We start from the raw sequence: 461,373 nt of genomic DNA, 5'->3' as shown, positions 1-461,373 counted from the left end.
ATGCTATGCCCGTGGACCCTATAGACAGCTTTTTATTTGAGCAACGGGCCGGCTTTTGCGCTCACTATGCTGGCGCTATGGTATACGTGCTTCGCGCAGCTGGCGTACCGGCTAGAATGGTAACCGGCTACCAGGGTGGTAGCGCGCTAAGTGATAACGTCCTTCAAGTAAGGCAGTACGATGCCCACGCATGGGTAGAAGCCTTAATAGACAGCAAGTGGATACGTTTCGACCCCACCAGCATGGTCGCGCCGTCTCGATTATCTTTTGGGCTGGAACACGCGTTAGAAGAATTAGGGGAGTCACGCGAAACAACCATATTAAGTGAATTTGGCAATTCTGCATTTTTTGCAACCTTGCAAGGCTGGTTTCAGAAACTTGACTATTCGTGGAGTAAGTGGGTGCTGGGTTTCGATAATACAGCCCAGACCAACATGCTTGAGGAACTATTAGGGGCGCTGACTCCGCAGAAAATGCGTGCAGTATTTTTATCGGCGCTTGGGTTAATCGGGCTCATATTGGCGCTATATTTTTTACCCAAAAAACAAAAGGTCCACCTGTCGCCTTCGTATCGCATATTGCTAAAAGCGATAAAGCTTGTTGAAACAAAGACAGGGGTACGTAGAGATAACAAGAGCTTATCAGCCTATATAAATCAAACCAGCGCTTATTTACCCCCGCATGCAGCCAGGTCATTTAAAAAACTCTGTGAGCTATTTGAACGTGAGCATTATGCAAAGAGGGATCGAAGCTCTGATAGACATGAAGTCATGAAGCTTCAATTAAAAACACTCAAACAGTCACTCAAATAGAGATTCTATCTAAAAGCGTAAGTGCGCGTGTGAAATAGATATCGACATTGCACCTTAAACATTCACGCCCCCACCTTTTTAGTGCAAATGGCTGAATTTCTAACAGGACTGCTTTTTACTTCCGCCTAAAAAAATAAGCTTAATATAATGTTTTAAATAGATTTTTTTTAAAACCATCGCTCATTTTTATCTATTGGCACTTTTTTGGCTACTCTTTTGTTGTTTTAAAACCATAGTTATTAAAGTTCGAAGCGATGGCTGCTATGTATTATTGCTTAAGAACTTTGGTGTACAAAGGCGTGCACATATAAAGCGTTTTAAAAAATTACATTTGATAGCTACTACAATGCACAATTTTTGGACAAAGGCGTCCCCAGTTCTTTCTAACGAGAGTGCTGCGGACGCCTTTTTTTGATCTGCAAGAGCGCATGTAGATAGCTAACTTTCGGAACACAACTGGCAACTTATTAATAACGACAACGTGAGGTGAAACCATGGCTTATCTTCTCCCCGCTGAGTTTGCGACCAAAATGGTAGATGCAGGCGAAGCGAAGATTTATATGTCTACACGAGATACTTTAATACGCGCTTATATGGCAGGCGCAATATTGGCACTCGCTGCCGTTTTTGCAATTACCATAGCCGTTCAAACTGGTATTTTCCTACTAGGAGCCGTGCTGTTCCCGGTTGGCTTTTGTATGCTTTACCTTATGGGTTTCGACCTTTTAACCGGCGTGTTTGTATTAACGCCGCTAGCATGGCTTGCCCAGCGCCCAGGGGTTACGCCGAAACAGATATTACGAAACTGGGGCTTAGTCTTCTTAGGTAACTTCGGCGGCGCATTAACCGTTGCCTTTATGATGTCGTTTATTTTTACCATGGGCTACAACGTAGATGGCGGCGCTATTGCGACCAAGGTTGCCAGTATTGGCGAAGCCCGTACTTTAGGCTATGCAGAGCATGGCGCAGCTGGCTGGTTCACCATTTTCATCCGCGGCATGCTATGTAACTGGATGGTGTCACTAGGCGTTGTAGGAGCGATGATCTCAACCCACGTAAGCGGTAAGGTGTTGGCTATGTGGATGCCCATCATGCTGTTCTTCTTCATGGGTTTTGAACACTCTGTGGTAAATATGTTCCTTTTCCCATTTGGTCTTATCATGGGCGGTGATTTCTCTGTAATGGATTACTTCATTTGGAATGAAATTCCAACAGCACTAGGCAACCTGGTAGGCGGTTTAGCTTTTACTGGCCTAACGCTTTATACCACCCACGTGAAGACATTGCCAAAGCGTACAATCCCTGTTGATAAAGCAGCGGCATCTCAAACGCTACCTATCTAATCAAACTATTTAGCCAAACCGCCATCACGACATGAACTTTTATAGTAAGTCGTGATGGCAACATTATTTCCTATTTAAAAGTAAGTCGATTGACCAATGCCAGTATCTATGTAACTGTAACTAGGTAACAAGCAATTGAATATGAATAAGCAAGCAGCGCTACAAACATCGAACTACCCGCTACCTTGCACACTTTCAGTAAGTGCTTTTTCAACCCCTGGCGTTAAAGACATAAACCAGGATGCTTACACCTATCATGTATCTTCTGACGAGCTAAATCAAAGTAGTATTTTTGTGGTTGCCGACGGTGTCAGCAGTAGCACGGTAAGCCAGATTGCTAGCGATTTAGCCACACGCCAGTTTACTAAGCTGTTTAATATAGCGCCCGAACAATGGACGGTTAAAACCCGCGCCGAAACCATTATTAAAGAAATTAATGCACTGCTTTATACCCGAACGCAGAAAAGCGCTTTTTGCTACACCCCGGAAAAAGGCTATGTGTGCACGTTCTCAGTAGCAATCGTAACCGGCAATCACCTTGACGTATTTCACGTTGGAGATAGCCAAATTCAGGTTGTTACAAGTGATGCTAAAGACCCTATATTGCTAACACGCCCTCATCGACAAGCATCAGATAGTGAACCTTCACAAACTTACCTTACTAATGCGTTGGGCGTGAAAGCAAACATCGATATCGACCATACTTCATTAACGTTAACCTCACCAAGTACCATAGCGATAAGTACCGACGGCGTTTATGAATTTGTAGCGATGCCGAACATACTTAATAAAATAAATAATGCTTATACGCTATCTGAAAACCAAGCTGCTTTAGTGGTACACGAAGCGTTTAACAATGGAAGCGATGATAACCTCACCCTTCTGCTTATAAAAGTCGAGTTCGGTAATATTGATGTTGATAGTAGTGGTGATATTGATGGTGAACAAAGCCTGATTACGGCTATTGGAGAAATAGATACCAACTGTCACGGCGTATCTAATGCAGCCGGCTATAACGATGGTAAATTACCACCAAAGACTACCGGCGATTTAGCGTTTACCGAACTTAAAACAGGCGATGAAATAGATGGCTTTAACTTAGAGCGACAGCTTTATACTTCTGCGCGCAGTCATGTATTTATCGCCACGCGACGCACGTCACCCGTTGCAAACCCGTATGATACTGTGGTTGTAAAAACACCAGCCACTGACTTTTCTCAATCACCTGAAATGCTAAACGGTTTTCTAATAGAGAATTGGTTTTTAAGGCGGGTCGACTCACCCCATATTGTAAAAAGCCCCACTTTTATGGACTTGGGTTATCAAAACACACCCACAGCCTTTTATAGCGTGAGTAGCTATGTACAAGGGCAGACCTTGGCACAGTGGTCTATTGATAACCCTACACCTTCATTAGAACAAGTTCGGAATATTGTTGAGCAGGTCAGTAATGGATTACAGGCAATGCATCGCCAGGGCATTCTTCACAGGGATATACGCCCCGACAATATTATCATCAGCGAACACGGTCACTGTACCCTTATTGACCTTGGATCAGCTGCCTTAAAAAATGCACCTAGTCTTTATAGTGATGCGCCTATTCCTGGCGCAGCACTCTTTGCTGCACCAGAGTACTTTTTAGGAAATGTAGGCACCGAGCGCTCCGATTTATTTTCCTTAGCCGTACTCACTTATTACCTTTTATGCGGTCGTTATCCTTACCATACCAAGCTTGCCCACTGTCGCACTTTTGCTGAACAGAAAAAACTAAAATACGAGACGGCGTTAGATCCTAAACGGCCAATACCTACTTGGGTTGATAGTGCGCTAAAGCGTGCCTTACACATAAACCCTGACAAACGCTACTCTTCGCTTTCAGAGTTTATTCACTCGCTGCGCTACCCAAATCCTTCTGAGCACACAACGTATCAGCCCTTAGTAAAGCGCCATCCGCTTTTTGTCTACAAGGCATTAATACTGGCCCTTATTGTTTGCAACCTAGTAACGCTAATTTTGTTTAATTAACCTGTTGAGGAAATACTAATGATTACATCAAGAACACAAGTTACCGACATGATTCAATCAGCCAAAATTCTAAAAGGCATAAAGTGGAGCCAAATTGCTGAGGTTGTAGGTCAGTCTAAAGAGTGGAGCACAGCTGCATGCTTAGGCCAGATGGCCATGACAAAGCAACAAGCAGAAGCGGTAGGCGAATTACTTGAACTTTCAGACGAAGCCATTGCGTGGCTTCAGATAGTACCTTATAAAGGCTCATTACCCACAGAAGTGCCTACCGACCCGCTTATTTATCGCTGGTATGAACTTGTAAATGTATATGGCACTACCTTAAAAGAACTTATCCATGAAGAGTTTGGCGACGGTATTATGAGCGCGATTGATTTCTCAATGGATTTACAGCGCGAAAACGATCCGAAAGGCGACCGCGTTAGCGTAGTTATGTCTGGGAAGTTTTTGCCGTACAAAATGTACTAAAGCCATGTACTAAAGACATATACTAAACCCCAATGCTATAGGCATAAAAAAGCCGGTCGAATGACCGGCTTTTTTGTATTTTTTTGAAGCGTTAGCTAACACAAGTTAGCTAACGTTCGCAAAGGCTAATTACTTAGCGTCTTTACGTGCTTTCGCTTCTTCAATTACTTTGTCAGCTACGTTCTGAGGACATGCTGAGTAGTGGCTGAATTCCATAGAGAACTGACCACGACCAGATGTAATTGTACGTAGGTGACCGATGTAACCAAACATCTCAGATAGAGGTACGTCAGCCTTGATGCGAACGCCAGTAGCGCCAGCTTCTTGATCTTTGATCATACCGCGACGACGGTTAAGGTCACCGATTACGTCACCAACGTTGTCTTCTGGGCTGAATACGTCAACTTTCATCACAGGCTCAAGAATTTGAGGACCTGCTTTTGGCATTGACTGACGGAATGCACCTTTAGCTGCAATTTCGAACGCGATTGCTGATGAGTCAACTGCGTGGAAACCACCGTCGAATAACTCAACTTCAACGTCTAGTACTGGGTAACCAGCTAGAGGACCTACTTCCATCATACCTGCGAAACCTTTTTCGATTGCAGGGAAGAATTCTTTAGGTACGTTACCGCCCACAACAGTAGATGTGAACTTGAAGCCAGAGTTAGTTTCGCCTGGCTTGATGCGGTAATCAATCTTACCGAACTGACCAGAACCACCAGACTGCTTCTTATGCGTGTAGCTGTCTTCAACTGCTTGCGTGATAGTTTCACGGTATGCAACCTGTGGCTGACCAACTTCTAGCTCAACGCCGTAAGTACGCTTCAAGATGTCTACTTTGATATCAAGGTGAAGTTCACCCATACCTTTTAGGATGGTTTCTCCTGAATCTTCGTCAGTTTCAACTTGGAAAGATGGATCTTCTGCTACTAGTTTACCGATAGCGATAGACATCTTTTCGTTAGCGCCTTTGTCTTTTGGCTTAACAGCAATCGAGATTACTGGCTCAGGGAAGATCATTGGCTCTAGAGTACAAGGGTTCTTAGTGTCACAAAGCGTGTGACCAGTTTGAACGTTCTTCATACCTACAACAGCTAGGATGTCACCTGCTTGTGCTGAAGTAAGCTCACTACGTTCGTCAGCGTGCATCTCAACCATACGGCCAATACGCTCAGTTTTACCTGTAGCACTATTAAGAACGGTGTCGCCCTTGTTAAGTACACCAGAGTAAATACGGATAAACGTAAGCGCACCAAAACGGTCGTCCATGATTTTGAACGCTAGCGCACGGAACGGCTCTTCAGTAGATACAGTTGCAACTTCACCAGTAGGCTCGCCTGTGTCTTTGTCTGTAAGAGGTTGTGGGTCTACTTCTGTTGGAGAAGGTAGGAAGTCAACAACCGCGTCAAGAACCAGCTGAATACCTTTGTTCTTAAATGCAGAACCACAGTATGTTGGGAAGAACGCAAGGTCACGAGTACCCTTACGGATACAACGCTTGATGTCTTCTAGAGACGGCTCTTCGCCATCCATGTAAGCCATCATTAGGTCGTCGTCTTGCTCAACAGCAGTTTCGATTAGTTGCTCACGGTACTCGTTCGCTTTCTCAACCATGTCTTCTGGGATATCTACTACTTCGTAGTTTTCAGGAAGACCTGTGTCATCCCAGATGTACGCTTTCATGTCTAGAAGGTTAACAACGCCTTTGAAGTCGTCTTCGATACCGATTGGAAGCGTCATTACTAGTGGGTTAGCAGCAAGTACTTTCTTAACTTGGCCAACAACACGGTAGAAGTCTGCACCCATACGGTCTAGCTTGTTAACGAAGATACAGCGTGCAACGCCAGATTCGTTAGCATAACGCCAGTTAGTTTCTGACTGAGGCTCAACACCGCCAGAACCACAGAATACACCGATACCGCCGTCTAGTACTTTAAGTGAACGATATACTTCAACTGTAAAGTCAACGTGTCCCGGAGTATCGATGATGTTCATGCGATGATCTTTCCAGAAACAGGTTGTTGCCGCTGACTGGATGGTAATACCACGCTCAGCTTCCTGCTCCATGAAGTCAGTTGTTGATTCACCATCGTGAACCTCACCAGTTTTATGGATTTTACCAGTAAGCTTCAAGATACGTTCTGTTGTGGTAGTTTTACCCGCGTCTACGTGGGCGAAAATACCAATGTTTCTGTATAAAGATAAGTCTGACATTAGTTCACTTTCATTGGTTCAGAGTAAAAAAACGGCTGGATTATAAAGGATTTCTATACCAGATTTACACCTTTTTTAGCATAAACCTCAAATTCGCTTGTCAAAATCCGCGCCAGCATCGATTCTTTTCTATAAGTATCAACAACTTAATATGTTATGACACTTTTTTGAAAAATAACAAAATCACACCTCATCAGCTGAAGTGCGAACAATTGTTACTGTAACTTCATCTCTGTCGTGGTAGAGATGCCTAACCTTAACCGCGAATGCATCATCTAAGGCATTTAAACGGCTATTTAGCAACGCCATGGCTTCGACTACAGTTTCATAGCGTTGTTTCATAGGTAGCTTTAAGTTAAAAATGGCGTGGGTCGCCCAGTGCTTGACCAGCCAATCCCCCATCAATTTCGCTACTCTATCGGGTTGCTCTATCATATCACAGACAAGCAGATCGACGCGACCAAATTGTGGTCGATACGTAAAACCGTCTGCTGCGTGATGTTCAACCAACCCGGTACTCATTAAACTATCGGCTACAAGTCCATTGTCGATAGCTTCCACATACATGCCGCGCTTCACCAATTGATAGGTCCAGCCGCCAGGGCACGCCCCTAAGTCAACCGCACGCCCACCGCTTCGAAGTACTTTCGTTTGCTGAGTGTCACTCAGCATGTTTACTAGTGCATCTTCAAGTTTAAGCGTAGACCGGCTAGGCGCATCACTTGGAAATTTTAATCGGCAGATACCGAGATGATCGCGACTTGCGTGGCTAGGTAATGTATAGCCAATATGACAGATTTCAAATGACTCAAAGAAAATATGCAGCTTAGGTTTACCTAAATTTTCTTTTGCAGTGAGCCACCTCGCCTTTCTTAGCGCTTGGCGAAGAGGTACGGTAAACTTACGGCAAAACTTAGCGAGGGTTTTCCCATCCTCGGTATCGGGGTACTCCACGTCGATGGCACCAAAAATAGAAAACGGTTTTTCTACTTCTTTTAGTGCTTCAAGTACCTGCCCCACTCTATCTTCTTTTTCCACTTCAGTTAAGGTGACAAAAACAGCCACTAGTTGGCGAGGAAAGATACTGTCGTGAACAGCAAACTGGGTAATGGTTTGCTCTAATTGCGCGGCATCATATAAATGGTAGTGCACAAAGCCACTATTTTTCTTTGACACTGGGTAGCCGTAACATTGAGCTTCACCGTATCGAGATGTAAGTTCGTTAGCCGTGTCATTTTCATACCCCGGTCGGCAATAGCCTAAAATACTAGCATTAGACATTACCTGCTCCTCTGTTTTTGTCCGTTTTTTCGGCTTGCGCCATGTGTTTAGCATTTGTCTGGTCTAAATCAGATAAGTTTTGCAGTGCCCTTTCGTTCTCTTTAGACCTTCCCACAAGCAAACCAATCATTAATAAAGCCCACCCAGCGATAAAGAATAGGCCGCCCAATGGGGTAACTGGACCAAACCATTTAATACCACTGATGGCGAGCGCGTATAAACTTCCGCTAAACAATACTGTACCGGTAACAAAACAAAATGCCGAACGGTTAACCCACTTCGATGAGACGTAAGCAGACAAAGCGGGCAATAGCAACAAGGCTAGTGAATGATACATTTGATAGCGCACACCTATTTCAAATGTGTTGAGTTGCTTTGTACTTAATACACTTTTTAAACCATGTGCGCCAAAGGCACCTAGCACAACCGCTAAGCCTGCAAGCGCCGCTCCAATGACAAGATAAGGTTTAGCAAGGCTAGCCAACCTACGTTTTTCGTTACTCATTAATTTAATCGTTCGCTTTCATTTCAAATGTTGTCCTGTATATTAACTGGACAGATTGCGGGTTATAAACGCCGCGGTCAAATCAGCAGCTTTAACAATGTGTTCTTGTTGGGTTTTACCGCTAGCCTTTCGAGGTTTGAAGCTGTGATCACCGTCTTCTAAAAATACGCATTCAATAGCTGATGATAGCGCGTAGTTCTCTTCACCACTTTCAATCTCACTTTTAGTACCAAAGGTATCTCTTTCCCCTTGGATAATAAGCAGAGGTTTTGCCGCTGTTAGCAAGTGTTCTGTGCGGGTTTTCTCCGGCTTACCCGGTGGGTGAAATGGATAGCCCAGCGCTATCGCGCCTTTTACATTGCTTATACCTTCATACACCATAGTGGCCATACGCCCGCCCATAGACTTCCCGCCGATAAACACGGGTAAGTTATGGAGGGCTTTGTTATCTTTGCTGCAGAACTCAATTACCGCAGCAAAGTGTGGCATGAGTTTATCGGCTTTATCAGGAGGTCTGCGCTTACCCGTAGACTTAATGGTTTGCATATAAGGAAAATTGAAAAGCACCGTAGATATGCCCTTTGCAACAAGTTCGTTTGCCATGTCTTGCATGAACTCATGCTCTTTACCTGCACCAGCACCGTGCCCAAGTATTAAGCATGCGACAGGCGCTTTGGCTACGTGCACTTCCATATCAAAAGCAACATCCTTTGTGTTAGCTTCTGTATTGGTTTGTAGATTGGGTCCTTGTATTTTAGCCATACTACAACAAATCCTCTTGTTCAGCTTCAACCAGCGCTAAGATCCAGTCTCTAAACGCTGCAATTTTTCCTAATTCAGCCTGTGACTCCTCACAAACCAAATAAAATGCGTCGCGACTCTCTACCCGTTCTTCAAACGGCATCACAAGACGACCTGCTTCAATTTCTGGCCTAGCGAGTACGGTGTTACCCAACGCGATACCTTGACCTAGCGCAGCCGCTTGCAATACCAACATAGAATGGCTAAAAACCGGGCCATGATTTACATTCACGCCAACAACGCCAACATGTTTTAGCCAGTTTTTCCACGCGGTTCGGCTTAAATCGTGAAGCAACACATGGTGCCTTAAGTCAGACAAGCTAGAAAGTGGCTTAGGCCCTTGAAAAAGCATGGGTGAACATAGCGGCGTTAGAAACTCTCTGTGCAGCTGATCAGCCTGCAGACCAGCCCAACGCCCCTTGCCGTAATATATTCCAACGTCCACATCGTCTTCTAAGAAACCCTCGTCGAAGTCTACCGCTTTTATGCGCACGTCAATATCGGGGTGAGCCAAACTAAACTTATGAATACGGGGTACCAACCATTGGCTTGCAAAGCTAGGCGGCATGGCGACTGTAATGGCACCTTTACTGCCCTTCGCAAGCAATCTTTCTGTCGCGTCCTGTAAGTTTTTAAAGATATCTTTTAACTCTAAGAAATAGGCCTGTCCCTCCTCGGTCAGAAGCAAGGTTCTATTTCTTCTTAGAAACAGCTTCATAGATAAGAAATCTTCAAGGGCTTTTATTTGATGACTTACTGCTGCTTGAGTAACAAATAATTCGTCCGCTGCCTTGGTAAAGCTCAAATGGCGCGCCGCCGCTTCGAACGACTTTAAGGCATTAAGAGGAGGTAAACGTCGGTGCATATATTGTATTCAAATCCAGTGTGACCGAAGCATGACAAATTCATTAGTTTTTCTAATGACAGCCCATACTTTTACTCGTTTTATTTTTCACCACCTACTGATTATAATTTACCCGAAATTAAGAAAGAGCATTTAATTTCAATCAATTATGCCGACCAAATGTTAAACATTTTAACATTAGCCAACAATTTTTTAATTATTTTTATTAGGTGTGAAAATGAAAAAACTACTTTTAGCTAGCGTTTCTGTAATGGCTTTCGCAAGCGCTGCTGCAAATGCTAACGCACAACCAGAAAAGATCAATCTACAATCTTTAATCAACACGGCAATGACCAGTGTAAAAATGGCTGAAGTCTTGCCAGAAAACGATGCTCACATCGTTGTTAAGAAGCAATCAAAAGCAATTTTAGCTGAAGAGATCCAAGTTCAGCTTCACAAAAATCTATTAGCAATGGCGAAAGGTGAAGAGCGCGTAACCGTTTCTGAAGCGGAATAAGCAACTCACACACCTGATACGCATGCCGGTGCTTGCACCGGCATACGCCATCAACATAAGCTTAGGTATTACTTGTATCTAACGCGTCAAAACCTTTCACTAATTCATCTAACGCTTTCATTTGCTGCAAATATGGCTCTAATTTCGCTAGCGGCAGTGCACAAGGCCCGTCACATAGTGCTTCATCAGGATTAGGGTGTGCTTCAATGAACAAGCCCGCTAAGCCCAACGCCATACCGCTTCTTGCTAGTTGAGCAGCTTGTGCTCGTCGACCATCTGCAGAGGTAGCACGACCGCCTGGCATCTGTAGTGCGTGAGTCGCATCAAATATCACTGGCGCATATTCTTTCATTGCGTCCATACCAAGCATATCCACAACAAGGTTGTTGTAGCCAAAACAGCTGCCGCGTTCACAAAGAATAACCTTATCGTTGCCCGCTTCGCCAAGCTTACCAATTATATGGCGCATTTCGTGTGGTGCTAAAAATTGAGGTTTTTTAACGTTTATTACACTACCCGTTTTTGCCATAGCAACTACCAAGTCGGTCTGACGTGCTAGAAAGGCAGGTAGCTGAATAACGTCAACTACTTCGGCAACAGGTGCCGCTTGATGGGGTTCGTGTACATCAGTGATAAGAGGTACGTTAAAAGTCGACTTGATTTCTTCAAAAATACGTAAGCCCTCTTCCATACCTGGGCCGCGGTAAGACGTTACTGATGAACGGTTGGCTTTATCAAAGGAAGCTTTAAAAACGTAAGGTATATTGAGCTTTTGCGTTACTTCAACATAATGTTCAGCAATTCGCATCGCAAGGTCGCGTGACTCAAGTACGTTCATCCCTCCAAACAGTACGAAGGGCAAATGATTGGCAACCTCGACGTTACCTACATTAATAATCTGTTGAGATTCAGACATTATCTATTTCCAATTAAATCTTAAAAAAGAGGTTGTTTGGTCACTGCAACCATAGCTGTTGCCATTAGGACCACCAGCGCGGCAACGAAGAAGCCCCACTTGCTTAACGCTGTCTTAGCCTTTTTAAGCGCAAACAACCCAAACACAATGTACAGCACTACTCCGATCACCTTAAATGTGAGCCATGCGTTAACGAACGGATATTGAGACAGAATAAAACACAGCCAAACTGCACTAGCTAAAAGCACGGTATCAATGATATGAGGGAGAATTTTCACCCACTTTTTGTTCAACGCTGTGGCGTCGAATTGGCTCCAAATAAACCGAAAGACAAAGAATAAAATACTTAAGCCAACAGCGGTTAAATGAAGGTGTTTTGCCATCATGTACATAGTGTGTTCCTGTTTTTATTAGATGATGAGCCTGCTGCTCGTTACTCTAACACATGTGCTAATTGGGCATTGCTTGATCTTTAAAGCGAAAATCAAGTGCCCTCTAGAAGACAACTATTGTTAGGCCTTTCTTTATAAGGGCTTTGGCAATATCCGATTGCCCTAGCGTCACATTTTAAAGTGCGAGCAGTCATCTTAAAGGCAGGTGCATTTGGTTACACCTGTCTTATTTTTATAGCGCGCGTTTAAACGCTGTTATTGTAACGTATTACAGTACGTAAATAACGGGGAAATGCATCACTTCGCATCAGGATATTGAGCTTGTATTGCTATAAAAGCGGGAAGATCGTTTAGCATACATTCTACCAAGTGTGGGTCGAAGTGTTTACCGCTTTCCTCTTTTAATACAGCTTCAACCTTATCAACTGTCCACGCGGGCTTGTAGGGTCGTGAGTTTATTAGCGCATCAAACACATCTACCAATGTGGCAATACGGCTTTTAATATCTATTTCTTCGCCCTTAAGGCCATCGGGATAACCTGTTCCATCCCAACGCTCGTGATGTTGTTTTGCTAACATGGCGGCGAGCTGAACCGTTGGGCGGCTTGAGTCTTGCAAAATTTGATACCCAAACTCTGCATGCTGACGTATGTTGAAAACTTCTTCTTCGGTTAAAGGCGTTGTTTTTTTCAAAATAGCTTTTGGCACAATAGAGGTACCAATATCATGCAGCGGTATAGCAAGGCGCAGAGTATCAAGGTCCTGTTCACTAAGCCCTGCTTTTTCTGCCAATAGTTGCGCCATTTCAACCATTCTCGTTAGGTGATTTGACGCATTTGATTCATGCTCTAAAGCGCGCCCTAAGCGCTCAATAATTTCTTTCTGCGTTGCTTCAACATCAACGGTTTTTAGTACGTTATCGAACGCCAGCTGCACACTATCTGAAAAGCGTTTCACCAAATGCCGATCATTATCACCAATTCTTCTGGGCAAACCCGACAAATACAAAAGTGCACCGTCGTGAGTTTTGCTGTTACAGTAAGCCACAACGTGATCTTCTGCATATACAATCTGCTTATCGCGCATTGCCTGTGCACATAGTGCATATTCTTCTGCACTAATCGCATCTTTTAGCGGCACGCCTTCTTTGCTGGCATATTCGCCATTTCCTGCAAACACATAAAGTTCGTCTTTGCCCAACTGACTATTATCTGTATCGATTGTTCTCGCAGTAGTGGCAACCGCGGTAGTAATGTAAGCAGCATCTTTAGAACAGCCTAAAATCGAGGCAAGCTGTTGGATGATGCCCTGCATGAATTTTTCGAGAGAACGTGAAGAAAACAAATCAACAGAGGCATCGATGATCTTTTCAAGGCCGCGCCTGTTTTCTTCAATAACAATAATATCGCGATAAGAGCGCAGTGCTGCAATAATAACAGTGAATAGTTTTTGTGCAGTTAGTTCGGTTTTAGATTTATAGTCATTGATGTCGTAGTTAATGATGACATCTTTTTCTGGTGCTTGGCCGGGTTGGCCGGTGCGTAAAATTATGCGAGTGAAGTGATTATCGAGTTCGTTGCGAATGTAGTCTGCCACTTGAAGGCCGGCATCATCGGTTTCCATGACTACGTCGAGTAATACAACTGCGATATCATCATGGGTTTTGAAAATAGATTTAGCTTCCTCACCGCTATAGGCACTTACAAACTCTAGCGTTTTACCATTTAAGCTAAAGTCATTTAGCGCCAGCTTGGTAACGGCGTGCACTTCAGGTTCATCATCAACGATAAGTACTTTCCAACTACCCAGATCATCCGCTTCATTTTCATCGTCGTCTTCTGCGAAAAGAAAGTCATCATTCATCTGGTACGTCCTGTCCTGTAAGAGATTGTTTAACTTGGCGCTTTTTAGTTTTCTTTGACGCTAAACAAATACTAATGCAAAACCAGATATAAGCAAGTTTGCAATTAAACAGCAATAGTTACTGCCAATTCTATGCGTGATGAAAGTAATGAAAGCGCTAGCGCCACTGACCTAGCGTCACGCGGTCGTTGTTACCGAAATCTTTGACAGTCTTAACCTTAACAAAGCCTGCATCAGTGAGCAGTGTATTAACCGCACTTCCTTGATCGAAGCCGTGTTCGAAGGCTAACAAAGCCCCTTTATTGAGGTATTCAGGCGCATTCTTAATAATGTGCTTTATATCGTCTAAGCCATCGTGGCCCGAGGTTAACGCTGTTTTCGGTTCAAAACGCACGTCGCCTTCATCAAGGTATGGGCTGGTTTCTTCGATATAAGGCGGGTTTGAAACAATAATGTCGAAGGTCTGGCCATCGAGTGCACTAAACCAGTCACTTTGCACGAAGCGGGCATTAATTAAGTTGTTAGCTTGTGCATTACGAGTAGCAAGTTTTACCGCTCCCTGCTGGAAGTCCACACCAGTAACTGATGCTTTAGGTAATTCGCTTGCTAACGCCAGAGCAATAGCGCCCGTGCCCGTTCCTAAGTCGCAGATTGATAGAGGATGAGCTAGATGTTCATTGGCCCAGTTGAGCACTTGCTCGACCAGCACTTCAGTATCAGGGCGCGGTATTAAGGTATCCGGCGAGGTAAATAGTGACAGGGTCCAGAAATCGCGCTTGCCGATAATATAAGCAACAGGCTCACCCCTTTTTCTTTTTGCCACTGCAGCTTCAAATTGCACCTGCTCAGTGTCATCCAAAGTTTTATCTGGCCATGTGAAAAGGTAAGTTTGAGACTTGCCTAGAATACTTGCCAATATAACTTTGGCATCAACAGAGGGTGACTCACCACCCTCTAGTTGTTTAACAGCCCATGCTAGGGCGTTATCTATGCGCATTATCTTTTTTAACGCTATTTTTGCTGCAATACGAAATTATTCGTCAGAAAGCGAGGCTAACAAGTCAGCCTGATGTTCTTGCAAAATCGGATCGACGAGCTGTTTTAGATCCCCTTCTACTACTTCATCTAAGCGGTAGATGGTCAGGTTGATACGGTGATCGGTAACGCGACCTTGCGGGAAGTTGTAAGTACGAATACGCTCTGAGCGGTCACCACTACCTACTAAACTCTTACGGGTAGAAGCTTCTTCAGCCGCACGCTTTTCTTCTTCAATTTGATTTAAACGCGCTTGAAGTACTGACATAGCCTTAGCACGGTTTTTATGCTGTGAACGCTCGTCCTGACACTCTACAACCAAGCCTGTTGGCAAGTGAGTAATACGAATAGCAGAGTCAGTTTTGTTAACGTGCTGACCACCCGCGCCCGATGCACGGAAGGTATCGATACGAAGCTCAGCCGGGTTGATTTCGATGGCTTCTGACTCAGGGATTTCAGGCAAAACAGCAACAGTACATGCAGAGGTGTGAATGCGACCCTGTGATTCGGTTTCTGGAACACGCTGTACGCGGTGACCGCCCGACTCGAACTTGAGCACGCCGTAAACGCCATCGCCACTAACGTTAGCAACCACCTCTTTATAGCCACCGTGTTCACTTTCGTTGGCATTTACCAACTCAACACGCCAACCGCGGCTTTCTGCATAACGGCTATACATACGGAATAAATCACCTGCAAATATCGCCGCTTCGTCGCCACCCGCACCTGCGCGAATTTCTAAGAAACAGTTGTTATCATCGTTTGGATCTTTAGGCAGAAGTAAAACCTGAAGCTCAGTTTCAAGGCGCTCAATTTCAGCCTTAGCTTCTTTCATCTCTTCTTGTGCCATTTCACGCATTTCAGCATCGTCTTCGTTCAGCATTTCCTGTGCTGAGCTTAAGTTTTCTTGTGCTTGCTGATATGCATTAAAGCCAGCGACTACATCTTCTAGCTGACTGAACTCTTTTGACAAGTTGCGAAACTTATCCTGATCGCCGATAACTTCAGGGTCGCCGAGTAACGCCTGAACTTCTTCGAAACGCTCGACTAAGTGTTCGAGTTTCCTAACTACCGACTCTTTCATATGCTTCTTATTACCTTATTTATTATTGTCTGACGAATAGTCAGATAAATCTAATGCCTGTCCCATCCAACGGCTTAACGCCGGGTCATCGTGCATGGCAGCTTCGCGTAACGCTAGGGTTGTAGAATGCAACAGCGTATTAGTTAGTTTATACGCCATTTCTTCTAATACCGCTTCGGCATTTTTACCTTCCGCTAATTGCGCTTTGGCTTTTTCCACAATATCGTCACGCTGCGCCATGCCTTTCTGGCGATACTGTCTTACTAAATCTATAGATTGCTGCGACTGTTTCCATGTCATGTAGTCGCCAGCTTGCTTGTCGATAAGCTTTTCAGCTTCTTTTGCAGCTTGCTCGCGGTTTTCTAAATTCTTTTGAACAATGTGCTGTAAGTCATCGACAGTATAAAGATAGGCATCACCTAGCTCGTTTACTTCTGACTCTATATCTCGCGGTACTGCCAAGTCGACCAAAAACATAGGCATGTTTCTACGCTGTTTAAGCGCTTTTTCCACCATGCCTTTGCCAATTAAGGGCAGTTGGCTAGCTGTAGAGCTTATCACGATATCAAAATCTTTTAAGTGCTCTGGTACTTGCGACAAGGTAAACACGCTTGCATCCAGTGTTTCGGCTAAGGCTTCTGCCCTGGCCACCGTTCTGTTTGCGACGGCTAAGCAGCTTACGCCCTGCTCTTTCAAATGCTGTGCAACCAATTCAATAGTTTCACCAGCGCCTACTAGTAGCACTGAACGCTTTGGTAATTCAGCGAAGATATGCTTGGCAAGTTGCACTGCTGCATAGGCCACGCTAACCGCGTTCGCCCCTATATCAGTTTCACTGCGAACGCGCTTCGCCACTGAGAATGTGTGTTGGAACAGCTTATCAAACTCACTGCTCACCATACCTGAATGCTTTGCATCACCAAACGCCTGCTTTACCTGCCCTAATATCTGAGGCTCACCTAAGATGAGTGAATCAAGGCCGCTGGCTACGCGCATAATGTGCTTTACTGCTTCATCTTGCGCGAGCACATAGCTATTGCTGGCAATCTCTTCTACGTCTAAGTGATGAAAGTCACTTAACCATTGTAGGAGCTTTTGCCCCGTATCGTCCTGGGTATTGACGTAAAGTTCGGTGCGGTTACAGGTGGATACAATGACAGACTCATCTATGCCATCCAGCTTTTTTAAACTCGCAAGCGCTTCCACCAGAGAATCTGGTGTAAAAGCCACTTTTTCACGAAGTGCTACTGGTGCTGTTTTGTGGTTAATACCGAGGGCGAGTAAAGTCATTAAAATCTGTGCTGGCAACGTCGGAGCGGCATTGTACGAAAAACGCAAAATGATTGAAAGTGTTGGTGAAACTGTGTTCCCATAATGTCACAACTAAATGTGTTTTATTTTTATACGGGTATGTTGCCTTAATGATTCGCTTATTTTCCTTATTATTCGCTCTTTGCTTTTTATTAAGTGCATGTACGACCGCTCCGAAAGGCCCAGAAAATGCGGTAAACCTAACCGCGCAACTCGAAAAAGTGGCTGAAGTCCACCAGTGGCAAATGCGCGGAAAAATTGCTTTTCGCCAAGGAAAAGAAGCGGCAAGTCTTAATTTAGTCTGGAAAAACGATTCCGGCGATTTCGATTTTCGATTAACTAATTTCTTAGGAGTAAGTCTAGTTAATCTAACCGTGAACAAAAACCAGTCAGTATTAGAGGCTGACGGCGAAACCTATGTAGATGCTTTACCAGAACCACTTATTTATCAAATTACCAAAATGGTAATACCGGTAAAGCCTCTTTTGTCTTGGGTAAAAGGTCTGCCCCTTGAAGGCGATAAATACACCTTAACCGAAAAAGGGCTTGTGAATACCCTTGAAAGCTATTGCCAAGGTTGCCGCAATTGGCAGGTGACTTACGGCAACTACGGTAGTGTTGATTTAGAAGATGGAACATCTGTATGGCTACCGCACAGCATTACGCTTACCCAAGATGAAACTCCAAATATGCCTAAAACTCAGCTTAAAATTAAAATATATCAGTGGACTCTGTAGTGAACGAATCTGAATCAACGCAAAAAGATTGGTGGCCTTCCCCCGCCAAACTCAACCTGTTCTTACACATTTTAGGCCGATACGACAACGGCTACCATCAGCTTCAAAGTTTATTTCAAATGCTGGATTACGGCGATGCCCTCGCCTTTGATATAGATAATGCCAACAAAGAAGGCATAGATAATTCAAATATCCGAATGGAAGTGCCATTAGATGGTGTACCCGATGATGATAATTTGATCATAAAAGCCGCGCGATTGCTGGCAGCAAAAACCAAATGCAATAAAGGTGCTGTTATTTCAATTGATAAACGGCTACCCATGGGTGGCGGCATTGGGGGCGGCTCATCGAATGCAGCAACAACCCTTGTCGCGCTTAACCATTTATGGAATACAGGGCTAAGCGAAAACGAACTAGCCGAGTTAGGATTAAGTTTAGGTGCCGATGTACCTATCTTCGTACGAGGCCTTACAGCATTTGCAGGAGGTGTGGGTGAAGAGATAACGCCCGCGCCACAAAAAGAAATGTACTTTCTTGTCGCAAACCCTAATGTTCATGTAAGTACGGCTGAGGTGTTTACTTCGCCCGAATTGCCCAGAAATACACCTGCGATACGATGGGAAGACTATAAATTTGAAAAAACTTGGAATGATTGTCAGCAATTAGTCGCGAATCGCTATCCTGAAGTTGCAAAATTATTACAGTGGTTGGTACACTACGCACCGTCGCGAATGACGGGCACAGGTGCTTGCGTATTTGCCACTTTTTCTGACTACACTTTAGCCGAACAGGTTAGGGCTAAAATGCCTGAAGCCTGGCAGAGTTTTGTCGCAAAAGGTGTGAATCGCTCACCACTATTAGACAAATTAGAACAACAAAAATAGCGTGTACGCCACATCGGACAAGAACTTAAAAATTGGGGTATAGCCAAGTTGGTAAGGCAGCGGGTTTTGATCCCGCCATTCGTAGGTTCGAGTCCTGCTACCCCAGCCAAACCTCTTTTATCAACGCACTGAGGAACCACTTGTGCCAGATATGAAGCTCTTTGCAGGTAATGCCGTACCAGAACTTGCCCAGAAAGTTGCCGATCGCCTCTACACCAAACTTGGAAATGCCAAAGTTGGCCGTTTCAGTGACGGTGAAATCAGCGTAGAAATTCATGAAAACGTCCGTGGCTCGGACGTTTTTATTATCCAGTCTACGTGTGCGCCTACTAACGATAACCTTATGGAACTTATTGTGATGATCGACGCACTACGTCGCGCATCCGCTGGTCGTATTACAGCAGTAATTCCTTACTTTGGTTATGCACGCCAAGACCGTCGTGTTCGGTCAGCTAGGGTGCCAATTACTGCGAAAGTAGTGGCTGACTTCCTGTCTAACGTTGGTGTTGACCGCGTACTTACCATCGACCTACACGCCGAACAGATTCAAGGTTTCTTTGATGTTCCGGTGGATAACGCATTCGGTACTCCTATCCTTCTTGCTGACATGGTAAGACGTGACTTTGCCGACCCTGTTGTCGTTTCTCCTGACATTGGCGGTGTTGTTCGTGCACGTGCTACTGCGAAACTACTTAACGACACTGACCTTGCCATTATCGATAAACGTCGCCCTAAAGCGAACGTGGCTCAGGTAATGAACATTATTGGTGATGTTAAAGATAGAGACTGCATCATCGTTGATGACATGATTGATACAGGCGGTACGCTTGCAAAAGCAGCAGAAGCACTTAAAGCACATGGTGCTCGCCGTGTTTATGCTTACGCTACTCACGCTATTTTTTCGGGTAACGCTGCAAACAACCTTAAAGAGTCTGTTATTGACGAGATTATCGTTACCGACTCGATTCCATTAAGTGCGGATATGAAGCAAATCGGAAAGGTAAAACAGCTTACTCTTTCTGAGATGCTTGCTGAAACCATTCGTCGCATTAGCAACGAAGAATCTATTTCAGCAATGTTTGAATACTAATTCAAACTAAAAAACGAGTGAAACAGTGATAAAAACCACTGTTTCACTCGCTTCTTTTACGGGAAGTGTTATTTAGTTACCCGTTTCTTCTTCTTCGTCGTCTTCTGGCATATCTACGTCAACAACAGGTACTTCAACTTCTTTAGTCTTTGTTTTTACGTCAACGTCCATCGTATCGACGTCATACTCAGGCATTTCGCCACCTTCAACATCAACGTCTGGCATTTGTCCATCATCGGTTTTCTTTACTTCATATTCCGGAAGCTCGCCAGACTCAACGTCAACATCAGGCATTTCACCCTCTTCAGTTTTGTTAACATCGCATGCAGTTGCCGCTAGTGCCAAACTCGATACCGCAAAAATTTTAGTTAAGTGCTTCATTTTCTCTCCTTAAAAACGTTGCTTTTGATAATCCCCAAATAAGGGTATGGAGATTATGCTAGCTGCGTAATACATTGCCTTTTGACTAAATAAGTAGGTCTCGGGGCTGTTATTACATAAGTCAATGGTTATGAAGCAGGCTCTATGCCAATCGCTTTACAATATAGGGGGAAGCGCGGAGGACGAAATTCCATTTCAGCCTATTCTTCCCTTTTCGATAATGAAAGTTCTATGTTTTTTTGCTGCATCACTTAGTATAAAAAGTTGTTGCCATCGCCCTATGAACAGCGGTTTAAGCAAATTTATAAAACTTTTTCTTCGCCAGTTACTGTGAAATAAAAACATTTATAATCTTCCCTTAAAAATTCTTCGTTTTTGTAAAAATTAAAAATCTCTCTCGTTTAAAAAAATGAGCTCTACTTTTTAAAACGTGAAAAAGATGTATAGGTTTCTACGTTTTTTGTAGAAATTACTTAAACACCATGGAAAACTGTAAAACAAAGAACAAATTTATTTGGTAGAACCCAAAAGTTATGTACTGCAGTGCGCTTTACTCTAACTTGGTGCTAGCTGAACGCTAACGATAAAGCCCTACTCTTATCTAATAGAGGAATATAAGAATGACAACACATCGCCTTAAACTTGCACTTATTTTTACTTCTGTACTTACGCTTGCAGCTTGCTCTGAAGAAGAAACGAATAAGGACGTCACCATGGTAGATAAAGAAAAGCAAATGGACACAAAGGCTGAGTCTATGCCTAAAGAACTGGTTGCTGAGCCTGTTACACAAGCTGAAGCCATTGAAGAGAACGTGAAAGGTGAAGTATCTATGAAAGGCAGCATTATATATAAAGACTTAGAGGGCGGTTTTTATGCGTTTATTGCCGAAAACGGCGACCGTTATACGTTACATGGCCTTGACGAAACTTATCAAAAGAACGGCCTTGTTGTTGAAGTCAAAGGTACACCTAAGCCTGACATGATGACGTTCACCCAATTTGGTACTGTACTTCAGGTATCAAGCGTTAAAGTTCTTGATACCAGCAAGGTTATTGATAACCTGCAAACGAAATAGCCGTATTCTGTGGTAGGCAAGTAGCCTGTTATTGTAATACAGCTCGCATAGAAATCTGTCTTTACTGTTCTTGTTATAATAAAAGCGCGCCTAGGCGCGTTTTTATTATTAGTATCGTCAATTTTATACTTGCCCGCTTCTATTTTTATCAGTGTTGGCAATTGTATGTTGTAGTGGGTGGTGTTAGAATTCGCCGCCCTTGAATTTTGGGCTGATGATTTATTGTGCGTAAGAATGTATTTTCAGACGTGACAAACATCAAATTACAGTGGGTTTTGGTCGCAAAAATCCACATCATTAGACTTATATTTTTTGGAGACAGACAATGTCTGAAGCAAATTTCAAACTAGATGCTTCTGTTCGTACAGACCTAGGGAAAGGTGCGAGCCGCCGCCTACGTCGCGAAGATAAGCTTCCTGGTATCATTTACGGTGGTGAAGAAGCACCAGTTTCTATCACACTAGATCACAACAAAGTTAACAACTCTGCTGACTTTGAAGCGTTTTACTCTCACGTTCTTGAACTAAACCTTGACGGTAAAGTTGTTGAAGTTCTAGTTAAAGACATGCAGCGTCACCCGTACAAGCCAAAGATCATGCACATTGACTTCCAACGTGTAATCGCTGGCGAAGACGTTCACACTAACGTACCACTTCACTTCGTAAACGAAGAGAAGTCTGCTGCTGTTAAAGCTGGCGGTATCGCTGAGCACCACGTAACTGAAATTGAAGTTACTTGTCTGCCTAAGAACCTTCCAGAGTTCATCGAAGTAGATATGGCTGCTGTTGAAATGGGTCAAACGCTACACCTTTCTGACCTAACACTTCCAGCTGGCGTTTCTTCAGTAGAACTTGCTAAGAACGACGAAGCTCACGACCTAGCAGTTGTGACTGTTAAGCCTGCTCCTAAAGCGGCTGACGCAGAAGAAGACGGCGAAGAAGAAGCTTCAGAGGAATAATCCTCTTGGCTGATATCCGCCTAATCGTGGGCCTGGGTAATCCAGGCCCCGAATATGAAAATACCCGACACAATGCCGGTGAATGGTTTCTCAACCAACTTGCCGACACCTATAACGCCCCGCTAAAACCAGAAACCAAATTCTTCGGTAAGACTGCTCGCATTACTATTGCTGGTAAAGATGTCCGTTTGCTCTACCCCACTACGTTTATGAATAAAAGTGGACAAGCCGTAGCAGCACTGGCTAATTTTTACCGCATAGAACCAGAACAAATATTAGTAGCATTTGACGAATTAGATTTGCCTCCCGGCGTAGCAAAATACAAAGTGGGTGGAAGTTCTAGTCAAAACGGCGTACGTGACATTGTGGCTAAAATGGGTAACAACAAGAATTTTTTGCGTTTGCGCATAGGTATTGGTCATCCAGGTCATAAAAGCCGAGTAACCGGCCATGTTCTTGGTAAGCCACCAGCGGATGAAAAGGCAGCTATTGAAAGCGCCGTTGATGAAGCGGTACGCTGTACCGAAATTTTGCTGAAAGAAGACCTTAAGCAAGCACAGAACAGGTTGCACTCTCACAAAGGGTAAACCTAGCCAGTTTTCACTTTTCCAAACTAAGGATCCATACCATGGGTTTTAAATGCGGTATTGTTGGCCTACCAAACGTAGGTAAATCAACACTTTTCAATGCATTAACAAAAGCAGGTATCGAAGCGGCCAACTTCCCTTTCTGTACCATCGAGCCAAACACAGGCGTAGTACCTGTGCCAGATCTTCGTTTGGACAAGTTGGCTGAAATCGTAAATCCACAGCGCGTTATTCCTACTACTATGGAATTCGTTGATATTGCGGGTTTGGTAGAAGGCGCATCTAAAGGTGAAGGCTTAGGTAATAAATTCCTAGCGAATATCCGTGAAACCGACGCTATCGGTCACGTAGTACGCTGCTTCGACGATGAAAACATAGTTCACGTTGCAGGTCGCGTTAGCCCGAAAGATGACATCGACGTTATTAATACCGAGCTTGCGCTATCTGATTTAGAAACCACAGAAAAAGCACTTCACCGTGTAGCAAAACGCGCTAAAGGCGGCGACGCTGACGCTAAGTACGAAATGAAAGTACTTGAAAAAATTAAGCCGCACCTAGATGAAGGCTTATTACTTCGTTCGCTTGAGCTTAGCAAAGAAGAACTTGCGGCAATCAGCTACATGAACATGCTTACTCTTAAGCCAACTATGTACATTGCTAACGTGAATGAAGACGGTTTTGAAAACAACCCGTATCTTGATCAGGTAAAAGAAATAGCATCTGGCGAGAATGCGACTGTAGTAGCCGTTTGCGCATCTATCGAGTCTGATATCGCGGAGCTTGAAGATGACGAGCGCGAAGAGTTTATGCAAGACATGGGCTTGGAAGAGCCGGGGCTTAACCGCGTAATTCGTGCTGGTTATAACTTGCTAACCCTTCAAACTTACTTTACTGCAGGTGTTAAAGAAGTGCGCGCTTGGACTTTCCCTGAGGGTTCAACTGCACCACAAGCAGCGGGTAAAATTCACACCGACTTCGAGAAAGGCTTTATTCGTGCCGAAATAGTGAGCTACGATCACTTTGTCGAATTTAACGGCGAACAAGGTGCTAAAGATGCAGGTAAATGGCGTCTTGAAGGTAAAGACTACATTGTTAAAGATGGTGACGTTATCCACTTCCGCTTTAACGTGTAATTTCTAATGTAGAAATTAGTGCTGTTTACAAAAGCCACCGAAAGGTGGCTTTTTTGTTTTCTGTAAACAATTGTGAAGCATACATAGGGCTGATATAACTAATAAAAAAACTAACGACTTTTACAATGATTTTTAAACAGCTTAGAAATTCTTACCCATTCTCAATATCGCAAAGCAAATCACAGCGATACTCACGGCTTAAAAAACGACAATCTTTATTTAAAGCCTCCGTTAGAACATTATGTTTACTAGGCTTTGCGAGTTTTTCCATTGCCAGTGAAACTCAGATTAAAGCGGTAAACACACAATCAGACATCAGCGGCAATGAAATGGCACCAACATTGGTGAGCAATTCCGATAGTTGGTATCAGGTACCCCAAGCTAATACGGTGACTTTTAAAACCGCACATGGCGATGTGGTTATTGCACTTCACCCAACACTTGCGCCAAAGCATGTGGCCAGGTTCAAAGCGCTTATAGACGCAGGCTTTTACAACGAGCAAGCGTTTTATCGTGTAGTAGATGGGTTTGTCGCACAAGCGGGCAGCAATGACACCCACGACACATCTCGATTTGCAGCAAATCTGCTTAAGCCAATAAGCGCTGAATTTACTCAGCCACTTAATAGCAATGTAAACGTCGTTGAATCTAAAGATATGTTTGCACCCAATACTGGCTTTTTAGACGGATTCCCAGTGGGTATAGATAAAAATCGAAAGGAAATGTGGGGGCTTCATTGCCCTGGCGTTGTGGCGTTTGCTCGCAATAGCGAAAAAGATACCGCCAGTACCGAGTTTTATATTGTAATTGGTCAAGCACCACGACACTTAGATAGAAACATGTCGGTGGTAGGCCGTGTAGTGAAGGGGATGCAATTACTTCAAAAGTTGCCTAGGGGCAATATGGATACAGGCGGCGTTTTAGATGACATAACGCAAGAAAGCAAAATTAAGCAGGCTTTTGTGCATGCAAGCAATGCAACACCTTATTTCATACAAACTCCTCACCATGAAGAATACAAAAAACGAGTGAATACAGGAAAAAACCTAGATAACCCGTTTTTTCATGATAATACCTATGGCCCGCGCCCTATTGACGTGTGTTATTACCAAACAAAAGCCAGTGACAAAGCTTGGTAAATGAGTACTTTACCCCTTGCAAGTTGTTCAAATTCACGGCTTTTTGTGCGTATTTCGCCCTAATGCGCACACTTAATGAGCATTTAAAAAAAGTTAGTAAAAAAGGGGTTGACGGTTGCCAGTCATATACGCATAATACGCGCCACTTCCTGAGAGGGAAGAGAATAGCAAGGCTACGTAGCTCAGTTGGTTAGAGCACATCACTCATAATGATGGGGTCGCAAGTTCGAATCTCGCCGTAGCCACCAATTCTCTGTTATCTCTTTTAGGAAAGTCTAGCTGCGCGGAAGTGGTGGAATTGGTAGACACGCTGGATTTAGGTTCCAGTGCTTCACGGCGTGAGAGTTCAAGTCTCTCCTTCCGCACCACGACTGGGGTATAGCCAAGTTGGTAAGGCAGCGGGTTTTGATCCCGCCATTCATAGGTTCGAGTCCTGTTACCCCAGCCATTCTTTTTGAATGACTATTATAGCTAGCGTCTACGCGGAAGTGGTGGAATTGGTAGACACGCTGGATTTAGGTTCCAGTGCTTCACGGCGTGAGAGTTCAAGTCTCTCCTTCCGCACCATTTGGGGTATAGCCAAGTTGGTAAGGCAGCGGGTTTTGATCCCGCCATTCATAGGTTCGAGTCCTGTTACCCCAGCCAAATTCTTGAGAAGCCGCTCATCGAGCGGCTTTTTATTGAAGATAAAAGTTTAGGCTACGTAGCTCAGTTGGTTAGAGCACATCACTCATAATGATGGGGTCGCAAGTTCGAATCTCGCCGTAGCCACCAACTTTTACATTCCTTAATTGGAAGTCTACATTGCGGAAGTGGTGGAATTGGTAGACACGCTGGATTTAGGTTCCAGTGCTTCACGGCGTGAGAGTTCAAGTCTCTCCTTCCGCACCAAAATTGGGGTATAGCCAAGTTGGTAAGGCAGCGGGTTTTGATCCCGCCATTCATAGGTTCGAGTCCTGTTACCCCAGCCATATTCTTGAAGAAGCCGCTCTTTTGAGCGGCTTTTTTGTTTGTGTTTACCCTTTCTAAATAGTAATGATAGATTTTACTTAAAAACTCTACGGCCTTTCCCTTCTAAATGAATAAATTTGCTATATGCGAGCATAAAACGTCATAGTTTCAGTACGTTTTCATTGTCCAATCATTTAACTGTCGTGCTAGTATTGGTTCTTTATCGATATAGCTCGGCTTACCCTAAGGTTTAGCAAATATATGTTTGCTTAAACTGAAGCGTTTGTTCTGACAACGCACCTGTCATGTTCAGTTCATCTTTACACGCCGAGCAGCTATTAAAACAATAACGAAGGAAAGTGCGTGATAAACGAATTCGTTTCATTAGTTAACAATATTCTGTGGGGAGACGGCCAGGTACTTATTATCATGCTTCTGGCGTGTGGTATTTGGTTTACCGTAAAACTAGGCGGAGTACAGCTTAGACATTTCGGTCATATGTTCAGCCTGCTTAAAGGCAGTAACACCTCTACTAAAGACGGCATCAGTTCATTCCAAGCTTTGTGTACCAGTTTATCTGCCCGCGTAGGTACGGGTAACTTAGCTGGCGTTGCAGTTGCTATATCACTAGGTGGTGCAGGCGCAATTTTTTGGATGTGGATGATTGCCCTATTAGGTATGGCCACCGGCTTTGCTGAAAGTGTTTTGGGCCAGCTTTACAAAGTACGTGACGAAAACGGCGAGTTCCGTGGCGGTCCTGCGTACTATATCAAGCAGGGACTCAATAAAACGTGGTTAGCCGTTGCCTTCTCGCTTTGTTTGTTCTTTGGCTACGGTTTTGTTTTCAGCGCTGTTCAAGCTAATACTATTACCGATGCATTAAACAATGCGTACTCTTTCCCTGCTGAATATGTTGGCCTAGCCATTATTGTCCTAGCAGCATTAATTGTAGTGGGCGGGCTTAAAAGCATCGCTCGCTTTGCCGAGTTTGTGGTTCCTTTCATGGGGATTGGCTACGTGCTAGTAGCGCTTGCCATTACCTTCATTAATATTTCCGAACTGCCAGCTATGTTACTTGATATTATAAAATCAGCATTTGGCTTGCAGGAAGCTGGCGCGGGCGCACTAGGTGCAGCTATTAAAAATGGAATCCAGCGTGGCCTCTATTCAAATGAAGCGGGTAGCGGCTCTGTACCGCACGCAGCGGCAAGTGCTGTTCCAAACCCTAATCATCCAGTATCTCAAGGTTACATTCAGATGCTTGGCGTTTTCTTAGATACCCTAGTACTGTGTACGTCTACTGCCTTTATCATTCTACTTGCTGGCGGTTCAAGCTCTGATCAAATGGAGGGCATACGCTTAACCCAAGACGCGATGAGTAGTCACTTAGGTGAAGGCGGTACCGACTTCGTGGCAGCCGCCATTAGCTTATTTGCATTTACATCTGTAGTAGCAAACTACGCCTACGGCGAAAGTAACCTGCACATGTTCAAGCTAGATAACAAAATAGGCCGTTTGGTCTACACTATTGGCTATTTAGGCATGATTTACTGGGGTGCACAAGCAGCGCTACCTCAGGTATGGGCCATGGCCGACATGGCGCTAGGTTTAATGACGGTCATCAACATCATCGCTATTGTATGGATGACCCCAACCATTGTGTCTATCAGCAAAGACTACTTTAAGAAAAAAGACAGTGGCGCAAACATGGAATACAAAGCGGGTGACTGTGAAATACAGGGTAAGTCAGAAGATGGCGTGTGGGATTAATTTCGACTTTAAATTAAGTTAGATGTTATTCCCGTAACTATGACTAAGTAGCTCTAAATAAGTCAGCTACAGCAAGAAAGGCTAACCTGAGGTTAGCCTTTCTTGCTGTAGCCATGAGTCGGCAAAAACAATTCATCATGTCATATGCATTTACTAGCAGTAACGTAAAAGTTATGAAGTCCTAAAGCGCCACTGGCAAATGCCCTGTCTTAACCCAAATTACTGTTTCTTCGTCAACGTAAGGATGATGCTGACTCATATGCGGGCTTCTTATCCATGTACCTTTGGGGTATTTACCATGCTCGTCTTTAAACGTCCCCGACAATACAAATATTTCTTCGCCACCGAAATGCTTGTGGGGCTTAAATACCTCGCCAACAGGCCACTTAACCAGCGCAACATGTTCATGCTCAAAGTTGTGAAGCGGCATCACCTCTAAACCGCCCTGCCCTTGCAGCCATTCTGCCGTATTCGTATTCACTCTAACCTCAGCTAAATCGCGCTTATCGAATTGATTCAGTTTAACCAAGATCACGCAGCCTTCTTTGCTAAACGGGCTGTGTTTACTGCCTGGTGGATTGCGCAGGTAAGTGCCTGCAGGGTAGTCTCCATTCTCATCGGAAAACACGCCTTCAAGCACTAGAATCTCTTCTCCGTACGGATGGCTATGCTGTTTGAAGCTAGCGCCAGGCTCGTATTTCACTACACTGGTTGTATGACCAGACTCTTTTGCTTCACGCTCTAACGGCTTACGCCAAACCGTGGAAGATGGCGACGGCTGCCACTCTTGCTTTTGTGTATTGATAGCTAAGCGTTCATCAAAGTTCATATTTAACATTTAGGTCACCGATTGGTATTGGCGCGTTGTCGCTATTTTCTTAAAGACCGTTACTCAGGTCTTAGCATTTCGAAAAAATTATCTTGGGATATAGTGTAGTAATCACCTCGTCCGCCGCCACGACTCACTGGCGCACTTTTTAGCGTACTGTAAACACCGTTTTCAATTAGCGACTTATCAATGTGTACGCCCACGACTTCGCCCATAATGAACCAACTATTCACCGCATCACCTGAAGCCGTCTTAAGCTGTACCACATCCGTAAGCTTACACTCCATGCTCACCTTACTGGCTTTCACGCGAGGAACCTGCACTATTTCGCTTTCTACGGCTTGAAGTCCAGCGTGGTCGAACTCGCTTTCCTCAGGTGCTAAAGGCTTGCTTGTTTTATTCATCGCATCCACCAAATCTTGCGATACAAGATTCCAACAAAACTCACCCGTTTCCTGCACGTTTATCAATGAATCTTTCTTACTGCCTACTACCGAAAAGCCGATAATTGGCGGCGTATAATTAAGGGCATTGAAAAAACTGTAAGGGGCAAGGTTTAGCACACCCGCTTTTGATTTTGTAGAAATCCACCCTATGGGGCGCGGTGCAATAATCGCGTTAAAGGGGTCGTGTGCTAAGCCATGACCTTCTTTTGGTTGATAAAAATGCGTTTGTGACAAAACCATTCCTTAAAATGTGTGGTAGGGTAAAACTACTACTGATATGAACGCTTACACGGCGTTTTTCAAGGGCTTTAGATTAAAGGTTGTTTATGACTGCACGAAGTGTCGCATTTTCGAGAACAAGACTTACTGAATTAATGGTACCGTCATTCGCTAATTTTGGCGGAAAAGTACATGGTGGCGTTATCTTATCTTTAATGGATAAGGTCGCTTACGCGTGTGCAAGTAAGCATGCAGGCGCCTACTGCGTTACGGTAACTGTCGACGGCGTTGAATTTTTACAGCCCGTTGAGGTTGGCGATCTTCTTCATCTAGATGCAACTGTGCATTATGTTGGGAACACATCGTTAGTTGTGGGGATAAAGGTAACCACGGAGAACATAAAAACGAACGAGGTTAAGCATACTAACAATAGCTTCTTCACCATGGTAGCCAAAGATGACAGCGGTAAACCTGTGGCCGTTCCTGAACTTGAACTATCTACTCACTATGAAATGCGAAACTTTGTCACCGCTATTCGTCGCAGTAAAATTCGTAAAGAAGCGCAAGTTAAGCTTCAACGTGATTACGATGCATTTATTCCTAAAGAAGACTTTGCGCTTCTCGATGCGCATAGATGCACCGTTAATTTTGACCGGGATGATGTGCCTGTAAAACAAAACGATGAAGGTTAGAGGGTAAATCTGAGAGCAAAGGACTTATAGTAGTACCGCAATATACATTTAATTTTGACTATGTTGCGCTGTCCACCAGTAGCATCTTGCCCAGCAAATAAAAAGCCCCCTAAGGTTGTACATCTAACCTTAGGGGGCTTTTCAAATTACTACTCTAGTATTTCTACGTTTATTCTGAGCGCTTAATTAAAAACGATATGCAACTTTTCCGTAAACAAAGCGGCCGGTGAAGCCGTAAGGCGAAAAGCCTGAGTAAGAAAACAGGCGAGAGAAAGTCGTTACTTCATCAACAAGATCTCGCGTTGGCTCTGGGTATACATCAAAGACATTATTAGCACCTACAGAAACGGTTAACCCTTCCGTTAGCGCAATGCGGATATCTAAATCTGTAATCCATTCTGACGGAATGATTTCATTTCTTGCTTCAACTGATGATGGATCTTCTACTTCACCATACCGTGTAGTACGAAGCGTAGTGGTGTAACGGTCGTAATTCCACGTGACACCTAAGTTTAGCTTGCTGTCAGGTGAAGCAGTTTCGAAACGACGAAGCTCTACATCATCAAACAAGTTATCCTGATCAAACCCTGCATTTTGAAGTACATCAGGTGCATCGATTACACTGGTTACTTCATTATCATTAAAGTTAGCGCCTGCGTTAAAGTTGAATGCACCGTAGTCTGCCGTATTAAGTGTATAAGTAGAAACAATATCTACGCCCTCGGTACGTGAATCAATCGCGTTTAAGAAGAATCGCGCTTGGTTAGCGCCCGTTCCCTCTAGTAATGCTTCAATTGCTTCACCCGAAAGGTTGTTAGACAGCACAATACGATCATCAATATCAATGCGGTAGAAGTCTACGGTTAAGTTGAAGTCCGCTGTGGGCGAGTAGGTAAAACCTGCACTGTAGTTATTCGACTCTTCTGCATCTAAGCCTGGGCTACCAAGCGCTTGTGCAACCTCACTTGATGGCGCAAAGGTGCCAGTTTCAGTTGGCTCGCCGTCAACAAATACGGTGGCAATAGAGGTAAAATACTGCTGCTGAAGAGACGGTGCTCTGAAGCCTGTTGATACCGACGCACGAAGAGCAAATGCATCACTGACAGTTACACGGTGCGACATTTTCCAGTTAAAGGTGCTGCCAAAATCAGAATAATCCTCATAGCGCCCTGCCACTGCTACATTCCAGTTTTCTACAACATCGGCTTCCACATCAACGTAAAAGCTGTAGTTGTGACGGCTATTATCACCTGCAGACTCTGGAGTGAAGCCAGGGAATACTTGCGCGCCAGCCGCGCCAAACGGCCCATCTACTGGGTCAGTTACCGCACCACCGGGGCCAAAGGTACCTTGAATGTATGAGTTTTCTTCGCCTGCAGTTATTTCGTAGCTTTCGTGACGGTATTCAGCCCCCATTGCGAAGTTCATTTCACTGTAGAACAACCCCGTATCAACCAATCGTGACGCGTCTGCATTAATGATAGTGGTATCGTACTCTAGCGTACCGGCATCAAACTCAGTTTGGCTTGTTGGGCCAAGTGACGTGTTTAATGTGTTTACTACACCGTATTCTAGCTCGTTACCACCGTGAGTCAGTGACAAATCATAATTCCAGACATCCCCATAACCTTTTATGCCAGCGATAAGCGACATATCTGTAATGTCGGTTTGGATAGAAGGTAAGAAACCATCTTCATAAATCTCAACGATATTACGTGAGTCTTGTGCCCGACGATAAAAGCCACTACCAAGAGAGTCACGAGTGCTATAACCGGCTGTAGTGTAAAACTCAATGCTATCGGTGAGTGCTTTACCCGCATTGATAAACAGTGCGTAGTCTTCTACCTCGCCATTTCCATAAACGTGGTTGTAGCGATTAACCGTAAGCTCACGAGGGTCTATATTACCCTCTGCATCGCGGGCATAGTTTTCTCGCTGATCGTAGTCTGCGCGATTTGCTTGGCCGCGGTCGCGATATTCTGCAGAAACGTTTACAAAGCCATCGTCACCCCACTCAAAGCCCATGTTACCGCGAAGGGTAAAGGTTTGACCGTCGGTTACCTCTCGGTCACTGCCTTCTTCAAATGCTAAATTACCGTCAGCGCCAATACTTACCCCTTCAAGGTTAGGTACGCCGTCCATAGTCGTTACGTTAGCACCGTAAGTCGCCGATACTTCGCCACCTTCAGCGGCGTCTTTCAATACTATATTGATTACGCCAGCGATAGCGTCTGAACCATATTGCGCTGCCGCTCCGTCGCGCAACACTTCAATTCGTTTGATAGCGTTAGCAGGAATTGCGTTTAAATCTACTGCCGACGAGCCTCGCCCTACCGATCCATTAAGATTAAGCAGCGCTGAAGTATGACGGCGTTTTCCATTTACCAATACCAAGGTATGGTCAGGTGCTAAGCCTCGCAGCTGGGCTGGACGCACGTGATCTGTACCATCTGTAACAGAGGGTTGAGGAAAGTTAAAGCTTGGCAGCAACTGATTTAAAATCATATTGGTTTCAGTTAAGCCCGTCGCTTCTATCGAAGAAGCGTCGATGATATCGATGGGAACAGGAGAGTCATTGACAGTGCGACCAACTCGTCGTGAACCTACAATTTGAATTTGCTCAACATCTTGCTCATCAACAGAAGCTTGGTCTTGTGCAAGAACCGACGTGGAAAAAGGCATTCCAGCTATTGCAGAAGCAATAAGGGAAAGCTTAAAAGCAGAAGCGTTAAATTTTGCCTGTTGCATTGTGTTGTTCCTGAATTCTTTTAAATTTTACTTATTGAAGTGTGCTGTCTTGTACTTAACCGCGTTGATTTGGGTTTAAATACAATAACTTCATTCTGTTGTTGGGGTACTGCTAAACGTCAGATTGTCTGGGTAGACTTATTATTATTAGAGATGAAAAGCACCGGGTGCTTTCGAACTGAGTAAATCACAAATAGATTCGCTCGCACAATACTAAAGTAGTAATAAAAGCGTAATATCGACGACAAGTAGATTTTTAAAGGTGAAGCGACGGAATTATCTTTTTTTAGACTAAACGAGCCAATAATAAGGGGTTGTAACTCTTGGGAGCCATTGTTGCCAAACTAAATGGGATACAAAAAAAGCGCTCTGTTAAGAGCGCTCTCTATCATATTGGGTGGGGTTAGCACTTACGCCTTTTTAAGCTTCTTCTTAAGTTTTTTGAGCTTCCCTTCTTGCTTAGCAATTTTAGCTTTAGTTACCTTTATTTCTTTTTTAAGTTCTTTTTTCTTAGCCATGATTTAGTTCCTTATCATTATTTGTAGTGTTGACCTTACACAAATGTTATTTGGTAAAGCCGTTATTTATCGCCATGCTTGGCGATAAATTCTCGAATAAAATGCCTAACTTCGCGAGCAGCTGACGTGTCCATCTCTTCGCATAACGCGATAAATTGCGCCCGCTCTTCGTCGTTAATACGAATAATCATCTGACTATTCTTTTTCTTCTTTTTGTTATTTTTCTCAGACATTTACGACCTGCGCTAAAAGTAAACTACATTATCCGAATTAAAAATGTATAGCCTATGTATATACATTTCAAGAGGTTTTGAACTTTTTCGTAGGATTTTTCATAAAAGCGTCATAACGTTGTCACAATAGTGACTTTAGGCTAGGACATAGTTCTGTTATGAAAATAACGTCAACTAATGCAAAAAATCAGAAGTGAAGTAGACATGACACAAGCACATTCGATAACTCACCTATCTTGTTTCATTGAAGCGGTTGCTATTGCAAAGCAAAACAAATGTAATAACTGTGATGACCTGAAAGCACTGTTACAGCAGAAAGGTTATGAAGCGTTAATCGCGAGTGAAACTGTAGAAGAGTTGAGCCCCCAGCTACCCTTGGCGTCCTAAACCGTTATTTTCGATGCACTTAGCATTCCTGTTTACGGTATGAGTCTGAACCACTATTAAGTGCGCAGATAATTGAGCGTTTTCGCTAACTCTTCTGCCCATCTCCAAAAACGAAAAACGGAAGCCAAGCTTCCGTTTTCAATCGTTCGCGTAATACGCTTACTTCGGTGACCATTCAAATTGCTTGAACGGCTCATCAACCGGTGTTTCGGCTAAGTGGTTTGTATAGTTACTCATCACTTTTTGCGCCAAAATAAGAATAATTTCAAGTAGTTGCTGGTGCTCGTAGCCTGCACTATAAAACGCATCTAGCTGTGCACTATCAACATTGCCTCGTCCGCGAGTTACGGCAAGTACGGTCTCTTTTAGCGTATTTAATTTGCTATCAGACAATGTTTCATCGTTGCGTAGCTCTTCAATTAAGTCATCACTTACTTTCATGCTTTTAGCAATACCAGTATGCGCAGGTACACAGTAATGACATGCGTGTTCTACGTTTACTGCCTGCCAAACTACTGTTAGTTCTTCTGCGTTGAACGAGGTTTCTTGGGCTAGCTTGTGTAGTACTTGATAACCTTCGAGCAACGTTGGCGCTTCTGCCATTACTGCATGTAGGTTAGGAAGCATACCGAATGCGCTAACCGAATTATCGATTAGTGGCTTTGCCGCCTCTGGCGCTGTGTCTTTTGTGTGTAATTTAAAATCGCTCATATCACTCTCCTATTGATGTGACTAGAAATTAAAGTAACCCTTTTGATTACCCTTACCTCTTTAATGTGAGATCAATAATATGTTTACTTGAACGATCGTTCAAGCGATAATTGAACACATGTTCAAAATATTCACGCATAAGGTATGCAGCTATGAAATATGATCACGATGATATTATTGAAAAAGCCACTACGCTTTTTTGGCAACGAGGCTTTCATGCTGCGGGTATGCGCGATATTCAACAAGCGTTAGATATGCGCCCCGGCAGTATCTACGCTCGCTTTCAAAGTAAAGAAGGTTTATTCAAGCTTGTTGTTGAACAATATGCGCAAAATAGCGCAGCGCGGTTAAAGCAAGTAGCACAGGCCGAATCGCCTTTAAATGCGCTTTATAGCTTTTTTGAAACGGCACTAACTGGCCCTGATGAACAGCGCTATATGCGCCAGTGCTTGCTAGTAAAGTCTATTGCAGAACTAGATATCATTGGTGATGTGGCAAAAAAAGCCGTACTTGAGAGCATGCAAACCCTTAAGGCTGGTTTCAGAGATATTATAGAAGCCTGTATAGAAAACGGTGAACTGCCTGAACATACACCAACGAAACTGGCCGCAGAGTGGCTTCAAAATCAATTCGTAGGTTTACGTGCGTTCGCTCTTATGCAAGATGAAAACACAGCAACTATTCAGATGATCGACAAAGTAATGATCGATTTAAAAGGGCAATGGCCTCAAAAAACGCATTAATGTGGGTTACGGCTGAAAGGGGCTCAAAGGGGCTGAAACAGCGTATTTTCACAATGAGTGCTTTAACAGCAGTTGCATAGAATATGGCTTAAATAAACAAACGCCTCGGAATAACTCTCTTTATCCATGCGAAAAAGTTATTTTTGCTAGCTTTTGAATCAAGAGGGGTTCGCTTTATTTCAATCCACTGTTCTTGGTCATCAATTACTTTACCATCAGTAAAAGGGACGTATAACTGGTCACCTTCAAAGTGGGTTCTAAACTCTAAGTAAAAGTCGCCTTGCAGCTCCTCAAGTAAGGCATCAGACTCTCCCAACCCGTCGGGAAGAAAATAATAAAACTGAGTAAGAATAAGTCTTCCTTCCGCACTCAACTGGTAACTCCCTGTGTATCCATCCCAGCAAGCAGACATTACCTCAACCTTTTCGGGGTCAGGTTTACTCTTCAACTGATAAGAATGTTTTTCGCCTTCTTCTGATGGGTGCCCTTGCCAAATATAGTAGAGGCTATAGCCTTTTAAACTAACTAACGGACATTGATTAGAGAACCCCTGCGAGAACTGTACGGTCATTCCTTTGAGCCTTTTTAATTATGAATAGAGTTAGCTTAAACAAATGGCAAGATTTTGCGACTTTTCAAAACCTAAGCAAAAGCTTTTAGGAGAAGAGCAAACGCAGTAATTGCGCAACAAGCAATATTCCCATTAAAGGCCAAATCCACTTCGCCCATTTAGCCGCGTCTTCATTACTAATGCGCATTTTAGAGCGCTCTATTAGCGGTATAATCAATGCCAATGCACCAAACAATACAGCCAGTAAAATTAATACTTCCATTATCGTAACCCTATCGCATATTTAAGCACTTGTTGTTTAGCAGGCTCCATGCGCTGCGCCACAGAAAGCAGCTGGTTTCTTACCCATTTAATGGGGGCAATATCGTTACTAAACAAGGTATAGAACCCATCCATTGCGCTCATCATTACCAAGTTATCTCGCTTTCGTGGCCTTTCATAGTCGTTGGCGAGCATTTGCAAAAATCGTTTATCCGTAAGCGACAGTTCACCAGTACTGTGGCTGCAATTAATCTTAGCGGTAACAGATAAAAACGCCTCTATATCTTTAAAGCCTAAGTTCACACCCTGCCCCGCCAATGGATTAATGGTGTGCGCTGCATCGCCAATTAGCACACAGCAGCCCTTAACATAGTGATTAGCATGAGAACGGGTAAGCGGAAAAACCGCTTTATCTAAAACAGAAAAGCTGTTGTCATTTTTAGTGAGTTCATCAGGAAACGTTTCAAGGATTTCACTTTCAAGTTGGCTAGCTTTTAAACTTTTTATACGTTTTAGTTCGTCGTGCGAGTCGTACCACACGAGCGAGGCATAATTGTCGAACATAGGCAAAAACGCTTTTGGGCCGCTTGAGGTAAATTGCTGCCAGGTCACAGGCTCTACAGGCTTTTCCATTTTGATTGTTATACCCATTGCCTGTTGGGCATACTGCCAACCTGTAGTGCCAATACCGGCCGCTTTTCTTACCTGAGAGTTTGCACCATCGGCACCAATAAGCCACTTAGCCTCAATCGTTTTGCCACTAGATAGTTTAACGGTAGCAGTATTGGCTAACTGAATGTCTTGCACTGTATGCCCACTAATAAGCTCAACATTGTCATACTGTTTTAGTGCTTCGTGGCAACCTAGTTGCAACAATCGGTTTTCTACAAAGAAACCCAACTGAGGCATGTCGATACTTTGGGCGGTAAAATCTGTTCGATGAGACGGGTGGTCCCATACACTTAAACCTGTGTAGGGTTTCACGCGCATGGCAGCAATATGGTCCCACGCTCCCAATGCTTTTAATAGAGTAACCGACGCCTCACTTATGGCAGAGACCCGTAAGTCCGGGCCATCTTCAGCTTTATATGTTGCAGGTAAATAAGGCTCGATTACCGCTACTTTAAACTGCTGTTGGGCCAGACCTAGGGCGAGTGCCGCACCCACCATACCACCGCCATTTATACAAAAATCGACCATTTACTCTCCTTAAAACACGCACTTGCATTATGTCTTAAAACACAAAGCGCTGTGAAGTAAAACGTACAACAGGCTTGGCTTAGATCAATTCTTCACGAATCGTCGTAAGACACTGGGAATATGCCTGCATAACAGGTAAAATATGCGGCTATTTTGAACATCTTCCTGTAACTGACATTTCCGATGCATTTTGCATGGGCGCTTTCAACGCCCTATGCAGGATAACATTCTGGCAGACACCTTAACTGAACCAAGGTGATACTGCTTTCACTTACAGGAACACTAACAGGTTATCGAATAGTTGTTATGACTAAAAAGCTGTATATCAAAACCTGGGGCTGCCAAATGAACGAGTACGACTCGGAAAAAATGGCAGACTTACTAGACTCAACGCATGGCTTTAGCGCTGCACAAAGTGCTGAAGAAGCCGACGTTATCTTGCTTAACACCTGCTCTATTCGCGAAAAAGCGCAAGAGAAGGTTTTTCATCAACTTGGTCGCTGGAAGACGTTAAAGCAAGACAAGCCTGAACTTATTATTGGTGTAGGCGGCTGTGTGGCTTCTCAAGAAGGTGACACTATACGCCAGCGTGCGCCGTTCGTAGACTTGGTATTTGGCCCTCAAACGCTGCACCGTTTGCCTGAAATGATCAACGAACTTCAAGGCGGCGCAAAGTCAGTGATTGACGTGAGCTTCCCTGAAATTGAAAAGTTTGATCGCCTGCCTGAGCCACGTGCTGAAGGCCCAACGGCGTTCGTTTCAATTATGGAAGGCTGTTCAAAATATTGTACGTTCTGCGTAGTACCTTACACCCGTGGTGAAGAAGTAAGCCGCCCAGTGGACGACGTATTGCTTGAAATTGCACAGCTTGCAGGTCAAGGCGTACGTGAAGTAAATCTTCTAGGTCAAAACGTTAACGCGTACCGCGGTGAGAATTACGACGGTACAATTTGTCGCTTCTCTGAGCTGCTTGAATTGGTTGCCGCCATCGACGGCATCGATAGGATTCGTTACACCACATCTCATCCGGTTGAGTTTACTGACGATATCATTGAAGCATACGCGTCTATCCCTGAGTTAGTTGACCACCTGCACTTGCCTGTTCAAAGCGGTTCTGACCGGATTTTGAACCTGATGAAGCGCGGTCATACTGCTTTAGAATACAAATCTAAAATGCGTAAGCTGAAAAAAATTCGCCCTAACATTAGTTTGTCGAGCGACTTCATCATTGGCTTCCCTGGTGAGACCGATGCCGACTTTGAAGCTACTATGGATTTAATTCAGGCCGTGGATTATGACCTTAGCTTCAGCTTTATTTACAGTGCTCGCCCAGGTACACCTGCTGCCGATGCAGTGGATGATGTAAGTGAAGAAACTAAGAAGCAACGTCTTCACTTACTACAGCAGCGTATTACGCAGCAAGCCCTTCGTATTGCGCGTCACATGGTTGGCACTGAGCAGCGAATTTTGGTTGAAGGCCCGTCTAAGAAAAACCCAATGGAGCTTTCTGGACGTACTGAAAACAACCGCGTAGTAAACTTTGAAGGCACACCAGATATGATTGGCGAATTCGTTGATGTAAACATCACAGACGTATTTACCAACTCACTTCGTGGTGAAGTTGTGCGCAGAGAAAGCGAAATGGGCTTGCGTGTTGCAGTTTCGCCCCAATCTATCATGGCAAAGCATCAGGCAGATTTGCCTAATGAGCTTGGCGTGGGTCAATTTAACCCAGCCTAAAAACAATTTTATAGCGAGGAAAAGAGTAGCTTGAGTACATTGGTTAGTAACGAATTTGATTTAGAACCGGCAGATAGCAAACGTTTGTCGAGTTTATGTGGCCCCTTTGATGACAACATTAAACAAATTGAGCGCAGGCTGGGTGTAGAAATTACCTACCGAAATAACGCGTTCAAGGTGTTGGGTGAACCGCAGCAAATAAAAAGTGCTAGCGAATTACTTAAGCTTCTTTATATAGAAACACAACCTATCAAGGGTCGTATTCCTGAGCTAGAAGCAGAGCAAGTTCATCTTGCCATTCAAGAAGCCCGCGTTATTGAAAAAGACGCAACGGGTGGTTATGGCAAAGAGATCAATATTAAAACTAAGCGCGGTGTTATAAAGCCGCGTAACCCAAACCAAGCGCAGTATGTGGCAAACATTGTTAACCACGATATTGCTTTTGGTATTGGGCCTGCCGGAACAGGTAAAACTTACCTTGCTGTAGCCGCTGCTGTCGATGCGCTTGAGCGCCAAGAAATTCGCCGAATATTGCTTACCCGCCCAGCGGTAGAAGCTGGTGAAAAACTCGGTTTCTTGCCAGGCGATCTTTCGCAAAAAGTAGACCCTTACTTGCGACCGCTTTACGATGCCCTATTTGAAATGCTGGGCTTCGAAAAAGTAGAAAAGCTAATGGAGCGCAACGTAATTGAAGTTGCGCCATTAGCCTACATGCGTGGTCGCACGCTAAACGACGCCTTCATCATTTTGGATGAAAGCCAGAATACCACGGTAGAGCAAATGAAAATGTTCTTAACCCGTATTGGTTTTAATTCAAAAGCCGTCATCACCGGTGACATTACGCAAGTAGATTTACCTCGAGGTGCAAAATCAGGCCTACGCCACGCCATCGAAGTATTAAGCGAAGTGGATGACATTTCCTTCAACTTCTTTAATGCGGAAGACGTGGTTCGCCACCCTGTGGTTGCGCGTATTGTAAGAGCTTACGAAGTGCACGACGCTGAACAAGAGCGTATTCGCAAAGCGCGAAAAGAAGAAGCGTTGCGTGTTCAGCGTGAACAGTCGGCGCCCAGCCTTGAGCCAACTAGCAATAATAGCCCTGAGCTAACTGACGGCAACAATCATGAGCAATCAAACGATGCTCGAACGAAAGACGACAGTGCATCGTGACAGCCATTATTGATGTACAACAAGCATTTGAAGGTGACGAGACTATTTTATCAGCCATTCCGTCACCTTCAGAACTTGAGCTTTGGGCTAATGCTGTTCTCAAGTATGAAGGTTTGAACGAGCAAGAAGTCACCATTCGCTTTACCGACGAAGCAGAAAGCCAAAGCCTCAATCGTGAATACCGAGGCAAAGATAAACCGACAAACGTGCTATCGTTTCCCTTCGAAGCGCCGCCCGGCATTGAAATCAACTTATTAGGCGACTTAGTTATTTGTGCCCCTGTTATTAGTCGTGAAGCTGAAGAGCAGCAAAAGAGAGTGAGCGATCACTACACGCACATGACGGTTCACGGTCTATTGCATTTAATGGGTTATGACCATATTGACGATGCAGATGCCGAGGAAATGGAAAGCAAAGAAATTGATATTCTAGCTAGCCTTGGTATAGATAACCCTTATGAAGTCAACGATTAACAAATAACCATAACCATTTGTTATATAAGTAAATTAACACTTAATAACAATAAAACATTGACGACCAGCACGAACCATTTTAACGTTGGCGTTGACCTAACAATTAAACGGACATTATGAGCGACGATAATCCTCACTCTACCAACGGCTCATCAGGCAAGAGTTGGTTAGATAAACTAAAAAATTCGATTTCTGGCGAGCCGAAAAGTAAAGAAGAGTTAGTATCGGTTATTACTGATGCTGAACAAAACGACATCATAGACCCACAAACCCGCGAAATGATTGAAGGGGTAATTGGGGTAAATGAAATGCGAGTGAGGGATATCATGATCCCTCGCGCTCAAATGACCACCATAGATGTAGAGCAAAAGGTAGAAGAATTTCTACCGGTGATGCTTGAATCTGCCCACTCACGTTTTCCTGTTATAAGTGAAGATAAAGACCATATCGAAGGTATTTTGCTTGCAAAAGACCTGCTTTCCTTTGCCTTCAATGCAGAAAAAGAATTTAACCTTCGCGATATTCTTCGCCCAGCGGTTATCGTTCCAGAAAGCAAACGAGTAGACGTTCTACTTAAAGAGTTCCGTCAGCAGCGCTATCACATGGCTATTGTTGTAGACGAATATGGCGGCGTGTCTGGCTTGGTGACTATCGAAGATATTCTAGAGATTATCGTGGGTGAAATTGAAGATGAGTACGATACCGAAGAAGACGGTACCGATGATATTCGCCCATTAAATAAATCGACATACTCGGTTAAAGCGTTAACCCCAGTGGATGATTTTAACGAGTTTTTTGAAACCAAATTTAGCGAAGAAGAAGCCGATACCATTGGTGGTATTGTGCTTAAAGCGTTTGGTCATATGCCTGAAACCAATGACGAAATCACCATCGGCGATGTTCAGTTTAAAGTGACTAACTCTGATAAGCGCCGACTTATTCAACTTAAGGTTTCAGTGCCTTCATTGGAATAGAGACGTCGTCACAATAACGTTTATTTCAGCACAGGGTAGCGCGAATTTTTAAGCGCTTACCCCGTGTAAAACAAAACCTATCACCCACCATCAGATGACTTCTATGCTGAAACGGTTTATCCCCCATTTTCTTCTTGTGTTAAGCGGCGCAAGTTTAACGCTAGCTTTTGCCCCATTTAATATGTGGCTTTTAACTATACCTGCACTCGCACTTGCTATACGTCAAGTTATCAAGCTGAAACATCGACCGTTTATAGCTGGGTGGTTATTTGGTGCAGGCTGGTTTGGCGCTGGTATAAGCTGGGTACACGTAAGTATTGCCGACTTTGGTGGGCTACCTCTTATCGGCTCCATTGCCTTAATGGCATTACTTTGTGGATATTTGGCGATATACCCAGCGCTTGCCACCAAATTCACTGCCAAGTATTTTTCTCCCCAATTGTGGCCCATGGCACTGCCTTTTTTCTGGGTTGTGGCCGAGTGGTTGCGAAGCTGGATGCTAAGTGGCTTTCCGTGGTTATCTTTAGGCTACAGCCAGCTAGAAAGTCCACTGTCTGGTTTTGCGCCTATTATTGGGGAAACGGGTATAAGCGCGCTTATCGTTATTAGCGCTACCCTATTTGCACTGATTCACAATAAGCGAACTTTCGCCAACGCAGTGCTGGTTGCACTATGCTTGTTTACCAGTGGCTATCTGCTTAAACAGCATACTTGGGTAACTCCAAACAAAACCTATTCTGTTGGCATGGCGCAGGGCAATATTGCGCAAAGCTTGCGATGGGTGCCAGAGCAAGATGGCCCTACTATGGACACGTATTGGAAATTAACCGAGAGCTTGTGGAATAACGACCTGATTATTTGGCCTGAAGCGGCCGTTCCTAAGCTTGAGCCATTAGCCCAACCTTATCTTGCCAAAGTTAACGAAAGAGCTTTTAAAGAAAACACCGCGCTTATTACTGGTATTGTTAACTATAACTGGGAAACTGACGAGGCATGGAATAACCTCATTGTGCTCGGTAAACGCACGCCAGATGCTACGTACCCTGATTACCAATATTTCCACAACAATCGCTTTTCAAAGCACCACCTATTACCGGTAGGTGAGTTTGTGCCTTTTGAAGACTGGCTTCGCCCCCTCGCCCCTCTATTCGACTTGCCGATGTCGTCATTCTCTCGCGGTGATTACCAGCAGGCTAATCTTGAAGCGAATGGCATCCACCTAGCACCCGCTATCTGTTTTGAAATTGCGTTCCCTCATCAAGTTAAGGCAAACGTATATGAAGATACCGACATGATCATTACAGTAAGTAACGATGCGTGGTTTGGACATTCTCACGGCCCTGCTCAGCATTTGCAGATTGCGCAAATGCGCGCGCTTGAGTTGGGGCGCCCTGTGGTTAGGGCAACAAATAATGGCATTACGGCCTTTATAGACCACAAAGGCGAAGTAACAACTCGCCTACCTCAATTCATGGCCGGTAATATTTCAGCGCCAGTTGTTGCAACTCGCGGGTTTACTCCGTATTACCACCTGCAAGAGTTAGGTGTTTCGTTTATAGTTATTTTGCTGTTTGTTTGCGCGGTCTTAGTTAAACGAAGGCAGCGCTGATTGCTCGACATAAGCGGGTTGAAACAATGTTTATGCTATGCCAATGTAGGCCCCGTCTAACTTGTATAAGTTAAAATACAAATAGGGCTGAATTTGCGGTATTAACTTTACTAATGAGTCGTTTTAACCTCAAAGAATTCGCCTATCAAAGGAATTGAAGGAGAAGCTATGAATCTTAAGGCTATATTGTTTTCAGTAATTGTAGTTCTAGCGACAACATTCGTCAGCTATGAAGCCAGGGCTACTATTAAACTTACCCCATGTAATGGATGCACCTATGACGATATGAAACGAACAGCAGCACAGAGCCAGAAAAGTGCCGGTTCGAGCAATATAGCCGTCATAAACTTCAGGAATGCGACCGCACATAAATTTCACACGAGTTTAGAAATTGATGGCGATGGAGAACCTATTACGAACACCACCTCTGTCAATTTTTCAATTAATGAACAACGCGACATTGACCTTTACTTTCGCTTCAGAGATGCACTCGGGGCCTATATCGCTAACTTTTCTAACCAGCTATACGACTCATCTTTAGATAGTAAAACACAAAAAATATCTTCGACTCACCCCCACTACTCTCTTAATACTGACGACAGCGAATCTGGCTATGTCTCTAAGGGCGTCATTTTAGTTAAAGGTTCTCCCTACGAATTCTTGTCAGCTAGCTACCAACGAAACGATGTATATGACTGGTTTATTGGTGGAGCGAAAAGAGATGTTTTAGCGATTTTGGACTCATCTCTACAAGCCGTTGAATTACCACAAGGTAAAGATTTAGACCTGGACTTAAACGCAATTTTCTACACATCTTTAGAAGCACTGAAAAGTGGAGATCAAAACGGAAGGGTCAAGATTGATTTAGATTTTATCAACGATGTTTTTGTAATCATAAGTGCCAAAGATACAAATAATAACAGTATCCCCCTTAATAATGACGAGCTGATGGGTGAGTGAAATACAACCAAAAGCGCAAAAAAACGGCGCTAGCTTCGATTAAAGCTGCGCCGTTTTTGCGAAACCTTGACTCGCATTCAAGTCACAGGTAGCTCACTGTATTTGATTAAGCGTTACCCGCTGCCTGAATAGCAGTAAGTGCAATGGTAAATACAATGTCATCAACCAACGCACCCCGGCTTAAATCGTTGACTGGCTTTCTCATGCCTTGCAGCATAGGGCCAATACACACTAAGTCGAAGCTACGCTGTACCGCTTTATAAGTGGTGTTACCCGTGTTTAGGTCTGGGAAAACAAATACGTTTGCTTTACCCGCAACTGGGCTATTTGGCGCCTTGCTCTTACCTACACTTTCAATGGCCGCAGCGTCGTACTGAAGCGGACCGTCGATAAGTAAATCTGGGCGTAGCTCTTGCGCAATCTTAGTTGCCTCACGCACTTTCTCTACATCGCTACCTGCACCTGACGAGCCAGTACTGTAACTTATCATAGCTACCCGTGGTTCAATCCCAAACATTTGCGCCGATTCAGCAGACTGAATTGCGATATCGGCTAGTTGCTGAGCATTGGGGTCAGGGTTAATGGCACAGTCGCCGTAAACTAAAACTTGGTCAGGCAAAAGCATGAAAAATACTGACGATACTAACGAGGCGTTTTCAGCTGTTTTAATTAACTGAAGCGCTGGGCGAATAGTGTTTGCAGTGGTATTCACCGCACCGGATACTAGGCCATCCACATCATCTTGCTGAAGCATCATTGTGCCTAAAGTCACGTTATCTTCCAGTAACTCTTTTGCAACCACTTCAGTAACGCCTTTGTGACCGCGAAGAGCCACTAAACCTTCAACGTAGTCATCTTTTATCTCACTCGGAGAAACAATTTCTACGCCATCGCTCAATACTACACCCTGTTGCTCTGCTACTCGGCGAATTTCTGTTTCATCACCAATAAGAACGGGTCGTGCTAAACCACGTTTTGCACAGATTGATGCAGCAACAACGGTTCTAGGCTCATTACCTTCTGGCAGCACAACACGCTTGTTAACCTGTCTTGCACGGTTAGTAAGGTAGAAGCGGAACGCCGATGGAGACAGCTTCTTCTGGCGAGACACTTTTTGCGTTAGTGAGTTGACCCAGCTTGCATCTAAGCTTTCCGCTGTATGCACCATCACTTTTTCGATACGCTGGCTGTCATCAACCGGTACTTCTTGGTTGAATGCGTGAAGTGCTTGGGCTGTTTGCCATGTATTCGAATTCACAAGCATGACCGGCAGGCCCGTTTCCATAGCTTGACTACATAATGCCATGATATTTTCATCGGGCTGATAGCCACCTGTAAGTAATAGCGCGCCCAGCTTAGTCCCGTTTAGCGCAGCCAAACAGCAAGACACAAATACATCACCGCGATCGCCTGACATCACAAGTAATGCCCCCGGTTTAAGGGTATGCGTCATGTTGTGAATTTCGCGCGCGCAGAAAGTAACGCTGCTTAATCTGCGTTCTGCCAGCTCGCCCTCGTTAAGCAAGGTTGCGTTAAGGTGCTTTGCTACGTCGGTAGCCCGGGGAGACACTAAATCTGCGCTCCAATCAACCGTACCAAGAAGGCTTAAGCCTTTTTTGAAAATAGGCAAGTCACGTAATGCCTGCGTACGCTCTTCGTCGTGCTCTGGCGCTTCTATTGCACCGATATCGGCACGAAGTCGACCATGTTCATCAAAAGGCGCATTAACCTTGTTAAAGATACACCCAACCACTTTTTGACCTTTATGACCGCCATAGGTGTCTACAACAATTTCAAGGCGATGATTAATATCTGTCGTCGACTCGTTGCCAGGCACGGCCACAAAAACAATATCGGCATCAAGAGCACGACTAATTTCAAGGTTTAAACGCTCCGCATAGGGGTGATGACGCGTCGTCACTAGCCCTTCTATAACGGTTACCGCTTCTTGAACGCTCTTTTCTTCAAACCGTTCAATAATTTCTTCTAACAGCTCATCAGTATTGTCGGTACTGATCATACGCTCAACGTAATCAAGCTCGAAAGGCTCAATCGGCGAGACACTGGCGTGGTGAGCAATGATCGCTGTAGAGCGCTCTTCCCCATTGTCGCCCTTTCTAGGCTGTGCCACCGGCTTGAAAAAATTAAGCTTTATACCTTGTTCTTCTATTGCGCGAACAAGACCCATGCTGACCGTAGTTAGGCCCACACTCGTGCCCACGGGGATCAACATAATTCTGCGAGACATAGTTACTCCTGCTATTGCCAACGTCCGAGCGTTGGCCTTGCTAGTTTGATTTTACGCGAAGGTCGCAGCTTCAGCTGCAATTACCCATTCTTCATTAGTAGGTACGACATAAACAGAGGTTGATGCTGTATCAGTAGAAATTTTTCCGCCTTGCCCAAATCGCGCATCAGTATTTCTCTGCTCATCAAGACTAATACCAAAGTGAGCAAAATGCCCCATTGTGGTCTCTCGAATAAGCGACGAGTTTTCTCCAATACCACCTGTAAAGACAATAGCATCTAGCGTCGGCACGGCTACCATATAACCGGCAATGTATTTGGCAAGACGATAACAGAAGATTTCGATTGCAAGCAATGCGCCTTCATGACCTTCTAGGGCAGCATCTTCTAGAGTTCTGCAGTCGTTGCTAAGTTCTGAAATACCTAGCAGACCTGACTGTTTGTTTAACAGATCGCTAATTTCGTCTGCGGTTTTACCAAGCTTTTTCTGTAGCGTACCTGGCAAGCTAGGATCTAAATCACCACAGCGCGTGCCCATAACCAAGCCTTCTAAAGGAATGAAGCCAAGGCTGGTGTCTACCGCCTGCCCTTTTTCAATGGCGGACACGCTACAACCGTTGCCTAAATGCGCACTGATTATGCTTGTGTCTGAAACTGGTTTTTCAAGAATTTTCGCCATGCTATCGAGAATGAATTTATGGCTGGTTCCATGGAAGCCATAACGTCTAATGCCATGCTCACGATAAAGCGACATCGGTAAAGCATAGATAAAGGCTTTTTTAGGAAGTGTTTGAAAAAATGAAGTATCAAATACCACGACATGAGGCAAATCTGGGTACGCAGCTTGAGCGGTCACAATGCCTTTTAGATTAGCCATATTGTGAAGCGGTGCCATGCTCGCATAATCTTCGATTGCTTCGAGCACGCTATCATCTACAAGGGCTGCACCTTTAAACTTTTCACCCCCGTGTACAACACGGTGTCCAATGGCAATAGGCTGCACACCTGTGCTTGCAATAATTTCAGAGATAGCGTTAAGTGCCTCGGTATGCCCTGCTTTTGCTGGCAATGCCTGCTTCTCTTTTTTACCGTTTAGCTTAAAGGATAAACTCGCATCACTATTTCCCAACGCTTCTGCAATGCCAGAGAGACCAGCTTCGCCAGTATCAGCGTCGATAATGGCAAACTTTACTGAAGAGCTGCCACAGTTTAAAACAATAACTTCTTTTTTCATTTTTGTAATTTCAATTAAAGTGGTAAGACATTCTGTTTAACCAATTGTAGCATTTCTAAACAATTAGAGGGGTTAAACAATTGCTAAATGTTTTATAAAAATTATCGCATACACCTATTTTATATAGGGTTTTATGACAAACTTTCGCTTAATTACACCTATCCACGCTTGTTTTGAAATTTTTATCATTACAATAATCAATAAATTTCAGTAACTTAGATATTTATTGAAATTATTTTTGAAAAAATTCAACTTTCTTTCTTGAAAAGTATTTGGGCCATTCCTATATATGATTTGTCGGCGCTGAACAGTCAGGTCGACAAAACCGCCGCCGCAGAGTCGGGGCATTTAAACTTTAAACATATTGCTTAATTTTGAGGATATGACTATGCGTACTATCGATCTATCTCCACTTTACCGTTCATTCATTGGTTCTGATCACCTAGCATCGCTTATTGATGCAGCTTCTCGTGCAGAGAAACAGAGCACCTATCCGCCGTACAATATCGAGCTGCTTGGCGACGACAAGTACAGAGTAACCATGGCGATTGCTGGTTTTAGTAAAGACGATGTTTCAATTCAGGTTGAAGAGAATACATTAACTATTACTGGAACTAAGAAAGCGGAAGGGGAAAACAAAGACAGTAAAGAACGTAAGTTCTTACATAAAGGCATCTCAGAGCGTAACTTTGAGCGTAAATTCCAACTTGGCGACCATGTAAAGGTGTTAGCTGCAGATATGGAAAATGGTCTATTACACATCGATATGGAGCGAGTCATTCCCGAAGCCAAGAAGCCTCGCCAAATAGAAATTGGTTCTCGTTTACTTGAGAATTAATAAATAGTTTCTTGGTTTGTTTCCCAACTTTTAGCGGCGCCTTAAGGCGCCGTTTTTTTTTGCTTTTATAAGCTGCAGATAAGACTATTGCTAGCTTGTTTTGTTTTAGCTTCAACTATTAACAGTTTCGACATCGGTTACTTCAAGCGTGTAATCAGCTTTACCTGACTCGCCAGACTTAAAGCTACCTTGTAAAGTCTTGCCCGTGAGTTCTCCGGTTGCAGAATCTTTGATAGATTCGAAATCGCTACTAGCGACACCGTTTTCAAACTTACCTTTATGTTGAAAAGTAACCGTACCACGCAACCCGTTTATCACACCGACAAAAGTTTCAAAACCCGTAAATTGAGCTGACATTTGTGATTGATAAGACATCAAAAACTCAACGCTCGATTCACCACTCATATCACCTGAATAGACCTGTTTGATGCTGGCCTGAGATACCTTAATTCCTTCTGCTCTTTCACTCAGCGTATCTTCATCCCATTGCGTAATGGAGAAGCTTCCTTCGATTGTCATGAATATCTCTTTTATATTAGCGTAATAGTAGATTTACCTACCCTAACCTCTTATGCAGAAAAAAGACAGCCTAAGAATTGTAACAGCGCGTTTAAATGAATCCTTTAAGCATGGCTAAACCTACAGCGTTACAGGTACTTGCATCCTTTATCTCTCCATTGATGATTTTTTCCTTCAAGACAGTTAAGGAAAGCGGGACAACCTGCAAATCTTCTTCTTCAACATCTAGTTTTTGTTCGCCTTGGGTCAACCCTTTAGCCACGTAAATATGGTATCCCTGATTACAAAAGCCGTATGCAAGATATTGGAAGCCAACATACTCCATTGACTCAGCGGTTAAACCTGTCTCTTCTTTAAGCTCACCTTTTGCGAGCTGAACTGGATCAGCGTCGGGGTTGCTCTCCCATGCACCCTGGGGAAGTTCAAGCTGTCGCTCTTTGATGGTATAGCGGTATTGCTCAACCATATACACGGTATCGCCTTCAATCGGTAAAATAATGGCAAAGTCCGGCTTTTCCACCACACCATATATACCTTCGTTTCCACTGCTGCGACGTATTTTGTCTTCTCTTAGGCGAAGCCATTTGTTTTCATAAACTACTTTTGAATCCAACGTCTTAATTTCTTCCAAAACCCTTCCTTATCTCTGCGTTTAGTTATTTATAACGCAAAGAATATTCAGTTGGAAATGCTTAATCTGCTTTGAACCCATCAATGGTGCGCTGCAGTAAGTCATTATTTTGCTGCATTTCATTAGAGAGTTCTGACAACTGCTTTGCAATGTAGAGCTCATGTCGAGCAGCTTCCTCAACAGAGACAACATCTTTAGCCACCTCTTCGGTAGTGACAGATTGTTGTTCAGCAGAAGAGGACATGCTGTTTGCCATACTTTCAAGCTCACTTGCTGCTTCTTTTACCTTCTCAGCGGTAGCTCGCCCCTCAACAGTAGTATCCATTGATGTAGATATTGAGCTTACGTTTTTATTAATATCATTTACGACAACAACACTCGCCTCTTTTAAGCTAACTAAGAGTGATGATATTTTATCTGAAGATTCCCGGCTGCTTTGCGCTAACTTTCTCACTTCGTCAGCTACAACGGCAAACCCTCTTCCGTGATCACCCGCTCTAGCAGCCTCAATTGCAGCATTCAACGCCAGTAAGTTAGTCTGATCTGAAAGGGTGTTAATGGTCTCTAATATAGAGCTTATTTCGGTTACTTTAAGCTCCATCTGCGCTGCGTTAGTTTGAACGCCCCGAATGTCTTCTGACAGCACAGTCATGCTATTTCGTATATTGTCATTCGCCGCTAGTGATTGGTCTGCTAGTTCATCAAGTTTTTTACTTGCATTTAAGGTATCTAAAGACGAGCTAGCAATTTCTCGACTTGTTACCGCTACCTCTTCAATCGCCGACGCTATATTGGCTGTAAGCTGTTGTGTATTTCCTGCGTCGCTTAACATTTCTGCACATGCCGACTCTAATTTTCCGGAAAGCCTTGTGCTGGTGCCAATTGACTGCCCTAACCCTCTGATAAGGTCACGTAGTGCCAAAATGGTAGTGTTAACAGAACGAGAAATTTCCCCTAACTCGTTACTCGTACTCATCGATACATCGATAGTAAGATCACCTTTTTGCGCAATCTTGTCCAAGTTAGAAACCAATATGGTTAGTTGCTGGGTGATAATGCCTATCAATACTTTGTAAATAAGTGCGATAAATAAGGCCACAACGACAATTATAATAATAATTGCCGTTAACGAAGACTGAGCACTGGCGACATTACTGTAAGATTCTTGTTTGGCAGTATCAAAAACCTTACTAAGCACCGTTGCCACTTGACCTATTTGCGCTGTTGCTAGTTTGAACCATTCGCTATTGACTGGCAGGGAAGAGAAATTTACATCTGTCGCGACTACGTTAGCAGCAATTGACTCAACCTGCGTCGATGTAGAAGAAGACATGGCATTCGTGAATTCCGTTTTGAAATCGCCGTTTAAACCGAGAGTTAACTTTTCAGTTAAATAAGTAATATCGCCGGTATAACTGTTAATCTCTATTTTCGTATTAGGGTTAATACTTCGCCTGGCTAGCACAGCGTTTATCTTTCCCCTGCGTTGTCCGAGTCTTTCTTTTAGACCTGCTAATGTAAGCCCCTGAAGTAAAAACTGTTTAGCATTTTTATCGCTGAGTAAAATCGTAAAGGCATTAGCGGCGTTTAAGGCTCGCTTGTTCAAATCACTGTAATAGCTAAACGCTTGGGCGCCATTTAACGAGTCGACCGCTTCCCGCATTGCAGTTTTATTGGTTTCGACGTCGACAAGCGGCTGCAATATAACGCCTATTCCTAAGTCTTCTGGCCACTTTTCACTAGATATTGCTCTTAAGTTTTGAAAAGCTTCATCCGCCTTCTTTCGTTGACTTACGACCTTTTGTTTCGAATCTGCATTTGGGTTGCCTAAATAACCCGCGGTGAGCCCACGTTCGACGGCATGATGATGGGCAACTCGTTCTACAGCACTTATCATTGTGACGATACGTTCGTCTTGCTCTGCCGCTGACATATTATTCACAAGTTGACTAATATCTTTATATGCAAGAAACGCTATAGAAAGGAAAAGGGTGCCTGTTCCTAACAGTGTAAGCTGTACGACGGACAATCTATTGAAAATGGTCAAGGCTTTGGCCTCCATTCCGAGCGTTTAAATACTGAACCTCATACATAGATTTCGCTTAGCAAGCGCGTAAAAAGGTCCCGTTAATAAGAACTAATACGTTTAAAGTATAGGCATCAAATAGGAAATGGAGATTTTTTGTTCTAATAAATTAGTCTAAATTAGGATAGTAATTGCCAAGACAAGGCTATTAAAAATGACGTAAATAACAGAGGTGGAATATTTGTGATAAGCAGATGATTATAAGAAAAGTATGGCTTGAATAAAGGTCAGCAGCATTGCGCCACTGACCGATAGTAATTAAATATACTCAACTTCGATGATTTCAACTTCAACAGCACCAGCTGGCGTTTGAATAGTTACCGTATCATCAAGCTCTTTACCGATAAGACCACGAGCGATAGGCGAATTAACTGAAATTAGGTTGTTCTTAATATCAGCTTCATCATCGCCAACAATGCGGTAAGTAGTTTCTTCATCGGTATCAACGTTCAAAATGGTAACCGTAGTGCCGAAAATAACTTTACCGGTATTTTCCATTTTAGTTACGTCGATAATCTGTGCATTTGAAAGCTTGCCTTCGATATCCTGAATGCGACCTTCACAGAAGCTTTGCTGTTCACGGGCAGCGTGATATTCAGCGTTTTCTTTCAAATCACCGTGCTCACGTGCTTCGGCAATAGACTCGATAATACGTGGGCGTGTTTTTGTTTTAAGCTCATTTAATTCGTCACGCAGCATTTGAGCGCCGCGCGCTGTCATTGGATACTGACTCATGAATACCGTCTCACTTAGCTAGTAATTTAAACAGAAAAGTGCGCCGCGAAGGCGCACTTTTTATTGGTTCACACAAATGTAATATTGCTAGGATACCTCGTATCCTAGCGTATGTCATTAGTGTTTGAGTCTAGCGTGTAGTTCTTGAACTGATGCCACTTTATTGCGGTCATCTGCAGACTTAGCACGGATAGTTGCAAACGCAGCGTTCATTGTCGTGGTGTAAGTCACCTTATTCACCAAGGCTTCACGACGAATGTATACTGAATCTGTGATGGCTTGGCGACCTTCTGTTGTGTTAATCAAGTAAGCGTATTCGCCGTTCTTGATAGCATCAACAATGTTAGGACGACCTTCCGACATTTTGTTCACTACAGTGCTCATGATGCCTGCATCGTAAAGCTCAGTAGCGGTACCGCGGGTAGCTTCAATGCTAAAGCCGGCTTCTACTAACGCTTTGGCTAGTTCAATCATACGAGGCTTGTCGGTATCACGTACTGAAATAAGCGCTTTACCTTGCTTAGGCAATGGTGCACCTGCACCTAAGTTAGCTTTTGCATATGCCTCTTCGAAGGTATCACCAACACCCATTACTTCACCTGTAGAACGCATTTCTGGACCTAGTAGTGGGTCAACACCTTGGAACTTAGCAAATGGAAGTACCACTTCCTTCACTGAGTAAAACGGTGGGATAACTTCTTCTGTTACACCCTGCTCGGCTAGGCTGACGCCAGCCATCGCACGTGCTGCCACTTTAGCAAGTGGAACACCCGTTGCTTTAGATACAAATGGCACAGTACGCGCCGCACGAGGGTTAACCTCGATAAGGTACACTTCACCGTCTTTAATCGCAAACTGGGTATTCATCAGACCGACTACGCCAAGCTCAAGCGCCATTGCTTTTACTTGCTCGCGCATAACGTCCTGAATGTCTTTTGGTAGCGAGTGCGGAGGCAGTGAACACGCTGAGTCACCTGAGTGAACCCCGGCCTGCTCGATGTGTTCCATGATGCCGCCAATTACAACCTCTTTGCCATCGCAGATAGCGTCGATATCAACTTCAATAGCGTCGTCTAGGAAACGGTCTAACAATACTGGTGCGTCGTTAGACACTTTAACCGCTTCGTTTAGGTAACGCTTAAGGTCTTTAATGTCATAAACGATTTCCATCGCTCGACCACCCAGCACGTAGCTTGGACGAACAACCAGCGGGAAGCCAATCTCTTCGGCCATAGTTAGCGCTTGCTCGACGTTAGTTACTGTAGCATTCGCCGGCTGCTTAAGGTTAAGTTTGTTCACCATTTGCTGGAAACGCTCACGGTCTTCAGCACGGTCAATGGCTTCTGGTGAGGTACCGATTACCGGTACGCCAGCTGCTTCTAGGGCACGAGCAAGTTTAAGTGGCGTTTGACCACCATACTGCACGATAACGCCTTTTGGCTGCTCTTTAGCAACGATTTCAAGTACATCTTCCAAAGTTACTGGCTCGAAATACAAGCGATCAGACGTGTCGTAGTCAGTTGAAACCGTTTCAGGGTTACAGTTAACCATAATGGTCTCGTAACCGTCTTCGCGCATTGAAAGCGCCGCGTGAACACAGCAGTAGTCGAACTCGATACCTTGACCAATGCGGTTTGGACCGCCGCCCAATACCATGATCTTTTCTTTGTCAGTCGGCGCTGCTTCACACTCTTCGTCATACGTTGAGTACATGTAAGCTGTGCTGGTAGAGAATTCTGCTGCACAAGTGTCTACACGCTTGTAGACAGGAGAAATACCAAAACCGCGACGAGTCTCACGAATATCGCTTTCTGCCACTTTGGTAAGTTCAGCAAGGCGTGCGTCAGAGAAGCCTTTACGCTTAAGTGCACGCATAAAGTCAGCGTCAATACCTGGCAAACCAAGCTCAGCTACTTTTGCTTCAAGAAGAATCAGATCTTCAAGCTGCACAAGGTACCAGCGGTCGATATTAGTAAGGTTAAATACCTCTTCAACCGTCATACCCATACGGAATGCATCACCGATGTACCAAATACGCTCTGCACCAGGTTGACGAAGTTCGTAAACCACTTTGTTGCGTGATTCAGGGTCTTCGAGGTCAACCATAGGATTTAAACCTGAAGCGCCTACCTCAAGACCACGAAGGGCTTTTTGAAGCGACTCCTGCTGGTTACGACCAATAGCCATTACCTCACCTACCGACTTCATCTGAGTAGTTAGACGGTCGTTAGCACCGGCAAACTTTTCAAAGTTGAAGCGTGGGATCTTAGTTACTACGTAGTCAATAGATGGCTCGAACGACGCTGGCGTTAGGCCGCCGGTAATGTCGTTAGCCAGTTCGTCTAACGTATAGCCTACCGCAAGTTTTGCAGCTACTTTCGCAATCGGGAAGCCCGTTGCTTTAGAAGCAAGCGCAGATGAACGGGATACGCGAGGATTCATTTCGATGATAACTACACGACCTGTTTTGGGGTCTACACCGAACTGTACGTTTGAACCACCAGTTTCAACGCCAATCTCACGCAGTACAGCCATAGCGGCATTGCGCATTAGCTGGAATTCTTTGTCGGTTAGGGTTTGCGCTGGAGCAACTGTGATTGAGTCGCCGGTGTGCACGCCCATAGGGTCGAAGTTTTCGATAGTACATACGATGATGCAGTTGTCCGCTTTGTCGCGTACTACTTCCATTTCGTATTCTTTCCAGCCTAACAAGGATTCATCGATAAGAAGCTCGTTAGTAGGAGAAAGGTCAAGGCCGCGGTGACAAATTTCATTGAACTCGTCAATGTTATACGCGATACCGCCACCGGTTCCGCCCATGGTGAAAGAAGGACGAATAATACAAGGGAAGCCGATACGGCTTAACACATCGTGCGCTTCATCCATGCTGTGCGCAATTTCCGCACGTGGACATTCTAGACCGATGTTTTTCATCGCTTTATCAAAGCGTTCGCGGTTTTCAGCTTTATCGATAGCGTCTGCAGTAGCACCGATAAGCTCACAGCCGAACTCTTCAAGGACACCGTGCTTATCAAGCTCTAGCGCACAGTTAAGTGCGGTTTGTCCACCCATAGTTGGCAGTACAGCATCTGGACGTTCTTTTTCGATGATCTTGCGAACCACTTCCCAGTGGATAGGCTCGATGTAAGTTGCATCTGCCATTTCTGGGTCGGTCATGATGGTTGCTGGGTTAGAGTTAACCAAAATAACACGGTAGCCTTCTTCGCGAAGGGCTTTACACGCTTGCGCGCCTGAATAGTCGAATTCACAAGCCTGGCCAATAACAATAGGGCCAGCACCAATGATAAGAATACTTTTTATGTCGGTACGTTTTGGCATAGTTGGCTAATTCCTACTGCTTGTGTTGTTCAATAAGTTCAATGAAGTGGTCGAATAACGGCGCCGCTTCATGAGGACCTGGACTGGCTTCAGGGTGCCCCTGGAAGCTAAACGCAGGCTTGTCGGTGCGATGAATACCCTGCAACGACTTGTCGAACAACGAAATGTGAGTTACTTCTAGGTTATCTGGCAAACTAGACTCATCAACAGCAAAACCGTGGTTTTGGCTAGTGATCATAACTACATTGCGCTTAAGGTCTTTAACCGGGTGGTTTGCCCCGTGGTGACCGAATTTCATCTTCACTGTCTTTGCACCACTTGCAATAGCAAGCAGCTGGTGACCAAGACAAATACCAAATACGGGCGTACCGGTTTCGACGATAGTTTTAATTGCGGTTACTGCATAATCGCATGGCTCTGGGTCGCCCGGGCCATTTGACAAAAATACACCGTCAGGATTCATAGCAAGCACTTCTTCTGCAGGCGTTTGCGCCGGAACCAGGGTTACTTTACAACCACGGTCAGCTAGCATGCGAAGAATGTTGTTTTTAACACCGTAGTCATAAGCTACAACATGATATTTGAACTCATTTGGTGTTACGTAGCCTTTGCCAAGTACCCAGCTGCCTTCGGTCCATGTTTTTGGCTCAGTGATGCTCACTACTTTTGCCAAATCCATGCCTTTAAGGCCAGGGAAATCTTTTGCTTGCGCTAGTGCGCTAGACTCGTCTAATTCATCAGAGCAAATAATGCAGCCATTCTGTGCACCTTTGTCTCGCAAGATACGCGTTAAACGGCGAGTATCTATATCAGCAATACCCACAACGCCTTTCGCTTTAAGGTATTCAGACAAAGTTTGCTGTTGACGAAAGTTACTAGCAACAAGAGGTAGGTCACGGATGATTAGACCTTTCGACCAGATTGTATCTGCTTCGACGTCTTCTTCGTTAGTGCCGGTGTTGCCAATGTGTGGATAAGTAAGGGTGATGAGTTGTTCAGCGTAGGATGGGTCGGTGAGAATTTCTTGATAGCCGGTCATGGAAGTATTAAAAACAACTTCCCCAACGGCGGAGCCTGTAGCGCCTATCGCCGTACCTTTAAAAACAGAACCATCCTCTAACACCAAAAGGGCAGAATTAGCCAAGTCAACCTCCAGATTAAGGATAACTATGTGTTTGTGCAGTTTTTTGCACAAACCCCACAAAAAACGGGAGTTATTGATAACAATACATCCCGTTTTACGATCTTTGCAGCTAATAAAACCGCACTCTTCAGCCGTTTTGGCGGCTTCAAAATACGAAATTCTGGCAAATTCCGGCGAGTATACATCACTGACCGAAAATGGCAAATTTATTTGTAATAATTTACTAAAATAACGCTTTTACCACCTTTTTTGCGCAGAACCACCGAAAGTGCGGCTTATTGCTCATTAAAAGTGCAACTTTAGTTTAACACTTTAATCACGTCTTAAAGTTTGCGTAAACCCAAACGGTTTCACACCAACCTTAATTAACGCTTATAGCTTTAAATCCAGAACATCAACCATGGAGTATAGACCAGGTTGTTTTCCATACAACCACTTAGCAGCATGCACGGCACCTTTTGCGAAAGTAAGGCGGCTTGATGCTTTATGCGTAATTTCTAAACGTTCACCAATATCCGCGAATAGTGCGGTATGCTCGCCGACGATATCTCCGGCCCGCACTGTTGCAAAGCCGATTGTGCCCTGATCACGTTCAGGCTCTTTTCCTTCTCTGCCGTATACAGCACACGTTTTGAGGTCACGACCTAATTCGTCGGCAATAGCTTCAGCAATAGCCATAGCGGTGCCTGAAGGCGCATCTTGTTTAAACCTATGGTGTGCTTCGGTAATTTCGATATCTGCCGTTTCACCTAATACGCTGGCCGCTTGTCGAACTAGCGAAAGCATTAAGTTTACGCCCACACTATAATTAGCAGCGAAAACAATAGGAATGTGCTTTGCCGCTTCATCTAAAGCTGCTAACTGTGCATCGTTCAAACCGGTAGTACCGATTACAACAGGCATGTTGTTTTTAACGCACCACGCGAGGTTACTTTCAATCACCGACGGCAAAGTAAAGTCGATCATCACGTCGGCGTCGTTGCCACTCAAATTCGAAAGCGCAGTGCAATCGATGTCTTTTTTACCAATACCGGCCAGCTCACCTACGTTTAGGCCAACCCAAGGTGAATCATCGCGTACTGTAGCAACGCTAAGCTCAGCATTTTCACTTAAATCCAACGCTTCGACTAATACGCGCCCCATACGCCCGTTGGCGCCAAATAATCCTACTTTCATTTTATAGCTTTACACTTTTATTAACCTTCAACTATCAGGCATTTTGCCAAATGCAGGTACTATTGCAATGTGAGTTTCATATTAAATACGCATAATTAGAAACCAATCGCCCCCACTCCCCTTTCGCTTAACTAAATTACTCGAAATACAATGTACAAAAATATTGGTTCAAACTTCATCTGGTCAGTATTAGGCTAATTATCTGCGAGCTATTGCTCGATAGCTTTTAAGATAAAACCTAATATTATGTAGTTGGGCTTTCTTGTGTTAACCGGCAAATTGGGCGACGCTATGGCTTAGATTTAATGACCTAGGTCTATTCAACTTTCTAAACACTTTTCGACGTGTACTTAAGCTAAACAGACCTACACAAAGCGTGAAATAAAATGACGATGCAGAAAACCCTTGTTTGGGACCTACCCACCCGCCTTTTTCATTGGCTGATTGTCGCGAGCCTATTAGCCCAATATGCCACGGTTGAATGGCTAGAAAACAAAGTCCAGTGGCACTTCTATATAGGGTATTTCACCTTATTTCTTATCGTTTTCCGCCTAATTTGGGGAGTAGTTGGTACCCAACACGCAAAGTTCAGTAACTTCGTTACTGGCCCTAAAAAGGTTTTTAGCTATGTAAAGACGCTTTTTAACAGACAGTCAGAGCCCGCTATTGGACATAACCCGCTAGGCGGCTGGTTTGTTATTGTTATGCTGGTGCTATTGGCCATACAAGCCATATCTGGGCTATTCATGACAGACGATATTTTCTTAGACGGCCCCTATCGACAGTTAGCCAGTGAAGAAACATTAGATTTGATGAACACTTTGCACCATCTTGCATTTGATGCGTTACTTTATGTCATCGCATTGCACATAGGCGCAGTTATTTTTTACAGCGTATATAAAAAGCAAAAGTTGGTCCCCGCAATGGTACACGGTAGTAAGGACTCGGTGAAAGAGTCAAAAACCGCAGGTATCGCAAACTCTCGTCTGTTACGCGCACTTATTGTGGCGCTTATCGCTGCGGCGTTCGTTTATGTGGCAATTGAAGTGTATCCACCAGAACCACAAGTAAACGAATTTTACTATTGAGCTGCACGACAACCTTTTGTCATTCGCAAATAGTTTAACGTCATTTCAATATTAAAGGGGCGAGAAGCCCCTTTATTGACCAAAGAAAAAATCGCTAGAAAGTACGCTTAGCGTTGTCGCTTTTACCTATTTCCCGCTTACTTTTTCATCATATGGCAGCGGGTTCACTAACTAATCCTTTAACTCGCATTATCGCTTCTATTTCTTCTACGCTTGACGGATCATCAATAGTTGAAGGGACGGCGACAGTTTCGTTGGCGGCGATCTGACGCAGTAGTTTTCGAAGTATTTTACCAGACCGGGTTTTCGGTAAACGATTCACGACTATTGCTCGCTTAAAACAGGCTACTGGGCCAATTTTATCGCGAACTCGCTGAATTAAGTCCTGCTCTAACGCTTTTTCATCCACACTCACACCATCTTTTAGAAGAACAAGCCCAACCGGTAGTTGTCCTTTCAACGCATCATTAATTCCTATCACACTGCACTCGGCAATATCTGGGTGTGCCGCAAGCACTTCTTCCATTTCACCGGTAGACAAACGGTGACCGGCAACATTAATAACATCATCGGTACGCCCCATAATAAATACGTAGCCGTCTTCATCTACATATCCGTTATCTCCAGTACTATAGTACCCCTCAAATTCGCGTAAGTAGCCATCGACAAACCGTTGATGATCTTGCCATATCGTAGTTAAGCAGCCTGGGGGAAGGGGTAATTGAATGGCAATAGCGCCCTTATCACCTATTGCTTGAGGTGCATCGGGCCCTTTTAACACCTTAACGTTAAAGCCTGGTGTTGGCACACTGGACGAACCCGGTTTTGTCTTCATTGGTTCAAGCCCCATTGGATTCGAGCAAATAGGCCAGCCAGTCTCGGTTTGCCACCAATGATCGATAACGGGTACACCCACCTTTTCACTTGTCCAATAGTACGTGGGCGGGTCGAGCCGTTCACCCGCCATAAACAAAGTACGTAAACTCGATGTGTCGTACTTTGATAAAAACGTCCCTTCGGGGTCGGCTTTTCTAATTGCTCGAAACGCGGTGGGTGCAGCAAAAAGTACATTCACCTTGTGAGTTTCTATCATCCGCCAAAACGCGCCGGCATCTGGCGTACCAACGGGCTTACCTTCGTATAATACAGTGGTTGCACCTTTTATAAGCGGTGCATAGACAATATAAGAGTGGCCGACGACCCAGCCGACATCCGATGCAGCCCAGAATACGTCGTCTTCACTGGTATCGTATACGGCGCCCATTGAGTAGTGTAATGCGACTGCATGACCGCCGTTATCTCGAACCACGCCTTTGGGCTTTCCAGTTGTACCTGAAGTATAAAGAATATAAAGAGGGTCAGTTGCATCGACGGCGACGGGAGAGGCAGGCTCGCTATTTTCAGCTAAAGTATGCCAGTCGTAATCAGTATCTTTATTTAATTCAGCAGTTAATTGTTCTCGTTGAAACAATATGCATGCCTTAGGCTTGTGCTCTGATATATCTATCGCCTCATCTACAAGGGGCTTATAGGGCAAAACTTTACTGCCCTCTATGCCGCAGGACGCTGTAACAATAGCCACTGGCTTCGCATCATCTATTCTTACAGCAAGCTCATTCGCTGCAAAACCGCCAAATACCACCGAGTGCACCGCTCCTAATCGAGCACATGCAAGCATTGCGATTGCCGCCTGAGGGATCATTGGCATATAGATAATAACGCGATCGCCTTTCTCAACACCTAGGCGAGACAAGCCTCCAGCAAACTGTGCCACATCAGTAAGTAGTTCGTTGTAGGTAAAATGCTGGGTAGTTTGCGAAACAGGTGAGTCGTAGATAAGTGCGGTTTTTTCACCACGGCCATTGTTAACGTGATGGTCCAGCGCTAGGTAACTGGTGTTGAGTTGCCCTCCTCTAAACCAGTCATAGTAGCCACTATCTGTTTTTTGACACCCCTTCTCTGGGCTCTGAAACCACGCTATATTGCGAGCTTGTTCCAACCAAAAACTATCTGGATGTTGAGTAGAGGCAATGTATTCATTTTTATAAGTCATATCCATGTCCTGATTAGGGTTTAACTCTACCCTACTTCAGTTCAATCAGACCTGCTTATAAGACTTATGGCGTAGGCCAGCTAACAATTTGATTTACAAAATTTTAAATTTATAGTTACACCTTCAAGTGCAGTATAAAATTTTGAGTGAGCAACCAAATACGTACCGAGTTGAACGTATTTGCTGTTTAATATCCCTCACTGATAACTAGTTCTGAGCGTGGACAATCTTATCGCGCCAATCAGTTACGCTCATCGGCTTATCTAAATAATAGCCTTGGAATGCGCTACATCCACAAGCCTTTGCTTCGTTTAATTGCCCTGTGGTTTCTATGCCTTCTGCCACGGTATCGAGCTTCAACGCCCTTGCCATGTTGCAAATATTTGTAACAAACACGTTTTTTTCTTTTGAATCTTCTATTGCTTCAATAAAAACTTTATCGACTTTGAGCTCATTAATTGGAAGCGCTTGCAAAGAGTTAAGGTTTGAATCACCAATACCAAAATCATCAATAGATAAACTAAAACCTTGCTGGGCTAAATCCTTAACTCGACGCTGTATTATGTTGACGCCTTTTATCAATGCGCCTTCTGTCAATTCAAGCTTTAGACACGCGTGTGCCACCCTCCACCTATTCACTATTGCTACAAATTTGCTGACAAAGTCAGCGCGCGCTAAGTGCTTCGCACTAATATTAATTGATAGCTTAGTGTCTATACTCTTCGCGCGGCATTCGCTTAATAATTTACAGGCTTCATTACAAACCCATAATCCAATATCCGCAATGAAATCGTTCTGCTCGGCAATAGGAATGAACTCTGCTGGCGTAACGACGCCAAGGTGAGGATGGTTCCATCTAAGCAACACTTCAGAGCTTACTAGGTTTCCTCTATTACAATATTGAGGCTGAAGCTCTACGAATAACTCATTGTTACCAATAGCTCTATTTAAAGAATGTTTTATATAGTTATAGCGGTCTATATCGCTGCCATTAATATGTGAATAGACGTGCTCTTTCTCATCGTTTAAATAAACAATATCGTCATTTATTGCCTTTCTAGACATTAGCTCTTTTATTTTTTTATATGAAAAGTGCTTTGGTGGGATAGCACAGCTAACTGTCTTGGTTTCGATAACCAGTGAACTATTGTGTAAAGTGATAGGAACCAACACGTTATCTCTGAGATAGTGAGCACATTGCTGGGCAGCATTTTTCGCCGAATGGTCATCCTTAAAGAAATCGTTTAAGTGAAGAATAAAATTGCCGCGGTCGTATTTAAATACCCTCACGTCAAGTTGCCTATTAACCTCAAAAGTACGAACAAAGCGACTAGCTAATATACGAAGGATATAGTCAACCGTGGGTTCTCCAAATGCGTCTTCATACTCTTTAACATTGACTATGCTAACTCGGAGAAAAACAGAAAGCGTCTTCTCAGACGATGCCAATGCAGCTTTATCTAAAAGGTATTGCTCGAAATGATAAAGGTTCGATAGACCAGTCAAAGCGTCGGTTAGCGCTAACTGTTTAAAGTGGTCTACTTCAAAATGCAAGTTTGAAACGCTTCGTATGCTTATAATGACCAAGTCTTGGTTATGTACCTTGGATGCTTTTAAGCTTACATCGCACGCTATTCTCTTGCCATTTTTATGACGTATGCATTCGTTTATGGTCTCGACCTCAGAGCAACGTGCAACGCCTTCGTCTAAATTTAACAAGTAGGATGGCACATCACTATTTTGAACCTTTGTCGCTAGAAGTTTAATATCTTGCCCTATTAACTCTTCCGGCTGAAACCCCAATACAGAAACAACTTGTTCGTTTGCCGACAGTATGGTGCCATTCTTATCAATGCTGAGAACCACGCTATCAACACCGTTTAAAATACTTGCTAGATAATCTGTATAATTGTGTTGCGAATCAGATAGTCTCTGAGTTTCCGTTTCGTCCTGCACAACACCATATAAGCGAGTGAGTTTTAAACCCAAATTAGCTTGATGCTCAACTTGTAAAAATACGGTTAGCTTTATATTTTTAGTTCGCCCTTGCTTATCGGTAATAGTAAGATGCTTTGCAAAATGTCTTTGTTTTTTAATCGCTTTGAGAATTCGTTGCTTAAGGTTATCTTTGTCTTCAAATGAAATAACTTCGAGCACATCTTGTAGGTTAACGCTTTTGGAATGTAGCAGTCCCAGCAGACTTTTCATGACTTGAGTTGAAGAAAACGCGCCGGTGAACCTGTCTATTTGCCACGCCCCCACTTTTGAAATAGCACTCACCTCTTCAAGGAGTGACAACTGCTCTGATAACTTATCTGAATAGGGGTGCCGGGCAAGCTCATACAGGTAGTTTAATTCCACCTTCTGGCGCAGAATATCCACGTAGGTATGTTGATGCCCCATTAAGTTGCTATTTCTCACGAACGTAAGCACAACCCCCAACACGTTATTTTGCATGTCTTTCACCGATGCCACAACGACATACTGTTCACGAAAATGCTCAAGTGATTGGGGTAAGGTAAATTCTCTTACAGGTAATGGCGCGCTCATCGGTGTTAAAGGCAGCATGAGTAGTGTATGGGGCGGGAAAACGATGTGATGTGACTCGATTTCTGAGTGTTCACTATCGCTTGCAATAACGGTGGCGCGACCACTATTCGGGTTTACTGAAACCAACAATATACACGGTGAATCTATTTTACTCCTGCTTTCAGTCAATAACGCAGAAATACTATTTTGCGTTGTGCGCATTGTGGAAAGCATGCGCTCACTGCGTAAATCCATCTAATCAGTTCCTCGAAAACAATAAAACTCGCATACAAAAGCGCCTCCTCCATTGCTTTAAACGGGTAGGTGGAGTGTTGTCTTACGCTTAAACGCTTCGTTATTTTCCAACAGTGACACGTTACCTTTTTTCAAAAATGCTTTTTTAAGTGCATTCGTAGGTAAGATACTTATTGTGAATATAGGTTATTATTACGTCCGTATTTCATTTACATAACATAGACAAAATCTGTTCAAATTTCCAGCAAATTATAAACAGTGCATATGTAAATTCGATTAAACTGATGAGACGGAAGGGAATAGTGTGATAACTGGCGTCTGTTACTTGTCGTAGTTTTATAGAAAAATAATTAGAATGTTATCAAGCATCAGCACGACTATTGAAAGATTGGGGGCTGGAAGAGGCAGTGCTGTTGAGTAGTGATGGAACACTGACGTCAACAGCACCTAAAATTTAGTCTTTTTTATAGTCATCGTGGCAAGACTTACAGCTTGCACCGATTTTACCGATAGCTCCGCGATACGCGCTCTCATCACCTGCATCGACTGCAGCCTGTAGACCTTGTGCGGCCGTTTTAAGTGCCATAACTTTCTTTTCTACATCTGAGAAGTTTTCCCAAATCTCATCTTTAGCACCAGTCTCTACGTCAAATTTACGCGTATCGACAGCTAAATAGTCGCCCATCATGTCAGCAAGTTGTTCAAGACGTACAGCGTTGGTTTGCATTACGCTTTCATCGAATGGAAGCGCGCCTTTTGCCATACCACCCAACGGGCCCATGTTACTACGTACTAATTGAAAAACCGCTTGGCGGTACTGAGTTGCTGCTTTAGCGTGCTTTTCAGAAGAAGCTTCAGTTACTTCAGCTAACGCTGAACCTGAAATCACCGCACCAACGGTAGCTGCTACGATCATCGCTTTATTGAATAGTCTCATGCCTGTTCCCTTTTTTAATTACTGGTTATCTACTTTTACGTTTGCAGATATTTTACCTTTTACTTATAAGCCTATCGTGACGAATAGTTCGTTTTAGCGCAAGAAATTTAACGGTGAACAAGCGCTTTCAAGGGATTAGCCGCGCGTAACCTTGGTTTTAACAACTATTCGCCTAACAGAGGGGCGAATGATAAAGGGACACCCACTTACTTCACCTTTACAAAGTACAGGTTTGCACAGACACTCGCCCTACTCTTATAAAGTACAGTTTCGGACAGACACTCACCCTACTCTCATAAAGTACAGTTTCGGACAGATACTCAAAGTTATTTCGTTTACAAAGTGAAACTGTTGTAACAAGTTGCAGAGGTAGTAAATATATACTCAGGTACAAAAAAAGCCCTCTCAAGGAGGGCTTTTATACTTAAATAAGTGACGAACTAGTTAGTTAAGTCGTCAAAGAATTTCTTCACGCCATCGAAGAAACCTTGCGCCTTTGGACTGTGCTTGCTTGACGCCTTGCCCATCGACTCTTCTAGCTCTTGCAGTAGCTCTTTTTGACGTGATGATAGGTTAACTGGTGTTTCAACCACAACCTTACACATTAAGTCGCCCATAGCGCCGCTTCGCACTGACTTAACGCCTTTACCACGTAAACGGAACATACGGCCAGTCTGCGTTTCAGCACTAATTTTCAGCTTAACCTTGCCGTCCAAGGTAGGGACTTCAAGTTCGCCACCAAGGGCTGCTGTTGTAAAGCTAAGCGGTACTTCGCAGTACAGGTTGTTGCCGTCGCGCTGGAAGATATCGTGTTCACGAACGTGTACTTGAACGTACAAGTCACCTGCTGGTGCACCATTCTCGCCCGCTTCACCTTCGCCAGAAAGACGAATACGGTCTCCAGTGTCTACGCCTGCCGGAATCTTAACGTTAAGGGTCTTAGTCTTTTCTTTACGACCATGACCGTGACAGCTGTTACAAGGATCTTCAATAATCTTGCCCTTGCCTGAACATGTCGGACAAGTTTGCTGTACAGCAAAGAAACCTTGACGCATTTGAACCTGACCGTTGCCGTGGCAAGTTGGACAGGTTTTAGGTGACGAACCTTTTTTCGCGCCTGATCCATCGCACACATCGCATTCAACCAGCGTAGGTACGCGGATATCAACGCTTTTGCCGCGAACCGCTTCTTCTAAACTAAGCTCTAGGTTGTAACGTAGGTCTGAACCTTGACGAGCACGCGACTGACGTCCACCGCGACCACCGCCGCCAAAGATATCACCAAAAACATCGCCAAAGATATCGCCGAAGTCGGCACCACCACCGAAGCCGCCGCCACCACGGTTTGGATCAACACCTGCGTGGCCGTATTGGTCGTATGCTGCACGCTTCTGCGAATCTGACAGAATTTCGTAGGCTTCCTGGATTTCTTTAAACTTATCTTCCAGGCCTTTATCGCCTTGCGTACGGTCAGGGTGATACTTCATCGCAAGCTTTTTGTACGCTTTTTTAATTTCGCGGTCGCCTGCGCTTTTATCTACCCCGAGTACTTCGTAGTAGTCTCGTTTCGACATATCGTTTACATATCCTACTTTTTTGTCGACAAGCATGTAATGCTCGTCGAATCTACATCTGACTGTTGTGAAAATAACCTGTTTAGGTTTTTAATAACGCTAGGTCATTTAAACCAAGCTATTTACACCAAGTTATTTACACAACAAAGGCGCAACAAGAAATTCCTGATGCGCCTGAACTGCTTAAACGGCCCGCCACTTTGAATTAACGGGCCTGACACAACAGTTTACTTCTTGTCGTCGTCTTTCACTTCTTCAAATTCTGCGTCAACAACGTCGTCGTTTGCTTGACCAGAAGAAGCTTGCTGCTCAGCGCCTTCCGCGCCACCAGCTGCTGCTTGTTGCGCTTGCGCCGCTTCCATCAGCTTGCTAGACGCTTGAATAAGTTCTTGCGTTTTCGCTTCGATTTCTGCTTTGTCTTCGCCTTTAGATGCAGTTTCTAGCGCAGTAAGGGCTTCTTCAATTGGCGCTTTGTCTTCTGCACTTAGTGCATCGCCAACTTCTTCAAGCTGCTTACGTGTAGCGTGGATCATACCGTCAGCTTGGTTACGCGCTTGAATTAGCTCTTCAAACTTCGCATCGGCTTCTTTGTTCGCTTCTGCGTCTGCTACCATTTTTTCTACTTCTTCATCGCTTAGACCTGAAGAAGCTTTGATAGTGATCTTCTGCTCTTTACCTGTGTCTTTATCTTTCGCAGACACGTGTAGGATACCGTCAGCATCTAGGTCGAAGGTAACTTCGATTTGCGGTACACCGCGCGCTGCTGGGCGAATACCTTCAAGGTTGAACTGACCAAGAGACTTGTTGCCGCTTGACTGCTTACGCTCACCTTGTAGTACGTGTACTGTTACCGCAGACTGGTTGTCTTCCGCTGTTGAGAAGGTTTGTGACTTCTTAGTTGGGATAGTCGTGTTCTTCTCGATAAGCGCAGTCATTACACCACCCATTGTCTCAATACCTAGAGACAGAGGCGTAACGTCAAGAAGTAGTACGTCTTTAACGTCACCAGAAAGTACACCACCTTGAATTGCTGCACCTACTGCAACTGCTTCATCAGGGTTAACGTCTTTACGTGGCTCTTTGCCAAAGAACTCACTTACGTACTTCTGTACTAGCGGCATACGCGTTTGACCACCAACAAGGATGATGTCGTTGATGTCGCCTACCGATAGGTCTGAATCAGCTAGTGCTTGCTTAAGTGGGTTAAGCGAGTTTTTCACTAGGTCTTCAACCAAAGACTCAAGTTTTGCACGAGTAAGCTTAATAGCTAAGTGCTTAGGACCTGTCGCATCAGCCGTGATGTAAGGCAGGTTAACTTCTGTCTGTTGTGAAGAAGAAAGTTCGATTTTCGCTTTTTCGCCTGCTTCTTTAAGACGCTGCATAGCTAGCGGGTCTTTACGAAGGTCGATGCCTTGATCTTTCTTGAACTCTTCAACTAAGTAGTTGATAACACGGTTATCAAAGTCTTCACCACCAAGGTGTGTGTCACCGTTAGTTGCTAGTACTTCAAACGTGTGCTCGCCATCTACTTCGTCAATTTCGATGATAGAGATATCGAAGGTACCACCACCTAAGTCGTATACCGCAACAACGTTATCGCCCTGCTTCTTGTCCATGCCGTAAGCAAGGGCAGCAGCAGTTGGCTCGTTGATAATACGCTTAACTTCAAGACCCGCGATACGACCGGCATCTTTAGTTGCTTGACGCTGAGAATCGTTAAAGTAAGCAGGAACAGTAATTACTGCACCAGTTACTTCTTCGCCAAGATAGTCTTCAGCGGTCTTCTTCATTTTCTTAAGTACTTCAGCAGAAACCTGAGGAGGCGCCATTTTTTCGCCTTTAGCTTCTACCCATGCGTCACCGTTATCAGCACCTACAATTTTGAAAGGCATGATGTCGATATCGCGCTGAACTTCTTTATCTTGGAAGCGACGACCAATTAGACGCTTAATAGCGAATAAGGTGTTTTCAGGGTTCGTTACCGCCTGACGCTTCGCTGATTGACCTACAAGCGTTTCACCATCGTTTGTGTAAGCGATGATTGAAGGGGTTGTACGATCGCCTTCCGCGTTTTCAATTACGCGAGGTTTGTCGCCGTCTAGAACTGCGACACATGAATTCGTTGTACCTAAGTCGATACCAATGATTCTACCCATTTTGTGTCTCCGAATAAGTTTCTTAATGCTGTACTTTTAGTGGGGTTATTCCCCGGCTTTTCAATAGATGCCAGTAAAAAAACTGACATTTTCGTGTGTTTGTCGCAAAAAAGCGTATTAGGCTTGCGTATCCACACCGTCGCTTGGCGCTCGCGATACCATTACCATGGCAGGGCGTAACAAACGGCCGTTAATTTGATAACCTTTTTGCATCACGGCCATTACTGTATTTGGCTCGTGGTCTGCACTTTCTTGCATCGACATCGCCTGATGCAAATCTGGGTTAAAGGTCTCACCCTGCGGATCAATAAGGCTTAATCCGAATTTCTCAATAGTGCTTAAGAAAGTTTTGTGGGTCATCTCCACGCCTTCAAGAAGCGGCTTAACGGCTTCATTATCGCCATCGGTCATTTCGATTGCGCGTTCTAGGTTGTCGATAACCGGAAGCAATTCACCCGCGAAGCGCTCAAGGGCAAATTTACGTGCCTTTTCTACTTCACCTTCAGCGCGGCGACGCGCGTTGTCAGCGTCTGCACGCGCACGAAGCACACCATCTTGCTGTTCTTTGATCGTTGCTTGAGCTTCAGAAAGTGCGGTTTCTAGTTCATAAATGCGCTGTGCATTTTCATCTAGCTCTACGCCTTCTGCTTCTGGCGTTTCTGCCTGCGCTTCTTCTGCGCCTTGTACAGTTTCATCAACTGAATTTTCTTGTTCTGCCTGCACGTCGCGATTATCGCTCATGCCTACCTCCAAACGTTTTTCTAAATTAGGCATCACCCAACCAAAATAAATTAGTGGGAATGAGTCTGTTGCGCTTAGTTATGGGGCTAGATTTAGGGTGATCAAGGGTATCCACAATATTTTTGTGGGTGATTTTTAAAAAATCCTTGGAGATGCGCCATATGTAAATAACATGTTATTGTAAGTTCATATAAACTGCACAGTCGCGAGTTTTAAAAATGCGTGGAATTACACGGACGAACTATCACACAGGCTACCAATGTTAAGTATCTGGACGGTTGGCACTATTGTTGGTATTTACCTTATCGCACTTTTCGCTTTGGCGTTTTGGGGCGATAAGCGTTTACGCGATAACCGACAGCACCCTGTACTGTACAGTCTTGGACTGGGCGTGCACTGTACATCTTGGGCATTTTTCGGTACCACCTCTCAGGCTGCACAATACGGCTGGGCAGTCATCCCTACTTACTTAGGGATCATGCTGACTATGGCATTTGCGTTTCCCGTGGTGCTTCGTATAAGTAGAATGTGCCAACAGCATAATATCAGCTCCTTAGCTGACCTCATCTCGCTCAAATACCAGCACTCTCATTTAATTGCCGCACTTATCACTTTACTGTGTTTTTTTGGTGTTGTGCCCTATATAGCCCTTCAATTAGACGCTATTACAAAGTCAATTAACCTACTCTCTGGCGAACCCCAAACCACCACGCCTTGGTTAAGCATTTACGTGGCCGGACTGCTTGCCATATTTGCTATAACCTTCGGCACGCGCACGCTAAATTTAACTGATAAGCACCCTGGCTTGCTGCTTACCATAGCATTTGAATCAATTATCAAGCTGGTCGCGCTGTGGGCTGTGGGTATTTTTGTTTGCTTCTTTCTATTCGATGGCGCGTTAGATTTAATATCTAATGCCGCATCAAATGACAGCGCCAGAAACGTTATTTATGCCGATAGCGCGCCTTGGGTTTATTTGTCACACGTAGCCCTTGGCGTTTGCTCTATGTTTGTATTGCCACGCCAATTTCACATGAACTTTGTTGAACAAAATGGTGAGGGTGAACTAAAAACCGCAAGGTGGCTATTTCCCCTCTATCTATTTGGTATGACTATTTTTCTAATTCCAATTGCACTTGCCGGAAAAATATTGTTGCCAGAGGCCACAAGCTCAGATGCTTATGTGCTAGCACTACCTTTACATGCTGAAAATATTGCCTTGTCGTCCTTTGCTTTTATAGGCGGTCTTTCTGCCACCACGAGTATGGTAATTGTCGCAACGCTAGCCTTGGGCATAATGATATCAAACAATGTTGTAACACCGCTGTGGCTAAAAGCCCGGCTAAAAACGTCTCCAAACCAGTCAATGCAACCAGGTAAAATCTTATCTATACGCCGTATTACTGTAGTAGTCGTTCTAAGCATTGCGCTCTGGTACCACCTTAATATAAGTCAGGCCGCGCCCTTAGTTAAAAGTGGCGTAATTGCCATTGCGCTGTTAGCACAGTGCATGCCCGTGTTGATGTTCGGAATCTATTGGCGGCGTAGCAGTAAAGCCGCCGCTATATCCGCTTTACTAGTGGGCTCTACGTGCTGGGCGATATTTCTACTCTACCCTAGCCTGCTTTCTAGCTACTATTTTAATCCTGCTCCAACCGACCAAGTGCTAGGGCTGGGGTTTGCTTTTTCGTTATTGGCTAACTGCATTACATTTGTTGTTGTCGCGTTCATTTCTTCGAAACACGAGTTAAACCAAACCGATGCCACACTACAAAATAATTCGGCGCCCAATTTACTCGTCAAAGTGCGTGACTTAATAGCGCTTACCGAACGGGTACTCGAAAGCGCCACTCATTCCCAGCTTGTAACGCAACTAACGATTGATGTTGAGCGTGCTTCCAGCAGTGGTTATGCCAGCCAAGCACTTATCAACAGAGTCAATAAATTGCTCGCAGCTCAGGTGGGAGCACCCAGCGCTCGAATATTATTAGGCGCGATAGCAGATACAGGCAGTGATACCCTACCGGAATTAGTCGATTGGGTAGAAGAAGCCTCTCAGTCTTTTCAGTTCAATCACGAGGTACTTCAATCTTCGGTACAAAATATCGAACAGGGCATTAGTGTTCTTGATGACAAACTGCAGTTACTGGCATGGAATGACAGATACGTAGAGCTTTTTGCTTACCCTAAAGGCTTTTTGAAAGCAGGTATGCCAATTACCGACATACTGAGTTACAACGCAAAGCGAGGTTTGTTTAGCCCCTCCTCAATTGATAAACGAGTGAGCTACATGCTTGAAGGTACGCGCCATAAGCATATTCGCAAGCAGCCTGATGGAAAAGTCATAGAGCTTAACGGTGCGCCCCTTCCTGGCGGCGGCTATGTAACGACTTATAGCGACATTACACAATACATAGCAATTCAAAAAGAGTTAGAAAGTGCAAAGGAGGATTTAGAGGCAAGGGTTGTTCAACGCACCGCAGAATTAGAAGAAGCAAAACTTCAGGCTGATAAGGCCAATGAAAGCAAGACTAAGTTTTTGGCAGCAGCAGGTCATGATCTGATGCAGCCTTTTAACGCCGCCACATTATTTGCCAGTATGCTAAGTAAAAAAACACAAGGCAGCGAACTGGCCGCACTGTCTGAGGGTGTGGTTAACTCACTAGATAACGCTCAGAGTCTACTTTCTATGTTGCTGGATATGACAAAATTAGATGCTGGCGTACTTACACCTCAAAACGCTGTATTTCCAATTGATGAAATTCTGTCGTCGCTGGTACAAGAGTTCAGTGTTATCGCAAAGCAAAAAGGGGTTACGCTGAGGTATGTAAAAACAAGTGTCATGGTGTATTCAGATAAAAACTTGCTGCGACGTGTGCTGCAAAATTTATTGTCCAACGCGGTTCGTTACACGCCCAAAGGCAGTATTTTAGTGGGCGTTAGACGCATACAAACTGCAGATTCCGAAAAGACAATAAGGCTTTGTGTTTACGATACCGGTTTAGGTATTGCCGCACACCAACAGCATGAAATTTTTAGTGAGTTCCACCAGCTGGACAACAACAAAAATGAAGGGATTGGATTAGGCTTAACTATTGTAGAGAAGATTTGCCGATTACTCGGCCATCAAGTAGGGCTAACCTCATTACCCGGCAAAGGTAGCTGTTTTAGTGTTACAGTAACCCGCACGGCGCACGCTAGTGGTAATGTAAAACAAGCACTGGAAACAAAGCGCTATAGCAAAGAACTGTTTTTGGAAAACACGCATTTTCTACTTGTCGAGAACGATGAGCAAGTGGCGGATGCAATGTGTGCACTCCTTGCCGATTGGGGAGCAAATACTACCCTAATAACCAGTGGCGCTGAAGCCCCTAATGTTTCTCACCAGCACTTTGACGTACTTATTGCTGACTACCACTTAAACTACGGAGAAAACGGTTTTGACGTAGCGGCGATATTATCTGAAGAAAACGTGAGTTTCGCGCTGAAAGTATTGGTCACCGCTAATAGAAGCAACGAAATAAGAGAAGAAGCGGCAGCATTACAATTTAGCTATTTACCTAAGCCCTTAAAGCCAGCGGCGCTAAAGCGACTGCTTAAACAGTCACTCTCTCACCAACACAAAGACTCCGATAGTCCGAAAATTTACAACGCAAAGCGCTTAGGCTAATTTTGACTTCTTCAATAAATACTTCAAAAAAATAAGTTGATAGACTATTTATTAATTTTGCTTTTATTGCGTAGCCATATGCGTAAACCTCGCTATTGAGGTACATTAATATGGAGGCGACCGTAGCGATAATCCAACGTAACAACAAAGTCTTTAAGCAAGTCGTAACCAATAAGTCCTACCACGCGTTTCCCACCTATACGGCTGCCGGTTCTTTTGTACTGACTTTCTAAGTTAGTGGTTTGCCCTTCTGCAGGGAAGCTTACTTTAACGTTGCTAATTTCAAACGGTCCAAACTTTACCATGTCTGAAGTGGCGAACTCGTTTACGCCTGAACTATTGGCCCCAAATGAGGTACTTGTACCCTCCACTTTCTCTAGCAAGTCTGCTTTAGATGCAGCGCGGCGGTTAATCAATATTGTGCCAGCATTACCAGTATCTATTCGAAGCCATAGCGGTACGCCGTTAATTTCGACTTGTGCAATAGGCATACCCGTGCCTTGCTGAGTAGTAGCCGGCACGTTAGCCACCTCCTTCATGTTGACCGAGTCTCGGGTTACAAGGCGAATTTTTCTGTGCGGGTAGTCTAATTGAACAACAAAACTGTTGAAAAAACCTGCTCCTAGTAACATACCGTTAGAATGATGACCAAGGTTGGTTTCAACCAGCGAATCTAACTTAAATGTGGTCCCAAAAATTTCAACGTCCACATTGTTATAGGCTTTTCTTTTTTCAACGCCATAAACTCCCTTCACGTTTACAGGCCTGCCTTTATCGAACGTTAAATCGTGCTTTCTTACAAAGGCGCGATTAATGCTATTTATCTGCGCGCCTGAATCCAGCATTACCCGCGATTCAATGCCGTCAATTGTAACGGGAAGAAATACATGACCGTTATCCAATGTGAAATCAACCCACTGTGTGGCTGCTCCAAAAACCTGGCAAGAAGAAAGTAGAAGAAAAATAAAAAGTGAGAAGCGCTTCATCAATATTCCTTTTGTTTTAGCATTGTTACTCCTAGTCCTTTACGCTAGCACAACTTTAGATGCAATTCGATGCTAGGGGGCCAAAAGCAGCCCAAACAACGTTTAAGCTTTTACTAGCTCAAGTGCATCGCATTTTTAAACGCTATGCCAGCCTTAGTTCTGTTGATAACGCCAAGTTTTCTTAACACCGCCGAGACATGTTGTTTAACGGTAGATTCTGAAATAGCGAGTTCGTAAGCGATCTGCTTATTGAGCAAGCCATCTGATACCATTCGTAGCACTTTAAGTTGGTGAGGGGTAAGTTGTTTTAATCTAACCGTAAAGTCATTGGGGTCCGATACGCTATCTGTATTAGAGACAGCAGAATTTTGTGACAGCTCCGTGGGCATTTGAACTGAAGCCGGTATCCAAGTTTCCCCATCAAGTACCGTATTTACCGCATCAATAATACATTCAACCGAGGCCGATTTGGGTATGAAGCCACTAGCACCTAGTGCAAACGATTTTGCCATGACGTCTGCTTCTTCTTGTGCGGTAATCACTACTACAAGTACATCAGGGTATAACGCATGCACTTCAGCCAAACCATTTAACCCTTCATTGCCTGGCATGGTGAGGTCTAAAAAAAGCAGGTCTATGTCGTCATTTGATTTGAGACAAGCAAGGGTATCGGGGAAGGTCGAGGTTTCTACAAGCTCAATGTGCTCTACACTTTTTAGCGCGTGACACATAGCGGCCCTAAAAAGCGGATGATCGTCAGCAATCAAAATTTTTACGGACATAATGCTATCAACTTGTAACTACCTTGTTAATAATAATAATCATATCACGTCGGCTAATAAAGGTTAATGTTGTTAATGGAACTATTCACAAAACACACGTACTGGCCAGCGTTCCCCTTGAAAAGGCTAGGTCAAAATTGAGTACGCCTAAGCATAAAAGCTTAGGCGTGATGAACAGCGTTTATTTTATCTAAGCTATACTGTTTAGAATCGATAACCCACCGTAAGGTGAACAGTACGCGGGTCACCGTAATAACCGATAAGTGTTGTATCGCCACCAAGACCTGGCCCAAAGTTACCCTCACCGTCTTGTGTGACAAAGTCATATCCGCCAACCAGATATTCTTCATCGGTCAAGTTTTTCACGTGTAATCCGGCATACCAGTCGCCTTCAACACTTTCCCAGCGCGCGCTTAAATTCACCATACCATAAGCATCTTGTTGAATAAGATCGCTGGTTTCAAAAATAAGGTAATCATCACGATAGTAATAGTTAGCGTTGAAGGTAATACCCCCGAAGCTCGTCTCTAGCAAGTAGTTAGCATTAAAATTAAAGGTATTCTCAGGTGTACTCGCTAAGCCTATCAATGGAGGAATGGCATTGTTTTTCTTAATTTCAAAGTCAATAAAGCCATAAGCAACATCAAATTGTAGGTTATCGGTTGCTACCCACGTCATTTCTAACTCAGCACCTTTTGCGGCAGTTTCTGCTGCATTGCGCAGACGCTGGTCAAGTGCGGTAGGGTCAGATAAATCACCCTCTACACCAATGTATTGACGATCTTTGTGATCATATGAAAACAAAGTGACATTCATGCGAAGCGCGTCGCTTAAATCGCTTTTTACACCCACTTCGAAGCTATCTACAACTTCAGGTTCTACACCAGGCTCATTAGTTTGAGCTCGAGGGTTAAAGGTGCCTGATTTGAAGCCTTGTGAATAGCTAGCGAAGAACATGGTATCGCGGTTCATTTGATATTCCACACCCACTCGCGGGGTAAAGCGAGACCAACTTTCTACCGCTGGCGCATCTAACACATCATCACCATCAGTGTCTGTCCCAAGTACTTGAGGCACTAACTGTCCGTCAGGGCGAACATAGCCGTCTATCCAGTCGGTGTAAGGATAAACATTAGCGAAGACCAAACCGTTGTTTACATAAGCCGTCTTCTCTTCGTCAGTGTAACGGGCACCGAGAGAAAGCGATAGCTTATCGGTAACGTCGTAGTTCATTTGCGCATAAGCGGCCCAACTCTCAGAGTTATTGCAGCCTGTCACCTCGCGAGTCAGGCCTGGCGCGCCCAGCGACTGCCCAAGTACACCTAAAATAGCATCAAAGTTGCCACAGCTTTCACCATCGTAAAAATAAAGTCCTGACACTAGGCTAAACGCGTTTCCGATATAATCAGCTTGAATCTCGTGAGTATCGTTACTGTCGTCATACTCTGCCGGTACATCGAAAATAGGCAAAGGGGTATTGTCGAAATCAATGTTGGTAGGTGAATAACTCTCTCTGTGCGAACCAATATATTTAAGCTCTAAATCATCATTCACTTGGTATCGCGCCAGCCAGTTATAGCCTTCTAGCTCGACTTTATTCCAGGTAGGTAAGCTGGTGTAAGAATCGTAAACCGAATCAGGTACGGGCGCATCCGTCAAAATACTGGGAATTAAACGATAGCCGCCCTTAGCATTTGATGTATCTTCGGTTTTATCCCAGCCGATGCGGAAAAACAAATCTTCACTTGGGTGAACTTCAAGTGTCACGCGGGCTGCCCAAAGATCTTTGTTATAGTTTTCTTTGTCTTGTTTAGGCAACGCGCTTACAAGGTACTCGCCGAACCCGTCGCGGTTTAAATTGGCATAACCCACGCCAAGGTATACGGTGTCTTCAATAAGTGGAATTTGACCGGTAATTTTGATGTCTCTCTGACTATAGCTACCTACCGTCGCCTCAACGTTCATTTGCGTATCGCCAGTCATTTCCTTAGTGACGTATTTAACCGCCCCACCAATAGTGTTCTTTCCGTAAAGCGTTCCCTGTGGTCCTCGCAACACTTCAATGCGCTGTACGTCTAGCAAATCAAGTACGGCTCCTTGTGGGCGAGCAATATAGACATCATCCACATAAATACCTACGCCTGGCTCATAGCCCCAAAGCGGGTCTTGCTGGCCAAGTCCGCGAATAAATGCTGTTAAAGTTGAGTTAGTTCCACGACTGGTTTGCAGCGTTGTATTCGGTGAAAATTGCTGTACTTCGGTAAGTACACTAATCCCTTTTTCGCCTAGCTCAGCAGCGCCAACAGATGTAATAGCAACGGGCGTTTCCTGAAGCGACTCGACGGTTCTTCGTGCTGTTACTTCAATGCGTTCTAGCTTCCCTTTTTGTTCTTGTGCGTCAGCATTGGCCTGTTCATCCTGAGCGAATACTGGCGCTGTACTTAATACGCTAGCCACCGCAAGGGCGCATAAGCTATGTATTGGGCGTTTTGCTGAAGCTCTTTTGTCTTGTTCCGTTTTATCTGCGGCTGAATATGGTTGGTAAGGTAATACCAAGCTATTAATGTGTGTTGATTTAGACATAGTGAGTCCTTGTTGTTCTAAGTTCTAGGGCCTGTTGGTCTTTGCTTTACTTCAATACTTCAGAGATCAATAAGCTCACGTCACTGTCGGATGTATTGCCTACGGTCAAAATCACTTTAGTTAATTAATTGTTAATAGTATGTAGTACCATCGTACTATGGGATTTTAATAAAAGTAACGTCAAACTCTAGGTCTGTTATGAATGCTTTTTATTTGATTTGCATACACTTTGTGGTTTTAGGTGTGGGCAAGTCTTTAATCGACTTAACTGTTTAGGATCATCTGCGGTCACAGATTTTTTTTAAGGAATATTAACTATGTTAAGTATGATTGGCTTAGTAGGCGGTCTGTTGTTGCTTATTGTTTTGACAATACGCGGAATGGACCTCTTTATCGCTGCACCTTTGTGCGCGCTTGTAGTTGCCATCACCAATAATATTGGCGTTTTTACTGGTGACGTGAATTTTGTTCAAACCTATATGAGCGGATTCTCAGGCTTCATTGCTTCTTGGTTTTTTATGTTTTTACTTGGCGCATTATTCGGTAAATTCATGGAAGACACTGGGGCTGCGGACGCTGTTTCTCGCTGGATCATTACCAAAATCGGTTATAAACGCGCTGTATTAGCTGTTGTGCTAGCTTGCGCTATTTTGACCTACGGCGGTGTTAGCGTGTTCGTTGTGGCGTTTTCCGTCTACCCAATGGCGGTAAGCTTGTTTAAAGATGCCAACTTACCCCGCCGTTTTATTCCTGCAGCCATGGCGTTTGGATCGGTAACATTTACGATGACGTCGGCGGGCTCACCTGAAATTCAAAACTGGATACCTATAAAGTATTTAGGCACCTCGCCTTTTGCTGCTTGGGAAGTTAGCCTTATCGTCGCCATTTTCATGGCATGTTTTGGCTACTGGTGGCTGGCTAAAATGATCAGAAAGGCGGTAAACAGCGGCGAGGAGTTTGAGGCCAGAGCAAGCGACCCTGAAGTGCGAGACCGAGCGTTACCCCACCCGCTTACCGGCATTGTGCCCTTGGTGGTTGTACTGGTCATTTCATTTTTATTCCATGAAGAGCTTGCTCAACTTGCCCTTATTCTTGCGTTAGGCGGCGGCGTGCTGTGTTTGCTGGCTATTAATTACAAGCATTTTCACAGTTTGCCAGTTGCCATAAATGCGGGTACAACCGGGGCATTGATTGCCATAGGTAACACTGCCGCTGTTGTAGGGTTTGGGTCTATTGCAAAAAACACCGAAGCGTTTCAAACAACGGTAGCGCTTATGACCCAAATTCCCGGTAACGAACTGATTGGCGCCGCCATTGCAGTAAGCGTTATTGCAGGGTTAACCGGCAGCGCATCAGGCGGACAAGCAATCGCACTGCCCTTAGTGGGCCCGCATTATCTAGATCAAGGCGTTGAACCAGAACAGCTGCACAGAATTGTATCTATATCTTCAGGTGCACTGGATTCCTTACCCCATAATGGCTACGTAGTGACCACCATACGGGCCATCTGCAACGAAACCCATCAGGCAGCATATTGGGCCGTGGGTGCACTGACTGTAGTGGTACCCATGATTGGTTTAGCAATGGCAATTGGTTTGTTTAGCTTTATGTAGCATGGGCTTAGCTTTTAAAAACGAAATTGCACAAAGTGTAAGCGCTAATAGAGCCAAAGCCAGAGTCAATTTACATACCGACTCTGTTGAAGGAAGTCAGCGCTGTGAAAATGGATTGAGAGTTAAAGAAAATGAACTGGAAAATTAGGTGTACTCCAAAACTAATGATGATAGGAAGCGAGCATAATAGCCGGCGGTTAAAAGAGCCATACGTATTGGCGGTACAAAAATATATGACTTCACTTAAGCTGGTAGCCCTACACTTAGCTAGGAAGTCCCGCGCCCTGCTTGGGTTACTTGCGTCGCTTCTCGTAACGTTACATTTTCAGGTAATGGCGAGCGAGATTGAGCAAAAAGGTTCGCTGATAGTAGAAAAGCAGACGTTTGAAATGCCTCACTTCACAACCTTTGGCGGTAAGCAAATCAAAAATGTAAAAGTAGGTTGGGAGGCATACGGAACACTAAACGATACCAAGAGTAACGTTATTCTAATAACACATTATTTTTCAGGCTCTTCTCATGCGGCGGGAAAATATAACGAAAACGATTCAGCGCCAGGATACTGGGATAGTATTATCGGCCCCGGGAAAGCCATTGATACAGATCGCTTTTATGTAATTAGCGTAGACACACTGGTCAACTTAAATGCTTACGACCCACAGGTAATAACCACAGGCCCAGCATCAATTAATCCAGACACGGGAAAACCTTATGGACTGGACTTTCCCGTTGTCACCATACGTGACTTTGTAAATGTTCAAAAAGCACTTCTTGAAAGCTTAGGTATTAGCAAACTGTACGCGGTTATTGGACCTTCTATGGGCTCTATGCAAGCTATAGATTGGGCGAGCGCTTACCCCGACTGGGTTGAACGTATGATTTCAGTTATCGGAACAGGTCAAAGCGACGCCTGGACCACCGCAGCACTGGAACACTGGGCAACGCCAATAACGCTTGATAAAAACTGGAACAATGGTAATTACACAAAACAGAAAGCGCCCCTTGATGGCTTAGCGGCCTCGCTTATGCTCATTACGCAAAATGCTCTTACACCCTCGTTTTTTAATGAACAGGGCAACACATTGGATTTTAAAAATATTGAGTCGGCGCCGCTTAATGACATACGCCAGTCACACAGTATTGTAAGCTGGCTTCGCGAACGAGCAAAAGCTCGCGCTCAAAAAATGGATGCCAACCACCTTTTATACCTAGTACGCGCTTGCCAGCTTTTTGTTGCCGGGCATAAAGGCAGCCTAAAGCAAGGGGTGGCGTCTATCGAAGCAAAAACACTGTTTATTCCAGCCAAAACTGATTTGCTTCTTATGCCTTACCTATCGCAAGGTGCACACCAAAAGCTTATTTCAACTGATATCGACAGCACATTAGTTACGCTAGATGGCAAATTAGGGCATTTAGAAGGAGTGACTAACATATCCGCTCAAGCCGAAGCCATTCGCCAATTTTTAGAAAATGATAAGGCAGCAATGTAATGATGAAACCTAAACCCTTTTTACGCCGCGCAATGTGGCTTTCTTTAATAAGCGTTAGTGCGCTTAGCTTTAGTTCGCTAAGTTTCAGCGCAGATGCAACAGAGCGGGGTGATGTTCCTTCGCTTACCCTCGATTTAGAGAACGTCACCGTGTCTGGCTTGTCCTCAGGCGGTTACATGGCAACACAATTTCAACTAGCACACAGCGATTGGGTGAAAGGCGTTGGTGTCATTGCTGGCGGCCCCTACTTTTGTGCACGAGGTGATATAACCACTGCCCTATCGCAATGCGTGAATAAGGTAGAGGGAGAGATAAGCCTTGAAGGGCTAAATGAAAAAGCCAAACAGTATGAAACTGAGGGGAAAATCGCCTCGCTTTCTAATATGAAAGACGCAAAAGTCTGGCTCTTTCACGGTACGCAAGACACCAGAGTGATTGCACCAGTGAGCGATTTATTATTTGAGCAATACAAACTGTGGACAGACACACAAAATATTGCCTATATCAATGACAAACCGATGGCTCACCTTTTTCCCACCAAAAACAATGGGGTTAACTGCATGAAATCAGAGAGCCCCTTCATTGGAAACTGCGATTACGATGCAGCAGGTGCCATGCTCTCTCATCTTGTTGAAGATGTTTCGACACCCGACGAGTCACTGTCAGGGCAAATTCATTCAATTGATCAGCAAAAAATAGCGGGTGACGATGCCAAAACATTAGCAAGTGAAGGCTTTGTGTATGTGCCTGAAAGCTGTGCACAAGGCGAGCCATGCAGAGCCCATATTAGTTTCCACGGCTGTAACCAGTATGCCGATGCCGTAGGCGATGCCTACACTACCCAAACAGGGCTGAATGAATGGGCTGATGACAACAATATTGTTGTGCTGTACCCACAAACGAAAAAGTCGCTGTTTATGCCGTTAAATCCACAAGGCTGTTGGGATTGGTGGGGCTATGCGTCTAGCGATTATGCAAACAGAGACGGCGCGCAAATAAGGGCAGTAAAGAAGCTATTGTTTTCATTAAATAGCGCACCTTCAACAATCAATGCCTCAGGGAGTACCAATGAGTAAGCGCACAGTATTTATCACAGGCGGTGCAAGTGGCATTGGCTTTGGCATTGCCGAGTCAATGATGAAACAAGGCCATCACGTGATCATAGCCGATATAAACGAACAAGCGGCGAAAGACGCTGTGACCAAGCTTGCGCACTTGGACGGTTCGGCCAGCGCCGTGGCTGTAGATGTATGTAATGCAGAGCAAGTTGCCGCACTGCCAGAGGTATTAGGAAAGTTTACCGTCGATGTATTAATCAACAACGCAGGAATACAGCACGTTTCTCGTATAGAGGACTTCCCTGCAGATAAGTGGCAGCAGCTTATAAATATCATGCTGGTTGGCCCTGCTCTGTTAACCCAAGCTTTTTTGCCGGCAATGCGACAGCAAAACTACGGGCGCATTATTAATGTAGGCTCTATTCACTCGTTAGTTGCCTCGCCATATAAGTCTGCTTATGTAGCAGCAAAGCATGGGCTATTGGGGTTTGCAAAAACCATCGCGCTTGAAACAGGAGATTGCGATGTAACTATCAATACCCTTTGCCCCGCCTATGTGAAAACACCATTGGTGGAGAAACAAATTGCAGCACAGGCAAAAGAAAATAACCTTACCGAGGAAGAGGTAATAACAAAAATAATGTTAGAACCCATGCCTAAAAAGCAATTTGTTAGCGTTGAAGAACTTGCAGATACCGCAAGCTTCTTAATGTCGCCCAGTGCTCGCAATATCACAGGGCAAACCATGGTGCTAGACGGGGGTTGGACGGCCAGGTAGTTGATTGTGGTTATAACGCTTTACTATTGGTGGTTGTAGCGTGTTTCTCTGCGTGTTGAAAAGACTGCAAGTCGCAGTCTTTTTTCGTTTTATCATCTTGCAAAAAGATTATTCCCAAAGTGAGACATAGATGGCGACCATCTCTTCAATGGTGGGTACGCGTGGATTATTGCCGGGAGAGCCAGATGCCAAAGCTTGCTCTGCCATTGTTGAGGTCGAAGCAAAAAACGTTTCTTTATCAATTCCAAACTCGGCTGGCGTTGGGACTTGTAAATCGGCATTAAGTGCTTTTAGTTCGTTGATAAGCTTTTCGTTCGCCACATTATCTGAGTCACTTTGCGTAGCGACACCCATCGCGCGGGCACATTGTGCATAGCGCACCGGTGAACTTGGAATTGAAAAGGCGGTAACCGCAGGCAATAACATGGCATTCGATAAACCGTGAGGGACATGAAACGCAGCGCCGATAGGTCGACTCATTCCATGAACAAGGGCCACTGATGCGTTTGAAAAAGCAATACCAGCAAGCGTTGAGCCCAGCATCATTGATTCTCTAGCCGTTTCATTTGTTGGCTCTGCAAATACAGTACGTAGATTAGGCGCAATTAATGCCATAGCTGATAATGCCTGGGCATCACTGTATAGATTAGCTTTGCGGCTTACAAACGCTTCAATAGCGTGGGTGAGTGCATCAATGCCAGTATCGGCGGTAACGCGTGCAGGCAAGCTTTGAGTTAACGAATAATCGACCAGTGCTGCCGTTGGCATAAACCCTAGACCAACACACAACATTTTCTCTGTGGTGTTTTCGTCAGTAATAATAGTAAATCGCGTTGCTTCTGAGCCTGTGCCCGCCGTTGTGGGAATAGCAATAATTGGCAATCCTGCTTCATCAACAACTCGAGGGAATTTGTAGTCTCGCATTTCACCGCCGTATTTACCCAAAATGGCTATGGCTTTTGCGCTATCAATAGGGCTTCCGCCACCTAAGGCGATAATGCTGTCATAGTCGTTGGCTTTAAATGCATCCACACCTCGGTTAATCGAATTTACTGTTGGCTCTGGGACCGTATCTGAAAACACACCTGCGTTAATTCCAGCCTCTTTTAGCACTTGCACTATGGCAGCGCTGTATCCCAATTCAACCATCACCTTATCGGTAACCAATAACGGTTTGCGACAGTTAAGGCCTTTGAGCGTTTCAGCCACCCGACGACTCGCGCCCTTCCCTATATGCATCACTCTAGGCAAAATAATTTGATGAGACATGCTTCCCTCCTTTGATTGCTTTTCTCCAGCATACCTTCCGACATGCCTAAAGCAATGAATGTGTAAAAATAATGTTATTTTTTCACTCTGTATTTCATCTTAAGGTGTAAATCGAGAGCGCAGTGCTTCCTGCGCAACTTATTAATGGGTAACTACTTCGCCGAAGAAGGATTGAGTAAGGGTAAATACTAGAGCGAAGTAACGAGCTTTCAGCATTTATAACATCACCTTAAATGAAATGAGTGATAGACTGGTCGAGACTCTCTTCTGGACTAACACTATGAAAAAATTCGGTATCACTTCATTGCTTGTCGCGATTATCGCTTTAGCGGTCTGGCAATGGCCGAAACCTGATGCACCTTTACTTTCCTCAAGTGATGCCATGCCCGTCATGGAAAGTTTGCCCGACGATTTCTTTACCAGACAAGTAAACCCCGTTTTAACGCAACGCTGCGTGGTGTGCCACGCCTGTTACGATGCGCCATGCCAACTAAAAATATCTTCCCCAGAAGGTATAGCAAGAGGTGCTAATAAAGAAAAGGTGTATGAAGGCACGCGACTCACTGCAGCACAACCAAATAGAATGTTTCTCGACGCTCACGGCGTTAATGGATGGCGCGAGCGAGGCTTTTTCGATGTATTGCCAACAAAAGACGATACTAACGCCTCGCCAACACAATCCTCGGTGCTAGCGCAAATGCTTTTGCTAAAAAAACAGCACCCTCTGTCCAATACTACCCATTTAGATGAGAGCTTGGATATAAGTTTGAGCAGACAAAACCAGTGCCCAACCATAGATGAAATGGGAGAATATATAGCTGACCAGCCTCTAGGGGGCATGCCCTACGCCCTACCGGCGCTGTCAGATTCTGAACATACTACACTTATTCAATGGTTAACCCATGGTGCACCTTTGCCCTCGCCTAAGATGCTCTCACAAGAACTAAATGAGAAAGTATCTGACTTAGAAGCATGGCTAAATGGGGATAGTAACAAGATGCAGCTTTCCACACGTTATATTTACGAACACTTGTTTACCTCTCATCTCTACTTCGAAGGTATCTCAGACAAAGGAAAAACGCCTCAGTTTTTTAACCTGGTACGCTCACGAACCCCACCAGGGCAAGCGTTGGACATTATTGCCACTCGCAGACCCTTCGACGATCCCAAGGTAGAGCGCGTTTATTATCGCTTGCAGCCTGTGCATTCCACGATCGTGAGCAAAACCCACCAAGCATACGCTATTAATCAGAACCTTTTAGATAAATGGCGATCTTGGTTTGTCGAAGCTGACTTTTCTGTTGAAACCTTGCCTTCGTACGAACCTGAAATAGCAGCAAACCCTCTAACGGCTTTTACTTTATTGCCGGTAAAAAGTCGTTATCGATTTATGCTTGAGCGCGCTCAAAACACTATTATGGGTTATATCAAAGGGCCGGTGTGCCGAGGGCAAGTCGCGCTAAACGTAATTAACGACCGATTCTGGGTGTTCTTTGTCGACCCAGACATTGCAGCTTCTGAAAAAGTGAATGCTTTTTACGCGTCCCAAAAGAAAAACCTTCACCTTCCTGCTGAAAAAGACAGCTCTGCGCTAGCGATAAATTGGGCAAAGTATGCAAAACGCCAGGGCGACTATATGCGTGCAAGAGCGGCCTTTCTAAATAGCGAGTTTGAAAACGGAGAGCACCTAAACGTATCAAGTATTTGGGACGGTGACGGCAACAATACCAATGCCAGCTTAACCGTATTCCGCCACTTCGATAATGCCACTGTAGCGAAAGGAATGGTGGGTAAGCCTACTAAAACAGCTTGGATTATTGACTACGCCTTATTAGAACGTATTCATTACTTACTGGTAGCCGGCTTTGATGTTTACGGTAACTATGGGCACCAACTAATGACCCGTTTATATATGGACTTCTTGCGTATGGAAGGCGAGTCGAACTTCCTCAACCTGCTCCCTCCGCCATCTCGTCAGGAACTCTTAGACAAATGGTATCAAAAGGCTAGCCCCGAACTCACTGACTATCTAGAGGGCGATTTTAATAGTTTCGAACAGCCTACAGGCATAACATTTGAAACAGAACGCCCGCAAAAAGAACTCTACCAATTGCTATCGAAGCACTTAGCTAAAGTTCAGCCGCAAGCCTCAACGTATAATAAACGCTTGTTATCCACCGAGCAGTACGAAGCGCTAGCGAGTTTAAACTCGCTCCCTGCCCAGCAAGCCACGCTGATGCCTGAAACGACCATAATTGTGGTAAAAGGTGACCTAAATTCAGATAACATAGATGTGTTTACTGCCCTAAGGAATAGTGCCCACTACAATGTGAACAGTCTGTTCGAAGAAGAGGAAAATCGCGAGCCATCTCAAGACTCAATTACTCTGGTGCATGGACTCTTGGGTAGCTATCCCGATGCCTTTTGGTATATCAACGCTTCTGACGTCACTGCGTCGATAGAAAAGCTGAAAACAATTAAAAGTGAAGCTGATTACCAAGCTTTGCTCGACGATGTCGGGATGCGCCGAACAAACCCTAATTTTTGGACCTTTAGCGACAAATTGATTCAGTGGTCTAGCAAGCACTACCCTATTGAAGGCGGCCTGCTCGACTATAATCGATTAGAAGATCGCTAAACCTGGCACTCTGCAACGTTTTACGCTTTTCTTTTGCAAAATACCTGTGCTAATGTCCGACCATTGGAAATGAAAGGACATTAGCATTCCATGCCCTATCAAACCGTTGCTTTAATTGGAAAACCTCAGCACGCTGCAACCCATGACAGCTTAAATATTCTTGCCGAATATTTATTAGCCAAAGGATGCAAACTACTAGTTGAGGAAAGTATTGCTGAAGAGCTTGAAACTGAAAACTTCAAAAGCTGTAACCTTGTTACTATTGGTAAAGAGGCTGATCTTGCCGTTGTAGTAGGTGGTGACGGCAGCATGCTTGGTGCCGCGCGTGTACTGGCGCGTTTTGACATCCATGTCGTAGGCGTAAACCGCGGTAATCTTGGCTTTTTAACAGATATCCACCCTGATGATATCGTTCAACAGCTTGACCTTATCTTCAATGGTGAGTGCGTGGTTGAAGAGCGCTTCTTACTTGAAGTCGAAGTTTACCGGCACGAAAAGCTTAAAAGTAACAACTCTGCTGTAAACGAAGTGGTGCTGCACCACGGCAAAGTTGCTCATATGATGGAATTTGAAATTTATATCGATGAGCAATTCGTATTCAGTCAGCGTAGCGACGGTTTGATTGTCGCCACACCGACAGGCTCGACTGCATACTCCCTATCGGCCGGCGGCCCTATTATTATGCCAAAGCTTGATGCACTAACGCTGGTGCCTATGTTTCCTCACACACTGAGCAGTCGCCCCATTGTTGTTGATGCAGACAGTCAGGTATCGATGAAAGTATCAAAAGTAAACAGTGATTCCTTGCAGGTAAGTTGCGATAGTCACATTGTACTACCCGTACTGCCCGGCGATGAAATCCGCATTAACAAGAGCGTAGACAAGCTTCATCTTGTTCATCCCAAGGGTTACAGCTATTTCAACGTACTTCGCAAAAAGCTAGGTTGGGGCAGTAAGCTTTACTAGCCTCATTCCCTATTCATCTTTTCTAATGTGCATTTATTACATTAGCCTGTAGCATTTTCTTAATTGCTACAGGCTTGAAAAATAAAGATTTTTTAATCTTCCCATATTTCTCTATTAAAAACGTGTACTTATAGAACTCTCCGAATTCGGCATACCCGTTGCACCTATCAAAGTAAGTTATTGGCACAGGGCTAGCGAGATTTTGCCCCTTATGATGTTTTACATCGTGCTGATTTATTTACATTCAATAGGAGATATCATGAGTAACACCAATATCAAATTTACAGCCCCAGGAATGGATAACGATGCTGCTGCCAAAACAATTAAGGTATTGGATCAGCGATTGGTTGCACTATTAGATTTACAGTTAACCTTAAAGCACATTCACTGGAACGTGGTAGGCCCAAATTTTATTGGCGTGCATGAAATGCTAGACCCTCAGGTAGATGCAGTACGCGAAATGACCGACACCATTGCCGAACGAATTGCAACGTTAGGTGGCGTACCGAAAGGCACACCGAAAGCCATTGTTGAAGGTCGCAGCTGGAGCGATTATGAACTAGGGAAAGGTTTAGTACTTGACCACCTTAAGGCACTAGACGCTGTTTATGACGGCGTAAATGGTGACCATAGAAAAGCGCTAGAGCTTCTTGGTGAAATTGATCCAGTATCGGAAGATATGATCACAGGCCAGCTGGCAGACTTAGAACAGTTTCAGTGGTTCGTACGCGCACACATTGAATCTGGAAGCGGTGAGTTGCAGCAATAAGCTTTATTGTTGAATTCTAAATAGTTATCTAGGTATTTATAATTCAATTAAAGTTGGAATTCTATAGGAGAGCTTTGGCTCTCCTTTTTGTTGTTTGGTTTTAAAAACCGTTACAGCAGTTAACGTATTGGCCCACAAGCCTTCTTTACGGACAGGCTTTTTGCTATCGAATTTTACATAGATTAGTACTGTATAAATTTTTGTAAAACACGCACTCTCATTAAATTCTTTTCTGCAGGTTACTGATAACCCCACATACCCCTGCGAACATATGACATTGATTTCTCAAACTTTATTAGCTTCCTTGTTAATTTTAGCGTAATTTTTTCACGACTTAACTTTACACAGCCAAAATACTGTATATATTATCAGTTACTGTATATATCATCATGTTCAACTTATTCGAGTGTGGTTATGTTAGCGCATCTTTCTATTTCTAATTTTGCTGTTGTAAAACAATTATCGGTTCAACTGGAAAACGGGCTTACTGCAATAACCGGTGAAACCGGCGCAGGTAAATCAATTGCTATTGATGCGTTAAGCTTGTGCTTGGGTGAACGTGCCGACGCAAATGCTGTGCGTAAAGGAAGTACGAAAGCTGAAATCATCGCACACTTTTCTTTGAGCAGTAACGCATTAGCTAAAGCTTTTCTCGATGACCATGAACTCACCTCAGACGAGGATGAAAACAGCTGCTTTATTCGCAGGGTTATTTCTAAAGAAGGTCGTTCAAAAGCGTTTATCAATGGTATTCCCGCTTCGCTTCAGCAGTTAAAAGGCTTAGGCCAGTATTTGTTAGCCATTCACGGTCAAAACACACACCTGCAACTGTTGAAAGAAGACCATCAAAGAGACCTGGTTGACGGTTACGCTAAGCATGATGAATTGTTAGCGCAGGTTACAGAAACTCATTCAATCTGGCGTGATAAGCAACGCACACTAAAGACACTTCAAGAGCAAGCACAGCAACGAGAAGATAGAATTCAGCTGTTAACCTATCAGGTTCAAGAGCTTGATGAGTTCGCTATTGAAGAGGGCGAGTTCGAAGAGTTGGAAATAGAGCACAAGCGCTTGAGCAATGGTCAAAGTCTTTTAGAACAAGCGCAGACTAGCGTGTACAACTTATATGAAAATGATGAGGGTAACGCTTTATCAGTGATTCAAAGCAGCATTGAGCGCTTGGGCGAATTAGAAGCCCATGACGCAAGCCTAACGCCTATGATAGCGTTACTAAACGATGCAGCAATTCAAGTAGAAGAAGCTGCGGGAGAGCTGCGTAGCTACTGCGATCAGTTAGAGATTGACCCGCTTCGTCTACAGCAAGTTGAAGCGCGCTATGCTAAAGCGATGGATCTGGCACGTAAACACAGCGTTATGCCAGAAGGGCTATATCAACACCATCAGGAACTCGCCGCCGAATTCAATTCATTATCTGAACAAGAAACGCTGTTAGGCACACTTGAAGGCGAAGTAGAAGAAGCGCGAGCAACATACCTAACTGCGACCAAAGGGTTGTCTGAAAGCAGACAACGTGCTGCAGGTAAATTAAGTAAAGATATTGAGCTTCAGATTCGTCAAATGAATATGCCTCATGCAAAAGTCGATATTCAAATTCAGTACGATGAGCTTAAGAAGCCTGTTAGCACAGGTCTTGATACTGTAGAGTTCAAAGTGTCTACCAACCCTGGTCAGGATGCAGACAAGTTAGAAAAAGTGGTGTCAGGTGGTGAATTATCACGGATAGGGCTAGCTATCCAGGTAATTGCGAGTGACAATCACGCAACTCCTACCATGATTTTCGATGAGGTCGATACAGGTATTAGTGGGCCAACTGCGTCTATCGTTGGCGGTCTGTTGCGCAAACTGGGCAAGCAGTCTCAAGTAATGTGTGTAACGCATTTACCACAAGTAGCTGCGCAGGCGCATAACCAGCTGTTCGTTACTAAACTCACTGATGGGGAAAGCACCGAAACTCAAATGCTACCGCTTACCAAGCAAGATCGTATTGATGAGTTAGCGAGATTGCTAGCCGGTGACAAAGTAACCAAATCGGCCTTAGCAAACGCAAAAGAACTGCTAAAAAGCGCAGCATCGAACTAAAATGCAGTTGATTGGTCATAGTTGTCAATGTAGCATGCCTTCGCGCTTGCAATAAAACAGCCTCGAAATTCGCCTTCGCGAAATTCGCTGGCACTAACAAAGGCAATACTGGACAAATTAACGCATGAAGTTGCAACACCTATTAGTAATTCTTGGTATCACACTTACATCAACCGCTTGCTCGAACTGGATATATCGTATCGACGTTCCCCAGGGAAACTTCCTTGATCAAAGAGACGTTGAAAAGCTGCGTGTTGGAATGACAAAAGAACAAGTTATTTATGTATTAGGCAACCCTGTTGTTCAAGACTCGTTCGATGATGACACTTGGTACTACGTTTACGATATGAAACGCGGTATGGAAAAGCGCGGAAAAGATTTTCAGAAACAAATGGTAATAAACTTTGTAGATGACAAAGTCACCACGGTTGAAGGCGACTTCGAGTTATCTGAAGACTTCAACACACCGCTTGATAACTAATTATATTTAAAAAGGTAGCGCTTCACGCTACCTTTTTAGTTTCTAGTACCCTTAGTAACAACGCCTGTTTTTCGAGTTACAGCACTTACCTGATTGAGGCATACATGGAACACAGTTTTTGGCACAGTAAATGGCAAAAGAACGAAATCGGATTTCATGAGCCCGAAGGCAATGCGCTTCTTGTAAAATATTCGTCTTTTCTGCTTGGTAGCGAAAACTCGAGTGCTGCTTTGAAACGCATATTTGTTCCGCTATGTGGTAAGACCCGTGACATCGGCTGGCTACTTTCCCAAGGTTGTGAGGTGGTTGGTGCTGAACTGAGCGAAGTGGCAATCATACAGCTATTTGAAGAGCTTGGTGCCGAGCCTAACGTTACTATCACTGCAAAGGGTAAGGTTTACACCAAAGACGGCTTAACCATATACGTGGGCGATATTTTTAAACTCACTTCAGGTGACTTAGGTAATGTTTCAGGGGTTTACGATAGAGCAGCTTTAGTTGCATTGCCCAGCCCCCTTCGCGAGCAATACGCCGCACACCTAATTGCTATTACTCAATGCGCCCCTCAGCTAATCATTTCATTCGAGTATGACCAGAATAAAATGGCCGGCCCTCCATTTAGCGTAAACGAAAAAACCGTTGATACACTTTACTCTGGCGCCTACGGCATCAAAAGATTAGAACGTTCAGTACTTGAAGGCGGCTTAAAAGGAAAAGTAGACGCTGATAACTTGGTATTTGCCCTAACAGCTAAGTAGGTTTTATCGCTGCCTTTTGTTACATGCATATAGTTTTTGAACCAATACCACTACTTCGAATTTAATTGGCTAATTCAGTAGCGCCCTACTCCATGCATTGCCAGTAGTGTTGCAAAGGTCTGCGTCTATAGCCCTAACAACGCCTCGACTCCAAACAATACTGCACCTATTAGACCACCGACAATAGTGCCGTTAATACGCACTTTTTGTAGGTCGCGACCAATATTTAGTTCTACCTGTTCCGCCATCTCGCGTTCGTCCCAGCTATTGATGGTGTCGCGAATATGGCGGGTTAGAAACTCAGCCAACTCTGGCGCCATGTATTTTGCAGCTTCACCAATATGCTTATTAAACGCTTTGGCCAACTCACTGTCTTGCGTTAACGTTGTGCCCAAGTCTTTTAGCAGACCCGACACTTTAGTTTCTGCTTTGCCACTTTGTTCTTCAAGCGACGTTAAGAGCCATTGATGAAATTTGGCCCATGATTGCTGAACATAGGTATTTAATGCTGGGTCATTAACGATTTTTTCGCGATAGCTGTTTACCTTTTTCTCCATTAACGGGCTGTGCTGTAGCTCATATAAAAACTCATGCACCTGTTCGTCGAAAGCATGGCGAATAGGATGGTGCTCATCCTCGTATATATCCTCTAAAATACTTGAAACGGCTTTAACAGCAATGAGCGCACCCTGTTCGCTTAGCCAGCTGGAAGGCAAGAGCTTTTCGATACGGCTGTACTCAGTTTTTAACCAGACGACCAGCCTATCTGCTATATAAATTTGAGTTTCGGGCTCTGCGAGCAGCTTAGCTAGTTTCCCTAATACCCTATCGAGCACGACTTGGTGCTGGCGTTCTTTCGTCACGGCACCTAACGAGGTTGCCATAAGCTGCCTAAGATCAAGTTGGTTAATACCCTTCTGCGCTGTTTTAGCAATAAACGCTTTGACGGGTTTGTCATCAAGTACACGTAACACGCCGGCAAAGGCGTCACAAATAAAGCGACTTAAGCGAGTAGCGTTTCTTTCCTGTGACAACCATCTTCCAGCGCCCTTCGCAGGGTCGCTGTCTCGAATTAGTTTTTCTATCGCTTCGGGGTGAAAGAATTTCTCTTTAACGAATAAAGACAAGTTATTAGCAATAACCGACTTATTACTTGCCACGATATTGGTATGGGGAATAGGGTACTGGGCTGGTATTGGTTTAAACAGCGCAGTTACAGCAAACCAGTCAGCAAGGCCCCCGATGAGTGCCGCCTCGCTTGCCATCTTTATAAGCCCTAACCACCATGCACCCTGTAAGTTTGGGTAAAACTTGGGTAGTAATACTGTAAAGACAAATACACCTGCGGCAAAAACCAAACAGGCCAATGCGAGCCTTTTGGCTTTGTTTAGCTGTGCATATTTGTCCGTCATAAACTACTCCGTTTAAATTACTCGTTCACCATTTCGGTCAATTAATGGTGTACCGTCTTCTTTAGCAAAAGGGCCTTTTGGCCATACCGGTAAAATATCCAATACAGCTTCACTAGGCCGACATAGTTTTACTGTTTCTTTCGCTTTATCAGCAACAGCATTATCTTCATTTGGGTCGGAAGATAATGAAGCTGTTTTTTCATATTCATGTTTAGGAATGCAAACAATAGGCCTATTTACCAGGATAGGATGCTTCAACATAAGTTCGAAGATAGCTTCGTTGCTTACCGACTCATCAAGCAACCCTAACTCAGCCGCTGGCGACTTTGTTGTCCTAAGCGCCTGTCGAGGCGTCAAGCCTGCTGCATGCAATAAATAGCTCAACTGTTCACGCTCCCACCCTACACTCAAATACTCAACAACCTCCACGTCATATCCCGCCGCTCTAACCACTGCAAGTGCATTTCTAGACGTTCCACATTCTGGATTATGATAAATCTTTATCATCGTTACTCATCTCAATAAAAAATGACAACTATAAATACCAACATACTGTTGAAGGTCGAAGACAGCCCCCCTAATCAGCCTAAATACCCAGCCTGTACTTCGTGGACACACACTCGCTTTTCTACAGACTAATCACTTAGAACCTGTACTGCCCGGACATACACCTACTCTTCTGCGAACTAATCACTTCACACCTGTACTGCGTGGACACACACTCACAATGTTTCTAACTTGATATTTTGCAGAAGAGTATTTAGATAAACAGCCTTGTCAGCGCTTTACCACTAAATTGGAGTGTCCAACTCGTTGCTTAAAGCTAAATAAGTGTCTGTCCACTTCTATGTATTCTTTGCCTCGTTGATTTCTCCAAGCAAGTGTCTGTCCCTTTCTGAACTTAGGCACACCTGATTTTAAATGGTTAAATTCGCCATCTATTGGCAGATGTGGCTATAAAATTATCCATTACGTCATCAAACCATCTTTCAGCAAGCAACAGAAACCATTAAACCATTGATCTTATGAGACTTTTAACGATGGCATGATATGTGATACATGCATGCCAACAACACAAAAATATGTGTTTGAAACGAAAACTTTCAAAGCGTGTTACCTAAAATATAAAAACCATTAAGGATATAAGAATATGAAAAAGTCGATAATTGCCAGTGCTGCTATGTTGCTCTCCGCCACTCTACTAAGTGGCTGCGTTATCCATGTCGGCAACGCAAACGCTTTGGAAGGCAGTGATTTCAGTTCAATTCTAGGTAATATCGACATTGCCGAAGGAAAGCATGCTGGCGATATATCTTCTGTAAACGGCAATGTGGAAATTAGCGATCACGCTGGCGCAGATGAAGTTAGTATTGTTAATGGAAACCTAGAAATGGGTAGCCATGTGACTGTCCGAAACATTGATATTGTAAATGGCGATGTTAGCGCAGATACTAATCTGAGTGTGGTTAAGGGGATCGAGACGGTAAATGGAGATGTTACGCTTCCTACACAAAGCACAATTGGCGCTAGCGTTGAAACCGTGAACGGTGATATCACCGCTGTTGATACAACCATTGAGAAACACATCAAAACATTAAATGGTGATATTACATTAACGGGTTCATCTCATGTTGCGGGTGACATTGTTTATAAAGAAAGTGAAAGCTCCTTTGGAAACAAGTCGTGGAATAAATCAGACAACAAACCTACCCTGTCAATTAGTGCGTCAGTGACTGTAGACGGTAACATTATATTGCACCGCCCTGTCAACCTAGACATTGAAAGTGACGAATTAAAGCAAAAAGTCGTTGTAAGCTACGGCGGTGCAAAGTAACGTAGCCGCTTTAACAACACAGCTTGATGTTTCGGAAATACATGACTGAACATGAAAAAATGCTCGCTGGCGATTTATATTACCCGTCAGATAAAACCTTAACGGCAATGCGTAAGCAGTGCCGTATTCAATTAGACGAGCTTAATGCAACTTGCCAAAGTGACCACAAAAAACGTACTAGATTGCTAAAACAGTTGTTTGGCAGCACAGGGAAAAGGCTGTACATCGAATCTTCGTTTAAATGCGATTACGGCGAAAATATCCACGTTGGCGAAAACTTTTATGCCAATTTTAATTGTGTGATTTTGGATGCAGCAAAGGTGACTATTGGTGACAACTGTATGATAGCGCCCCAGGTAGGGCTTTACACAGCCACCCACCCCATAGACCCTGCTCAAAGAGCAACAGGTATAGAGTTCGCTAAGCCTATTACCCTCGGCAATAACTGCTGGATTGGTGGAATGGCGGTGATAAACCCTGGTGTAACATTGGGTGATAATGTAGTTGTGGCTTCTGGCGCAGTAGTAACCAAATCTTTTGGGGATAACCTAGTCATAGGCGGTAATCCAGCCAAAGTAATCAAAGAGATTGAGCCAGTCGCTCAAAGTATATAACGTTTTAGCCGGTGCTTTTATGAATGGGAGCTTTTATAAATGAAGCTTTTGTAGAAGGCCTCTTTTTGGAGCAAAGCTTTCTGTAAAAGGCCTTTCTCAACGAACTCTCCATTCACCCCAATCACTGAATCAATTGTATTCGCTGAAACAAGAAGTGTTAAAAGGCCGCGGTTGTAACCAATTAAGCGGCCTTAAATCGATGTCGAATACAACTGAACAAGATGAGGCTAGTAAACTTAACGCTAGCCTTATTCACCTTGTTATATACACCCTAACAAAATATCAACTCTGCTAAGCCCTAATCCCAGTCGGGCGCGAAATCAGGGCTTACTATACGCTCACCATTATCGAGGTCATCAATAAGAACAAGCTCTTCTTCGCTAAGCTTTACGCCACCGTAAGCCAAGTTCTCCGCTAAATGTACTTCACTGGTTGATGAAGGAATTGCGTAAATGTGGCGTTTTTCCATCCACGCCAATACCACTTGCGCCGGCGTCGCATTATGATTTTGAGCGATACTCAACAGAGTTTCATCCTTCATTACTTTCCCAACAGCAAACGGCATGTATGCAGTGGCTCTGACGCCTTTTTCCTTGCCAGCTTCTACAACTTTTTTATTTTGCATGAAAGGATGAATTTCAATTTGGTTCGTGTAAATCTCGCCTTCACCTAAAATTTCTTCAGCCTTGTTTAGCAAATCAATAGTGAAATTAGATACACCTATATGACGCGTCAGCCCAAGCTCTTTCGCTTTGGCAAGATTGCCTAAATAACTTTCTAGTGAAATGTCATTACCTGGATATGGCCAGTGAATGAGAAGTAAATCCACATACTCTAGCTTTAGCTTTTCTAAGCTTTCGTGAACGCTGGGTATAAAGTGATCGTCGCCTAAAGATTCGTACCACACTTTAGTGGTGACGAATAGTTCGCTTCTATCTAGCCCACTTGTCTTTATGGCATCGCCAACTTCAGCTTCGTTATCATAGATTTGCGCGGTATCAATGTGCCTAAACCCTACTTTTAGGGCTTTACTTACTGATTCACGGGCCTCTTCACCTTTTAATCGAAACGTTCCCATTCCTAGTTGAGGCATGTCTTTCATAACAATCTCCTATTCCGTGTGGCTTTTAACTACTTGATATAGCTGATTCGTAATTTCCTACGCTATCGTTAGAAAAGAAGATCGCAATACGCTTATCGATTAGTAGGGTTAATTTAGCAACTCTGGTTGGTATTAAGCTTGTGTTTGATGCCAGCATAAAAAAGGCCGCTAGCATTTGCTCGCGGCCTTGAGTAATTACATAGATATAGTTAGATACTATTTACGTTTGCCTGGACGTCCAGCACGTTTATTCAAGCCTTGTTGCTTGCGTACTTTGTGCTTTTTAACCGAGCGACGCATGCGGCTTAAACGAGCGTGGTCAAGTTTACCCTGGCGTACATTAACCATCGTCTGCGTTTCATCCGGTAATTGAACATGGCTACGAAGGGCATTCACATCTTCTAAACCTAGTTCTACCCACGCTCCTTGCGGTAGGCGCTTTTGCAATTCGATTGGGCCATACTTAACACGTATCAAACGGCTTACCTGAACGCCTTGCGACTCCCAAAGGCGACGCACTTCGCGGTTACGCCCTTCTTTCAAGGTCACGTTGTACCAGCGGTTCATGCTTTCATCTTCAGCATGCTGAGGCGTAGGTGCACCAGAAATTGTCAGGAACTTAGCTTCACCATCTTCAAGCTCTACCCCTTTTTGAAGGGTATGTAGCGTTTTTCCTGTTACCTCACCGAATACACGTACTGCGTACTCGCGCTCTACTTCACATTTTGGGTGCATTAGGCGGTTTGCCAATTCACCATCGTTGGTGAATAACAGCAGGCCACTGGTGTTCATGTCTAGACGACCCACTGTGATCCAACGCCCTAGTCGAATAGCAGGTAGACGGTCAAATACTGTATCGCGACCTTCAGGGTCGTGACGGCTACACAATTCACCTTCGGGTTTGTTGTACATCAACACGCGGCAGATTGGCTGTTCTGTTTGACGAGATAGCAAATGACCATCAACACGAATTTGTGCAGTGTGATCGACTCTATCTCCTAATGTTGCTTTGGTGCCATCGACCGATACTCGGCCTTCTTCAATCCAACGTTCCATTTCTCGTCGCGAGCCTAGCCCTTGGTTAGCCAGTACTTTTTGCAACTTTTCAGTCATGGTTTTTCACTCTTTAATTGCTTGTTTACGGTCGCACGGTCTATTTTGACGGTGCCTCATTTAACACCTTAAGCGGCGAGTCTGATGCAACGCTTTCTGCCATATTTTCGAAAGCGTCAGCATTGGGCAAATCGCTCAACGACGTCATCGAAAAATAGTCCAAGAAGCCTTTAGTAGTTGCATAAAGCGCTGGTCGCCCAGGCACTTCTTTGTGGCCAACTACTTTCACCCAGTCTCGTTCTGTGAGTGTCTTTATAATATTACTGCTTACCGCCACGCCTCTTACCTGCTCTATTTCTCCGCGCGTAATAGGTTGACGATAGGCTATAAGTGCCAAGGTTTCGAGCATTGCTCTTGAATACTTCGGCGCATTCTCTTGCCACAACTTACTTAACCACGGACTTAACGCATCTAACGACTGAAAGCGATAGCCACTTGCTACTTCCACCAGTTGAATGCCTCTTGGCTGATAGTCTAGCTTTAGCTCGTTGAGTACCTTACTCAAGGTTCTATCAGCAACGGTGAACTCGTTGAGTACCGTTTCTTTTAAATGCTGCTTTGAAAGAGGTTTGTCAGCAACAAATATTGCTGCCTCGACCAATTGCTTAAGCTGCGCCGTGTTAATTTTCTTCATGGGCACCTAATTTTACATGAATTTTTGCATAAGGACCTGCCTGAATGCATAAAATTAGCTGTTCTTTTACTAATTCTAAAATTGCTAAGAAGCAAACCACCACGCCAGCTTTACCTTCTTCAACGGTAAACAAGCGCTCAAGCGGCGTATATTCTGTAGATGTAAGTAACGACAGTATAAGCGACATGCGCTCTCGTGTGCTTAACGCTTCCCGCGCAATAGTATGATGCTTAAAAGCTTCAGCGCGCTTCATGGCCGCGCTAAACGCTAATACAATCTCGGCTAGAGAGACATCGGGCTCAATACGAATTGGCGCCACACTCTCACTTAATTCAACGTGAGTAGTAAAAATATCTCGTTCAAGTCTTGGCTGTATATCTAAATCTTCCGCCGCTTGCTTTACTAACTCGTATTCTTTTAATCGGCGAATAAGCTCTGCGCGAGGGTCTTCTTCCTCATCATCGTCATCACTGCGTTTAGGCAATAAAAGTCTAGACTTTATTTCCGCCAATATGGCTGCCATTAACAAATACTCTGCCGCCAGCTCTAATTTCAGCGACATCATGGCATCCACGTATTCCATATATTGCTTAGTAACATCGGCAATAGGCAGTGTGGTGATATCAAACTTTTGCTTTCTGATAAGGTAAAGCAATAAGTCGAGAGGACCTTCAAAGGTTTCTAGAATAACTTCTAACGCATCGGGAGGTATGAAGAGATCTTCAGGTTTCTCAATAAGCGCTTCGCCATTAATAAACGCAAGTGGCAACGGTTGCTGAACAGGTGTGGCAAGCTCCTCATTAAGAGGGGCTTCATGACTTTTATTATTTTCTTCAACAAGCTCTGACACAGTTCCACAACCGTTTTGCGCGCTAACAAGCGACGATTATTGATTTTATTATTTACGCGTTCATACAAGGGCTTGTTGTGCGTTGCTGTACATCACCGCACAACAGGCCCCAGAAATTTAGCTTACGGTTTCTTACTATAACTTTCACCCGCAACTAGCAAAAAAAGCTATTTAAAAACCAGGCAAACGAAAGTTACTCAAATGGAGACGGATCGCCCGTGCCATGGCGCACAATAACTGGTATATCTTCCGATAAATCCACCACGGTAGTTGGCTGCTCACCAATGTAACCACCATGGATGATAAGCCCAACTTGCTTTTCCAAATTATCACGGATGACATCTGGGTCTGACTCTGCCATGGTATTACCCGGCAAAATCAAAGACGTAGACATCATTGGTTCGCCTAGTTCTTCCAATAATGCCAATGCAATCGCATTGTCGGGTACACGAATACCAATGGTTTTGCGTTTCGGGTTTTGCAAGCGCTTTGGTACTTCACGGGTCGCTTTCAACACAAATGTGTAACGCCCCGGCGTGTTGTTTTTAATCTGCCTAAATGCCGTATTATCTACCTTTGCGTAAATCGATAGCTCGGACATATCCCGGCACATTAACGTAAAGTTGTGCTCTTTATCGATTTGACGAATACGACATAACTGCTCAAGTGCCTTTTTGTCTTCCATTTGACAGCCTATGGCGTAGCCTGAGTCTGTTGGATACACCACTACAGCGCCTTCTCGAATTAACTCACATGCCTGGCTAATTAGGCGTTTTTGTGGGTTATCGGGGTGAACATAGAAAAATTGACTCATAAATACTTCCTTTTCTAAAAAAGTGCGGGCCGATGAAGTACAGGCCAATAGTGCCGTAACGCCATGAAGGCGGCTGACTTTATATCTACTAGGCTCGACTTACTCGACTTGTTGCTACACTTTCTGTGAATGCGCTCCACGGTTATTACACTTGTTAGCAATAGTGTTTATCAACTATGCATAACCGTTTCACTTTGGTCACTGTTTTATACCACAAACTTGGCTAATTAGATTTTCTTAACCTTCAGCCATTTGCCCTTCAAACTGCTGCCAATTATGCCACACCGGCGTGAGCTTACTGCTAATGCCCAAGTTTTTACCTAATTCAGTCCAGCGAGAAGGAAAATGAAAATCTGAGCCCGCTGATGCTAACAATTGATGGGTTTGTGCAAGCTCATTAATAAGCTCTTGCTTCGTTTTATTAATGCCAGGAAACGCGGTTTCAATAGCATCACCACCCGCTTGTTCAAAAAGGGCAACTAAGCGCCGCAGCCATTTTGCTGTCATGTCGTAATGGGCTGGGTGAGCCAATACAGCTTGGCCGCCTGCATCGTGGATCCACTCAATAGCCGTTTCAATGCTTGGCCATTCAGCTTTCACAGCCGCACGTTTACCTTTGCCCAAATACTTTTTGAACGCGGCATCCATACTCGGTACACCGTAATTGTTAACCAGTACTCTCGCGAAATGAGCACGCGTTACCTGACCAACCCCAGCTAATGCTTTGGCACGTGCTAAAACACCTTCAAACCCACACTTTTCAAGCTTAGTGGCAATTTTTTCAGCCCGAGCTTCACGAGTTTCCGATTGACCTTGTAGCCGTTCAAGAAACCTTGGGCAGTGTCTGTCCACATTCAATCCAACAACATGGATATCGAAACTATGCCACGTGGTGGAAATTTCAACACCATCAATAATGGTTAGTGCTCGTTTTTGCTTGGCTTGAGTAGCGTGCGCTTCTTCTAAACCAGCAACGGTATCGTGATCAGTTACGGCAAGCGCATCCACCTGCATGGTGTGCGCGCGAAGGATTAGCTCTTCTGGCGTTAAGTGACCATCAGAGAATTTTGTGTGGCTATGTAGATCTATTTTCAATGTCTTATGCAAATTTTAGGTTGACACAAAGGGCAATTTGTTTTCTTCTATATACACAAAGTATACGTACTAACGGCTTCAAATCCTATTGAAGTTTGTAGAAACAACGAGTAATTCATGCATTCATACGACATTTCGACAGCAATGACAGTTGCAGCTTGGTGGTGGCACTCCCTAACTTAACGGGCGGTGTGCACTGTAGTGCGTGAATGAAAACACATAAAGGCCCGTTTATACGGGCCTTTTTTTTATCTTTTTGCAGTTGGAGAGTAGCAAAAATGAGTTTAGCGGAACTGGGAACGTCCCCAGGTAAGGTAGAGACAATTGAACAAGTGGGGCACTACGTAGATGACCCGCTTGCTGCGTTTGCCCATCTTTGTGGAAGCAAAAGCAACGCCCTGCTTCTGGAGTCGGCAGAAATCGATTCTAAAGACGATTTACAAAGCTTACTAATGGTTGATGCAGCCCTGCGCATGGAATGTCGAGGCAACCGCGTTGAAGTGAAAGCACTGACCGGCAACGGAGCTTCAGTACTGCCTTTATTTGCCACTCATGCCCCCGCCGGCTTGCATGTTAAAGAAAGGACAGACACTTCAATTACCTTGCTATGCGATGAAGCTGACGGCGAGCTTGATGAAGACAGTCGTTTAAAGGCCGCAAGTGTAATGGACGCACTTCGCATTGTGATTAATAAAATAACGCCTATACGCCAACATCCACACGCCATATTTTTAGGCGGTGTATTTGCCTACGACATGCTAGCAGGCTTTGAAAAATTGCCCGACGTTGCAGAAGGTGAAAATGACTGCCCTGACTTTGTGTTTTACTTGGCGGAAACTTTAATTACCGTTGATCACCAAACTCGCGAAACCCACTTAATTGGTAGCGTATTTAGCGGTCAAGACGTGGCTCAGCAATACTTTTCTATAGCCCAGCGATTAGAAGCAATTCATAAGCAGCTACACGAGATGCCTGCCAAGCCCGTGCTAATAAATACAAATGCGGCAAAGATTAATGATGCAGAGAGTGAAGCACAAAGTGGACAGTCACTCGTTTCCGACTCAGAAAATCAAAACGGACAGTCACTTTCTTTTGACCCAAACGTTGAAGTTAGTGTTAATTTAAGTGATGAACAGTTCTGCAACCATGTGCTTGACTTAAAACAGCATATTTTAGCTGGTGACATTTTTCAGGTTGTGCCATCGCGTACATTCTCTCTCCCCTGCCCGTCACCGCTACTTGCTTACGCTAAACTTAAAGAATCAAACCCAAGTCCTTACATGTTTTACATGCAAGATGCCGCTTTTAGTATTTTTGGCGCTTCTCCAGAGTCAGCGCTTAAATACGAAAGAGAAAGCAATCAGGTAGAGATCTACCCTATTGCCGGTACCCGTCCTCGCGGAAAGCGCCCAGATGGTAGTATTGATAGGGACTTGGACAGTCGCATAGAGCTAAACCTTCGCGAAGACACCAAAGAGAAGTCTGAGCACATCATGCTGGTTGACCTTGCCCGAAATGATGTTGCGAAGGTGAGTCGCCCAGGAACCCGTTATGTAAAAGATTTGCTTAAAGTTGACAGATATTCGCACGTTATGCACCTAGTGTCGCGCGTGGTGGGTCAACTACGGGACGACTTAGATCCATTGCATGCTTATCAAGCCTGCATGAATATGGGCACCCTAGTTGGCGCCCCAAAAGTAAGCGCAGCTACATTAATTCGTGAAGTAGAGAAAAAACGCCGCGGCAGTTACGGTGGCGCGGTTGGCTACTTAAATAGTCAAGGCGATATGGACACTTGTATTGTTATCCGCTCAGCCTTTGTAAAGAACGGTACAGCTTATATTCAAGCAGGTGCTGGCGTAGTATATGATTCAGTTCCACAAGCCGAAGCAGATGAAACCCGCGCTAAAGCACAGGCGGTAATAGGCGCAGTGAAAGCCGCGCTTCAAGAAGAAGCTGAAAGTATTGGCGTTGCGTTAAATGAAGGAGGCAACGCATGAACCAGCAAGTGACCACCCTATTTTTACTCGACAATGTAGATTCCTTTACCTACAACCTTGTGGACGAACTGCGTACCTTGAACTTAGACATTAAGGTGTATCGCAATACGGTTTCAGCAGATGCTTTGTTTGAAAGAATGCAGGAACAAGCAACGAAAGGCCCTGTGCTTCTTATGCTGTCGCCAGGTCCAGGGGCACCCAGTGAAGCCGGCTGTATGCCTGAGTTACTTAGAAAGGTACACGGCGTATTCCCCGTTATTGGAATTTGCTTGGGCCACCAAGCCATTGTTGAGCATTACGGCGGTAATGTAGGCCGTGCAACTCAGGTTATGCACGGTAAGTCATCAGCAATCACCCATTCTGAAGACGCTATGTTTAAAGACTTACAGCAGCCTTTACACGTAGCACGATACCACTCTTTAGTGGCACATACATTGCCTGAAAATCTTACTGTGTGCGCATCTACCGTGAACGACGACGGAAGCGAAGCCGTAATGGCGGTTTACAATAGCGAAGATCGCATGTTGGGTTTTCAGTTTCACCCAGAATCTATTTTAACAGCCCACGGCAGTTTGCTGTTAAAGCAAAGTATTGACTATTTAACGTTACAGGGAGCGAACCATGCTTAACGCAGGCCCTCTACTAGAACAAATTATGCTGCGAGAATCACTGTCGCAAACCGAAGCATACAGCTTGTTTAACAGCATCATGCACGGTGAGCAAAGCGAGGTGATGATAGCCTCAGTGCTGACTGCGCTTAAAATGAAAAAAGAATCACCTGGTGAAATTGCGGGTGCGGCGAGTGCCATGGTTGCAAATGCACTACCCTTTCCCTCTCCCTCTTATGAGTTTGCCGACATTGTGGGTACAGGAGGAGACGGCCACAATACCATTAATATTTCCAGCGCTGCCGGCGTCGTTGCCGCTTCGTGTGGCGTAAAAGTGGCAAAACATGGTAACCGAAGCGTATCGAGCAAATCTGGATCAGCTGATTTGTTTCGCCAATTTGGGCTTAACTTAGAGATAAGCCCAGAAACTTCGCGCAAATGCCTAGATGAAGCAAATTTCACATTTCTTTTTGCGCCGGTTTATCACGCGGGCATGCGCCACGCAGCCCCCGTCCGCGCTGCGATGAAGACCAGAACCCTGTTCAATATACTTGGGCCACTGGCAAACCCGGCGGGTCCAACTCATGGCGTTTTCGGCGTATACTCTCCCGAACTGCTTGAACCTTATGCAAAAACCCTTATGCTGCTTGGCCAACATCGCGCAATGATTGTGCACGGCGACGGCTTAGATGAACTAGCACTTCACGGCGAATCAATAATTTACGACCTTGAGCATGGCGATATTCGAAAGCTTACCGTTACCGCGGAAGACTTCGGTTTGCCTCATTACCCACTTTCTGCGATTGAAGGTGGCGAGCCTGAAGAAAACAGACAGTTTGTTGAGGCAGCGCTAAACGGCGAAGGCAAAGAGGCACATCGCGCTGCTATCGCAATGAACTGCGGAGCACTGTTGAAAGTAACCGGTAAAGCCTCAACCTTTAAAGAAGGGGCCGAAATGGCGATGAACGCGATGGCCGAAGGGTTGCCGATGCAGTTATTAACGAAAGTTGCCAAAATTACTCAGGAGGTAAGCACGAATGGCTAATGTGCTTGAGAAAATTGTTGCAGACAAGCGCGAAGAGGTGGCAGCACGAAAAGAGGCGCTGCCGCTAGAAAGCTTTAAAGCGAATCTAGTTCCTTCCCAAAAGAGTTTATTTGCAGCGCTTAGTGAGCCAAACGCAGGCTTTATTTTCGAATGCAAAAAAGCATCACCGTCAAAAGGCCTTATTCGAGAGCATTTTGATTTAGACGAAATCTTAGCGGCATACACACCCTATGCGGCAGGTATTTCTGTGTTAACAGACGAGAAGTACTTCCAAGGTAAATTTGAGTACTTAGCTTATGTTACTGAGCGCGTTGCTCAGCCCGTGCTTAACAAAGACTTTTTTGTTGATACTTACCAAGTGTATTTGGCCCGTCACTACAATGCTGATGCTGTGCTATTAATGCTTAGCGTGCTAGATGACAATGAGTATCGCGAACTGGAAAGCGTTGCTAATGCTCTTTCATTAGACATTCTTACCGAAGTAAGCAATGAAGAAGAGATGGAACGCGCCATTGCCCTTGAAGCCAACATAATTGGTATTAATAATCGCAACTTACGCGACCTTTCTACCGATTTAGCGACAACCGAACGCTTAGTGCCCATGCTTGAAAAAGCTAGCCACGACTATGTGGTTATTTCTGAGTCGGGCATATATACACACCAAGATGTACTTCGTTTAGCACCTATATCTCAAGGCTTTTTAGTGGGCAGTGCGCTAATGGCCGAAGCTGACCTACCACGTGCAGTAAAAACTTTGGTAAATGGTGGAGTTAAAGTGTGTGGGCTAACCAGCCCCGAACAAGCACAAATGGCGTTTGATAAGGGCGCAAGTTTCGGTGGGCTTATCTTTGCTGAAAAATCGCCACGCTGCGTGAGTGAAGCACAGGCTTTGAATATAACTCAAAGCGTTAACGGCGCTTTTGTTGGCGTGTTCGTTAATCACGACATTGATGACGTTGCTTCTCTTGCTGCTTCACTCAATTTGTTTGCCGTTCAGCTACACGGTAGTGAAGACGAAAGCTATATTTCCACGCTTGCAGACAAGCTACCAGAAGGTTGTGAAATTTGGAAAGTCGAAGGCGTTAAAGCAACTTCTTCTGACGAACTACCAGACGCAGTGGACAGTCACTTAAATAATAGCCTTGTAAGCCGCGTTCTTCTGGATTGCCAAGTAGGCGATGCAAAAGGCGGTACAGGCGAAGCCTTCAACTGGCAGTTATTAAACGATATCGAAGCGAAGCATAAGTTAGTGCTTGCTGGCGGTATTAACGCCCAGAACGTTGCAGATGCTATTGCAACCGGCAGTGGTGCTATTGATGTGAATTCAGGTGTAGAAACCGCACCCGGCGCGAAAAGCGAAGAAAAACTCGACGCGCTTTTTGCCATTTGCCGCCGTTACTAATTTAAATACAGGACAACGTAATGAACCAGTTAGATACAAAATTTGGTGAATTTGGTGGCATGTACGTGCCCGAACTACTTATTCCAGCACTAGACCAATTGGAAAAAGCATTTTTGGATGCCAAGGACGACCCGACATTTAACGAAGAGTTTTTATCTCTGCTAAAAGACTACGCCGGTCGCCCAACGTCAATGACGTTGACTCGCAATCTGGTAAGTAACCCAAAGGTGAAGTTATACCTAAAGCGTGAAGACCTACTACACGGTGGTGCACACAAAACTAACCAGGTGTTGGGCCAAGCGCTACTTACCAAGCGCATGGGTAAAAAAGAAGTTATCGCCGAAACTGGTGCAGGTCAGCACGGTGTAGCAACTGCGTTAGCATGTGCGTTGCTTGGGCTAAAAGCACGTATTTATATGGGTGCAAAAGACGTTGAACGTCAGGCACCAAACGTGTTCCGTATGAAGCTTATGGGCGCAGAGGTTATTCCTGTAAATGCAGGCTCAGGTACCCTTAAAGATGCCGTAAACGAAGCTATGCGCGACTGGTCAGCGAACTATGATAAAGCGCACTATTTGTTAGGCACCGCCGCGGGCCCACACCCGTTCCCGACTATTGTTCGTGAATATCACCGCATGATTGGCGAAGAGACTCGCGCACAAATTATGGAAAAAGAAGGCCGCTTGCCTGATGCCGTAGTGGCATGTGTAGGTGGAGGCTCAAATGCTATTGGTATGTTTGCAGACTTCATTGATGAGCCTTCTGTACGCTTAGTGGGCGTTGAGCCTGCGGGCAAAGGCGTGCACACTAAAGAGCACGGTGCGACTATCGTTACGGGCACTAAAGGTATTCTTCACGGCGCTTACACTTTTATCATGCAAGACCAAGAAGGCCAGATTGAAGAAAGCTACTCAGTATCGGCTGGTCTCGACTACCCTGCTGTTGGCCCTCAGCATGCTTATCTTCATGACATTGGTCGAGCAGAATATGTAGCTGCAACTGACGAAGAAGCGCTGAACGCTTTCCAATTGCTGGCAAGAAAGGAAGGTATTATTCCTGCCCTTGAATCGTCTCATGCTTTAGCTCATGCGCTTAACATGGCTGATGAAGCGGAAGAAGAGACCATCATCGTGGTTAATTTATCAGGGCGTGGCGATAAAGACTTAGCGCACGTTATCAACATTTTAGGGGACGATTTATAATGGATAGATATGCACAAATGTTTGCGAGCCTTGATGAGAAAAACCAGGGCGCATTCGTACCTTTCGTTATGGTTGGCGACCCCGATTTAGCGCAATCTGAAGCCATTATTTGCAAGTTAATAGAAAGCGGCGCAGATGCACTAGAGCTGGGCATTCCTTACTCAGACCCCATTGCTGATGGCCCAACTATCCAAGCGTCGGCTATTCGTGCTTTAGACGGTAAAGTAACGGTAGCGGATTGCTTTGGCGTAATTTCACGGGTTCGCGCAAAATACCCAGAGGTGCCTATCGGCTTGCTACTTTATAGCAACTTGGTAATGGCCCAGGGCATCGAGAACTTTTACAACAAGGCGCAGGATGCAGGCGTTGACTCAATTTTGGTTGCCGACGTGCCAATTCGCGAGGCGGCACCTTTCCAAAAGGCAGCCGAAGCAACGGGCATTTCACAAATTCTGATTGCACCGCCGAATGCTACCGATGAAACCATGGAAAAAATCGGCAAATACTCAAAAGGCTATACATACCTGTTAGGCCGTGCGGGCGTTACTGGCGCAGAAACGGCTGCTAACGTACCTGCTTCAGAGCTTATTGAGCGATTGAATAAACACAAAGCAGCACCAGCCTTGTTAGGTTTTGGTATTTCTACACCTGAACAGGTGAAATCTGCCATTGACGCTGGAGCCGCTGGCGCAATCTCTGGTTCGGCAACGGTAAATATCATTGCTGCTAATTTATCGGACAGTCACAAAATGCTAAGCGAGCTTGGCAGCTTTGTCGAGAGCATGAAAGCAGCTACGGCAAAAGGATAAAAGTATGCTATACATGATTTGCGCAACCGATGTGGCGGACAGTCTAGAAAAACGCCTTGCGGCACGCCCTGCTCACCTTGAGCGTTTAAATGCGTTAAAAGATGCAGGCCGTTTAGTCATGGCTGGCCCCTTCCCTGCTGTAGATAGCCCAGATCCAGGTCCGGCTGGCTTCACGGGTTCGCTAGTGGTAGCAGAGTTTGATTCATTAGAGGACGCCCAAGCATGGGCAGACGCCGACCCATATATTGAGGCTGGTGTTTATGAAACCGTTGTTGTTAAACCCTACAAAAAGGTTTTGCCTTAGTTTTTAGCTAAACGCTGAGTCGTAAACAACAAATAGCGAAAGCCCCTAAAAACCGGGTTACTCCGAGTTTTCAGGGGCTTTTTTATTTACTTTGATATAGCCAATAGTGCCTATAGTGGACAGACACTTATTTTGGAAGCTAATTTTGGACAGTCACTCGTAACTATACCTACGCTCACGCTCAATAGTGGACAGTCGCTTGGTAGTTAACCACCAACTAGCTTAAAGCTAATAATAAATTGTGGACAGAGAATCCGTCGTGGACAGACACTTTTTTAACTGAGCAGTTTTCTTAGCTTTTCAAAAATGCGTCATGCCACCGGCTCTAAACATTGGGTTTACAAGTCTACCTTTTCATGTTCACCCATTTCTCCTGGCTTCACCGTTTTTCCCGTCATCATTTTGAACATGCCTTTGAGTGAAGGATCGGCATTCCACACTTCCGCATCTATAAGCTCAAAGCGAAGCATTAATAGTGAAGGGTCCTCTTTACCTTTTTCAAACCATGCTTCTACAGGATTAGACCAATATTTATCAATCACCTCTTTACGTGATTCAACAGTGAGATTGCCTCGAATGCACGCGAACACATCGTGCCCCTTCGATGCAAAATGAACCATTGCTTTCCCACCTTTAGCAATACGGTTGTCACGACTCGTGTAGAACCAAAACTCGCCATCAGCGTCTTTATCAAGTTGCGCATACATTGGTTCAGCATGCATATCCTCACCGACCAGACTTACCATTACCTTTGGACTATCTGACATCGCTTTCCACATCGTTTTCTTAATATCGCTAGACATTGTTCCTCCTTGTTGAACATAAAGTGTCTGTCCGGTGCCCTACTATTTGAGCAGGTGAACAAACACTTTATTTCAAGCTTTTGGTTTACCTGAAGTCTATGTCTCGCACATGGCATGCCAAAGAAATAGAAGCTAACCTACTTTTGCTAAAAAAATCACTACGAGATTTGGTCGCTTTTATTTGACGCTAGGTAAGTACGGGGTCGGACAGACACTCACTTATCAATTTCATTTCTAAAATATTTGGATGAAAATGATGGACAGTCACCCAAAAAGTACAATGACCGCCTCTGCTCTATCAAAAAACAAATACAGTGGACAGACACTTTTTCAAAGCCAAAGTAAAGATTACTCAACATCCTTAAACGCAAATAACCTCCTAACCTTTGGCAATGGTGGTCCCTACAAGAAGCTTTTTAAGCAACTATGGACAGTCACTCCAAATACAAACCTGCCACTTATGCACATTCGTAATTAGAGTGACTGTCCATTCCTGTACTTCACATTCGTAATTAAAGTGTCTGTCCATACCTGTACTGACCTTCCTTATTTTGCTCTGCTGTTCACGCTGCTAATTAATTTTCTCTGTGTCTGTCCACTATATGCCCTACTCTTCACCCTATTTTGTAAATGCAATTTACTTAAGGCTTATATACAGCTTTCAATCCGCGAGGTAGACTAAACTTAGTTCAGAATGGGTTCAGTTAACCAAGTTTATACTTATCTTTAGTTTGGCCTTCGTGGGATAATAATTGTGAGGTTGTATGACATTATCGCTTCGTGTAGCAGTAGTTTGTTTAGTGTTAGCCACATCTAGCATAGCGCCTGCTATGGCGCTGCAAGGCTCTGGGAGCGATATATCAAAAAGCGAAGCTGCAGAGCGAGCTCGCACTGCTGCAAATGGACGCGTTTTAAAAGTTGAAAAAACCTCAAAAAACTACCGTGTTAAAGTCCTCAAAAAGTCGGGGCGAGTGGTATCGGTAGATGTAGACAAACGTTCCGGCAAGGTAAAAGCAAGCAAAGATAAGGACTAACATGCGCATTCTGGTAGCGGAAGACGACAGCAGATTATTAACTCAACTTGATACTCTGCTTCAACAAAACGGTTACAGCGTAGATTTAGCTGATAACGGCGAACACGCGCTTTTTCTTATTAAAGAATATAGCTACGACTTGGCTATCGTAGACATTGGCATGCCAAAACTTGACGGCTTTGAGGTTATAAGAAAAGCTCGCCAAGCAGACATTGCATGTCCCATACTCATTCTAACAGCGAGAGATCGTTGGCAAGAAAAGGTGGAAGGGCTTGATGCAGGGGCTGATGACTATCTTACTAAGCCTTTTCACAACGAAGAACTACTTGCTCGGACAAAAGCCCTCATTCGACGCGCTTCAGGTCAAGCAAACCCTACCATTCAGTTCGGCCCTATTTCGCTAGATACAGTAAGCGAAGAGCTATCGCTAAACGGTGAGGCCCTAGATTTAACCGCGTACGAATACAAAGTGATGGAGTACCTTATGCTTAATCCGCAAAAGGTCATCTCTAAAACGGAGTTAACCGAACATATTTACGATCAAGATTTCGATTTAGACAGCAATGTCATTGAAGTTTTTGTAGGAAGACTGCGTAAAAAATTAGACCCATCAGGTGAATTGAAGCCAATCGAAACACTTCGGGGTAGAGGTTACAGGATAAATAGAAGTCTATGAGGCAGTTGTCGCTTCGTTTACGAAGTATTTTTCTAGCGATAGTTCTACTTGCACTTTTTGCACCCTTCACTGTTGTCATTTTGGACGAAGCTTATACCGATAGCCTTACACAAGCTAAAATGAGCGAACTTAGGTTGATGAACTTAGGGCTGTTATCTGCTTTTGAGTTAGACGGCGACATGCCTTATATGCCTGAAATTTTATACGAAGAACAGCTTAATCTGCCTGGCTCTGGCTACCTTGGCGTTATCGTATTTCGCGATGAAGTGATTTGGCAATCAGCTTCTGCCCTCGAGTATACCTTCTCTCCTCCCGCAATAGACGTCGCCGTAGGCAACGAGTTGTTCTTGGAATCCTATACACCCACATTTGAGGAAGAGTCCCAATTTTTTGTATATGCCTTTACTGCTGAGTTTGCATCAAGCAGAGATTTCGAGCCGGTAAGGTTTTATATATTTAATAACAAAGCACTGTTTGAAGCTGAGCGGAATACTTTTTTGAGCACAACGTGGCAATGGATAGTCACCCTCTGTATTGCGCTTTTAGTTTTTATTATCATAGGCATAAGCTTAGTTCTTCTACCTGTTAGAAAGCTAATTGACGAAATTTCACAAACGTCTAGCGGTAACAAGCGTGAGTTAGAATTGCGATACCCAGTTGAATTCGACTCGTTAAAAGAATCTATTAATGGATTGCTTCAAACTGAAGCAGCGCAAAGAGCAAGATACAAAAACAGCTTAGGTGACCTAGCACATAGCTTGAAAACTCCACTTGCAGTAGCTTCGGGGAATAGTAATTTACCAACCGAAGTAAAAGAGTCGCTTCAGCAAATTGACAGAATTATTAAACGCCAACTGAAAAGAGCGAGTGCAGGAAAATCTGGCTGGCAACAAGCTATTGATGTTTTGCCAGTATTGCACAAACTTGCCGATGCTATGGACAAAGTTTATCAGGACAAGGCCCTAACCATTGAATTCGATATGGATGACAATATCCAGTTCAAAGGGGACGAAACAGACTTTATGGAGCTTTGCGGTAATCTGTTAGATAACGCATGCAAAGCGGCTCAAGATAGAATAGTTATATCTGCAGAAACGAGCGAGGGTTGGCTCACAATTAATGTTGAAGACGACGGGCCAGGTATTCCTGACGACAAAAAAGTACTTTTACTAGAGCGAGGAACTCGTCTTGATACCTACACCGAAGGCCACGGAATTGGAATGGCCTTAGTCACAGACCTAGTCTCAATCTACGAAGGTAGAATGCTTATCAAAGACAGCGCGCTTGGCGGCGCTCGTATCGTTATTCAATTTCCAAATCACGATTAGTGGTGTAAAAGTCTACAGGCTTAGGCATAAAGCAGTGAGTCTTTAATGGTTGAAAGCGAGCCTAAAAGCGGACACACACTTAATTTTTCTCAAAAAGCCTGATATCGGACAGACACTTTTTAAATTTATCGTTTAGCTATTCGGCATTAGGGATTGCTCAAAAACATGTGAGTGTCTGTCCCTTTTACTACTTTTTCTTTGAAGCTTTATGTAACAGTAGCTTGCAATGGACAGTCACTTTCTTTAAAAAGTGTCTGTCCACTATCTATCGATGCGCTATATTAATATTGGTTTACGAAGTAGTTTTTTCACCTTCGCTTGACAACAACACTGCAAGCCACTTACTTTCTTCGCGAGATTCAAGCGCTATTTTTACTACCATGGTTAACGGTACCGATAGAAGCATTCCAACAGTTCCCAGTAACCACCCCCAAAATATCAACGATAGGAATACCACAAGTGTAGAGAGTCCCATGCCCTTACCCATTAATCTAGGCTCGACCATATTACCCATGATGGTATTTACAAGCACAAAACCGAGTGCAGCGAAGCCTGCTGAGGCAGGGCCAAGTTGAACAAATGCGATTAAAACTGCTGGCACTGCCGCAATAATAGAACCGATGTTTGGAATGAAGTTGAGCATGAAAGCCAAGACGGCCCATAACATGAAATGATCTACCCCGAGCACGTAAAGCCAAACGCCAATTATCAAGCCTGTGCCCAAACTAACCACCGTTTTTATTGCTAAATAGTTATTCACAGAACGTATAAATTTATCAATGTGCTTAAGCTTCATACCAGGATCTGCAAGTGCAATATGGAAACGGCGAGGAATACTATCTGCCTCAAAAAGCATGAAAATGACAGTTAAAAGTATCAGGAATAAGTTAGAGAGCACGCCGCCCATTCCGCTTATAAAATTTGTAGCCACAGACATAGCCGTTGCAGGATCAAGGTGAGAAGCGATCAGCTCCCTATTTATATGAATGTTGAACTCAGCCAATTTGGATACAACCCAGGCAAACTCTGTATCAAGCTTACTTCTATATTCTGGCAAGTTTTCTCTAAACTCGGTCATAGACTGGCCTACTAAGCCAGCTAAAAGAAAACCAAAAACAACAATAAGCAGTATAACAAAGGTGATTGAGAGCCATTTGGGGACGCCGAATTTAGAGGTCCAGCGTATGATTGGACTACACGCGATCGCTATAAAAATAGAAAGAAAAAACGGTACCATGATTGTGCTGGCGGCTTTAATTCCGGCCATCACTACCACTAAACACGCTAAAACGATAAGAATCTTTGCTGTTGGCGAGCGTAGTTCCATTGACATTGTGTGCTACATTCCTAACTGAAACGACAATACTTTACAACGACTTATAAACAACTACAAACAAGAGACTTCAATGAACTTTAATCTTGCCACTATTAAAATTAAAAACTTAAGACTACGCACATACATTGGCATCAATGAAGATGAAATAAAAAACAAGCAGGACGTTGTTGTTAACGTGAAAATTGATTATGACGCTGAAAAGGCGACAAACACCGACGATATGAGTGACGCGCTAAACTATAAAACGATTACAAAGGCAATTATCAAACTCGTCGAGGACAACCGTTTCTCCCTTTTAGAAAAGCTAACCGCAGATGTGCTCAGTATTGCCTCGGAACATTCTTCGGTACGTTACGCCGAGGTTGAAGTTGATAAACCCCACGCTCTTAGATTTTCTGATTCAGTGTCGCTGACGCTGTCTTGTAACAAGTCGGGATAGGTAATACTTCAAGGAGCCAACTGTGAATATTCTTTTGACCGGTGGTACAGGGCTGATAGGCAGTGAATTTATTCGCCAATATTCAGATAAACATTCATTCACTGTGATTTCTCGCAATATTGCAAAGGCAAAGGATAAATTAGGTGATAGCGTTGATGTTATAGAAAACATTGCTTCGATAAAAAACTTCGAGAACTTCGATGCTGTTATAAATTTAGCCGGTGAACCTATCGCCGACAAACGTTGGACAGACACTCAAAAGAAAAGGATTTGCGATAGCCGTTGGGATATTACTGCTGAATTAGTCTCTAAGATAAACAGCTGTGAAACACCACCGTCAGTTTTCCTATCGGGTTCTGCAATTGGTTATTACGGCAGCCAGGGTGACAGGCTTGTAACCGAAGTGACTTCTCCTCGCGATGAGTTCACTCATGATTTATGTGCAAAATGGGAGGCTATTGCTCAAGGCGTAGATCAAACAAAAACTCGTGTGGTTACGCTTCGCACTGGCGTGGTGCTTACCCAGAAAGGCGGAGCGCTTAGTAAAATGGCATTACCGTTTAGATTAGGGGCCGGAGGCACACTAGGTAGTGGAACTCAGTACTTGGCTTGGATCCACCTACGAGACATGGTTCGTGCTATCTCTTTTTTGTTAGAAGATAGCGCTTGTACCGGTGCGTTTAATTTAACTGCTCCGGAACCTGTTACGAACCAGGTGTTTTCTAAAACCCTTGCGAAAGCGCTGGGGCGCCCTTGCCTTTTTAACGTACCTAGCTTCGTTATGAAAATAGCAATGGGCGAGTCATCAAAGATGATATTGGAAGGACAGCAGGTCATTCCTCAAAAGCTTACCGCTGCTGGCTTCAAATTTGAGCTTCCTTCTGTTGAAGAGGCGTTGAACGAGATATACAGCGACTGATTTTATAGCCCTCAAGGATTGTGGACAGACACTTAATTTGAAAAGAGAGTGTCTGTCCACACTTGATCATTTCCAGGCTAAGCTGACTCCCTTATTCAGCTTCTGCTTTCCTTCAAATTCCACCACCGTTTATCTGTATTAAGAGTTTTCGAGCTTATGTTAGCAAAAGTGCAAAGGTGGACAGTCACTCGATGTAGTTGAGTGACTGTCCACTCGTTTTACTTTCGACTTTACTTAATAAAGTGACTGTCCAAACTTTCAAACCTTAAATGTAGACTTAAACCATATTCTTTAGCATCTGACCAGTATTAAGTGTAAGCAGTCGATAGCAACCAAACGCTCCTAATATGCCTACAACAATGGCGCCGACGCTTGGTGCTATAGCCCAGTATTCTGGATGCAAACTCGCTTCCATTTGAAAAACTGTGGTTTGCAGTAAGTACAAACTTAACTCGTTGGCCATAGCAGCCATGAAGCCTGCGACTACACCGATGATAACAAACTCGAAAATCACGCTTTTCCTTATTAAACCACCCTTAGCACCAAGTGTGCGAAGTATGGCTATTTCCTGCTTACGCTCATCCATACTCGCCTGTACCTGAGCAATCAACACTAAACTTCCCGCCATTAAAACAAGCACCAAAATGAACTCAACGGCGACAGAAACCTGATCCACAATCTCTCGAAGCTGGTTTATCCGAGCATCTACATCAAACATTGTGATTGAAGCAAACGGCTTTAAGAGGTTCGTTAACTCAGCCTTCCTATCGGTGGGCAGATAGAAACTAGTGATATAGGTTGGGCTGAAGGCTTCCATCGCATCTGGATGAATAACAAAAAAGAAATTAGGCTGCATTGTCTGCCAGTTAACGGTACGAATACTTGTTACTTTCGTTTCAACAATTTCGCTTCCCACATTAAAAGTAAGCCTATCGCCCATTTCGATATTTAATCTTTCAGCAACCCCTTCTTCGACAGAAACTGGGAACCATCCTTCGCTGTATTGTGTTTCCACATTTCCATGCCAATTCCCTTCAATAATCTCGTTTTCTTTTTGTAACGAGTTACTCCAAGTTAGGTTCGCTTCTCTGCCTAGGCCTCTTCGACCTTCACGATTTGGCTCGTCTTCTTTAGAGACTTCAGTGTTTACTCCTTCCCCATTTACCGAAACGAACCGACCTCGGATAACAGGATAAAACTCTTCGATAGTTACGCCATTATCAGCGAAGTGTCTGTCCAGCTCTGGCTGTATGTCCGGTGTGATATTTATTAAGAAGTAGTTTGGTGTACCTTCGGGTAATTGCGAACGCCATTGCGATACCATGTCATTTCGCATTACTAGCACTACTAAAAGCAGCATTATAGTGACTGAGAAGCTAATAAGCTGCACACTGTTGTCCATTGCACGGCGCTTAATACGAGCCCAAGCTAATTGCCATGGGCCCATTCTGCCACTGCCCAGCTTGCGGCCAATAGCAATCAAAATATACGTTGCTCCAAGTAGCCCCAGAACAAGCGCTGCGCCAGACACAAATAAAATAGCACTAATTTTTAGGTCGCGGCTGTACATCCACATCAATAAAAATATTGCGCCGCCAGAAGCCACAAATTGAATGCTTCTCGAGCGGAGATTCGCCGAAATGTCTTTTCTCAATACGCGAAGTGGGGGCACTGAAAATAACTGTAATAAAGGGTACAAAGAAAAGAGCAAAGCGCAGGTGGCACCTGTAGCAATGGCAATCAAAAGCGGGCGCCAGTGCCAAACGTCAAGAGATACATCCACTCTATCCGCTACCAGAGAAACCACAATTTGCTGGCCGATAAAACCAATAACGAGGCCGATAAAAATACCAAGTGCGGTAATAAATAAGATCTGAAACAAGTACACTTTTCGGATTGTGTTGCTTGTTGCACCAAGGGTCTTCATTATTGCTACAGGGTCGAAATGACGCTGGGCATAACGCTGAGCAGCAACTGCAATTGAAACCGCCGCTAGTACTATTGCTAACAAACTTGCCAGTAAAAAATAACGCTCGGCACTGGCAACAGAACGCCCTATTGCTGACTCATCATCTTCGACTGTCCGCCACGAATGTAAATCGTCATTCAGTTGAGGTAGTAACCAATTGTTAAAACTTTCGATATTACCTGTGTCGCCCGCAAAAAAGCCAACATAGCGGGCGCGACTTCCTGGACCAGTAATGGCGGTTTTATCTAAATCTCTTAAATTAATTAGTGCTATTGGGTCGGTGTTAAATACGCTGAAACCTGCATCTGGAATGTCTACCAACACATGCGTTACGGTAAAAGTGCCATCGCCAATTTCGATATTATCGCCAATAGAAAGCCCTAAACTCTGGAAAAGCCGAGACTGTACCCAGGCTTCACCCGGCTGTGGTAATTCTGCGGTTGCGCGTTTTTCTCCGAAAGGCTGATTGGTGATATTGACTGTCCCTTTAAGGGGATAAGCGTTGTTCACCGCTCGTAAATCGACAAGCGACATTTCATCGCCTTTAAATACCATAGAGCGTGTCGCCACTTGCTTTGCAGTCGCGAGCCCTTCTTCTCGTGCCCGAGCTAACCAATCTTCGTTTATAGGATCGTCTGAGCGAAGCTGAGCATCTGCTGCAATAAACGCAGCAGAGCGAGACTTAAGTGCACCCTGCAAACGCTCACTAAAAAGCGACAGCGACAACACGGCTGCTACAGATAACACAATAGCCAGCAATATAATGGTGAGTTCGCCGCGCCTAGCCTCGTGCTTGAAAAGCCGCCAACCTAAATTGAAAGACGTTGACATCTACACCGCCTCTCTTTTGTCTACTGTGTTCGCGCCGGTTGTTTCAACAAGCTCTCCCGCATTCATGGTGAGTTGCCTATCACAATGTTCTGCAAGCTCATTATCGTGGGTAACAAGGACGAGAGTCGTGCCTTTTTCTCTGTTCATTTTAAAAAGAAGTGCTTCTATTTTTTCGCTATTTTTAGCGTCTAGGTTGCCGGTAGGCTCATCGGCGAAAAGTATTTTAGGTGAAGTGATAAAGGCACGCGCTATGGCAACACGCTGCTGCTCGCCTCCCGATAACTGGTTAGGGAAGTGATGCGCGCGATGCTTTAAATCAACCTGCTCAAGAATATCAAGAGCAAGCGCTTTCGGGTTATCAAGGCCTGCAATTTCTGCTGGTAACATAACGTTTTCAAGCGCTGTTAAGCTTTGAACTAACATAAAGCTTTGAAAGATAAAGCCCACTTTATTTCCTCTTAAAATAGCGCGCTCTTCTTCGTTCATGCTATGAAGTGCTTCGTTATCTAGAAGAATTTCTCCTTCTGTAACTTGATCGAGCCCTGCCAATAACCCCAAAAGGGTTGACTTACCAGAACCGGACGCGCCAATAATGGCAACGGACTCACCAGACTTGACTTCAAAAGAAATAGGACGAAGGATCTGGAGTGAACCTTCACTCGTATCCACTACTTTGGTTACAGCATTAGCTTTTATCATAAGAGGTCATCAATTCGTGTTTGTTAAATTTCGTTATTTGTTCGCTTTTTTACTTATTCTTTTAATACCCTTTCAAGCGCTATCAGATCAAGCGGAGCAGAGCGACACAAGCGAAAATGCGGTTTTACTCATTCTAGGAGATAGTCTATCCGCGGCTTATGGATTACAGCAACATGAGGGATGGGTCAGTTTGTTACAAAAGATGTGGCATAACGACAATATTCCGATTGATATTGTAAATGCTGCGGTAAGCGGAGAAACCACTGATGGCGGTTTAGCGCGATTTCCCCGTTTGTTGGAGCAACACAACCCTACCCATGTATTGATTGAACTGGGCGGTAATGACGGCCTGCAGGGGCACAATATCAGTAAGATTAGGGACAATTTAGATTTGCTGGTAAGTGTTGCAAAGGAGAGTAATGCCGAAGTATTTCTACAAGAAATGCAAATTCCTTCTAATTACGGCAAGCGCTACACCCAAATGTTTACTCAGAACTACAATAAAATAGCGAAAGCTCAGGACGTTCAAAAGATTCCCTTTTTTCTTGCAGACATAGCGCTAAATAAAGACCTAATGCAAAACGATGGTATTCACCCAAATGCTGAGGCACAACCGTTGATCGCTAATTTTATGGACAGACACTTAAGAAGTTTAATTCTTGATGCTCAATAAATGTGCTACCTTTAAAAGATAATTTGCTTCAACATGAGGTTTGCTTATGGATGTTTCATCTGTTAATTCGACACCCGTTTCTACTGTCTTAGAATCGCCTCAACGACCTGCTCAGCAAGCAGAGTCGCGCAGTGTGCTAGAAAGTCGCGAGACTCAGCCTCAGAGTACGCAGCAGACATCAAATACTAGTGATGGACGAGTGGGTTCAAGAGTAGATGTATTTGTATAGCTCTCTTAAAAAGGCTTATAAAGGACAGACACTTGTTTTTGTCCACGTTTCGTTTGCTTGGTAGTTGAATATGAAAGGACAGACACTTGATAGCCAATGAGTGTCTGTCCTTTTTCTCACGCACACTATTAAAATTAAGTGTCTGTCCATAATCCCCCTTCTCAACGACTACATAACTTCCGTTCGAAAAAAATCTAGGATGTCCTTTTTGGAATCAGCTAATCGCTAACACCAACAAAACTGTTCCAAAGACCACTTAAAATTAGCGCTGTAAATCTCATAATACATTTAAATAGCTATGGGATACGGATATGCCTTTACCTCGTTACAAACAAATTAACACCGATGTCACGCCTTACTACCATTGTATTTCGCGCTGCGTAAGGCAATCTTATTTGTGTGGTCGTGATTCACGCACAGGCATAAACTATGAACATAGAAGAAAATGGATTCAAGATAGGCTTCAGAAGCTATCGCAAGCATTTGCCATCGATTTATGCGCTTACGCTGTAATGCACAACCATATTCATGTTGTGCTCCATATAGCTAAGGGTAGAGCTGATGGCTGGACTATGGATGAAGTATTGCTCAGGTGGAGAATGTTTTACAAATGCCCTCCCCTAGTACAGCGTTATCTAGAAAACTTTGATTCAGTAACAGCAGAAGAGCGAGAAGAATTGAAGTCGCTATCCGCCATATATCGTGAGCGGCTTCAAAGCATAAGCTGGTTTATGCGCATGTTAAATGAATACATAGCTCGCAAAGCTAATAAAGAAGACGAGTGTAAAGGCTATTTCTGGGAAAGGAGGTTTAGATCCCAAGCAATATTAGATGAAAAAGCGCTAGCAAGCGTAATGGCGTACGTTGATTTGAACCCCATTAGGGCAAAAATAGCGAAGACACTCAACAATTCCCATTACACCAGTATCCAATACCGCTTAAATGCTAAGCGTTCAAACAAAGTACCTAAGTTTTTGATGCCCTTTGACGACAGCAAGAAAAAGCTAACTGAGAGTTTGCCCTTCGCATTTTCAGATTACTTGCAACTTATTACTGATACGTTGAACGCAGAGCGGAATGGCAGTACCTATAAAATGCCAAATCTGCCTAACAGTTTGCTCAATAAACTTGGAATGACAAAAGAAAACTGGCAATTAGTGACTAGTAACTTTGAAACTCTATTTACCGGCCCTGTTGGCTGCCCAGAAATGATGGAAAATTTTGCTAGGTGCTGTCAGAGAGCATGTCGCCCCAACGTTTCTAATGCTCAGAAATATTTATCTTGAGCTGATAAAGCGACGACATTATTTACCTAAATATCAGCTTGGCGAGCGAGCACGTCAACGATGTCTTGAGAGTTCGTGAGACGTCTAATGTCGTTGAATAGTGTTTCAGCTTCCGGGTATTGTCTTTTTAGGTAGCCGCACCACTGTTTTATGCGATTAGGGTAATATTTTCCTTTATCACCAAAAATTTCGTAGCCAGAGTACTGTATCAACAACGCGGCCAGTTCACACCATGGCATAGGTGCTACGCCTTCTTTGATACTCAACGCCAAATTAGGCATTGCTAAAGCGCCTCGTCCTATCATTAGGTTAGTACACTCTGATTGGCTTTGACACCGGTTAGCATCTTCAGCGTTCCAAATTTCGCCATTAGCTACTATGGGGATATTAGTGTGCTGCTTAATTTTCGCTATCCACTCCCAGTAAGCCGGTGGCTTATAGCCTTCTGTTTTTGTTCTTGCATGAACAACAAGCTCAGAGGCTCCTGCTTCAGTAATTGCAATAGCATTATCAATAGCTAAAGACTTGTCCTCAAAGCCCAGCCTGATTTTAGCTGAAACCGGGATATCAGCAGGAACTGCGTCTCTAACTGCTTTTACAATATCGTAAAGGGTTTGCGTCTCCTTCAACAATACTGCGCCGCCCTTACTTTTGTTGACTGTCTTAGCAGGGCAACCAAAGTTCAGATCAACACCTGGAGAGCCCAGTTCTATTGCAGTTTGCGCATTCTCTGCAAGCCATTGGGGATGTTGTCCTAGCAATTGGACTCTTACTGGTACGCCTGAAGGAGTTTTGCCGCCGTTGTGTAGCTCTGGGCAAAGTCTATAAAACGTTTTCTTGGGTAGTTTTTGATCAACAACCCTTACAAACTCAGTAACACACTGGTCGAAACCACCCACACGAGTGAGCATATCTCTCATTAAGTGGTCGACAACGCCCTCCATAGGGGCAAGCATTACTTTCATTATAAACGTCTCACGTTAATAGAACATAAAATTGGCGCGGGAGTGTAGCAAAAAGCGTTAATTTCAGCCAGGACTTGGGGCTCAGTTTATAAACTTTGTGACTGTCCACTTTAGTTGCGCTTCAACAGACTACCGGCGCTACTGAAAGGAATTGTGCTAATGATGAGTAAGTGTCTGTCCACTAAAAAAGTGTCGTTATTACATGGGTTATTGCTAGGATTACAACGTAAATTTTAGCTTACCATTATCACATTATTGGGAAGTAGTATCCTTCTCTATACTCTCTAGGCGGGCGAGAACGGCCAGCTTTTGGTTATCAGTGTATGTCCGCCATTTTACGATTTCATCAATAGTACGTTTGCATCCAACGCATATTTCATCTTCATTCAATTTACACAAGGCGATACACGGAGATGTTGAGTTCATAAAGCTTCTGTTTTATCTAAACCTTCATTTTTACTTTGTGCATGCGAAGCAGCAATAGCCGCCATTGTGTTTTCCGACAGTTCTTTATTTGACCATAAACAAACATGGCAACCAAAACGCGATTCAAGATATGAAGCAAACTCAGTGTCTGTCCCACATTCATATCGCACTAAATTTTGTTTTTTACCGTCGTAGATAACCGCAGAATAAGTAAACACAAAAAGCCTCCTTTGAAAGAGGCCCAAATATACATCTAGACGTCTAAACGTTCAAGCGTCTATTTCGAGTAATCAAGTGCTGCGCAGATTGCAGCTACTTGAGCGTCGTTACAATTTTCAGGTGTCGCATTATCACTATCGGGATAAACTTCCGTTGTTGTAACGTATTTGGCATCTGTCATACCGCCACATAGATACAAAGCTTTTTTGTCATAGCAGATAACACCTTCACTCACCACATCTGCTCCAATAATCTTGCCGTTCTCATCTGCAGGAGCTATGTGCGTTACTTTTTTCACCGCATTGATTACAGCTTTTTGAAACTCTATTTGTGGATTTGGCGTGTTTGCGACCGTATAGAAACCGTCAGGTATATTCCAATTATCATGGGTTACGCCATCCCTTGCGGCCAGCGCCGGTCTGAATTCAGTGTTATCTGTATCGGTAGTTTCGTGTAAATCGATATGAAGCGTTAACGACAACGCTAGGTCAGACACTAACTCCATAAGCTGAGCGGATTCTGGTGCCGGGGAGTCGCTGTAAAATGAACGATTTGGATCGAGCGCCATTGGATTCCATCGGTTTATCGTCTCGTAACCCCAAGGGCTTACACATGGCACAACTACGATGTTTACTTGCCCTGCATACTGTGACAACTTTGTGTTAATAAACTGAAGCGCGCCTTGCACTCCACTCGTTTCATAACCGTGAACTCCACCCGTAACAAGCGCTGTAGGCTTTTTAGTATCAAAGTTATTTGGCACTACTGCATATAACGGATAGCGCTCAGAATCGTATGGGAGAGAACCATACTGCTTTAGTTCAAAGCCTTCCGGAATAATATTAAAAAGTTTATCGAGTACTTCTTCTTGATAACTTCTTTTCACAGTCTGTTTAGACTTCCATTGCGATTTGTCTTTCTCGCCCCATGGCTCACCCGGAGTCCCAATTGGATAATTCTGCATATAACACCTCTTTTGTATTTAAGAGATCATAACAGCTCAGTAAGCTTACGTATCTAGTCTACAAGAGATTAATCGATGGTTGTGACATTAGATCTTTACGCTTCATATCCTAAAAAGTTAGTTGTTCAATGGTATGTTGACGTAGCTTTTCAAAGGATTAGTTCACCCTAGAACAAGCATGAAAGATCGAGTTAGTAATACTTGGGTAGCCATTTGTTCAGGAAGAAAATGTAAGTGACTGTCCACCGACAGCTAAAAGCGGTTGATAATTGATGAAGAATAAAAGTGACTGTCCACTGGTAGTTATATGCGGTTAGTGGTTGAGAAAATATAGAAGTGTCTGTCCACAAAGTTTCTGGAGACAAAAACAAAAAAACCAGCCGGATGGCTGGTTTTTTCGATATGGCGTCCCCTAGGGGATTCGAACCCCTGTTACCGCCGTGAAAGGGCGGTGTCCTAGGCCTCTAGACGAAGGGGACTGAAAATCTTCTTTCGAAAGCTCCGCTTTCGAGATTTTCAGTAAGGCGAAGTGAGCCAGCGAACTGAGCGACCTTTCCCTACTGAAACTTTCAGTCAGAAGTTGAATAATCAACTCCAGCCTATTTCACAGTTTTAATCGACTGTGACGCGATAAAATGGCGTCCCCTAGGGGATTCGAACCCCTGTTACCGCCGTGAAAGGGCGGTGTCCTAGGCCTCTAGACGAAGGGGACTGAAAATCTTCTAGTGAATATCTACTTCACTAAATTTCTGTAAGTATAGGACAGCGTTAACCGAGCTTATCCTTACCGAAACTTTCAGTCAGAAGTTGAATAATCAACTCCAGCCTATTTCACAGTTTTAATCGACTGTGACGCGACAAAATGGCGTCCCCTAGGGGATTCGAACCCCTGTTACCGCCGTGAAAGGGCGGTGTCCTAGGCCTCTAGACGAAGGGGACTGAAAATCTTCTTTCGAAAGCTTCGCTTTCGAGATTTTCAGTAAGGCGAAGTGAGCCAGCGAACTGAGCGACCTTTCCCTACCGAAACTTTCAGTCAGAAGTTGAATAAACAACTCCAGCCTATTTCACAGTTTTAATCGACTGTGACGCGATAATATGGCGTCCCCTAGGGGATTCGAACCCCTGTTACCGCCGTGAAAGGGCGGTGTCCTAGGCCTCTAGACGAAGGGGACTGAATTCTTTTTCGAAACTAAAGTTTCGAACTTTCAGTCCGAAGTTGCCTTAACAACTTCAGCCTATATCAAACCACAACTCAATGTGACTTGGTGGAGCCAGGCGGGATCGAACCGCCGACCTCCTGCATGCCATGCAGGCGCTCTCCCAGCTGAGCTATGGCCCCATCATGGTACCAGTCATTTTGTGTGACTGTTCCGTGACAGCGGGGCGCATTCTAGGCATCCCCCTCTGTCATGTCAACGCTTTTTTTATGAATTTTCTCTGTTTGCTATAAAAGTAAGCGCTTTGTCGATTCTCTCGCCAATTTTTTCTTTTGAGATAAGATTCAACGTGATATCTAGAGACGGTGAATTACCCCCACCTGTTACAGCTACACGCAGCGGCATGCCTACTTTACCCATACCTACTTCCAGTTCTTCAGCCGTACTATTAATAGCTGCTTGAATATTTTCTGGGTTCCAGTCTTCAATGGCCATTAATTTATCTTTAGCAAGCTCTAATGGACCTCGAGCGACTGGGCGAAGGTGTTTTTTCGCTGCGTTCGCATCGAAATCTTCATAGTCTTGATAAAAGTATGTAGAAATCTCTGCTAACTCTTTAAGCGTTTTAACCCTATCCGCTTGAATAGCAATAATAGATTCAAGCGCTGGACCTGTTGTTAAATCAACATTTAACTGTTCGAAATGCCATTTAGCATGTGAAGCAACCTCGCTTGCTGGCAATGTCTTTATGTAATGCTGATTTAACCAGATTAGCTTTTCTGTATTAAATGCCGACGCAGACTGCCCTATTGCATCCAAGCTAAATTTCTCAATCATTTCATCTACAGAGAAAACTTCTTGGTCGCCGTGAGACCAGCCCAACCTAACAAGATAGTTAAGCACCGCTTGTGGTAGGAAGCCGTCATCACGATACTGCATTACACTTACTGCACCATGTCGTTTTGACAGTTTCTTTCCGTCATCACCCAAGATCATCGAAACGTGAGCGTACTCCGGAACAGGTGCATTAAGGGCTTCAAGTATATTGATTTGGCGTGGCGTGTTGTTTATATGGTCTTCACCACGCACTACATGGGTAATCCCCATGTCCCAATCATCTACAACTACACAGAAGTTATAAGTAGGCGTGCCATCAGTGCGCTGAATAATGAGATCGTCGAGTTCTGTATTACTAATCTCAATTTTTCCACGGACATGATCGTTAATAACAACCTTGCCTTCTAAAGGGTTTTTGAAGCGAATAACAAACGGCTCACCTTCAGGGTGATCAGTTCTGTCTCTCCATGTGCCAGGATAGCGAGGCTTTTCACCGCGCTCTTTTTGCGCTTCACGAATTGCATCTAGCTCTTCAGAGCTCATAAAGCATTTATACGCTTTACCTTCATCCAAAAGCTGCTGGATAAGTTCTTTATATCTATCAAAACGCTCAGTTTGATAGATAGGGCCTGTGTCCCAAGTTAAACCTAACCATTGCATACCATCTAAAATAGCCTGCTTAGCTTCTTCAGTTGAACGCTCGATATCCGTATCTTCAATACGAAGAACAAACTCACCGCCTTTGCTTTTCGCAAGAAGCCAAGAATAAAGCGCAGTTCGTGCGCCACCAACGTGAAGGTAGCCTGTTGGGCTGGGTGCAAATCGTGTAACAACCGACATGGTCACTCTCTATTGTTAATAGTGTTTCTAAAGATGGGCGCATTCTACCAGTCTCCGCGCGACTTCAAAAGTAAGTTGAGAATAGATGGATAAGAAAGTGGACAGACACTTATTTTCCTTTATTGATTCTTTAACAGCTTTTTCAGCTGTTCTAGAAACAACTAATAACCTTTACTGCTCAAAGAGCGGAAAGGGACAGACACTTTTTATTGACACTCTTCTGGCTGGATAGGTGGGTGTCCAATGAGTAGAGTAGGTGTGTTTTAGGACACGGACGCATTTAGTCCAAATTTAATTAGTGTGTGTCCGATTTGACTTTCTGTATAGAAGTGTCTGTCCCTTTACAGCCTTTTACTGGTTTCTTTTCTGTTTTTTGTGCGCTTCCTTGCATTAGCCAAGCGAGTGCCTATTCACTTTGAACTTTGCTAAACAATGAGTGTGTGTCCGATTTAAGTTTCTTCGATTTAACTTCCACTCTAAGGAGTTGAACGAAATGAGGATACGTGTACACACTATATACGAATAAGTGTCTGTCCACTTTCACAAATAAGTGTCTGTCCATTTTGAGCACTTAAAAACGCTGTTCTTTTCATCAATTTAGTTAAGATACAGTCAGAGTGGCTAAATTTCGGGCACACAGTCATTTTTCTTTAATTTTATTGTTGACACTAACGGAACCGACTCTATAATACCGCCCCACTTGCTTAGGCAAGGTTTTAAAAAATATGGACGCTTAGCTCAGTTGGGAGAGCATCGCCCTTACAAGGCGAGGGTCACTGGTTCAAGCCCAGTAGCGTCCACCACTTCTTCACAGTGGCTAAACAGTGAAATCAAAATATGGACGCTTAGCTCAGTTGGGAGAGCATCGCCCTTACAAGGCGAGGGTCACTGGTTCAAGCCCAGTAGCGTCCACCACTTCCTCACAGTGGCTAAACAGTGAAATCAAAATACGGACGCTTAGCTCAGTTGGGAGAGCATCGCCCTTACAAGGCGAGGGTCACTGGTTCAAGCCCAGTAGCGTCCACCACTTCCTCACAGTGGCTAAACAGTGAAATCAAAATACGGACGCTTAGCTCAGTTGGGAGAGCATCGCCCTTACAAGGCGAGGGTCACTGGTTCAAGCCCAGTAGCGTCCACCATCTTCTTTTAATATTCTCGACAATCAACGTATCAAAGCATTAAAAACTGACAGTACCAGTTTATCTTCACCTAGATAGTGCAAAAGCAATTTACATTCTAAACAAAATCAGCCACTTCTAAAAAACACTACATCAGCAATGCTGTCACTTACCACTTAGCTTTGCCAAATATTGCACCTCCCAAGCCAAAGATTGCATCTCCCAAAATCGTACCAGTCACTTAACCACCCTATTCACCACAAAATTTCTACTGTCTATATTCACTACGAATCACCTCAACTATGCGATAGTCTCACTGACGCGCTATACTTTAAAAATAATTATCGTGGTATGGTGAAATCCATAACGTCCTAAAGGCTACCCTTTAATGAAACTACACTTAGCTAGAAATACTAAGTTGTTAATTGCCGAAGATCAGGTGCTGGCAAAAAGCCACATGCACTATGCCCTAGAGCAGCTAGGTTTCCGGAATATGGACTATGTTGATAGGCCCTCTCATGCACTGTCAGCGCTACAAGAACACACTTATGACGCCATCATTTGCTCCTATAACTTACGTTCAGAACAAGGCGGTTATTTTTTACTAGAGCAACTCAATGAGTCTCACTCACTGCCGCTCACCAGCGCATTTATCTTCACTAGCGCAGACACATCAACAGAAGTCGTCCACGCAATTATCGAACTGCAACCAGATGAATTTATTGCTAAGCCATTTTCCGTTAACGAATTAGACCGTCGGCTTTCTCGCGTTCTAGCAAGGAAAAAGGCCCTTGAAAATGTTTATTCATTTATGGATAAACAGGACTATGAAAAGGCGCTAGCCGAAGTTGAGCATTTCTTGTTACAACCCGAGCATGCCGAGCACTTTCCTTTAGCAATGAAGATTAAAGGTGATTTGTTTATTATCACAGAGAGATTCCAAGAAGCTTTGGCCTTCTTTGAGTCAATAATAAACATCCAAGATTTTAGCTGGGCTCAAATGGGAATTGCGAAAAGCCTTCTGGCACTCAATGAGTTTGATGATGCAGAAAGAGAAATCATCCAACTGGCGATGCGCCCTGACTCTGCATTAGAGGCATACGACTTACTCGCCAAACTACAAATTAAACAGTCAGCGTTTGAGGACGCACTTGAGTGTACAGCGCTAGCATGCAACATTTCTCCTCAGAATATCCCTCGGCATCAAATGGCGATAAACCTTGCTCGTATCACACACGATTACGAAAGCCAGTTTAACAGTGCGAAAAAAGTTGTACGCTACGCAAAAAACTCTATCTACGATAAACCAGATATTTATCTAACTGCAGCAAGAGCTGGGGTTGATTTTGCGATGACGTCTGAGCCAGAACACGTAAACAGCATTGTTAAACAAACCAATGAATATTTACGTCAGTTGAAAAAAGCTCACCCAAAAGCAGCGGTCAATGACGAATTAACAGTGATCGATGCCCGACTTCACTACTTAAAGGATGACACGGTGAAAGCTCAGATGCTGCTGTCAGACTTTCACACAGACCACGCTCAACATCACTCTACTGAAGCATTACTCGATAGAGCCAAAGCGCTGCATGAGGTTGGACTTAAAAAAGAGTCGATTGCAATTTTAGATGCGATTTCATCAAGACAGGAAGAAAGCGCTGATGAATTAAACCTAATGGCGACGTATTTAAAGCAGGAAAAAGAAGAAAAAGAAGCGATTACATTGAGCCCTAAAACACTTAATAACACGGCTGTCGCCCAGTATAAGCGAGGTAATTTGGAGCAATCTTATACCACCTTCGCTCAGGCATTTCGCGTTATGCCTAAAAACCCTTCAATTGCACTGAACTACCTTCAAGCCATTATTAGAGCGAGAAAAGCACACGCGCCTATGCTTCCTGATACAGTAGCTGCAATTAACAAATGCAGAGAGACTCTTGAAACAACAGCCCTATCTGAAGACCAACAGGCACGCTACCAGAGCGTGAAGAACATATTGAAGACCAAGTAATTTCACCAATCCGCTCTTTGGTTTAATTAGTCAATAGACTAGTTTGAATATACTACCACTGTTTCGTGATACAGTTTGTCTTTGTATTCAAGCTCATGACTGAATGTCATACCTAGCTTTTTCATGATATTGATAGACGCACTGTTTTCAGGGTTAGCAATTGCCGAAAACTTTTCTACACCAATATCATACAAGGCGTTTTTTATTGCTTGAGCAGCCTCGGTGGCGTACCCCTTGCCCCAGGTCTGACTTTTAAAGCGCCAGCCTAATTCCATATTGTCACTTTCAGGATGTTGGGTAAAAAAGCCAAACGGACGAACCAAAATCCACCCTATACTTTCTTTTTCAGCCAGCGTCTCTACGCGCCAAAGCCCCCACCCCAAAGCAGGGTTGGAATAAGCTTGGAAGCGAGGAACGAAAATATCGCGAACATCTTCTTTGGAGGATTTTTTACCACCGTTGATATACTTCATGACAAGCTCGTCTTGGTCGAGCTCCCATAAAAAATCGGCGTCTTTATCGGTGATATAGTGGTAGGAGAGACGCGCACTGTCCTTGATATGCATATACTTCCTTTATCATTATTATTTTTAATATACTTACACCGCTGAATATAGCTTATTTTTACAACAAACCAAACTTATTCGATGCTTTTTATTTTGGCCTACATTTTCCCTTAATGTAGGAATAGTTCTCTAGCCTCCTAGCATAGCCAGATGCTTTGTGGCCCCAGTTTTTCCTTCATGTAGATAATGGGTTTCGTGCTTTTGACCCAGTACATCTTTTAGAAAAGCTACCACTTCATCTACATTACCATTTGCAAGGAGATGCCTCATATCTATACCATTTTCACTGAACAAGCACAGATGTAACTTGCCCGGCGCGGAGACACGAAGACGATTACACGTTTTACAGAAGTCCTTGCTGTACGGCATGATCAAACCAATCTTGCCCGCATAATCCGGGTGATAGAACTCTTGCGCTGGCCCAGCATCTTTCCTACGCAATAAGGGCTGCCACCCCATATCTAACAGGGTAGTTTTTAATGGTGAACCGCTTTGATGTTGTTTATTGAAAAATTGGTTTAAATCGCCTGTTTCCATTAACTCGATAAAACGTAGCGTCACCGGCATATCTTTAAGCCAAGCAAGGAATCGATGTAGACGGCTATCGGAAAAGTCATTGAGTAAAACAGAGTTTACTTTTACATCAAGATCAGCATCAATGGCTGCATCCAACCCTCGCAGTACCGCCTTTAGCTTGTCCTGCCCAGTTATAGCGGCAAATTGCCGTGGGTCTAAACTGTCGATACTGACGTTTACTTGATCTAAGCCTGCATCTTTCCACTGGTGGGCAAACTTTTCCATTCGCGCACCGTGTGTCGTCATCGCAACACGCTCTATACCCGGTGTATTACTGGTTAGTTGTAAGATATCAAGGAAGTCTCTTCGCAGCGTTGGCTCACCACCTGTTAGACGCACTTTTGAAGTACCTAGCTGAGCAAACGCTTTTAGTAAGGTATCAATTTCGCTTAATGTCATAAATTGATCGCTCGTTGGGCCTTCATACCCATCTGGCAAACAGTACTGACAGCGAAAGTTGCACGCTTCGGTCACTGACAAACGCAAATAGTGAAACTGTCTACCGAAACTATCTTCTAACAAACCAACTCCTTAATCCTTTGCTACTTTATGAATCGCTACTGAGATTTTTTACGTTACAAAACCCAGCAAATCATTGAGTAAATAACAAGGTAACTAAATTAAACTACCCTAGTGTACGCGGGGTGAAATTAAAATTAAACACATTCGTTGCTATAAATAAGACCATTTTAATCTCTAGCCTATTTCAAAACGTATTACAAAAGGCGAGAATAATTATATATGGGCAAGCTTGTTCAATTCCTAATAAAGGGTTTACACCAAATTATTTTCTAAATCTTCCCGCTCTTAGTACAGTAAACCAAACAATAAAGCACACTATAAAATGAGAAAAAACCGTTTTCCTACGAATGCCGATGAACCTGTTAAATGGCACGTTCTATCACAGCTTTGGCCTTATCTTCTTGAGTTTAAGCAACGCGTATTTTTAGCCCTAATGTGCCTAGTTGCAGCGAAGCTTGCCAGTATTGGCCTGCCCTACGTGCTGAAGTACACCGTTGACAGCTTAAATGGAGATTTAACCGCGCTAGCTTTGGCGGTTCCTATTAGCTTAATCGTTGCCTATGGAACGCTGCGCTTACTGAATGTCTTACTCGGCGAAGTGCGAGATACGCTATTTGGTCGCGTTACTGAGCGCGCCATGCGCCGTCTAGGGCTTAAGGTTTTCAAGCATCTACACAATCTAGACTTAGGCTTTCATCTGAATCGACGGACAGGCGGATTGTCGCGAGATATCGAGCGCGGCACCAATGGCGTCAGCTTTTTAATGCGCTTTATGGTGTTTAATATTGTCCCTACTCTGTTAGAGATCGCCCTTGTAGTTGGCTTGCTCTTATTTCAGTTTGGCGTATCTTTCGCGCTGATAATTGTGCTCAGCGTTGTGGCCTATATTGGTTTTTCGATGAAGGCCACCGACTGGCGCACCCGTTTTGTCACACAAATGAATGAAGCAGACTCAACCACTAACTCAAGGGCGGTAGACAGCCTGCTTAATTTTGAGACTGTAAAATATTTCAATAACGAATCCTTTGAAGCCAACCGGTACGACACCGACTTGGCCGCTTGGGAAAAGGCGCGACGTAAGAACCGCTTATCGCTATTTGCACTAAACGGAGGGCAAGCCGCTATTATTGCCATTGCCATGACTTCAATGATGGCTAATGCTGCCTTTGGGGTTATGAATGGCGAAATGACCATTGGCGACTTTGTACTTATCAACGCCTTCACTATGCAGATTTTCATGCCCTTGAACTTCTTGGGTTTTGTATACCGTGAAATTCGTGGCAGCCTTGCCAATATCGATAAATTATTCGACCTTCTATCCCAAACTCCAGCTATCAAAGATGCAGACAACGCCACTGAATTAACCAGCGCCAACCCAGCACTACGCTTTGATAATGTGCATTTCGCCTATAACGAAAATAGAAAAATATTAAGCGGGTTGAGCTTTGACGTCCCACCTGGCGCCAAGGTAGCCGTAGTAGGTGAAAGCGGCGCGGGAAAATCTACGCTAATGAAGTTGCTTTTCCGTTTTTACGACCCTCAACAAGGCAGCATTACCATAGACGGAAATAATATAGCCTCGCTTACGCAACAAAGTCTGCGCTCACATATCGGTATCGTCCCCCAGGACACGGTACTGTTTAACACCACATTGCTAGAAAATATTCGCTACGGTAACCCCGATGCCAGCGATGAAGATATTAAACAAGTGATTAAGCTTGCACACCTTGAAACCTTTGTAGAAAGCTTGCCTGAAAAATTAGAAACAACCGTAGGTGAGCGAGGACTAAAGCTTTCTGGCGGTGAAAAACAGCGCGTATCTATCGCACGAGCCTTACTTAAAGGTGCGCCCATTATGATTTTCGACGAGGCCACCAGCTCATTAGATAGCACATCAGAAAGGGCAATTTTGTCAGCCCTTCGCGATGCAGCCAAGGGGCATACTAGCTTGGTCATAGCCCATAGACTGTCCACTATTGTCGATGCTGACAAGATCCTCGTACTAAAAAACGGTACCATAGTAGAGGAAGGGACACACACTCACTTGCTAGAACAAGGCCGTGAATACGCAACCTTATGGCAATCCCAACAGCGTGAAGATGACGAAGCTAGTTCAGATAAAGATGTAGAAGGTAGTTAATAGATGGACCCGACGCTTATAAAAGCCGCCATTAATCAAGTAATGCCGTTCGGAAAATATGCGGGGAGACGCCTTTTTCATTTGCCAGAACCTTATTTGGTTTGGTTTCACAAACAAGGCTTTCCGGAAAACAAGTTAGGTGAACAGCTCGCTTTAATGTATGAAATAAAGTTAAACGGCTTAGAATCTGTAGTAGAGCCCCTGCTAGATGATGACTAGCAACTGCTTTATGACGAGCATTGCCTTATTTCCGTAGTTTTTATTCTGGTTGCCGTATTTTTACCTACTCCCCCGTGTTAGGCACACCAAAACAGCAAGAAGATTTATGTTTGCAAGACCCAGAAAACAACGCAGAAGTGACGTAAACGAACGCATCAAAAAGATTCACAATGCGATAGCTGACAAGTTGCTATCTCATCCAGAACTTTTTGAACAAGCTGAACACACTTTAGAAACCCGATATCAAAACAAAATGATGCGTTATGGTAGCTACCTGCTATGGAAAGGCATTTTAGAAGCCCGCAATGAACCCGATGTATTTAAAGCTTTATTGTTGGCCGATGACGAGCGCACCGCCAATTTGAGAAGAGAAACTATCTTCACCGGAATTTTAAGTGAAGAAGAAAGAGAACAGCTACTATGAAAAAACGGGCAGCGTTTGTTTCGCTGCCCGTTTGTAAGTCTTACTGCGATTCACGCATTACGCATTACGCATTACGCAAATGATCAGCTACCAAGAATGCCATTTCAAGCACTTGGTCCGCATTTAGGCGCGGATCACATTGTGTTTTATATGCCTGGGCTAAATCATCATCGCTAATTTGATAAGCACCACCAGTACATTCCGTTACGTGCTGACCGGTCATTTCAAGGTGAATACCACCTGCATGAGTTCCTTCTGCTTCATGCGCTTGGAAGAACTGTTTAATTTCTTTCAAAATTGCATCGAAGTTACGGGTTTTGTAGCCGCTCGACGCTGAGAATGTGTTGCCGTGCATTGGGTCAGAACTCCACACAACATGTCTGCCTTCCGCTTTTACTTTACGCAGTAGTCGTGGCAGGTTGTCAGCTAAGTTATCAGCTCCCATGCGAGTAATAAGCGTTAAACGCCCAGGGTCATTTAGCGGGTTGAGCGCATCAATTAAACGAATAAGCTCGTCTTCCTGCATGCTTGGCCCAACTTTCACACCAATTGGATTGTGAATACCGCGGAAAAACTCAACGTGTGCATGATCAAGTTGACGGGTACGCTCACCAATCCACACCATATGCGCAGAACAGTCGTAAGGCTTGCCGGTAAGCGTGTCAATGCGCGTAAGCGCCTGTTCGTAGTTTAATAGCAAAGCTTCGTGCGACGTAAACAGCGAGGTTTCATGTAGCGTTGAGCTAGTTTGTGCGTTAATGCCAATAACATCCATAAACTCAAGCGTATCTTGAATACGGTTAGCCATATCCGAATAACGCTCTTTAAGCGGGCTGTTTTCAACAAACGCCATGTTCCATCGGTTCACTTCGTGAAGGTCGGCCAAACCTCCTTGGGCAAATGCGCGAAGAAGATTCAAGGTTGAAGCACTGCGATGGTACGCTTCTAACAAGCGATCAGGGTCTGGTCGACGGGCCGCTTCAGTGAACTCAAAGTTATTAATGATATCGCCGCGATAGCTTGGCAAGGTCACGTCACCACGGGTTTCAAAATCTGATGAACGCGGCTTGGCGTACTGGCCTGCCATGCGTGCAACCTTGGTCACCGGGCAGCGCCCAGCAAAGGTAAGCACAATCGCCATTTGCAGAATAACTTTAAAGGTATCGCGAATTTTAGGCGCGTTAAACTCGTCAAACGACTCAGCGCAGTCACCGCCTTGCAAAAGAAAGCCTTTACCCAAGCTCACTTCACCTAGCTGACGTCTAAGTTCACGGGCTTCAGCAGCGAATACAAGCGGAGGATAAGAACTTAGTGTTTGCTCTACTTCATTTAAACGTACTTTATCATCGTACTGTGGTTGTTGAAGAATAGGTTTATTTCTCCAACTGTCTACTTGCCAATTACTCAACGGTGTTCTCCTGAATAAAAAACGTAGGGCAAACGTTTTACTGAAAATAGTTATTGAAACGTAATGCTTCGAATAATAAGACTGTAGCGCGCTTCACAGTATGCCTGTAACGCATTTTTATAATCAGCCTAATATGAAAATATGAATCTAAAAAATGTGGTGGCACTTTACCACATTTATCCTAAGGAAATAGGTGCGCAAACTTGAATTTCTAGAAAGTTATCGTGCTTGCTTATAGCAAAATGGCATTCAAACACCTTCTCAAGGTTTAATTGCGTCGCTACGTCTTGTGGCTCTCCCAGCGCTACCATACTACCTTTGTGCATTAACCATAGACTATCGCAGTAGTTTGCGCTAAGTGCGATATCATGCGACGACATAAGTATCGTATTTCCTTTACTACAAAGGAATTTCACTAAGCTGGCCAGCGCATACTGATGCCTAATATCAAGCCCTTGTAGTGGCTCATCTAAAAACGCTAAACCCTCTCCCCGCTCTAACTGGGGCCATATTTGTAAAAGTGCTCGACAAATTTCTACACGCTGACGTTCGCCGCCAGAAAGCTGGGTAAGGATTTTGTTTGAAAAGCCTGACACTTCAAGGGCCTTTTCTAAAACCGGAGGGATAAGCGAAGACTGGTTTTCTGCTGTATAAAAACTTAAGTATTCCTTAACTGAAAGGTGAAACCCACTTTCACTCTGCTGAGCTAACAAAGTACGTACGCTAGCAAGCGTGGCAAGTGACCAACTACCCATTGGCTTGCCATGCAGCATTACTTTACCGTCATCAGCTTCAATCAGCCCTGCAAGGGTAAGTAGCAGCGTTGACTTCCCTGCCCCGTTTGGCCCTATGATATGAATACATTCGCCCTTTTTCGCGCTTAATCCTTCCACCCTCAGCCGTGACCCAATGCTTACGTTTTGTAGGCTTAAAATCATTGAAGCATCCGAAGCACTTTCGCTACTATTGATGCAAGGCGTTTTGTTGTAACTATCCGCATGACGTTCATTTGTGCTTGAATCTTCTTCACTATAAGAATCAGGTTGCTTTGGCTTATAGGGGTTCGGTGTCGTCATCTCATCAGCCTTTAAGCTGGCCTTTTGCCAGCGCCCAAATAAGTAACGGGCCACCTAGCGTTGCTGTAACCATAGAGACAGGAAGTGTAATAGCGCGAGTCATTTCAGAGCTTAGCGCTACCAGCATTAAAAGACTTGCACCACTTAGCGCACTTAAGGGCAATAAATAGCGATTGTTATGCCCGATGATCAAACGCAAAATATGAGGAACAAGTAAGCCTACAAACGCGATAGACCCGGCCATCGACACCGCCGTACCCACTGCGATAGCGCAAACGATGAGGGCACGTTCGGTAAGTTTTTCCACGTCCACACCGCTACTTTTTGCCGCAAGTTCGCCGGCATATAGCTTGTTCAAATCACCCGCGAAAAAAAGCTGTAAACCTACAGCTATAACTATCAGCGGGCCTCCTACCGCTAAAATTAACCAGTTAGTTTGGTATAAGCTGCCCATTAGCCAAAAAGTGAGGTTGCGAAGGGCATTAGCGTCGCTGAACATATAAAGCCAGGCAATAACTGCCCCACTAAGCGTCGATATGGCAATACCAGCAAGAATTACAGCAGTGGAGGAGCCCAGCAATTTTCTAGCTAGACGGTAAATAATAAAAGTAGATAACAAGGCACCCACAAAGCACCCAAAAGGCAGTAAGTAATGCAGGTAGGCTGTAGCCCATTGCGGCGTTAACAGTAGCAATAGTGCGGCAACTAAACTCGCTCCGCTGGTTATGCCTATGATTCCTGGGTCGGCTAGCGGGTTTCGAAGTACCACCTGTAACGTTGCGCCACTTACGGAAAGCGCCGCCCCTACTAAGCACGCGGTAAGTATAAGCGGTATTTGAAGCTGAACGATAATATGCTGCTTTAAGCCGTCAGCCGCGTTAGCAAACCCTGACACGCCAATAATACCCACCACCCCAACGGCTAACAAACAAAGTAGCGTTATCACAACCAAAGAAAGGGCTGTGCGTTTAGTTTCCATAGCTCTCAAAATCGCTTCTCAAAATCGCTTCTCAAAATCGCTTCTCAAAATCGCTTCTCAATATGCGTTCTAGATTTGGCTCGCAAGGCCGCTTCTCAGTTTTGGCTGGTGAATAAGGCTTCTGCTTCTGATTATAGTTGTTGGGTTTGCTTAATGTGCGCAATCAAACCGTCCGATGCTTCTTCAATTAAGTCTAACACCAACTCAAAGCCTCGCTTTCCTCCGTAGTATGGGTCAGGCACTTCTTTGTCTTCTACATTTGCAAAGTCCAGAAAGAGCTTAATTTTTTCCTGGTACTGGCTTGGCGACATGCCATGTAAATTTGCCAAGTTGCTATTATCCATAGCTAAAATATAGTCGAAGCGCTCAAAGTCACTTTCATCAACACGGCGACATTTGAGCCCCTTAAAGCTGTAACCTCTGTCGACCCCAGCCGCCTGTGAACGCTTATCTGCTGGTTTCCCAATGTGGTAACCATGCGTCCCCGCAGAATCGATTTCAATATTTAACCCGGCTTGTGCAGCTTTGTGCTTGAACACGGCCTCTGCGGTTGGAGAGCGGCAAATATTACCCAAACACACGAACAACACCGATGTAGATTGTTTCATTCAAAATCCTATTTAAACGCAGTGACAGAGCGCGACTAAACTTTGTGCCCAGTTTCGCGTATGATACGCCGTCAGAAAAATTGTGGAGTTAGTATGACCGCACATGTACTTATGCTAAGTAGCTCTCGTCAAGGCGACGAGGCTTACCTAGAGCACGCTAGAGGACTTATTTTTGCACACTTAGGCGAAATTCGCGACCTTCTATTTATCCCTTACGCAGCTGTAACTCAAACGTACGACAGTTATGTAGATGCTGTTGCTACTGCCCTGCCAGAATGTAATGTTACTGGGCTACATACAGTAGAAGACCCTGTGGCCGCCGTAAACAATGCGAAGAAAAATGGCCAAGCTATTGTGGTAGGTGGTGGAAACACCTTTCACCTGCTTTCAACACTTTATGCAAACGCGCTTATTGTGCCAATAAAGCACGCCATCGCCGATTGCACGCCTTATATTGGATGGAGCGCGGGCTCGAATATCTGTGGCGAATCGATTAGAACCACTAATGACATGCCTATTATTGAGCCGCCTAGTTTTGATGCGCTAGATATCGTGCCGTTTCAGTTGAACCCGCACTACACCGATTATCAGCCTCCTGGCCATAATGGTGAAACCCGCGATCAGCGATTGGCGGAGTTTACTACGCTAAACCCAACCACGCCGGTGGTCGCTATCCGTGAAGGTACAGCGTTACGTCTTTGTAATAACCAACTTACTCTAGTCGGCGAAAAAGACGGCTTCATCTTCTTAGGTGAAGAAAAAACGCCAATCAATTCAGGTGATGATTTAACTTATTTGCTTGATAGCGGCAAATAGCGCCTCTTCATCAGGCTCACGCTGGTAGGGAATTTCTGCCAGCAGTGGCTCGGGTAACATGGCTTTTAGAGAATGCAGGTTTTCCTGGTATCGCGTCATGTTACCTGTGATGTCGTTAGCCACCCACCCTTTAATGTTTAGCCCATCTGCGCGTATCGCTTCTGCGGTTAATAGCGCATGGTTTAAGCAGCCTAGACGCATACCCACAACGAAAATCACCTCCATGTTGAGCGCTTTTACAACATCGGATAGATAATACGTAGGCGTATACTCATCGCCCACTATTAAGGGTAAGCGCCACCCGCCAGCGCCTTCCATCAACAAGAGATCTGGCTGATAAGCATGCAGTTTATCAAGGCCTTGCGCAATTTTTTCAAAGCTTAACGCCACACCTTCTTCAAGTGCTGCAATATGTGGCGCAATGGGCGGTCTTAATGCGATAGGGTTTATTTGATGTAAAGGAAGTGTCTGTCCACTTTCTTCGCTTGCGTTTTTTAGTTCGTAATTATCTATAGCTTTAATGGCTTTGTTTTCGCGTATTTTAGAGCACGCTTTTTGAATATTTAGCGCATCATCGTTAACCCACTCACCGTTTACCTGCTCACAACCAGCTGCAATAGGTTTATAGCCGATGCTGGTAAGCGATGCTTTTTGCGCTGCTTTTAGTAATTGGCAGGTGACATAGGTTTTCCCTACCTCTGTGTCGGTACCGGTAATGAAATACTGCTTCATCGTTTTTCCAATCTAAAATGACTCACGCGGTAGGTAAGCGGTAACTTACTTTCTACACCACTTATATTGCTGTAAGCCATGGCTAATTTTTTAATATCTCGACGGCTAAGCGGAGGTTGCTTTCGGCCAGTCTCACCCGCTCCTACACCTTTCACCGAGTGCAGTAGCGACATAATATCTTGGTGAGTATCAACATAGTCTTTGGTAATAACTCGTTGTAAGCGAAGCCCTGATTGCTTAAACCCACTCACCCACTGTGCGGTAGTCGGCAGATGAGTTTCAGCTTGCGAAAGCTGCGCCACTTTACGTGCAGTTTTAAGCTCATCAAAAGAGCCCGACACCATAATAGCAAGCTCAGCGATACCGCCCTGTTTAAGCACTCGCGCGATCTCGCTAGCAACAAGGTTTGTGTCACTCACCCACTGCAGCGCCATGGACGAAAACACCGTTGAAAACATGTTTTCAGAGAAAGGTAAATCAACAGCACTACCTTCTACGAAAATGGGGTCAGAGTACTTTTTTCGTGCCTGCGCCAACATACCCTCAGCAATGTCTACTCCAGTTGCAACAGCCCCTTTTTTAAGAATTTCCTGTGTGTGAATACCGGTTCCACAGCCTATATCGAGGGCATCGCCCTGCAAAGCCTTTGGTAAGTTTGCTAACCCCTGCTCGGCAATATTACGCTGAATACACGCAATACTGTCGTACTTTACTGCCGCTTTTGAGAAACGGTGTGCGATGCTCTGCTCCGTGATTGCTGGTGCGACAATCGCTTTTTTAGCTTCGCCGGTACCGTCGGCTGATTCGACAACCGTGGAATTACAAAACTCTGCTACGAAAGCGTCTTCATTTTGAGGAAGCACTCTTGCCGTATCATTTAATGACTGACCTACAATAGGTTCCAATGGCTCTGTCAATGTCGCTGATTTTTCAGCTGGGCTTGCCGACATCTTTACATCTCTTTCTAATTTACAGAATTTCGGGCGGTTACGGCATTCATCGTACTTTATGCTTCCCTTTTAGCAGAAGGCTCACTTCCAGCGCCACACGATAGCTCGTTTAAACCATTGACTGACAACTCAAGCGCATCGATTAACACATCGATATCTTGAGTCGTATGATTTGCGGTTAAGGTTATACGCAGCCTGTCTTGGTTTTTCGGTACGGTTGGTTGCCGGATAGCAGTTGCCCAAATCCCCCGTTGTTTTAGACCTTCACTTAACGCAACGGCCCGCTCTGGGCTGCCGACAATAACCGGCTGAATAGCGCTTTGCGAAGTTCCTAAGGTGATAGCTCCTAAGGTGATAGCTCCCAAGGTGATATGGTCTGAATTATCACTTTCCTTGTTCGCATCGAGTGTCTGTCCAAAACGTTTGTGGAACGACTCTCTGAAATAGGAAATATTGTTGGTAAGCAATTCGCGACGAGCGGTATCACTGGCGATATGGGTGAGTGAATATAAGGTTGCCACCGCTTGCGCTGGGGGCATGGCAGTTGAATACACATAGTGCTTAGAAAAATTCACCAGATAATCGATAAGGGTTTGGCTTCCGGCAATAAATGCGCCTGCTGTGCCTACTGCTTTCCCGAATGTTCCCATAACAACTGGAACCTGTTGCTGGCTTAAGCCAAGTGCTTCTACAGTACCAAAACCATTTTCGCCTAAAACTCCCATGCCATGTGCATCGTCTAACATAAACCATGCATTGTATTTCGCGGCGATATCGGCCATATCTTTGCAAGGCGCAGCATCACCGTCCATGCTAAACACGCCTTCGCTGGCAATAAGAATATCTTGTTGGCTTGATTTAAAATTAGCGTCAGCATCAATTTCGCTATGCGCATCCGCAGCAAGCATTGGGGTATTGCAAACACCTGAAAGCACGCTTTCTAAGTGGTTAAGATCGTTATGCTTAAAGCGGCGAAGCTTGGCGCGCTCGGATACACACTGTGCACCTTCTAAAAAGGACGCATGCATGAGCTTGTCAGCAATAATGTGCCCAAGCGCCCCGCTACTGCTAGCGTGAGACATGTGAGGGAAAAGTGCCATACACAATGCTTGATTAGCGGCAAAGCCAGAGTTAAACAGCAGTGCTGATTCACGGTTTAAGCCATCGGCAATATAAGCTTCAAGCGCTAAATGAGCTTGTGTATGCCCCGTGACCAAGGGCGATGCGCCGCTGCCCCCACCAAATTGCGCCAACCCTTCAACCCAACTTTGCAATACGCCTTCATGCTGTCGCATGCCTAGGTAGTCATTGCTTGAAAAATTAAGGTAGTGCTCACCATTTATGCAAATAATGCTGTCTTTTTCGTACTGCTGACAGTTACGCTGGCGCAGCAAGCCTTCCTGAGCACGCGCGCTCAATGAATCGCCTAACCAATTAAAGGCCATTACGCCTCCGTTAATTGCTGTTTCTTTGCCGCTACCTTAGGCTTGGTTGCATCAATAAACAAGTCGTTACTGTCGCTGGCCTGTTCTTGCTGTGCAATCTCCTCTTCTAATACCTGTTGATGCGCTTCATCAGAGTAATCTCGCGTACGCTCAGTATTGATTCCAAGCTTTTTAAACAGCATGACATCTTCGTGGGTATCAGGGTTAGAGGTAGTTAGCAGCTTGCAACCATAGAATATTGAATTGGCTCCCGCCATAAAGCATAGCGCCTGCATTTGCTCGTTCATGGCTTCGCGGCCTGCCGACAATCGTACGTGTGACTTAGGCATCATGATGCGGGCAACCGCAATGGTGCGAATAAACTCAAAATAGTCTAGGTCTTCTACACTATCTAGCGGCGTACCTTTAACTTTTACCAACATATTAATAGGCACACTTTGCGGCTGTTCGGGAAGGTTTGCTAGCTGCACCAGCATACTGGCGCGGTCGCTCACCGTTTCTCCCATGCCCACAATGCCACCTGAGCAAACATTCATACCCGCTGCCCGCACATTTTCCAACGTATTTAAGCGGTCTTGATAGGTACGAGTGGTAATAATATCGCCGTAGTATTCCGGTGAGGTGTCTAAGTTATGGTTATAATAATCTAAACCCGCTTGTTTAAGTGCAACTGCTTGGTCACGGGTTAGCATACCCAACGTCATACAGGTTTCCAGCCCTAAGCTTTTCACTTCTTCAACCATTTTCAATATGTAAGGCATGTCTCTGTCACGTGGATTTCGCCAAGCGGCCCCCATACAAAAACGGGTTGAGCCTACTTGCTTTGCCTCTTTCGCACGCTGGATAACTTTTTCAATTTCTAGCAGGCGCTCTTTCTCAAGGCCCGTATCATAGCGGGCACTTTGTGGGCAGTACTTACAGTCTTCAGGGCATGCACCGGTTTTAATCGACAAAAGCGTGCTAACCTGCACTTCATTCGGATTAAAATGCTGTCTATGCACTACTTGGGCATTAAACAGTAAATCGTTAAATGGCATGGCAAACAAAGCTTCGACTTCGGCTTTGGTCCAATCGTTTCGAATAGTTGTCGTTTGCGCAGAAGGCGCACTAGCCAGCGTCATTGACTGTCCTTTACTAATTATTATTGCTGGCTTAGTCTATGCCCCAATATCGAGTTGTCAACTCTGACCATTTTCAAAACTTTACCAACGGTTAATTTGTGAACAATATAGAATTTGATAAACAACACATTTGGCACCCCTATACCTCGGCGGTTAATCCCCTTCCATGCTATGAAGTAGTCGGTGCAAAAGGTGCCGAACTTACCTTGGCCACCGGTGAAGTGCTAGTAGACGGCATGTCTAGCTGGTGGGCAGCAATTCACGGCTACAACCACCCTGTACTCAACGATGCTGCGCACAAGCAAATTGACGCATTTTCTCACGTTATGTTTGGCGGTATTACCCACCAGCCGGCGGTGGATGTGTGTAAATCGTTACTTAACATGGTGCCGGCAGGTTTGGAGCGTGTATTTTTGGCAGACTCTGGCTCAGTATCTGTTGAAGTAGCGATAAAAATGGCGATTCAGTATTGGGCATGCCAAGGGCGCTCAGAGAAGTCGCGCATTGTCGCGCCGCGCAATGGCTACCACGGCGACACCTTTGCCGCAATGAGCGTGTGCGATCCCGTTAACGGTATGCATAGTTTATTTGAGGGTGTACTAAGCAAGCAGATTTTTGCGCCTGCCCCTCAAACTCGCTTTGGCCAAACGTTTAGCGAAGATGACATTCTTCCACTTGAAGAGATTTTTGAAAAGCATCACCACACCATGGCGGCGTTAATTCTAGAGCCTATCGTTCAAGGTGCAGGTGGCATGCGTATTTACCATCCTGAATACTTAAAACGTTGTCGCCAACTGTGTGACACCTATGATGTTCTTTTAATTTGCGATGAGATTGCTACTGGATTTGGCCGTACAGGTAAGCTCTTCGCTTGTGAACATGCCGGTATCTCGCCTGATATTTTGTGCTTGGGCAAGGCGATTACTGGCGGCTATATGACGTTAGCCGCTACTTTGTGTACCGAAGACGTGGCTTTAGGGGTTTGCCAAGGTGAGCCTGGTGTTTTTATGCACGGCCCAACTTATATGGGTAATCCGTTAGCTTGTGCTGTGGCAAACGCTAGCTTATCACTCATTAATGAGAACCATTGGCAGCAACAAGTTCCCGCCATTGAGAAACAATTACAAACCGAGTTGGCAAAATGTGCAGACTTACCCCGCGTTGCTGATGTTAGGGTGTTGGGCGCTATTGGGGTGGTTGAGACAGTAAACCCAGTCAATGTTGCCGAAATTCAGCGTCATTTCGTCGAAGAAGGCGTGTGGATAAGGCCCTTTGGTAAACTGGTATACATTATGCCTCCCTATATCATATCTTCTGAGCAATTAAGTAAGTTAACCCATGCGATTTATACAGCCTTGAAATAGCGTGAGAGGTTGTTACGCTTAGCACTTACTTTTTGTCATATGAGATGAATTAATGTCGAGAGCCCCTAGCGTTAAAAGGCTTCTATAAACGGATGTTAGAAGTCAACGATTAGGCGGGTCACTAATGAGTCGACAATACTGATTATTTTATAGCGAGTTTTTAATGGTAGTGCGTGTTCTTGATAAAGTGGTCTTTGCAGTTTTATTCATTATTACATTGCAGGTACCTATTTTAGCTGATCACTATCGCCAATATTTGAATGGCTACTACGATGCACTAAGAGATGAAGTATCCAGTTCTTCTGTACTCGCTAAACAACATGGATTTTCTTCTGTGGAAGCTATGCTCGACAGCTTACAGAAAAATAGCGAGCCGGTAGTGCGTGAGAATGCGTCTATGAAAGCAAGTCGCTTTGCCCAGATCACCACATTGGAGCAGGGTATGAGAAAACTTGAGCACGGCCACTATTTCGAAAAACTAGTGTTTATGGCCTCGCCTTCTCAATACAGCACGCTAAATCGAGTACTCGACAATTTTAGTCCATCCGTACCGCTAACCCCCTCCTCAATCGTCTTTAGCCTTATTACCGCTATTTTGCTTAATTTATTAATTTGGACACCGCATTTTTGCTATTGTCAGGTTAAGAAAATCAAGGACAAACCCAAACGCTATTCTTATAAATAGCGAGCCAATCAGAACTGTACTTTGGTAAAACGACCAAAGTCGAATAGGCGCATGGACAAACTTACTAAAGAAGCTTATTCAGTACTTTCTGAAAAAAACGGCTTTTCACAATTTTTCAATCGTGATGCTAAGAAAACATTCGCTTTAGAAATAATGCGAATTATCGATAAGTTTTTGATAAATGGCGCCAGCCACACCACCAGCTTAAAACTAGAGCAGCTTCGGCAAAAACATTTTTCTTCGAAGTCCCGATAATTTTACGGGTAAACATTTCTTCTTAAATTCGGTTAAGAGAATAAATCCCTTGTTTTAGCTCTCTGTCGAAATCTACTTATTCAGCATTTTGAAATTATAAAGATGCTTTGCTCATGTCTTTTAAGAGCGCAGTTTAAGAGCTGAGACGGTATTTCCAAACTTACAAGCGCGCAGAAAAAGGATTCTCACCTTCTTATTGAACGTGGCATCAATAATGCAACTCTTTATTCAACAGTAAGATGCAAACAATTGGTTTATTTCTTCTAGCGAAAGGTAAAAAACCAAAAATCAGCGACTTACCTAAATAAATTGCAAAGGAGATACCATTATGCCTACAGATGCTCAATTATTGATCGGAAAAGTGTTGCAAATAAAAGACAAAATTATTGCTAAACGTCATTGCATCCCAAGCGATCTAGAAGCGGAATGGAACACGCTAAACAAACAAACTGCATGCTTTGAAAGTGAAGCGCTATATAAGAGTGCAGTAAAAGGCCAGGAAATGAATAAACACATTGATTATTCAGGTTCGGTGAAAGAGCTATCTCAGTTAGTAAAGCAGCTCAAAACATTGAATAAAAAGGTTAATGTTACACGAGTGCATCACTAAGGCCCCTGGCACTTTTTCATGCCTGAGGCCATAACAAGAATCGTGTTACTTTTTCTTTTTAAGGAGCACCAATGTTCTTACTTTACGCGTGCCATAGCTGGCAAGTCTTAGAAAGTCTTCGCGGGCAACCGGAATGTGTTGATATTCAACAGGCTGCCCGTCGCTCGCATCTGGATCGTGCAGATAGTAACAGTGAGGATCGCAGCTAGTTATTGCTACCCAATGGGGCACCTTTTTCTTATCAAATGCGTATGTACTGATTAGGCATAATACTGCTCCGCCAGCTTTAAGAGTTTGGTCAATAACATCCATAGGCCAGTCTGATATTGCAACTGATATGCCTTTCTTACGTGCCTCTGCCATAAACTGCGATTCAACATTTTCGACTATCGCTTTCTTGTCAGTATTTCTAACGCCATCAACAAAAAGCGGGACATCCTGATTAATGAGCACTTTCGCTGCATAACCTTCGTTTACCGCGGCGAGCGCTAATCCTACCGGGTGGCAACCGCCATGACCTGACATCATAAATATAGTGGTAGCAGTACGCCACAACGATAGTTCTTTCTCTTGGGTCATTTCATAGCGATTGTTCAATGCACACATTGCCATCATTAATGCTGACGGACCGCAGGTAAAATCAGTCGTCTGTTGGTACCACGGATAAACCTCTGGCTTAACTGACTTACTCGGCACCAATACTTTTTGCATACGTAATGCGTCAGTGTGATCGTCGTAGTAATCGGTATACATACCAAATTGACTAAACCCTAATTTTTTATACAGAGCAATGGCGCCAGCATTACCTACTGCCACTTCCAAGCGCATAAATCGCTTTCCCCGCAAAAGCGCCCGCTCCCCCAAGCTATGTATAAGCTTTTCAGCAACGCCAAGCCCTCGCGCTTCCGGAAGAACCGCAATAGAATACAGCCTAGTAAGTTGTGTCCCGCGTCGCAGCAGCAACAGTCCATAACCTACTATGCTATTTAAACCTTGATTATTTTGGTCAAGGTTTGAGCCTAAACTCGAGGGTGCACGTTCGGCCACAATAAGCTCTGCGTGCTGGGCATCAATGTAAAATTTGAAACGGCTTTTACTTAGCCTGTCGGTGGTGAAACAAGTTTGCTCAATGTGCTGAAGCGAAGCAAGATCGTGTAATGTCGCAACGCGTAGCACTACACTCGACTGTGTAGAAGGCACACCGGCACCATTTGTCGATTTAGTATTAGATGCGCCCTCAGCTAGGCCATATGCACGATTTGCGCTTTCCTGTGGACTTGCATTATTCACTTCAATTACTCGCTCAGCCGATGTGATCATCGCCCTCTTTGCTCCAACCTGTCAGCAAATTCCTGCATAATTAATTCGTACAGTTCTTTGCCTAAATATTTGTCTTCAACACCCGAGTCGATACTTGGGTTGTCGTTCACTTCAATAACATAAACTGCATTGCCGGTTTGCTTGATGTCTACACCATACAAGCCGTCACCCACCGCTTTAGCGGCCTTTATAGCAGCTTGTAACACCGGCTTAGGTACTTCAAATGTTGGCATTGTGGCAAATCCACCCGAAGAGAATCGGTCTCCCTGGTGGTTGTAAATTTGCCAATGGTTGCGCACCATAAAGTATTGGCAAGCGTAAATAGGTTTGCCACCTAATACACCAATTCGCCAGTCGAATTCAGTGAATATATATTCCTGAACCAAAACAAGTGCCGATTCAGCCAGCATTTGTTCTAAGCGCGTTTTTAACGCTTCTTTATTTTCAGCTTTATGCACGCCGCGGGAAAACGAGCTTTCTGGCAGTTTTAAAACAAGCGGCAAACCAAAGTCAGCTATGAGTTTTTCGCATACTTCATCGGTAGCGCTCGATACAAACGTGGCTTTCGGCGCCGGTACTTTCTGATAAGCAAACGCGTCCTGCAGGTACACTTTGTTACAGCAGCGCAGAATTGACTGCGTATCGTCCATAACCACTATGCCTTCTCGCTCTGCGGCACGCGCTAAACGGTAAGTATGATGGTCAATCGCCGTGGTTTCACGAATGAACAATGCATCATAGTGCCCCAATTCTTCTTGCGACAGGCGACTCACCACATCTGCGCGAAAACCCACTTTTTCAGCTGCTTTCACAAAATTTTTAATGGCGCGTTCATCACTAGGCGGCGTGCTCTCTTCAGGGTTAACCAAAATGGCCATATCCCAACGCGTGCGCTTACTTGCTTTACCTGCTTTCCACTGTATTTTTGTGTGTACTTCAAGCTGCTGAATGAAGTGTTCTTGCTGCACTGCATCTAAATCTTTAAATGCTCTAGCCTGCAACGTGGCAAAGCCTTCAATTTGCGCTTTACCCTTCGTTTTGGGCAAAACACTTTTATCGGTAACCACAAGGCTTAACATCAATATCGGATACGGATATTTTTCGAACGCTTGGCGGGCCAAACGTTTAAAGCGCTGATCTTTCACTTCACCGAAAAGTACTAATATAGGTTCATTTTTAATTTCAGTGTTGTCTTGAGATACCTGTAAGGAAAAAGCGATGCGATCGACACTTTTCTCTTCGGCCATACGTAAATCATTAACGGTATTTACTGATGGCAATACCGAATGGTTACGCGCCTGAGCCAGCAGCGAACAGTAATAGCCCTCGCTCAAATATCGCGTGGTATCGCAAATATTGATAACCCGGGTTTTGGGTTCGTTTAACTTTGGGAACTCAGCAAGATATTCTTGAAAAGTAAGTACGGTTAATGAAGAGTTACGAAAAGGGGTAACATCATCAGTAACAATCAAGGTGTTGTGCATTAATGTCGCTTCTAAAAAAATGATAAGACGGTTAACAACTAAACTGCGCTGTTCAAATAGCGTACACAGTTATTTAGGCGCGAAGTTTACGCTTAACTTTCATTTTGCATAGCACAATCTGCACGCCTTTTTTTCATCGAAATGACAATTAAAACTGATGTACAATTAAATCTATTGATACAGCTTTTGTTTATTAATTTTGCCTATAAATAGAAATGGGCGGAACGATACAAATGGTTTGAGGAGTAAGTATGTTACTAGCCAGTCTGGCTATTCTAATCGGTTTACCAGTACTGCTTTGGAGTGCAGGAAAATTTGTGGGTGGCGCCGCATCAGTCGCTAATCATTTTGGTGTTTCCCCCCTCTTAATAGGTATGCTTATTATTGGGTTTGGTACGTCGGCTCCTGAAATCATCGTCTCCATCTTCGCTGCGTATCAGGGCAACTCGGGCATTGCGTTGGGAAATGCCTACGGCTCGAATATCGCAAACATTTTGCTAATTTTAGGCTTAACCGCCGTCATTAGCCCTATTGCGGTCAGATCAGAAATTATCAAAAAAGAATTGCCCGTATTACTGGGTATCACTTTTTTTGCTGTGTGGCAGGTATGGGATTTAACGGTTTCCAAAGATGATGCGTTTTCTTTGCTAGGACTATTTGTACTGCTGATTTCATGGAGTATCTATCATGCAATGAAAGGCGATAAAGACGCCCTCGCAGAAGAATACGACGAAGAAATCAACAGCAACGAAGGCACCGTTAAAACCCATGTTATATGGCTGATTGCCGGTTTGTTACTACTTGTTGCAAGCTCTCGCATGCTTGTGTGGGGCGCAGTGGAATACGCAACCTTCTTTGGCGTAAGTGATACGATTATCGGGCTTACGGTGATAGCCATTGGTACATCACTACCCGAACTCGCCTCATCATTAATGGCAGTTAAAAAAGGCGAGCATGATTTAGCGATTGGTAATGTGATTGGCTCTAATATGTTTAATACCCTAACCGTTGTGGGTATTGCAGGGACGATACAACCTATGACAGTAGGGGCTGAGTTCTTATACCGTGACGCAATGGTTATGTTTGTCTCTACCGTGGCACTTTTCATTTTCTGTATCGGTATTAAACGTCAAGGTCGTCTTAATCGTCTAGAAGGTGGAGCATTTGTGCTTGCCTACATTGCTTATACCTACTGGTTAGTTCAGGCAGCATTTATATAAGCCGCGAGTTGTAGAACGTAAGTAAAAATAGTTAACTGAAAACAAAAAGCTTGGCTGCTCTACTGACGTAAAGTGCCAAGCTTTTTTTATTTTCTCGCTATTAATTTCGTTAGTTAACCTGCCCTATAACCCCAGCGTAGTAGCAAGAGTAATCAAACTAATTGCCGCAATAGCAAACAAAATTATAAGGTTTACGCCGAAGGAGTCTGTGCGTCGACGATTGCGTCTTGCACGCATGACAATGCTAACAAGGCTTACTATTAAGCATATCTGCAGCATAATAGTCATGGCAGACAAATGACCTTCAGACCAAGACGAATCCCCTTCTATTCCCCAATACTGCTGAACGCCACTGATGAAGTCGGGCCTAGCGTAGTGAAACAATATAAGAACCACCACCATTCCCACCCAACCGAACACGTTGAGGCCAAGCATTACCTTATAAAAGGGGGTTTGTGAGCGCGGTGTCGAACGCCGTTCAGCTAGTTGCTCATAGGTCATAGAACGCCTGTCAATATCGCCAGTTGCAGAGGATTGTGACGCCCGTTGCGATTCCCCCTGCGTTTGCTGCTGGTTACGTACCGACGTGCCTGAATCATTTTTATTTCCCATTTGTCACTCTGTTCTCTGGCATCCCGCTTTATGTTGGGTATACTAGCGTGCTATTGGATTGTATTTCATTGGTTATTTTTACATCGCCGAAGCGAATTCCGTTCGGTGTATCTCGTTATTTATACTTATTTTTATAATTCGCGATACATAAATGACATGAAGAAGTTAACCATAACTTCAAAGTGCATTTTACCGACATTAAAGACTTATCGGCACAGCAATCCAAAACATTGACCATAAAGCAAATTTTAGTGCAATTTTTCATACATAGTTTATTGCACTGGGTTGATACACTCGATGCGTATTCGAGCAACAACATAAGATCAGTAAGACGGAGAAATTAACATGACGCATGCGCCCGTAGTTGACGTGCTTAAAGGTAAGTACGCCGTTGGCGAATCGGTAACCGTTAAGGGTTGGGTAAGAACACGCCGCGACTCTAAAGCGGGGTTATCATTTATTGCACTACACGATGGTAGTTGCTTCGATCCTGTACAAGTTATTGCGCTAAATTCTCTGTCAAATTACGCCGATATCCAGCGCCTTACTGCTGGTTGCTCATTGTCGGTAACCGGTACAGTGAAAGAATCGCAAGGCCAAGGGCAATCATTAGAAATTGATGCTACCGAGGTAGAAATTGTCGGTTTGGTTGAAAACCCTGATACCTACCCAATGGCGGCAAAGCGCCACAGCATAGAATATCTACGTGAATACGCACACCTGCGCCCGCGTACCAATGTTATTGGTGCGGTCACCCGTGTACGTAACTGTTTATCTCAAGCTATTCATCGCTTCTTCCACGAAAAGGGCTACTACTGGATCTCTACCCCAATTCTAACGGCTAGCGATACAGAAGGCGCAGGTGAAATGTTCCGCGTATCAACCCTTGATATGATGAATCTTCCACTAGACGATAAAGGCAACGTTGATTACTCAGAAGATTTCTTCGGTAAAGAAACTTACCTAACAGTATCAGGTCAGCTTAACGTTGAAACATACTGTACGGCTATGTCTAAGGTATACACCTTCGGACCTACGTTCCGTGCAGAGAACTCAAATACCTCTCGTCACCTTGCCGAGTTCTGGATGATTGAACCTGAAGTGGCGTTTGCTGAATTAAAAGACGTAGCACAGCTTGCTGAAGACATGCTGAAGTATGTGTGTAAAGCGGTACTAGAAGAATTGCCTGATGATATGGCATTCTTCGCCCAGCGCATTAAAAAAGACGCGGTTGAGCGTTTAGAAAAGCTAGTTAGCTCTGACTTCGTTCGCATGGATTACACCGACGCTATTGAAATTCTTCAAAATTGCGGCAAGAAATTCGAATTCCCGGTTGAATGGGGTATTGATTTGTCTTCTGAGCATGAGCGTTACCTTGCCGAAGAGCATGTTGGTGCACCTATCATCATGCAGAACTATCCAAAAGATATTAAAGCCTTCTACATGCGCATTAACGATGACGGCAAAACCGTTGCAGCAATGGACGTGCTAGCGCCAGGTATCGGTGAAATCATCGGTGGTTCACAGCGTGAAGAACGTTTAGATGTATTCGACGCTCGTCTTGATGAAATGGGACTATCTAAAGAAGATTACGCATGGTATCGCGACCTTCGCCGCTACGGCACTGTACCTCACTCAGGTTTCGGTCTAGGTTTCGAACGTCTTGTTGCATACGTAACCGGCATGCAAAACGTACGTGACGTTATCCCATTCCCACGTACACCAGGTAACGCTAGCTTCTAAGCAGTGTTGCTGTACTAATGAAACGAAAGCTCGCTACAGTCTACTGTCGCGAGCTTTTTTATTTCTCCATCGCTTATGTGCTTTAATTCAGAAACTCATTTTGACTAAACTACTGCAACATAGTCGCGGCTCTAGCTTTATTCTCTTTTTCCCATTGCTTCGGCGACAAGCCATACATTCGCTTAAAATCTCGGCTAAATTGCGATGAGCTTACATAGCCGACATCCATCGCTGCAACACTTACATTTGTGCCGTCAGCTATACGTTTTGCCGCGTTGTTTAATCTCATCGACTTTACAAACTGGATAGGCGACATATTGGTGGCTTGCTTAAACTTACGATGAAATACAGCCTTACTCATTCCAACCTTGCTCGCCATATCGTCAATAGTGACATTCTCAGCCACATGGGAGGCCAGGTATTCAATAGCGCGCCCTATGGCGTTACCTAACCCAAAGCTACCTCTTACTGTGTTACCAGCCTCCCCTTTCAATACCGAGTAATACAGTTCACGTGAGCGTGCACTCGATAACATAGCTATATCGGTAGCGTTATCGGTGAGCAGAAGTAAGCGGTATAAAGCTTCGGTGAAATCAGCATCCCAATGTGCAGAAGCAATACCCGAGGGTACAGACGAAGCTGACGATTGACGAAAATTACCGCCTACACTTTCAAACTCTATGGCTAAATCAGTCATCATTCTGCTATTTAATGAAATATATACACCCAATAGAGGACTATCTTCCGAAGCGTCGGGAATACCCGCTTCTACAGGCATAGACATAGTGCAGCACGTGTATTTACTGGTATTAAACGTATGCTTATCCCCATTCAAAATGGCTTCTTTACCACCGTGAACAATGGCAGTTAGTGACGGTTCGTATACTACAGGAGCACATTCGATGGGCTGTGTTATTTTAAAAAGTTGAACACCATCGATCCCGGTATCGTATAAGCCGCTGTTTTCCACTTTCTCTTCAATTAACTGCTTTATTAGTGCTTTGTTCATAGTGTTTTGTTCATAGCGTTTTAAACCACTACCTCACCATTTATTTACGTTACGTGCTTTACTCTGTTTTTCGTTTTGAAATCTAGCAACAAATTTTACTCAAAACAACAAAGTGATACGAATAGGCAAATTTTAAAGAGCTTATCGCCTATTTAAGCGTAGCAATAGTCATTATATTACAAATATACAAATTTTAGTGACAGAAGGTGCTAAGCAGATGGCAAAGAGCAATCAATTTGGAAAAGGCGGGTGGACTCCTTCGAGTATTGAAAACGCAAAAGATAAGACATTTTTAATAACAGGCGCAAATACGGGCGCGGGGTATGAAGCAACACGAATTTTGCTTTCAAAAGGTGCGAAAGTAGTCATGCTGAACCGAAGCCCGAGCAAATCCCATGACGCTATCGCTACGCTAAAACAAGAGTTTGGCGACAATGCCAATGTCAGCTATATACGCCTTGATCTAAGCAGCCTTAATGCTGTGAGACAATCAGCTAAAGAAATTCTAACGTGCGTTCCAGTGATTGACGCGCTGATTTGTAATGCTGCTATTGCGCAGATTTCAACGCAACAATTCACTGAAGATGGCTTTGAAAGTCAATTAGGCGTTAACCACTACGGGCACTTTTTACTGTGCGGTTTGTTATTTGATCGTATTAATGAATCGAAGGGACGCATTGTAGTCGTTGCCAGTGAAGGACACAAAATGGGGTTAAGAACCATGCAGTTTGACGACATGAACTGGGACAAAAATTACAACCCCAATAAGGTATACAGTCAGAGTAAACTGGCGCAAATGATGTTTGCATACGAGCTTCAAGACAAAGTAAAAGCACATAACAAGCAAGCGAAGGTATTTGTGTGTCACCCCGGCGCTTCGAACACTACTCTTATACGAGAAAGCGCTAGCTTTTTAACACGCATTTCTTGGTCTTTTATGGTGAAAATAGGCTTGGCTCAATCTGCAGAGAAAGGTGCCTACCCTGAAGTGATGTGTGCCACCGAAGATAACATTAAACAGCGTGCCTATTATGGTCCAACGGGTCTAATGAATTTTGGCGGTCCCGTTGGAGAATGTAAATTAGAGGATTTTGTCGTAGACAAAAAAGTGCTAACAAAGCTTTGGGCCGTGTCAGAAGAAGCAACAGGCTTTGCCTGGTCGTTTTAGCTGCTAAATTGAGTTTTCACAACATGATAAGTGCTGCCTCATTCTTAGGATTTTTTATGATGACATCTACGCCCGCAGAGCCTGCATCGATTAATGGCACAAGCAAAGAAATTGAAAACACTGTGAGTACTTTTCAAGATTTAGAAGGTAATCGCTATAAAACCGTTAAAATAGGTAAACTTGAATGGTTTGCAGAGAACCTAAGAGCTACCCAATTTCAAGATGGAAGCCCTGTTGCATCAGGGTTTATTCCAAAAGATGACAAAAAGAACCTACTTAAATATGGAAGGCTTTATCATTGGCAAGACGTAAATGACCAGCGAAAGCTGTGTCCTAGTGGATGGCGTATAGCTACCGATGAAGATTGGCAAAGTATGGAACTCGCTATTGGTATAGCACAACGCGAGCTTTCGAAAGAGGGCTGGCGCGGAAATAACGATATTGCTATTACTTTAAAAGCAGAACAGCCCGATACCCTATTTAAAAAGTTTGATCAGGCTAAAGTTAATCAATTCCACTTTGGCGCTATGCCAGCAGGTGTAAAAATAGGCAACTGGTATATCACGCAAGGCATGTACACCGAGTTTTGGACAAGTACTAGCGCCACTGATAAAGAGGCGTACGCCCGCACCCTCGCCTATTCGTGGTGGAACTCACATAAGGGCGAAATTAGAAGGGCAAAGCTTAACAAAGACTATATGTTTAGCGTTAGGTGTGTACGAGATGCCAAGTAGCTATATACTCACGGCAGATACTCTTAAAGCGTAATCAAGGTATCGCCATTTGTACATTTAATCTAGATCTGCGATGGCCCTGCAAACTATGAACGAAAAAAGCGGAGCGTTTTAATCGAGCCCAATAGCAGCTGAACGACAAGGCTCTACTGTATACGTGTAGCCAATTTCATCTTCGGGCGTTTGCGTTATTTGTAATATCTCGTAATCATTAAGCTCGATGACGCGCGTTCCTTCAGGGTGAGCACAGCGCGAACGTGAATCCGCTTCAAACTCATAAATAAAACTAGCCAACGCTTGGCGTTGTGCTTTTTTATAGCGAATACTTTTTTCCTTGGCGTCGGTGAGAAGCGCGGTTAAATCGTCTTCCAGTTCAGAAGTATCTTCTGCTTGTTTGTCAATGGGTGGAACCTCACTGTCCTCAATCGACGTTTCTGTCTCGTTTTCGATTGTGATCAGCTGGCTTGTGCTTTCAGCACTAAACTCGGAAAGTAGCCCTACTTGCCCTGCTAACAAGCTAAGCTGAAGCGCTACACCTAATGTCCAAACAAACCGCGCCACAGCGGTAGACAAAACATAGCGATAACCAGGCTTATGCCACAGTTTTTGCACACCAAAGGGCTTGAGTAGTAGTAGAAAAAACAGATAAATAAAAATAACTAGCATTCCGCCAACAAGTGCCATTAACGTGGTGACAAAGAACCAACTTGGCACCATAAGTATAAGCGCGAAATTGTGGCTGTAGGGCAGCGCACCTGCGGAAACACCGGTTATACTATTTACTAACCCGCTAGCAGAAGCGAGGGCAAAATTTGCGATAACGGCATAGACAAACAAAATTACCGCTTTACCCGGTAAACTATTCCAAAGCGCCATAAACCTTGGCCAAGTTTCACTTACAATACCACTAAGGGCAAAGCCAAACATGACCGTTTCAAATAAGCCACTTTTAACATCAAAAAAAAGCTGTAATAAAAGCATTGCAGTTGCCAGAAAGTAGCAACGCTGAGCAAAAGTGATACTTCCCCAAAAGCGCAAAAAGCCAATGCGCCTTTTTAGCAATAAGCGATTTCCTTGTTTTTTAACTTTTCTGTAGGTACCACGAATTTCGTTTGTTGTTTCCATCATTTAATCGTCAATTATTGTTGTTATGTTTCTGAACACGAATGACTTTACTTCCCGATGTGGCCGCAATACGCTATTCTGTTGAATTCAAAAAACAACGAGTTATTTCATCAAGCTACTCTCTATCATAAATCCAGTGTATAAAAAGTGGCGCAATAAAACTTTATGGCTGAATCTAATACGTTATCTATAGTTTGTGAGCAATGCCATACTAAGGTTCACATACCCGCACTAGCGCACAGACAAAGAGCAGTTTGCCCTGTTTGCAGCCACACGTTAGTTTCGTATCGCGTCGGTGCCAGCGAAAAGCTACTCGCTTATGCTTTCAGCGCGCTTATTTTTTTATTGCTCTCGTTACCCTTTAACTTTTTGACATTTAAAGCGAGCGGGCAGAAGCATAGTATCGACTTGCCAACGGGCATTACCGTGCTCATTGAAAATGACTACTTATCCCTTGCGATAATAACCAGTTTAGCCACGCTATTACTACCCGGAATGGTCCTCGCTGGTCTGTTACTGCTTTCTTTAGCCCAAATACAAAACCGTCGCCCCTTTTACTTGGCTAGACTGTATAAGCTGGTCAAAGCGCTTTTGCCATGGAGCATGGCTGAGATATTTCTAGTAGGAACCTTGGTCAGTCTAATTAAAATAACCGAGTTAGCCGATGTATCTATAGGGCTATCGTTTTATGCATTTGTCGGCTTTTCAGCATTTACTGCCCTTTGTATATATCAATTCGACACGACAAGTTATGCCTTGTGGATGTCACAAGGTCAGCCTCCACAACCCAAACCTCTATGCGAAAAACAAGCGCAAGTGAGTATTCAGCGCACATGGGCATTATTGTTAACCGCTTGTATTTTATATATTCCTGCTAATATGCTGCCAATTATGTATACTGAATTTTTTGGTCAAGAAACACCAAATACCATTATTGGCGGTGTTATTTCACTTTGGGAATCTGGCTCGTATCCGGTAGCGATAATCATCTTAATTGCCAGTGTGGTTGTTCCGGTTGCGAAAATATTAATTCTTGCTTGGCTTAATTTTTCCGTACAGCGAGAGAAAACCACTTCAAAACAATTACGTATACGTTACTACCGCATTACCGAGGCAATAGGTCGCTGGTCGATGATAGACGTTTTTGTGGTAGCAGTACTGGTGTCTCTCATACAGATGGGAAACACTATGTCTATTTATCCGGGCCAAGCGGCACTCGCCTTTTGCGCCGTAGTATTTGTAACAATGATAGCCGCGATGACATTTGATTCGAGGCTTATTTGGCAGCAGTGGAAACAATTACCATGACCACAAACGACCCCAACATTAACGAGGCAAAAGTTAAGCCCACTTCATCAGTCTCTCGCATTTGGATTATTCCAATTCTTGTTATCGTTATTGGTGGCTGGATGGTTTATTACCAATGGAAAAACCAAGGCCCACTTATAACCATTGAGCTTCAATCAGCTTCCGGTATTGAAGTAAACAAGACTCCAATAAAAGTGCGCGACTTAGACATTGGTCAGGTAAAGAAAATAACACTGAACCCCGATTTAAACGGTGTGCTTGTTACGGCTAGAATTGATGCTAGTGCGACCCACCTGCTCAATGAAAATGCAAAGTTCTGGGTGGTAGCTCCTCGTATTAGTTTTTCGGAGGTATCTGGGCTCAATACCCTTTTATCTGGTAGTTATATTGCGATGTCGGCTGACGACAAAGGCAAAGAGCAGCTGCATTTCACTGCGCTTGAGCGCCCACCCGTTACGCCGCCTGGTACCCCTGGCCTTCACGTTATGCTAAAAAGCGACGACGAGTTTGCCTATAAACCTGGCGACCCCATCATCTACAAGGGTTTTAAAGTTGGCGAGTTTGAAGATGCCACATTTAACATTGAAGAGCGTGTCGTATATTACGACGCATTCATTGAAGCGCCCTACCACAAGCTAATTACTAACACGACCCGCTTTTGGGATGTCAGTGGCGTAAAACTTCTACTTGAATCAAATGGGGTCAGTGTAGAAACCGGAAGTTTAGAAACCTTATTAGCCAATGGCATTACCTTTGGCATTCCTGAAGGCGTACCAAAGGGTGAACAGGTATTAGACAACGCCTTTTTTACTATTTATGGCGACAGTACCTCTGCCTCAGATGCCCGTTATAAAGTGGCTGCTGAATACCTTTTGCTCATCGATGAAAGTGTGAGAGGGCTCACTGTCGGAGCCCCCGTTGAATATCGAGGCATTGAGATTGGTAACGTCACAGCAATTAACTCGTTCCCTGCTGTTGAAGGAAACATTCTGGAAAGGGACTACCCTATTCCAGTGCTCATCAACATCTACCCAGGGAAGGCGCGACAACCTGATACCGAAGAAGGGCTAAGTGCCATAAAGCAGACCATTAGAAATTGGCTGCACCGAGATCTAAGGGCCTCGCTTCGCATGGGTAATGTTTTAACAGGTGGTCTTTACGTAGACTTACAGCATATTCCTGACGCTGACGCCGGCAATGAAATCGCCGTCATTAACGGTTATGAGGTAATTCCTACCGTAAGTAACGAGTTTACTCAGTTAACGCAAAAAGCTGATGCGATCTTAGATAAAATTAATCAGCTCCCCCTTAAAGAAATGGTTGAGAACGTACAGCTGGCCGTTGAAGATATGCGTCTAGCGGCAGAATCAGTAGAAACCGCGAGTGACGACTTCGATTTACTTATTGCAGACATTGATGCCAAAGCCCTTAACAGTAATCTAAATCAGGTTCTTGTGAGCCTCGATAGCCTACTGAAAAATTACAGTGAGGGTGGCTTTAATCAATCTGAAATTAAAGAAACCGTCGATGCCTTGCAAGAAACCATGCGCAATATTCAGCCGTTGCTTTTGCAATTAAATCAGTCTCCGAACAGCTTGATATTTTCCAAAGATGGGGAGGCAGATATTCAGCCCAAGGCAAAGAATTGATGTGACTATTTAAGATGCTGCCTCACAAAACTGTACACAAAACATTCAGCTTGGCGCAAAAAATGAATAGTTATATAAATAGTGAAAGTGAATAAGTCTGAATATAGACAAGATATGCCCTAATTCTACTAATTGGGCATATACCCTAAACTTTATTTTTGGAAAGATTGCAAAACCTACCCGATACTCAAGGTAGCGTACCCGTAAACAGGGAAGAAAGGATTAAATTATATGATAATGCAGGTTAAGACTTTTTCTTTCAGTAAGGATAACAAATCGCTAAAAATCATTATTTTAGCTGTATTGTTTTCTTTTTTATCTGCATGCAGTAGCGCCCCTAATGCACTGACTTATTACTTACTGCACGCAACGAACGGTGCTTCTGTTTTAGAGCGCGAGGCGAAACAAAGTATCGTTTTAGATAAAGTAACATTGCCAGAGTATTTAAAGCATAGAGGCTTGGTGTATCAAACCAGCGACACTAATCTTCACATTTCTACCAGCCATTTATGGGCAGAGCCCGTAGATGAAGGGCTTACTAAAGCCCTCGCTAGTGCGCTAAAAGCGAATAATGTAGCGCTTGTTCGCCCCGACCATTATGCAAGTGAAGAAGCACCGCATATATCTTTATACATCAATGATTTTGTCAGCACATACGAAGGCGAAGTAATATTTTCCGGGCAATACTCAATTTCGCGTGCTTCAGAAGCAGCCAGCATTCACTCATTTACGTTCAAGGCTCCGCTTAGCAACGATGGCTTTGCATCCAGCATAAAAGCCATGAGGTCAGCGATAGAAAAGCTGGCGATAGATATGAATATAACGATTAACCAACAAAGCTAATTATGCTCAGCCGGTTAAAGCAATATGTATTCAGTGGCGTAAAAAGCCACCATAAAGACGAAACTAACAGGCGCATTATTGTGGTCAACTTGTTTGCCGCCGTTGGTATGTCTATTACGTTTTTGCTTGGAACTCGTGCCTTAATCGACGCGGAGTATTCGCTATCTACAACGCTTTATATTGCGAGTGTTGTTTTTGCCGTCTCGCAGCAGTTACAGGTACGCTTTTCTTCAGCTAGCGCTCGCACATGGTCTATTACGCTACTAATAAGCTGTTTGATGGTACTAACGTTACTTTTGATCATTACTGGTGGTAAAGACAACACCGGCCCACTTTGGATGTACCTGGTTCCACCGGTTACTATGTTTTTCGCTGGTTTTGTTCGCGGCCTACTGGCTCTTATCGCCTTTACAATTACCTGCGCAATCCTTCTATTTGGGTTTAACGATGCAGCCTTTGTTGCCAACTACACCTATGCGTTTAAAACTCGCCTACTCTACTCCTTTCTAACCGTGTCTTTTTTATCTGCTTTTTACGAATACAGCAGACAAAAAAGTTACGACACCGCACTCTATCTTAGTGAACAATTTGAGAGACAAGCTAAACACGACCATTTAACGAATTTGTTGAATCGACGTGGTGCCCAGCAGTGCTTAGACAGAGAATACGCAAGAATGCTACGCAGTAAACGTCCTTTCTCTGTTGCCATTGCCGATGTAGATAGATTCAAAAGCATAAACGATACCCTTGGTCACGAACAAGGCGATAAGGTGCTTCGACAAATTGCTAAAATCTTTAGCTCTCGGCTTCGCGCGCAAGATATACTCGCGCGATGGGGCGGTGAAGAATTTATGTTCATCTTTGCCGATACCGACGAAGCCGGTGCGGTGAACGCATTAGAAAGTATAAAAGAAGTACTCAGCAAGGCCCCATTGAATATAGATGGCAGTAAGATCCACGTCACCAGTAGCTTTGGCGTAAGTGAAGTCACAATTGATACAGATATATCAAGTGCTATACGTTGTGCAGACCAAGCGCTTTATTATGCAAAAGACAACGGTCGCAATCGTGTATGTGCCTCTTCATCTATAAGCTCGTCACCTTTATCTAGCTCATCGCCTTTAAAAGTACAGTAATCAATAATTTTGTGTCCTTTACACAAAATTGACTCATGTTTCGTTACATTTGCGCTGTATTCCTGAAACACTTTAGCGCTACACTATGTAAAGTATTCGCTATAAAAGTAGATTTAGCCATGAAATGGATGAAAGTTGCGTTACCTATTGGTGTCTTACTAGTAGGCTATTTAGGTATGAAAGGAATCGAAGCTTCTGCTTCCGACAGTGCGATTACCGAAGAGGTTGATACTCGCCCAACCGTCACTATTGAAGCGTTATCGCCAGAGGATGTGCGCGTTCAACTGACTTCTTATGGCGAAATCATGCCACTTGAGAGCACGAATCTTGCTGCGCAAGTATCGGGTGAAGTCCAGAGGTGGAACCCCAAGTTTGTAAGCGGTGGTTTAGTCAGGCGTGGCGAAACCCTGTTTGAAATAGAAGCCGATGCCTATGAAGCGGCCCTATTATTAGCAGAAGCAAACCTTGCAAGCGCCCAAGCACAGCTTATTCAAGAAGAAGCACAGGCAGAAGTGGCCGCCAAAGAAGCGAAAACAATGCCGAACGCACGGGTAACCGACCTATACCTTCGCAAACCGCAAGTTATGAGCGCGAAAGCTGGCGTTAAATCAGCCGAAGCCCAGCTCAAAATAGCAAAACGTGATTTAGATAACTGCAAGGTGAAAGCGCCTTACGATGCACTTATCGTATCAAGAGACATCAGCACCGGTGACTATGTTACACAAGGCTCCCCAGTTGCGGTTCTCAATAATATAGAGTACGCCGAAGTCACTTTCCCTATTGCTGGTTTTGACCGTGTTTTTCTTTCAGAAAACACAATAGGTAGTGAAATTGCGATAGAAGTTGACGATGTTCAGGGCGCTACTGTTAAAGGCACCATTCACAGAGATACTGGTGTGGTAGATAACACCACACGTATGAGCTATTTCGTAGCGCGTATCGAAGACCCTTACTCAATTAACTCAACCAAACCTATTGTTAAATTTGGTTCATACAGCACCATAGCTTTTGAAGGTAAAACGTTGAGTGACGTATACCGTGTACCACAGGAATTGGTAACCAATCGCATGCTGTGGACTCTTGACGATGAAGACCGATTGAAATCTCATAAAGTTGTGGTTGTCCGTGAAGAAAATGGCGACTTCCTCATACAAGGTGATTTCGACGCGAAAAAAGTGGTAATGAGTCTGCCTGAATACCCGCAAAACGGCATGCCGGTTAAGGTTATTGAGACTACGACTGAAATTGTGACAGCACAAGCTAACTAAGGAGCTGTCATGGAAAATCATAACAATACGCAAAGCGGCATTATTTCTTGGTTTGCAAGAAACTCTGTAGCGGCCAACCTTCTGATGTTCTTCATTATTGTCATGGGTATAGCCAGCTACTTTACTATTCAGCGTCAGATGTTTCCTAACATCGAAATTAATTATATTACCGTTGAAGCCAACTACCCTGGCGCTTCTCCGCAAGAAATTGAAGAAAGTATCTTCATCAAAGTTGAGGAAGCGGTAAAAGACATCACTGAAATTAAGCGTACTGTATCTAGAGCATTTCGGGGTGGCGGCGCAGTCACCTTGGAAATTGATACTAAAGCTGAACTGACTGACGTTTTAGACAAGGTTAAGCTTCGCGTAGACAGTATTGCTACCTTTCCAGCCGGCATGGAGCCTGTTAACGTTTCGCAAGTAGAGTTCCAGCAGCAAGTTATCGAAATGCCGATTGTTGGCGACTTGCCGCTGTCGGAGCTAAAAGTGCTAGCTAAAGAAGTAGAAGATGAACTACTTCAGCTTGGCTCTATTTCCTTGGTGGAAGCCAATACGCCCGATGATGAAATTGCTATTGAAATTAAGCCCGATACGCTAAGAAAGTACGGCTTAACCATTGCCGATGTTACCCAAGCCATTAATAGTTATTCAGCAAATATCTCTGCAGGCCAGCTAAGAACTAATTCAGGAATAGTGTCAGTTCGCGTTGAAAATCAATACTACAGCGGCGACGAGTTCAAACAAATCCCAATTAAAATTGGCACTGGTGGCGCAAAAGTAACCTTAGGCGATGTTGCCTATATCAATGATGGATTTGTTGAGGGTGAACGTTACTTTAAGTACAACGGCATGAACGCCATCTACATCGCCGTTAAAGCCACTAAAACCCAAAACACTATTCCTGTAGCTGAAACGGTTAAAGCCTATATCGACCAGAGAAATGAGACCCTTCCTCAGGGCGTCAGCCTGGAAGTTTTAGTGGATATGACCTACTACCTTAACGCACGCTTAGACATGATGTTATCGAACCTTGTTCAAGGGTCTGTACTCGTCGCGTTTATGCTTACCCTTTTCTTGCGCTTTCGTTTAGCGCTATGGGTTATGGTCGGCCTACCGGTGTGTTTCTTAGGTGCAATGATGCTTATGCCGGTTTTCGGTGTAAGCATTAATATTCTTTCGCTCTTTGCGTTCATTATGGTGCTGGGCATTGTGGTTGATGACGCCATTGTTATTGGGGAAAGTGCCTACACCGAAATTGAAAGCAAGGGTGGCGGCGTCGATAACGTGGTTCGCGGCGCTAAACGCGTGGCTACCCCAGCTACCTTTGGTGTGTTAACTACCATCGCGGTATTTGCTCCATTTACACTGAGCAGTGGCCCTGAAGGTGCATTCTTCTATAACATCGCTGTGGTAGTTATTTTGTGTTTGGTATTTAGTTTAATTGAGTCAAAACTAATCTTGCCCGCGCATTTAGCCCACACGAAATTCTCACCCGTAAGGCAAGATAGCTGGCGTGCACGCTTTAACAAAGGCTTCTTTGCTTTTGTTAATGGCCCATACAAGCGTACTGTTACGAAAGCCATTGAATGGCGTTGGGCAGTACTTATGATGTTCGTGGCTATGTTAATGCTTAGCATGGGCCTGATTGGCGCGAACTATGTGCGCATGGTGCCAAACCCTAAAGTGCCTCACGACTTCCCTAGCGTAAAAATAGAGATGAACGAAAACGTTTCTGATCTAGCCACTATCAATGCGCTTAAAATTGTTGAGCAAACCATTCTTGATGTTGAAGAGCAGATCATTGATGAATTTGGCCAAGGCATGATTCGCGACCGACTCGCCTTTAACGAAGACAGCAATGAAGGGCGCATACTTACACCACTGGTTAATGAAGAAGACCGCCCTATCGACACCTTTGAGCTTGCCCGACGTTGGCGCGAAGCCATTCCTGAAATTACCGGTATGAAGTCTTTTACCGTAGTTGATGATGTAAACGGTGACGGTGACGACGGTGAATTCGGTTATCTACTATTTGGCCCAGACATTGACACCTTAAATGCGGCAGGCCTTAAGTTCATTGAAATGCTGCAGCAGCAAGAAGGCCTGTTTGACGTAAGCTCAACTATCGACCCACCGAGCAAAGAAGTACAAATGACCCTACTTCCGGTTGCCTACGATTTGGGGCTTACCCTTTCTAATATCGCCTCTCAGGTTGGTGCGGGCTTTTACGGCGGCGAAGCACAGCGTGTTATCCGCAACGGTGAAGAAGTTAGAGTCATGGTTCGCTATCCTGAACTTACCCGCGAACGTTTTGCTGACTTGAAGTACTCTTTAATCAAAACGCCTAACGGCCAAGAAGTGATGCTTGGTGACGTGGTTGCTTTAGAAGAAAAGCCTGGGATTAGCTACATTCGTCGTGAAGGTGGTTATCGCAGCGTTTATATCTGGGGCAACATTGATGAGGAAAAAGTTGAACCTAACGAGGTTGTCACTGAAATTCAAGACAAACTACTGCCTCAGCTTAAAGAGTCGTTCCCATCGGTCATGACTGAACTTGGCGGTGATATTGAAGAGCAGCAGGCACAGCAAAACGAGCAAATACTCTTCTTCTTAGCGGCCATGATCATGGTGTATATCCTTTTAGCTGTTCCGCTAAAAAGTTATGGGCAACCGCTTATCATTATGTCGGTTATTCCATTTAGCTTTACAGGTGCAGTGTTCGGCCACTTTGTACTAGGCCTAGACCTATCTATGATGTCTAACTTTGGCCTTATTGCAGCAGCGGGGGTTGTTATCAACGACTCGCTGGTTATGACGGACTTTGTGAATCAGCGCCGTGCACAAGGCTACAGTATAAAAGAAGCGGTAACTGAGGCCGGTACCGCGCGCTTTAGGGCAATTACGTTAACCTCAATCACTACATTTGCGGGCGTATTGCCAATTATGTTTGAAACCAGCCTACAGGCAGCATTTGTGGTACCTATGGCGGCTGCGCTTGGCTTTGCGGTGCTTTATGCGACTTTAGTAACACTCATCTTGGTACCTTGTTTGTACTTAATACTGCTAGATTTACGTGGTCCTTTTTCGTTCATAAAAAGAAAAGTATTACGCAGAAAGTCTAGTAGCGAAGTCGAAAACAACAACACGGATCAAGCACATACACCTCAGCCTGCTGGCCCACTTGACTAGCAGTTAACTAACAACTGACTAGCGGATAGCACTCACTATATAGCCGTTCACTAGTTAGTGTTAGAAACGCATTTAACTTTAAAAATGAGCCTTCGAGGCTCATTTTTTTCGAGCCTATTGAAGAGAAAACACTATGAATAACGCAATTTCAATAAGACCAGCAACACCTGACGATATTTCACAAATTCGCCAATTCATTCTAGAACTCGCCATTTATGAAAAGGCTGAGCATGAAGTAGAAGCTTCAGAGGAAGCGCTTTTAAGAACACTATTTGGCGAAGGCTCCACCGCACACTGTGTTATTTGCGAAAATAACACCGTTCCTATTGGCTTTGCTGTGTACTTCTTCAACTACTCAACTTGGCAAGGTCGCAACGGGCTTTATCTTGAAGATCTTTATGTTTCACCTAAATCCCGAGGCTTAGGGGCTGGTAAAGCGCTGCTGCAACATTTAGCAAAAACAGCGGTAGAAAACGACTGCGGCCGTTTTGAGTGGAGTGTTTTAGATTGGAATAAGCCAGCTATCGATTTCTATGAATCGTTAGGCGCAAAACCTAAGAGTGAATGGTTAGGCTATCGCATGGATGGACAGACACTTATCGACTTCGCAAAACAGGGTTAACGCTGACTTGCTGACTTGCTGACTTGCTGACTTGCTGACTTGCTGACTTGCTGACTTGCTGACTTGCTGACTTGCTGACTTAGTCAGTATGAAGGTAAAACACTATTAGCGGCAAATACGTTTATAACACCAAGGGCGCTTGGAACGACTTTTCTGCAAAATAAAAAAGCCATTCGCTTTCACGAATGGCTTTTAAGTTCAATAGGTAATCTTTCAGTTTTACTTAGAAAGAACCAATCAGAGATAAACGCGCGTTGATTGGTGCGCCAACTGTAACCTGATGCGTAGAGTGTGCATTAGGGAAGTAAAGCGTATCAGTTAGGTTTTCAACGTTCAGCTGAAGACGTGTTTTGTCGCTAAGTGTGTAGTACGCCGATGCATCAACACGGGTATAGCTTGGCAGTACAGGTGACGTAGCGCTTGTCGATACCTTGCTTTCATCTTGGTATGTTGCGCCAATGCCGAAGCCAAATACGTCATTTACTTCATAAGTCGTCCATACCGACATGGTATTTTCAGGTAGCTCACGAAGCTCCACGCCACTTGCATTCTCGCCGTCTAGGTTGCTGTAGTTAGCAGTAACGTACCACTTATCAGTGATATAACCTTGAAGCTGAAGCTCAAAACCTGATACATCTGAATCAACTTCTATGAAGCTCTCTGCATCGTTAGGGTCGTTATCAAGAGACGTTTGCTCATTTTCAAAGATAGCTGCGGTAAAGCTCATGCTCTCACTGAAGTCCCACTTAATACCAATTTCTTGGTTAGTGAAAGTATCTGGGTCAAGCGCGTCTGCATCACCGTTGATATTCGCATACTGCTCGCCACTGCGTGGTAGGAATGACTCGCTGTAGCTTGCATAGATAGAGATATTCTCTTGCGGCTTGTAAACAAGGCCCGCACGTGGTGATACTTCTTCGTCTTTTCTGCTGCGCGTTTCAGCTGCAACAACATTAAACACTTCAATATCGAAGCTATCAAAGCGTGCGCCTAGCACTAGGTCGAAGTTTTCTGATAGTGCAATTTCGTCTTGCACGTAAAAAGAGTAAACATCAAGGTCTACGTGTGTATCGTCGTTTACATCACTAAAAGTAGCAGTAACTGTTTCGCCAACTGAGTTAGTACCAGTTAGGCCTCTGAAACTAAGCGGGTGTGTTACATTAAACGCTTCTCTATCGCCATCTGTAGAATCAAATACAGGGTTATAACGGTCTTGATTCGACTTGGTATTGATAACCTCACCACCAAAGATAACCGTATGCTCAATACTGCCAGTTGCGAACTCGCCTACTAAGTTTGAAGACAAGATAAGGTTTTCACGCTGAGTAGTATCTACATAACCGTCTAGGGTTACCACTTCAGCGTCAGCGTCATAAGCCGCAGCGTAAAAGTTTGAGTAAACTTTGTCGTAGTCACCGTAAAAGGCGTTGAAGTTACCTTTTAGGTTGTCAGAGAAACTGTGTTCAACGTTTGCACGAAATACGTCGGCACCAAGCGTTTGGTAGTTATTTTCCGGGTCGCCAAATACGATTTCTTCAAATGCTTCTACAGGTTCGCCGTTTGCCGTTGGCACACCACGGTCAATGAAGCGCTCATGATCGATATATTCGTATGACACATCAACAATGGTATCGTCGCTCACTTCAAAACGTGCAGTTGGGTTAAAGCCGTAGCGATCGCCATAGTAGAAATCACGATGATTATCTAAGCTTTCGTACATAGCATTGATACGAAGTGCAGATTTCTCGCCTGTATCTACGTTGGTATCTAATTGAAGATTGTAAGCACCAAAGGTATTAGCAGAAACGTTATAGTTTACGAATTTTTCGCCCGTTTTCGCCTTTTTAGATACACGATTTAAAATACCGCCTGTACCGCCTCGGCCGAATAGCAATGCATTCGGTCCACGAAGAATTTCTACTTGTTCAACGTTGTAAAGCGCACGGTAGTATTGAACGTCATCGCGATTACCATCTAAGTAGAAGTCGGCTGTTGAACGTACGCCACGAAATACCACTGCATCACGGTGACCTTCACCTTGAGAAGTATTAACACCTGGCGTGTAATCAATAATTTGACCAACGCTAGTAATACCGCGAGCCGTAATTTCTTCCGCGGTAATAATTGACAAGCTTTGCGGCACGTCAAGGATAGGCGTTGGGCTCTTAATAGAGTTAGACTGGTTAACTGAAAGGTACTTACCTTCTACCGTCAGTCTTTCAATGTCTTCCATATCAGCAGCAAATACAGCTGGGCTTAACATTATCGCAGTGGCAATACTCGTAAGTTTGAATTTCAAAATTACTCTCCAAGTGTTCTTCAAAGTGTTGTGTGTTTGTTGGCAACCAAGAACCTTATTATTCGGCAAAACTTTTTTAAGTCGCTAGCTCTTCCAAACCGCTTAACTTTTCATTCCTTTTGCAATTGCAAATAATAATAGTTGCTATTTGTGGTCTGGATAATATAGAAAAAATGTCAAAATGACGAGAGCAAATACATCAAAATTTAAAAACTCTTTATAAATTTTCTTAATCTTTAGTCTAAAAAAACGCTAAACAGCACGCTTTTTAAGCAAAAAAGTTCGAAGACTATCGATTTTGTCTCAGAAAGATTAAGAAAAGGTTAATTAAGGGGCTTTTTGAAAACGTGCCTTATTTATCAGGCTTTGCCGCATTAGCACCGGCGATTTGAGCTTCACTATTTTTAAGCGTTTAAATCTAAAAGCAGCTGTTGTGTTTCAACACTGTTTGGCTTGCCTGCCAAATAACTCACTCAAAATCTGTCGAGCACAATGAACTTATAGTGCTGTGTAAGTGTTAAGCGATGAAGTGATGGGTGAATGCCGTTTGGCACGCAAAAGAATAACGATATCGGCGTTTTTCATGCACGGTCTGGTCGGTTACGACGCTATAAGGGGATTAGGTCGTAATGGTATTAAATTGCATGGATCTTAGGTTGGAGGCACATTAGGGTAATGTATTCAGAACCCGTGTAGGCTTTAAAGCGTTTGAAAAAGCCAGCCGCTACGCCGTAGCATAACGGCTCAGGATGAGCGCGACGGTATTTTTCGCTACATCTTTTTTGTCATTATCGGTCAAGGTATCTTCAATTTTAAAAAGCTGAGGCCAAAAGCACTTTCCTTTAACTAAGCTGTCAATTTCCTCAACAACCCGGTCTAAATCATCAAAAGCGAGTCTGTTATCTGCTTTAGCATCTTTCAAGAAACGATGCATTGCCGTTTCTTGGGCTTTTAGCTGTGCGACTTCATCTTTTAGCTTATCTGGCTCGTAAAAGAAATGGCCAATAGCCACCCGCGCTAAATCTAAGTGGGATTCGCTCACCATAAAATCAATGTCTTGCAAAATAAGGTCTTCAAGCTGCTCGCCTATCGGAAGCGCGCTATCGTATTCTTGATTTATATTGAGAATTGCTGATTGCCACTGCTGCGTAACCAAGTGCATCACCAACTCTTCTTTGGTAGAGAAATGGTTATACACAGTGCGCTTTGACACATTCGCCAGTTCAGCCAGCTTATCCATGCTGGTGCCGTTTACGCCAAACTCTTGAAAGGCCTGAGTAGCAGCCTGAATGATGGCTTCGCGTTTTATATCGCTACGCGTTCTCGTATTGCCTACCATATCGAAACTCTCAAAATAAATCCCCTTTGCCTTGCCAGTTATTGCGATTAACCATTTTACACCGAACAGTTTACTTTTCAATGCGACCGCACTAAAATGCACTCACTAGTTTACTTTAGGTAATAACTGCTTATTCGCGCTTGTGTTTAAGCGTCACTACTTAACGTTCTCATGTCTATACTTCATTTACCCTGACAATGGATTACACACACCTATGTCCGTAATGCGATTCTCTCACATTCTATTTTTAAGCGTTTTATTGGTTTCAACCTTAAGTGCATGCTCTTCAGAAGAACCTGTGGAGCAACAATCAAAATCTGCGCCTCGTTATGTCAAATTGGCTACCGTTAGCAACATTCCAGATTTTGATGAGTTTACTTTCCCCGCCGTTGTTTCGGCGGTTAAAACCGTGGATTTAAGCTTTGAAGTTTCAGGTCGACTTATTCAAACCGACTTAGTGACAGGTAGCGATATTGAAAAAGGAAAGTTGCTGGCCACTATCGACCGTAAACCGTTTGAACGCCGCGTGGAAGAGTCGAAGACACGTTTAGACCAAGCAAAACGCGAACTAGATAGAATTGAAAAAATGTTTGCACGAAAGCTTCTTGCACAAAGCGCGCTCGATACTGCGAAAACATCTTATGAGCTTGCGGTTATCGACCTAAAAAATGCAGAGCAAGATTTAAGTTACACTCAGCTCTATGCCCCGTTCGACGCAAAGGTGTCACAACGCCTTGTTGAAAACAACAGCTTTGTTGCTGCGGGCACTCCTATTGCTCGCCTTCAAGATGTGTCAAAAATCTACTTTAATATCAATGTTCCTGAACGCCTGCTAACGGCCAATATTGGTCGTGGGATCAAACAAGCTAGTGCGACCTTAGCCACCAATCGCAACCAGTGGTACCCCGTAAATTATGTAGAGCACTCAACACAGCCTGATCCTGTGTCGCAAACCTATGAAGTGGTGTTTGCGATGGAACCTCGTGAAGAGTTGCCACTAACTCCAGGTGCCCGAGCGGTAGTAAAAGTAAGCCTTCAAGGTAGCCTATATCCTGAAGGCTTCATTGTGCCGGTAAGATCCCTTGTAGGTGACGAAAACTCAGGCTTTGCAGTTTGGGTGTACAACGACGAAACAAGTTCGGTGGTAAAAACACCTGTTGACGTAAAGCATATAGAAAACGAACTCGCGATTATTAAGGGTAAAGGCCAAGGCGATATATCACTGGGCCTTCAAGTCGTTGCTGCTGGAGCAACACAAATGCGTGCAGACATGAAAGTACTTCCTTACCAAGGAGAGAAGTAATTTATGGATATAGCACGTTATTCAATTGATAAGCCCGTCAACATTTGGCTGATGGTGGTCATTCTGCTTCTAGGCGGCATTTTAGCTATGAGTAAGATAGGCCGTTTAGAAGACCCTGCCTTTACTATTAAACAAGTAAAGGTATACACCAGCTACCCTGGTGCCAGTGCTGAAAAAGTAGAGCGCGAAGTCACCGAACGCTTAGAAATTGCCATTCAGCAAATGCCGCAGTTAAAAGAAGTGACGTCAATTTCATCACCCGGCCTTTCAGAAATTACGGTTGAAGTTAAAAGTACTTACGACAGTAATCTATTGCCGCAGATTTGGGATGAGCTAAGAAAGCGGCTTCGCGACACAGCTAGTTCACTTCCCACCGGCGCACAAGACCCCATTGTCTACGATGATTTTGGTGATGTGTATGGTCTTTACTACGCCTTGAGTGCACCAGATTTTGACACTCGTGAACTTCGCGAATTTGCACGGGTTATCCGACGTGACTTACTTACTACAGAAGGGGTCGCCAAAGTAAATGTAACTGGTGTTCAAAAAGAGCAGATAGTGGCGTATATCAACCCCTATCAGCTGGCAGGCTTGGGCATTTCCTTTCCTGATCTCGCCGCCCTTTTTGAAGATAACTTACGGCCTTTTAACGGCGGCCGGATTAAAGTAGACGAAAAGAATGTGCGTTTAATCGTAGAACGCGCACCAGACAGGCTTGAAGAAATCTTAAACCTTTCAGTAGTAGTGCCGGGCACTAACCGTTCACTTAGAGTTGCCGATATTGCCACATTGAAATTAGAGCCTGCTGACATACAGCCTGTTCATGTGCGCTACAATGGCGAAGAAGCGTTAACACTTTCTGTCTCAGCCCTCACTGACGTAAATATTGTTGATGTGGGCGAACGAGTGAATGCAAAGGTGGAAAAGCTACTTCAAGAGCTACCTGTTGGTATTACGCTTACCCCAATTTATGACCAGGCCTCTGTGGTCGATGAGTCTGTAACAGGTTTTATTAATAACCTAGTGATGTCGGTAGCCGTTGTTACGTTAACCCTATGTTTATTTATGGGCTGGCGCTCTGGTGTGGTCGTTGGCTCAGTACTGCTTGTAACCGTGCTAGGTACAATCTTGGTTATGTGGCTAATGGATATTCAGCTTCAGCGAATATCTCTTGGTGCTATGGTTATCGCTATGGGCATGCTGGTTGATAACGCTATTGTTGTTGCCGAAGGTATGATGCTGCGCATGGCCACAGGCTCTACAGCTAAAGAATCTGCCAGCTTTATTGTTAAACGTACTCAGTGGCCGCTGCTAGGCGCAACCGTTATTGGTATTGCGGCATTCTCAGGCATCGGCCTTTCCAACGATGCCACCGGGGAGTTCCTCTACTCTTTGTTTGCCGTTGTCTTGGTTTCACTGATGATAAGTTGGGTATTGGCCGTTACCTTAGTACCAGTGTTGGGCGCATACTTTTACCGCAAAGGTATTGGTCAAACTACTGGCAACGAACTCTCGGCATCACAGCGCTGGTTCAAACGCACGTTACTTGGCGCGCTTAAACTTCGGTGGGTCACTATTGGTGTGCTATTTGTTATCACCATTGTGGCTTATGGAAGCTTTGGAATGGTTAAACAGGGCTTCTTCCCACCATCAAATGCGCCGCTATTCTTTGTGCATTACTGGGGGCCGCAAGATAGAGATATACGCGCTACTGAAGTCATTGCCAAAGAAGCAGAAGCGCGTATTTTAGAAATGGAAAATGTAACGGCTGTCACCACCTTTATCGGGCAAGGCGCAGATCGTTTCACCCTCACTTATGCGCCTAAAAGTGCTAACGAGAACTATGCCTTTTTCATGGTTCGCGCCAATGAACTGGACAATATTCCGGCCATTCAGTCGGCGCTTGCCGACAAACTCACCGACCTAGATTTCGACGCAAGCTTTTACATGGAGCGCATGCAGTTTGGGCCCGGTTCGGGGGCAAAATTAGAAGCCCGTTTCTCGGGCCCTGATACCGAAGTGCTTCGCAAATTGGCTGAAGAGGCTAAAGCCTTACTGTTTGCCGACGGACAAGTGAAAGACGTACGTCACAACTGGCGTGAAAAAGGCTTTGCCATTAATACGCAGTTTGACAATTACAATGCTGGCATTGCTGGAGTTTCACATAGTGACTTTAGCCAAACTATACAGTATGCAAGTAGCGGCGTTCAGCTAGGTACAGTGCAAGATGGCGACTATGCCTACAACATTATTGCGAAAATGGGCAAGGCAGAAGATACCGAACTTCAGTCAATACGCGAATCACAAGTATGGTCTACACAGCAGCGACAGTACGTGCCTTTCACACAGGTATCGCAGGGCCTAGAGCTAATGACCGAAGAAATGCGTATTCATCGCCGCGACCGTGTGCGCACCATTACCGTAGAAGCTGAACCAGGCGATCATGAAACCGCGGCTAAAGCCTTGGCTAGAATTCGCCCTCTTATTGAAGATATTGAGCTACCGGCAGGGTATTCACTAGAATGGGGCGGCGAGTTTGAAAGCTCAAGTGATGCACAAAAAGCCCTTGGCGCCGGATTGCCCGCCGGCTTTTTAGTCATGTTTATTATCTCGGTATTGCTATTTGGTCATGCTCGCCAGCCACTGATCATTTGGCTTGTCGTACCTATGGCCGTGGTCGGTGTTGTGACAGGACTTCTTAGTACTGATATGCCCTTTGGCTTTATGTCACTACTCGGCTTCTTAAGCTTGTTTGGAATGCTTATTAAGAATGCCATAGTGCTTATTGAAGAAATTGACCTTCAAATAGAGGAAGGTTTAGCTATCAGGCAAGCCATTGTTGACGCTACTATCAGCCGTGTACGCCCGGTATCATTAGCCGCGGTAACGACTATTTTAGGGATGGCACCGCTGCTATTTGACGCCTTTTTTGCAGATATGGCAGTGACCATTATGGGCGGATTAGCGTTTGCCACTGTGCTTACGCTTATCGCTGTACCCGTGCTTTATAGCCTGCTGTTTAAAGTTAGCTATCGCAAGAGCTAACCACTCATCATAGTTGGCCTTTCTACCAAAAGCGTTTCTTGCTTTGGAAGAAGGGCCTTTATGCTTGTACAGCGGCATTGACTATCGGCAAGTAAAGGGAACCAGATGGGACCGCTTCAACGCTTTGCCTCTACCCTACTTTGCATAAACTTCATAACATCCCGCCAAGAAAGCATTCCCTTTGGGTGCCTATTTTCATCGATAATTGGAATACAAGAAATTTTATGTGAGTTAAATAGCTCTATAGCGGAAAATACAGAATCTGTTGGATTCAACGATATCACTTCGCGGGTCATAATTTGGTGCGCTTTTTTATCAAGGGTGGCGCGATCGAGAGTTCTCTCGCTTACTGTATCCACAAACGGGCTAATCGACTTCATTAAGTCTCTGTCAGATATAATACCCTGAAGCTTGTTATCGTGAACTACCACTAAATGATGAAACCCTGTAGCAGCAAAAAGCTCGCGTAACGACTGCAAGCTATCGTCCATATGCACGCTAACTACCCTTGTGGACATAATTGTAGCAATGCTCATCAAGTCTCCTTTTTACTCTCACTCTACGTCTTTGCGTTAGTATTAGTATTAGTATTAGTATTAGTATTAGTATTATTACCAGTATAGATGCTAGCTCTAACTCAGGGTATTAGCTCAATTCGTTGACTCGGAATGTCAGCTCAGGGCACTAGCATAGAAAACTAGCTCAGTAGCTCAACACACCACAAATTTAGCTAAACAATGAATATATAAACGTTAAACGTATGGATTATCTCCCATAGCAACGGCTACGCAGAATAACCTCAAATCTAGCTCAAGCTGATGGTAATCAGGCTCCATATAACAGCAAAGTTTATAAAAAGCTTTGTTGTGGTCCTTTTCTTTAAAGTGCGCCAGCTCATGAACTACTAGTGCTTTTAAGAGTGGCTCTGGCGCATAGAGCAAATCGTTATTAATGGCTAAATCGTGCTTGCGCGTTTTACCTTGCATACGGTAGGTATGCGTACCTAAAGCGTTGGTTATCATATCCCCTTGCTTTTTGAACGCGGCGCGCCCAAATGGCGGAGCATTTTTTAAAAACTGCTTCTTTAATTCAGTCGCATACTGATACAGCAACTTGTCTGTAGTTACGTCATGGGCTTCTGGGTACTTTTTTAGCAGATAAGTCTTTAACCGATTGTTTGAAATTAGCTGAAGCGCTTGCTCCACGATAGCTGGGGGGTAACCATTAAAATACCGAGCATATTCATTCACGTTTATCTCTCCTTTACCGGAAGAATTATAAAGCATTTGAACGTAGTGGACAGGTCTCGTATTCCTAAGGCATTACTTTTATATAAAACCCAAAAGCAAAAAAGCCGCAGTAAAAGTTACTGCGGCGAAGGGTGTGCTAAGGGAAGCACTACGGGAAGTTTGTTTACCTAAACTCCAGAGGTTAAAGCTATTCTACGGTAACTACGACTTTACCCACAGCGTTACCACTTGCCAGACGGTCATGTGCCTGTGCTATCTGCTCAAGAGTGAAATTTTCTGCATCTATAATTGGTTTAAGCGCACCAGCATCTACAATACTCGCTAGCTGTTTAAGTATTTCGCCATGGGCTTCTCGGCCCACATTGTGGATCATAGGAAGTAGCATGAACACAACGTTTAAGCTTAAACCACTAAAGTGAACGGGTGACAAATCGGTCTCTAATAAAGATAGCGTAGTAGACACCTGACCGTTTAATTTCGCGGCTGCGAATGAGTTTTGAAGGTTATTGCCGCCTACCGTATCGAAGATCACGTCAAAGCCGTTACCGCTTGTATACTTATTCACATAATCTTCAACTGATTCACTACGAAAATCGATGTAAGTGGCACCTAAAGATTCAATAATATCTTTTTGCTCATCAGAGCCGCCTGTAGCAAATACGTTTGCCTTCATATGTTTAGCAAGTTGTACTGCTATATGCCCTACTCCACCCGCGCCGCCGTGAATTAATACGTTTTGGCCTTCACTGGTTAATGCACGAGTTAACCCTTCAAACGCTGTAATACCAACAAGAGGTATTGCTGCGGCTTCTTTCATAGAAAGAGACGAAGGCTTGTGAGCGATAAGGCGAACATCGGCAAGCATTTTTTCTGCAAGTGAACCTTGTAAATCGCCAAGACCACCAGCACAGCCGTATACTTCGTCGCCTACTTTATATTCTGTTACGCCCTCACCAACAGCTTCGATGGTGCCAGCAAAGTCCATACCCAAGACAGCATTGGGTAACTGTGGAGCAAAAGGTAAATCAGCACCCGACTGACGAATCATCATGTCGATTGTATTAACGCTGCTTGCTGCAATACGCACAACTACATGCCCGGCCTTTACGGTTGGCTCTGCAATATCGCTTTGTGTAAATTGTTCAGAACCGCCAAATTCGTTTATTACCATCGCTTTCATGATTAAGCTCCTTTAAAGCCTGTTGTATGAGTACGGAACTAATCATAAACACTAGAACTCCAGATGATAATTAGTGTATAAAGGCAAACAGTTTTTAGATTTTATTGATAATCCAAATGAACATAGAACACCTAAAGCTTTTTGTGCGTATTGCGAGCACAGCGAACATCAGCTTAGCGGGGCGTGAGCTCAACATTTCACCTGCCGTGGCGAGTGCGCACATTGGTAAACTAGAAGAAACGCTAGGTGTTCGCTTAATTCACAGAACTACACGAAAAGTATCCCTTACCGACGATGGAAAGCTTTTTCTCCCCCATGCACAAGAAGTGTTAGACAGCATCGAAACGGCACAAGCAGCTGTCGGCAGCGGCGCTCAAACGCCGCAAGGTACATTACGCGTTACCGCCCCTGCGTCATTTGGTCGAATGCACTTAGTACCTGCGATCCCTGAGTTTTTAGAACAATACCCAAAGCTAAATATCGACTTCCGATTCAGCGACAGTATTTTGGATGTGGTAGAAGGTGGCTTTGATGTTGCCATTCGCGATGCAGAACTGAAAGACAGTAATTTACACGCGAAAAAACTTGCTGATGACAAACGTATTATTGTCGCCGCCAAAAGCTATATAGATAAATATGGCGAACCAGAAACACCATCCGACTTAAAGAACCACAAGATAGTAAATCTAACTGGGCTAGAGGTGTGGGACTTTAAGGGAGCCCATGGGGTTACATCGGTGAAAACGCCTAATCATTTGCGTATGGATAATGGTGAAGCGGTGCGTGATGCCTGTATTCAAGGCTGCGGTATAACCCTTACTGCTACCTGGTGCAGCTCACCATATTTAGAGAAAGGCCAGCTAGTACAAATACTACAAGATTACCCGCTTGCTACCGACTGTGCACTGTGGGCAGTGTATCCTAGCAACCGTTTATTAGCCCCAAAAGTTCGCGCATTTATTGATTTCTTAGCCGACCGCTTTAGCGGCACGCCTTATTGGGATCAAAAGCTAAACGGTGTAGTAGTGTAAAATGGTATCAATTAAACAAAAAACACAATTTTTCAGTCACTTCTTAGTTTCTCTACTATGCTTGTACTAAAGTAAAATTGTCACGACAGATTGTTTTAGGCAACATTTATCACAGACTTTAAATTGGGTAAAAAATGATGAAAAAGCCGTACTTGTTCTTCGCGGCCATCTTCAACTTGCTGTTGGCTAACTGCGCGTCGGCAGAACAAAATAAGTTAGATATTAGCGGCTTTGGTACACTTGCCACTGCCACCGCTGACACCCGCACTTATCAGTTTCGTACCGACCGTTCGCAAGCAGAATTTGCGAAAAAAGACGGCTTTGCGTTTAAGCCTTTAAGTTTGATTGGCGTCCAACTTGATTACACATTATCAGACAACCTAGACTTCGTAGGGCAATTTGTTTATCGAGAGCAAGACGAACAAAATATTGGCTCCATCACCCAAATGGCCTTTTTTCGTTACGACATTTCGCCAGCATGGCAGGTAAGAGCGGGTAGATTAGCCGCGGATATTTTCCACTTTAGTGATACCAGAGACGTCTCTATCGCTTACCCTTGGGTAAAAGTACCTACCGAAGTTTACGGTATTGTGCCCGCTAGAAGTTTCGACGGTGCCGACATAAGTTACACCACTCCCTTTAGCGACTTCAATTTGTCGGTTAAGGGCTTTTGGGGTAGCGGCGAAAGTGACTTTACCAGTAACGACTATAACCCAATAACATTTAACGATTTACGCTCACTAGGCATTGAATTTGTTGCTTTTGACTGGAGCGTAGCGCTAAAGCACACTCAGACTGAAGCTAAAAACGACAACGATGACGTAGCGGTAGTGGCAGCGGCAGTCGCTCAGTTACAACCTTTTTGGGCGGGCGCACTTAAATTTTCAGATGAAGTAAGCCTACGGGATGCTTCAATTCATTATACTTCTGTGTATTTTAATCGCTTCTTGGGCGATTGGGAACTATCAGGCGAGCTATCCCATATAGATTCAGACTCGATTGCGCTAAGACCTTCAATTAATGGTTTTTTGAACTTAAGTTACCTTTATGGGCCTCACACATTTTACGCTCTCTACTCCTTTGCTGATACCGACACTTACTTTCTAAATGAAGAACAACCCGGTTTCCCAATCAACGAGAACACTGCAGAGATAGTTCTTTTTGTAGAAGAGGTGGCTAGTTCGCTGGCTCATAATCAACAATCATTTTCATTGGGCTGGCGATGGGACTTACGAGAAAACTTAGCCTTTAAAGCACAAATTGAACGCACTGACGTTAAAGCAAGAGGTACCGGGCTTCGTGCACGTGATGGGTTGATTGTTGACGATGAAGACGGTGTCGCACACACCTTATTCCTCGCGTTAAGCTTTAGTTTTTAAGGGGAGAAGCATGAAATTGTTTAGACGCTTCCCCGTAATTATTGTCTTAGCACTTCTAACGCAAAGCTTTGCATTTATGGCGCAAGCACAAGAAAAAATTGTCGTAGTCACTAACTTTAATAACGATGTACAGGTTTTGGATAAAAAAGGCTTAATTGATTTATTTATGGGTAAATACTCGGCGTTCCCCAATGGAAAAGAAGCCACGCCTATTGATGTAGAACTAGATTCCGAATTAAAAAGTCAGTTTTACAAGTCTTTAGTGGGCCTTCCTCTTGCAAGGGTTAATGCCTATTGGTCGCGACTTAAATTTTCAGGCCGCGTCAAACCTCCTGCGGTAGAGCAAACCCTCGACGACATCAAGCAACGGCTTGAGCAAGACGAATCGGCGCTAGCCTATGTATATGAGTCGACTGTGACCGACAGTATGAAGGTAGTATACCGTTTTGATTAACGTTCAAGGTTTGGGGTTTCGTTTTTCGCTGTTTCTAATCGCAGCGGCAATGATAGTGGTATTTACTACCGCTGAGTTCTTTTATCGTGTTACCTATGAAAACGAAATAAGCGAAGCTAACAGCGATATTGAAGAGCTTTACCAAACCGTTGGCGCAACCGCATCCATCGCCGCATTCTTAGAAGATGAGGACTTGGCCACAGAGGCTATTAATGGCTTAGTTAAAACTGACAAAATTTTAGCAGCCTCTATAAAAAGCGAAGCGCTTTACTATCAGGCAAATGTAACTGAAGCGATTAATAAAAACACCAAACCTCGAGTATTTGTGGTTAGGCACCCCTTTATGCCGGAAGAAGCATTAGCTGAGGTTAACGTATACCCCAATTTCGAGTACATCATTCACCAAGCAGAAAAAACGAGTACAGATAACAGCTATTCACTATACGCTGAAGCTTTAATTGTAGGCATTGTTGCTTTAGTCATCACCTACTACATTATTATTTCCCCAATGCTGCGCGTAGGGCGCTCTTTACACGAAATCAAGCCTGGAACCTCGCAGCGTATCCGGACACCAAAGTATCACTCTCGCAGTGAAATAGGTAAACTTGTTTACGACACCAATCAATTGTTGACCAAGGTTGAAGAGCAGTTCACACAAGAGCGACAGTTAAGAGAAGAAATAGAGTTTCTTGAAAAGCGATTTAGAATGCTGTTCGAGAATGCCAAAACTGCAACTGTATTAATGGCTGAAAATGGCGCTATAGAGCTTCGGAATGATGCCTTTAACGATTTAGTAGAGAAGACGGGACTTGGCATAAAGCAAGGCTACGGCGAGTTGCTAGACGAACTGTTCGAAACACCCGTGGCAATGAAATCTGCACTTAAAGAGGCCTTTGCGCGAAACGAGTTTGCTACAGGAGAGTACAAGCTAAAAAGTAGTGCAAACGACAGTGCTATTTGGGTTCAACTTATTGCTAGCCCATTACTGACAGAAGAAGGTGAACGTTATTACCAGCTTACGTTAAACGATATTTCGAGTCGTAGACAAGAGCTACAAAAGCTTGCCCTACAGGCAGACTTCGACGCGTTAACGGGGATCTACAATCGCAATGGTGGTGAAAAGCTTATTGCTAAACTCATGAGAAAAGAACATCAGTTTGCTTTAGCTCTTATTGACCTTAACGGATTCAAAGCGGTAAACGATATTTATGGCCATGATGCAGGCGACGAAGTTCTCATCTTTGTTGCTGAACAATTAAAAGAAAAAATACGCAAAAATGATGTCGCCATACGTTGGGGCGGCGATGAGTTTATGTTGTTACTGCAAGCTGATGATGAAGCCTCTGTTGAAAGGGTTATGGAAAAAGTAAATGCTGGCATTAAACAGCCTTTCTATTTTAATGACGAAAGCAAGCCTACTGTGGTTTCAATGAGTGTCGGCGTAGCTTTTTATCCTCAAACAAGTCGCAATTTACACGCACTGATTAAGCTTGCCGATATTGCCATGTATAAAGCAAAACAAAATAAGATATCGGCACCAGACGACTACCTTATCTTTGCAAACCAATGCCGACTAGACGATGAAGATATGAGTTAGCGAGCCTAAAGCCCCTAATATTTAACCAACATCCTACTTTCAATACTCTTGCGTACGATATTGTCGGGAGCGCCCTCTTCCTTCATATCTAAAGCACTGTGGGCCAAATGAGGTAAGCCTTTGCTGTCGTATATGTTAAAAACTATGGCTTCATCCACCTGCATTTTTGATTTATAAAACCAACGATGTTGACGGTTTGCTGCCACGCCCAAAATCTCTCCCTGACGATCTGGGTATTTTAGAGCAATAGTCATCCAGTCTTCATCGTTCATAGAGTCTGGGCAAATAAAGCCTAACGGCGATGACATTATTGTGTCTTCTACCGGTCGCCAAATATTTACAAAGCCAAAATGCCCCTCGTTGTATTCAGCCGCTTTTTGTTCGCCCAGTAAGTCAATAAGGCGTTGCTGAATTCCTTTTTCGCTGTAATCGTTGTGAACATTTCTGGCTGGACGCCGAGAAGCGCTTTCATCGTCTATACGAATGGTATGGTCAAACACGAGTACATTTTTAGCATTTATCTGCATGGACAACAATTTTTCGATTTCTCGGTTGTACGCCTGCTCTACTCTAGCGCTGAACGGATAAGCCACTGGGCTCAGGTTTTCTAAAAAGGTTATTCCATGAACATTAAAGACCGTATTTGTTTGGCTTTCTCTAAGGTCATAAACGCTAACATCCGTTGTAAATAGCTCGGGCGAAACTAAATTGCCGTCTATGCCATCTACATCAAATTCAAAAGCCTGAATAAAAGGTTTTTTGACATGATAATTTACAGATGCATTCATATTGCTTCCCTCGAAATAGTAAAAATCACCGGAATACTGGGCTCTGAAACCTACCCAACCCGTTTAGGGGGCGAACTATACCCGTAGCAAAAAATATGAAAAACCACTTACAGACTGAAGCAGTATTTAGATTATCTTGATAATCTAAATACTGCTAACACTCAACACACGCTGAAAGCAGTTAATAAATGAGTGACCGATAAACTGACCGTTAGTTTTCTGCAATGACAAGCGCGATTAAAGCTGAGAACACACCATTATCAAAATAAACTAAATACTGACTCAATAAATAACGCATTTTTCTAGTTTTAAAAGTGGAATATTCTTCAATTAACGACTGGCACGCTACCAAACGAACTAATAAAGGTTGGTCGTGACACAGAAAATTGGAGAGCAAATATGTCTGATGTAAAAAGTAATGTAGAAACCACAAACGCTGGAACAGAATTAGTAGGAGCACTGCAAAAAGCGCGTGCGCTTACCCTTCCCTCAAGAGATGAAATGCTTAAACGAGCACCATCTGTTCAGCAATTTTGGGATAAAAACCGCTCACTGTTGGAAGCCGCATGGAAAGAATGGGATGTGCAAAACGAGCAATTAGCTGAGTGGGTAAACGAAAATCTGATAAGCGAACCGCTTCGCAATGCCGTCACGCTAGCGTGGGAAGACCCAGCTAAAGAACAAGCGGTGGCAAATTTGTGGGAGGAAGTATTGCCAGGTGTATACGAGGCCCAGCTATTCGATGTTGAAAAGCTGCAATTATTGCGCAACTACTTAGACGGTGTTGCTGATGCCGGTATCCCCCTTCGCCCTCCATACGGTATTGCTTTGAATCGCAACGGCGGTATGCTAGATGCACGCTCTGAAGGGTATTTAGCAGCGCCAACCTTCCAAGACTTTTACAATGTGCTTATGGACAAATACATGCGTCCTATATCCCGCTTGTTGTTCCCTGAGGTCATGGGGTTTGATAGCCAAACCTTTGGCTTTTCAATTCAATACCAAGAAGGTATGGATACGTCGCTTCGCCCGCATACTGATGCGTCCGCCGCGACAATGAACGTAAATCTAAACGTGCCTGGAGAAACCTTCAAAGGGTCGGAAGTCGATTTCTTTAATCAGAAAACGGGTAAGGTAACACGTACAGTGTTTGCTCCTGGTGTTGCGATGCTGCACAGGGGAAGCGTACCTCACGCCGCGCAGCCAATTACTGGCGGCAGCAGAACCAATATGGTGCTATGGCTATATGGCGATAGTATGCAAATACCACGAGGCGTATTGCCGACGTCGAAAGCGGATGCTAAATCGAGGTGGACAGTTCCCAACACGCTAAAAGATAGTTTTGCACCTTTCTAATACGAAAAAAAGCCGAGTTATTTATTAACTCGGCTTTCCTTTCAGCTTTGAGTTTCTAACTCAATGCTGCGCTATAAAGAAGAGTTTGAGTGCTTCACACTTTATTCGTTAATTGTTTTGCCCAGCATACGCTTTAACGTACCGTCTTTGTCAATAATGTGGTGCTTAAGTGCGCCAGCAATGTGTAGCAATAAAGCAACAATAACGGTATAGCCGAGATAGAAGTGAATAGTGCCTCCTAACTTCGATAACTCATAATTAATCGGTAAGGTTTTTTCTGGGTCATCTACGCTAAAGTTTTGAGCAAATACTTCTAATCCGAACACGGATAGGCCGTGACCACCCAATACTGACGTCATCAACCCTGAAATAGGCATTAACAAGGTAGCTGTGATCAAAACCCAATGAACGATAGATGCAAGCTTGTGCTCAATTGGCTTGTAGTTCGATGCAGGGCTGGGCCAATCATTTTTCATTCGCCATATCACGCGGACTATCGCGACTATTAGCACAAGAAAACCAAATGCCTTATGCCAACTAAATAGCTCGTAGACATTGTTCTCTGTCATATAAATACCTGTGGCAAGTAACCCTATAATGGTTAATCCCACCAGCCAATGTAGAATTACCGTAGTGGTAGCAAATTTGTTATGACTATCGTACTGCATGCTTTTCTCACTCCAATTGTTCATACCAAGAACTACGTTTTCCATAAAGCGTATCTTGGCACTTTATAATTCCTTAGACATTGTAAGGAATTATCTAAAGGCACTAAAGTAAATTCGAGCAGCAAATTCGAGGCCAACAATTTCGAGAGCGCTTTTGAAAGCAAGTGAAGATTCATTGAGATGGATGTGAGTATATGGGGGGCCGGAACTCCCCCCTACCGCGTTTCATATGCCGCTGGCGCGCGTTTAGCGATGCCAAAAAACATAGCTAGTTAGCGGAAATAATTGCTTCAAGTTCTGATATCAATGCTTGTCTATTTGTTGCATAACTAGCAAAAGGGTGTGGAGATGCAAAAGTATTATGGTCATTGTCAAAGTAATCGCCAGCGACGTTAGCAAAACGTTCAGATAGTGCTGCCTCAATAAATATTTTAGCTCCCTCTTTCAAATCGCCACCTGCAATACCATAGGCATCTTTAACCATTTTACTACCTAATAAAGACTTAGGGTTCACCGAAACCATCTTAGGTCCGTTTAACTGATACTTTTCCCCAAGATAAGCTGTCCACATAGTAATACCCAACTTACTCTGCGCATAAGCTGCGCCATCCGAAAGTTGGGTTTCACCTCTTAGGGCAGCAAAGTTCACCGGCGCTTGTGCAGCAGAAGAGACGTTAATCACACGACTGTGCTCATCCATAACATCTACAAGGGACAGCGTAAGCATATAGGGCGCGATAGTGTTAACCATGAATCGAGCATCTAGCCCTGCAGCAGTAATAGGGTTTTCTATGGAAAAAACACCTGCGTTATTGATGAGTATGTCTAAACGGTCGGTGTTTGCTTTTAACTCTACGGCAAGCTTTTTAACGTCGTCGAACAACGATAAATCAGCCTGAAGAACAGTAATGCTGCTTTTGGGAAATTGCGCTTCTAATGCGCCTTTAACATTATCTAATTTACCTTGGCTTCTGCCGTGTAAAAAAAGGTTATGTCCTTCTTTGGCTAACATTTTTGCTGTTTCTAGACCGATGCCGTCAGTCGCCCCAGTTATCAATATCGTCTTCATCTCATACTCTGCCGTGAATAAAGCCCAAAATTCAGTGCAAGCGACTTCTACCAACCAACTTGCTTTAGACTACATTAGCAGTGAAGTAGAAGACTGATAATGGTGTGATTGCTTAAAGCAGTTTCAATGTAATCTATATAATCAACAGCTTTCGTTTTAATGCTGTTTAAAATGCTTATATCAGCGATAGATAATTTATAAAAACCATCTAGCCAGCGCCTTCAATAACACTTAGACTGCGGGAACAAAAATAAAAAACGACAGGTATTACGCCGGCTTTCGAGCGGGGCGTTCGCCATCCTATGTATGCAATGCAGGTAGCCTTATCCATTTTCGAATTGTGGTGTACTGCGCGTGGTTTCAACATACATAGGATGAGGTACTTTTCATTTTAGTAACAAGGGTTCTCAATTTAATGTCACAACAAAAAGTAGGTTTAGTGGGCTGGCGCGGTATGGTTGGCTCAGTATTAATGCAGCGCATGCAAGAAGAGCAAGATTTCGCGCACATTGAGCCCACCTTTTTTACCACCTCTCAAAAGGGTATTGCAGCGCCAAACTTTGCGGGCAAAGATGCAGGTGTTTTAGAAGATGCGCACGACATCGAGGCGCTATCAAAACAAGATATTATTATTACTTGTCAGGGCGGTGATTACACAAAAGCCGTTTATGATGATCTTCGCGCGTCTGGCTGGAATGGCTATTGGATTGACGCAGCGTCGGCCCTTCGCATGAAAGACGATGCGATTATTGTACTAGACCCGGTGAACCGTAAAGAAATTGATAGTGGCATTGAAAAAGGTATTCGTACATACGTCGGCGGAAACTGCACAGTGTCACTTATGCTGTTGGCGCTAGGCGGCTTATTTGAACAAGACCTTGTTGAATGGGCATCACCGATGACCTACCAAGCCGCTTCAGGGTCTGGCGCTAAGCATATGCGTGAACTTATTAGCCAAATGGGCGCTATTCATAGCAATGTTAAAGATAAAGTGGAAGATCCGGCTACCGCTATATTGGATATCGATCAGCAGGTTGCTGAATTTATTCGTAGCTCAGAATACCCAAGTGAGCAGTTCGGCGTTCCTCTTGCAGGAAGCTTAATTCCGTATATCGATTCCCAGCTTCCATCTGGACAAAGCCGTGAAGAGTGGAAAGCCCAAGCAGAAGCTAACAAGATTTTGGGTATTAATGGCAGTGAAGTGCCTATCGACGGTATTTGTGTACGCGTTGGTGCCATGCGATGTCACAGCCAAGCGATTACGCTTAAGCTTAAAAAAGACTTACCAGTTAGCGAGATTGAAGAAATTCTAGCGAAACACAATGATTGGGTAAAAGTCGTGCCTGATGATCGTGAAGTAACTATGCAGGAACTCACGCCAGCCAAGGTTACCGGAACCCTGTCTATCCCAGTAGGTCGAATTCGCAAGCTTAATATGGGCCCTGAGTATATCTCAGCGTTCACCGTTGGCGATCAGCTTTTATGGGGTGCTGCAGAGCCACTTCGCAGAATGTTGCGCATTGTACTTGAGCAAAACTAATACTTAGTTTTACTTAGTAAATCATAAAACGCCTTACCAGTGTTTGGTAAGGCGTTTTTTATTTCTAGTATTCTTCGTAATGTACGTAAAACAATAGAAAAGAGTATGATTCTAGTTAGCCGACTCAGACCAAACAGCAAGTTCATTGCCGCCAGGCTCTACAAAATGAAAACGGCACCCACCGGGAAAATCAAATAAGGGTTTGGTAATTGTTCCGCCCGCGCTTTCTACATTATGTTGTGCTTTAGCAATATTAACGGCATAAAGTACTAACAAGGGCGCCCCGCTCTCTGCTTTTGAAACTCGTTCCGCTGCGAATATACCACCCTCTAACCCCGAATTACTAAAGGCACTATACTCACTACCGTAGTCAGTAAAGCTCCAGTTAAAAGCATTTTCGAAAAAGGCTTTTGAACGTTCTAGGTCAAGGGATGCAAATTCAACATAGTTAAGTTTGGTACTTTCCTGCATGAGTGTTATGCCTGGCGATAAGCGAATTTGACAGTATCATAGCACTAATCATTATCGAGTCGACTATACAGACAACTCTGTTCGCTGGGTTAAGCCGTTACGGAAAATGCAAAGTACGGCCGTGTATGCCGATTGCAAGGCTAAAAGCTTATATCCCACTGAAGTGAATAAATTGTGCTATCGCCGACTTCATTGTCGAACTGATCAAGAGAAATTCTGCTTACCTGCGCAGTAAGTTTGTTGTCGTGACCTTTAAAAAACCAATTAAGCGCCAGTGACTTTTCGTAAAACTCTTCGTCTTTCTCGCTAGTATTAGGTGAATAAGTAGCATAGCGCACAGCAATTTCTAAAGGCTTCGGCCACCAGCTTAATGACTCATTTAAAAAGTAACCTGCTTGAACGTAATATCCGCGCAATGTTGTTTTGATGTTGTCATTCGCTACGTCCACGATTTCCTTTTCGTGATATTCTGCCTGCGCGTTAAAGCCTTGATAAAAGTATGCGCCGTCAATCAAAAACTGCTGAATATCGTACTGCCCTTCAATTTCGCCTTCATCAAAGTTGGTTAGATTTCCTGCGCCAGAAGAAGAAAAACGCGTGAATTGACTTTTAAATTTAGCCCCTGCGATAGCTATCGCGGCTTTCGGAGTAGATGAACGTGCAATGTCGCTATTTTTAAAACCGACTTCTTTACCTAAAAAATTCCACTGCAGACGACCCGAATACATGGCCTCACCATCATGATTACTATAGTCCCCACGACCTGAACCATTAAACACACCTGCCCAGTAATTGAAATTAGCAGGGCCGCCGTTATCGATATGACCGTAAATAGATGCGCCCATTTGCCTGTCTAGTGTAAATATTCTATTGATGATAGAGCGATCCATCATTTGTTGACCGCCGCTACTTACGCTTCGCTCTCTGGAATATTCAACTTTCCACTGACCAAACTTAAACCGAAGCGCGTCATACTTTTCAAAGGCGAGGGTTGCACTTAGCGTACGCTGATCGACGGCATCGTATTCCACAGCATAATTAATCCACGGCATAGCAATGTGACCATCTAATTTAACTCGCGCCCTGTTAATACCGAATTGATTACCAGCGTTGTAGTCAAAGTCGGCAAGTTCAGTTGGTTGGCCAATGCCAGGGTTGGCATAGCGAAACTGCACTCGCCCTCGAGCGCGCAACGAAAAGCCGTTGTTGTCACTTTGAAATGTTAAACCGTCGCCATTGTAAGCGGGCGAGGTCTCGTAAGTCTCTTGCTCGGCGTCTACCTCAATCGCTAAAGCGGCCGAGGAAAAAAATGACGCTAAAAAAACACTTAATATAAGGCACAAAGAAAAACGATATTGGTAAAGCAAAACACACCACGTATCACGGAAATTTGTGCGCAGGATATATACTTTAGTATAAGAATCAAGAGCACTGACACAAAAGTGACATAAAAATGAAACATTTAATGATTTCTTAGCAATATAGCGCTCTTCTTTGCAAAGGCCATCTGTACTCTTTAGTTGTTCAATAGCGCGTTTGCTGGTAAGTGAGGACTTCCTTTTTGTGCCATCTCACTTTGTTTAATTAGTTCAACAATATGGCTATTTACTGGTGTAGCAATGTGATGTTTTTTGCCTAACCTAACTATCTCACCGTTCAAATAATCTATTTCAGTACGCCTTCCTAGTATCAAATCTTCATACATGGAAGAGCGTGCTTCGGGGTCGATTTTAAGCGTCGAAGCAGCAACCGCCTTAAACAAAAAGTTAGGAAGTTTCATGATTGTCGGCATAAGTTTGGGAATAACCTTCCCAGTGCGCGCAGGTCTTATCCCTTCGGCATTTAACACTGTCAGCGCCTCGGACAATACTTTTGCCATTACCAACCTGTATTGGCGGTTCCCTAGCTGAGATTTAAGCGGTATACCTGACAATGCATTGACCGCGTTATTTAAATTCATAATAAGCTTGCCATACTGTACAGCGGCCATGTCACTGTAAACAGTCACCGGCAGGGAAGCGTTTTCAAGTGCTTTCACCAACTCTTCACAGTGATTATAGGGATCTTCTAAGGCTAAATTCCCCTCTGTACCACAATGAAAGTGCCCTTTTCCTTTGTAAAAAACGTTGAATGGCACCATGCCTGCAACAACTGCGTGTTCTAGATGTTGTCGTAATAAGTCAGCATTACCCACACCGTTTTGCAGGCTAATAACGAGCGCATTAGGCTTCGCACATTGATTAATTATGCTGGCAGCACTTTTGGTATCTTGGCTTTTAACACATAGTAGAATGATATCTGCATTAGCTAAGCTATCGTTATTTAATGTAAAATTGACTTGATGAGCGTCAGCCATTTGATTGCGGCCCTGCCAGTCTGTAACTTTCAAGCCATTTGCTACGATGTCGTCGTATAATCGCTGTCGCCCAACCAGCGTAAGCGTATTTGAACTGTTGAATGCAGTGCCGGACGCCAACAAACAACCCGCAACGTAGCAGCCAATACTACCCGCGCCTAACACCACGATATTCATTGATGTTTTCCTATCATGCCTAACTTTCTGCTATTTAGTTAGACTGCTTCGTAATAATCAAAATGTAAACATAAAAATCACACGCTAGTAACAAAAAGCGTTTTGTATCAGTTATTTCCTATTAGTTTGATTCAATCTTTCAATTTTCCCGTGACAGATGATCTCCCTACAATGAGACCAAGTAGTCAACTTATATATGGTCAAATAGAGGGTCATCATGTTAGGTCAACAATCTGCGTCAACTAATGCTCGTAACGCTGAGAATTCTGCTAATAGCAAAGTTGCTTTAGTCGCAGAAGGTGGCGGTCAACGCGGTATTTTTACAGCAGGTGTACTTGATACTTGGTTAGATGCAGGACATGACCCCTTCGATATCCTTATTGGCACATCGGCAGGCTCGCAAAACTTAACAAGTTTTGTTGCACGTCAAAAAGGCTATGCAAAACGTCTTATTCGCGGCTTAACAAGACACAAGCGTTTCTTTCAGATGGGCCGCGGTTTAATGGGCAAACATATTGTCGATTTAGACTGGTACTTTGATAAAACCCAAGAAGCGAACCGCTTGCTGGATTTAGATACTGCTAAAAGCAACGTGGCAGATAGAGAAATACTGTTTACAGCTACGAATTCTCGAGACAGAAAAGCATATTTTCTAAACCCTATGAAAAGCCAAAACAACTGGGTTGAATTGATTAAAGCATCGAGCGCACTGCCCTTGTTATACAAACAAGGTGTTCCGCTTCACACTGAAATTGAGGCCAAGCAAGCTGCCAATACCGATTTTTACTTAGATGGTGGTTTAGCCGCGCCTTTACCTGTAACTGAGGCCTATAACCGCGGTGCTACAAAAATCATAGTGATTAGAACAGTGGATGAGGGCTTTCAAGCACAATCACCTTGGCTACAAAAGCTAAGTGCAGTGATGTGTGCAACGGGTACCTGCCCAAAAACTATCGATTACTTGTTACAGCACGAGCATGCGTATCAAAAAGAATTAGCGTTTATCGAAAATCCACCAGAAGGGGTTGAGATCATTCAAATTTTTGCACCTAACAAACTTCAAAGTAAGCTGTTGGGCAGCACTGATGCGCAGCTTCGTCACGATTACAACCTTGGCAAAAAGGCAGGTACTGCTTTTCTAGAAGCAGAAAGCGCATCAGAAGCTCAATTTGAAGGCGAAGCTGCTGCGGTACTTATCAAAGAGAACGAAGCCGAAACGTTAGGCAGCGATAATATTCGTGTTGCGAAGAATATTGAAGAGGTTAAAGATAAAGAGGCGAAAGCAAAACGACCTTTACTTACATTGCCCTTACCTGCTCGTTTGAAACAGAATATGAATGCGCAGAAAGAAGATAAGCGAATGACGGCATAATCGCTGCTCTATTTACTTTTAGGGCAGCGAGGCTTCCATTTATATATCTGACACCGATGCTCTCCTTACCTCTGGGGCAGCGATGCTGTCCAGTCTTCAAGGTTTTCATACACGCCCGATGCTTTAGAAAAATCGTGATTAGCCGACAAGGGTGTGGGTATAGCCACTGTTTTAATTCCTGCACTAACGGCAGCTTGCAGACCAAATTCGGTATCTTCAACTGCCATAACTTCATGTGGTGCCAATTGCATTTGGGATAGGGCTGCTAAATAGCAATCAGGTGACGGTTTACCTTTAACTACGTCATCAGAAGAAACGACACACTCAACAATATCTTCTAAACCATAGAAAGACACTGTCTTCTCAACCGCTAAGCGGGCGCCTCCCGTTACTATAGCTACGCGCAAGCCATGAGATTTACAGAACACAACGGCTTCTTTTGCGCCACGCATTAGCGGAAATGCTTGGCGCTGTAAAAACTGCAGTGTGAGCGCCCTTCTCTTCTTGAAAAGCTCCTTGGGCGTTAAAGCAAGCGAAAAATCTTGAATGATATCGCTAGCATTGTTCATTACTGAGATACCAGCCATACGCGTGTGGTAATAATCGAATGTTAGTTCTTTGCCCATATCCGCAAGCATGGTTTTCCATAACTCGAAATGCGTCATTTCTGAGTCGATTAGCGTACCGTCGTGGTCGAAGAAAATGGCTTTCACGGTACACACCGAAAAACTAACTTAAATGACATGGAAAATAACCTAGTGAATATGTGTAGACGGCTTTCACTGCACGATAAAGTGTAACCGATTGATAGATATAGAAAATAAATGCGACCAAAAACTAACCACCTTGACAGCAAATGGAAAAGTATTTATAAAACGCCTTTTCACTATTTCATCAAGTAAATCATGTCAGAATTATCAACACCTGTAAAACAAACCGAAGCACACAAACTTATTGAAGGCCTATTGAAATCTAGCGATCCAACTGCCGAGCTAGATAAAATTTCTGAAGAGTACAATATCGCAAATTGGGGCCAAACTAATGCTGTTTCTGCCGACCTTTACGATGCCGTACGCGACTTACTTGGCAAAGGTGTAGTTACAGGTAACGACCTTGTTGCAGGCAAAGACACCATGGATCCAATTGTACATAAAGTACAAGAAGAAACAGAAAAGCTTATCGCTAACCCAAGCGAAGCCGATGCTGACCGCGTTCAAACCTTTGTACTTGGCTTCCTACGCACTTTCGTAAGCCAACTACTTCACCCGGGCACAAAGAAAGCAATTTACGCGAAAAAGCTACCTGATCTGATCAAGCTTCACCAGCAGGTGGCTAAGTAAGAAAAGTTAAGCGAATACTTCTGTACAGGCAGAAAACGTTAGTTGAGTATTGCTTCATATACTGATTTAAGCCCGCTTAATCGCGGGTTTCTTTTTGCCTAAATCAATATACTTTTTAGACCTTAAACAATTCCACCATTAGCCCGTATAACTTGACCGTTTACCCAGATACCGTCTTCGCTGCATAGGAAGGCAACGACATTAGCAATATCCTTTGGCGTACCCAAACGTTCTAACGGGGCCATGTTTTTTAACTTCTCAACAAAGTCTTCCGACTTGCCTTTCATAAACAGTTCAGTATCGGTCGGGCCTGGTGCAACTGCGTTTACGGTAATGTTTTTTCCACGTAGCTCCTTAGATGTAATGGCAGTTAAGGTTTCAACGCCAGCTTTTGTTGCCGCGTAAACGCCATATTTCTCTAGTTTGAGGCCAACAATAGAGGTGGATATATTCACAATTCGGCCACCTTGGTTTAGCCGATTAACTGCCTGTTGCGTGGTGAACATAACGCCTTTAAGATTGATATCCACATGTTGATGAATGGTATCTTCACTCACATCTGCTAATGCATCCATAGATAGAACACCAGCATTATTAACGAGTATATCGACCGACCCAAATTGCTTTTCAGTCTCATCGAATAGACGTTTCACATCACTGATATTAGATACATCGGCTTGAATGGCGCAAGATATACCGCCATCCTTCTTGATTTCATGCACCACACTTAGCGCTTGCTCTTCACTCCCTGAGTAATTCACTACAATCTGAAAGCCATCTTTACTCAACTTTTTAGCAATTTCAGCACCTATGCCTCGTGATGAGCCTGTGACAATGGCAGTGCGAACATCTTCTTTCATAACCTTTCTCCGTGTATATGCAAACCCTATTGATAAGTGTATTTACGCACTTGCTCAGTAAACGTTTTTAACAAGCGACGATTGGTTGGTGTAGTTGGGTGAAGTGTAAGAAGCTTTCGTGCAAATCAAAGTGTGTGTTGTGTAGTTTAGTTGAATTTACTGCTGATGTGAGGCCAAGCGCAGCCCCAGCTTTGATGAAACTCCATCGAGATACCATGGAAATGTGCTCCGTAGAAAACAATGAAGAATTGCGAATACTACGTAGTAGAGATACCTAAACCTGTACGCGGAAGATCAAGAGTAGGCGGATATGGGTGACGACTTATTTTAAAAGCATTATTTATAATTGCTTAAGTCCATTTCTTTAGGCACAAAAAAACCGGCGTACAGCCGGTTCTTTGTATTTGGCGGAGAGAGAGGGATTCGAACCCTCGATACGCTATAAACGTATACACACTTTCCAGGCGTGCGCCTTCAGCCACTCAGCCATCTCTCCAAATTTTGTATCAAGAAGATTTCGACTACGAAAATCCTTGAGCGCGCGTATAGTAGGTAAAGCCGCGCGCTTAATCAAGAACTTGCTGGAAAATATTCAGCAAGTGCTTATAAAACGTGCGCTTATAGTCCACCTTTCGCTTTTAGCTCTGCTGAGAAGTTAAGCATGCGATCAAGTGGAATAAGTGCGCCTTTGCGTAGCTCGTCATCAACAAAGATTTCGTGCCCCTCACTTTCACCTGTTAAAGACGCCTTAATCGCTTCTAAGCCGTTCATTGCCATCCAAGGGCAGTGAGCACAGCTTTTACACGTAGCGCCGTTACCGCCCGTTGGAGCCTCTATAAACGTCTTCTCTGGCGTAAGTTGTTGCATCTTGTAGAAGATGCCTTTGTCAGTGGCAACTATGAAGGTATCGTTGTCCATGGTTTGCGATGCTTTTATCAGCTGGCTTGTTGAGCCAACCGCATCGGCCATGTCTACCACGCTGGCTGGTGATTCAGGGTGAACTAGAACCGCTGCGTTTGGATATAGCGCTTTCATATCGGCAAGCTTTTGCGCAGAGAACTCATCGTGAACAATACACTCGCCCTGCCACATTAACATGTCAGCACCGGTTTGCTTTGCAATGTAAGAGCCTAGGTGTCTGTCAGGGCCCCAAATGATCTTTTTGCCCTGGCTGTCTAAGTGCTCAACAATTTCCAGCGCTATGCTTGACGTCACTACCCAGTCAGCGCGCGCTTTTACCGCTGCTGATGTATTCGCGTAAACTACAACGGTGTGATCAGGATGTTGATCACAAAACTCGCTGAACTCTTTTACCGGACAACCGATATCAAGGGAACAGGTCGCTTCAAGGGTAGGCATTAGCACAGTCTTTTCTGGGCTAAGAATTTTCGCGGTTTCGCCCATAAAGCGAACGCCAGCAACAATTAATGTTTGCTCTTCTACATCTCTACCAAATCGCGCCATTTCCAACGAGTCAGCGACACAACCTCCAGTTTCTTCAGCAAGCGCCTGAATTTCATGGTCGGTGTAATAGTGTGCGACAAGCACAGCGTTACGAGCCTTAAGTAAGGCTTTGATCTCTGCCTTTAACTCAGCTTTACGTGCTTCTGATAATGGCTGTGGTTTTGCTGGGAACGGGTACTCTACCTGATCCACTCGAAATGCTACTGACATTAACCTACATCTCTGTTGCGACAAGGGTGCGGATTATACCCAACTGTCATAAAAATTACATACTACCTATTCAACATAAGCGTAATTAAATAGTCGTATTTGTACTTACCTGTTCTACTACATGGGGTTAAGTAAACCAGATCAAAGTAAAAATGAGATGAGTAACAGTACGAAAAGATATAAAGACTAAATTTCAGAAAGTGCGATTTGAGTAACGATGTTTTAACTTGAGGAGGACTTGATGGTGGGTCGTGCTGGATTCGAACCAGCGACCAATTGATTAAAAGTCAACTGCTCTACCAACTGAGCTAACGACCCATCAAGTGACACAAAGATAAGGTAGCAATTCAAATGATGGTGGGTCGTGCTGGATTCGAACCAGCGACCAATTGATTAAAAGTCAACTGCTCTACCAACTGAGCTAACGACCCATCATTTGATGCTAGGAGAGAAAGTGGTGGGTCGTGCTGGATTCGAACCAGCGACCAATTGATTAAAAGTCAACTGCTCTACCAACTGAGCTAACGACCCTTTCTTTCCTGTTGTTGCCTGTGTCTTGGCAACGGCGGCATATAATACTCAGTTTTTTATTCGACGCAACCCATAACGTCCTTTTATTTTCATTTTTCTGTCAAATTACGACTAAACGGTCAAAATGAAAACAAATCGCTGGGTATTTATACCAGCGCTAAATGAGTTTAGTCACTTTTTTACGAAACACAGTAAAATTTGGTGCAGTAATTTTAGGTCGCTAAAGCGGAATATTTTGAAAATTTTTTTGTTTAACTCATAAAAAAGCCTCTTTAAAAGAGGCTTTGTTCATTACAAGTTATTTAATCTAGATTCAGCAAGGCGTTTTGCCGAAGAATCTGGATATTCATTTACGACTTGTTGAAATAGCTGTCGTGCTGAAGAGCTGTCTCCCGTACGTTCAGCAATAACCCCAAGTTTTAACAGGGCGTCTGGGCGCTTGGTAGAATCGGTAAAGCGATTAGCTACAATGTTGAATTGCTCACTAGCCTCACTCCACTGCTGCTTATTAAACAACAACTGCCCTAGCCAGTAGTGCGCATTAGGTGCGTAACCACTGTTAGGAAAGCGCGAAATGAACGATTGAAACGCCGGTATGGCTTTATCGTACTCACGAGACTTGAGGATGAGGTTAACTGCATTTTCATACGCTTCATCTTCACCAGCCTGTGGCGTAAGCGCCTGTGCTGGCGTTGGTGAAGACGTTGAACTTACCGAGCCTGGGTCAACACCTGCACTAGGCATAGCACTACTTTGAAGCGCACCACTTTGCTTAAGGGCTTCTACGCGCTTATCTATTTCAAGGTAAAGCTCACGCTGACGCTCAAGTACTTTTTGAAGCTCGTTGGTATTCACTTCAACCGCACCGCGTAGCTGGTCGACTTCCATTTGCATATTGTCTAGCTGCGTTTGAAGCCTGTGCTGCATTTCCGTTCGGCTTTTAACAATACGCTCTAGCACTACGATACGCTGCTCTAATTCACTGCCGCCATTGGCGTCTACCACAGGCGCTTGCGCAAATGCAGTAGAAACAGCAAGGGCGGCACATAAAGTGACGCCCATTTTTAATGTCTTATTCGCTAGAATAGTCATTAGCGGTAAACAACCACTCCGCGACGGTTTTGAGCAAATGCATACTCAGTAGAACCCATCACTGCTGGTTTTTCTTCACCGTATGAAACCACTGTAACTTGGCTGCTGCTTACACCAGCATTAAGTAGATAAGTCTCAACAGACTGTGCACGACGCTCGCCAAGTGCGATGTTGTACTCAGGTGTACCACGGCTGTCAGTGTGACCTTCAATAGTCACTTTAGTGCTTGGGTTTTTAACCAAGAACGCCGCATGTTTGTCTAGAATACGCTGGAACTCTGGCTTGATGCTTGAGCGGTCAAAGTCAAAGTAAACGGTTTGCTCGTTTTTCAGCGCTTCCATTTCTTGCTGAACCATTTCTTCTTGACGCTTCATGCGCTGAGCCGCTTCGGCTTTAACGCGCTGCGCTTCTGCTTCACGTGCTTCTGCTTCTGCAGCCGCTTGTTCTTGTGCAAGACGGTTACGTTCAGCTGCCAATTCTTCTTCGCTAGGGCCTGAAGAACATGCCATCATTGTCACTACTGGCAATGCGATAATGAAGCTCTTCATCACTTTATTCATTTGCATCCTACTAATCCTTAAATTTTATTGTTTAGTCGTTAAATTGTTAGAACAAAAATGGTGACCAACTTGGCGATTTAACTTGCCCATTGGCTGCTGGTAACCTAGCTTTAAAACGCCCATCTAAAGAGACCAGTGATAGTACTTGAGTCCCCTCGTGAAGGGTGCTGTAAATAATCATGCTTCCATTCGGCGCTACACTTGGTGATTCATCTAAGTACGTCCGTGTCAGTACTTGAGGTGATCCACCATCCAAAGACTGCTTAGCAATGTGATAGTTCCCATTAGTTTGGTTAACCATAATCATTTGCTTGCCGTCAGGGGTTAGCGTACCGCCAAGGTTCTGTTCACCTACGAAGGTAACGCGCCTTACTTTCCCAGAATTTAAATTTACGCTATATATCTGGGGTTTACCACCCCGTTCCGAGCTAAATATTAAACCGCTGCCATCGGGTAGCCACGCAGGCTCCGTATCAATCGCTCTATTGCGCGTGACTCGGCGAAGATTTTTCGTCGCCAAGTCCATCACATAGAGTTCAGGGTTTCCATCTTTCGATAAAACCATAGCAAGTTGCTTGCCATCTGGTGAAAACACCGGGCTACTGTTTATTCCAGGGAAATCAGTAATGCGTGTACGCTCACTGGTGTAAATATCTTGAATGAATATTTGCGGTCTACGGTTTTCAAAGCTTACATAAGCTAACTTCTCGCCGTCAGGTGACCATACCGGCGACATAAGTGGCTCAGGTGACGACAACAAACGGGTTTCGTTCTCGCCATCATAATCTGCAATCACTAATTGATAGGGCTTGTCCACGGTATCGCGGTCGCGAACAATGACATAAGCAATTTTCGTTAAAAATGCACCGCGAACGCCGGTTAATTTTTCATAGACGATGTCGCTAATTCGATGCGCATACTGGCGAAAATCTCGCCCGTTTATCACCGCCTGACGAGCAGCAAGAACATGATTATTACTTGATACTAAGTTGCCATTTTTAAGTACTTTAGCTTGGCCATTATCAACTTGCCCTTTGAGGACATCAATTAGCTCATACGATACAAGAAAGCGATCGCCGCCTTGAGGCTCAATGCTTCCCACTAATACGGTATCAACACCAAGCGTTGCCCATGCGGTGAAAGACACTTGCTCAGCGGTTTCTGGATACTGTGGCATTTTATCTACAGAGACCGGGTTAAACTTACCGCTTCGCATCAAATCAGCCATCACCACTTTAGAAATGTCGCCTGGCATACTGCCTTGCCCTTTCCACTTAAATGGCACAACACCGATTGGCCGGGCGCTATCTACGCCCTCGGTTATTACAATTTCTAAGGATGCAAATACTTTGACACTAAAGGCCATCGTAATAAGCGCTATCCATAAACCTAGTTTTTTCATACCACTATAATTCCACTTTTAAAGTTATGTCTTTTAGCTGCTCGTAAACATCGGGTGCATCTGACACAGGTAGCTTTTCTGCACGGCGCACTGCACTCTCTGCTGCGCGGCATAGCGCGTCGTTACCGCCAAGTACACGAATGCTGGTTACAAAACCTGTGGTCGCCAGCCGTATATTCAAGCGGCAAGTTTTACCGCTATAGCTGTCGTCAGAATACAAGTTGCGCTTGATAGTTTGCTGAATTAGCGCGGTGTAGCGCTCAACTTCAGTTAACACTTGCTTTCGTCTACGCTCTCGCTGAGCCGCTTGCTCTTGCGCTAACTGCTCTTGCATGATCCTTTCCATCTCTGCACGTTCAGCCGCTTCTTTCTTTTTCCGCTCGGCTTCAGCTTTCGCTTTTGCTTCACGTTCCTTGCGCTCTTGTTCCTTTTGCGCGGCAAGGCGTTCTAACTCTTTTTGTCTTTTTGCCTCGGCAGCCTCAGCCTCACGCTTTTCTTTCGCACGCTTAGCTGCTAGCTGCTGTTGACGCTTTTTCTCAGCTGCCGCTTGTGCTTTTCTTTGCTTCTCTCGCTCTTGGGCTCGTGCCTGCGCTTCGGCTTGTGCCTGGGCCTTCTTCTGGTCGGCTATAGCTTGCGCATCAATGAAGGTTGCTTCAATTACTGGCGCATTAGAGGGAGCGTTAGGAAGCGGCTCGGGCGAGAAACTGACGCTAATAAGTAACAGTGCAGCAATAATGGCATGCAAGCCTAACGACTTGTATAAACCAAGTTGTTCAGGTGTGATTTTACTTTTCTTGTTACCTTTTTGTTTCGCCCCCACGCGCTCTCCTTCTTTCGAAGAAGCATTTTTGTGCTCAGTGCTGTTGGACACTTCAGGTTTCGACATATCTATTTTACTCAACCGGATCCGTCATTAACCCTACTGAAGGCACACCAGCTTGTTGCAACAATACCATTAACTGTATTACTTCGTTGTACGCCACCTGCCCATCACCTTTCACAACAACAGGCGTGTTAGGCTCTTTGGTTAACTGTGCTTTTACTATGGCACCCAGCTCATCTTCACTGATTGGTGATTCTTGGTCTTCACCAACATTCAAAAAGTAGCGGCCTTTAACATCTACCGACGCAATAATGGGCGGGTTATCTTCTTGCTCGATAGGGTTAGCACTTGCTTTAGGCAAGTCAACTTTAACCCCTTGCGAAATAAGTGGCGCCGTTACCATGAAGATAATAAGTAGCACTAACATCACGTCGATGTAGGGTACAACGTTTATCTCTGATACCGGTCTGCGGCGTTTTCTTACGTACATAACAAGTCCTCCGTTTGGAATGTAAACGCTTAGGCTTGTTGTTGTGCTTGCGCAGCAACCGCTTGGCGATGAAGAATTGCCGAGAACTCTTCCATGAAGTTGCCATAGCTATTTTCTAGCTTCTCAACTTGGTGACTAAAACGGTTGTATGCAATGACAGCTGGAATAGCTGCAAATAGACCAATGGCAGTTGCAATAAGCGCCTCTGCAATACCAGGCGCTACCATTGCAAGGGTAGCTTGCTGTACTTCACCTAACGCGATGAAGGCATTCATTATTCCCCACACTGTTCCGAAAAGACCAATGTAAGGACTGATAGAGCCTGCAGTAGCTAGAAAAGGTAGACGACTTTCTAGTTCTTCAACTTGACGTGACATAGAAACACGCATAGCACGGTAAGTACCGTCAACAATGCCATTAGTTGCCGTGTTTGATTTGCGCAGGCGAACAAACTCTTTAAAACCTGAACAGAAAATGCTGCCCATACCGGTTAGGTTCGTTCTTGCCGAAAGCTCTTGATAAAGACGGTTCAGGTCTGCGCCTGACCAGAACTTATCTTCAAACTGACGCATTTCATTTCGTGCAGCCGACAAAGCTTTACTTCGTTGAAATATGAAAGTCCAAGATGCGATTGAAACGCTTAATAGTAAAAGCATAACAAGTTGAACAATAAAGCTTGCTTGTAAGAACAAGCCAATAAAAGTGAGATCAGATGACACGCGAAATTTCCCCTAACAAAGTACGTGGTAATCTTTTTGGCTTCATTACAGCCAAATCGACGCAGGCAACCTTAATATTTCCAGATACTAAGGTAACGCCTTGTTCATTTTTAATATTTTGTTGAAACGTCATACTAGCGCCTTTCAATTCTACAACGCGAGTTTCAATACTCAACAGCTGATTAAACCGCGCTGGCGCATAGTTATGCATTTCAACGTGTTTGACGACAAAAGCGATGGATTGTTCCATTAGCGTATCTTGTTCGTACCCAAGCTCGCGAAGCCACTCAGTACGGGCTCTTTCCATAAACTTTAGGTAATTCGCATAATACACAATACCGCCAGCGTCGGTGTCTTCGTAATACACTCTTACCTGATGTAAATGCATAACTATTCCCTCACCTTTAAATTTATTAATCCAAAATATAGTTAGAACCACTATTTTCAGCGATAAAATGCAGAACATAAAAGCCCTGCAGACCGCAATAACACTAACCATTAATCAAAATTAAACCAATATTAAACACATAATTAACACATTAGTTTTTCTAATCAACACCAACAATTTTACTCAATTGTGCTTTTTTATGCGCTCCATATAATGCACAGCATCAGTCGTACAGAGCGTGATGGTGCATAGCACGGTCATGCAAGAGTTTTTTCTCCTGTTAGACATGAGTTCCCTGGATTTATTTCCTTCAACACTTGTTGTTTTAGCCCGCTCTCTGAGCGGGCTTTTTTTTGCCTATAGTTTGAGACTGTTTCTAACGAAAGAATCAATACCTATACCAGCCACTCGCTCTATACTCCTGCTCTCCCACGTCCGACTTTGTTTCTACTCCAGCATAAATTTGTTTGACTTGCGCTATTTACTAAGCCTAAAAAAGCCCAGCTATCCAGCTAGGCCTTTGATACGAATCTATACCCTGTTAAACAAAGCGATAAATTATTCTGATGGAGTAAAGCCAAAGTGTAGATAGGCGCGCTGTGATACGATACGACCCCGTGGCGTGCGTTGTAAGAAGCCCTGTTGAATAAGGAAGGGTTCAATTACATCTTCTATGGTTTCTTTTTCTTCACCAATAGCGGCTGCCAAGTTATCTAAGCCTACTGGCCCACCATCAAACTTTTCAATAATAGCCGTAAGCAATTTGCGGTCCATGTAATCAAAGCCTTCTTTGTCTACATCAAGCATATCGAGGGCTTTAGCAGCGACATCAGCGCCTACGGTACCATCCGATTTAATCTCGGCATAATCTCGAACACGGCGAAGTAAGCGATTAGCGATACGCGGTGTACCTCTAGAGCGACGTGCCACTTCTTGAGCGCCTTCCTCATTCATTTCTAAATTAAGATAGCTTGCACTTCTTGCAACGATGCTAGTGAGGTCTTTTACATTGTAAAATTCCAGCCGTTGTACAATCCCGAAACGGTCCCGTAATGGCGATGTTAATGAGCCTGCGCGTGTGGTGGCCCCCACCAAAGTAAAGGGAGGAAGGTCGAGCTTAATAGAGCGCGCCGCTGGCCCCTCGCCTATCATAATATCAAGCTGATAGTCTTCCATTGCTGGATAAAGGATTTCTTCCACTACTGGGCTTAACCTGTGTATTTCATCAATGAACAATACATCGTTGCGCTCTAGGTTGGTAAGCAGCGCGGCAAGATCACCAGCTTTCTCTAGCACAGGCCCTGAAGTGGTTTTGATGTTTACGCCCATCTCGTTAGCCACAATATTCGCCAAGGTTGTTTTACCTAAACCAGGCGGGCCAAAGATAAGTAGATGGTCGAGCGCATCATCGCGATTACGTGCCGCCTGAATAAATATTTCCATTTGCTCACAAACGTGAGGCTGCCCTGTGTAGTCTTCCAACATTTTAGGGCGAATGGCACGGTCAATCACCTCGTCTTCGGTACTGGCGTCAGGCGTAATCAGTCTGTCTGCTTCAATCATGATAGTTCTACTTTAGGGAATAACACGAAGACAGCATAACGACATTATCGCTGCCTTCACTACGGGCTATTATATAGCGGCTTTTAAGGCATCGCGAATTACCGCTTCGCTTTCCATACCTTCAGTGTATACACTTTCAACCAGCTTACTGGCCTGTGCTGGCTTATAGCCTAATGCGATAAGTGCGCTTTGCGCCTCTTCACGGGCGTCGTTTACTTCAACAATTGTGTTATTCGATAACAGGTCACTGCTAGGCGGTGGCATCACAATGCTTTGCGCTTTACCAAACTTAGCGAGCCTGTCTTTAAGTTCGACCACTAAACGTTCGGCAGTTTTCTTACCAATGCCAGGTAAGCTGACGAGTGCTGAAACGTCTTCATTTTGCACACTTGCCAAAAACTGCCCAGCCGACATACCCGATAAAATAGCTAAGCCCAGTTTAGGGCCTACACCATTAGCTTTTATTAACTCGCGAAATAAGCCTCTTTCCATTTTATCGGCAAAGCCGAAAAGTAGCTGGGCATCTTCACGTACCACGAAGTGTGTATATACCACCACTTCCTCACCGACTGCTGGCAGCTGGTAAAAACTGGTCATGGGCATATGAATTTCGTAACCAACACCAGCTACGTCTACAAGAATTTCTGGTGGCTGCTTTTCAGCCAACGTACCACGAATTCGTCCTATCATGAATCATCTCTGTAAAAGCGTTAGCTTTAAGCAGGATTAGCGCAAGCGTCCGCGTACAGTTTTGCGAGCTTGTCCTGCCATATTTATTAGGCTCTGTTCGGTGTGTGCATGACATAAGGCAACGGCTAAGGCGTCAGCAGCATCGGCTTGTGGTGTACCGCTTAAATTCAACAGGTGTTTAACCATGTGCTGAACTTGCGTTTTATCGGCACCACCTTTGCCAACTACCGACTGCTTAATTTGCCTTGCACTGTATTCAGCTACTGGAAGCTGCGCTTGAGTGGCTGCAACGATAGCTGCACCTCTCGCTTGACCAAGCTTTAACGCTGAATCAGGGTTTTTCGCCATGAATACTTGCTCAATAGCAAACTGTTCAGGCTTATATTGGCGAATAATATCGCCAACGCCAGTAAAAATATTAGCAAGACGTGAAGGCAAATCGGTTGTACCAACGCGAATACATCCGCTCGCCACATACACTAGCTTACCTTGCTTTCGCGCTATTATGCCGTAGCCTGTAATCCGAGAACCTGGATCTATACCCAGTATAACCATTAAGGCACACTCGGTACAAACAAAGATACCGCTTCTTTATTAGAGGGAGACCATAAACGCGTTAACGCTTCATCTTTTGACACCCATTCAAACTGCAAATGCTCTGTCAAAACAATAGGTAAATCGCTGTTTATTTGGAGGGAAAATACGTGCTCTGTATTGTGCACAGTACCTGGGGGATAACGGTGTAGCCAGCGGCTACGAATAACATATTTGTTTTGCTTACCGTGATCGTTAACAACAAATCCGTGCACTTTTGCGTCGATGCCAATTTCTTCACACACTTCACGGTATGCCGTTTCTAAGGGTAACTCTCCTTCTTCTAGCGCGCCGGTTACCGACTGCCAAAAGGTGGGGTCGTCTTGTCGTTGCAAAAGCAACACTCGGTAGTGTTGGTCATACAACACTACCAGTGCAGATTCAGGCTTCTTATACGCCATAAATTACGATTGCTTTTTCACCGTTGCAATAGCTAGCTCTTCAAGCTGCTGAGGGTTTGCAGGGCTAGGCGCCGATGTTAACGGGCATGCCGCTGTGGTCGTTTTCGGGAACGCCATTACATCGCGAATAGAGGTTGCGCCCGTCATTAGCATTACCAAACGGTCTAGACCAAACGCAAGACCTGCATGCGGTGGCGCACCAAAGCGAAGTGCATCAAGCAAGAAGCCAAACTTGTTCTTCGCTTCTTCATCGTCAATACCAAGAATGTTGAATACTGTAGACTGCATGTCTTCATTGTGAATACGTACAGAACCGCCACCTAGCTCAACACCGTTCAATACCATGTCGTACGCGTCAGATAAGGCTTCAGCTGGGTTAGCTTTAAGCTCTTCAGGCGTTAGACCACGTGGTGCAGTAAACGGGTGATGGATAGCGTGAAGCTGACCGTCGAACTCTTCAAACATCGGGAAGTCAACAACCCAAAGTGGCTTCCACTCGCCTTCAAGAAGCTCAAAGTCTTCACCAAGCTTAAGACGAAGTGCGCCCATTGCTTCAGTCACTACTGTGTAGCTGTCTGCACCGAACAATAGAATATCGCCACTTTGTGCGCCAGAGCGCTCAATGATTGCGTTAGTAATGTCTTCCGTTAGGAATTTAAGGATTGGCGACTGTAGGCCTTCAAGACCAGCGCCAGCATCGTTAACTTTAATCCATGCTAGGCCTTTCGCGCCGTAAATACCTACAAACTTGGTGTATTCGTCAATTTGCTTGCGCGAAAGTGACGCACCGGCAGGTACGCGAATAGCAGCAACGCGACCTTTCGGGTCGTTGGCTGGGCCGCTGAATACTTTAAAGTCAACGTTAGCAAGCAAGTCTGCAACGTCTGTTAACTCTAGCGGGTTGCGCAAGTCGGGCTTGTCGCTACCAAAGCGCTTCATCGCTTCTGCATAAGTCATACGCGGGAAATCGCCAAGATCAACGTTTAGCATTTTGTTGAACAAGTCGCGGATCATACGTTCTGTAATAGACATTACGCCGTCAGCGTCTAAGAACGTAGTCTCAATATCGATTTGGGTAAATTCCGGCTGGCGGTCAGCACGTAAGTCTTCGTCGCGGAAGCACTTAACGATTTGATAGTAACGGTCCATGCCCGACATCATCAGAAGCTGTTTGAAAAGCTGTGGCGACTGCGGAAGTGCAAAGAACTCGCCTTTGTGCGTGCGGCTTGGCACTAGGTAGTCACGTGCACCTTCTGGCGTTGCCTTAGTAAGAATAGGTGTTTCAATATCTAAGAAACCTTCTTCCTCTAGGAAACGACGTACAGCACCGGTTACTTTTGCACGAAACTGCAAGCGTTGGCTCATTACAGGACGGCGAAGGTCTAGATAGCGATAACGAAGGCGCTGTTCTTCTGAGTTTTCTTGGTTCCAGTCCAGTGGAAGTACGTCAGATTTGTTGATCACTTCAAGGCCTGTACCTAGAATTTCAATTTCACCTGTGCGCATGTCTTTATTAATTTGACCTTCAGGGCGCGCTCGTACTTTACCGGTTAACTTTACACAGAATTCACTACGTAACGTGTTAGCTACTGATAGCACGTCTGGTAAATCTGGGTCGAACACCACTTGTACGATACCTTCGCGATCGCGTAAGTCGATGAAAATTACACCGCCTAAATCGCGACGCTTATTAACCCACCCGCAAAGGGTAACTTCTTGTCCAATGTATGATGAATCGATATTCCCACAGTAATCTGTGCGCATGGTCCTTGACCCCTGATGTTTTCTTCTTGCTTCGCATGCAATGAATTGGCGTTCAAAACCGTTTACTTTTGAGCTTAAGACTTTGCCAAAATTCGCGTAAACTTGCTGGCCAATTAACCGGCCCGCCCACAACATGCATAATGTAATGATTTAAAGGCCGCATAGTATAAACAAATGCTTGATAAAGCCCAATGACAAATATGCACAAATCAGCCATATCCCGAGGAAATCTCTACATTGGTTTGCCAATGTGGCAACACAGCCATTGGCCAAGCACCTGGTTTGCTAATTATCCCAAGTCCAATAATGGATTGTCGCTGTATGCCAAAGAGTGTAATACGGTGGAGGGGAATACAACGTTTTACTCACTTCCTCACGAAGACGCGGTAGCGAGATGGTGCGACTCAGTCCCCGACCATTTTAGATTTACCTTTAAGTTTCATCAGAACATTACTCATGTTCATCAATTACAGCATTGTGAAGAAGAGGTGGCTCAACAACTTGCTTTGTTGAGCCCACTAAAAGAAAAGTTAGGGGTGGTTATGCTGCAACTGCCCGCTTCTTTCGGGCCAGAGAAACTGCCCGTTCTAGATACGTTTTTAGCAAACTTACCTAAAAAATTAAACATTGCAGTTGAAGTGCGCCACCTGGCGTTTTTCGCTAAAGGTAATGAGGAAAAAGCGCTTAACCAACTTTTGATCCGCCACGGTGTGAATAGAATTATTATGGACACTCGAGCTTTATTTAGCGGCTCTTTAGATGCAGGCGGAGCAGATAAGCGTGCTATGCTAGAAGAAGTCAGGCAGAAAAAGCCGCGGGTTCCCGTTAACGTTATCGCTACAGGCCAGACTCCCATTGTGCGCTTCGTGGGTAATGATATTGATGATGACAACCAGCGCTGTTTATTGCCCTGGGTGAAAAAAGTGAAGCTTTGGCAAAGCGAAGGAAAAGATGTGTACTTTTTTTGTCACCGCCCTGACAATAAAGACGCACCAAGGCTGGCGCAACAGTTTATTGATTTGTACAACGCTGAAGAGATAGCCCACCGGTTAGACAACCTTTCAATTAAAAATCAGCCAGCTCAAAACGACTTGTTTTAGACAATAACTCCTTAATAGATAGTATTTTTCTGATTTAAAGGTAAACTACGACGGTTATTAGTTTTTGTGTTAAACCACTTTTTATCGTGACCTCCTCAATGAATCATGAATACGAAAAAGCACGTCTGGCTGCTTTGGAATCGTTAGATATATTAGACACTCCCCCCAGCGAACAACTTGATGCGCTTACTAAAAAAGTCCAAGAAGAATTTAGTGCTAAAACCTGCTTGGTAAGCCTGGTTGCTGAAGACCGTCAATGGTTTAAGTCGCGTCAATGCATGGATGCTACAGAAACACCCCGTAACATCTCTTTTTGCACTTATGCCATTGCAGAAGAGGAATATTTAATAGTACCTGATGCAAAAGCTGACAAAGTATTCGCTAATAACCCGTTGGTAACTGGCAAGCCATATATTCGGGCGTATGCGGGTGCAATTTTACGTAATAAAGACGGCTATGAACTAGGTACCTTATGCCTTCTGTTTGATGAACCAAGAGACTTTACAGAAACTGAGATAGTGAGCTTAGAAAACTATGCTCGCACAGCGGAAATTATCATTTTTTCAGAACATTAATGTCGTCATTCCGCACACTACTTCGAGTGTAGGTTTAATTTAACAGGAACAGAACATTTTGTGGCATTTGATTGGCCATTGCTAAAACACTGACATTAGCCTTCTCTAGAATAGAAAAACGCGTTTCTTGGGCAGTAACGCTAGCAAAATCCGACTGAGTTATTTGGGCACTGGCACGCTGTAAATTCACGCTCGTGCTCGACATACTTTTGAGCGCTGAAGAAAAGCGGTTTGACGTTGCCCCCATATCTGTTCGCAAATTACTTATAATTTCAATGGCGTTATCGACCATGTCTAATGCGCTTCGATTTTGCTGTGCATTTTGCGCATCGTACTGACCGACTTTGCTGTTCAAACTCGACGATATTTGAAACTCACCTGTCGGGGTAGCCACGCGGATATCGGCATTGGTCTGATTAAGGATTACATCGCCTGTTACCAAATTAGTGCTTGTTGCATTGAGCCCTAAAATTTCGTTGGCCGTAGTGCTAATTAGCGCCGCATTAACGCCTTGATTTTCCACTAACTGAACAGCCCGTTCTACAAACGTTAACCCGCTATCGGTTGAAACGCTCAATCTTTTTTCTCCGGGATTATCCTGCGCTTGAAGTATCACTTCGCCGGCATTTAGTGCGCTCGATCCGGATACACTCTGCCCTGACAAGCTTTGAGGTTGTTGACCAGATTCTGATACTGAAAACCCCGTCAAACCCAGTCCGGCAAGACCAATCCCATCACCATCTTGCGTTAAATCGACGCGAATGTTGCTGCTGCCGTTCGCGCTTATCGCAAAATCGCGGATAAAGTTACCGTCGAAAAGTTTCTCACCTGCATAAGTAGTAGAGTCTGCAATACGTGCTATTTCGTTGAGGTGCGCCTGAACTTCTTGATTTATAGAAGCTAGGTCGCTTTTTCCGTAGATGCCGTTTTGTGAAGCTATAGACAGCGTGCGAATGTCATTCAAATGGCGCGTGACTTCGCTTAGGCTACCATCAACTACTTGTAACAGCGCTTGCCCGCTATTAGCGTTTTCGACGGCTTGATTGAGTCCGATTGTTTGACTGCTAAGACGCTCATAAATTTGGAGGCCCGCCGCATCATCACTCGCTTTGTTGATACGAAGCCCTGAACTTAGTTGCTCGAAGGAACGACTCAGGCCTTTGTTTACACCGAACAGGGTGTTTGTAGCCTGTTGTGTGGCTACATTGGTATGCAAAAACATAGCGTATCACCATATACATAACACCTAATATAAAGATAGTAGAATGTAAGTGGCTTACACCGTTTCCGTTTAAAAAATAAACTAAAGAATAATGCAGAAATAAAAACAGGGGCTTTTAGCCCCTGTTAGTTCAGTCACAATTTAAAACTGACTTATCTGAAATCGGCGGCATCTAAATCATGCTTTTTCATAAGTTTGTGCATGTCCGTACGGTTTCTACCTGCAAGCTCAGCAGCGCGTGTTACATTGCCATCGGTCATTTTAAGAAGCTTATGAAGATATTGCTGTTCAAAGGCGTCGCGAGCCTCTGTGAGCGTTGGCCAGCTCTGCTTAGTAGCGGAAAGAGCTTGTTCTACTAAATGTAGAGGGATGACAGGTGTTTGCGTTAAAGCTACGCATTGCTCAACCACGTTTACAAGCTGACGTACGTTACCCGGCCAAGATGAAGTCACTAACTGTTGCATTGCATCGTCAGAGAACTGGCTTACATTCACACCATGACGCTGTGCACTTTGCTGAAGCAGCGAGCGAGCCAATAGTGGAATGTCCTCACTACGCGATTTAAGCGATGGAAGCTTAAGGTTGACTACATTCAAGCGGTAGTACAAGTCTTCGCGGAAGGTGCCCTCTTCCATTTCTTTATGCAAATCTTTGTGCGTGGCAGAAATAATACGTACATCAATATCTACGTGTTTACTGCTGCCAACCGGACGAATCTGGCGTTCTTGTAATGCGCGAAGAAGTTTAACTTGAAGTGTCATTGGCATATCGCCAATTTCGTCTAGAAATAGCGTACCACCGTCGGCTTCCCTAAATAAGCCAGGATGGGCTGCTACGGCGCCGGTAAACGCGCCCTTTGCGTGACCAAACAATTCAGATTCAAGTAAGTTTTCAGGTAGCGCACCACAGTTAATCGCTACAAATGGTTTATCGCTGCGGTTACTGGCTTTATGGATAGCGTTCGCCAACAGTTCTTTACCTGTGCCGCTGGCGCCACTGATAAGAACAGATACTTCGCGCTGGGCAATACGAAACGCTTGGTCAAGGACATTGAGCATTTCGGGTGAACGGGTGATTATGTCTTTTGCCCAGTCCCCCGGCTGCGCAGCTTGAGATTGACTCAATGCTTTTTGCAATAATGCACGCAATTCATCGTGATCAACGGGTTTAGGTAAGAAACCAAAGACACCGCGCTGAGTGGCAGCAACCGCATCCGCAATAGTGCCATGCGCCGTCATTAAAATAACAGGGATGTCTTTTCTAATTCCCATTATCTCTTCAAATAGGCTTAAACCGTCTAAGCCCGGCATGCGCAGATCGCTTAATACAACATCATAGTTATCGTTTTGAAGTTTTCTCAGCGCCGACTGACCGTCTTCCACTGCGGTCACATTGTACCCCTCGCCTTCAAGGCGAATGGTCAACAAGCGCAATAAGCTTTTATCATCATCAACCAACAATAAGTTAGGGTTACTACTCGCCTTCTCGCTCACTGTTGTGTACTCCTGTTTTTGTCCATCAGTGTTGCTTCTATTTGCAACAGTTCTTCTAATTTTTTACGCAGATTAACGGCTTCTTGTTCTAGCGCCTTAACCTTCTCTCCACGTGATGTATTTTCTTGTTCCAACACGACCATTGCAGACTCAAGCTGCATTATCTGGTTGTTTTGCGAAGCAGCAATAACATCAACTACTTCTTGGGCTTCTGCTGTGAATGTACCCGCGATATCATTTAATGCTAGTTGTGCGCGCAACCTGTCTTGATAAGGGGTATCAGTAGGTAGCGTTAAAATATAAGCATGGATGGTGTCAAACGCTGAATCCCCTAATGCTTTTAAAGCCTGCTTACGCTCTAGCCAAGGTTGATTCGCTGCAGCAATCCACGTATTAAGCCAATAGGCTGCATCGCAATTGTGTTCAAAAACAGGTGGCGGCTCGTTAAACAAACAGATACCACGTTCTATCTTTGCTACAGGTGTCACTTTTTCTGGCTCACCCGTGTTGCTGCTGTTTCTGGTTAAACTCTGACATCCTGTCAGTACCAGCAAGGCAACAATTAAACCACTTATTCTCATTTTATTTTTCCTGTTGCGGAATGGTCACTCTAAAGCAAACATCGGCATAGTCTACATCTACTACTTTTACATCACCATGCATTAGTCGAGCGCAATCGGCAACAATTGATAATCCTAACCCCGTTCCGATAACATTGTCGTTTCTTGGCTCGGTCCCGCGGATAAAAGGTTCAAACAGCGTGTGTACTGATTCTGGCGCTATGCGTTTTCCTCGGTTGGCGACATCCAGTACAAGGCTATCATTTTCGTTATAAAGGCTAATATTTATCGGCCGTCCAACTGCTCCATGTGCTACAGCATTGGACACTAGGTTATCAAGTATTCTTCTAAATAATTCCTCGTCTACATGTACTGAAGATGAGGAGATATTCACGTCTACCTCTCTATCTTGAATGGCAAGGGCGTAATCTTCTAAACAGGCTTCGACTAATTTATTTGCATTACTTTCAACAATTTTAGGCTGCGCTTGTTGTAGTAGCAGATTGTAGTCGAGTAGTTTCTCAACCAGAGTATTGAGACGCTGGGTACTTGCAGTGAGTAATGACAAAACTTCTCGTTGAGCGTTATTTAATTCGCCTACCACGTTTTCTGATAACAAACTGCAGCCTTCTTTAATGCTTGCTAAGGGTGTTTTTAGTTCGTGCGCGGCATGCCTCAATAGTGCGGTTCTAATGTGCTCTAGCTGCTGCAGACGATCATAAAGCCAGTGCAAATCTTTCTCTACATCAATAAGTTCTCTAGGTGCCTGCTTAGACAGTGGCGGAAGCTGACCATCACTATGTGCCATGATACGAATAATTTTTTTAAGGTTATTAACGGGATTTACAATTAGTTGGCTGCCCATCAATATCAGAAGTAACGACACGCTAACCAGCATTGCAGTAGACCATGCCTGTTTTGCCTGCATGGCGTTTAAGTCGTCTTGTTGTACCTTAACCCGCTCTGTTATGGCCGCTTCTACATCGTCACGCAGTTGGTCAACACTATCTCCTACCGATGCTAGATACGCATTGAGCAGCAGCTGATCTTCGATTGCACGATATTCAGCGAGTTGATTAAGCTGCTCAGATAAACGGGAACAGGTTGCTGGTACGGAAAGCGCCTGACATAAGTTATCGGCTGCCACAGCAAACTGGTCTATGGCATTATCAGAGAGCTGCGCCACCCTGTCGTTACGTAAAACGGCAAACTGCCTGATACTGCGCTCTACATCGACCACTGCATTATCCAGACGTTGCATATCACTTACGACATCCACCACAAAGCGCGTTTCAAGGGTAGTCATTTGACCTACCTTTGCTAAATCGCTTTGGCTTTGCCAAAGAAGCGCAATAAGGGGAATAAGGGCCAGTACAAAACTTCCTAACGTTAACTGCCTTAGTGAACCAAGTTGTACCAAGCGCTCACCAAACGATACCTTGTTTATCAGAACCCTACCCTCATTGAAGTTGATATTCTTATCTACTCACTCGCGGTGAGCTTTTTGTTACCTGGCGTAAGCTTGCTCTTCGCCAACTCGGCTTCAGAGAGCTTACCGTCTTCGTTGTCGTCAATCAGCCCAAAGTTTCGCAGTAATCCTGTATGTCTTACTGCTTCTTTAAGTGAAATAAGACCATCTTTGTTTGTATCTAATTTCTGCATAAGCGTGCGTGCTGGTGTAGCATGCGCATCAGCTACTGAAACGGCTTGTACCGCAGCAACTGCACAAAGTGCTAATAAAACTTTTTCGAGACGTTTCATCATGAATCCTCCGCTAAACGCTTTTTAAATTCCTTCTCAATTCGCCAATTGCTAATCTCTGATGGTTACCGCCATTTCGCAATCAGTCATGTGGATATTACCATTAGTCTTCAATTAACCACTATGTTTAATGCATTCAAACTACCTATGCTATTTTCAGACCAAAAGAAATATTAACAATATATACAACAACTTAAGAGTTACACCGTTAGTCCCTCGCCTGTAATTAAAGGGCGGGTGTTGCAATAAAGAAACACTGGGCGTGAACGTATGTCGCCAACATTGTCGACATACTTTTGTAGCTTTAAGCGAATTGTTCAGCTTTATACTGGTAGGGAGAAGCGACAAGGTCATTGATGGGGACAGGTTTGCTAAACATGAAACCCTGAACGTTGTCACAGCCGTGCTCTATCAGATAATGCCATTGGTCAAGGTTTTCTATCCCTTCAGCGCAAACTGAAAGTGATAGGCGTTTTGCCAAATCGATAATAGCGCCTGTTACTAGTCGGCTTCGTTCTGAAGATTGGAGTTCAGTCACAAACTGCCTGTCTACTTTGAGGGTATCTATATTGATTTGAGTGAGATAACTCAAAGATGAATAACCCGTACCAAAATCGTCAAGCGCGATAGCACATCCCATATTACTAATGCGCCTGAAAAACTTATTAGAAAGCGAGAAATTTTCAAGATAAGCACTTTCGGTAACTTCAAATTCAATGTTCTCTGGGTTCACGTCATAAAGCGTAAAAGTATTGTAGATATGATCGAACAGTTGATTACTTCTCAAATCATGACCGGATAAATTAATAGAAGCCCTGAAAGACCCCTTTGCCCAGCGTGTGAGGTTAGGCATATCCATACACACTCGGTTGATGACCCAACGCGTAATAGCGGTGATCTTCCCGCCTTGTTCCGCGATAGGAATAAACTCGTTCGGCATAACAAGGCCAAACTCAGGATGCTGCCAACGAATCAATGCTTCAGCACCAATTACATTACCGTTGTTGTTTACTTTAACTTGGTAGTAAACGACAAACTCATCGTTGGTTATACCTTGTTCAATACCATTGGCTAGATGCAGTTTACGCTTGTGAGATTCCACCATATCCGGTGTAAATAATGTGTAGCTTCCCCTTCCCCTTGCCTTTGAACGATACATGGCTAAGTCAGCGTTACTCATAAGCTCACTTAAATCGTACCCTGCATCAGACGCTGTGGCCACGCCGACACTCAACCCCACGGTAAGCGATAGCCCTCTAAGTTCAAAGGGCTCGTCGAACGCTGTAATTAGCCGCGTTGCTAAACTCTTTGCTTGATCTGCCGTCGCATCTCTATCTGGGAGGACTAAAAACTCGTCGCCGCCTAAACGAGCAAACAAGTCACCGTCTCTAAGTAAACACTGCACCCTATCTGCAACTTCTATCAAAATAAGGTCGCCGGTTTCGTGTCCTAGCGAATCATTTATCCCTTTAAAGCCATCAAGATCGAAAAATAGCAACAATAGATCTTCGTCATTTCTTTTTGCTCGAGCTAACTCCAGTCTTAAATTATCAAGAACAAACTGTCTGTTAGGTAACCCTGTCAAACTATCGAAATTCGCAAGGCGAGACATTGTCTCTTGCTGGTCGACCAAAGTTTGTTTTTGTTCAAAATTCACCAGTAACTCAACTTCGATAGCATCTAATAAGCTGTTAATGTTGGTGGCTATGCTGCCTATCTCATTAGATGAGTTTATTGAGCTTCGTAGCGCGTAATCTTTGGTTTCAAACACTTCTTGTGTAAACCGCCCTAACGAGGCCAAAGGTGAAATTAATCTGGATACTATGAAAATACATACGCCAGCACACAATAGCCAAAGTGCTATAAAAACTGGTATTTGTTCTAAAAACTGCCGAGCACTATTTGTTGTCTGAACGTTGGTGCTGTCGGCGTAAATAACAATGTGCCCCATGGGGTAAAGGCTACTACCAACAATTTGATGGGCAACAATAACACCTTCGTATTGGTTTATACCATAAGGAACGCTTTGAGGTGTTTTGGGTACCGCGGGGTCGCTTATTTCGAGCACGTTTTCAAGCTGAATAGCAGAGATAATGCGGTAGTTATTGTCGTAAAAAGCTGCTGATAAAAGCTGTTGATGTTCTTTTACGGGTTGGAACAACATAGAGAGTAACGCGTCGTTCCCAGGGCTCCTTTCCATCATCCCTGATAATTGTAGCGCAAGAGAATTACTTAAAGCGGCGGTGTTGTTTTTTACCAACTCAACTACATACTTGCTATTATCTAATTTATAAACCATAGCGATTGAGATAATTAAAACTGCCGAGGATAAGGCAACAGCAATCCCAATGGGAACTTTCAATGTTTTCAACACACGTGTGTCCTTGCTTACTACTTTGATTAAAGCGGTAGATGCAAGGTTAACAATCCCCTTAACACAGCCACTTTTTTATTATTCTGGCTGCAATAGTATGTCACGGACTCAAAAATTAAAAATGGATTTTTGAAGGTATTTCCCCCCCATTAAGCGTTGATTATTTCGTACCTTCAACAACTTCGAGCTTTGTTTTGATGAACTGGCTGTGAGGGACATACAATAAATCGGCGATTTGTCGTATTGTACTTTCTTCCAGCGGCGCTAGGGAATTATCGGCGTACGCAATAACCCAAAGGCTTTTAATTACGCTAACTTTTTCCTCTGCGGAATAGTGATTATTGAGAACTTGAGTAAAGTGAACAAGGTCCACTGCATCATCCGCTGTTTGGTGCCCCCGCTGTAGCAAAAGCTCCATAGCCTCATCATCGACATTTACCAGACGTTTAAGCTGCTTCTCATATTCTTCCTTTTCCGTATCGGTTACCTGATTATCTGCATTGACCAATTCGCTAAGTAAAGCAGCGGTGGCAAGTTCGATGGTGTAGGCAGATTCCGCTTTTTTGTGAGACTCTTCAAAGAGTTTGAGAAATGATTTCAGCATAAGCCCTCAGGTTTAAAGTTATGGCAACGCAGTTTTTACTAAAGGAAACTGAGTATTTAGCTAATTCATACTGAGTGGAAGGAGATTTCGATTAGTTGCTTAATTCCTTGGATAACTCTATGGGGGAAGGGCTATATAGTCCACGCTAACAAAGCTTAAAAGGCATCCTTTGGCTAATTTCGAGTGCTTAGCAGACAAAGGACTTTGCTTCCGTTATTTTCAAACCAGACTCTCTCGCAAAGTGCGGTGATAAGAGGAATGCCTCGACCGTAACACTCATCATTAGATGAGCGAGCTCCTGCTAAATAGGTTTTATCTTCCCATTGAAACCCTTGCCCACTATCCTCAACCGAGATCAGCACTTCGCCTTTCATGGGTAAGGACTCGACTCTGATGATAATTCGCCCATGTTCCATCACTTTTAATGACGCTTCACGTTTTTCGTAATACTGTTGAAAGCCCCTGCTATCACGCTTCAGCTTTGAGTCTAAATTCAGGATCCCGTGCTCAAGAGCATTATTAAATAATTCTGATAATACCGTGTACACAATTGAACGAATACCCTGAATCCCCTCACATTGCCCGGTTAATTGAAGTACACGAGGCAAAACATCGGGTTCCTTGAGGTGTTTTGCCTCAAGAACAACTTCATGTACTGAGGGAAAACTACTTTCGACTTGGCTTTGTACCGGCATCTTTATTGGTTTTGAAGTAAATACAACCAAGGTCACATCATCATGAAAAGTAGATGTCGCGCAGTGCGCGTTGGCCCGGTCAAACAAAGACCTTGCCTTAATAGCACCGTCCTCTGTCATTTGCTCTTTTACTATGTCGATTAACCCGTCTTCTAACAACATATCCCCATTGCCGCTGGCAATTTCTATAAGCCCGTCAGTGCATACAACCAATTGCTCGTTATGCCCCAAGTTAATCGTGTCAGTATCCGTATTTAGCTCGTGTTCTTCCAAAATACCCAAGGCCATATGGCGAGAAGAAAACTTACGCAACGCCATATTTGTTTTAGCGGGAATAATCACTGCAGGCATCCCGCCTTGCCATAAATTTATACGATTCCCTTGCGCATTAATTTCACCAATTACTGCCGCCATAAACATGTCACTGGGTAAAAACCTGATGAGTATTTGATTTAGTTCACTAACAATTTCAGATACAGATACACCTTGCTGACTTAACTCCTGAAACGCACGGGTTACAGGCAGCGCTCCAATGGCCGAGGCAAGGCCATGACCGGTAAAATCTCCTACAATGAAATAGATGCCACCACTTGGGCTTGCTTCACACAGAAATAAGTCGCCGTTAAAGGTTTCAGCAGGTTTGAGGAAACAGTCGAAGTGAGCCTGAACTTCTGGGCGATTAACAATAGCATGACTGAATATATGTTCTACGATGGAGTGTTCGCGGGCCACCCGTTGGTTAAAAACTCGTAGTGTCTTGTTTTGTTCTTCAACGTATTCACTTAGCGCGCGTATTTTTAGATGCGCTCGAATTTTTGCTATTAAAATATGGCGGTCGAAAGGTTTAGTTGCAAAATCATTGCCTCCTACTTCCAAACAGCGTACTAGACTGTCTTTATCTTCTAAAGCAGTGATAAAAAGAATGGGAAGATAAGGGCCTTTTGCGAGTTGTCGAATTTTAGGCGCCACATCAAAGCCTGACAGGCCAGGCATTACCACATCAAGCAGCACGAGATCTGGCTGCTCTTCAATAAACTTTTCAATCGCCTCTACGCCATTAACGGCTTCTACGCATTTTTTATAGCCTGCGTTGTAAAGCATGTTAGTCAATAAAGTACGGTTGATAGCCTCATCATCAACAATAAGGATTTTCAAAAGAGGGTCCTTTCTACAGGCTATTTAATGTCGAACTTCTTATCGAACCGGGATATTTTGAGGATCTTAGCCACTTGGGGTCTGGCATTTTCGATGCTGTACGTAAGCGTTCTTTCGGCTAGTGTTTTTTGCATATTCAACAACATGCCTAAGGCTGAGCTATCCATGTACTCTGTACGAGATAGATCCACAGTGATATGACTCACATCATTGTTAAGCTCACTGTAGGCGTTTCTAAAGTCTTCTACTTTGCTGAAGTCGAACTTTGTACCCACATCTATAACTAACACTTTCCCTTGATTTTGGTAGCTTGACGTTATTTCCATATGCTTTCCTTAAAATGTCAGCAGAAATGCTTCAATACATGCTTTTATCTTTGCTATCCTTATTCTAGTTGAACTTTTCTACATCGCCATCGAAGGCTAATTAAACTTTCGTATGATTACACTTTGTTTAGTGTATTAAAGATGGTTTTACAGAATTTATTGAGGTATTTATGCAAGATTGGCAAGACGCTCTTTTGGTTTACAGCACACAGAGCGGCAAAATAAAGCCTGAGCAAAAAGCTGAGCAACGGTCAGTGTCTACTGACGGCGTAGTTCGTATTCATCGAGAAACAAAAGGTCGCAAAGGGAAAGGCGTGTCGTTAATTAAGGGGTTGGATCTCCCTTCAGATGAACTAAAGAAATTAGGCTCAGAACTAAAAAAGAAATGCGGTTGCGGCGGTGCAGTGAAAGAAGGTGTCATTGAGGTGCAAACTGATGATAGAGAAAAACTGCGCTCGCTACTTACCGACAAAGGGTACAAAGTTAAGCTTGCTGGTGGTTAGCGATAAAAAACTACCGGTTCGCTCTCACTTTTTCATAAACATATAACAAAAAGAGTCTGAAATGGAAAAGCTGTCAATTTCTGATTTACACATTATTTTGGTTGAACCTTCTGATACACAACGAAAAATTATTACTACGTTGCTGTTGAAGGAAAACGTTAAGGAAATTGACCCTGTCAGTACCCTTTCCGAAGCCCGTTCTGCAGTTAAAGCCCATGGCGCCGACTTAATTGTAAGTGCGATGTATTATGAAGATGGAACCGCACTAGAACTTCTTAAATTCATTAAAGAAGATGATGAATTTAAGAGTATTCCATTTATGCTGGTATCTAGTGAAAACCGATTGAGCAAGTTAGAAGAGTTTAAACAAGCCGGTGTCGCCGCTATCCTTCCCAAACCGTTTGAGACTCTTCACTTGTCTCGAGCGCTAAATGCTAGCCTTGACCTTATAAACCACGATGAATTGGAACTCGATTTATTCGACGTACACGATGTTCGAGTACTGCTAGTCGATGACAGCAAGCTTGCAAGAAATCACATTAGACGCGTACTTGAAGGAATGGGGCTACAGCGAATTCAAGAGGCAGAAAATGGTGCCGCAGCGCTTACTTTGATCAAAGATCAAGCTTTCGATCTTGTTGTGACTGACTACAATATGCCAGAAATGGATGGTCGAGAGTTGTCTGAGTTCATTCGTTTTAACCCAGAAACTACCCACATTCCTATTATTATGGTGACGTCTGAATCGGCAGATAGCGCACACATGGCAAACATTCAGCAAACTGGAGTAAACGCCTTATGCGACAAGCCGTTTGAACCAAATGAAGTACGCCAAATGCTCTCTGCACTTCTAGGTAACTAAATTTCGCTGAAGCATCTATTAGCTATAGCCGCATGTCGCAAAAGGCTAGCGATTTGCGGCAAACTTATTTTTAGCTCTTTTTCAAGTCCCCCATATCAAAAACGACTATACATTTTGTAAAAATGAGTTGACACAAATAGGGCTTCAACATACATTCATTGTTATGAAACAGAATATAAAGCACGTAGCATTTTTCTTTTTTGCGTTTACATCCTTTAATTAGGGAGGCGCAGCTACATGCATGAAAACCTCCCTCTAGGGAGGTTTTTTTTTAGTAACATTTTTACACGACTCACACGGGAACCTTATGTCAGACAATGCACTAGATACTGTTAGAGAGCGCATTACCGCTCTAGACAGTGAATTACTTACACTACTCTCGGAACGCAGAAAATTAACCAACGAAGTTGCTGAGACGAAAATAAAGCATCATATCCCTGTGAGAGATCAAAAGCGCGAAGAACAGCTGTTGGTTCGCCTAATAAAAGAAGGTCAAGATATCGGTTTAGACCCTCATTATGTAACACAGATTTTTCACGTCATTATCGAAGACTCAGTTTTGAATCAACAAGCTATGCTTGCAGAGCGCGCCAACCCCGGCAGCACGCTGCCATTGAACCGCGTGGCGTTTTTAGGCGATAAGGGCTCATACTCTTATTTGGCTACACAGAAGTATTTTTCACGGAGACCTGGTGAGTTACTTGAAATTGGCTGCCAAAGCTTTGCTGAAATTATTAACAAAGTTGAAAGTACAGAAGCCGATTACGCAGTTTTGCCTATTGAAAATACGACCTCGGGCAGTATTAACGAAGTGTACGACCAGCTACAGCATACTCAGCTAAGTATTATTGGCGAGCTTACCCACCCAATTCGCCATACCTTGTTGGTGGGAACTAACACCAGTATAGATAAGATTAAAACGCTTTATGCACATCCACAGGTATTCACCCAATGCAGCCACTTCTTAGCGGAACTTGGTAACGTTGAAGTAAAAACCATGGACAGCACAAGCTCAGCTATGTTGACAGTTAGCGAACTTCAGCGCGACGACGTAGCAGCTATTGGAAGTGAAGCTGGCGGAAATCTTTACGGCCTTATGGCAATTAAAAGTAATTTGGCCAACCAAAAAGAAAACCACAGTCGCTTTATCGTTGTGGCACGTAATCCGGTTGTGGTGCCTTTACAGGTACCGGCTAAAACTACGCTTGTTATGTCTACCGTTCAAAAGCCGGGAGCGCTTGTTGAAGCTTTGCTCGTGCTTCGAGAAAACAGCATAAATATGACTAAGCTCGAGTCTCGCCCCATGCCTGGTAACCCGTGGGAAGAGATGTTTTACATTGATGTGGAAGGCAACGTAGAAGACGGCCCTGTACAAAATGCCCTTGATGCATTGCGAGGTATTACGCGCTACATCAAAGTGCTGGGGTGTTACCCAAGTGAGGAAATTAGCCCAACTAAAGTGGCAGCGGCAAGCGCGTTGACAAACTAGTACAAAAAAGGCGAGCTCCATTGCTCGCCTTCTTACTCATTCGTTTAGTTTATTTATCTCTTAGAAGCTGTCCGTCATCAGCCTTTAGCAACATCTGTTTACTATCTACTAAACACTTCTTCGCATAGTCTCCAAACCAAGCACCGACTCTCATAAACTGCTCGACAAACCCTTTTTTGTCTCCGTTTTCAAGTAACGATAAAGCGATACCAAAGCGCTCGTAAAAACGGCGTAGCAGTGCAAAATTGTCAGGATTATTAAAGATAATATCAGCATAGAGCTGCGGAGACTGGGCAAACAGTCTTCCAACCATTGCTAGCTCTAACCGATAAATAGGCGAGCTAAACATGGTGAGTGACTCTAGATTTGGATCTTCACCTTTCAAATGTTGCCCATACACAAAGGTGTTGAAGTGGCGCATGACTTGAATATACGCCATAGCTTGATCGTGCTCTTGTGCGCTTGAGTCATGAATTGTGGCTCCCCAAATTCGCATTTGCTCAATCAGCCAACTGTACTTTTCACTATGGCGTCCGTCACACACTACTACGACTTGTTTGATCATGCCTGGCGCATCAGGGCCAAACATAGGGTGCAACCCAACGACAGGGCCGCTATGTACAGCAAGCATCGCCTCTAAAGGCTTAGCTTTAATACTGGTTATATCTGCAAGCACGCAATCTTTTGGCAGCATAGTTAGTTTGCTAATCACGGCTTCTGTTAAGTTTATAGGTACGGCAACAACAACTAGTGAAGCACTGCTAAGCAGCGATGCGGCTCTACCACTTTCCCAGTCGTCTTTTTCAACCACCGAAACTTTATAGTTACTTCGTTCAAATAAACTGACGAAAACACGACCCAGAGCTCCTGCACCACCAATTACTACGACGTTGTCAGTATCGGGTTTTACGCATCGATACTTGTTATTTTGCGTGTGATAAGACTCTCGCATTACGCGTCGTAATAGATCTTCGGTGAGCTCGGGAGAAACCCCTAGTGCCTCGGCCTGAGCGCGGCGTGACGCGATCAGTGCTTTTTCACGTTCAGGTACATAAACAGGCATGCCTGCTTCAGCCTTAATCTGGCCGACTTGGGTTGTGATTTGGTTGCGTTTTGCGAGTAACTCGACAAGCTGGGAATCCAGCTCGTCGATACCTTCTCGCAGCGTATCTAACTGTTTTAAGTGCTGCGATAAATCGGCCATTCTGTCTTATCCTTGAATCAAATGGCACGGGGCTTATGGGCAATTTTATATTGCCCATTAGACGTCACTTATTATTAGGCCACCGTGCGCTTATTTTGGCGTAAGGGTAACACAGTTATTAATTTATCTCTGGTTTGAGAGATTAAGTTTTCTGTTGTTTCCCAATCGATACAACCGTCTGTAATTGAAACTCCGTACTCTAGTTCTTCGGGCTTCTTACCTTCCGCTTTTTGGTTACCGGGCTTCAAATGACTTTCCAGCATAACACCAATAATAGACTGATTACCTTCAAGGATTTGATTTACCACGTTCTGTGCAACTAATGGCTGGCGGCGGTAATCTTTTGAAGAATTTGCATGACTACAGTCAACCACTAGTCCTGCAGTCAATCCAGCATCCTGAAGCTCGATTTCGCATTCTGATACACATACCGAATCGTAATTTGGCTGCTTACCGCCGCGCAAAATGATATGGCCGTCTGGGTTACCACTGGTACCGATAATACTTACCTGCCCCTGCTTGTTGATTCCCATAAAGCGATGGCCTGAGGCAGCAGATTTAAGCGCATTAATTGCAATATCTAGGCTTCCATCTGTACCATTTTTAAAGCCCACTGGCATTGACAGGCCACTGGCCATTTCTCGGTGAGTTTGTGACTCAGAAGTGCGCGCACCAATAGCCGCCCAGCTAAATAGCTCAGCAAGGTATTGAGGGCTTATTGGATCTAATGCTTCTGTTGCAACAGGCAATTCCAGCTCAGCTAACCAAATTAGAAGCTCTCTTGCTTTGCGAAGACCCGTTTCAATATCAAACGTACCATCAATATGAGGGTCGTTGATTAAGCCTTTCCAACCTGTTGTAGTACGCGGCTTCTCGAAGTACACACGCATAACGATAAACAGCGTATCTTTGCATGATTCATGAAGCTCTTTAAGCTTAAGCGCATACTCTTTGGCTGCTTCAATATCGTGTATAGAACAGGGGCCACATACAACAAGTAGTCTGTGGTCACGGCGATGAATGATATCTGATACAATTTTTCTCGACTCTGATATCGCCGCTAACGCTTTGTCTGACACAGGCAATTCAGCACTAAGCGCTTCTGGGGTAATAAGTACATCTTCTGTACTTACGTGAACATTATTTACGGTGTCCTTGATCATGGGAGTTCTCTTACTCTCTTAACTACAAATAAAAACGGAAAATTAAACGCCAAAAGAGTGTGCAATCTGCATGTAAACTTTATTGTACAACCAGCTTTTTCTATATTTCTTTAACGTCATTGACTTTTTAACAACTTAAGCATAATAGCGCAAGCAATAACGAATAATACTTTAATCTAGGGTAGATTCGAAGCAAATGAGCATGACGAAATGGCAATGCCTCATATTTAAAGCTCAATTTTTAATCGGCAGTGAGGTTTAATCCTTTTTACTTAGCTTCCCTAAATTGTAAGCGTCACCCATAAGTACTTCACCAGCCATCGCACTCGATAATACTGCTATTACAAATATCATCTCTCCTGGCATTCTCGATACCAGCAAAAAGGCTCCAAGCAGCAAACATCAACACCGATAATCCCAATTGATTAGCAATGAATTTAATATATATTTTCTTCACTTTTGATCCCCGAAGAAGCCAAGCAAGCTTACGTTACTGATGCACATCTCCGTGCACCTCAAATTTATGTATCTTTAATTTATGTATCTTAGATTTATTTATCTCAGGTTATTAACGGGCATAAATAAGCTAAATTTCTCATTTATTGTCTAGGTTTTGTATGATTGCCACAAAGGAATAATAACGAGAACACAATGCAACATTTAAGTATCACTTATACTGGCGACGTAGCTACATTAACCATGACAAATGGTGAAAACCGCCATAACCCTGTATTTGCAAAAGAGATGCTTTCAGCTTTAGATGCTATTAAAAGCAATGAAAGCTGTAAAGCACTGGTGATCACATCAAACGATGAGAAATGCTTTAGCTTAGGCATTGATACCGATTGGCTGATGCCGGCTATGAAAGCGAGTCGCACAGAAGAAATAAAGCAATTCATGCATGACATGGACGATGTATTTAAAACCCTGCTCCTCTACCCGCTTCCTGTTATCGCTGCCATCAATGGCCACGCCTTTGGTAATGGAGCAATTTTAGCGTGTGCTTGCGACTTTAGGTTCATGCGCTCAGACAAAGGCTTTTTCTGTTTCCCTGAGGTAGATTTGTCTATTCCCTTTTTGCCGGGAATGATTGAGTTTGTTAAAAAGGCGATGCCTTATTATCGGTTCAACGAAATGAAGCTTTCAGGAAGACGTGTTTCTGGCAAAGAATTAGAGCAAGATCATGTGGTAGAGAAAGCGTACGACACTCAAGAAAGCTTGCTTGAAGGTGCACTGAACTACGCAAAAACCTTTGATAAAAAGCGAGGTATATTTGGTGAACACAAAAAACGACTGCACAAACATATCATTCATACTATAGACAGCGAAAATAAGCCGCTTATTGAGGCCCTATCTCTTATGGCTTAATTAGCTTTGAGGGCGGGTATTACATATAGCAAGGCTGTGTAAACCAAAGGGGTAACACAGCCTTATATTGTATATTTTTAATAAATGGACTTATTTATCGCTAGTGTTTTTTTCTGAAGGCTTTGACGTCCGTTTTCTGAACAAGTCTACATTCAGTCCCCAATGAAGTGATGCTATTCGCAATAAAACTGTTACGCCAACAGAGCCCAAAATACACCAAATATAGGGGATATCCACTGCAAATAGCGCAGCATACGTCAGCCCCCCAGCAAAACAGGCGCTCGCATAGACATCGCCACGCATAACATAAGGCACTTCTCTGCACACCACGTCCCTCATCAAACCACCGAAGATGCCTGTGGTCATTCCCATGGTTAAAGCAACAATCATCCCTGTACCGCTAATTAAAGCTTTTTCGATACCTATTACGTTAAATATAGCGAGCCCTATTGTATCAATCAGAATGAAGTAAAAATTTGAAGGGGATGGGAAGTAGCGTATTAATAATACTGTAGCGATGATCGCACTGTAAGTTGCTAAAAGGTATTCTGAGGTTTCTACCCAAAATATCGGTTTTCCCAAAAGTAAATCTCTTAGCGTGCCTCCGCCGAGCGCCGTCATAACGCCAACAACCACTATTCCGAAGCCGTTAATATTTTTCTCATGCCCCAACAGTGCGCCTGATATAGCGAAGAAGGCGACCCCCATAATGCCTAGCACAATAAAATATTCGGAAGTCATTCTGCTCTCTATTAAAAAACCTTAATGTATGTAATGGACAGAACAGGAAAAAGATCGAATTTCAGGCACAAAAAAGCCCGCTTAAAGCGGGCTTTTTCGAAGTTAACAATAACGCAAGGATTAGTAATCTTAGTTAAGCTTCTCTTTGATACGTGCAGATTTACCTGAACGCTCACGTAGATAGTAAAGCTTAGCACGACGAACCGCACCGCGACGTTTAACTTCAATTGAAGAAACTGCCGGGCTGTGTGTTTGGAACACACGCTCAACGCCTTCGCCGCTAGAAATTTTACGCACGGTAAAAGACGAGTGCAGACCACGGTTACGCTTAGCGATAACAACACCTTCATATGCCTGAAGACGCTCTTTGTCACCTTCGGTAACGCGAACTTTAACAACTACTGTGTCACCTGGACCAAACGCAGGAACATCAGTCTTTAGCTGTGCTTCTTCGATTTTTTTGATGATATCTTGACTGACTTTGCTCATCATATCCTCTCGTCCTAGTTAACTGTCATCTTGCTGCAGTTGCGCTTGGAATAATTCAAGCAAACGCTGCTGCTCCTCAGTCAGAGCTAGGTGATTTAACAATTCAGGGCGACGCTGCCAGGTTCTACCTAATGACTGCATCAATCGCCACTGCCTAATTTTTTCATGGTCCCCACTTAACAACACCTCAGGTACCTTTTGACCATCAAGTATTTCGGGCCGCGTATAATGCGGACAATCCAAAAGACCGTCAGTGAAAGAATCTTCAACTGCTGAAGCTTTATGCCCCAACACACCGGGAACAAGCCTGGCAACCGCGTCCATAAGGACCATTGCAGGTAGTTCACCGCCGCTTAACACGTAATCACCAATAGACACTTCTTCATCTACATGGCTTTCGATTACCCGCTCGTCGATGCCTTCATATCGCCCGCAAATTAAAATTGTGCGGTCAATATTAGCAAGGCGTTGTACGCCCGCTTGGTCAAGGGTTTTCCCTTGGGGTGATAAGTAGATCACCTTACTTTTTTCACCGCCCACTTGCTTGGCGGCTTGTATCGCGTCAGTTAGCGGTTTTACCATCATCAGCATACCGGGGCCGCCTCCGTAGGGGCGATCGTCTACTGTACGATGGCGGTCATGTGTAAAGTCACGGGGGTTGAAGGTGTCAACCGATACCGTTCCAGACTTAACAGCTCGTCCTATCACACCCTGTTGGGTAAAAGGGACAAACATATCTGGAAACAGGCTAACAACGCCAAACCACTTTTCCGGTGTCACTTAAAACCCCGGGTCCCAGTCAACTTTAATGACCTTCGCTTCTTTATCTACCTCTTGTACGACTTCGTCGAACACAAAAGGTAATAGTCTTTCTTTTTGACCGAAAGCATCGCCTACATTCGCTTTAACGTGGATCACGTCGTTAGCACCTGTATTAAACACTTCCTTCACCACACCCAAGTCGTAACCTTGCGTTGTTACTACTTTCATGCCGGTGAGCTCACGCCAATAAACCCCTTCGTCGCCTAAATCAGGCAGCTGTGAAGCATTTATGTTGATATCCAAGTTTTTGATGCGCTCGGCATCATCTCGACTATCAACGCCCACAATTTTTGCAACGAGGCTTTTACCGTGCGGTCGCCACTGATCAATTTGGTATTCTTTTTCTTCGCCAAGAAACCATGGCGTGTACTCGAAAATACCTTCTGGCGTTTCTGTATAGCTGTTGATTTTGACCCAACCTTTAACACCGTACGGTGCGCCAATTTTGCCAACAATCACTTTGTCAGACGCTAGACTCATCTATACCACCAGTTAATAACAGCTTACGCTGCAGATTTTTTCGCTTCTTTTACCAAGCTAGAAACGCGCTCTGATAAGCTCGCGCCTACGCCAACCCAGTAATCTACACGCTCTAGATCTACGCGAAGACGTTCCGCTTGACCTTGTGCAGTTGGGTTGAAGAAACCGATGTTTTCAATGAAACGACCGTTTCTTGCACGACGGCTATCAGCCACCACTAGTTGATAAAATGGACGCTTTTTCGCGCCACCACGCTGTAAACGAATAGTAACCATAAATGCCTCAAACTCGTTGTAGCGTTACCGTTAACTTAAGCCTTCATTCAACGACTAAAAATTAGACGCCAATTGGAAGGCCGCCGAATTATACGGATATCACCGTTCAATGCAAGTAAAAGTCTTGTTTAACTTATAATTAGTTCACACTCTATATGGTATTACTTTAATTATTGTCGATAGCAGTAACTCAGCAGGCTAAGCTCAATAAACAAACAATTATCAATAGCATTTTCATTGTCTTGGTACTATGGTAAACAAGTATTTGGAAAAACATGAAGGATTATAATTATGAAACGTAGAGCTTTTCTATCAGCACTTCTTCTTTCCCAGCTTGCAGGATGCAGTACTATTTCGGAACTAGCTATACCTCAAGCGTCTATTTCCTCAGATGAAGCCCGCGTCGATTTTTACGCTCAACAATGGGAGAACGAGGAAGAGTTTGTTCGACTTATGTGCTGGAATCAACGCCCCTCTGATGACATTCGAGTACGCGATTTATCAGCCGGTGAACACACTCTCTTTGTTATCGCTACGGTCAAAAACTCAGGAGTAAGGCAAATTAATCGTAGAGAGGCTGTGGTTCGATTGGACGCAGCCCTTGAGGGAGGCAAACGCTATTCCCTTGCCCAAGCCAGAGACGGAGACAGCATGAAAGTATGGCTCCAAGAATCTGAAACCGGTCTTCTAGCTTCTCAAGTTGTAGATGTTGAAGTGAGTGTGCCACGTTTGGTTGGTAACACGCGTTTAGAACAATGCAAAGAAGGTACCGTTTAAACCTATCCCATTTTTAAACGACGGTTATAGGTGGCGCAAGGTTACACTTGCGTCATTATAGTCGTAGGGAACGTTTTGCCACTGTGCGTTTTTAAGCGCTTGTGACTTTGTCTCTTCTGCCTCGGCAGGTTTGCCTGATTTGAGTATTAAACTGGGGAAGCCTTGAGCCCCGATACTACGAGCCATATGCATTTCTTCGTTAAGTTTCTCAACTGTACTTGCACTATTAAGCGCTAACTTAAAGCGCTCCACATCAAGTCCTATCTCTTTAGCAAAGCCCGCCAAGGTATCAAAGTCTGATGGGTTTCTTGCATTTAGGTAGTACCCTTCTTGAATTGCCTTGATCATTGCTTTCTCTAATATTTTAGCTTCTCCACTATCTTTAGCCTGAGCTTTTGCCGCAATAACTGCTCGACACGAAGGATAGGTAGAACGGCGGGGCTGACATTGCGTCCAAAAGTCGTAATTAAACTGAGTGCCTGGCACTCGCTCTTGAATAGTTTTCCAGTATCCAGCAATAGTAAGCTTCATTTGTTCAGGCATCGGTACATCATTATCTGGTGCAAGACCGCCAAGCAAATAGACAACCTCAATATCATTGGGCAAGTCACTTTGTATTTTTTCCCAGGTAGGAACAAACGCCCAACACCAGCTGCACATTGGGTCGTGCACGTAATATAAAGTTCGCTTCTCTTCCATCATTGTTACCTTTGCCGGCCGCTGCCTAACGAAAACATTTAATTTTTCACTCAAGTTAACGCTAACTATATTTAGCTTTATTAATTTGCTGCGTTACTCGTTTATTGCTTCACTCAATTTTCATCCCAGCGTAAATACTGTCGCTGTAGTCGCATTGGTTACGTCCAATGTACACACTTTACCGTATAATCCAATCATCGATGTCAAATGGCGCTTTAAAAACAGCGCTATAAAGAAGTAATGCACGCAACGAGGTAATTTTGACGACACCGCTACCAACCGTATCAACAAAGCAAGTCTTACAGTGGATTGGCTCACATTTACTTCAATATAAAACGCGAGTTGTAGGCGCTGTCATTGCCCTTTTTACCGCAGCTATCGCATGGCTTCTACTTGGACAAGGCATTAAATACGCAATAGATAGCGGCTTTATCGAAAATGCTGCCGACACCTTAAACAAAGCTACGGTTATGGTGCTTGCTATAACTTTCATCGCCTGTTTGGCAACTTATGCGCGCTTTTACTTAATGACTTGGCTTGGCGAACGAGTTAGCGCTGACATTAGAAACCAAGTATATGCGCATCTTCTCTCGCTTCCGCCGTCATTTTTCGCAGAGCTTCGAACAGGAGAAGTAATATCTCGCTTTACCAGCGATACGACAATTATCCAAACCGTAGTGGGAATGAGCTTATCCATGACGCTGCGTTCTATTGTTACTTTCGTAGGTGCATTGGCGTTAATGACCTTTTCAAGCCCACTGCTGACGTTTTGTGTAATTGTTGCCGTGCCGGCAGTACTCGTTCCAATTAAAGTACTCGCGCCCCAAGTTCGTCGTTATGCAAAAGCAAGCCAAGATAAAGTGGCAGACCTAGGCGCGCGTATTGATGAAAGTTTACATGAAATAATGACCGTACAAGCTTACACCGCTGAAAATGCTGAGCGCCTGCATTTTTCTAGAAAAGTTGAGCTTGCCATGGACGTAGCCAAAAAGCGTATTCATTACCGTTCATTGTTGATTGGCTGCATTATGTGTATCAGCATGACAGCTATTATTTTTATTGCCTGGGTAGGTGCAAGGCAGGTACTCGATGGAACTATGACAGTAGGCGAGCTTTCTGCCTTTCTTTTCTATGCCGTTATGGCTGGCGGCAGTGTGGCTACTATTAGTGAAGTCATCGGCGAAGTACAGCGTGGTGTGGGGGCAAGCGAGCGTTTATACGAACTATTTACTACTGAGTCAGCTATTAAACCTGTATCAGATGAGGCGAACAAAATTACCGAGCCTAAGCACGCAGTAGAATCTAACGTCAAAGAGGTTGAAAATAAAGTTTCAATTTCCAAGGCTGCCCCTCGAATTCAGTTGGACAAAGTTACCTTTGCATATCCAGATAGTAAACCTTTGTTCGATAACTTGAACATTGATATAAAAGCTGGAGAACGCCTTGCTTTAGTTGGCGCGAGTGGCGCAGGCAAAACCACCCTCTTTCAATTGCTAATGCGTTTTTACGACCCTAACAGCGGGCAAATTCTGTTTAACGGGATGCCGATTAATAAAATGCCTGTTGATGTTTTGAGGCGACATATTGCGATAGTCACTCAAGAGCCCGTGGTGTTTGCAGATACTGTGATGGAGAACATTCGTTATGGCAGTCCTGAAGCCTCCGATGAAGCCGTTGTAAATGCGGCAAAGCAAGCCTTTGCTCACGAATTTATTGATAGCCTTGATGAACGTTATAGCACTCAGTTAGGCGAAAGGGGCGTAAAGCTTTCTGGTGGGCAAAAACAGCGTATCGCTATAGCGCGCGCTATTTTAGCCGACCGGCCAATCTTACTTCTTGATGAAGCAACAAGCGCCCTTGATGCTATGAGTGAGCGTATGGTTCAGCAAGCCATTGATAGATTAATGGTAGGTAAAACAAGCATTGTCATTGCCCATCGTTTAGCCACGGTACAGCATGCAGACCGTATTATGGTCATGGATAAAGGTCAAGTTGTGGGAAGTGGCAATCACGCTACTTTGATGAAAAGCGATACCCTGTACAGGGAATACGCTGAACTGCAATTGCTTAGCTGAACCGCCTGTGGTGCTATACGGTACAAACAATTAGGTTAACCAATCGGCTATTAAACATCCGTTTTGGTCATACAAAAATAAAGGGTTTACCGCTCTCTACAGCGACGAGCAGAGTAAACTTAACTAACGCTACGGGTTTAAAATGAAATATTCAGTCTATGATGCATTAAAGACATGGACACGTCTTTGTGCTCTTTTTTTAGTGATGGTACCAACTGCGAACGCGCAGTTTATGGGAGATAGACAAGCGAAGCTTGTTGTGACCAAGCCCATTCAATTTATGAACGAAACACGAAAAGTAGAAGCTGTTGGCAGTGCTGAAGCCGTGCGCTCTATTGTGTTATACCCTGCCGTTTCTGATGAAGTAACAGAAATTAACTTCGTACCGGGCCAATCTGTGGAGAAAGGTAAGGTTCTGGTTCGCCTTGACGATAGACGACAACAAACTGCCTTGAAGCGCGCTAAGCTTACTTTAGAAGATGCCCAGCGTACGGTAGAGCGCTTAGCCTCAAGCTATAAACAAGGTGCAGTGCCCGTTAGCGAACTAGACCTAGCACGCACTCAGCGCGATCTTGCTGAGGTCGCATTAGAAGAAGCGAAAGCAGATTTAGAAGACAGACATATTGTCGCGCCTTTTGACGGCATTGTTGGTATTACTGACGTAGAGGTTGGGGACCGGATTAACGAACAAACGGTTATCACCACCCTCGATAATAGAAGCAAGCTTTTTATCAATTTCAAAGCTCCTGAAGCCGCCCTTCCTGTTTTGCTAAATGCACCGAGCGTCACACTTGAACCTTGGAGCGATAAAGAACAACTGGTGAAAGCCGAAATAGCGCAAGTCGATTCTCGTATTAATGAAGCTGACCGCACCCTTCGTGCACGCGCACTGTTAGATAACTCATCTGATAAATTCCGTCCGGGTATGAGTTTTAGGGTTAATTTGAGCATTGAAGGTGATCGCTACGCGGCCGTGCCTGAAGCCGCGTTACTGTGGGGAGCAACCGGTGCGTATATTTGGCTTGCTGAAGATGGGAAAGCCAAACGTGTGGATGTTAGTGTCCATCAGCGTTTAAGAGGAACTATCTTAGTATCCGGCGATATTGAAGAAGGCGACGCATTAATTTCAGAAGGTGTACAGCGCTTACGTACAGGCCAAGAAATTACTACTGAATTGGCCGGAGGGCCTCAAGGTGAGTGATCCAAATCTATCGTCTTCCGTCAGTGATCTTCCCTCACTCTCAATACGACGCCCAGTTTTAATTGTTGTTCTAAACCTGCTTATTGCCATTGCAGGCCTTGCCGCTTTAAGCGGGCTTGAGGTTCGAGAACTCCCCGATGTTGATACCCCTCGCGTTACGGTTACCGCGCAATTTCCCGGCGCTTCCCCTGAAACCGTAGATGCAGAAGTTACGGGTCGACTGGAAGGTGCAGTTGCCCGCGTTAGCGGTGTGAAAAACATATACGCGCAAAGCGAAGAAAACTCTGCACGCGTACGTGTAGAGTTTCGCCCTGGCGTCAACTTAGAAGATGCAGCCAATGAAGTGCGTGAATCAGTAAGTCGCGTACAGCGTCAACTTCCTGAGGACGTAGAGCAAGTGGCAATCATCCGCGCAGACAGCGATGCTCAAGCGGTAGTTAGCCTTGCTATTTCTAGTGATACCCTGGATATGGAAACACTCACCGAGCGCGTCGATACAGACGTAGCGCCTTTGTTTCTCAGCATTCCCGGTGTTGCGGACGTTACCTTAAACGGCGATAGAGAACGTGTCTTGCGCGTATCCGTTGACCCACTTCGCCTCACGAGCTTTAGTCTTTCCATGAGTGATATAGCCGACGCCTTATCGCTCGCGCCTTTTGATGTTCCGGCAGGCAGTATACAGTCGGCTGAACAGGCGCTTATTGTGCGCGCTGATGCAACGTCAGTCTCGGCAGAAGATGTTGGCAACATTGTTGTAAGTGGCGACATTCGCATTAATGATGTCGCCAGTGTTTATTTTGGCCCCGCCGATACCACCAGCGTGGTTCGCTTAGACGGCACACCAGTTATCGGTGTAGGTGTCATTCGACAAGCTAGCTCTAACACCATAGAAATTTCTGATGAAGTGCTAGCTATGGTCAAAGACCTAGACAAACGCTTCACCGACATGAATATCACGGTAACGGCTGACGACGCGGAATTTATTAGAGATTCTGTAAAAGAGGTTGTGATATCCCTTAGCCTTACCGTTGCTTTAGTTGTTGTGACGTTACTGGTATTTATTGGTTCTTGGCGTGCGACCATTGTTCCAGCGCTTTCTATTCCTGTATCGCTAGCAGGTGCTTTGGCAATTATTTGGGGCATGGGATTTTCAATTAACATCCTTACCCTGCTCGCCCTTGTTTTGGCCACGGGTATGATTGTGGACGATGCGATTGTTGTTTCTGAAAATATTCAGCGTCGCAGAAGTATGGGGTTAGGTGCTCGTGCTGCAGCCGTAATCGGCACACGTGAAGTGTTTTTTGCCGTAGTGGCAACCACCGCTGTGCTTGCTTCTGTATTTATACCTATCGCTTTCCTTCCCTCTACTGCAGGGCGTTTGTTTAGAGAGTTTGGTGGAGTATTAGCTGGTGCAGTCGTTATCTCTTCTTTTGTTGCGCTATCTTTGGTGCCTGCGCTTACCGCACGCCTTAAGGTGAAAGAGACAAAAAGCGGCGGCTTGTTTAGTAAAACCTTCGGACGCTTTGGTAATGCGTGCCTTGGTGTATATCAAGCTTCACTGCTAAAAGCCCTTAAGTATGGATGGGTAGTGGGCATACTTAGTCTAGCCGCTGGCGGTGGTGCTTATATATTGTCACAAAATATCGATAATGAGCTTTTGCCAAGCGAAGATAGAGGCACAATTCGGATATTTGCCCGCGGCCCTGATGGCGCTGGGCTGAACTTTATGGATAGACAAGCTGAAAAGATGGAAGAGCTGCTGCTACCTTATGTTGAAAACGGCACCATAGATTCGATTTACACCGTTGTTGGCTCTTGGGATCCGAACATTGTATTTATTACCGCACCGCTTAAGCATTGGGATGAACGGGATAAATCACTTCAAGATGTCGTAAACGAAATTCGCCCTAAACTACAGCAAATACCCGGTGCTCCTGGTAACGCCTTTGGTGGTAATAGCCTTAATTTGCGCGGTCAAGGTGGCGGTTTAGAAATTGCGCTCACCGGTGATACCTATGAAAACATTTTTCTAGCAGCGCAAAACTTTTCCCGTCAGCTTGAAGAAAAACTGCCTGAACTTGGCAGACCCAGAATTAGCTATGACCCTACTCAACCACAGATGCGCGTAAATATAGACCGCCGTCGTGCAGAGGAGCTGGGCGTGCCCCTTACCGACATCGCCAGTACGCTGCGCGCTGCCGTTAATGGCGATGACATCGCCGATTTAAACGTAGGCGACCAAGCTATTCCCATTATGCTGCAAACGAATAATCGCAGTACGCTAGACCCCTCAGAGCTTACCAGCCTGTATGTAAAAAGCGTTGATGGAAATTTAGTACCGCTTTCTAGTGTTGCATTTATTAGCGAAGAAGGCGTTGCTGCTGAACTAGAACGTCAAGCCCAGCGACGGGCCATCAAAGTGGAAATGGAACTGCCAGAAGATGTGGCACTTAGTGAGGTGGTAGATCAAATACGCACGCTAGCGCTAGATACTCTGCCCGATGGCGTTGGATTGGTCTTTTTAGGTGAAGCACAAACCTTTGAAGAAACGTCTAAGCAGGTTGCCCTCACCTATATCTTAGCGTTTGTTATTGTATTGCTTGTACTAGCTGCCCAATTTGAAAGTGTGAATAGCGCTGTTGTAGTTATGCTTACCGTGCCCTTTGGTATTGCTGCCGCGGTTTATGCGCTGTTTTTAACCGGCACTAGCATTAACATTTACTCGCAAATTGGATTAGTTATGTTAATTGGCCTACTTGCCAAAAATGCCATTCTACTGATTGAGTTTGCCGACCAGCTTCGCGATAAAGGTTATGATATCTATGATGCTATTGTTGAAGCAGGCAAAGTGCGTTTACGCCCCATTATGATGACCTTGGTATCTACAATTCTAGGTGGCCTGCCCTTGATTCTATCAACCGGAGCAGGTGCTGAAGCTCGTAATGCAATTGGTTGGGTAGTGTTTGGCGGACTGGGTATCGCGGTAGTATTTACTCTTTACCTTACGCCTGTACTTTACCTAGCACTAGCACGCTTCACCAAACCTCGTGCAGATGAAAGCGCTAAGCTTGAAAAAGAGATGGAAGAAGCTAACGCACAGCACTCTTAGAAAATTCCCGCTTAGGTAGGCGCAGTGCCTGTCTAAGCGATGTTTGAGGCGTGTATACTTGCTCAATCTGAGCATAACCCCTTTCCAAGCCGAGAATAGATAGTCGCTTTGCCATCCAGGGAGCGTTAAGAAATAAAAGAGACGCCTAAGCCACGGGCGTAGTAACAAACACAATTGTTATTACGCACTGGCTTAGGCGTTTTTAGTTGAAATGCTGCAGAAATACGAAAGACAAATAAATCGCGTTATGAGGACTAAACTTCTTACTAGGTCTTACAAAAAGCTTCAACCTTAGTCTTGCCAGTAAAGGCTAGCAGCTGTTCTACCATCCTATCGAAGTAAGGGTTATACGTGAGCCTTGCATATACTCTTTCTTCTTGATCACTGATAAGCTTAGTGTTCTCTATCTCTGGTTCAAAGCCCCAGGGGCCATACCATACTTCCTCCCCTGCTTTGCAGCGAGCTTCAGCATCACTTCCTTGTCCGTTGTCACAAATGCGAAACCTACTTTCCTTTCCATACAAGGTGTTATGTTCAGAAAAAAGTGTACTCATATGAGAAGCTGCACTAATTCGTTTCTCGGGTAAGTTCATGGTTTGCATAATGAGTGTATTATCAGGCACTTCAGGCTTATTATCGCCCTGCCACAATAGACACTTACGCGGATGAGTGAAATTGTCTTCGAATTGTTCAGCAATATTTTTGGTATCAACCACGCTGTCTTTTTCGGCCACCACCATTAGCACAGGAAGGTTCAAAGTTCGCTTTGCTTCTGATTGAGAAAACAACTCTTGAAGCACGTTTACGCTTTCCTGATAGGCAGCGAACCCTGGCATAGCGGTAGAATTATAGCGACTTGGATTGTCTTCCTCTTCTACATTCGGCCAAGGAAACAATGAATCGATATAAGGGGCCAAACGGGACACAAAAAAGCGTGACTTGAAGGCCGGTGAAAAATGCATTAGACCCTTAATATCGAGCTCTTCAGCCATAGAAAAACTTGCAATAGTGGTTAAATTTGCCCCTGTTGAGAAGCCCCCAATGTAGAGATTATCTACTTCTTCAGAAAACAGCTTTATGTGGTGATTGGTTTCTGCCTGCCATTGTTCATAGTTAACGTTTAGCATGTCCCCTGGCTTTGAGCCATGCCCAGGTAACAAAATGGTTCTTACATGAATGCCTTCATTACACATGGCGTTTGCTACATCGCGAAAGAAATAAGGTGAATCGCCAAGGCCATGAACTAACAACACACCGATGTCGCGGTATTGTGTACCACATTCAAAAGGCATGTTCATGGCAATTTCTTGCGTTTTGTTGTCGGATATAAATGCCCTGTGCTTTAAAAGGTAGTCCTCAACATCTTTTAAATAATCGTCGAAGGGTTGCACACCAACTGGGAACGATTGGGTACTCGCCTTAAATTGAGACGCGCTAAATTGAGACGCACTTACTTGAGAGCTGGGGGATGTATAGCACCCACTCAACATGAATAGCAAGAGAGAAGCAGCACATAAAAATGCTGCTTTCATTGAGTGTTCTTGTATTTCTGGACGCACTTTGGGGCGCGTTAGCTGGCGTAACTTTTTTCGCATTAGTTAGAAAGACACCTACGATGCTTTAAAGCAATTATTGTAATGTATCTTTACCTGAAACTAATGCCTTGGCGAGTAATTTATGAGTAAGTAATGATAGAAGCTCGGTTTCTTCTTCACTTCGCTCACCATCTACACCGGTAATCGCCATAGCCACCTCTAACGTTTTGTCTGCGTCAAACGATAGGTCATTTTTGAGGCTTTTTAAGAAAGTGACAGTATCGCCAGTATCAATGGCCTTTCGGGCTTGATAAATAGTGTCGTTTAGAAATGCTTCGCGACAGATTGGGCTTTGCCAATCTAACGATTCAACCATAGCATTCAGGTAGTCTTGTTCAGTCAATGTTACCATTCCATCGACTTGATAAAGTAAAACTGAAAGCTTGATAAGGGCTTGGTTAAAACTTTGTTGTTCTGATAATTGCATAACTCTCTTCCTCTTCGTACTGTACGCAGCAGTACCACAACATGCTCTGCATCCTAGCAGTAGCGAAAATTTTCTGTGCCTACATCGAGCTATTAAACATCGAAAGCATTGAAGCGCTTATTGACTGCTTTTAAGACCTGCCAACCTTTACTTTGGTTCCAAAGGCTACAGGACTAACAACATAGACCGCTCGATTGACGGTAACATTACGCAGCGATGAAGCTTTTAGTTCACAATGTTAAATAAGTGTAAACACCTATTGCATTATAGGACTTTTTTGACAGGTTCCAAGTGGTAGTCATCGCAAAATACGAAAGACTTTTGTGGAGTATTGAATTGAACGAATATTGAAGTTGTTTCTTATTCTCTGCAAATCACAGCTAAACAAAAAGTCTGGCACGCTCTTGATTTGCGAGGGCCAGACTTAATTCGACGAGATTTAGGTGCGCACAAAATTCGGCATCAACGCAGGCCCAACGTAATGTCATTTATATAGAAGTTACCTGTATAGATTTTATCGTTATTACCGTGAGATTCTAATGCAAAAAACTGCTTATCTTCATCGTTTAGGGCTTGATACCCACCAATTACCTGATAAATCCATACCTCAGGATCAAAGTCTAACGCGTGCTCTTCAAAATAATCCAGTGCCGTTTTAGGCTGGCCTGAATCAATCACCTCACAGAAATAGGCTTCAACTGCCTGCTGAAGGGGATCTTTTTCTAGCGACAGAGTGGATTGCTCGGTCACATCAATGTCAACAGGCTTAGTATCTTCGTGCTGAGACTGACGTTTGTGTACATGGGTCAACGACGCTACAATATTTTGATAATCAGCTTCATGCTCAACGTTATTCACATCAGGCGCTGCATTGGCAATAATCGAATCTGATTGATTAAACAATACGGGCACGTTGGTCAGATTAGCATAGTTACCCGGCGCAAAATCAGGCTGCTGCTCCATGTGCAGCAAAAACCCTTTAAGTAACCGGGTACGACCTTGAAACTCTCTAAACCGGCCTAACAAGTCTAACAAACGCGCTTGCACAACAGATAACTCTTGTGCGGCTTTAGAAAAGCGCTGCTGGAGCGATACTACCAATAAATGGCGTAGTTCTCGGTTGGACCCAGCCAGTTCACTTAACTCATCGAAACGAAAACATTCAAGCTGAGCGAGCAAATCCGTTACCTGCCCCTGCGCTAACTCGTTTTCGCGAATTTTAGCTTCCACCGACGACACATAACCGAATTCATTGTTAATACGGCCGAACATCACACGTACACTGTTACTTAGTGATTCTGAAAGCTGATAGACGTGCTCTGTTAAATCCCCCATGTGGGCTGCTGCTTCATTATATTTATTGTAGTGAAGCGCTTCTTTATAATGCTCGGTTAACGTTTTAAGACTAGCCAGCGACGCACCAATATTCGCATTAATTGTACGGTTACGCTCGTCTTGCAAGCTTCCTTCTAGAAGCGTTCTTACTGCACTTTTTAAGCGCAACTCACTTTGCGCTTCGGGACGCCATAAGACTCCCAATTGAACGAGTTGCTCCAATACCTTTGGACTGTGGTCGCGCTCTTTCACTGAACCATTAACATACGCCTGCATAATAAGGTCGCTGTGACGCCCAAGAGCATTTAATAGTTTGGTCCCCGCCTGAATTAAAACCTGGCTCATATCAAGCTACCTTGCGAAATAGCGGCCTCCGCCTGCTCAGATAAACTCAGCGCTTCGGTTTCGTCGATAAAACGCAGCATTTCGTAGAGGTGCTCTATTTTACCTGTGCCCAAATAGATTTGTTTATCCGGGTTAGGTTTAATCAGGTAACCCATTTCTGTTAAGCGTTTAAAAACCTGCTTTAGCTGTCCATCTAAGTTCACACTGGTAGAGCCAAACATACGATAGCGCGAAATTTTCTCAAGTTGCTCTGCATAGGCCGGCGTGTCTTCAATAGTTGTTTGCAGCTCGTTCAAACGAATAGCGCTGCCCATGGTAATTGGCATGTCAGATTCGTTGGCTTGCTGAACTAGCAGCAACCACTCTACCAAAGGCACCAGGTTAGATGCTGTATCTTGGAGCTGCTGTGTAAGCACTTTACGTTCGTTTTCACCTATGGTGAGAAAGCTAGCAAAGAAAACGTCACCTTCTGCGGTAGTTGAGAGTGTGCGGTTCAGCAACGCTAAGTGAGGTTCTAACTGAGCAGCGTTATCTCTTGATTTAAGAAAACGCCATGCCTCTTCATCGGTCACCTGACAAATAAACGCGCCTTGTAAAAGTGCACTCAGTACACGGCCTTGTTCTGTCATCATGCTGATGTCTCCTTGCCTGCTACTTCACTGTTCTTTTCTGCTTCTTTTTTTAGTTTTATGCGTGCGCCTATCGAACTTGCTTTCGGTTGAACTACCTGCAATTGGCGAGTCACTTTATCTATCAAGTAGCGGTTTTCAAATAGCGTCAATACTTCCGATTCTGGATTCGGGAATGCACCCACTACACTGATGTTATTGTTTTGACAGGCTTCAAAAATTTTCTTCACATTGTTTTGGTGAAGTGTACCTAATTCATCAATAGGCCAATGCACGGTAGCGTCTGCATCGCCTCGTAGAAGACGGGTAAAGGCAAGTAAGAATTTACACAAGATAAGGTAGGCCATACCGTGGCTTGATGATTCGTTAAGCTGGCGGTCGGTACGAATCACAAGGTCGCTGTTCCCCTCACGTAGGTGAAGCTCGATATCAAGTAGCTTGCTGATGCCTCCCGTAAGCGCTGCACGGCCAAGAATATCCAATACGCGGCGCATACTCTGCCCGTACTCTTCTTCCGGCAGCTCGTTTGCTCCCTCTTCCATCCAGTGTTCATAAAGCTTTCTGAATTGCTCAAGTTCAGGCCAAAATTCAAGTTCGCTTATACGTGAACGAATTTTAACGGCAGAATCTGATACACCATCAAGGGAAAGGTCGCCGTCCACTTCTTGAGTAATGCGGCGGCTTTGCGACACAATGCGTTTGTCGATATCGGCAAGTACAAAATAGTATTGCGAAAGATCAGCACCGAATATACGGCCTTGTTCTCGCAAGCCTTGCAGCTTTTGCGGCACAATCACATTCAGAAGCTGTGCAAGGTGTGACACCATGCGACGGTGGTCAAAACTCTTCACGCCATGGGCATTGAGCGTAGCGCACTCTTCACGGGCGCGCTCCCAGGTGTCAGATAGACCTGTACCTGCTTGCGCTGCTATAAGCTGATCGAACCTTTCCACATAAGCTCGTACATCGCTCAATAAGTTTTCGCGTTCCTGAAGCTGACTTTGTACCTCTGAGATACGTTGACCAATACTGACATCATCATGCTTAATCTCTGCTGTTTCGTCTCCAGCCTGAAGAGTCAGCTTAGCTAACGACTTACTTAACGTTTTAACTTGCTCTAAATGTTCACTGGCAGTTTTAAGGGTACTTTCAAGCTGCGCGTGCTGTTCTTGAAGCTGCTCACGATTAGCTTTATAAGTTGCCTGTTTACTTGCCAAGTCACGCTCCGACTCACCCAAGAGCTTACGTGACTTCGACAGCCCTTCCTGCCATATCACTTTTTGCTTAGTAAATACGTTAGTGTACCAACGTTCGTAGTCAGCTACTTTGTGACGATGAGTTTCAGTGCGTGTAATATCTTCTTTGAGCTTATTAATTTGCTTTTTAAGCTGACCTATCTCATCAACATCCACACCGCGATTGCTCAATTCGCTCTCTAGCCAATCTTGCATATCTTTGCGATCTTGAGCAGCACTGTCCTTCGCTTTTCGCATATCGCTATCAAGCTGAGAAATACGCGCTTCGCTATCAGCGATAAGCTGCTGCCAGTGAAACTTGTGCTCGGTTTCTGCTTCTCGCTGCTGATCTTTAATTTCGTCTCGGCTAAGCTCGAACTGAGCTTTTGCTTGCTTTTGAGACTGCTGATTCGCTTCTAGCTTAGTCTTAGCTTTTTGCTTACGTGCAGAAAGCGCTTGTTGGTATTCACTAAGCACTGTATCGCGGTCTTGCTGTGCCCGCTTGCGACTGGCTTCCGCGCTCTTAACTGCGTTGTCTTTCTGAGTAACCACGAGTTCTGCATTGCGCACGTCTTCGTTAGCTTTTGCTAAACGCTGTTCACATTCGTTTTGCGCTGCAAGGGCGGCAGCCTGACGTATTTCAGCTTCTTGCAATTGCTGCTTAAGTGCTTGTTCAGTGAAGGCGTAGTCAGGGGTATCTAGTTCAGTGAGCGCTAACTTAACACCCATGAAGGTATCGCCGGCGCTTTCGGAACCCTTTGCCATAACAGGGGCTAAATCTGCGCGCTCGAGTAACTCAGGGCGAATAACTTTACCTAAGGACAACTCCCAGTCGTCCATATTGGCACGCAAGAACTCAAGTAACGAACCTTCCCCTGGGTACAGCAGCGCGTTAATTTTATTAACCGCTTTTTCTTCTTGTTGAAACGCGTTGCGTGCTTTGTCTAACGCATTTGAACATTCTTTACGATACTCGACCGATTTAGCGTGTGCCTGTTGAGCTTGTCGCAGTTCACCGCGCGCAGAGTCTTCATTAATAGATGCTTCTTTGATGGCTGCATCAAGAATATCTAGCTGAGACTGCTCAAACTCGTTATAGCCTGCGTTGCTAAGTGAGGCTTTAAGCTCCGCCTCCGCTACTTTCAGCTCATTTAAACTATTCTGGTAATTCTGCTGCAGCGTGCTTAGCTGGCCGTTGTAATCGCTTTGGATGCGACTTAACGCTTCACGTTCACTCTGCTGTTGCTCAGCTTTGTTTTCCGCAGCTTCTTGTCGAGCTGCTGACATTTCTTCTAAGGTAATTGAAAGCTTTTCACCTAGCTCAGCTAAGCGCTTATTGTAGGCTGACTCAATGTCCTGATGCTTTTCTGTCAGCAAAATGTAACGGCTGTCGGCCATGGCTTTTTCATTCTGCCATTGCGCTAGGTTTGCAACATCTTCTTTAAGCTGCTCAATATTTTCGTCTTGCCACTTATCGAATTCACGCTCTACCGTATCTAGTTCGCTAGTAAACTTCTCAACATCAGCACGGGCAGAGGAAATAACTTGGTTTAAGTGATCTCTAGTATCGCCCCATTCGCTATCAGTTTGCTTGCGCTGAAAATTGTTTTCATCAAGCTCGTTTTTTGTGGTTTCTACACGCGCAGCCAAGTAGGTCTTATCAAGCTCGAAGCTATGCTTCAGGTTAGCAAGCACTTGCTCTGTACTCGTTAAAGCCATATCCGCTTGCTCGAGTTTGGAAAACTCGGGGCGAATTTTGTCGAACTGTTTAATTAGATGACACTCTTTAATCCAGTCATCAACTCGATGACGGCTAAGGCCTGAAGTAGGTGGCGTAACGCCATCTTCTTCTAAAATAGCGGCAATCATGGCTTTAATAGTTTCCATTTTGCCTTCTTTCGAGTGAACCGCTTTAGCCAACTTCTCAATGTGGCGCATGTGTTTCGACGGTTCGCAAAGGCTAAAGATTTTAGCGTAGCCTAATAGCTCACGGGCATTGTTACTCTGGTTAAGCACACCGTGATCGTTTTGAATGATTGCACGGAAGTCTTTCGTATTAAGTAAGCTCGTAACCAATATGTTGTTGCGCTTCATGGCGCGTGCAAGCTCGGCGCTGCTTACACTGGCGTGCTTGCCGTTCTTTTGTTCTATTAAATAATCACTAATTTCAAACGGCTTGCCGATTAAACGGTAATTTACACCGGTACCATTTGAGCTTAAAACAGCTTGGCATAGGTCACCTTCAGCGCGTGTATATTCATAGATAATAAAGCTAGATAGACGCGGTAAATACCAGCGTTCAAAGCTGTCACGGGTCGCGGGTACCACTCGACTAGGGTATTCGCCGTAAAACACGGGAATAAGTCGCTGAAGTGTGGTTTTACCCGACGCGTTGGTACCACAAATATTGGTGTGTCCATCAAGCTTTAGTTCGACCACGCCTGGTAAATGCGTGTCGATAAGAATAATACGTTTTAAGCCTGCCATAGTGTTCCTGTATCAATAACTCTGCCGCGTGAATCCTCACACAGCACAAAATTGTGCCTGCTTTGATATACAAAAAAGCTGCATACCGACTAAAAGCCGAGCACGTGCGCACGATGTAGCCCGTCAGTGTATTATGAATTCACGATTTTGCACAGATGCGCAATGATTTGTTGGTTACAAAGCACGCTATGGCATCAAGATCGTTTCATATTTCTCTCTTTCGAGGCTTGCCCCGCTTCGAATTAAAAATAAAATTTCAATGATTTTTCTAACTAGATTAACTTTTGCACTTGCTGGTTAACCAATTTTAAAACATCTTATTAACCAATAAGAAACATTTGGCAAAAACCGTGTCTACAAACAACAAAAACGAAAACGCCCTACAAGAAACCCTAAAAGTACTTTTCTACTTCTTTTTAATTGCATTGGTGATAACAGCGGTATCGGCCTGTGGAAGTAGTTCTAAAAGTGATGCAACCTCTCAATCTGTACCTGATTCTCAAGGTGGTGGAGAAACGCCCACTGAAGAACAAGCAGAGTTTACCCTAGAGTCTGAAGTCATGTTGAGCGCCACGGGCGCTGCCAGCGCTAGCGAGACCTACGCATCAATAGAAAACGTGTTTGGAGAAGGCAGCATAGAAGCCCCCGACTTATTCGCTGGCGATCATACTTCTACGCCGCATATCTTAGAGGAAACCGATAGCGTTATAGGCCCCCACTTTGTGTTTTTAGCCCACCGAGATGACGACTTCAACAAAGGTGTTCAATCTGACCGTCAGCGCAACGAAATAAAGACTTATGATAAAAGCGATGACGAAGTACTCGGGTTCGAAGGGGAAACCATGCAATTTGAGTGGTTTTTCCATGTCGACAGCGATATGTCGTTAACCAGTAAATTTAGCCACTTCTTCCAGCTCAAGGCTCGAAACGACACTGAAGACAATAGTAATGGTAACGACGATCAGCCCGTTATTACCCTTTCTGCTGTGGAAAAAGACAGCTCTGGGAAAGAGCTACAAGTAAGACACAGCGTAGGGTTTAACTCTGACGGTTCTCGCACCAGCGATGTCTATTTGGTTCGAGCAAACTGGAGCGATATCGCCGATGAGTGGGTTAAGGTATTTGTGCAAGCAACCTTTGCCGAAGAAGGCAACTTCATCATGCAAATAACCCGCGTTCGTGACGACGCGACTATTGTAGATATCAACGAAACAGATATCGATATGTGGCGAGGTGTATCTGACGAGGACTTTATCCGCCCTAAGTGGGGTATCTACCGCTCTACCGCTGAAATAGATAAATTACGCCAGCAGGAAGAACGAGTGAAGTTTGCTGACTTCGTTATTAGAAAAGGTACGCTTTAATTTGCAATTAAAGGGTTTAGTACTCGGTGTGATTCAACGCATGAGAGTTTGCTTTAGCTAATAAAAAACCTCAATGCAATGCTGCAATTGAGGTTTTTAAATGTGCTTAGAATACTATGTATTAACGGGGTGGGAAGCCGCCGCCTCCGCCGAAGCCGCCCCCGCCAAATCCACCTGGGCCGCCCGGACCGCCAGGGCCTCCAAAGCCGCCACCACCCGGTGGCATCATGCCTTTCATTTGGCGCATCATTTTCTTCATGCCACCACCAGACATCTTCTTCATCATTTTCTGCATTTGCGTAAACTGTTTAAGCAAACGGTTTACGTCTTGAATTTGGGTTCCAGAGCCTGCTGCAATACGACGTTTGCGTGAACCTTTGATCATATCAGGGCGCGCACGTTCTGCCGGCGTCATTGAATTGATAATGGCTTCCATCTGGTTGAACTGCTTGTCGTTCGCCTGATCTTTGATTTTATCAGACATACCGCCCATGCCAGGCAGCTTATCAAGCATACCCATCATGCCGCCCATGTTTTTCATTTGCTCAAGCTGATCTTTAAAGTCTTGCAGATCGAAGCCTTTACCTTTCTGTACCTTTTTGGCCAGCTTTTCGGCTTTTGACTTATCAACTTTACGCTCAACCTCTTCGATAAGGCTAAGTACGTCACCCATGCCCAAGATACGAGACGCAACACGTTCAGGGTGGAAAGGCTCTAGTGCATCAACCTTTTCGCCCATACCGATAAACTTGATTGGCTTACCGGTAATGTGACGAACCGACAGCGCAGCACCGCCTCGAGCGTCACCGTCCGCTTTAGTAAGGATTACACCAGTTAGCGGAAGCGCATCGTTAAAGGCTTTTGCCGTATTCGCTGCATCTTGCCCCGTCATGGCGTCAACCACAAACAGGGTCTCAATAGGTTTAACGGCAGCGTGAAGCTCTTTAATTTCATCCATCATGTCGTTGTCGACGTGCAAACGACCTGCGGTATCCACTAATAGAACATCAAAGAAGTTCTTCTTAGCTTCGACAATGGCATCGTTAACGATATCAATCGGCTTCTGTAAAATCGTAGACGGATGGAAAGCAACATTTACTTCACCAGCAAGGGTTTCAAGCTGCTTGATAGCGGCTGGACGGTATACGTCGGCACTCACTACCATTACTTTCTTTTTCTCGCGCTCTGTTAAGTATTTGGCAAGTTTACCTACAGATGTGGTTTTACCCGCACCTTGTAGACCAGCCATTAGTACAACAGCTGGAGGCTGAGTTGCCAGGTTCAGCTTTTCATTTGCCTCCCCCATTACAGACTCTAGTTCAGACTGAACGATTTTAATGAATACTTGGCCAGGTTTAAGACTCTTGGTCACTTCTGTGCCAACAGCACGCTCTTTTACCTGTGCAACAAACGACTTTACTACTGGAAGCGCTACGTCGGCTTCAAGAAGTGCCATTCGCACTTCGCGTAGCGTTTCTTTAATATTGTCTTCAGTAAGACGCCCTTTACCGCTGACATTTCGTAATGTCTGGCCTAAGCGTTCTGATAAATTCTCAAACATAGTATGAAACTTCTTTTTATTTCAGACGTAATGCCCGCATTGTAACGTAAAAGCGAAGCGTAACGTACCCACAATTGCGGTTAAATTTTTAAACTTTTGCGCAGGTATCTTTTGTTTTTTTGTTGTCGTTCTCACACTCGGATACGCTGCAAAGGTAAATAGACCACAGATATGCGAGCTCCCTATACCCACACTAAAAGTGGGTGTGAAACAAACAAAATCAAGGAGATGGTTGAATTTACTTGCAAGTTGCAGTATCAATACCGACTCAGTCGGTGAAGACATCACCTACCTATTACAGGATGCATCATGAACACCCTTTTCGCCATTTCTGCTGCTTTACTCTACGCGTTGGCTGCGGCAGTACTTATTGGCAAATTCGTACATCAAGACGGCCCAAACAAACGTTTAGGTCTATCTATCGCTAGTGTAGGGGCAATCGCACATATCGCGTTTCTTACCAGCGCCATTATGGTTGCGCCAGGTCAGGATATGAGTGTAACCAACGTACTTTCTCTAGTGTCGTGGATAATCACCATCTCCATGCTCATTTTCGCCCGTGCTATTCCGAATCTAATTTTACTTCCTGTTGTATTCGGCTTTGCTAGCCTCACAGTGCTTGCATCACAGTTCATTCCCGTATCGTACATCATGCACATTGAACTGCAGCCCGGCTTAGTGATTCATATTAGCCTATCCTTGTTTGCATACTGTACCTTGGTCATTGCATTTTTGTATGCACTTCAAATGTCTTACATCACCTATAGGCTTAAACAGAAAGGTGCAGCGCTACTTCATTCATCTCTGCCTCCTCTAATGTTGGTGGAAAACATTTTGTTTAAACTGTTGCTTGCAGGCACCTGCTTATTAACGGTATCGCTTATCAGTGGGTTTGTTTTCTTAGAAGACATGTTTAACAAAACCTATGCACATAAAACAGTGCTTTCCGCTGCAGCGCTTGTGGTTTTTCTAATTCTTTTAATAGGCCAAAAACTCAGAGGTTGGCGAGGACGACAGGTTATTGTGATGACCGTGTTGGGTGTTACACTGTTATCTCTTGCCTATTTTGGTAGCAAATTAGTGCGCGAGTTCCTTCTTTAAATAAACGTATTTATAGCCGCCGAGTCTATCAAGCACATTGCTAGGCGGCTCCTACTTTACGCTAAACTTTCTAAGTATTTAGGGTGATATCAACAATTTCCCCTTGAAACTCATCCCTCAAATCAATACATTTGAAGCCTTAGTTTGTACAGGAAACCCTTAATTGGACGACATATCAACGAGTACGCTGTTTATCGCGCTCGGCGTACTCATATTACTATCTGCGTATTTCTCTAGTTCAGAAACAGGCATGATGTCGATAAACCGCTATCGACTCAAGCACTTGCAAGGAGAAGGCAACCGCTCGGCTATGCGTGTTGCAAAGCTTCTTGAACGACCAGACCGCCTAATCGGCCTCATCCTTATCGGTAACAACCTCGTTAACATAGCGGCTTCTTCGCTTGCCACCATACTCTGTATTCGCCTATTTGGTGATTATTGGGGGCTGTTCGCAGCAACCTTTGGCCTAACGCTAGTTCTTCTGATTTTTGCGGAGGTTACACCTAAAACCTTGGCGGCACTTTATCCTGAAAAGATAGCCTTCCCTAGTTCTATTATTCTGCTTCCATTACTCACTTTGCTTTACCCTTTTGTTGCAGCTATCAACGGTATAACTAACGGAATTCTTGCACTGCTAAAAATTAGCCCTTCAAATGGCAATGATGATTCATTGAGTAGAGAAGAGTTAAGAACCGTAGTGTTTGAAGCTGGCGCGATGATCCCTAAACGTCACCAAGACATGTTGGTTAGCATTCTGGATTTAGAAAGCGTCACTGCCGAAGATATCATGGTGCCCCGCGCTGAAATTTTTGCCATAGACATCAATGACGACTGGAAGAAAATTCAGAAAGCCTTAACCCATGCTCAGCACACCCGAGTGTTGTTATACCGTGATAGTGTCGATGATGCGGTAGGTTTTGTACACGTACGAGATGCTCTGCGGCTTTTATCAAAAGATCAGTTCACAAAATCAAGTCTGCTTCGCGCGGTACGGGAAATTTACTACACTCCTGAATCTACGCCACTGCATACGCTAATGTATAAGTTTCAAGCAGAAAAAGAGCGCATTGCCCTAGTGGTAGACGAATATGGCGATATCATGGGCCTAGTGACCCTGGAAGATATTTTAGAAGAAATTATCGGTGACTTTACCACCAGTATGGTTCCCGATCACAGTAAAGAAGCCCATGTGCAGCAAGATGGTTCGGTACTGGTTGACGGTAGTGCTAACGTGCGTGAATTGAACCGAGAGATGGACTGGAAATTACCAACTGAAGGACCTAAAACCCTTAACGGCCTATTGCTTGAATACCTTGAAGATATTCCGGAAAACAAGGTTAGTGTACGTTTGGCGGGTTATCCACTTGAAATAGTAGATATTTCAGAAAGCATGATAAAAACCGTCAGGATTATGCCGGAATATTATGTCGCACCTAACGAATCAAATAATGACCACTAAGCAATGTAGTGGTTATACCTTTGACTTTATCTGCTAGCCTTTTGTTTCGTCAGCGAGACGCTGTGCACGATTTGCCAACGCTCTCGCTTTCGCAGCAGCGACCTTATCTGATAATTCAGATAATCTGGCAATAATATCCTGCGTCTCCTCATCTTCACGTAAATCAGCCTCCGCCATATGCGATTGCAATGAACGCTTAAGGAGCTCAGGAATAGATTTGCTGTCCATTTCCCAACCCTTCAATAGAATAAACTTTGACACTCTCAAAGAGACTATCGACCGGATAGAGATATACTTAACAATTATTTGTTCAATTTTTATTAATTCACGTGAGAATGAGTGAACTGTGTTAAAGACCCTGATAGTGCGTAACCAAGGTGCCCTTGTGCTCATTCAAAGAGTACTTAATTACCGCAATTGACGCTGTAGAAAACAAGCTGGTGGTGTAGGACTGGCAAAGCTCATCAACCAAATAGCTAACTAGCGGCATATGGCTAACGACAAGCAGTTTTTTAATGGGCTTTTTAGAATTGACTGCTGCGTGAAGCAAGCCGTCAATATAATCACTTACCAATCGCGGCGAGCCTTCTGGCACAATATCGTCGTTACTTTCAACCTTGCCCGCTTCTACATCTAACGACACCATATCAAAAGTTTGTTTTGCTCTGCGATAGGGGCTTACAAGCGCTAAATCAACAACACCTTCGGTACAGTAATGGTCTTTTAACCATAGCGTAGCCGACTTGGCTTGTTCTCGGCCTACTGACGTGAGTTGTCTACTTTTGTCATCGAGTCGAGGTGCTTCTGCTTCACCGTGACGCATAATGAAAAGATAAATGTCGTCGTTGCTACTTTGACCTGACATAACATTGCGCATAGTATTAATGAAAGTATGCTAACGATATCAGAGAGCTGAATCTACGCCTAGCGCAAAACCGTGAATAATGTGAATTTTCGACTATTATTTAATGTTTTGTGAAGATTATCTTAATAGATGCTCCAGCAGTAAGGTGCCTTTGACCATATATGAGAAAATGTGAATAACACGATCAACTTAGAAAACGCGCACCACATAACTTTGCCTAACGGCTTGCGTGTTATGCTGTGTCATACGCCCGAGGCAAGTGAGTCCTTTGTTTCTATGGCAGTACGAGCAGGACACTTCTACGACCCTCACGATTGTCAGGGGTTAGCTCACCTTCTAGAACACATGCTTTTCATGGGGAGCCGGCACTTACCCAAACCTAATGCAATAAATGGCTTTATTGAACAGCATGGGGGCACCATAAACGCGTGGACTGGCACCGAATACGCAAACTATCATTTTAATTGTAGTGGAGACGCGATTGCGCAAACTTTACCTGCTTTTGCAGATATGCTTAGGCAGCCTTTATTCGAAGAAGAAGCGCTTACCAACGAAATAAAAAATATTCATGCCGAATTTGAGTTTAAGAAAAAAGATGACCTTCGTCGTCTTTACCAAATTCACAAAGAAACCTGTAATCCAGAGCACCCTTTCGCTAAGTTTTCAGTGGGTAACAGCGATACCTTTTCCCAACATGGGTGCGCTGCGCTGAAACAACAACTTAAAGCTCTTCACCATACTTATTACTGCGCAAAAAACATGTGCCTGTGTATTGCCAGCACCATGCCCTTACCTCAACTTGAAGCATTAGTGCATCAATGTTTTGCCAGTATGCCGTCAGGACAGTTAGCGTCAGATGACTGGCCAGCCCTTTACACCGAAAATGAATTGGGTATACAAATAAACATACATCCGCTTCAGTCAGCAAAGCGGATGATAGTGACATTCGCCCTACCCGCTTTACAAAATGACTATGAAACAAAACCGCTGAATTACATTAGCCATTTAATTGGCGATGAGGGCGAAGGTAGTTTGCTTGCCTACCTTAAAGAAAAGGACTGGGCGCTTAACCTCATTGCTGGTTCGGGTATTGAGGGAGACAAATTTAAAGACTTCAACGTGAGTTTCCAGCTTACTCAAAACGGGCTGGAAAACAAAAACCGTGTACTGGAAGCACTATTTAGCTACATCTCAATAATTCGAGAAGCATCCCATGAAGATTGGCGCTTTCACGAAAAATCGAAGTTAAATACTTTAGCCCTAGAGTACGAAGAAAATATTAAGCCACTTAGCCTGGTCACCGAATACGCACAACACCAGTTTATTTTTGGGCCAGACGAATTAGGTAAACTGCGCTCTACTATAGGCAGCTATGATAAAGGCGTTATTGACCATGCTTTATCCTTTTTCACCCCAGATAACATTCGCCTGAAAGTTATTTCTAAAGACGTGAAAACCACACAAGTTTGTGCGTTCTACGAAGCCGAATACAGTGTAGAGAACATTGATCCTAAGTTATTGCAGGAACTTAGGTCACCAGAGACAATTAGTGAATTACAGCTACCTCCACCCAACCCTTATTTAGCAAGCGAGTACAGCCTTATATTGCCTGAGACTGGCTTTAATATTCCTAATAAATTGGTGGACAATGGTGGTTATCGTTTTTGGTTTGCCCAAGACCAACAGTTCCATAGCCCTAAAGGCGATATTTATATCTCTTTTGACGCCGCTAAATTTTCTGACTCTTTACTCGCGGTTGCTGCTAAACGCATTTGGCTGGGCGCATTAAATGATCACCTGCAGGCTAAATATTACAGAGCCGAGATAGCAGGCCTGCATTATCGTATATACGGACATCAGGCTGGGTTTACGCTGCACACTCGAGGCTTCACTAATCAGCAAACCTTATTAGCCAACCAGCTTCTTGCTGCGGTACTGGATTTCATACCTGATGAAAAAGCCTTTGAACATCATAAAGCGCTGCAAATTCAGAGCCTTCACAATTCGCTATTAAATAAGCCCACTAACCGCTTGTTTTCGCGATTGAGCGTGCTTATCCAGCGCAACACCCAAGCACCTGTGGAGCTGCTAGATGTAATAGATAGCATCACCTATGAGCAAATGCATAATTGCAGAAAGCGTGCTTTTGAGCATTATTTCATTGAAGCATTTATGCACGGAAACTGGTCTAGCGAAGAGGCAAGAGTATTTTCAAAGGCGCTTCAAGAACAGTGTGTTAATGCTGGTGGCGGCCCGCTTTCACGGGCGGTATCTAAACTTCCTGTGGGGGGAACGCTTTACCATGAAGTGCTTTGTAACCACGATGACTCGGCGGTAGTGCTGTATCTTCAAGCGCCCTCCCCAGGCTTTACCGACACGGCGCTTTGCATGATTTTAGAACAAATGCTGGCCGCCCCATTTTTCAATGCTTTGAGAACAGAACAACAATTAGGCTATATCGTAGGAACCGGCTATGTTCCGCACAATCAGCACCCTGGCATGGCGTTCTATATTCAAAGCCCACAATGTAGCCCGAAACATTTGTTAGATTCTATGACAGAGTTCTTGTTTCAGCAGTTAAATGAAATTGAGTTCTATCGTTTTTACTGGCCAACAATTCAGCAAAATTTAATAAAACAGTTAGAGGAGCGAGACTTAACGCTTTCTATGAAATCTCAGCGACTATGGGTAAGTTTGGGTACGCAAGACTTAGGGTTTAATAGAAACGTTAAACTGGCAGAGCGAGTTAAAGAACTGAGTTTTGAAGAAATCCAAGATTTTGCACAGCAACTCGCTAAGCGTGAACGCTGTGGAGAGCTTGTCCTGTTTTCCAAAGGAAAATTCGAAGCTATTCCAACCCAAGAGAAGCGTACAATAAACAGTATTTCCCACTTCAAACAAGAAATACCGTACTACTGAGCACGGTTTTCAATTATCACACTGTTACACACTACCGAGTACTTTGCGTTTTGCTTAAAGACCATCTTGTGCCTTCGTTAAGCGGTAATTTCATTGCTTCTTCTTCAATAACGCGATTTAACCTCTCGAAAATATCCCCTTTCTTGTCAATACTTTACAGAAAACGCATACTAACCAGCGATTTTAAGAAAATATAAACGTCAAGTTTTTGACCAAGGTGTCGATAAATAGACACTGAATTTGTCTGAGGTTGCTCAATAAGTAACCCATCATCCCTGCTAACCCTAAAAAATGCTTGTGGAGACTCAGTTAATTCGGCATATTTATTATTCTGGTCGTTAGGGATGCTGCCAGTCAAAAATAAAAAAATAATAAATGGCGTATGCCAAAGGTGTATAGGTGCGCTCAACCCTAATTTATTCAATGCTGCTTCTTTTGTTGGCTTTGTCAGGAATGTGTTTTAATCCTGCGAAGGCGATAGAAGTTTCTGATCTTCATTTCACAGAGTTAAATAAGCAACACGGCCTATCAGACACCGCAGTTTTAGATATTGTGGAAGATCATATGGGCTTTATTTGGCTGGCGACGTCAAATGGCCTTAACCGCTATTCGGGTTATGATGTAAAGCAATACCACCCCTCAGACGTTGACCCAAATTCCTTACCTTCCGGATACATTCAAACACTATTTGTTGATTCCGAAGGACAACTATGGGTAGGCACTCATTCAGGGCTGGCGCTTTATCAGCCAGAATCGGATGACTTCAAAGTCTTTAATAAAGACAGCTCTGTGATAAAAACCAACTTAATCACGGCAATTTCAGAAGCGAAAAATGGTGATGTACTTTTCTCTGATAAGAAATTCCTCTACCGCTATTCAAAGCAAACTGCACAAATAAGCGTTCTCACCCAGGTTTTTAAAGAAGAAAGCTACATTAAAGTAATTTTTGAAGAAGCAAACCGTATATGGGTGGGCTCTAACCAATTCGGCGCTGCGCTAATAGATACTGAAACGCTGGAAGTTCACAACGCAAGCAAAGTTAACCCGTGGGGGGTTTCTTTAGATATACGAGCGCTTCACGATATCACTGTAATTAACGGAAATTATTGGTTAGCAACAAACGAGGGCCTTATCGTCTTAGGATCTAACGGCCGTGTCTTAAAGCGAATACAAAGCAATGACCTTGGCGTAACTGGAGAAGTTAACTCTTTCTCCATAACTGTTGTGGGTAAAGATATTTGGGTGGGCACTTACATTGGATTATTTTTGTTATCGGATGCAGCTGAAGCAACTATATCACCTGATTATCGCCCTGATTATTTGCATTTAAACTCTGACACTTACAGCGCAACAGGAATTCCTTCTGCAATTGTAATGCGAGTAATTGAGGATCGTACGGGTGTGGTATGGGCCGCAACTTTTCATCGCGGCGCTTTTAAGTACCATCCTGAATACGCCAGCGTACATTTTCAACCTGTTTATAATTCTGATCGCCATAGCGACGATAACTTTTCAACATTATGGGGCTTTGCGGAAAGCAGCGATAGGACACTCTACCTAGTTTCTCAACAAAAAGGGCTAGGTAAAATATCCCGAGATACGGGCAATGTTACGTTTTTCGACTTTTTCGAAGAAATGGACCCAGCCATTCACTATTGGGATATTGAGATTGATGACCAAGATAACATTTGGATAGCATCCTCTATTGGCTTACTCGTGGTCAAAGATTCTGGAAACAGCTTAGAATTAGTGCGTGAGTATTTTAAAGGATCTTTTATTGATTACATCTTCAAAAGCGATTCAGCCATTTGGTTACAGGTTGCTGTGGGAAATGTATACTCCATAGATGTGAACTCGGTTGCTTTTACAACACAAAGTAACGAAGTAACGAAGACTGAGGTTCCTGAAAAATTGGGGCACATGGTGGCAATATTCGAAGATGATGAAAATAACATATGGTTTAGAGCTAGTGAAAAACTTGTTATTTACTCGGTTAGCAAAGGTGAAATCATTCGAGTTTTAGACTCATCCAACGGCATTAATTCTTTGGTATATGGCGTACATGAAACCCCTTCCGGCCTATGGTTAACCACACGTTCAGATGGTGTTATTCAATTAGATAAAAGAAGTTTTACTCTACTTAAAAAGCAAAAGAGAGACAACCAAAGCGGGTTTATCACTTCAACGACTGCGATAGAAAATAGCATCTGGTATTCGGATGCTAAAGGTGTCCATAAAGTTCATTTACCCACGTTAAGAGAGGCTGATAGTATTCCCAATGCTCAGCTTGAATATAACTCTCTTGGCGAAGGCGCCGTAATCGCCACTTCAGATAAGACGATTTATTTTGGCGGCAATAAAGGCTTTGTCAAGATTTCAAAGCAAGCCATTAGTGCCAGTAACGAGGTCAAGCAAACCCTCCCCCCCCAACTTTATCAAGTCAGTGTGTTTGGCTCGTTGGCTAAGACCAAAAGAAAACTAATTGAAAATGACGAAGCTTCGAACTACCTATCGTCAAAAGTGAGTATCACCTACGAAGAACAGTTGGCGCTAAAGCATGATGAAACCCGCTTTAGTATTTCTTTTGGGCTTGTTAATCCGGTTTATCCAGATCAAGTGACTTATAGGTATAAGCTTAGCGGTTTTGAAAGCGACTGGGTATACGTAAATAAAGAGCGTACCGCTCAGTTTAACAATATTTCTTTTGGTAACTATATATTTTCAGTACAAGCTAAAGAGCCGGGTAAAGCGTGGTCTAAGAGCAGAAATTTAAAAATAACCATAGAGCGGCCTCCTTGGCTTCACACCGTAGCCCTTGTTTTCTACGGATTAATTGCATTGGCTATTTTTGCCTTCATTTTACGACAATACCAAATAAGAAAAGCAAACCAGCTTGCCATAAAAGAGTCGGAAGAGCGTTTAAAGCTAACCCTATGGAGTTCAGGCGATGAGCTGTGGGACTGGGATGTGTATCGAGGTCAGGTATACCGTGCCAACACCTGGGGGACGTTAGACTTTCCTCAAGACGATATTCGTACTTCTGGCGCCTACGATGCCAATATTCATCCTAACGATATTAATCGAGTCAAATTCGCGCTAAGAGCACATTTAGAAGGCGATAGTGACTTTTACGAACTAGCCTATCGCGCTAAGACATTTAAAAACCAGTGGATTTGGATACTAGATCGCGGAAAAGTGGTAGAGCGCGATCATAACGAGCAGCCGGTGCGAATGACAGGCACGCTCAAAAATATTCACCACTTAAAAGAAGCTGAAGAGCAGCTCAACCTGTTTAAACGCTCAATTGAGAACATTTCAGAAGGGGTATTTATTACCAATACCCAATTCAAGTTTATTAGTGTTAATAATGCATATTGCAGCTATACCGGCGAAACTCGAGACCAAGCACTTGCCAGCTTTATGCATTTTCATTTATACCCAGATGCCTTTACCGAGGAAATTAAAAAAACCCTCAAGTCTAAGGGTAACTGGTCTGGTGAGGTAGAAAGCGTACGAGTAAACGGCGAGCGCTACGAAATGGAGCTAAATATTGATGCCGTGCACGATGAAGACGGCAAAATAAGTCATTTTGTTGGAGTTTTCAGCGACATTACGTCTCGTAAGAGTACTGAAAAAGAGCTTTTGAAACTTGCCAATGTCGACCCGTTGACCGAGCTCCCTAACCGTTCGTTCTTCCAAGCGAGCCATCAAAATTTAGTACGTAAATCCAGCGCCCATTCCTTGCTTTGCTTGGATATGGATAACTTTAAAAAGATAAACAACTCGTTGGGCCATCAGACCGGCGACATTTTAATTAAACAAATTGCCAAACGGCTACAGCGTATTACCGGCAAAAATGCCACTTGCTATCGCCTAGGTGGTGATGAGTTTAGTATTTTAATGGAAGATAACGCCGATATTCATACGGTGACCCATTATGCACAAAGCTTATTAGATACCTTGTCGCGACCCTTTATTATCAATAAACAAGAGTTTGTGCTAGGTGCGAGTATTGGTATTGCCTTCTACCCTGACGATGGTGAATCCCCTCAGGAGATGCTGAAAAACGCAGATACGGCCATGTATTTTGCCAAAAATAATGGCGGCAACAGCTATCAGTTCTTCAGTGGTGAAATGAATCAGAACGCGGTTAGGCAGCTGCAAATTGAAAATTTGATCCGTCAAGGTATTAAAGACGACCTGTTCACTGTTTATTACCAGCCTAAAGTGGATATAGCCTCTGGTAAATTGGTTAGCATGGAAGCCTTGGTGCGTTTTGAACACCCGCAAAAAGGCATAGTAAGTCCAGGGCAATTTATTCCATTAGCAGAGCAGACTGGCCAAATCATTGAAATTGGCGAACAGGTACTACGCAAGGCCTGCGCGGATACTAAACGCTGGGTTAAGCAAGGTTTATTTAGCGGGCGCGTAGCCGTCAATATTTCGGCAAAGCAGTTCGAACTGCCAGATCTGGATGACAGAATAAATAGAATATTAAGCGATGTAGGTCTGTCACCGCTACATCTTGAGTGTGAAATTACCGAAGGTACGCTAATGGAAAGTCCTGAAAACGGCCTTCAAATGATGACACGACTGCGCGAGCGAGGTATTCACTTAGCGCTAGATGATTTTGGGACAGGTTATTCTTCACTTGCGTACTTAAAACGCTTCCCTTTAAATACCTTAAAAATAGACAAAGCCTTTATTGATGATATTGCAAAAAGCAATGTAGACCGACATATGGCTGCGGCCATCATCAACATTGCACACAACTTAGGCCTTAAAGTTGTAGCCGAAGGTGTAGAAGAGGAATCTCAACTCGACATACTGCGCCGTTACGACTGCGAAATGTTGCAGGGCTTTCTATACAGCCGCCCTTTAAATGCAGAACGTTTTGAAAAGCTGCTTACAGAAAATCAAAAGCTGCACACGCTTTTAGGCAATAACCAGTTTTAAAACGCCTTCTCTCTTTGTAAAGGCATTAATTGCCTTCTAACCTCTTCTAAAACGGCAACTTGGGGCAAATACCTTCCCCATAAACCTTCGTATATTAGACTTTAGTGTCATTATAATGGCGCTAGCCTTTTTTCTTCTTTCACAACAATAAACAATTTAACGTAACCAACTGATTATAAAGGGTTAAATATAAAAGCAAACATATTGGCACGTAAATAGCAAGTATTAGAGTGCCGGTAACAAATATAAAAAATCGGCTTTGTTTGTTCGTTCAAAATAATAATCAGAGGAAATCAACATGTTAAAAGAGTACGCAGTTGCACTAGTACTTTCTACCGCTACCCCAGTTGCTGCCGACAAACTAGAAGGCGCTAAGCAGGCTCCTGAGTCGCAAAAAGAAACCACTACTCAGCCAGAGTACGTAAGACCTAAAACTGGCGGCGGAAGCGGCGTAGGCTTCTAATTTGAAGTTGAAACGATTTTCAAAAAAAAGAGAGTGCTTACTCTCTTTTTTTATACCTAAAAATTTGAGCCCGTCGTTAGTGGATAACCTAATCGGTAAGTCTACGCTGCTATATAAATATTATTAAACCCCACCGCATTGCGCCAATGCATGTGGCGAGAGATAGAGAACATAGGTAATAAGATTGGACCTAACGCAAAACCCGCTATCGCCCACTTCTTCGCATTCATTCCCCATTTAAACGCTTCTACATAAAAGTACAGAGAAAAGATAACGCTTAGTACCACGAGTGAAATCACACTGCCTCCAGCTGTTTAACTTAATTATGCGAAGTTTCTTGTTTCCATCAATTATCAAAGTTAACCCATTGATAATTGACGCCAACAATTTGACACGTTTATTTTTTAACCACGCGAATTCTACCCAAAATAGAACAATAAACCAGCAAAAATATATATTAGACATAAAAAAACCGGGCAGAGCCCGGCTTTTAACATTTTATAAACTTAACTGTAAAACGTTTGATCGTTTTCTGCCATTTTCACTAACACATCAGCAGGTGCAAATTTATCACCTACGGCGGTAGCATAATGGTTTAAACGAGCGACAAGGTGTTTAATTCCCAGAGTGTCCATGTAGCGGAACGGGCCGCCTAAAAATGGAGGGAAACCAATACCAAAGATAGCACCAATGTCGCCGTCGCGGGCATTACGGATAACACCTTCATCAAGACAGCGTGCCGCTTCATTTAGCATCATAAGCACGCAACGTTCAGCAACTTCTTTTTCGCTTAGCTTAGCAGACGGTGATAGCCCAAGTAGTTCGTAGATTGACTCATCCACTTCTTTACCTGGCTTCTTACCCTCGTATGAATAAAACCCTTTTTGGTTCTTCTTACCTTTTCTGCCATCTGCCAGTACTTTATCGAAAGCACTTGGCGCAGTGAAGCGCTCGCCGAATGCCTCTACAAGGAATGGAATAATCTTAGTACCAACATCAATGCCCACTTCATCAAGTAGTTTCACAGGTCCCACAGGGAAGCCAAATTTAACCAAAGACTTGTCGATGTGTTCAATTGGCTCGCCATCAAGAATCAAGTTTGCCGCTTCATTCATGTAAGGCGCCAAAATACGATTCACGTAGAAACCCGCACCGTCTTTAACAACAACTGGCGTTTTGCCTTGCTTCTTAGCAAACTCTACCGTTGATGAAATAACTTGGTCCGACGTTTTGTCGTGAGCAATAACTTCAGCTAAGGGCATTTTGTCTACAGGCGAAAAGTAATGAAGACCAATCACGTTTTCAGGGCGTGCCGCTTTCGCTGCAATTTGTGTAATTGGAATAGACGAAGTATTCGATGCGAAGATCGTGCTTTCTTTGCAGTTCTCTTCAATATCCGCCACCATCTTCTGTTTAAGATCTAGGTCTTCAAATACCGCTTCAACCACGATATCCGCGTCTTGGTAGCCACTGTAATCCAGCGTACCGGTAAGAAGCGCTAACTGCTTCTGCATTTCGCTGTTACGCATGAAACGCTTCTTCACCTTTTTGTTTAAGATGTCGTAGCTGTATTTCATGGCGTTTGCGATGCCATCGGCACGTACGTCTTTAATGCGCACAGGCACGCCGGCTTTCGTTGAGGTTACATAAGCGATACCACCGCCCATCAAACCACCGCCAAGCACGCCTACTTTCTTCATCTTTTCAGGCTTAACACCTTCAACGCCGTTTTCTTTCTTCATTTCAGTTGTAGCAAAGAAAATCTGACGAAGTTGGAAAGATTCCGGCGTCATCACTAGCTTACCAAAGGCTTCTGCTTCGGCTCTAAGCCCGGCTTTCATGCCTTCGTTCATGCCTGTTTCAATAACGTCGATGATATAACCCGGCGCAGGATAGTTGCCTTTGGTTTTAGCAAACGTCGCTTCACGGGCTTTTTTGAACATCATGTTACGGCCTGGGCCCGTTTTCTCTAACATTTTGTCCATAGCGCTTTTTTGCGGCGCGTCACGTTCTGGCTTGCGTTTAAGGGCAAACTGCTCTGCCACTTTCAAAAGTACGCTATGTGGAACAACTTCATCAACAATGCCGTATTTTTTGGCTTGCTTGGCACGCGCAGGTGAGCCAGTTAGCATCATTTTCATTGCTTGTTGAATGCCAATAAGACGTGGAAGACGCTGAGTACCGCCACTGCCTGGCAATAGTCCAAGCTGTACTTCAGGTAGACCTAACTGAGTACTAGATGAATCGGTACATACGCGATAGTGACACGCAAGCGCAAGCTCCAAACCACCACCTAACGCTGGGCCGTGAATCGCTGCAACGAAGGTAGCCTTCATGTTCTCGATTCTATCGAAAATAGCTTGTCCACCGGCTGCTATAGTCGTTGCATCCTCAGCAGTTTTACACGCTGCTAGCATGGTGATATCAGCGCCCGCGACAAAAGAGCTTGGCTTACCACTCGTTAATACAACGCCTTTAATGCTGCTATCACGCTCGATATCGTCAAGCATGGCTGAGATTTCATCACCAAACTCAGCTTTAAGCGTATTCATGCTCTCGCCAGGTACGTCCATACTAAGAATAGCAACGCCATTATCTTGCTTGGTTAGCGTAAATGCGCCTGATGTTGGCTGAACTTCATTTGTCATTTCTTGTTCCTGACTCATATTATTCTGTCTCCACGATCATTGCGGCACCAAGACCACCCGCAGCACATGCCGTCACTAAGCCGGTACCACCGCCACGGCGATTTAGTTCGTTAAGCATTTGCGTGATCATACGCGTACCGGTTGCAGCAAACGGGTGACCATAGGCAATTGAACTACCCATTACGTTAAATTTGTCCATGTCAATTTCGCCGGTCGCTTTATCGCGCCCTAGTTTCTCTTTGGCGAACTTGTCACTTGCGAACATCTTAACGTTAGCAAGCGTCTGCGCTGCGAAAGCTTCATGCATTTCAATTAGTGTTAAGTCGTTTAGGGTCATGCCCGCACGGTCTAACGCAATAGGTGTCGCGTATGACGGTCCCATTAGCATGTCTTCCCATACGTCAATGGCCGAGAACGCGTAGCTTTTAATGTAGCCTAGCGGTGTGTAGCCTAATTCTTTGGCACGGCTTTCTGTCATCATAATCACCGCAGAGGCACCGTCTGTTAGCGGTGTTGCGTTCGCAGCTGTTACAGAGCCGTATTTCTTATCAAATACTGGGCGAAGTTTCGCGTAACCTTCAAGCTTTGAATCGAAACGTACGTTGTTATCGCGCTCAAGCGCGCCTTTGTACGGTTCTGCATAGGCAGTCATGACTTCGCTAGACAGTTTACCTGCTTCCCAGCTTTCAGCGGCTAGGCTATGCGAGCGATGAGCTAGTTTATCCTGCTCTTCGCGAGAGATTTGATGTGTTTTTGCCATTTGTTCTGCTGTTTGCCCCATCGACAAACCGGTAGAATACTCAGCAACCGCAGGAGGAACAGGCGCTAAGTCTTTCAAGCTTAAGCGCTTAAAGATATTTAGCTTTTGACCCAGAGTTTTAGTTTTCTGCAAATCTACCAAAGCACGTGCAAGGTTTTTAGACACACCGATAGGTGATACTGATGTTGAGTCTGCACCACCTGCGATACCCACCTGAACCGTACCAGCCATCATGCTCTCAGCGATGTTGACCGTAGACTGGAAACTCGTGGCACAAGCGCGAGATACGCTATAAGCATCAGTGTGAACATTCATGCCTGTACCAAGCACGATTTCGCGGGCAATGTTTGGCGCCTCAGGCATTTGTACTACCTGACCGTAAACTACCTGGTCAACCCATTCTTTCTGAACACCATGGCGAACGAGAAGTTCGTTTACGACCATTTTACCTAAATCAACAGCCGGTACGCCGTGGAAATATGTAGCCATTTTCGCAAACGGAGTACGCAACCCCGCGACAATGGCGATGCGATCACCCTCTCGGGTAGTAACTGATTGTTTTGTTGCCATAATGCACCTAAATTGATGACCAACTTTATTATTAGCTAATAGCCGCAAAGTGGTCTGACCTGTAATAAACCTGATTTTTACAAACAATGAACAAAATAGCAAATAATGCAGAGCTAAGGGCAATATAAATGAAACTAAAGTTTACCTGAGCAGTTCAAACCATCGGCAAAACTTCTAGTTGCCTTCTATAAATACGCTCTGGTGGCCCAAATAACTTGTTGATGCCCTACTAAATATCGCATTTTTATTGCTATTTAACGACTTGAAGAAAGATAGAATGAACCATATATGGAAATTAAAGTCTGTTTTGTGTCATTGTGGCTAATGTAAAGAGTGCCTAAGGTAAAGTATGACTAGCACAAAGTTAATTAATTCACTTTTTACTAAGGCGATCACTTTTTAATAGATTAGTTAACCCCATTGTCCAACTGACACTTCCTGATAACGAGAACTCAAACGGAAATTTTGCATTATGGCAGCAGCGCAATTTCAACAGTTACACGCTTATTTAGACCAGCAGATCATTGGTCAGAGTGCGTTAACCAAAAGCCTTCTAATCGCTCTTTTGGCCGATGGCCACCTTCTAGTGGAAGGCCCACCAGGACTTGCAAAAACACGTGCAATTAATGCGTTAGCTAACGGTATTGACGGTGATTTCCATCGTGTGCAGTTCACGCCAGACCTTTTACCGGCCGACTTAACCGGGACAGACATTTATCGCCCCGAAACCGGCGAGTTTGTTTTCCAGAAAGGGCCGCTCTTTCATAACCTAGTGTTAGCAGACGAAATTAACCGTGCTCCAGCCAAAGTGCAATCTGCGCTGCTGGAAGCTATGGCTGAACGCCAAATTACCGTGGGCAGTAAAACTTATCCCCTGCCCCCGCTATTTTTAGTTATGGCCACGCAAAACCCATTAGAGCAAGAAGGAACGTATCCGCTACCTGAAGCGCAGCTTGACCGTTTCTTAATGCACGTGGACATAGATTATCCAGGAGCAGAGACTGAATTAGAAATACTGCGTTTAACTCGAGGCGAAGCGCTTTCAGAGCCGCCTATTACACCGCCTACGCTAACTCAAGATGATATTTTCACATCTCGTAAAGAAGCTTTGTCCTTATACATGGCGCCTGAGTTAGAGCAATACTTGGTACAATTAATAATGGCGACCCGTCAGCCAGCAAGTTTTGATGCAGAATTAGGCCAGTGGATAGCGATGGGAACAAGTCCTCGCGCCACCATTAGCTTAGACCGCTGTGCACGCGCCCACGCTTGGCTTAGCGGTAGAGATTTCGTCGGCCCTGACGACATCCAAGCCGTCGTTCATAACGTACTTCGCCATCGTATTATCTTGTCTTATCAAGCTGAGGCAGAAGGTATAACGATTAACGACGTACTCGATAAGATTGTTGCTATTGTCGCAGTTCCTTAAGCTATGGTGAATGTACAAGCGCAGCTGAATAAGCTGCAATGTAACGGTGTCTCTTTGTCTAGTGCAGAGTTACTTCGCTACCAGCAGTTGGCCAAGCTTTTTAGCTTGGCGCCAAAACGCATGCCACAAGCTAAACTTGCTGGGAGTTATTTAACCAAGCACAAAGGCCGAGGTATGGAGTTTGACGAGGCCCGTCACTACCAACCCGGTGACGATATTCGCGCTATTGATTGGCGCGTTACCGCGCGCACGGGTAAAACCCACACCAAAATATATCGGGAAGAGCGGGAGCGCCCGGTTTTTCTTTTTTGTGATTATCTGCCCTCAATGGCCTTTGGTACGCAACTGCTTACCAAAGCCGTTCAGGCAGCCCATGTATCTTCATTGATTAGCTGGTCTGCTGCGGCTCGCGGCGATAAGGTTGGCGCATTAGTATTTAACCAACAACAGCACAAAGAAGTTAAACCCCTTACTCGCAAAAAAGCCGTACTTCACGTTTGTCATGAGCTCATGGCATTACATGAACAAAGCACACCGTTTAAAGCTGACAAAGCTAAAGACGAACAAGCTTTTGCTGATGCTTGTGCCCGTGCAAGGCGTTTAGCTAGACCAGGAAGCTTAGTTTATCTGGTATCAGATTTTCAGCATTTAAGCGCCCAGGCTATTCAGCATTTAAGCCACTTAACGCGCCATTGTGAAGTAAGAGCTATTGTGATCCATGACCCGATAGAGCATGCCTTGCCACAAACCAGTTCGCTGCAAACCGTTAGTGTTTCAGATGGTCACAATCAACAGCGCTGGGTATTAGGTGACAATACCGAACAGCAGCAATATTTAAAATGGCGAAATGAACACAACAGCGCAATTTACGATACGTTACGCAAAACTAACATCGCAAGATTCAGTGTGAGTGCCGGCCTTCCGTTAGATGAACAGCTTCAAAGTATGCAACAAGAACAACGGTTGGAGCTTAATTAATGCAAAGCAATAACCTTTCTACTCATTTTTTATCAAACCTTTTACCTAAGTCAGTACAATCGATGCCGCCCGCAAATCAAATGCCGGCAGCGCCTCAGCAGCAAGACCCCCTCGCCCAGCTGCGCGATATACACGTGCCTACTGAGGTCAGTATTTGGCCATTAGATTGGGGGTGGTGGGTACTTATAGCTGTGGTTTTATTGGTGTTATTTGGTCTCTATAGAACTATTTCTGCTCACGTACGGCATAACAAGCCTCGTAAGCAAGCATTAGCATTGCTTGAATCAATTTCAGCACAACAAAGTAATTGGCCGGTAGCCCTAAACTCTATTTTGAAGCGCACCGCTATAAGCTATTACTCTACTCAACAGGTTGCTGGGCTATACGGCAAACAATGGCAAGCGTTCTTAACATCTGCTTTAAAAAGTCCTGATAACAAACTTGAAAGTGACTTAGCATTATTGATAAGCAATGTTTACCAAGCTAACCCTAACCCAAGAGACTTTGAAACCTGCAAAGGGGCGGTAAAGAGTTGGCTTTCGAAAGCGAAGCTCCCGAAAAATAAGCGGACGGTGAATGGCCTTTCCTCTGAAAATGTGAAGGAGCCGCATCATGCTTAATTTTGCTTGGTGGTGGGTCTTTTTTGTGCTCCCTTTACCAATTTTGGTACGCCTACTGTCTAAAAAAGCTCAAGACATGCCCATGGCCGCGCTGCGGGTTCCCAGTTTGCGACCTGGTGATGTATCGGAACAAACCCAATTAAAACAAACCAAAATACCGCTAGTAGCAAGTAGCTTGATATGGCTGTTGCTGGTAACAGCTGCCGCAAGGCCTCAATGGTTAGGTGAACCTGTGAGCATACCTAATGAAGGCCGGGAAATGATGTTAGCGGTGGATTTATCTGGCAGTATGAAGATAGACGACATGCAGCTAAATGGAAGGCAAGTCAATCGTTTGACCATGACCAAATCTGTCGTGTATGACTTTATTCAGCGCCGCGTGGGCGACAGAATTGGGTTGATTTTATTTGCAGATACCGCATATGTCCAAGCGCCGCTTACCTACGACAGAGAGACCGTTTCAACACTTCTTAGTGAAGCTGTAATTGGTTTAGTTGGAGAACAAACTGCCATAGGTGACGCCATTGGTTTAGCAGTGAAACGCTTTGACGAACGGGAAGAATCTAATAATGTGTTGATTCTTCTTACCGATGGACAAAACACCGCAGGAAATATTACGCCTGAGCAAGCTAAAGAATTGGCTATAAGTAAAGGTGTGAAGGTTTACACTATTGGCGTGGGCGCCGACAAAATGCTGATCCAAAGCTTTTTCGGCAGCCGACAGATAAACCCGTCGCAAGAACTTGATGAAGGCATGTTAACTGATATTGCTACCGCCACCGGCGGCCAATACTTTAGGGCTAGAAATGCCCAAGAGCTTCAAGCTATTTATCAGCAGCTTGATGCGCTTGAACCTATCGAAGGTGAAACTCGTAAAATGCGCCCATTGAGCGCACTGTTTTATTACCCCCTAGCAGCTGCGATTTTATTGTCAGCGCTGTGGGCTTTTATCACTATTTCTATGTCTTTATATCGTTGGTTTGTACAAAAGCGTAATAACACGTCAACGCAACAGCTAAATTCGGCTAACGCAGCACAAGCAACTCAAACAAATAGGGAGACGAAATAATGGATTTCGACTTCTTAAATCAATTTCACTTTCTACGCCCCGAATGGTTTATGGCACTTGTGCCCCTAATGTTGCTTGTGGTTTTAATCAGAAAAACCACGGCTAAACAGTCTGGCTGGCAATCGGTGATCCCTTCGCACCTGTATCAACATATGGTGATAGGAAAGACCGAAATGGGCGTAAAGCCGCCTATGTGGATGCTGGCTTTTGTATGGGTTGTGAGTGTTACAGCTCTCGCCGGCCCAACGTGGGAGCGCCTCCCCCAGCCGGTATATCAGCTAAAAATGGGGCACGTTATAGTAATAGATATGTCGCTCTCAATGCGTGCAACCGATATGACGCCAGACAGACTGACAAGGGCTAAATACAAAGCCATAGACTTAGTTAACGCCATCGGCGAGGGTGAAATGGGCTTGGTTGCTTATGCCGGCGATGCGTTTGTTATAAGCCCTTTGACCGAAGATGCTGGGAATATTACCACGCTAATACCAAGCCTTTCCCCCGAGATCATGCCCGTACCCGGAAGCGACCCATTGCTAGGGATTGAAAGTGCTGCTGAACTGCTAACAAATGCGGGTTATAACTCAGGCATGATCTACTGGATTACTGACGGTATAGAGTTAGAGCAACAACAAGAACTTCAAGAATATGTAGCATCTGTTCCTTTTACGGTAAATGCACTTACCGTTGGCACAAGTGAAGGCGCGCCTATTAGGCAGCAAAGCGGTGAACTATTAAAAGACTTCACTGGCAGCATTGTTATACCCAAGCTAAATGAAAGCGCGGTGAAAGGCGTAGTAAAAACTAGCGGCGGTCGCTTTGAGTCCTTTACTTCTAACGACAATGATATTGATGCTCTAGCCGCGGTATCGCTGCTAGATAAAGGCAGCAGTGAAGAGGACGAGGAAGAGAGTAATTTGCAGGGAGATCAGTGGAAAGAAGTTGGCCCTTACTTATTACTGCTACTTCTGCCATTTGCGGCCTTTGCGTTTAAACGCGGATTAGTATTCATCGTATTGGTTGGCCTGCTAAGCCCTTCAATAGTTAAAAACGCCCACGCTGCACAAAATATAGGTACATCTCAGGGCGCTCAGTCTATTCCAAGCTCGAAAATGGTGGAAGAGTCTACGCCAGCAACAGTAAATAAACCTGAACCGCTTGCATGGTGGCAAAAGCCATTTATGAATGATAATCAGGAAGCTTTGAATAAATACCAAAGAGGTAAATACAAAGACGCCGTTAGCCAGTTCAATAGCGAAGCGTGGAAGGCATCATCCCTTTTTAAGTCAGGTGACTATGAAGGTGCTTTAAATGCTTACAAAAATATTCCAGGTGCTGAAAGCCTTTACAACCAGGGCAATGCGTTGGCCAAACTCGGAAAGTTTGAAGAAGCGATAGAGAAGTACGAGCAGGCTTTAGACGAAGCACCTGAGTTCGAGGACGCGAAAATCAATAAAAAAGTTGTTGAGGATTTACTGAAACAGCAGCAACAACAAGATCAGCAGCAGAATCAGAGCGAAAATAGTAACGATGACCAACAAGACAAGGCTCAAGATAATGGTCAAGATAGCGCTAATAACGACCAGCAGCAGTCAGGAGATCAGAATAATCAGGATGGTTCAAGCGATCAAAATGGCCAGCAAAATGAAAGTGAGCGCCAACAGTCTGACCAAAACCAGCAGCCTTCTAATGATGAACAACAAAATGATGGGGACAATTCTCAACAGCAAAATCAGCCAGAGATGAGCGACCAGAACGAGCCATCAGACTCACAGCAACAAAACGAAGAGTCAGAACAGCGTGATAATATGCAGCAAAATAATGCGCAGACGCAAGAAGACGAACAAGAAGCACGGCGGGAAGCTCAAGCCATACAAAGTCAAGAAGCTGAGCTTACCGATGCGGAAAAAGAAGAGCTACAGCGAATGGAAGGTTTAATGCGTCGCGTGCCCGACGATCCGGCATTCTTATTAAAACGAAAAATGCAATTAAAAGCACAAAAACGTCAGCGTCAACGTATGCCTTCAAACCGGAGTGATTGGTAGATGAGAGCCTTATTACAATCTACAGGAATATTTTTTTTACTAACCCTACTCGTTAGCGCGGCTGCCTATGCCGAAGTAAATTCAGTTGAAGCAACCATCGACCGAAATCCGGTTATGCTTGATGAAGCTATTCGTTTAACCATTACCGCCGATGGAAGCGCCGATAGAGACGCATTTGACAGCTCTCCCCTATTAAAAGACTTTGTAGTGGGCAGGACATCGGTAAGTAGCCAAACGTCTATCGTCAATTTCGACACCAAACGCACTACGGTTTGGACCACCACGTTATTCCCTCGAAAAGAAGGTACGTTCACTATTCCTTCGTTAACTATTGAAGGGAAATCAACAAAGCCTATTCAAGTTGAAGTTATTCCTGTTCAAGAACAGAGCAACGTGGCCCGAGACTATTTTGTTACTACAGATATCGACTTAAACGAGGCCTATTTAAACCAACAACTGCTGTACACTGTTAAGCTTTTTCTCTCTAGTAATATTGAGCGAGGTAGTCTGCAAGCGCCAGAAATGCAGAATGCGGAAATTACTCAGCTAGGTGAAGATAAACAGTATACCGATATAGTAAACGGCAGACGGTATCAGATTATTGAGCGTCAATTTGCTGTTGTCCCTCAAGCTTCAGGAGAGTTCACGCTAAGGGGCCCCATATTTACCGGTGAAGTTATGGCGGCTAATACTAACCAGCGTTTTGGCTTCTTTAATCGTACCCAGCAAATTAATCGTGTCGGTCCTGACATTACGGTAAACATTAAGCCTATCCCTCAGGGAATTGACTATCCTTGGTTGCCTTCTGAAATGGTTCGAGTTGACGAAGAGTGGCCGCAAGGAGATAACTTTGTCGCAGGCGAACCGGTAACACGCATAGTTACGCTAACCGCATTGGGCGTAGTAGAAGAACAGCTTCCTGATATTCCTGAGTTTTATCCGCCGAACTTTAAGTTATATCCAGATCAATCAAATACAACAACTGTTGAAAAAGACCAGAGTTTAATTTCTCAGCGCCAAACGTCTTTAGCAATTATTCCAACACAGCCTGGCGACTTTGTTTTGCCTGAAATTACTATTCCTTGGTTTAATACGCTTACTCAAAAAACTGAGTATGCCACTATTCCAGCTCGCTCTATTACGGTAGTACCGGCAACGAGCAGCAGTAACCCAAGCAACACTACACCTACAAGCAATGAGACCGTAGGCGATACTCAAAGTGATTTACCGTCAAAAGCGATAGAGCCCGACGTAGATTCGAGTAAAGAAGGCAAACCGTCTGATAGCACTGCTGATGACGCTAGTATTAGCGAAAGAACACAGCTTGATTGGGTTGTGAGCGTTGTACTACTTGCACTTTTGCTGGTCGCGCTTATCGGGTGGTTGCTCACCTATAGAAAGCTCAAACAAACTCAGTTGGCTGGGCTTACTGACAGTACTAAACCGCGCTTCAATGTTACAGCGGCACTAGATGAGAAAGCCCAATATCAAAGGCTGATGGCAGTGATAAAAGCAAAAGATACTAGCTCAGTACCACTTGCTCTTAAAGAATGGATAAACGCACTAACTGCCGGTAAAGCACATCTTTCACAGTTTGATGGAGTCAACACCGCTGTTGATGAGCTTTACGCACTGCGCTTCTCAGCTAGTCAAATTGATAAACCTAATCAATCGGAACAAGTATCTAAGACATTAGAAAAACTCACCGATGAAATAAAGCAGGCTCGCAGCAAATGGCAACAAACAGGTGCAAAAAATAGCCACACGCTATCTAACTTGTATCCTGCTTCGTAAAACGCATTTCATTTGCTAATACACGGAAACCTGCGTAATTGAAGCCCTTGCATAGAGCTGTATGACAGCGGCAAGGGTTTTGATAGCATTATCTCTGGTTAATATTCAGCACGAGTCTTGGTATTTAATGCCTTTTAAAGGCTCAAAAGTCCAAAATGCTTGTAGCCTATAAAAATAATCAATCAAACGCGACGGGGAATACAATGAAGAAAACACTATTAAAGCTAACGCCAATTGCGTTGGCAGTTACCACATTAACAGCTTGTTCGCCAGCAAGTGAAACCGCGCAAACAGCGCCAGAGCCAATTAAAACAGAACAGCCAGCAGGCCAATCAGAGTCCGAGCGTTTGACTGCTTTTTTCGAACGTACTTTTGAAGAAGACCTTAAGCGCTCTCCCCTATTCCAAAGTTACCTCGGAAAAAAGTGGGATTACGACAAGTGGGATGACATTAGTGATGAAGAAGCCGATGCTCGTGTAGCTATCGCCAAAAACCGTTTAGAAAAGCTTAATAGTTTCGACACCAGTAAGTTAAGCGAACAAGAGAAATTAAGCTTACGCCTTTATAAACTTGGCATTGAACGTGATTTAGCTAACGACGAATTTAGACATCACCGCTACATTGTGCATCAGTTCCGCGCTGCGCATACACAAGTACCTAGCTTTCTTATTAATATTCACAGTGTGAAAAGCAAAGAAGATGCCCAGGCATATATTGGTCGTTTAGACAATGTACGCACCTACTTTGACCAAGTCATCGAACAGATGAAAGTGCGTGAAAAAGCGGGCGTATTCCCACCGGCATGGGCTTATGACCAAATGATTGATGCGTCTAAAAACGTGATTACCGGCGCACCGTTCGACTCTAGCGAGACACCTTCAACTATTTGGGAAGATTTTCAAAACAAAGTAAACAACCTTGATATTACAGAAGCTGAAAAAACCACGCTGCTAGGTGAAGCAAAAGCCGCTTTGGTAACGTCGGTCATGCCATCGTACGAAAAGTTTATTGAAGAACTAGTCCACCAGCGTGAAGTAACCCCTGAAGGCGATGGTGTATGGCGCCTACCTAACGGCGATAAGTGGTATCAAAATCGCCTTAACTGGTTTACTACTACTGACCTAACTGCTGAAGAAGTCCATCAAATTGGCCTAGACAATGTAGAGCGTATACACAATGCCATGCGCGACATTATGAAACAGGTGAAATTTGAGGGTACGCTGCAAGAGTTTTTTGTTTTCATGCGTGAAGACGAACAATTCTATTTACCTTCAACAGATGAAGGCAGACAGCAATATCTTGATATGGCCAAAACCGCCATAGACGAAATGCGAGAAGCTATTCCTGAGTACTTTGGTATTCTCCCAGAAGCGCCAATGATTGTTAAACGCGTCGAAGCATTCCGCGAACAGTCTGCGGGCAAAGCATTTTATCAAAGTCCAGCGCAAGACGGCAGCCGCCCAGGCATTTACTATGCAAACCTATATGATATGAAAGCGATGCCGACGTATCAGCTAGAGGCGCTGGCCTATCATGAAGGCATTCCTGGTCACCACATGCAGCGTGCCATTGCGCAAGAGCTTGAAGGTGTACCACAATTCCAAAAATTCTTGAGCTTTACCGCGTACACAGAAGGCTGGGGCCTTTATACCGAGGAACTCGCAAAAGACATGGGCTTTTATGAAGACCCGTATTCTGATTTCGGCCGCCTAGCCATGGAACTATGGCGAGCTTGCAGGCTTGTAGTTGATACGGGTATTCACGCGAAGAAGTGGACCCGTGAAGAGGCTGTAGATTACCTCATCGAAAATACGCCAAACCCTGAATATGACGCGCAAAAAGCAATTGAACGCTATATTGCCATGCCAGGACAAGCCACTGCCTATATGATTGGCAAACTAAAAATTATGGAGCTTAGAGCGCATGCTCAAACTGAACTTGGTGATAAGTTTGATTGGAAAGGCTTCCATGATGAGGTGTTAAAATACGGTCCAGTACCACTTTCTATTTTAGAAGAAAATATCAACGCCTGGATTGTCACTCAAAAAGGTGCTTAGTATTCCTTAATAAATGCTCTGATCACTGGAACTAAAAATAAAAACGCGCCTTTCGGATAACGAAATGGCGCGTTTTTTGTGCCATAGTGAAAATTCTTTAAGTTTTTGGATTTTTTTATGTTTGGGCGAAATAAATCCGACGGTGGTCAGGTCTTATCGGATATGAAAGCAAAACACCAAAGATATGAAGCACTGGTAAAGGCATTCCACGCCGACATTTACCGCTATGCGTTCTGGCTTATTAAAGACCAGAGCATTGCTGAAGATGTCGTACAGGAAACGTTTCTACGTGCGTGGCGATCGTTAGACGCCCTAAATGATGAAAAGGCGGCAAAGTCGTGGTTAATAACCATTCTTCGTCGTGAGAATGCCCGCAGGTTCGAGCGCAAGCAATTCGACACGGTAGATATTGACGATTGTCATATACAAGATGACACCCAACATGCAGACGGCGACCTGAAAGACAGAGAGCTTCAGCGACTGTTAGGTGGGCTAAGTGTGGAATACCGCGAACCCTTAATCCTTCAATTGATTTTCGGGTTTAGTGGTGAAGAGATTGCCAACCAATTAGGGCTCAATAAAAACACAGTAATGACGCGTTTATTTAGAGCGAGAAACCAGCTGAAAGAGGCATTAGAGAAACAAAATGAACAGAGAGGTCGTATAAATGGATGAGTTAGAATTTAGGCGTCGAATCTACGCCGATCCAGAAACGACTGACAGTGATGTTGTAGAAGCAGCGAAAGCGGATGAAAGCAAACGCAGTTTCTGGAATGAACAAAAGCAGTTAGATAAGCAATTAAAGCAAGCCTTAAAAGTCGATGTGCCAGAGGACCTTGCTAGTAAGCTCATTTGGCAACAGTCGACTGACGAGTTCAATCGCTACAAACGCCGAAGTCGTTGGTATTTGGCGATGGCCGCATCCGTTGCTTTTACTATAGGCATAGGACTTACCATGTGGTATCACCAACCGCTTAGTATTGGTGGTCAAGCGCTAGCGCATATGCAGTACGCCGAAATGGAAACTGCACATTCGCTACTTCCAGCTGATTTGAATATGGTAAATGCAAAATTGGCAAGCTTTGGCGGTAGTTTTAGTGAGATGCTTGATGGTGTTGAAGTGGTGAACTATTGTCACTTAAGTACAGTGAGAAGCCTGCACCTTATCGTTGATACGCCACAAGGGAAAATGTCGGTATTTGTTGTACCTGAACGCGGTGATGTCACTGTACCTAGCGAATTTTCTGACGACCAGTACCACGGCGAAAGCATCAAAATGAGACACGCCAATGTCATGATAGTGGGCGACAAAGATGCTGACCTGAGTGAAATGAAAAAAGCGGTATCCGAAAGGATTCAATTTTCGGCCTAGAAAAAAGCCTACTCCCCGTTCCAAAAAAGTGCTGAATTTACGCACTTCCCTTCGTCGGCCCACTGTGGCCGATTTTTTTGCCTAAATTTAAGGTGAAAACATGCGCAATAAAACTTATACTTTAGGATTAAAACAACCGTTTTAATTTTCAGCAAACATTTCAGCTTATCCGCAGTATAGAGGTAGCAAATTCAATGGCCGCTTGGTGTCGTTTTACAAGGGGGAAGTTTTGTCTACTTTTCATCATTTTCTTCAGTCACTCACTTCATGCACAGTTAGACAACAGTTCTGAGAAGTTGAGGCTTAAAAAGCTAGATGCTTATAGTCGGTTAGCAGCAGTAACTATCTATAACTGGAACAATCAATCTGATATTGATAATGACCAGATAAAAGCCAAAATCGAAGACTTACAAATTCAATCTGATGATAGTAGTGAAGGCATAATCTTTAGACATTTATTGGCTACGGGGACAGCTAACGAAACGGAAGCCCCTCGTGTTCCAATATACGTTAAGTCACCTTTGCTCGAGAACCATTGGAACGAGCTAAAGTCGCTCAATACAGATTTGTACGCTGCCGCAAGGGCGTATTATATCTATGCCAGAGCAGTTAACGACTTTGACCGATCTTCACTGCGAATCAATGTTACAGTGCCAGCGCTCAAGCGCTTAAAGCGCGAAGTTCTGGAAACGGGGAGCAAAACAGCAACTGCTATAGCGAGCATATGGCTGTCAATGGAGCTCACGCTAGCCAATCCTATTCAAGCAATTAATGAATTAGAATATGCGCTCCCCCATTTGCCTGCGCGAGCTTCTTCACGAACTCTTGAGAATGCGTTAAGTAGCGCTACTGCACACGAGTGGCTTCGTATCGCTTTTACAGAGCTATCGGTACCAAGTAGAGCTTACTCTCACTCAATGAAGATAATCGAGCAAAGTAACCTCAAAGATGGTTCTGTTACATGGGCATACTTTACTTCGATTGATTCTCTTCTTCTCCAAAATAAATATGACGACGCCCTGCTGACCTCAAATAAGGCCATTAAATTTGTAAAAAATAGAAATTCAGAATTTGAGATGTTTTTAAGTTTATATCAAAAATTGCGAGTGCTTGTAACGGGGTTTCAGCAAACTCATGATAGTGAAATCAGCTCAGTTATAAACAAGATGGAGGCGATAGATAATGTTCAGATAAAAACTCAAGCAGAGGAGCTTTTTTATCTTTATCAGTCTTATAAAGCTATTGCTGAACGTAATAAAAAAGCGCTTTATGAAGCAACTAACGGGTATACAAAAGCCATGCTAGATACCCTGCCATCTAAGGAATTTAGAGCTAAGCACCTGCTAAGAAAAGAACTCGAACTTGCCCGAATTTATGACGCCGCTGGCATTTACGAAAAAGCCTATGAGCATTCAAAAGCGTACAACCAACTTCTCTTCGAAAAGAACACGGAGCAATTTCAGTTTTCTTCGTCTGACTTCTCAAATAGCATCGCGAAGGATATTGAGCTTGTCTATTATAGACAAAAAGAGATCAACGCCCTGCGAGACGAAAAAGAAGGACTATCCACCGATAAAGAGGCAATGAAAACCACCATTTTTGCGCTTATTGTCACTATTCTTCTCATACTCGCTTTGTGGCTTTGGATTTCTAAAAGGCAAAGTGATTTACTCGCAGAGCGAGACTCACTCACCGGAGCTCTCACTCGTCGCGCGATGTTGAATAGCCTTAAGAAGTCACTTAAAGGCGACAATACATCATGCATAGCCCTGCTTGATGTTGATAACTTTAAAAAAATTAACGATAGATATGGTCACACAGTAGGTGACGAAGTGTTAACTACGCTCACCCGAATCATCCAAAATAGAATTAGAAAATCAGATAAGCTTTGCCGATATGGTGGTGAAGAATTTTTGATCTACTTTTCTGACTCCGATGAACAATCGGCCAAGCGCATACTCGATGAGTTAAATGTTGCGCTTTCTCACCAAAAAAACTGGGCGCATACCAATAAGAAGTTTTCAGTTAGCTTTTCTTCGGGGCTGCTAAATGTCGGGGGAGAAACCAATTTAGATACTATTATTAAAGCCTGTGATGAGCTCCTTTATAAAGCAAAAAGGTCTGGCCGCGCACGCGTAGAATCTTTCGCGTATTAAAAATTTTGCCAAACTTTATTTACCTCTAGCCGTATAGAAAACAAGCAAGGTCGCTGACTGACGTAGAGACTCTAGGTCATAGGTGTTAGCATGAAATAAAAAACATAGGGAATTTATATGGCTACTGGCACGATAATCTCGTTGGGTTTGTATTTTGTTGTAATGTTGGGAATAGGCCTTTTCGCCTATCGGCAAACAGACACCAACGTAGAAGGCTATATGCTTGGAGGCCGCCAATTAGGCCCCGCTGTAACCGCACTTTCAGCAGGCGCATCAGATATGAGTGGCTGGATGCTCATGGGTTTACCTGGTGCAATGTACGTATCGGGCTTATCTGCAGGCTGGATTGCCGTCGGATTAGTTCTAGGTGCGCTCGCAAATTATATGTTGGTCGCTCCGCGCCTTCGCGTTTATACCGAAGTGGCTAACAACTCCATTACCCTACCCGACTATTTCGAGAACCGTTTTGCCGATAACTCTCGTCTACTAAGAGTGATCGCTTCTGTGGTCATCGTAGTTTTCTTCACGCTTTATACGTCATCTGGTGTTGTCGCCGGTGGAAAGCTCTTTGAAACATCCTTTGGTTTAACATATGAGACAGGTTTATATGTTACTGCTGGTGTTGTCGTTGCCTATACCCTCGTGGGTGGATTTATGGCAGTGAGCATGACCGATTTTGTGCAAGGTTGCATAATGTTCGTATCACTCATCATGGTACCTGCTGTGGTTATCAGTGAACTAGGCGGCATTGGGGCTTCAATTGACGCACTAGATACCATTAACCCTGCTCTATTTGATGCATTTATGGATGCCTCAACTAATGAAGCACTAAGCGTAATTGGTATTGTTTCATTAATGTCATGGGGTTTAGGCTACTTTGGCCAGCCGCATATTATCGTTCGTTTCATGGCTATACGTTCAGTAAAAGATATTCCTACTGCTAGAAACATCGGCATGAGCTGGATGATTGTTTCTATCATCGGCGCGCTAATGACGGGTTTGTTTGGGTTGGCTTATATCACCGGCAACGGCAATGACATTGACCCAGAAACGGTATTTATCTACCTCTCTCAAATTTTATTCCATCCGCTTATCGGTGGCTTCTTATTAGCTGCGATCTTAGCAGCTATTATGAGTACCATTTCCTCTCAGCTACTAGTAACGTCTAGTTCACTTACCAGCGACTTTTACCAAGCCTTCCTTCGCAGAGATGCGTCTGATGGTGAGTTAGTAATAGCGGGGCGCGTAAGCGTTGTTGCTGTTGCGCTAGTGGCTATCTATCTAGCTTATGATAGAGACAGCACTATATTGACCTTAGTAAGTAATGCATGGGCTGGCTTTGGCGCAGCATTTGGACCGCTAGTACTGTTTAGCTTATTTAAACGAGAAATGACCCGCCGCGCAGCATTGGGAGGCATGATAGTTGGTGCTGTGACTGTACTACTATGGATTTATCTTCCGATAGAAATCGGAGGCCAAAAGCTTGGTGCGTGGATGTACGAGATTGTACCCGGGTTCATTTTATCGAGCTTAACCATAATGATTTTGAGTAAATCAGGTACACCAAGAGAAGGCGTGCTAGACACATTCGATGCATTCCAGACCAAGCTGAATGAAAAGTAATTAAAAATAACTTGTAAATAAGAGTAAAAGTAAGGCCCTGTTTAGTTTTCTAAACAGGGCCTAATCTTTTTCTAGCCCCTCAAAATAGGGCCTTATGCTTCAATTGTATGACAGTTTTAATTATTGGAATAAGATTGCTATTTTAAATAGCAAAATCGCATACTACTTTTGAATTTAAATATGTTATCGTTCTATGCAGAAAAATAACCCGCATATAACTTTTTTATATATAACATAAATTCGGACTTCAAAATGACTGCTAGTATCCCGTCTGTAACGCATTTGAAACAACTCGAAGCCGAGAGTATTCAAATTTTCCGTGAGGTCGCTGCTGAGTTTGAAAACCCAGTAATGCTTTACTCTGTAGGAAAAGACTCTTCAGTGCTGCTTCACCTTGCCCGTAAAGCGTTCGCGCCAGGCAAAATTCCTTTTCCACTTCTACACGTAGACACCACGTGGAAGTTTGGCGAAATGATCAAATTCCGCGACGAGCAAGCAGAGAAACACGGTTTCGATTTGCTTGTTCACATTAATGAAGAAGGTGTTGAAGCTGGCGTTGGTCCATTTAGCCACGGCTCAGCGAAACACACTGACATCATGAAGACTCAAGCGCTTAAGCAAGCGTTAAACAAATATAAGTTTGACGCAGCGTTTGGTGGAGCACGACGCGATGAAGAAAAATCTCGTGCTAAAGAGCGCGTTTACTCATTCCGCGACAGCAACCACCGCTGGGACCCTAAAAACCAACGCCCAGAGCTTTGGAATATCTATAACTCACAAGTTAACAAAGGCGAAAGCATTCGTGTTTTCCCAATGTCTAACTGGACTGAGCTAGATATCTGGCAATACATCTACTTAGAAAACATTGATATTCCACAGCTGTACCTTTCTAAGCCTCGTCCTGTGGTAGAGCGTGATGGCGTGCTCATTATGGTTGATGACGACCGTATGCCGCTTGAAGAAGGTGAAGTACCAGAGATGCGCTCTGTGCGTTTCCGTACCCTAGGCTGTTATCCATTGACCGGTGCGGTAGAGTCAGAAGCCGCAACCTTACCTGAAGTTATTCAGGAAATGCTGCTGACCAAAACGTCTGAGCGTCAAGGTCGCGTGATTGACCATGACAGCGCAGGCTCAATGGAGAAGAAGAAAATGGAAGGGTACTTCTAATGGCCACAGACAACGTTGTTTGGCATAAACACGAAGTCAATAAAACCACCCGTTCTGAAAAGCTAGGACAAACGCCTCGCGTTTTTTGGCTTACTGGTTTAAGTGGTTCTGGTAAATCAACATTAGCCAACTTGCTTGAGAAGAAGCTTCACGAGCAAAACAAGCACACGTACCTTCTTGACGGCGACAATGTACGTCACGGCTTATGCGGCGACTTGGGTTTTAGCGACAAAGATCGCGTTGAAAATATTCGCCGCATCAGTGAAGTTGCGAAGCTATTCGTTGACTCTGGTACTCTTGTACTTACCGCTTTCATCTCTCCGTTTAAAGCTGACCGCGATTACTGCCGTAGCCTAATGGAAGATGGTGAATTTGTGGAAGTGTTTGTTGATACACCACTTGAGGTGTGTGAAAAGCGCGACCCCAAAGGCTTGTATAAGAAAGCCCGCAGTGGCGAGATCAAGGACTTTACAGGTATCGATTCAGCCTATGAAGCACCTGAATCACCGGAAGTACACTTAACCTATCAGGATGAACCGGCAGAGCAGACCGCTGAGCGTTTATATGCTTTGCTACAAGAAAAGGGATTGGTGTAATGACACAGCCTTTAAATACACTTGCACAAATAAATACACTTGCACAAAAAGTGCTAACTATTGCCAAAGAAGCTGGCGATAAAATCATGGCGATTTACGAAAAAGATTTCGCTATTTATGAGAAGCAAGACACCAGCCCACTAACCGAAGCTGATCTTGCCGCCCATAACGTTATTGTAAAGGCCCTTGAAGCGGAATCTGACCTGCCTATTCTTTCTGAAGAGTCAGCTGATATTTCGTGGGATGAACGTAAAACATGGTCGTCATACTGGCTGGTTGATCCGCTAGACGGCACCAAAGAGTTTATTAAGAAAAACGGCGAATTTACGGTAAACATTGCACTTATCGAAAATGGCAAACCGACTATGGGTGTGGTTTACGCACCAGCGCTAAACAAGAGCTATGTTGGTATTGTGGGTGAAGGTGCATGGACCGAAGTAGATGGTGAATTTACTGCCATTTCTGCGCGTAAGCACGATGGTGCAGAAGTGTGGAAAGTGGTGGGCAGTCGTTCTCACCAAAGTCCTGAAATTCAAAATTTATTGGCACAGCTTGAAGGTGAAACCGAGCTTGTGGCGATGGGCAGTTCACTAAAACTTTGCTTAGTGGCAGAAGGCGAAGCACATCTTTACCCTCGTTTGGGCCCAACATCTGAATGGGATACAGGCGCTGCACATGCAGTTGCACTGGCTGCTGGGGCAAATGTAACTGTTCTAGACCCAGAAAATCCACTAGATGAAAACGCCGACGCTCTTACCTATAACCAAAAAGAGTCTGTGTTAAACCCCTTTTTCCTTGTGAGCGCATAACATGAACAACGAAAACGAATTATTAAGACAGGACGTTCTGTCTTACCTTGAGCAACACGAAAAGAAAGACATGCTACGTTTCCTTACCTGCGGTAGCGTAGACGATGGTAAGAGTACCCTTATTGGTCGCTTACTTCACGATTCAAAAATGATTTATGAAGACCAACTTGCTGCCATTACAAAAGACAGCAAAAAAGTAGGTACTACGGGAGAGAAGGTTGACCTTGCCCTTCTTGTAGACGGTCTTCAGTCTGAGCGTGAACAAGGTATTACCATTGATGTAGCATACCGCTACTTCTCTACCGACAAGCGTAAATTTATTATCGCTGATACCCCAGGGCATGAGCAGTACACTCGCAACATGGTAACAGGCGCATCGACCTGTGACCTTGCTATTATTCTTGTTGATGCTCGTGGCGGCGTTAAGGTGCAAACCAAGCGTCACTCATTCCTTGTATCTCTTCTAGGTATCAAGCACGTTATTGTTGCTATCAACAAAATGGACTTAATGGACTATTCAGAAGAGGTCTATAAGCAGATTCAGGAAGATTACCTGAAGTTTGCTAAGCAGCTTGATATTCCTGATATTCAGTTTGTTCCTATCTCAGCATTGGAAGGCGATAACGTTGTAGGTGTCAGTGAGAAAACACCTTGGTTCAACGGCACACCACTAATGGAAATGCTAGAAAATATTGAAATTGGTGAAGATGACAATCATGAAGATTTCCGCTTCCCAGTGCAATATGTTAATCGCCCTAACCTAGATTTCCGTGGCTTTGCCGGTACGGTAGTATCAGGTCAGGTTGCGCCGGGTGATGAAGTGACTGCACTTCCATCAGGTAAGAAATCAAAAGTTAAACAAGTGGTTACATTTGAAGGCGATCAAGAACGCGCTTATGTACCTCAAGCGGTTACGCTAACACTTGAAGACGAAATTGATATCTCTCGTGGCGACATGATTGTTAAATCAGACAACTTGCCACTACTTAACACCCAGTTCAAAACACATTTAGTCTGGATGTCTGAAGAGCCGTTAATGCCAAACAAGCAATACTTGTTTAAGTTCGCGACTAAGTCAACGCCAGGGGTTGTTGCTCATATCGATAATCAAATTGATGTGAACACGCTGGAAGAAGCAGATGCCATGCACCTAAATCTTAACGAGATTGGTGTAGTTGACGTCAAGTTCACTCAGCCAGTAGCCTGTGACCCGTACAAGCGCAACCGCCCTACAGGTTCATTCATTGTTATCGACCGTTTAACCAATGGTACCGTAGGCGCGGGTATGATCATCGACGAAATTGCCGGTGATGCACAGCATACTTCTCCTAATTTCTCTGAGTTTGAACTTGAATTCAATGCATTAGTTCGCAAGCACTTCCCGCATTGGAACTCTGTGGATATCAGTAAACTATAAGCAGGACTGGAGCAATATGGATGTGACCCAGTTCATCGTACTGGCAATTTTTGTCAGTACGATATGCGCGCTGATTTTTACCAGTCAGCGCCCTTCCACTGTGTTTTCTGGTGCAGTGTTAGCTTTACTGGTTACCCAGCAGTTATCTCTTGATGACATCTTGCTAAACTTAACAAACAAGGGCCTAATCACCCTTGTTTTGTTGCTTTTAGTAAGCAGTGCTATTGATAAAACCGCGTTAATAAAACGTATTGGTAGAAAGCTCGTTAGTGCTAACTTTACCCAGTCCTACTGGCGACTGTTTTCACTTACTTTTGTGTCGTCAGCACTGCTCAATAACACAGCAATTGTGGCCAGTCTTATTGGCCCTATAAAACAAAATCAATACCACCCCGCTTCCCGATTACTGATCCCGCTTTCGTACGCCGCAATACTCGGTGGCACGGTTACTTTAATTGGTACCTCAACTAACCTTATTGTAGATAGCTTTCTACAAGAGCACGGGCACCCTGGTTTCAACTTTTTCGACTTCACACTTTATGGCTCCATTGCTGGGCTAAGCTGTGGCCTTCTCATGTTCATGTTATTACCTTTGCTGCCCAATATTGGCAACAAGAACAATAACTATCATGAGTATATGGTTGAAGCAGAAGTCGAAGCAGGTTCAGAACTCATTGGCAAAACTGTGGAGCAAAACCACTTACGTAACCTGCCTGAGCTTTTTTTGGTAGAAGTAGTGCGCAATGGCAACCTCATCTCGCCTGTTGGCCCTGACTTAGTTATTCTGGAAAACGACAAGCTGATCTTCTCTGGCAATGTCCAAAAACTAGATAACTTAAGCCATATAAAAGGATTAAGCATGTTCGCAGAAACCGATGGGGTATTGCGTGAAAGCTTAACTGAGGTTGTAGTGGCCAACCGCGCTCAAATAATTGGGCAAACCATTAAAAATCTGGGTTTCAGAGCCCTGTTCGATGCCGCCGTTGTAGCTATACGCCGCGATGGAGAGCAACTATCAGGAAAGCTAGGTGAAATAAAGCTTCAAGCCGGTGACTTTTTGCTGCTAGCAACAGGGCCTGATTTTGCAACACGTCAAAACTTGAATAAGAACTTTTTCATTTTGTCTGAGCAAAAAATTGCCCGCCCGTTAACCAATAAGCAAGAGTGGATCACCCTCGGTGGTTTCCTTACGACAGTGTTATTAGCCGCAACTAATGTCATTTCATTGGCTATTGGTTTACTGTTCTTAGCTGCTGTTCTTATCGGGGTTAGGGTTACGTCAAACGGAGAAATGAAGCGAAACCTGCCGCTAAACTTGATTGTTGTAATCGTCGGTGCATTGAGTTTAGCAACTGCGCTAGAGAACTCTGGGGTGATTATGACCACAACCGAAGCGCTCATGCCTCTCTTGGCAGGCACTGATTGGTTTGTGGCGCTCGTGGTTATCTACTTGCTAACCTTACTTTTAACTGAGTTCGTTACCAATAATGCAGCTGCGGCTTTAATGTTTCCTTTTGCTTATGGGCTAGTGCAAATTATTGGAGCGCCGCTAATGCCATTCGCTTTAGCTGTAGCATTTGCGGCAAGCGCGAGCTTTATATCGCCATTTGGTTACCAAACCAACCTCTTGGTTTACAACGCTGCCAACTACAAATTTGCGCATTTTATAAAGATAGGACTACCTATATCTGTGATGTACAGCACAATAGTGCTTACACTGTTGAATATAACTTATCTATAGGCTTTATACGGCCTTGCCACCATAAAAAACAAAAGGGAAGCTATGCTTCCCTTTTTACTGGTCTTTAACCGAGTCTGTGCGCTGCGCTTTATACCAGTCCGCATAGATAACACTATCCTTATTAATTTCCCCTTACAAAAAATCTCTCTTTATCAGAATCTTGTGCTGTACATAATCTGTGCCCGCCAGTAATCTGTATGCCCAAACTAATACCAGTTCGCTTAGATAATTACCTTCTGAGTGGGTAATTATCTAAGCGGATTGGTATATTCAGGTGTTAACGAACAATAATTTACAGTCATTGTTTTACATACAACCTAAGCAAATAAAAACTAAGAAAGAGGAGCAAGGGATGCACACTGTGACGAATCCTTTTCAAGCGTGTAATGATATCTTTTTTAAACCGAATGGCGTCTTCAAAGCGGTTGGCGAGCACAACAACTGGAGCTGGATGCCGTTTATCCTGGTTATGGCTATTACGCTGGTATCACAATATCTCTACGTGAACTTTGTCGATATTGAGTGGTTTGCAGAAATGAACATTGCCGCACAAGGCGATATGAGCCCAGCTGAAGAAGAGCAGATGAAGGCTTTTTTCACCAGAGACGCACTGCTTTGGTCTTCTATTATCGGCGCTTTTTTTGTTCCTATTATTGTTAACGCTGTTTATGCCGTTTACGTAAACCTGATGACTCGTTCAGACGATAGCCATGTTTTCGGTTTCACTGATTGGTACGGTTTTGCATGGTGGCTTTCAATGCCTTACGTACTTACCGGTTTAGTTGGCGTTGCACTGTTATTGTTCACCGGCGACCATCAGGTGGCACCATCAATCTTATCACCAGCATCCTTAGGCTTTATCGCAAGTATTCCTATGGACTCGCCTTGGTATGCGTTCGGCCAAGCTTTAAGATTAGAGCTTTTTTGGGGAATTTATTTAGCCACCGTAGGCATCTCGCAGTGGACGTCTTTTACTCTTAAAAAAGCGGCACTCATTGCAAGCGCTCCGTATGTGGTTATCTACGGTATTTGGCTGATTGCTTTAGCGCTATTTTAAAAAAATACATTTAATAGCCGCCTTCCATTTGGCTATTTGTTGGCGCTGCTCCGATAAAACTGGGGCAGCGCCAAGCTCTTCAAGACCACAAAGGTAGCTGAATTGTCGGCTTACTTCCCTCGCGCAGCGGTCTAAAATAGTCTTTATTCTGATAAAAAATTTCATCTTGTTGATGGTGCCACAGTGGTACACCAAGCAAAGGCAATGGTTTTAAAAGCGGTGTACTCTCAAAATAATTTAACGTTTTGATACGTGCTGTCATCGCATCGTCTAGCACCAAGCGCTGCTGCCATTTATCGAGACGGCTAAAGCCTTGAGGTACAGACACTGCTAACCACTTTCCAGTTAGGCCGACAAATGGGTTTAGCATCATTTCTAAATTTGCATGCCCAAAGATAAAAGGGCTGACCTGTGTGTGCCACAGTGCTCGTTTTTCAACAAAGACACGCTCCCACTCATGGGACGCTAATTCCGCTAAAAACGTTTCAAGAGTGCCTCTGTCATATAGTGCACCTTGCATGGCCTTATCTGTAGTTCCGCTATTTGAGTCAATAAGTGTTGCTGTGCGCTTAGGCTTATTTGAAGCAGTGCTATCAGGGGCTTCAATGGCAAGCACTACACCACACTCATCGAAGTGTGTAATGCGATTGCGTCGCGGCGTTCTGGGGTTTACACCGTATGCACTGATATCACTAATATGTAGCGCATTTAACAGAGATTTTGTTTTGGGGAACTGCAGCCAAATAAGTGCATTAAACAAGTCGTGCCAGCTATGCTCTCTGGTAGGAACTACACCGTCTTCACTAATGATGGTCTCGTAATAACGCTGGTCATCATGTGAAAACTGGCTTTGCCCTTTGAACAGTGGCCCTTGCCATTGTTCATAATACCGGGCCGTTAATTCATTTAGCTGTTCAGGCGTAGGAAATTCGTCGTTACTTAGCAAGCCAACCTCTTCAAGAAGCGCCGTAACTGGTTTACTGGCGTGTTTTAGTAAGTAGTCTTTACAGAAGGGGATTGAGTTTGATTGCATATCAACTATTGGTTCGCTTTGGGGTTTTCTCTATACTTGTCGCGTATTGTAGAGCAAACAGAGACTAACAATGAAAAAAATGTTTTTGCCATTGCTTGTACCTACCCTTTTAGGCGTAAGTGCTTGCACACCTAACAACGACAGCACCACAACTAACGAGACAGCGCAGAAAACTATGCCTGTGGCTTCTAACTTCGACAGTGTTTATAACAGCATTTCTGATGCTGATATCCGCGAGCCGTTAAAAGTCTTGTCTTCTGATGAGTTTGAAGGTCGTTTACCAACGACTGAAGGTGAAAAGAAAACCATTGATTACTTGGTCAGTGAATTTACTAAAGCAGGTCTTAAGCCTGGTAATGGCGATAGCTTCCTTCAAAAAGTAGCACTTATGGAGATCACTGCTGATCCAGATATGACAATGACCATAGGCGACAATACCTTTGCTTACAAAGAGCAAATGGTCGCCTCTTCCAAGCGTGAGCAAAGCTCGGTATCTCTTGAAGACTCTGAACTGGTGTTCGTTGGTTATGGCGTAAATGCGCCAGAATACGACTGGAACGATTACGAAGGGTTAGATGTTAAGGGCAAAACCGTGGTTATGCTAATTAACGACCCTGGTTTTGAAAACCCAGAAAGCGGTAAGTTTCAAGGTACTACCATGACCTATTATGGCCGGTGGAGTTACAAATACGAAGAAGCGAGCCGACAAGGGGCGGCGGGCGCCATTATTGTTCACGAAACCGCACCAGCGTCTTACGGCTGGTCTGTTGTTGCAAACAGTTGGAGTGGTCCGCAGTACGGTTTAGTGAGTGCCGATAAAGGCGCGAGCCGTGTTGCCGTTGAAGGCTGGCTTACGTTAGATGCAGCGAAAAAAGTGTTTGCCGATGCCGGTCTTGATTTCGACACAGAGAAAGCTAACGCCATGCAGGGTCCATATAGCAAAGCGATGGATATTAAAGCGTCGGTTACCGTGAAGAACACTTTCGAAAAGTCAGAAAGCAACAACGTAATCGCCACGTTACCGGGTACCGAGTTTCCTGATGAGCATATTATCTACACAGCCCATTGGGATCATTTAGGTAAAGACGAAAGCAAAGAAGGTGACCAAATCTATAACGGCGCTCACGACAACGCTACAGGTACTGCAGCAATGCTTGCTATGGCTAAAGCCTATTCAGAACTTACGCCTGCACCTAAGCGTTCAGTGTCGTTTTTAGTAGTTACGGCTGAAGAGCAAGGCCTACTGGGCAGTAAATTTTATGCCAGCAACCCTGTTATTCCTATTGAGAATACCGTTGCGAACATCAATATGGATGCAATGAACGTGCTGGGGAAAACTAAAAACGTTGCTGTTGTAGGCATGGGTAAATCAGAAATGGAAGATTACCTTGAAGCCGCCGCAGCTAAACAAGGTCGAACACTTACCCAAGAAGACCGACCTGAAGCAGGTTACTACTACCGTTCTGACCACTTCAGCTTTGCTAAACAAGGTGTACCGGCACTTTATGCAGAGGGCGGCAATGAGCCAGCAGATGAAGAAACGGCTAAGTATAGAAAACGTATGAACGTTATCGTGACAGGCTGCTACCATCAAGTGTGCGACCAATATCGCGATGACTGGGACCTAAGCGGCATTGTACAAGACACTCAGATGCTGTTTGATGTAGGTGTCGGCGTTGCGAATGCAGACGCTTGGCCTAAATGGAATGAAGCAAGTGAGTTTCAGCGCAAAAATTAATATCCGCACTGACTTCTAAGCGATAAAAATGCTTACTTATGCAGTAAAACTAAAAGGGCCTTTTTATAGGCCCTTTCTTATTTCTCATTCCTAAAGCACTGCTCCAAGCGGCTTCGAATTGCTACTTTTTACTATTCAGTAAACTCACTCACTATTTAATTGATATAATAATTATGCACCCCAAATAGGATAAAAATGTTAATAAACGGCTATTTTGAGATAAAAGGAATAAGTATTTCCATTTTCTCATCATAATGTACTTGCAATTTCCTGTCAGACTGGCACATTCAAGGCACGCGAAAAAAGAATAAAAACAATCCTTCGCTCACTCGTACGCGAGTACCGACAGAAAAAACTTCTATTATTTTTTCAACAAGTGAACAGAGAGAATCCGTTATATGTGTGGTATTTTCGGTATCCTTGATATCAAAACCGATGTGTCTGAACTCAGAACCCAAGCCCTCGATTTATCAAAACTATTGCGCCACCGTGGCCCTGACTGGTCGGGTATCTGGAATAATGACAATACCATTCTTTGTCACGAAAGACTGGCGATTGTCGACGTAGATACAGGGGCACAGCCTCTTATCAGCCAAAACGATAAGCAAATTCTTGCCGTAAACGGCGAGATTTATAATCACAAGCAGCTAGCCGCTGACTTAGATGAACCGTATCCATTTAAAACCCGTTCAGATTGTGAAGTTATCCTTCCGCTTTTCCAGCAAAAAGGTATCGACTTTATTGATGACTTAGAGGGCATGTTCGCGTTTATTCTTTACGATGAAGAACAAGACGCTTACCTGATTGCCCGTGACCATATTGGAATTATTCCGCTTTATACGGGCTATGACGAACACGGTAACTTTTATGTTTCGTCAGAAATGAAAGCACTAGCGGGCGTATGTAAGACAATTAGTGAGTTCCCTCCTGGTCACTACCTGTGGAGCAAAGAAGGAAAAATCACTAAGTACTACAAACGCGATTGGATGGAATATGACAACGTAAAAGACAACACAAGCGATTTAGACGAACTTCGCGTAGCGTTTGAAAAAGCGGTGAAGTCACACATGATGTCTGACGTGCCTTACGCAGTGTTGCTGTCTGGTGGCCTAGATTCATCACTGGTTTCTGCTGTGGCTGCACAGTACGTAGCTAAACGTGTTGAAGATGAAGACAAGACTGACGCGTGGTGGCCACGCCTACACAGTTTTGCTGTAGGTCTTGAAGGCGCTCCTGATCTTAAAGCTGCGAAGAAAGTAGCGGATATGATTGGTACAGTTCACCATGAAATCCATTTCACTATTCAAGAAGGTTTAGATGCCATCCGTGATGTTATCTTCCATCTAGAAACGTACGATACAACCACTATCCGCGCTGCTACCCCTATGTACCTTATGACCCGCAAAATTAAAGCAATGGGAATTAAGATGGTGCTTTCGGGTGAAGGCTCTGATGAAATCTTTGGTGGCTATCTGTATTTCCATAAGGCGCCGAATGCTAAAGAATTCCACGAAGAAACGGTACGTAAGCTAGATCGTCTTCACATGTTTGACTGTGCTCGTGCCAACAAAGCAACGTCAGCATGGGGTGTTGAAGCACGCGTTCCTTTCTTAGATAAAAACTTTATTGACGTAGCCATGCGCCTAAACCCACAAGACAAGATGTGTCTTGATGGAAAAATGGAAAAATGGATCCTTCGTAAAGCGTTTGATAACGGCGATACACTTCCTGCAGAAGTATTGTGGCGTCAAAAAGAGCAATTTGGTGACGGTGTAGGTTATTCGTGGATCGACTCAATTCGCGATTTCGTTGAAAACGAAGTAACCGACCAACAACTGGCTACTGCGGAGTTCCGCTTCCCAGTGAATACGCCTGACACTAAAGAAGGCTATTACTACCGTACTATTTTCGAGAGCTACTTCCCTCAAGAAAGTGCTGCGCGCTGTGTACCTGGCGGCAAGTCAATCGCCTGTAGTACTGCAGAAGCTCTTGAATGGGACGAGAGCTTTAAGAACAATGCCGACCCTTCTGGTCGCTCAATGAAAGATGTTCACGCTGGCGAGTCTTAATAGACGCAACGAAACAGCAATATGTAAAAAACGCAGCTTAGGCTGCGTTTTTTATTGCTGTTCTACTTTATACCAGTCCGCATAGATAATTACCCACTCAGCGAGAGTTAAAATGTTCGTAATCACGGCGTGTTACCGCAGGTATAGTGGTTCTACATCAAGGTGACACAACAAAGAGTACGGACATTTTAAACTCGCCCTTCGGGAAGGTCTGGCAAGCTTCCTAGCTTCATTCTGGGAATTTGAAAGGGAACAGCCATTCCTGCATTCCCACGCTTTGCTAGGAAACTTGCCAGCGCCTTCTGAGTGGGCACTTATCTATGCGGATTGGTATTAGTCATCGTAGGTTTATACCAAAGTGCAGAATTAGTGAGAGGGGTTTCAATAGGAAGCAATGGGTTTTCCAGAGTAAATATTTTGCGCTCACTAACATCTAGAGACTCTAAGATAGGCGCATAGGTAGACTCAAACAAGGCATCAAACGACCCGTCTTTTATGGCTCTATTTAACCCAGTGTGAATGAGGTTTTCTAATGTTTTATTATTTACATTTACGAAGTAATACATTGCTGTGGGGTAATAGAGGGCCATTGAAGGTTCAAGGTAGAGGTTAGAGCGACGGCCTTCTTCCTCGAGTTCTGCGCTCACCTCCATCACTGAGCGGGGAAAAAAGTCACCTTTCCCCTGTTTAATCATGTCATACGCTTCGCGAAATTCAGGCACGGTGAAAACATTGAACCCGTTGGCTTGGAGAATTTTGGTATCTGGCCACTCCTCACCTTGAATAGGAACAAGTTTGCGCATATCGTTCAGCGATAATACATCACTAAATTTTGACTTCTTATCTTCGTTTATAACAAAGACGCGAAAGCCAATCAGACCTTTGGCGATAGGTATTCGAATGGGAGTCAGTTCTTTTTCACGCTGGTTATCGGTCATGCTCCACACTACGTTCACTTCTCTATTTTCACGAAGCTGGCGCATAGCTTTACTCGTAAGTAATATGCGATCCGAAGGACGAAGCTCATAATTGACACCTGTTTTATCGAGAGCAAGTTTAAGTAAAGCGATAGGATATTGAGCTCGCGCGTCGGAATCGTCGATAGGACGGGGGTAGGTAATCGTCCACGTAGCGCCATCAGCTATTGGTACGATAGCCAAAAGATATAAAGTAACCGCTGCGATAACAGCTTTTTTAAGCGTATTGAAGCTGTTCATTTTCTTTATGCCCATGATGAATTAAAGAGTGAGCTGAGTACTCATCATCGCTGATTATTCTTTTAAGCGGCCGATATGTATTAAACATTTATTCAATGCCAATGTATTTGTGTGTTTGTAAAGATAGCCGCCAGTTGCGCTCAATACAAGTACGCACAGCCAGTTCAGTCGCTCTCTTCTGCTGGCTAATTGGTTGTAAACAAACCTGTTTTCCTTCTAGCGATGATACATTGCTCAACAGCGCATCAAGTTCATCAATATGCTTTTGCATAGCAATGGGATGCTTAATTTCATTTGCCCTTTCTAATGCGCTAACTAAAACATCGTATCCACCTTTCATATTTATTTTAGGTGAAACGGTGACGTAAGTGCGCTCGTCACACAGAACTTCAAAGGTGCCGCTGGTCTCAATTTGTGTGGTATACCCGTTATCGTGTAGCAAGGTTGTCAACGGACGTAAATCATACATACAAGGCTCACCACCTGTGATAACCACGTGCTTTGCCACGTATCCTTGTTTACTAAATTCGGCCATTAAGGCGTCTTCGCTTGAGATGAAATAGCTTTCAGACTCTTCGCCTTTGGTTATTACCGCCTGTGGCGATACACTTAAATCGGGCTTAATTTCCCATGTATGTTTGGTATCACACCACGGGCAGCCGACTGGACAGCCCTGCAGACGAACAAAGATAGAAGGAATACCTGTGTGAGCTCCTTCACCCTGGATAGTTTCAAACATCTCATTGATGTTTAATGTGGACATTACAGACAAATTGACACCCTTTAACGATTGTATGTTGGGATTTTACCAAGGATCACATAAAATTCGGGGATAATTTCTTAAATCTTCAAAAAACTATGTCATCAGAAAATGTTGTTGTTATTTATTCAGGAGGCATGGACTCTTTCACGGTACTGCACAAAGCACTAAAGGCAGGCAAAAAAGTCCACGCATTAAGTTTTAACTACGGTCAACGTCACAAAAAAGAACTCGACTATGCGGCGAACGTGTGTAAATCACTTAACGTGCCACATAAAATTGTTGATATTAGCGCTATTAACACACTTATTGGAGGCTCTGCCCTAACTTCAGATATAGATGTGCCTGAAGGCCATTATGAAGAACCAAGCATGAAACAAACGGTAGTGCCTAACCGTAACATGATATTGCTGTCACTGGCGGTTGGCTATGCTGTGAGTTTAGACGCCAATGAAGTCTATTATGGTGCACACTCAGGCGATCACGCCATTTACCCCGACTGCCGACCAGAATTCGTGCATAAGATGAATGACGTATGCGGTATTGCAAACTATACCCCTGTTACCATTATGACGCCTTATATCGACGACAGCAAAACAGCTATTTTGACTGACGGTTTGTCAATGGGTTTGGACTATGGGCAAACATGGACATGCTACAACGGCAGAGAAAAAGCCTGCGGGAAGTGCGGTGCATGTGAAGAGCGTTTAGAAGCGTTTAAAGAAAACAACGCTACCGACCCTTTAGAGTACGAATAAGCACTGGGTATAAAAATAGATAGACTCAAAAAAACACCTCTTGTTTCACGCGCATTTATAAGCGCTTTTAAACAAGAGGTGTTTTTATATTAGCTGTATTGATAAAGCTACTTCTGACTTTCAGAAATAAAATAGCTCAACTCTTTAATGCAGTGGCGCAATACCGGGTTTAACCGCGTATTTTTACCATTCATCACAAACAACTCGTGGCTAAAGTTAAAAAGGCTACCTTGTGCAATAGGCACAAGTCCTAACGCCGCGCCCTGCTCTTTTGCCATGTAATCCGGTAACAAGCCAATATATTCGCCCGTCATAATTGCGGACATTGCGGCGTCAAAAGAATCAGAAAAGGTTTGAATAGATAGCCTGGTCTCATCTTCAATGTAATTAGCCGATGACAGACCAGCGATACCAATGGCAGGGTAATCCCCAATCTTCACACTCTCTGGCAATTCAGTATCGCGATACTTTGCCAAGGGATGGGTTGGCGCACAATATAAACGCCCTTCAGTTTCAATTCCCACGGGGTGAAAAGTCACTGATTCTGGTTTTACCATGTCATAGGTTGAAACCACAAGGTGACACTCACCCGAAAGCGCTACATGTTCTACTTCGTTATATAAGCGAGTTTGGATATTCACATGGATATCATCAAACTTTTTCATTGTACTTTTGACCGCTTTACTTACAGCCATGTGCATTGATAGCGGAAGACCTGCCATTAATACGAGCGTGATATGGCCAGAGTAGTCATCGTGTAGCGATTTTAGATTGAATACAAAGTTATCGAATGCGTTAAAGATGCGCTTGGTTTCTTGAAAAACCACCTCACCTTCTTTTGTCATTTGAAAACCACCACGCCCACGATGGCATAGCACCAAATCCAAACGCTCTTCCAGCTTTTTAATAGCGGCACTGATATTTGGACGTTGCATACGCAACACGGGTTCAGCCGCAGTAAATCCGTTGCAGCTTGCTACAGCATAAAACACACGCAGTAGCTTGATATCTGACTCCTGAAGACGATTAAGCATATTAGCACCTGTTTTTAGGTATAGTTATAGATACTCTAACGAGAACTATATGTAACTAATCGTGCTATTACAACGACATTTTGCTGCTTTTCGTCTCATTTAGTAATAAAAAACAAACTTTTCTGTTTAGTAAATAGTTATCTACAGGAATATTTTTACATAAGTAAAAAGAACATAAGCGAAGGTGGGGAGAAAATAGTGATGTGTTATTCAGATTTATACGGAACACGGGCGCAGGGGGCTTTGTAACAGTCCGCATAGATAATTACTCGATTAGCGAGAGTTAGCGTATTCGTAATCGCGGCGTGTTACCGTAGGTGTAGTGATTCGACATTAAGACAAAACAAAAAAGAGTACGGACATTCTAAATTCGCCCTTCGGGAAAGTCTGGCAAGTGAAGCGCCCCCAAAACGCATTGAGGGCTTTGACTATGTAAAAAGCTTAAGAAAGCGCAACTACCTGTTTTCTGAGTGATTCAATATCGTCACGAAGTGAAGCCGCTTTTTCGAACTCAAGCTCTCGGGCATATTCGAACATTTGCTTTTCAAGTTCAGTGATTTGATCCATCAACTCAGTTGCACTTGCTGTCTTCTGTTGCTTTTTCTTTTCTTCAACTTTGCGCAGTCTTACCTTACCTAAGGCAGGATGTGCACTATCACCCAAGTCCATAATATCAGTAATAGGCTTATTGAGTCGCATCGGTGTAATGCCGTTGGCCTCATTATGCGCCATCTGCTTTTCACGACGACGGTCGGTTTCGTCTATCGCTTTTTTCATCGACTTCGTAATACTATCTCCATACAAGATAGCTTTTCCATTTACGTGGCGTGCAGCACGACCAATAGTTTGAATAAGCGAACGCTCAGCACGTAAGAACCCTTCTTTATCCGCATCTAAAATAGCAACGAGCGAGACTTCAGGCATGTCTAACCCTTCACGTAAAAGGTTGATACCAACCAAGACGTCAAATTTACCCAACCGCAAGTCGCGAATAATTTCAATACGCTCAACAGTATCAATATCAGAATGTAGATAGCGCACTTTCACGCCGTGCTCGTTTAAGTACTCGCTTAAGTCTTCGGCCATACGCTTTGTTAACGTAGTAATGAGCACACGTTCGTCGAGCTCTACTCGCTTTTGAATTTCAGAGAGAACATCATCGACTTGAGTGGCTACGGGGCGCACTTCAATAACAGGGTCTAGCAGACCCGTTGGACGCACAACTTGTTCAACTATCTCGCCGTCAGTTTTCTTCAACTCATAGTCACCCGGCGTAGCAGAAACATAAATGGTCTGAGGGCAGATTTGCTCAAATTCTTCAAACTTAAGCGGACGATTGTCCAACGCTGAAGGCAGCCTGAAACCAAACTCCACCAAGGTCTCTTTTCTAGAGCGATCCCCACGATACATAGCCCCTACTTGCGAAACCGTAACGTGAGACTCGTCGATAAACATCAAGCCATCTGCCGGAAAGTAATCTAATAAAGTTGGAGGCGGCTCGCCCGGCGCTCGTCCCGACAAGTAGCGGGAGTAGTTTTCAATACCCGAACAATATCCAAGCTCCATCATCATTTCGATATCAAACTGGGTACGTTGTGAAATGCGTTGCTCTTCAATAAGCTTATTTGACTCTTGGAGTTGCTTTTTGCGATCACCTAACTCATCCTTGATCTGCTCAATGGCATTCAGAATTTTCTCTCGTGGTGTTACATAGTGCGTTTTGGGGAAAACCGTCGCGCGAATCACAGACTTATCGACCGCCCCCGTTAACGGGTCGAATAAACTGATTTTATCTATTTCATCGTCGAACAGCTCAACCCTCACTGCTTGCTTTTCAGAGTCCGCAGGGAAAATATCGATAACATCACCACGTACGCGGAATGTACCCCGCTCAAAGGCTAAATCGTTGCGCTTATACTGCAGTTCAGCAAGACGACGTAAAATATCACGTTGATCCATGGTGTCGCCCTGTCGAAGATGCAACAGCATTTTCATATAGGATTCAGGGTCACCCAAGCCGTAAATAGCCGACACACTGGCCACAATCACAACGTCGCGGCGCTCCATCAGTGCCTTGGTAGCTGATAATCGCATTTGTTCAATGTGGTCATTTATAGACGCGTCTTTTTCGATAAAGGTATCGGTACTAGGAACGTAAGCTTCTGGCTGGTAGTAATCGTAATATGAAACAAAGTACTCTACGGCGTTATTGGGGAAAAACTCTTTCATTTCACCGTAAAGTTGAGCCGCAAGTGTTTTATTGTGTGCCAGTATAAGCGTGGGTCGCTGCACTTCTTTAATGACGTTGGCCATAGTAAAGGTTTTACCTGACCCCGTAACACCTAGCAGTGTCTGGCCGGCCAAACCACTTTCCAAGCCATCTACTAAGGCTTCGATGGCCTTAGGCTGATCGCCCGCTGGTTTGTATTTAGAATGAAGCTCAAACCCTCTACTCATTTATTTAACCTTTCCCTTAGCCTAATGCTTAACATATTATTTGCGGCCATATTTTCTGAAAAATACAGCGAAGCACACTTACCGTTAGCCTCGTTGAGCATCTACAGTGTCTGTTTCGAACTTAGCTAGCGCACTCTTGAAAACAACAAGTGAGACACATGCCATTGCAATATTGGCAATGACAGTACCGGCAAATAGCCCTTTCAAGTCGAAGAAAAAACTGCCCGCAACGCTTATTGGTACGAAGAAAATAAACAAGCGGATGACACTTAGAACTAATGCCGTCATGGGGCGGTGCATTGCATTTAACGATGAGTTAGTCAGAATGATAATGCCTTGCATGCCATAACCTAGCGGCACAATCATCAAAAACAGCTGTATCAATACGCTTACCTCTGCTTCATGGGCAAAGGCAACGGCTATCCAGCTAGACATTGCCCACATGACAAGAAAAATGCCGAACTGCCAAACAAGAACAAACTTCAAAGTAAGTGAATATGCTTTTTTTACCCGTTCTACCTGCCCTGCTCCTACGTTTTGGCTGATAAATGGAGGCAGCGTCATAGATAGCGCTAGCACAACAATACTAGCAATAGACTCCATTCTATTACCTACCCCCCACGCTGCCACCGCTTCGGCGCCGTAACCAGCAACTACAGCTGTCATCACACCACCTGCAACAGGGGTTAGCATATTTGCGCCCGCCGCAGGCAGGCCTATCTTGAGAATCTCACGGCTGCTGTCACGGAGTTCGGCGAGTGTTAGCAGTCGAGGTAACATCAACTTTCGACGTACAGATAAAATATAAAGTATCCATATGGCGCCAACTATCCACGCGATAAAGGTAGCCAGAGCCGCACCTTTTATTCCCATTGCCGGAATAGGCCCAAGTCCGAATATAAAAATAGGGTCAAGCAACGCATTTAGACCGCCCCCTGCTGCCATCACTATGCTAGGCGTTCGGGTATCACCACATGCACGAAGCACACTATTGCCCACCATAGGCATAGCTAAAAAAATGCTCGACAAATACCATAGGCCCATATAGTCAGATATATATGGCATTAAGTTATCTGTGGCATTAAGCAGTTTAAATACAGGCTCTATGGTAAAAAAGCCAATTATTGCTAATGTCCCTACCAGCAAAACAGACAGCATTAGCGAGCCTGTAGCATAGTGTTGGGACTTGGTTATTTCCTTACTACCCTGCAACTTCCCTATAATTGCCGAAGTTCCTATACCTAAACCAATGTTCAGACTGATTACTGTAAAGGTTACTGGAAACGTAAAACTGATAGCAGCTAATGGGTCTGTGCCCAACAAACTGACGAAAAAGGTATCGATAAGCCCAAAGCTCATCATCATTACCATCCCCAATATCATAGGAATAGTCATACGCTTTAACGTAGTACCTATATCTCCTCCCAATAAGTCGGAAGTACGTTGTTTAGCGTTAGTTTTTATCACTAGAGCTCCGGCTAATTAAATTCCCCTCATTGACTGCGCGCTAGTGTAAAACGGTGAACGCTATTTAGCCATGCTGTTTCGATAAACAAAGCAAAGCGTAAGAGGGAGAGAAGAAATGTAATGTTTTTAATGAAAATACATGCACTTTACGAATTTGTTCGCTATTCGTTAAAAGCACTACTTTGTCAGTATTTTTTCACGATTAATATGTCAGTGAATTCGTGACAGTTTAGTTTCTATTCCATTTCACTTTTAATATAGTCACTATCAAAGTTCGTCCATATTAGATTTTTACAACTCAGCGCTTGAAAGACCAACAAAAATGTTAATAACTTGTAAGAGCCTGAGAAATAACATGGATTTTGTTGAATAGCATTTAGTCATTCGTTGAATTAACACACAAGCTACTTTTTGTTCAACCGATCAATTTAGATCGAAAGTTGCGATCACAAAAACAGCGCTAACCCTTTGTAGTATATAGAATATCACCCCACATTCAGGCCTATTCAATCGGATCAATTAATACCTGATCTCACAAAAGCAGGAGACGAATATAAGCTATCAACATAGTTATCCACAGATTTAGTGGATAACTACCGCCAGACCATATTCGGCGGGATTTCGTGCTCGATTAATTTCTCATCACGTAAGTGGTGACTAACCTTTTAATCCTCAGGTACAGGTTACAGATTTATTAAAGCCTGTACATAATAACAGTATGGAAGCGATTTTTTATTCTTTTTAGTTATAGCCTTTAACTTTACCGAGATATATCGGAAAAAATAAAAAATCATTTCTTTAAAAGCTAAAAGCACACCTGTTTATATGTAAACAAGCAATAATGTGCAGTTATTAACCATCACTTTCGCTACATTGACGACAAAATGAGCATTAAAGCCGTAAAAAGCTATTTTTTGCGCAGTCAGCACAAATATTTCATTTATGTTGTTGACAGTTCCTAAGTACGTCTTTAATATTCGCCTCCGTTGAAGCACAGGTCCCCCTTAGCTCAGTTGGTTAGAGCGACGGACTGTTAATCCGCAGGTCCCCCGTTCGAGTCGGGGAGGGGGAGCCAACTTCAGCAAACAACTTAGGTGTCGATTCCCCCTTAGCTCAGTTGGTTAGAGCGACGGACTGTTAATCCGCAGGTCCCCCGTTCGAGTCGGGGAGGGGGAGCCACTTAGTTGGCTTCTAAATCGTCTCACCCACTTCACTCTATTTTAATTCCTAAAACAACGCGTTTAGACATTAAATAACCCTAATTCAATCAAGTTGTTAAACCCGTTCTAAAAAGGGATAATAGACCCAATCTGTTTTTCTTTTTAATTCGCGGGCATTGTCCGTCAAAATTCCTCGAAGGAATTGCGTTATTCATGACTGAATTTTTACTGCTATTGATTGGTACAGTACTGGTTAACAACTTTGTGTTGGTTAAGTTTCTCGGTTTATGCCCGTTTATGGGTGTATCTGGAAAACTAGAAACCGCCATGGGCATGTCTATGGCCACCACATTTGTACTCACCCTTGCCTCGGCTTCAAGTTACCTGGTTGAAACCTATTTACTTGCGCCACTAGGTATTGGCTACCTCAGAACGTTGGCCTTTATCCTAGTTATTGCGGTGGTTGTTCAGTTCACAGAAATGGTTGTGAACAAAACAAGTCCTACCTTATATAGGCTGTTAGGTATATTTCTTCCTCTTATCACAACCAACTGTGCGGTTCTTGGTGTAGCGTTGTTAAATCTTACCGAGCAGCATAATTTCATGCAGAGCCTTATCTATGGGTTCGGGGCTGCGGTAGGTTTCTCCTTGGTATTAGTGTTATTTGCAGCCATGCGTGAGCGCTTAGCTGCTGCTGACGTACCGGTTTCATTCAAGGGTGCATCAATTGCCATGATTACCGCCGGCCTTATGTCCCTTGCATTTATGGGATTTAGTGGATTGGTGAAGGTGTAATGTCGATGTCTACTACGATCATACTTGCAGTCATTGCAATTGGCGTCCTTGCTCTTATTTTTGGCCTAGTCTTGGGCTATGCGAGCATTCGCTTTAAAGTAGAGGGCGACCCGCTTGTCGAACAAATCGACGCCGTGTTACCACAAACCCAATGCGGCCAGTGTGGTTATCCAGGTTGTAAACCTTATGCTGAAGCTATTGCAGATGGCGATGACATTAATAAATGTCCTCCAGGCGGCGAAGCAACGATCAAAAAACTTGCAGACTTAATGGGGGTTGAACCCAAACCCCTTGACGCAGCACACGGCGAAGAAGACGTCAAAAAAGTTGCTTTCATTCGAGAAGATGAGTGCATCGGCTGTACCAAATGTATCCAAGCCTGCCCTGTGGATGCCATATTAGGTGCCGCAAAACATATGCATACCGTTATTACTGATGAGTGTACAGGATGTGACTTATGTGTAGACCCCTGCCCTGTCGACTGCATTGACATGGTGCCAATCGTTCAAACTACTTCTACGTGGAAGTGGGATTTCGAATCATCACCTAAAGGTGATATCCCTATCAAAATGGTATCGTAATTGTGATGTATCCAAGTTTTGATTCAATTATAGAAGCTCTTGAAGCGGGGAAGCTGTACTCATTTCCAGGTGGTGTGCATCCTGACGATAAAAAATCACTTTCTAATACGTCGGTAATTAAAAAGCCATCGTTGCCAGAGTTATTGATAGTACCACTGCGCCAGCACATTGGTTCAGACGGCATATGTTGCGTAGAAGTTGGCGATACCGTGTTAAAAGGCCAAATCCTTTCGCAAAGCTCCTCGCCTTTTTCGGTACCTGTACACGCCCCCACCTCGGGCGAAGTTGTTGCAATAGCGCCGCATGTTGTTGCTCATCCTAGTGGCTTAACCGAAATGTGTATATCAATACGCCCGGATGGTAAAGACACATGGGGCGACCTCTCCCCCATCGCTAACTATAGCGAGCTTGATAAAAACAAACTTATTGAAGCTATCTGCCAAGCTGGTATTTCTGGAATGGGGGGCGCAGGCTTCCCTACCCATATTAAAACCTCAACCTCTAAGCCTGTTGAGTTTCTTATCCTAAACGGGATTGAGTGTGAACCTTATATCACATCTGATGACCGATTAATGCGTGAGCACGCATGGCAAATACGCCAAGGTTTAGACATTTTGACTCACCTTATCGAACCTAAGGCAATTGTTGTTGCGGTTGAAGACAACAAACCCGAAGCGTTCGAGGCACTCAATATTGCCTGTCAGGATAAGAAAGACTACCGCGTGGTTAGCGTTGAAACTAAATATCCTGCTGGCGGTGAAAAGCAGCTAATTCAGGTTGTTACTGGCCGAGAAGTGCCAAGAAATGGTTTGCCTGCCGATGTAGGCGTGATGATGTTTAACGTAGGAACCTGCTATGCCATTGCAGACGCTATTTTGCATGGTAAGCCGCTCATAGAGCGTATTGTTACTGTAACCGGTGAAGCAGTTAAGTCCCCTAGCAACTTCAGAGCGCTATTAGGTACACCTGTTTCTCATTTGTTAGAAGAAGCAGGTTACAACCCGAAAAAACAGAAAGCGCCCAAAGTCATTATGGGTGGGCCTATGATGGGCTTTACCTTATCAGACGCAACTATTCCTGTGGTAAAGACCACAAACTGTTTATTAGTCCCGGCCAAGAAAGAGCTTGTAGATGATAATGCAGAACGCCCGTGTATACGCTGTAGCGCGTGCGCCGATGCTTGCCCGGCATCACTGCTCCCACAACAAATTTTTTGGCACGCTAAAGCAAAAGAATACGACAAAGCCGAAGAATACGACCTTTTCGACTGTATAGAGTGTGGCGCATGCGCTTACGTTTGCCCCAGCGAGATACCGCTGGTGCATTACTATCGCCAGGCTAAGTCTGAAATACGCATTCAGCGTGATGAAAAGAATAAAGCTGAAAAGGCAAAGCAGCGATTTGAAGCGCGTAAAGAGCGTTTAGAGCGTGAAAAACTGGAGCGAGAAGCAAAGCATAGAAAAGCAAAAGAGGCGCGGTTAGCCGCAAATAAAGCCAAAGAACAAAATGCCGCAGCTGTAGATAATGCAAATAACTCGGCTGACGCTACCGCAACTGAAGCAAAGGATAAAGTAGCGGCGGCGCTTGCACGGGCGAAAGCGAAAAAAGCGGCAATGCAGGCCAAGGCTAAGGACGAAAATACACCAGTAAACGCTGACGAGCCTAGCTCACCGGCAGACGATAAAAAAGCTCAGGTAGCCGCGGCAATTGCCAGAGCAAAAGCGAAGAAAGCAGCCCGAACTCAAGGTTCTGAGCAAGCTGAAAACGCCACTGAGCCAGCGGCTCAGGCACCTTCGCCAGAAGATGATAAAAAGGCCAAAGTTGCCGCTGCTATCGCCAGAGCGAAAGCCAAGAAAGCAGCCCAAGCTGGCCAGTATTCAGATGCGTCAACAGAAAACCAAGCAGGTTCTCAATACGAAGAAACTGCTGAGCTTTCCAATACTGAGCCATCCAATACCGAAACTAATTCAGATCTAACAGCTGAAGCGCAGAAAAAAGCGCGAATTGCAGCGGCCGTTGCTAAAGCAAAAGCGCAAAAAGCCGCTAAAAATAACGCAAGCGGCCAATCTGAGCAGGCTACGCCCACTCAATTTGGCGAGCAGCGAGACAACCAGTCTAAAGAGCCGCTAGGTGAAACGGATGCTAAGGATGAAAAGAAGGCTAGGATAGCTGCTGCCGTTGCCAAAGCTAAAGCCAAAAAGGCCGCGTCGCAACAAGCACAAGCATCTACCCCTGTTGGTGAAGCTGACACAGACAGCCAAAACGCTAACTTACTAAAAGAAGCAAATCCTCAAAGCGTCAACGGCCAAGATAATAGTGCTCAGAATAACAAGGCCCTAGATTCATCTAGCAACTTAAGCGAAGCGGAACAGAAAAAGGCCCGCATTGCTGCCGCTGTGGCGAAAGCAAAAGCCAAAAAAGCGGCTAAACAAGAAGATAAAATTAAAGGCGAGCAAGAAGATGCTGGCGATAGTGACCTCAGCATGGAGGCTACTTCAACGCGAAAAGCGCAGGATGTATCTAGCACGCCTAATGAGAATACTAAAGACGCGCCATCTAAAAGTGGCACTGACGAGAAAAAAGCGCGTATAGCTGCTGCGGTGGCAAAGGCCAAAGCAAAGAAACTTGCTCAAAGCACTAATGACGATTTAGCAGCCTCACAAGATACTGCTGAACAAGAAAGTTACAAGGGATATGAGCAGTGCGAGACGACTAGTGAAGCAGAACAAGTAGCAAGCGTGCAATCAACTTCTCAACCCACTGCTCAAGATGAAAAGAAAGCACGTATAGCGGCAGCCATTGCAAAAGCAAAAGCGAAAAAAGCGGCGGCTGAACAAGAGAAAGAATCAGAATGAAGTTAAGTTTATCGAGTTCACCACACCAACGGGTTAAACGCGATACCGGACAGGTCATGCGCATGGTTATTTACGCCATGATCCCAGGCATGATAGCCCAATCTATTTTTTTTGGTTGGGGCATGCTTATTCAAGCGGTTATTGCAGTAGTAAGTGCACTGGTTATTGAAGGGGTTATTTTATTTTTAAGAAAGCGCCCTATCGAACGCACACTTACTGATTACAGCGCCGTTTTAACAGGCTTGTTAATCGCTATTAGTATTCCGCCTACTCTGCCGTGGTGGATGACGGTCATTGGAGTATTTTTTGCGATCGCGGTTGCTAAACAAGTCTATGGCGGGCTTGGTTTCAACATTTTTAACCCCGCAATGATAGCCTACGTGGTTTTGCTTATTTCATTCCCCGCAGCCATGAGTCTATGGCTACCACCTGCAACCCATGCTGGGGTTACGCCAACTTTCTTTGACTCACTATCATTGATATTTACAGGCTTCACTACCAGCGGCTACGATGTTACTCAGCTTAAAACTATCGCCGACGGTGTAACCATGGCTACACCACTAGACACGTTAAAAACTGACTTAACGCAAGGTGTGACTTACTCAGAGTCTTTAGCTAAACCAATTTTTGATGGCGGCGTATTTGATGCTGCTGGTGCAGGATGGGGTATGGTGAGCCTTGCCTATTTACTTGGCGGTCTTTACCTCTGGAAAACCCGTGTTATTAGCTGGCACATCCCAGGTGGCATGCTGCTGAGCGTATTTATTTGTGCATCACTGCTTCATTTAGTTAACGCCGATTACTATGCTTCACCACTATTCCACCTGCTTAATGGGGCAGTAATGGTAGGCGCTTTCTTTATCGCAACCGATCCGGTTTCCGCGTCAACAACCCCAAAAGGCCGAATTATATTTGGGGCTGCGATTGGTTTTTGGGTAGTTATAATACGCACGTTTGGAGGTTACCCCGATGCAGTGGCGTTTGCGGTGATCATTATGAATATGGCGGTACCGCTTATTGACTATTACACCCGCCCTCGCGTTTACGGTAAAAATGTGGGCAAAGGCCGAGGTAAGCAGTAATGATGAAAGAAAGCTTGGCCAAAAACGGCCTTATGTTAGGCGCGTTTGCCGTTGTCACCACAGCGTTAATAGCGTTAACCTTTTTCGGCACCCAAGACAAAATTGAGCAACAAAAGCAGCAAAAGCTTCTAAGCGTACTTAATGAAGTTGTGCCCAGTGAATTCCACGACAATGCTCTGTACGCCAACTGCACAGAAGTCGACGCCCCCGAACTGGGCATGAAAAAAGCCCATAAGATATACCGTGCCACGCTAAACGGCCAACCTAGCGCGCTTGTGTTGGAAGCCACTGCCCCCGATGGCTATAGCGGTGATATAGATATTGTTGTCGGTGTAAAAGTAGAGCCACATATTGCCAACGGTAAACAACAGGGTATGCCAAATGACTCCCGTAGCAGTGAGAGTGAAAACCTCAATACTTCTGCACTACCGCTAACCGATATGGCAGAGCTCGACGGGAGTTCTCCCGAAATGGATACGGCTGAAATAAAAACAACCAATATGAGAGTACTTGGCGTACGCGTTATCGAACATAAAGAAACCCCTGGGCTTGGTGATAAGATAGAGCTTGCAGTAAGCAATTGGATCACAAGCTTCAGCGGTAAGTCTTTCTCATCAGATAACTTAGCTCCATGGCAAGTCAAAAAAGATGGCGGCGAATTTGACCAATTCACAGGCGCTACTATAACGCCAAGAGCGGTAGTCAGAGCCGTACGTGAAGCTTTACTTTACGCTCAGGCTAACCAAAGCGCGTTATTCTCCGCCCCCAACACCTGTGCAACAACAGATTCGGTTGAAACAATAGATGACGTTAACGTGGATGAAACTCAACCTCATAGTGTAGAGGAGTTATAACGTGACTGACTTTCGCGACCTGTCCTTGCAAGGACTTTGGAAGAACAACCCTGCGCTAGTACAGCTGTTGGGATTGTGCCCCCTACTAGCCGTTACTGCTACCTTCATTAATGGTTTAGGACTTGGCCTTGCTACCATGTTGGTTTTAATTGGCAGTAACATTACCGTTTCACTCGTTCGAAATGTGGTAAGAAACGAGATCCGTATCCCTGTTTTCGTTATGATTATTGCAGCATTTGTAACCATTGTTCAGCTTCTAATGAATGCCTATACCTACGACCTTTACCTCGCGTTAGGTATTTTCATTCCACTGATTGTAACTAACTGCGCCATTATAGGGCGCGCCGAGGCCTTTGCATCGAAAAACGGGCCCCTTGCGTCCGCGTACGATGGGTTCATGATGGGCTTAGGATTTACCGCTGTGTTGGTTGTACTAGGCGGCATGCGAGAAATATTGGGTGCGGGTACGTTATTAGCGGGTGCAGATAGGCTATTTGGCCCCATTGCTGCGAACTGGACTATTACACTGTTCAACACAGAAAACCCATTTCTACTTGCGATATTACCGCCGGGTGCGTTTTTAGGCATGGGACTTCTTATTGCTATTAAAAATAGCATAGATGCCAAGTTAGCCGCTAAGCAAACATCGCCTGCGGTGAAAGCTGAGCGCGTGCGCGTCACTGCAGAGAGTTAAATCATACTGCAATTATTAGCGTAGCTTGACGGAGTAGGTGTAAACTTCAGCAGATGGCGCAAACGTTTTAACTTAAAAAATTTACACCTTGTTTAGCGACCATATTAAAAAAGTATATAGAAATGAATGATGTAGTTAAGCCGGCAAAGCCGCTTTCTAAGCAGGAAAAAGTAAAAGAAATAATGCGAATTTTGGATGACCTTTATCCAGAAATTCCTATCTTTCTAGATCACAAAGACCCATATACGTTACTGATTGCAGTTCTATTATCGGCACAATGTACCGACGAGCGCGTTAATCAAATTACGCCAAAGCTGTTCGCTCGCGCAGATAACCCCTACGATATGGTGTTGATGAGTATTGAAGAAATACAAGACATTATCCGCCCTTGTGGATTATCGCCTATGAAGTCGAAAGGCATTTGGCATTTGTCCGATATGATCATTAAACAACACAATGGTGAAGTCCCAGCAAACTTTGAAGCGCTGGAGGCCATGCCTGCTGTTGGCCACAAAACAGCCGCGGTGGTTATGTCTCAAGGCTTTGGCATTCCTGCTTTCCCGGTAGATACACATATTCACCGTTTAATGTACCGCTGGGGTTTATCGAACGGAAAAAGCGTAGAGCAAACAGAACGCGATGCAAAACGCCTGTTCCCTAGAGAAAGATGGAACGACTTGCATCTACAGATTATCTTGTACGGCAGAGAATACTGCCCTGCTCGCGGTTTTGATTTAAATAAGTGCACTATTACCCGTGAATTTGGAAGAAAGAGCTTTATAAACGAAGTGCTGAAAGAACAAGAGAAAAAACAAAAATTGGCGCTTAAGAAGAAGCGTAAATAGAACTTAAGGCAATCTTCTGCGATTCAAGTAAGGAGTCTATAGACTCCTTGTTCATATATCGGATAACGCTAATCTTGAGGGCTAAATTGGCGAAAAGCATAAGCTCTTGATGAAGCCTCTGTAGCTATGACAATACCATTTCTCTCAATAATTGAGTTTTGATATTCAAAGGGAAATACACCATAAGCGAGAAGCCCTTTATATTCGAAATCTTCAAAGCAGGTTTCCGCTTTAATCGTAATATCGAAAAGTGAATTGATCCCGCTAATTTGCTCGACAGAGCCTGAGTATACGCAACCATTGGTATCTGAACCGCTGATCACCCCTTCGCTATCGATAGCAAACGAACGAGTGTAGGCGCCATCAGACCAAGAACTTGCATAATTGCCAGCAATATCGATAAGTGAAACATCCTCGCTAGCGCTGACCTTGTTGGCAGAGAAATCAAGTGTGAGACCCGATACTGTCGCTGAGCCTTCTAAACTGTCACCATTCACTGTGAGCTGCATTGTGCCATGCTTAGTCATGCCTTCTCCTGGATACAGCATGGTATCGTCAGAAGTAAAGGTATCTTCGCTTATGTCGCCGTGAGCAATAAGCGTGTCTCGCGAGGCCTGCGAAAATACAATAGTCTTACCCTCAGAGGAGACCGCAATAACAACCTCTTCTTGCCCATCTTCAACTGTTGAAGTTTGCCCAAACCATACGCCTAGTACTGAATTTGGCCTTACTACACTGTCATTATCATTTGAGCTACCGCCACAACCAACAAGCAAAAACGCACAAAGCAGTGAACCGAAACAAGCCTTATTGTTGATAATACTTGAGAAGGCTAATGTTCTATTTTTGAAATAAGTATAGAGAGGTATTTTCATATTTACTTTCCTTGTTATTTTTTCCTTTTTAAAAGGTAACATTAATTTTCACAACCAAGTAGACCTGCTTTGCGATTAACTTACGACTTCGGCTTGTGGTTTACCTCGAAAGCACATCTTAATTTGGCTATGATAAGCTCGTCATATTTTTGCTCACGCAAATAAACAAAAATATAAAAATAATCCACGGAGAACACATGTCCCGATTGAATAATATCGCTAGGAATCTAGCGTTTGGTGCATTAGTAAGTGCATGCAGTTTCGGTGTTTTTGCTGAAACTTCACCCATTACAGACGAGCAAAAGAAAAATGCGGAAACGCTAATTCAAAAAGCGCTGAAAAGTGACTTAGGCTATAGCATCGTAGAATCACTAACTACAGAGATAGGCCCACGCCTTGGCGGTTCGGAAGCTGAAAAGCGAGCCAGAGACTGGGGCGTTAAGGTAGGAGAGCGCCTCGGATTTGATAAAGTGAGTATTGAAGAGTTTACCATGCCCTTCTGGGACAGGGGTCATTTACATATTTCACTTACTGCGCCTTATGCCCAACCGCTTTATGGCACAGCGCTAGGTGGAGCGGCTCCTTCAGAGAGCGAGATAAACGCTGACATCGTGTATTTCAGAGATATTCACGCACTAACCGCAGTTAAGGACGGCGCGCTTAAAGGCAAAATTGCGTTTGTCGATGGCGATGCCATGGTAAAAAGTCAAACGGGTGCGGGCTATGGCCAAGCGAATCAACGTCGCCGTATTGGTTGGCAACATGCGCAGCGCGGTGGCGCTGAAGCGCTAGTTGTACGTTCGGTAGGCTCAGACTCTCATCGCTTCCCTCACTCTGGCATGATGAGCTCAGACGGCGATGAGTGGGCCGATATTCCGGTTGTTGCTATTTCGAACCCCGACGCTGATCATTTACGACGCCTACACAATTTAGGCAAGCCACTGTCGTTATCGCTTCATTCTGAGTCAAAGTGGAAAGGCGAAGTAAGCAGCGGCAACGTAATTCTAGATTTAGTCGGTAGTGAAAAGCCTGAAGAGATTGTGCTCATTGGTGGTCACTTAGATAGCTGGGACTTAGGCACCGGCGCTGTTGATGACGGTGCGGGCGTTGCTATTACCACAGCCGCAGCCGCATTAATTGCATCACTGCCTGAACGCCCTAAGCGCACCATTCGTGTAGTTATGTTTGGCGCTGAAGAAGTGGGCTTATTAGGCGCGTTTGCTTATGCAAAACAGCATGAAAAGAACCTTGCTAACCACGTTCTTGCTACTGAGTCTGATTTTGGCGCACAAACAATTTGGCAACTTGTGTCAAATGTGAACCCTGAAGCAACAGTACTGGTAGATGAAATCGCAAAGATCTTGTCACCTCTGGGTATAATTCGCGGTGGCTCAGACGTTGCCGGTGGTGGCCCCGACATTATACCGCTAGCAGCGAAAGGCGTACCGACTATCCGGTTGAACCAGAACGGTCGAGATTATTTCGATCTTCATCACACGCCTGATGACACATTAGACAAAATTAACCCTGATGAACTGGCTCAAAACATTGCAGCTTATGCAGCAAGCATATATCTGTTAGCAGATTCAGACGTCGACTTAAAAGCCAAATAATAGTCGCAGGTTATTTCTATAATGACATTGGTTAGTACACACCCGTACTAGCCAATGCTTCTCTTGCAACAGCACGCCTTTATTTACAGCGCTTTATTCATACCACGCAGTTGCAATACTGAAAACGCAATACCTATAATCTTTTGGCTTTAATGCCGTGAGTTATGCCAATCCGAATAGATAATTACCCACTCAAAAAGCACTGGCAAATGTAGTGAGCTTAATTAGCTCTTTTGAATAAGCTGAGCAATGAATCGTTTTGCTTCTTGTCTTGATGATAGCTGAACATGTCGGTAGGTATTCGCATGTTTGAAGGCAACAGCTGTTTTATTTATGGAGATATTTGAAATTAACGCACCTGGAATAAGGCTGTTAATGGTAGAGATAGAGTTTTGAAATTGCATATTAGATACTTCTTTATTGATATAGTTTGTTTTGAATTCCTCGCAGGTTGGGTTAAGAAATCTAAAAACGAAAATTAGGCTCTTTTCACATTTTTTGTGTAAAAGAGCCCATCTTTGCGGGTTACTTCAGATAAAAGAAATAACCCTAAGCTGGCTTACAGGTCTTAAAGAACTGTTACGTTAGCAGCTTGTGGGCCTTTTTGGCCTTGTTCAACTTCAAAGCTAACCGCTTGACCTTCAGCAAGAGTCTTGAAGCCGTCAGAAGTGATTGAACGGAAGTGTACGAATACGTCTTTGCCACCAGCTTCAGGAGTAATGAAACCGAAACCTTTTTCTTCGTTAAACCACTTAACTGTACCGTTTACAGAATTAGACATAATAATAACCTTTTAAAAAAATTGATGTAATGGTGGAAGCCACCGAATAGCAATAGACATAACTAAGCTAGTAAAGCAGTTGTATATCTATCTAGCACTTCAATTTGAAGGTATAAAGAAAGGTACAGCGCAGTATTAGGTAAAGCATAAAACATATCTAGAGCGAGCGAGACAGTACAGGTAATTACTCGCCATGTCCAATTATTTCGGGATTATTTTTTAAGCATTGCAATGCGACCTTATCATTTGGGCCCACAATGAATACGTATGTTTGTATAACGCCAATACCAGCTAAGTTAATCTTATTCTTTTTTCGCTAGGTTTTAATTATGACAGATATGTATTTGTTATCGGGTAAAACCGCCATTGTGACAGGTGGCGGCAAGGGGCTGGGTAAAACTATAACTCACTTTCTATTAGAAGCAGGAATGAAAGTAGCTATCTGCGGACGCACTGAGGAAACGATAACCAAGACAGTTAAACAGTTAGATGCGCTATTCCCCGGTAAAGTCATTGGGGCAAAATGTGATGTATCAAAAAGTGATGAAGTCGCAAGTTTCGTAAAAGAAGTTAAAAATACATTTGGCGAACTTCACGTTCTTATTAATAACAGTGGTTTTGGTAAAGAAACGCTCATCTGGGAAACCAGAGAAGACGATTGGGACGAAGTGATGGATACCAATGTAAAAGGTTCCTTCCTTATGTGTAAGCAAGTAGTGCCCCATATGATTGAAAATCGAGAAGGTTACATTATCAATATTGCCTCTCAGGCGGCACTAAATGGATATGCCAATGCGGGCGTTTACTGCGCGTCGAAATTCGCATTGGTGGGGCTTGGGAAAGCTCTTCAAGAGGAAGTGCGACCTTATGGCATTCATGTTCATTCACTCAACCCTGCGCTAATTCAGTCACAGAAAACAGGATCTGAGAAGATAGACAAGGGTCTGATTCAAAACGAAGACTTAGGCGAAATGGTGGTCTACCTGTTAAGCCAGCCTCGTCGACTTAAAATTGATAATATCGGCATGTGGGGTTTTTAATACGTTTAAGTGGAATTGTAAAACTGTCTTAAAGCGTTAACATTTCCTCATTATCATAGCGTGTCGTTTGCGTTTACCAACGAAAGTACTCTGCGGGGCTTTGTCTGGATGGAGCTCTGTGTAGCCAGAGTTCGGATACATGTGGCAACTGCAAACGCGCACTTACAATGCAGTGTACCATCGGGTAATTCTGATGGTTCAAATAGGAAATAGTTATGCGAATGCTTCACACCATGCTTCGAGTTGAAAACTTAGAGGCGTCACTTCACTTCTACACCTCATTGATGGGCATGCGCCTTCTCCGACAATCAGAAAACAAAGAGTATGAGTACACCCTCGCTTTTGTAGGATACGGAGAAGAGACCGATAGCACTGTGTTAGAGCTTACCTATAACTGGGGTGACAACACCTATGATAAGGGTAACGCGTACGGCCACATCGCCATTGAAGTAGACGACATCTATCAGTTTTGTGAAAACTTAGAAGCAAATGGCGCTGAGGTGTACCGTAAACCCGGCCCAGTAAAAGGTGGCTCTACCGTCATCGCTTTTGTACGCGATCCAGATGGGTATACCATAGAACTCATTCAAAATAAGTCTATTTCACTATAGCAGCACGACGTCGCCAATATCTTCTAAGCGCTCGTAACATAAGCTTTCTGTGAAATGTAAGGCATAAATAAGATGGCGATAAATGTAAACACATGGAGTGGCAGTCACATGCTAGGTAACCGCTTATTATTTTCTTTAAACCGGGTAAGCAAGGGTATAGCGGGTTCGTCGAACCAGCTTAAGCTGAGGTTAAAGGGCAATGCTAGTTTGCGCAATAGATACACAACTAGATTGGCATCGTTACTACCTGCTTTGGTAGTGCTTTTTACAGGTGCCCTTGCCTCTGAGAGTGCGTTTGCAGCTGAAGCTACGAATAGTAAAACCTCGCACGCTGAAGCAGAACATACCACTAGTGAAAAACTGCATTTTACCGTCATCGCCCATCGCGGTGCTTCTGGCTATTTGCCGGAACACACGCTTGAAGCAGCCACGCTAGCGTTCTCGCTGCGTCCTGACTTTATAGAGCAGGATGTTGTTATAACCAAAGATGACATCCCCGTTGTATTGCACGACATTCACTTAGAGACAGTCACTAATGTAGAAGATATTTTTCCAGCACGTCACCGAGAGGACGGACGCTATTACGCCCGTGACTTCACTCTCGAAGAGCTTCGAGCATTGCGGGTACATGAGCGTGCTAACAGTGACGGGATGCAAGTATTTAAAAGTAGGTACCGCGGCACCCAGGCTAATTTTAAAGTGGCCACGTTAAGTGAACACTTTGAACTAATCAGCGAACTTAACCGCCAATTCGGCACATCTGTAGGCGTATACCCAGAAGTAAAGTCCCCTGCCTTTCACATTACTGAAGGTATTGATGCCAGTAAGCTGGTTATCGACACATTAAAAAACTACGGGTTTGCGGGAGAAAACGGCAATAGCTACCTGCAGTGCTTTGACTTCAATGAGATCAAACGCATTCGTGAAACCCTTGGCTATAAGGGCAAAGTAGTTATGCTGATTGGCGAGAACGATTGGGGAGAGAGCGACACCGACTACGAATGGCTGCGTACACAAGAAGGCATGAAGCAAGTTGCGAAGTATGCGAACGGCATAGGCCCTTGGTTAGGCCATTTAATGGATACTCAGGCAATGGCTAAAGGGAAAGTAGAAGCAGCTAGTTGGGTTAAGTACGCTCACGATAACGAACTTACCATTCATCCCTACACTTATCGTCAGGATGCGCTTGCAGCAGGCATGTCTGGAAAACAAATTTTAGGTGCATTGCACAAGGTAGTGCGAGCTGATGGCGTTTTCACCGACCATTTAGTGCCTGTATTAACCTGGCGAGACAAAACAAATTAACGCAAGTTAAACGGGTTTAAGGCGCTTGAGCAAGCGCCTACGACTTGGATAGTCGTACCACTACGCGTCTGTTTTGCGCACGGCTTTCCCGCGTATCGTTTGGCGCGATATGGCGTTTTTCACCATGGCCTGTTAGCTGGATCCTATCTTCAGGTACACCTAGCGTAGTTAGATAGCTTTTTACTTCATTGGCCCGTCGAATAGACAACTGTTCGTTGTTGTAACGGCCACCGTAGCTGTCCGTATAACCATCGAGAAGCACAAGCTCCAATTCGCTGTCTTCTTTTAAATATTCGCCAATCATAGTTAAACGCTTTTGCGAATACTTAGTAAGCTCTGTGCTGTTGTTCTGATAAGACAACACTGTGTAGGCGATGTCATCAAAACTAAAGGGAAGCAAGTTCGACACGCACTTAACAAAGTCGCGATACACGCCTGAGAAGTTGCTTGCGTTTAATGCCACACTCACTTGGTCATATTTGTTATACCAGTCTTGATAGTAAATCGTGGGCCAAAAGCCTTTCTCTAACTCAGACAACATAGTCCATGCTGCATCTTGTGGCAGGTCGCCATTGTATTGCTTTCGAATAGACATATCCGCGATGGTCTTTGGCGCTACACCGGGCATCCATTTTGGCGGAACAGAGTAGACCGCAGCCACATCAAACTTGTTTGGCAGCATATACATGTCTAATTCAAATTCCATGTTTAGCTGCTTCGACGCGGAACTCGTAAACATGGCTTCGCCGTAACCAGGCAATTCGTGGTTAAGCGTACACTGCAGGCGCGTGTCCGTATCAATACGCCAGTTGGAACTTTCAATGGTTGCAGAATATTGCCGCATGGCAGCATGGGACGACAGCGACCCCACCATCCCCAATAAAGCGATATATTTTAATTTCAACACCATTTCGACACCATAACGAAAGTCAGACTAACACGGGCGTAGGCCTTTCATACGCCCACCAACCTTTAAGAACCATAAATTGTAACCATTCGCTTTAAGCCGCAAATAGAGAGTTTTGAAAAATCATGGTTAATATGATTATCGTCCAAAGTGTAGAAAAGTTTAGCGTTTAATACCATTAGCGTTTCGTACTACTAGTGCTTCTCATCTTCGCGGTTTTCAAATTGAAACTGGCAACTCGAAGATATCCTTGCGATAATTCTGTTTTCCATAAGTTTCGCAGGTAGGTGCGCATGTAAGCGGCCAACCAGTTTCTGCAATCTAGTCTTACAAGAGTGTTTATGTCTGCCAACCCGCCCCTTCTTTCCCAGCGCTTTCGAGGTTATTTTCCCGTTGTCATCGACGTTGAAACGGCCGGATTTAATGCAGGCACTGACGCCTTATTAGAGTTAGCAGCGGTTACGGTGAAAATGGATGAAGACGGAGTACTGCATCCTGACCAAACCTTTCACTATCATATAGATCCGTTCGAGGGCGCTAACCTTGAGCCTGCGGCATTAGAGTTCAATGGCATTGATCCGAATTGCGCACTACGAGGTGCTATTGAGGAAAGCGAAGCCATGAAGGATTTATGTAAAGGTATTCGCAAAGCACAGAAGAATGCAGACTGTCAGCGTTCTGTTATCGTCGCTCATAACGCAACGTTTGACCAAAGCTTCGTTAACGCTGCTATTGAGCGCTGCAATATAAAGCGCACGCCCTTTCATCCATTTGTTTCCTTCGATACCACCAGCCTAGCAGGCCTTGCTCTTGGTCAAACTGTGCTGGTAAAAGCATGCCGAGCGGCGGGTATATCGTTTGACCAAAATGAAGCGCATAGCGCCCTTTACGATGCACAGAAAACCACCGAGCTATTTTGCTATATGGTAAATCGTTATAAAGCGTTAGGTGGCTGGCCAGTAGAAAATCAAGAGTAGTTTTTGTTCGATAAACGCCATAAATAAAAACAGCGCCCAAAGGCGCTGTTTCTTTATTATCTTTAAACTGGTTAGCTTATAGCTTATCTGCTTCTTCAGATAGGTATTTAGCTACACCTTCAGGTGATGCGTCCATACCTGATTTACCTTCAGTCCAACCTGCTGGGCAAACTTCGCCATGCTCTTCGTGGAACGCTAGAGCGTCGACCATGCGAAGCATTTCGTCAACGTTACGACCAAGTGGAAGATCGTTTACTACTTGGTGACGAACCATACCTTCGGCATCGATTAGGAATGAACCGCGGAAAGCAACACCATCTTCTGGGTGCTCAACATCGTACGCTTGGCAGATGTCGTGTTTTACGTCAGCAACAAGAGTGTACTTAACTGGACCAATACCACCTTGATTTACTGGGGTATTTCTCCACGCATTGTGTGAAAACTGAGAGTCGATTGAAACACCAATTACTTCAACACCGCGCTTTTTAAACTCGTCAAAACGCTTGTCGAAAGCGATAAGCTCTGACGGGCATACAAAAGTAAAATCTAGCGGATAGAAGAATACAACCGCTTTTTTGCCCTTAATTGCTTCGCTTAGTGTGAAAGAATCTACGATTTCACCGCTACCAAGTACCGCTGCAGCAGTAAAATCAGGCGCAGGACGGCCAACTAATACACTCATGAGTCTCTCCATTTATATTTGGATTGTAATAATAGAAGTGATTACATTGCGTAACCACTTTGATGGGAAATTTCCTTCTCAGAAAATAGGTACGAATATGGAAATAACAATATTAAACAATGAGTTTTTTTACTGCTCGTACCAATAATGATAGTCCGCATAAATAGTTATCCAGATATTGCCCAGTCATTACCCAGTATTTACCAAATTGCGGTTTATTAAATCTGCCATTATCTGCTTGCCAAAACGAAGAATAACAATTATTATCATTTACAGATTCATTTGGAGTACGTTTAATGTTTGTTTGCATGTGCTATGGGGTAACAGATAAAAGCATTAGCGCGGCGGTTGAAGAAAACGGCGTGGGCAATGTGCGTGAGTTACGCCAACATTTAGAGCTAGGCTCACAGTGCGGTAAGTGCATCAACATGGCGCAACAAATTATCGATCAAACCATCATTGATGAGTCGCTTTTCAAAGACGTCGGCTAATATTAAAGTCCAAGGCTAAATAGCACAGCCTTATTGCCAAACACGCTTGCCCTATCTATTTAAACTAAAGCTTTATGCATATTGGAAAGCTCAGTTTAGCTCTTTCACCTTTTCCCAAATTAGCTCCGTCAATACTATTAGCTATTTAAAGCTGTATTCAACACCTGCATAGTAAAACGCGCCATTAATGCCGCCCGGAGATGTTGGTGGATAAAGCGCTCCCACTTCCCCTTTAAACGGGTTTTCATCTGGCAATGCATCAAATATATTTTGCGCACCAAAAGTAAGCTGAATATCAGGCAGAACGTTCCAAGCAAGTTGAGCGTCGAAAGTGGTTAGCGCACTGCCGTAAATATCTAGACCTGCCGAAGCATCAAGATGGTCCTCATAAAACTTACCGTAGTAATTTAAACGCCATGTCATTGCCCATTTATTTTTTGATTGCTCTAACGTAATGCTCCCTCTATGTGCCGGAAGATTGTCTTCTAGCATACGTATTCGAGCCTCGGTTAAGTTAGGCAGAAGCGTTATTTCCCCATCGCTTAACACCGGGTACAGAGAGACACGCTCCACTTGCGTGTCTGTCCAGTTATAGGCAACTAACACTGAGTTTGACCAGTCACCTAATGCGAAATTGTAGTTAACAACTAAATCGATACCCTGAGTTTTAGTATCAAAATCATTAGTAAAATACTTAGCTGAATTATATCTAGCCGCATCGGGGCGCCCTTGCGCAATAAGCGCATTAACGTCATTGTCGGTTAAAGGAATGGCCGATGTGGTACTGATACGATCGATAAGGCGAATATTAAAATAGTCGAGCGTAGCAAAGAAATTTTCACTTGCTTGCATAACTACGCCCAAGCTAAAGTTCACAGATTCTTCCGGCTTCAGCGGCGTGGCGCCAAGCTGCTTCGAGATAAGGTCGGTTGGAGGCAAGGTTGCTTGGTCTTCTAAACCGTTAACACCATAAGCAGTGGTCACGTTTATAACGTTGCTTTGCCCCACCGTCGGTGCCTTAAAGCCCGTATTGACAGAACCTCGCAGAGCAAACTCTTCGCTAAGTGTGTAGCGCGTACTTAGCTTTCCATCGAAAGTTGGCCCGAAATCACTGAAATGCTCGGCCCTCGTTGCTAGACCAAGCTGCCACGCTTCTGTTACGTAAAACTCCACATCAGCATACGCTGCCCAGTTGCTGCGACTCCAGTGACCAGCGGACTGAGGCTGATAACCGGGAAAACCGTTAGAGCCTATTGAGAAGCCTTCACTTAAGCCTACCGGTGGCTCTAAAGCGAAAGGACCAGCAATATACGAGGCTTCATCTCCCGCTTTCTGGAAATAGGTTTCTTTTCGCCATTCAACCCCAGCAGCAATGCTCACGGGGTCGTCAAATATGGTTTGGATTAGTTTCGTAAAGTCTAGGTTAAGCGTGCGCTCAACTTGCGATACCCCACCTGGCGAAAAGGTCGTTGGGCTTTGCGGGCCAAGCGAAGGATTGACCGTATTTGATATGGTGTACTCAATATCGCTATAGCCCAAGGTGGCACTGATATCCATCGCCCACCCCTTAGGCAATTCATGCTTTATACCCATTGCAACAGATGCATCGGTAATCGTTCCACCGAACCGAGGAGTAAAACCACCAGGGAACCACTCATTGAAGGCAAAGCAGTTTGCTCCAAGTGCTGTCGTGTTATCTGCGATAAGTTGGTAGTCGGGGTCTTCTAGCACATTGTCATTCGATAAAGAGATTGAAGGGCATGCTATGCCGCTGTTTAGTCCATCTAAATCGGCAACGATAAGACGGCTTTCGCCGGTATTTGGATCCGTTCGACTAAAAACACCTTCACGAGTTTGCGGGTTTCGAAAATAAAAACCTCCGTTTATTTCTCTTCTCGCAGCGGTTGCAAAGCTATAAAAATGGGAGGTTGCCGAAAGATCAGCACCAGCATTGAGTGCGAGCTTAATATCCTCGCTAACATCAAGTGCTCCCCAAATTTGAGATGGCGAAGCAATAAAGCTATTTCCTTGGTCGATTAGCATTTGAGCATCGCCTCGCTGCACCGAGCGCGACGTGCCGTTTTGCTGTCGGTATTCCGCCGTAGCGTTCAAAAATCCCGATTCTCCTAACCCAAAGCCTTTATTAAGCTGTATTTGAAACAGTTCGCCATCGCCCTCGCTGTATCCTCCAACTTTAAGCGCAACGCTCCCACCCTCACGGTCATCTTTTAGCACAAAATTGATCACGCCAGCGATAGCATCTGAGCCATACTGGGCAGACGCTCCGTCTCGCAGTACTTCCACTTGTTTTAACGCATAAGCAGGTATAACGGATATATCGGGACCTTGAGCACCATCAGATAACCCGCCGCCTAAAAACGTAATAACCGCTGAGCGATGGCGTCGCTTGCCATTTAACAACAGCAAAGTGTGATCTGACGACATACCTCTTAGGTTAGCGGGTCTCACCAAGCTGCTAGCGTCATTGATCGGCTGGTCGTTCACGTTAAGTGAAGGCACCATAACGCTTAGCATAGAAAGGACGTCGCTATTGCCCTGTGAACTTAGTTTATCTGCTCCAATAACATCAAGAGGAACCGCAGAGTCGACGGCACTTCGAGGTGCGTTACGAGAACCAACGATAGCAATTTTTTCAAGCCCGTTTGCGCCCTCGTCATCTTGCTGTTCATCATCATCAGTCTGTTTACTTTGTGCTGTGAGCGATGCACGGGAACGAATACTCAACGCCCCATTTTCATCTGCTACCACCGCTAATTCAGTGCCCTCAAGTAGCTGAGCTAATGCTTCACTCAAGGTAAAGGTTCCTTTAAGCGCATTGGTCGTTACTTTCTTCGCCAAATCGAAAGGAAATAAAAGCGTAGTGTTCGCTTGTTTAGCTAATTCAGTTAAGGCTTCGTTAGCGTTCTGTGCTGGAATAGAGAAACTAAAAGCATCGGGCGCTGATGCCGGAAGAGTTGTAGAAGGTTGAGAATTTTTTAACGTTGAACCGCCCTGGTCTTGCGCATAAAGCGACGGTGTTATGAATAAGAATAAACATACACTCGAGGCAATATGTAAGGGCGCTGCAAACGCAGAGTTGGAAAAACACGCCGTTGTTTTGTGCGAAACGCAACCAGCCGAACACGCACGGGCATGCAGCTTCTCTATTGCCTTTTTCGTTTGCCTGCTTATCGCTAAATTGCCGTAATGCAAGATATATAATCGGTGTACTTATTATTTTAGTTATATTGTCACATTAAATAAATTGATGCCAATAGGGAATAACTAATAGCACCTACCTATCAAACAATATTTAACTTTTCGCTAGCTTAAGCTCAATACTGGTTTCTGTAACTTTCTCATAAGTTATATTGAAGCTGCTTTCTAGTGCCGACAACAAGCCGTCTATGTCGCCCACTTTGAAATAGCCCGCCACTCTGCGCTTACGTAAACTATTGTCAGAAATGTGAAAACGAACTGGCGTATAACGCCCAATTTCTAGTAGCACGGATTCAAGAGGCTCGCCTTTAAAAACTATCATGCCCTGCTGCCATGCTAAATCATCATCAATCTCATCTTGCGACATACTTTCACGGGTTTCTACTTTGCCCAAAACAGTCGCTTTCTCCCCTGCAAACATTAGCAAACCTTCCTCTGTAACAGGGCGCTTACCAAACAGTGATTCATTTGAAGATGATGCCTTAAAGCGGTCTTTAACTAATACTTTGCCATCGGTAACAACAAGTTCGAATGCGTTGTCGTCAACATACTGCATATTAAACGCGGTACCTACTGCCGTTACAGTATTGTTTCCAGCGGTAACAGAAAATGGACGGGTTTTATCATGAGCCACTTCAAAATGAGCTTCGCCTTTCAAAAGCACAATATTACGTGCACTTGATGTGAAATCTACCGTCACTAAAGAGTTAGTGTTTAGATGAAGCTGCGAACCATCGGATAAGGTTACATTTTTCTGTTCGCCGACACCCGTCTGAACTTTTTGGCTAACAGCTGCAAATTCTGGCGTGCTATTTAACCATGTGCGCTGAACAATGACGCCAATCGCGATTGCCATGACCAAGAAAGTGGCAGCAATACCCCATACAGCATTTTTCGGTAGGGCCCGTTTTTTAGTAGTGTGTCTTGCTGTCGGTTGTGGGAATAAGCCGCTTAATTCATTAAGCACCGACATATCATCCCACAAGCTTGCGGCATCTAATAGAGCTTGGCGATGGGCATTGCTCTCTGCCAGCCATGTGTCTAACTCTACCTTTTCGTCACTTTTTAAACCGCGATCGAGACGGCTCACCCAAAGGCACGCTTGCTCTTGGATATCTTCTTTGCTTGAAAACTGGCGAATATTATTCATGTTAACTACTGCTTATGTCCTGAGTCGCGGTAGCAGTTGCACGGGGAGATGCACTGTCATTTGAAAGCTCTGCTAAATACCTAGAGCACATCATTAAACCTTTGGCGACATGCTTTTCGACGGTGCTTTCGCTTAGCCCCACAAGCTCTGCAATCTCTTTTTGTCGCATGCCATATACTTTTTTAAGTAAAAATACGCGTTTTACATCAGCAGACAGTGTGTCTGTCGCTCGGCAAAAATGAATAAAGCGCTCTTTACTTTCTACATTTTTTTCTAAACTGTGCCCCACGAGTTCGTAAGGCAAAATATCCATGTCGTCTAGCTGCTTGTTTTTGTTTTCTGCTTTTGCAACATGGTTCAGCGCTAAGTTACGCGCTGTCTTGAGCATATATGTCCGCTCATATTGTATTTCTTGTTTTAATTCTGCTTCGTAGCTTTTTATAAAAGCTTCTTGCACGATATCTTCAATGTCGTCGGCGCCAACAATAGAACCTACCGCGCGCATTAACTTCGAGCGGTATTTTAAAAAGGTTTCAGCTACTGTCGACTTTCTTGTCATAATAGTAAAAGTTGTGTGTTTCGAATTGCTTACAATGGCATCAATAATGCCTGTTTCTTCATGACTTTTCACGCAAATGTTCTTCGATATTTAAAATAAAAGGGGAGCTAACGCTCCCCTCCACGTCGAAACATTTGTGAAAGTTGTTTTCGCTAGTACTAGCGATTAAAAAGTGTAAACACCTCTTAGATAATAGAAGCCACCGTTAATACCGATTGGTGAGGTAGTTGGATACAACGAACCTGCGATACCGGCATACTGTGTATTCTCATCTGGGTATTCATCAAAGGCGTTTTTCGCGCCTACTGTTACAGTAAACTCTTCAGTGAAGTTGTAAGCCACTTCTAAGTCCACAGTAAACTCTGAACCTACTTTATCAATAGGCAATGCAGAATCTAAGTGATCTTCAAAGATGCTACCGTAGTAGTTCAAGCGTGCAAGGAAGCGCCAGTCACCGTTGGTGTGATTCGCTGTTGCACTGTAGCGCACTGCCGGAAGGTTATCTTCTAGCATGCGAATACGCTCAGGAGAAATATTCTCTGATGCACGATCTACTTCTGTAGATGTCCAGTTGTAGGCTAGTGAGAATTTAGTTTCACCACCCATCATCTCCATCGAGTAGTTAGCAACTACATCTAGACCTTCAGTTGTCGTATCAAAGTCATTCGTGAAGAAACTAATTTCAGAGAAACTAGATGCATCATTAATGCCTTGCGCTAGTAGCGTCGCAATATCTTCTTCTGTTAACGCAATACCAGACGCTGTACTGATACGGTCTGTCAATTCAATGTTGTAGTAGTCGGCAGTAATGAATAGACCATTTTCAAAGTCTGCTACCACACCAAATGTGATGCTCTCCGACTCTTCTGGCGTTAATTGCTCACCACCTTTAAGCTGTGATACCGGATCCGTTGGCGGTAACGTTGCACGGTCAATTAGCTCACCGCCTGTACCGAACGCTGTGGTTACGTTACGAACGTTACTTTGACCCAGCGTAGGTGCTTTAAAGCCCGTTGAGAACGCACCACGGAACGCAATGTTCTCTAACGCTTGCCAACGGAAAGCAATTTTACCTTTCGTGGTATCGCCAAAATCAGAGAAGTCTTCGTAACGTAGCGCACCGGCTAGCATGAAGTTTTCAGTGATATAGGCTTCTGCATCAATGTAAAGCGCGATGTTGTTGCGGGACACACGACCTTGGCTATCGGCCGCCAAGCCAGGGAAACCATTTGAGCCAATGCCAAAGCCTTGTGTCGCCAGCGGACCTATTTCATAAGAGGCAGTATCACCTGCAACGCTCTCATAACTTTCGTTTCGGTATTGGAAACCAGTCGCTACGAATAGCGGCTCATACAAACCAACATCAAAAGGTTTTGTAAAATCGATATCAAGTGTTTGCTCAGACTGCGTGTAACGGCCTGGGCTAAATGACGTTGGCGTTTCTGGGCCAAGCGACGGGTTGATAGTGTTACTAATAGCAAAATCAACTTCGTTTTGACCAAGGTTTAAACTTACGTCATAGGTAATGTCGTTGTCTAACTCGCCTTTGGTACCAAAGACAAGAGACATGTCTGTTACCGTACCGCCAAAGCGAGGTGTGAAGCCACCAGGAAGCATTTCGTTAAACGCGAAACAATCTGGGTTGTTCGCAACTTCGTCGATGTAGCGTTGATTCGTAAGTACATTTGTACCAGGAGCAATATCATTAGGGCAATTACCTGACATATCGTCCGTTAGGTCTGCCACTAATAGGTTGCCATCTGGATCAGCGTATACTTGACTACGAGTATGTGGATTACGGAAGTAGAAGCCACCTTCTACCTCACGCTCGGCAAAGTTACCAAATATATAAGCTTCTGACGTATCGGAAAGCTCTAGTCCCGCGTTAGCGAAAAGCTTGATGTCATGCTTAATTTCAGGCGAACCCCAAATCTGGGCAGGGTCTGCTACAAAAGTGTTGCCTGCCGCAATAAGCGCCGCTGCATCGTCACGCTGAACGCTTCGAGACGTATCGTCAGCAGTACGGTATTCGGCTGAAAGGTTAAGAAAGCCCTTGTCAGATAATGGTAAACCCACGTTACCCGACAGCTGAATCATGTCGCCATCACCTTCGTAGTAAGAGCCATAGCGGGCTTCAAATGTACCGCCTTCCGACGCATCATTAAGTACGAAGTTAATTACACCGGCAATTGCATCTGAACCATATTGCGCCGCTGCACCGTCACGCAGTACTTCCACCTGCTTAAGTGCCGCTGCTGGAATTACAGAGATGTCAGGACCTTGTGCACCATCTGAAAGGCCGCCACCTAAGAAAGTAATTACTGCAGAACGGTGACGTCGTTTACCGTTAACAAGTACTAGCGTATGGTCTGATGCCATGCCGCGAAGGTTTGCAGGGCGAACTAGCGTTGAAGCATCGTTGATTGGCTGGTCGTTTACGTTAAAAGACGGAACAACAGTTTGCATCATAGATACCATATCTGTGGCACCCTGCTGCTTGAACTCTTCGTCAGAAATAATATCAATTGGAACCGCTGAGTCTGCTACAGAGCGAGGCGCTGCGCGCGAACCAACGACGGCGATTTGTTCATAATCTTCAGCTTTAGCACTCTCTTCTGCTTCTTGCGCATAAACAGGTGCTGTAGCCATTACTGAAAACGCCGCAGAAGCAGCAAGTACGCCGCGCACGTTTTTAGTCAATAAAGACAAGGATGTATTCATGGTGGTTTCCCGGATTTTCTCTAAAACACTTTCAGCGTTATTCACACAATAAAAAAGTGTTTAGAGAGGTTGTTGTTTTATACCTTCAACACTGACTCATTTGCGGCCAGCTGCATGTTTTTATAGAACGCAAGATATTAAAAAACAAACCTTTTTCGACAAAATAAAAATATTTTTTTAGACCATAGAGGATCTTTATTTCTGACCTGTCTATATAGTTTTTACGGGAATAAAAGTGAGAAGTTTTTGGCGGCTTTTAATGAAAAAAGCTGACATAAAGCCAGCTTTTTAATCGATATTTAAAATATCAGAAATCTGCTACAAATCGAAAGATTTACTCTTCTTCTTTGTATTTTTCAGCTGTCTCTTTAATAAGCGGCTGAAGTTCGTTTTGTTGGAACATTTCGATAATAATATCGCAACCACCAACAAGCTCACCTTCTACCCATAGCTGTGGGAATGTAGGCCAGTTTGCGTATTTAGGCAGTTCAGCACGAATATCAGGGTTTTGTAGAATATCTACATAAGCAAATGGTTCGCCACATGACATCAACGCTTGTGATGCTTGTGAAGAAAAGCCACAGCTAGGTAGTTTAGGAGAACCTTTCATATACAACAAAATTGGGTTTTCTTCGATTTGCTGCTTGATTCTATCTAGCGTTGATTGATTTTCAGTATTATCCATTTGATTCCTCTGAGCACAAAAGTGTATTCCCTCTAAGATGGGAATGCATGAATGATTTATCAAGGTAAAGGGTATCATAAAATCCCTTTTATTTACCCATCACTGAATTGATCTTTTAGTAGGCTCCATCGCTATCTACTTGTACATCTACCAACTCTATATTTTCACAAAATAGATTTTGAAAAAAAATTCACAATTTTGTCATTGAGTTATAAGACTTTATCCCCACATTTGGGATATGCTTTAGCGTCTAAAGTGATATAGTCAGCTAAGCGTTGACTGGCACTTATCGAACAGGCGAAGATAAGTGTGCTTTAGACTACAATACTAAACCAACATGGAGACCGTCATGGCTTTTGAACTACCAGCATTACCATACGAACAAAATGCACTAGAACCGCATATTTCTGCTGAAACGCTTGAGTACCACTATGGCAAGCACCACGCTACTTATGTAACTAAGCTTAACGGCCTAGTTGAAGGTACTGACATGGAAAACAAAAGCCTAGAAGAAATCATCAAATCTTCTGAAGGCGGTGTTTTCAATAACGCAGCGCAAGTTTGGAACCACACGTTCTACTGGCACTGCCTTAGCCCGAATGGCGGCGGCGAGCCTACTGGCGCACTAGCCGATGCGATTAACGCAAAATGGGGTTCATTTGCAGACTTCCAAGCAGCGTTTAACGACAAAGCAGTTAACAACTTCGGCTCTAGCTGGACATGGCTAGTTAAAACTGCAGATGGTAGCCTAGATATCGTCAACACTAGCAATGCAGAAACCCCTATTTCTGGCGATGATTTGACACCAGTACTTACTGTTGACCTTTGGGAACACGCTTACTATATCGATTACCGTAACGCGCGCCCTAAGTACCTAGAAAATTTCTGGGCTCTAGTTAACTGGGAATTCGCAAGCAAAAACTTTGCGTAAGCCTTACGTCTTTTTGTAGTACACACGTTGTGCTACACAGCGTTAAGGAATACAAATAAAAAAGCCCCGCTATTTAGCGGGGCTTTTGTTTATGTAAAAAGCTTCATTAAGAGACACTAAATTCTTATAAAAGTTGCATTTTTTATTAGACGAAAAGATTAAAAACTATACACAATAATTACTATCCTTTTCCCAAATACCTACTAAGCTGAAAATACGGGGTTCCGTATTTAAGGGGTATTCATGGGTATTTTTGAACACTATCAAAGTCGCTATGAAGAGCGAAAACAGGAAGAGTTCACCATTGGGGAGTTCCTTGAAATTTGTAAGGAAGATCAAAGTGCTTATGCAAACGCTGCAGAACGTTTGTTACAAGCCATCGGTGAACCAGAACTAATCGACACTGCCAACGACCCGGCGCTAAGCCGCATTTTCTCTAACCGCGTCATTTCTCGTTATCCAGCTTTTTCAGAATTCTATGGCATGGAAGAGGCCATTGAACAAATAGTCTCTTACCTCAAGCATGCCGCACAGGGTCTCGAGGAGAAGAAACAAATTCTTTATTTACTTGGCCCAGTAGGCGGCGGTAAATCGTCACTGGCCGAAAGACTTAAAGAGCTTATGCAGCATGTCCCTATATACATGCTTAAAGGCTCACCAGTAAATGATCATCCATTTTGCCTATTCGACGTCAAAGAAGATGGCGACATATTAGAAAAAGAATATGGCATTCCTAAGCGCTATCTGAAAACAATCATGTCACCATGGGCTCGTAAACGCCTTCATGAGTTCAATGGTGATATTACCCAGTTCAAAGTGGTTCGGGTTTATCCATCAGTGCTTGACCAAGTGGGCATAGCTAAAACCGAACCGGGAGATGAGAACAACCAGGATATTTCGGCTCTTGTGGGTAAGGTAGATATTCGTCGCCTAGAGCAATATGCACAAAATGACCCAGACGCTTACAGCTATTCAGGGTCTCTGTGTAAAGCTAACCAAGGCTTGATGGAATTTGTTGAAATGTTTAAAGCGCCAATTAAGGTGCTACATCCACTATTAACTGCCACCCAAGAAGGCAACTATAATCCAACGGAAGGCTTCTCTGCCCTTCCCTTCGACGGGTTGATACTGGCGCACTCGAACGAATCTGAGTGGCAATCATTTAGAAACAATAAAAACAACGAAGCATTTTTAGACCGTGTTTATATTGTGAAAGTCCCGTACTGCTTAAGAGTAAGCGAAGAAATTCGCATTTATAAAAAATTACTCGATAGCAGTGAGCTTAGTGGCGCTCCCTGTGCACCTGACACTTTGGAGTGCTTAGCGCAGTTTACTGTGCTATCTCGTTTAAAAGAGCCTGAAAACTCCAGTATGTTTTCGAAAATGCGGGTCTATGACGGAGAAAGCTTAAAAGACACCGACCCGAAAGCGAAGTCTTATCAGGAATACAGAGATTACGCCGGTGTCGACGAAGGCATGGAGGGTTTATCCACCCGCTTTGCCTTTAAGATCCTTTCACGCGTGTTTAATTTCGATCACCAAGAAGTGGCAGCGAATCCAGTTCATTTATTCTACGTATTGGAGCGTCAGATTGAGCGGGAACAGTTTCCTCAAGAAACCGCTGATAAGTATTTGGAGTTTCTGAAAGGCTACCTGATCCCCCGCTACGTGGAGTTCATAGGCAAAGAAATTCAAACCGCTTATCTAGAGTCATATTCTGAATACGGGCAGAACCTGTTCGACCGCTATGTGACCTATGCTGATTTTTGGATCCAAGACCAGGAGTATCGCGACCCAGAAACCGGGCAGCTGTTTGACAGAGCATCGCTTAATGCTGAGCTGGAGAAAACAGAAAAGCCCGCTGGGATAAGCAATCCTAAAGATTTCCGCAACGAAATCGTTAACTTTGTTTTGCGTGCCCGTGCGAATAACGGCGGCAAAAACCCAGCGTGGACAAGTTATGAAAAACTTCGCACCGTCATTGAGAAGAAGATGTTCTCTAACACGGAAGATTTACTGCCCGTTATTTCTTTTAACACCAAAGGCTCGGCAGAAGAGCAGAAAAAGCACGACGACTTTGTAAATCGTATGACCGAAAAAGGCTATACGCAAAAACAAGTTCGCTTGCTTTGTGAATGGTACCTACGCGTACGAAAAGCGTCATAGCCTTAAGGCTAGAAGCTTCTAGAACGTATAAGGTACTAAAGCGTGCGCTAAGCGCGCTTTAGTACCGGTACTTGTGGTTCACAACAACTCAAGCAGGTGTGTATGGCGCATTTCATAGACCGAAGGTTAAACAGTAAAGGCAAGAGTACGGTAAACCGCCAGCGCTTTATCAAGCGTTACAAACAGCAGATAAAGCGTGCTGTATCTGATGCAGTGGGCAAACGCTCTGTTACCGACTTAGATTCTGGCGAGCAAATTAGCATTCCAGCCAGAGATATTTCTGAACCTATTTTTCATACCGGGCGAGGTGGCAGTAGAGATATTGTCCACCCAGGTAACGACCAATTCACCGCAGGAGATAAAATTGACAGACCGCCAGGTGGCGGTGGTAAAGGCGCAGGTGAAGGCGACGCTAGCAATGAAGGTGAAGGGCAAGACGAGTTCGTATTTTCAATATCCAAAGACGAATATTTAGACTTACTATTTGAAGATTTAGCGCTTCCAAATTTAAAGAAAAATCAGTTCGATAAAGTCACCCAATTTGAAACCTACCGCGCGGGCTATCAGACCGACGGCGTACCGAGTAACCTTGATATTGTTCGCTCACTCAAAGGTTCTGTAGCAAGGCGTATTGCCCTAAGCGGAACTGATAGAAAGAAACTCAAAGAACTTGAAGAAAAACTGGTACTGCTTGTAGAAGACAAGCATGACAATACGCTAGCCATTAATGCACTAAAAGAAGAAATAGACGCCCTTAAAGCAAAAATTGCTCGAGTGCCTTTTATCGACACCTTTGATTTGCGCTTTAAAAACTATGACAAGCGTCCCCTTCCCTCAAGTAAAGCCGTGATGTTTTGTTTAATGGATGTGTCTGGCTCTATGGACCAGGCCACTAAAGAAATGGCAAAACGCTTCTATATTTTGCTTTATCTATTTTTAAGTCGTACTTACGAAAACGTAGACGTGGTATACATTCGCCATCACACACAGGCTAAAGAAGTGGACGAGCAGGAGTTTTTCTACTCTCAAGAAACTGGCGGCACCATTGTTTCCAGTGCTTTAAAACTAATGGACGAAGTGGTTCGTGAGCGCTATAGCGACGGAAACTGGAATATCTATGCAGCACAAGCGTCTGACGGCGATAACTGGGCTGACGATTCGCCGCAATGCCGCGATTTGCTTACCACTAAACTGCTGCCGACCACCCGCTATTATGCCTATATCGAAATAACCGAAAGACAGCACCAAAGCTTGTGGCGTGAATACGAAAAAGTTGCCGCCACTCACGACAATTTTGTATGTAAGCACATACAAACCCAGGCCGACATCTATCCTGTGTTCAGAGAGCTATTCAAACGCTCTGAGCAAGATGCGCAGCAAGGAGCCTAATATGACAACCGACGCTATCGCAACAGAAAACAGCAAGGCTAAATCATCAAAACGACATTTGCTAAGCGATGGGCCCGACTGGACATTTCCGCTTATCGAAGAGTATGAGCAACACATCGATCGCATCGCTAAAAAGTTTAAGCTAGACACCTACCCTAATCAAATTGAGGTCATTACCGCCGAGCAAATGATGGATGCCTACGCCAGCATAGGCATGCCGCTCAACTATACCCATTGGAGCTTTGGCAAAAAATTTATTCAAACCGAACAACAATATCGTCGCGGACAAATGGGCTTGGCTTACGAAATTGTTATTAACTCTGACCCTTGCATTGCGTATTTAATGGAAGAGAACACCATTACTATGCAGGCCCTGGTGATGGCCCATGCGTGCTACGGGCACAATTCGTTTTTCAAAGGTAATTACTTATTTAAAACCTGGACTGACGCTAGCTCTATAATCGATTATCTTGTCTTTGCCAAAAACTATATTGCTAAATGCGAACAGAAGTACGGCTATGACGAGGTCGAAAATATGCTCGATTCGTGTCATGCTCTAATGAATTATGGCGTTGACCGATACAAACGCCCGCAGAAAATTTCGCTACAAGAAGAGAAGAACAGACAAGAAGAGCGCGAAGCCTACCTTCAATCACAGGTGAACGAGCTGTGGCGCACCTTACCCGATAGCCCGCACAGCAAACACAAAGAAAAAATTCGCTTTCCCCAAGAGCCACAAGAAAACCTGCTCTATTTTATTGAGAAAAACGCCCCATTACTTGAACCGTGGCAGCGGGAAATTGTGCGTATTGTACGCAAAGTCTCACAGTATTTTTATCCGCAGAAACAAACCCAGGTGATGAACGAAGGTTGGGCTTGTTTCTGGCATTACCATATTCTCAATGAGATGTATGATGAGGGCTTAGTTAGCGACCGCTTTATGATGGAGTTCTTGCACAGTCATTCAAGTGTAGTGATGCAGCCTGAATACAACAGCCCTTATTATTCTGGTATAAACCCGTATGCTCTTGGCTTTTCCATGTTCATGGATATTAAACGGGTATGTCAGTCGCCTACTGAGGAAGACTATAAATATTTGCCCAGTATTGCGGGTAAGGACTGGCTGGAAACCGTGCATTTCGCTATGCAAAATTTTAAAGACGAGAGCTTTATCAGCCAGTTTTTATCACCAAAAGTGATTCGAGATTTTAAATTATTCGCTCTTGAAGATGACACCGCTAAACCCTTTATCGCAGTCAGTGCTATCCACGATGAAAGGGGCTATCAAATTATTAAAGAGAAGCTTTCCGCCCAATACAATTTAAGTAATTTAGAGCCCAACATTCAGGTACATAACGTGGATGTGCGTGGGGACCGGTCATTGACTCTGCGCTATATTCCACAGCGGGGTATACCGCTTGGTGAATCTAAAGATGAAGTCATGCGTCACTTGCACAGACTATGGAAATTCGACGTACGTTTAGAGCAAGACAATGGGGATAGTGGCGTTGAAGTGATATCGGAGTGTAAACGCGCACCGCAGGGATAGGCCTGCGGTACGCCCTCAGAAAAAGGCATTAAGCTGCTTGTGCGCGTTCCATTTCTTTTCGTGAACACAATAGTAATGACAGTGCGCCAATTGCGGCGAACACCGCTGCAGTGACGAAAGTCTCGTAAGCGTTAGTGCCCTGCTGCCATTGCTGCCCCGCCATGTAATTACCCAATGCGCCGCCCAGTCCAAAAGCTACACTAATGTACACTGCTTGCCCTCGGCTGTGATACGCCTTAGGTAAAAACTGGTGGATAAAGTGTACCGATACCGCATGGGTTAACCCAAAGCTTAATGCATGAATAAGCTGGCTTAATACGATCACCATAAAGCTGTCAGCAAATGCCGCCATCACATACCAACGTAGCCCTGTGAGCGCGATACTTACAAACAATAAATTCCACACACCAAATTGACTAATAAGCCTGCGGGCAACCAAAAATATCCCTACTTCGGCAAGTACCCCTAGCGCTATAAAGATGCCGGTCTGCTGTCCGCTGTAATCAAGGTCTCGCATGTAAAGGGCAAAAAAGCCGTAATACGCACCGAAGCTAATTTGCAGACAGGCAGAAGCGAAGATAAAGATAGCAAAAGGTTTTTGCTTAGCGTACTTCCAAATACTGCCCGCCGTAGACGATTCAGGCGCTGCTTCTTTCGGCGCGCGTATAAACAAGGTACTAATAAATAAAAGTGCAAGTACACCAACACTGGCATGCACAGGAGTATCAGTAGAATAAATATCTAGGGCCTTACCCACACCTACCGTTAAACAGATAAATCCAACACTTCCCCATAGCCTTATTTGCCCATAGGTAGCCTTGGTTTTCGCCACTGTGTTCATAGTGATGACTTCAAGCTGAGGCAATACCGCTGTCCAAAACATCATCATAAGGCCGAACGCCAGCGTAAGCCCCCAGAAACTGGTGAAGTAAAAGACAGAACTAAAAGTCAGCACTGTAAGAAAGCAGCCTAAACGCATGACGCCTATAGCGTTTCCTGTTTTATCAGCAACCCCTGCCCACAAGCCAGGACCTAAAATACGCGCTAGGGTAATGACGGCAAAAAGCTCACCAATTTCGGCAGAAGAAAAGCCCCGCCCATCGAGAAATATCCCTAAGTATGGAACAAGTACGCCAAGTTGTCCGAAGTAAAGCCAGTAGGTAACAGCAAGGATAAAGAGCGCAGCTTTGCTACTTTTTGCGCCTGGCTCAGCGCTTTTGGCGTGGTTTATACCATTAGATGACAATTCACATCTCCATATGCAAAAACGCCACTAGCGCAAAACGGGTAGTGGCGAATAGTGAGAACATTTAGCGCAATACACCCTTATTATTGCGCGTTTTACTCCATCGCGTAGATGATACGATTAAGCTTAGTTGTAATTAAAAAGGCTATGCCTGACCCGCAATCGGCTTAGTGGACGATAGCACGCCCGCATTTTGCGCACGGTGACGCAGCAAGTGGTCCATCAATACCAGCGCCAGCATGGCTTCAGCAATGGGTACAGCACGGATACCTACGCACGGGTCGTGACGTCCTTTGGTTACTATATCAATCTCTTCATTGTCTTTATTGATAGTTTTACCCGGTACCGAAATGCTCGAGGTCGGCTTAAGTGCCATATGCACTTCTATATCCTGACCGGTAGAAATGCCGCCTAATACACCACCTGCGTGGTTTGAAGAGAAACCTTCTGGCGTTAGCGTATCGCGATGTTCACTACCTTTTTGGTTTATAACGTCAAAGCCATCGCCAATTTCAACGCCTTTCACTGCGTTGATTCCCATCATAGCGTGGGCGATTTCAGCATCCAGCCTATCAAAGACTGGCTCGCCTAGGCCCACAGGAACATTTTTAGCTACAACCGACACTTTCGCGCCAATGCTATCGCCGGATTTTTTAAGGTCACGCATGTATTCGTCCAGTGCATCTAACTTAGACTCATCTGGACAGAAAAATGGGTTGGTGTTGGTGACGCTGTGGTCTACCTTATCAACGGTAACAGGGCCAAGCTGAGACAAATAACCCAACACCTCGATACCATGCACTTCTTTTAAGTACTTCTTCGCAATACCGCCAGCGGCTACGCGAATAGCTGTTTCGCGGGCTGATGAACGTCCACCACCGCGATAGTCACGGCTACCGTATTTTTGATCATAGGTATAGTCAGCATGACCTGGGCGGAAGCGGTCTTTAATATTGCCGTAATCTTGGCTTCGCTGATCTTTATTTTTAATCAACAAACCAATGCTTGTGCCTGTCGTCTTGCCTTCAAATACGCCAGATAGAATTTGTACTTCGTCGTCTTCTCTTCGCGCTGTGGTATAGCGCGAAGTGCCTGGTTTGCGTCTGTCTAAATCCACCTGAAGATCTTCTTCTGTGATCTCAAGACCTGGAGGGCAACCGTCTACTACACCGCCAATTGCAATGCCGTGGCTTTCACCAAACGTGGTTACAGTGAAAAGTTTTCCGAAGCTGTTACCTGACATAATTAACTATTAATCCTTACTACTAAAATACTGTACGAGTGTGTCTTTGCGCACGGCAAAAATACCTGAACCACCATTTTCAAACTCTAACCAAATGACTTCTAAGCCAGGAAACCTTTCATTCATGTGCACTTCACTGTTGCCTACTTCTACGAACAGCCAGCCGCCATCATTAAGATAATTAGGCGCATCTTTAAGCATAATGTCCACGAGGTCTAAGCCGTCGTCGCCTGCGGCGAGCGCAAGTTCAGGCTCGTGATGATACTCTTCAGGTAAGTCAGCCATGTCTTCCGCGTCAACATAAGGCGGATTAGAAACGATCAGGTCGTATTTCTGCCCTTCTAGGCTAGAAAACAAATCTGACTGAATTGGATAAACGCGATGACTAAGACCGTGTTCCTGAATATTGATGTCGGCCACCTCTAGTGCATCCGTACTAATATCAACGGCATCCACTTGGGCTTCAGGGTATGCATGAGCAAGTGCAATAGCGATACACGCACCGCCTGTGCACATGTCGAGAATAGTATTTGGCGCTGACTCAACAAAAGGCGCAAATTCGTTTTGAATAAGCTCGGCAAATGGCGAACGTGGAATAAGCACACGTTCATCCACGTAAAATGGCATACCGCAAAACCAGGCCTCATTTGTAATATAAGGCAACGGCATGCGAGTTTGTACGCGCTTTAGAACAAGCTCGGCAATTTTTTCACGCTCACTTTTGGTCAAGCGTGAGTTAAGCACGTTTTCGCCAGCCTGCTCTAAGATAGGATGAGGTAAATGTAGTGCCTGCATAACGAGGCTAGTCGCTTCGTCCCACGCATTATCAGTACCATGACCAAAGTACAAAGCCGCGTCGTTAAAACGGCTGGTTGCCCATCGTGTCATATCTAACAGGGTATGCAGATCTTCAATGGCTTCTTCAAGGTAAAACTTATCGGTCATGGCGTTTGGGTACATCAAAAATTTCAAAGCTGGTATCATACCCAAACTTCATACCGATTCACATAATTAACTACGTACCGAATCTTTCTATTCGTTATAATTTAGGCGTTTTGAATTATTGAACTTGTGTTTATTTACCAAAGCTATATTTGATGAAAACCTTTAAAAAAGAACTCAAAGCATTAAAAAAGCAACTGGCTGAACCAAAGCGTCCTACGGGGCAAGCTGGGCTAGAGGGCGCAAATAAGCGCAACACGTCCTCAGGCGCTGAAGAAGAGACTTTTTCGTTTGCTGATGTAATGCAGGGCGTCACACCTATATCGCAAGATAAGGTAGAGCCTGATAAACAGGTTGAGTTATTTAAAAAGTCACAGCAAATAAAAGGTAAACATCTAAAACACAGCAAGCAACTTGCAGCTAGTTTCAACTTTTCTGACATGTATCAAGCGGCACTACCTCAAGAAGGCCCTATGCGCTTTTGCCAGGAAGGTGAGTCTACGCATATTTTGAAACAGTTACGTCGCGGCGACTACTCGCCCGAAATGACACTGGATTTGCATGGGCTAACCCGAGAAATGGCAAAAGCAGAGCTTGCGGCGCTTATTCACACTGCGAGAAAAGAACTGATTGATTGTGTTTGCGTGATGCACGGTTTTGGGCAGGGCGTGTTAAAAGCTGCCCTCCCCCATTACTTAGTTCAGCACCCACACGTACGCGCTTTCCATCAAGCCCCTCTTGAATACGGCGGGCAAGCTGCATTACTGGTGCTTATTGACATACCGCTTCAAAACAACAAACGATAGGGCAATGCTGCGTAGTGCGGTCTATTTATCTTCGTCTGCGCTGTTGTGCATAAATAAATAGGTGTAGTACATCATCATCGCAACAATAATGCCTATACCTAATAGTGAGCCCCACACCACTGGGTCTTTCATCATAGTCCACATCATAATAAGTCTCCTCTTTAGCTAAGTGAATAATAGAGAAGACTTGCCTTGAATATTATGATCTAGATCAATAGTAAAAATTAGTCTTATGGCTGCGTCTAGTATGCTTGATCCAGGTCAAATTATGATTAGCTTTAAACCGTTTTTAAAAGTCATCAAGCTTTTTTGGCTGACGCAGATTACAAGGTTATTACGGGCTAAAACGGTTAAAGATATTAAGCTCGTTTTCACTTCCTAACATTAACTCAGCAGACCTACAGAGTGTTTCCATCGACTCACTCACTTTCACGTCAAAGTTAGAGGGCGTAGCTTTTAAACTGTGTTGAAAAATCTTTGCGTTAGTGTGAGTCGCTAAAAGCAAAAATCCAAGGCAACCGTAAGACTTTAAATAGGGTAATCGACTACAGAGTTGTTTTGCTGCTGTATGGGTGACAGTTAGACTTTTATCTGGAATAGAGAATATTACCCAATCTTCTCTCTTTCTCCCTTCTTTAACAATCGCCGCAAACCATTCGTCTACCGTTCTGTCGTCGTATACGCTGCTTGGGATATCAAATAGCACGTTATTGACATTGAAAAAACGATATTGATGCTGACTTCCTACCATGGCTACCTCCTGTTATGCCTTTATAGAATTGATAGGAAGTGTGGTGATGCTTAGATCATTTAATGCAAAGGAAGTGATTGCAAAGATAGAAACCAAGAAAACGAATGAGTTCGCACTGTTCGTACCTTTTATCCCTTACCTTATAATATTGTTGTTTTGATAAACGCCCTTCGTACGCATACCAGAAGTAATTTTCTCGTTCAACCACTCTGAGGCTTTAGGTGTTTCGCTAAAAAATTGGAAAGGCAACGTGGACGCATCGTAAATTCTAGACCAAAACTTTTGCTGCAGTGCGAGTCCCTCTGGTTCATGAAGAACTACAGCAGTGGCAATGAGCCCTGAATCAACGGCTTCATCTACTATTTGTTGTGCATCAGCTGTAGCTTCCATGGGCGCGAGCGCTAAGCCGTAAACATTAACTAGGCTTGCCCAACAAGGAACATTAATCTTTCTTCTTTCTGCACCCACCACACGTTGATACTTACGGATAAATTCTAAATTGAAAGGGCCGCTGAGATCGATGGTTAATATTCGCTTATCTTCTACGAAGAGAGCTCTAACCTCGCCATGTGCGCTAAACTTTTCATTGTCCATACATTGCTGTCGCTACTTTTTACCTAATGCAATATTGCTAGTTGTGAGTAAAGTATAAAGTAGGATCTAAGATTGCGCCTGCAAACTAACCAAGAAAACTGCGTTATTTAAAGAAAGTAAAAATAACACCATAAAGCTATTGCAAATCATTATCATTTGCACTATCTTGTAAATGCCTGTTCGACGTTGGGTAAAAAAACGGTCTTGGCTTAGCGTCGCTGAGGGGTAGACGCCCGTCTATCCCTCATTTTTTATTTTACTACTCATTCTCTTACTGACATAAAAAACGCGACTTACAAGCCGCGTCTTAAATACTAAATAAAGATTCACTTTTCAAAGCTAGCTAAACAGCTTCATAAACCAACCTTTTTGCAGGTCTTCTTCGCAGGTTTTAAGTTGTGTCGCGTAACGCAACGAGCGGGCTTTTACTTTTGACGCCACTTTCTTAAGCCAAGGTTTTCTGTCATAGCTTCTGCGTTTATAGCCGCCCCACCCTTCATGATAGTTTAGGTATTGTGCATAGGCGTCCCATTTAGAAATACCGTTCACTTTTTGCGATTTATAGATAAACCACCCCATAAAGTCGATGGCATCTTCAAAATCATCCCTATCCGCACCACTATTATCGGTCTCGCGCATGTAGTCTGCCCACGTAGGCGTTTTAGCCTGTGAGTAACCATACGCCGAACTGACACGCCCCCAAGGAATAAGCCCGAAGAACACATAATCGCGAGGTGGTAGCGCATCGTGACGGAAAGAGCTTTCCTGGTACATCATGGCCATAGGCACATGAATCGGCACGCCCCACTTATCTCTTGCGTCAGCAGCTGCATCATACCAGTCGTCCTTTTCGTAGAATATTTCACACAGATTACTGATGTCTTTAGGAGGCGTAGTTGCACACCCAGCGATAAACAGTGGAAAAAGTACGATGAGAGTTGATAAAAAAACAACCAGTTTTTTGAACTTTTGGTTCATAGCTTGTCTTAACTAATGTTCTAGTAAAATGTGTGTTTCCCTGGAACCTTTTAATGCCTGACCTATGTCAGGCATTTTTTTTTGCTGGGGCTTCAGCGAAATAATCACGTATAAATGTATCGAAGTCTTTCTCATCAGCCGCTTCAATTTCTTTTTGTGCAGCAAACGATACTTCAGCTTGAGCAGCAAATCCTGCGGCGTCGGTATCAGTATACTCAAAAGACTTCATCTCAGATTGATAGGCCTGTGCGAGCTCTAATCCTAGCACTCCATTATCTTTGTCGTCTTCTAAAAGCATAGAAAGCAGTTTACCTGACGGCGTTAACTCGGGGTCTTGTACTTTGGCAAACTCAGTTTTCACCGCTTCACTGTAGCGAGAAGTATCGTTAGCCATATCAACTAATTCAGCGGCCTGTTCGAATGACTTAAACAGCGAAGTACACCACTGAGGTAACGTTATATCCACCCCATCATTTTGTAGCACTAGGTCTGGGTTTCTCCCTTCTAGTACTACTCTATTCATGTTTTCTTTCGCTTCGTTAAGTTGAGTTTCATCGAGCTCAGCACTTGGCATTAGCAAACATGCAACCAAAAATACATCTAAGAAATCAAACTGGGTCTGTGAAATACCCACTGCGGAAAACGGATTAACGTCTAGCGCACGTACTTCAATGTAATTGATACCGCGGCGAACCAAGGCGTCTGTTGGCTTTTCCATTGATTTGGTAGGCTGCTTTGGTCGTATAGGCGAGTACAGCTCATTTTCAATTTGAATGATATTGCGGCTAAGCTGCTGATAGTTGCCTTCGTCCCCAGCAGCAAATTGGCTGAAGCGCGTAGACGGCGTATTCATAGCATCCCGCAACAGCTTGACGTAGTTATCTAGCTGGTTGTAACAGATTTTGAGCGACGACTGCTCTGCACTGGTATAGCCTAAGTCACTCATTCTAAGACACGTGGCATAAGGCATGTACACCGTACCTTTACCCACTTTCTTAAATGGCAAAGCATGCTTTTTACCTTTTAGGAATGAACCACAAAGTGCAGGGGATGCGCCATAAAGATAAGGTATTAGCCAGCAAAGACGGCGATAGTTGCGAATTAACCCAAAGTAATCCGCTGAAATCTGGTCTTGCGAGTATTCTTTGCCGTTCAACTCAGCCCAAAGTTTCCAAAAGCTGTCTGGTAAGGAAAAGTTAAAATGAACGCCTGCGATAGCTTGCATCATGCTGCCGTAACGGTTTTTAAGACCTATGCGGTACACCCGTTTCATTTTCCCTACATTTGACTCACCAAAATAAGCAATTGGAATATCGGCTTCATCTTCGATAAAACACGGCATGCTTAGCGGCCATATTTGCTCGTCGCCAATGTTATCACTAACAAACCTATGGATATCTTTTAACTGAGAAATCGTTTTGGATGAACTGTTTTCTGGCGGTGTAATAAACTCAAGCAGAGATTCAGAAAAATCAGTGGTTATTGAGTCGTGAGTTAGCGCTGACCCAAGTGATTTAGGATGAGGCGTTTGCGCCAATGTACCATTTGGGTTTATACGAAGGGCTTCGCGCTCTACGCCACGCTTAATGTCTTTTAGCGCAGCTAGGAACTCGGGTGACTTTAGCGCAGCGATGCGCGCTTCAAAACGGGATGAGTCTACAGTCAAAATGGTGGTCCGTTATGTCAATATTGCCCCCTGTTATGGGGGGCAATAGTGTAAATTCAACAAAAATCAATCTATCAGTTTAACGTTTCTCGGGTGTTACTCTCTACTGATAACTCGATAATTGGCATCGATAGCGCGTTTAACTGAGGCAAAATTTTGGCTTTATCACCTACTACAATAATTTGCATCTTATCGAGATTCAAATATTGCTTTGCTAACGCATCCATCGTTTCCTTATCAATATTGTTAATAATAGTAAGCTGCTCTTCACGATAGCCTTTCTCCAAGTCGTAACTAAGCAGCTGTCTTAAGAAGCGCGCTTTACTAGCAGGCGTTTCAAATTCTAACGCATCGCTTAGCGTAAAGGCATTGCGCATAAAGGCTATTTCTTCCTCAGTCACGCCCTCAGTGCGGTAGCGATTAATCTCTTTTAGAATCTCAGAAATGCCTTCACCTGTATTGGCAGCGGTTAGGTCGGTACTTGCTTCAAACCACCCAAGGGTTTTACCACCCACAAAACCGCTGTTTGCTCCGTAGGTGAAACCTTTATCTTCTCGCAAGTTGAGATTTATACGGCTATTAAATGCCCCACCTAACGGAAAGTTCATAAGACGGGACTTAAAGTGATCACCCGTTGCATCAAAAGGCAGGCTTCGATCAACGAGGTATACCACTGACTGTACCGCTTCTGGACTGTCTACCAGGAATATCTGATTTTCTTCATACTTAGGGAAGTCACTGTAATCAGCGAACTCATAGGTGTTACCTTGCCACTGACCGATGAAATCTAAAGTATTCACCATAGCTTCTTTCGGTAAGTTACCGACAACAACAATACTCGCTTTATCAGGTGAGTAATAATTGGTGTAAAACGCTTTAACGTCTTCTAACGTGATGTTTTGTACTGATTCTAATGTACCTTCGTCAGGCAGGCTTACGCGATTCTCTTCCCCAAACAAGATGAGATCTCGTGCACGACGCGCCAGGCTTGAAGGCGTTTTCGCTTGCTGCTGTAGCCCCTGTACAACTCGCTCTTTCATGCGGTTGAAGTCTTCTTGCGTAAACGCTGGGTTGAACAACTTTTCTTTTAACAGTGCTAAGGTTTCATCTAGATGCTTAGTTAATGTTGATACATAGACTTGCGAATACCTACCAGCAGTGCTGAAACGGATAGCACTTCCCAGCTTAGCAAGCTCGTTAGCCAATTCTTCGTTACTGTAATTTTTTGTAGTTTCATTCATAAGCAAAGCGGTCAGATAAGCCGTCCCAGCTTTACCTTCAGGGTCTAGCAACATGCCACCGTCCATGCCTAGGGTCAACGTTACCGTTGGAGTTTCAGTACTGGTAACGCCAAGCATTTCTATACCGTTAGCAAGTTCAGCTTCCCAATAATCAGGGACTTCTACAACCGGTGCCTCGCCAGCTTTGGGCATTTCGCTTCTATCGAAACTTGATACTGCGCTGGTAAAGGCGTCGTCATCTGTAACTTCTGTGGTTTCTATCTCAATATTTCTTACCGGCCGCTCAAAGTTTTGCTCCGCCGCAGCTAGTTGCACCTGCCCTTTTGGCACTACACTTAGCACTACGCTGTTGGCATCTTTAATGTACTTATTATAAACGCGCATGATGTCTTCAGCCGTTACCGCGTTATAGCGCTCAATATCTTCGGCTATTAAATCGGGCGTTTGATAAAAAGTTTCGTTAGCAGCAAGGGCTGACACTTTGCCAGACACACTTTGTAAGCCAAACACCGTACGCGCTTCAATTTTACCTTTTGTTCGCGCTAAATCATCGGTGGTGACACCTCTTGTTTCAAACTCTTTAAGTGTTTCATTCAGCACATTTTGAAGTGTTGAGAGTGAGGTGATTTTTGCAGGATTAGCCAAGGCAAGTAGCTGAAATTCACAGGCGAGTTCACGGCAAGGGTGAGACACCACGGCCTGCACTGCCATGCCCTCTTTTACTAAGTTTTTATAAAACAATGAAGTTTTACCACCACCTAAAATATCGGCTAAAACATCAAGCGGCGCTTCATCTTCGTGGCGACCGTATACCGTTGGATAGGTTATTTGAAGAAGTGGAAGGTGAACCTTATCTTCAAGGGTGACATAACGGGTTTCGTTTAACGTCACCTGCTGAGGCTCAGGCTCTTCTACTGCGGGGCCAGCTGGTATTTCGCCGAAGTACTTCTTCACCCAGGCTTTAGTTTTAGCTACATCGATATCGCCACCTATGGTTAGCACAGCATTGTTAGGGCCATACCAGCGCTTAAAGAAGGCTTTCAGGTCGTTTACGTCTACCCGATCTAAGTCTTCTACATAACCAATGGTCATCCACGAATACGGGTGCCCTTCAGGATAAAGTGCTTCGCCATTAAGCTCAAAACGCAACCCATAAGGCTGATTGTCTACCCGCTGTGCGCGTTCGTTCTTAACTGTCTCTCTTTGATTTTCAAACTTGGTTTGGTCTACGGCTTCTAGCAGGTAGCCCATTCGGTCAGACTCAAGCCATAACACTTTTTCTAACTGGTTTGCCGGCACAGTTTCAAAGTAGTTAGTGCGGTCGGTATTAGTCGTGCCGTTTAAATTGCCGCCAGATTCTGTAATAACTTTAAAATGCTGCTCATCAGCAACGTGTTTTGACCCTTGAAACATCATGTGCTCGAAAAAGTGGGCAAAGCCAGATTTGCCAATTTCTTCTCGTGCCGAACCAACGTGATAGGTTACATCGACGTGAACCAGCGGGTCAGAATGGTCTTCGTGAAGGATGACAGTTAGCCCGTTATCAAGCGTATATTTTTCATAAGGAATAGAAACGCTATTTGATGTCGTTGCGGCGGTATCTGATTTACTATTCGCCTGTTCTTCCTGCACGTGCTGACACGCTGATACTGCAATGACGCCTATGGCCATTAAGAGGGTACGAAGGGTCAGTTTTCCTGACATGATGATTCCTTTTCAATTACTACATGTTTTCACTCGCCTTCACTCTAACTACATTTTGCCGTAACCACTTAACTTGGCGGTCAAGAATGAAGTTGCGATTTCAAAAGCGCGAGCGAATTTTTGAAGACTACCAGACTTTTTAACGCTTTACTTGTTTCGACTTTGCTATGATTGTATTAATTTGTGTATTTCTGAAATACACTTACACTTCATAGTCTTTAGTAATAAAGGCTTTAGCCAGTTGAATTCGTTAAGTGGTACGAATGAACTGACAAATGGTTTGCGTTTGGACTAGAAATTGTCCGAAAAGAAGTTGCGAAATAAAAGGATAGATGTATGGATCAGTCAACAACAGTACTCGATATAGACTTCGGAATGTCACAGTTAAGTGGTAACAAAAAACTGTTGTTCACCCTACTAGGTAAGTTCACGGACGAATACCGTTCTCTTGATGCTGACCTACAAGCGCATATTGCAAAGGGTGACTTCACTGAGGCTTATTCACTTGTTCATACCCTCAAGGGCGTAACAGGAAATCTAGGTATGTTTGCTCTTCACAACGCAAGCAAGCCAGTTGAAAGCAGCTTTCGAAACGACAGACAAGTCGCTGATGAATACCCTGCGTTTGTCGCCGTGCTAAATGAGACAATTACCACGGTAGATGCATTAATCAAAGAGCCAGAAGTTACCGCTTCTGCCCCTGCAAATGGCGCTGCCGCTGAGCAAGCTCGAAAGCAATTATTAGCGGCACTTAAAGCCAGTGAGTTTATTGCGCAGGATAAACTAGACGAGTGGCTAGACGCCCTTGCCTTACCTCAAGAAAAACGCACGGCTATTATCGATGCGGTTGACGAGCTAGATTATGAAGAAGCTATCGAAGAGTTAGAAAATAGCTAGTGCTACACATTCCTATCCTCGTTGAAAACGCTGATCTTATCGTCGTTAATAAGCCTGTTGGCGTTGCCATGCACGACGCTGTCGACGACACTGGCGTAAAAAAAGATCCAACGAAAGGTATTAAAGCAGGAAGGGTAGACGGTATTGTTACTGTTTTAAAAAAGCAGCTCGCCGTTAAAGAATTGCACCTTTGTCACCGCCTAGATACCGGTACCTCAGGATGCTTATGCTTAGCTAAAAATGCCACGGTGGCGGCAGAAATCGGCGAACTTTTTTCATCAAGACGCGTCAGCAAATACTACCTAGCCTTAAGCAGTAACAAACCTAAAAAGAAACAGGGCATGATAATCGGCGATATGAAAAATCGTCGCGGCGGCCAGCGTATTTTGCTTAAAACTCAGGAAAGCCCAGCGATAACTCAGTTTTTCAGTAGCGCAGCTAGATCGGGAACTCGTGGTTTCGTTGTTAAACCTCATTCAGGGAAAACCCATCAAATTCGAGTCGCGCTTAAAAGCGTCGGGGCCCCTATTTTAGGTGATACACTTTACGGCGGTGCGGCGTCAGACAGGCTCTACCTTCATGCTTGGCACTTGCGCCTTCCTCTATCGAAAGGTGAATTATCAGTAACCGCACCTTTTGATGCGGGCGAAGTAATTAGCCAAGAAGACGTGCACACTTGGGTTGAGGCGCTTAATGCACCAGACACTTACCCATGGCCGTCGATTCCAGCGCGCTTCTTAACTTAATCTTTATAAGAGCGTCATCAAGGTAAACCCGTTCCGTACAAGTAAAACAGTAACCTAATACAACATTTGACAGATATTAATGGGAAAACTACATATAGTCGGTGGCGGTGCCATCGGGAGTTTAATTGCAGCGAGCGCTCATAAAAATGGCGTGCCCTATGATTGCTACCCCAGAAATATTAGGACCATGCCTGCTCGCGCACAATGGCAAGATGGTCAAAGCATTGAGCTAAAAACTGCTATGCTAGGGCCTGTCATTCTTGAAAAAGGTGACGTGTTAATACTCCCTCTTAAAGTGTATCAACTTAACGCTGCTCTAAAACAATGGCTGCCTTACCTCAATCAAAAACCGACGGTTGTGCTGATGCACAATGGTATGGGCGGGCTAGAGGTTGCACGAGATTTGTTAGGCGCCGATTATCCGCTGCTTCTTGCTACAACGAGCCATGGCGCGTTAAAGGAAAGCACATCAAGCGGCGATTTTCATGTGAAGTATACAGGGCTAGGAGCAACGCAAATTGGCGCGCCTAATTTAGTTAAGCCAATACCTCAAAAGCTTGCAGACCTTTTACAAGTAGCACCACAGCTTGCAAATGCAATTGCTACTTTAGATAGTTCGCTTCCGCCTGTGCAATACCGAAGTGATATTTTAACAGCACTGTGGGCCAAGCTTTCCGTCAATGCCGTAATTAATCCACTAACGGCACTTCACGATATTCAAAATAAGCACATTGCTGATGCTGAATTTGAGCAAACTCGCCGCAAGATATGCCATGAGTTCACGCTAGTGGCTAACGCATATGGGTTTAACTTCGATGAAGATGAGGTACTAAAAAACGTGTTGTCGGTAGCTAAAGCAACAGGTGAAAACTACTCCAGTATGCATCAAGATATTGCTCACGGCAGGCAAACAGAAATAGACGCCATTAACGGTTATATTGTGGAAATGGCAAAGAAAAAGGGTATCCCCGCTCCCGAGAACACCCTTTTGGTAGAGCGTGTTAAAGCGCTAAGTGTTTAAAGCCTTAGCGTTTATAACCGTTTTTACTCTTGCTCACCCGCTTCTTGGCCATCTTTTGGCGCTTGAGGCTTCATGTGTGGGAACAAGATAACATCTTTAATGGTAGAGCTATCGGTAAACAACATCGCTAGACGGTCGATACCAATACCTTCACCCGCTGTTGGCGGTAAGCCGTATTCAAGGGCACGAATGTAATCGTCGTCAAAGTGCATAGCTTCATCATCGCCTGCATCTTTTTCCTCAACTTGCTTCGCAAAGCGCTCTGCTTGGTCTTCTGGGTCGTTCAACTCGCTAAAGCCATTCGCTAACTCACGTCCACCTACGAAAAACTCGAAGCGGTCAGTAATGAATGGGTTATTATCATTACGACGGGCAAGCGGTGATACTTCCCACGGATATTCTGTAATAAACGTAGGCTGCTCAAGCTTTTCTTCCGCTGTTGCTTCGAAGATTTCACAAAGATACTTACCTGCACCCCAAATACCGTCAACTTCAGGCTCTTTGATGTGAAGCTGTTTTGCCATCGCTTTAAGCGCGTCAAGGTTCGCCTCTGGGTCGCGAATCGCTTCCTCGTTAGCTTCTGGCCAGTACTTAAGAATGGCTTCACCCATGCTTAAGCGGTCAAACGGTTTGCCAAAGTCGTATTCGACTTCAGACGTAACATTACCTTCAGCATCTTTGGTTGTGTTTTTGATGATACTTGTACCAAGGATATCTTCCGCCAACGTACGAAGCATATCTTCTGTAAGGTTCATCAGGTCATTGTAGTCTGCATACGCTTGGTAGAACTCAAGCATAGTGAACTCTGGGTTGTGGCGTGTTGATAAACCTTCGTTACGGAAGTTACGGTTAATTTCAAACACGCGCTCAAAACCACCAACGACTAAGCGCTTAAGGTATAACTCTGGCGCAATACGCAGGTACATATCGATGTCTAGCGCATTGTGGTGAGTTACAAACGGCTTCGCAGTCGCACCACCTGGAATAACCTGTAGCATCGGCGTTTCTACTTCTAGGTAGTCACGCTCAGTAAGGTAGTTACGAATACCGTTTACGATCTTACTGCGGATCATAAAGGTTTTGCGTGTTTGCTCACTTGTAATTAGGTCAACGTAGCGCTGGCGATACTTAGTTTCCTGGTCGCTCAAACCATGGAACTTTTCTGGCAATGGACGCAGTGCTTTAGTAAGCAGCTCATATTGCTCCATGTTTACGTATAGGTCGCCTTTACCTGACTTGTGCAAGTCGCCCGCTACGCCAATGATGTCACCAATATCCAGCGCTCCGTATTTCGCTTTAAGGGCTTTTTGGGTATCTTTATCAGCGTAAGCTTGAATACGGCCAGTCATATCTTGAAGCAGCATGAAAGGACCACGCTTTGCCATGATACGGCCAGCAATGCTTACCTTATTACCCTGCTCTTGCAGCGTTTCTTTGTCGAATTCACCGAACTTAGCTTGAAGCTCATCCGCATAGTTTTCGCGACGGAAGCTGTTTGGGAAACCGTTCGCACGGCACTGCTCGCGAATAGCGCTTAGCTTAGCACGGCGCTCTGCAATCAATTTGTTATCGTCTGTTTGTTGGTCAGTCATAACCTTTCACTTCGTTGTTCGGTTTACAGCCCAGATTTCAGGCTGGCTTCAATAAATTTATCCAAGTCGCCATCTAGCACGGCTTGGGTGTTGCGTGTTTCCACGCCAGTGCGCAAATCTTTAATGCGAGAGTCGTCCAAAACGTAAGAGCGTATTTGGCTTCCCCAGCCGATATCAGATTTGCTGTCTTCCATCGCTTGTTTTTCAGCGTTTTGTTTTTGCAGTTCAAACTCATAAAGTTTGGCTTTTAACTGCTTCATCGCCTGATCTTTGTTTTTGTGCTGCGAGCGATCATTTTGACACTGCACCACTATGCCCGTTGGTTCGTGGGTAATACGTACCGCAGAGTCCGTTCTGTTTACGTGCTGTCCACCTGCGCCCGATGCGCGATAGGTATCTATACGTAAGTCAGACGGGTTGATATCTATATCAATATCGTCGTCAATTTCTGGGTATACAAACGCTGATGAAAATGACGTGTGACGGCGGTTACCCGAGTCAAACGGTGACTTACGTACTAAGCGGTGTACGCCTGTTTCTGTGCGTAGCCAACCAAATGCATATTCGCCCTGAATACGCAAAGTTGCGCTTTTAATCCCAGCTACATCACCGTCTGATACTTCAATAAGCTCAGTTTTAAAACCGTGGGCTTCACCCCAACGCAAATACATGCGAAGCAGCATATTGGCCCAATCTTGCGCCTCTGTGCCACCAGAGCCCGACTGAATATCAATGTAGCAGTCGTTCTCATCATTTGGACCAGAGAACATACGGCGAAACTCAAGCACCTCTAGTTGTTCAATTAAGCCTTCTAGTTCACTTTGGGCCTCAACGAAGGTGTCTTCATCCTCGGCTTCAACCGCCAATTCAACAAGACCTTCAACATCTTCTGTACCCTGATCGAGCTTATGGATCGTTTCAACGATTTGCTCAAGGGCCACTTTTTCTTTGCCAAGTGCCTGCGCTCTGTCTGGCTCGTTCCAAACATCAGGACTTTCTAACTCTCGGCTAACTTCTTCTAAACGCTCTGACTTTGCATCAAAGTCAAAGATACCCCCTAAGCGCTTCGGTGCGCTCGCGGATATCTTTTATCGCATTAGTAACGGGGTTTATTTCAAACATAGTCCGCTTATTTCGTTAAAAAATTAAGACCGCGGATAGTACCGAATTTGAAGGAATTTTGATAGGGGTTGGCGCAAATATTGCGACCCAGTTTTTGTACACGCTAGCGAACTTTTTTAGTCGCTTGAGGTGAATTGAATAATATTACCGTTAAACGGCTTACAGTAAGCATTGGTAATACGCTCTAAGCCCATAAGATAAAACTTATAAAGCATTAAACGCTTCTTGGCATCTCAATTTAATGCACTGGTTTAGCACATTCTCGCTTCCCACAAGTGTGCAGGGCAAACCATAAAGTCGTTATAAGCGATAAATGGAAAAGTAATAGGAAAAGTATGTCGTTAAATAATTTGTCTTATGCTGTTATCGGAGTACTGCTTGGTCTCTTAGTATTGGCATTAGGCCAACTTTTTGACTGTCAGAATTTAGCCGGCGCAACTATGGCGCTTCAGTGCCCCAATGGTACGCCTATTTCAAAACTATGGCTGGTCACCTCAGTGTTGATAGCTGGAAGTGGTATCGCCGCTTGGCTATTTCGAAACCGCAACTTCTAGGCGAGGTGTGATATTTCAATCGCATTGCAATTGGCCGAACGTAAATTAACTAAAAACACTAACGTTTTCTTAATTATAAACTGCAGCGCGTATAGATAGTTTAAAAAGCGCATAAAGAAGCCCAGCTCCTTTATGCGCAGCAGTGTCCACCCCATAACATTTACGGCTATTTAGCAAATGTATAATCTGTATAGCCTTTCTCACCGCCACCAAACAAGGTATCAGGGTTGTGCGTATTTAACGGTAAATTGTTCTCTAATCGATAGGGCAAATCGGGGTTCGCCACAAAGGGTCTACCAAAACCGATCATATCTGCCCAGCCTTCAGATAATGCTTTTTCGGCGCGCGCTTTGTCGTACTTTCCTGCATAAATCAATATACCACTGAATATTTCGCGAATAGCCTGTTTGAAAGATATAGGCATTTGCGGTGCATCGTCCCAGTCGGCTTCCGCAATATGCATATAGCCAATCTTGAAACTATTAAGCATGGAAGCAATAGCAAGATAGGTCTCTTCGGGATTGTCGTCGACCGTCCCGTTTAATGTTGTTAGGGGCGCTAAACGTACACCTACTTTATCAGCGCCAATTTCCTCAGACACAGCCTGCACTACTTCTTTCAAGAATCGAATACGGTTCTGTACACCCCCGCTGTATTCATCAGTTCTTGCATTACTCTGAGAATCAATAAACTGGTTAAGCAAGTAACCATTAGCCGAATGCAACTCAATGCCATCAAATCCGGCATCTACGGCATTGCGCGCCGCAACGCGATACTCTTCTACCACGGCCTTTATATCTTCAATGCTCATTTCGCGTGGCATGACCGACTCAACAAAGCCAGGGTTGCCGCCTTCATCAACAAATACTTTTACCCCTTTTGCTTGGATCGCTGATGCGCTAATTGGCTGCTGTCCTTCTGTATTTGAAGGGTGGGATACGCGGCCCACGTGCCAAAGTTGCGCAAACATTACACCACCCGCTTCATGGACTTTATCTGTTACCAACTTCCAGCCTTCGATTTGCGCCTCGGTATAAATACCTGGTGTCCACGCATACCCCTTACCGAGTGCCGAAATTTGTGTGCCTTCGCTGACAATTAGACCAGCACTTGCGCGCTGAGCGTAATATTCAGCCATTAATGCGTTGGGCACATCTCCCGGCTGTGTTGAGCGGGAGCGAGTCATTGGAGGCATAACAATTCGATTGTTAAGCGTTTTTCCAGACAGCGATAGGCTTTCAAATAGTTTCATAATACAGTCCTTTAAACTTTACTCTTTAAATTTACACGTTTAGATAACGGTAAATATATGGCCCTAAAGCTGGGTTAGAACCCGTACTTTTAACAAAGCACTTTTGCATTTTTCACAAAAGTACCGGTGCATTTCGACGACGTTATCCCAAATTTCTCGCCTCCCCTCTTGACGCAGACAAAATTAAGCTTACACTTGTGCGCTGAACTAGCGTACACTTGTACGCTTAAATATTTTTATCTTTATTTGTATTGAAAATATTTCGACGATAAATAGGTGTGATTTCTACATTGAGACTATTACTAGATAAATTTACTGATCGTATATTCCACCACGCCTCTTGGAAGGGCTATTGGGAAGTACTGATGCAGCAAATTAAACCCGCATGGCGCGATGGATATTTCAGAGCCAGAGTTGTAACAGTAAAAAACTTAAGCACGGATATGCTCGAAGTGGTACTTGAGCCGGATAGTTCGTGGCCCACGCATACCGCGGGGCAGCACATCGCGTTAACCATCGAAATTAACGGCAGGCTCACCACCCGTGTATTTACCATAGCAAGTGGTGCTAATAGCCACCAAAGAGACAAGCAGATCCGCTTGGTGACTAAGGTAAAAGCCCAAGGCGCGCTAACCCCTTACCTACATACCTGTGTGCCTAATCAATGGGTAAATATCTCAGCCCCCATGGGAGAGTTTGTATGGCCTGAAACGCAAAAGCCTCTTCTTATGATTGCGGGTGGCTCAGGTATTACCCCTTTCATTGCCATGCTTGACGATGCTATTAACAATGCACAGGTAAACCAAAAAGCGGTGCATTTGCTTTATTTTGCTAAGCCCAATGAACACGTATTGCTTAACGAGCTATCTGCCTTCAGTAAACGCTGTGAAAGCTTCACCTATGATGTTTTAACTAAGCAAAAAGATGGGGACGTAGAAGCCCATTTATCTTACTTTGCTGATTCGCACTGGTTAGTGTGTGGCCCACATACCATGTTCGAGCAAGTAGAAACTTATGCAAAAACAATTAGCGCGCCTGTTTCAAGCGAACATTTCGCTGCGCTACCTGTGGTGAGCAACACCAGCCTTACCGGAAGCGAAACCTTCTCTTTGATTCACAATGGCCAATCTTTGACTATCGACAATCAGCAAACCCTGCTTTCACAGCTTCAACAAGCAGAGCAACCTGTGACCTATGGCTGTGGAATGGGAATTTGTCATCAGTGCCAATGTGTTAAGAAAAGGGGCGTGGTAAGAGATACCCGTACTGGCGAACTTTCAGATAGCGCAGAACAACTTATTCAGTTGTGTGTATCACAAGCCGTTACCGATGTGGAGATCCAACTATGAACACTAGCGTTGCAATAGACAAACAACACCGTGAAGCAGCAATTGAACAAGCACGCCTACCGGAGTGTGAAACTCATAAGAGTGAAGTAGTTGGGGCAACGAGCACCGAAAAGAAACCTAACTACGAGCGACTTGCCGCCCAACTTGATGAAATCAAAGCCGATATCAAACAAAAAGTAGGTGCTGAAGATGCCGCCTATATTCGACGCATTATTCTCATTCAGCGTATTTGCGAATGGAGCGGCCGGATACTCCTGATGTTGGGGTTCATTCAACCGCTGCTTTGGGTTGCCGGCGTATTAAGCTTAGCAACGGCTAAAATACTCGACAATATGGAAATTGGCCACAACGTGATGCACGGTCAGTACGACTGGATGAACGATAAACATATTAACTCGAAAGGCTATGAGTGGGATATTGCCTGTGATGGCGCAAGCTGGAATCGCGTTCATAATTACGAACATCACACCTATACCAACATTATTGGCAAAGACAGAGACTTTGGCTACGGTTTGCTTCGTCTATCTAACGACTTTAAATGGCGTGTAAAAAACCTATGGCAGTTCGCCACTTACATCGTACTTAGCGTTTTATTTCAGTGGGGTGTGTCGTATCACGAAATGGCCGCTGAGCGGGTCTTTTTTGGGAAGAAGAAAAACAACCGAAAGAATCAGGTTACTCATAGTGAACTAAAGAAGCGCTTTTTTAGCAAGGGCGCACGTCAGTTAGTAAAAGATTATGTGCTATTTCCTTTGCTAGCTGGGCCGTTATTTTTATGGGTATTTACCGGTAACCTTATCGCCAATTTACTACGCAATTTATGGACATCTACCATTATCTTTTGCGGCCATTTCACTGGTGATGTGGAAACGTTTAAAGAAGAAGATTGTATTAATGAAACTCGAGGGCAATGGTACTACCGACAAGCGCTGGGCTCATCGAACATAAAGGGCGGAAATCTGTTTCACGTGCTTACCGGGCATTTAAGCTTTCAGATTGAGCATCATTTGTTTCCAGACATCCCAGCCAGACGCTACCGAGAGATGGCGCCCAAGGTAAAAGCCGTATTCGAAGAACACGGTATGCACTACAACACTGGCGGCTTTTTAAAACAATACGCCAGCGTGTTAAAACGCATTATTCGCTACTCTTTCCCTTAACCAGTTGAAACCCTAACCAGCCGGCCATGGCGCTTGCGCTGGTTAGGCACGTGCCCCACGTCCAATCAATCAACATGATAAACAAAGTAAAACCTTCAATAATGCTGTACGCCGTTAAATTGTAGGCGCCATAACTGGCCAACCCTAGAAGCGCGCCATCGATCCCAGCATAAAGTAACGACTTCTCTCTGTTCGCTACCACGGCAAGTACAAACACCACACATCCATACATGAGGTAAAAAACCACCCAAGGCCACGTGATAAATTGACTTCTAAGCAGAGGAGCCATTTCACTTTGATACCAGCCATCCGCAATAACGCCAAGCCACAAGAAGTCGAGCACACCAAAACACACAAAGATTGCAATTAACGACACGACGATGTTTTTCGCAAAGCGAATGATGTTGGAAAGCATGGAACCTATCCCTGTAAATAAGCAAATTGCGGATGCAAGTGATTTAAAATATGAATACGCAAGTGTTGCACAATTAGCGCAGCGGTAAAACGGTAAACCTTTTTAGGGCGCATGATTACTTTACTTAAAACTTACACTGGCAACTGCAACTTAAAAGACCTTTGAGTCTCAAAGTGACGTGGTTCAAATAAGCGTAAAATAAAATGAAAAAAACACTTTTAGTAATAACAACTTCTTTAATTGTCAGTGCGTGTGCTCATCGCCCTCCGCCGTTAGACATGGACGAAATATTCTTTGAAACTCAAATTAAGCAAGATGGTACTAAGCTCTTTGCGTTTAGCATTCCATTAATGAAACCGCGAGAAGGCGCTAAAGGTGGTGGCGGCAGAGGCGGCCGTGGTGGTGAAGGTGGTGGTCGTGGCGGCCGTGGTGGGCAAGAAAGCCGAGGAGGCTCAGCACAAAAATCTTCTGATAGCAGTGAGAGAATGACAGAGCAACTCTATGCCTCTCTTAATGAAAAATTGGATGAAACAGGTTATTGCCAAACAGGCTATATAGAAATCGATACACATCAAACCGAAGATAGACTGCACCTATTAGGCGAATGTAATGAGACGGCGAGCGAACTGGACAGACTCGACTTCCCGAACGTTAATTAACGCATTGTCCATGAAGCGCACTACTGATGGCGTGCGCTTCATTTAACGCTCGTTTAATCAACACACAGAGTATGCTCCACCACACCATTAGACACATAAGCTCTGCAGCCAAATAGGTCGGTAGTTTCTAAACACACCCCACTGGCTTTTTGCCCAGCATCCACCTGATTGTTTCCCGTAACACAAGCCACTTCGCACTCGCTGCTGTCATTGCACGTATTGCCGGCATCGTTCGCAGGTAAAACACAAGCATACGCCTGCTGTCGGCCTACTTTCTTCCAGTTTCCCCCCTGCTTATCACACACTTTTTCAGACTTTATGGAATAGGCCTGCTGTACTAACGGCAAAGAGGTATCAACAACTTGCTCTAATTTTTCAACTTCTTCAACACTTGCTATAGGCTGCTCAATGACTTCTGGGGGCTGCGCGCCACAAGCCGTTAAAGTTGCACCCAAGCCTACTGCCAACCAGGCCCCAAACCGATGCTGTATCTTAACGCTTGCCTGTTTCATTCTTTCCCTCTATTTGTTTTACTTTTTAAACAACCACTACTCAAAAGCCACGCTTTTTTAAACCTGCGATACTTATGACCACGGCTATTAGATAAGTTCTTATTTTTTCAATAAATCCTTATTCGTGCGCTGCGCTATGCCCAATAAATTATCAAACCATTGAAATTTTAGTGATACCTAGGCAGGTCTCTACATACACTTCGCAAAACTTGCAGTATTTACGGGTGCTTTATGACACTACAACAAACCGAAAACCTGGTAACCGCCTTAATAGCTTTCAGCTTCTCTGTTCTTGGCCTAACATTTTTACTGGGTGCAAACCCTAATGCACTAATAACGACTTTTAACTTCTACTCGTTAGGTGCAATGGTTAGCGAAAGTGCACTTGGTGCTATCACTGGGATTACATTATTGCTGCTAGCCTTAATGACATTTGCTGCACGATTTGAGCTAGTGTCACCAAAAACGGTTACGCTATTCGCTGCGTTGGTTACCGCAATCCCCCTACTCACCTTGTTATCTTCCGGGCGATGGATGGCCGATTTAGGCGGCTTCCCGATTATCGGAAGTGGTCAAGGCATCATCAAGTACTTCGCAGTATTACCGCTTTTTCTGTTCTTGTTTTATCGCGACAAACTTTCGCATAAACAGTTGACCTACCTTAACTTTGCACCTGTAGCCATGGTTTTACTATGGATAGGAAGCATGAAGTTTTTCGAGTTTGAAGCCAATGCAATTGTTGGGTTAGTAGAAACCTCGCCGTTTATGTCGTGGCTTTATGACGTGTTCAGTGTACAGGGAGCATCGAATGTAATTGGTGGGTTTGACGTCTTCTTTGCTCTTGTTTTGGGCGTAGGTATTTACACTAAGAACAAGCCAATGATCATTACGAGTGGAATCGCTTGTTTATCCGTATTTTTGATGACTCAAACGTTTTTATTTAGCGTGCCTAATACCTTTAATAGTGCCACCATCGTTAACCGTCTAGGGCAGTTCGTTATTAAAGACCTTTGGTTTGTAGCTAACTTAGTGGTAGTTGCCTACTTCACAATATTTAATTCGGTGTCAGCTCAAAACTGAAAAGCGCAGCTAGACTAAATAGGGCTAAAATACGCTATATAAGGCTACATAAGGCCGCTTGCCGCGGCCATTACTAGTGATATGAAACAATAAGTAAATAATGGGAAATCGATTAATGACCTTTATTTATCTTGTTCTAGCGACAAGCTTACCCAGACTAGCCTGTGATCTGAGCTGGCGGCACGATCTTTAACTAATCGATACAGGTCACTCGTTTTAGCTGGCCAAAAAACGCCTGCATCATGTACATCGAATCCATATCGAGATGGTAGAACATAGTCGGCTCTGGCGCCCCAATAGGCGGTAAAACGATTGCTGAACTTAGCACCTGACGCGCCTGCACCGCCTGCACTTGTTGGGATTGTGTCGTTATTGACGAGCGGGTGTTCAGTAAGCTGTTCTATTACACCTTCTCTATGTTTGTCCCCGATATCGGCAGCATTAAAATCCCCGACTAGCACGAAGCGCGCATTGTTTGCGAGGCTAACTTTTTCCCCCGTGTCATCATAGATATATGCGCCTTTGTCAGGAGAAAGGTAATCTGCCATCAACCTTATTTCATCGAAATTGCGCTTTCCGTTTCTGTCTTCGCTTCCATCAAAATTCGGTGGGGTTGGGTGCATGGCTAACACATGTACAGTCTTACCACCCACATTAATTGGCACGTCCCAGTGAGACTTGGAGCTTAGCCTTAGTGCGGCCCACTCTTCCACATCATACCAAGGCTCGCCATTATCAGTACTTCCACTCTCATCGGGAATAATGGGGACCTGTGGGTGAGGCATGTGATGCCATTTAAACGTCTGGAAAGTACGAATACCCTCAACATCAATTGGGTATTTTGACAGTAGCGCCATACCGTATTGTCCTGGATATAATCCAAACCCATAGGCATCGCCACCAAAACCCTCAGCTTTACCGTTGTTGTCCAGATCAAATTGCGTTGGCTCGCCCGTATTAACTGTCGCCACATAGGTATAAGGGTAATCCACTGGCTTGAGGCCACTCTGTGAAACATTTAGGTAATTCTTAATAAACGCTCCCACCCCTCTACGCTTATCTGCAATGTAGTCAAACTCATTCAGCATCAGAATATCAGGGTTAACACGCTGTATAATTTCAGCAATATTTTTAACTTGAGGGTGCTCGCCCGTAGACAGAACGTGTTGAAGTACTTTATCGCTCGGCTTCATGCCCAAGGCTTTGTAGTTGGTGGCTTCCATACTTACGTTAAATGTAGCAACTTTTAGCATTTGCTCTTCTTTCGAATAAGCCAACGGAGATACACATAACGCGGGTAAAAGAGCTGTGGCAAAGAAAAGCGCCCTAATTTTCATGTTGTTACCTTTTAATAAAGTCGTTTGCTAACGATACCAATATAGAAGAGGATTCTGAACTTTTTTGTTCTGAGGAATAGCTAGGGTCTGTTTAGCGTTAGGTGCAATGAACCTTTCCTAAAGTTACCTTCCTTTCGTCTATTTTTTTACCCTTGTTTTCACAGCCTTGGGTTAGTTTTAATCTCTCAAACTCTCGCGCACGATTATTAAAAAAATAACTACACCATTAAAGTATTTAACCCAATTAAATTCGTGGGGCTCTCTCAGATTCTGCCCCCCTTTTTATTCCCCCCCCATGTATTACAGATACCTTTTACGACTTACCAGCATAAATGTTGTCACACTTTTCTCCTGCCGTGTTTCTTAGTTATATGTCCAGCAAATAATTTGCTGTCCATTTTTATAAACGAGAGGAATACGAATATGAAACGGGTCTTACATGTGAGCAAATGGCTATTACAGGGTCTAAAGAGGACTGCTTTGGTTCAGTCCACTGGATTTTGGCAGATATTTGCTGTGTTTATGCTGATTTTAGGCGTGGTAATACCAACTGCGTTACAAACCAAAACTATGGCCACTCACAGTGATGAGCGTATTACAAATCTAGGCACTGCTATTGTTGAACAACACGCAAATAACACGAATAAAAAAGCGATTATATTTATCCCTGGTTTGATGTCGAACGCGTCGGTTTACGAGGAGATTACAGAACATTTTAATTCGCAGTTTGATGTTCATATTGTTGCGATAAAAGGCTTTGGGAACACGCCTCAAAACGGCGAATTTAATTTCGACACGTTAATAAAGGAGCTTCGCGATTATATTGCAGTCAACAAGCTAAGCAAGCCTCATGTCGTGGGGCATAGCATGGGAGGGTTAATAGCGTTAACCCTAGCTGCAGAGCATGAAGAGATAATTGGGAAAGTGGTATCAATAGATGGCTTGCCGTTTATTGGGCCTGTTTTTACGCGCAGTAACGATACTGAAGTAAGTCAACTTGAGCCGCAAGCCCAAGCACTTAAGGCTATGTTTAGTGCAATGAATCCTGACCAATTGGCAGAGCAAACAAGACGCGGTATTTTTATTCAAGCCACAGGGCCTGACGATCAAGCTCGCATCATCGAAATGGCAAAAAAATCTCACCCGCCGACGGCTGGAAATGCTATGTATGAAGTAATGACAAGAGATCTCAGGCAGCCTCTCAAACACAGCGAAACCCCTATACTTATGTTGGGCGCATCGGGAGGCTTTAGTGACGATGCTCAATACCAGCACGCACAGTATTTATATGAACAACAATTTGTTGATGTAAAGAATGCTAAAGTGGTTATGAACACAGAAGCGCGTCATTTTATTATGTACGACCAACCGATATGGTTGGTGAATCAAATTCGCTCATTTTTGGAGAAATAGGGATGTTGAAAGAGCAGATAGCACACATAGAGAGTGCAGACATTATTTTGGCTCAACAGGGCGATCAGCAAGCTTACGAGCGTATTATTTGTCGTTCACAGAATTTGGTAAGTACCATTGCGCTAGCAATTGTGAAAGATGTGGATGATAGCGAAGAAATAGCTCAGCAAGTGTTCGTCAGAGTATGGCAAAATTTGAAGCAACTGAATAAGCCGGAAAGTTTCTTGCCTTGGCTCAGGCAAACCACGCGATATGCGGCGTTGAACTTCCTTAGAGACAACAGAGTTAACGCCCGTGTAGATTCCGATGAAGCCGATTTACTGTTAGCTCAAATGGCTACTGCCAATGACGTGCAATATGAAAAACTTAGTCAAGAACAACACAAGCGTCTAGTTGCTCAATTTATCGACCGGCTTTCTGAGGAAAGCAGAGAAATAGTACTGCTTTACTATCGTGAAGAGCAATCTAGCAAACAAGTGGCACAATTACTTAACCTCACTGAATCCTCCGTACGAAAAAAGCTTTCTCGTGCGCGGGTTGCTTTGAAAAGTGAGATGCTAAAACACGTAGGTAGTGCTATTTACAGTACAGCCCCCAGTATTGGTTTTAGCGCTGTGGTTCTGGGTTTAATCACCCCAAGCGGGCCTGTTGCCGCTGCTATGGTATCAGGCAACCTAACGTCAGTATCGGCGGGAAGCAAAGCGGGAAGTAGTTTCTGGTTGAAAGCGTTAAGTATTTTAGGCGGGTCACTCATCGGTGCATTTATGGCGGTATTGGCAATCATGTGGTCATCGAAGACGGCGCTGTCAAACTTGCCAAACAAAGACAGTAAACGCATTATGAAACGCTACCGAAACGAACTTATCGCCTGGGTTTTACTTTGGGGGCTGGTTATCACCGCAGCATATGAACTCACTCTTGGTTGGGTGGCGCCGGTGGTGACTTACGCTATATTTGCTTTTGGTTTATTCGTGTTGATGATAAGAAGTATGGCTTTTCTACACGAAAATGCAGAGTTCAATGAAAGTGGTAACACAAAAAAGAAAACCACTGGTGCTATGAAGGTGTTGAATTATGCATGTTTAGTGCTGGGTATTGGCAGTGGCTTTGCGGGGGTTATTTTGGGGCTGATCTCTAGTGGAAGGTTACCGCTTTAGGTTTTGTTGGTTGTGGGAGGGGAGGTTTAGTACTACCCCTGTTGCTCGAATTTTGCGTACATTTTAGTGAGATCGCTGTGTAATAGATTTACCTTCCTTTCGTCTATTTTTTCCCCTTGTCTTCACAACCCTGGGTTAGTTTTAATCTCTCAATCTCTCAAACGCTCAATCTCTCGCGCACGATCAATTTAAAAAATAATTGCACAATTAAAGTGCTGAACGCAATTTAATTGCATAAATCCAGCTACACAGTGAAATAATAGAATCCATTACTCGTATTGTACTGATATTCTTTTTCTGGCGTTTATAGAGTACAGCGCCTTTGAACTCTAACTGCAGCGCATTTTTAAGTAATCGCCAATAGGTTAATAGAAAGAGAGAAGTGTTATGAAAAGCTGGGTTTCAAAAGCGATCAATACCATTAATGCAGATTATCAGCGCTCTGCAGACACCCATTTGATAAAGCTTGAGCAAATAGCATTTCAAGGTATCGACATCTATTTAAAAGATGAAAGCACTCACCCCACGGGTAGTTTAAAACATCGTTTGGCCCGCTCTCTTTTCCTTTATGCCTTGTGTAATGGAAAAATTGTAGAGGGAACGACTGTGGTAGAGGCATCATCAGGCAGTACGGCCGTGTCTGAAGCTTACTTTGCAAAAATGATTGGTGTGCCGTTTGTTGCCGTCATGCCTAAGTCTACCGCCCAGAGTAAAATCGCGCTTATTGAACGCTATGGTGGTCAATGTCATTTTGTTGACTGCCCTACACAAATGCACAGCGAAGCCACTAAGGTAGCGAAAGAAATTAACGGCTACTTTATGGATCAGTTCCTTTACGCTGAGCGCGCTACAGACTGGCGCGGAAATAATAATATTGCTGAAAGTATTTTTGAGCAGATGAAAGCCGAGCCCCACCCTGTGCCACACACAGTGGTTATGAGTGCAGGAACAGGCGGAACGTCAGCAACTATAGGCCGCTACATACGATACAAAGGCCTCTCTTCAAAACTCGTTGTAGTAGACCCAGAATTCAGTGTGTTTTTTGATAGCTTCAAAAATAAGGATCATACACTTACCGCTACCCGCGGAAGCCGCATAGAGGGGATTGGACGCCCTAAAGTGGAAGCCTCTTTTCAGCATGACGTTATAGACGACATGATCGCAGTTCCCGACGCGGCCAGTATTGCTACTATGCATTGGTTAAACAATACCATGGGAATAAAAGCCGGCCCCTCTACCGGAACCAACTTATGGGGCGCGTTAAGTATTGCCAAACGAATGAATCAACAGGGTGAAGCGGGTTCAATAGTTACGCTTATGTGCGACAGCGGGGAGAGGTATGGCGACACCTATTACAACGCACAGTGGGTACTAAACAATATTGGTTGTACAAAAGTGTTTACTGACAAACTAGAAAGTATCGAAAGCTGAATTAAAACTAGGGCAGCTCGGTTTACATTTTAAGCTGCTACTTAAAGTGCTGGCACGCTATACGTCGCGCAGCACTTTATTCAAACCATGGTTCACTATACATTGGCGATAGATTTGTAATTGAAAAAGCTCACGAAGCCATGGTTAAAATAAAGATGAAAATAAAGAACATTATTCGCAGCAGTGTTGCATTAACTGCCATAATCGCTACCCCCAACGCCTTCGCTGCTAGTGCACCGACAGCTGATGCTGTTAGCACCAGCAGTATTAATACAGATGCAAGTTACTCCACTGGTACTTCTAACAACAACTACGAAAGCGTTTTCGCCAATCTTGCACTTCACTGCATTCATCAAGAGTTTCCGAATGTAGTAAAACACATGATGAATAGTGCCGACGACGTTAAAGCGCCTAGTAAACTGTACCCGGCCTTTTATGGTTGTTTAGACTGGCATTCGTCGGTCCATGGCCATTGGCTTTTGGTAAGGATGTTAAATACTGCGCAAGACGCGGTGGATAAAGATGAGATCATTGAAAAGCTCGACACCAGCTTTACTACAGAGAACATTCAAGGTGAACTGGCTAGCCTGAAGCGCGAAAACAATGCATCATTTGAGCGCCCCTATGGCCTTGCTTGGTTTCTACAATTAACCGCGGAACTACGCCAATCATCAATTCCAGAAGCAAAGGAATGGCTGAACACGCTACTACCACTTGAGGAAGAAATTGTGGCAAGAGTAAGTGCGTGGTTACCTAAATTGGCTTACCCTATTCGAACGGGTGAACACAGCCAAACCGCCTTTGCTTTTGGACTAATGTTAGACTGGGCGAAGGTAGCAGATAACAGGGACTTTGAAGCACTGCTTACATCTAGAGTAAAAGAATATTACCAGGCTGATAAGCAATGCCCCCTAGCCTACGAGCCTTCAGGGCAGGATTTTCTATCACCGTGCTTGGCTGAAGCCGACCTAATGCGCCGAGTAATGGCTAAAAAAGACTACAGCCAATGGCTTTCAGCATTCTTTCCAGACCTAACCGCTGAAAAATCAAGTTGGCTTGCGCCTGCGACCGTGACAGACAAAACGGATGGTAAGCTCGCTCACCTAGACGGGCTAAACATCAGCCGTGCGTGGATGATTGAAGGCATTATAAGCGCTTTACCAGACGATGACGCACGCTTACCAGTACTGAAGAAAACGCTAAAAGCACACCGTGAAGCAGGATTAAACGCGGTGTTTGGTGATATGCACTACATGGGAAGCCATTGGCTTGGCAGTTTTGCTAGCTATTTGGAAACTCAGCGTGGCATAAACTAAATTCAAGCTCGGCTGTAATAATTTGCAGCCGAGCTTTCTGTGTATCTATAAGATGTTGTACCAACGACTATTATTTCGCTAGCTTACCAGCCAACTCAGCCGTTTCTTTACCCAAATTTTTAAGCTGCTTAATCGTCTTTTCATCCGTAATTGCGCCATCTTCCATAAGCGTATTTACCTTCGCAATAGCTTTTTGGTTTGGCAGCACCATAGTACCTAGATTTTCAAGTAACATTCTCAGCACCACCAGCACGCGCATGCCACCTAGCCCACCAGCAGACGCAGCCATAATTCCAGCCACCTTACCGCGATATGCCTGCAATGGCTTTTCGCCTTCCCCCATGCGTGATGCCCAGTCGATAGCATTTTTTAGCAGTGCGGGATAGCTAGAGTTGTATTCTGGTGAGGCAACTAGAAAACCATCATGACTCATTAGCAATTCTTTGAACGCCTGTGCTTTTTCAGGCATGCCAAACTCGGCTTCCTCATCTTCATTAAATAATGGCATTTGAAAGTCGGCTAGGTCGATAACGGTAACCTCTGCGCCAGCCTCGCGTGCGCCTTCAGCAGCGATGTTAACAATAGCTTGGTTAAACGAACCTTTGCGGGTACTACCTGCAAATGCAAGGATCTTAGTCATTGGATTTTCCTGTCTTTATTTTGAGTTGTATTTTTGTAGTTTTCGACTTTTGAGTATTCAGCACCTTTTCCGGTTCTAAACAAACGGTAAAAGAAAATGTTTGCACCGATGAACTGTAGCTTTAACCGTTAGCGGTAAGCATAAAAAAAGGCTGACAATCAAAGTCAGCCTTTTCAATATCACTACCTATGTTGTACCGCGAACGCTACATTTTTTCTAGTGTCTCGATGCCAAGTAGGGTTAAACCCTGCTCTAGGGTTTTGGCAACCAAAGCTGACAGTGCTAAACGACTATCACGTACAGTTGGCTCAATCCCATCTTTTAGCATTGGGCAAGCTTCGTAGAACGTCATGAACGCTGAAGCCACATCGTATAGATATGTACACAACACGTGAGGTGTCGCTTCACGAGATACCATGCCAATTACTTCTTCAAACTGCATCAGTAACACGGCTAGCGCATGCTCTTGTTTCTCAACTATATTGATATCTACCGGCATAGTTGCCATATCAACACCCGCTTTTCTGAACAAGCTTTTCACTCGGGTATACGCGTATTGAAGGTAAGGCGCCGTGTTACCTTCAAAACTTAGCATTGAGTCCCAGTTAAACATGTAGTCGGTTGTGCGGTTTTTAGATAGATCAGCGTATTTTACCGCGCCAATACCTACCTTGCGGGCAACTTCTTTAAGCTCATCTTCACTTAAATCGTTATCGCGCTCAGCAATCAACTTACCTGCACGTTCTACGGCTTCATCTAGCAACTCAACCAGTTTAACCGTGCCGCCAGTACGGGTTTTAAATGGCTTACCGTCACTGCCTAGCATCATACCAAATGGACAATGCTCGTAAGTTTGCTCTTCTTTCATGAATCCTGCTTTGCGGCCTACAATTTCAGTTTGCTTGAAGTGCAGGGCTTGGCGAGCATCTGTAAGAATAAGCGTACGGTCGGCATTTAGCTTGCCACTGCGATAGCGCATTGCAGCAAGGTCAGTAGTTGCGTAAAGATAGCCACCACCCGACTTCTGAACAATATAAACAGCTGGGTTACCTTCCTTATCGGCAAGCTCAGGAATAAACACCACCTGCGCGCCTTGGTCTTCAACCGCAATACCTTTTTCTCTAAGGTCGCTTATCACATTAGCTAGGTCGTGGTTGTACGCAGACTCCCCCATAATATCTTTACGGGTAAGGCTTACGTTTAGCTTGTCGTAAACTTCTTCAGAGTGAGCAATAGACACATCAATGAACTTTTCCCACAGCGCCAAACACTGAGCGTCGCCGCCCTGCAGTTTAACTACGTATTCACGGGCACGGTCGGCGAAGCCTTCTTCTTCATCGAAACGTACTTTGGCTTCGCGATAAAAGTCTTCAAGGTCAGAAAGCGCAGTTTCCGCTACTTCCTCTTGAAGCTTGTCTGATAGGTGCGCAAGCAACATGCCGAACTGGGTGCCCCAATCGCCCATGTGGTTTTGACGAATTACGTTGTGACCCAAGAACTCAAGTACTTTAACCACAGCGTCGCCAATAATGGTCGTACGCAGGTGGCCCACGTGCATCTCTTTGGCTAAGTTAGGCGATGAATAGTCTACAACAATGTTCTGTTCTTTTGACTTAGCAATACCCAAGCGCGGATCGGTTAGCGATAGCTCACACTGATTAGACAGCCAATCGTCGTTTAAATGTACGTTAATGAAGCCAGGACCAGCCACTTCTAATTTACTGGCAATATCGTCAAGTTTAACGATCTCAACAATCTTCTCTGCAATATCTCGAGGCTTTTGCTTAAGCTGCTTGGCAAGGGCCATAGCGCCGTTAAACTGGTATTCACCAAACTCAGGGCGTGCACTGCGCGAAACTGGCACTGGCGCATTTTCTACGCCCATTTCTTGTAGCGCTTCAGTGAAACGGTTAACTAATAGTGCATGTATGTTCATAATGTATATTATCTTTAATTAATTTTTTCTAGCTTAATTTTCGCGCGTATTCGTAAACTGAATATCTGGGTAACGCTCTTGCGATAGCTGCAGGTTCACCATTGTTGGCGCGATGTACGTCAGGTTGTCGCCTCCATCAAGGGCAAGGTTCTGCTCACCTTTACGGCGGAACTCGTCTAGTTTCTTCTCATCATCCGAGTAAACCCAACGGGCTGTTGCAACGTTCACGTGCTCGTAAAGTGCATCTACATTGTATTCGGCTTTAAGTCGTGCCACTACCACATCAAACTGAAGCACACCAACCGCGCCTACGATCAAATCGTTGTTTGCAAGGGGTCGAAACACCTGAACTGCACCTTCTTCAGAAAGCTGAATAAGGCCTTTCAGCAATTGTTTTTGCTTGAGTGGATCTTTCAAACGAATACGCTTAAATAGCTCTGGCGCAAAGTTTGGAATGCCAGTAAAACGGTAGTTATCGCCCGAAGTAAAGGTGTCACCAATGCGGATAGTACCGTGGTTGTGCAGGCCAATGATATCGCCAGCATAAGCTTCTTCTAGTAAAGCACGATCACCCGCTAAGAAAGTCAGAGCATCAGAGATACGCACATCTTTGCCTAAGCGGCTGTTGCGCATTTTCATGCCTTTCTCGTACTTGCCAGACACAATACGACAAAACGCGATACGGTCACGGTGTTTCGGGTCCATATTGGCCTGAATCTTAAAGACAAAGCCGCTGAACTTCCCATCGGTGCTTTCGATTGTGCCTTCTTCGGTTTCACGACCAAGTGGCGCAGGCGCCCACTCAACCAATCCGTCAAGCATGTGGTCAACGCCGAAGTTACCCAATGCTGTACCGAAGAATACTGGCGTTAACTGGCCTTCACGGAATAGTTCTTTATCGAATTCGTTAGACGCACCACGAACGAGTTCAAGCTCCTCACGCAAGGTTTCAGCTAGGTCACTTCCTACTGCAGTATCTAACTCAGGATTATCTAACCCTTTAATGATACGCACGTCCTGTATCGTGTGACCCTGGCCGCTTTGATACAAAATAGTCTCGTCGCGGTGAAGGTGATATACACCTTTAAAGCTCTTTCCACAGCCAATTGGCCAAGTGATTGGCGCGCACAGGATATCAAGCTCGGTTTCTACTTCATCCAGAAGTTCCATAGGATCGCGAATATCACGGTCTAGCTTGTTCATGAAAGTCACAATTGGCGTATCGCGCAAACGGGTAACTTCCATTAGCTTACGGGTTCTGTCTTCTACACCTTTAGCCGCGTCGATTACCATAAGGCACGAATCAACCGCCGTTAGTGTACGATAGGTATCTTCAGAGAAATCTTCGTGTCCCGGCGTATCTAACAGGTTTACCAAGTGGTCGCTGTAAGGAAACTGCATGACTGAGGTCGTTACCGAGATGCCACGTTCTTTTTCCATTTCCATCCAGTCAGACTTAGCGTGCTGCCCCGATTTTTTCCCCTTTACAGTCCCCGCCGTTTGCAGGGCGCGCCCGAACAACAGTACTTTTTCAGTAATGGTGGTTTTACCCGCATCCGGGTGCGATATGATTGCGAACGTACGTCGCTTTTTAATCTCTTCTAGAAGCTTTTTATCTGACATCAATACTTATCTTCGTTATCTATTATCCCTGTAAACCAATTATTTACAGGCGCGTTTTATAACGGATAAGCAATGCTTTTCCGCGCAAATTGAGTATTGCGGTAAAACGCTTGATACGGCTTGGTAATTATTTGCGCGGATTTTAGCATTTTACTGCACGTAACAGTAGAGCGAAATTACATACTCCCTACCGCTTAATTTGCTATGCGACCGCTCACTGCTTTTTTTCATGCATACACATTTTCATATCGTTAACCTATTTCAAACATTGTTGTACACAGCGTTTACAACATGAGCAACAGACCCTTTTTATAAACCCTATTTATAAAAATAAGGACAATGCCCTGTGATATTGTTTTTGATTTGTGTAGCCGCCCTTATTGCTGGCTACTTTATATATGGCACCTTTGTCGAAAAGGTATTTGGTGTTACGCCAGCACGCCCCACTCCTGCCCACAGCCAAAAAGACGGTGTAGATTTTGTTCCTATGTCTACGCCAAAGGTGTATCTCGTACAGCTACTCAACATTGCTGGCGTAGGCCCTATTTTTGGCCCTATCATGGGAGCGCTATATGGCCCAGCAGCTATGCTTTGGATTGTATTAGGCTGCATTTTTGCCGGTGCCGTGCACGATTATTTTTCGGGTATGCTGTCAGTTCGTAATAATGGTGAATCTGTGCCTAGTTTGTCTGGCCGTTACTTGGGTCGAGGCGCTAAACACTTTATGAACCTGTTCGCTATTGTGCTACTTCTGCTGGTGGGTGTGGTTTTTGTCTCAGCGCCTGCGGGTATGATTACCAATTTAGTCAATGACCAGACATCATTGCAGGTTGAAGTTGGCACCATGGTAGCTATTATTTTCGCCTATTACATACTGGCAACCATAGTTCCAGTAGATAAAATTATTGGCCGCTTCTATCCGTTTTTCGGTGCACTTCTTATCTTCATGTCAGTAGGTTTATTAGCCGCAGCCAGCTATTCTGACCAGCACTCTATTTTAAGTCAGTTTTCAGCAAGCGATATGCTGACTAACCTTAACCCTAACGATATGCCGCTATGGCCTGCGCTCTTCATTACTATTGCTTGTGGCGCTATATCTGGGTTTCATGCAACCCAATCACCACTAATGGCCCGTTGCATGGAAAACGAGAAAAACGGACGCTTCGTGTTTTTTGGTGCAATGATAGGCGAAGGCGTGATTGCCCTTATCTGGTGTGCGATTGCCCTTTCATACTTCGACAATTTAGAAGCGCTGTCTGCAGCCATTACTGACGGTGGCCCTGGAAACGTTGTTTACGCTTCATCATTCGGTCTCTTGGGTGTTGTGGGTGGCGTACTCGCGTTTCTTGGTGTGGTGATTCTGCCTATCACGTCTGGCGACACCGCCTTTCGTTCAAGCCGCCTAATTATGGCTGAGTACTTTAAAGTCGAACAAAAAGGTATACGTAACCGGTTATTTATGGCTGCCCCTTTATTTGTTCTGGGCGGCATCCTCACCCAAGTCGATTTCGGTGTTATCTGGCGCTACTTCGGGTTTGCCAATCAGACAACCGCCGTCATGATGTTGTGGACTGCGTCTGCGTACTTACTTAGGCACAATAAATTGCATTGGATCACTACGGTGCCGGCTATGTTTATGACTGCCGTTTGTGTAACTTTTATTTTAAATAACGACACCTTGGGTTTCGGTATGGCGATGAATATATCAACAATCATTGGGCTTGTTGCATCTTTGATTACCACAGTGTATGTCATTCGAATTTCTAAAGGGAAAGGCGAAGCCCCACTCGAACCTATATCTGTAAGTGCTGAAAAGCCCACTCAACCAGTGGACGCGTGACTGAGTAATCGAAATACAGACAGTATGATGAGCCGCCCTTTAGATGGGGCGGCTATTTATTTTGTACGTTTTAAATGAGTTATAATGAGGCTCACCTTTAACTGGCGGTAATATTGGCAAGCATGGAACTCATACTCTCACTACTTCAACAAATGTGTGTGTATCTTGTACTCGCGTACATGCTCAGTAAAACACCGTTATTCCTCCCTATTCTCAGTATTTCCTCCCACCGCAAGCACCGCTATCTGGTGTACTTAGTTTTTTCTTCATTTTGTGTGTTGGGTACCTATTTTGGCCTGCAAATAGACGATGCTATAGCTAACACTAGGGCCATTGGCGCCGTCATAGGAGGGTTGCTAGGCGGGCCAATAGTTGGGTTTGCCGTAGGGTTAACCGGCGGCCTACATCGTTATTCATTGGGAGGTTTTACTGATGTGGCCTGCGCTATCTCCACCACATTGGAAGGTTTGATTGGTGGCCTGGTGCACGTTTACTACGTTAAAAAGAATAAGAGCTTGGATCTGTTTAATCCATGGAAAGTGGGCGCTGTTACCTTTGTAGCAGAGCTATTTCAAATGGCTATTCTACTTACTGTTGCAGAACCTTTTGAAAAGTCTTACGCACTGGTTAGTGCTATTGCCGCACCTATGATAATTGCAAATACTGTGGGGGCCGCACTTTTTATCAGTATCTTATCTGACAAGAAAACAATATTTGAAAAGTACTCAGCTACTTTTTCACGTAGGGCACTGTCCATAGCTGACCGCTCGGTGGGCATACTTACGTCTGGATTTACTCCGGTAAACGCAGAAAAAGTTGCACGCATTGTGTATGAAGAAACCAATGTGGGCGCCGTAGCAATTACCGATAAAGAAAAGATTTTAGCGTTTATAGGAACGGGAGCGGATCATCACCTGCCAAATACGCCCATCTCATCAGCAAGTACCATGGAGTCTTTAAACAATAATAAGATAGTGCATTTAGACGGCGCTGAACTTCCTTATCAATGCACCCTAGACAAAAACTGTCCGCTGGGCTCCGTGTTAATTATACCGCTTCACTCCGGTTCAGAAGTTGTGGGTACCATCAAGCTTTATGAACCCAAACGAAAGTTTATGTCGACGGTTACACTATCTATGGCAGAAGGCATCGCTCAATTACTGTCTAGTCAGATAGTTTACGGCGAATATCAACAACAAAAAGATTTACTCTCACAATCAGAGATAAAGCTGTTACATGCACAGGTAAACCCGCATTTTCTTTTTAACGCGCTCAATACCATTAGCGCTATTATCCGCCGCGACCCCAAAAAGGCCAGAGAGCTCGTGCTAAGCTTGTCGCGCTTTTTTAGAATAAATCTCAAGCAAAATACAGCAATTGTTACCCTCAAAGAAGAAATTGATCACGTTAATGCTTATTTGGCGATTGAAAAAGCGCGTTTTGCGGAGCGCCTACAGATCACGGTAAAATACGACGAAGCGGCAATGTCAGCACTTTTACCTAGTTTTACGCTACAGCCATTAGTTGAAAATGCGGTCAAGCACGGCATCGCTCAGTGCATAGAGGGGGGGCATCTATCTTTAAATGTACGCTGTACGGCGGATGACCATATTCACATTCTTGTAGAAGATAATGCTGGCTTGTATAAATCCAAGAAAAAGCAAGACGCGGGTTTAGGAATGGATATTGTAGATAAACGGCTTATTCATCAGTTTGGCCAACAAGCAGGTCTGGTAATCGAGTGTCGGGCTAACCACTTCACCCGGATGTCTTTCTCTATCCCACATACTCACCATCATTCTCATCAGGGCTAACAATGACCAAGAACTCAGCATTCCGGGCACTTGTTATTGACGATGAACCCCTCGCCAGGGATGAGCTTCGTCAGTTGCTAAACGAAACCAATGAGGTTCAAGTTCTAGCCGAGGCTGCAAACGCAATAGAAGGGTTGGCATTAATAAAACAATACAATCCAGATGTTATTTTTCTGGATATAGAAATGCCCCAACTCTCGGGGCTAGATATGTTAGCTATGCTTGACGTAGACACCATGCCTTATGTTGTATTGGTTACGGCATTTGAACAATATGCCCTTCAGGCATTTGAAGATAATGCGTTTGATTACCTACTAAAACCAGTAGAACCAGAGCGGCTCAGTAAAACACTTACAAGGCTTAAAAAGAGAAGCTTCCCCCAGACTGGTATCGACACAATCGCCTCACCTACGTTGATGCATATTCCCTGTTTGGGCCATCAGCGCATTTTGCTATTACCTGAATCAGATATTCATTTTGCCTATAGCGATGTGGCGGGCGTACATGTAAGAACTTTAGAGAAACAAGCAGACACGCAACTCACATTAAAAACCTTAGAAGAGAGAACCGCGCTCGTTCGATGTCACCGGCAATACTTAGTGAGGTTATCATGTGTTGGGGAAATTAAACTCTTGGATAATGGCCTTGCTACGCTTCTAATGGCGACAGGAGATTCGATACCCGTTAGCCGTCGATACCTTAAAAAGCTGAAATCGTTGTTAGAACTATAATATCTGTAAACAGCGCTCCCAAAAGTTAGTTAAGCTATTACCAGATGCTTTAAAACCATGAAACTACAATTGCCGGGTCAATGGGTCTGACTTTTCCTCCCAAAGCAACACCCAAAACGAATTTTTGAACATTCCGATTTCTGACGCAATTTGTCTTAATTTATTCGCCATCATCTCTAAATTTGCGCTTAATTTATCTTTGACGCTGGTACGCAAAACAGTGAAAAAAATTAAACTAAAGTATAAAGAATCAGATTTCTACTGCTCTTTTCTGACTGCCCAATCCGATTATCTGTCTGGATATCTTAGACTTATCCCAATCACATTGCTGTACAAAAAGGCGCAAAATATTACTGAAAGTTAAACTTTTTATAAAATAACAATAAATATTTATTAAAAAGAGCCGCTTCTTAGATTTTACGAATATATGCTATTGATAATATTCAAAAGTTGTGCAATACATAATAAGTGTCTAAAAAACACACTAAAAATAATTAAAGCAAAAAATTAAAGTCTAGGGAGACTACAATGTTTAAAAACCACAAACTGGCAAAGTCGGTGAGACTTGCCTGCGCCTTTGGCGCTGCCGCATCGTTGGCATTTTCTGGTAGTGTCTACGCCCAAGAAGAAGTTGAGTCAGAGGAAGAACCGGTCGAGAAAATCGAAGTCACTGGTTCACGTTTACTTTCAAACCCCAATGTTGCAGCAGCCACACCTGTACTAAGTGTATCAGGCGCTGAAGCAGCCGCACGCGGTAACTTACGTGTAGAAGATTTCGTTAACGTACTTCCACAAGTATTCGCGGGACAAGCGTCAGAAGTTTCCAACGGTTCAACGGGTACTGCAACACTAAACCTCCGTGGTTTAGGTGCGAACAGAACTTTGGTATTGATTGACGGCAAGCGCCTCCCATATGGTTCTTCGGGAACCAGCGCAGCTAACGTCGACCTAGTTCCAACGCAAATGTTAGAACGTGTAGACATCCTAACAGGTGGTGCATCAGCGGTATACGGCTCTGATGCTGTTGGTGGTGTTGCAAACTTTATTCTTCGCGACGATTTTGAAGGCGTTGAATTTGGTGGTCAGTTCAGCACAAACTATGCTGACAACGATAACGGTTTGTATGAAGGTGTGCTAAACGCAGCCGAGCAGCCTGTTCCAGGTTCAACTATGGACGGCGACGAAACCTTAATCTACGCCATGTTCGGATCATCATCTTCTGATGGTAAAGGCAATGTAACGGTTTATGCTTCGTATGAAGACCGTCAGGAAATCGTTCAGTCTGATAGAATTTTCTCAGCATGTACATTAGGTCAAAGTAATGGTGCATCAAGCTTTGAAGGGTTTGGTTGTGTAGGTTCAGCTAACTTCCGTCTGTTTGGTGGTCCAGGTGGTTTTGCATTCCAAGAGGAAGACGGAAATCTCATTTCTTACGCTGGTGGCCCAAGCCAAACCTATAACTTTGGTGCAACTAACTTCTTCCAACGTCCTTCTGAGCGTTATCATTTGTACGCTAAAGGCGACTATGAAATCAGCGACAATCTAGAAGCGTATCTTGACTTTGGTTTTATCAACAACACCAGTGACGCACAAATTGCTCCAAGTGCTTCGTTTGGTATCGGTGCGTACGACATCAACTGTGGAAACCCACTAATCCAAGGTAACAGCGGTTTAGCGTTCACTGACATTTTTGGTTGTTCGGCTGATGATATTGCGAACGATGTAATTGTTAGCGGGATCACAGCATCTCACCGTAACGTTGAAGGTGGCTCGCGTAACTCTCGTCTTGAGAACAGCGCATGGAGAGTCGTTGGTGGCCTGAATGGTTTCATCGATGATACGTGGGCTTGGAACATATTTGGACAAATTTCAGAAACTCGGGATCAGAGTTCAGCAACTAACGATTTCGTCGTTGCTAACCTACAGCAAGCGTTATTAGCAACCACTGACGAAGATGGTAATGTTGTATGTATTGACCAGTCTGGTGGCTGTGTTCCTTATAACATCTTCCAACGCCCTGGTGGTGAAAGCTCAGTAACGCAAGATCAATTAGATTTCATTCAAGGTATTGGTATTGTAAACGGGGAAACTTCACAAAAAGTATTCGGCGCGGATATCCAAGCTAACTTAGGTGACTACGGCATTAAGCTTCCTACGGCAGATGACGGTATCGGCATCTTATTCGGTATTGAATACCGTAAAGACGAACTAGCGTCATCACCTGATGAAATTAGCCAAGTTCAAGGCGGTGGTTTTACTGGTGTTGGTGGTGCAACGCTTGCAGTAGCAGGTAAAATTGAAGTTCGTGAATTTTTCACCGAGGTTCAAATACCTCTTATTTCTGGCGCAGAGTTAGCTGAAGAGTTAGTGTTTAGCGCACAGTATCGTTTTTCTGACTACGACACAGCAGGTAACGGCACGTCTAACAGTTTTGACACTAATGCCTACGGCTATCAGTTATCATGGACGCCAGTTGAAGACGTGAAACTTCGTGCGCAATATCAGCGCGCGGTTCGTGCTCCAAACGTAATTGACCTGTACACTGGTCAAAATACAGGACTACCTAACCTAAGCCCAGCGGGTACCGATGCTAGCGGCGAACAGTTGTATGATCCGTGCGCAGGAGCCAACCCAATTGCTTCACTTGAAACTTGTGCACGCACTGGTGTAACTGCAGACCAATACGGCAATATCCTTGACGTAATCTCGGGTCAAACACAGTCTCTAACAGGTGGTAACCCGAACCTAGATCCAGAGACTGCAGATACCGTCACGTTCGGTGTTGTTATTACTCCAGCAAGTATCGAAGGCCTGTCAGTTAGCGTAGATTACTTCGATATCGAAGTAGACGATGCAATTGCTTCTGGTATCCCAGCACAAACGATCTTCGACAACTGTCTAGATAGTGGTGACCCTACATTCTGTAGCCTTATCACACGTTCTTCAGCAGGCTCTCTTGCTGCTGGTACGTTTGGCGTGGGCTTCCAACAAACTAACCTTAATATTGCATCACTTGCAACATCTGGTGTTGACTTACAAATAAACTACAGCCTACAAACAGAGATGGGTGACGTACGTTTCGACTATGCATCAACGATACTAGACGAAAACAGCACTGTACCATTCCCAGGTGGAGATCCTGTTGAGTGTGCTGGTTTCTTTGGTAACGCATGTGACGCCCCTAGTCCAGAGTATCGTCATAGATTTATGGCAACGTGGAATACCAACCTAGACGTTGATATTACTGCAACTTGGAGATACTTCGGCTCTACACAGAACGATGATGAGGGTGATACCCTTGAAACTGGCTTTAGAGCTATAAGCTACTTAGACCTTTCTGGTACTTACTACGTCAGCGATAACATAGAACTAACTATGGGTGTTCTTAACCTTCTTGGCGAGCAGCCTCCAGTTTATTCTGGTGCCGGCCCAGCTCTTGGTAACGGTAACACGTATCCAACAGTTTACGACACTAGCACGAACTGGTTTGCTTCGTTTAGAGGTAAATTTTAAATCCAAATCTCCCTTTGGACCTAAGCAAAAAGCCGTTTACGTAGCGTAAGCGGCTTTTTTTTTGGAGCACACCCAATTTCAGTAACAAATGAAGTGTGACGGGTTTCAACACTAAAATTAAAAATTTTGATAACTATACTTATGTTTTATTTGTTGCACGCTAAAATCTAAAAACAATGTGCTATATTGATTTATATATAAAAACATAAAACAAGGATGGTGAATGCTGCGATTATTGCTCGCATGGCTTGTGATAGCATGCTGTTGCCAAACGGCCAACGCAGCTAATTTCAATAACCCACAATCTATGCTTTCTTTAGATAGCGATGTGGTTTTTGCGGTAAGTGACTCAGCTAGCATTAGGGGCGATGAAGAGTGGTTTTATAGCGCTGATGTTATTGATAGATCGCCTTCACAGTATTTGCATTTCAAAGTTCGTGTTTCTAACCAGTTAGATACACAAGTTCCCGTTTGGTTTTCAATAAGCTTCCCTGCTGTAAAAACCTTGGCTGTTACAGACGGCCATAATAGCTGGCAAACTGGCGACGATACGCCTTATCACACGCGTGCGGTGAATACGCCCAATTATCATTTCCCTTCTGTGTTGCCAGCTTCATCTTATACGGAATTTAGCGGCACCATGTCTGGCGAGATACTGAGGTACAGTTTCTCTGTGGCTACGCCTGAGTATTACAGTAACCTGTATATGAAAACCTTGCAGCGGGATATGGCATTTTTCGGCGCAATGGGGCTGCTTACTCTACTTTGTGCATTAGGCTATATTGCCAGCCGTAACTTAGTTTTTTTGAGCTTTGCATCATTTATTTTTGCGACAACATTTTGGTTTTTCCGCGTGTTCGGTTACGCATTTGAACTACTGTGGCCAAATACACCAAACTTGAATGACATTAGCTATGCCATCAGTATTTATTCGGTATTGATTACTTCCTTTTGGGTATTGTTTCAAACGCTTGCCAGAGACAACCATGAAGTGTACGGGGCAAAGACGGTTAAACGTTTTTGTGTAGTGTTGCCCTTTATGGGTATTTTACTTTGGCAAACGGTAGGGTTAGATATTGCCTTAAAGCTTCCTGTTGTCCTCTTTTTCCCTTACATACTGATAGCGGGTATTGTTATCGTCGTAGAGCACAAGCGCGGCTCTGATAGAGCTAAGTGGCTTGCCGCGGCAATGTTTCCTGTAACCTTCAGTACGCTAATTTTGACCGTCATTGCTCTTTTTGAGGTTGACCTTTACCTAGAGCCCGTTGCCACTTTCATGTCTGGGCTAGTTATGACATGCCTATTTATGGTTGCACTTACTGCCAGCTATATGGTGAAAGTTGTTCAAAGAGAAAGAGACGCACAGAAAGAAGCTGCAAAGTTAAAAAGTGAACAGGCCTCTAAATTAGAAGCGCTGGTAAAGGAACGTACCCTTGCACTCGAACAAACGAATAGCACCCTAGCAGAACTGGCTTCCAAAGATAGTTTAACGGAATTGCCCAATCGCCGTACGCTGGATATGTTCGTGGACAATACGTTTGATAAAACCTTGCACGATCATGACGCGCTAGCCATTGCGCTAATCGACTTAGATCACTTCAAAAGTATCAACGATACATTTGGGCACGATGTAGGTGACGAAGTATTAAAGGGCATTGCTAACATTCTTGCGCCGCTTAATGATGAGGGACAAGTAGCAGCGCGCTATGGTGGAGAAGAGTTTGCCATTGCAAAGCGCATTACAAAGCCTAATGATAGCCAGTCTAGCGAAGCCGAGGAATTTGCAAAGCAATTGGACGCCCTTCACTGTGCTATAAACCAATTAACCATCGCATCGATTGATGATAGGAAGTTGGGAGCATGTATAGGTTGGACGTTATGTAAAGGCTCCGACGATATTGTCGAAGCCTTTAGGCGAGCTGATAAAGCCCTCTACGTTGCCAAAGATAAAGGAAGAAACCTAATCGTTCCGGCTTTATGACACCGTAACCACCGCTTTTCGCTTATCTTCTTTTGAAAATTGCAGGGCCTTGTTCAAATTATCAAATTCAAAAAGGTTGGGGATCTCAACCACCAAAGATTGCGCAGCAACTTGTTCAAGTAGAGCCTCACCATCTTTCACCAAGCGCTGCCACTGTGGCAAATCGCCATAATCATGCAGCGCACCAAGGGCTATTTCATGATAAGAAATAGTGCGCGTAAAAGGCGCATCAATAGGCTCTTCGATACGACCTAAAATACTTACAACATGGCCGTTAGCTTCAAGAAGCGGCACCAGGGATGCTGCATAGTCTGGGCCATTTGCGTCGAAAAGCGCATAAAAGGTTTGCCCTTCAGGCTTATTGCGATTAATGGTTGTTACTCCCATATCAGCAGCTTGCTCTTGAGTAAAGCTACCTGAGATTACGTGCACGCTAAAACCTGCTTGTGAAAGCATTTGTGCTAGTAGTTTGTTTACTGCTCCCATACCGCTAACTAGAACGTCAGCGCCCTTTCTTACCGGTACTTTGCTGAAAGCTTGCCAAGCAGTAAGCATTGGGCATGGCAACGCGGCAGCTAGCGCAAAATCCACACTTTCTGGCACTAGCATTACGCGACTTGCGTACACTTCACTATGGTCGGCAAAGCTTCCGTGTTCACCCAGGCTATGATGGTATGCCACTCGCCTACCCAATAGGCTGTTATCCACGCCCTCACCTACAGCGACAACAACACCTGCACCGTCCACACCGGGAATATGCCCTTTTTCCCAGTCGCGCGGGTTATCATCGATAAACTTCCAGTCAACTGGGTTAATGCCAATAGCATAGTTGCGCACGACAATACGCCCTGCCTTCGGCTCAGAAAACTCGCGTACCTGCTTTACCAGTGATGCGCCAGCCTGTTCAAATTGCCAAACGTTAGCTTGCATAAAAGCTCCTTAACAAGGTAATTTTTTCGATTAATCCCACTCGGGTGAAAAATCTGGGTTGGCTTGACGGTCACCGCAATCTAGCGCATCAATTTTTGCGATATCCTCTGCATCTAAGGTAAGTTCAAGCGCTCTGAAATTCGATTCCAGATTTTTGCGCTTAGTCGACGACGGAATAGTGACTAAACCATGGGCTAGCTCCCAGGCTACCACTACCTCAGCAGTGCTCACGCCGTGCTTATCTGCAATTGAAATGATGGTCTCGTCTTTTAGCACTTTACCAACAGCAAACGGCATATATCCTGTCACTGTGATACCGTGTTTCTCACACGCTGCACGCACTTTTTCATTAGTAAGATATGGGTGTACCTCTACCTGATTCGTGGCGATTACGCCCTCACCCAGAATGCTCACCGCTTCTTCAATTTGTTCCACGGTAAAGTTAGAAATACCAATTTCTTTTGCCAAGCCCATTTCCTTAACGCGCAGTAATTCGCCTAGGTATTCTTCCATGCTTTCGCCGTTTTCCGGTGACGGCCAATGAATAAGTAGCAGGTCAACGTACGACAGTTGAAGCTTTTCCAAACTCTCTTTTACACTATCCACAAAACTTGCTTTATTCAGCTTGTCATTCCACACCTTGGTGGTGACGTAAAGGTCTTCACGTGCAACAAGGTTGTTTGCAATAGCGTCTTTAATAGCGCGTCCTACCGCTTCTTCATTGCCGTATATTTGCGCCGTATCAATATGACGGAAACCCACTTCAAGTGCCATTGTCACGCTGTTATAGGCTTCGTCGTCTTTTAAGCGAAACGTGCCTACACCTAGCGAAGGAATTTTAGATTGTGACTGATTTACATTCGGCATGATGCCTCCTTGTTGGTTCCGTTATTTATGAAAGTGAGGTAATACGTAGTCAGCAATGCGCTGCATAGCGTCTTCTACCGGCTGCATATTACGTCTGAAGTGCAGGCCAATATGATCAACACCCGCTTCTTTCATTGCATTGAGTTCTTTGATAAGCCCATTTACACCAGTTTCAACCCCGAATCGGTGGCGTTTTATGGGCGCTTCATCGTCTTCAACCAAATTAAGATGAATAAAGCTAACGTACGGCTTGTTGCCCGCTACGTTTCGCCATAGCTCAACCCGCTTAAAATGATCGCTTGGTGTGCCGGGGTACGCCAGCCAACCGTCCATATTTTCTCCAACCCACTGAGGGCTCTGCTGAGCGAGCCCTGCAACGTACAATGGCGGCGTTGTTGAACGCGGTAACAGCGACATGCCAGGCTTAAGGGAATTCTCACCGTGCTTTACAATTTCCAGTGACTGCCTGAATTGCTCGCCGCGACTGTCAAAATCGACATCGAACAACGGATACTCAACCGGTCTATCCCCACTGGCTACACCGAGTATGAGGCGGTCGTTACTTAGCTGCTGTACCGTTGCTGCCGCCTTTTTAACAAGCCATGGCTGCCTAAGAGGTAGCACAACAGCAGCCGTACCTAATAGGATGTTGTCTGTAATACCCGCCAAATAGCCCAAATATGTGAAAGTTTCGAAAACCTGAGCCGCATCACCAAAGCTAGGGTCATAAACTGGCACATCTCGTACCCACGCTGCTTTAAACCCCAGCTTGTCGGCTAGCTGGATACGGCTGTGATGCTCGCTCATATTAGGTACGCCAAACGGCGTACCTTTTGTGGCGTCGAAATGCGCCCAGTCGTTATCTAGCGGAAGCTCTACACCTACTGAGAACGTGTGTCGTGCAAGCTTATCAAAGGTATTTGTCGTCATTGTGACCTCCCTACGCGCTCGTTGTGTTATTCGCCGTATTCGCAGTACTGAGTGCGCGCTTGTCTAAGTAACCGCTGTAACGTGTAACAAGTAACGCTGCAACAGAAATAATTGCGCCAATCCATGCGGTATCAGATAACTGCATGCCGTCTACAATTGCACCGCCCAGAATTGAACCCACTGCTATGCCAATGTTAAATGCCGCGATATTTAAACCTGACGCCACATCAACAGCATTAGGGGTAAACTTCTCTGCTAATTGAACAACGTACACCTGAAGTCCTGGAACATTGCCAAAAGCAAAGGCGCCCCATACCAAAACAGTAATCACTGCCGCAACTTTACTGCCCATGGTAAACGTCAGCGCAAACAAGATGATGGCAAGGGCTGAAAAGATGATTGTTAACGCGCGAATTGGGCCTTTTTTGTCTGCAAGCTTGCCACCGTAAATGTTGCCTACCGCGACAGATACCCCGTAAACCAGCATAATTAAGCTTATGGCAGAGGGCGCAAAACCCGCCTCCTCCTGCAATATAGGCGCTAGATAGGTGAATGCGGTAAATGTGCCGCCATAGCCCAAAATCGTCATTAGATACACTAATACCAGACGAGGCTGAACCAATACTTTCATTTGTTCACCCAAGGTGGCAGGCTTACTTTGTTTAAGGTTACTCGGTACCAACAGTGCACTGCCGATTAGCGCAATAGTGCCTAGCGCAGACACGACTAGGAAGGTTGCTCTCCAACCGAAATTTTGACCAATCCAAGTACCCAAAGGTACGCCAGTAACCAAGGCTACGGTTAAGCCAGTAAACATAATGGCAATAGCACTGGCCTCTTTTTCTTTCGCCACAAGCCCAGTAGCAATAGTGGACCCTATAGAAAAGAACACTCCGTGCGCTAGGCCTGTCAATATGCGAGCTAAAATTAAGCTCTCGTAGCTAGGGGCTTGCCAGGCAAGAATGTTACCTGCCACAAAAAGCGCCATTAAGCTAAGCAGAACATGCTTTCTATTCCACTTACCCGTAAGGGCGGTAAGAACCGGTGCGCCTACGGCAACACCAACGGCGTACAAACTTACCAGTAAGCCTGCACTTGGTAATGTAACGCCAAGGTCTGTTGCAATGGTAGGCACAAGCCCCACTATCACGAACTCTGTTGTGCCAATAGCAAACGCACTTAACGTTAACGCAAATAATGCAATAGGCATTTTAGTTATCCTCAAAAAGTAATTAACGAGTTGGCATCACTAACAACGCCACCGTTGGCTTCTAGAACGGCTAGATCGTTTTTTTAAAAGCCATTAATAAAGTGCGTACAGTTTGACGATAAATTTATTTGCAAAAAACAGCACTAATGACAAAATACTTTTGCGATATATGAAAATATAAGGTGTGTAATGCCAGTCTTATCAAGAACTGAAGATTTAGAAGCCTTCCTAACCGTCGTGGATACAGGTAGTTTTTCTAGTGCAGCCAATTTACTTAATCAGCAGGTTGCGAAAGTCAGCAGAGCGGTAACCCGGCTGGAAGATGGCTTAGACGTAACCCTATTGAACCGCACTACCAGACGATTAGAGCTAACAGAAGAAGGTGAGCTTTTTCTCCAATATGCCAGAGACGGGCTAAACGTATTGGAAAAAGGCGAAGAAGCATTGCGACTGTTAAAGCGCGCCCCATCAGGCAAGCTTCGTGTAGATGCAGCAAGCCCTTTCGTGCTGCACCAACTAGCGCCGTTAGTGGGCGAGTTTCAAGAAGCATTTCCTGACATTACGCTTGATATTACGAGTCACGATAGCATTATCGACTTGTTAGAACACAAAACCGACATTGCAATACGCATTGGCGATTTAAGCGACTCTAACCTGCACGCTAGACGTTTAGGAAAAAGTAAACTGCATATTGTTGCAAGTCCGCAGTACCTTGAAAAGTATCCTTTACCTGAAGGTGGCGGTGACGCAAGTTCATTGAGTAACCACAAACTGATTGGTTTTAGCGACTCACCAAGTTTGAATAAGTGGCCACTTAAGCAAGATATCAACTTGCAATACAGCCTTCATGCGTCAAGCGGTGAAACCATTCGACAACTATGTATTGCAGGGCAAGGTATAGCTTTACTTTCACACTTTATGGTTCACAGGGATATTAGCGAGGGAAGACTCATAGCGCTATTTAACGACGATATAATCAGCCCAAATCGCAGAGAATCGGTGCAAGCGGTGTACTACAAAAATAGCGCCGTATCGTCTCGCATCTCTGCATTTTTAGATTTTATACAACCTCGCTTAACTCTTTAAACAGCCATTACTTTGTGCGTCCTTTGCCCAGTATTTTCTTAAGCATACTTGGTGAAAGGCCGTTTACGATTAGCGCTGCTATCATCAATATTGCGCCAGCCATTACCATAGGCAGCAGCGTTTCTTTAAGCAATACCACAGAACTTACATAGCCCACAATCGGGGTAAGTGTACTAATTAACACAATTTTATCTGGCGGTAATTTAGGCCCAGCCGCAACCATAAGACCAAAGCCGAGGCCCGTTGCCACAGGGCCAATATAGGCAAGTAACAGCCAGTCACTTAGCGTGTAGGCCCCAAAGTTCGGCGTTGGCTCTACTATGAGAGCAATAGCAAGCATGGCAAAACCAGCAATGGTGAATTGCCAGAATACCGCTTCAATAACGCTACCTTTCCATTTATGAAAAGACACCCTACGAATAGCAACAGCCCACAATGCAGACGCTAACAACATCCCAAACAGGGGTAGCCATGCTCCCGGTTGCCCCGAGGCGAATAGGATCATTGCGCAACCAATAGTAGAAATGCCGGTAAGAATTAATCGTTTAGAAGGCGGGCGCTGTCGATACCATAGCGTGTCGATAAGCAGCATCCAAAGCGGTGTGGTGTAAATGAGAATACTGGCCGTACCTGCAGGGATAAACTGCAGGGAAACGGTAATAAGCCCCATCGATAGGATAAACTGGAAAAACGCGACAACAAACACCACCGAGCGATCTTTACGGTTTAGCACAGGAAGACGCTTTTTGGTGATTAATACAAACAACGCAAGTACAGGAAGGCTTAACAAAAAGCGCAGGCACACCATCCAGACAGGCCCTACAATCTCTAGCCCTAACTTCATACCTGGCCAGTTAAGTCCTAAACACAACACCGCAACCAAAAGCATTTTAATACCTTTTGATTGCTCTTTTTCCGCCAACGATATTGAAGACATGCGTTTTAAAAAATCCAATTACACGAACTGCTTTAAGAGAAGTATCCACCGCCGAGTAAGATGAATGTGGGCAGGGAATTGTAAGGGCGCAAATATAAGTGAATTGGCGGCGAATTGAAACCTTGCCTACCGTAGAATGACGACAATTTATCGACCAAATGGTCAACTTTTAAAACGCCTGTGGAAACTTTGCTATACGGGGCTTTCGGCACGGTGTATAAATTTGCCTTACAGGTACAAGGCAATGGAGAGTAGCTTACGCTCTCCCTTCTCTATTTTACTGACACTGTGCATATATTTGTCAGGTCGAAAGAAGTAGATTCGGTTGAATAGACTAAAGATGACTTTCTCCGCCCAAAACTGCCCCCCCAGCTTTGGCTTTTTTAGCACCACGTTAAATTTGAAATAACGCCCGCTTCCCATAGGGTCGTTATGCTCTAACACACGATGCCCTTCTTTATAGGTAACCACATTTATGGCAAATCGTTTAGACGAGACTATTGCCTTGTTGAGCACTTTGGCCATGCTAATTCTACCTTGGGTGAAGAGAACATGATGCAATTTAAACACGCACAGCTATGCGCTGGAAAGCGTATGCTGAGTTCGGATAGTGCTTTAATATGCGTGAAACGTATATGGCTAACGGTGGAGCCATAGACTAGATTAGGTTTGGGTTTGCCCACTTCATGATTTTAGCGTTTTCTTTTCGTGCGATATTTCCATTAATACCGCTTTTGTCGTTATCGCTACTTTCTACGGTGTAATAGTTTTTACGAGTTTCGATGTGTTCAAAACCTGAACTTTCGTACAGAGAAATAGCCGCGTAGTTACTTTCACGTACTTCTAGCCAGATTTCACCCATGCCATTTTTCACCGACATTTCAACGACAAAATCAACTAAAGCCCGCCCTACTCCATTGCCTCTAGCGTTTTTATCTACAGCTATATCCATTAGCGTTGCTTCATCAACAACTTCAAGCATAATGGCATAGCCGATTACCTCGTCACCTTCAAAGGCAAACACTCCGTAATAGGGTTTAGTAAAGCAATCCGCAAAGGTGCTTAACTTCCAAGGTACGACTTGTGAGTGCTGATGGATAACATGTGCACTTTCAATATGCTTATCAAAGCTTTCAGGCGTTACGATGACTAACTTCATAGGTTTAGTCTATTGGGGCGCAACGGAAGCGTTGTTTAACGCTTTCCCCGCGCTAACAAGCTGTGCCCAAAGCGCCCTTTTTTGCTCGGTGGTGAGTTTAAGCGGTGCCGCTGGCAATACAATGGCTGTTTCGTTTACAGATAGCGTACGACCAATCATAACTGTGCTAGACCAATATGAAGGAATACCTAACTGAACACAGGCTAGCTGTAAGTCTTTTAGCCATTGTTGTGACTTCGCTCTCTGCTCAGCACTTAACGGAATACCTTCTGGCGATTCAGACCCTTTTGATTCGCTTTGCGCAACTTCTAATTTATTAGCGACATTTTTTTCAGCTGCCTCATTTGTTAGCGCACGACGAGTAGGTGTTTCGTCTGTAACAGCAACTTTAAGCTTAGGTTTATCTTTTGCTCCACTGCCTACATTTGCCCTTAATTGGGCAAGGCGTGACTGTTTTTCTTCTTGAGAGATTGGCTTTGAAGGCTTATTCTCTTGACCGTTTTGACTAAAAGGCGTTTGTGGCGATGTACTAGCAGCCGCGCCATGCATTGGTGCTGAGGTACTGCCTTCTTTTAAGTCTTCCTGCTTTTTCATCTTCGCATGGGCGTCTTTAGTGATCCACACTGGGATCCCCATTTCCTGTAATACCGCCTGCTGGTATGAAGTAAGAGACATTGCGTAAAAGACCTAAAGTAAATAAACCGTTATTTGCCCAAGTTTACTAAAGTTGCTGAGCTGAATGAATAACTATCGCATTCTTTTACCTAAAGTGCGCTATGTAGTAAGCACACAAAGTTTAAGAAACTCTACCCGTGAGTCCGTCAAACACCGGCACCTTTTACTTTACAAGTATTAGCTGGCGCATAGGCTCTTGAGTATTTAAACCCAGGTTACAAAACACTAACGGTAAGCATTGCGAATCAAAAGTATGATGAATAAGTTTGTAGAAAAAACTGAATGAGAAGTTTATAAGGAGATATTTTTTATGTTTGAACTAGATTGTTCATAAGAAGAGAAAGTGGCAGGGGTGGAGGGACTCGAACCCCCAACCATCGGTTTTGGAGACCGCTGTTCTACCAATTCGAACTACACCCCTAGCGCGCTGTGCATTATACGGATGACATTAAAAAGGTAAAGCCTTTTTATCACCACCATGCACTGCATGCTTAATTAACACGCAATACGCTGTTTTTTCAATCGAATAACGTTATATATGCCTGTTTAAGCTGACCATTGAACTAGCCTTACGCAAAGGCAAGCCTAAAGCGCTTCACGCTTTGCGCCTAATTACTTTTATTCGCATTAAGCGCGGCAAACCACAGGTCGTTTGTTATATGAACAATGTCAGAATGTAGCTTGAACTTGTTCAATGCATCGCCTTCGTTAATATTCATGATATTTGCATAGTGAGCAACTAATTCTTCGCTTTCATTCATGTTAAGTTTATTGATAAGGCAACAGCTTGCTAAGTCGAAGTAACGATTTCCCATTGCTGCATACTCCCAATCAATGACTTTTATCGAATTGTTGGTACCAAGCAATAGGTGATTAATCAATAAGTCGTTGTGGCACAGCACGCTGTCTTCATCGTCTTGCTCACTTTTGATTACGTTGTTTTTAAATGCTCGCGCCCTCAAGTAAAGGTCACTGCTCGTATCAAGCTTTGCAGCATTACAATAGTGCTGCCATCTCGCAACTAGGTTTAATGGCCTTGCTGTAATAGACAACGAATGAATACGCGCAAGGGTTTCAGCCAATGTGTGTGAAGGACGTCTAGTTGAAGAAAGCCCTGCGCTTGCACTATGACTTTCCCACTGTTCTACCCAGATGGTTTCATCATCGCTTAACCAGATTGGCTGCGGCGCTATCCCTGCTCCATACAAATGTTGCTGTAAAGTAAACTGATGTTTGCGTTCCACACCACTGAAATCATCATCGCCCAGCCACTTAACGGCTAAATCGATGGGGACATCTTCAAGCTTTTGATAAGCAGTCATTTGAAGGTTACCTTCATTTAAACTCAATAGGCTATTTGCTGGGTCTTGAACGCGATAAACACGGTTTACCGCGCCAGCAGGATGTACCGAAACATCTGCACTCCCGCTAAGATTAAGCGCCTTTTGCAGCGTGGCTATGATATCCAACCTGTTCACCTTGTTTCTTATATTGCACAAGCCATTGATAATAACCAAATACTGCAAAGCCCACGTAACCTAGGAACAGGCAGGCAGACAGTGCGTAACCCACTTGTAGATACAAATATGCCGAAGCTAAATTTATGAAAAACCAGTAAACCCAGTTTTGCAGAATTTTATGCGCCACCATAAATGTGGTAACCACACTCAATAAGTTAATGCTTGCATCTAATAGTAGGTACTCACTATTAAATTGCGAACCCGCCACTTCAGAGAGGCCCCATGCGAGTAATAACATGCTTGGGACAATTAGCGAGTGCAACCACAGCGGCCAATGAAGCACGGGCTTAACCTCGCCATCTTCCGCCCCTTTCGACCACTGGTAATAGCCGTACCCTGCCATTATCATGTAAAAGAAATTAAGCGCAGATTGAAATGGCAAAGTCACTTGCCAGAATAACCAAGTATAAATAGCTGTGCTTACAAAGGCACAGAGCCAGCACCAGCTATTTTGTTTAGCTGCTAATAATACATAGGCGATAGCAAGTACAACCGCTACCCATTCTAACAGTGAAGTAGCGGCAATTTGAGAAGTGAACTCAGAAAAGAAGTTAGTCATTAAGATGACTTTCTTGCTTGCATAGTATCGAAGTTTAAAAACTTAGCAACGAAAATAGCCTGCCCCACTTCTTCGTGAGTTCTCTGCATTTCATCGCCGAGTACTTTCATTACTACAGCGTAATCACCCGTAACCTGGGTACTCGTAGAACATGTTGTCACCGTGATATCGCTATAGCTATTTAACCTATCAATGAAGTCTTGAATAGGTGGTATATATTCGTTTACCAAAGGGTACAACGACAGTTCAACCATAACTTGCATGTCTTTTCCTTTTTTAAAACGCGTATTTAACAGTGATACCAAACTGGCGACCGTTACCTATTTGGTAATATGGTTCGTTAAACGCATACTCATCGCGAGGGTCGTTGCTGAAACCACCAAAACCTCGAGTGTAATACTCGCGGTCAAATGCATTTTGGATCCACAGCGAGGTCTGCCAGTCACCGTGTAAAACTACGATTTCTGAATTAACCAGCGTCGTGCTTGGTGCAGTTACATCATGGCCGTCGGAAAAACGGTATTCGCTTTTATAGTCTACATCTACGCGCCATAGCATAGTGTCTGTAAGTGCGTACTCACTGTAAAGGTTTGCGGTCCACTTAGGTGACTGAGCCTGTCTTTGCTCAGATACTTCAGTACCGTCTGCTAGTGTATACCCTTCAAATGTAGCGCTTAGGTAACCAACACTTGCATCTAACTGCCATGCATCGCTTGCAAACCAACTCAGTTCAAGCTCCGCCCCTTTGTTTGTACCCAAATCAGCATTATCGATAATATCTACAAAACCTGCCGTGCCGTCATCACGGGTGATAACGTCAAAATCACTTACCTGCGTATCCGTCCTGTCCATGTAGAAAATCGCAGCACGAGCAATAAGATCAGGCGTAAGCAACGGGCCTTTTACACCCACTTCATAGTTCCAGTTGTATTCTTCATCAAAGAAACGCTGATTATCGTTTACTCGGCTGTCGGGATTAAAGCCAGCGCCTTTAAAACCGCGTGAAATGCTGCCGTAGTAGAAGTGATCACCCTGCGTATACTGAAGCGCTACTTTTCCGCCAACCATGGTGGTGTCAAACGCGCGGGTAAGTTGGTTGTTATCGGCGTAATCGAAGTCATAGTTTTCTACTCTCACTCCGGCTACAAGCACTAAGTTGTCCTTCAAACGGCTTTCCGTCTGAGCATAGATAGCAGTAGTCGTTGGGGTATATTCACTGGCAAAGTCACTATCAAGGTATGTGTACTGACGAAGTAACTTTTCTTCTGTGTTTTTATAAAATATGCCTAAGGTCCAGTCTGTCATACCGTCGAAAAGTGCGGCACTGTCAGACGACACAAAACGCAACTCACCAGTTTGGGTTTCGACATCTCGGTAGTACGCATCAAAAGACGTATAACCCCACGGGTGGAAGCCATCGAATGTCCAGTCTTCATCGTAGCTATAAGCAATATTATGAGAGGCATGAGTGGCAATAAGGATGAAGTCGCCCGCCGCAGTATTTGTTGTAGAACGTGCACTTACGGCGTGCGTTTGGTGTTCGTCAAAACCCGGCTCGTCAGACAGTGTTTTGTTGTCGTTATCAAGCGAGAATGCATCGTAGCCGTTGTCAATATCATACCAGCGGTAGGTAAGTGCAAGCGTGGTTCGTTCGTCTACGTTGCCTTCAACAGCAAAGCGCAACGCGGTCTCATCGATATTATTCGTGTCGCTTCTGTCTAAAAAGGTGTTCTCTACAAAGCCATCGCTACGGTTATGTACTAGCGCTACGCGATACCCCCAATCGGCATTGATATCGTCGCCCGTTGCCCCTTCAATACGATAACTTTCTTTGTTACCAATACGCGCTTCTACGTAGTCTGGCGCGTCGCTACCTACGTTATTACTAGAAAGCTTAACAGCTCCGGCGAGTGCCCCTGTGCCGTAAAGCGTAGCCTGAGGTCCGCGATAGACTTCTAGTTGCTTGGTATCAAAAATGATACCTGCTGCAGCAAGGCCTGAAAAATCAAATTCATCGACAATAAAGCTTACAGAAGGATTGATTGGTTCAGCAAACTGGCTACGCTCGCCAATACCGCGAATTTGCACGAAGCGACCACGAGAAGCACCCGCTGCAAAATTAACGTTTGGAATACTGTTTAACACACTGTCGATGTGACTTGGCTGCCTGCTGCGAAGTCGCTCTTGGTCTAAAATGGTCGCGCTAGCACTTAGCTGGTCAAGTGTAGTTTGTCGAAAGTCACCGGATACAACGACTCGTTCAATATCAGAAGGCGTGTTTTTTGACGTGTCGTTCGCTGCAGATTCTTGTGCATAGGCAGCAACAGAACTTGCTAGCAATGATAGTGTGAAAAGTGTTTTATACATGGGATCTCTTGTTCTTATTGAAGAAAAAAGATCCGGGTCTAACGGCAGGTGATAAGGCTATGCTGTGAACCATCCCTACGCCGGTATTATCCGGATCAGGTTTAAGGGTTCCCACTTATGTGGATCTCAGACCGAAAACGGACACCCCTTGGTATAGTGTTGGGCCACTCAACTAGTAACCTCAACGTCTGCGACGGAGTCTACCAGTTCAATACACGCCGTCAAGCAGATACGACATTAAGCTAAGGTCATAATTTTTATATGATATAAGGCATGCAGAGCCGAAGGCTATTCAGCGTTAATATTCATATTAAGCCGACGAACTTCATCGTCAGTTTGTGCTTTTAACCCTTCTAGCGTTTTGCCGTGTGCTGTTGGTTGGCGAGTATCTGGGTCAACCTTTACGAAAACGATGTCATCTGCAAAGCAGATAGTTTTTTTAGTGGCCTTATTGCGCACTAGGCAACTTACGGTAATAGATGACCGACCTACCGCCTTGGTTTCCAAACCAAACTCTACAATATCACCTTGCATCGCCGGTGATTCAAAACTAATTTCGCCAATATGCTTAGTCACTAAACAATTGGTCTCTAACTGACAGATTGCCCAAATGGCAGCCTCTTCGTCTATCCATTCTAACGCGCGGCCACCGAACAAAGAATTGGCGTAATTAAGATCATTTGGCATAACTAAACGCCGAGAAAGAAAGCGCATTCGAATTCCTCACAATAAATCGCTACTATAGCGTAAGATTATACCGAAAAAACTGATTCATGGCGCTAAATCAATTACGTGAATGGCTTCTTGCCCCCTACACTAAAAATAAATGCGAAAATAGCTCACACCTATCAGACATAAATTATCCAGTTCACCGAAGAATGCTGATAATTTCAGGTAATGATACGTTTTGTGAAGCGGCATTATCCATAATTCAAACTTCAGCCGATGAAACTGAATCTTTGAGTCTAGCGACCTTTACTAGTACTGAGTTGAAGGGAAAAAGACGGAAAAAAGTGCTAGGCAGCGAGTACGATATTGCGTCACTGGATTGTAGGGATTCTTTTAAGCCTGGTGATGCAATGGCAGTAGCAGGCATAGTAAAACACCAGGGGTGTTTAGTACTTATCTGTCCTGAGTTGGAACAGTGGAGCAGCAATGCTTCAGTTTCTTTTCTTTCAGAAGGCTTTACGCTCACCCATAGCCGATATCTGGCACGTTTTATTGAATGCCTGCGTACAAATGCTGACATAGCGATACTGACTGAATCTACAGCTAGGCTGCCGGATTTATCAACCTATAGAGTAGAAAAGCCCTCCTTAGAAAATGCTTATAGAGGTTCGCTGTTCCGCTCTAAAGAGCAAGAATGCGTGTATGGCCGATTGTACCAGTCTTACTCGCTAAATAAGTTGAACGCTTTGGTCACTGCTCCGCGAGGAAGAGGTAAATCTTCTTTGTTAGGCATATTTATTGACAGCTTAGTAAGGAAAGGGAAAAACGTGCTGCTCACTAGCGAGCAGTATGAAAACGTTGCTAACGTAATGTCTCAGCTTCATCAATTTGACGTCACCAACAAAACAGATTACCAGTTTCATCATACCGACTCCATCAATAAAGAGCAGCGTTCCGTAGACGCACCAAGGGCGTGTTTAGGCTCTGTAAAATGGGTACCTCCTGACAGCGAACTACTTCATACCCAAAATAGCAAAAACAATACAACATTTGACCTTGTGGTGGTTGATGAAGCCGCCTCAATGCCCCTGCCAGTCGTAAACCGAATAATAACGACTAACCCTCAGTGGATTTTGAGCACCACGCTGCAAGGCTATGAAGGCTCGGGAAACGGATTTATTCATAAACTCATTCCTAACTTGCCCAATGGTAGCATTCATTTAACGCTGTCGACCCCACTGCGATGGTTCGAAAATGACCCTATCGAAGCATTCTTTAAAAGCACATGCTTGTTTGAGGGCGGCAATGTAAACAATATCATCACAAATATTGAGTCAGAAAATAGCGTCGAACTACTAGAGAGGAGCAATTTCTGTTTACGTTCTTTTGAAGACGTTAATGAAAGCACGCTTCAGCAAATTATGTCTCTGCTTGCGCTGGCGCACTACCAAACCACGCCTGACGATTTTATGCGTTTACTGGATAGTCCTGACATAATGGTTGCCACATTGAAGTTAGGCACCCTTGTGGTAGCAGCCGCAATTATAAATATTGAAGGTGGTATTAAGTTAACCCATGTATCAACAGGTATTGCGTCGGGGCGCCGCCGTCCTAAAGGGCATTTAGCTGCGCAAAGGCTTACCCTGCTTTCTGCCGATCCTAAAGCGGCTACACACAAGTATTGGAGAATTAACCGTATTGCTGTACATCCGAAACTTCAAGGAAGAGGCGTCGGTAGTTATGTAGTAAATAAAGTCGTTAGCGAAGCCCGGGAACAATTAATAGATGCAACTTGCACGTCATACGGTACCACATTGAAGCTAGATAACTTTTGGACTCAAAATGGTTTTGACATAGTTGATTATGGCAGAAAACCTAACAAGGCCAGTGGTGAGACGAGCGCGTTAGCTGTGCTGCCCCTTTCCCCCAAAACAACTGAACTTGTAACCAACCTCAAATCATTAAAGGCCAGCTTTGATGGCGCTAATGTAAATGAACTGTCTAAAACCGTGCTCGATATCTATGTAACAAAGCTCGCTCAGTTTATTCAAGGTTATAGAACGTTAGATGATGTTTGGCCAATTTTGCATAAGTTGTCGAAAGAGGCGCAATCTGTCTCTCAAATAGAAACGCAAAGTCATGCCAGAGATTGCAGCAATATGCCTGGAATAGCTGGGGATACGCAGGAAAAGGTAGCTCTACTGATAAACGTGATAAACAAAAAAAGCTATTTAACAGCGCTATTCAGTCATTCAAACATAGAGATGAAGCGTGTCAAAGGCGTTTTAAGTAATAATGGAATGAGCGTAAATGGCTTGAAAGAAACCACATCAATAGTAAGAACTGAGTTGTGTGCCGCTTTTGACCAATTTCAATAAAACCCGTAAGTCTTCCCATTAGATACTGAAGCTTAATTTTTACTATCCTGTTGCCTTTGATAATAGCCTTGTCCTTACTTTACTTCTTAGCTTTCCTTCTTACCTAAACAAAAGTTTAAGGCAAAAAAAAGCCTCCCGAAGGAGGCTTTTGGCTAAATCCGAATATTAGATATTAATACCACGGTTTTTAGCTTTTTCCTTGATGTAAGGTTCCCACGCAGCCGCGTTACGACGTAGTGAGCGATCTTTCTTAGCTTCTTGTACATGCTTGTATGCAGACCTGAAGTTACCCGCGTAGAAGTTCGCTTCCATAAGAGTGAAGTGAATCTTCTCTGGGTTTTCAGCGCCACGTTCTAGAGCATTTTCTAGAGCTTTGATAGCACCTTTATAATCTTCTGCTACAAGTAAAAGCGTACCTTGTTTACGATAATGCTCAGGGTCTGAACTCTTAGCTGCAGCTTGTGCATACAAGTTTGCCGCTGTTTTAAAGTTTTTAGCCTGGTGATATGCATTAGCGATATTCGCAAGCATATCAGCATCGTTCTTTAACAAGCCTTCTTTCATGTGCTTTTCAAGCAGTTTAGCAGCCTTGTAAGGCATACCATTACTTTGATAAAGCTGAGCAAGCGTTTTAATTTCTGAATCTTTTTCTAGATAGCCTTGCATATAAGCAAGTTCTAGTGTTGAAAGACCTTTTTCGTAGTCTTCAACTAAGATGTAGAAAAAACCAAGACGCGACCACCAAGTCTTTTCCTGAGGGAAAGTACTAACGAGATCTTCCGCTACAGAAACCGTTTCAGGGTACATCTTACGCTCGTAATAAGAAGTTAGCTTAAGAACATAAGGGTTCTTGTTTGGCTCTTCATACAAAGCAATGGCCTTGTCTGCTGGCTCAATCATTTTAGCTAACTGCTTAGACTCAAAGTAAGCTTGCGCTAGGCGAGTATACACATCAGCATCTTCCTTACAGGTAAATTCCATCCACTTGTTATACCATTTGATGGCATCAGTGTACTTCTCTTCCTGCATGCTCAAATCACCTATTAATTTAAGTGTCTGAGAGTGCTCTGTGTCGTTAAGTACTTTTGGTTCAACTGAGTCGACCAAATAGTTTAACGCTTTACCGCCTTGACCTTCTTGTGAAGCCAATAAATTACCGATGAAACGCTTAACGTAGGCTTTGTCAAAATCGTCCGATGGGTCGATTTCATAAAGCACGTTTAACGCTTCCGTAAGCTGGTCTTCATTGTAGAATTCAAAAGCTTTTTGAACCTTCTTACCGGTACGCTCACCTACTAGCGTTGTTTTACCCTTCTCATATCCAGGGCAAACAACAGGTGCCGACTGCGCTAGAGCAGCGGGTGCAGAAAGCACCGCACCTGCGCCTAGCACTAAAGCAACGGCTGACATTTTGAATGTACGTTTCATCATGATCATTGCTCCAGTTTAAAGTCTAGCTGTACGAACATGCCTGTTTGTCTAACTGGCTTGCCATCAACGATCTTAGGCTTGTATTTCCACTTACGTAGAGCACGACGTGCTTCACGGTCGAATACGCGCTTAGGTTCAGCTTCGATAACTTCGATATCTTCAACACCACCAACTTCGTTGATAGTGAAAGACAGTCTTACCCAACCTTCGCGGCCGTCACGGGCTGCATCAGGTGGATATTTCGGGTCGATACGAACGATAGGTGTAGCTTCACCGTCACGTTGCATTGCACCAACACCACCGATGTTTACACCAACACCACCTGTGTCGATGGCTGGAATAGCTAAGCTAAAGCCATCTGCATCAGGTTCCGCTGTTTCCGGCTCTACCTGCTCCATTTTAGGAGGCTGTGGAGGCGGAGGTGGCGGTGGTGGTGGAACACGAGTACGCGTTTGCGTCTGGTCGTCTGGTTCCTGCATTACAATATCGATAACCGGTGCAGGCGGTACTTCGTCTGCTGGTCTAGATGAATTTTCAATCAACTTGGCCATTAGAACGAACAGGGCAAATGCGACCGCAGCACCTAATACAATAGATACAAGTATACGTAACATCTTATCCCCTTGCCGCTACCGAGACTCGGTTAACGCCAGCGGCTTTAACCTGATCCATAATTTCAACTACTAAACCATGCTTCGCTTTAATATCAGCTTGAATGATTACGTAGTCAGTTGGCTGCTCGGTAAGCAGTCTTTCAATATTCGCTCTTACGCTGTCCGGCGCTACTTCACGCTTATCTAGCCATACATTTCCGTCTTCCGTTACGGCGATGAAAATGTTTGCATTTTTGTGAAGAATCGCCTGGCTCGCATCTGGCTTGTTGACTTCGATCCCTGCTTCCTTAACGAAAACAGTGGTAACGATAAAGAAGATCAGCATGATAAACACGATATCCAACATGGGTGTCATGTCGATCTGTGCATCTTCTTCCTCGGTTCTGACTTTTCGAGCCATAATCTCTCTCTCTAATGATGTGGCAGGCTATCAACTAGCCCTTCTCTTGCCAGCTTCACTTTCGCTTCAAGACGAGAACTGATGAACAGTCCAGATAGCGCGGCTACCATTCCCGCCATTGTCGGGATAGTTGCCATAGAGATACCAGCTGCCATTAGACGTGCGTTGCTGGTGCCCTGTGTTGCCATTGTCTCGAAAACGCTGATCATACCGGTCACTGTTCCAAGTAGACCGATTAACGGACACATTGCAATAATGGTTCTGATAATCAGCATTCTAGCGTTTAGATCGTCTGACGCTTGAGAAATCCACGCGTCACGGATTCTATGCGCATACCATGATGTGGTATCTGCTCGGGCATCCCAATTCGCGATGATGTTTTTCTTCACCTTTGGGAAGACCGAGGTTAAATACCAGTAACGCTCAATCATTAAAACCCACATGAGAAAGAGCGCGGCAGCAACGAAGTAAAGTACGTCACCGCCGGTAGCGATAAAGTCCCTGACCGATTCGAATAATCCAATCAGGTAATTCATATTACGCTTTCTCCGACTCTGAGTGAGCAGCTACGATACCCGCAGTTTGCTCATCAAGAATGTGGATGATTGACTTGCTACGAGAAGCTACGATGCTGTGAGTAAGGATTAGAGGCAGAGCCGCGATAATACCTTGAGCAGTAGTTACAAGAGCCATTGAGATACTTCCTGCCATCATACGTGGGTCACCAGTACCGAATAGAGTGATGGTTTGGAACGTCTCGATCATACCAAGTACTGTACCTAGTAGACCTAGTAGAGGAGCAATCGCTGCGAAAATCTTGATTACGTTGATGCCGCTTTCAATTTTTGGAAGCTCACGAAGAATCGCTTCATCAAGTTTAAGTTCAAGGTTTTCTGCATCAGCAGTTTTGTTCTCTTGGTAAACTTTAAGAATACGACCTAGAGGGTTACCTTCAGATGGGCTGTTTACATTCTTAAGCTGTGAACGCATTTTTCCACCAGTGATGGTTAGCGTAATCATCTTGTAAATACCAATAAGTAGACCAATTGCTAGCATTAGCGTGATTGTGTAACCAACTGGGCCACCCGCGTGATAACGCTCAGCCATAGTCGCTTTCTGCTTCAATAGACCAAGGATTGCACCTTGAGACGGGTCAGCGTAGAAAGGAACTATACCAGAAGTTGCATCGATTAGATCGTCAGCAGACGCTACGAAGTGACCATCTGGTTGACGACCAAGAGGCTGAACAACTTCAGCTTCAGCGTCATACGCTAGGTAACCTGCTTCACCAACAAGGTTAAAAGTACCAACACGAACAACTTCTTGCTGTGAAGAACCGCCGTCTAGGTTAACTACTTCAGTAGTAAACTTAACAACTTCACCACCTTCAGTCATTTCTTTTTGAAGTGCAAACCATAGGTCTTCTAGTTCTTGAATGTTAGGAAGACCCTTAGAGTCTTCAGACATTTCAGCTAAGAACTGACCACGGCCAGGGAATTGAGCACTAACGATTGATGTAGAGATACGACCATAAGCTTCAGAAGACGCTTGACGTACCACACCGAACATTTCACCAAGCGTACCAGTTGCTTGGTCTAGCTCAGCTGCTTTTTCGTTAAGTGTTACTTCGTTATCTGAGAATTGCTTCTGTAAACGGTCGCCACGTTGCTGCTCAGCTTTAAGGTCTGCTTGAGCTTTACGAAGAAGCGCTTGCTTGTCAGCACGAGCTGATTGGAATTCAGCTTCACGTTTTTTGTCTAGGCGAGCTTCAGAAACACGATTCTGCTGAACCTGGTCTAAAAGATCTTTCAGGCTCTTTGCTTCCTGAGCTTGCGCTCCGGTTGCTGCAACTGCAACTGTCGCAGCGGCTAAAAGAGATTTGAATACTGGTTTCATTAACAATTACTCCGCTGCGCTAATTGGTAGTTTAATCAGATCCGCAGGAATGACGTTGTTCGCCATCTTAACTGCGTCAACAACTGAAGACAGATAGTCGTCACTCAGTTTTTCCCATGTGCGGCTTTCGTTGTTCCAAACCCAAGCGTGAGTTTGGTCAAGTGAAAGTGCTACTAGCGCTGCACGACCTAGGTTAAAGAAGTCAACAGTAACTTCTGTACCCGCGTCGTCGATAGTACCTTGGTAAGAATTGATCTTAGTACCGTACTCAACTTCAACCAGATAAGCTTCTAGTACCTGACGGAACTGCTCAGAAACAGTAACGTTAGAGTTAGCCATTAGGTCGCGAAGACGTTCTACACGCTGCAGACGCTCTTCCAAGTGAATTGGACGATCTAGCTTGATGAACTGCTCTAGGCTATCAATCATGCGGAACATAAGAGGAACGATGCCCTGCTTAGTTTCTTCGATGCTGTCGATTTGACGCTGTAGAGAGTCGATTCCACGCTGCTGGTCTGCAACAAGGCTAGCGATATAATCGTTGTAGATTTTAAGGTTTTCTGTCTCATCTACTGTTTGACGATACTCAACAAGTAGTTCTTGAGACTGTTCAAACAACGTGTTGATTTTTTCTTGAGATTTCGCTGCAGCCGCGTGGATTTTCGCTTCTTCTTTATGAAGATCTTCAAGCGTATCTGCAGAGACTGCACTACCTGTTAGTGCGAAAGCACCCATAACAGTAGAAGCAATAAGAGTTCTCTTGCTCATTTTGGACATAGTTCCCAACCAAATTTCTTATTTGAATCCTCGCCGATAAGGAAAATATTCGGGCAAGGGGCGTATAAAACTTTCACAATTTTGTTTCAGGAATGTAGCTCTGACATTAATAGTCAGTACTACGAACGTATTATATTCACATGGATTGCTCGGTAGAGTCAAGCTAGCAAAGTACTTGCAGCAGAGAAGTGGAGGTTAATTGTTCACTCAGCGTCCAATTAATCACCTTTTATGCAATCTGTTTGTTAATAAATTAACTTGAAGGACATATTGCGCATCAACATTCACAGGTAGTGATTACAAATACGACAAGTTACTCCCTTTTTATAGCACTAATTGTTGTGCCTATTAAACCTCTTTTATCTGATATGTCTGACACACTAATATCAACAAAATCGTTACACATTAATTTACGTTTGAATAACGTAATTTCTTCAGAATCGCTCGCAGCGTCGATTAAATCCGATAGTCTTACGCCATGAGATGCTAATTCTTTATCGTACTCGACAAAAATCTTCTCTTTTTGTGCAATTGAAACTTTCGGATTTAAAACCGTCTTCAAAAGCTTGGGGAAGTTCGTATCGTACAATGCTTGTTTATATTCACTGACGAGTTTTCCCACTTTTTCGTTTAACTCTAACCGAATAGTTTCCTTCTCTTGGCTTGGCCTTGAAGATTCGTTTAACGCGAAAACTAAGCGCTTAAGTGTATCTACAGGACTATTCTTACCTTGTAGCGTTTTTATAACGTTGAGAGTTTGAAAGTTAGGCGCAACAATAGCGCTTTCTTTCCGATGAACCACCACTCTAAACTTTCCACCCGGACATAGAATTCGGCTTACTTCATTTAAAGTGAGGTCTAAATTGCTGTATTCGATACCGAATTGAGAAACGACAGCGGTCACTGCATTGTCTGCAAATGGAAGTAATTCAATATTCTGTTCTTGCAGGAAGGTGATATTAGAATGTTTAAGACTATCGCCTATTTTTAAGGTTGCGTAATCAACACCGATATATTCCGGTTCGCGGAAATTACCTCTATTTACGGCAAGATCGATAAGCGCGCCATTACCTGTAGCAAGGTCTACGACTCTACCACCTTGAACGTTTGTCTCATCGAAAAACCTCAGCCATTGTTCAGCAAGCTCGCCTTCATAATTTCGACTTGTTGAATCAGCAAACGAGTTAACGTGACCTTGCTGCCAGTATTCACTCCAATAACTACTCATGAGAAGTACTCTTTAATCATATTAAAGACAGGATAAAACTAATTTTCTTCCACCAAAATAAAAAAAGGCCGATTACTCGGCCTTTTTTAAACTAGATTCTATGCTTAGAAGCTAACTTGGTAGTTAAGACGGTAGTCACGACCAAAGTTGTTGTACAGGTCTTGGTTATCCCATGTACCGCTTGATGAGAATACTGGATCTTCATCAGTTACGTTGTTAACAGCTAGCGTGATTGAACCGTAGTCAGCCATATCGAACGTGTAAGTTACGTTATGGATTAACCAGCTATCAAGTCTACCGTTAATTTCATATGGTCCAACGATAGTGTTGCCGTCCGCATCTACAGGCGCTGTTTGGAACTCAGACGTGCTGTCTGTGTAAGTCATGTTCCAAGCAAGTGTATGCTCTTCAAAGCTCCAAACTGCAGTTGCAACTGATTTGAATTCTGGGCTACCAGACCAACCAGCGATATCCTGAACGATGCCGCCAACTTCTTGGTCGTAAGAAAGTACGAAAGAGTTAACATTCTGGAAACGGAAGTTACCGAATTCAGTTTCTAGGTTCGCATTAAGGGTGAAATCGATACCTTCAATTTCAAAACCTGCACCGTTGAAGTATGAAGTACCAGCTTCAACTAGAACACCAGATGCTGCACGCTTAAGGTAGAAAGTCTCGTCTGAGGTGTCTGTATCTACAGAAACCGCAGTGATTAGACCTGCCGCCTCGTCAGAAAGTAGATTCTGAAGTGTTTTCGCTTGAATTACGTTGTCAATCGAAAGATTGAAGTAGTCAAGTTTAACACTAACGTTATCGTTCACGTCATATGCAACACCAAAGTTTAGGTAATCAGACGTTTCAGCATCTAGGTCAGCGTTAGCTGTGTAGTATGTATCATACTGACGCTCAACAGTTGAACCGTTGTTATAGTCAATTGCATCTTCTGCAGAGAACGTACGAGCTGCGTTAAGAAGGTCAAGACCTGGTGCACGGAAAGACTCAGAGTATGAACCGCGAAGTACTAGGCCATCAGCAACTTCCCAACGAGCAGACACTGCTGGTGACAACTTGCTACCGAAGTCAGAGTAGTCATCGTAACGCGCTTTAATGTTTACTTCTACAGTATCAGATACTGGAAGAACAGATTCGAAGAAGATTGCTGTTACGTCACGGTCACCTTGAGATGAGTTACCCGCAGAACCACCGATTCGACCAGCTTCAGACTGACCATCATAGATGTCAGCATAAGTTTGTTCAAAGAACTCCGCACCGAAGTAGTGAGCAACCATACCACCAGGAAGTTCGAACATATCGAAACCGATACCCGCGTAGTATTGGTGGAAGCGTGAGCTAGACTCTTGAAGGGTTGTTGCTTTCATGTTTGCAACACCTTCTTCTGAACCTAGGTCGATACCGTTTTGTTCGTTATATGCAAGGCCTGAGTAAGAAAGGTAGTACTGACCAACTGATTTGTTATCAGCCATGTTAAAGTGGTAGTAAACTTCCCACTCAGCATTGTTCCAGTCTAGCATGCCGCGAAGACCAGTAGTGTAGTCTTGGTTGTAGTCGTCTACGTTACCGTCACGAGTACCGATACCAACCCAGCGGAATAGACCGTATGCACCGTCAACACCGTAAGGGTTGTGAGGGTTGTCAGCATCCATGTCAGTCCATGCAGCAGCAGGTGGAGCGTAACGACCAAATGATGAGTTTTGAACAACCATTGCTTGACCAAACCACTCAACATCTTCCATTACTTCGTAATCAGCACTTACATATAGTGTATTACGGTCAATTGATGCAGTGTTGTAAGATACGTTAGCGTACGCATACATACAGTACTCAGAACCTTCGCCCCAATCTTCATCAGCGTCTACACGGCGGAATGTATCTTCACCGTATTCAGAGATCAGGCTATCGCAAAGAGGTGAAGCTTGAGCTTCTGAGAAGTCTGGAGACAATACAGTAGCACCGAAGTAAGACCAACCTACAGTATCAGCAGTGTATGCTTGGATATCGCCGTCACCGTCAAAATCACCAATTTTTGCTTTAGTGTATTCACGGTCTGCATCAGAAATACCTTCTCGACGCTGGTGATCGAACGAGAATGTTACGTTACCTTTGTCGTTAGAAATACCACCAACTACTGAGAACTCAGCAGAAGTTGTACCTTCATCCTGCTCACGCATACCTGCGCCGATGTTGAAAGTCAGGCCTTCGAAGTTGTCCTTAAGAATGATGTTTACAACACCAGCCATTGCGTCAGAACCATAGATTGAAGAAGCACCTTCAGTCATGATATCGATTCGCTCAACCGCAGCCATAGGAATAGCATTAAGGTTTGCAGAAGCACCACCTAGTGTAGGTGAACCTGGGAAGCGACGACCGTTAAGAAGTACTAGCGTACGACGAGAACCAGCACCGCGAAGGTTGATAGTTGCTTGCGACTGTGCAGAACTACCTGAACGCTCTGAGAACGAGCCGAAAGAGTTCAGTGAGCTTGAGCGAAGCGCGTCTGCAACAGTAAAGTCACCTTCAAGTTTGATATCAGCGGCTGTAATAGATACAACAGGAGCAGCGCCTTCTAGGTCACTACGCTTGATGCGTGAGCCTGTTACTTCGATTTTTTCAACAGCAACAGCTTCTTGCTCTTCTTGTGCATTAACAGCACCTGAGAATGAAAAAGCGGACGCAGCACCAAACGCGCACGCTAGCTTGACTGATTTAGCCAGCTTAGAATTTGTAAACATGTATTGTCTCCCTGGACTTGAAAATACGTTTTAGCATTTCAGCATCGTCTTTATAACGATTTATTATTAGTAAGGTTTGGACCTCATAATGATAATAAACACAAGCTCAATTCAGGGTCAACAAGGATCAGATAAACGGTTCTGAAAAGTTCAATTTTTTTTTCGACACTTTAAAGAAAATTGTAACAAAATAGCTACAAAAACGAAATAAAGTCTTTTATTACAATTAGATAAAATGTAAAAAAAGCACCCAATTTATTTCTGATTATTTTTCATACCGACCACTTAAACTGGTTATTATTTAACCTTGAGCAGATTGAATTTTGTACCGAAATCTAAAATTACAAGAGAATTGAAAAGACACTTTATATTTACTTAAACGCTCTAAATGCAAATTTATTGGGCTAAATAACCCCAGATACTTCGATTTACTTGGCCTCTACACAAACAGAAAAATGCTGAAGCAATTATAAGATAAAGTTAATAAATTAAGTTTACTCACTGCTGTAGATAAAACCCCAAGTATTTACGCACTGCTTCGGGCAATTCAGGTAACGCACTTTTAGGCAGTAAAAATGTTGCCATGTTGAAAAAGTCTAAAAAAATGCGATTGGACTCGGTAGTTTTCTTTAAATAGTGGTGACCAGAAGAGCCACCCGTCCCTATTTTAGTACCCAGCATGCGCTGAACCATCATGGCGTGACGATAGCGCCATATCGTTAATTGCTCATCTACTTCAGTAAGTGCTGTGATAAGTTGAAAAGGAAGATTGAATATTGGCTCTTCCGAGTATTGCTTTATAAATAAAGCTGAGAGCATGGCCTTATGGCTTAAACGGAACTTATCTTCACCTCGAAGTTTTTCAAATCTAGTTTCATCAAATAAGGCATCGAAGTTTTCTCTAGTGGCTTTTAGATCCTTCAGCTCCTGACGCTTTTCTGTCTCCGACAACATTTCACTAGTGGAAATGGTGCTATGGTCATCTTTCAACATTTCGTCAGCAGCATTTTTATAGTATTGCCAAAAGTCGAACCCTTCAGTTTTTAAAAGGGGCATACGAGAAAGCCAATCATCGACCAATTCAAACAAGCTCGGCTTGCTTTCTAAACTTTCGAGCAATGCTCGGTCCTTGTCAGTAAGCCGGTTATAAAAGCTTTGCTTGTCAAAATCGATCCTAAAATCACGTTTTAAGCCGAGAGAAATTTCTAAACGTTTGAACTGGATACTCTGAAAGCCCGATGCGGGCACAAGATAATCTCGAAACGACAGAAATTGCTGCGGTGTCATGGTTTCCATGATGGCAATTTGGTCGTTCATAAGTTTTTGAATTTGTATGATTCGCTGTAGTCTGTGTACAACTAACGTTAACTGCTGGTCTTTCACCGTTTCTTGGTTAAACGTATCAATAACGGCATTGAGTTCGTGAAGGACCTGTTTAAACCAGAGTTCGTAAACCTGATGTACGATAATGAACAACATCTCTTCGTGGGCCGCATCGCCGTATTTCTCACTTTGCAATTCTTGCGCGCCTAGTACCTTATCTAGATGCAAGTAATCGCCGTAGTAGCAGGGCTCTATATTTTTCTTCATTTTATTATTGCCTTATTACTGATTTGAACCGTGTAATACTAACACCGTCACCTCGACATCCCCAGAATACAAGCTATACATTATAAGGTTACATAGCTAAGGGTAATGTCGTATCGCGGTGGGCGTAAACGAATGTATCCATTACAAGTGTAAAGGCGTAATCTGAACTAGAGGTTTTAATTAAGCTAAGAGTTTCTTAAAAGCTCAAAGGCTTTCTTGATCTAGGGCTCTTTTAAGCTTGAGGCTACTTGTGTAACGTATTGCTTGCATACTATTCAAAACGCTAAAGCACGATGCTTACAAAAACGATAAGGGGAACGAAGGTGAAACTAGACGACGATATTCACAATTATTATGAGCACTTGGTCTTAGAAAGAATTAGTAAACTGGGTCTTGATACGACCAAAAGCCCCGATTATTTGGCAGATTTGTGCTGCCTTGCGCTAAATCAGGTTCCGCCGCGTTACATTCGATATGAAGTTGATATGGCATTTTACCTGCCGCAAAGTGAACGCAACCAAATGGAAATGAATGTTGAGCACGCGATTAGCAAAGCACTGAAATATTTAGACGAAGCAGATAAAAGTAAGAAAGAAAATACGGAAGAAGGTATAGAAGAAGTAGAATAAGAGATTTGGGTGGCGGGCCTTCAGCCACATCCCGGCACATGAGTCGTCTGCTGCGGCTGCTCCCTTCCAGGCCTGACCGGGTTCACAGAGTATCATTGCGGGAGGACCAAAAGCCCACCATAGAAAACCGCATTCAAAGCAAAGTCATTCGCCCCTGCCTGAGTGCGGGGCGCATTATGACTATTTGGCCAAGAGTTTTCAACCCTTTATAGAAAATCTCTCTTCAGCAATTACATTTGCGACACGGTTAGTCGCCGCCCCCTCCTGCTCAGCGCGGGTATAAATTTCTTTTAGCGTTTCGCCAATTTGTTCAATATGTGCGCGTAATGCTTCGTTAGAACTCGATTCCATACGCTGATGGAAGATATCAATAACACCGCCTGCATTGATCACATAATCTGGTGCATACAATATGCCGCGCTGTTGAAGTAACTCACCAATGTCTTCGCGAGCAAGCTGGTTGTTTGCTGCACCTGCAATCACTGTGGCTTTAATCGCCGGTAGCGTTTGGTCATTTATTGCAGCACCTAATGCACAAGGTGCAAGTACATCCACATCTAAACTCAAAATCTCTTCAGGCGCTACCGCAGTTGCGCCGAACTCACTCACCGCTTTCTCTACACCTTCAGGATAAATATCAGCAACGTAAAGTTTAGCGCCATGTTCATGTAAATGCTTAGCAAGACGATAGCCAACGTGCCCCATTCCTTGAATGGCCACACTGACTCCATCCAAGCTGCGCTTCAAGCCATACTCTACGGTAGCCTTTAAACCAACAAAAACACCATATGCCGTTGACGGTGCGGGGTTTCCATCGGGTACTTCACCCGCATAGTGATACTGAGCTTTAACACCCGCTATGTAATCAGACTCAGTTGCCATGGTTTGTAAATCAGTTACTGAAATGCCCGAGTCTTCAGCGGTGAAGTATTTTCCACCCAATGATTCTACGAATTTACCCATCGCTCTCATCATTTCCGGCGATTTTGCTTTTCGAGGGTCACCAATTATTACCGACTTGCCGCCGCCAAGCTCTAAATTGGCCATCGCAGCTTTATATGTCATCCCTTTAGATAGTCTCAATACGTCGGTCAACGCCTCACTACTGTTAACATAGGGCCACATCCTACAGCCACCAAGCGCTGGGCCGAGGTTAGTGTTGTGTACAGCAATAATGGCACTCAGGCCCGCCTTCTCGTCGTGATAAAACGCAACGTGTTCGTGATTATCGAACTCTGGGTGATCAAAAACTGACATATTTTCCCTATTAATACTGTGATGAGTTAAAGCCTATCCAAGTCTGAGCTGTCACGAATTCTAGACGGTGCTCATTTGGAATGATGTGAGAGTCTGATAACAATTTGCGATACACTTATTGGCTTAGCGTTAGCATCGCAAAGATCATCAACATTTTGAAAGTGTATCTGATAATTCTGAGGACATGCCTTGCAAAGTTTGTTAATGAATTTTACAAACTGAAACGCAATAGAATTGAATACTATTTTTCTAGGACAGCTATCCTAGAATTTATTTTGATATATAATAAACATCATAAAGACGACGGAAACAGTGTTAATGAAATTGGATAAGTTTGACCGTGAGATTTTACGCGTACTTCAGCAAGACGCCACGGTATCAATGGCAGATTTAAGTCAACGTGTTGGATTGTCACACACACCGTGTTGGCGTCGCGTAAAGAGAATGGAAGCCGATGGAATCATCCTAGGTAAAGTTACTTTGCTAAATAGCAAAAAACTCAATTTGGGCGTATCAGTTTTTATCTACGTTACGCTCAAAAACCATGACGGTGATTCGCTGACCGACTTTGAAAATGCGGTTCAAAATATCGATGAAATAGTAGAGTGCCACACAACAAGCGGTGAAAAAGACTATTTGCTGAAAGTGATAGTGGAAAGTATTGAAGAATACGAATTTTTACTTAAAACGAAATTGACGCATCTTCCGCTTGTGGACCACTTAAGCTCAACATTCGCATTAAAACAAGTGAAAAACACCACCGAGCTTCCCATTAAACGCCAATAGCGGGGTCAGAGTACATTTAAACTCTGACTCTACATATTAAAGTGCGTCGGTTTGATTCTCAGGTCTCGCCTGCTCAAATGCATTCAACTCATTACAGTTGCTCGCTATTTTACTAATTAGCGGATAGCGAGTCATATCCACATTAAAGCGCTGTGCGTTGTACACTTGCGGTACTAAACAGATATCAGCTAGGGTAACGTCAAAGTCGAAACAATACTTGCCAGCTTGGGTTTGTAGGCGTTGTTCAATTCCATCAAACCCCAACGTTATCCAATGCGCAGCCCACTTGGCCACATCATCTTGAGAGGCCTCAAAATTACCTTTAAGCGCATTTAATACACGAAGGTTACCTATTGGCTGAATATCACAGGCGATATCTTGCGCTAACGCTCTTACTCTTGCACGCTCTGTTCTGTGCTCTGGCACTAGCTTGTATTCACTTTCATACCGCTCATCAAGATACTCAATAATGGCTAAAGATTGATTGAGAATGATATCTTCGTCTTCATCAACAAATGTGGGAACGAGGTGTGCTGGGTTTAATCGTGAATATTCACTGCTATGTTGCTCACCGCCGTTATTGACAAGGTGCACCGGCACATACTCGTAGTCAACGCCCTTTAAGTTAAGTGCAATACGCGTTCGATACGAAGCGGTTGAACGCCAATAACCGTAAAGCTTGATGCTCATGGTAATACTCCATCGGTCAAACATATAGCCAAAGAAAGCGCTGTTTGTCGTTACGCATTAGCGCTTTCTCTACTATCAATAATAGTGTGGGAAACAATGGCCAGCACGATTAATAAAGGCCAGGTCTGTGAACAAAAAGATCGTTGCCGCTTCCACCACTAAATCGCTACTAAATCTCTAGTTCAGTGGTTTCACCTGCTGTTCGATAGCACCGAATACTGAGTTACCCTCTGTATCTAGCATCTCAATTCGAATACGGTCACCAAACTGCATGAAAGGCGTAGAAGGTTTGCCATCGCGTATTGTTTCAATCATGCGCACTTCTGCAATGCATGAGTAACCTACCCCACCTTCAGAAATAGCTGAACCATAATCGGTACCTTGCTTATTTGACACAGTACCAGAGCCAATAATTGCTCCTGCGCCTAAATTTCTGCTTTTTGCAGCGTGTGCAACTAGCTGACCAAAATCAAAGGTCATATCTTGTCCCGCTTCGGGCTTGCCGAACAATTCTCCGTTATAGGTTGAACGTAACGGCAAGTGAACTTTACTCTCTTTCCATGCATCACCTAACTCGTCTGGTGTTACTGCAACCGGCGAGAAGCTAGAAGCAGGTTTCGACTGAAAGAAACCGAACCCTTTTGCTAGTTCACCAGGAATCAATCCACGGAGGGATACGTCGTTAACCAGCATTATAAGGCGGATACGCTCTGACGCTTGTTCCGGTGAACATGCCATTGGCACATCATCGGTAACAACGGCAACTTCTCCCTCAAAATCAATTCCCCAATCGTCACTTGGCAAGATAATGTCATCAAGAGGCCCTATAAAGTCATCTGAACCACCTTGATACATTAGCGGATCGGTCCAAAAACTTTCGGGCATCTCTGCCTTTCGTGCCTTTCTCACCAATTCAACGTGGTTCACATAAGCGCTACCGTCAGCCCATTGATACGCACGCGGTAAAGGAGACTCGCAGCGAGAAGCATCGAACGGAACGCTTTCGCAGGTGTCGTCATTAAGCGCTTGGTACTTCATCTGAAGCTGAGGCGCTATCTCTTTCCAATTATCCAGTGCGTGCTGCATTGTTTTTGCAATGTCCTTTGCACTGCAAGCGCGAGAAAGATCTTTTGACACTACCATCAGGCAGCCATCGCGAGTTTCATTTTTATAGGTAGCTAGTTTCATTATTCGTTCCTCGACATATCTCTTTTGCTTGGGCCATGTGCCTAACCTCTCAATTTGTAGAATATGAAAATGAGAGTAGCCTTATTGCGCCAGCAGATTGTAAGCATTATGTGAATATAGTTATGCCACTAGTTGGTATACATTGAGAAGTGTTGGGGTTACGAAGTTTTGTTTGGCTGTAAGAAAGGGTGTACGCACAATATTGTCAATCGTGCACGAAAGGCGCTGGGTGTCTGCTTCCTAGGTGATGTAAATTTATCGTAACGGGGGGACGTAGCCTTACCAGAAAGCCCCCAAGCAGTATTGCCCTTTGCTATTGTGAGTGAAACAAAGGGCAATACTTTTTTAGTTGGTTAGAGCTTAACGGTCGCTTTGTTGATGCCATACTCTCGCAACTTATTGGCAATAGCAGTATGGCTCAAGCCTAGCTTTTTCGCTAACTGGCGTGTACTTGGATAGGAAGGGTACAAGCGCTTGAGCAGGTCTTTCTCAAACTTCTTCACTTCCTCATCTAATGTTCCGTCGAAGTTCTCATCTATATAGGTAACACTAGGAGCGCAGCTTGGCAGTTGAATATCTTCTTTGGTAATTTCCTTTCCATCTAGTAATGATAATGCGCGGTAAAGGGCATTTTGAAGCTGCCTTACATTGCCAGGCCATGGATATTGCTGAAGAAAATCTACACAAGACTTGCTTAGTTTTGCTGGACGGCGGCCCAGTTTAGTACTGTGCTGCACAATAAAAGATTCGGCGAGAGGTACTATATCTTGCCTTCTATCTTTTAAAGACGGCATAACCAAGCTCAACACGTTTAGGCGATAATACAACTCTTTTCTAAATCGACCCTCTTCCACTAACTGACCTAAGTCACGGCACGTAGTACAAATAAATCGCACATCCACTTTAACCGGTTCCGAGTCTCCCACGCGTCTGAATTCACCATCCTCTAAAACTCGAAGCAATTTGGCCTGAAGCTGTGAAGACATATCGGCTATTTCATCAAGTAAAAGCGTACCACCTTTCGCCTGCTCTAAGAGCCCCACCTTTGCGCTTGGCTGGTTAAACGCACCTGCAGCGTAGCCAAATAGCTCAGTTTCAGCCACGCTGTCGGGTAGCGATGCGCAATTAAGTGCTAAAAATGCACCTTCGCTGCGGCGGCTAGACTGATGACATGCCCTAGCAATCATCTCTTTACCCGTGCCTGTCTCGCCAAAAATTAGTACTGGCGCGTCTAGGTCTGCTATGCGCTTGGCTTCGTGAACCACGCGCTTCATGAACGGTGACTGAGTGATAAAGCGATCGAAACTGTCAGTAGGCGATTGGTGAAAAGCAGTAAATTGTTGTCCTAGGCGCATTTCCGATTTCAATATAACAACGGCACCTGCCATAATCATATTTTGCTCACCATCGGGTACGGTGATTGGCAGCATATCAGCAAGATAATCCTGCTGAATAAACTTCACTTTTGAAGACTGTGGGCCCGGAGACTTTCCATCCATCCATTTAGTGAAGTTGAACCCCTTAACAATCTCACTAATTTCTGTCCCTATGATTTCACTGCTTGGCATTTCAAGCCCTGCGCTTACCGCTTCGTTACACAATAAAATATTGCCTTTTGCATCTATAGAGAAAACGGGATCGGGTAATGTTCGCAAAATGGCGGAGAGTTGGTTTTTTTCTCGCTCTCCCGGCATGAATAAAGTTGTTTTTACATCATCAATACCATCGATGCGGCGTATTTGAGGCATTAAGTGCTGAAAATCAGCAAACTCGATATTGGGAAAATTGAGGAAAATTTTACCTGCGGGATCAATTTCAATACCACGCAAATCTATTTCTTTGGTAACGAGGATATCTAAAACATCTTGAGTGATTCCAAGACGGTCCTGACAGCTTATTTCTAGACGCATAGGGTGTTATAGCTTTATTGTAAACATATATGTACAGGATATCATACTTTTACAAAAAGATAACAAGATAAATGTTACAGAACTTTAAAATTGCGATGAGCAGCTTAATTTAAGACGTAAATTGCGCAAGGGTAAAGGACTAAACCCCAGAAACAAAAAAATGCCGCTTCGATGAGCGGCATCCTATATAAAACACATTTAATTAACAATAGCGTTAGCTGGCTTTTTTCTCTTTCGGTGGGAAAAGTGGGGAAAACAACCCTAACGATTTTGCCTTTTCAACTAGTGCCATGATGTCCATTTCTGCTAATTCGAACAAATGGTCGAATTCCGGCAGGATATAATAAAGAGGCTGCATAATATCGATACGATAAGGCGTTCGCAGAGCGTCGATAGCAGTTAGTGGATTGCGTAATGGTGTGTCGCTATCTAACGCGTAAATAGTTTCGCCTGGTGAGGACAAGATACCCCCGCCATATATTTTTAATTCATCCTTAGCTCGCACTAGTCCGAATTCTACCGTGAACCAATAAAGGCGCGCTAAGTAAACTCGGTCTTCCTTACTTGCCGCTAAACCCAACTTGCCATATGTATGGGTAAAATGAGCGAAAGCTGGGTTTGTTAACAACGGGCAGTGTCCAAATACCTCATGAAAGATATCGGGCTCTTGAAGGTAATCGAATTCTTCTCGCGTACGAATAAAAGTAGCGACAGGAAATTGCTTGTTTGCCAGCAACCTAAAAAATTCTCCGAAGTTTATTAATGCAGGCACCTCAGCGGTTTGCCACCCTGTTTTTTCCATCAGAACTTTATTAATGTCTGGCAACTGGGGGATTTCTTTTTCGTTTAATTTCAACAAATCAAGCCCGTCCAAGTATTCTTGGCACGCTCTTTCTTTTACCAGTGGAATTTGTCTCGCATACAACTCTGACCAAATTTGGTTTTCTTCATCTGACCAATGGATAATGCCATTCTCATCAGATTGTCTCGACTGGTATTGTGTTGATTTTGGCATAACTTCTGTGACCAATAGGTATGAAATAACTTACCTTTTAGTCTAATGAATTTCACGATGCCGAAAAGTGGATGACCTCATGGCACCTTCATATTTGCTGTAACAGGAATTTTACATAGGCAACTAAAGCTTTTGATTTAGATAACAAAAAACCGCTCATTGCGAGCGGTTTCTTTTTAGGTTTTTGTGAGCTGTAAGGCCAGTTATAGACGACTAATTTCTTTATTTAGCTGATATTCACGAGACGTTACATACGTTTCCATTTTACGTAGACGAACTTCTGCTTTTTCAAAGCGGTTTCGAATATCATGAAACGCCTGCTTGGGTGGCTCGCCCGCCTGCCAAACTTTCGTTTTCACCTCAACTTTAGAACTTTTCACCTGTCCAGCGTTTGAATTCGTCCAACCTTTACCTTTTGAAAAAACCGGTGGAGTAGCTGCATTTTCTAGACCAGCTGGCTTCTTGTCTAAGATAAACCATGCAGCAATGTAGGCAACAAAGATAAAGGGTCCTGCAAGTAAAAAGAAACCAGTAACAACGAGAATTCTTACAAGCCAGGTTTCTAGTCCAAAGTAGTCTGCTATGCCTGAACACACACCTGCAATGCGCGCATTTTCGGGGTTGCGATAGAGCTGCTTACCATTTCTCATGCTCTATTCCTCCACTCTGGCGCCTCACTATCTAGAATGGCTTCCAATGTCTCAATGCGCTCACTCATTTTCTCTGCTTTTTCAGCAAGGTCTTGTAAAGATGCGTGTTCCTCAACACTCAACCCTTGATTGACCTGCTTTTTGCTTCGATAGTGTAAAATTAGCCAAATGGGAGCGACAAATATTGAGAACACCACAAGGGGCATAACCAACAATGCAATTGTACCTTCATCCATCTCAATGTCTCCTACAAACTCTGATGTAACTACCCTCTTCACGGTTTTCCATCAAGAGGGTATACCTTATTTTTATTATTCTGATTTTTCAGTGCTTTTATTTGCACCTTTTACCTTGGCTTTAAGCGCAGCTAGTTCGTCCTCGACCTTGTCGCTGGCTTCTAGCTCTGCAAACTCATCTTGCAGCGTCTTTTTACCCAAATCATAAGCTTCTACCTGTGATTCAAGGTCATCGATTTTACGCTCGTATTGCTCAAAGCGCCCCATTGCATTATCTACTTTCGTACTATCTAGTGTCTTCTTGACTTCTAGACGAGAGCTTGCGGTTTTCTGACGCATAATAATCGCTTTTTGACGGCTCTTAGCATCTGCAAGCTTTTCTTGAAGCTGGCCAATTTCATCCTGAAGCTTGCTGATTTGTTCTTCAACAACGGCCAATTCTTTACTTAGGGCTTCTGCAGCTTCTGCAGACTTTTTCTTTTCTTGCAGTGCAGCTCGGGCTAAGTCTTCTCTATCTTTGCTTAACGCAAGTTCTGCTTTTGCTTCCCAATCATTTGCATCGCTTTCATACTTTGCAATTTGATTAACTATTTCCTTTTTATTGGCTAGCGTCTTTGCAGATGCAGAGCGCACCTCAACCAATGTGTCTTCCATTTCCTGAATGATTAATCTAACCATTTTCTCAGGATCTTCGGCTTTGTCTAAAATCGCATTAATATTCGAATTCACAATATCTGTAAAACGCGAGAAGATACCCATAATAATTACCTCTTGCTAAAAATGGTAAGTGTTAGAAAACACCACACTTGATAAATAGGTTACTCTTGGTATAGGTAGTATTCAATATACTTGCCAACTTTGTTCATATGCTAACCTATTATTTTTTATACATTTTTCACGAGGTCAAATAATGCTCGTTTATCAATATCTTTTGTTCTACACTATTAATTGGTCGAAATGACTAATTTTTGAGGGATTTAATGAGTAGGTATCGACAGCAAGACAATTTACTTGGCCAAGCGAATAGTTTTCTAGAAGTTTTAGAGCAAATTTCACAGATTGCCCCACTAGACAAACCCGTTCTCGTCATTGGCGAACGAGGTACTGGTAAAGAGCTGATTGCTGCCCGTCTGCACTTCTTATCAAAGCGCTGGGATCAAAACTATATTAAGCTGAATTGCGCGGCACTAAGTGAAAGCCTATTAGAAAGTGAGCTTTTCGGTTATGAAGCCGGCGCCTTTACCGGCGCTTCGAAACGTCGCGAAGGTCGCTTTGAAGTAGCGCACAACGGTACCCTATTTCTTGACGAACTTGCTAACACATCGGGTCTTATTCAGGAAAAGCTACTGCGGGTAGTGGAATATGGTGAATTTGAGCGCGTAGGTGGCAGTAAGTCAGTAAAAACCGATGTACGCCTTATCGCAGCTACCAACGAAGATTTGCCAGCGCTTGCCGATGCCGGTGAATTTCGCGCAGACCTTCTCGACCGTCTTGCTTTTGATGTTATTACCATCCCTCCACTTCGCGAGCGTCGAGAAGATATCATGATGTTAGCTGAAAACTTCGCCATTAATATGGCCCGTGAAATGGAAATGGAACTCTTTAGCGGCTTCACTGAAAAAGCGAAACGTACGCTGCTTGATTATGATTGGCCTGGTAATATCCGTGAACTTAAGAATGTGGTTGAACGTGCAGTTTACAGAACGAATAACCCTCACCTCCCAGTCCATGAAATAGTGTTAGACCCCTTCGAGTCAGCCTTCCGTCCGAAAGGTAGAGTAAAAACAAATGATAGAGTGAGCACCCAAGATTCGCCTAACGTGGTTGCACAAAAAGACACGCCAATGGTAAATGAACATATTGAAAGTGCTGACGTTACACCACTTATCCCTGCCAAAAAGCAGGAAATTGTCGAATACCCCATAGATTTGAAAGAACGCTCTCAACAACATGAGATAGATATGATAAAACAGGCACTTGCTGACAGTCAGTTTAATCAAAAGAAAACCGCTGAAAAATTGAGCCTGACTTATCATCAGCTGCGAGGCTATCTCAAAAAATATAACTTACTAGATTCTTCCGCTGAAAACGTCGAGGCGTAGAGCATGTCCCATGGTTTGGTGAAGCGTTTGTCATTATGTTTATGTACAGCGCTTCTTGTTGCATCCTGTGCGAAGCAGAATAAACAAGCGTTTTATAATACGGGTATTATTTATTGTTCTGAAAGCAACCCAGTTACTTTTAATCCGCAGCTTGATACATCGAGCACAACCTCTGATGCCTCATCTCACCAACTGTACGACAGACTTCTCGACTTCGACCCCGATTCTGGTCGCATAGTACCAAGCCTAGCTAGTAGCTGGTTAGTCAGTGATGACGGACTCACCTACGCCTTTCAGCTACGTAGAGACGTATGGTTTCACACTACGCGCTATTTTGAACCAAGCAGAAACTTCAATGCCGACGATGTTATTTTTAGTATCGACCGCTGGCGCTTAAACTCACATCCCTATCATTACGTGTCGGGCGGAAGCTACCCCTATTTTGAAAGTATTGGCCTTGCTCAAAATATCGCGTCTGTTGAACGGGTAAATGGTTATCGCGTTGAAATTACGCTTAAACGCCGTGACAGCTCATTTTTGGCAAATTTAGCGACCGATTTCGCCGTTATTCTGTCAGAAGAATATGCCAATAAGCTTGCACAGGCTGGTACGCCCAGCAAAATTGACCAGCTTCCAATTGGCACTGGGCCCTTCAAATTTGAGAGTTACCGAAAGGACCACTTTATTAAGTATCTTCGCCACGACAACTATTGGCGAACCCAAGCCCTTGAAGAAAATGGAAGTAATATGGCTTCAGCGCCACAAGATGTGAGCGAAGCCCAAAGCAAGCCCGAAGTTGAACAACTTATTTTCGATATAACTCCTCGGAGTTCGTTACGCTTGGCTAAGCTGATGACAGGGGAATGTGATGCAACTGCATTCCCGGCACAAACGGAACTTGAAGTGATTCGAACAGAGGATGATCTGACATTAGCGGAAAAACCAGGGTTAAATGTGGGTTTTTGGGCCTTTAATACTCAGCGCCCGCCGTTTGATAACCCAGACGTAAGGCGAGCGCTCGCCGCGGCTATTGATAAAAATACCTTATTAGAAGCAGTTTATTTCGACAGTGCAACACGGGCTAAGACCCTGCTGCCTGCGGCTAGCTGGGCATTTCAAAACGATGCCGATGACACAGCTTACAACCCTGTTCTGGCGCGAAAATTATTGGCCGATGCAGGAATAGCTCCTGGGTTTTCAATGACAATATGGGCCATGCCGGTCGAGCGCGCTTACAACCCCAACGCAACGAAAATGGCCGAGCTTATTCAGCGATACCTTCGCGATGTAGGTGTAGATGCAACTATCGTTAGTTACGATTGGGCGACATTTAGGCGTCACCTACAAGAAGGCCTGCACGACTCCGTATTAATCGGCTGGTCTGCCGATAACGGCGACCCTGACAACTTTTATCGCCCATTGTTGAGCTGCGGAGCAATCCCATCTGGAACAAACCGGGCAATGTGGTGCAACGACAGTTATGACAAGCTACTTAACGAGGCGCTTCAAACCGATGACATTGACGAGAGAGCGGCTATTTACAAGCAAGTAAATAGGCTATTGTACGAACGTCTCCCTGTGGTCCCCATTGCACATGCCTATCGTTATCAAGCATATAGAAATGAGTTAGAAGGCATGGCTATTAATCCCTTTGGCGGTGTGCGTTTTGGCGGGGTAGAGAAAGCACTGTGATCCAAATTCTCCTTAGATATTGCACATTATTCATATTAACGCTTTTAGTGTTAACGATTATTTCGTTCTCGCTGGCCTACCTTTTTCCAGGCGATACGTTGGAAAACCTGACCGGACTTGTGCCACAAAATGAGATGCAGCGCGCCGCGTTAGAGAAGCAGTTTAAGCTAGACCAGTCCTATATTTTTCAGTTTATTTACTATGTAGGTAATTTGCTGACCGGTGATTGGGGCTATAGTTTCACGTCTGGTCTGCCCTTAAGAGAGGAAGTAGGTATAGCGATGCCAGCAACTATAGAACTGGCAACGTACGCAATGCTGATGGCCTTGTTTATTGGCATCCCCTTAGGTTATTACGCCGGCATTCGCTGTTATTCAACGTCTGACCACTTAATAAATAGTGCGAGCATTACTACCTATTCTTTCCCTGTCTTTTGGTTCGCTCTGCTGCTTATTCTGGTATTTAGTTTGGAATTGGACTTAGCCCCACTGTCTGGTCGAATAAGTTTAATTTACGACATAGAGCCAGTAACCGGCTTTATTCTATTTGACGTTTTGCTGTCGGATATCGAAAACAAATCCTTAGCATTTAAAGATGCACTGTCACACTTAGCGCTACCCACATTAGCTATTGGCGCCATAACCACGGCATCAATGATACGCATAACTCGGCGCTCAGTTATAGATGTAAAACATCGCCCCTATATTGCTGCAGCCGTGTCGCGCGGGCTTTCTAGTTGGCAAATATTCTTTCGCCATATACTACGTAATGCACTACTTCCCATTTTGCCGCTGATGGCGATTCAAATTACTACGCTTATAACCAATGCAATGATTGTTGAAACCTTGTTTTCATGGCCAGGGATTGGTAACTGGCTAATTCAAGCCATCTATCAACGGGATTACCCTGCTTTACGTATTGGTATGATGGCGGTATCAACGGTAGTAATTACCCTGACGATTCTGGTCGATGTATTAAACCGTATGATTGACCCAAGTAGAGAGAAATACGAGCGTGCCACAGTTTAGTTTGTACGAAGAAGAATTCCATCCCTCCCCTTGGCAACGGACCTGGGCTTCGTTCAAGGCCAGCCACATTTCTATGCTGGGTTTAATTATGCTAGCGCTATTTGTGGTATGCGCCGTATTCGCCCCTCTCATTACCCCTTATGACGCTGTGGAGCAGAACATTGACGGATTGTTAATTCCGCCTAGCTGGTTAGCGAATGGTTCTATCACCCATTTATTCGGCACAGACGCGCTAGGAAGAGATTTATTTACCCGTATTATTTACGGCTGCCGAACAACACTGGGCTCGGCCTTCTTGACCGTAGTACTTGCGATGCTAGTTGGTGTTAGTTTAGGTACGCTTGCTGGTATGTTACGTGGAGTCCGCTCAAGCGTTGCAAATCATTTACTTGATGCGCTTATGGCGATCCCTACACTACTGATTGCTATTATCATAGTTGCAATACTTGGTACGGGTTTGGTCAACAGTATGTGGGCTATTACCCTAGCCCTTATTCCCCAGTTTGTGCACCACACGCGCAGTTTTGTGCGCGCAGAAATGAAGAAAGACTACATTGTTGCGTCAACGCTTGACGGTGCAAGCAAGTGGCAGCTTTTTGTTCACTCTATTTTACCTAATATGACGGAAATGCTTGTTGTTCAAGGAACGCTGGCTCTTTCAATTGCAGTGATTGATATCTCAGCTCTTGGCTTCTTAAACTTGGGCGCTCAATCACCGTTACCTGAATTAGGTGTAATTCTAGCCGACGGACTAGACGTTACTTACCTAGCGCCTTGGAATGTAGCGGTACCCGGTATGGCGATATTTTTTATTGTGCTGTCCATCAATATCGTGGGTGATGGCTTGCGTTCTTCATTGAGAAAAAGGGTGAGTCACTAACATGCCAATGCTTGATATCAAAAACCTCACCCTAGAAATGCAGAACGGTGATAGCACCATAAAGGCTCTGGATAAGGTAAATTTGTCAGTGAGTTCAGGCGAGATTCGTGCTTTGGTGGGCGAATCGGGTTCTGGTAAAAGCCTTATTGTATCGGCAATTTGCGGAGCGCTTCCAAACCAGTGGAATTTAACCGCCGACCGCATGAGCTGGAAAGGAGAAAACCTATTAGGTATGTCGGTTCAACAACGCCGCGAAGTGATGCGTCGTGAAATTGCGGTGGTTTTTCAAAACCCGCAAGCGGCGCTTGACCCGTCGGCCACGCTTGGTGAGCAACTTGAAGAAAGCATTCCTGACGAATTCGTTGAAGGTAGCTGGTTTTGGCAACGTGCGCAGCACAGAAAAAAGATAGCAATAAGTACTGTACATAAGGTGGGAATAAAGCATCACAAGCATTACTTAAGTGCATTCCCTCACCAAATCCCCGCTGATATTGGGCAAAAGTTCATGATAGCCATGGCGCTAGTGTCTCAACCCAAATTACTTATCGCGGATGATCCTACTCGAGGCATGGAGCCCACAACCAAGACGCAGATCCTAAAACTCTTTACGCGCCTTAATCAAACTCGCTCTCTATCGATTTTGTTTGTCAGCCATGATTTGCTTGCCATTGCGAGTATGTCACATTCAATGACCGTCCTCTACGCGGGGCAAACGGTAGAATCGGGAAAGATGAAGCACATTAAAAAACGCCCTCTTCACCCTTACACTAAAGCGCTATTAGACAGTGCGCCAAGCTTCAGAAAGGACTTACCGCCTAAGTCTGCGCTACCTACATTAAGCGGCTCTATACCAACGCTACAACATTTGCCTATTGGTTGTCGTTTAGGCCCCCGCTGTCCACGAGCCCAGCGCGCTTGTGTGCAAACGCCCGCCGTACGCAAAATTCACGATCATAGCTACAGCTGTCATTACCCGCTACATATGGAGAAGCTGTGATGGACATTTTGCAGGTAAAAGACCTTACGTTTATACATAACGAAAAGAAGCGCTGGTTAAAGCGACCTGAGGTATTTCAACTTGGCCCGGTTAATATGAGCGTTAAACGAGGGGAAACTATTGCCATCATAGGGGAAAACCGTTCGGGTAAATCCCTTCTTGCTAAATTATTAGTTGGCGCCCTACCTGCCGATGCGGGTGAAATTGAAATAAACACTCACAAGTATTTAGCCAAGTACCAGTCAAAAGACGGCCAACGCAAGCGGACCCACGACATTCGTATGATTCTGCAACACAGTGCGGAATCGATGAACCCATCGGTTCCGGTGGGCAAAATCCTAGACGAACCTTTGCGTTTGAATACGGGTCTTAGCGAAGCCGAGCGCAAGCCTATTATCGAAGATATGTTGGTAAAGGTAGGGTTACTTCGCGAGCACTATTACTTTTACCGGCACATGCTTTCTGACGGCCAACAACAGCGCGTAGCCTTAGCTAGAGCTATAGTACTAAAACCCAAAGTGCTTGTTGCAGATGAACCCTTTGCTGCATTAGACCCTACTATTCGATCGCAGACGGTGAACCTAATACTGCAATTACAGCAAGAACTGGGTTTGGCGTTTATCTTCATAAGCCATAATTTAGGAATTGTCCGGCATATTGCAGATAGAGTTGTGGTAATGGAAGGCGGCGAAATTGTAGAGGAAGGTAAAACTGAAACTATTTTCAGGTGGCCGCAGCACACTCGCACTAAGAAACTGATCACCGCTTACCAGTCGCTAGTACCGCAAAATACAATCCGTTAAAGCGCTGAGGGCAGTAAACTGCCCTCCCATATCAAATATATATTTACGCTGGTTAGCCAACCAGCGCTAGCAAAATACCTGCAGCGACTGCACTACCTAACACACCGGCTACATTAGGCCCCATTGCATGCATCAACAGGAAATTGTGAGGGTTTGCTTCTAGGCCAACTTTATTAACGACCCTCGCAGCCATAGGCACGGCAGACACGCCCGCAGCACCAATAAGCGGGTTTATACTACCACCGGATAGCTTACTCATTAACTTAGCCATTAACACGCCAGCAGCAGTACCTATACCAAAGGCAATTGCGCCTAGGCCCAAAATACCCAAAGTTTCCACCGTAAGGAATGCCTCAGCCGATAGCTTAGAGCCCACAGCTAAACCAAGGAAAATGGTCACTGTGTTGATTAGCTCGTTTTGGGCTGTTTTACTTAATCTGTCTACAACGCCACACTCTTTCATCAAATTACCAAAGCAGAACATGCCTACTAGCGGCGTGGCAGCTGGTAAAAACAAGATGGTCATAAATAACACGGCGAGTGGAAAGATAATTTTTTCACGCTTTGATACAGGCCGAAGTTGACCCATTTTAATTTCGCGTTCCTCTTTTGTGGTCAGTGCTTTCATAATGGGCGGCTGGATAATAGGCACCAGCGCCATATAAGAATATGCGGCAACCGCAATAGCACCTAGCAAGTCAGGCGCTAAACGTGAAGCAAGGAAGATAGCCGTCGGCCCATCTGCGCCCCCTATTATAGCAATGGCACTGGCATCTTTTAACGTAAATTCAAAACCCGGAATAAGATTTAACGCTATTGCGCCAAACAAGGTAGCAAAAATACCGAACTGTGCGGCTGCGCCAAGCAGCAACATTTTAGGGTTTGCTATAAGTGCGCTGAAGTCTGTCATTGCACCTACGCCCATAAAAATGAGCAATGGGAATACGCCTGTATCAATCCCAATTTTATAGATGTAGTGCAATAAGCCACCCGCTTCTGAAAAACCAGCAATTGGAATATTTGTAAGCAGTGCGCCAAAACCAATGGGTAATAGGAGCAGTGGCTCAAATTTCTTAACAATGGCTAAATAGAGTAACCCGAAGCCTACCGCCATCATTATGAGCTGGCCCGCTTCAAAATGCGCAAGCGCGGTACTATCCCAAAGTACCATTAACTTATCCATGTATTACCCCAATAAGATTAACGGTTGACCGCTAGTTACAGCATCGCCTTCACCCACGGTAATGTCATTGACCGTACCGGAAAACGCCGAGCGGATCTCGGTTTCCATTTTCATGGCTTCAAGGATCATCACTACATCACCTTCGGATACACTATCGCCAGTTCGTACTAATACTTTAAATACGTTACCCGCTAGTGGCGCATCAATTGACTGCGACGACGCAGCGGCAGGTGAAGCTGTGCTAACAGTTTGTGGCTGGGGTTGAGCCGTATCGGCAGGCGTAACGCTCGTTAGCGTACCTGAGGGTGCCACTTCTACGCGATACACTTTCCCGTCTACGTTCACGTCGTAAGTTTCACTCGCAGTAGCCCCTTGTGAGTTTGACTTAGCTTCAGCAGGACTAGGCGCATGGGTGCCTTGCGACTCTTGAGCGCCCGGTGCAGGTTCAAACGCATCAGGATTACCGCGATTTTCGATAAACTTAAGGCCTATCTGCGGAAATAGTGCATAAGTCAGCACATCATCAATTTTGTCATCTGACAGCGAAAGTTGTTTTTTCTCGGCCAGTTCATCTAGCTCTTTGCTCAGCGTATCAAGCTCAGGCGCAATGTTATCAGCAGGTCTGCATGTTACAGGCTCTGCACCATCTAGCACACGCTCTTGTAGCTCACTGTTTACTGGTGCAGCAGTAGCACCATACTCGCCTTTGAGTACACCAGCCGTTTCTTTAGTGATACTCTTATAGCGCTCACCTGTTAGCACATTGAGTACCGACTGCGTGCCGACAATTTGCGAGGTAGGCGTTACAAGAGGAATATATCCAAGGTCTTCTCGTACCCGAGGGATTTCTTTTAACACCTCTTCAAACTTATCTTCAGCGCCCTGCTCTTTTAGCTGACTTTCCATGTTGGTTAGCATGCCACCTGGCACTTGGGCCAGCAGAATACGTGCATCTACGCCTTTAAGGCTTCCTTCAAATTTGCTGTATTTCTTTCTGACTTCTCTAAAATAACTCGCAATTTCTTCCAATTCAGGTAGCGCAATACCCGTGTCGCGTTCTGTACCTTCAACGATTGAAACCATAGTCTCAGTTGCGCTGTGACCGTAGGTCATGCTCATTGATGAAATAGCTGTATCGAGCATATCAATACCGGCATCAATGGCTTTTTGGTAAGTTGCGGTGCTCAACCCTGTTGTGGCGTGGCACTGCATGGCGATAGGTACATCGACGGTTTCTTTTAACCCTGTAATTAACGCTTCGCATTCATAAGGTTTTAAAAGCCCTGCCATGTCTTTAACACAAATAGAGTGCACACCGAGGTCTTCAAGTTGTTTAGCCATATCTAGCCATAGCTCTAGATTATGCACTGGACTTACAGTGTAAGAAATCGTGCCTTGCGCATGAGCGCCGCTATCTATGGTAGCTTTAATGGCAGTTTTTAAATTTCTGATGTCGTTCATGGCATCAAAAATCCTAAATACGTCTACACCGCTTTCGTGAGCGCGCTCTACAAAGCGAGTAACAACATCGTCAGCATAGTGGCGATAACCCAATAGGTTTTGACCACGCAATAACATTTGCTGTTTGGTATTGGGCATGGCTGCCTTTAACTTACGAATGCGCTCCCATGGGTCTTCTCCCAAATAACGGATACAGGCGTCAAAGGTCGCACCGCCCCAAGATTCAACAGACCAAAAGCCTGCCTTATCTAACTTTTCAGCAATGGGAAGCATGTCCTCAATACGCATACGCGTAGCAAGAAGCGATTGATGGGCATCACGCAGGACCAGCTCGGTAAGGGCCAGAGGCTTAGACATGGTAACTCCTGATATGGATTATTTGTTAGAATTTTGGCGATGGGTATGAATTGCGGCAGAAATAGCAGCGATGACATTACCGTCTATTCCCGGTTGTACCGCTTGATTATTTCGAGCCAAATTGGCTGAAGGCCGGGTCACATTGGCTAAAGGGTCTGATGTTTCACCTGGAAATGCTTCACAAAAACGTGCAATCAAATGAATGCCGACAATAAGCAGTCCCAAGAACGAAAAGACAAATACCATTCCTATGAGCATAAGAGAGCCTGCTTCAATGAGCAAACTAGCGACGGATTCCGAATTCATATTCAATCCTGTTGTTATTTTGTACCTGAATAAGTATCACGAGGTTTTTCAAAACACAACAAAACAGCATAAAAAACCACTAAAAATTGAATAAAACCCCTCAATATGAAACTTAATGCATTATTACTTAATAAATTTGCAACAAAAACATAGTATCAATGGCATACTGAGAGGTATTATCTTAGGCTCGCATTTAGTTTTGAAACGAACACTGTTTAATGAAAACCAGTATTCTCTGTAAAGTCGCTGTCTAATCGTTTTGCAAAGTCTTTAGCATGCATAGCTACTAATTCTAATTGCATATGATGCTCGTCTTCTGGAATGTATGAAGGCACGATCACTTGGTTGCCGTCGCAACCTACAGCCATAAATGTAATGAAACAACGGTTAGCTACAGTGGTTGTGTTGGCCGTAGCGTCCCCCGATTTAACCACCACATAGATGTGCATGCTCGAGCTACCTGTATGAACAAGAGACGCAGTTATCTCAACGAGTTGACCGACTTTTATAGGTTTTATGAAACGTATGCCGTTGGCAGATACTGTAACGCAATAGCATTTCGACCACTGAGCTGCACACGCATAGGCCGCTTGGTCAATCCACTTCATGACGATACCGCCGTGGACATTACCGCCGAAATTAACATCGGTAGGCTCTGCAAGAAATCGAAAAGTAGTGGATGGATGTGCCATAGCGTACCTCGCGCTTAACTGCTGTCAGACACATTAAGTTTAGCTTAAATTTTAAACAAAGCGTTTATACAAAAGTAGCGTAAAAAGAAAAGAAGAATTGAAGGATTCAAGAAATGAAAAAGCCCACCTAAAAAGGTGGGCTCTTCAATATGGCGCGTGTGGAAGGATTCGAACCTCCGACCGCCTGGTTCGTAGCCAGGTACTCTATCCAGCTGAGCTACACACGCGTTAACTTGTTTACTTTTGAATTTTACTTCAAAAGGTGACGCTTTAAAATAAGTGGCGCGTGTGGAAGGATTCGAACCTCCGACCGCCTGGTTCGTAGCCAGGTACTCTATCCAGCTGAGCTACACACGCGCAAAACTTGTTGTTGACCGCCACTGCCAACTAATAATGGCGGAGAGGGAGGGATTCGAACCCTCGATACGCGTATATGCGTATGGTTCCTTAGCAGGGAACTGGTTTCAGCCACTCACCCACCTCTCCTTGACTGCGGGGTGCATTTTACGGATTCATTGGCTTGAGTCAAACCTTTTTTATAAAGAAATTGTTCACCCGCTGCCATTTTAAACGATTCGAACAAAAAACCAGTAATTTGTTCGCAATACAAACAATTAAATGGAAAGTTATTAATTGTTTGCCATTAGTTTACGTTTGGATTTAATCAACCACTTACCGCTTTCAACTAAATTTTTGATCAATTTTTCAAAAATAACGTGAGTAATTTCTAAGTTTACTTGTTTATAACTACTTCACTACGTGGTTTCGATTTTGATTTAACGTAAAAAGATAAGACAGATTTTCTGGCTCAAAACAAAAAAGGTCAGCTAAAGCTGACCTTTCCAATGAAGCGTACAATGCAATTATTCTGCAGAATCTGGCTGACCGCCTTTTTCTGCCTGAATGCGCATATATATTTCTTCACGGTGCACAGAAACTTCTTTTGGTGCATTAACACCTATACGTACCTGATTCCCTTTTACGCCTAGTACGGTAACGGTTACATCGTCACCTACCATAAGCGTTTCACCAACTCGACGAGTCAAAATAAGCATTCGCTTGCTCCTGTTCCTTAATACTGAACATCATCCATTAAGATTTGCCAACCCAACGGCACGACCCGATGGTAGCGACAGTGATTCCCTGTTTCTGTGTCACTTCAAAAACTCACTGTTATACACAAAAATAATTATAGCTTATCTTGTAACCAAGCGTTAACCGAATCTAGTGCCTGGTTCAAGTTTTCAGGCTGATCTCCACCTGCCTGTGCCATGTCAGGACGACCGCCTCCTTTGCCACCTACTTGAGATGCAACAAAGTTAACCAGCTCGCCTGCCTTTACTTTACCTGTGAGGTTTTTAGTAACGCCAGCAATAAGATTCACTTTCGCATCGTTGGCCACACCTAGTACTACGATCCCTTCGCCAATTCGGTTTTTAATGTCATCCATCATTGAACGCAATGACTTCGCTTCAACACCTTCCAAATTCGCAACAAGAACTTTAACGCCATTTATCTCTACTGCATTACTAAGCATATCAGCACCTTGCTGACTCGCCAGTTTTTGTTTAGCAGAATTGAGTGCTTTTTCTAGTTCTTTAGTCTGATTTTGCAGAGAAACTACGCGATCGAGTACATTTTGGCTGTCAGTTTTCAGTAAACCAGACAACGAAGCTAAAGTAGCCTGCTGTGCTTGCACTACTTCAAGAGCTTGCTCACCTGTAACCGCTTCAATGCGTCGAACGCCCGATGCAATACCCGCCTCACTGGTAATTTTAAATAACCCAATGTCACCTGTGCGCGCAACGTGTGTACCGCCACATAGCTCAACAGAGAATGGGCCCATGGTTACAACGCGAACTTTTTCATCGTACTTCTCGCCAAATAGCGCCATAGCACCTGATGCTTTGGCTTCTTCTAGGTCCATAAGTTCAGTGGCTAGCGTATGGTTTGCGCGTATCTCTTGGTTGACGCGTTTTTCAATCTCTGTAAGTTGCTCAGCGGTAACTGCCTCAAAATGCGAAAAGTCAAAACGCATACGAGACGCTTCAACCAGTGAGCCTTTTTGCGTTACGTGCTCGCCAAGAATTTCACGCAGCGCCGCGTGAAGTAAGTGGGTAGCACTGTGGTTCTTTTTGATGGCTTCACGATTTGCAGAATCAATCGCAACCGTTGCCGTATCACCTTTAGACACCGAGCCTTTAGCAATACCTTTGTGTGCAAATGCATTACCCATTTTTTGGGTGTCTGTCACAATGAACTCACCGTTAGCAACGCGAAGTACACCTTTGTCACCAGCCTGACCGCCGCTTTCAGCGTAGAACGGCGTACTGTCTAGTACCACAACGCCTTCCTGACCGTCTTCTAGCTTTTCTACAAACGCATTGTCGGCAATAAGTTCAACCACATTAGCCTGTCCTTCCACATCGGTATAACCTGTGAATGAGGTTGTGTGGTCAATGGCAAGCTTGCTGTTGTAGTCTGCACCAAAGTTACTTGCCTGCTGAGCACGGGCACGCTGTGCTTGCATTGCAGCTTCAAAACCTTCTTCGTCAATCTTAAGGTCATGCTCACGAGCCACATCGTTTGTTAAATCTGTAGGGAAACCGTAAGTGTCGTAAAGCTTAAACACTACATCACCTGGTACTGTATCGCCTTCTAGGGTTTCCAGGGTGTCGTTTAGAATAGCCATACCACGAGCTAGGGTCTTGCTAAATTGCTCTTCTTCAACACGCAGTACTTTTTCAATAACAGGCAGCTGATCGACAAGCTCTGGATAGGCCTCGCCCATTTCTTTAGCCAGTGATGCCACTAGCTTATAGAAGAAAATATCGTTTGCGCCTAGCTGGTAGCCATGTCGAACCGCACGACGAATAATACGGCGCAACACATAACCACGCCCTTCATTGGTAGGCATTACGCCATCACAAATTAAGAAACTGCACGAACGGATATGATCGGCAATAACACGCAGAGATTTGTTTTCTAGGTCGTCAGTACCAACAATTGATGCCGCTGACTTGATCAAGTTTTGGAACAGGTCAATCTCGTAGTTACTGTGCACGTTTTGCAAAATAGCTGAAATACGCTCAAGGCCCATCCCTGTATCGATAGACGGTTTTGGCAGCGGCTCCATGGTACCGTCAGCTTGCTTATTAAACTGCATAAATACCAAGTTCCAAATCTCAATGAAACGGTCGCCGTCTTCTTCAGGCGTTCCTGGAGGGCCACCCCAGATGTGTGCTCCGTGGTCATAAAAGATCTCAGAGCATGGTCCACAGGGGCCAGTATCACCCATTGACCAGAAATTATCTGATGTGCTGATACGGATGATTTTTTCTTTAGGCACACCGATGTGGTTTTCCCAAATATCGAACGCTTCATCGTCGTCAGAGTAAACGGTAACGAGTAACTTTTCTTTTGGTAAACCTACTTCTTTAGTTAGAAAGTTCCATGCAAACTCGATCGCTTCTTTTTTGAAATAATCGCCGAAGCTAAAGTTACCCATCATTTCGAAAAAAGTATGGTGACGGGCGGTATAACCTACATTTTCAAGGTCGTTGTGTTTACCACCGGCGCGCACACAGCGCTGCGAAGATACTGCTCGGGTATAACTACGCTTTTCTGCACCTAAGAAGCAGTCTTTAAACTGGTTCATGCCCGCATTAGTAAAAAGAAGCGTGGGATCATCTGCCGGCACCAGTGACGAGCTAGCCACCGCCTGATGGCCATGGCTTTTAAAATAATCGATAAACTTGTTACGTAAGTCAGCAGTTGATAATGTCATTGAAAACCTAACTTCCTTTATTCTATTTTTGAAACGTGCGAATTGCCTGTTTGATAAGACTTATAATCGGGACATTTCGTCATTACTCAATGTGCCATACCCTAATACCATTCTTTGAATAGTAAAAATGCGCACAAATTTGCGCAACAATACCACGGAAAGCGCAATTTTGTTAAGTGGCAAGGGCACGAGATACCGCCAAATTTTACCTTAATTTAGCAAAAAATAGCGGATATTCATTTAGGTGATTAGTAAGATGGTGCGGAGCTTGGCAAAACTGGCCGAAAAGAAACGTTTAGTTTAGTTAGCACTAACCGCATAATCGATGTGTTCTTGGTAAAAACCACGGTACTGCAAAAATTGTTTTTGCTTTTGCCTTAAGGCGAATTCTTTTTCATAAAACTCGCCGAACTTCTTTTCTTTTACCTTTTTTGCGCTTTCAAACCAGTCAGCATCAATCTCTGCCATTGCATGCTCAGCAGTACTCTCATCTACGCCATATTGCTGTAAGTCTAGTTTTATTGCACGAGGTCCCTTCCCTTTCAAATACAGTGCGCGCGCTCGGCTTTCAGCAAACCTGGCGTCACTTTGAATATCAGCGTCTTTAAATTCCTCCAGAATAGGCATAAAAGCCTCACTCGCTATTCCTTTCTGCTGTAGCTTGCGCACTACCTCGTTAAAGCTATGCTCTCGTCGTGCCAGCATGCGAGTAATCGCGTCGGTAATGATTTTTCGATCGAACTCTGACATTTTTGTAAACTTACTCTTCTGTATTAAACGTAGAAACCGCGTTATTTTAGCGCTAAATACTCGTATATTGCGACTATCTAAGCGTTTTACGCATAAACCCTCTACATAATGTTAACTGCATGACAGCACCTGACTATCGCATAACAATAATTGATTCTATCGAACAGCTTTCGAAAGAGCGTTGGCAACAGCTTGCAAAAAATGCAGGCCCTTTTCTTTCTTATGAGTTTTTGCATACGTTAGAAAGCAGTGGTTCGTGTAAAAGCGAATCTGGCTGGCAACCATGTCATATTGCTATAACCCATGATCAGCAAGAAAAAGTCAGCATCCTTATTCCTGGCTTTTTGAAAACGCATAGCTATGGCGAGTATGTATTTGACCAGGCATGGGCCAACGCATATGCGCAGCACGGGCTCGACTATTATCCTAAATGGATATCAGCAATTCCTTTCACCCCTGTTACAGGCCCAAGGATACTTTGCGATGATAGCGAAACCCTAACGCACGCTCTTATGGAGAAACTGGAGCATACTTTAACAGAGTATGTAGCATCAGTGTTTGGGGAAGAGCTTTCTTCTTTTCACTACCTGTTTCCCAATGAGAGAACGTCGGCACAACTTTCAGTTAGCAGCGAAACGCAAGCTTCGGATTTGACCCACGCTGCAAGGCGATATTTAACCCGTTACGCCGTTCAGTTTCAGTGGCATAACTACGGGTATGGTGACTTCGACGATTTTCTTAATGCACTGACATCCCGCAAAAGAAAAGATATCAAGAAAAGCCGCCGTAGACTCAGTGAGCAAGGCGTTCGATTTACCCACCATACGGGAAGTGAAATTACCCCAGAAACTCTGCAGTTTTTCACAAAGTGTTACAAAGCAACCTATTTAAAACGCAGCGGCCACGTGGGATATTTAAATGATGCGTTCTTTGAGCAACTTGTCGAGACTATGAGCGACAACATGCTTATTGTAACTGCAATGGAAAGTGAAATTGCGGTAGCCAGCGCCCTATTTTTCTATGATGAAACAGGGCTGTATGGTAGATACTGGGGAGCACTTAAAGAAATAGACGGGTTACACTTTGCCTGCTGTTATTTTGAAGGCATCGAATTTGCCATTTCGAAAAAGCTAAAGCTATTTAACCCCGGAACCCAGGGTGAGCATAAAATACTTCGAGGTTTCGAGCCTATTTATTGTCGTTCACACCACAAATTAAGACATGCATCGTTTCACAGTGCTGTAGCAGACTTTTTACAGCGCGAAACGCCGCATATCACCAGCTATTTTAATCAGGCACGGAATGCTTTACCGTTTAACAAGGAATTTGTGCCTACTTTAAAAACAACGAGTGTCACTGCACCTAACGACGACACTTATAATCACAACGAGAAAAATGATGAAACATAAACTTTTAGCCGTAGCGATTGCGGCATCTTTAGGCATTGCAGGCTGCGGTCAGCCTGAGCAAGCAAAAGAACAAACTCAGGAAACCGCTGTTAAGGCGAAAGGTGAAGCAGAACTAGGTTCTTTCGGCGTTGACCTAAGCGCACGCAACGAAGCAGTAAAACCTGGTGATGACTTCTTTATGTACGCCAGCGGAACATGGTACGACAACTATGAACTTCCTGCAGATAAAACCCGCTATGGCGCGTTTACTGGTCTAGCTGAACGCAGTGAAGAGCAGGTTAAAAACATCATTGATGGGCTTATGGAGAAAACGTCTTTAAATGAAGAAGAGCAGCTTGTTCATGACTTCTTTGTTGCCTACATGGACACCGATACCATTAATGAAAAAGGTATTGAGCCAATTCAGGACGTACTTACTTCGATAGAAAACATCGAAAATAGAACTGACCTAACCAAAGCATTTGGTAATAGCTGGCTGGTAGGTTCTAGTACACCTATTTATGGTGGTATGTGGTACAACCGCCTTGACCCGAATGAATACCAGCTAAGTGTTGGTGTAGGTGGTTTAGGCCTTCCTGATCGCGATTACTACCTAAGCGATAGCGAACGTTTTGTTAAGATCCGCGAAGCTTATGTAGCACACATTGAGGAAATGCTTAATTTTGCAGGCGAAGAAAACGCAGCAGAAAAAGCAGCGAACATTCTTGCTCTTGAGACACAAATTGCAGATATTCAATGGCCCCGTGAAAAACGCCGTGACCGCGACCTAACGCTTAACCAAATTGAGCGTAGTAAATTATCTGACGCATACCCAGGTTTTGATTGGGACACATATTTTGCTCAAACTGGTTACAAGGTACCTGAGCTAAATATTACTCAACCAGAGCCAGTCAAAGACGTTATCAAAATTATTAACGAGGCTGACTTAGCCGATTGGAAATCGTATTTGAAGTATCACACTATTTCAAATAACGCTGGCTTCCTTTCTGAAGATATCTACTTAGCTAATTTTGATTTCTTCGGTCGCACCCTGAGCGGCCAGCAAGAGCCTCGTCCTCGCTGGAAACGTGCGGTAAGCCAAATGTCAGGCACTGAGTCTTTAGGTTTTGCTATTGGTAAGATTTACGTTAACGAATACTTCCCAGAGAGCTCAAAAGAGCAAATGGCGGAATTGGTTGAGAACTTGCGTACAGCGCTAGGTGAGCGTATTGAAAACCTAGACTGGATGAGCGAAGAAACCAAGGTTAACGCAAAAGAAAAGCTAATGGCGTTTAACCCTAAAATTGGCTACCCAGATGAATGGCAGTCATTCGACGGCGTAACCATTAGTGACAAAGACTTAGTGGGCAATGTGCGCAACCTGCGTACTTTCTTCCAAGACCAGTCAGTTGAGCGCGAGCTAGAGAAAACTGACCGCAATCGTTGGGGTATGACACCGCAGCGCGTTAATGCCTACTACAATAGTTCGTTCAATGAGATTGTATTCCCGGCGGCTATTTTACAACCGCCATTTTTCGATCCTAATGCCGATGCAGCTGTTAACTACGGTGCTATTGGTGCGGTAATTGGACATGAGATGGGCCACGGTTTTGACGACCAAGGTTCGAAGTCTGATGCCAACGGTATTCAGCGCAACTGGTGGACAGATGCCGACCGTGCAGCATTTGAAGAAAAAGCAGACATGCTAGCCGAGCAATACAGCCAATACGAGCCTATCGAAGGTAACTTCGTAAACGGTCGCAACAGTCTAGGTGAGAACATTGGCGATGTGGGCGGTCTAGCTATGGCCTACCACGCTTACAAGCTTAGCCTTAACGGCAAAGAAGCACCGGTAATTGACGGCTTAACGGGCGATCAACGCTTCTTCCTAGCTTGGGCTCAAGTGTGGAAAGAAAAGCGCACGGAAGAAAGTATGCTTAACCAACTACGTGCAGGTACCCACGCACCGGGCCGCTATCGTGCTCAAGCGCCAAGAAACCATGATGCTTGGTATGAGGCATTTGATGTGAAGCCAGGTGATGCACTATATCTTGCGCCAGAAGAGCGCGTGAGAATTTGGTAACGTGTTGATTGAGCAGTTTGGTGAGCCATATACTGGCTCACTGCGCCGGATAGCATGATGCATTGGGCACCAACTACTTAATATATAAGAAAGGCGGTACGACTTATGTCCTACCGCCTTTTTATATTTTTAAATCAATACCTTGGGTATTTAATCGCATCTAAAAGCAGCGCTTATTTTTCGTGCCCTTGTTTATTTTCCATATTGGGCAACTAAATCGCGAACGTATTGCTTACAGCGCGTCACAGCTTCCGAGAAGTCACCGTTTCCTACGCTTCCCATTGAATAGCGCAGCCAATAACCATCAATTAGTGCAGCGGTGGACGCAGCGGCGTTTTTGACCTGTGCAGGTTGAAGCAGCTTGCGGTAGCTAAAAGCTAAATTCCGCTCTAAGCGCTTATGGTTAATCGTTTGCAAACGGTGCAGCCCTTCATTGTGTAGCGATAGCGCCCAAAAGTTAAACCAAGTATTGGTGGCTGAACTTGCCCCTTGCGTTTGCGAAAAGTTGTTTTCGATAATGAAGTCGATACGCTGAAGTGGATCGTCAATACGCTGCGTAATTTTTAGCGCATCGAGAAGATGGCGCATAGTTGCTTCAATTAACCCTTGCTTATCACCGAAATAGTGACTGATTATCCCTGAAGAAAGCCCAGCTTTTTTGCTAATTAAGCTAATCGTTGTGCCGTGATAGCCAACCTCTGCCATCACTTCCAGCGTTGCTTCAATTAATTGCTTCTTGCGAACTGGCTCCATTCCCACCTTGGGCATGCTACAACTCCAAACCTTAAATCTAAAAAATAACCTGCAACAGCGCTATGCTGTCGCAGGTATGATATCACGATTAAAAGGTTAAGCGTGCGTTGACTGCTACCGCCCGTGGTGCACCAATCCAAAATGCACCCGGCGCTATGGTTGAAGCATAATCTTCATCGAACAAGTTATTGACGGTTAGACGCACTTCGAGTTCTTCAACACCCGGCCCTATGTTTTCAATAAAACCTCCCACATAGAAGTCGCTAACAATGTAGTCATCTACTTGCGCCGCATTTTCGATATCTAGGTAGCGGCTATCGACGTACTTAGTCGACAAGCCAGCAAAGTAGTTATCGCGTGCCCAGTCTAGGCTCACAACTGCCATAGTATCAGGTGTACCGATAACCGTATTACCTTCAATTGCTACCAGCGATACTTCTGGGTTTTCAGCGTCTTCAATAGCAGCTTGGGCATCGGCAAGTGTATCGTATTGCGTACCTGAACTGCCTACCGTCGCAACGTACTCAGAATCGCTTAGGGTAATAGAGGTAAACAACGAGAACTCTTCAGTTAGCATAACGTCTGCTGAAATTTCAAAACCGCTAGACTCGATCCCCCCCACATTTTTATAACCACCAGCGGCGGCTTCAAGAAAGTCTATACCCTCTGAAGTCTCGTTACTGGTAAATTGGATACGGTCATTAAACTCTATATTGTAGTAGGTCACACTGGCATTAAAGCCTGGTGATGCATAGCGGAAACCCACGTCGATGTTGTCAGCGGTTTCTGGCTTTATAAAACGAAGGTCGGTATCGTTGCGTTCAAGCTGGGCGTCTTTTATTGCGGCAAAGTTTTCACCGTAACCCGCGAAAATCTCTACTCCTTCAATGGGTAGTGGTGCGACGATACCGGCTGAGAACAATGTATCTGAATCAGTATTCACAGCTAAGTTGTTAGCCGAATCGAAATTGTCCGTTTTTTCAATATCGACGTTAAACTTCTTCGCACCGGCACGAATGCGAGCAAAACCTAGGTCTAGCTCGTCTTCCACATAGTACATTAGGGTATCAACTGGGAATGTTCTATCGTACTGCACCCAATAAGGCACGTTGTCATAATCTACACTGATAGATGAATTGGTGATCTTGTGCCAGTCCCGTGACTCTCCTCGCTCATAGTCTTCCCACCAAATTCCGAAACGAACCGTATTGTCAAAGTCACCTATTTTGGTGTACCACACTGCATCGGCATTTATACCGAAGCGCTCTTTGTCATAATGGGTGTGGCGGTAAGAACCTACTGGAATAGCGCCTTGCTCATGACAGCCCGGATCGTACTGTGCGCCAGCACCGCCATAAGGAAAGGTTAGTGAGCTTTGACAACCTTCAATTGGACTTAGCTGATTACCTTGTCTATCTACGAAGTAAATTTGACCGAGCTCTTGCCCGCCGTAAACCGTATTACCGACCACAAGTTCAGAGTGTCCTTGTGCACCGTCATCAGTGATATCAACGATATAAGGTGGGACCCATTCACCGCGACCTTCGTTGTCGTGATAGTACACGTTAGTCATAAAGTCGACTTGACCAATGGTAAATTCAGCCTGAAGATAGGCAAAAAGGTTTTCTCGTAATGTAGACCAACCTCTGCGATATGCCTGATCCTGATACGGTACACCTGTCCATTCGTCAGTTAGCTGGTCCCAGTCTGGGTTTTGCTCATATTGCGCTAAACCATAAATGCGCTGGTAGTTGTCTTCGTGTGTATCGTCGTAAGACAGATAACCAGTAAGTGATACATCGTTAACGGTAGAGATAAACTTCATAGCTAAATGGTCGCGGGTATTTTCCGCCGCCTGCTGCATAAAGTCAGAGCTTTCTTGACTTGAAAGGCTTATCCAAGCGTAAGTGTCTTTGAATATTTCACCCGTTTCATAACGAACATAGTATTTAGATGCATCGAACGAGCCTGCGGTTACGCTGGTGACTAAGCCTTGCTCCATTGACGGGTCTATGGTGGTGAAGTTTAGTGTGCCGCCTAATGCTTCATGAGAACGAGAAGCGATGTCTGCAGTACCCTGTGACACCTCTACGCCATTTACGTTTTCAGTATCGATATAGCGATTTGCTTTTGCGCCACCACCGTAGTTTGAATTACCGTTGGCAATGCCATCTACCGTCATACCTATTTGCTGTTCGTTTAGGTTTACCTGAAACCCACGAATAACGATAGACGTTGACCAATCATCAGCGCCAAAGGTATCGCCTTCGTTAATGAGTACGCCGGGTAAATTGTCCACCGCGGCTAAAACACTGCTAAGATTTGCCTGCTGTTTAAACATGTCGTCGCTGGTTGCGTTATTTGCGTAAGAAACGCTGCGCCCGACAACAGTAATTTCTTCTATACGCTCTTCCTCTGCGCGTTCCGCTTCTTCCGCCAAAACTTGTGACGATGCAGCCATAGATGAAAGGGCAGCAAGTATTGCTATAGACAATTTGTTGTGTGATTTCATGTGTTTCCCAAAGTAGTTGTGTATTGTTTACACACTACTTTAGTAGGGTATTGTTACACTTAGGTTAAGTTTAATTGAACAATCAATTAATTTAACTACTAAGTTTTTCCTGGGAGGGTGAGCTTAATTCGACTTGAAAGTTGTAAACCTTCCTCAATAAATCGCCGTGCTACAGGAAAGATTAAGTTATGGATATAAAAAAGCCCTCCAGAGGAGGGCTAAAAAAGGGAAAGGTTTTGTTTACGTCAAACTCTTATTACGATTGCGTTGCGGCTTGAAAGCTCGTGTTGCTTTCAGTCCCGGCTACTTGCTTTTTTGCATAAAGCAAAGCGTCGTGAAGCGTTTCGAAGTTAGGTATACCTGGATGCGCTTCATTTACGCCTTCAAGTACCTTATTGACTTCAGCGTTAGCACCGCAAATCACAAGCTGTCGGCCAGCCGCTAGAGCGTCTGATGTTACCGTATCAACTGCCATAGCCGCCGATACATCCATCAAAGGTACTCGAGAGAAGTCTAGTATAGTGACTTTCGCACCAGGTCTTACTCGCTCGCGTACATGGTGACCTAAATCGGCTGCCGCGCCAAAGCTAAGTGGACCACCAAAACTAAAGATTGATACTTTGTCTTTAAGCGACTCTAGCAGGTCATTCTCTTTAGGGTCGTTTAGTGACTCTGGGATCTTCTTAAGCTCTTCAATTTGAAGCTGTGCGATTTGCTTAACGTATGCAAGTGCTGCAAATACAACGCCCACACCAACCGCTGTGATTAGGTCTACAAACACCGTAAGTGCAAGCACCATAATCATTAGGCCGAAGTCCCAACGGGGGCCTTTGTGTGCACGTTTCAGGTAGCTCCAGTCGATGATGTCTAAACCAACTTTAACCAAAATACCTGCAAGTACTGCGTGAGGAATTTGCGCCGCTAATGGGCTAAGGCCTAGTACGATGGCTAAAAGCACTAGCGCATGAACCATACCTGAAATATTGTATTTACCACCGCTGCGGATATTAACAACTGTACGCATTGTCGCGCCTGCACCAGCGATACCGCCAATAAGGCCGGCAAAGGTGTTACCGATACCTTGTCCGATAAGCTCTTTATTGCTGTCGTGACGAGTACGCGTCATGTTATCAGCAACCAGTGACGTCAATAGACTATCGATAGCGCCCAGTACAGCTAGGATGAACGCTGCTTCAAGAATTAGCAGCGCCTTACTTTGGTCAAACACTGGTAGGTGAAGACTTGGTAAACCAGTAGGGATATCGCCAAGAATTGGTACTGAAAGCGCTAAACTTACTAATGTACCAATGATTAACGCAGCGAGTGCACCTGGCACATACTTGCCTAATTGAGGTGGCCATTTGTAGGCAATGACTAATGTACCTAAACCTAATGCAAGGGTAGCAAAGTCAATGTCAGCAAGGGCTGTAGGTAGGTAAGACAGTGCGCCAATTGTTCCACCTGGAGGTTCATGACCCAATAGTCTTCCCAATTGAAGGATAATAATGATGGCACCGATGCCCGACATAAAGCCCGAAATTACCGGGTATGGCACTAATCGAATGTACTGACCTACGCCAAGCACACCAAATACAATTTGGAATACACCCGCCAATATCACTGCAGTGAATATAAGGCTGGCGTCGCCAGAAAGACTTGCGAATAAGCCGGCAAGAACCACCACCATTGGCCCTGTAGGACCTGAAATTTGCGCAGGCGTTCCACCAAACAGCGCAGCAAAAAAGCCAACGGCGATAGCACCGTAAAGACCCGCCATTGGGCCAAGACCTGACGCCACACCCAGCGCGAGCGCTAGTGGTAAAGCAACGATACCGGCTGTTAAACCGCCGGTAAAATCGCCTCGTAAATTAGAAAGATTAATTTTAACCATAGTGTTTGACCTTATTCGCCGCGCGTAAGTTGTGCTTCAGCCGCACTCTGGTCCATGGCTTCAAACTCACCAGTTTCAGCGTTGTAGCAAAGCACATCACCTTCACCGATGTTGTAAACCCATCCGTGCAGCTTAACCTGGCCTGTAGCAATTTTTGCAGCTACAGCTGGGTGCGTGCGAAGGTGTTGAATCTGCTGAACAACGTTTTCTTTTGTTACTGCTTCTAAATCTTCTAGCGACAAGTCTGAATGACCGCAGCGCTCTTTAACTACGTCAGTTGCCACACGACAATGGCCTAACCATTCTTTAACATGCGGAAGTGAACTCAAACCTTCTGGGTTGATTGCACCTTTCATTGCACCACAGTCTGTGTGACCACAGATAACGATATGAGAAACACCCAACGCAGCAACAGCAAATTCAATAGACGCTGTCATTCCACCGGTTTGATTACTGTGAGGAGGTACAATATTGCCCGCATTACGGCAGATAAAAAGCTCGCCTGGGTCAGTTTGTGTTACTAGGTTAGGGTCGATACGTGAGTCTGAACACGTGATGAAAAGCACTTCTGGGTTTTGACCGTTCGCTAGCTTTTGAAACGTAGCTTTTTTATTCGGATAAACTTCTTTCTGAAATTTAGCCACACCAGAGATAACGTGATCCATAGATAACTCCCAATTTTTTTAATAATTGTAATGATTATGTAATTACGCCAGTTTCACCTGATAGATTAATAGTTTAATATACTAACTCGCGATAGCTAAATACTATCACAACCAAAACATCATCAACTATAAGTCTAGTAAGAGAAGGCTATTTTCACCATGCAATTTAACGGAAAGACCCCGTCAATAAACCAAATCCGCTATTTTGTAGCTGTGGCTAAGTACTTGAGCTTCAGACAGGCTGCGGGAATACTAGGAATTAGTCAGCCTACTCTGACCAGTCAAATTAGTGCACTGGAAAACCTTTTAGGCTTAACGTTATTTGAGCGCTCACGCACTGGCACGCTTTTATCACCGCAAGGAAAAGCACTGCTAGATGCGGCTGAAGAAGTATTACAGGCGTCACAGAGGTTTGGAGAAATCGCTCGCGACTTGTCTCAAGGTGAAATGGTGACATTTAGATTGGGGATTCCCCCAACGTTGGGGCCCTATTTACTCCCCTTTGTTTTACCCGACTTACACAAACGTAAGCCTGGCTTGCGTTTCTACGTACGTGAAGGCGCGCCTAATGCCCTACAGCATGGTCTTTTACGGGGCGAGTATGACTTAATTTTATCGCCACTTTCGGGCGAAAACTCACAGTTGATTACCCAGCCACTTTTCAAAGAGCCATTAAAATTTGTCACACCTTCCGATCATAAATTAGCGGGTAAAGCCTATGTTAAGCCGGAGGAAATAAGTGGGGAAAAAGTACTAACGCTAGAAGACCGACATCATTTTCACCATCAAGTACAGCGTATTTGCGATGAAATTGGTGCCGACTTACAGCGGGACTATGAGGGTACTAGCCTAGACACGCTGCGCCAGATGGTAGTAATGGGTATGGGCGTAGCCTTTCTACCCGGCCTTTATATTCACTCTGAGCTACACAAACCTGAAGCTTTGCACGTGTGTGAAATAGCAGATATGCCCATAGAGCGTCAGCACTCTTTGGCTTGGAGAAACACGGCGCCAGGTAGGAAGACCTTTAGAGAGATCTCTATTATCATAAAGGAGATCATTGAATCTCGTCTTTCTGACGCAGTCACTATTGTTAGTTCTGCATCTAGCTCTTATCAGAAACGTTAATCCAAGTGTGCCCACTATGATTGATAGACAACATCTAAAAATAGTACGAGCAATTGATGCTGAAGGTACTATGACGGAAGCAGCAAAATCGCTTTTCCTTACCCAGTCAGCGTTGAGTCACGCAATGAAAAAATTAGAAGCGCATTTTGACGTACCGCTATGGAAAAAAGAAGGGAGAAGGCTAACGCTCACCCAAGCAGGTCAAAGTGTTTTAGGTCTTGCCCACAGAGTGTTACCCCAGTTTGAACACACCGAAGCCCAGCTTCGAAAGTTTGCCGACGGAAAACAGGGCATATTGCGTATTGGTATGGAATGCTACCCATGCTTCGAATGGCTGTTAAAAGTTGTCGCGCCGTTTTTAAAGGCCTTCCCAGATGTTGATGTTGATGTACGCCGTGCTTTTTCGTTTGGCGGATTACAAGCACTACACGGGTACGATATAGACATTTTACTTACGCCAGACCCGCTGCATCTAGACACTATTACCTACACCCCCGTATTTGAATACGAGCAAGTACTGGTTATGGATAAACATCATAACTTAGCAGAAAAATCCTTTGTAACGCCAAAAGACTTAAGTAATGAAACCCTTATAACTTATCCGGTGGAGCATAGTCGCCTAGACATATTCACGCATTTCCTTACTCCCGCCAACTGCACGGTCAAACAGCACAAAACCATTGAAACTACTGAAATTATTTTGCAAATGGTTGCTGCGGGACGTGGTGTTACTGCTTTGCCTAAGTGGCTTGTTGAAGAAGCAAAGGAAAGTGAACTACTATGCACGAAATCTATGGGAGAAGCTGGCGTGACTAAAACCCTTTATTTAGGTCATCGAAAAGCTACTGACGTGTTGGGGTTTGTAGATGACTTTATCACGATGTCTCAAACACTTTCGCTTAGCACCTCATAGGTTATTTTGCCATTCGTGCATTATCAATACGGTCTTGTAAAAGTGGATGGGAACTAAACCAGCTATCAACGTCTGACTGCTCTTTGGCTAACGTTTGGAATGCTTCCATAGCAGCCGCGAAGTCAGCGGGATCTTTACCCAATGCTTTTAATTGACCAATGGCGTAGTTGTCCGCTTCCCATTCGTGAGCTTTGCTAAATTGATTTTGAACTACACTTGTTCCTACGCCTAAAACACCATCTAAAACGCCACTTAAGTCGCCAAAAAAGTAACTTATCGCAAGGGTTGCGAATAGTGACTCTGCAATGAGCTGCATGGAATGATTGTTTTCAACATGCCCTACTTCATGCAGAAAAATAGCGTTTAATACGTCTTGGTTTTCCTCAACCAAAGCGATGAGTTGATCGGTAAACACAATAGTGCCATCAGGTAAGGCAAAAGCGTTGGGACCTAATACGTTAGAGTGGCGAAAGTGCACGCGATAGTTTTTATTTTCCGTCTCTATTTTAGCTAACAGCGAATAAAAACTGTTAGCGTGCAATTCCTTTGATTCGGTACTAAGTTTAGATGGCTTAAGTAAAGTACTATCGAGCGCGGCCAAGGTATGTTGAGAACCGATTTCTTTTATGCTGTAGGGAACATATTGAGAAAACGACACGGCAACTCGAGGGATTGCTTGGGTGAATAGTCCATAAAGAAGCAAAGGCACAAGTATTATACTTGCCATTAAATACGACTTTTTCGACTCTAATTTACTCACCCCTACCAATTGATTTTTATCAAGCCAAGCATCTTCCTCTGGGCTAGACGACCACATAAGTAAATCACCGCCATCCAAAGACACTTCTCGTGGTAACCCCGCAAGTTTTGTGCGAGTAGTCATCTCTGACCTATGTACCCGTTTAGAAGTGCCATTTTGGTCAAAGAAAATAACCAGTTCGTCGCCCTCAATATTACAGGTCACAATATCTGAACTAACACCGCTTGCGTAATAGTAATGTGATACCGACACGGGATTTAACCTAAAGCAACGTCTACATCAAATAAAGTCGCAGCTTCCTCTGCCACCGCTCCAGCAGAACCAGAACTACCAACAAGTACCTCATCAAAACCTTCAAGCACTTTTACTTCAGTGGCGTCGGCGAATAATTTTGCACTTCTCACTTTTGCCCAAGGAAGCGCCATTCCTAAAGTTAGAACAATCGCTAGCGCATTGACTAAGCGCAGTTTGATGAGTGCACCTGCTGCCAGCGATGAATTAAACTGAGCAACGTTTTCAAGTTGTGTGTTTTGGAAAATGTGATTCCTAATTCGAGCATTGTAGTAACCTGATACTACAGCGTAAGTTACTAAGTAAAACAAAACTAACAGTATCGGTGCTAAAGCTGAAACAGACGACGGTTCACCGTTAGACATTGCCACAGCGCCAATACCTAACACAAAAGACGAAATTAGCATTAAGCAAAGAGAGATAAACAGCACTCCAACTGACGTTCGATAGTATTTGCCCGTATCCAGCGTGGTGGAAAAGGATTTATTGCCAAAACATGATTCGTTTACTAAAAACGCATCAATCTTTTTTAATACCCAAGGCATAAGCAAGTACAGGGTAAATACACTTGCAATAGGCAAGAGTACAAATAACGCAAAGGCTTCTCCCCACCGGCCTTTAAAAGAAAATCTAACGTTTCTATATGCCGTCATACGAAGCCTAAAACGCATACTCATAATAATTAAAGCAGGCGTTAATGCCATAAGAATAAGTGCGAAAATAAGCGCAGCAGCGGGGTTTATCGTAGTTAGAAAAAAATAACCACCGAATAAAATTACGGCAATTATCCGCCCCTTTAAAATTTGTAGCGGTTCAGCAAGGTAAGAAAAGCGATGACCATCAAGCTCTGTATTGCTATAGAAATAGCGGTTGGTACGCACCGTTGCCCATGCAGAATAAATACCTAAGGTAACAATACTGAGAAGTAAATTAACTATCCATATAGAAAAAAACTCACCCGCTTTACCATGAAACTTAATCTGCTCGGTACGGATTATTTTATCATTCGCTTTACTAATTGTTTCGTGTGATGCGTGCAACTTACTTTTTCTTTCAGCGATTAAGGCTGAAATCTTGGCAGCGCGTTCTGGATACTCAGCAGCGTCTATGGAATTTAACGCTTGGGCAAGTTCTTCTAGACTATAACTTTCGTAGTCGGGCATGGGGGTATATGCATTGTCATCCGTCATGGCAACGTTTCATCCTTGATTTGTTTTTTTATAAAGCTACGCAATAATGACGTAGATGGCAAGATCGCGTAGCTAGTTAATCATTAACGTCTAGTTGTAAAAGCAAAGATAAGCGGTAGGCGTAGACACTTTTACGTCAATGGGTGCTGTAGCTCTTTGCTTTAACTATTCGTAAGGCAAATCACCACAGCCCTGGTGCTTATTTAGCGCTTCTTCCAAATAAGCATATGGTTGTTGGCGGGCATGTCGATAATGTCTTGCAAGCTTAACTCGCCTGCCCAAGCAGTAAGCTCATTGATATCGCGGTAGCCACCATAGCCGCGCGCTAAAAGCGAAGCATGGAAGGCTTGGTTACTTTCAGAAGTAAACTTACCGCTGTGTGTAAAAGGGCCATACTGACAAAATATTCCCCCTTTGGGTAAGTGCGACGCTACAGACTCCATGAGTAGCTTCGCCTCTTCTTTTTGCATGATATGTGCGGTGTTTGCCGTAAAAACGCCGTCTACGTCGAGGTTAGGAAATTCATCTTGTCCCACAGTGAATGCAATGGGATGCTTCATATTATCCAGCTTTGCATCACTCAGCCAAGCGGCAATACCCTCGTGGTAGTGCAATTGATCGCTTGTGTGCCATATAAGATGCGGTAAGTGCTCAGCCAAAAACACGGCATGCTGACCTGTTCCGCTCCCTATTTCTAATACCTGTTGGCAATTGGAAAATGTACGTTCAAGCACGCTCAAAATAGCGCGCTTGTTGTTTTCACAGGCCTGACTAAAAGGCTTTTCAATTTGCATGTACTTTCCCTGCCTTATCAGCATTAATCACTCAAGTTAGGACCCAACCACTTTTCGGCTTCTTCTAGCGTCCACCCTTTACGTGTAGCGTAATCTTCTACTTGATCGGCTTGAATTTTGGCAACAGCAAAATATTTCGAATCAGGATGAGCGAAATACCAACCCGATACCGATGCCCCCGGCCACATTGCATAGCTTTCAGTAAGCTTCATACCTGTGTGCTGCTCTGCTGACAATAAATCCCAGATAAGCTGCTTTTCAGTGTGTTCTGGACACGCCGCATAACCTGGTGCAGGTCGAATACCCTGATACTTTTCGCGTATCAACTCTTCATTGCTTAACGTTTCATCGGCGGCGTAGCCCCAGTAGTGCTTACGTACTTGTTCGTGTAGATATTCTGCAAACGCTTCGGCTAATCTGTCTGCCACCGCTTTGACCATAATACCGTTGTAATCGTCGCCAGCCTGAATATAACTATCAGCAAGCTCGTCTTCACCTATACCACCGGTGACGGCAAAAGCACCTACATAGTCGTTTATGCCGCTGGATTTCTCAGCAACAAAGTCCGCCAGACAATAGTTAGCGAATTTGTCTTTTAGCGTTTGCTGCCTCAGATGATGAGCAACGCCTTGAACCTCACTTCTAGATTCATCGGTATAAATCTCAACATCGTCATCAACGCGGTTAGCAGGAAACAAGCCGATAACACCTTTTGCCTCAAGGCTCTTCTCTTCGATAATTTTATCTAGCATGGCGTTGGCATCGTTAAACAATGACCGGGCCTGCTCACCCACTACTTCATCTTCAAGTATACGCGGGTACTTCCCTGCTAAAGACCAGGTTAAGAAGAACGGTGTCCAATCAATGTAGTTGCGCAGCGTAGCTAAATCTGCGGTTACTGGTGTAACACCTAGGCTAGCGGGCTTTACAGGCAAAGTCGTAAAATCTGGCTTGAAGGCGTTTTCTCTGGCCGTAGCTAACGTCACTGGCTTGCTGCGCGGCTTTTTACGGGCATGTTGCTCGCGCACCGTATCGTATTCTTTAGCGAGTTCCTTCGCGTATATATCGCGAGATTCTTTATTCAATAAGCGCTGACATACACCTACTGCTCGACTTGCGTTTGGGACATAAGCGACAGGCGCATGGTAATTCTGCTCAATTTTTACTGCGGTATGCGCTTTGGACGTAGTCGCCCCGCCAATAAGTAGCGGAATATCAAAGCCTTGACGCTCCATTTCTTTGGCAACGTGTACCATCTCATCAAGCGACGGTGTGATAAGCCCAGAAAGGCCAATCATATCTACGTTTTCATCTTTAGCTGTCTGTAGGATTGTTGCAGCTGGCACCATCACGCCAAGGTCAATCACTTCAAAGTTATTACATTGAAGTACCACGCCTACGATATTTTTACCGATATCGTGAACGTCACCTTTTACCGTAGCGAGAAGAATTTTACCGTTGCTTTTCGCATCGTCTGACTTTTCTTCTTCAATGTATGGCTGTAAATGGGCAACCGCTTTTTTCATAACGCGAGCCGACTTTACCACCTGCGGAAGGAACATCTTACCTTCACCGAATAAATCCCCTACTACGTTCATGCCATCCATTAATGGCCCTTCGATAACGTGTAACGGACGCTCAGCTTGTTGACGCGCTTCTTCGGTATCTTCAATGATGTAATCGGTAATGCCTTTAACAAGCGCATGCTCTAAGCGTTTGTTTACTTCTTGCTCGCGCCAGCTTAAATCTTCTTTCGCGGCAGCCTTACCATCACCTTGATAATTAGGGGCTATATCAAGCAAACGCTCGGTGGCATCGCTTCTGCGGTTTAAAATAACGTCTTCCACTGCATCGCGAAGCTTTGCTGGTATCTCATCGTATACCTCTAGTTGACCGGCATTAACAATAGCCATATCCATACCAGCGCGAATTGCATGGTACAGGAACACAGAATGCATGGCCTCTCGTACTGGGTTGTTCCCCCTGAACGAGAAAGAAATATTAGAAAGGCCACCAGAAATATGTGAGTAAGGGCAGGTTTTACGTATCTCGCGGGTAGCTTCGATAAAATCGACCGCGTAATTATCGTGTTCTTCAATCCCCGTTGCTACAGCAAAGATATTGGGGTCGAAGATAATATCTTCAGGCGGAAAACCAACTTCTTCAGTCAAAAGCTTGTAGCTACGCTGACATATTTCAACTTTGCGGTCTTGTGTATCGGCCTGGCCGGTTTCGTCAAACGCCATTACTACGGTTGCAGCACCATAGCGCTTTATTAGCTTAGCTTGGTTTAAGAAGATCTCTTCCCCTTCTTTTAAGCTAATAGAGTTAACAATCGCTTTGCCCTGCACACACTTAAGCCCGGCTTCGATAATCTCCCATTTAGACGAATCGATCATAATGGGGACTCGGCTAATATCTGGCTCAGAGGCAATTAGGTTTAAAAAGGTGATCATAGCCTGCTTTGAATCAAGCATGGCCTCGTCCATATTGATATCAATGATTTGGGCACCGTTTTCTACCTGCTGTCTTGCGACATCAAGTGCGGTTTCGTAATCACCTTCAAGAATAAGACGTTTAAAGCGAGCGGAGCCTGTAACGTTGGTGCGCTCACCGATATTAATAAATGTAGAAAATTCTGCGCTCATAATGCCCTCCTAGTGTACAAACGGCTCTAGGCCTGACAAACGCATTTTAGGTTCAAATTCAGGAATCTTGCGTGGCGCGATATGTTCAACCGCATTGGCAATATCGCGAATGTGCTCTGGGGTACTGCCACAACAGCCGCCTACAATATTCACTAGCCCTGACTGCGCCCATTCTTTGATGTGCTCGGCCATCTCCGGACCTTCCATATCGTATTCACCAAATTCGTTAGGTAAGCCTGCATTAGGGTGTGCGGATATGAAGCACTCACTCACATTAGCCACTTCATCTACGTATTGACGCAATAGATCTGGGCCCAGTGCGCAGTTTAAGCCGAAGGAAAATGGGCTAACATGTCGCATTGAGTAATAAAATGCTTCGGCGGTTTGCCCCGAAAGCGTACGCCCTGAAGCGTCGGTGATAGTGCCTGATATCATCACGGGTAAAGACTTACCGAGTTTTTCAAATACCGACTCTACGGCAAACGCTGCTGCTTTGGCGTTTAGCGTATCGAAAATAGTTTCAAGCATGATTAGGTCAACACCGCCCTCAATGAGGGCTTCGGTAGACTCACTATAGGCCTCTACTAATTCGTCAAACGTGACATTGCGCTTACCTGGGTCATTAACATCAGGTGAAATAGAAGCGGTGCGGTTTGTTGGACCTAGCACTCCGGCTACGAAACGGGGTTTCTCAGGAGTTTTTGCGGTGAATTCATCGGCAGCTTTACGCGCTAACTTAGCCGCAGCCACATTAATATCCCGTGATTGAGCCTGCATATCATAATCGGCCATAGCGATAGTCGTCGCGTTAAAGGTATTGGTTTCTATAATATCCGCGCCAGCTTCGAAATAATCACAGTGAATCTGGTAAATAATGTCTGGCTGGGTAAGCACTAATAGGTCGTTATTACCCTTTACGTCGCAGTGCCAGTCTGCAAACTGTGTCCCGCGGTAATCTTCTTCTTCCAACTTGTGGCGTTGGATCATGGTGCCCATCGCACCGTCTAATATAAGAATGCGTTTTTTAGCGGCTTCTGTAAGCGTTGCCTGCGCGCTAGAAATTTCTCTTTGGCTCACGTGCTACCTCTTTGGCTGTGACTTTTCAGCAAGCTGACTTAAATCGTAAGGCGTGGTCTGATAGACATAATAATTCAGCCAGTTTGTAAACAATAGGCTGCCGTGCGAGCGCCACTGTACAATAGGAGACTTGGCTGGATCATCCCCTTCAAAATAATTTTTTGGCATTGCTGGGGTTTGACCCGCGGCAATATCCCGTAAGTACTCGTCTTTAAGCGTATCAGGGTCATATTCTGGATGGCCTGTTACAAACACCATTCGCTTGTCTTCTGACGCTACTATATAGGCACCCACCTCCTCAGATTCTGCCACAACGCTAAGGCCTTCGACACTGTTATACAGAGAAGTATCGATATGCCCGTAACGAGAGTGAGGGGCATGAAAAGTTGGGTCGAAGCCTCTTAAAAGCTCATTGTTCGGGTCGTTCACTTTATGTTGAAAAACACCTGAAAACTTTTCGTCTCTAATCTTTCGAGTAATACCATAAAAATGATACATAGCAGCGTGAGCAGCCCAGCACAGGTATAAAGTAGAGTTAACGTGCCGCTGTGCCCATTCCAATATTTTGGTCATGGTTTCCCAATACTTCACTTCTTCATAGTCGATGAGCGCTAGGGGTGCGCCAGTAACAATAAGGCCATCGTATTTTTTGTTCGCGACTGCTGAAAAGTCGTGGTAGAAGGCATCCATGTGTGATTGGGGAGTATTTTTTGGTGCTTGATTATCAATTCGAATCAAGTCTACGTTTATTTGCAGCGGCGTATTTGACAACAGGCGAAGCAACTGCACTTCCGTTTCTATCTTGTTCGGCATCAAATTAAGAATGCCGACTTCAAGAGGACGAATATCCTGATTGGCAGCCCTGTCCATGTCCATGGTAAAAATATTTTCACCTAGTAGTACATTCTGCGCGGGTAATTGCTCAGGAATACGAATTGGCATAGAGGACTCCAGTGATAAATTACAATACCTGTATTGTGTCTATAACTGGCGATATGTCAACATCTTTACGTCTAGACGTCTAAACGTTTCTTTTTTTAAGGCGAGCCTATCGATACAAACAACTAGCTATTTTGCTTATGCACCATCATTAACATCTCAGCTTCAGCGCGAGGAATGTCACAGGCCTCAATAATTTCATCAATACTGGCGCCTTGCTTAACTAAGTCTGCAGCACGCTGATATAAACGTAGTGAAGGGTCTTGCATTTTGAGTTCGCGAAGCTGATTTTCTATATCAGTTTGCTTTTCGTCTAGTTCTTGAAGGTGGCGAGTGATGACCAGAGTGCGTGCTTGCGCCTCGGTTTGTTGATTGTTTGCGTTGTTAGCGAGCGCCTCAATTCGCGCAATGGCCGATGCACTATTTTGCTCGCTATCGCTTAAAGCTGTACGTAACTGCTTAATGTGCGAATACAGAATACTTACAGTAACAGCAAGCACAATGATAAAACAGCACAAGATAAGTTCAATTAAGGTAGGTGCAGCAAGCTGCCATTCCATGGACGTAACCCTTGGGGAAATGTAGGCGACATAGACAATACATGCCGCCTATTCATTGTTTAGATATTGCTAAGCTCATCCCACTCTTCGTCGCTGAGCAATTTATTCAAATCGACAAGAATAAGCAGTTCGCCATCACGATTGCTAACGCCTTGGATAAATTTAGCACTTTCTTCAGTACCAACGTTAGGGGCGCTGTCGATTTCTGAAGATTTTAAGTACACCACTTCGGCGACACTATCCACTAAGATACCGACAACCTGTTCGTCAGACTCTATGATCACTATACGAGTGTTGTCTGTGATTTCCGTTGGTGGTAGCCCAAAACGCGCACGGGTATCGATGACAGTTACCACGTTACCACGCAAGTTAATAATACCAAGCACATAATCAGGCGCACCGGGTACAGGGGCTATTTCGGTATAACGCAATACTTCTTGTACTTGCATTACGTTAATACCGTACGTTTCTTCACCTAAGCGATACGTCACCCATTGAAGGACTTCATCGTTACTGTCGCTAGCGTTATTATTCATTCTTTCATCGCTCATGAACCTGGCTCCCAATACTATGGCGTCTGGTCGTTACTGCCTAAGCCTTTGTTAAGCATAGATATTAATTCTTCAACGTCAATTAACGCACACATTTTTTCTTTAACCATCCCTGCTAACCAGGGACGTTTACCTGTGGACTCGCGCCATTTTACGTCATCGGTAGTCAAATTGACCGTGTTTACAAGCTTTTCGCTTGCTAGTCCCCACGCACTCTCTCCTAACATTATAAGATATCGGTAGTTGAGCGATTGTGCGAGATTTTCGTCGTATTTTTCTGGCATTACCCATTTTGCAGAGTCAACAACACTTAGTTTAGACTCTCTGTGCAACATTACACCCATAAACCAGTCAGGTTTTCCAAATAAAGGGCCTATTTTTTCAATTTGGTGGATACCCCCTAACGAAGTTAAGGGAACCGCAAGTGTTAGCCCTGCAACCTCAAAGAATAGCGCCTGAAAGCGGAAACCGAGAGTATCCTTTAGTGGAGTTTTTAAACTCTCAGGAACACTTACCTCACTTTCTTCTTCTGCCTGAACAGGTACGTCTACGGGTGAATGCTGTTTTTCGCTATCAATCGTCTTGAAATTTTGACTTTCAATTAACGAAGAAACCTCTTCAGCTAACGCTTCTTCTTTGTTGACGTGCGCTTCGCTATCGCTAGCCGTTGATACAAGGGCTGACTCAGCCATTTGCTGAGAGGCCTGCTCAAGCAATTTTGCCGTGCGCGCAGTGACATCTTCAGGAGTTTCAGGCTCTTTCAGAAGACTGTCTAGGTATGCCTCCATCACTTCTTCACGGGCAAATGGCGATTGCTTGCTCATGGTCTTGTTATTTCTCCAATACGGCTAACAGTTTATCGTAGGCATTTACACCTCTTGTCTTTGGATACGCAGCAGAGATAGGAAGCTGCACCAAACTCGCATCCCTAAAATGAGTATCCACCGGGATGACACCTTCCCATACACGTTCACCGTAATCATTCATTAAGCGTTTTCTCGACGCTAATGCGGCGTTTGTTCGCTTATCGAACAAAGTAGGAATGATCAGAGTATCAAAAGACTTATCTAATGAACGCCCCATTATTTCCATAGTGCGTATCATTCTATCTAAACCTTTAAGCGCCAAATATTCTGTCTGAGTCGGAACAATAACCTTATCGCATGCCGCTAAGGCATTAACCATTAACACGCCCAATACAGGCGGGCAGTCGATGATTGCAAAGTCGAACTCACTGGATATTTTAGCTAGTGCTTTTTTTATCACTAAGCCCATCCCCTGCTCGCTTCCCATGGTTCGGTCTAACGTCGCCAATGCCATGGTTGCGGGTAGCACATATAAATTGTCGAGTTTTGTAGGACTGAGACAGTCCATAACATTATCGGCAGTAATCTCGTTAGACTTAATAAAAATGTCGTAAACAGAATGGCTTGTCGCTTCTGCATCAATACCAAAATAGTAGCTAAGCGATGCGTGGGGATCGGTATCTATCATGAGCACTCGCTTCCCCTTTTGAGCTAGCAAGCCGCCAAGGCTTACGGTTGTGGTAGTTTTACCTACCCCGCCTTTTTGATTTGCCACAGTCCACACTTTCATAATCACTGTTCCATTACTGTTCAAACTGCTATCGCATTTCGGTTTGAACGCAACTGCTTATATCATCGATATTAATATTTTTACTCGATATATTAGCCACAGCGACAGCTTGAGGCATACCGTAAACCACACAGGAGTCTTGGTCTTGCGCCCAAATAGTCGCGCCCTTATCCTTGAGTATTCGACAGCCCTCTCTACCGTCTGCCCCCATACCCGTTAAGATGATTCCCAGAACGTCGCCACCATAAACTTTAGCCAACGAGCTAAAGGTTAGGTCTACGCTTGGCTTATAATTCACCTTATCAGACTGGCTTGCATCAACGATGGAAATTCGCTTATTGCTACCGATAGATTCGAGCAACATTTGCTTTCCTCCCGGGGCAAGATAAGCGTGCCCAGGTGCTAAAATATCGCCATGCTCTGCTTCTTTCACTTTAATTTTACAGTTACTATCTAAACGCTGTGCAAATGCAGTAGTGAAAGTCCCAGGCATATGCTGCACAAGTAAAATAGGATGAGGAAAATCTGCAGGTAGTGGAGAAAGCACTTTTTGAAGTGCAACAGGTCCACCTGTGGACGCCCCAATAGCTAAACATCTGTACTGTTTACCCGTTGCCCTGACTGAGGAAACGGTAGGCTGTTTGTCGGCGCCTTTATGGCCTGAAAGTAAACCCGATGTTTTGAAAAAAACCTGTTTGGGCGCATTGTCAGGAAGTTTTCTCGTCTCCGCGGTGCGAAGAGATGGGCGCTTAACGCCTAACCCTCTTCGCGCGATCAACCTGACTTTAGTGCAAAGTAACCGCGAAGCATCTTTTCTATCTTGGGCTATATCTTCGAATTTCTTGGGTAAGAAATCAAGCGCGCCTGCTTCTAGCGCATCTAACGTTGCCTGAGCGCCATGATGCGTTAATGATGAAAACATTAAAATTGGCGTAGGACGTCTATCCATAATAGCCTTAACGGCCGAAATACCGTCCATAACAGGCATTTCAACGTCCATTGTTATTACATCAGGCTTAAGAGCTTCCGCTTTGTCTAATGCATCACGTCCGTTTCTTGCTTCACCTACAACCTCAAGCTCTCTATCTCCCTCGAGAATTTCTCTTACTCGACGGCGATAGAAAGTCGAGTCGTCCACGACTAGGACTCTAAAGACCATGGATTATCATTCCTGTTAATTCATCGCCTTACTTGATAGGTTTACGCGCGTACCGTTTGAGCAGGCTCGGAACATCTAAAATTAGTGCAATACCACCGTCTGAAGTAATTGTTGCGCCAGCCATACCAGGCGTACCTTGCAACAATGCATCAAGTGGTTTAATAACCACTTCTTCCTGGCCTATCAGCGCGTCTACGACAAATCCTACTTGTTGAGTACCAATTTGTACTACAACAACATGCCCCTTTTCTTTATTTATATTTTTGGGGCCTCGGATTAACCATTCGCCAAGGAAAAACAATGGAATTGCTTTTGAACGAACTATCATTGTTAGCTGGCCATCCACCGTATTGGTCTTCTTGATGTCCATGTTTATTATTTCGTTCACCGCACCTAATGGTAACGCAAAGGTCTGTTTTCCTACAACAATCATTAACGTAGGTAGAATCGCGAGCGTTAACGGTACCTTGATATCTAATCGTGTACCTTTTCCTAACTGCGAGTCGATATTGATGGTACCGTTGAGCTGGTTAATCTTTGTTTTAACCACGTCCATGCCCACACCACGACCTGAAATATCGCTAATTTCGGTTTTAGTAGAGAAGCCAGGAGCAAAGATAAGGTTAAACGCTTCAACATCAGACATGCGTGCTGCTGCATCTGCGTCCAATACGCCGCGACTAATTGCGATCTCTTTTAGCTTCTCGGCGTCCATACCTTTACCGTCGTCTTCGATAGTAAGAAGAATATGGTCGCCTTCTTGAGATGCTGATAGCTGAACCGTACCCATGCGAGGTTTACCAGCTGCCGCACGATCATCCGGCATTTCTATCCCGTGGTCGACAGAGTTTCTCACCAAATGCACTAGCGGGTCGGCCAATGCTTCAACCAAGTTTTTATCTAAGTCTGTCTCTTCACCTACAAGCTCTAAGGTAATTTCTTTCTTTAAGCTTCTAGCTAGGTCACGTACAACGCGAGGAAAACGGCCAAACACTTTCTTGATAGGCTGCATGCGGGTTTTCATTACTGCACCTTGCAGGTCTCCCGTCACTACATCTAGGTTAGCAATGGCCTTTGACATACTCTCGTCGTTGCTGTTGATCCCCAAACTTATTAGTCGGTTTCTAACGAGTACGAGTTCACCGACCATATTCATAATTTGGTCTAAACGCTTTGTGTCTACACGTACTGTTGTCTCAGCAGGTGGTGGAGCAGGTGCTCCTTTTTTATCATCTTTCTTGGCAGGCGCTTTTGGCGCAGCTGCTTTACTCGTTTTAGCTGGGCTTGCTGCACTAGGTGCGGGCTTTGCCTTAGGCGCAGCCGGGGCACTCGGCGCCGCTTGCTTTGCTTTTTGAACAGCTTCGGTAGCCGCTTTGTCTACAGGAGGTTCAGATACCGCTGGAGCAGAGCCTTGTTTAGTTGGCCCTTGACCTGAGCCGTGAAGCTGATCAAGCAGTGCTTCAAATTCATCGTCGGTAATTTCTTCATCACCGGCACTACTTGCCGGAGCAGCTGCTGATGCTGGTTCTACAGCACTTTTTTTGTCTCCACCAAACTGGCCTTTTCCGTGCAGATCATCTAACAGTGCTTCGAACTCTTCATCAGTAATGTCATCACTGTCAGTGCTCGCCGCTGGTGCTGACGTTTGCGCAGGCTCCGTTTTGGCGGGTTCTGTATTGGTTGATGCAGCTTGTCCTGGAGCACCACCTCCATGAAGCTCATCAAGGAGAGCCTCAAACTCATCTTCGGTAATTTCTTCTATACCACCGCTACTTTCACTGGTATCTGACGCTGCTGGCACTGGTTCATCTATAACTAGTTCCGGCTCTTCTGCAACGACCTCGGGCTCAGCCGCGACAACTTCTGGCTCAGCCGCAGGCGCACTTGCATTGTCGAAAATGTTTTCATCTGGAGATTCTGGGCGACTGAGTTTGTGTAACAGGTCGACGAGGTGTGCATCTGCCGGCTCTAGCGGCTCTTGTGCTTTTACTCGCTCAAACATTTCAACTACCACATCAGTGGCTTGCAAAATGATATCCATTAACTCAGGCGTTAGCGTTCGTTGGCCATTGCGCATAACGTCAAAGACGTTTTCAGCACCGTGACAAATTTCAACTAACTCAGTAAGAGAAAGGAAGCCCGCTCCCCCTTTTACTGTGTGATAGCCGCGAAAAATTGCGTTAAGCAAGTCCGCGTCTTCAGGATTGTTCTCAAGATCAACGAGCTGTTCTTGTAATTGTTCAAGTATCTCTCCAGCCTCAACCAGAAAGTCCTGTAATATTTCCTCGTCAACATCAAACGACATGCACCCGCTCCCCTAAAAACCTAAGCTAGACAGAAGATCATCTACATCATCTTGACCTGAAACGACGTCGTCTCGTTTGTCAGCATCAATAATTGGGCCTTCTGCCTCTACACCATCAACCTTATCGGCCTTAACGCTGGAAGGTTTAGTTTGTTCTGCACCGTCCCGTTCGCCAAACATAGTAAGCATATTTACAAGACTATCTTCGACTTCTTTAACCAAGTCGATAACGCGACGAATAACCTGTCCAGTCAAGTCTTGATAACCTTGTGCCATCAAAACTTCAGTAAGTAACTGTGTAAGTTTAGCCGACTGATTCGAACCGTCTTCCAACAATTCGTCTAAGTCTGCACATAAAACCTTAAACTCACCCAACTCGATTTGGCGGTTCATCAGCTTTTTCCACTCTGGCATAACCTTTTCGATTCGCTCCGCGAGAAGTTCAGCGATGGGCATGCTCGCCTCTACGGCATCCATAGTAGTATTAGCAGCTTTTTCGGTTTCTTCAATTACGTAGGTAAGGCGGGACTGAGCATCAGGGATATCGTCTGTAGCTAAATTTTTGATGCGGTCGTCTATTTGAAAGTTGTTTAATGCGTCGTGGAGTTGACGCGTCAACTTGCCTACTTCAGCGAATAGCTCAACGTTTTCTTTCATTGAGACGGCTTCAAGTAGTGCATTAGCTGAAGCCTTGTCACCTTCTTCAAGAAAAGTGACAAGCTGCTTTGCTTCTTCTAACGATATTGGAACGTTTACATTCGTTGACATCCAGTAAACCTCATTTATCTGGTGAGCGTCTGGATCAACCTAAACGTTCGAATATTTTATCTAATTTTTCTTTAAGCGTTGCCGCGGTAAAAGGTTTAACAACGTAACCATTCACACCCGCTTGGGCGGCGGCAACGATCTGTTCCTTCTTCGCTTCAGCGGTCACCATAAGTACTGGCAGATGCTTAAGTTTGTCATCGGCTCTAATCGCTCGGAGCAGATCTATACCCTGCATACCAGGCATGTTCCAATCAGTAACAACAAAGTCGAAATCGCCTTGTTGTAACATAGGTAATGCGGTGCTTCCGTCATCCGCTTCCTGGATATTGGCAAAACCCAAATCTTTAAGCAGGTTTTTGATGATTCGTCTCATGGTTGAAAAGTCATCGACCACGAGAATTTTCATGCTTTTGTCCAAAATAGCCTCCACTGAGGGGTTAATTGTTTTTAATTTCTATTCTTCGTCAGCTTGCCACGACTTCATTCGTGATTTGAGTTTTAACATGGCTTGACTATGAATTTGACTGACTCTCGACTCACTTACGTCGAGAACCTCGCCTATTTCTCTTAAGTTTAGTTCTTCATCATAGTAAAGTGAAAGAACAATCGCTTCTCGCTCGGGTAATGTCGTTATTGCATGGGCCAGCGCTTTTTGAAATGCGCCCTGCATTAAATCTTCTAACGGTGCATCACTGCCTCGACTTTGCTCGGTAGTGATCACATCTTCCGACACACCTAAATCTTCAATGCCCACCAACTTCCCGGCATTTACTTCATTGAGCATCTGGTGATAATCCTGCAAGCTCACATTAAGCTTGTCAGCAATATCGGAATCTCGTGCGTCGCGCCCAGTTTCACTCTCTACCTGAGATATCGCTTCTGTTATCGCGCGACCATTTCGGTGAACAGAACGTGGCGTCCAATCACCTTTGCGTATTTCGTCCAGCATGGCACCGCGAATGCGGATACCTGCGAAGGTTTCGAAGCTTGCGCCTTTCGACCCATCAAAGTTTCGAGCGGCCTCTAACAAACCAATCATGCCTGATTGGATAAGGTCATCAACAAGTACACTCGCAGGCAGGCGCGCCATCAAATGGTGCGCAATACGCTTAACCAGAGGCGCATGTCTTTCGACTAACTGCGATTTATCTGTTTGCTGTTGATAAGCGGCTGCCTTGCTGTTCAACGTTGACTTCCTACGGCTTTTTCTGCAACTAATTGTTCAATGAAAAATTCTAAGTGGCCACCAGGCTGCGCTGGAATAGGCCAAGTAAGCGCCCTGTTTGCTAGCTTAGTTATCGCTACGGCTGCAGGAGAGCCTGGAAAAGCATCAACAATAGCTGTTTGCTTACGCACTGCTTTGCGAATATTTTCGTCAAATGGCACCGTCGCCACTAATTCTAGTGCAACATCAAGAAAACGCCCTGTCACTTTGCTTAATTTGCTAAATAATTCCTGACCTTCTCGCACATCGCGAACCATATTGGCTACAACTTTGAAGCGAAAAACACCGTGCTCACGGTTAAGGATTTTTATCAGCGCATACGCATCAGTTAGTGATGTTGGCTCATCGCAAACCACCACCATGATATCTTGGGAGGCTTTAGAAAAGCTTAGTACCATATCTGAAATGCCAGCAGCGGTGTCGACTATTAGTACGTCTATTTGAGAACGCAGCTCGCTAAACGCTCTTATTAGGCCAGCGTGCTGTGTGGGTGAGAGTTCCGCCATTGACTGCGTACCAGATGTGGCGGGAGCAATCTTAATACCGTGGGGGCCGGTTACTAAAACCTCGTCCAACGTGCACTCGCCAGAGAGTACGTGAGATAGGTTTTTCTCAACTCGCAGGCCTAGCATCACATCTACGTTTGCAAGACCTAGGTCCGCGTCAAGAACCATTACACGCTTGCCCTGCTTCGCCATGGCGATAGCAGTGTTAAGTGTAATGTTTGTTTTACCTACGCCACCTTTACCACCAGTGACGGCGATTACTTTGATTAACCGTGATTGCTTCATTTTTCTTAAGCTACTCGCTTGATCGTCAATCATACTGCTTATGCTGTTTTAATTGCGTTGTTACCACTAGTATGATTCAAACCGTACTTTTTATAAAGCTTTGCAGCAGCGGAAACCAAAGATTTCGCTTCTGCAATCTTAATGTCTTCAGGCACTTTTTGACCATCGGTGACATAACTAACCGGTAGTTGGTATTCAACCGCTGCACTAAGTACCTCTCCTAAAGAGTAGCACTCATCTAACTTTGTGAAAATACAGCCACTTAGTTCAATATCGTCATACGCTTGAATGATTCTCTGCAAAGCCGGATATTGCGTATTGGCTTGCGCTACCAAATATTTTTTAACTTTTGGCATTTGGCCATTGTCGAACTGCTTAATCTGCTTAATTAATCGACTATCACGCTGACTAAAACCTGCTGTATCAATCAATACTAGTCGCTTATGACGAAGTTGGAACAATAAATCTGCAAGTTCTTCACTAGTTTGCGCTTTTCGCACAGTACAGCCAATAATTTTTCCGTATGTCGCTAGTTGCTCATAGGCTGCAATTCTATACGTATCGATAGTAATCATAGCCACCGATTCTGCACCATATTTCTGCGCGTAGCGGGCGGCCAACTTTGCAACCGTAGTTGTTTTACCTGTACCAGTAGGCCCAACTAATGCAACGGCACCTTGTGAGCTAAGTATATCGTTTCCGGTAACATTTATGCGATTAGCCAATAGGTTAAGAAGATATACCCATGCGTCACGTTCATTGTAATGAGCCGGTGTGTAGCTAATAAGCTGTGTTGCTAGTGCACTACTCAACCCCATATCGGTTAATCGCGTGACCAGATATTGATGAACAGGTTTTTGACGCTTGTTCTTCGCTTCCATTAAGTCAGCAACTTGATACTGCAATACGTCGCGAAGTGAAGCTAACTCTTCTTTGATTTGAGCTAGTTCAGCTGACTGGGATACAGGTGTTTCACCCATACTTGACGCCTGGTGCTCAGGAAAAGTCTCTTGCTCGACAACATCTCGACCTGGCGATTGTGTTCCAAGGTCGTCGATAAACGCTTCTGAAAAATCTAAGTGAGAGGCAATTTCGTTAGCGTGCTTAGCGTTCGCTGACATTGGCTGTGTTGGTTGTGCAGAACTGCTTGCAACTGGGTTTCCACCATGCTGCTTTTCCAACAGCGCTTTTAAGCTGTCAGGACCGTCATCACCAATAATTTCACTTAAGCTAGGCACTGCCTTTTGGCCAGGTGTTTTTGCCGCGGCTTGTGGTGCTGCCTTAGGCGTGAAAAGCTTAGCTTCAGGCTCTTTGTCGTAGGCTGCTACAAGCTCGATGCCGTCAGCGACTTTGCGATTTGACATGATCACAGCATCACTGCCCAACTCAGCTTTAACTTGGCTTAGCGCCTCACGCATATCTTTGCCGAAGAAACGTCTAATTTTCATTGCAACCTCTCCAATCACCCAGTGTCAGATTATTGACCGACCGAACTGACTATTTTTATTTGTTTGTCGTCAGGCACTTCTTGGTATGAAAGAACATGCAGCCCAACAACAGAATACTTTAAGAAGCGAGACAGAACCGGTCGTAGCATGCCTGAGGTAAGGAGTACTGCAGGTTCTCCTTCTAACTCTTGCTGCTGACTGGCTTGCTGCAATGATTTTTGCAGCTTGTCTGCCAGACCTGGTTCGATACCAGCACCGTCTTCGCCACCTGCTTGAAGGGACTGGTGCAACATCTGTTCCAACTCTGGCGCCAAGGTTATGACAGGTATCTCTTTCGCCCCTTGGGTAATTTCTTGAACGATTAGACGCTTGAGTGCTATACGCACCGCAGACACCAGTACATCTGGGTCTTGGCTTCGTGTACCGTATTCACTAAGAGTCTGAACAATGGTGCGCATATCGCGAATAGGCACACCTTCAAATAGCAAGGTTTGCAGCACTTTCACAACTGTACTAAGCGGCAGAATATCGGGCACTAAACCTTCAACTAATTTAGGGTGCTGTTTGGCCAGCATATCTAAAAGCTGCTGCGCTTCTTCATGCCCAAGTAACTGATAGGCGTTATTGGAAAGTAACTGACTAAGATGAGTCGCAACAACAGTGGCGGCATCAACAACCGTGTATCCAAGAGTTTGCGCGTGCTCGCGCTTATTAGGCTTAATCCACACCGCATCTAACCCGAAAGCAGGGTCTTTAGTAGCGCGCCCTTCTAATTTTCCGAACACTTGTCCGGGGTTAATGGCAAGTTCTTCGTCGTGACTTATAACGGAATCGCCAATAGTGACGCCGAGCATAGCGATGGTGTAAGTGTTAGGCTCTAAGTCTAAGTTGTCGCGTATATGAACGGGTGGAATAAGGAAGCCAAGTTCTTGGGAAAGTTTTTTACGCACGCCTTTAATTCGCGTTAACAACTCGCCACCTTGAGATTTATCAACAAGAGGAATTAAGCGATAGCCCACTTCTAAACCAATGGTATCCACCTGCTGAACATCGTCCCATCCCAGCTCTTTAACTTCAGGTGCAACAGTTTCGTCTTTTGCAATGTTCTCTGGTAATTGAGGTTCTGCCGCTTTCTTCTTAGCTTGAACTGTCTGCCAATATGCAAACCCTGCAATCAAAAATGAAAAACCCAAGAATGCGATATGAGGCATACCCGGGATGATACCCATGACGAAAAGCACGCCTGATGCAATATAAAGCGCTTGATTATTGCCTAGCTGGCCACGGATTTCTTTACCCATTTCTTGGGTTTCGTTTTCACGAGTAACGATAATCGCCGTTGCTACCGAAAGTAGCAATGAAGGTATCTGCGCCACCAAACCATCACCAATGGTCAAGATAGTGTAGATCTCTATGGCATTTCCAAATGAAAGATCGTGCTGAATCATGCCTATAAACAATCCGCCAACGATATTGATAAGCATGATAAAAAGACCGGCAACCGCATCTCCTTTTACAAACTTCGATGCACCGTCCATCGACCCGTAAAAGTCTGCCTCTGCGGTTATTTCTTCACGACGCTGACGCGCTTGGTCTTGATCGATATAGCCTGCGTTCAAATCAGCGTCAATTGCCATTTGCTTACCTGGCATAGCATCCAAGGTAAAGCGAGCACTTACTTCTGAAATACGTCCTGCACCTGCGGTTACTACCTTGAAGTTAATAATAAGAAGGATAGCGAAGACAACAATACCCACAGCATAGTTACCGCCGATAACAACCGCACCGAAGGCTTCAATCACCTTCCCTGCTGCATCTCCCCCTTCGTGACCGTACAACAATACAACCCGCGTAGATGCAACGTTTAGTGCCAGACGCAGAACTGTCGCAATTAGAAGCACAAGTGGGAAAATACCAAAATCCACAGGCCGTTGAGTGAGTACCGCCACCAAAATGATGACGAGAGAGAGCGCAATATTAAAGCTAAACAATACGTCGAGTAAAAACGGCGGCATGGGTAGAATTACCATTCCCATGATTGCCAAAAGGACAATAGGCGCGCCTAAACCACTGGTAAAATTTTGCAGCTGATTTTTATCGAATCGCTGAAGATAACCGGATAACTGCATGGCTGGGTGTCTCTCTATCAGAAAATTGACGCTTTATGTAAATCTTCAATAGAGTTTTCAACTAACGTGCCAGCTTTATACAAAGCGGCATTTACATATACCAATAGACCCCAAAAGTATGCGAAAAGTATAAAAAGGCCAAAAAAAACCGCAGTAAAATAGTCACTTAGCGACGGTATTCTGGAGGAATAGGCAAATCTCGTTTAAGTGGTTTAGGACGCTTACCCTTTCCTGCCCTATGTGCTTTAAGCTGATAGACGTGTGCTAGCACCTGCGCTACCGCCATAAATAAGGCGTTGGGGATTTCATCGTCGACTTCTGTCGAATAAAAGATGGCACGAGCAAGTACAGGAGAAGGTATTAAGGGTACGTCATTGGCGGTAGCAATTTTTCTGATATGCATGGCCAATTCATCAGCCCCTTTTGCCACCACAACAGGTGCTCTTACGCCCTGTTCATCATACTTAATCGCTACTGAAAAGTGAGTCGGGTTGGTTACTACCACGTCTGCCTGAGGTACTTCCTGCATCATGCGCTTGGTTGCTGCTTGATACTGCAAACGGCGAATACGGCCTTTAACCATAGGGTCGCCCTCAGCATTTTTGCGCTCGTCTTTAACCTCTTGCTTGGTCATTTTCATTTCTTTGTTGTGCTTATACATTTGATAAGGCACATCGATAAGCGCGATGGGGATCATGCCACAGACTAGAATGAGAAATGCCCATTTAAGTATGTCCATAGCGTGAAACAGGTTGCCCGGATAAAGCTCCATATCTAAATGCAGCGCTTCATCTTCGAAGAACAACAGCGCCCCTATGGCCATACTGATGATAACCACAACTTTAGCGATAGATTTTAATAGCTCAACCAAGCCGTTCATACCGAACATTCGCTTAAAGCCCTGAATTGGACTCATTTTGGAGCCCTTAGGCTTTGCACCTTCCCAGGTGAAATTAAAACCACCAAGAGCAATAGAGCCATAGATGCCGGCTATCATGGCAACCACCATATAAAGCAACACGGCTGGACCTACCGCTGAGAAAGCTTCGCCCCAAGCGCCGAACATGTGGGTAGTATCATAAGTTTCGTCGCGAGAGAGAATAAACATTCGCTGGGTGAGCTTGAAAACAGATTCAGCAACCCATTCACCCACAAATAAAAACATAAAGGCGCTGACAATAAGCACTAAAGTTGTGGATAGTTCACGGGAACGGGCCAGCTGCCCTTTTTTTCGGGCATCATCGAGTTTTTTCCCCGTGGGGTCTTCTGTTTTTTCGCTTGAATCTGCCATTTTTTCCTAACCACAAATGTTCAATAGTTCACACATAAACTGTTCGGCTCTAAACCATTGGGTTTCAAAGTGCGCAGTAAAGTTATCTAGCGTTATCCAAATAATCAGCAATCCCATTACCTGAGCAATGGAAAAGCCAATACTAAAAATGTTTAGCTGGGGTGCAGCCTTGGTCATTACACCAAACGCTAAATTCACAATAAGTAGTGACACAATGGGCGCTAGAGACAAGGTTACTGCCGATATAAACATCCAACCGCCCCAATGGGCAATATCTCGGAACTGTTCACCTGTCCACCATGCTTCGCCTATGGGAAACGCCTCGAAGCTCATTACTATCATTTGGATCATGGACAAATGCCCATCCAACGTCCAAAACAATAAAGTCGCCAATATTAGATAAAACTGACCAACCGCAGGTACGTTTATACCGTTTACGGGGTCAACAATAGACGCGAACCCCAAACCTGTTTGCATGGCTATGATTTGGCCTGCAAGCACGAAGGTATTAAGTACCATCATGGAAATAAAGCCAATAGCAATACCAATAAGCAACTGCTGAATAACAATTAAAAATGTGCCTACATCCACCAAGTTTTCTATAGGTGATGGAGGGACTACTGGCATGATGATGAGCGTTAGCATTATACCCAGCAGGGCTCTTACCTGCGGGGGGATTGATTTTGCACTCAATCCAATCATGGCTACGAACAAGCCGCTAATGCGCATAAATGGCAGCAGCATGTCCGCAAGAAATTGATTGATGGTGGCGAGTTCAACTTCCACAGCTTAAGCCTTCTACCCCACAACCTGAGGGATCATATCAACCATTCTGAAAGTAAAATCCATAAGCTGTTGTACCAGCCAGTTTCCTCCCCAGCTCAGTGCGAGAAGTGTGACAAGCAAGCGAGGTAAGAAACTCATGGTCTGCTCGTTGATACTGGTAGCAGCCTGGAATACAGCCACTACTAAGCCCACGATGAGGCTTGGAACAATCACCGCAGACACCAAGACAATAACCATGAACATGGCTTCTCGCAGTATTTCTACAAAGACTTCTGGTGACATAAGCCCTCCTAGACGCCCATACCAAAACTGGTCGCCAACGTTCCGAAAATAAGGTTCCAGCCATCGACCAATACAAAAAGCATGAGCTTAAACGGCAAAGATACAATCATAGGCGAGAGCATCATCATACCCATGGCCATCAATATAGACGCTACCACCAAATCGATAATGAGAAAGGGGATAAATAGCATAAATCCAATTTGAAACGCCGTTTTAAGTTCACTAGTTACAAATGCTGGAATTAGGATGGTTAGCGGGACTTCATCTGTATCTGCATATTTTCCTTCATCTCCGGCTATCCGTACAAACGTTTCTAGGTCTTTTACCCGTGTTTGAGAAAGCATAAACGCGCGCATGGGGCCTTTGGCTTGCTCTAGGGCATCTAGGCTGGTGAGTTGCTCGTTAAGATAAGGCTGCAAGGCGCGCTCGTTCACCTCTTCAAATACCGGCGCCATAATGAACATAGATAAAAACAAACTTACGCCAATTAATATCTGGTTCGAAGGTGATTGTTGAAGGCCAATTGCCTGTCGCAGAATGGACAGTACCACGATGATACGCGTAAACGAGGTCATCATCATGATAAACGCAGGGATAAGGCTTAACGCTGTCATGATAAACAGCGCTTGAAGTGTCATAGTATAGTCTTGAGAGCCATCTTGATTGGTTGTCACCGTGACGGCTGAAATTCCCTGCTGAGCATAAGCAGGCTCAACGAGAAATAATAAAGGTAGTATTAAAAGTAGCCAGGCAAACTTACGCATCTCTCGACTCTTCCTGTGTTTTGTTTTTATCTATGTTCGGGTTCAGCTTTCCTGCCATGGCAGCAACAAGCTTTTGTTTAAATGCATCTGCGCCATTTTGTTGCTCGCCTGTGGTTTTGTTTACACCTTTCACAGGCACATCGAGATTCTTATCTAATTTGCTTAAATGAGAGATGTTATGACTGGTCACGCCAATAAGGTGCTGCTCTTCGCCTACCTGAATCACCATGATTTTTTCTTTTGTGCCAACAACCATGCTGGCCGCGACTTTCATTTGGTTTCCGCCCATAGCAGTGACATTAAACCGACGCATTACGTACGCTAAGGCAAAAATAACGCCGACGACCACCAGCAAGGAAAGGAAAATTGACAGTATCGATGTGGGATTGGTGATTGATTGGGTCGACTGTGCAAACGCAAGCTGACTAAATAAAAGGGGCAGCATAGCGCAACCCCTTAGTTTATAAGAAGTTTTATCTGAGCTTCTTGATTCTCTCAATTTGACTAATAACATCCGTTAATCGAATACCGAATTTGTCGTTGACCACTACTACTTCTCCATGAGCAATCAACGTGCCATTAACTAATACATCTAGTGGCTCACCGGCAACACGATCCAGTTCCACCACAGAACCCTGGTTCAACTGTAGCAGATTTCGGATACTTATTTGACTACGACCGACTTCCATCGAGATAGTCACAGGAATATCTAGAATGGTATCTAGCTTTTTCTTCTCTTCTTGTGTAATTGGCGCATCATCTGTTAACTCGTCAAGTTCAGCAACTTGCACGTCTTCATTATCGCCAACTTCTTGATCCGCTTCAGATTCGGCTTGCTCGGCCATCGCCGCAGCCCAATCATCCATACCGTCTTCACTCATGGGAACTCCCCTCTACCTTACAGGTCTTCTTCGAGTACTTGCAGTTCCGCGTCATTATCAATAATGCGCCCACCGCGGGTTAATAACTGTAGCTCAGACTTCACTGAAGTCGGTCTTGCAATTTTCTCTACTATTTTCAGCGCCAAGTTATCGCGGCTGCGACCTAATTTAGCCCTGAAAGTCGGTAAATCTTCAATTAATACTGTGATGGTTTCCGGCATTTCCACAGGAATGATATCGCCAGGCTTAAACTCCATCACATCGCGAAGCGGTACATCGACATCTAGCATGTGCGTAGTTAATGCTACTTTCACATCCATAATCTCATCGCGAAGTGCCTTACTCCAACGTAAATCTGTATCTTCTTTATCGCTTTGAACACCTGCATCTAGGAGTTCGCGAATAGGCTCTAACATTGAGTATGGCAATGACACGTGGAAGTCGCCACCGCCACCATCTAGCTCGATATGAAACGAACTTATGACTACCACTTCAGTCGGACTCACAATATTCGCCATGGCTGGGTTTACTTCTGAGTCTAAATATTCAAACGACACGTCCATGACAGGCGCCCAGGCTTCTTTATAATCTTCAAAGATTATTTTAAGCAGCATCTGAATAATACGACGTTCCGTGGGCGTGAATTCACGACCTTCGATTTTCGCATGGTACCGGCCGTCACCACCAAAGAAGTTATCTACCAGAATAAAGACCAAGCGAGCTTCCATGGTAATTAGCCCCGTACCTTTAAGCGGGCGGAAACGCACCATGTTCAAACTCGTTGGAACGAACAGTGTATGAATATATTCGCCAAATTTAATCATCTGAATACCGTTAATCGATACTTCAGCTGAACGTCGCATCATGTTAAATAAACTTACACGCATGTGACGGGCAAAACGTTCATTCACAATTTCGAGCGTAGGCATACGCCCACGTACAATTCTATCTTGCGAGGAGAAGTCGTACTCGAGCGTAGAAGCATCAGAGTCGCTACTGCCGACCTCTTCCTCTTCTACATCATCTACCCCGTGTAACAGGGCATCGATTTCATCTTGAGATAATAAATCACTCACCGTCTTCTACCTTACTTAGTCGATGCATTACTGCATGACAAAACCAGTAAACAATACGCGCTCTACAACATCGCTGCCCGTAATGTCTTTCAATGCTTTTTGTACTTCAGTTACCGCTTGCTCACGAAGCTCAATTTTACCTGCCTCTGTGACAAGATCATCTGCATTTGACGTACTAAAAGCTTGCAAAAGCGTACCTTCAATAAGAGGTATATGCGTTTTTGCTAACTCTTCGTTATCAGAACCACGTACTAATAGCTGTACTTTAATTTGGACGAGTCTGTCTCGTCCTGATCCGGGCACATTGAAGACGAAGGGTCTTGGCATTGCAACGTAAAGGGCCGTTCCTATTTCAGCATTACCCGAACTCGCTGCCGGTGCACTCTCAGCGGCCGCCGCAGCGTCAGCTTCAGCCAGTTGTTCGGCCGCAGGTTCATCGCCTCCTGCAAACAGTAAGAAATAAGCGGCAGCTCCACCACTTACAAGAACCACAGCGATAATGATGATCAACATCATTTTGCCTTTCTTTTTACCGCCTTCTTCTACCTGTAACTCTTCATCAGCCATGTGTAACTCATAAGTAATATTAAGAAAAAACGTATTATCAATGTTCCATCGCAAATGGCAATGCCATTATTCGTATCTACATCTACTTGATACGGTAACAGCAGCCATCAATTGCTATTGAGCGGCGTTACCTCGACCTGTTTAATCGGATTCAATTGAATACATCAAACATAGCAGTCTAAAAATAATCTCACCATGCTACCTATTGATAATAGTTTTGCTTAATTTTAAGCGTAGAAATCAATTCCACCCTTGGCTGTCCGCGTCACTGATTGCTCAATAATCCGCGTTTCGCCCATGTCGTCTAAACCGTCATTTTCTCCACGGTTTTCGGTGCCATTTCCTCTGCTATTTTCGTTTGCAAGTTGCTGGCCATTTTCGTTACCCGACGAATTATCTTTTCTTACTTCAGCATCACCTAACTCAATGCCTTGTTCAGAAAGCATATCTCTTAATTTAGGCATGGCATCGGCTAGCGCTTCCTTTGCTTGTTGAGATTGAACAACAAAGCTTACGCTTGCTGCGTCACCTGCAACATTTACCCGAACTTGCATGCTGCCCATTTCCGGCGGATCGAGTCGAATCTCAGCCATGGTGTTGCGCGCATTCACCATCCAGCGAATTTTTTCATTTAGCTGCTGCTGGCCCTCTGGCTTATGAATGTTGACCGCCTTATCAAAGCCTTCAAACTGCTGCTGAGATTTTGACGCTTCAGCGCGAAGCTGGGTGTTTTCCTGTATTACCGTATCGGTTTGTCCTACCATACTTGCGAAAGCTTGTTGGGCGCTGGCCTGT

At 44.3% G+C, this 461,373-nt stretch carries 395 protein-coding genes, 28 tRNA genes, 1 other RNA gene and 1 riboswitch (2 of these 425 only partly in view); of the genes, 183 read left to right on the top strand and 241 right to left on the bottom strand.

Annotated elements, in window-relative coordinates; genetic code table 11:
• From IW644_RS02540 to cynS, 4 genes are all read left to right on the top strand, one after another.
• A protein-coding gene (locus IW644_RS02540; protein ID WP_269916272.1) for a transglutaminase family protein crosses the window boundary here: on the top strand, positions 1 to 812 show its final stretch. It extends 1,255 nt beyond the left edge of the window; only the last 812 of its 2,067 coding nucleotides appear in the window; its start codon lies off the left edge, out of view; it ends in the stop codon at positions 810 to 812.
• Positions 813 to 1,306: 494 nt separating this feature from the next.
• A complete protein-coding gene (locus IW644_RS02535) occupies positions 1,307 to 2,155 on the top strand; it encodes a formate/nitrite transporter family protein (RefSeq protein ID WP_179982984.1) in 849 nt (282 codons plus the stop codon).
• Between the two features lie 141 nt (positions 2,156 to 2,296).
• The gene (locus IW644_RS02530; protein ID WP_269916271.1) at positions 2,297 to 4,180 is read left to right on the top strand and encodes a bifunctional protein-serine/threonine kinase/phosphatase; all 1,884 of its coding nucleotides are present in this window, start codon (positions 2,297 to 2,299) and stop codon (positions 4,178 to 4,180) included.
• An 18-nt stretch (positions 4,181 to 4,198) separates the two neighbouring features.
• Positions 4,199 to 4,648, top strand: a complete 450-nt coding sequence (gene cynS / locus IW644_RS02525) for a cyanase (protein ID WP_071814393.1) — start codon at positions 4,199 to 4,201, stop codon at positions 4,646 to 4,648.
• A gap of 129 nt (positions 4,649 to 4,777) precedes the next feature.
• Here cynS and fusA read toward each other — a convergent pair whose 3' ends face one another.
• The 5 genes from fusA to IW644_RS02500 all read right to left on the bottom strand — a co-directional run bounded on the left by fusA (position 4,778) and on the right by IW644_RS02500 (position 10,317).
• Entirely contained in the window at positions 4,778 to 6,865 is a 2,088-nt protein-coding gene (gene fusA, locus IW644_RS02520) for an elongation factor G (protein ID WP_269916270.1), read from the bottom strand.
• Positions 6,866 to 7,048: 183 nt separating this feature from the next.
• Entirely contained in the window at positions 7,049 to 8,146 is a 1,098-nt protein-coding gene (gene rlmM / locus IW644_RS02515) for a 23S rRNA (cytidine(2498)-2'-O)-methyltransferase RlmM (RefSeq protein WP_269916269.1), read from the bottom strand.
• On the bottom strand, positions 8,139 to 8,651 hold the full coding sequence (locus IW644_RS02510) for a DUF423 domain-containing protein (RefSeq protein WP_269916268.1): 513 nt from the start codon (positions 8,649 to 8,651) through the stop codon (positions 8,139 to 8,141). The genes rlmM and IW644_RS02510 overlap by 8 nt, the downstream gene beginning before the upstream one ends.
• A gap of 42 nt (positions 8,652 to 8,693) precedes the next feature.
• Positions 8,694 to 9,344, bottom strand: coding sequence for an alpha/beta family hydrolase (locus IW644_RS02505; protein ID WP_269916575.1), 651 nt, complete (start codon positions 9,342 to 9,344; stop codon positions 8,694 to 8,696).
• A 70-nt stretch (positions 9,345 to 9,414) separates the two neighbouring features.
• Positions 9,415 to 10,317 (bottom strand): transcriptional regulator GcvA, encoded by a 903-nt coding sequence (locus IW644_RS02500; protein WP_269916267.1) that lies wholly within the window; start codon positions 10,315 to 10,317, stop codon positions 9,415 to 9,417.
• A gap of 217 nt (positions 10,318 to 10,534) precedes the next feature.
• Here IW644_RS02500 and IW644_RS02495 point away from each other — a divergent pair, with 217 nt between their 5' ends.
• Entirely contained in the window at positions 10,535 to 10,813 is a 279-nt protein-coding gene (locus IW644_RS02495) for a hypothetical protein (protein ID WP_179982977.1), read from the top strand.
• Between the two features lie 61 nt (positions 10,814 to 10,874).
• On the opposite strand, the gene kdsA is transcribed toward IW644_RS02495, so the two are convergent.
• The 6 genes from kdsA to hemA form a co-directional block, all read right to left on the bottom strand.
• Entirely contained in the window at positions 10,875 to 11,729 is an 855-nt protein-coding gene (gene kdsA / locus IW644_RS02490) for a 3-deoxy-8-phosphooctulonate synthase (RefSeq protein ID WP_179982976.1), read from the bottom strand.
• A gap of 20 nt (positions 11,730 to 11,749) precedes the next feature.
• Positions 11,750 to 12,121 carry a SirB2 family protein gene (locus IW644_RS02485; protein WP_269916266.1) on the bottom strand — a complete coding sequence of 124 codons (372 nt, stop codon included), beginning with the start codon at positions 12,119 to 12,121 and terminating at the stop codon, positions 11,750 to 11,752.
• Between the two features lie 297 nt (positions 12,122 to 12,418).
• On the bottom strand, positions 12,419 to 13,984 hold the full coding sequence (locus IW644_RS02480; RefSeq protein WP_269916265.1) for a response regulator: 1,566 nt from the start codon (positions 13,982 to 13,984) through the stop codon (positions 12,419 to 12,421).
• A gap of 157 nt (positions 13,985 to 14,141) precedes the next feature.
• A complete protein-coding gene (gene prmC, locus IW644_RS02475; RefSeq protein WP_269916264.1) occupies positions 14,142 to 14,981 on the bottom strand; it encodes a peptide chain release factor N(5)-glutamine methyltransferase in 840 nt (279 codons plus the stop codon).
• Between the two features lie 36 nt (positions 14,982 to 15,017).
• The gene (gene prfA, locus IW644_RS02470) at positions 15,018 to 16,103 is read right to left on the bottom strand and encodes a peptide chain release factor 1 (RefSeq protein ID WP_179982972.1); all 1,086 of its coding nucleotides are present in this window, start codon (positions 16,101 to 16,103) and stop codon (positions 15,018 to 15,020) included.
• Positions 16,104 to 16,118: 15 nt separating this feature from the next.
• Positions 16,119 to 17,393, bottom strand: a complete 1,275-nt coding sequence (hemA, locus tag IW644_RS02465; RefSeq protein ID WP_269916263.1) for a glutamyl-tRNA reductase — start codon at positions 17,391 to 17,393, stop codon at positions 16,119 to 16,121.
• A gap of 131 nt (positions 17,394 to 17,524) precedes the next feature.
• Here hemA and lolB point away from each other — a divergent pair, with 131 nt between their 5' ends.
• From lolB to IW644_RS02445, 4 genes are all read left to right on the top strand, one after another.
• Positions 17,525 to 18,151: a lipoprotein insertase outer membrane protein LolB gene (lolB, locus tag IW644_RS02460; protein WP_269916262.1), complete on the top strand. Its 627-nt coding sequence runs from the start codon at positions 17,525 to 17,527 to the stop codon at positions 18,149 to 18,151.
• Positions 18,151 to 19,035, top strand: coding sequence for a 4-(cytidine 5'-diphospho)-2-C-methyl-D-erythritol kinase (gene ispE, locus IW644_RS02455; protein ID WP_269916261.1), 885 nt, complete (start codon positions 18,151 to 18,153; stop codon positions 19,033 to 19,035). The genes lolB and ispE overlap by 1 nt, the downstream gene beginning before the upstream one ends.
• Before the next feature lie 33 nt (positions 19,036 to 19,068).
• A tRNA-Gln gene (locus IW644_RS02450) sits at positions 19,069 to 19,144 on the top strand.
• A 33-nt stretch (positions 19,145 to 19,177) separates the two neighbouring features.
• On the top strand, positions 19,178 to 20,125 hold the full coding sequence (locus IW644_RS02445; RefSeq protein WP_012517998.1) for a ribose-phosphate pyrophosphokinase: 948 nt from the start codon (positions 19,178 to 19,180) through the stop codon (positions 20,123 to 20,125).
• Between the two features lie 72 nt (positions 20,126 to 20,197).
• On the opposite strand, the gene IW644_RS02440 is transcribed toward IW644_RS02445, so the two are convergent.
• Positions 20,198 to 20,506 carry a hypothetical protein gene (locus IW644_RS02440; protein WP_269916260.1) on the bottom strand — a complete coding sequence of 103 codons (309 nt, stop codon included), beginning with the start codon at positions 20,504 to 20,506 and terminating at the stop codon, positions 20,198 to 20,200.
• Positions 20,507 to 21,126: 620 nt separating this feature from the next.
• On the opposite strand from IW644_RS02440, the gene IW644_RS02435 reads away from it, so the two are divergent.
• The 14 genes from IW644_RS02435 to IW644_RS02370 all read left to right on the top strand — a co-directional run bounded on the left by IW644_RS02435 (position 21,127) and on the right by IW644_RS02370 (position 28,120).
• Complete coding sequence (locus tag IW644_RS02435; protein ID WP_269916259.1) at positions 21,127 to 21,582, top strand: ribose-phosphate pyrophosphokinase; 456 nt, start codon at positions 21,127 to 21,129, stop codon at positions 21,580 to 21,582.
• Positions 21,583 to 21,907: 325 nt separating this feature from the next.
• A complete protein-coding gene (locus tag IW644_RS02430; RefSeq protein WP_179982966.1) occupies positions 21,908 to 22,540 on the top strand; it encodes a 50S ribosomal protein L25/general stress protein Ctc in 633 nt (210 codons plus the stop codon).
• A gap of 5 nt (positions 22,541 to 22,545) precedes the next feature.
• Entirely contained in the window at positions 22,546 to 23,127 is a 582-nt protein-coding gene (gene pth / locus IW644_RS02425; RefSeq protein ID WP_025254772.1) for an aminoacyl-tRNA hydrolase, read from the top strand.
• Between the two features lie 41 nt (positions 23,128 to 23,168).
• Positions 23,169 to 24,260: a redox-regulated ATPase YchF gene (gene ychF, locus IW644_RS02420; RefSeq protein WP_179982965.1), complete on the top strand. Its 1,092-nt coding sequence runs from the start codon at positions 23,169 to 23,171 to the stop codon at positions 24,258 to 24,260.
• A gap of 125 nt (positions 24,261 to 24,385) precedes the next feature.
• The gene (locus IW644_RS02415) at positions 24,386 to 25,399 is read left to right on the top strand and encodes a peptidylprolyl isomerase (RefSeq protein ID WP_269916258.1); all 1,014 of its coding nucleotides are present in this window, start codon (positions 24,386 to 24,388) and stop codon (positions 25,397 to 25,399) included.
• Positions 25,400 to 25,570: 171 nt separating this feature from the next.
• Positions 25,571 to 25,647 (top strand) — tRNA-Met (locus tag IW644_RS02410).
• A 35-nt stretch (positions 25,648 to 25,682) separates the two neighbouring features.
• Positions 25,683 to 25,767 (top strand) — tRNA-Leu (locus IW644_RS02405).
• 4 nt (positions 25,768 to 25,771) lie between these two features.
• Positions 25,772 to 25,847, top strand: a tRNA-Gln gene (locus IW644_RS02400).
• A 34-nt stretch (positions 25,848 to 25,881) separates the two neighbouring features.
• Positions 25,882 to 25,966: transfer RNA gene (locus tag IW644_RS02395), tRNA-Leu, on the top strand.
• 2 nt (positions 25,967 to 25,968) lie between these two features.
• Positions 25,969 to 26,044: transfer RNA gene (locus IW644_RS02390), tRNA-Gln, on the top strand.
• 52 nt (positions 26,045 to 26,096) lie between these two features.
• Positions 26,097 to 26,173: transfer RNA gene (locus IW644_RS02385), tRNA-Met, on the top strand.
• Positions 26,174 to 26,205: 32 nt separating this feature from the next.
• Positions 26,206 to 26,290, top strand: a tRNA-Leu gene (locus tag IW644_RS02380).
• A gap of 4 nt (positions 26,291 to 26,294) precedes the next feature.
• Positions 26,295 to 26,370 (top strand) — tRNA-Gln (locus tag IW644_RS02375).
• Positions 26,371 to 26,713: 343 nt separating this feature from the next.
• Positions 26,714 to 28,120 (top strand): alanine/glycine:cation symporter family protein, encoded by a 1,407-nt coding sequence (locus IW644_RS02370; protein ID WP_269916257.1) that lies wholly within the window; start codon positions 26,714 to 26,716, stop codon positions 28,118 to 28,120.
• Between the two features lie 181 nt (positions 28,121 to 28,301).
• On the opposite strand, the gene IW644_RS02365 is transcribed toward IW644_RS02370, so the two are convergent.
• Together IW644_RS02365 and IW644_RS02360 are read right to left on the bottom strand one after the other, a co-directional pair.
• Complete coding sequence (locus IW644_RS02365) at positions 28,302 to 28,958, bottom strand: cupin domain-containing protein (RefSeq protein WP_269916256.1); 657 nt, start codon at positions 28,956 to 28,958, stop codon at positions 28,302 to 28,304.
• Between the two features lie 50 nt (positions 28,959 to 29,008).
• Positions 29,009 to 29,629, bottom strand: a complete 621-nt coding sequence (locus IW644_RS02360; RefSeq protein WP_269916255.1) for a flavin reductase family protein — start codon at positions 29,627 to 29,629, stop codon at positions 29,009 to 29,011.
• Between the two features lie 92 nt (positions 29,630 to 29,721).
• On the opposite strand from IW644_RS02360, the gene IW644_RS02355 reads away from it, so the two are divergent.
• Positions 29,722 to 30,306 carry an acyl-CoA thioesterase gene (locus tag IW644_RS02355; RefSeq protein WP_269916254.1) on the top strand — a complete coding sequence of 195 codons (585 nt, stop codon included), beginning with the start codon at positions 29,722 to 29,724 and terminating at the stop codon, positions 30,304 to 30,306.
• 186 nt (positions 30,307 to 30,492) lie between these two features.
• On the opposite strand, the gene IW644_RS02350 is transcribed toward IW644_RS02355, so the two are convergent.
• Together IW644_RS02350 and IW644_RS02345 are read right to left on the bottom strand one after the other, a co-directional pair.
• The gene (locus IW644_RS02350) at positions 30,493 to 33,054 is read right to left on the bottom strand and encodes a TonB-dependent receptor plug domain-containing protein (protein ID WP_269916253.1); all 2,562 of its coding nucleotides are present in this window, start codon (positions 33,052 to 33,054) and stop codon (positions 30,493 to 30,495) included.
• 580 nt (positions 33,055 to 33,634) lie between these two features.
• Positions 33,635 to 33,805, bottom strand: coding sequence for a hypothetical protein (locus tag IW644_RS02345; RefSeq protein WP_269916252.1), 171 nt, complete (start codon positions 33,803 to 33,805; stop codon positions 33,635 to 33,637).
• A gap of 177 nt (positions 33,806 to 33,982) precedes the next feature.
• On the opposite strand from IW644_RS02345, the gene IW644_RS02340 reads away from it, so the two are divergent.
• On the top strand, positions 33,983 to 34,192 hold the full coding sequence (locus IW644_RS02340) for a hypothetical protein (protein WP_269916251.1): 210 nt from the start codon (positions 33,983 to 33,985) through the stop codon (positions 34,190 to 34,192).
• Positions 34,193 to 34,351: 159 nt separating this feature from the next.
• Here IW644_RS02340 and IW644_RS02335 read toward each other — a convergent pair whose 3' ends face one another.
• Positions 34,352 to 34,903: a carboxymuconolactone decarboxylase family protein gene (locus IW644_RS02335; protein ID WP_269916250.1), complete on the bottom strand. Its 552-nt coding sequence runs from the start codon at positions 34,901 to 34,903 to the stop codon at positions 34,352 to 34,354.
• A 152-nt stretch (positions 34,904 to 35,055) separates the two neighbouring features.
• Here IW644_RS02335 and IW644_RS02330 point away from each other — a divergent pair, with 152 nt between their 5' ends.
• On the top strand, positions 35,056 to 35,646 hold the full coding sequence (locus IW644_RS02330; RefSeq protein WP_269916249.1) for a TetR/AcrR family transcriptional regulator: 591 nt from the start codon (positions 35,056 to 35,058) through the stop codon (positions 35,644 to 35,646).
• Between the two features lie 88 nt (positions 35,647 to 35,734).
• On the opposite strand, the gene IW644_RS02325 is transcribed toward IW644_RS02330, so the two are convergent.
• From IW644_RS02325 to IW644_RS02315, 3 genes are all read right to left on the bottom strand, one after another.
• Positions 35,735 to 36,217 (bottom strand): hypothetical protein, encoded by a 483-nt coding sequence (locus IW644_RS02325; RefSeq protein ID WP_269916248.1) that lies wholly within the window; start codon positions 36,215 to 36,217, stop codon positions 35,735 to 35,737.
• A gap of 85 nt (positions 36,218 to 36,302) precedes the next feature.
• On the bottom strand, positions 36,303 to 36,479 hold the full coding sequence (locus IW644_RS02320; protein WP_162889809.1) for a hypothetical protein: 177 nt from the start codon (positions 36,477 to 36,479) through the stop codon (positions 36,303 to 36,305).
• Positions 36,479 to 37,678 carry an FAD-dependent monooxygenase gene (locus tag IW644_RS02315; protein WP_269916247.1) on the bottom strand — a complete coding sequence of 400 codons (1,200 nt, stop codon included), beginning with the start codon at positions 37,676 to 37,678 and terminating at the stop codon, positions 36,479 to 36,481. Before IW644_RS02315 ends, IW644_RS02320 begins: the two co-directional genes overlap by 1 nt.
• 306 nt (positions 37,679 to 37,984) lie before the next feature.
• Here IW644_RS02315 and miaB point away from each other — a divergent pair, with 306 nt between their 5' ends.
• From miaB to IW644_RS02285, 6 genes are all read left to right on the top strand, one after another.
• The gene (miaB, locus tag IW644_RS02310; protein WP_269916246.1) at positions 37,985 to 39,418 is read left to right on the top strand and encodes a tRNA (N6-isopentenyl adenosine(37)-C2)-methylthiotransferase MiaB; all 1,434 of its coding nucleotides are present in this window, start codon (positions 37,985 to 37,987) and stop codon (positions 39,416 to 39,418) included.
• A gap of 30 nt (positions 39,419 to 39,448) precedes the next feature.
• Positions 39,449 to 40,588 carry a PhoH family protein gene (locus IW644_RS02305; protein ID WP_269916245.1) on the top strand — a complete coding sequence of 380 codons (1,140 nt, stop codon included), beginning with the start codon at positions 39,449 to 39,451 and terminating at the stop codon, positions 40,586 to 40,588.
• Positions 40,585 to 41,061 carry an rRNA maturation RNase YbeY gene (gene ybeY, locus IW644_RS02300; protein WP_269916244.1) on the top strand — a complete coding sequence of 159 codons (477 nt, stop codon included), beginning with the start codon at positions 40,585 to 40,587 and terminating at the stop codon, positions 41,059 to 41,061. Before IW644_RS02305 ends, ybeY begins: the two co-directional genes overlap by 4 nt.
• A 116-nt stretch (positions 41,062 to 41,177) precedes the next feature.
• The gene (gene corC / locus IW644_RS02295; protein ID WP_269916243.1) at positions 41,178 to 42,035 is read left to right on the top strand and encodes a CNNM family magnesium/cobalt transport protein CorC; all 858 of its coding nucleotides are present in this window, start codon (positions 41,178 to 41,180) and stop codon (positions 42,033 to 42,035) included.
• A 103-nt stretch (positions 42,036 to 42,138) separates the two neighbouring features.
• Entirely contained in the window at positions 42,139 to 43,644 is a 1,506-nt protein-coding gene (lnt, locus tag IW644_RS02290) for an apolipoprotein N-acyltransferase (RefSeq protein WP_269916242.1), read from the top strand.
• A 168-nt stretch (positions 43,645 to 43,812) separates the two neighbouring features.
• Positions 43,813 to 44,604 (top strand): hypothetical protein, encoded by a 792-nt coding sequence (locus IW644_RS02285; protein WP_269916241.1) that lies wholly within the window; start codon positions 43,813 to 43,815, stop codon positions 44,602 to 44,604.
• A 106-nt stretch (positions 44,605 to 44,710) separates the two neighbouring features.
• Here IW644_RS02285 and pta read toward each other — a convergent pair whose 3' ends face one another.
• Both pta and IW644_RS02275 read right to left on the bottom strand, forming a co-directional pair.
• A complete protein-coding gene (gene pta, locus IW644_RS02280) occupies positions 44,711 to 46,852 on the bottom strand; it encodes a phosphate acetyltransferase (RefSeq protein ID WP_269916240.1) in 2,142 nt (713 codons plus the stop codon).
• Positions 46,853 to 46,903: 51 nt separating this feature from the next.
• Positions 46,904 to 48,085, bottom strand: coding sequence for an acetate kinase (locus IW644_RS02275; RefSeq protein WP_269916239.1), 1,182 nt, complete (start codon positions 48,083 to 48,085; stop codon positions 46,904 to 46,906).
• A gap of 388 nt (positions 48,086 to 48,473) precedes the next feature.
• Here IW644_RS02275 and IW644_RS02270 point away from each other — a divergent pair, with 388 nt between their 5' ends.
• Positions 48,474 to 48,923 carry an Hsp20 family protein gene (locus IW644_RS02270; RefSeq protein ID WP_269916238.1) on the top strand — a complete coding sequence of 150 codons (450 nt, stop codon included), beginning with the start codon at positions 48,474 to 48,476 and terminating at the stop codon, positions 48,921 to 48,923.
• Positions 48,924 to 49,034: 111 nt separating this feature from the next.
• Here the strand turns inward: IW644_RS02270 and IW644_RS02265 are convergent, their stop codons facing one another.
• From IW644_RS02265 to dapB, 7 genes are all read right to left on the bottom strand, one after another.
• Positions 49,035 to 49,442, bottom strand: coding sequence for a DUF3224 domain-containing protein (locus IW644_RS02265; protein WP_269916237.1), 408 nt, complete (start codon positions 49,440 to 49,442; stop codon positions 49,035 to 49,037).
• A gap of 91 nt (positions 49,443 to 49,533) precedes the next feature.
• Entirely contained in the window at positions 49,534 to 50,073 is a 540-nt protein-coding gene (locus IW644_RS02260) for an NUDIX domain-containing protein (RefSeq protein ID WP_269916236.1), read from the bottom strand.
• A 61-nt stretch (positions 50,074 to 50,134) separates the two neighbouring features.
• Positions 50,135 to 52,120, bottom strand: a complete 1,986-nt coding sequence (locus IW644_RS02255; RefSeq protein ID WP_269916235.1) for a methyl-accepting chemotaxis protein — start codon at positions 52,118 to 52,120, stop codon at positions 50,135 to 50,137.
• Between the two features lie 297 nt (positions 52,121 to 52,417).
• Complete coding sequence (gene greA, locus IW644_RS02250; RefSeq protein WP_025254739.1) at positions 52,418 to 52,894, bottom strand: transcription elongation factor GreA; 477 nt, start codon at positions 52,892 to 52,894, stop codon at positions 52,418 to 52,420.
• 117 nt (positions 52,895 to 53,011) lie between these two features.
• Complete coding sequence (gene carB, locus IW644_RS02245; protein WP_269916234.1) at positions 53,012 to 56,233, bottom strand: carbamoyl-phosphate synthase large subunit; 3,222 nt, start codon at positions 56,231 to 56,233, stop codon at positions 53,012 to 53,014.
• Positions 56,234 to 56,246: 13 nt separating this feature from the next.
• Positions 56,247 to 57,377: a glutamine-hydrolyzing carbamoyl-phosphate synthase small subunit gene (carA, locus tag IW644_RS02240; protein ID WP_269916233.1), complete on the bottom strand. Its 1,131-nt coding sequence runs from the start codon at positions 57,375 to 57,377 to the stop codon at positions 56,247 to 56,249.
• A gap of 372 nt (positions 57,378 to 57,749) precedes the next feature.
• Positions 57,750 to 58,553, bottom strand: coding sequence for a 4-hydroxy-tetrahydrodipicolinate reductase (gene dapB / locus IW644_RS02235; protein ID WP_269916232.1), 804 nt, complete (start codon positions 58,551 to 58,553; stop codon positions 57,750 to 57,752).
• 392 nt (positions 58,554 to 58,945) lie between these two features.
• Here dapB and IW644_RS02230 point away from each other — a divergent pair, with 392 nt between their 5' ends.
• Positions 58,946 to 59,641 (top strand): cytochrome b/b6 domain-containing protein, encoded by a 696-nt coding sequence (locus tag IW644_RS02230; RefSeq protein ID WP_442864422.1) that lies wholly within the window; start codon positions 58,946 to 58,948, stop codon positions 59,639 to 59,641.
• 148 nt (positions 59,642 to 59,789) lie between these two features.
• Here the strand turns inward: IW644_RS02230 and IW644_RS02225 are convergent, their stop codons facing one another.
• From IW644_RS02225 to grpE, 6 genes are all read right to left on the bottom strand, one after another.
• Positions 59,790 to 61,694 carry a propionyl-CoA synthetase gene (locus IW644_RS02225; RefSeq protein WP_269916230.1) on the bottom strand — a complete coding sequence of 635 codons (1,905 nt, stop codon included), beginning with the start codon at positions 61,692 to 61,694 and terminating at the stop codon, positions 59,790 to 59,792.
• Between the two features lie 207 nt (positions 61,695 to 61,901).
• On the bottom strand, positions 61,902 to 64,478 hold the full coding sequence (locus IW644_RS02220; protein ID WP_269916229.1) for a bifunctional diguanylate cyclase/phosphodiesterase: 2,577 nt from the start codon (positions 64,476 to 64,478) through the stop codon (positions 61,902 to 61,904).
• A 454-nt stretch (positions 64,479 to 64,932) separates the two neighbouring features.
• Positions 64,933 to 65,415: a c-type cytochrome gene (locus IW644_RS02215; RefSeq protein WP_269916228.1), complete on the bottom strand. Its 483-nt coding sequence runs from the start codon at positions 65,413 to 65,415 to the stop codon at positions 64,933 to 64,935.
• Between the two features lie 440 nt (positions 65,416 to 65,855).
• Entirely contained in the window at positions 65,856 to 66,989 is a 1,134-nt protein-coding gene (dnaJ, locus tag IW644_RS02210; protein WP_269916574.1) for a molecular chaperone DnaJ, read from the bottom strand.
• 227 nt (positions 66,990 to 67,216) lie between these two features.
• Entirely contained in the window at positions 67,217 to 69,145 is a 1,929-nt protein-coding gene (gene dnaK, locus IW644_RS02205; protein ID WP_179982936.1) for a molecular chaperone DnaK, read from the bottom strand.
• Between the two features lie 117 nt (positions 69,146 to 69,262).
• Positions 69,263 to 69,886, bottom strand: a complete 624-nt coding sequence (gene grpE / locus IW644_RS02200) for a nucleotide exchange factor GrpE (protein WP_269916227.1) — start codon at positions 69,884 to 69,886, stop codon at positions 69,263 to 69,265.
• 259 nt (positions 69,887 to 70,145) lie between these two features.
• Between grpE and IW644_RS02195 the strand changes: the two genes are divergently transcribed.
• Entirely contained in the window at positions 70,146 to 73,556 is a 3,411-nt protein-coding gene (locus tag IW644_RS02195) for a hybrid sensor histidine kinase/response regulator (protein ID WP_269916226.1), read from the top strand.
• A 92-nt stretch (positions 73,557 to 73,648) separates the two neighbouring features.
• On the opposite strand, the gene IW644_RS02190 is transcribed toward IW644_RS02195, so the two are convergent.
• The 3 genes from IW644_RS02190 to IW644_RS02180 form a co-directional block, all read right to left on the bottom strand.
• Positions 73,649 to 74,542 carry an aspartyl protease family protein gene (locus IW644_RS02190; protein WP_269916225.1) on the bottom strand — a complete coding sequence of 298 codons (894 nt, stop codon included), beginning with the start codon at positions 74,540 to 74,542 and terminating at the stop codon, positions 73,649 to 73,651.
• Between the two features lie 113 nt (positions 74,543 to 74,655).
• The gene (locus IW644_RS02185; RefSeq protein ID WP_269916224.1) at positions 74,656 to 75,324 is read right to left on the bottom strand and encodes a response regulator transcription factor; all 669 of its coding nucleotides are present in this window, start codon (positions 75,322 to 75,324) and stop codon (positions 74,656 to 74,658) included.
• Between the two features lie 204 nt (positions 75,325 to 75,528).
• Positions 75,529 to 77,907 carry a TonB-dependent receptor gene (locus IW644_RS02180; RefSeq protein ID WP_269916223.1) on the bottom strand — a complete coding sequence of 793 codons (2,379 nt, stop codon included), beginning with the start codon at positions 77,905 to 77,907 and terminating at the stop codon, positions 75,529 to 75,531.
• 317 nt (positions 77,908 to 78,224) lie between these two features.
• Between IW644_RS02180 and IW644_RS02175 the strand changes: the two genes are divergently transcribed.
• The 4 genes from IW644_RS02175 to IW644_RS02160 all read left to right on the top strand — a co-directional run bounded on the left by IW644_RS02175 (position 78,225) and on the right by IW644_RS02160 (position 82,846).
• Positions 78,225 to 79,520, top strand: coding sequence for a GntP family permease (locus IW644_RS02175; protein ID WP_269916222.1), 1,296 nt, complete (start codon positions 78,225 to 78,227; stop codon positions 79,518 to 79,520).
• A gap of 131 nt (positions 79,521 to 79,651) precedes the next feature.
• Positions 79,652 to 81,010, top strand: coding sequence for an E22 family MetX-like putative esterase (locus tag IW644_RS02170; RefSeq protein ID WP_442864411.1), 1,359 nt, complete (start codon positions 79,652 to 79,654; stop codon positions 81,008 to 81,010).
• Entirely contained in the window at positions 81,010 to 82,086 is a 1,077-nt protein-coding gene (locus IW644_RS02165) for an extracellular catalytic domain type 2 short-chain-length polyhydroxyalkanoate depolymerase (protein ID WP_269916221.1), read from the top strand. Before IW644_RS02170 ends, IW644_RS02165 begins: the two co-directional genes overlap by 1 nt.
• The gene (locus IW644_RS02160) at positions 82,079 to 82,846 is read left to right on the top strand and encodes a 3-hydroxybutyrate dehydrogenase (RefSeq protein WP_269916220.1); all 768 of its coding nucleotides are present in this window, start codon (positions 82,079 to 82,081) and stop codon (positions 82,844 to 82,846) included. Before IW644_RS02165 ends, IW644_RS02160 begins: the two co-directional genes overlap by 8 nt.
• A gap of 108 nt (positions 82,847 to 82,954) precedes the next feature.
• Here IW644_RS02160 and IW644_RS02155 read toward each other — a convergent pair whose 3' ends face one another.
• The gene (locus tag IW644_RS02155) at positions 82,955 to 84,115 is read right to left on the bottom strand and encodes an iron-containing alcohol dehydrogenase (RefSeq protein ID WP_269916219.1); all 1,161 of its coding nucleotides are present in this window, start codon (positions 84,113 to 84,115) and stop codon (positions 82,955 to 82,957) included.
• Positions 84,116 to 84,395: 280 nt separating this feature from the next.
• Here IW644_RS02155 and IW644_RS02150 point away from each other — a divergent pair, with 280 nt between their 5' ends.
• The 6 genes from IW644_RS02150 (at position 84,396) to tmpT (ending at position 91,827) form a co-directional block, all read left to right on the top strand.
• The gene (locus IW644_RS02150) at positions 84,396 to 86,753 is read left to right on the top strand and encodes a fatty acid cis/trans isomerase (RefSeq protein ID WP_269916218.1); all 2,358 of its coding nucleotides are present in this window, start codon (positions 84,396 to 84,398) and stop codon (positions 86,751 to 86,753) included.
• Positions 86,754 to 86,843: 90 nt separating this feature from the next.
• Positions 86,844 to 87,719: an NAD(+) kinase gene (gene nadK, locus IW644_RS02145; RefSeq protein WP_014948959.1), complete on the top strand. Its 876-nt coding sequence runs from the start codon at positions 86,844 to 86,846 to the stop codon at positions 87,717 to 87,719.
• Positions 87,720 to 87,978: 259 nt separating this feature from the next.
• Positions 87,979 to 88,488, top strand: coding sequence for a DNA starvation/stationary phase protection protein Dps (dps, locus tag IW644_RS02140; protein ID WP_110287868.1), 510 nt, complete (start codon positions 87,979 to 87,981; stop codon positions 88,486 to 88,488).
• A 414-nt stretch (positions 88,489 to 88,902) separates the two neighbouring features.
• The gene (gene recN / locus IW644_RS02135; protein ID WP_269916217.1) at positions 88,903 to 90,588 is read left to right on the top strand and encodes a DNA repair protein RecN; all 1,686 of its coding nucleotides are present in this window, start codon (positions 88,903 to 88,905) and stop codon (positions 90,586 to 90,588) included.
• Between the two features lie 124 nt (positions 90,589 to 90,712).
• Positions 90,713 to 91,069, top strand: coding sequence for an outer membrane protein assembly factor BamE (locus IW644_RS02130; RefSeq protein WP_179982924.1), 357 nt, complete (start codon positions 90,713 to 90,715; stop codon positions 91,067 to 91,069).
• Between the two features lie 104 nt (positions 91,070 to 91,173).
• Entirely contained in the window at positions 91,174 to 91,827 is a 654-nt protein-coding gene (gene tmpT, locus IW644_RS02125) for a thiopurine S-methyltransferase (protein WP_269916216.1), read from the top strand.
• A 125-nt stretch (positions 91,828 to 91,952) separates the two neighbouring features.
• Here the strand turns inward: tmpT and IW644_RS02120 are convergent, their stop codons facing one another.
• Positions 91,953 to 93,239, bottom strand: a complete 1,287-nt coding sequence (locus IW644_RS02120) for a DUF445 domain-containing protein (RefSeq protein WP_269916215.1) — start codon at positions 93,237 to 93,239, stop codon at positions 91,953 to 91,955.
• Between the two features lie 12 nt (positions 93,240 to 93,251).
• Positions 93,252 to 93,746: an arsenate reductase family protein gene (locus IW644_RS02115; RefSeq protein WP_269916214.1), complete on the bottom strand. Its 495-nt coding sequence runs from the start codon at positions 93,744 to 93,746 to the stop codon at positions 93,252 to 93,254.
• Positions 93,747 to 94,389: 643 nt separating this feature from the next.
• On the opposite strand from IW644_RS02115, the gene IW644_RS02110 reads away from it, so the two are divergent.
• Both IW644_RS02110 and IW644_RS02105 read left to right on the top strand, forming a co-directional pair.
• Positions 94,390 to 95,073, top strand: a complete 684-nt coding sequence (locus IW644_RS02110) for a hypothetical protein (protein ID WP_269916213.1) — start codon at positions 94,390 to 94,392, stop codon at positions 95,071 to 95,073.
• A gap of 41 nt (positions 95,074 to 95,114) precedes the next feature.
• On the top strand, positions 95,115 to 95,687 hold the full coding sequence (locus IW644_RS02105; RefSeq protein ID WP_269916212.1) for a sugar O-acetyltransferase: 573 nt from the start codon (positions 95,115 to 95,117) through the stop codon (positions 95,685 to 95,687).
• A gap of 298 nt (positions 95,688 to 95,985) precedes the next feature.
• Here IW644_RS02105 and dkgB (IW644_RS02100) read toward each other — a convergent pair whose 3' ends face one another.
• From dkgB (IW644_RS02100) to IW644_RS02075, 6 genes are all read right to left on the bottom strand, one after another.
• On the bottom strand, positions 95,986 to 96,789 hold the full coding sequence (gene dkgB, locus IW644_RS02100; protein ID WP_269916211.1) for a 2,5-didehydrogluconate reductase DkgB: 804 nt from the start codon (positions 96,787 to 96,789) through the stop codon (positions 95,986 to 95,988).
• A gap of 216 nt (positions 96,790 to 97,005) precedes the next feature.
• On the bottom strand, positions 97,006 to 97,902 hold the full coding sequence (rluB, locus tag IW644_RS02095) for a 23S rRNA pseudouridine(2605) synthase RluB (RefSeq protein ID WP_136781075.1): 897 nt from the start codon (positions 97,900 to 97,902) through the stop codon (positions 97,006 to 97,008).
• 40 nt (positions 97,903 to 97,942) lie between these two features.
• Entirely contained in the window at positions 97,943 to 98,536 is a 594-nt protein-coding gene (gene scpB / locus IW644_RS02090) for an SMC-Scp complex subunit ScpB (RefSeq protein ID WP_269916210.1), read from the bottom strand.
• Positions 98,523 to 99,386, bottom strand: a complete 864-nt coding sequence (locus IW644_RS02085) for a segregation and condensation protein A (RefSeq protein ID WP_269916209.1) — start codon at positions 99,384 to 99,386, stop codon at positions 98,523 to 98,525. Before IW644_RS02085 ends, scpB begins: the two co-directional genes overlap by 14 nt.
• A 193-nt stretch (positions 99,387 to 99,579) precedes the next feature.
• Positions 99,580 to 100,200: an L-threonylcarbamoyladenylate synthase gene (locus tag IW644_RS02080; RefSeq protein WP_269916208.1), complete on the bottom strand. Its 621-nt coding sequence runs from the start codon at positions 100,198 to 100,200 to the stop codon at positions 99,580 to 99,582.
• A gap of 237 nt (positions 100,201 to 100,437) precedes the next feature.
• Entirely contained in the window at positions 100,438 to 101,295 is an 858-nt protein-coding gene (locus tag IW644_RS02075; RefSeq protein ID WP_269916207.1) for a PHP domain-containing protein, read from the bottom strand.
• A 278-nt stretch (positions 101,296 to 101,573) separates the two neighbouring features.
• On the opposite strand from IW644_RS02075, the gene IW644_RS02070 reads away from it, so the two are divergent.
• Genes IW644_RS02070 through IW644_RS02040 form a run of 7 tightly spaced genes read left to right on the top strand, consistent with a single transcriptional unit; the run spans position 101,574 to position 108,665 of the window.
• Positions 101,574 to 103,295, top strand: a complete 1,722-nt coding sequence (locus IW644_RS02070; protein ID WP_269916206.1) for an anthranilate synthase component 1 — start codon at positions 101,574 to 101,576, stop codon at positions 103,293 to 103,295.
• Positions 103,292 to 103,924 (top strand): aminodeoxychorismate/anthranilate synthase component II, encoded by a 633-nt coding sequence (locus tag IW644_RS02065; RefSeq protein ID WP_269916205.1) that lies wholly within the window; start codon positions 103,292 to 103,294, stop codon positions 103,922 to 103,924. Before IW644_RS02070 ends, IW644_RS02065 begins: the two co-directional genes overlap by 4 nt.
• Positions 103,917 to 104,948, top strand: coding sequence for an anthranilate phosphoribosyltransferase (gene trpD / locus IW644_RS02060; protein WP_269916204.1), 1,032 nt, complete (start codon positions 103,917 to 103,919; stop codon positions 104,946 to 104,948). Before IW644_RS02065 ends, trpD begins: the two co-directional genes overlap by 8 nt.
• On the top strand, positions 104,941 to 106,350 hold the full coding sequence (gene trpCF / locus IW644_RS02055; RefSeq protein ID WP_269916203.1) for a bifunctional indole-3-glycerol-phosphate synthase TrpC/phosphoribosylanthranilate isomerase TrpF: 1,410 nt from the start codon (positions 104,941 to 104,943) through the stop codon (positions 106,348 to 106,350). Before trpD ends, trpCF begins: the two co-directional genes overlap by 8 nt.
• 20 nt (positions 106,351 to 106,370) lie before the next feature.
• The gene (trpB, locus tag IW644_RS02050) at positions 106,371 to 107,552 is read left to right on the top strand and encodes a tryptophan synthase subunit beta (RefSeq protein WP_269916202.1); all 1,182 of its coding nucleotides are present in this window, start codon (positions 106,371 to 106,373) and stop codon (positions 107,550 to 107,552) included.
• Positions 107,552 to 108,361 carry a tryptophan synthase subunit alpha gene (gene trpA / locus IW644_RS02045; RefSeq protein WP_269916201.1) on the top strand — a complete coding sequence of 270 codons (810 nt, stop codon included), beginning with the start codon at positions 107,552 to 107,554 and terminating at the stop codon, positions 108,359 to 108,361. Before trpB ends, trpA begins: the two co-directional genes overlap by 1 nt.
• A gap of 4 nt (positions 108,362 to 108,365) precedes the next feature.
• The gene (locus IW644_RS02040) at positions 108,366 to 108,665 is read left to right on the top strand and encodes a YciI family protein (protein WP_014976088.1); all 300 of its coding nucleotides are present in this window, start codon (positions 108,366 to 108,368) and stop codon (positions 108,663 to 108,665) included.
• Positions 108,666 to 109,003: 338 nt separating this feature from the next.
• On the opposite strand, the gene IW644_RS02035 is transcribed toward IW644_RS02040, so the two are convergent.
• The gene (locus tag IW644_RS02035; RefSeq protein ID WP_269916200.1) at positions 109,004 to 109,468 is read right to left on the bottom strand and encodes a pyridoxamine 5'-phosphate oxidase family protein; all 465 of its coding nucleotides are present in this window, start codon (positions 109,466 to 109,468) and stop codon (positions 109,004 to 109,006) included.
• Between the two features lie 764 nt (positions 109,469 to 110,232).
• Between IW644_RS02035 and IW644_RS02030 the strand changes: the two genes are divergently transcribed.
• From IW644_RS02030 to IW644_RS02020, 3 genes are read left to right on the top strand one after another with little or no spacing between them, the layout of a single operon-like run.
• Positions 110,233 to 110,502 carry a PepSY domain-containing protein gene (locus IW644_RS02030; protein ID WP_269916199.1) on the top strand — a complete coding sequence of 90 codons (270 nt, stop codon included), beginning with the start codon at positions 110,233 to 110,235 and terminating at the stop codon, positions 110,500 to 110,502.
• Between the two features lies 1 nt (position 110,503).
• Entirely contained in the window at positions 110,504 to 111,178 is a 675-nt protein-coding gene (locus tag IW644_RS02025; RefSeq protein ID WP_269916198.1) for a response regulator transcription factor, read from the top strand.
• A complete protein-coding gene (locus IW644_RS02020) occupies positions 111,175 to 112,506 on the top strand; it encodes an ATP-binding protein (RefSeq protein WP_269916197.1) in 1,332 nt (443 codons plus the stop codon). The genes IW644_RS02025 and IW644_RS02020 overlap by 4 nt, the downstream gene beginning before the upstream one ends.
• A 292-nt stretch (positions 112,507 to 112,798) precedes the next feature.
• Here IW644_RS02020 and IW644_RS02015 read toward each other — a convergent pair whose 3' ends face one another.
• Complete coding sequence (locus IW644_RS02015) at positions 112,799 to 113,839, bottom strand: AI-2E family transporter (RefSeq protein WP_269916196.1); 1,041 nt, start codon at positions 113,837 to 113,839, stop codon at positions 112,799 to 112,801.
• 73 nt (positions 113,840 to 113,912) lie between these two features.
• Between IW644_RS02015 and folX the strand changes: the two genes are divergently transcribed.
• Positions 113,913 to 114,281 carry a dihydroneopterin triphosphate 2'-epimerase gene (folX, locus tag IW644_RS02010; RefSeq protein WP_118489729.1) on the top strand — a complete coding sequence of 123 codons (369 nt, stop codon included), beginning with the start codon at positions 113,913 to 113,915 and terminating at the stop codon, positions 114,279 to 114,281.
• 22 nt (positions 114,282 to 114,303) lie between these two features.
• Entirely contained in the window at positions 114,304 to 115,200 is an 897-nt protein-coding gene (locus IW644_RS02005; RefSeq protein WP_269916195.1) for a TIGR01777 family oxidoreductase, read from the top strand.
• Positions 115,201 to 115,477: 277 nt separating this feature from the next.
• On the opposite strand, the gene IW644_RS02000 is transcribed toward IW644_RS02005, so the two are convergent.
• Positions 115,478 to 118,000 carry an ABC transporter permease gene (locus tag IW644_RS02000; protein ID WP_269916194.1) on the bottom strand — a complete coding sequence of 841 codons (2,523 nt, stop codon included), beginning with the start codon at positions 117,998 to 118,000 and terminating at the stop codon, positions 115,478 to 115,480.
• Entirely contained in the window at positions 118,001 to 118,699 is a 699-nt protein-coding gene (locus IW644_RS01995; RefSeq protein WP_269916193.1) for an ABC transporter ATP-binding protein, read from the bottom strand. It abuts the gene before it with no gap.
• 16 nt (positions 118,700 to 118,715) lie between these two features.
• Between IW644_RS01995 and IW644_RS01990 the strand changes: the two genes are divergently transcribed.
• From IW644_RS01990 to IW644_RS01980, 3 genes are all read left to right on the top strand, one after another.
• Positions 118,716 to 119,372: an arylesterase gene (locus tag IW644_RS01990; protein WP_269916192.1), complete on the top strand. Its 657-nt coding sequence runs from the start codon at positions 118,716 to 118,718 to the stop codon at positions 119,370 to 119,372.
• A 46-nt stretch (positions 119,373 to 119,418) separates the two neighbouring features.
• The gene (locus tag IW644_RS01985; RefSeq protein ID WP_269916191.1) at positions 119,419 to 119,601 is read left to right on the top strand and encodes a hypothetical protein; all 183 of its coding nucleotides are present in this window, start codon (positions 119,419 to 119,421) and stop codon (positions 119,599 to 119,601) included.
• Positions 119,602 to 119,912: 311 nt separating this feature from the next.
• Entirely contained in the window at positions 119,913 to 120,887 is a 975-nt protein-coding gene (locus IW644_RS01980; protein WP_269916190.1) for a transposase, read from the top strand.
• A 26-nt stretch (positions 120,888 to 120,913) separates the two neighbouring features.
• On the opposite strand, the gene dusC is transcribed toward IW644_RS01980, so the two are convergent.
• The 10 genes from dusC to gltX all read right to left on the bottom strand — a co-directional run bounded on the left by dusC (position 120,914) and on the right by gltX (position 126,295).
• Positions 120,914 to 121,852 carry a tRNA dihydrouridine(16) synthase DusC gene (gene dusC / locus IW644_RS01975; RefSeq protein ID WP_269916189.1) on the bottom strand — a complete coding sequence of 313 codons (939 nt, stop codon included), beginning with the start codon at positions 121,850 to 121,852 and terminating at the stop codon, positions 120,914 to 120,916.
• Between the two features lie 252 nt (positions 121,853 to 122,104).
• The gene (locus IW644_RS01970) at positions 122,105 to 122,278 is read right to left on the bottom strand and encodes a DUF1289 domain-containing protein (RefSeq protein ID WP_269916188.1); all 174 of its coding nucleotides are present in this window, start codon (positions 122,276 to 122,278) and stop codon (positions 122,105 to 122,107) included.
• On the bottom strand, positions 122,275 to 122,496 hold the full coding sequence (locus tag IW644_RS01965) for a hypothetical protein (RefSeq protein WP_025254684.1): 222 nt from the start codon (positions 122,494 to 122,496) through the stop codon (positions 122,275 to 122,277). The genes IW644_RS01970 and IW644_RS01965 overlap by 4 nt, the downstream gene beginning before the upstream one ends.
• 59 nt (positions 122,497 to 122,555) lie before the next feature.
• Positions 122,556 to 123,461, bottom strand: coding sequence for a M14 family metallopeptidase (locus tag IW644_RS01960; RefSeq protein ID WP_269916187.1), 906 nt, complete (start codon positions 123,459 to 123,461; stop codon positions 122,556 to 122,558).
• Between the two features lie 403 nt (positions 123,462 to 123,864).
• A tRNA-Glu gene (locus IW644_RS01955) sits at positions 123,865 to 123,940 on the bottom strand.
• Positions 123,941 to 124,097: 157 nt separating this feature from the next.
• Positions 124,098 to 124,173 (bottom strand) — tRNA-Glu (locus IW644_RS01950).
• 151 nt (positions 124,174 to 124,324) lie between these two features.
• Positions 124,325 to 124,400 (bottom strand) — tRNA-Glu (locus IW644_RS01945).
• Between the two features lie 157 nt (positions 124,401 to 124,557).
• Positions 124,558 to 124,633, bottom strand: a tRNA-Glu gene (locus IW644_RS01940).
• Between the two features lie 91 nt (positions 124,634 to 124,724).
• Positions 124,725 to 124,800, bottom strand: a tRNA-Ala gene (locus IW644_RS01935).
• Positions 124,801 to 124,885: 85 nt separating this feature from the next.
• On the bottom strand, positions 124,886 to 126,295 hold the full coding sequence (gene gltX, locus IW644_RS01930) for a glutamate--tRNA ligase (protein WP_179982894.1): 1,410 nt from the start codon (positions 126,293 to 126,295) through the stop codon (positions 124,886 to 124,888).
• Positions 126,296 to 127,022: 727 nt separating this feature from the next.
• On the opposite strand from gltX, the gene IW644_RS01925 reads away from it, so the two are divergent.
• The 5 genes from IW644_RS01925 (at position 127,023) to IW644_RS01905 (ending at position 129,424) form a co-directional block, all read left to right on the top strand.
• A tRNA-Val gene (locus IW644_RS01925) sits at positions 127,023 to 127,098 on the top strand.
• A 36-nt stretch (positions 127,099 to 127,134) separates the two neighbouring features.
• A tRNA-Val gene (locus IW644_RS01920) sits at positions 127,135 to 127,210 on the top strand.
• 36 nt (positions 127,211 to 127,246) lie between these two features.
• Positions 127,247 to 127,322: transfer RNA gene (locus IW644_RS01915), tRNA-Val, on the top strand.
• Positions 127,323 to 127,358: 36 nt separating this feature from the next.
• A tRNA-Val gene (locus IW644_RS01910) sits at positions 127,359 to 127,434 on the top strand.
• A 367-nt stretch (positions 127,435 to 127,801) separates the two neighbouring features.
• A complete protein-coding gene (locus IW644_RS01905; RefSeq protein ID WP_269916186.1) occupies positions 127,802 to 129,424 on the top strand; it encodes a response regulator in 1,623 nt (540 codons plus the stop codon).
• Positions 129,425 to 129,462: 38 nt separating this feature from the next.
• Here the strand turns inward: IW644_RS01905 and IW644_RS01900 are convergent, their stop codons facing one another.
• Both IW644_RS01900 and moaA read right to left on the bottom strand, forming a co-directional pair.
• Positions 129,463 to 129,990: a GNAT family N-acetyltransferase gene (locus IW644_RS01900; protein WP_269916185.1), complete on the bottom strand. Its 528-nt coding sequence runs from the start codon at positions 129,988 to 129,990 to the stop codon at positions 129,463 to 129,465.
• Between the two features lie 129 nt (positions 129,991 to 130,119).
• Positions 130,120 to 131,088 carry a GTP 3',8-cyclase MoaA gene (gene moaA, locus IW644_RS01895; protein ID WP_269916184.1) on the bottom strand — a complete coding sequence of 323 codons (969 nt, stop codon included), beginning with the start codon at positions 131,086 to 131,088 and terminating at the stop codon, positions 130,120 to 130,122.
• Positions 131,089 to 131,410: 322 nt separating this feature from the next.
• Between moaA and IW644_RS01890 the strand changes: the two genes are divergently transcribed.
• The 3 genes from IW644_RS01890 (at position 131,411) to IW644_RS01880 (ending at position 133,871) form a co-directional block, all read left to right on the top strand.
• Positions 131,411 to 133,228, top strand: a complete 1,818-nt coding sequence (locus tag IW644_RS01890; protein WP_269916183.1) for an ABCB family ABC transporter ATP-binding protein/permease — start codon at positions 131,411 to 131,413, stop codon at positions 133,226 to 133,228.
• 3 nt (positions 133,229 to 133,231) lie between these two features.
• Positions 133,232 to 133,447, top strand: coding sequence for a DUF3820 family protein (locus IW644_RS01885; RefSeq protein ID WP_025254677.1), 216 nt, complete (start codon positions 133,232 to 133,234; stop codon positions 133,445 to 133,447).
• Positions 133,448 to 133,553: 106 nt separating this feature from the next.
• Entirely contained in the window at positions 133,554 to 133,871 is a 318-nt protein-coding gene (locus IW644_RS01880) for a hypothetical protein (RefSeq protein WP_269916182.1), read from the top strand.
• Between the two features lie 64 nt (positions 133,872 to 133,935).
• On the opposite strand, the gene IW644_RS01875 is transcribed toward IW644_RS01880, so the two are convergent.
• The 4 genes from IW644_RS01875 to IW644_RS01860 form a co-directional block, all read right to left on the bottom strand.
• Positions 133,936 to 135,279, bottom strand: a complete 1,344-nt coding sequence (locus IW644_RS01875) for a class II 3-deoxy-7-phosphoheptulonate synthase (protein ID WP_269916181.1) — start codon at positions 135,277 to 135,279, stop codon at positions 133,936 to 133,938.
• A gap of 176 nt (positions 135,280 to 135,455) precedes the next feature.
• Positions 135,456 to 136,217 carry an ATP-binding cassette domain-containing protein gene (locus tag IW644_RS01870; protein WP_442864421.1) on the bottom strand — a complete coding sequence of 254 codons (762 nt, stop codon included), beginning with the start codon at positions 136,215 to 136,217 and terminating at the stop codon, positions 135,456 to 135,458.
• 142 nt (positions 136,218 to 136,359) lie between these two features.
• On the bottom strand, positions 136,360 to 137,334 hold the full coding sequence (locus IW644_RS01865; protein ID WP_269916179.1) for a FecCD family ABC transporter permease: 975 nt from the start codon (positions 137,332 to 137,334) through the stop codon (positions 136,360 to 136,362).
• A 131-nt stretch (positions 137,335 to 137,465) separates the two neighbouring features.
• Positions 137,466 to 137,942: a low molecular weight protein-tyrosine-phosphatase gene (locus tag IW644_RS01860; RefSeq protein ID WP_269916178.1), complete on the bottom strand. Its 477-nt coding sequence runs from the start codon at positions 137,940 to 137,942 to the stop codon at positions 137,466 to 137,468.
• 93 nt (positions 137,943 to 138,035) lie between these two features.
• Between IW644_RS01860 and pepE the strand changes: the two genes are divergently transcribed.
• Positions 138,036 to 138,758, top strand: coding sequence for a dipeptidase PepE (gene pepE / locus IW644_RS01855; protein ID WP_269916177.1), 723 nt, complete (start codon positions 138,036 to 138,038; stop codon positions 138,756 to 138,758).
• Here the strand turns inward: pepE and bioD are convergent.
• From bioD to bioB, 4 genes are read right to left on the bottom strand one after another with little or no spacing between them, the layout of a single operon-like run.
• The gene (bioD, locus tag IW644_RS01850) at positions 138,729 to 139,490 is read right to left on the bottom strand and encodes a dethiobiotin synthase (protein WP_269916176.1); all 762 of its coding nucleotides are present in this window, start codon (positions 139,488 to 139,490) and stop codon (positions 138,729 to 138,731) included. The genes pepE and bioD overlap by 30 nt on opposite strands.
• Positions 139,487 to 140,440 (bottom strand): methyltransferase domain-containing protein, encoded by a 954-nt coding sequence (locus tag IW644_RS01845; RefSeq protein WP_269916175.1) that lies wholly within the window; start codon positions 140,438 to 140,440, stop codon positions 139,487 to 139,489. Before IW644_RS01845 ends, bioD begins: the two co-directional genes overlap by 4 nt.
• A gap of 56 nt (positions 140,441 to 140,496) precedes the next feature.
• Positions 140,497 to 141,885, bottom strand: a complete 1,389-nt coding sequence (locus tag IW644_RS01840) for an aminotransferase class I/II-fold pyridoxal phosphate-dependent enzyme (protein ID WP_269916174.1) — start codon at positions 141,883 to 141,885, stop codon at positions 140,497 to 140,499.
• Positions 141,885 to 143,006: a biotin synthase BioB gene (bioB, locus tag IW644_RS01835; RefSeq protein WP_269916173.1), complete on the bottom strand. Its 1,122-nt coding sequence runs from the start codon at positions 143,004 to 143,006 to the stop codon at positions 141,885 to 141,887. The genes IW644_RS01840 and bioB overlap by 1 nt, the downstream gene beginning before the upstream one ends.
• Before the next feature lie 98 nt (positions 143,007 to 143,104).
• Between bioB and bioA the strand changes: the two genes are divergently transcribed.
• The 4 genes from bioA to IW644_RS01815 all read left to right on the top strand — a co-directional run bounded on the left by bioA (position 143,105) and on the right by IW644_RS01815 (position 145,920).
• Entirely contained in the window at positions 143,105 to 144,370 is a 1,266-nt protein-coding gene (gene bioA, locus IW644_RS01830) for an adenosylmethionine--8-amino-7-oxononanoate transaminase (RefSeq protein ID WP_269916172.1), read from the top strand.
• Between the two features lie 163 nt (positions 144,371 to 144,533).
• On the top strand, positions 144,534 to 145,055 hold the full coding sequence (locus IW644_RS01825; protein ID WP_179982877.1) for a DUF2937 family protein: 522 nt from the start codon (positions 144,534 to 144,536) through the stop codon (positions 145,053 to 145,055).
• A 51-nt stretch (positions 145,056 to 145,106) separates the two neighbouring features.
• Complete coding sequence (locus tag IW644_RS01820; protein ID WP_269916171.1) at positions 145,107 to 145,310, top strand: hypothetical protein; 204 nt, start codon at positions 145,107 to 145,109, stop codon at positions 145,308 to 145,310.
• Between the two features lie 328 nt (positions 145,311 to 145,638).
• Positions 145,639 to 145,920 (top strand): hypothetical protein, encoded by a 282-nt coding sequence (locus IW644_RS01815; protein WP_179982876.1) that lies wholly within the window; start codon positions 145,639 to 145,641, stop codon positions 145,918 to 145,920.
• Between the two features lie 45 nt (positions 145,921 to 145,965).
• Here the strand turns inward: IW644_RS01815 and IW644_RS01810 are convergent, their stop codons facing one another.
• A complete protein-coding gene (locus IW644_RS01810; RefSeq protein ID WP_269916170.1) occupies positions 145,966 to 147,240 on the bottom strand; it encodes a GNAT family N-acetyltransferase/peptidase C39 family protein in 1,275 nt (424 codons plus the stop codon).
• Positions 147,237 to 148,724, bottom strand: a complete 1,488-nt coding sequence (locus IW644_RS01805; protein ID WP_269916169.1) for a RimK family protein — start codon at positions 148,722 to 148,724, stop codon at positions 147,237 to 147,239. Before IW644_RS01805 ends, IW644_RS01810 begins: the two co-directional genes overlap by 4 nt.
• A gap of 251 nt (positions 148,725 to 148,975) precedes the next feature.
• Between IW644_RS01805 and IW644_RS01800 the strand changes: the two genes are divergently transcribed.
• Complete coding sequence (locus tag IW644_RS01800; RefSeq protein ID WP_179982873.1) at positions 148,976 to 149,944, top strand: calcium/sodium antiporter; 969 nt, start codon at positions 148,976 to 148,978, stop codon at positions 149,942 to 149,944.
• 123 nt (positions 149,945 to 150,067) lie between these two features.
• Here the strand turns inward: IW644_RS01800 and IW644_RS01795 are convergent, their stop codons facing one another.
• Entirely contained in the window at positions 150,068 to 150,445 is a 378-nt protein-coding gene (locus IW644_RS01795) for a hypothetical protein (protein WP_442864420.1), read from the bottom strand.
• 456 nt (positions 150,446 to 150,901) lie between these two features.
• On the opposite strand from IW644_RS01795, the gene asnS reads away from it, so the two are divergent.
• Positions 150,902 to 152,299, top strand: coding sequence for an asparagine--tRNA ligase (gene asnS, locus IW644_RS01790; RefSeq protein ID WP_179982871.1), 1,398 nt, complete (start codon positions 150,902 to 150,904; stop codon positions 152,297 to 152,299).
• 109 nt (positions 152,300 to 152,408) lie between these two features.
• Here the strand turns inward: asnS and IW644_RS01785 are convergent, their stop codons facing one another.
• Positions 152,409 to 153,308: an AraC family transcriptional regulator gene (locus IW644_RS01785; protein WP_269916167.1), complete on the bottom strand. Its 900-nt coding sequence runs from the start codon at positions 153,306 to 153,308 to the stop codon at positions 152,409 to 152,411.
• Between the two features lie 217 nt (positions 153,309 to 153,525).
• On the opposite strand from IW644_RS01785, the gene IW644_RS01780 reads away from it, so the two are divergent.
• Positions 153,526 to 154,476, top strand: a complete 951-nt coding sequence (locus IW644_RS01780) for an SDR family oxidoreductase (protein WP_269916166.1) — start codon at positions 153,526 to 153,528, stop codon at positions 154,474 to 154,476.
• A 56-nt stretch (positions 154,477 to 154,532) separates the two neighbouring features.
• Positions 154,533 to 155,210 (top strand): fibrobacter succinogenes major paralogous domain-containing protein, encoded by a 678-nt coding sequence (locus IW644_RS01775; protein WP_269916165.1) that lies wholly within the window; start codon positions 154,533 to 154,535, stop codon positions 155,208 to 155,210.
• Positions 155,211 to 155,321: 111 nt separating this feature from the next.
• Here the strand turns inward: IW644_RS01775 and IW644_RS01770 are convergent, their stop codons facing one another.
• Entirely contained in the window at positions 155,322 to 156,338 is a 1,017-nt protein-coding gene (locus IW644_RS01770) for a hypothetical protein (RefSeq protein WP_269916164.1), read from the bottom strand.
• 162 nt (positions 156,339 to 156,500) lie between these two features.
• Here IW644_RS01770 and IW644_RS01765 point away from each other — a divergent pair, with 162 nt between their 5' ends.
• The 7 genes from IW644_RS01765 to IW644_RS01735 all read left to right on the top strand — a co-directional run bounded on the left by IW644_RS01765 (position 156,501) and on the right by IW644_RS01735 (position 166,350).
• Positions 156,501 to 157,643 carry a paraquat-inducible protein A gene (locus tag IW644_RS01765; protein ID WP_179982867.1) on the top strand — a complete coding sequence of 381 codons (1,143 nt, stop codon included), beginning with the start codon at positions 156,501 to 156,503 and terminating at the stop codon, positions 157,641 to 157,643.
• Positions 157,640 to 159,292, top strand: coding sequence for an intermembrane transport protein PqiB (gene pqiB / locus IW644_RS01760; RefSeq protein ID WP_269916163.1), 1,653 nt, complete (start codon positions 157,640 to 157,642; stop codon positions 159,290 to 159,292). The genes IW644_RS01765 and pqiB overlap by 4 nt, the downstream gene beginning before the upstream one ends.
• A 231-nt stretch (positions 159,293 to 159,523) precedes the next feature.
• Complete coding sequence (locus tag IW644_RS01755; RefSeq protein ID WP_269916162.1) at positions 159,524 to 160,135, top strand: PqiC family protein; 612 nt, start codon at positions 159,524 to 159,526, stop codon at positions 160,133 to 160,135.
• Positions 160,136 to 160,137: 2 nt separating this feature from the next.
• Entirely contained in the window at positions 160,138 to 161,271 is a 1,134-nt protein-coding gene (locus IW644_RS01750; RefSeq protein ID WP_269916161.1) for a GGDEF domain-containing protein, read from the top strand.
• 119 nt (positions 161,272 to 161,390) lie between these two features.
• Positions 161,391 to 162,539, top strand: coding sequence for an efflux RND transporter periplasmic adaptor subunit (locus IW644_RS01745; protein WP_269916160.1), 1,149 nt, complete (start codon positions 161,391 to 161,393; stop codon positions 162,537 to 162,539).
• Between the two features lie 9 nt (positions 162,540 to 162,548).
• Positions 162,549 to 165,728, top strand: a complete 3,180-nt coding sequence (locus tag IW644_RS01740; protein WP_179982862.1) for an efflux RND transporter permease subunit — start codon at positions 162,549 to 162,551, stop codon at positions 165,726 to 165,728.
• A 133-nt stretch (positions 165,729 to 165,861) separates the two neighbouring features.
• Positions 165,862 to 166,350 (top strand): GNAT family N-acetyltransferase, encoded by a 489-nt coding sequence (locus tag IW644_RS01735; RefSeq protein ID WP_269916159.1) that lies wholly within the window; start codon positions 165,862 to 165,864, stop codon positions 166,348 to 166,350.
• Between the two features lie 223 nt (positions 166,351 to 166,573).
• Here IW644_RS01735 and IW644_RS01730 read toward each other — a convergent pair whose 3' ends face one another.
• Both IW644_RS01730 and IW644_RS01725 read right to left on the bottom strand, forming a co-directional pair.
• The gene (locus IW644_RS01730; RefSeq protein ID WP_269916158.1) at positions 166,574 to 168,649 is read right to left on the bottom strand and encodes a TonB-dependent receptor; all 2,076 of its coding nucleotides are present in this window, start codon (positions 168,647 to 168,649) and stop codon (positions 166,574 to 166,576) included.
• Between the two features lie 724 nt (positions 168,650 to 169,373).
• Positions 169,374 to 169,988 carry a TetR/AcrR family transcriptional regulator gene (locus IW644_RS01725; RefSeq protein ID WP_269916572.1) on the bottom strand — a complete coding sequence of 205 codons (615 nt, stop codon included), beginning with the start codon at positions 169,986 to 169,988 and terminating at the stop codon, positions 169,374 to 169,376.
• A 214-nt stretch (positions 169,989 to 170,202) separates the two neighbouring features.
• Here IW644_RS01725 and IW644_RS01720 point away from each other — a divergent pair, with 214 nt between their 5' ends.
• Positions 170,203 to 171,291 carry an efflux RND transporter periplasmic adaptor subunit gene (locus tag IW644_RS01720; RefSeq protein WP_269916157.1) on the top strand — a complete coding sequence of 363 codons (1,089 nt, stop codon included), beginning with the start codon at positions 170,203 to 170,205 and terminating at the stop codon, positions 171,289 to 171,291.
• Between the two features lie 3 nt (positions 171,292 to 171,294).
• Complete coding sequence (locus tag IW644_RS01715) at positions 171,295 to 174,336, top strand: efflux RND transporter permease subunit (protein ID WP_269916156.1); 3,042 nt, start codon at positions 171,295 to 171,297, stop codon at positions 174,334 to 174,336.
• A 116-nt stretch (positions 174,337 to 174,452) separates the two neighbouring features.
• Here IW644_RS01715 and IW644_RS01710 read toward each other — a convergent pair whose 3' ends face one another.
• The 3 genes from IW644_RS01710 to IW644_RS01700 form a co-directional block, all read right to left on the bottom strand.
• Entirely contained in the window at positions 174,453 to 174,872 is a 420-nt protein-coding gene (locus IW644_RS01710) for a CBS domain-containing protein (protein ID WP_269916155.1), read from the bottom strand.
• Positions 174,873 to 175,088: 216 nt separating this feature from the next.
• Positions 175,089 to 175,586: a M48 metallopeptidase family protein gene (locus IW644_RS01705; RefSeq protein ID WP_269916154.1), complete on the bottom strand. Its 498-nt coding sequence runs from the start codon at positions 175,584 to 175,586 to the stop codon at positions 175,089 to 175,091.
• A gap of 187 nt (positions 175,587 to 175,773) precedes the next feature.
• Positions 175,774 to 176,766, bottom strand: coding sequence for a zinc-dependent alcohol dehydrogenase family protein (locus IW644_RS01700; protein WP_269916153.1), 993 nt, complete (start codon positions 176,764 to 176,766; stop codon positions 175,774 to 175,776).
• A gap of 116 nt (positions 176,767 to 176,882) precedes the next feature.
• On the opposite strand from IW644_RS01700, the gene IW644_RS01695 reads away from it, so the two are divergent.
• From IW644_RS01695 to IW644_RS01680, 4 genes are all read left to right on the top strand, one after another.
• Positions 176,883 to 177,797 carry a LysR family transcriptional regulator gene (locus IW644_RS01695; RefSeq protein ID WP_269916152.1) on the top strand — a complete coding sequence of 305 codons (915 nt, stop codon included), beginning with the start codon at positions 176,883 to 176,885 and terminating at the stop codon, positions 177,795 to 177,797.
• Positions 177,798 to 177,931: 134 nt separating this feature from the next.
• Positions 177,932 to 179,176 (top strand): porin, encoded by a 1,245-nt coding sequence (locus tag IW644_RS01690; RefSeq protein WP_269916151.1) that lies wholly within the window; start codon positions 177,932 to 177,934, stop codon positions 179,174 to 179,176.
• A 10-nt stretch (positions 179,177 to 179,186) separates the two neighbouring features.
• On the top strand, positions 179,187 to 179,630 hold the full coding sequence (locus IW644_RS01685) for a hypothetical protein (RefSeq protein WP_269916150.1): 444 nt from the start codon (positions 179,187 to 179,189) through the stop codon (positions 179,628 to 179,630).
• Positions 179,623 to 181,227, top strand: a complete 1,605-nt coding sequence (locus tag IW644_RS01680) for a sensor domain-containing diguanylate cyclase (RefSeq protein ID WP_269916149.1) — start codon at positions 179,623 to 179,625, stop codon at positions 181,225 to 181,227. Before IW644_RS01685 ends, IW644_RS01680 begins: the two co-directional genes overlap by 8 nt.
• Positions 181,228 to 181,241: 14 nt before the next feature.
• On the opposite strand, the gene IW644_RS01675 is transcribed toward IW644_RS01680, so the two are convergent.
• Entirely contained in the window at positions 181,242 to 182,015 is a 774-nt protein-coding gene (locus IW644_RS01675) for a CmcJ/NvfI family oxidoreductase (RefSeq protein WP_269916148.1), read from the bottom strand.
• Positions 182,016 to 182,414: 399 nt separating this feature from the next.
• Here IW644_RS01675 and IW644_RS01670 point away from each other — a divergent pair, with 399 nt between their 5' ends.
• A complete protein-coding gene (locus IW644_RS01670; protein ID WP_269916147.1) occupies positions 182,415 to 183,371 on the top strand; it encodes a 2OG-Fe(II) oxygenase family protein in 957 nt (318 codons plus the stop codon).
• Between the two features lie 101 nt (positions 183,372 to 183,472).
• Here IW644_RS01670 and IW644_RS01665 read toward each other — a convergent pair whose 3' ends face one another.
• Positions 183,473 to 184,084 carry a cytochrome b gene (locus IW644_RS01665; RefSeq protein WP_269916146.1) on the bottom strand — a complete coding sequence of 204 codons (612 nt, stop codon included), beginning with the start codon at positions 184,082 to 184,084 and terminating at the stop codon, positions 183,473 to 183,475.
• 223 nt (positions 184,085 to 184,307) lie between these two features.
• Complete coding sequence (locus IW644_RS01660) at positions 184,308 to 185,108, bottom strand: SDR family NAD(P)-dependent oxidoreductase (RefSeq protein WP_269916145.1); 801 nt, start codon at positions 185,106 to 185,108, stop codon at positions 184,308 to 184,310.
• 415 nt (positions 185,109 to 185,523) lie between these two features.
• Between IW644_RS01660 and asd the strand changes: the two genes are divergently transcribed.
• Positions 185,524 to 186,648, top strand: coding sequence for an aspartate-semialdehyde dehydrogenase (gene asd / locus IW644_RS01655; protein ID WP_269916144.1), 1,125 nt, complete (start codon positions 185,524 to 185,526; stop codon positions 186,646 to 186,648).
• 111 nt (positions 186,649 to 186,759) lie between these two features.
• Here the strand turns inward: asd and IW644_RS01650 are convergent, their stop codons facing one another.
• The 3 genes from IW644_RS01650 to IW644_RS01640 all read right to left on the bottom strand — a co-directional run bounded on the left by IW644_RS01650 (position 186,760) and on the right by IW644_RS01640 (position 189,652).
• Positions 186,760 to 187,119 carry a VOC family protein gene (locus IW644_RS01650; RefSeq protein ID WP_179982845.1) on the bottom strand — a complete coding sequence of 120 codons (360 nt, stop codon included), beginning with the start codon at positions 187,117 to 187,119 and terminating at the stop codon, positions 186,760 to 186,762.
• A gap of 140 nt (positions 187,120 to 187,259) precedes the next feature.
• The gene (locus IW644_RS01645) at positions 187,260 to 188,486 is read right to left on the bottom strand and encodes a porin (RefSeq protein WP_269916143.1); all 1,227 of its coding nucleotides are present in this window, start codon (positions 188,484 to 188,486) and stop codon (positions 187,260 to 187,262) included.
• 149 nt (positions 188,487 to 188,635) lie between these two features.
• The gene (locus IW644_RS01640; protein ID WP_269916142.1) at positions 188,636 to 189,652 is read right to left on the bottom strand and encodes a 2-dehydropantoate 2-reductase; all 1,017 of its coding nucleotides are present in this window, start codon (positions 189,650 to 189,652) and stop codon (positions 188,636 to 188,638) included.
• A gap of 217 nt (positions 189,653 to 189,869) precedes the next feature.
• Between IW644_RS01640 and IW644_RS01635 the strand changes: the two genes are divergently transcribed.
• Entirely contained in the window at positions 189,870 to 191,024 is a 1,155-nt protein-coding gene (locus IW644_RS01635) for a patatin-like phospholipase family protein (RefSeq protein WP_269916141.1), read from the top strand.
• A 65-nt stretch (positions 191,025 to 191,089) separates the two neighbouring features.
• On the opposite strand, the gene IW644_RS01630 is transcribed toward IW644_RS01635, so the two are convergent.
• Positions 191,090 to 191,737, bottom strand: a complete 648-nt coding sequence (locus tag IW644_RS01630) for an HAD family hydrolase (RefSeq protein WP_269916140.1) — start codon at positions 191,735 to 191,737, stop codon at positions 191,090 to 191,092.
• A 192-nt stretch (positions 191,738 to 191,929) separates the two neighbouring features.
• On the opposite strand from IW644_RS01630, the gene IW644_RS01625 reads away from it, so the two are divergent.
• Positions 191,930 to 192,364, top strand: a complete 435-nt coding sequence (locus tag IW644_RS01625; protein WP_269916139.1) for a hypothetical protein — start codon at positions 191,930 to 191,932, stop codon at positions 192,362 to 192,364.
• Between the two features lie 122 nt (positions 192,365 to 192,486).
• Here IW644_RS01625 and IW644_RS01620 read toward each other — a convergent pair whose 3' ends face one another.
• From IW644_RS01620 to aspS, 18 genes are all read right to left on the bottom strand, one after another.
• Complete coding sequence (locus IW644_RS01620) at positions 192,487 to 193,224, bottom strand: SDR family oxidoreductase (RefSeq protein WP_269916138.1); 738 nt, start codon at positions 193,222 to 193,224, stop codon at positions 192,487 to 192,489.
• 405 nt (positions 193,225 to 193,629) lie between these two features.
• Positions 193,630 to 193,720 (bottom strand) — tRNA-Ser (locus IW644_RS01615).
• A 122-nt stretch (positions 193,721 to 193,842) separates the two neighbouring features.
• A complete protein-coding gene (gene nadA, locus IW644_RS01610) occupies positions 193,843 to 194,898 on the bottom strand; it encodes a quinolinate synthase NadA (protein ID WP_269916137.1) in 1,056 nt (351 codons plus the stop codon).
• Positions 194,899 to 195,140: 242 nt separating this feature from the next.
• Positions 195,141 to 195,216 (bottom strand) — tRNA-Lys (locus IW644_RS01605).
• Positions 195,217 to 195,253: 37 nt separating this feature from the next.
• Positions 195,254 to 195,329 (bottom strand) — tRNA-Lys (locus IW644_RS01600).
• A 24-nt stretch (positions 195,330 to 195,353) separates the two neighbouring features.
• A tRNA-Lys gene (locus IW644_RS01595) sits at positions 195,354 to 195,429 on the bottom strand.
• A 291-nt stretch (positions 195,430 to 195,720) separates the two neighbouring features.
• Positions 195,721 to 196,521: a tol-pal system protein YbgF gene (gene ybgF, locus IW644_RS01590; protein ID WP_269916136.1), complete on the bottom strand. Its 801-nt coding sequence runs from the start codon at positions 196,519 to 196,521 to the stop codon at positions 195,721 to 195,723.
• On the bottom strand, positions 196,521 to 197,087 hold the full coding sequence (gene pal, locus IW644_RS01585; protein WP_014948870.1) for a peptidoglycan-associated lipoprotein Pal: 567 nt from the start codon (positions 197,085 to 197,087) through the stop codon (positions 196,521 to 196,523). The genes ybgF and pal overlap by 1 nt, the downstream gene beginning before the upstream one ends.
• A 40-nt stretch (positions 197,088 to 197,127) precedes the next feature.
• The gene (tolB, locus tag IW644_RS01580) at positions 197,128 to 198,483 is read right to left on the bottom strand and encodes a Tol-Pal system beta propeller repeat protein TolB (protein ID WP_269916135.1); all 1,356 of its coding nucleotides are present in this window, start codon (positions 198,481 to 198,483) and stop codon (positions 197,128 to 197,130) included.
• A 4-nt stretch (positions 198,484 to 198,487) separates the two neighbouring features.
• Positions 198,488 to 199,369: a cell envelope integrity protein TolA gene (gene tolA / locus IW644_RS01575; protein ID WP_269916134.1), complete on the bottom strand. Its 882-nt coding sequence runs from the start codon at positions 199,367 to 199,369 to the stop codon at positions 198,488 to 198,490.
• Positions 199,370 to 199,376: 7 nt separating this feature from the next.
• Positions 199,377 to 199,796 carry a protein TolR gene (tolR, locus tag IW644_RS01570; RefSeq protein ID WP_025254601.1) on the bottom strand — a complete coding sequence of 140 codons (420 nt, stop codon included), beginning with the start codon at positions 199,794 to 199,796 and terminating at the stop codon, positions 199,377 to 199,379.
• A gap of 29 nt (positions 199,797 to 199,825) precedes the next feature.
• The gene (gene tolQ / locus IW644_RS01565) at positions 199,826 to 200,515 is read right to left on the bottom strand and encodes a protein TolQ (RefSeq protein WP_014948866.1); all 690 of its coding nucleotides are present in this window, start codon (positions 200,513 to 200,515) and stop codon (positions 199,826 to 199,828) included.
• Entirely contained in the window at positions 200,505 to 200,903 is a 399-nt protein-coding gene (gene ybgC, locus IW644_RS01560) for a tol-pal system-associated acyl-CoA thioesterase (RefSeq protein ID WP_269916133.1), read from the bottom strand. The genes tolQ and ybgC overlap by 11 nt, the downstream gene beginning before the upstream one ends.
• A 558-nt stretch (positions 200,904 to 201,461) precedes the next feature.
• Entirely contained in the window at positions 201,462 to 202,466 is a 1,005-nt protein-coding gene (gene ruvB, locus IW644_RS01555; RefSeq protein ID WP_118489799.1) for a Holliday junction branch migration DNA helicase RuvB, read from the bottom strand.
• A gap of 69 nt (positions 202,467 to 202,535) precedes the next feature.
• On the bottom strand, positions 202,536 to 203,156 hold the full coding sequence (ruvA, locus tag IW644_RS01550; protein WP_269916132.1) for a Holliday junction branch migration protein RuvA: 621 nt from the start codon (positions 203,154 to 203,156) through the stop codon (positions 202,536 to 202,538).
• A gap of 36 nt (positions 203,157 to 203,192) precedes the next feature.
• The gene (gene ruvC, locus IW644_RS01545; protein ID WP_025254596.1) at positions 203,193 to 203,711 is read right to left on the bottom strand and encodes a crossover junction endodeoxyribonuclease RuvC; all 519 of its coding nucleotides are present in this window, start codon (positions 203,709 to 203,711) and stop codon (positions 203,193 to 203,195) included.
• Positions 203,711 to 204,151 carry a dihydroneopterin triphosphate diphosphatase gene (gene nudB, locus IW644_RS01540; protein WP_269916131.1) on the bottom strand — a complete coding sequence of 147 codons (441 nt, stop codon included), beginning with the start codon at positions 204,149 to 204,151 and terminating at the stop codon, positions 203,711 to 203,713. The genes ruvC and nudB overlap by 1 nt, the downstream gene beginning before the upstream one ends.
• 3 nt (positions 204,152 to 204,154) lie before the next feature.
• Entirely contained in the window at positions 204,155 to 205,915 is a 1,761-nt protein-coding gene (gene aspS / locus IW644_RS01535; RefSeq protein ID WP_269916130.1) for an aspartate--tRNA ligase, read from the bottom strand.
• A 200-nt stretch (positions 205,916 to 206,115) separates the two neighbouring features.
• On the opposite strand from aspS, the gene IW644_RS01530 reads away from it, so the two are divergent.
• Positions 206,116 to 207,015 carry a DUF72 domain-containing protein gene (locus IW644_RS01530; RefSeq protein WP_269916129.1) on the top strand — a complete coding sequence of 300 codons (900 nt, stop codon included), beginning with the start codon at positions 206,116 to 206,118 and terminating at the stop codon, positions 207,013 to 207,015.
• Positions 207,016 to 207,113: 98 nt separating this feature from the next.
• Positions 207,114 to 207,590: a GAF domain-containing protein gene (locus IW644_RS01525; protein WP_269916128.1), complete on the top strand. Its 477-nt coding sequence runs from the start codon at positions 207,114 to 207,116 to the stop codon at positions 207,588 to 207,590.
• Positions 207,591 to 207,624: 34 nt separating this feature from the next.
• Here IW644_RS01525 and IW644_RS01520 read toward each other — a convergent pair whose 3' ends face one another.
• The 9 genes from IW644_RS01520 to IW644_RS01480 form a co-directional block, all read right to left on the bottom strand.
• Complete coding sequence (locus IW644_RS01520) at positions 207,625 to 208,812, bottom strand: flagellin N-terminal helical domain-containing protein (protein ID WP_269916127.1); 1,188 nt, start codon at positions 208,810 to 208,812, stop codon at positions 207,625 to 207,627.
• A gap of 152 nt (positions 208,813 to 208,964) precedes the next feature.
• The gene (locus tag IW644_RS01515) at positions 208,965 to 210,305 is read right to left on the bottom strand and encodes a sigma 54-interacting transcriptional regulator (protein WP_269916126.1); all 1,341 of its coding nucleotides are present in this window, start codon (positions 210,303 to 210,305) and stop codon (positions 208,965 to 208,967) included.
• Entirely contained in the window at positions 210,302 to 210,886 is a 585-nt protein-coding gene (locus IW644_RS01510) for a hypothetical protein (protein WP_269916125.1), read from the bottom strand. Before IW644_RS01510 ends, IW644_RS01515 begins: the two co-directional genes overlap by 4 nt.
• Before the next feature lies 1 nt (position 210,887).
• On the bottom strand, positions 210,888 to 212,285 hold the full coding sequence (locus IW644_RS01505) for a sensor histidine kinase (RefSeq protein ID WP_269916124.1): 1,398 nt from the start codon (positions 212,283 to 212,285) through the stop codon (positions 210,888 to 210,890).
• Between the two features lie 62 nt (positions 212,286 to 212,347).
• Complete coding sequence (locus tag IW644_RS01500) at positions 212,348 to 212,629, bottom strand: calcium-binding protein (RefSeq protein ID WP_269916123.1); 282 nt, start codon at positions 212,627 to 212,629, stop codon at positions 212,348 to 212,350.
• 301 nt (positions 212,630 to 212,930) lie between these two features.
• The gene (locus IW644_RS01495) at positions 212,931 to 215,000 is read right to left on the bottom strand and encodes a putative bifunctional diguanylate cyclase/phosphodiesterase (protein WP_269916122.1); all 2,070 of its coding nucleotides are present in this window, start codon (positions 214,998 to 215,000) and stop codon (positions 212,931 to 212,933) included.
• A gap of 160 nt (positions 215,001 to 215,160) precedes the next feature.
• Positions 215,161 to 215,604 (bottom strand): tellurite resistance TerB family protein, encoded by a 444-nt coding sequence (locus IW644_RS01490; protein ID WP_269916121.1) that lies wholly within the window; start codon positions 215,602 to 215,604, stop codon positions 215,161 to 215,163.
• A 173-nt stretch (positions 215,605 to 215,777) separates the two neighbouring features.
• Positions 215,778 to 217,454: a SpoIIE family protein phosphatase gene (locus tag IW644_RS01485; protein WP_269916120.1), complete on the bottom strand. Its 1,677-nt coding sequence runs from the start codon at positions 217,452 to 217,454 to the stop codon at positions 215,778 to 215,780.
• A gap of 20 nt (positions 217,455 to 217,474) precedes the next feature.
• A complete protein-coding gene (locus IW644_RS01480; RefSeq protein ID WP_179982820.1) occupies positions 217,475 to 217,780 on the bottom strand; it encodes an STAS domain-containing protein in 306 nt (101 codons plus the stop codon).
• A gap of 170 nt (positions 217,781 to 217,950) precedes the next feature.
• On the opposite strand from IW644_RS01480, the gene yciH reads away from it, so the two are divergent.
• The 3 genes from yciH (at position 217,951) to pheA (ending at position 220,634) form a co-directional block, all read left to right on the top strand.
• Positions 217,951 to 218,283: a stress response translation initiation inhibitor YciH gene (gene yciH, locus IW644_RS01475; RefSeq protein ID WP_269916119.1), complete on the top strand. Its 333-nt coding sequence runs from the start codon at positions 217,951 to 217,953 to the stop codon at positions 218,281 to 218,283.
• Positions 218,284 to 218,344: 61 nt separating this feature from the next.
• On the top strand, positions 218,345 to 219,145 hold the full coding sequence (locus IW644_RS01470) for a response regulator (protein WP_269916118.1): 801 nt from the start codon (positions 218,345 to 218,347) through the stop codon (positions 219,143 to 219,145).
• Positions 219,146 to 219,452: 307 nt separating this feature from the next.
• Positions 219,453 to 220,634 carry a prephenate dehydratase gene (gene pheA / locus IW644_RS01465; RefSeq protein WP_269916117.1) on the top strand — a complete coding sequence of 394 codons (1,182 nt, stop codon included), beginning with the start codon at positions 219,453 to 219,455 and terminating at the stop codon, positions 220,632 to 220,634.
• A gap of 49 nt (positions 220,635 to 220,683) precedes the next feature.
• Here pheA and tyrA read toward each other — a convergent pair whose 3' ends face one another.
• Both tyrA and IW644_RS01455 read right to left on the bottom strand, forming a co-directional pair.
• Positions 220,684 to 221,838: a bifunctional chorismate mutase/prephenate dehydrogenase gene (gene tyrA, locus IW644_RS01460; RefSeq protein ID WP_269916116.1), complete on the bottom strand. Its 1,155-nt coding sequence runs from the start codon at positions 221,836 to 221,838 to the stop codon at positions 220,684 to 220,686.
• 74 nt (positions 221,839 to 221,912) lie between these two features.
• Positions 221,913 to 223,001 carry a 3-deoxy-7-phosphoheptulonate synthase gene (locus IW644_RS01455; RefSeq protein ID WP_118489815.1) on the bottom strand — a complete coding sequence of 363 codons (1,089 nt, stop codon included), beginning with the start codon at positions 222,999 to 223,001 and terminating at the stop codon, positions 221,913 to 221,915.
• 651 nt (positions 223,002 to 223,652) lie between these two features.
• Between IW644_RS01455 and IW644_RS01450 the strand changes: the two genes are divergently transcribed.
• Positions 223,653 to 224,369 (top strand): enoyl-CoA hydratase/isomerase family protein, encoded by a 717-nt coding sequence (locus tag IW644_RS01450; protein WP_269916115.1) that lies wholly within the window; start codon positions 223,653 to 223,655, stop codon positions 224,367 to 224,369.
• A gap of 90 nt (positions 224,370 to 224,459) precedes the next feature.
• On the opposite strand, the gene IW644_RS01445 is transcribed toward IW644_RS01450, so the two are convergent.
• The 5 genes from IW644_RS01445 to rpsP form a co-directional block, all read right to left on the bottom strand.
• Complete coding sequence (locus tag IW644_RS01445) at positions 224,460 to 225,110, bottom strand: trimeric intracellular cation channel family protein (protein WP_269916114.1); 651 nt, start codon at positions 225,108 to 225,110, stop codon at positions 224,460 to 224,462.
• A 129-nt stretch (positions 225,111 to 225,239) separates the two neighbouring features.
• Positions 225,240 to 225,599 (bottom strand): 50S ribosomal protein L19, encoded by a 360-nt coding sequence (gene rplS / locus IW644_RS01440; protein WP_024015986.1) that lies wholly within the window; start codon positions 225,597 to 225,599, stop codon positions 225,240 to 225,242.
• Between the two features lie 18 nt (positions 225,600 to 225,617).
• Entirely contained in the window at positions 225,618 to 226,379 is a 762-nt protein-coding gene (gene trmD / locus IW644_RS01435; protein ID WP_269916113.1) for a tRNA (guanosine(37)-N1)-methyltransferase TrmD, read from the bottom strand.
• The gene (rimM, locus tag IW644_RS01430) at positions 226,380 to 226,901 is read right to left on the bottom strand and encodes a ribosome maturation factor RimM (RefSeq protein ID WP_179982811.1); all 522 of its coding nucleotides are present in this window, start codon (positions 226,899 to 226,901) and stop codon (positions 226,380 to 226,382) included.
• Between the two features lie 23 nt (positions 226,902 to 226,924).
• Positions 226,925 to 227,176 (bottom strand): 30S ribosomal protein S16, encoded by a 252-nt coding sequence (gene rpsP, locus IW644_RS01425; RefSeq protein WP_163084733.1) that lies wholly within the window; start codon positions 227,174 to 227,176, stop codon positions 226,925 to 226,927.
• A 291-nt stretch (positions 227,177 to 227,467) separates the two neighbouring features.
• On the opposite strand from rpsP, the gene IW644_RS01420 reads away from it, so the two are divergent.
• Positions 227,468 to 227,953 carry a hypothetical protein gene (locus IW644_RS01420; RefSeq protein WP_269916112.1) on the top strand — a complete coding sequence of 162 codons (486 nt, stop codon included), beginning with the start codon at positions 227,468 to 227,470 and terminating at the stop codon, positions 227,951 to 227,953.
• A gap of 24 nt (positions 227,954 to 227,977) precedes the next feature.
• Here IW644_RS01420 and IW644_RS01415 read toward each other — a convergent pair whose 3' ends face one another.
• A complete protein-coding gene (locus tag IW644_RS01415; RefSeq protein WP_269916111.1) occupies positions 227,978 to 228,652 on the bottom strand; it encodes a DsbA family protein in 675 nt (224 codons plus the stop codon).
• A gap of 260 nt (positions 228,653 to 228,912) precedes the next feature.
• On the opposite strand from IW644_RS01415, the gene IW644_RS01410 reads away from it, so the two are divergent.
• From IW644_RS01410 to IW644_RS01400, 3 genes are all read left to right on the top strand, one after another.
• Positions 228,913 to 230,727 (top strand): ABC transporter transmembrane domain-containing protein, encoded by a 1,815-nt coding sequence (locus IW644_RS01410; RefSeq protein ID WP_269916110.1) that lies wholly within the window; start codon positions 228,913 to 228,915, stop codon positions 230,725 to 230,727.
• 142 nt (positions 230,728 to 230,869) lie between these two features.
• On the top strand, positions 230,870 to 231,928 hold the full coding sequence (locus IW644_RS01405) for an efflux RND transporter periplasmic adaptor subunit (RefSeq protein WP_179982809.1): 1,059 nt from the start codon (positions 230,870 to 230,872) through the stop codon (positions 231,926 to 231,928).
• A complete protein-coding gene (locus IW644_RS01400; RefSeq protein ID WP_269916109.1) occupies positions 231,921 to 235,037 on the top strand; it encodes an efflux RND transporter permease subunit in 3,117 nt (1,038 codons plus the stop codon). Before IW644_RS01405 ends, IW644_RS01400 begins: the two co-directional genes overlap by 8 nt.
• A 266-nt stretch (positions 235,038 to 235,303) precedes the next feature.
• Here IW644_RS01400 and IW644_RS01395 read toward each other — a convergent pair whose 3' ends face one another.
• The 5 genes from IW644_RS01395 to IW644_RS01375 form a co-directional block, all read right to left on the bottom strand.
• Positions 235,304 to 236,632: an alpha/beta hydrolase gene (locus IW644_RS01395; RefSeq protein WP_269916108.1), complete on the bottom strand. Its 1,329-nt coding sequence runs from the start codon at positions 236,630 to 236,632 to the stop codon at positions 235,304 to 235,306.
• A gap of 34 nt (positions 236,633 to 236,666) precedes the next feature.
• Positions 236,667 to 237,059: a TerB family tellurite resistance protein gene (locus IW644_RS01390; RefSeq protein ID WP_025254566.1), complete on the bottom strand. Its 393-nt coding sequence runs from the start codon at positions 237,057 to 237,059 to the stop codon at positions 236,667 to 236,669.
• Positions 237,060 to 237,521: 462 nt separating this feature from the next.
• Positions 237,522 to 238,739, bottom strand: a complete 1,218-nt coding sequence (locus tag IW644_RS01385) for a phosphoenolpyruvate carboxylase (protein ID WP_269916107.1) — start codon at positions 238,737 to 238,739, stop codon at positions 237,522 to 237,524.
• Entirely contained in the window at positions 238,736 to 239,371 is a 636-nt protein-coding gene (locus IW644_RS01380) for a condensin complex protein MksE (RefSeq protein ID WP_269916106.1), read from the bottom strand. Before IW644_RS01380 ends, IW644_RS01385 begins: the two co-directional genes overlap by 4 nt.
• A complete protein-coding gene (locus tag IW644_RS01375; protein WP_269916105.1) occupies positions 239,368 to 243,090 on the bottom strand; it encodes an ATP-binding protein in 3,723 nt (1,240 codons plus the stop codon). The genes IW644_RS01380 and IW644_RS01375 overlap by 4 nt, the downstream gene beginning before the upstream one ends.
• 350 nt (positions 243,091 to 243,440) lie before the next feature.
• Between IW644_RS01375 and IW644_RS01370 the strand changes: the two genes are divergently transcribed.
• Positions 243,441 to 244,454 carry a hypothetical protein gene (locus IW644_RS01370; RefSeq protein WP_269916104.1) on the top strand — a complete coding sequence of 338 codons (1,014 nt, stop codon included), beginning with the start codon at positions 243,441 to 243,443 and terminating at the stop codon, positions 244,452 to 244,454.
• A gap of 121 nt (positions 244,455 to 244,575) precedes the next feature.
• Here IW644_RS01370 and ffh read toward each other — a convergent pair whose 3' ends face one another.
• Positions 244,576 to 246,015 carry a signal recognition particle protein gene (gene ffh / locus IW644_RS01365; RefSeq protein WP_269916103.1) on the bottom strand — a complete coding sequence of 480 codons (1,440 nt, stop codon included), beginning with the start codon at positions 246,013 to 246,015 and terminating at the stop codon, positions 244,576 to 244,578.
• Between the two features lie 309 nt (positions 246,016 to 246,324).
• On the opposite strand from ffh, the gene IW644_RS01360 reads away from it, so the two are divergent.
• Positions 246,325 to 247,116, top strand: a complete 792-nt coding sequence (locus IW644_RS01360; protein ID WP_179982802.1) for a cytochrome C assembly family protein — start codon at positions 246,325 to 246,327, stop codon at positions 247,114 to 247,116.
• A gap of 163 nt (positions 247,117 to 247,279) precedes the next feature.
• Positions 247,280 to 248,575 carry an HlyC/CorC family transporter gene (locus IW644_RS01355; RefSeq protein WP_269916102.1) on the top strand — a complete coding sequence of 432 codons (1,296 nt, stop codon included), beginning with the start codon at positions 247,280 to 247,282 and terminating at the stop codon, positions 248,573 to 248,575.
• A gap of 33 nt (positions 248,576 to 248,608) precedes the next feature.
• Here IW644_RS01355 and IW644_RS01350 read toward each other — a convergent pair whose 3' ends face one another.
• The gene (locus IW644_RS01350; protein WP_118489834.1) at positions 248,609 to 248,803 is read right to left on the bottom strand and encodes a hypothetical protein; all 195 of its coding nucleotides are present in this window, start codon (positions 248,801 to 248,803) and stop codon (positions 248,609 to 248,611) included.
• Between the two features lie 121 nt (positions 248,804 to 248,924).
• Positions 248,925 to 249,440 carry a phosphohistidine phosphatase SixA gene (sixA, locus tag IW644_RS01345; RefSeq protein WP_269916101.1) on the bottom strand — a complete coding sequence of 172 codons (516 nt, stop codon included), beginning with the start codon at positions 249,438 to 249,440 and terminating at the stop codon, positions 248,925 to 248,927.
• Positions 249,441 to 249,611: 171 nt separating this feature from the next.
• Between sixA and IW644_RS01340 the strand changes: the two genes are divergently transcribed.
• From IW644_RS01340 to IW644_RS01330, 3 genes are all read left to right on the top strand, one after another.
• A complete protein-coding gene (locus IW644_RS01340) occupies positions 249,612 to 252,359 on the top strand; it encodes an insulinase family protein (RefSeq protein WP_269916100.1) in 2,748 nt (915 codons plus the stop codon).
• A 399-nt stretch (positions 252,360 to 252,758) separates the two neighbouring features.
• A complete protein-coding gene (locus IW644_RS01335) occupies positions 252,759 to 257,315 on the top strand; it encodes an EAL domain-containing protein (RefSeq protein ID WP_269916099.1) in 4,557 nt (1,518 codons plus the stop codon).
• A gap of 298 nt (positions 257,316 to 257,613) precedes the next feature.
• On the top strand, positions 257,614 to 257,778 hold the full coding sequence (locus tag IW644_RS01330) for a hypothetical protein (RefSeq protein ID WP_179982797.1): 165 nt from the start codon (positions 257,614 to 257,616) through the stop codon (positions 257,776 to 257,778).
• Positions 257,779 to 257,879: 101 nt separating this feature from the next.
• Here the strand turns inward: IW644_RS01330 and IW644_RS01325 are convergent, their stop codons facing one another.
• From IW644_RS01325 to fadI, 3 genes are all read right to left on the bottom strand, one after another.
• On the bottom strand, positions 257,880 to 258,077 hold the full coding sequence (locus IW644_RS01325) for a hypothetical protein (RefSeq protein ID WP_269916098.1): 198 nt from the start codon (positions 258,075 to 258,077) through the stop codon (positions 257,880 to 257,882).
• Positions 258,078 to 258,284: 207 nt separating this feature from the next.
• Positions 258,285 to 260,426, bottom strand: a complete 2,142-nt coding sequence (fadJ, locus tag IW644_RS01320) for a fatty acid oxidation complex subunit alpha FadJ (RefSeq protein ID WP_269916097.1) — start codon at positions 260,424 to 260,426, stop codon at positions 258,285 to 258,287.
• A 19-nt stretch (positions 260,427 to 260,445) separates the two neighbouring features.
• Entirely contained in the window at positions 260,446 to 261,756 is a 1,311-nt protein-coding gene (gene fadI, locus IW644_RS01315; protein ID WP_118489838.1) for an acetyl-CoA C-acyltransferase FadI, read from the bottom strand.
• 472 nt (positions 261,757 to 262,228) lie between these two features.
• On the opposite strand from fadI, the gene IW644_RS01310 reads away from it, so the two are divergent.
• The 17 genes from IW644_RS01310 to IW644_RS01230 all read left to right on the top strand — a co-directional run bounded on the left by IW644_RS01310 (position 262,229) and on the right by IW644_RS01230 (position 283,686).
• Entirely contained in the window at positions 262,229 to 263,185 is a 957-nt protein-coding gene (locus tag IW644_RS01310; protein WP_269916096.1) for an AAA family ATPase, read from the top strand.
• 3 nt (positions 263,186 to 263,188) lie between these two features.
• Positions 263,189 to 264,163: a DUF58 domain-containing protein gene (locus IW644_RS01305; protein WP_269916095.1), complete on the top strand. Its 975-nt coding sequence runs from the start codon at positions 263,189 to 263,191 to the stop codon at positions 264,161 to 264,163.
• Positions 264,163 to 264,783, top strand: a complete 621-nt coding sequence (locus IW644_RS01300) for a DUF4381 domain-containing protein (RefSeq protein ID WP_269916094.1) — start codon at positions 264,163 to 264,165, stop codon at positions 264,781 to 264,783. Before IW644_RS01305 ends, IW644_RS01300 begins: the two co-directional genes overlap by 1 nt.
• Complete coding sequence (locus tag IW644_RS01295) at positions 264,776 to 265,852, top strand: vWA domain-containing protein (RefSeq protein ID WP_269916093.1); 1,077 nt, start codon at positions 264,776 to 264,778, stop codon at positions 265,850 to 265,852. The genes IW644_RS01300 and IW644_RS01295 overlap by 8 nt, the downstream gene beginning before the upstream one ends.
• Positions 265,852 to 267,897 carry a vWA domain-containing protein gene (locus IW644_RS01290; RefSeq protein ID WP_269916092.1) on the top strand — a complete coding sequence of 682 codons (2,046 nt, stop codon included), beginning with the start codon at positions 265,852 to 265,854 and terminating at the stop codon, positions 267,895 to 267,897. Before IW644_RS01295 ends, IW644_RS01290 begins: the two co-directional genes overlap by 1 nt.
• The gene (locus IW644_RS01285) at positions 267,898 to 269,691 is read left to right on the top strand and encodes a BatD family protein (protein ID WP_269916091.1); all 1,794 of its coding nucleotides are present in this window, start codon (positions 267,898 to 267,900) and stop codon (positions 269,689 to 269,691) included.
• Between the two features lie 203 nt (positions 269,692 to 269,894).
• Positions 269,895 to 271,748: a DUF885 domain-containing protein gene (locus IW644_RS01280; protein WP_269916090.1), complete on the top strand. Its 1,854-nt coding sequence runs from the start codon at positions 269,895 to 269,897 to the stop codon at positions 271,746 to 271,748.
• Between the two features lie 117 nt (positions 271,749 to 271,865).
• Positions 271,866 to 272,423, top strand: coding sequence for a sigma-70 family RNA polymerase sigma factor (locus IW644_RS01275; protein WP_269916089.1), 558 nt, complete (start codon positions 271,866 to 271,868; stop codon positions 272,421 to 272,423).
• Positions 272,416 to 273,120, top strand: a complete 705-nt coding sequence (locus IW644_RS01270; RefSeq protein ID WP_179982787.1) for a DUF3379 family protein — start codon at positions 272,416 to 272,418, stop codon at positions 273,118 to 273,120. Before IW644_RS01275 ends, IW644_RS01270 begins: the two co-directional genes overlap by 8 nt.
• Before the next feature lie 194 nt (positions 273,121 to 273,314).
• Entirely contained in the window at positions 273,315 to 275,276 is a 1,962-nt protein-coding gene (locus IW644_RS01265) for a GGDEF domain-containing protein (RefSeq protein ID WP_269916088.1), read from the top strand.
• Between the two features lie 117 nt (positions 275,277 to 275,393).
• Positions 275,394 to 276,899, top strand: a complete 1,506-nt coding sequence (gene putP, locus IW644_RS01260; RefSeq protein ID WP_269916087.1) for a sodium/proline symporter PutP — start codon at positions 275,394 to 275,396, stop codon at positions 276,897 to 276,899.
• Positions 276,900 to 277,151: 252 nt separating this feature from the next.
• Complete coding sequence (gene cysD / locus IW644_RS01255; protein WP_269916086.1) at positions 277,152 to 278,066, top strand: sulfate adenylyltransferase subunit CysD; 915 nt, start codon at positions 277,152 to 277,154, stop codon at positions 278,064 to 278,066.
• On the top strand, positions 278,066 to 278,662 hold the full coding sequence (gene cysC / locus IW644_RS01250) for an adenylyl-sulfate kinase (RefSeq protein ID WP_269916085.1): 597 nt from the start codon (positions 278,066 to 278,068) through the stop codon (positions 278,660 to 278,662). The genes cysD and cysC overlap by 1 nt, the downstream gene beginning before the upstream one ends.
• Positions 278,662 to 279,471 carry a 3'(2'),5'-bisphosphate nucleotidase CysQ gene (cysQ, locus tag IW644_RS01245; protein ID WP_269916084.1) on the top strand — a complete coding sequence of 270 codons (810 nt, stop codon included), beginning with the start codon at positions 278,662 to 278,664 and terminating at the stop codon, positions 279,469 to 279,471. Before cysC ends, cysQ begins: the two co-directional genes overlap by 1 nt.
• A 1-nt stretch (position 279,472) precedes the next feature.
• Complete coding sequence (gene cysN, locus IW644_RS01240; RefSeq protein WP_269916083.1) at positions 279,473 to 280,888, top strand: sulfate adenylyltransferase subunit CysN; 1,416 nt, start codon at positions 279,473 to 279,475, stop codon at positions 280,886 to 280,888.
• A 16-nt stretch (positions 280,889 to 280,904) separates the two neighbouring features.
• On the top strand, positions 280,905 to 282,629 hold the full coding sequence (locus IW644_RS01235; protein ID WP_269916082.1) for an SLC13 family permease: 1,725 nt from the start codon (positions 280,905 to 280,907) through the stop codon (positions 282,627 to 282,629).
• A 352-nt stretch (positions 282,630 to 282,981) separates the two neighbouring features.
• Positions 282,982 to 283,686 (top strand): YIP1 family protein, encoded by a 705-nt coding sequence (locus IW644_RS01230; protein ID WP_269916081.1) that lies wholly within the window; start codon positions 282,982 to 282,984, stop codon positions 283,684 to 283,686.
• A gap of 79 nt (positions 283,687 to 283,765) precedes the next feature.
• Here the strand turns inward: IW644_RS01230 and IW644_RS01225 are convergent, their stop codons facing one another.
• On the bottom strand, positions 283,766 to 284,719 hold the full coding sequence (locus tag IW644_RS01225; RefSeq protein WP_269916080.1) for a DUF3025 domain-containing protein: 954 nt from the start codon (positions 284,717 to 284,719) through the stop codon (positions 283,766 to 283,768).
• A gap of 70 nt (positions 284,720 to 284,789) precedes the next feature.
• On the opposite strand from IW644_RS01225, the gene IW644_RS01220 reads away from it, so the two are divergent.
• A complete protein-coding gene (locus IW644_RS01220) occupies positions 284,790 to 286,457 on the top strand; it encodes a M28 family metallopeptidase (protein WP_269916079.1) in 1,668 nt (555 codons plus the stop codon).
• Between the two features lie 398 nt (positions 286,458 to 286,855).
• Positions 286,856 to 288,526, top strand: coding sequence for an asparagine synthase B (gene asnB / locus IW644_RS01215; protein ID WP_179982776.1), 1,671 nt, complete (start codon positions 286,856 to 286,858; stop codon positions 288,524 to 288,526).
• Positions 288,527 to 288,840: 314 nt separating this feature from the next.
• On the opposite strand, the gene IW644_RS01210 is transcribed toward asnB, so the two are convergent.
• Together IW644_RS01210 and queE are read right to left on the bottom strand one after the other, a co-directional pair.
• Positions 288,841 to 289,743: an amino acid ABC transporter substrate-binding protein gene (locus tag IW644_RS01210; protein ID WP_269916078.1), complete on the bottom strand. Its 903-nt coding sequence runs from the start codon at positions 289,741 to 289,743 to the stop codon at positions 288,841 to 288,843.
• Positions 289,744 to 289,831: 88 nt separating this feature from the next.
• Positions 289,832 to 290,506, bottom strand: a complete 675-nt coding sequence (gene queE, locus IW644_RS01205; RefSeq protein ID WP_269916571.1) for a 7-carboxy-7-deazaguanine synthase QueE — start codon at positions 290,504 to 290,506, stop codon at positions 289,832 to 289,834.
• A gap of 95 nt (positions 290,507 to 290,601) precedes the next feature.
• On the opposite strand from queE, the gene queC reads away from it, so the two are divergent.
• Complete coding sequence (queC, locus tag IW644_RS01200) at positions 290,602 to 291,261, top strand: 7-cyano-7-deazaguanine synthase QueC (RefSeq protein ID WP_269916077.1); 660 nt, start codon at positions 290,602 to 290,604, stop codon at positions 291,259 to 291,261.
• Positions 291,262 to 291,368: 107 nt separating this feature from the next.
• Here the strand turns inward: queC and IW644_RS01195 are convergent, their stop codons facing one another.
• The 3 genes from IW644_RS01195 to IW644_RS01185 all read right to left on the bottom strand — a co-directional run bounded on the left by IW644_RS01195 (position 291,369) and on the right by IW644_RS01185 (position 296,219).
• Positions 291,369 to 292,295: a LysR family transcriptional regulator gene (locus tag IW644_RS01195; RefSeq protein ID WP_269916076.1), complete on the bottom strand. Its 927-nt coding sequence runs from the start codon at positions 292,293 to 292,295 to the stop codon at positions 291,369 to 291,371.
• 441 nt (positions 292,296 to 292,736) lie between these two features.
• A complete protein-coding gene (gene uvrB / locus IW644_RS01190; protein WP_269916075.1) occupies positions 292,737 to 294,752 on the bottom strand; it encodes an excinuclease ABC subunit UvrB in 2,016 nt (671 codons plus the stop codon).
• A gap of 84 nt (positions 294,753 to 294,836) precedes the next feature.
• Entirely contained in the window at positions 294,837 to 296,219 is a 1,383-nt protein-coding gene (locus tag IW644_RS01185) for an MATE family efflux transporter (protein ID WP_442864410.1), read from the bottom strand.
• A 998-nt stretch (positions 296,220 to 297,217) separates the two neighbouring features.
• On the opposite strand from IW644_RS01185, the gene IW644_RS01180 reads away from it, so the two are divergent.
• From IW644_RS01180 to IW644_RS01140, 9 genes are all read left to right on the top strand, one after another.
• Positions 297,218 to 297,294: transfer RNA gene (locus IW644_RS01180), tRNA-Asn, on the top strand.
• A 27-nt stretch (positions 297,295 to 297,321) separates the two neighbouring features.
• A tRNA-Asn gene (locus IW644_RS01175) sits at positions 297,322 to 297,398 on the top strand.
• 194 nt (positions 297,399 to 297,592) lie between these two features.
• Positions 297,593 to 298,174: an electron transport complex subunit RsxA gene (rsxA, locus tag IW644_RS01170; RefSeq protein ID WP_179982770.1), complete on the top strand. Its 582-nt coding sequence runs from the start codon at positions 297,593 to 297,595 to the stop codon at positions 298,172 to 298,174.
• Complete coding sequence (gene rsxB / locus IW644_RS01165) at positions 298,174 to 298,755, top strand: electron transport complex subunit RsxB (protein WP_179982769.1); 582 nt, start codon at positions 298,174 to 298,176, stop codon at positions 298,753 to 298,755. Before rsxA ends, rsxB begins: the two co-directional genes overlap by 1 nt.
• Before the next feature lie 5 nt (positions 298,756 to 298,760).
• Positions 298,761 to 301,610, top strand: coding sequence for an electron transport complex subunit RsxC (gene rsxC / locus IW644_RS01160; protein WP_269916569.1), 2,850 nt, complete (start codon positions 298,761 to 298,763; stop codon positions 301,608 to 301,610).
• Complete coding sequence (gene rsxD, locus IW644_RS01155) at positions 301,607 to 302,692, top strand: electron transport complex subunit RsxD (protein ID WP_269916074.1); 1,086 nt, start codon at positions 301,607 to 301,609, stop codon at positions 302,690 to 302,692. The genes rsxC and rsxD overlap by 4 nt, the downstream gene beginning before the upstream one ends.
• The gene (locus IW644_RS01150) at positions 302,692 to 303,546 is read left to right on the top strand and encodes an RnfABCDGE type electron transport complex subunit G (RefSeq protein WP_269916073.1); all 855 of its coding nucleotides are present in this window, start codon (positions 302,692 to 302,694) and stop codon (positions 303,544 to 303,546) included. The genes rsxD and IW644_RS01150 overlap by 1 nt, the downstream gene beginning before the upstream one ends.
• 1 nt (position 303,547) lies before the next feature.
• Positions 303,548 to 304,240, top strand: coding sequence for an electron transport complex subunit E (locus IW644_RS01145; RefSeq protein ID WP_179982766.1), 693 nt, complete (start codon positions 303,548 to 303,550; stop codon positions 304,238 to 304,240).
• 122 nt (positions 304,241 to 304,362) lie between these two features.
• The gene (locus IW644_RS01140) at positions 304,363 to 305,085 is read left to right on the top strand and encodes an endonuclease III domain-containing protein (protein ID WP_269916072.1); all 723 of its coding nucleotides are present in this window, start codon (positions 304,363 to 304,365) and stop codon (positions 305,083 to 305,085) included.
• Positions 305,086 to 305,153: 68 nt separating this feature from the next.
• On the opposite strand, the gene IW644_RS01135 is transcribed toward IW644_RS01140, so the two are convergent.
• Entirely contained in the window at positions 305,154 to 305,960 is an 807-nt protein-coding gene (locus IW644_RS01135; protein ID WP_269916071.1) for a hypothetical protein, read from the bottom strand.
• Between the two features lie 197 nt (positions 305,961 to 306,157).
• Here IW644_RS01135 and IW644_RS01130 point away from each other — a divergent pair, with 197 nt between their 5' ends.
• Positions 306,158 to 307,573, top strand: a complete 1,416-nt coding sequence (locus tag IW644_RS01130) for a M20/M25/M40 family metallo-hydrolase (RefSeq protein WP_269916070.1) — start codon at positions 306,158 to 306,160, stop codon at positions 307,571 to 307,573.
• A gap of 224 nt (positions 307,574 to 307,797) precedes the next feature.
• Here the strand turns inward: IW644_RS01130 and IW644_RS01125 are convergent, their stop codons facing one another.
• Positions 307,798 to 307,977: a hypothetical protein gene (locus IW644_RS01125; RefSeq protein ID WP_179982763.1), complete on the bottom strand. Its 180-nt coding sequence runs from the start codon at positions 307,975 to 307,977 to the stop codon at positions 307,798 to 307,800.
• 164 nt (positions 307,978 to 308,141) lie between these two features.
• Positions 308,142 to 308,354 (bottom strand): transcription antiterminator/RNA stability regulator CspE, encoded by a 213-nt coding sequence (gene cspE / locus IW644_RS01120; RefSeq protein WP_025254517.1) that lies wholly within the window; start codon positions 308,352 to 308,354, stop codon positions 308,142 to 308,144.
• Between the two features lie 329 nt (positions 308,355 to 308,683).
• Between cspE and IW644_RS01115 the strand changes: the two genes are divergently transcribed.
• The 3 genes from IW644_RS01115 (at position 308,684) to glpQ (ending at position 311,310) form a co-directional block, all read left to right on the top strand.
• Positions 308,684 to 309,394, top strand: a complete 711-nt coding sequence (locus IW644_RS01115) for an SDR family oxidoreductase (protein WP_269916069.1) — start codon at positions 308,684 to 308,686, stop codon at positions 309,392 to 309,394.
• A gap of 215 nt (positions 309,395 to 309,609) precedes the next feature.
• Positions 309,610 to 310,005, top strand: coding sequence for a lactoylglutathione lyase (gene gloA, locus IW644_RS01110; RefSeq protein WP_269916068.1), 396 nt, complete (start codon positions 309,610 to 309,612; stop codon positions 310,003 to 310,005).
• Between the two features lie 72 nt (positions 310,006 to 310,077).
• Complete coding sequence (gene glpQ, locus IW644_RS01105) at positions 310,078 to 311,310, top strand: glycerophosphodiester phosphodiesterase (RefSeq protein WP_269916067.1); 1,233 nt, start codon at positions 310,078 to 310,080, stop codon at positions 311,308 to 311,310.
• Between the two features lie 37 nt (positions 311,311 to 311,347).
• Here the strand turns inward: glpQ and IW644_RS01100 are convergent, their stop codons facing one another.
• Positions 311,348 to 312,220 carry a flagellar protein MotY gene (locus IW644_RS01100; RefSeq protein ID WP_269916066.1) on the bottom strand — a complete coding sequence of 291 codons (873 nt, stop codon included), beginning with the start codon at positions 312,218 to 312,220 and terminating at the stop codon, positions 311,348 to 311,350.
• Between the two features lie 338 nt (positions 312,221 to 312,558).
• On the opposite strand from IW644_RS01100, the gene rnt reads away from it, so the two are divergent.
• Positions 312,559 to 313,194 (top strand): ribonuclease T, encoded by a 636-nt coding sequence (rnt, locus tag IW644_RS01095; RefSeq protein ID WP_179982759.1) that lies wholly within the window; start codon positions 312,559 to 312,561, stop codon positions 313,192 to 313,194.
• Positions 313,195 to 313,270: 76 nt separating this feature from the next.
• Here the strand turns inward: rnt and IW644_RS01090 are convergent, their stop codons facing one another.
• A complete protein-coding gene (locus IW644_RS01090; RefSeq protein ID WP_118489876.1) occupies positions 313,271 to 313,876 on the bottom strand; it encodes a peroxiredoxin in 606 nt (201 codons plus the stop codon).
• Positions 313,877 to 314,172: 296 nt separating this feature from the next.
• Here IW644_RS01090 and IW644_RS01085 point away from each other — a divergent pair, with 296 nt between their 5' ends.
• A complete protein-coding gene (locus IW644_RS01085; protein WP_269916065.1) occupies positions 314,173 to 314,367 on the top strand; it encodes a (2Fe-2S)-binding protein in 195 nt (64 codons plus the stop codon).
• 141 nt (positions 314,368 to 314,508) lie between these two features.
• Here IW644_RS01085 and IW644_RS01080 read toward each other — a convergent pair whose 3' ends face one another.
• The 5 genes from IW644_RS01080 to IW644_RS01060 all read right to left on the bottom strand — a co-directional run bounded on the left by IW644_RS01080 (position 314,509) and on the right by IW644_RS01060 (position 322,701).
• Positions 314,509 to 317,580: a TonB-dependent receptor gene (locus IW644_RS01080; RefSeq protein ID WP_269916064.1), complete on the bottom strand. Its 3,072-nt coding sequence runs from the start codon at positions 317,578 to 317,580 to the stop codon at positions 314,509 to 314,511.
• Positions 317,581 to 317,680: 100 nt separating this feature from the next.
• Positions 317,681 to 318,736, bottom strand: coding sequence for a FecR family protein (locus IW644_RS01075; RefSeq protein ID WP_269916063.1), 1,056 nt, complete (start codon positions 318,734 to 318,736; stop codon positions 317,681 to 317,683).
• 1 nt (position 318,737) lies between these two features.
• Positions 318,738 to 319,295, bottom strand: a complete 558-nt coding sequence (locus IW644_RS01070) for an RNA polymerase sigma factor (protein ID WP_409049197.1) — start codon at positions 319,293 to 319,295, stop codon at positions 318,738 to 318,740.
• Between the two features lie 165 nt (positions 319,296 to 319,460).
• A complete protein-coding gene (locus IW644_RS01065) occupies positions 319,461 to 322,016 on the bottom strand; it encodes a TonB-dependent receptor plug domain-containing protein (protein WP_269916061.1) in 2,556 nt (851 codons plus the stop codon).
• Positions 322,017 to 322,350: 334 nt separating this feature from the next.
• Positions 322,351 to 322,701 carry a Grx4 family monothiol glutaredoxin gene (locus IW644_RS01060; protein WP_136780857.1) on the bottom strand — a complete coding sequence of 117 codons (351 nt, stop codon included), beginning with the start codon at positions 322,699 to 322,701 and terminating at the stop codon, positions 322,351 to 322,353.
• 349 nt (positions 322,702 to 323,050) lie between these two features.
• Between IW644_RS01060 and sodB the strand changes: the two genes are divergently transcribed.
• From sodB to IW644_RS01040, 4 genes are all read left to right on the top strand, one after another.
• On the top strand, positions 323,051 to 323,632 hold the full coding sequence (gene sodB, locus IW644_RS01055; protein ID WP_025254504.1) for a superoxide dismutase [Fe]: 582 nt from the start codon (positions 323,051 to 323,053) through the stop codon (positions 323,630 to 323,632).
• A gap of 243 nt (positions 323,633 to 323,875) precedes the next feature.
• Positions 323,876 to 325,798 carry a PrkA family serine protein kinase gene (locus tag IW644_RS01050; protein WP_269916060.1) on the top strand — a complete coding sequence of 641 codons (1,923 nt, stop codon included), beginning with the start codon at positions 323,876 to 323,878 and terminating at the stop codon, positions 325,796 to 325,798.
• Positions 325,799 to 325,900: 102 nt separating this feature from the next.
• Positions 325,901 to 327,187, top strand: a complete 1,287-nt coding sequence (locus IW644_RS01045; protein WP_269916059.1) for a YeaH/YhbH family protein — start codon at positions 325,901 to 325,903, stop codon at positions 327,185 to 327,187.
• Between the two features lies 1 nt (position 327,188).
• A complete protein-coding gene (locus IW644_RS01040; protein WP_269916058.1) occupies positions 327,189 to 328,736 on the top strand; it encodes a SpoVR family protein in 1,548 nt (515 codons plus the stop codon).
• Between the two features lie 28 nt (positions 328,737 to 328,764).
• On the opposite strand, the gene IW644_RS01035 is transcribed toward IW644_RS01040, so the two are convergent.
• The 3 genes from IW644_RS01035 to prmB form a co-directional block, all read right to left on the bottom strand.
• On the bottom strand, positions 328,765 to 329,982 hold the full coding sequence (locus IW644_RS01035; protein WP_442864409.1) for an MFS transporter: 1,218 nt from the start codon (positions 329,980 to 329,982) through the stop codon (positions 328,765 to 328,767).
• Positions 329,983 to 330,127: 145 nt separating this feature from the next.
• A complete protein-coding gene (gene aroC / locus IW644_RS01030; protein WP_269916057.1) occupies positions 330,128 to 331,225 on the bottom strand; it encodes a chorismate synthase in 1,098 nt (365 codons plus the stop codon).
• 9 nt (positions 331,226 to 331,234) lie between these two features.
• On the bottom strand, positions 331,235 to 332,170 hold the full coding sequence (prmB, locus tag IW644_RS01025) for a 50S ribosomal protein L3 N(5)-glutamine methyltransferase (protein WP_269916567.1): 936 nt from the start codon (positions 332,168 to 332,170) through the stop codon (positions 331,235 to 331,237).
• A gap of 152 nt (positions 332,171 to 332,322) precedes the next feature.
• On the opposite strand from prmB, the gene smrB reads away from it, so the two are divergent.
• The gene (gene smrB / locus IW644_RS01020) at positions 332,323 to 332,973 is read left to right on the top strand and encodes an endonuclease SmrB (RefSeq protein WP_269916056.1); all 651 of its coding nucleotides are present in this window, start codon (positions 332,323 to 332,325) and stop codon (positions 332,971 to 332,973) included.
• Positions 332,974 to 332,994: 21 nt separating this feature from the next.
• Here smrB and IW644_RS01015 read toward each other — a convergent pair whose 3' ends face one another.
• The 6 genes from IW644_RS01015 to IW644_RS00990 form a co-directional block, all read right to left on the bottom strand.
• A complete protein-coding gene (locus IW644_RS01015) occupies positions 332,995 to 333,120 on the bottom strand; it encodes a hypothetical protein (protein ID WP_259462646.1) in 126 nt (41 codons plus the stop codon).
• Positions 333,121 to 333,307: 187 nt separating this feature from the next.
• Complete coding sequence (locus IW644_RS01010; protein ID WP_269916055.1) at positions 333,308 to 333,724, bottom strand: hypothetical protein; 417 nt, start codon at positions 333,722 to 333,724, stop codon at positions 333,308 to 333,310.
• A 135-nt stretch (positions 333,725 to 333,859) separates the two neighbouring features.
• Entirely contained in the window at positions 333,860 to 334,318 is a 459-nt protein-coding gene (locus tag IW644_RS01005) for a hypothetical protein (RefSeq protein WP_269916054.1), read from the bottom strand.
• A gap of 339 nt (positions 334,319 to 334,657) precedes the next feature.
• Positions 334,658 to 335,296 (bottom strand): transglycosylase SLT domain-containing protein, encoded by a 639-nt coding sequence (locus tag IW644_RS01000; protein WP_269916053.1) that lies wholly within the window; start codon positions 335,294 to 335,296, stop codon positions 334,658 to 334,660.
• Positions 335,297 to 335,363: 67 nt separating this feature from the next.
• A complete protein-coding gene (gshA, locus tag IW644_RS00995; protein WP_269916052.1) occupies positions 335,364 to 336,962 on the bottom strand; it encodes a glutamate--cysteine ligase in 1,599 nt (532 codons plus the stop codon).
• Between the two features lie 74 nt (positions 336,963 to 337,036).
• Positions 337,037 to 339,907 carry a M16 family metallopeptidase gene (locus IW644_RS00990; protein ID WP_269916051.1) on the bottom strand — a complete coding sequence of 957 codons (2,871 nt, stop codon included), beginning with the start codon at positions 339,905 to 339,907 and terminating at the stop codon, positions 337,037 to 337,039.
• A 336-nt stretch (positions 339,908 to 340,243) separates the two neighbouring features.
• Here IW644_RS00990 and IW644_RS00985 point away from each other — a divergent pair, with 336 nt between their 5' ends.
• The 3 genes from IW644_RS00985 to IW644_RS00975 all read left to right on the top strand — a co-directional run bounded on the left by IW644_RS00985 (position 340,244) and on the right by IW644_RS00975 (position 342,571).
• Entirely contained in the window at positions 340,244 to 340,804 is a 561-nt protein-coding gene (locus IW644_RS00985; RefSeq protein ID WP_269916050.1) for an Hpt domain-containing protein, read from the top strand.
• A complete protein-coding gene (locus IW644_RS00980) occupies positions 340,804 to 341,550 on the top strand; it encodes a pseudouridine synthase (protein WP_269916049.1) in 747 nt (248 codons plus the stop codon). The genes IW644_RS00985 and IW644_RS00980 overlap by 1 nt, the downstream gene beginning before the upstream one ends.
• A gap of 79 nt (positions 341,551 to 341,629) precedes the next feature.
• A complete protein-coding gene (locus IW644_RS00975) occupies positions 341,630 to 342,571 on the top strand; it encodes a ketopantoate reductase family protein (RefSeq protein WP_269916048.1) in 942 nt (313 codons plus the stop codon).
• 23 nt (positions 342,572 to 342,594) lie between these two features.
• Here IW644_RS00975 and lysS read toward each other — a convergent pair whose 3' ends face one another.
• Together lysS and prfB are read right to left on the bottom strand one after the other, a co-directional pair.
• The gene (gene lysS / locus IW644_RS00970) at positions 342,595 to 344,163 is read right to left on the bottom strand and encodes a lysine--tRNA ligase (RefSeq protein WP_269916047.1); all 1,569 of its coding nucleotides are present in this window, start codon (positions 344,161 to 344,163) and stop codon (positions 342,595 to 342,597) included.
• Between the two features lie 23 nt (positions 344,164 to 344,186).
• Positions 344,187 to 345,285, bottom strand: a protein-coding gene (gene prfB, locus IW644_RS00965) for a peptide chain release factor 2 (RefSeq protein WP_179982739.1) whose coding sequence is annotated in 2 segments (ribosomal slippage) — positions 344,187 to 345,209 and positions 345,211 to 345,285 — 1,098 coding nt in all. Because the reading frame shifts where the segments join, the coding sequence is not laid out codon by codon here.
• Between the two features lie 335 nt (positions 345,286 to 345,620).
• On the opposite strand from prfB, the gene IW644_RS00960 reads away from it, so the two are divergent.
• Complete coding sequence (locus IW644_RS00960) at positions 345,621 to 345,839, top strand: hypothetical protein (RefSeq protein WP_269916046.1); 219 nt, start codon at positions 345,621 to 345,623, stop codon at positions 345,837 to 345,839.
• 166 nt (positions 345,840 to 346,005) lie between these two features.
• Here IW644_RS00960 and IW644_RS00955 read toward each other — a convergent pair whose 3' ends face one another.
• Entirely contained in the window at positions 346,006 to 347,091 is a 1,086-nt protein-coding gene (locus IW644_RS00955) for an alkene reductase (RefSeq protein WP_269916045.1), read from the bottom strand.
• Between the two features lie 290 nt (positions 347,092 to 347,381).
• On the opposite strand from IW644_RS00955, the gene IW644_RS00950 reads away from it, so the two are divergent.
• Positions 347,382 to 348,440, top strand: a complete 1,059-nt coding sequence (locus IW644_RS00950) for a flavin reductase family protein (protein ID WP_269916044.1) — start codon at positions 347,382 to 347,384, stop codon at positions 348,438 to 348,440.
• Positions 348,437 to 349,600 carry a fatty acid desaturase family protein gene (locus IW644_RS00945; protein ID WP_269916043.1) on the top strand — a complete coding sequence of 388 codons (1,164 nt, stop codon included), beginning with the start codon at positions 348,437 to 348,439 and terminating at the stop codon, positions 349,598 to 349,600. Before IW644_RS00950 ends, IW644_RS00945 begins: the two co-directional genes overlap by 4 nt.
• On the opposite strand, the gene IW644_RS00940 is transcribed toward IW644_RS00945, so the two are convergent.
• A complete protein-coding gene (locus IW644_RS00940) occupies positions 349,578 to 350,015 on the bottom strand; it encodes a DUF2177 family protein (RefSeq protein ID WP_269916042.1) in 438 nt (145 codons plus the stop codon). The two genes, IW644_RS00945 and IW644_RS00940, sit on opposite strands and share 23 nt — an antisense overlap.
• 203 nt (positions 350,016 to 350,218) lie before the next feature.
• Between IW644_RS00940 and IW644_RS00935 the strand changes: the two genes are divergently transcribed.
• The gene (locus IW644_RS00935; RefSeq protein WP_269916041.1) at positions 350,219 to 350,674 is read left to right on the top strand and encodes a hypothetical protein; all 456 of its coding nucleotides are present in this window, start codon (positions 350,219 to 350,221) and stop codon (positions 350,672 to 350,674) included.
• Between the two features lie 53 nt (positions 350,675 to 350,727).
• On the opposite strand, the gene IW644_RS00930 is transcribed toward IW644_RS00935, so the two are convergent.
• Positions 350,728 to 351,186, bottom strand: coding sequence for a hypothetical protein (locus IW644_RS00930; protein ID WP_269916040.1), 459 nt, complete (start codon positions 351,184 to 351,186; stop codon positions 350,728 to 350,730).
• 231 nt (positions 351,187 to 351,417) lie between these two features.
• Here IW644_RS00930 and IW644_RS00925 point away from each other — a divergent pair, with 231 nt between their 5' ends.
• Positions 351,418 to 352,266, top strand: a complete 849-nt coding sequence (locus tag IW644_RS00925; RefSeq protein ID WP_269916039.1) for a DUF417 family protein — start codon at positions 351,418 to 351,420, stop codon at positions 352,264 to 352,266.
• 122 nt (positions 352,267 to 352,388) lie between these two features.
• Here IW644_RS00925 and IW644_RS00920 read toward each other — a convergent pair whose 3' ends face one another.
• Positions 352,389 to 353,603: an endonuclease/exonuclease/phosphatase family protein gene (locus tag IW644_RS00920; protein WP_269916038.1), complete on the bottom strand. Its 1,215-nt coding sequence runs from the start codon at positions 353,601 to 353,603 to the stop codon at positions 352,389 to 352,391.
• A gap of 423 nt (positions 353,604 to 354,026) precedes the next feature.
• On the opposite strand from IW644_RS00920, the gene IW644_RS00915 reads away from it, so the two are divergent.
• From IW644_RS00915 to IW644_RS00900, 4 genes are all read left to right on the top strand, one after another.
• A complete protein-coding gene (locus IW644_RS00915; protein WP_269916037.1) occupies positions 354,027 to 355,016 on the top strand; it encodes an alpha/beta fold hydrolase in 990 nt (329 codons plus the stop codon).
• Between the two features lie 2 nt (positions 355,017 to 355,018).
• Positions 355,019 to 356,173, top strand: coding sequence for an RNA polymerase sigma factor (locus tag IW644_RS00910; RefSeq protein ID WP_269916036.1), 1,155 nt, complete (start codon positions 355,019 to 355,021; stop codon positions 356,171 to 356,173).
• 387 nt (positions 356,174 to 356,560) lie between these two features.
• Positions 356,561 to 357,604: a PLP-dependent cysteine synthase family protein gene (locus IW644_RS00905; RefSeq protein ID WP_269916035.1), complete on the top strand. Its 1,044-nt coding sequence runs from the start codon at positions 356,561 to 356,563 to the stop codon at positions 357,602 to 357,604.
• A gap of 59 nt (positions 357,605 to 357,663) precedes the next feature.
• Positions 357,664 to 358,920, top strand: a complete 1,257-nt coding sequence (locus IW644_RS00900) for a DUF2891 domain-containing protein (RefSeq protein WP_269916566.1) — start codon at positions 357,664 to 357,666, stop codon at positions 358,918 to 358,920.
• Positions 358,921 to 358,990: 70 nt separating this feature from the next.
• On the opposite strand, the gene IW644_RS00895 is transcribed toward IW644_RS00900, so the two are convergent.
• The 3 genes from IW644_RS00895 to prfC all read right to left on the bottom strand — a co-directional run bounded on the left by IW644_RS00895 (position 358,991) and on the right by prfC (position 363,119).
• Entirely contained in the window at positions 358,991 to 359,560 is a 570-nt protein-coding gene (locus tag IW644_RS00895) for an NADPH-dependent FMN reductase (protein WP_269916034.1), read from the bottom strand.
• Between the two features lie 205 nt (positions 359,561 to 359,765).
• Positions 359,766 to 361,496 carry an arginine--tRNA ligase gene (gene argS / locus IW644_RS00890; protein ID WP_269916033.1) on the bottom strand — a complete coding sequence of 577 codons (1,731 nt, stop codon included), beginning with the start codon at positions 361,494 to 361,496 and terminating at the stop codon, positions 359,766 to 359,768.
• Positions 361,497 to 361,529: 33 nt separating this feature from the next.
• Positions 361,530 to 363,119: a peptide chain release factor 3 gene (gene prfC / locus IW644_RS00885; protein WP_269916032.1), complete on the bottom strand. Its 1,590-nt coding sequence runs from the start codon at positions 363,117 to 363,119 to the stop codon at positions 361,530 to 361,532.
• A gap of 346 nt (positions 363,120 to 363,465) precedes the next feature.
• Between prfC and IW644_RS00880 the strand changes: the two genes are divergently transcribed.
• The 5 genes from IW644_RS00880 (at position 363,466) to IW644_RS00860 (ending at position 372,998) form a co-directional block, all read left to right on the top strand.
• Positions 363,466 to 364,959, top strand: coding sequence for a carbon starvation CstA family protein (locus IW644_RS00880; protein ID WP_269916031.1), 1,494 nt, complete (start codon positions 363,466 to 363,468; stop codon positions 364,957 to 364,959).
• A 122-nt stretch (positions 364,960 to 365,081) separates the two neighbouring features.
• Positions 365,082 to 366,773, top strand: coding sequence for a sensor histidine kinase (locus IW644_RS00875; RefSeq protein WP_269916030.1), 1,692 nt, complete (start codon positions 365,082 to 365,084; stop codon positions 366,771 to 366,773).
• A gap of 2 nt (positions 366,774 to 366,775) precedes the next feature.
• The gene (gene btsR, locus IW644_RS00870; RefSeq protein ID WP_269916029.1) at positions 366,776 to 367,504 is read left to right on the top strand and encodes a two-component system response regulator BtsR; all 729 of its coding nucleotides are present in this window, start codon (positions 366,776 to 366,778) and stop codon (positions 367,502 to 367,504) included.
• A gap of 528 nt (positions 367,505 to 368,032) precedes the next feature.
• On the top strand, positions 368,033 to 371,017 hold the full coding sequence (locus IW644_RS00865; RefSeq protein ID WP_269916028.1) for a TonB-dependent receptor plug domain-containing protein: 2,985 nt from the start codon (positions 368,033 to 368,035) through the stop codon (positions 371,015 to 371,017).
• A gap of 223 nt (positions 371,018 to 371,240) precedes the next feature.
• The gene (locus IW644_RS00860; RefSeq protein WP_269916027.1) at positions 371,241 to 372,998 is read left to right on the top strand and encodes a diguanylate cyclase; all 1,758 of its coding nucleotides are present in this window, start codon (positions 371,241 to 371,243) and stop codon (positions 372,996 to 372,998) included.
• Here IW644_RS00860 and IW644_RS00855 read toward each other — a convergent pair.
• Genes IW644_RS00855 through IW644_RS00840 form a run of 4 tightly spaced genes read right to left on the bottom strand, consistent with a single transcriptional unit; the run spans position 372,993 to position 376,935 of the window.
• Positions 372,993 to 373,928 (bottom strand): alcohol dehydrogenase catalytic domain-containing protein, encoded by a 936-nt coding sequence (locus IW644_RS00855; RefSeq protein ID WP_269916026.1) that lies wholly within the window; start codon positions 373,926 to 373,928, stop codon positions 372,993 to 372,995. The two genes, IW644_RS00860 and IW644_RS00855, sit on opposite strands and share 6 nt — an antisense overlap.
• Before the next feature lie 30 nt (positions 373,929 to 373,958).
• A complete protein-coding gene (gene dkgB / locus IW644_RS00850) occupies positions 373,959 to 374,795 on the bottom strand; it encodes a 2,5-didehydrogluconate reductase DkgB (RefSeq protein WP_269916025.1) in 837 nt (278 codons plus the stop codon).
• A 21-nt stretch (positions 374,796 to 374,816) separates the two neighbouring features.
• Positions 374,817 to 375,725 (bottom strand): TIGR03571 family LLM class oxidoreductase, encoded by a 909-nt coding sequence (locus IW644_RS00845; protein WP_269916024.1) that lies wholly within the window; start codon positions 375,723 to 375,725, stop codon positions 374,817 to 374,819.
• Between the two features lie 10 nt (positions 375,726 to 375,735).
• A complete protein-coding gene (locus tag IW644_RS00840) occupies positions 375,736 to 376,935 on the bottom strand; it encodes an MFS transporter (RefSeq protein ID WP_269916023.1) in 1,200 nt (399 codons plus the stop codon).
• Positions 376,936 to 377,124: 189 nt separating this feature from the next.
• On the opposite strand from IW644_RS00840, the gene IW644_RS00835 reads away from it, so the two are divergent.
• Positions 377,125 to 378,021, top strand: a complete 897-nt coding sequence (locus IW644_RS00835) for a LysR family transcriptional regulator (RefSeq protein WP_269916022.1) — start codon at positions 377,125 to 377,127, stop codon at positions 378,019 to 378,021.
• 7 nt (positions 378,022 to 378,028) lie between these two features.
• On the opposite strand, the gene IW644_RS00830 is transcribed toward IW644_RS00835, so the two are convergent.
• From IW644_RS00830 to IW644_RS00785, 10 genes are all read right to left on the bottom strand, one after another.
• The gene (locus tag IW644_RS00830; protein WP_269916021.1) at positions 378,029 to 378,958 is read right to left on the bottom strand and encodes a DMT family transporter; all 930 of its coding nucleotides are present in this window, start codon (positions 378,956 to 378,958) and stop codon (positions 378,029 to 378,031) included.
• A gap of 228 nt (positions 378,959 to 379,186) precedes the next feature.
• A complete protein-coding gene (locus IW644_RS00825) occupies positions 379,187 to 379,483 on the bottom strand; it encodes a 2OG-Fe(II) oxygenase (protein ID WP_179982712.1) in 297 nt (98 codons plus the stop codon).
• A 133-nt stretch (positions 379,484 to 379,616) separates the two neighbouring features.
• Entirely contained in the window at positions 379,617 to 380,117 is a 501-nt protein-coding gene (gene rimI, locus IW644_RS00820; protein ID WP_269916020.1) for a ribosomal protein S18-alanine N-acetyltransferase, read from the bottom strand.
• A gap of 9 nt (positions 380,118 to 380,126) precedes the next feature.
• Complete coding sequence (locus tag IW644_RS00815) at positions 380,127 to 380,792, bottom strand: alanine acetyltransferase (RefSeq protein WP_269916019.1); 666 nt, start codon at positions 380,790 to 380,792, stop codon at positions 380,127 to 380,129.
• Positions 380,793 to 381,136: 344 nt separating this feature from the next.
• A tRNA-Trp gene (locus IW644_RS00810) sits at positions 381,137 to 381,213 on the bottom strand.
• 187 nt (positions 381,214 to 381,400) lie between these two features.
• Positions 381,401 to 382,261, bottom strand: a complete 861-nt coding sequence (locus IW644_RS00805) for a phosphotransferase (protein ID WP_269916018.1) — start codon at positions 382,259 to 382,261, stop codon at positions 381,401 to 381,403.
• Positions 382,227 to 382,871: a nicotinamide riboside transporter PnuC gene (gene pnuC, locus IW644_RS00800; protein ID WP_179982708.1), complete on the bottom strand. Its 645-nt coding sequence runs from the start codon at positions 382,869 to 382,871 to the stop codon at positions 382,227 to 382,229. The genes IW644_RS00805 and pnuC overlap by 35 nt, the downstream gene beginning before the upstream one ends.
• Positions 382,871 to 383,134 carry a hypothetical protein gene (locus tag IW644_RS00795; protein WP_269916017.1) on the bottom strand — a complete coding sequence of 88 codons (264 nt, stop codon included), beginning with the start codon at positions 383,132 to 383,134 and terminating at the stop codon, positions 382,871 to 382,873. The genes pnuC and IW644_RS00795 overlap by 1 nt, the downstream gene beginning before the upstream one ends.
• Before the next feature lie 13 nt (positions 383,135 to 383,147).
• A complete protein-coding gene (locus tag IW644_RS00790) occupies positions 383,148 to 385,238 on the bottom strand; it encodes a TonB-dependent receptor (RefSeq protein WP_269916016.1) in 2,091 nt (696 codons plus the stop codon).
• A 55-nt stretch (positions 385,239 to 385,293) separates the two neighbouring features.
• A riboswitch (TPP riboswitch) is annotated at positions 385,294 to 385,397 on the bottom strand.
• 129 nt (positions 385,398 to 385,526) lie between these two features.
• Positions 385,527 to 385,952 carry an acyl-CoA thioesterase gene (locus tag IW644_RS00785; protein ID WP_025254437.1) on the bottom strand — a complete coding sequence of 142 codons (426 nt, stop codon included), beginning with the start codon at positions 385,950 to 385,952 and terminating at the stop codon, positions 385,527 to 385,529.
• Positions 385,953 to 386,011: 59 nt separating this feature from the next.
• Here IW644_RS00785 and IW644_RS00780 point away from each other — a divergent pair, with 59 nt between their 5' ends.
• Positions 386,012 to 388,285: a GNAT family N-acetyltransferase gene (locus IW644_RS00780; RefSeq protein ID WP_269916015.1), complete on the top strand. Its 2,274-nt coding sequence runs from the start codon at positions 386,012 to 386,014 to the stop codon at positions 388,283 to 388,285.
• 165 nt (positions 388,286 to 388,450) lie between these two features.
• Here IW644_RS00780 and IW644_RS00775 read toward each other — a convergent pair whose 3' ends face one another.
• From IW644_RS00775 to IW644_RS00735, 9 genes are all read right to left on the bottom strand, one after another.
• On the bottom strand, positions 388,451 to 389,716 hold the full coding sequence (locus tag IW644_RS00775) for a tetratricopeptide repeat protein (RefSeq protein WP_269916014.1): 1,266 nt from the start codon (positions 389,714 to 389,716) through the stop codon (positions 388,451 to 388,453).
• Positions 389,717 to 389,718: 2 nt separating this feature from the next.
• Positions 389,719 to 390,330: an energy transducer TonB gene (locus IW644_RS00770; RefSeq protein WP_118489932.1), complete on the bottom strand. Its 612-nt coding sequence runs from the start codon at positions 390,328 to 390,330 to the stop codon at positions 389,719 to 389,721.
• 1 nt (position 390,331) lies between these two features.
• Positions 390,332 to 390,730, bottom strand: a complete 399-nt coding sequence (locus IW644_RS00765; protein WP_039222950.1) for an ExbD/TolR family protein — start codon at positions 390,728 to 390,730, stop codon at positions 390,332 to 390,334.
• Between the two features lie 11 nt (positions 390,731 to 390,741).
• Positions 390,742 to 391,266, bottom strand: coding sequence for a MotA/TolQ/ExbB proton channel family protein (locus IW644_RS00760; protein ID WP_012517736.1), 525 nt, complete (start codon positions 391,264 to 391,266; stop codon positions 390,742 to 390,744).
• A 1-nt stretch (position 391,267) separates the two neighbouring features.
• Positions 391,268 to 392,626, bottom strand: a complete 1,359-nt coding sequence (locus IW644_RS00755) for a MotA/TolQ/ExbB proton channel family protein (RefSeq protein WP_269916013.1) — start codon at positions 392,624 to 392,626, stop codon at positions 391,268 to 391,270.
• A 6-nt stretch (positions 392,627 to 392,632) separates the two neighbouring features.
• Positions 392,633 to 393,394 (bottom strand): DUF3450 domain-containing protein, encoded by a 762-nt coding sequence (locus tag IW644_RS00750; protein WP_269916012.1) that lies wholly within the window; start codon positions 393,392 to 393,394, stop codon positions 392,633 to 392,635.
• Positions 393,395 to 393,716: 322 nt separating this feature from the next.
• The gene (locus IW644_RS00745; protein ID WP_269916011.1) at positions 393,717 to 394,631 is read right to left on the bottom strand and encodes a class I SAM-dependent methyltransferase; all 915 of its coding nucleotides are present in this window, start codon (positions 394,629 to 394,631) and stop codon (positions 393,717 to 393,719) included.
• A 104-nt stretch (positions 394,632 to 394,735) separates the two neighbouring features.
• Entirely contained in the window at positions 394,736 to 397,378 is a 2,643-nt protein-coding gene (locus tag IW644_RS00740; RefSeq protein WP_269916010.1) for a TonB-dependent receptor domain-containing protein, read from the bottom strand.
• A 498-nt stretch (positions 397,379 to 397,876) separates the two neighbouring features.
• Positions 397,877 to 398,968: a tryptophan 2,3-dioxygenase family protein gene (locus tag IW644_RS00735; RefSeq protein WP_269916009.1), complete on the bottom strand. Its 1,092-nt coding sequence runs from the start codon at positions 398,966 to 398,968 to the stop codon at positions 397,877 to 397,879.
• A 323-nt stretch (positions 398,969 to 399,291) separates the two neighbouring features.
• Here IW644_RS00735 and IW644_RS00730 point away from each other — a divergent pair, with 323 nt between their 5' ends.
• Complete coding sequence (locus IW644_RS00730) at positions 399,292 to 399,597, top strand: late competence development ComFB family protein (protein ID WP_179982700.1); 306 nt, start codon at positions 399,292 to 399,294, stop codon at positions 399,595 to 399,597.
• A gap of 15 nt (positions 399,598 to 399,612) precedes the next feature.
• Here IW644_RS00730 and ffs read toward each other — a convergent pair.
• Positions 399,613 to 399,709: signal recognition particle sRNA small type (gene ffs, locus IW644_RS00725), an RNA gene on the bottom strand.
• 86 nt (positions 399,710 to 399,795) lie between these two features.
• On the bottom strand, positions 399,796 to 400,854 hold the full coding sequence (locus IW644_RS00720) for a Glu/Leu/Phe/Val dehydrogenase dimerization domain-containing protein (protein ID WP_269916008.1): 1,059 nt from the start codon (positions 400,852 to 400,854) through the stop codon (positions 399,796 to 399,798).
• Positions 400,855 to 401,172: 318 nt separating this feature from the next.
• On the opposite strand from IW644_RS00720, the gene IW644_RS00715 reads away from it, so the two are divergent.
• The gene (locus IW644_RS00715; protein WP_014948689.1) at positions 401,173 to 401,640 is read left to right on the top strand and encodes an Lrp/AsnC family transcriptional regulator; all 468 of its coding nucleotides are present in this window, start codon (positions 401,173 to 401,175) and stop codon (positions 401,638 to 401,640) included.
• A gap of 36 nt (positions 401,641 to 401,676) precedes the next feature.
• On the opposite strand, the gene maiA is transcribed toward IW644_RS00715, so the two are convergent.
• The 7 genes from maiA to pspA all read right to left on the bottom strand — a co-directional run bounded on the left by maiA (position 401,677) and on the right by pspA (position 408,088).
• Entirely contained in the window at positions 401,677 to 402,330 is a 654-nt protein-coding gene (maiA, locus tag IW644_RS00710; protein WP_179985157.1) for a maleylacetoacetate isomerase, read from the bottom strand.
• A 177-nt stretch (positions 402,331 to 402,507) separates the two neighbouring features.
• Positions 402,508 to 403,518 (bottom strand): fumarylacetoacetate hydrolase family protein, encoded by a 1,011-nt coding sequence (locus tag IW644_RS00705; protein ID WP_269916007.1) that lies wholly within the window; start codon positions 403,516 to 403,518, stop codon positions 402,508 to 402,510.
• 353 nt (positions 403,519 to 403,871) lie between these two features.
• Positions 403,872 to 405,428: a transcriptional regulator TyrR gene (gene tyrR / locus IW644_RS00700; protein WP_179982697.1), complete on the bottom strand. Its 1,557-nt coding sequence runs from the start codon at positions 405,426 to 405,428 to the stop codon at positions 403,872 to 403,874.
• 214 nt (positions 405,429 to 405,642) lie between these two features.
• Positions 405,643 to 406,443 (bottom strand): phenylalanine 4-monooxygenase, encoded by an 801-nt coding sequence (phhA, locus tag IW644_RS00695; RefSeq protein WP_179982696.1) that lies wholly within the window; start codon positions 406,441 to 406,443, stop codon positions 405,643 to 405,645.
• Positions 406,444 to 406,646: 203 nt separating this feature from the next.
• Positions 406,647 to 407,093 carry an envelope stress response membrane protein PspC gene (gene pspC, locus IW644_RS00690; protein ID WP_269916006.1) on the bottom strand — a complete coding sequence of 149 codons (447 nt, stop codon included), beginning with the start codon at positions 407,091 to 407,093 and terminating at the stop codon, positions 406,647 to 406,649.
• Positions 407,090 to 407,329, bottom strand: coding sequence for an envelope stress response membrane protein PspB (gene pspB, locus IW644_RS00685; protein WP_269916565.1), 240 nt, complete (start codon positions 407,327 to 407,329; stop codon positions 407,090 to 407,092). The genes pspC and pspB overlap by 4 nt, the downstream gene beginning before the upstream one ends.
• A gap of 75 nt (positions 407,330 to 407,404) precedes the next feature.
• Positions 407,405 to 408,088: a phage shock protein PspA gene (pspA, locus tag IW644_RS00680; RefSeq protein WP_269916005.1), complete on the bottom strand. Its 684-nt coding sequence runs from the start codon at positions 408,086 to 408,088 to the stop codon at positions 407,405 to 407,407.
• 221 nt (positions 408,089 to 408,309) lie between these two features.
• Here pspA and pspF point away from each other — a divergent pair, with 221 nt between their 5' ends.
• Genes pspF through IW644_RS00650 form a run of 6 tightly spaced genes read left to right on the top strand, consistent with a single transcriptional unit; the run spans position 408,310 to position 414,831 of the window.
• Entirely contained in the window at positions 408,310 to 409,431 is a 1,122-nt protein-coding gene (pspF, locus tag IW644_RS00675) for a phage shock protein operon transcriptional activator (protein WP_269916004.1), read from the top strand.
• Between the two features lie 3 nt (positions 409,432 to 409,434).
• A complete protein-coding gene (locus IW644_RS00670) occupies positions 409,435 to 411,123 on the top strand; it encodes an ABC transporter substrate-binding protein (protein WP_269916003.1) in 1,689 nt (562 codons plus the stop codon).
• A complete protein-coding gene (locus IW644_RS00665; RefSeq protein ID WP_269916002.1) occupies positions 411,120 to 412,151 on the top strand; it encodes an ABC transporter permease in 1,032 nt (343 codons plus the stop codon). The genes IW644_RS00670 and IW644_RS00665 overlap by 4 nt, the downstream gene beginning before the upstream one ends.
• Entirely contained in the window at positions 412,138 to 413,031 is an 894-nt protein-coding gene (locus tag IW644_RS00660; protein WP_269916001.1) for an ABC transporter permease subunit, read from the top strand. Before IW644_RS00665 ends, IW644_RS00660 begins: the two co-directional genes overlap by 14 nt.
• A gap of 1 nt (position 413,032) precedes the next feature.
• Positions 413,033 to 414,028, top strand: coding sequence for a peptide ABC transporter ATP-binding protein (locus IW644_RS00655; RefSeq protein WP_269916000.1), 996 nt, complete (start codon positions 413,033 to 413,035; stop codon positions 414,026 to 414,028).
• Positions 414,028 to 414,831 (top strand): ATP-binding cassette domain-containing protein, encoded by an 804-nt coding sequence (locus tag IW644_RS00650; protein ID WP_269916564.1) that lies wholly within the window; start codon positions 414,028 to 414,030, stop codon positions 414,829 to 414,831. The genes IW644_RS00655 and IW644_RS00650 overlap by 1 nt, the downstream gene beginning before the upstream one ends.
• A 52-nt stretch (positions 414,832 to 414,883) precedes the next feature.
• Here IW644_RS00650 and IW644_RS00645 read toward each other — a convergent pair whose 3' ends face one another.
• From IW644_RS00645 to IW644_RS00600, 10 genes are all read right to left on the bottom strand, one after another.
• The gene (locus tag IW644_RS00645; protein WP_014948675.1) at positions 414,884 to 416,014 is read right to left on the bottom strand and encodes a sodium ion-translocating decarboxylase subunit beta; all 1,131 of its coding nucleotides are present in this window, start codon (positions 416,012 to 416,014) and stop codon (positions 414,884 to 414,886) included.
• A 3-nt stretch (positions 416,015 to 416,017) separates the two neighbouring features.
• The gene (gene oadA / locus IW644_RS00640) at positions 416,018 to 417,832 is read right to left on the bottom strand and encodes a sodium-extruding oxaloacetate decarboxylase subunit alpha (protein ID WP_269915999.1); all 1,815 of its coding nucleotides are present in this window, start codon (positions 417,830 to 417,832) and stop codon (positions 416,018 to 416,020) included.
• A gap of 18 nt (positions 417,833 to 417,850) precedes the next feature.
• Positions 417,851 to 418,138: an OadG family protein gene (locus IW644_RS00635; RefSeq protein ID WP_269915998.1), complete on the bottom strand. Its 288-nt coding sequence runs from the start codon at positions 418,136 to 418,138 to the stop codon at positions 417,851 to 417,853.
• 215 nt (positions 418,139 to 418,353) lie between these two features.
• Positions 418,354 to 418,830 (bottom strand): acyl-CoA thioesterase, encoded by a 477-nt coding sequence (locus IW644_RS00630; protein ID WP_269915997.1) that lies wholly within the window; start codon positions 418,828 to 418,830, stop codon positions 418,354 to 418,356.
• 150 nt (positions 418,831 to 418,980) lie between these two features.
• Positions 418,981 to 419,057, bottom strand: a tRNA-Arg gene (locus IW644_RS00625).
• Between the two features lie 53 nt (positions 419,058 to 419,110).
• A tRNA-Arg gene (locus tag IW644_RS00620) sits at positions 419,111 to 419,187 on the bottom strand.
• Between the two features lie 37 nt (positions 419,188 to 419,224).
• Positions 419,225 to 419,316: transfer RNA gene (locus IW644_RS00615), tRNA-Ser, on the bottom strand.
• A 377-nt stretch (positions 419,317 to 419,693) separates the two neighbouring features.
• A complete protein-coding gene (csrA, locus tag IW644_RS00610) occupies positions 419,694 to 419,885 on the bottom strand; it encodes a carbon storage regulator CsrA (RefSeq protein WP_032094439.1) in 192 nt (63 codons plus the stop codon).
• A gap of 134 nt (positions 419,886 to 420,019) precedes the next feature.
• Positions 420,020 to 422,617 (bottom strand): alanine--tRNA ligase, encoded by a 2,598-nt coding sequence (gene alaS, locus IW644_RS00605; protein ID WP_269915996.1) that lies wholly within the window; start codon positions 422,615 to 422,617, stop codon positions 420,020 to 420,022.
• Between the two features lie 300 nt (positions 422,618 to 422,917).
• A complete protein-coding gene (locus IW644_RS00600; protein WP_269915995.1) occupies positions 422,918 to 423,367 on the bottom strand; it encodes a regulatory protein RecX in 450 nt (149 codons plus the stop codon).
• Positions 423,368 to 423,486: 119 nt separating this feature from the next.
• Between IW644_RS00600 and IW644_RS00595 the strand changes: the two genes are divergently transcribed.
• Both IW644_RS00595 and IW644_RS00590 read left to right on the top strand, forming a co-directional pair.
• Positions 423,487 to 424,776 carry a GNAT family N-acetyltransferase gene (locus IW644_RS00595; protein WP_269915994.1) on the top strand — a complete coding sequence of 430 codons (1,290 nt, stop codon included), beginning with the start codon at positions 423,487 to 423,489 and terminating at the stop codon, positions 424,774 to 424,776.
• Entirely contained in the window at positions 424,766 to 426,838 is a 2,073-nt protein-coding gene (locus IW644_RS00590) for a M13 family metallopeptidase (RefSeq protein WP_269916563.1), read from the top strand. The genes IW644_RS00595 and IW644_RS00590 overlap by 11 nt, the downstream gene beginning before the upstream one ends.
• Before the next feature lie 192 nt (positions 426,839 to 427,030).
• Here the strand turns inward: IW644_RS00590 and betI are convergent, their stop codons facing one another.
• From betI to IW644_RS00570, 4 genes are all read right to left on the bottom strand, one after another.
• The gene (gene betI / locus IW644_RS00585) at positions 427,031 to 427,606 is read right to left on the bottom strand and encodes a transcriptional regulator BetI (RefSeq protein ID WP_269915993.1); all 576 of its coding nucleotides are present in this window, start codon (positions 427,604 to 427,606) and stop codon (positions 427,031 to 427,033) included.
• 73 nt (positions 427,607 to 427,679) lie between these two features.
• The gene (locus IW644_RS00580; RefSeq protein WP_269915992.1) at positions 427,680 to 430,103 is read right to left on the bottom strand and encodes a TonB-dependent receptor domain-containing protein; all 2,424 of its coding nucleotides are present in this window, start codon (positions 430,101 to 430,103) and stop codon (positions 427,680 to 427,682) included.
• A 256-nt stretch (positions 430,104 to 430,359) separates the two neighbouring features.
• Positions 430,360 to 431,994, bottom strand: coding sequence for a SulP family inorganic anion transporter (locus tag IW644_RS00575; RefSeq protein ID WP_269915991.1), 1,635 nt, complete (start codon positions 431,992 to 431,994; stop codon positions 430,360 to 430,362).
• 11 nt (positions 431,995 to 432,005) lie between these two features.
• Positions 432,006 to 432,659 carry a carbonic anhydrase gene (locus tag IW644_RS00570; protein ID WP_269915990.1) on the bottom strand — a complete coding sequence of 218 codons (654 nt, stop codon included), beginning with the start codon at positions 432,657 to 432,659 and terminating at the stop codon, positions 432,006 to 432,008.
• 159 nt (positions 432,660 to 432,818) lie between these two features.
• On the opposite strand from IW644_RS00570, the gene IW644_RS00565 reads away from it, so the two are divergent.
• Positions 432,819 to 433,787 carry a hydrogen peroxide-inducible genes activator gene (locus IW644_RS00565; RefSeq protein WP_179982680.1) on the top strand — a complete coding sequence of 323 codons (969 nt, stop codon included), beginning with the start codon at positions 432,819 to 432,821 and terminating at the stop codon, positions 433,785 to 433,787.
• Positions 433,788 to 433,803: 16 nt separating this feature from the next.
• Positions 433,804 to 434,700, top strand: a complete 897-nt coding sequence (locus tag IW644_RS00560; protein WP_269915989.1) for a LysR family transcriptional regulator — start codon at positions 433,804 to 433,806, stop codon at positions 434,698 to 434,700.
• Between the two features lies 1 nt (position 434,701).
• Here the strand turns inward: IW644_RS00560 and IW644_RS00555 are convergent, their stop codons facing one another.
• The 27 genes from IW644_RS00555 to IW644_RS00425 form a co-directional block, all read right to left on the bottom strand.
• Complete coding sequence (locus IW644_RS00555; protein ID WP_269915988.1) at positions 434,702 to 435,712, bottom strand: M48 family metallopeptidase; 1,011 nt, start codon at positions 435,710 to 435,712, stop codon at positions 434,702 to 434,704.
• 5 nt (positions 435,713 to 435,717) lie between these two features.
• On the bottom strand, positions 435,718 to 436,941 hold the full coding sequence (locus IW644_RS00550; protein WP_269915987.1) for a YjgN family protein: 1,224 nt from the start codon (positions 436,939 to 436,941) through the stop codon (positions 435,718 to 435,720).
• Positions 436,942 to 437,144: 203 nt separating this feature from the next.
• Complete coding sequence (locus tag IW644_RS00545; protein WP_269915986.1) at positions 437,145 to 437,735, bottom strand: DUF938 domain-containing protein; 591 nt, start codon at positions 437,733 to 437,735, stop codon at positions 437,145 to 437,147.
• Between the two features lie 23 nt (positions 437,736 to 437,758).
• A complete protein-coding gene (metH, locus tag IW644_RS00540) occupies positions 437,759 to 440,383 on the bottom strand; it encodes a methionine synthase (protein WP_269915985.1) in 2,625 nt (874 codons plus the stop codon).
• A gap of 9 nt (positions 440,384 to 440,392) precedes the next feature.
• Positions 440,393 to 441,460 (bottom strand): homocysteine S-methyltransferase family protein, encoded by a 1,068-nt coding sequence (locus IW644_RS00535; protein ID WP_269915984.1) that lies wholly within the window; start codon positions 441,458 to 441,460, stop codon positions 440,393 to 440,395.
• Positions 441,461 to 441,463: 3 nt separating this feature from the next.
• Positions 441,464 to 442,402, bottom strand: a complete 939-nt coding sequence (gene metA / locus IW644_RS00530; protein ID WP_269915983.1) for a homoserine O-acetyltransferase MetA — start codon at positions 442,400 to 442,402, stop codon at positions 441,464 to 441,466.
• A gap of 122 nt (positions 442,403 to 442,524) precedes the next feature.
• The gene (locus tag IW644_RS00525) at positions 442,525 to 442,959 is read right to left on the bottom strand and encodes a DUF2802 domain-containing protein (RefSeq protein ID WP_269915982.1); all 435 of its coding nucleotides are present in this window, start codon (positions 442,957 to 442,959) and stop codon (positions 442,525 to 442,527) included.
• Between the two features lie 59 nt (positions 442,960 to 443,018).
• Positions 443,019 to 443,510, bottom strand: a complete 492-nt coding sequence (locus IW644_RS00520) for a chemotaxis protein CheW (RefSeq protein ID WP_136780770.1) — start codon at positions 443,508 to 443,510, stop codon at positions 443,019 to 443,021.
• Between the two features lie 17 nt (positions 443,511 to 443,527).
• The gene (locus IW644_RS00515) at positions 443,528 to 444,334 is read right to left on the bottom strand and encodes a chemotaxis protein CheW (protein ID WP_269915981.1); all 807 of its coding nucleotides are present in this window, start codon (positions 444,332 to 444,334) and stop codon (positions 443,528 to 443,530) included.
• Between the two features lie 7 nt (positions 444,335 to 444,341).
• Entirely contained in the window at positions 444,342 to 445,106 is a 765-nt protein-coding gene (locus IW644_RS00510) for a ParA family protein (protein ID WP_269915980.1), read from the bottom strand.
• 28 nt (positions 445,107 to 445,134) lie between these two features.
• The gene (locus tag IW644_RS00505; protein WP_269915979.1) at positions 445,135 to 446,265 is read right to left on the bottom strand and encodes a protein-glutamate methylesterase/protein-glutamine glutaminase; all 1,131 of its coding nucleotides are present in this window, start codon (positions 446,263 to 446,265) and stop codon (positions 445,135 to 445,137) included.
• Positions 446,266 to 446,293: 28 nt separating this feature from the next.
• Positions 446,294 to 448,570, bottom strand: a complete 2,277-nt coding sequence (locus tag IW644_RS00500) for a chemotaxis protein CheA (RefSeq protein WP_269915978.1) — start codon at positions 448,568 to 448,570, stop codon at positions 446,294 to 446,296.
• A 12-nt stretch (positions 448,571 to 448,582) separates the two neighbouring features.
• Positions 448,583 to 449,338, bottom strand: coding sequence for a protein phosphatase CheZ (locus IW644_RS00495; protein WP_269915977.1), 756 nt, complete (start codon positions 449,336 to 449,338; stop codon positions 448,583 to 448,585).
• Between the two features lie 34 nt (positions 449,339 to 449,372).
• Positions 449,373 to 449,756 carry a chemotaxis response regulator CheY gene (gene cheY, locus IW644_RS00490; RefSeq protein ID WP_025254383.1) on the bottom strand — a complete coding sequence of 128 codons (384 nt, stop codon included), beginning with the start codon at positions 449,754 to 449,756 and terminating at the stop codon, positions 449,373 to 449,375.
• 36 nt (positions 449,757 to 449,792) lie between these two features.
• Entirely contained in the window at positions 449,793 to 450,524 is a 732-nt protein-coding gene (locus IW644_RS00485; RefSeq protein ID WP_118489982.1) for an RNA polymerase sigma factor FliA, read from the bottom strand.
• Positions 450,521 to 451,387 (bottom strand): MinD/ParA family protein, encoded by an 867-nt coding sequence (locus IW644_RS00480; protein WP_118489983.1) that lies wholly within the window; start codon positions 451,385 to 451,387, stop codon positions 450,521 to 450,523. The genes IW644_RS00485 and IW644_RS00480 overlap by 4 nt, the downstream gene beginning before the upstream one ends.
• 5 nt (positions 451,388 to 451,392) lie before the next feature.
• Positions 451,393 to 452,802 carry a flagellar biosynthesis protein FlhF gene (flhF, locus tag IW644_RS00475; protein ID WP_269915976.1) on the bottom strand — a complete coding sequence of 470 codons (1,410 nt, stop codon included), beginning with the start codon at positions 452,800 to 452,802 and terminating at the stop codon, positions 451,393 to 451,395.
• 29 nt (positions 452,803 to 452,831) lie between these two features.
• Positions 452,832 to 454,931, bottom strand: coding sequence for a flagellar biosynthesis protein FlhA (gene flhA / locus IW644_RS00470; protein WP_179982667.1), 2,100 nt, complete (start codon positions 454,929 to 454,931; stop codon positions 452,832 to 452,834).
• A 166-nt stretch (positions 454,932 to 455,097) separates the two neighbouring features.
• Positions 455,098 to 456,222 (bottom strand): flagellar biosynthesis protein FlhB, encoded by a 1,125-nt coding sequence (flhB, locus tag IW644_RS00465; protein ID WP_269915975.1) that lies wholly within the window; start codon positions 456,220 to 456,222, stop codon positions 455,098 to 455,100.
• Positions 456,223 to 456,228: 6 nt separating this feature from the next.
• Positions 456,229 to 457,008 carry a flagellar biosynthetic protein FliR gene (fliR, locus tag IW644_RS00460; protein ID WP_269915974.1) on the bottom strand — a complete coding sequence of 260 codons (780 nt, stop codon included), beginning with the start codon at positions 457,006 to 457,008 and terminating at the stop codon, positions 456,229 to 456,231.
• Between the two features lie 12 nt (positions 457,009 to 457,020).
• Positions 457,021 to 457,290, bottom strand: coding sequence for a flagellar biosynthesis protein FliQ (fliQ, locus tag IW644_RS00455; protein WP_012517675.1), 270 nt, complete (start codon positions 457,288 to 457,290; stop codon positions 457,021 to 457,023).
• 8 nt (positions 457,291 to 457,298) lie between these two features.
• The gene (fliP, locus tag IW644_RS00450; protein WP_269915973.1) at positions 457,299 to 458,054 is read right to left on the bottom strand and encodes a flagellar type III secretion system pore protein FliP; all 756 of its coding nucleotides are present in this window, start codon (positions 458,052 to 458,054) and stop codon (positions 457,299 to 457,301) included.
• Entirely contained in the window at positions 458,047 to 458,499 is a 453-nt protein-coding gene (gene fliO, locus IW644_RS00445; RefSeq protein WP_269915972.1) for a flagellar biosynthetic protein FliO, read from the bottom strand. The genes fliP and fliO overlap by 8 nt, the downstream gene beginning before the upstream one ends.
• Positions 458,500 to 458,527: 28 nt before the next feature.
• Positions 458,528 to 458,935: a flagellar motor switch protein FliN gene (gene fliN / locus IW644_RS00440; protein WP_269915971.1), complete on the bottom strand. Its 408-nt coding sequence runs from the start codon at positions 458,933 to 458,935 to the stop codon at positions 458,528 to 458,530.
• A 17-nt stretch (positions 458,936 to 458,952) separates the two neighbouring features.
• Positions 458,953 to 460,011, bottom strand: a complete 1,059-nt coding sequence (fliM, locus tag IW644_RS00435; protein WP_179982662.1) for a flagellar motor switch protein FliM — start codon at positions 460,009 to 460,011, stop codon at positions 458,953 to 458,955.
• Between the two features lie 27 nt (positions 460,012 to 460,038).
• The gene (fliL, locus tag IW644_RS00430) at positions 460,039 to 460,578 is read right to left on the bottom strand and encodes a flagellar basal body-associated protein FliL (protein WP_269915970.1); all 540 of its coding nucleotides are present in this window, start codon (positions 460,576 to 460,578) and stop codon (positions 460,039 to 460,041) included.
• Between the two features lie 227 nt (positions 460,579 to 460,805).
• Positions 460,806 to 461,373: the end of a flagellar hook-length control protein FliK gene (locus IW644_RS00425; protein WP_269915969.1), read on the bottom strand. The gene runs 1,709 nt beyond the window's last position; the window shows 568 of its 2,277 coding nt (coding positions 1,710–2,277); its start codon lies beyond the right edge, outside the window; its stop codon occupies positions 460,806 to 460,808.

Origin of the sequence: Alteromonas sp. PRIM-21 (genome assembly GCF_027563165.1) — a bacterium.
Lineage (GTDB): Bacteria > Pseudomonadota > Gammaproteobacteria > Enterobacterales > Alteromonadaceae > Alteromonas > Alteromonas macleodii_A.
This window is presented reverse-complemented; position numbering and strand designations above follow the sequence as displayed.

Excerpts from the sequence above, each read along its gene's own strand:
- IW644_RS00655 (WP_269916000.1), top strand. The coding sequence starts at position 413,033 with ATGCCAATGCTTGATATCAAAAACCTCACCCTAGAAATGCAGAACGGT.
- IW644_RS01455 (WP_118489815.1), bottom strand. The coding sequence starts at position 223,001 with ATGATCAAGGACACCGTAAATAATGTTCACGTAAGTACAGAAGATGTA.
- IW644_RS02080 (WP_269916208.1), bottom strand. The coding sequence starts at position 100,200 with ATGAGTCAATTTTTCTATGTTCACCCCGATAACCCACAAAAACGCCTA.
- IW644_RS01285 (WP_269916091.1), top strand. The coding sequence starts at position 267,898 with ATGAGAGCCTTATTACAATCTACAGGAATATTTTTTTTACTAACCCTA.
- IW644_RS02020 (WP_269916197.1), top strand. The coding sequence starts at position 111,175 with ATGAGGCAGTTGTCGCTTCGTTTACGAAGTATTTTTCTAGCGATAGTT.
- IW644_RS00940 (WP_269916042.1), bottom strand. The coding sequence starts at position 350,015 with ATGCTTTCCAACATCATTCGCTTTGCGAAAAACATCGTCGTGTCGTTA.
- pspB (WP_269916565.1), bottom strand. The coding sequence starts at position 407,329 with ATGGATGAAGGTACAATTGCATTGTTGGTTATGCCCCTTGTGGTGTTC.
- IW644_RS02160 (WP_269916220.1), top strand. The coding sequence starts at position 82,079 with ATGAGTAAGCGCACAGTATTTATCACAGGCGGTGCAAGTGGCATTGGC.
- IW644_RS02505 (WP_269916575.1), bottom strand. The coding sequence starts at position 9,344 with ATGGAAGTGCACGTAGCCAAAGCGCCTGTCGCATGCTTAATACTTGGG.
- IW644_RS01735 (WP_269916159.1), top strand. The coding sequence starts at position 165,862 with ATGAATAACGCAATTTCAATAAGACCAGCAACACCTGACGATATTTCA.
- IW644_RS01805 (WP_269916169.1), bottom strand. The coding sequence starts at position 148,724 with ATGCACAACACCTTGATTGTTACTGATGATGTTACCCCTTTTCGTAAC.
- IW644_RS01745 (WP_269916160.1), top strand. The coding sequence starts at position 161,391 with ATGAAATGGATGAAAGTTGCGTTACCTATTGGTGTCTTACTAGTAGGC.
- IW644_RS01785 (WP_269916167.1), bottom strand. The coding sequence starts at position 153,308 with ATGAACAAAGCACTAATAAAGCAGTTAATTGAAGAGAAAGTGGAAAAC.
- IW644_RS01780 (WP_269916166.1), top strand. The coding sequence starts at position 153,526 with ATGGCAAAGAGCAATCAATTTGGAAAAGGCGGGTGGACTCCTTCGAGT.
- smrB (WP_269916056.1), top strand. The coding sequence starts at position 332,323 with ATGAAAACCTTTAAAAAAGAACTCAAAGCATTAAAAAAGCAACTGGCT.
- tolB (WP_269916135.1), bottom strand. The coding sequence starts at position 198,483 with ATGAAAAAACTAGGTTTATGGATAGCGCTTATTACGATGGCCTTTAGT.
- IW644_RS01675 (WP_269916148.1), bottom strand. The coding sequence starts at position 182,015 with ATGAATGCATCTGTAAATTATCATGTCAAAAAACCTTTTATTCAGGCT.
- IW644_RS00755 (WP_269916013.1), bottom strand. The coding sequence starts at position 392,626 with ATGAAACCAGTATTCAAATCTCTTTTAGCCGCTGCGACAGTTGCAGTT.
- IW644_RS01380 (WP_269916106.1), bottom strand. The coding sequence starts at position 239,371 with ATGATGACAGAACAAGGCCGTGTACTGAGTGCACTTTTACAAGGCGCG.
- IW644_RS01840 (WP_269916174.1), bottom strand. The coding sequence starts at position 141,885 with ATGGCCTTTAATTGGTTAGGCGATTCATTGAGCGCGCGTGCTCAGGAA.
- putP (WP_269916087.1), top strand. The coding sequence starts at position 275,394 with ATGGCTACTGGCACGATAATCTCGTTGGGTTTGTATTTTGTTGTAATG.
- IW644_RS02285 (WP_269916241.1), top strand. The coding sequence starts at position 43,813 with ATGAATCTTAAGGCTATATTGTTTTCAGTAATTGTAGTTCTAGCGACA.
- IW644_RS01135 (WP_269916071.1), bottom strand. The coding sequence starts at position 305,960 with ATGAAAATACCTCTCTATACTTATTTCAAAAATAGAACATTAGCCTTC.
- IW644_RS00520 (WP_136780770.1), bottom strand. The coding sequence starts at position 443,510 with ATGAGCGATGAAAGAATGAATAATAACGCTAGCGACAGTAACGATGAA.
- IW644_RS01070 (WP_409049197.1), bottom strand. The coding sequence starts at position 319,295 with ATGACAAGAAAGTCGACAGTAGCTGAAACCTTTTTAAAATACCGCTCG.
- pepE (WP_269916177.1), top strand. The coding sequence starts at position 138,036 with ATGACCGCACATGTACTTATGCTAAGTAGCTCTCGTCAAGGCGACGAG.
- IW644_RS01620 (WP_269916138.1), bottom strand. The coding sequence starts at position 193,224 with ATGAAAGAAGATGTTCGCACTGCCATTGTCACAGGCTCATCACGAGGC.
- pnuC (WP_179982708.1), bottom strand. The coding sequence starts at position 382,871 with ATGACTAACTTCTTTTCTGAGTTCACTTCTCAAATTGCCGCTACTTCA.
- IW644_RS01470 (WP_269916118.1), top strand. The coding sequence starts at position 218,345 with ATGGAAAAGCTGTCAATTTCTGATTTACACATTATTTTGGTTGAACCT.
- grpE (WP_269916227.1), bottom strand. The coding sequence starts at position 69,886 with ATGAGCGATAATCGCGACGTGCAGGCAGAACAAGAAAATTCAGTTGAT.
- nudB (WP_269916131.1), bottom strand. The coding sequence starts at position 204,151 with ATGGCGTATAAGAAGCCTGAATCTGCACTGGTAGTGTTGTATGACCAA.
- IW644_RS01530 (WP_269916129.1), top strand. The coding sequence starts at position 206,116 with ATGCACAAATCAGCCATATCCCGAGGAAATCTCTACATTGGTTTGCCA.
- greA (WP_025254739.1), bottom strand. The coding sequence starts at position 52,894 with ATGAGTCAGTATCCAATGACAGCGCGCGGCGCTCAAATGCTGCGTGAC.
- fadI (WP_118489838.1), bottom strand. The coding sequence starts at position 261,756 with ATGGCAACAAAACAATCAGTTACTACCCGAGAGGGTGATCGCATCGCC.
- IW644_RS01050 (WP_269916060.1), top strand. The coding sequence starts at position 323,876 with ATGGGTATTTTTGAACACTATCAAAGTCGCTATGAAGAGCGAAAACAG.
- IW644_RS00960 (WP_269916046.1), top strand. The coding sequence starts at position 345,621 with ATGTCGTTAAATAATTTGTCTTATGCTGTTATCGGAGTACTGCTTGGT.
- IW644_RS00670 (WP_269916003.1), top strand. The coding sequence starts at position 409,435 with ATGTCCCATGGTTTGGTGAAGCGTTTGTCATTATGTTTATGTACAGCG.
- IW644_RS01115 (WP_269916069.1), top strand. The coding sequence starts at position 308,684 with ATGACAGATATGTATTTGTTATCGGGTAAAACCGCCATTGTGACAGGT.
- IW644_RS01970 (WP_269916188.1), bottom strand. The coding sequence starts at position 122,278 with ATGAACTCAACATCTCCGTGTATCGCCTTGTGTAAATTGAATGAAGAT.
- IW644_RS01670 (WP_269916147.1), top strand. The coding sequence starts at position 182,415 with ATGTCTGATGTAAAAAGTAATGTAGAAACCACAAACGCTGGAACAGAA.
- IW644_RS00505 (WP_269915979.1), bottom strand. The coding sequence starts at position 446,265 with ATGGTCTTTAGAGTCCTAGTCGTGGACGACTCGACTTTCTATCGCCGT.
- IW644_RS01280 (WP_269916090.1), top strand. The coding sequence starts at position 269,895 with ATGAAGAAAACACTATTAAAGCTAACGCCAATTGCGTTGGCAGTTACC.
- IW644_RS01815 (WP_179982876.1), top strand. The coding sequence starts at position 145,639 with ATGCCTACAGATGCTCAATTATTGATCGGAAAAGTGTTGCAAATAAAA.
- IW644_RS01980 (WP_269916190.1), top strand. The coding sequence starts at position 119,913 with ATGCCTTTACCTCGTTACAAACAAATTAACACCGATGTCACGCCTTAC.
- bioD (WP_269916176.1), bottom strand. The coding sequence starts at position 139,490 with ATGAAGCAGTATTTCATTACCGGTACCGACACAGAGGTAGGGAAAACC.
- IW644_RS02190 (WP_269916225.1), bottom strand. The coding sequence starts at position 74,542 with ATGAAGCGCTTCTCACTTTTTATTTTTCTTCTACTTTCTTCTTGCCAG.
- IW644_RS01865 (WP_269916179.1), bottom strand. The coding sequence starts at position 137,334 with ATGGAAACTAAACGCACAGCCCTTTCTTTGGTTGTGATAACGCTACTT.
- ybgF (WP_269916136.1), bottom strand. The coding sequence starts at position 196,521 with ATGACTATTCTAGCGAATAAGACATTAAAAATGGGCGTCACTTTATGT.
- IW644_RS01300 (WP_269916094.1), top strand. The coding sequence starts at position 264,163 with ATGCAAAGCAATAACCTTTCTACTCATTTTTTATCAAACCTTTTACCT.
- IW644_RS01275 (WP_269916089.1), top strand. The coding sequence starts at position 271,866 with ATGTTTGGGCGAAATAAATCCGACGGTGGTCAGGTCTTATCGGATATG.
- tolA (WP_269916134.1), bottom strand. The coding sequence starts at position 199,369 with ATGTCGAAACCTGAAGTGTCCAACAGCACTGAGCACAAAAATGCTTCT.
- IW644_RS01045 (WP_269916059.1), top strand. The coding sequence starts at position 325,901 with ATGGCGCATTTCATAGACCGAAGGTTAAACAGTAAAGGCAAGAGTACG.
- IW644_RS00875 (WP_269916030.1), top strand. The coding sequence starts at position 365,082 with ATGGAACTCATACTCTCACTACTTCAACAAATGTGTGTGTATCTTGTA.
- queE (WP_269916571.1), bottom strand. The coding sequence starts at position 290,506 with ATGTCCACATTAAACATCAATGAGATGTTTGAAACTATCCAGGGTGAA.
- glpQ (WP_269916067.1), top strand. The coding sequence starts at position 310,078 with ATGGCGATAAATGTAAACACATGGAGTGGCAGTCACATGCTAGGTAAC.
- IW644_RS00770 (WP_118489932.1), bottom strand. The coding sequence starts at position 390,330 with ATGTTACGTATACTTGTATCTATTGTATTAGGTGCTGCGGTCGCATTT.
- IW644_RS01140 (WP_269916072.1), top strand. The coding sequence starts at position 304,363 with ATGAATGATGTAGTTAAGCCGGCAAAGCCGCTTTCTAAGCAGGAAAAA.
- cysD (WP_269916086.1), top strand. The coding sequence starts at position 277,152 with ATGACTGCTAGTATCCCGTCTGTAACGCATTTGAAACAACTCGAAGCC.
- IW644_RS00480 (WP_118489983.1), bottom strand. The coding sequence starts at position 451,387 with ATGATTGACGATCAAGCGAGTAGCTTAAGAAAAATGAAGCAATCACGG.
- folX (WP_118489729.1), top strand. The coding sequence starts at position 113,913 with ATGAACTTTAATCTTGCCACTATTAAAATTAAAAACTTAAGACTACGC.
- IW644_RS01480 (WP_179982820.1), bottom strand. The coding sequence starts at position 217,780 with ATGGAAATAACGTCAAGCTACCAAAATCAAGGGAAAGTGTTAGTTATA.
- IW644_RS02365 (WP_269916256.1), bottom strand. The coding sequence starts at position 28,958 with ATGTTAAATATGAACTTTGATGAACGCTTAGCTATCAATACACAAAAG.
- IW644_RS01210 (WP_269916078.1), bottom strand. The coding sequence starts at position 289,743 with ATGAACAGCTTCAATACGCTTAAAAAAGCTGTTATCGCAGCGGTTACT.
- IW644_RS00855 (WP_269916026.1), bottom strand. The coding sequence starts at position 373,928 with ATGCAAGCTAACGTTTGGCAATTTGAACAGGCTGGCGCATCACTGGTA.
- IW644_RS00765 (WP_039222950.1), bottom strand. The coding sequence starts at position 390,730 with ATGGCTCGAAAAGTCAGAACCGAGGAAGAAGATGCACAGATCGACATG.
- IW644_RS00650 (WP_269916564.1), top strand. The coding sequence starts at position 414,028 with ATGGACATTTTGCAGGTAAAAGACCTTACGTTTATACATAACGAAAAG.
- asd (WP_269916144.1), top strand. The coding sequence starts at position 185,524 with ATGTCACAACAAAAAGTAGGTTTAGTGGGCTGGCGCGGTATGGTTGGC.
- IW644_RS01065 (WP_269916061.1), bottom strand. The coding sequence starts at position 322,016 with ATGAATACATCCTTGTCTTTATTGACTAAAAACGTGCGCGGCGTACTT.
- IW644_RS02530 (WP_269916271.1), top strand. The coding sequence starts at position 2,297 with ATGAATAAGCAAGCAGCGCTACAAACATCGAACTACCCGCTACCTTGC.
- bioB (WP_269916173.1), bottom strand. The coding sequence starts at position 143,006 with ATGACGCTGGCTAGTGCGCCTTCTGCGCAAACGACAACTATTCGAAAC.
- IW644_RS00525 (WP_269915982.1), bottom strand. The coding sequence starts at position 442,959 with ATGGAATGGCAGCTTGCTGCACCTACCTTAATTGAACTTATCTTGTGC.
- IW644_RS02335 (WP_269916250.1), bottom strand. The coding sequence starts at position 34,903 with ATGAGCGATTTTAAATTACACACAAAAGACACAGCGCCAGAGGCGGCA.
- dnaK (WP_179982936.1), bottom strand. The coding sequence starts at position 69,145 with ATGGGTAGAATCATTGGTATCGACTTAGGTACAACGAATTCATGTGTC.
- IW644_RS02435 (WP_269916259.1), top strand. The coding sequence starts at position 21,127 with ATGACAACACATCGCCTTAAACTTGCACTTATTTTTACTTCTGTACTT.
- rimI (WP_269916020.1), bottom strand. The coding sequence starts at position 380,117 with ATGAAGTTAGTCATCGTAACGCCTGAAAGCTTTGATAAGCATATTGAA.
- fliP (WP_269915973.1), bottom strand. The coding sequence starts at position 458,054 with ATGCGTAAGTTTGCCTGGCTACTTTTAATACTACCTTTATTATTTCTC.
- IW644_RS02510 (WP_269916268.1), bottom strand. The coding sequence starts at position 8,651 with ATGAGTAACGAAAAACGTAGGTTGGCTAGCCTTGCTAAACCTTATCTT.
- IW644_RS00930 (WP_269916040.1), bottom strand. The coding sequence starts at position 351,186 with ATGAAACAGGCAAGCGTTAAGATACAGCATCGGTTTGGGGCCTGGTTG.
- trpCF (WP_269916203.1), top strand. The coding sequence starts at position 104,941 with ATGGCTAATGTGCTTGAGAAAATTGTTGCAGACAAGCGCGAAGAGGTG.
- IW644_RS01230 (WP_269916081.1), top strand. The coding sequence starts at position 282,982 with ATGCACACTGTGACGAATCCTTTTCAAGCGTGTAATGATATCTTTTTT.
- maiA (WP_179985157.1), bottom strand. The coding sequence starts at position 402,330 with ATGAGCATCAAGCTTTACGGTTATTGGCGTTCAACCGCTTCGTATCGA.
- rluB (WP_136781075.1), bottom strand. The coding sequence starts at position 97,902 with ATGACTGAAAAGTTGCAAAAAGTACTGGCTAACCAAGGGCTAGGCTCG.
- IW644_RS01415 (WP_269916111.1), bottom strand. The coding sequence starts at position 228,652 with ATGGAAGAGAAGCGAACTTTATATTACGTGCACGACCCAATGTGCAGC.
- IW644_RS01445 (WP_269916114.1), bottom strand. The coding sequence starts at position 225,110 with ATGACTTCCGAATATTTTATTGTGCTAGGCATTATGGGGGTCGCCTTC.
- IW644_RS00985 (WP_269916050.1), top strand. The coding sequence starts at position 340,244 with ATGGATCAGTCAACAACAGTACTCGATATAGACTTCGGAATGTCACAG.
- IW644_RS01700 (WP_269916153.1), bottom strand. The coding sequence starts at position 176,766 with ATGAAAGCGATGGTAATAAACGAATTTGGCGGTTCTGAACAATTTACA.
- IW644_RS01225 (WP_269916080.1), bottom strand. The coding sequence starts at position 284,719 with ATGCAATCAAACTCAATCCCCTTCTGTAAAGACTACTTACTAAAACAC.
- IW644_RS01750 (WP_269916161.1), top strand. The coding sequence starts at position 160,138 with ATGCTCAGCCGGTTAAAGCAATATGTATTCAGTGGCGTAAAAAGCCAC.
- IW644_RS01890 (WP_269916183.1), top strand. The coding sequence starts at position 131,411 with ATGAGAAAAAACCGTTTTCCTACGAATGCCGATGAACCTGTTAAATGG.
- prfC (WP_269916032.1), bottom strand. The coding sequence starts at position 363,119 with ATGTCAGATAAAAAGCTTCTAGAAGAGATTAAAAAGCGACGTACGTTC.
- rsxD (WP_269916074.1), top strand. The coding sequence starts at position 301,607 with ATGAAGTTAAGTTTATCGAGTTCACCACACCAACGGGTTAAACGCGAT.
- IW644_RS02150 (WP_269916218.1), top strand. The coding sequence starts at position 84,396 with ATGAAAAAATTCGGTATCACTTCATTGCTTGTCGCGATTATCGCTTTA.
- IW644_RS00750 (WP_269916012.1), bottom strand. The coding sequence starts at position 393,394 with ATGAGCAAGAGAACTCTTATTGCTTCTACTGTTATGGGTGCTTTCGCA.
- dkgB (WP_269916025.1), bottom strand. The coding sequence starts at position 374,795 with ATGCCGAATGTAAATCAGTCACAATCTAAAATTCCTTCGCTAGGTGTA.
- IW644_RS00935 (WP_269916041.1), top strand. The coding sequence starts at position 350,219 with ATGAAAAAAACACTTTTAGTAATAACAACTTCTTTAATTGTCAGTGCG.
- IW644_RS01330 (WP_179982797.1), top strand. The coding sequence starts at position 257,614 with ATGTTAAAAGAGTACGCAGTTGCACTAGTACTTTCTACCGCTACCCCA.
- IW644_RS02105 (WP_269916212.1), top strand. The coding sequence starts at position 95,115 with ATGACTGAACATGAAAAAATGCTCGCTGGCGATTTATATTACCCGTCA.
- IW644_RS00495 (WP_269915977.1), bottom strand. The coding sequence starts at position 449,338 with ATGTCAACGAATGTAAACGTTCCAATATCGTTAGAAGAAGCAAAGCAG.
- ffh (WP_269916103.1), bottom strand. The coding sequence starts at position 246,015 with ATGTTTGAGAATTTATCAGAACGCTTAGGCCAGACATTACGAAATGTC.
- IW644_RS00580 (WP_269915992.1), bottom strand. The coding sequence starts at position 430,103 with ATGAAATCACACAACAAATTGTCTATAGCAATACTTGCTGCCCTTTCA.
- IW644_RS01350 (WP_118489834.1), bottom strand. The coding sequence starts at position 248,803 with ATGGACAGCAAATCTATTCCTGAGCTCCTTAAGCGTTCATTGCAATCG.
- IW644_RS01870 (WP_442864421.1), bottom strand. The coding sequence starts at position 136,217 with ATGATTTTAAGCCTACAAAACGTAAGCATTGGGTCACGGCTGAGGGTG.
- IW644_RS02345 (WP_269916252.1), bottom strand. The coding sequence starts at position 33,805 with ATGTCTGAGAAAAATAACAAAAAGAAGAAAAAGAATAGTCAGATGATT.
- IW644_RS02230 (WP_442864422.1), top strand. The coding sequence starts at position 58,946 with ATGCAGAAAACCCTTGTTTGGGACCTACCCACCCGCCTTTTTCATTGG.
- IW644_RS01640 (WP_269916142.1), bottom strand. The coding sequence starts at position 189,652 with ATGAATATCGTGGTGTTAGGCGCGGGTAGTATTGGCTGCTACGTTGCG.
- IW644_RS01775 (WP_269916165.1), top strand. The coding sequence starts at position 154,533 with ATGATGACATCTACGCCCGCAGAGCCTGCATCGATTAATGGCACAAGC.
- IW644_RS02115 (WP_269916214.1), bottom strand. The coding sequence starts at position 93,746 with ATGATAAAGATTTATCATAATCCAGAATGTGGAACGTCTAGAAATGCA.
- ruvC (WP_025254596.1), bottom strand. The coding sequence starts at position 203,711 with ATGGTTATACTGGGTATAGATCCAGGTTCTCGGATTACAGGCTACGGC.
- IW644_RS00835 (WP_269916022.1), top strand. The coding sequence starts at position 377,125 with ATGCCAGTCTTATCAAGAACTGAAGATTTAGAAGCCTTCCTAACCGTC.
- rlmM (WP_269916269.1), bottom strand. The coding sequence starts at position 8,146 with ATGTCTAATGCTAGTATTTTAGGCTATTGCCGACCGGGGTATGAAAAT.
- csrA (WP_032094439.1), bottom strand. The coding sequence starts at position 419,885 with ATGCTTATTTTGACTCGTCGAGTTGGTGAAACGCTTATGGTAGGTGAC.
- IW644_RS01900 (WP_269916185.1), bottom strand. The coding sequence starts at position 129,990 with ATGCATATCAAGGACAGTGCGCGTCTCTCCTACCACTATATCACCGAT.
- IW644_RS02330 (WP_269916249.1), top strand. The coding sequence starts at position 35,056 with ATGAAATATGATCACGATGATATTATTGAAAAAGCCACTACGCTTTTT.
- yciH (WP_269916119.1), top strand. The coding sequence starts at position 217,951 with ATGCAAGATTGGCAAGACGCTCTTTTGGTTTACAGCACACAGAGCGGC.
- IW644_RS01625 (WP_269916139.1), top strand. The coding sequence starts at position 191,930 with ATGTCAGAATTATCAACACCTGTAAAACAAACCGAAGCACACAAACTT.
- IW644_RS00865 (WP_269916028.1), top strand. The coding sequence starts at position 368,033 with ATGTTTAAAAACCACAAACTGGCAAAGTCGGTGAGACTTGCCTGCGCC.
- nadK (WP_014948959.1), top strand. The coding sequence starts at position 86,844 with ATGCCCTATCAAACCGTTGCTTTAATTGGAAAACCTCAGCACGCTGCA.
- IW644_RS02120 (WP_269916215.1), bottom strand. The coding sequence starts at position 93,239 with ATGACGGACAAATATGCACAGCTAAACAAAGCCAAAAGGCTCGCATTG.
- sixA (WP_269916101.1), bottom strand. The coding sequence starts at position 249,440 with ATGTCAGGTCAAAGTAGCAACGACGACATTTATCTTTTCATTATGCGT.
- IW644_RS02320 (WP_162889809.1), bottom strand. The coding sequence starts at position 36,479 with ATGGAAGTATTAATTTTACTGGCTGTATTGTTTGGTGCATTGGCATTG.
- IW644_RS01820 (WP_269916171.1), top strand. The coding sequence starts at position 145,107 with ATGGACAAACTTACTAAAGAAGCTTATTCAGTACTTTCTGAAAAAAAC.
- IW644_RS01005 (WP_269916054.1), bottom strand. The coding sequence starts at position 334,318 with ATGGACAATGAAAAGTTTAGCGCACATGGCGAGGTTAGAGCTCTCTTC.
- prfA (WP_179982972.1), bottom strand. The coding sequence starts at position 16,103 with ATGAAAGAGTCGGTAGTTAGGAAACTCGAACACTTAGTCGAGCGTTTC.
- IW644_RS01755 (WP_269916162.1), top strand. The coding sequence starts at position 159,524 with ATGATAATGCAGGTTAAGACTTTTTCTTTCAGTAAGGATAACAAATCG.
- fadJ (WP_269916097.1), bottom strand. The coding sequence starts at position 260,426 with ATGACAAATGAAGTTCAGCCAACATCAGGCGCATTTACGCTAACCAAG.
- dapB (WP_269916232.1), bottom strand. The coding sequence starts at position 58,553 with ATGAAAGTAGGATTATTTGGCGCCAACGGGCGTATGGGGCGCGTATTA.
- IW644_RS01770 (WP_269916164.1), bottom strand. The coding sequence starts at position 156,338 with ATGATGGAAACAACAAACGAAATTCGTGGTACCTACAGAAAAGTTAAA.
- IW644_RS01450 (WP_269916115.1), top strand. The coding sequence starts at position 223,653 with ATGCAACATTTAAGTATCACTTATACTGGCGACGTAGCTACATTAACC.
- sodB (WP_025254504.1), top strand. The coding sequence starts at position 323,051 with ATGGCTTTTGAACTACCAGCATTACCATACGAACAAAATGCACTAGAA.
- IW644_RS01395 (WP_269916108.1), bottom strand. The coding sequence starts at position 236,632 with ATGCGAAAAAAGTTACGCCAGCTAACGCGCCCCAAAGTGCGTCCAGAA.
- IW644_RS02030 (WP_269916199.1), top strand. The coding sequence starts at position 110,233 with ATGACATTATCGCTTCGTGTAGCAGTAGTTTGTTTAGTGTTAGCCACA.
- IW644_RS01490 (WP_269916121.1), bottom strand. The coding sequence starts at position 215,604 with ATGCTGAAATCATTTCTCAAACTCTTTGAAGAGTCTCACAAAAAAGCG.
- IW644_RS00840 (WP_269916023.1), bottom strand. The coding sequence starts at position 376,935 with ATGCCTATTGCATTATTTGCGTTAACGTTAAGTGCGTTTGCTATTGGC.
- IW644_RS02355 (WP_269916254.1), top strand. The coding sequence starts at position 29,722 with ATGACTGCACGAAGTGTCGCATTTTCGAGAACAAGACTTACTGAATTA.
- asnB (WP_179982776.1), top strand. The coding sequence starts at position 286,856 with ATGTGTGGTATTTTCGGTATCCTTGATATCAAAACCGATGTGTCTGAA.
- IW644_RS00560 (WP_269915989.1), top strand. The coding sequence starts at position 433,804 with ATGATTGATAGACAACATCTAAAAATAGTACGAGCAATTGATGCTGAA.
- metH (WP_269915985.1), bottom strand. The coding sequence starts at position 440,383 with ATGAGCGCAGAATTTTCTACATTTATTAATATCGGTGAGCGCACCAAC.
- IW644_RS01375 (WP_269916105.1), bottom strand. The coding sequence starts at position 243,090 with ATGGCAGGCTTAAAACGTATTATTCTTATCGACACGCATTTACCAGGC.
- IW644_RS02265 (WP_269916237.1), bottom strand. The coding sequence starts at position 49,442 with ATGACAATCGAAGGAAGCTTCTCCATTACGCAATGGGATGAAGATACG.
- IW644_RS02215 (WP_269916228.1), bottom strand. The coding sequence starts at position 65,415 with ATGAGACTATTCAATAAAGCGATGATCGTAGCAGCTACCGTTGGTGCG.
- IW644_RS02180 (WP_269916223.1), bottom strand. The coding sequence starts at position 77,907 with ATGTCTAAATCAACACACATTAATAGCTTGGTATTACCTTACCAACCA.
- IW644_RS00910 (WP_269916036.1), top strand. The coding sequence starts at position 355,019 with ATGTTGAAAGAGCAGATAGCACACATAGAGAGTGCAGACATTATTTTG.
- IW644_RS00590 (WP_269916563.1), top strand. The coding sequence starts at position 424,766 with ATGAAACATAAACTTTTAGCCGTAGCGATTGCGGCATCTTTAGGCATT.
- IW644_RS00975 (WP_269916048.1), top strand. The coding sequence starts at position 341,630 with ATGGGAAAACTACATATAGTCGGTGGCGGTGCCATCGGGAGTTTAATT.
- IW644_RS01090 (WP_118489876.1), bottom strand. The coding sequence starts at position 313,876 with ATGAGTGTATTAGTTGGCCGTCCTGCGCCTGATTTTACTGCTGCAGCG.
- IW644_RS00760 (WP_012517736.1), bottom strand. The coding sequence starts at position 391,266 with ATGAATTACCTGATTGGATTATTCGAATCGGTCAGGGACTTTATCGCT.
- argS (WP_269916033.1), bottom strand. The coding sequence starts at position 361,496 with ATGAACATACATGCACTATTAGTTAACCGTTTCACTGAAGCGCTACAA.
- IW644_RS00905 (WP_269916035.1), top strand. The coding sequence starts at position 356,561 with ATGAAAAGCTGGGTTTCAAAAGCGATCAATACCATTAATGCAGATTAT.
- tmpT (WP_269916216.1), top strand. The coding sequence starts at position 91,174 with ATGGAACACAGTTTTTGGCACAGTAAATGGCAAAAGAACGAAATCGGA.
- IW644_RS01060 (WP_136780857.1), bottom strand. The coding sequence starts at position 322,701 with ATGGATAATACTGAAAATCAATCAACGCTAGATAGAATCAAGCAGCAA.
- IW644_RS00515 (WP_269915981.1), bottom strand. The coding sequence starts at position 444,334 with ATGAGCAAGCAATCGCCATTTGCCCGTGAAGAAGTGATGGAGGCATAC.
- cysN (WP_269916083.1), top strand. The coding sequence starts at position 279,473 with ATGAACAACGAAAACGAATTATTAAGACAGGACGTTCTGTCTTACCTT.
- IW644_RS02480 (WP_269916265.1), bottom strand. The coding sequence starts at position 13,984 with ATGAATGATGACTTTCTTTTCGCAGAAGACGACGATGAAAATGAAGCG.
- flhF (WP_269915976.1), bottom strand. The coding sequence starts at position 452,802 with ATGAAAATTAGACGTTTCTTCGGCAAAGATATGCGTGAGGCGCTAAGC.
- IW644_RS01040 (WP_269916058.1), top strand. The coding sequence starts at position 327,189 with ATGACAACCGACGCTATCGCAACAGAAAACAGCAAGGCTAAATCATCA.
- trpD (WP_269916204.1), top strand. The coding sequence starts at position 103,917 with ATGCTTAACGCAGGCCCTCTACTAGAACAAATTATGCTGCGAGAATCA.
- pal (WP_014948870.1), bottom strand. The coding sequence starts at position 197,087 with ATGCAAATGAATAAAGTGATGAAGAGCTTCATTATCGCATTGCCAGTA.
- cysQ (WP_269916084.1), top strand. The coding sequence starts at position 278,662 with ATGACACAGCCTTTAAATACACTTGCACAAATAAATACACTTGCACAA.
- IW644_RS02155 (WP_269916219.1), bottom strand. The coding sequence starts at position 84,115 with ATGTCTCATCAAATTATTTTGCCTAGAGTGATGCATATAGGGAAGGGC.
- IW644_RS02325 (WP_269916248.1), bottom strand. The coding sequence starts at position 36,217 with ATGACCGTACAGTTCTCGCAGGGGTTCTCTAATCAATGTCCGTTAGTT.
- IW644_RS00715 (WP_014948689.1), top strand. The coding sequence starts at position 401,173 with ATGAAATTGGATAAGTTTGACCGTGAGATTTTACGCGTACTTCAGCAA.
- IW644_RS00745 (WP_269916011.1), bottom strand. The coding sequence starts at position 394,631 with ATGAGTAGTTATTGGAGTGAATACTGGCAGCAAGGTCACGTTAACTCG.
- IW644_RS02165 (WP_269916221.1), top strand. The coding sequence starts at position 81,010 with ATGATGAAACCTAAACCCTTTTTACGCCGCGCAATGTGGCTTTCTTTA.
- rplS (WP_024015986.1), bottom strand. The coding sequence starts at position 225,599 with ATGAGCAAAGTCAGTCAAGATATCATCAAAAAAATCGAAGAAGCACAG.
- rnt (WP_179982759.1), top strand. The coding sequence starts at position 312,559 with ATGTCTGCCAACCCGCCCCTTCTTTCCCAGCGCTTTCGAGGTTATTTT.
- dkgB (WP_269916211.1), bottom strand. The coding sequence starts at position 96,789 with ATGAAAGACATGCCTCAACTAGGAATGGGAACGTTTCGATTAAAAGGT.
- ruvB (WP_118489799.1), bottom strand. The coding sequence starts at position 202,466 with ATGATTGAAGCAGACAGACTGATTACGCCTGACGCCAGTACCGAAGAC.
- gltX (WP_179982894.1), bottom strand. The coding sequence starts at position 126,295 with ATGTCGGTTGTTACACGATTTGCACCCAGCCCAACAGGCTACCTTCAC.
- IW644_RS01690 (WP_269916151.1), top strand. The coding sequence starts at position 177,932 with ATGATGAAAAAGCCGTACTTGTTCTTCGCGGCCATCTTCAACTTGCTG.
- queC (WP_269916077.1), top strand. The coding sequence starts at position 290,602 with ATGTCATCAGAAAATGTTGTTGTTATTTATTCAGGAGGCATGGACTCT.
- IW644_RS01720 (WP_269916157.1), top strand. The coding sequence starts at position 170,203 with ATGTCCGTAATGCGATTCTCTCACATTCTATTTTTAAGCGTTTTATTG.
- IW644_RS01295 (WP_269916093.1), top strand. The coding sequence starts at position 264,776 with ATGCTTAATTTTGCTTGGTGGTGGGTCTTTTTTGTGCTCCCTTTACCA.
- IW644_RS01665 (WP_269916146.1), bottom strand. The coding sequence starts at position 184,084 with ATGGAAAACGTAGTTCTTGGTATGAACAATTGGAGTGAGAAAAGCATG.
- IW644_RS00545 (WP_269915986.1), bottom strand. The coding sequence starts at position 437,735 with ATGCAAATTGAAAAGCCTTTTAGTCAGGCCTGTGAAAACAACAAGCGC.
- IW644_RS00790 (WP_269916016.1), bottom strand. The coding sequence starts at position 385,238 with ATGTATAAAACACTTTTCACACTATCATTGCTAGCAAGTTCTGTTGCT.
- IW644_RS00600 (WP_269915995.1), bottom strand. The coding sequence starts at position 423,367 with ATGTCAGAGTTCGATCGAAAAATCATTACCGACGCGATTACTCGCATG.
- IW644_RS01825 (WP_179982877.1), top strand. The coding sequence starts at position 144,534 with ATGGTAGTGCGTGTTCTTGATAAAGTGGTCTTTGCAGTTTTATTCATT.
- IW644_RS01420 (WP_269916112.1), top strand. The coding sequence starts at position 227,468 with ATGAAACGTAGAGCTTTTCTATCAGCACTTCTTCTTTCCCAGCTTGCA.
- flhA (WP_179982667.1), bottom strand. The coding sequence starts at position 454,931 with ATGCAGTTATCCGGTTATCTTCAGCGATTCGATAAAAATCAGCTGCAA.
- lolB (WP_269916262.1), top strand. The coding sequence starts at position 17,525 with ATGATTCGCTTATTTTCCTTATTATTCGCTCTTTGCTTTTTATTAAGT.
- IW644_RS02185 (WP_269916224.1), bottom strand. The coding sequence starts at position 75,324 with ATGTCCGTAAAAATTTTGATTGCTGACGATCATCCGCTTTTTAGGGCC.
- IW644_RS01650 (WP_179982845.1), bottom strand. The coding sequence starts at position 187,119 with ATGCAGGAAAGTACCAAACTTAACTATGTTGAATTTGCATCCCTTGAC.
- IW644_RS00920 (WP_269916038.1), bottom strand. The coding sequence starts at position 353,603 with ATGAAAATTAGGGCGCTTTTCTTTGCCACAGCTCTTTTACCCGCGTTA.
- trpB (WP_269916202.1), top strand. The coding sequence starts at position 106,371 with ATGAACCAGTTAGATACAAAATTTGGTGAATTTGGTGGCATGTACGTG.
- IW644_RS00860 (WP_269916027.1), top strand. The coding sequence starts at position 371,241 with ATGCTGCGATTATTGCTCGCATGGCTTGTGATAGCATGCTGTTGCCAA.
- cynS (WP_071814393.1), top strand. The coding sequence starts at position 4,199 with ATGATTACATCAAGAACACAAGTTACCGACATGATTCAATCAGCCAAA.
- IW644_RS01220 (WP_269916079.1), top strand. The coding sequence starts at position 284,790 with ATGAAAAAAATGTTTTTGCCATTGCTTGTACCTACCCTTTTAGGCGTA.
- IW644_RS01765 (WP_179982867.1), top strand. The coding sequence starts at position 156,501 with ATGGCTGAATCTAATACGTTATCTATAGTTTGTGAGCAATGCCATACT.
- IW644_RS02270 (WP_269916238.1), top strand. The coding sequence starts at position 48,474 with ATGCGTACTATCGATCTATCTCCACTTTACCGTTCATTCATTGGTTCT.
- scpB (WP_269916210.1), bottom strand. The coding sequence starts at position 98,536 with ATGAAGAAAATTAACACGGCGCAGCTTAAGCAATTGGTCGAGGCAGCA.
- IW644_RS00630 (WP_269915997.1), bottom strand. The coding sequence starts at position 418,830 with ATGGCACATCCATCCACTACTTTTCGATTTCTTGCAGAGCCTACCGAT.
- IW644_RS02430 (WP_179982966.1), top strand. The coding sequence starts at position 21,908 with ATGTCTGAAGCAAATTTCAAACTAGATGCTTCTGTTCGTACAGACCTA.
- IW644_RS01195 (WP_269916076.1), bottom strand. The coding sequence starts at position 292,295 with ATGCTTAATCGTCTTCAGGAGTCAGATATCAAGCTACTGCGTGTGTTT.
- IW644_RS01520 (WP_269916127.1), bottom strand. The coding sequence starts at position 208,812 with ATGTTTTTGCATACCAATGTAGCCACACAACAGGCTACAAACACCCTG.
- IW644_RS02485 (WP_269916266.1), bottom strand. The coding sequence starts at position 12,121 with ATGTACATGATGGCAAAACACCTTCATTTAACCGCTGTTGGCTTAAGT.
- fliO (WP_269915972.1), bottom strand. The coding sequence starts at position 458,499 with ATGCTGCCCCTTTTATTTAGTCAGCTTGCGTTTGCACAGTCGACCCAA.
- tolR (WP_025254601.1), bottom strand. The coding sequence starts at position 199,796 with ATGTACGTAAGAAAACGCCGCAGACCGGTATCAGAGATAAACGTTGTA.
- IW644_RS00720 (WP_269916008.1), bottom strand. The coding sequence starts at position 400,854 with ATGTCAGTTTTTGATCACCCAGAGTTCGATAATCACGAACACGTTGCG.
- IW644_RS02220 (WP_269916229.1), bottom strand. The coding sequence starts at position 64,478 with ATGGATTTACGCAGTGAGCGCATGCTTTCCACAATGCGCACAACGCAA.
- rsxC (WP_269916569.1), top strand. The coding sequence starts at position 298,761 with ATGTATCCAAGTTTTGATTCAATTATAGAAGCTCTTGAAGCGGGGAAG.
- IW644_RS01000 (WP_269916053.1), bottom strand. The coding sequence starts at position 335,296 with ATGAACCAAAAGTTCAAAAAACTGGTTGTTTTTTTATCAACTCTCATC.
- fliL (WP_269915970.1), bottom strand. The coding sequence starts at position 460,578 with ATGGCTGATGAAGAGTTACAGGTAGAAGAAGGCGGTAAAAAGAAAGGC.
- IW644_RS01740 (WP_179982862.1), top strand. The coding sequence starts at position 162,549 with ATGGAAAATCATAACAATACGCAAAGCGGCATTATTTCTTGGTTTGCA.
- oadA (WP_269915999.1), bottom strand. The coding sequence starts at position 417,832 with ATGTCTAAGCCTCTGGCCCTTACCGAGCTGGTCCTGCGTGATGCCCAT.
- miaB (WP_269916246.1), top strand. The coding sequence starts at position 37,985 with ATGACTAAAAAGCTGTATATCAAAACCTGGGGCTGCCAAATGAACGAG.
- IW644_RS00595 (WP_269915994.1), top strand. The coding sequence starts at position 423,487 with ATGACAGCACCTGACTATCGCATAACAATAATTGATTCTATCGAACAG.
- aspS (WP_269916130.1), bottom strand. The coding sequence starts at position 205,915 with ATGCGCACAGATTACTGTGGGAATATCGATTCATCATACATTGGACAA.
- IW644_RS01075 (WP_269916063.1), bottom strand. The coding sequence starts at position 318,736 with ATGAATAATATTCGCCAGTTTTCAAGCAAAGAAGATATCCAAGAGCAA.
- IW644_RS00990 (WP_269916051.1), bottom strand. The coding sequence starts at position 339,907 with ATGTCAGGAAAACTGACCCTTCGTACCCTCTTAATGGCCATAGGCGTC.
- pta (WP_269916240.1), bottom strand. The coding sequence starts at position 46,852 with ATGTCTCGCAGAATTATGTTGATCCCCGTGGGCACGAGTGTGGGCCTA.
- IW644_RS00785 (WP_025254437.1), bottom strand. The coding sequence starts at position 385,952 with ATGCGCTTTCTTTCTCGGCGTTTAGTTATGCCAAATGATCTTAATTAC.
- IW644_RS02500 (WP_269916267.1), bottom strand. The coding sequence starts at position 10,317 with ATGCACCGACGTTTACCTCCTCTTAATGCCTTAAAGTCGTTCGAAGCG.
- IW644_RS01265 (WP_269916088.1), top strand. The coding sequence starts at position 273,315 with ATGGCCGCTTGGTGTCGTTTTACAAGGGGGAAGTTTTGTCTACTTTTC.
- IW644_RS01305 (WP_269916095.1), top strand. The coding sequence starts at position 263,189 with ATGGTGAATGTACAAGCGCAGCTGAATAAGCTGCAATGTAACGGTGTC.
- rimM (WP_179982811.1), bottom strand. The coding sequence starts at position 226,901 with ATGAGTCTAGCGTCTGACAAAGTGATTGTTGGCAAAATTGGCGCACCG.
- pspA (WP_269916005.1), bottom strand. The coding sequence starts at position 408,088 with ATGGGTATCTTCTCGCGTTTTACAGATATTGTGAATTCGAATATTAAT.
- IW644_RS02025 (WP_269916198.1), top strand. The coding sequence starts at position 110,504 with ATGCGCATTCTGGTAGCGGAAGACGACAGCAGATTATTAACTCAACTT.
- IW644_RS01695 (WP_269916152.1), top strand. The coding sequence starts at position 176,883 with ATGAACATAGAACACCTAAAGCTTTTTGTGCGTATTGCGAGCACAGCG.
- IW644_RS01810 (WP_269916170.1), bottom strand. The coding sequence starts at position 147,240 with ATGATCACATCGGCTGAGCGAGTAATTGAAGTGAATAATGCAAGTCCA.
- IW644_RS00735 (WP_269916009.1), bottom strand. The coding sequence starts at position 398,968 with ATGAAGAAAAATATAGAGCCCTGCTACTACGGCGATTACTTGCATCTA.
- ybgC (WP_269916133.1), bottom strand. The coding sequence starts at position 200,903 with ATGCATTTACATCAGGTAAGAGTGTATTACGAAGACACCGACGCTGGC.
- pheA (WP_269916117.1), top strand. The coding sequence starts at position 219,453 with ATGTCAGACAATGCACTAGATACTGTTAGAGAGCGCATTACCGCTCTA.
- ruvA (WP_269916132.1), bottom strand. The coding sequence starts at position 203,156 with ATGATAGGACGAATTCGTGGTACGTTGGCTGAAAAGCAGCCACCAGAA.
- IW644_RS02070 (WP_269916206.1), top strand. The coding sequence starts at position 101,574 with ATGAGTTTAGCGGAACTGGGAACGTCCCCAGGTAAGGTAGAGACAATT.
- IW644_RS00645 (WP_014948675.1), bottom strand. The coding sequence starts at position 416,014 with ATGGATAAGTTAATGGTACTTTGGGATAGTACCGCGCTTGCGCATTTT.
- IW644_RS01995 (WP_269916193.1), bottom strand. The coding sequence starts at position 118,699 with ATGATAAAAGCTAATGCTGTAACCAAAGTAGTGGATACGAGTGAAGGT.
- hemA (WP_269916263.1), bottom strand. The coding sequence starts at position 17,393 with ATGACTTTACTCGCCCTCGGTATTAACCACAAAACAGCACCAGTAGCA.
- trpA (WP_269916201.1), top strand. The coding sequence starts at position 107,552 with ATGGATAGATATGCACAAATGTTTGCGAGCCTTGATGAGAAAAACCAG.
- IW644_RS00895 (WP_269916034.1), bottom strand. The coding sequence starts at position 359,560 with ATGACTAAGATCCTTGCATTTGCAGGTAGTACCCGCAAAGGTTCGTTT.
- IW644_RS00845 (WP_269916024.1), bottom strand. The coding sequence starts at position 375,725 with ATGACGACAAATACCTTTGATAAGCTTGCACGACACACGTTCTCAGTA.
- gloA (WP_269916068.1), top strand. The coding sequence starts at position 309,610 with ATGCGAATGCTTCACACCATGCTTCGAGTTGAAAACTTAGAGGCGTCA.
- lnt (WP_269916242.1), top strand. The coding sequence starts at position 42,139 with ATGCTGAAACGGTTTATCCCCCATTTTCTTCTTGTGTTAAGCGGCGCA.
- IW644_RS01905 (WP_269916186.1), top strand. The coding sequence starts at position 127,802 with ATGAAACTACACTTAGCTAGAAATACTAAGTTGTTAATTGCCGAAGAT.
- IW644_RS01500 (WP_269916123.1), bottom strand. The coding sequence starts at position 212,629 with ATGATGAAACGTCTCGAAAAAGTTTTATTAGCACTTTGTGCAGTTGCT.
- IW644_RS00915 (WP_269916037.1), top strand. The coding sequence starts at position 354,027 with ATGAAACGGGTCTTACATGTGAGCAAATGGCTATTACAGGGTCTAAAG.
- metA (WP_269915983.1), bottom strand. The coding sequence starts at position 442,402 with ATGCCAATTCGTATTCCTGAGCAATTACCCGCGCAGAATGTACTACTA.
- IW644_RS02275 (WP_269916239.1), bottom strand. The coding sequence starts at position 48,085 with ATGAAAAAAGAAGTTATTGTTTTAAACTGTGGCAGCTCTTCAGTAAAG.
- IW644_RS01100 (WP_269916066.1), bottom strand. The coding sequence starts at position 312,220 with ATGGTGTTGAAATTAAAATATATCGCTTTATTGGGGATGGTGGGGTCG.
- asnS (WP_179982871.1), top strand. The coding sequence starts at position 150,902 with ATGACGCATGCGCCCGTAGTTGACGTGCTTAAAGGTAAGTACGCCGTT.
- rsxA (WP_179982770.1), top strand. The coding sequence starts at position 297,593 with ATGACTGAATTTTTACTGCTATTGATTGGTACAGTACTGGTTAACAAC.
- IW644_RS02415 (WP_269916258.1), top strand. The coding sequence starts at position 24,386 with ATGATTTTTAAACAGCTTAGAAATTCTTACCCATTCTCAATATCGCAA.
- cysC (WP_269916085.1), top strand. The coding sequence starts at position 278,066 with ATGGCCACAGACAACGTTGTTTGGCATAAACACGAAGTCAATAAAACC.
- IW644_RS02000 (WP_269916194.1), bottom strand. The coding sequence starts at position 118,000 with ATGTCAACGTCTTTCAATTTAGGTTGGCGGCTTTTCAAGCACGAGGCT.
- rsxB (WP_179982769.1), top strand. The coding sequence starts at position 298,174 with ATGTCGATGTCTACTACGATCATACTTGCAGTCATTGCAATTGGCGTC.
- IW644_RS00815 (WP_269916019.1), bottom strand. The coding sequence starts at position 380,792 with ATGTCTCTTACTTCATACCAGCAGGCGGTATTACAGGAAATGGGGATC.
- IW644_RS01130 (WP_269916070.1), top strand. The coding sequence starts at position 306,158 with ATGTCCCGATTGAATAATATCGCTAGGAATCTAGCGTTTGGTGCATTA.
- IW644_RS01310 (WP_269916096.1), top strand. The coding sequence starts at position 262,229 with ATGGCAGCAGCGCAATTTCAACAGTTACACGCTTATTTAGACCAGCAG.
- IW644_RS01800 (WP_179982873.1), top strand. The coding sequence starts at position 148,976 with ATGTTACTAGCCAGTCTGGCTATTCTAATCGGTTTACCAGTACTGCTT.
- IW644_RS02035 (WP_269916200.1), bottom strand. The coding sequence starts at position 109,468 with ATGTCTAGCGATATTAAGAAAACGATGTGGAAAGCGATGTCAGATAGT.
- IW644_RS01795 (WP_442864420.1), bottom strand. The coding sequence starts at position 150,445 with ATGACCTATGAGCAACTAGCTGAACGGCGTTCGACACCGCGCTCACAA.
- IW644_RS00705 (WP_269916007.1), bottom strand. The coding sequence starts at position 403,518 with ATGAAACTAGCTACCTATAAAAATGAAACTCGCGATGGCTGCCTGATG.
- IW644_RS01390 (WP_025254566.1), bottom strand. The coding sequence starts at position 237,059 with ATGCAATTATCAGAACAACAAAGTTTTAACCAAGCCCTTATCAAGCTT.
- IW644_RS02175 (WP_269916222.1), top strand. The coding sequence starts at position 78,225 with ATGTTAAGTATGATTGGCTTAGTAGGCGGTCTGTTGTTGCTTATTGTT.
- IW644_RS00500 (WP_269915978.1), bottom strand. The coding sequence starts at position 448,570 with ATGTCGTTTGATGTTGACGAGGAAATATTACAGGACTTTCTGGTTGAG.
- IW644_RS00550 (WP_269915987.1), bottom strand. The coding sequence starts at position 436,941 with ATGACGGATGACAATGCATATACCCCCATGCCCGACTACGAAAGTTAT.
- IW644_RS02065 (WP_269916205.1), top strand. The coding sequence starts at position 103,292 with ATGAACCAGCAAGTGACCACCCTATTTTTACTCGACAATGTAGATTCC.
- IW644_RS01235 (WP_269916082.1), top strand. The coding sequence starts at position 280,905 with ATGGATGTGACCCAGTTCATCGTACTGGCAATTTTTGTCAGTACGATA.
- IW644_RS02110 (WP_269916213.1), top strand. The coding sequence starts at position 94,390 with ATGAAAAAGTCGATAATTGCCAGTGCTGCTATGTTGCTCTCCGCCACT.
- IW644_RS01405 (WP_179982809.1), top strand. The coding sequence starts at position 230,870 with ATGAAATATTCAGTCTATGATGCATTAAAGACATGGACACGTCTTTGT.
- dusC (WP_269916189.1), bottom strand. The coding sequence starts at position 121,852 with ATGAAAGTAATGCTTGCCCCTATGGAGGGCGTTGTCGACCACTTAATG.
- dps (WP_110287868.1), top strand. The coding sequence starts at position 87,979 with ATGAGTAACACCAATATCAAATTTACAGCCCCAGGAATGGATAACGAT.
- uvrB (WP_269916075.1), bottom strand. The coding sequence starts at position 294,752 with ATGAGTAGAGGGTTTGAGCTTCATTCTAAATACAAACCAGCGGGCGAT.
- IW644_RS02440 (WP_269916260.1), bottom strand. The coding sequence starts at position 20,506 with ATGAAGCACTTAACTAAAATTTTTGCGGTATCGAGTTTGGCACTAGCG.
- pspC (WP_269916006.1), bottom strand. The coding sequence starts at position 407,093 with ATGAGAAATGGTAAGCAGCTCTATCGCAACCCCGAAAATGCGCGCATT.
- fusA (WP_269916270.1), bottom strand. The coding sequence starts at position 6,865 with ATGTCAGACTTATCTTTATACAGAAACATTGGTATTTTCGCCCACGTA.
- rpsP (WP_163084733.1), bottom strand. The coding sequence starts at position 227,176 with ATGGTTACTATTCGTTTACAGCGTGGTGGCGCGAAAAAGCGTCCATTT.
- IW644_RS02535 (WP_179982984.1), top strand. The coding sequence starts at position 1,307 with ATGGCTTATCTTCTCCCCGCTGAGTTTGCGACCAAAATGGTAGATGCA.
- IW644_RS01710 (WP_269916155.1), bottom strand. The coding sequence starts at position 174,872 with ATGAGCATTGCTACAATTATGTCCACAAGGGTAGTTAGCGTGCATATG.
- cspE (WP_025254517.1), bottom strand. The coding sequence starts at position 308,354 with ATGTCTAATTCTGTAAACGGTACAGTTAAGTGGTTTAACGAAGAAAAA.
- nadA (WP_269916137.1), bottom strand. The coding sequence starts at position 194,898 with ATGTCAGTAGCATTTCGAGTGGATCAGGTAGAGTACCCGTTCCCAGCA.
- IW644_RS00830 (WP_269916021.1), bottom strand. The coding sequence starts at position 378,958 with ATGTCTTCAATATCGTTGGCGGAAAAAGAGCAATCAAAAGGTATTAAA.
- IW644_RS00795 (WP_269916017.1), bottom strand. The coding sequence starts at position 383,134 with ATGCAAGTTATGGTTGAACTGTCGTTGTACCCTTTGGTAAACGAATAT.
- IW644_RS02340 (WP_269916251.1), top strand. The coding sequence starts at position 33,983 with ATGCAAAAAATCAGAAGTGAAGTAGACATGACACAAGCACATTCGATA.
- pqiB (WP_269916163.1), top strand. The coding sequence starts at position 157,640 with ATGACCACAAACGACCCCAACATTAACGAGGCAAAAGTTAAGCCCACT.
- IW644_RS00775 (WP_269916014.1), bottom strand. The coding sequence starts at position 389,716 with ATGATGAAACGTACATTCAAAATGTCAGCCGTTGCTTTAGTGCTAGGC.
- IW644_RS01150 (WP_269916073.1), top strand. The coding sequence starts at position 302,692 with ATGATGAAAGAAAGCTTGGCCAAAAACGGCCTTATGTTAGGCGCGTTT.
- btsR (WP_269916029.1), top strand. The coding sequence starts at position 366,776 with ATGACCAAGAACTCAGCATTCCGGGCACTTGTTATTGACGATGAACCC.
- IW644_RS01270 (WP_179982787.1), top strand. The coding sequence starts at position 272,416 with ATGGATGAGTTAGAATTTAGGCGTCGAATCTACGCCGATCCAGAAACG.
- IW644_RS01125 (WP_179982763.1), bottom strand. The coding sequence starts at position 307,977 with ATGCAATTTCAAAACTCTATCTCTACCATTAACAGCCTTATTCCAGGT.
- dnaJ (WP_269916574.1), bottom strand. The coding sequence starts at position 66,989 with ATGTCGAAACGAGACTACTACGAAGTACTCGGGGTAGATAAAAGCGCA.
- IW644_RS02315 (WP_269916247.1), bottom strand. The coding sequence starts at position 37,678 with ATGGTCGATTTTTGTATAAATGGCGGTGGTATGGTGGGTGCGGCACTC.
- IW644_RS02130 (WP_179982924.1), top strand. The coding sequence starts at position 90,713 with ATGAAGTTGCAACACCTATTAGTAATTCTTGGTATCACACTTACATCA.
- IW644_RS00635 (WP_269915998.1), bottom strand. The coding sequence starts at position 418,138 with ATGAATTCGGAATCCGTCGCTAGTTTGCTCATTGAAGCAGGCTCTCTT.
- IW644_RS01010 (WP_269916055.1), bottom strand. The coding sequence starts at position 333,724 with ATGGTAGGAAGTCAGCATCAATATCGTTTTTTCAATGTCAATAACGTG.
- pspF (WP_269916004.1), top strand. The coding sequence starts at position 408,310 with ATGAGTAGGTATCGACAGCAAGACAATTTACTTGGCCAAGCGAATAGT.
- IW644_RS01360 (WP_179982802.1), top strand. The coding sequence starts at position 246,325 with ATGAACACCCTTTTCGCCATTTCTGCTGCTTTACTCTACGCGTTGGCT.
- IW644_RS02350 (WP_269916253.1), bottom strand. The coding sequence starts at position 33,054 with ATGCAACAGGCAAAATTTAACGCTTCTGCTTTTAAGCTTTCCCTTATT.
- IW644_RS01880 (WP_269916182.1), top strand. The coding sequence starts at position 133,554 with ATGTTTGCAAGACCCAGAAAACAACGCAGAAGTGACGTAAACGAACGC.
- IW644_RS00780 (WP_269916015.1), top strand. The coding sequence starts at position 386,012 with ATGGCGCTAAATCAATTACGTGAATGGCTTCTTGCCCCCTACACTAAA.
- IW644_RS01525 (WP_269916128.1), top strand. The coding sequence starts at position 207,114 with ATGAATCATGAATACGAAAAAGCACGTCTGGCTGCTTTGGAATCGTTA.
- IW644_RS01845 (WP_269916175.1), bottom strand. The coding sequence starts at position 140,440 with ATGTCGGCAAGCCCAGCTGAAAAATCAGCGACATTGACAGAGCCATTG.
- IW644_RS00570 (WP_269915990.1), bottom strand. The coding sequence starts at position 432,659 with ATGGATCACGTTATCTCTGGTGTGGCTAAATTTCAGAAAGAAGTTTAT.
- IW644_RS00945 (WP_269916043.1), top strand. The coding sequence starts at position 348,437 with ATGAACACTAGCGTTGCAATAGACAAACAACACCGTGAAGCAGCAATT.
- IW644_RS02015 (WP_269916196.1), bottom strand. The coding sequence starts at position 113,839 with ATGTCAATGGAACTACGCTCGCCAACAGCAAAGATTCTTATCGTTTTA.
- IW644_RS00955 (WP_269916045.1), bottom strand. The coding sequence starts at position 347,091 with ATGAAACTATTTGAAAGCCTATCGCTGTCTGGAAAAACGCTTAACAAT.
- IW644_RS01660 (WP_269916145.1), bottom strand. The coding sequence starts at position 185,108 with ATGAAGACGATATTGATAACTGGGGCGACTGACGGCATCGGTCTAGAA.
- IW644_RS01985 (WP_269916191.1), top strand. The coding sequence starts at position 119,419 with ATGGATGTTTCATCTGTTAATTCGACACCCGTTTCTACTGTCTTAGAA.
- IW644_RS02225 (WP_269916230.1), bottom strand. The coding sequence starts at position 61,694 with ATGACTTATAAAAATGAATACATTGCCTCTACTCAACATCCAGATAGT.
- IW644_RS01885 (WP_025254677.1), top strand. The coding sequence starts at position 133,232 with ATGGACCCGACGCTTATAAAAGCCGCCATTAATCAAGTAATGCCGTTC.
- fliQ (WP_012517675.1), bottom strand. The coding sequence starts at position 457,290 with ATGTCACCAGAAGTCTTTGTAGAAATACTGCGAGAAGCCATGTTCATG.
- prmC (WP_269916264.1), bottom strand. The coding sequence starts at position 14,981 with ATGCGCATAGATAACGCCCTAGCATGGGCTGTTAAACAACTAGAGGGT.
- IW644_RS00925 (WP_269916039.1), top strand. The coding sequence starts at position 351,418 with ATGACACTACAACAAACCGAAAACCTGGTAACCGCCTTAATAGCTTTC.
- IW644_RS00825 (WP_179982712.1), bottom strand. The coding sequence starts at position 379,483 with ATGGCCAAAGTGCTCAACAAGGCAATAGTCTCGTCTAAACGATTTGCC.
- phhA (WP_179982696.1), bottom strand. The coding sequence starts at position 406,443 with ATGCCAAAATCAACACAATACCAGTCGAGACAATCTGATGAGAATGGC.
- IW644_RS02170 (WP_442864411.1), top strand. The coding sequence starts at position 79,652 with ATGAACTGGAAAATTAGGTGTACTCCAAAACTAATGATGATAGGAAGC.
- IW644_RS00565 (WP_179982680.1), top strand. The coding sequence starts at position 432,819 with ATGCAATTTAACGGAAAGACCCCGTCAATAAACCAAATCCGCTATTTT.
- prmB (WP_269916567.1), bottom strand. The coding sequence starts at position 332,170 with ATGACCGATAAGTTTTACCTTGAAGAAGCCATTGAAGATCTGCATACC.
- IW644_RS00740 (WP_269916010.1), bottom strand. The coding sequence starts at position 397,378 with ATGTTTACAAATTCTAAGCTGGCTAAATCAGTCAAGCTAGCGTGCGCG.
- IW644_RS01685 (WP_269916150.1), top strand. The coding sequence starts at position 179,187 with ATGAAATTGTTTAGACGCTTCCCCGTAATTATTGTCTTAGCACTTCTA.
- recN (WP_269916217.1), top strand. The coding sequence starts at position 88,903 with ATGTTAGCGCATCTTTCTATTTCTAATTTTGCTGTTGTAAAACAATTA.
- fliN (WP_269915971.1), bottom strand. The coding sequence starts at position 458,935 with ATGAGTGAAGACGGTATGGATGATTGGGCTGCGGCGATGGCCGAGCAA.
- IW644_RS01290 (WP_269916092.1), top strand. The coding sequence starts at position 265,852 with ATGGATTTCGACTTCTTAAATCAATTTCACTTTCTACGCCCCGAATGG.
- IW644_RS01015 (WP_259462646.1), bottom strand. The coding sequence starts at position 333,120 with ATGATGTGGACTATGATGAAAGACCCAGTGGTGTGGGGCTCACTATTA.
- ychF (WP_179982965.1), top strand. The coding sequence starts at position 23,169 with ATGGGTTTTAAATGCGGTATTGTTGGCCTACCAAACGTAGGTAAATCA.
- IW644_RS01715 (WP_269916156.1), top strand. The coding sequence starts at position 171,295 with ATGGATATAGCACGTTATTCAATTGATAAGCCCGTCAACATTTGGCTG.
- kdsA (WP_179982976.1), bottom strand. The coding sequence starts at position 11,729 with ATGTCTGAATCTCAACAGATTATTAATGTAGGTAACGTCGAGGTTGCC.
- IW644_RS01635 (WP_269916141.1), top strand. The coding sequence starts at position 189,870 with ATGTTAGGTCAACAATCTGCGTCAACTAATGCTCGTAACGCTGAGAAT.
- IW644_RS01085 (WP_269916065.1), top strand. The coding sequence starts at position 314,173 with ATGTTTGTTTGCATGTGCTATGGGGTAACAGATAAAAGCATTAGCGCG.
- IW644_RS01725 (WP_269916572.1), bottom strand. The coding sequence starts at position 169,988 with ATGGTAGGCAATACGAGAACGCGTAGCGATATAAAACGCGAAGCCATC.
- IW644_RS00575 (WP_269915991.1), bottom strand. The coding sequence starts at position 431,994 with ATGGTTAAAATTAATCTTTCTAATTTACGAGGCGATTTTACCGGCGGT.
- flhB (WP_269915975.1), bottom strand. The coding sequence starts at position 456,222 with ATGGCAGATTCAAGCGAAAAAACAGAAGACCCCACGGGGAAAAAACTC.
- IW644_RS02195 (WP_269916226.1), top strand. The coding sequence starts at position 70,146 with ATGTTAAGTATCTGGACGGTTGGCACTATTGTTGGTATTTACCTTATC.
- IW644_RS01860 (WP_269916178.1), bottom strand. The coding sequence starts at position 137,942 with ATGAAACAATCTACATCGGTGTTGTTCGTGTGTTTGGGTAATATTTGC.
- lysS (WP_269916047.1), bottom strand. The coding sequence starts at position 344,163 with ATGACTGACCAACAAACAGACGATAACAAATTGATTGCAGAGCGCCGT.
- IW644_RS02040 (WP_014976088.1), top strand. The coding sequence starts at position 108,366 with ATGCTATACATGATTTGCGCAACCGATGTGGCGGACAGTCTAGAAAAA.
- IW644_RS01960 (WP_269916187.1), bottom strand. The coding sequence starts at position 123,461 with ATGCAGAATTATCCAATTGGGACTCCGGGTGAGCCATGGGGCGAGAAA.
- IW644_RS00510 (WP_269915980.1), bottom strand. The coding sequence starts at position 445,106 with ATGAAAGTGTGGACTGTGGCAAATCAAAAAGGCGGGGTAGGTAAAACT.
- alaS (WP_269915996.1), bottom strand. The coding sequence starts at position 422,617 with ATGACATTATCAACTGCTGACTTACGTAACAAGTTTATCGATTATTTT.
- corC (WP_269916243.1), top strand. The coding sequence starts at position 41,178 with ATGAGCGACGATAATCCTCACTCTACCAACGGCTCATCAGGCAAGAGT.
- tyrA (WP_269916116.1), bottom strand. The coding sequence starts at position 221,838 with ATGGCCGATTTATCGCAGCACTTAAAACAGTTAGATACGCTGCGAGAA.
- aroC (WP_269916057.1), bottom strand. The coding sequence starts at position 331,225 with ATGTCAGGTAACAGCTTCGGAAAACTTTTCACTGTAACCACGTTTGGT.
- tyrR (WP_179982697.1), bottom strand. The coding sequence starts at position 405,428 with ATGCGTCTAGAAATAAGCTGTCAGGACCGTCTTGGAATCACTCAAGAT.
- IW644_RS01385 (WP_269916107.1), bottom strand. The coding sequence starts at position 238,739 with ATGAGCCAGGTTTTAATTCAGGCGGGGACCAAACTATTAAATGCTCTT.
- carB (WP_269916234.1), bottom strand. The coding sequence starts at position 56,233 with ATGCCAAAACGTACCGACATAAAAAGTATTCTTATCATTGGTGCTGGC.
- IW644_RS01510 (WP_269916125.1), bottom strand. The coding sequence starts at position 210,886 with ATGAGAATAAGTGGTTTAATTGTTGCCTTGCTGGTACTGACAGGATGT.
- IW644_RS02495 (WP_179982977.1), top strand. The coding sequence starts at position 10,535 with ATGAAAAAACTACTTTTAGCTAGCGTTTCTGTAATGGCTTTCGCAAGC.
- betI (WP_269915993.1), bottom strand. The coding sequence starts at position 427,606 with ATGCCCAAGGTGGGAATGGAGCCAGTTCGCAAGAAGCAATTAATTGAA.